This window comes from Bradyrhizobium sp. 149 (assembly GCF_023073915.1).
In the GTDB taxonomy this organism is placed as follows: Bacteria; Pseudomonadota; Alphaproteobacteria; order Rhizobiales; family Xanthobacteraceae; genus Bradyrhizobium.
The window spans coordinates 288358-740016 of the sequence record NZ_JADPKK010000023.1; the positions used below are offsets into that span (position 1 = coordinate 288358).

Here is a 451659-nt window from a genome sequence, read left to right on the forward strand (position 1 = left end):
ACCCTCGCCCTTCGCGCTATGGCCCCGGGCATGCGGCTCTTTTGGGGCGCGGCTCACAGACTTGCCTAAATTTAATCCCGTAACCTGCTCACGATCGCTCGATCCGGGAGTTCCCAATGACCATGTCACTCAGAAGTGATTTGAGACGGAACAATGAAAAGGGTGTTTGCAGTTCTGGCGTTTCTTTGCGTCCTCGGCGTCGGCCAGTATTTCGTCGTCAGCCGGTTCGCGATCCGCCATGAGGTTTTGACCCTGTTCGACGCCGCGCGCCAGCGGCCGATTGCGGTCGAAATCGCGGTACGGCGCGATTACGAGACCAAGGCCAATCTCGGCCTCTGGAAGCTCCCGCTCGCCATCATCAGCAACGGCAACACCGTCAAGGCTACCGAATATTCCTTCCTCGCCAACGTGCTCGCCGCACGCGGTTATCTCGTCGCCAGCATCCAGCAGGACCTGCCGAGCGATCCGCCGCTGATGACCCAGGCTGGCCAGCAATATGTCGGCCGGCGCGAGGTCTATATCCGCTGCGAGGCCAACATCCTCTTCGCCTTGGGCGAGTTGAAGAGGCGGCAAGAGAACGCCGACTATGACCACATCACGCTTGTCGGGCATTCCAACGGTGGCGACGTTTCGATGTATGTCGCCCATCAGCACCCGGAACTGGTGTCGAAAGTGATCACGCTCGACAATCTACGGGTGCCTTTCGTGCTTAGCGACAACATGAAGATCTTGTCGTTCCGCTCGAAGGATCCGCATTTCGTAACCGATCCCGGCGTACTGCCAACACCGGAAGAGGCCAAGGCGCGCGGCATCGACATTATCCACACTGGCGCACAGCATACCGAGATGAGCGATCGCGGTCCCGATGCGGTCAAGCAGAAGATCCAGGAGACACTCGACCGCTTCCTGCGCGACAGCGCCAGCAGCGCGCTCGCGCCGGCCGATACACGTAGCCCGATGATCATGAACCCCGGCGACTATTAGGCTGGCCCCTTTGCGGCAGATCAGGGCTGCCGCCGGCCGGCCACGATAGAAAGGGCTTCGCCATCTCGGAGAGGCACGTGTCGCACTCCATCGAAAGCCTTGATACGAAAAGACCCGCTAGGACAAGCTTTGGCCTGCCCGCGGCAAGGACGCCGAGATTTGCCCGGCATCTCTACCGTTCGGCCCGCAATCTGCTGCGGTCGATCATCGCCCGCGTCGACCTCTCGCAGTTTCCGGGTTCGTGTTGCGGATGAGCACGACGTCGCGAGCCAACACACAGGGTTGCCCTATGCACCGGCATTCGAGACGAATCTGCCTGCTGCTTGCAGTGGCCTCGAGCTTGGGCACGTCGTCCGCTGTCGCCGCCGATGCCGATCACGGCGCCAACCCTGCGAGGCGTTAGTGCGCCACTCGCCATGTCGTGGCGAACGGCCAGACCCAGGCGAGCGCCGACGTCCCCTCCTTTCGCGTCCGTTGCGCGCAGGCCTGACTTCAGTTCGGAGCGGCTCGCCTTTTTCCTGCTGGACCCGCACCCGAAGATGCCGAATTTCCCCTTGAGTCGGACCGAAGCCGGCGACATCGCGACCCACATCGCGTCGCTGCGTTAGCAGAGCGCCGGCCGGTCAAGACACCTGCAACAAATGCAAATCCGTGCCGGAGAACCGACAGGGATCAGCAGAAAGGATGATGGCCGTCGAATGAGGTCCATTCGGCGGCCAATCATGACCTGGACCAGCATCGACGTGCGTATCTTCACGCCGCGCAAGTCTAATCTGTGACGCGCCGTGAACACACCGAGTATCAGGACTTGCCCTTCCCCGGTTGCATGAGACTGCCGGTCATCTGGCGCATGTGATCTCCGGCACTGGTGAACTGGCTGCGCAGGAAATCCGATTGGATTCGCATCGCCTCCTGAAGGTCGGTGGCATGGACGAGCTTGCGAGCATGCTCGAACGCCGACTTCATGTTCTGCTCGGTGAAAGCGAGCGCCTGCCTCGACACGTCTGCCCCCGCGCCCGGAACGGTCGTCATCGATTTGGTGGCGGCTTCGAAAAACATTCCGAATGCCTTTTCCGCCTGGTCAATCGTCTTCTCGGCCAGGTCGCGCAGTTCGGCCGGAACTTCGAGCTTCGGTTCGATCATGGTCGCACTCCTCCCTTTTTCTGAACTGAATACCACACTTGCCGGATCGCCTTCCAGCGTCCAACCTGGGGCAAACGTCGCCCCGGCGGCCGTCTCTGGCAGGAAAACGAAGGGTAAGGCGTGTAAGGCCGGCGCGCGGTCCGGCTCAGGACAGGGGGTGTTCGGGAAGGGCTTCTTCGGTGGCGAGGTCTTCGACAAGCTTGATGACCTCGAAACGCTGCCGGGGCGCGAGCTTCAGAAACGCCCGAAGCAGGCGCAGGCTTTCGACCGTACCGCTTGCCGGCGCGCCGAGCTTGAGGTGCAGTTGAGCCGCGAAATTGAGGTTTTTCATCTCGCACCTATGACAAGCATCGGCCTTCGTGATCCGTCGTCGAAGTCCCAACTGAGAACCGAATGCCATAACGGGATGCCATGGCGACGGCGAGCTTTCGGCCGGGGGAGCCCGGCGTGTTAGCACGCTGAGCTACATGTCCAAACGGACGGGCTCAAGCGAACAGGTTGTAACTATGCCAAGGAACAACCCCTCCGGCAAGCCCAACAGTTGGCGTAGCGATGCTTCGTCTGCATCGCGCTACGGCAATTCCGGATAACAGGAATATGGCCCGCCGTCACCCACCTGCGTCAGGAAGCGTCATCAACCAGGCACGCGGCCTTGATCGCTGTCAATCGGCGCTGCGTTTCGGATGTGAATGGATGGACATTGGCGGGTGCGAATGAATGCTTCTTCAGCGTATACACGTAATTGTTGAGTCCGACTTCGGCGGTTGTATCGTCGGCGAAATGAACGCCGATCTGGTACTATGGGGATCGGCAGCCACAGCGCTGTCTGCTGCACCAAGAGACGTGAAGGCGAACCATGACGCTGGATTTCATCCAAACGCGCCCCCTCGAACTGTAGGACCTGGACGCGCCTCATCGCATCAGGGTTGATCGGCCGCATTTGTTTCTGACCGTGAACCGTTGTTGAGGAGAAAACGACAAAGCGGTGGCGGAACATTCACGCAGATCACGGGCGCCGGACTGATCGATTCGGGCGCTCCTCAGCACCAAAGGACGACGGCATGCTTTCTCGCTGCGATCTCATCAAGGGCGCCGCAGTCGCGCTTCTCACCCTCTCGACACAAGGCGCATGGGCGCAGGAAACCCGGATGAACCTGTTCAAGATCGTCACCATCAAGGACGAAATCGTCGTCGGATTGTCGGCGGAGGAGCTTCAGGCGCTCGGCGGCAACGATGCCAGCGCCGTTGCACACGCCCTGGCGCAGAAGGGCGATCTCACCGTCTGGCAATACAACGTGCATCGCGGTTCGAACGGGGAATTGCAGCAGGCACCGACCGCTAGGATCGGGCTCTTGGCCGACGCTTCGCTGCGCGTCGAGCCCTATACCACGCCCTACCAGATCCTACCGCATCCCTAAGCAGCAGGCTGGCGCGCCCGCGGTCGAGGCCGCAGGCGCGCCGTTGTCATCTGCAATGCCCTGCACGCTTCGTCCCCGTTTCCGTCGCAAAGCCATAGATCAGCGCCAGGCGGTCCAGGCATTCACGAAAACGCCGGGCAAAATAGTCGTTCCAGCGCTGCGTTCGGACGGCGCGACGCTGGCCGATCTCGTCCATGGTCAGGCCCAGCACCAACACGTCGTGCACCAGGGCGGCGCCGTCGGTGCCGAGTTCGCGTTCGACCCGGTTCAGCCGCAGCACCGCCTGGCGCTGGCTCTCGGTGACCGGCTCGCGCGTGCGCGCGCCATCGACATATTCGCGAGTCGGATCCATCGCCTGAGGGCCTCGCTCGGCCCTCTCCCAATCGTTCTGGAAGGCGCGCCCGCCGCGATATTGCGCCTCGTCGATCTGATGGTGCGCGTGCAGTCGGCCGAGCGGATCGCTGCGGATCGAACGCACAGCCATGATCTTCTCTCCGGGGTCGAGCGCCAGCGGGTTGTCGACCTCGACTTCCGCCACTTCCGCATTGAACGGTATCTCGAGCGAGCGTCGGTCGTGGACATTCGCCAATTTGTAGGACCTGCTGCGTCGGACACGTGCCACTCGGATAACTCCTTGCGAAATTGAGGATTGAACGGGCGGTCGCCAAGTCAGGCGGCGAAGACCAGCCTCAGCACGACGGGACTAGCGACGCGGGCGGCGGCCCCAGCTCCGGAGCGGCGCGTCAGGCGCACATGCGGCGCGCAATAGCTCGAGCCCGGCTCGCGCGGATGGCCGCAGAAGGTAATCTCCTCTCCTTCCTTGTCGCCGCCATACGGATAGTGACAGTCGTCGCGAGCGAGCCGGACCAACGGGATCAGGCGCGGCTGGACGCCGACGCAGCGCAATTTGACCGGCGCGGCAGGCTTCATCGCGGATTTCGGCGGCAGGTTCAGTAACGCGGGACGGTGCGGGAGGATAAGACAGGCTCCAGACGGCAACACCGGCACGATCGACGGACTCGTCGTCCGCACCTGCACGATCAAGCCGAGCCGCTTGGCGCGGCCGGCCACGGCGTTGCGCGTGTAAGCCGTTCCAAACCTTGCGTTAATCTGTCTTCCGATCTCCGCATGAGACATTCCCTTGAAAAAATAGTCGCGAAGCGCGTCGGAGTGCTCCGACGGCCAATGGCCCGGTTCCATGCTGCTATCCTGTGATGCGCCTCCTCCGATCGCACGATCGCAAGGCGTCGTGTACATTCCGGTATTCCGAAGTCAGAGTCAAGCGATAATTCTGATATTCATAATTGCATCAATTCCGAATTTCGGATTATAAGAGGCGGAACGATGGACAATCGAGGGAATCACCATGTTGGACGCTGCAATGATCGAGCGGGGCCTGGAAAAGACGGGCAAGAGCAAGGGCGGCCTGGCGGCCGCCATGGGCGTACGGCCCGGCGCGGTCTCGGAGATCCTGGGCGGCGAACGCCTGGTGAAGGCCTCGGAAATCATTCCGATCATGGAATATCTCGAGCTCAATCTCGCGCCGATCATGGGTCGCGTCGGCGCCGGTGCCGTGATCGAGCCGGATTATGAGCAAGTTCCCCCGGAAGGCCTTGGCGACATCGCGCTGCCCTTTCCGATCATGGAGGAGACCATCGCGTTCGAGATCGTGGGCGATTCGATGCTGCCCAAATACGAGAGCGGCGATGTGATCGTGGTCTACAAGGACCAGCGCCATCCACTGTCGAGCTTCTACGGCGAAGAGGCCGTGGTCCGACTCAAGACCGGCGAGCGCTATCTGAAGACCATCGAGCGGGGCAAATCCCCCTCCGTCGTCAATCTCAGCAGCTTCAATGCCAAGCAGATCGTCGGCGTGAAACTGGAGTGGGTCGGCGAGATCTGCCTGTCCATGCCCAAGGGCCAGCTGGAGCGGTTGCGCGCCAAGTCGGCACGCCCTCGCAAGAGGGGCAAGTAGGCGTTGATTTCCGTTTTTTCGAATGAGCCTTGACTTTATTCCGTTTTTCGGAAATACTTTGCCGTGCCCGGCCATAGGGCACGGCAGGGTCGTTTCATGCAGTATTTCGTCGTGATGATCGACTATGGGCGCCGGGGCCGCGAGGCGGTCGTCGACCCTGAAATCACCAGGCGCGAGGTCATTTCCCGCGTCGCGTCAGGTGAATATCAGAACATCTTGTTCATCCAGGAAATCGTGGAGAATTCGGTCGAAGACGTGACCGAGGCGATCCTCGCTGAGGCTGCCCTGCCCCGGGTCCCGCCCGAAGATGTCGACCTCCAGGCTATCCGCCTCGATCACACCCGCGATCTGCGCAAGCACGAGCGGACGTGACGCAGGCCCAAGCGGCCTGCGCCACGGCCCGGTCGGAGATCACACGGTGAGGACGGTCGACCCCGTGGTCTTGCGCGCGGCGAGATCGGCATGCGCCTTGGCGGCGTCCTTCAGTGGATAGGTCTGGTGCACCTCGATCTTGACCGCGCCAGACTTGACGACGTCGAACAGCTCGCCTGCCATCGCGACCAGGCTTTCACGCTTGGCGGCGTAGGTGAACAGCGTCGGCCGGGTGACGTAGAGCGAGCCCTTCTGCGCCAGCAAACCGAGATTGAGCGGCTCGACAGCGCCGGACGACGCACCGAACAGCGCGGCGACGCCGAGCGGCGCGAGGCAGTCGAGCGACTTCAGGAAGGTATCCTTGCCGACGGAGTCATAGACCACCGGCACCTTCTTGCCGCCGGTGATCTCGTCCACGCGTTTCACGAAATCCTCGCGGCTATAGATGATGACATGGTCGCAACCATGCGCCTTGGCGAGCTTGGCCTTCTCGTCGCTGCTGACGGTGCCGATCACGGTGGCGCCGAGATGCTTGGCCCACTGGCTCAGGATCAGGCCAACGCCGCCGGCGGCCGCATGCAGCAGGATGGTGTCGCCAGCCTTCACGCGGTAGGTCTGCCGGATCAGATATTGCGTGGTGAGCCCCTTCAGCATCATCGCCGCCGCGGTCTTGTCGTCGACACCGTCGGGCAGCTTCAGCAGTCGGTCGGCCGGGATCAGCCGCGCCTCGGAATAGGCCCCGAGCGGCGAGGCGCCATAGGCGACGCGATCGCCCGGCTTCAGATCGGTGACACCGGGCCCGACCTCCTCGACGACGCCAGCAGCTTCGCTACCAAGCCCGCTCGGCAGTTGCGCCGGGTAAAGGCCCGAACGGTTGTAGATGTCGACGAAGTTGAGACCGACCGCAGTGTGGCGGATGCGCGCCTCGCCCGGTCCGGGCTTGCCGACACTGACCTCCTCCCAGATCAGCACTTCCGGACCACCAGTCTTGTGAAAGCGAATGGCATGCGTCATGGGCGTTGCTCCCTTATCGTTGAGGTAAGAATCCGAATACCGGATCGGCCTTTTGAAATAGGTATTTGGTCCACCCGTCACAGTCCAGAGACGTAACAAGAATGTCACAGCGAACGACAAACCTTCGCCGTTCCGTCTCTGTTCGAAAGAGTTGATGTCGGCCTTGCGCCGACCGGCAGTAGCCTTCGCGCGGGTTTGGTGGTCGTCTGCGAAGGAGAGCCGAGATGCCAGCTTATGTACAGCATCATCAGGGTATCGAGATCGCGCCTGTGATTTGCCCCGCTTGCATGGGGTTCCTTCCGATGTATGTGCGCGAGGTCGAACCGCATTGGAGTCTTGCCAAGATCGACTTCGTCTTTGAATGCGCCGATTGCGGCGCCGAGGTCAGACAGACTATCCGCAAGCCGGAGTTGCTGCGGCACTGATCGCGCGGCCGGTGCCCACTCAATTATTTGCGTTGAGCGGAAAAAAGCGACCATTCGCGCGGGTCTGGCCTCTCCCAAACGAGGCTTGTTCTTTGCCGCGAACGCAGGCAGAACAAGCCTCAATCAAGACCTTTGGGAGCGCCTTTTCGTGGCCGAACAGAAGCCCTCGACAGCGATCGAGGCAGTAGAGAGCGGCCTTGCTGCGCAAGGCTATATCGCGAGCCGGCAGATCGCGACCGCCGTCTATTTGTCGCAACAGATCGAGAAGCCGATTCTGGTCGAGGGTCCCGCGGGCGTCGGCAAGACCGAACTCGCCAAGGCGATCGCCGCCTGGCGCGGCATGAAGATGATCCGCCTGCAATGCTATGAAGGCCTCGACGAGGCCAAGGCGCTCTATGAGTGGAAATACGCCAAGCAGCTTCTCTATACGCAGATCCTCAAGGACAAGCTCGGCGAAGTCCTCGGCGGCGCGCAGACACTGCACGCGGCACTTAATCAGCTCCACGACTTCGGCGACGTGTTCTTCTCCAAGGAATTTGTCGAGCCGCGGCCGCTGCTGCAGGCGCTGGAGCAGCCAGGCGGCTGCGTGCTCCTGATCGACGAGATCGACAAGTCGGATGCGGAATTCGAATCGCTACTGCTTGAGATCCTCTCCGACTTCCAGGTCACGATTCCCGAGCTCGGCACCGTCTCTGCGATCAAGCCGCCGACGGTGATCCTCACCTCCAACAGCGAGCGCGATCTTGGCGACGCCCTGAAGCGGCGCTGCCTGCATCTGCACATCGGCTTCCCCGAGCAGCGGCTTGAGGAGCGCATCGTCGAGAGCCGCGTCCCCAACATCTCGCAGACGCTACGGCGGCAGATGGTTGGCTTCATCCACGAAATCCGCTCGCTCGACCTCAAGAAACTGCCCTCGGTCAGCGAAACCATCGACTGGGCGCGCGTGCTGGTGCTCTTGCAGGCTTCCGAGCTCGATACCGACATAGTCAAGGACACGCTCAACGTGCTCCTGAAATACGAGGCCGACATCGAGGCGGCTCAGCCTCAGATTACGACCTTCATTGCCAAGGCAGCACGATCCAACGTCTTCGGTTGACGCCGATGCGCGAGAATATTCATCGTTTCTTCCGGGCGGCGCGGGGCGCCGGCGTCCATGTCTCGCCTGCCGAAAGCATCGATGCGATGCGTGCGGTCGCACAGGTCGGCGTTTCCGACCGGACTATCCTGCGCGATGCGCTCCTTCTGACGCTCGCCAAGTCGCAGGACGAGAAGCTCGCGCTCGGTGACTGTTTTGATCTGTTCTTCAGCCAGCCGGAGCCGCGGCAGGATCAGCCCGAGGCCGAGGGCGAGGACGCTTCACAGAACGCGGACCAATCTCCGTCGTCCGGTGCGGCCAGCGATGCGAGCGCCGGTTCGCCTCCCGCAGAATTGGGCGCGCTCGCGCAGATGCTGCTGTCGCAGGATCGCAGCGCGGTCGCCGCCGCGATCGCCAGCGCTTCCGGGGCCGCCTCCCTGTCCGACATCCGCTACTCCACCCAGCGCGGCATCTTCTCCAGCCGCATCCTCGACGCCATGGGGCTCCAGCGGCTGCGCGACGACCTCGACGAGCTGAGCGCGACCAACCCGGCACTGGCCGAGCGGCTTCGCGCCGCGCTCGACGCCTTGCGCGAAGCCGTGCGCGACACCGTTGCGCAGGGACTTGCGCTCTACGCCCGCGAGGAGGCAGAAAACCTCCGCAACGAGATCCTGCGCAACGCGCCACTTGCCCGCATTGAGCGGCGCCACGTTGCGGAGATGCGCGCTCTCATCCGCCAGATTGCGCGGCGCCTGCGCGAGCGCTATTCGAAACCACGCAAGCGCCAGCGCCGCGGTCATCTCGACGTTCGCCGCACGCTGCGCCGCAACGCCGCCTGGGGTGGCATCCCCTTCCTCACGGCATGGAAGCGCAAGCATCGCGACCGGCCGAAGATCGTTGCGATTTGCGACGTCTCGGGCTCGGTCGCGCAGGTCTCGGATTTCTTCCTGCTCCTGATCCACTCGCTGCACGAGGTGGTCGACGACGTCCATTCCTTCGCCTTCTCCTCACATCTGATCGAAGTCAGCGACATCCTGGAATCGAAATCGCCGGAAGAGGCGATGGCCGAGATCATGTCCAAGGTCGGCTTCGGCTCCTCCGACTACGGCTCGTCGCTGGTCGATTTCGAGAAGGAGTTTATGAGCACGTTGACACCGCAGACCACGGTGATCGTGCTCGGCGATGCCCGCAGCAACAATCTCGATCCGCGCGCCGACATCCTGCGCCGCATCTCGGAGCGCTCGAAACGGCTGGTGTGGCTCAATCCCGAAGGACGTCTCGCCTGGGGCTTTGGCGATTCCGAGATGCCGCGCTATGCGACTTTCTGCAGCGTTGTGCGCCAGTGCGCCACCGCGCAGCAGCTCGAGCGCGCGGTGTCCGATATCGTGGCGACTTATCAGTAGGCCTTACGCCGCAGCCGACGTCAGTTTCGCGCCAGCTCTCTGTGAGCCACATTGCACTCCCGGAAATGATAGGCGATCTCGTCGAGCGCGCGCTGTTCCCATTCCTGGGCTTGCGCAAGCCAGAAAACCCGGCGCTCGAAATCGAGCGCGGCGCGTTCTCGGCACAGGGATTCCTGACTGCGAATTTCGACCAGCCTGTTCATGCACTCACACTCCTGCCATGTGAAGCCATTCCCCGCTAATCAGCGTAACAGACTCTCGAACCCCTCGTCTCATGATTTCTGTGCATATCGCGCCGCAGAATGGGACAGCAACGCTTGCCGTGCAGCGCGGTAACTCGCGGACCGACATCAAGTGCACATCATCAATATGTGATCGAGGTCTGGGACGATATTCGTCGTCTTGCGGCCTTAATTCTGCGGCGCAACGACATGCGGCAATTTGTGAAGAGAAGTTCTAAACACTTCACCGAATTCCCGACTCATTGTCGTCGCACGGTCTTCATGCAGCGCCGCTAACAGAGGCGCACGAACGATACTATGGCGCTTGAGGCAACATGAGCAGCGACATCGACTTCGATCTTTCGCCGGACCAATGGGAGGTTCTGAAAGCGCTCCGCAATCCCGCATCGTATGGTCGCCTCACGAAGGCCTACGTCGTCGAAGACCTCGTCAAGCTCGGCCTTGTCGCGATCAGGGACAGCGTTCCCGAGATGACGTTGACAGGACGCAAGGTGCTGGTGCGAGGATCATGCCACCTGCTGGATCTGGCAGCCTAGGTCTTCCGCGACATCCGGACATCTCAAAAGATCTGTGAGATCACGACCGCATAGGCGATGAACACCAAGCCGAGACCCCAGACCATCGCAGGAATCCGCGCTCGCCGGCCTACCGCAACCTCCAGCGCGATATAGCTCAGCGTCCCCAGCGCCATTCCGTTGATGAGATTGTTGGTCAGCACGGTGACCAGCAGCGTAAGCACGATGGGCACGGCGTTGACGAGATCGGTCATGTCAATGCGGGCGAGGCCCTGCATCATCAGCACGCCGACGAGCACCAGCGCGGGTGCGGTTGCTTGCGGTGGAATGATGACGAAGACGGGCCAGAAGAACAAGGCAAGGCAGAAGAACGCAGCTACCGTCAGCGATGTCAGGCCGGTGCGTCCTCCGGCCTGCACGCCAGTGATCGACTCGATATAGGCGGTCACCACCGACGTGCCGAGCAGCGGGCCGAGGATGGACGCGGTCGCATCGGTGGCGAAGGCGGCGGTGGCGTTCGGGATCGAGCCGTCGGGGCGGCGCAGATTGGCGGCACCGGTCACGCCGATCAGGGTTCCCAGAGTCGAGAAGAATTCGGCGCACAGGAAGTAGAACAGCAGCGGCAGCGCCACGACGAAGTGACTGACGAGGTAACCGACGTCGAGTGCCATGAAGGTGCTGGTGGGCCAGCGCGGCCATGAAACGATCGCCGACGGCACCGCGGTCACCATCTTGCCGTTTGCACCGGGAACGAAGAAGCCGATCAGGGTCAGCACGGCAATCGAGAGGATGAGTCCGCCGGGAATACGTCGCGCTACCAGCACCGGCGTGAGCAGCAGACCTGCGAGGGTCAACAGCACCGGCGGACTGCGCAGCGATCCCATGGCGATATAGGTCGATGGGTTCTGCACCACAAAGCCCGCACCGCGCAACGCAATGAACACGATCAGGGTGCCGACCGCAGCCTGGATGCCGATCTTCAACGCTTCGGGAACGTCCCGTGCGACACGCTCGCGCAGCTTCGACAGGCTGAGGATCAGGAACAGCACGCCCGTAAAGGCGACCATGGCGAGCGCGCCTTGCCAGGGCATGCCCATCTGCTTGACGATCACATAGGTGAAGATGACGTTGGAGCCCATCGCGGGCGCAACGGCGAGCGGCAGATTGGCCCAAAGCCCCATCATCACCGAACCGAAGATCGCCGCGAGCGCCGTCGCGCTGACCAGATCGGCGCGATCCATTCCGGCATTGGACATGATCGCCGGGTTCACTGCGATGATATAGGCCATCGCTGCGAACGTGGTCGCACCGGCCATCACCTCGCGTCCAATGGTGGTGCCGCGCTCGGAGAGACCGAAGAGGCGGTCGATCGGCCCTTGCGGGCCCGACGGCCCGACGGATCTTGGTGCCGTGTCTGGGGAAACCGTTTCCGGCAGCGTCATCTCGTTCATCGCCGTCTTCCCCATTCCCGCGCTCACCAGACCACCGGATGCGCGTCGCCGGTCTGAACGTTGATGAAACCGAGCGGCGCCTGCTCGCAGGGCGCAACCAGCACCCAGCTCCAGGGCGCGCAGGTCAGCGTCGCGAACATCAGCCGTTCCGGAAATCCGGGATACCAGCGCGGCCGGAAGGTCGGTTCATACATCCAGTCCACCTTGCGGCCCTCCGCATAGAGCGCCTGCATTTCGGCATCGAGCGCCTGCGCCGAACGACAGCTCATCAATCCGCCAACCTCGAACTGCACGGTGGCGACGAGCTCGCCTTCGCGCACCAGCGCCCATCCGCCCTGACGCTCGACCAGTGCGTTGACGGCCTTGGCCATCGCGGCGTCGGACGAGCCGACCACCCAGATGTTGTGCTTGTCGTGCGCGACCGAGCAGGCGACCGCAGTGTCCGGCGTGCGCGGCCCGCAGCCCCGCCAGAACATTTTTGCAACCCGGCCGTCGCCGGAGAAGCGATCGACGATGGCAAACTTGGTGATGGCCTGGCTCTCATCGCGCTGCACGGCGCCGTCACGGACCGGCAATTCGAGGGTGTAGAACTCCGGATGCCAATGGAACGGGCGGATCACGGCGGCTTTCATCGTGGTGCGGCCGGGTTCGGCCAGCAGCTCGAAGTCCTTCGGCTGGATCTTGCGCTTGATATTCACCGTCCTGATCGCCCAATCGGGCCAGGAGATTTCGGGGACCGTCCCCAGGTAACGTTCGCCTTCGGACACCTGCGCGCCGTCGGCCCAAACCTCGGCGATGGTCAGCTTGGCGACGTCCGAGAGCAGCACGACATCGCCAAAACGTCCCGGAGCGAGGCTGCCGACGAACGGCGTGATGCGCATGTGCCGCGCTGGATTGATGGTCAGACATTGAATCGCGACTTCCGGCGCGAGGCCGGCTTCGATCGCGACCCGCGCGTTGTGATCGCTGGCGCCGAGCTCGAGCGTATGGCTGGCGCTGCGGTCGTCGGTGGTGAAAGCGATCTGCGACCAATCCTGCAAGCCCTTGGCGAGCAGCCAAGCGACGATCTCGGGCATGGCGTAGACACGCAACTCGATGAAGAGGCCACGCGTCAGCTTGTCCCAAGTCTCCTCCGGCGTCTGCACTTCATGGTCGGAGGCGAGCCCGGCCGCGGCAAAGGCGTTGATGGATGGCAAGTCCCGCAGGCCGGAGGCATGGCCTTCGACGACGCCGCGAGCCGCGAACGTGGCCTCGATCATGCCCCAGAGCCGCTTGTAGGACGGATTGTCAGGATTCCAGACCGCCGGCCAGTCCATGACTTCGTCGAGACCGGTGACCATGAGGCTCTCGCTCATGAAGCGCGCCTGCTCGTCGTGACCGTACCAACCGCCGCCCCACTCATAGGCCGTGGGTGGCACCGCCGATCCGGGTTGCGGAAAGATTTTCAGCGGCGATCCGCGACGGCGCGCCTCGAACCAAAATTCAAGATTGCGTGCGCCGTTGACATTGGAGAATTCGTGGCTCGCCTCGCACGTCCAGGTATTGCCATGCGGAAGCACCAACGCGGCCTCCCATTCCGGCGTCAGATGCGAGCTTTCGATATGCTTGTGCACTTCGCCGAAGCCGGGAACGGCTGCAAGGTCCGGGCGATGCACGCGTTCGCGGACCTCGCCCAGATAACTCCCGGTCGGCCCGACCCACGCGATCCGACGGCCCTTGAACACGATCTCCTGATCTTCACTCCAGGTGCGACTGTGCACGTCAAGCACCCGGCCGACCCGCAAGCTCCGGTCGGCCGGGCGGCGGCCGAGCGCCGTCAGCACTAGGTCCTGACGGATGCGAACTTCGTCGGGCGCGTTGATCAGGAGATCGTCGGGTATCGCGTTCATGGCCTTGCCTCACACTGCGCCGGTAGTCTCGCGGGCCGTGGTTCGCTTTCGCGGCGATTTGCCGGCGTTGCTGCGTCCCGCGGCAGCATCGCGCCGCCGGAGATCCTTCAAAAGGGTCGTAAGCGCCCACTCGATCGCGTCGGCAATCTCGGCGCTGGACATGCCAAAATCCTCACGCATCGCATTCCAGGCCAGCACATTGTTGAGATAAGATGCGAGGGCCTCCGCCTGGCGGACCTCCTTCGCGGGGAGATGCCGCACCAGCGGCGCCATCGCCTTGTGATGCTGGTCGATCAGGTGCCGTCGGAAGCCGGCGCGCACCCGGCGGCCCGCTCGCGTCATCGCAATGGCGCGCGCCAGATGCGGATGGCGATCGAACCGCTTGCACAGCTTGCGGAAGATATCGGGTAGCTCGTCGGGTGACGTGAAGGGAATATAGCCGAAGACATTGTCTTCGATCCATTCACCGGCCGCCGCAAACAGCTCCGCGCGAGTCTTGAAGTGCCGATAGATGGTTCGCTCAGCCACCTTCGCGCGCTTCGCCACGGCGGCCATGGAGATGTCGTCAGCCGCATCATCCTCCAACGTCTCGACAAAAGCCGCGACGATGCGCTGCCGCGTCATCTCGGCATATTCGTCGCGAAGGCTGGCGATATGTCTCTTCGCTGTACTCATGTCATAAGTCTGACATCGAGCGGATTGGAGGCGCAAGCCGAGAGTTGAGGCACGGGGCGCCGCAAGAATGGGCGTCATCCGCCTCTCTGGACGCCCACAGTCCGCGCGCGACCGACTTTCGCCCGTCGCCTGAAAATTGGACTTTTGCGCGCCGCCAAAATCGGATTTGCTCTGCTGAGAACTGCGCGCAACGGCGCCGCGCGGACGGCAAGGGAGCTGATCATGAACGGGCTTGGCGGGCTGAATAAATCTCCCAAGGGCGTGGTTATCGGGCTCGTGCAGTTGCAACTGCCTAACGTCGTGACTCGGGCGGGCCTGACCAGGCAGACCGAACGCATCGTCTGGATGGTCGGCAAGGCGCGCCGCAATCTCTCAACCATGGATCTGGTGGTCTTCCCCGAATATTCCCTGCACGGCCTCTCGATGGACACCAATCCCGAGATCATGTGCCGGCCCGACGGGCCTGAGGTCGCGGCTTTCAAGAAGGCCTGCATCGACAACAAGATCTGGGGCTGCTTCTCCATCATGGAGTTCAACCCGCACGGCAACCCCTACAATTCCGGCCTGATCATCGACGACCACGGCGAGATCAAGCTTTATTACCGCAAGCTCCATCCCTGGATTCCGGTCGAGCCGTGGGAGCCGGGCGACCTCGGCATCCCCGTGATCGAAGGCCCGAACGGCGCAAAAATCGCGCTGATTATCTGCCATGACGGCATGTTTCCGGAGATGGCGCGCGAATGTGCCTACAAGGGCGCGGAGATCATGATCCGCACCGCCGGCTACACTGCACCGATTCGCGACGCATGGCGCTTCACCAACCAGGCCAACTCGTTCCACAACCTAATGGTCACGGCGAACGTCTGCATGTGCGGCTCCGACGGCTCGTTCGATTCCATGGGCGAAGGCATGATCGTGAATTTCGACGGCAGCGTGCTTGCGCATGGCACCACAGGCCGTGCCGACGAGATCATCACTGCCGAGGTACGGCCCGACCTCGTGCGCGAGGCCCGCATCAATTGGGGGGTCGAGAACAACATCTACCAGCTCTGGCACCGCGGCTATGTCGCGGTGAAGGGCGGCGCGATGGACTGCCCCTACACCTTCATGCAGGACATGGTCGCGGGCACCTACCGGCTCCCATGGGAAGACCAGGTCAAGGTCACCGACGGCACCTCCTGCGGCTTCCCGGCGCCGACCCGGATGTTCGGCAGGACAGCGAACGCGGCCGAATAGGCGATTTTCAGCGAAAACCGCGACAATCTGGCACGCTAGTTGCTCCTTTCGACGATCGAGACGTCGTCAAAACGGGGGAGTCACCCATGTCAACCATTGCCGCGGCCCCGGCCGCCGAGCCAAAACCGCTCTATACATCGCTGTTCGTCCAGGTCCTGGCCGCGCTGATCCTCGGCATCCTCCTCGGCGTGGCCGTGCCGGATTTTGCCATCTCCCTCAAGATCCTCAGCGACGCCTTCCTGAAGCTGATCTCGATGATCGTGGCCCCCATCGTATTCTGCGTCGTCGTGCACGGCATTGCCAGCGCGGGCGACCTCAAGAAGGTCGGCCGGGTCGGCGTCAAGGCGCTGGTCTATTTCGAGGTGATGACCACAGTCGCGCTCGTGGTAGGTCTCATCCTGGCCTACACGTTCGGGCCCGGCCATGGCATGAACATCGATCCCTCGACACTCGATGCCAAGGCGCTCAACACCTACGCCGACAACGCGCACAAGCTGCAGGGCGGCGGTATCGGCTCCTTCCTGCTCAACGTGATCCCGAGCACCTCGTTCGATGCGCTCTCGCGCAACGACGTGCTCCAGGTCCTCTTCTTCGCCGTGCTGTTCGGCGTCGGCCTGGCGCTGGTCGGCGGCGAGAAGGGCAAGCTCGTGACCTCCATCATCGATGCCGCCTCCACCGTGCTGTTCCGTGTCATGGGGCTTATCGTGCGCGTTGCTCCACTTGGCGTGCTCGGCGCGGTCGCCTACACCGTCGGCAAATACGGCGTCGGCTCGCTCAAGCAGCTCGTCTCACTGGTGGCGCTATTCTACGTCTCGGTCGGTATCTTCGTGCTGGGCGTGCTCGGCGGCGTCATGGCGCTCGCCGGCATCAACATCCTCAAATTTCTCGCCTACCTGCGCGAGGAGCTGACCATCGTGCTCGCGACCGCCTCCTCCGACGCCGTGCTGCCCCAGATCATGAAAAAGCTGGAGCGGATGGGCGTGAAGGATTCCGTGGTCGGCCTCGTCATCCCGACCGGCTATTCCTTCAACCTCGACGCCTTCTCGATCTACCTGACGCTTGCGGTCGTCTTCATCGCGCAGGCGACCAACACGCCGCTGTCCTTCGGCGATCTGCTGCTGGTGCTCGGCGTGTCCCTGATCACCTCGAAGGGCGCGCATGGCGTGCCGGGCTCGGCGATCGTGATCCTGGCGGCGACACTCAACGCGGTGCCGAGCATTCCGGCGATCGGCCTCGTGCTGGTGCTGTCGGTCGACTGGTTCATCGGCATGGCCCGCGCGCTCGGCAACCTCACGGGCAATTGCGTTGCGACCGTGGTGGTCGCCGCATGGGAAGGCGACCTCGACCGCGCCAAGGCGGCCAAGGTGCTCGATGGCGGCGAGCTTGTGGACGTGACGGCGGGGTAGCGCCGATCAGTCATTCCACTGGAGGAGCGGCGTTCCATACGCCCTCCTCCTGACGGACAGGAAACGCGGAAACCAGGAGTGGGCCACGGCGCCCTTGTAGGCCCAGGTGCGGTATTTCAGGTCCTGCTCCGAGATCAATTCCTGATAGCCGCCGTGGACTTCGGTTGCAGTGCGGATGTCCGTCAATATTCCTTGCGCACAGGCGCGATAGGTATCGCTCCCCGAGAAGTCATCATAGTCCAGCGTGCGATCTGCGAACTCGACGTTGAAGGTCGGCCAGGAGGAACGTCCCTGGTAGGCGGGAGCCGCGATCTTGTGGATTATCTTGTTCCGCGGATTATCCGTGGACACCAGGAAGTGGAACGTGCCGGGAATGCGAAAGCGTGGCTCCGCAATGATCAGATCCGCCGTGGCCGCGAACAGAGCGCGCTCGCTTTCCTGGTTCAGATTCCAGAAGCCGCGATGCACGCTGACGAAATCCAGCGCGACCGAGGACACCGGCGACCCCGTGGGGCCATCCAGGGAATGCTGATATAGCCGGCCTTGCCGAACAGGCGGAGCAGGTCCCTCTTGTACTGCGCCAGGTCGCGTCCGAGCAGCCGCTTCAGCTCGTTCTCGTCGACGATACCGAGCTGCACGCCCCAGGCGAACGTCCTGTAGACGCAGGCATTGGTGACGAAACGCCTGCGCTCGGCGCGCGTGTCTGTTGCCGCGGAGCGACGGACGCTGGCGTCGCACAGCAAATACGCCGTCATCATTGAAAGGTTCGAGCTCGCTTGCGAGCTGGAGGATGGCGCGCTTCAGGTCACCGCAATATTCGGCCAGCAGCAGGCGGCCGGCATGCGCGCATGGGATGGAAAAGAGATGTCGCTGTTCATAGGCGCCGTCTGATGGTGTCTCGTGGTCCGGAGCGAGGCCGCCACCGTCTTGACCTGCCTGATTCGTGTCTCTATCCCATGACTTGCGAGACCGACTTACCCTTCGCGCGGCCGAAAATTCTCGATCAGCCGCAACAATACCCGCGCGCCGGCGTCGGCATCGGCGAGTTCGACATGCTCGTCCGGGTGATGGCTGATGCCGCCGCGGCAACGGACGAAGATCATGCCGACATCGGCAATGTCGATCATGGCCATACCGTCATGCCCCGCCCCGCTTGGCAGCTCGAACACGGAAAAGCCCTCCGCTCCGATCGCCTGCGCGATCTGCTCCTTGAGCCAGGGCGCGCAAGGCGCGGTGCGGTTCTCGTGGGTAACGTCGAGCTGAAGCGTCAGTTGGCGGCGCTTTGCGATGGCTTCGATCTGCCTGACGACATCGGCGACCGCGCGCTTGCGGTGCATGTCCGTCGGCGCGCGCATGTCGATGGTGAAGGACACCTCGCCCGGAATGACGTTGGTCGCGCCGGGCCTCGCCTGGATGTAGCCGACGGTGCCGACCAGCCCACCCTCATCGGTGCGGCAAAACTGCTCAATCGCGCCGATGCATTCGGCCGCGCCCACCAACGCATCGCGCCGAAGCTCCATCGGCACGGTGCCCGCGTGCCCCGCCATGCCGGTCAGCCGCGCGGCAAGCCGTGTCGCACCCGCAATCGCGGTGACCACGCCGACGGGCAGGTTTTGCGCTTCCAGCACCGGCCCTTGCTCGATGTGCAGCTCGATATAGGCGAGCAGTTCGCGCCGGGCCCGCGCGGCCGCGCCGATATGATCGGCGTCGAGCCCGAATTGCACGAGCGCATCGCGCATGGACACGCCATCGCGGTCGCGTGTGTTCAGGACCCTCTCGTCAAAGGTACCGGCCACCGCGCGGCTGCCGAGCAAGGTCGAGGCGAAGCGCACGCCCTCCTCATCCGCAAAGCCGACGATTTCGATCGCGAACGGCAGGCGCTTGCCGCGGCGGTTGAGATCGGCGACGCAGGCGATCGCCGTGATCACGCCCAGCGGCCCGTCCCATTTGCCGGCATCGCGCACGGTGTCGTAGTGCGAGCCAAGCATCAGGCAAGGCGCGCCCGGCCGCTCGCCTTCGTAGCGCCCGCAGACATTGCCGATCGCGTCGAGATGCGCACTCATGCCGGCATCACGCATCCAGCTCAGGATGAGGTCCGCGGCCTTACGCAGCTCGCCGGTCAGATAGATGCGGGTGAGCTTGTCGCCTTCTTCCGAGATCGCCCCGAGTTCGTTGATCCATCGCACGATCTCTTCGCCGAGCGGTACATTCTGAACGGCGCTACGAGCAGCCATCTCTGCGAGCTTTCCATCTCTTGGGACCGCGGCAGCGGCGGTCCTAGCGGGCAATCGATACAAGTTCGGTGCCAGCGAAAATCGCGCTGCCGACGCCGTCCCAATCAGCGCGTGGTTAGCATGAATGCGGGCCGCCAACAGACCGCCTAGTCCTCGTCATGCACACGCCCAAGCCGGTTAAGATTGCTCAACTCCATTGCATACAATCACAAAATACTGCCTAGAATTTCATCTGCCGATTTCCTGATCAAGTTCGGGGCGTGATGAATATTTCTTCCCTTTCAATACGTTAGGCGGAATTTCTGTCGCGGCGACCTCTGGCACGAAGCTTGCGACAATCTATCCGGGCTCCGCCAGACCGGCGAAGCGCGAGATGAGGCGGTGCATCCGCCAAGGGGAGCAAGCAATGGAATTTGGCAGGATCTCACGACGTCATTTGTTGCAGGGCGGTGCGGCCCTCACCCTCGGCGCGGCGGCCGGCGCCCGCCCGTCCTTTGCCGCCGAGACAACCATCGGCTTCATCTATGTCGGCTCACGCGACGACTACGGCTACAACCAGGCGCATGCGCAGGGCGCGGCCGCGCTGAAGAAGATTCCCGGCCTCAAAGTCGTGGAAGAAGAGAAAGTGCCGGAGACCGACGCAGTCGAGAAGACCATCGAGTCCATGATTAATCTCGACGGTGCCACCCTGCTCTTCCCGACCTCGTTCGGTTACTACAATCCGCACATGGTCAAGATGGCCAACAAGTTCCCGAAGCTCCATTTCGAGCACTGCGGAGGCCTCTGGAGCGACAAGGATCCGAAAAACGCCGGCAGCTATTTCGGCTATATCGACGAGGCGCAATACATCTCCGGCATCGTCGCCGGCTACACCTCCAAGAGCGGCAAGCTCGGCTTCGTCGCGGCGAAACCGATCCCGCAGGTGCTGCGCAACATCAACGCATTCGCGCTCGGTGCCAGGCTTGCCAATCCCAAGGCCACCACGCAGGTCATCTTCACCGGTGACTGGTCGATGCCGGTCAAGGAAGCCGAGGCCACCAACAGCCTGATCGACCAGGGCGTCGACGTGCTGACCTGCCACGTCGACGGTCCGAAGACCATGGTCGAGAACGCCGCGCGCCGGGGCGCCATGGTGTGCGGTTATCACGTCAACCAGTCGCCGCTCGCGCCGAAGGCGTATCTCACGGGAGCCGAGTGGAACTGGGAAGCGCTCTACCCCAAGTTCGTCAAGATGATCGCCGCCGGCGAGAGCATCCCGAACTTCTATCGCGGCGGCCTCAAGGAAGAGATCGTGAAGACCTCGCCCTATGGCGAAGCGGTTTCCGCCGAGGCGCGCAAGCGCGCCGATGACGTCAAGGCCAAGTTCTTGTCCGCTGACGGCTATGCCATTTTCAAGGGAGGCCTGGTCGACAACAAGGGCAAGACGGTGATCGCGGCCGGCACCGATCGCGGCCAAAAGGATCCCGAGCTCGAGAAGATGGACTACCTCGTGGAGGGCGTGGTCGGGGCGACTTCGTGACGACGGAAGCTGCGGATCCTGTTGAAGCGGTCGGGACAATTGCCCCGGCCGCCGATTCCGGATTCCTCCAACGTCACGGCGGAACGATCGAATATGTCCTGATCCCGGGCGCGGCGCTGGCCGGCGCGCTTGGGGTCTTCGGCATCTTCGTCGCAATGTTCGGCAAGAACCCGCTCGACCTCTATTTCTACATGTACTACGGCGCGTTCGGCACCTGGTTCTCGTGGCAGAACACGCTGACGCGCGCGGCGCCGCTGGTCCTCACAGCACTCTGCACGGCGCTGCCCGCGCAGCTCGGCATGGTCATCATCGGCGGCGAAGGCGCACTCCTGATCGGCGCGCTATCGGCAACCAGCGCAGCACTGGTGCTTCAGGGCTTGCCGCCATTCATCGTGCAGATTGCCATGGTCATCGCCGGCGTGATCGGCGGCGGCCTATGGGTCATGCTTTCGGGCGCGCTGCGGCAATATCGCGGTGTCAACGAGACGATCTCGAGCCTGCTGCTCGTCTACATCGCACTCGCGGTTCTCAACCATCTCGTCGAAGGCGTGATGCGCGACCCCGCCAGCCTCAACAAGCCATCCACGCGCGAGATCGGCGCGGCCAACATGATCGGATCGATTCCCGGCACCGACGTGCATTGGGGCCTCGTGTTCGGCCTGATCGCCGCGATCGCCGCCTACATCCTGATCTATCACACCGTGTTCGGCTTCGCCGCGCGCGTTGCCGGCGGCAACATCCGCGCCGCGAAGATCGTCGGCCTCAATGTCAGCAAGCTGATCCTGACCATCTGCTTTCTCGCCGGCGGCGCCGCGGGGCTCGCCGGCATGGTCGAGGTCGCCGCGGTGCAGGGGCGCACCAATGCCAACCTCGCCGCGGGCTACGGCTTCACCGGCATTCTCGTCGCCTTCCTGGCGCGGCAAAATCCGCTCGCCATTATCCCCGTTGCGATCCTGCTCGGTGGCATCAGTGCCAGCGGCGGGCTGTTGCAGCGCCGCCTCGGATTGCCGGATGCATCGGTACTGGTGCTGCAAGGCATCATCTTCGTCTTCGTGCTGGCGAGCGATGTGCTCTACGGCCGCATCGGGTTTTTGAAGGGAAGGTCCTGAGATGGCAGACGGCTCGATCGGGCTCTGGACCGTTCCGCTCGCCGTGCTCGGCGGCGCCATTCGCGTCTCGACGCCGTTCCTGTTCGTGAGCCTCGGCGAATGCATCACCGAGCGCTCAGGCCGCATTAATCTCGGCCTCGAAGGCACGCTGGTGATGGGGGCAATGAGCGCCTACGGCATCTCCTACCTCACGGGATCGCCGTGGCTCGGTGTATTCGCTGCCGGCATCACCGGCGCGCTTCTGGGCGCACTGCATGCCGGCATCTGCTCGCTGCCGCGCGTTAACGACATTGCGGTCGGCATCGCCTTGATGCTGTTCGGCACCGGGCTCGCCTTCTATCTCGGCAAGCCGCTGATCGAACCGACCGCACCGCGATTGCCCGCGATCGATTTCGGCTGGTGGAGCGATATCCCGCAGCTTCGCGCCGCGCTCCGCATCAATGTGATGTTCCTGATCGGCGTGGCGCTGGCCCCGATCCTGTACTGGGCCTTCCGTACCACGCGCTGGGGTCTCCTCATCCGCACCGCCGGCGAAAGTTCGGATGCGGCGCGTGCGATGGGCTATTCGGTGCTGCTGATCCGCCTGCGCGCAACGATGGTCGGCGGCTTTCTCGCCGGTATCGGTGGCTCCTTCCTGTCGCTATTCTATCCCGGAAGCTGGAACGAGGGGCTGTCGTCGGGCCAAGGCATCACCGCCGTAGCGCTCGTGATCTTCGCGCGGTGGGACCCCTTGCTGTGTCTCTGGGCCTCGCTCGCCTTCGGCGGCGCCGCGGCACTGGGACCCGCGTTGCAATCGGTCGGCGTCACCTCCGGCTATCACCTCTTCAACGCCGCGCCCTACATCCTGACGCTGGCGATCATGATCATCACCTGCTCGCCGAAGCGCACGCTCACCGGAGCCCCGGCCGAATTGTCGATCACCCGCTAGGAAGCGAAATCATGCCCGAGCGCACCATCAAGTCCGAGCCCTATGCCTGGCCGTACAACGGCGATCTCCGCCCCGAAAACACCGCGCTCATCATCATCGACATGCAGACCGATTTCTGCGGCATCGGCGGTTATGTCGACAAGATGGGCTATGATCTCTCGCTGACTCGGGCGCCGATCGAGCCGATCAAGAAACTGCTGACGGCGATGCGCAAGCAGGGCTTTCACATCATCCATACCCGCGAAGGCCACCGCCCCGATCTCTCGGATTTGCCCGCCAACAAGCGCTGGCGTTCCCGGCAGATCGGCGCCGGCATCGGCGATCCCGGCCCGTGCGGCCGCATTCTGGTGCGCGGCGAGCCCGGGTGGGACATTATTCCGGAGCTGGCGCCGCTGCCCGGCGAACCCATCATCGACAAGCCCGGCAAGGGCTCGTTCTGCGCCACCGATCTGGAGCTGATCCTGCGCGTGCGCGGCATCGACAACATCGTTCTCACCGGGATCACCACCGACGTCTGCGTCCACACCACCATGCGCGAGGCCAACGACCGCGGCTTCGAATGCGTGCTGTTGCATGACTGCTGTGGTGCGACTGACAAGAGCAACCACGAGCACGCGCTGAAGATGATCAAGATGCAGGGCGGCGTGTTCGGCGCGGTCTCGACCTCCGAGGCCTTCATCGGAGCGATTTCGTGATCGTCGGCGAAGCGCCACCGCCATCGGGCGCCTTCGGCGTCGATGCCATTGCCATGACCATGCGTTTCGGTGATTTCCTGGCGCTGGACAACGTCGCGCTGAAAGTGCGGCCGGGTTCGTTCCATGCGCTGCTCGGCGAGAACGGCGCCGGCAAGTCGACCCTCGTCAAATGCATCATGGGCTATTATCACGCGACCGAGGGCGACATCCTCGTCGGGGAGCGCGAGCAGGCGATCGGCAATCCGAAGGACGCCCACGCACTCGGCCTCGGCATGGTCTACCAGCATTTCACGCTGGTGCCGGCGATGACGGTCGCCGAAAATCTGGTGCTGGCGCGCGATGACGTGCCGGCCGTGGTGAATTGGCCGAAAGAGATGAAGGAGCTCGAGGTCTTTCTCGCGCGCATGCCGTTCAAGGTACCACTCGCCGCAAAAGTCTCCGACATCTCCGCGGGCGAGCGGCAGAAGTGCGAGATCCTCAAGCAGCTCTACCTGAAGCGCCGCTTCCTGATCCTGGACGAGCCGACGTCGGTGCTGACGCCGGCGGAAGCCGACGAAGTACTCGGCATGCTCCGCGACATGGTCGTCAGGGGCGAGCTGACCATCCTGATGATTACGCACAAGTTCCGCGAGGTCATGGCCTTCGCCGACGACGTCACGATCCTGCGCCGCGGCAAGCTCGCCGGCGCCGGCAAGGTTTCCGAGCTGACGCCGGATGCGATGGCGCGCACCATGATCGGCGCCGAAGAGCTGACGGTACAACCGCCGCGCACCGGTGAGGCCGGCATGGCGAGGCTGGAGCTGGAGAAGGTGCGCGCACTCGACGACGCCGGCGCCATCGCCGTGCATGACGTCTCCCTCACCGTCCGTGCCGGCGAGATCGTCGGCATCGCCGGCGTCTCAGGCAACGGCCAGCGCCAGCTGGTCGAGGTGTTGGCCGGCCAGCGCGAAGCCGAGAGTGGCGAGATCCGCGTCGCTGGCGATCCCTATCGCGCCAGCCGCGAGGAGATGCGGCGGCACAAGATGTCGCTCCTGCCCGAGGAGCCGCTGAAGAACGCCTGCGTTGGCGGCATGAGTGTCGCCGACAACATCGCCTTCCGCGAGTTCGACCGCGCCCCGTTCGCCAGCGGCGGTTGGTGGCTCAACCGCGGCGCCTTTCGCGGCGACGCCAGGAAGAAGATCGCCCAGTACAAGATCAAGACCCGCACGCCGGAGACGCCGATCTCGGCACTGTCGGGCGGCAACGTCCAGCGCGCCGTGCTGGCCCGCGAGCTCGGCGGTGACGTCGAGGTGCTGATCGCAGCCAATCCCTGTTTTGGGCTCGATTTCGCAGCGGTGGCCCAGATCCATGCCGAGATCATGGCCGCGCGCAACCGCGGCGCCGCGGTGCTGCTGGTCAGCGAGGACCTCGACGAACTGCTTGAACTCTCTGATCGGCTGGTGGTGATGTTCCACGGCGAATTCGTGTATGAAGCACGGACCAGCGAGGCCGATCTCACCGTGATCGGCCGGCATATGGCGGGACATTGACCAGGGAAGAGTAATGAGCGGCGGATCCGGGCGCGACGAGCACTTCCTCCGTCTTTCCTTTGCGGTCGCCCGCCGTTCCCTCACCCATGGCAACCATCCCTTCGGCTGCATCGTCGTCGATGTCGAAGGCAAGGTGCTGATCGAGGCCGAGAACGGCTACATGCCGGATCATGACGGCACCGCGCATGCCGAACGTCTTGCGGCGACGCAGGCCTGCCGCACGCTCGGCCGCGAGGTGCTGGCGAAGGCCACGCTCTATTCCTCCGCCGAGCCCTGCGCGATGTGCGCCGGCGCAATCTACTGGGCCGGCATCGGCCGTGTCGTCTATGGCCTCAGCGAGCATCGCCTGCGCGGCATCACCGGCGATCATCCGGAGAACCCGACGCTCGACCTGCCCTGCCGAGAGGTCTTTGCCAGCGGCCAGCGGCCGACAGAGGTTGCGGGGCCGCTGCTCGAAGACGAGGCCGAAGCGCTGCACGACGGCGTGTGGACGAAGTAGGCGGCGCCCGGAGCGGACCTCGCCCGCGCTCGCGAGGGGCTGCCTGACGGCTAGGCCCCATCCCACAAACGGAGATGACGCCGCGGAGGTTTGACGCGGCGTCATCGTCGTTCACCTGAAGAGTGTCAGGTGTTTAGAACTTCACGGTAATACCGGAGTAGAGCGAGGACTCGGTGCAGGAGCCGGTGCTCACCTTGGCTCCACCGACCAGGGTGGTGCAGGCCACGGCGTTGTTGTGATCGAGGCCAAACTTGTTCTGCCAGTACCGATAGGCGACCCAGACGTCGACGAAGTGCGAGTACTTATCACCCCAAATCGCTTTCGAGGCATCGAGGGTCAGGCGGATCGGCTCGGAATTGAACTCGACCTTGGTGGGATAGACGCCGTTCACGACACTGGCGGGAAGCGGCTCGGTGTCGGTGCCCTTCTTGCCGTACCAGCCGGCGCGGCCGCTGATCGAGAAATACTGCATGTTCGGCGGCAGGAAGCCGAGATCCATGTAGTAGTTCGTTTCAACGGCCCAGGTCGGCTTGAACGACGTATTGCCATCGGCAATACACGGAGCGGACCAACCAGCGCCGCACTGAGAGAAGGAGTTGTGGTTGGCGAACTCCCAATACACCAGCGGCGCTACGTTGAAGTAGCCCTTGTAGGGAAGATCGAAGGCAAACTGCAGACCGGCGACAACGTCGCGCTTGGCGGCGCCGAAATACCGGTTCTCCGTGTTGGCATCCATGCCAATTTCGAACGAGATGTTATGCAGCGGGCCCTGAGTGAAGGCCTTGGTGTTGAAGATCTCGTTCCAGCCGAAGGTCGAGCGGAAAAGGCCATAGATTTCCGTCGCGCCGGCACAGCTTGTGGGCGTCGCCGCGAAGCCTGCAGCCGGCGACACGATTACGCCTGTGGCGGTACACGGGCCTGCCGGATCGTTGTGGTCCGACTTGAACATCGAGATGGTGAAGAAGTTGGTGCCGTAAGCCCAGGCATCGAAGTGGGTGAAGGAGTAGACCTGCTTCGTCGTCTTGGCGTTGATGACGCCGTTGGTGTTGGTGAACGCACCGGGCTGCGAGGCATTGAAGATGTAGGAGAAGGTGACGCGATCGTCGATCACCAGGAAGAACGGAAGGTCAGCAGCCTTCTTGGCGGCCTTGACCGGCAGATCTGCCGCCTGAGCCAAGCTACCGGTAGCGAGCGTAGCAAGTGACAGCGCCCCTGCTGCAATTGCCTTGAAACGAAACGACATCCTGAATACCCCCAAGTTTGGACACGTAAAAATGAACGTCCCTTGGGTGCGACACTTGCGCCGATCTCCCGGAGTGAGAAGCCTCAACTTGTTTCAAGGCATGCCGCTTGTTTGCGCATCGAGCGGCGTCTCGGAACATAATTGAAGAGCGTTTGCGTCTCGCGTCTCGCTGCGACCTGCAACGCGAGGCCGGTGATTGCCGAATATTCCCGTTTGATTTTGCTTGCCTTTCGCGTCGTGTGGGAGCGCCAACGTGATCTTCGGAGACGATCATCGTTACTGCACGGCAATGCATACGTGTGGTGGCACACCATTGCTCAACTTCGCGTCAAGCCCGCATCGCGGGTTCCGATTTGCTCGAACCGTCACAATTTTGCAACAGACATCGCACTGAAGCCGATCGCGGCTACCGTCAACGGAGATAGCTGGGGCGACCGTCCCGAAGCGAGGACTATACGCGATGCCGGCCGGACCTGCCGAAGCGTTGAGCAAGGCATGACGCTTTTTCACACCTTACGCTGCGGTTCAAACTAGCCCACTATTGAGGCACTTCTCCCTATGCCAGCGCATCAGCCAATGTTGGATCCAACGACTAACGGCCTGTATTCCGGCGAGTCCCCGCTCCTCAGGACGATCGGGCTCACCAAGCGCTATGGGGATTTCCTCGCCAACGATGCAATCGACATCGATATCTGGCCCACGGAAATCCACGCGCTGCTGGGTGAGAACGGCGCCGGCAAGTCGACGCTGGTCAAGGCGATCTACGGTTTGATCCAGCCCAGCGCCGGCGAGATCTTCTGGAAGAGCCAGCCAATCGTGCTGTCCGGTCCTTCGGAAGCGCGCAGCCGGGGCATCGGCATGGTGTTCCAGCATTTCTCCCTGTTCGACAATCTGACCGTGGCCGAGAACGTGGCACTCGGCCTCGACGGGAGAGAATCCTTCAAGGACATGTCGGCGCGGCTTGAGCAGGTGTCGAAGACTTATGGATTGCCGCTCGATCCCAAACGCGAGGTCTGGCAATTGTCGGTCGGCGAGCGCCAGCGCATCGAGATCGTCCGCGCACTGATGCAGGATCCGCAATTCCTGATCCTTGACGAGCCCACCGCTGTGCTGACGCCGCAGGAAGCCGACCAGCTCTTCATCGTGCTGGAGCGGCTCAAGGCCGAAGGTCGCGCTATCCTCTATATCAGCCACAAGCTCGAGGAGGTGAAGCGCCTGTGCGACACCGCAACGATCCTGCGCGGCGGCAAGAAGGTGGAAACCTGCAATCCCAGGCTTGAGACCGCGGCCTCGCTCGCGCGCATGATGGTCGGCGGCGAGATCAAGCAAGTGAAGGCGGCCGCCGGCCGGCAGACCACCGTACCGCGCCTCGTCGTCAACGACCTCTCGCTTGCCCCCGCCGAGCCGCACGGCGTGCGGCTCGAGCACATCTCGTTCGAGCTGAAAGGCGGCGAGATCCTCGGCATCGCCGGCGTCGCCGGCAACGGCCAGGACGAACTGTTCGCGGCGTTGTCCGGCGAACGCCTGTCGAAGGATCCCGGCACGATCGTGATCGAAGGCCTTGCTGCCGGCCATCTCTCGATCACGCAGCGCCGCAAGCTCGGCGCAGCTTTCGTTCCCGAGGAGCGGCTCGGCCACGGCACCGCGCCGCGCATGAAGCTTTCGGAGAATGCGCTGCTCACCGGGCACGCCGCCAGCGGAATGGTCCACCACGGCTTCATCGATACTGCCGCCACTCTGAAGACGGTCGACCGCGCAACCGAGACGTTCGACGTCCGCAAGGCCAAGCGCGATCCGGAAGCAGCGTCCCTCTCCGGCGGCAATTTGCAGAAATTCATCGTCGGACGCGAGATCCTGCGCAATCCCGCGGTGCTGGTGGTGAGCCAGCCGACCTGGGGCGTCGACGCCGGCGCTGCCGCAGTCATCCGCCAGGCGCTGCTTGATCTCGCGACGGCAGGCGCCGCCGTGCTCGTGACCAGCCAGGACCTCGACGAGCTCGCGGAAATCGCCGACCGTATCGCCGTGATGTTCCATGGCCACCTGTCCGCTCCGCTCGCCACCAGCGAGGCGACGCGCGAGAAACTCGGGCTGTTGATGGGCGGCAGCACGCTGGAGCCGAAGGAGGCCGCGCATGCAGTTGGTGCTTGAGAAGCGCGCCGAGCGCTCCAACACGATCGCGCTGATCTCTCCGCTGATCGCGATCGGCCTCACGATCCTGACCATGGTCATCCTGTTCGCGATCCTCGGCAAGAATCCGCTGCTCGCATTGCACGCCTATTTCATCGCGCCTTTGACCGACAGCTATTCGCTCCAGGAAATCGCGGTGAAGGCGACGCCGCTGGTGATGATCGCGATCGGGCTGTCGCTCTGCTATCTCGCCAATGCCTGGAACATCGGCGCCGAAGGGCAGTTCCTGATCGGTGCCGTGGCCGGAAGCTGGATTGCGGTGAAGACGCAGGGCACCGACGCCGGTGTCTGGGTGCTGCCGGTCATGCTCGTGCTCGCCGCCGCCGCAGGCGCGCTCTACGCGCTGATCCCGGCAATCTGCAAGGTGAAGTTCGGCGCCAGCGAGATCCTGACCAGCCTGATGCTGGTCTATGTCGCCGACCTCTTCCTCGACTATCTCGTGCGCGGACCCTGGCGCGATCCGCACGGCTTCAACTTCCCGACCACGGCCGAGTTCGATCCGGTTGCAACAGTCCCTTTGCTGATCGAAGGCGGCCGGCTGCATCTCGGCTCGATCATCGCGCTGCTGGTCGTCGCGGCGGTGGCCATATTGCTCGGCCGCACCATCAAGGGATTCGAGATTCGCGTGGTCGGTGCGGCGCCCCGTGCCGCGCGGTTCGGCGGCTTCAATTCCAACCAGTTGATCATCCTGACCTTCGCTGTCTCGGGCGCGCTGGCGGGCGTCGCCGGAATCATCGAGGTCGCGGGTCCCATCGGACACCTTCAGCCTGGCATCTCGCCCGGTTACGGATTTACCGCGATCATTGTTGCCTTTCTCGGCCGATTGAACCCGCTTGGAATACTAATTGCAGGCCTTTTTCTCGCATTGACTTTTATCGGCGGCGAGCAGGCCCAGATCGCAATGAAGATCCCGTTGGACGTCACCAAGGTTTTTCAAGGCATCCTGCTGTTCTACGTGCTCGCCTGCGATTCCCTTATTCTCTACCGCTTCAAGCTGGTCTTTCCGAACCGACAGGTGGCTCGTGGAGCTGGTTGAAGCCATCATCCTCGCAGTGCTCGCCGCCTCGACGCCGCTCCTGATCGCGGCGGCCGGCGAGCTCGTGACCGAACGATCCGGCGTGCTCAATCTCGGCGTCGAGGGCATGATGATCGTCGGAGCGGCCTGCGGCTTTGCCGGCGCCTGGCTGACCGGCTCGATCTTCATCGGCGCGCTGTTCGGCATCGTCGCCGGCACGATGATGTCACTGGTCTTCGCGCTGATGGCACTGGGGCTCGCGGTCAATCAGGTTGCAACAGGTCTCGCACTGACCATTCTCGGCGTCGGTCTCTCCGGCCTGATCGGCGCGGGGTTCGTCGGCGAACGCATCACGCCGGCGCTGCATCTTTACATTCCAGGCCTCACCGAGATTCCACTGGTTGGCCGCGTGCTGTTCGGCGAGGACGCCTTCGTCTGTTTCTCGCTGGCGCTGGTCGTCGGCGTCTGGTGGTTCCTGTACCGCACGCGGCAAGGATTGATCCTGCGCGCCTGCGGCGACAACCACGTCTCCGCGCATGCGCTCGGCTACCCCGTGCTGCGCATCCGAACCATCGCCGTGATGTTCGGCGGCGCCTGCGCCGGGCTTGCCGGCGCTTATCTGCCGCTCGCCTATACGCCCTTCTTCATTCCGGGCATGACCGCGGGCCGCGGCTGGATCGCGCTGGCGCTGGTGGTGTTCTCGTCCTGGCGGCCGGGACGGCTCGTGGTTGGCGCGTACTTGTTTGGCGCGGTGACGATCCTGCAGCTGCACGCGCAGGGGTGGGGCGTCGGCGTTCCCTCGCAGTTCATGTCGGCGCTGCCTTACCTTGCGACCGTCTTCGTCCTGGTCCTGCTCTCCCGCGCGCGCACGGGCGGATCGACCGCGCCGGCCGCGCTCGGCACCGTGTTCGTGCCGGATCGCTGAGTTTCATTTCCGCGGCGTGCGCGATGGGGCGCGTGCGTTGCGGATCGTGGCTTTCCCCTGATGTTTGGAGATTGATGATGAGGAAATCACTTCTTGCGCTGGCTGCTGGGCTCTTGCTTGCCGGGAGCGTCAGTGCAGCCTCCGCCGCCGACAAGCTGAAAGTCGGTTTCATCTATTTGGGTCCGATCGGAGACCTCGGTTGGACCTACCAGCACGATCTCGCGCGCCAAGCGCTGGTGAAGGAATTGGGCGACAAGATCGAGACCACCTATCTGGAAAATGTGCCTGAAGGTCCCGACGCCGAGCGCGCCATCGAGCAGCTCGTCCGCGCCGGCAACAAACTGATCTTCACCACGTCGTTCGGCTACATGGATCCGACGCTGAAGGTCGCGAAGAAGTATCCGAACGTGCATTTCGAGCACTCGACCGGCTACAAGCGCGACAAGAACATGTCGACGTACTCGGCCAAATGGTACCAGGGCCGCTATATCCAGGGCCTGATCGCGGCCAAGATGTCGAAGTCCGGTGTGCTCGGCTACATCGGCTCGTTCCCGATCCCGGAGGTCGTCTCCGGCATCAACGCGACGATCCTCGCGGCGCAGACCATCAACCCGAACATCAAGGTCAAGATTATCTGGGCCAACACCTGGTTCGATCCGGGCAAGGAAGCCGACGCCGCCAAGGCGCTGATCGACCAGGGCGCCGACGTCATCATGCAGCACACGGATTCGCCGGCCGCAATGCAGATTGCCAGCGAACGCGGCAAGCTCGCCTTCGGCCAGGATTCCGAGATGATCAAGTTCGGGCCGACGACCCAGCTGACCTCGATCCTCGATACCTGGGGTCCGTACTACATCGCCCGCGTCAAGGCGGAACTCGACGGCACCTGGAAATCCGAGGACACTTGGGGCGGCCTCGACAGCCACATGTTCGCGATGGCGCCCTACACCAACATGCCTGACGACGTGAAGAAGCTCGCCGAGGATGCACAGGCCGCGATCACCGCGGGCAAGCTGCATCCGTTCAAGTGCCCGGTCGTTGGGCAGGACAGCAAGCCGGTCGAGTGCAAGGGCGGCGCCAATCTCGACGACGGCCAGATCCTCGGCATGAATTTCTACGTCAAAGGCATCGACGACAAGCTGCCGGGCAAGTAGCACGCTTCTTGCATTGCCTAGATCACCTGCTCCTCCCGGAACAGGTTCGGAGGGGGTGGCCAGAAGCACCCGGCACTTGTGGTCGCCCCCTCTTTCTATTTTCGCCTGGTTGTTATCCCGCGTGCATGGCTCGCGCCGCCGAACTGTGGCGGCGAATGAGGTCTGCCACATCCAGGCCGGGGATCGCGCCGTCGATCACGGCCCATTTTCCTGCCACCATCACCCTGTCGGCCCGATGCGCCCCGCACAGCACCAGTGCGGCGAGGGGATCGCCATGGCCGGAGAAGCGTAGCTCGTCGAGCCTGAACAGCGCGAGATCGGCCGCATTGCCGACCGCAATCTCGCCGAGTTCCGGCCGGCCGACGCAGGCCGCCGAGCCCTTCGTGGCCCAGCGCAGCGCATCCTTGTGACTGACCTTCGTCACCCCATAACGCGACCGCTGCAGCAGGAACGCGGCCCGCACTTCCTGCATCAGGTTCGATCCGTCGTTCGAGGCCGAGCCATCGACGCCGATGCCGATGCCGACACCGGCCTCCTCCATCTCGCAGACGGGACAGCAGCCGGAGGCCAGAAGCTGGTTGCTGCACGCGCAATGACTGATCGTCGTCTTCGCTTTGGCGAGCCGCTTCATCTCGTCCGCGTTGAAGAAGATGCCATGGGCGAGCCACGTTCGCGCATTGAGCCAGCCGCATCGCTCGAGATAATCGAGCGGACGGCAGCCATACATCTCCTGACAGAACCTGTTCTCGTCCTCAGTCTCGGCGAGATGAGTATGCAGGCGCACGTCGAGCTTGTCGGCGAGATCGGCGGTGGCGCGCATCAAGGACGTCGTCACCGAGAAGGGCGAGCAAGGCGCAAGCGCGATCTGCACCATCGCATCCGCGCCGCGCTGGTGGTGCTTGGCGACCACGCGCGCGCTGTCCGCGAGGATGGAGTCCTCATCTTGCACGACGCTATCGGGCGGCAGACCGCCGTCGCGCTGCGACAGGTTCATCGAGCCGCGCGTGAGCAGCACGCGCACGCCGAGCCGCCTGGCCACCGCCACCTCGATATCGACGGCATCTTCGAGCCCTGCCGGAAATACGTAGTGATGATCCGTCGTGGTGGTGCAGCCCGAGAGCAGAAGCTCCGACATCGCCACCGTTACCGCGAGATCGAGCGCATCCGGCGTCAGCTTTGCCCACACCGGATAGAGCGCCTGCAGCCACGGAAACAGCTCGCGGTCCATCGCCGCCGGCAGCGCCCGTGTCAGCGTCTGGTAAAAATGGTGATGGGTGTTGATGAGGCCCGGCAGCACCACGTGGTCGCCAGCGTCGAACACCGCGACATCCGCGGTTACGGGCGCACCGCCGGCCGGCACCAGCTCGACGATTTGGCCGTCCTTCACCACGACGCCGCGCTCGGCTCCGTCGGCGAGGATGGCCAGCGGATCCCTGATCCAGATCGGCTTTGCATCGCTCATGATCCTGCTTCTCCTCACATCCATTGACGGCGGCTGCTCCACGCGGAAGTCGCCCGAACGCCTCCCAGCCAGCGGACTTGTTGTTGCGACTTGGCTCCGGTCTTGCAAGACTCATCTGCATGATTCACCGGGCGGAAGCGTTGGCGCAGCCATGGATTTGAATACCATCACGACAGTGGCCCATCCGCAAACGCGCGCGCAGCTGCCCGTTTGGGCGCCAGGCGATGCTTGGCTCGCGGGCGGCACCTGGCTGTTCTCGGAGCCGCAAGTCCACCTCACTCGGCTCGTCGATCTGGCCGACCTGAAATGGCCGGCGCTGACGGTCACTGACAGCCATTTCAGCATCGCGGCCACCTGCACCGTTGCGCAGCTCGATGGATTCGTCTGCCCACCCGACTGGTTTGCGGCACCGCTGATCAACCAGTGCTGCCGCGCCTTCCTTGCTTCGTTCAAGATCTGGAAGACAGCCACTGTCGGCGGCAATCTCTGCATGTCGCTTCCAGCGGGGCCGATGATCTCGCTCACATCAGCACTCGACGGCCTCTGCACCATCTGGAAGGCCGGCGGTGGTGAACAGACGGTACCGGTCGCCGACTTCGTCACCGGCAACCAGCGCAACCGTCTGGGGACGGGGGACCTGCTCCGGCAGATCGACATCCCGATTGCCGCGATGAAGCGTCGTACGGCCTTTCGCCAGATCTCGCTGGCGCCGGTCGGCCGCTCGGCGGCGCTTTTGATCGGCAGCCTGGATAGCGATGGCACACTGACGCTCACGGTCACCGCATCGACGGTACGACCGATCCAGCTGTCCTTTCCCAAGTTCCCCGACGCGAATGCGCTTCGCGATGCGATCGAGCAGCACATCACCGACGAGCTCTACCACACCGACATCCACGGCAAGCCGTTCTGGCGCAAGCACATGACATTGCGGCTTGCCGAAGAGGTCCGTGACGAACTCCTGAGTGCGACACCATCATGAGCTTCGAGGTCAACGGCAAGCCGTATTCGCAAGCACCGCGCGCCGGCCAGTGCCTGCGCACGTTTCTGCGCGAGCTTGGCCATTTCGGCGTGAAGAAGGGCTGTGATGCCGGCGATTGCGGCGCCTGCACCGTGCTGCTCGACGGCGAGCCGGTGCATAGCTGCCTCATTCCGGCCTTCCGCGCCGAAGGCCATGCGGTCACCACGATCGAAGGTCTCGGCGGAGACAGCGGCGCGCATCCGATGCAGCAGGCTTTCCTCGACGCGCAGGGCTTCCAATGCGGCTTCTGCACCGCCGGCATGATCCTGACCTGCGCCTCGCTGAACCAGGCGCAGCGCACCGATCTCGGCGTGGCGCTGAAGGGGAATATCTGCCGCTGCACCGGCTATCGTTCGATCGAGGATGTGTTGCTCGGCAAGACCAATGTCGAGGAGAACGTCGAGGCCGGCGCCGCATTCGGCCGCAGCCTGCCGGCGCCAGCAGGCCCCGATGTCGTGCGCGGCAAGGCGCGCTACACGTTCGACACGCAGATTGATGGTTTGCTGCATATCAAGCTGCTCCGTTCACCGCACGCCCACGCGAGGATTATCGCGATCGACAAGTCGGAAGCGCTGAGCGCTCCCGGCGTGCACGCGGTGCTGACGCATGAGGATGCGCCAACGATCCTGATGTCGACCGCGCGGCACGAGAAGGACTGGATGGATCCGGAGGACACCCGGATCCTCGACGACGTCGTCCGCTTCATCGGCCAGAAGGTCGCCGCGGTCGTCGCTGACACCGAGGCCGCCGCGGAGGACGCATGCCGCCGGCTGAAGGTCAGTTACGAGATTTTCCCCGCGCTGATCGATCCGGAGCAGGCGATGGCGCCGGGCGCACCCGTCATTCATCCTGACCGCACCACCGCGAACCGGGTCGCCGACGCCCCGCGCAACCTCGCCGCGGAGACGCATGGCGAATTTGGCGACGTGGCGGCTGCGCTCGCGACATCCGCCGTTACCTTCGAGGGCACCTTCCACAGCCATCGCGTGCAGCATGCCGCACTGGAAACCCATGGCGGCCTGGCCTGGCTCGACGCTTCGGGCGTCCTCAATGTCCGCACCTCGACGCAGGTGCCGTTCCTGACCCGGCGCGCGCTGTCTGATATCTTCGAGCTTCCCGTCGACAAGGTTCGCGTCTTCTGCGAGCGCGTCGGCGGCGGCTTTGGCGGCAAGCAGGAGATGTTCGTCGAGGACATTCTGGCGCTCGCCGCGCTCAAGACGGGACGGCCGGTGAAGCTGGAGCTCACCCGCGAAGAGCAGTTCATCGCGACATCGACGCGACATCCGATGCGGGTCCACATCAAGGCCGGGGCCGACGCGGATGGCAGGCTCACCGCGCTTCAGCTCGACGTGCTCTCCAACACCGGCGCCTACGGCAATCACGCCGGCCCCGTGATGTTCCACTCGCTGGCCGAGTCCATCGCTGTCTACAATTGCCCCAACAAGCGGGTCGACGGCTACGCGGTCTACACCAATACGGTGCCCGCAGGCGCGTTTCGCGGCTATGGCTTGCCGCAAACGCTGATCGCGGTGGAGGCCGCGATCGACGAGCTGGCGAGGCAACTCGGCATCAGCCCCTACGAGATGCGTCGCCGTAACGTCGTCAAGCCGGGCGATCCCATGCTGTCGCCGCCGCCGTCCGAATTCCACGACGTGCTCTACGGCTCCTACGGCCTCGACCAGTGCCTCGACCTTGTCGAGTGCGCGATGCTGGCTGATGGTCCGCAGCCGGACCTGTCGCCGGAATGGCTGATCGGCGACGGCGTCGCGCTGACCATGATCGACACGGTGCCCCCGGCCGGCCACCTCGCGGATGCGATGGTCGCGCTCAACGACGACGCCGGCTTCGACCTCACCGTCGGCACCGCCGAATTCGGCAACGGCACCAGCACCGTGCACCGGCAGATCGCAGCGACGACGCTTGCGACCACCGTCGACCGGATCCACCTGCGCCAGTCCGACACCGCCCATGGCGGCCACGACACCGGCGCCTATGGCAGCGCCGGTATGTTCGTCGCCGGCAAGGCGACACACGCGGCAGCCATGCAGCTTGCAACCGAGCTGAAGGCGGCCGCCGCCAGCGCATGGCTCTGCGACGTCGGGAGCTGCACGCTCGAAGGCGAGGCCGTCGTCAGTGGCGTGAGGCGCATGTCCTTTGTGGAATTGGCAAAGCTTGCGCGCGAACGTGGACAGCCGTTCGCAGGCACCGGCAATTCCAGCGGCACGCCGCGTTCGGTCGGCTTCAACGTGCAGGGCTTTCGCGTCGCCGTGAACAAGGGCACCGGCGAGCTCCGGATTCTCAGGAGCGTGCATGCGGCCGACGCTGGCGTCGTCGCCAATCCCATGCAGTGCCGGGGTCAGGTCGAAGGCGGCGTCGCGCAGGCGCTCGGTGCGGCGCTGTATGAGGAGATGGTGATCGACGCGGACGGCCGCGTCACCAACCCCAAATTCCGCGAGTACCACCTGCCCTCCTTCGCCGACGTGCCCCGCACCGAGGTGTTCTTCGCCGAGACGTCCGACACGATCGGACCGTTGGGGGCGAAGTCGATGAGCGAGAGTCCATATAATCCGGTCGCCGCCGCCCTCGGCAACGCGATTGCTGATGCCACCGGCATCCGCTTCACCGCGCCGCCTTTCAAGCCGGACCGGCTGTTTCCGGCGCTGCACGACAAATTTGGATAGGCATATTTCGGGGGATTGATCCATGACCAGCGACGTGCATCCTGTCGATGAAGTCCTGCCGGTGCCACGCCTGCTCGCGCTGGGCCTCCAGCATGTGCTGGTGATGTATGCCGGCGCGGTCGCGGTGCCCCTGATCATCGGGCGCGCGCTGAAACTGCCGCCGCAGGACGTCGCGTTCCTGATCAGCGCCGACCTGTTCGCCTGCGGACTCGCGACGCTGGTGCAATGCCTCGGTTTTCCCGGCGTCGGCATCCGACTGCCCGTAATGATGGGCGTGACGTTCGCATCCGTCGGTCCAATGCTATCCATGGCGGCTTCACCGGACATCGGACTACTCGGCATCTACGGTTCGGTCATCGCAGCCGGCCTGTTCGGCATCGTCGCGGCGCCATTCGTCAGCTGGCTGCTGCCGCTCTTTCCGCCGGTCGTCACCGGCAGCATCATTCTGGTCATCGGCATCTCCCTGATGCGGGTCGGCATCAACTGGGCCGGCGGCGGATTGCCGACGCTGACGAAGGTGGTGGACGGCGTCGCCGGCAGCTTCCCCAATCCGGCCTACGGACAGTTGCAGGGACTCGGCATCTCGCTGTTCGTGCTGCTGTTCATCCTCGGCCTGATCAAATGGGGCACCGGCTTTCTCGCCAACGTCTCCGTGCTGCTTGGCATCATCGCGGGCGCCGTGCTCGCCAGCATTCTGGGCATCATGCATTTCGACAAGGTCGCTGCAGCTTCCTGGGGCGCCGTCGTGATCCCATTCCGCTTCGGCATGCCGCAATTCCATCTCGTGCCTGTCATCACCATGTGCGTCGTCATGATCGTCGTGATGATCGAATCACTCGGCATGTTCCTCGCGCTCGGCGACATCACGGGCAAGACGGTCGATCGCGAAGCCCTGAGCCGAGGTCTGCGCGCCGACGGCGTCGGCACGCTGCTCGGCGGCATCTTCAACACCTTCCCATACACGTCGTTCTCGCAGAATGTCGGCCTCGTCTCGGTCACCGGCGTGCGTTCGCGCTGGGTGACGGTCACAGGCGGTTGCATCATGCTCCTGCTCGGCCTGTTGCCGAAGCTCGCCGCGCTGGTCGAGGCCGTGCCACTGGTCGTACTCGGCGGCGCCGGCCTCGTGATGTTCGGCATGGTCGCGGCGACCGGCGCACGCATCCTCACCGCGGTCGATTTCCGCAACAATCGCTACAATCTCTTCATCGTCGCGATCTCGATCGGCTTCGGCCTGATCCCGCTCGCCGCACCCGGCTTCTTCAGGAACTTGCCACACGATCTCCAGCCGCTGCTGGAGTCCGGTATCCTGCTCTGCGCGATCGTCTCGGTGCTGCTCAATGCCTTCTTCAACGGATTGAGCGGCGGTGCGGCGGCGGAAGCGGATGCAGCAGCGGTCGCCTCATCCGCACAACATGTTTAACTGCCGCGGTAGGTCGAATAGCTCCACGGCGTGACCAGCAGCGGCACGTGATAGTGGCTTTCCGGCTCGCTGATCGCAAAGCGCAGCGGGATCTCGTCGAGGAACGGCGGATCGGTGAGCTGCACGTTGCGCTCGGCGTAGTATTTGGCAACGTTAAATCGGAGTTCATAGCGGCCGATCGGCAGCGGGCGGCCGCCGATCAGCGGCTGGTCGGTGCGGCCGTCCGCATTGGTGATGGTGCGCGCGATCACACGATTCTCGCCGAGCGCGGAGAGTTCAACGAGCTCTACCGGAATGCCCGGCGCGGGCTTGCCGACGTGGTTGTCCAGCACATGGGTCGAGAGCCGGCCGTGGACCCTGAGCTTGTCATCGGCTGCAACGAGTTGATCGAGCCGTAACGCGGCGATACGGCCAATCTCCTCGATCGCGCATCGCGTCTCGGTCTTGGCGATATTGCGCAACCGCGTCTCGAAATCGCGCAGCACTGAATCCTTGGTGTGACGACGCACGCAGACGATATAGGGGATGTCGAACTTCTCGCGATAGGCGCTGTTGACGCGCTCGAAGGCGGCGTATTCGGCATCCGACAGCCGGTCCAGCCCGGCGCTGCTCTGCTCGTCGATCGACTCTACCGTTAGTCCCGCCGCGCGCTGGGTCTTGTCGGCGAGGTCCGGATGCGCCCGGATCAGCGCCAACTGCACCTCGGGTTCGGCACTCTGGATCGCCGCCATCAGCGCGGCATGCAACTGGTTGATGCCGGCGAATGGCCGCTTTCCGGCGAGTTGCCCTGCGATCCACGGTGAATGTTCAACGACGTTGGCGAGCGCGGCAACGAAATCGGCTTCATCGGCGGCGTTGAGATCGGACAGCGAGATCTGCGACATCGTCCTCACCCGATCTCGAATGCGTCGGCCGCAAGATGCGCGAGCTTGTCGTGCCAGTGCTGTGCGATCTGCAACCGCGTCGGCACCCAGACCCGCTCGTGCTTGCCGATGTAGTCGAGGAAGCGGATCAGCCCCGCCGCGCGGCCGGGGCGGCCGGCGAGACGACAGTGCAGGCCCACCGACATCATCTTCGGCGCGCTCTCGCCTTCGGCGTAGAGCACGTCGAAGGCATCCTTCAGATAGGTGAAGAACTGCTCGCCTTCGGCAAACCCTTGCGGATTGATGAAGCGCATGTCGTTGGCGTCGAGTGTATAGGGAATGACGAGCTGCTTCCCGTTCACGCCCCTGACCCAATAGGGCAGATCGTCGGCATAGGAGTCGCAGAGATAGAGGAAGCCGCCCTCCTCCATCAACAGACGGTTGGTGTTGACCGAGGATCGCCCGGTGTACCAGCCGAGCGGCCGCGATCCGGTCGCCGCGGTGTGGACGCGGATCGCTTCCGCGATGTCCGCGCGCTCCTGCGCCTCGGTCATATCCTTGTGCTCGATCCACTTCAGGCTGTGGCTGGCGATGTCCCAGCCCGCCTCCTTCATGGCAGCCACGATTTCCGGATTGCGCTTCAGCGCCGTGGCGACACCGAACACGGTGGTCGGCCACTTCCGCTCGCTGAACATCCGCCACAGCCGCCAGAAACCGGCGCGCGAGCCATACTCGAACATCGACTCGATATTGGCGTGGCGCTGGCCGGGCCACGGCTGTGCGCCGAGCACGTCGGACAGGAACGCTTCCGAGGCACGGTCGCCGTGCAGAATGTTGTTTTCGCCGCCCTCCTCGAAATTGACGACGAACTGCACCGCGACCCGTGCATTGCCGGGCCATTGCGGGTGCGGCGGGCTGCGGCCGTAACCGCGGAGATCGCGCGGGTAGCGGGTACCAGTCACTCAGACTTCCTCGAAGCGGATCGGCAGCGCGCCCTTCCACAGCACGCTCTTGCCGAGCGTTGCCAGATTCTCCAGGCCAGAGGTCAGCGTGATGAAATGGTTGCCGGCGAGCTGGCCCATCTTGCTCGCGAAGTGCACGCCGCCATAGGCCATCAGGATCTCGGTCTCACTGATGCCTCCGGGATAGAGGATGATGTGACCGGGCGCGGGATAGCTGGTGTGGTTCTCGTAGCCGACACCGAAATCGAGGTCGCCGAGCGGCATCCACACGCCCTCGCCGCTCCAGCGCACATGGATGATGTGGCTTTCGAACGGCAGCGCCTTGCGGAACGCGGCGACGGTCTTGGGCGCCAGCTGCTCCTCGAAACGGGCATCGAAAGTGAAGTCGCCGGCGCGGATAACGAGTTTGCTCATCTCATCTCTCTGGATCGGGGCGGTGGCCCCACGGGGAATTTTCAGGCAAAGAGCATTCCATCGGACTTCGCGCAAGGGCCGCGGCCCGTTACCTGCGGTCGTAGGACCAGCCGAAAACGCCACTCCGCCGCGTCTCCGGCTCGGCGGCAGGCTGCGGCGCCTCCTTCAGTTCCGCCTGCGGTGGCGGGGGCGGCGCCGGCAGGTTCTCACATTTCGTGGAGTAGACCAGCTTGCCGTCCGCGGTACGTCCGATCGGCGCGCAGCGGTCCGGATGCGCCGCCGAGGTTTTTGGGGTCAGCTTGACCTGCGCCACGGCCGGCAAGGCGATCAGCAGAAAGACCAGCAGATATCTCGACATCATTGTCGCCTGAAACCAAATTTGGCCCATTGAACCGGATTGCGCAGGTCAAGTCCATCGGGGCTACGGGCGCGATTGCCGAATATTTAGCCGAGGCTAGAAAATTGGCTCCCCCCAATGTGATGGTTGCATTGGCGATCGTGCAGCCGGCGTCGTTGATATTCGGCAGGCCGCATCGCCATGTCAGCCGCGGCGGCGAACACATGTCTCACAGCCGGAGCCGCCGTCACGGGAGAAACAACCATGCAAAAAACCTTTGCCATTCTCAGCGCCACCCTGATCGCCGCCGCCGCCACCATCCAAACCGCCGCTGCGAGCGACCGTCACCACGCCCGCAAGGCACGACCGGCCCCCATCACCCAGTCGGTGCGGGATTCCAACGCGCTCTGGTCCTCGCAGCCAACCGCGCCCGACTGGCCGCGCTACGCCAACGGCGCGATGTCGGCACCGGCGGGACGGTGATGCTGGAAGCGTAGAGCGCAACTGCTTCAACTTCGTCTTTGCGAGCGCAGACACAGCTTCCCGTCCTCGCGGCGCATTTCGCCCGAGTTTTGCTTCGTCGCTCACCCTCTTGTCCAAGAGGGTGCAGGGAAGGCCGGGTGCCGGCTGGCACCCGCGGTCCGCTGCGCGAAAAGCACACGCAGAAAAAACGCACAGCAGCATACAGGTGTAGCCAATCACTCGGCCTTCCCTGCGCAGTGGCTTTACGGCTTATGCCGTGCTCTCCCGGGAGCCGAGTTCGTTCTGGCCTCCCTCGCCCTCGCGAAAGTCACGGACACCGCGCCGGTTGACGCGGATGCCGCCTCCGCAAGAGCTTGACCGTAGCAACGACGGCCAGGACCACACGGTTTTGCCGTACGCACGGCCCGCCATTTCGCCGCAGTTTTTCCAGCCCCGTCGACGGAGCCGGAAACTTACTGGCGAGACGAGCCTGACAGCGTCGTCCGTCCGCGCGACGCCTTGGGCTCACGGAGAGCAATCCGCCCTGCCCTTAGCCTCGCGCCCGACACTGCCGCGTCCACCGCAAGCCCGGCTCGCATATCGTGACGACGTACGATCGCCCCTCTTGGGTGAGCCGGGATGGGTGACATATACGCCAATTCCGAATTTCGGTAAAGTGGAATCTTTTAGCGAGACGTGATTGACAGAGGGGCGACACAGAGTGGACGCAGGCGAGACCCGTCGCCGGGAAGCAACAAAACGGGCGGTGCAAAGCACCGCCCGTTTTGCGAATCCCGCAAGCTTCCCGCAGATCGGAGCGAAGACGACCCCGGGCCACGCCTCTGTCGAGGCTATGGCGTCAATTGCCGCCTAGTATGGCTGGTAATAGCCGCGCGGACCGTAGTATGGACCGCCGCCGTAGTAGCCCTGGCCGCCGTAGTAAGGACGCGGGCCATAATAATAGTGATCCTCGTAGTACTCGCGGCGCTGGCTCTCGGCGATCGCACCTCCAATCAGCCCCGCGGCCACGCCCATGAAGGCGAGGCCTGCAGCGTTCGGACCTCGCCGATAATAGCGGTGGCGGCGCGCGGCGCTGAAATCGGTGGCACCCGACGCGGCGCGGTCTGCCGCAACCGCCTGGGATTGCGGCGCGGTCGAGGCCGCAGCCGAAGGCGCGGTAGAGGCTGTAACCAGGGCGAGGCTCGCGAACGCGGCCAGTGCAAGTTTGCGGCTGGCTGCGGAAGTCATCGGTCCATTACTCATCTTGACCTTCCTCTGTTCTCGCCTCTGTTCTCACCCAAAGCCACATAAGCAAACGACGCATAATGCGCAAACCACTGAAATGGTTTCGTGATCGCGGCAATCTGCCACGCTTTGAACGATTGTAAACGGAACGACCAGATCCACCTTGAACCATCCAACATGAGCGGATAATGAACAGCCGCACCGTTTTTCGGTCGCCGTAAGCGTTTTACGTGAACCAACGCATCAACCGACGCCGTCGGGATCGATGCCATTTTCAGGTTCACCGTGACTGACGCGTCCTATCCCAAAGAGAAACCAGATGATTGCGGTTCGCAAACTGCCGGCGCGCTGTGCGCCGATCGTGATGCCATTTGTGCTGTCCATCCTCATGACGGCCGTGGTGTCAGTCATTTCCACGCTTCGAAGCCTCGGCGCAACGCCGGCGTTTCTCGCGACCTGGCCGGGCGCCTGGGCACTGTCATGGCTCGTCGCCTTTCCGACGCTGCTGATGGTGCTGCCACTGGTCCGCCGGATCGTGGCGCGCGTGGTCGCTTCCCCTCCTCAAGCAGGCCGATAGAAGGCGCGGACGGCGGCGCATGACGCACGCCGTCCCGCTTCCGACGCTTCTCAGCTCGAGGGGCGTTACGACAGCGCGCCGAGCACACCGCGCGTCGCCTTGTCGATCTCCTCGACATAGCGGCGGCGGACGAAGGTCTCGGTGAGGAAGCCGACCACCTTTCGACTGTCGGTGGAATCGACCACCGCCAGCATCTCGGCTTCCGCTTCGTCGAACACCGCCATCGCCGATTTCACGTTCATTTCCGGAATCAGCACGATCTCGGTCAGGCGGGCGAGCTCGATCACCTGGATTTCGTCGGCGATGGTGTCGAGATCGCCCGAGAACAGGTCGGGCAGCAGGACGAGCCCGACATATTCGTCCGAATTGTTGACGATGACGATCCCGGGCCGCGATCCCAGCGCGAATTCGCGGCGGACCGCGGCGATGGTCGTGGTCGACGGCACCTTGCCGACATCGGAGCGCATCAGCCGCTCGACGGTGAGATTGCGCAGCCAGCCGACGTCGTTGGCGCTGCGGATGGTCTCGCCACGCAGATGCAGGCGCCAGGTCGAGAAGGAGTGTCCGAACATGAAACGGACGCAGATCGAGGTGACGATGCAACCGGCCAGCACCACGGCGGTGACGTCGACGTTGCGGGTCATCTCGAGCACGAGGAACGACATGGTCAAGGGGCCGCCGACGATGGCGACGCCGAGCGTCGCCATGCCGGTCAGCATCGCGACCAGCGGATCAATCACGAAGTTCGGGCTGATCAGCAACAGCACCGCCGCAAAGAACTTCCCGATCAGGCTCCCGACGAACAGCGAGGCGAAGAACAATCCGCCGCGGAAGCCCGAAGCCAGCGAGATCAGGCAGGCCGTCACCTTCAAGGCGATGATCAGCGCGATCAGGCCGATCGTCATGTCGTGAAAGAGATCGAGGACCATGGCGCCGTGTCCGGCCGCCAGCACCTGCGGGGTAAGGATCGCAAAGCCGCCGACGATGAGGCCACCGATCACCGGGCGCAGCCAGATCGGCAGCCAGGCGAACAGGCGTTCGAACGTCGATGACGAGCGCATCACGGCGATGCCGACACCACTGGTGACGAGCGCGAGCCCGATCAGCGCCAGATACTGCTCGACGCCGACCGAGCTGACTTTCGGTATTTCGAGCGAATAGGGTGCGCCGCCGAGCCATTGCGCAGTCAGGGCGCCGGCGAGCGAGGCCGCCAGGATCGGGGCGGCGCTGCCGACCGAATAGACGCCGACAATCAGCTCGCAGGCGTAGAAAGCTCCCGTGATCGGCGCACCGAACGCCGCCGCGATCGCAGCGGCAGCCCCGCAGCCGACGATCAGGCGCAGATCGTTGCGGCGCAGATTGAAGAACTTGCCGAGCAGCGAGGCGATACCGGAGCCGATCTGGGTGTAGCCGGCCTCGAGGCCGACGGACGCACCGCAGCCGTTCGAGATCAGCGTCTGGCTCGACACCACCACGCTGTCGCGCATCGACAGATTGCCGCCACGCAGCGCGTTCGCCTCGATCGGATCGACCGCGCTGGAGATCTTCAGCCGCCGCCGCCACCACTCCATGATGCCGAGCACCAATCCGCCCAGGGCGGGCGCAATCAGTGCGGCCCAGGGACTGACGCTTGTATTGGCCGACAGGCGGACGTCGATGGGAATGCCGTAGATCACCATATGGGCAATCTGCGCGATCTCGGCCATCAGCGTCACGATGGCGCCGGCGAGCGTGCCGATCACCAGCGCCAGCGGGATCAGATAGAATTCGTTGCTGCGCAGAAGCGCGCGCAGCCGAACCATGACGCGGTTCGTCCCCTTGCGGTCGGTGAGATGTCTGATCCGCAGGAACACTTTCTGTCCGCCCTACCCTTCCGACATGCCGTAACCGGACATGCGCTGGCGGACCCGCTCGATCTCGGCGCTCGAAAGCAGCGGCGGCTCTCCAAGCTGGAGACAGCCGTGATATTGCCGCGCCAGCGTCTCGACCTCGACGGCGAGCCACATCGCCTTGTCCAGCGACTTGCCGACGGCGATCATGCCGTGATGGTCCAGCAGGCAGGCGAGCCGGCCCTCCAGCGCCCGCACCGCATGCTCCGACAGTTCCGCCGTTCCGAAGGTGGCATAGGGCGCGCAGCGGATGCTGTCGCCGCCGGCGGCCGCGATCATGTAGTGCACAGGCGGAATCTCCCGGCCCATGATCGCCAGAATGGTGCAATAGGTCGGATGGGCGTGAACGACGGCGTGGACGTCGGGCCGGGCCTTCAGGATGTCGAGGTGGAAGCGCCACTCGCTCGACGGCTTCTGAGTCGGGGCATGCGAGCCGTCCATCGCCATGAACACGATCTGGTCCAGCGTCATGGCGTCATAGGGCACGCTGGTCGGCGTGACCAGAAGCCCGTCCGCATGCCGGACGCTGATATTGCCCGAGGTGCCCTGGTTGATGCCGAGCGCATTCATGCGGCGGCAGGCGCCGATGATGGCCTGCCTCTTGTCGAGCTCGTCCGCTGTCATCGACATCTCGATTTCCTGACGATGGGCGCCTGTCAGAGGGGGAGTACGTCAAAGCAATGTGGCAGCGCAAGAGAAAGCAGACCGGATCGCGCGCGATCCTGACAGCCGCCTCATGGCATCGTGAAATAAACATGAAAATCAACGCATTAACAGATTGTCGGAGCCCTACGGCAAGCTCGCCCGGACCGCCGCGATCCCGTTGATCACGAACTGCACCGAATAGGCCGCGAGCAGCATGCCGAGCACGCGCGAAAGGACGGCGTTGCCGGTGCGTCCAAGCGTCCGCGCGATCATGTTCGCGGAGAGAAAGCAGAGCATGCAGATGAGGCAAACGCAGACCACGACCGCGATGATGGCCGCGAGCCTCGGCCCATAACCGACATCGCCCGACAGAAGCAGCGTGGTCGCGATCGCGCCCGGACCGGCCATCATCGGGATCGCCAGCGGGAACACCGCGACGTCGGAGGCGTGCTCTGATGTCGCCTTGTCGGCCTCGCGGGCATCGCGATGCGGACGGTCGCCGAAGATCATCTGGTAGGACACGCCGAACAGCAGCAGCCCGCCGGCGATCTGGAAGGCGGGGATGCCGATCCCGAGCTGGCGCAGCAGCCAGTTTCCGATCAGCGCGATCACCACCAGGATCGACGCCGCAATCAGCGGCGCGCGCAGCGCGATGGTGCGCTTGCTCGTCTCAGGCATTCCGGCCGTCGCCGCGAGGAAGGCGGGCACGAGACCAACGGGATCGACCACCAGCAGCAACGTCACGAACGCGGACAGGGAGAAATCAATCATGGCGCCTCTTCCGATCCGACGGCCCAAGCACGTCGCAATAACAAAAGTTAGTTCAGCGGCCAGTCAAAAAGATCAACCAGCTCAATCGCGAAGCAACCATTCTGCGGGATTGCCGTTGCACTTGATATCGACACACCAATAGAAGCAGCCCAGCCAATTGCACGAGCCGCGTTCCAGAATTGATCCGCACGATCCCGTTGCCTGCAGCCGCTGGGCGCTTCGATTAGGGACAAACGTCAGAGAACTCAAGGCCGCCATTCACCAGTTCGGCAGCGCCGCTGACGCCGTGGCGTACGGTCTTCAGCAGTGGCGGCTCACCGCATCCCGTGGCCAGTGGCAAGCCCGCAGCGGCGCACCGCAGGTCGGCATCCTCTCTGATTCCATCGTTGCGCGCGGCGAACAGCTTGCCTCGGTCGCCTTGATCTGCGTCAACGCGGTCGGCCTCGTCGCGGGGGCCGTGCCGCGGGTCCTGCCCGCGGCCCCCGAAGCAGATGTCGATGCGTATCTCGACGGCCTGGACGGGCTCTTCATTGGCGGCGGGCAGACCAACGTCCATCCCTCCCGCTATGGACAAACCGTCGACGAAGCGCGCGACGGCCCGTTTGATGAATTCCGCGACGAGGTCGCACTTCGCCTGATTCCGCGCGCGCTGGCGCGCGGCATTCCTGCCCTCTTCGTCTGCCGCGGAATGCAGGAGCTGAACGTCGCCTTTGGCGGCACGCTGGCGAGGGAGCCAGACGGTCTGCCGGAGGATCAACGCCACGGCACACCCGAGGCGGACAATGAGGATGCCCGCTACCGGCTGCGGCAAAAAGTAACGCTGCGAAAAGAGGGCGTGTTGCACCAGATCTGCGGCGCAGACGCCATCACGGTGAATTCGCTGCATAGCGTCCTGATCGCCGATCTGGCACCGGGTCTCGTGGCGGAGGCCGTGGCCGAGGACGGCTCGGTCGAGGCCGTCAGCGTCGAAGGCGCGGGCGCTTTTGCGCTCGGCACCGTCTTTCATCCGGATTATTGGGCGAGCTCCGACCATGCGTCGGCCCGCGTTCTCTCTGCCTTCGGAGACGCGGTTCGCCAGCATGCGAAAACGCAAGGGGCGGCGTAGGTCATGCACCGTTACCGCTTCGGCATCGAGGAGGAATATTTTCTGGTCAACCGCCAATCCGCAGTGCCGAGATCGGAGCTGCCCAAGCCCTATATGGCAGCGGCCCAGAAACGCCTGGGAGAACGGCTGACCACCGAGATCCTGCAATCGCAGATCGAAGTGGCGACGCCGCCACTGGCGACTTCAGCCGATGCGATCGCCGAGCTTGCGCATTACCGCGCGGTTCTGGCGGAGGTCGGCAAGGAGCACGGGGTCGGCATCATTGCGGCGGGGACGCATCCGCTGGCGCAACCTCAGCAGCAGCGGATGACGCGCAAGCGCCGCTACAGCAAGGTCATCAGCGACCTCGGAATGGTCGGCCTCGGCAATCCGATCAGCGGGCTGCACGTTCACGTCGAGGTGCCCGAGCCCGACCACCGCGTCGAGATCATGCACCGCCTGGTGCCGTTCCTGCCGCTGCTGCTGGCGCTGTCGACCTCGTCGCCGTTCTGGTGCGGCTATCCCACCGGATTGCTCGGCTACCGCAATGCCGCCAACGACGCCCTGCCCCGGACCGGCTTTCCCGAGATGTTTCGCAACCTCGCGGAATACGAGACATATGTGAGAACCCTGGTGGACGCAGGCATCGTCCCCAATGCCACCTATGTCTGGTGGGCGCTGCGGCCTTCGCTCCAACATCCCACCCTGGAGCTGCGCATCACCGATTGCTGCACGGCAATCGCCGATTCAGTGGCGATCGCGGCGCTGTTTCGCGCTCTGGTCAGGCACGCCGTGCACCATCCGGATCTGAACGCCACCTATTCGGCCGTGCACCGCGCGCTGATCGAGGAAAACCGCTGGCGCGCCCAGCGCTACGGAACCGACGGGACGTATATCGATCTGGTGTCGTTCGAGCCGGTCTCTTTCAGGACTTGGCTCGATACGGTCATCGCCATGCTGGCGCCCGATATCGCGCATCTCGGCCTCGAGGGCGATATCCAGCACCTCAAGGCCATCCCCAAGCGCGGCACGTCGGCGCATCTCCAGCTCGAATACTTCCGGGGCTTGAGGAAATTCGGCCGCTCGCCGCGAGAAGCGATCGGCGACGTGACCAAATGGCTGCGGACCTCGACCGAGGCCGGCGACTTCACCGCACGGGCGGGCGAGCCGAAGGGGGCTCCGGTGCGGCAGCCTCTGGCCCATCCGGTGTGAGGCGCCGCATGCGACGACGACCGGTCTAGGAACGACCTTCCGCCAACCGACTTAGCTGACCATGACCGCAAGGGACATGGTGGAGATCATCTATGAGCGACAGCGGAGTTAGCATGCTGCTGGGCCACGCCTCGGCCCAGATGCTTTGGCTCTGGTTCATCGGCGCGTTCGTGCTCGGCGGCGCCCTCGTCTACGGCGTGATGAAGGCCGGCCACCTCCGCCGCAGCGAGCGCGCACGCCTCGATCGCGCGACGGAGGCGCGACAGCGCCAGGACGATCCGTACAAACGGCCGGGTTAGCTGGCAGCCCGTTGCAGATTGGGAACCTTTGGCCGCGCAGAGTCTTGATCGCCCGAGGATAGAGGAAGGCGGGGCCTTCCCGTTCACCTCGACAGGAGGATTTATGGCCAAGAAAGCGAAGAAGCGCACAACCAAGAAATCGTCGGCGGGCCGCGCCCGTCAGGCGCCGAAGATGCTGAGCGACCTGTTCCTGGAAACGCTCAAGGATATCTATTTCGCCGAGAACAAGATCATCAAGACCCTGCCCAAGATGGCCAAGGCCGCCAACTCGAAGGAGCTCGCGGCGGCTTTCAACAAGCATCTGCGCGAGACGCAGGGCCAGGTCAAACGGCTGGACCAGATCTTCAAGCTGCTCGGCAAGCCGGCCCGCGGCAAGCCTTGCGAAGCGATCAACGGCATTACCGACGAAGGCGCCGAGATCATGAAGGAGTTCAAGAACGCTCCTGCCCTCGACGCCGGTCTGCTCGCAGCCGCGCAGGCGGTCGAGCACTACGAAATCTCCCGCTACGGCACGTTGCGCACCTGGGCCGAGGAGCTCGGCATGCAAGACGCCGCAAGGCTGCTGCAGGCGACGCTGGACGAGGAAGAGGCGACCGATCACGTCCTGACCGAGCTCGCCACCTCCGTGATCAACCTCGAGGCGGAAGAGGAATACCGTCAAGCGGCCTGAGCCACACATCGCGTGATAAACAACGCCGCGGCCCGAGGCCGCGGCGCTTGTCTTTCGGATCGCACGATCCGCATGGCACCTCCGCGCCGCCGGGCTGGAATTCTCGGGAACCGGCCCCATATCCAGTCGATCCCACCGCCGAGCCCCGCATCATGCCACCCAAAAATCCCCTCGACTGGATGCTGTCCGAAGCCCTGGACTCGCTGACCCGCGGTGAACGGCTGCGCCAGCAGTTCGGCCGCCAGGAAGCCTGCTGGGAGCCGCCGATCGACGTGCTCGAAACCGAGCATGAGCTGCTGATCCTGGTCGCGCTTCCCGGCGTCAATCCCGACAACGTCGAGACCGTGATCCACGACGGCGTGCTCGTGATCTCCGGCCAGCGCACTCTGCCGGCGGAGCTTCGCAATGCCCGCATCCATCGCCTCGAGCTGCCGCAGGGGCGCTTTGAGCGCCGCATTGCATTGCCCGTTGGCCGCTACGCCATCAGCCGCTTCGTGATGGACGGCTGCGTCGCACTGCGCCTCGCCAAATCCTGAGGTCGACCATGGCCATCGAACCGATGAATACCGCACAAACCAATCCCCAGAGCATTTCCCAGAGCAATTCCGACGTGAAGATTCCCGAAGACGCACTCATCATTGTCCCGGTGCGCGATATGGTGCTGTTCCCCGGCGCCATCGCGCCGATCGCGATCGCGCGGCTGAAGTCGATCGCGGCCGCGCAGCAGGCGTTGCGCGAGCAGCGGCCGATCGGCATCGTCCTGCAACGCAGTCCCGAGACCGACGAGCCCGGCCCGGACGATCTCTATCGGGTCGCGACCATCGCCAACATCGTACGCTACATCACCGCGCCCGACGGCACCCATCACATCGTCTGCCAGGGTGTGCAGCGCGCGCGCATCCTCGACTTCCTGCCGGGGACACCGTTCCCGGCAGCGCGGATCCAGCAGATCCCGGAGCCGACCACGAGCTCGCCCGAGATCGAGGCCCGCGCGCTGAACCTGCAGCGCCAGGCCATCGAGGCGATCGAGCTGCTGCCGCAGGCGCCACCCGAGCTGGCCGCGATGTTCCAGGGCACGACCGCCCCGGGCGCGCTGGCAGACCTGGCGACCTCGTTCATGGATATCAAGCCGCAGGACAAGCAGGAGGTGCTGGAGACAATCGACCTCGCCTTGCGTGTCGAGAAGGTGTCGAAGCATCTGGCCGAACGGCTGGAGGTGCTGCGCATCAGCAACGAGATCGGCCAGCAGACCCGCGCCAGCTTCGACGAGCGGCAGCGCGAGGCGATCCTGCGCGAGCAGATGGCGACCATCCAGCGCCAGCTCGGCGAAGGCGACGGCAAGGCCGCCGAGGTCGCCGAGCTGACGGCTGCCATCGCCAAGGCCGACATGCCGCCCGAGGCGGACGCGCATGCGAAGAAGGAGCTGCGCCGCTACGAGCGCATGCCGGAGGCCGCCGGCGAGGCTGGCATGGTCCGCACCTATCTGGACTGGTTGATCGAGCTGCCGTGGGCGCTGCCCGCGGAAAAGCCGATCGACATCAAGGAAGCGCGCCGGATCCTCGACGCCGATCACTTCGGCCTGGAGAAGATCAAGAGCCGGATCATCGAATACCTGGCGGTGCGCAAGCTGGCGCCGCAAGGCAAGGCGCCGATCCTGTGCTTCGTCGGACCGCCCGGTGTCGGCAAGACCTCGCTCGGCCAATCCATCGCACGGGCGATGGACCGCCCCTTTGTGCGCGTCAGCCTCGGCGGCGTGCATGACGAGGCCGAGATCCGCGGCCACCGGCGCACCTATATCGGCGCGCTGCCGGGCAACATCATCCAGGGCATCAAGAAGGCCGGCGCCCGCAACTGCGTCATGATGCTGGACGAGATCGACAAGATGGGCCGCGGCGTGCAGGGCGATCCTTCGGCGGCCATGCTGGAAGTGCTCGACCCCGAGCAGAACGGGACGTTCCGGGACAATTACCTGGGCGTGCCCTTCGACCTCTCGCGCGTCGTGTTCATCGCGACCGCCAACATGCTGGAGCAGATCCCGGGTCCGCTGCTGGACCGCATGGAGCTGATCAGCCTCGCCGGCTACACCGAGGATGAGAAGCTGGAAATCGCGCGGCGCTATCTGGTGCGGCGGCAGCTCGAGGCCAACGGCCTGACGCCGGAGCAAGCCGAGATCGAGCCGGAGGCGCTCAAGCTGGTGGTCAAGGGCTACACCCGCGAGGCCGGCGTGCGCAACCTCGAGCGCGAGATCGGAAAACTGTTCCGGCATGCCGCGGTGCAGGTCGCCGAGGGCACGGCTGCCAAGGTCGTCGTGACGCCAAAGGACATCGGCACCGTGCTGGGCCAGCCGCGCTTCGAGGGCGAGATCGCGCAGCGCACCAGCATTCCAGGCGTGGCCACCGGCCTTGCCTGGACGCCGGTCGGCGGCGATATCCTGTTCATCGAGGCGTCTCGTGTCCCTGGCAAGGGCGGCATGATCCTGACCGGCCAGCTCGGCGAGGTCATGCGCGAGAGCGTGCAGGCTGCGATGACGCTGGTGAAGAGCAAGGCCACGCAGCTCGGCATCGATCCGCAGCTGTTCGAAAAGAGCGACATCCACGTTCACGTCCCGGCGGGCGCGACCCCGAAGGACGGGCCGAGCGCGGGCGTTGCAATGTTCACGGCGCTGACATCCCTGCTCACCAATCGCACGGTGCGCAGCGACACCGCGATGACCGGCGAGATCTCGCTGCGCGGCCTCGTGCTGCCGGTCGGTGGTATCAAGGAGAAGGTGGTGGCGGCGGCGGCCGCGGGCCTGAAGCGGGTGATGCTGCCGGCGCGCAACAAGCGGGATTATGACGAGATTCCGCAGAGCGCGCGGGACAACCTCGAATTCATCTGGCTGGAGCGCGTCGACGAGGCCATCGCCGCAGCGCTCGAGCCGGCAGAGGCCAAAGTCGAAGCGGCGGAGTGAATGCGATGAAGCAACTGCTGGAAAGAGCGAAGCGATCCCGGAAGACGCAGCGGCTGCGCCAATTGCTCGATCGCGCCATCGACGGGGTTCGCGATACGCTGGCGCCAGGACCGCGGCTTCAGCCGGTGCCGGTCCGGGTGAAGCGCCGCAAGGGTTGAGCCCTCCGTCTCAAGCCCCCGCGGCAGCCCGATACAAAAGGCCCCCTCGCTGGAGGGGGCCTTTGCGTTGTTAGCCCACCGCGTCCTTGGCGGCCTTGACGGGGCGAGCACGGACGATCTTCCGGGCCGGCTTGGCTTTGAACATCATCTCTTCGCCCGTGAACGGGTTGGTGCCCTTGCGCGCCTTGGTCGCGGGCTTCTTGATGACCACGAACTTGGCGAAGCCCGGCACCAGGAACAGGCCGTTCTTCTTGAGCTCCTTGTGACCGACGTCGGTCAGCGTCTCCATGACGCTCTTGACGTCGCGCTTGGAAAGCTCGGTGGTGGTCGCGATCTTTTCGATCAGCTGCGATTTCGACATTTGGGTGGCCATCGTGTCTCCTCTGATTCGTTGACGGCTGCATATTAGACCAACCGGCGAAGGCCTATAGCCTTCTGCACAGTTTTGTCGGGGTTTTACGGGCTTTTTTTGCCCTCTGTGGCAAAAAACCCTGCTTTTTAGCTACTTCCGGAGTGGGAGAAGCCTCAGGCAGCGGATTTTACCTTGTTTCAAAGGCCCGTACGCAGCCTTGCTAAAGCTGATTCGATGCTTTCGACAAGCGACGACCGGCCTCTTTGTGAGAGGCTGGTCGCGATTCACCCTGGAAAATAAGGCTAGACGCGCTCGATGATGATTGCCGGGGCCATGCCGCCGGCCGCGCACATGGTGACGAGACCGCGCTTCAAGTCGCGCCGTTCGAGCTCGTCGAGCACGGTGCCGATCAGGATCGAGCCGGTGGCCCCGATGGGATGGCCGAGTGCGATCGAGCCGCCATTGACGTTGACCTTGGCGCGGTCGAGCTTGAGGTCGCGGATGTATTTTTCCGCGACCACGGCAAAGGCCTCGTTGATCTCGAACAGGTCGATGTCGTCAACAGTCAGCCCCGCCTTCGCCAGCACCTTGCGCGTCGCGGGCACCGGCGCGTTCAGCATCAGCGTCGGCGAGTCCCCCATGTTCGCCATCGCAACGACACGGGCGCGCGGCTTCAGGCCGTGCGCCCTGGCGTAAGCGGGCGAAGCCAGCAGGATCGCGGCGGCGCCGTCGACCACGCCGGACGAGTTGCCGGCGTGGTGCATGAAGTCGATCTCGAGGTCGGGGTACTTCTGCAGGATGAGGCCGCGATACGTCGTGCCCTTGTCGTCGAGCGCATGGTCGGCAACCGCGGGGAATGCCGGCTTCAATGCGCTCAGCCCTTCCATCGTGGTCTGCGGCCGCGGATATTCTTCGTGGTCGAGCGCGAGGCTGCCGTCCTCGCGATGCACCGGCACGAGGCTCTTCTTGAAGTGGCCGTTCGCGATCGCATGCGCGGCGCGCCTCTGGCTTTCGAGCCCGAGCGCATCGACGTCCCTCCGCGTGATGCCTTCCATGGTCGCGATCGCGTCGGCACAGACGCCCTGATGCGATTGCGGATGCCGCGCGCGCAGGCGCAGGTTGCCGCCATCCATCATCATCGGTCCGCCGCCGCGACGTCCCTCCATCGACATCATCTCGCAGCCGCCGGCGACGACGAGATCTTCCGCGCCCGCCATGATCGAGCTTGCGGCCATGTTGACGCTGGTGATGCCGGAGCCGCAGAAGCGGTCGAGCGTCACCGCGCTCGCGCGCACGTCATAGCCGGCATCCAGCGCCGACATACGGCCGAGATCGCCGCCTTGCGTTGCGACCTGCGCGCTGCAGCCCCAGATGATGTCGTCGACGTCGGCGGTGTCGATGCCGGTGCGCTCGGCGAGAGCGCGCAGCACGGTCGCTCCCACTTGTTGCGGATGAATGCCCGACAGCGCCCCCTTGCCGGCCTTGCCGACGCCGCGCGGGGTCCGGCAGGCATCGATGATGAGTGCGTCGGTCATTGGCGTTATCCTCTTTTTGAATGGTTAGAGGCGTTTTGAATCAGGGGACGAAGGGAGTCAATGCGCGCTGCGCAACCCCATCCCGCCCCTCTCAGCGCGAGCGTAGCTCGTCGGGCCCCCGCAAGTACGGGGGCGAGGGAGAGCAATCACGCCCCCGCCGCATTCTTCGCGATCACGTTGCGATAGAAACTGGCGCTGAGTTTCGGCGTACGGACCTGCGTGTCGAAATTGACGTGGTAGAGCCCAAAACGCTTGTTGAGCCCGAACACCCATTCGAAATTGTCCATCAGGCTCCAGAGGAAGTAGCCGCGCACCGGCACGCCTTCCGTGGTGGCGCGCTGAAGCTGGGCGAGGTAGTTGCGCAAGTACATAATGCGGTCAGTGTCGTAGATCTTGCCGTCGGGCGTCACGACGTCCTCGCCAGAGGTGCCGTTCTCGCTGATATAGATCGCATCCGTCTTCCAGATCTTCGCCGCCAGCTTCGGCACCCAGTAGATCGTCTCGGGCCCGACGCGCAGCCAGTCCGAATTCATGTGCGGGAACGATTTCGGAATCGGCAGCGGCATGAAGCCCGCGCCCTGGTCGGAGGCCACCACGTAATTCTGCGGCGCGTAGATGTTGAGACCGAGGAAATCGACCGGCGAGGAGATGATCTTCAGCTCCGCGTCGGTGTATTTCGGCGCATCGCGTCCGGCGAATTTCAGGAAGGCGTCGGTGTACTGGCCCGTCATGATGACGTTGAGATAGCCGGCGTTCATCTCGCGCAGCGCGATCTCGGCGGCACGGACGTTCTCCGGCGTATCGATTGCGGGCGCGCAGGCATCGATGTTCTCGGCCGGTCCCACCCTGGTGCCGCGGCGGCCATGGGCGCGCACCGCCTGTACCGCGAGCCCGTGCGCGAGCGCGCTGTTGTGCCTGATCTGGTTGACCTCGGCTTGCGGCAGCGTCACGCCCGGCGCGTCAATGCCGATGCCATAGCCGAAATAGACGAAGCGGCCGCTCTCGTTCAGCGTAAATACGTTCTTGACGCGGTCGGTGAGATGTTCGGCGACATAGGCCGCGTAATCGCCGAAGATCTTGCAGGTCTCCGTCGAACGCCAGCCGCCAAACCGGTCCTCGAGCGATTGCGGCAGGTCCCAATGATAAAGCGTCAGCCACGGCTCGATGCCGTTCTTCAGGAGCTCGTCAATGACTCGATTGTAGAAGTCGAGCCCCTTCGGATTCGGCTTGCCGTCGCCGTCCGGAAAAAGCCGCGGCCAAGCCACCGAGAAGCGATAGGCCTTGCAGCCGAGTTCCCTGATGAGCGCGATGTCCTCCTTGTAGCGGTGATAGTGCTCGTTGGCGCGGTCACCGGTGGTGCCATCCTCGATCTTGCCGGGAATACGGACGAATTTGTCCCAGATCGAGGCCCCTCGCCCGTCCTCGTTGACCGCACCCTCGACCTGATAGGACGAGGTCGCCGTGCCCCAGACGAAGCCGGCCGGAAAGCCGTCCATAACCCGCGGCGACGGTGGCGGCTTGACCTCGGCGGCCTCCAGAGGATTTGCCAGTCCGGCTGCGGACAACCCCGCGATTTTCGCAAACTGGCGACGCGAGACCTGGTCCGACATTGATGCTGCTCCGGGCTGATGCTCTTGCGGCGGCACCATGGCGAATCGCGGGTCGTTTGAGAAGCGGGCGAGCCGAACGCTGAGGATGCAGAATTGCCGGATACGACGAAGCTGTCTGAAAGAGTCCACGGCGATCGTCGGCCGACCTACCCAGCCGAAACACTCACTTGCACATCATTCCGGTCGCCGAGCTGGTGCCCGCATAGCTTCCAGATACCGCCGTCACCTGCGGATCTCCCGGGCCACGGCGAACTGGATCAGATTGTGGCCACCACACTTTGGTTGGTTTTGTCAAACGTAATCCATCCAGCGCCCGGAACATAAATCTCCGCCCAAGCGTACGTCGAATCGGAGCCCGCTAAGCCAACGCTGCTCAGGTCTGGGCCGTACAGGTAACCTGAGGCGATCCTCTGCCGAAACAGGGCCGCCTGCGTACAGAATGCCGAACCCCCTCAGAATTCACGACAAAGTCCGCAATTTGGTGTATGGTACGGCCATTGCCGCTCGGCTCCAGGCAACAGGCGCGTCGTGCACCAGATGCTGGATTCCCGGATAGACCATTCGGATGTTCGTGTGTGAGTGCGGCGAACGTATCTGGGATGACTGAAGCCCCCAGCGCCGGTGCAAACAATTCCGAGGGCTCGTCATGAAGGTTTACTTTGAGAAGATCGCCCCGCCGAGACCTCTGCCCGGTTCGGCTGAGCCGGATCAACTGGGTTTGCCGGTCAAGCAGGAGGACAGCTGGCTGGTGGCGCGGTTCAACCGCCTGAAATTGTGGTAATCCCTCCGGCTTGACTAAGTGCCTGTCCTACAGACCACCACGACTGACCCCTCTCCCGAGCAGCCATCAATTTCGAGGTAGATACATGTCGTATGCCTATAAGCTAAACGAAGACGTTCGCCACCAAGCCCAAGGCCCACAAGGACGTGCGGCAACGGACGAACCGATGATTTACACCATCGTCCGGCAAATGCCCATCGAGGCCGATGGACGTCTTAGGTACCGCATCAGGTGCAAGTCCGAAAAGATCGAGCGGGTCGTTACGGAAGATCAGCTTTCGTATTCGCAGTGATCTGCTTGATGGCCGTGAGAGTCCAACGCGGATGAATTGGCTCTGAGTCGCCATGATGAGCGACGGGCCTACTGTCGTTGCTTGGCGAACTTAGACGTTCCGGAATGTCTGCCGTCGGTCGGACGCAGACATGAGGTACTCCCGCCGGGCTACGGCGCTGCTGTTGCGATCAGCGCGAACGCGGTGAAGCGATCTCCATCGACCTTGCAGGAGCCGTGATAGGTCATCAGGCTGTCGCAGCCCCAGATCTGTCCGTTTGCGACATGGACGATCCCGGTACCCTGGTCGAGCGGCGTCTTGTACCACGCCGCGTAGGTGCCGTCCTTCAGCATGGGAGCAGCCTCCGCTGGGATTCGCTCGCAACAATCCGCATGATTAGCGCTAAGAAACCGTTAATCGCGCGGCGCGTGCCAATCCGGTCGATCCCTTCGCAACTCGGCTTCAAGTTCCTCGATGATGCTGTGAAGCAGGCACGCGGCAAGCGGATCGGTGACTTCGCGCTCCAAACGCCGGTAACGCGCGATCTGGAATTCCTGCTCTATCAACTGGTGCTCTGTCATCGGACGGGTCCTCCGACGGACCGACGCAGACGCAGCCAAATCGTTTCGTTAAAATTTTCGGATCATTCGCTATGGTTTCTAATCGGTAAGCAACGCAGGCCAAGCTTTGCCGCGCGGGATCCTTGGACGTTTCGAAAGGTCGATACGCCGACATGCGCCGCTGTCACGGCACGTCGCCGCTTTTGCGATTCTCGCCGATGCTGTGCGGCTTGTTGAGAAAGAACTCCCGGTTACCGAGAGCCGCCTCCGCGTACTGATCGATCGAGACCTGGATGGCCTCGATGTGCATGCGGCACCAGCCTTCGAGGCAAGACAGGCGCCGCGCATCATGAAGAGCCTTCAAAAATTCCGGCGGCTCCTGCATGTCGGAGAAGTAGGTCGGCCTCTCCCCCTTCATGCCTGTGCCACCTCTCGCGGCGGCAGGAGACGGCGCTTCTCAACATGGACGCGCGGCGGCGTCGGTTTTCGGCGGGGAACGAAGAGGCTGGCGACGACGATCGGGTCGGTGTCACCGAGAGCGGCCCGCTCCCGGACAAGCCCGCTCATCACGGTGCGCATCTTCATGACTTCCCCGGCGACGAAGGTGCAGTCTTCGTCCCTGTTGATCTGCTCGTGCATGATGGCTTCAGCCTCACGCATGCTGACACGCAATGCTCTGACTATTCTGCGGATTTCATTGATGCGGTTGTCCATGGCTCGGTCCCTTGGCTGACGACCAGCATAAGAACAAAACATGAACATTGAGTCAATCGGCCATAGGTAGAACACATCCATAGCGGCACGTCGCGCCGGCCATGACCTACCTCCTCGTCACCCGCACCAGTCGTGGGCGGCTTACCCGCCAGGATCAGAACGTCACCCGCATCCCCGCATAGAACGCACGCGGCCGTGCCGGGCTGAGTGAGCGCGGGTCGGTGAACTCAGCGCCGCCATTGGTGAAGTTGGGCACGGCCTCCCGGTCGAAGAACTGTCCGTAGGTCGCGTAGCGCCTGTCGAAGATGTTGTCGATCTTGCCATAGAGCTGGACGGTCTTGGTCACCTGGTAGGAGGTGTGGAGATTGAACACGGTATAGGACGGCAGCTTCGCATATTGGTTGGACTCGTCGCCAACCAGATATTGGCTGGAGACGAACAGCGCGTTGCCGCCGACCTTCCAGACGTCGGTGACGGCATAGTCGACGCCGATCTTGACGCGGTGGCGTGGGATGGCCGGGAGCTGGTTGCCCGGCGAGACCTGGATGGTCTCGGTCACAGGATCCCTGAACGGGCTTTCCGATCCGAGCTCCAACGCGTCGAGGAAGCGCGCGTCGACGAAGGCATAGCTCGCCTGGAACTGAAGCGTGGGCGACTTGATATTGATTTCGGCCTCTAGCCCTTGCCGCCGCGTCCTGCCGACGTTTGAAAAATAGCCAAAGCCGGTACGCCCGACGGCGGGTACAGCAACAATATCGTCGTAGTTCGTGGCGCGGAATCCGCCGAGCTTCCAGCCCAGCGTGCCGATGTTCAGCTCCCTGCTGCCGCGCAAGCCCGCTTCCAAGGTCTTGGACACGACCTGTTTCAGCGGCGGATCGGAGACGAGAAACGCGGCAATGAGACAGGGACGGGCTGGATCCGAGCAGCCGAGCTCCAGCGGCGTCGGCACGCGGTTGGCCTCGGAATAGCCGGCATAGGCCGTCAACTCCGGCGTGATCTTGTAGGTGCCGCCGATCACCGGATTGAAACGGGTGAAGGTGTGATCGCCGTTGAGATCGGCCCCGAGCTGATCCTCCAGCGTGATACGCGCCACGTTGAACCGGCCGCCGCCCGTGACGGCAAACGCATCCGTGACGTTGAACGTGTCCATCGCGTAAAGGCCGTTATATTGATTGACGGTCCGCAGCGAGACGGGACCGGCGACGGTGTTCGGGACGCCGGTCGGCCCCAGGAACAGGCCGCTGCCGCTGACGACGTAGTTTTCTCCAATCGTGCCGATCTCGGCGGTGGCGTTATAGCGCGTGACGCTGGCGTCATAGGTCGCGCCCACCACGACGCGGTTGTCGTGGCCGAACAGCTGATCGGTATTGGTGGCCTGCCCTGATACGCCAAACGTGGTCGACCGTATCGAGCTCCGGTCGATCTCGCCAAGGATCGTCCCGGACGCAAAAGGATTCGCAAGCGGCAGGCCGTTCACGCCGTTCGCCGGTGTGGCACCGTCGCCGAAGCAAAGAAGGCCAGTGAGCCCCGGATCGGTGCATTCCTGCGCGTCGGTCGGATTGCCGTCGACGAGCTTCTGCTCGTACCTGCGCACATGCGCGGTGCCTTCGAGCGTCCAGGTCGGCGTCGCGTCGACCTTGCCGGTCAGGTTGAGATAGCCGACTCGGTTGGAGGTGGTCTGCGGTGTCGTGTAGGTCGCGCCCCAATATTTGTCGAGCAGCTCGGCCGGAACGGCAGCGCTGGCACCGAAATCGTTCTTGGCGACACCCATGTTGGCGTGGAATTCGCTGTCGCCGGCCTTGTAGCCGAGATCGCCGTAGAAGCGCCGCACGTCCGACTGGGAGAAATTGCGGAAGCCGTTGTCATGCAGGCCTTCGAGCGCGGCATAGACGCCGTAGTTCTTGTCGACCGTCTTGCCCCATTGCGCCGAGCCCTGGATGCGGCCGAACGAGCCGCCCATGAGATCAAGTTCCGCGCCCTGATAGGTAAAACCGTCCTTCATTTGCAAATTGATCGCGCCGCCGAGCGCGTTGAGACCGAAGGCGGGATTGTTGGTCACGAGCGTCACCGACCGGATCGCCGCGGTCGGGATCAGATCCCAGTTGACGGCATCGGAGAAGGCTTCGTTGATGCGGACGCCGTTCTGATACACCGCGAGGCCTTGCGGCGTGCCCGTCACGGGCGAGGCAACGAAGCCGCGGAATTCGACATCCGGCTGAAACGGATTGCCGGTGACCTCGCTGATGTTGACGCCGGCGATGTTGTCACGGAGCGCGTCGGTGATGTTCAGCGAGCCGGTGCGCTTGATCTGGCTGGCGTCGACGGCGTTGACCGCCGACGGAACCTTGTCGACGTCAAGTCCTCTGCCGGTGCCCGGCGCGGTCGGGTAGACGTAGATGCGTGTCTTGGGGCTGGCGGATGACGGCGCCCCGATGTGCGCGACCGGACGCGATGACGCAGTGCGCCGCGCCGTTGACGGCGGCGGAGCCGTCACCTCGACCGGCGGCAGGTTCTGGACGTTGGTCTCCTCGTCCTGCGCGGCCCTCGCGGGGCTGGCGAAGATCAAGCCCGACACCAACCCGGTCGAAACCGAGGCCATCAACAAACGACGCTTGAACCAAAGAGCCTTGAACCAGAGAGCCATGAACCAACTAGCCTTGCCTATCCCTGCCTTCCCATGCGTGACCACCGGCTGTTCTGATTTTCGCCGGTTGGTCGAGACGAGTGTAGTTGGCAGCCGAGCGCGCGCCAGCCACAAAAGGTCGGGCAATATCCGCACCCGTTTTCCCGACGAAATCGGGAATTTTTCCCGATGTGTTCAGGCCGCCGCCGTCGGAACCAGCGCCTCGACGGTCAGGCCGCCATCGCCGGAGACGACATTGAGCGTGCCGCCCAGCGCCATAATCCGCTCGCGCATGCCGACGAGGCCGAAGCCGAGCTTCTGACCAGCCTCCATGCCGCGACCATTGTCGCTGACCCGCACCCGGGCGCAGCCGCGGCCATCGCCTGCGGGCTCCACGGGCTCGATGACGACGTTGACCGAGGTCGCGCCGGCATGGCGGAACACGTTGGTGAGCGCCTCCTGCACGATGCGGTAGATGGTGAGGTCGGCGGTCTCCCCCGTAACACCAAGCGCCGGCGAGATCACGGTCTCGATGGCGACATCGGGATGCGATTCTCGCCACAGCCGCGACAACGATTCCAGCGCCTGGCGCAAGCCGAGCTCGGCAAGGCCGACGGGCCGGAGGCGCTCCAGCACGCGGCGATTGAACTGCTGAAGCGCGTTGATCTGCTCCAGCATGGCGCTGCCGTGCTTTCGCACGGCCTCCGCATTCGGGGGGCGTCCGTCCGCCTGCTTCGCCAGCGCGCTGGCATGCGCGCGCAGTGAGAACAGATATGGCCCGAACTCGTCATGCAGCTCGCGCGCGATCTCCTTGCGCTCGACGTCCTGGAGCGACACCGTTCGCTCGGCGAGGCGCCGCTTGTCCTCGATCGCCTCGCTGAGCGTTGCCGCAAGATGATTGAGCTTGGTGCAGATCGCGGCGAGTTCCGGCGCGCCCCCCGGGGCGACGCGCGCCTGATAGCGCCCGTCTTCGAGCTCGGCCATCACATCCGCCAGGGAATGGAGCGGCGCCAGTGCCCGGCCGACCACATTCATCATCACCAGGAACAGCGCGAGCGCGATCACCGAGCCCACCTCGAGCTGGGTCACGATGGCGTCCCAGATCTCGGCGATCTCGTCGTCGGGATGCGAGGTGATCAGGAGCGAGCCTGGCTTGCCATGGATCGAGACGGGCACGCTCACCGCGGTCTGCTCGGGATGCACCAGGCTGACGAACCAGGTCGGCGGTCCGCGGGTGTCGTCATCGGCGTCGGTCCGGGGCTGCGTCAGCGGACTGCCGCCTTCGTCCCGAAGCGCGATGCTGACATGGCGCAGGCGGCTGAGGTCGCGCGCGATCTGGTTCAGCCTGGCATCCGGATCGGGCGCTTCGTTGAGGTCCGCGACGATCATTTCGATGAATTCGCGCGCGAGCCGGATCACGCTCTGGTCCTCGGCCTGCACGCGCGGCCCGGCTTCCGCGACCTGGCGGCCGATATTGACCGCGAGCCCCAGCGCCAGCAGCAGCGCCAGCAGCAGGTTGATGCGCCCGCGCAAGGATAGATTTTGCCACATTGGTGTCGCCCGTGCCCCCGCGAAGGATTGCCTGCGCCTGTCCGATGACGTTGACAGAGGCGAAGCGCCCGATATCTAATCGAAACGTACAGCAATCCCGGCCGGGCGCGAAATAGGCCAAGACGCTGTCGCGAGGAACGCCTATGCGCATTTTGATCGTCGACGATCATCCCATCGTCGCCTCCGGCTGCCGCGCCGTGCTGGCCGACGAGGACGAGGTCGAGATTTTGGAGGCCGCTGACGCCGAAGACGGCGAGTGCGTCTTCATCGTCGAGCGCCCCGACCTCTCGATCATCGACATCAACCTGCCGACCGTGTCCGGCTTCGAGCTCGCGCGCCGCATCCTTGAGCGCGCGCCCGAGGCCCGAATCATCATGTTCAGCATGAACGACGATCCTGCTTTCGCCGCGCGTGCGATCGAGTGCGGCGCCAAGGGCTACATCTCCAAGTCCGGCGACCCCGATGATCTCGTCGAGGCGATCCGCACCGTCGGCAGCGGCGGCACCTATCTGCCGAGCGCGATCGCGCGCAGCATCGCCTTTGCGGGACCCGCGCTGGCGCAAAGCCCGCTCTCGAAGCTGAACGCGCGCGAGATGGAGATCTTGCGGCTGCTCAGCGCCGGAAAGAGCCTGTCCGAGATCGCCTGGCTGGTGCAGTCGTCCTACAAGACTGTGGCCAACACCTCGTCGATCATGCGCCAGAAGCTCGGGGTGAAAACCTCTGTCGAGCTGGTGCGGCTGGCGATCGACAGCGGCGTGGCCTGACGGCCGCCGCACAAGCGTTGCAATCCTGATGTGGCTTGATGCCACGGAGCATATCGGCATGACGATCCAGACTGTCTCGACCAATACATCCTATGGCGGCGTGCAGGGCGTGTACCGCCACGCCAGCCAGGCGACCGGAACCGACATGGTGTTCTCGGTCTATGTTCCCCCGCATGCACAGGGCGCCAAGCTGCCCGTGGTCTGGTATCTCTCCGGCCTCACCTGCACGCACGCCAACGTCACCGAGAAGGGCGAATTCCGTAAGGCCTGCGCCGAGCTCGGTCTGATCTTCGTCGCGCCCGACACCAGCCCGCGCGGCCCCGACGTGCCTGGCGATGCCAACAATGCCTATGATTTCGGCCTCGGTGCGGGCTTCTATGTCGACGCCACGGAAGCGCCGTTTTCACGCAATTATCGCATGTGGAGCTACGTCACCGACGAACTGCCAAAACTCGTGGCCGAGAACTTTCCGGTCGATGCGAAGCGGCAATCGGTGATGGGACACTCGATGGGTGGCCACGGCGCGCTGACGGTCGCGCTGCGCAACCCACACCGTTTTCGCGCGGCCAGCGCCTTTGCGCCGATCGTGGCGCCATCGCTTGTGCCCTGGGGCATCAAGGCGCTGACCGGCTATCTCGGCCCCAACAAGGACATTTGGCGCAGCCACGACACGGTGGCGCTGATCGAGGACGGGGCGAAGTTTTCAGGCTTCCTGGTCGACGTCGGCGAGGCCGATAACTTTTTGAAGGAGCAGCTTCGTCCCGAACTGCTGCAGGCGGCCTGCGCCAAGGCCAACATCCCGCTGACGCTGCGACGGCAGGCGGGCTACGACCACAGCTATTATTTCATCTCGACCTTCATGAGCGACCATCTGCACTGGCATGCGGAGAGACTGAAGGCGTGATCTCTTCTCTTACCCTCCCTGGACGGTAAGCACCACCAATTGACGGTTTGCCGTAATTCGGCGCCAGCAACCGGTTGCGGATCAGATAGCTCATTGTGCGCGTCCAGGCTTCATCCGTGTTGCCACGCATGTCGGCGCTGGCGGCCGTGATCATGGTGCCGGTCTTCACGTCGCGCAGGTAGATGTTCAGATTTATGATCAGGTTCGAGACCTTCTGCACCATGCCGGTGATCTCCAGGTCGGCGCCCAATTGTCCGGCAAGCTGAAGATCGCAGTTGCCGCAGGCCTGTAAATTGCTGTGACGGGCGGCATCCCGGATCGGCGCGATATCGAGCAGCTGGAACCGGCCTGACTCAGCCAGTGCCTTGCGCAACTGCTCGCTGATGAGGTCGAGCCGCGCCTCCTCCGGCTTCGAGCCATAGAACTCGCCGGGCAGGCTAGTATCGATCAACTCAAAGTCGAACACCGCAAGTTTCGGCGGATCGGCGAGCGCGGCCGAGCCCGTCAACAGCAAAGCTGCGAAACATATCAGCGCTCGCATGATCGTGATTCTCGACGTGGCAGCGTGAGGACGAAATGCGGGGTTGCATGCCCTGACAAATCGGTCATGCTTTGAGAGAAGACAATTCTCCACCGGCGGTCAAGCCAGGGAGAACATCTGGAGGAAACATGATCCGATGGTTGGTCGGCCTGATCGGCTTGGGTCTTGCTGCGACGGGCGCGCTCGCGGCCAACCCTGTCATGATCGGCGTCGGCTATCTCGGTGTCGCCGGCACCAGATCAACGCTGTCGCTGGTCGAGCAGCCCGCGGAGAATGACGGCGTTGCCGGCGCGCGTCTCGCCACCGAGGACAACAACACCACCGGCAAATTCCTCAACCAGCGATTTGCGCTGGAGGAGCGGCGTATCAAGGAGGGCGAGGATGCCGTGCAAGCGGCGACCGACCTCGCCGCACGCAACGGCTTCATCATCGCCGACTTGCCGGCCGATGCGCTGCTGAAAGTCGCCGACGCCCTTCGCGAGCGCGGCACGCTGCTGTTCAACGCCGGGGCTATCGACGAGCGGCTGCGCGAGGCCGATTGCCGTGCCAATGTCATCCACACCGCGCCGACGCGCGCGATGCTGGCGGACGCGCTCGGCCAGTATCTGGTATGGAAGCAATGGAAGCGCTGGCTGCTCGTGGTCGGCTCGCATGACGAGGACAGACTGTTCGCCGATGCGCTGCGGCGTACCGCGACGCGGTTCGGCGCCAAGGTCGTGCAGGAGCGTAGCTTCGAAGACAAAGGCGGCGCGCGCCGCACGGATTCGGGCGTGACGCTGATCCAGCGCCAGATGCCGGTGTTCACGCAACAGGCACCGGCCTATGACGTGCTGGTCGCCGCGGACGAGAGCGAGGTGTTCGGCGCCTACCTGCCCTATCGCACCTGGGATCCGCGGCCTGTCGCAGGCTCTGCCGGCCTGGTGCCGCGGAGCTGGGACGCCGCGCAGGACCAGTGGGGCGCGATCCAGATGCAGAACCGCTTCGTCAAGCTGAACGCGCGGCGGATGACCGCGCTCGACATGCAGGCATGGACCGCCGTGCGCATGATCGGAGAGGCCACCTCGCGCACCAGTTCCGGCGACGTCAAGAAGGTCACCGATTTCATCAAGGGTCCGGATTTTTCGGTTGCTGCCTTCAAGGGCACGAAGCTGACCCTGCGCGACTGGAACCTGCAGCTGCGGCAGCCGATCCTGCTGGTCGACGGCCGCATGGTGGTTTCGGTGTCGCCGCAGGAAGGTTTTTTGCACCAGGTCTCCGAACTCGATACGCTCGGCTATGACCGCCCGGAGAGCAAATGCAAGCTGAAATGAGGACCGTAAAGTGAGGACCTGGATGTTGCGCATGTGGCGTGTTGGGGTGCTGTCCGGACTGGCGCTGGCGGCAGCGCCCGCGCATGCGTTCATCGCCTATGTCTCGAACGAGAAGAGCAACACAGTCTCTGTGATCGACACCGACAGCTGGGCGGTGACCAAGACCATCAAGGTCGGCCAGCGCCCGCGCGGCATCGACTTCACGCGCGACGGCAAGTTCGTGATGGTCGCGGTCGGCGACGACGACACCATCCAGATGATCGATGCCAAGACGCAAACCGTGGTGGACAGCCTGCCCTCCGGGCCCGACCCTGAATTGTTCGCCCAGGATGCCGCCGGCAAGATCCTCTATGTCGCTAACGAGAACGACAACACGGTGACCGTGATCGACCTTGAGAAGCGCGCCCGCCTTGGCGATATCCAGGTCGGCGTCGAGCCCGAGGGCATGACCATCAGCCCGGACGGCAAGACGCTGATCAACACCTCCGAGACCACCAACATGGCGCATTTCATCGACACATCGTCGCGCCAGATCGTCGCCAACGTGCTGGTCGATGCGCGGCCGCGCTTCGCCGAATTCAAGCACGACGCGTCCGAATTGTGGGTGTCCTCGGAGATCGGCGGCACCGTGTCGATCATCGACCCCGGAAAGCACGAGGTAACCGGCAAGATCAATTTCGAGATTCCGGGCTTGAGGAAAGAGGCCATCCAGCCCGTTGGCATCGGCATGACCAAGGACGACAAGACCGCCTTCATCGCGCTCGGTCCCGCCAACCGCATCGCTGTGGTCGATACCGCCACGCGCAAGGTGACGAAATATCTGCTGGTCGGACAGCGGGTCTGGCACATGGCATTCACGCCCGACGAAAAATATCTGCTCACCACGAATGGCGTGTCGAACGACGTCTCCGTCATCGACGTCGCCGCGCAAAAAGTGATCAAGACGATTCAAGTGGGCGAACTGCCCTGGGGCATCACGATCGCGCCATGACCAGCCCTGCTCCCATCGCCGAACAACGCGAGACGCCACGGCCGGGTCCGGCAGCGGCGCCGGCGCTGTCGATCGACAGCGTCAGCCACGCTTATGGCCCGCGCCGGGCATTGATGGACGTGTCCTTCAACGTGCAGCCCGCAAGCTTCACGGCCCTGCTCGGCCTCAACGGCGCGGGCAAGAGCACGCTGTTCTCGCTCATCACGCGGCTATTCGGCATCCAGTCCGGCCGCGTCGGCATTTTCGGCCATGACATCAGCAAAAACCCCGGCGAAGCGCTGCGGTTGCTCGGCGTCGTGTTCCAGCCGCGCACGCTCGATCTCGATCTGTCGCTGACGCAGAACCTGCTCTATCACGCCGCGCTCCACGGGATCAGCCGCCGCGAGGCGGCCGCGCGCAGCGCCGAGCTGCTCGGGCGCATCGGGCTGACCGAGCGCGCCGGCAGCAAGGTGCGCGATCTCTCCGGCGGGCAGATGCGGCGGCTGGAGATCGCCCGGGCACTGCTGCACCGGCCGCGCCTGCTGTTGCTGGACGAGCCGACCGTCGGCCTCGACGTCAAGGCGCGCGCCGACATCATCAGCCATGTCCGCCAGCTCGTGAGCGAGCAAGGCATCGGCGTGCTCTGGGCCACGCATCTGTTCGACGAGATCCTGCCTGGCGACGATCTCGTGGTGCTGCACCAGGGCAAGGTTCTGGCGCAGGGGCCGATGAGCCGCGTCGTCGCGGAAGCCGGCGCGCAGGACGTCAATACCGCCTTCATGCGCCTGACCGGCGCGCAGACCCTGCCGGGCGGCGGCATATGAGCGGCATCACAACACGCGACACGCCGCGCGGTTTCTCGTTCCAGGAGTACATGACCTGTCTCACCGGCATCGTCTGGCGCGAGGGACTGCGCTTCCTGCACCAGCGCGAGCGCTTCGTCTCGGCGCTGGTGCGGCCGCTGGTGTGGCTGTTCATCTTCGCCGCGGGCTTCCGTCAGGTGCTCGGCATCTCCATCATCCCACCTTACGAGACCTACATCCTCTACGAGGTCTTCATCGCGCCGGGGCTGATGGCGATGATCCAGCTCTTCAACGGCATGCAGTCCTCGCTGTCGATGGTCTATGACCGCGAGATGGGCAACATGCGCACCCTGCTGGTAAGCCCACTGCCGCGCGGCTACCTGCTGTTCTGCAAGCTGCTCGCGGGCACCGCGGTGTCGCTGCTCCAGGTCTATGCATTCCTGCTAATCGCCTGGTTCTGGGACATCACCCCTCCCCTATCAGGCTATCTCACCGTGCTGCCGGCGCTGATCCTGTCCGGACTGATGCTGGGCTCGCTCGGCATGCTGATCTCCTCCGGCATCAAGCAGCTGGAGAACTTTGCCGGCGTCATGAATTTTGTCATTTTCCCGATGTTCTTCGCGTCATCGGCGCTCTATCCGCTCTGGCGCGTGCAGGAGGGCAGCCCCTATCTCTATTATCTCTGCGAGGCCAATCCGTTCACCCATGCGGTCGAGCTGATACGCTTCGCGCTGTACGGACAGATCAACTGGGTCTCGCTGGCGGTGGTCGCGACCTGTACAATCGTCTTCATGATCGGCGCGATCTATGCCTATGATCCCTCGCGCGGGCTGGCGCGACGGGGCCTTGCGGGAGGCGAAGGATGAAGTTTTGGCTCGTGACGATGGCCGTTCTGGCGCTCGAGCTGTCGGGCAAGGCCGCGCGCGCCGCCGATCCGCGCTATCCCGACTGGCCCTGCACCCAAGCCAAAGTTCCGGAGATTTCGCTCGCCGCCGTCTGGGCTGGTCCTGCGCTCGACGACGTGCAGAACAAGTGGAAGGACGACGCCAAAGTCAGCGCTTTGGTCTCGAAATTGTCGGCACGCAAGACGCCGCTGGACGAGGCCGAGAAGTCGGTGAAGGAGTTCCTGGCGGGCTCCGCGGCCGACAAGACCGCGAATGCAAAACTGCTGTTCTCAGGCCTGTTCGACACGCTCAACGCTCAGCGGTCGCAGGTCATGAGCGGGCTGGAACGCGTCAGCCGCAAGCAGCGCGAGGCCGCCGACAAGATCCGCGAGGAATCGATTCAGCTCCAGGCGCTCCAGGGTGCAACGCCGCGCGACGAGGCCAAGGTCGAGGCGCTCAGCAACGAGTTGGTCTGGAAAACCCGCATTTTCGAGGACCGCCACAAGGTGGTGCGGTTCGTCTGCGAGGTTCCGACCACCATTGACCAGCGCCTGTTCGCACTCGGACGCGTGATCCAGCAGGAATTGGAATAGCGTCAGTTTTGCTGACTCCATCCGGAGAGTTCCCGGGGTTTCATCGCAATCGTTAACATTTGCAACGCTATCGGCCGGAACCAAATCGATCTAGGATGTCTTGTCGAAGGGAATCCAAGACGTCGGGAGGCCTCGATGGGCACTACGAAATTCATCCTCGCGGGCGCTGCGGCGATCAGCATGCTCGCATTCAACGCATTTGCTGACGACATGACCGGAATGGTCTCGCGGATCGACCGGCTCAACGGCACGATCTCGATCCAGCAGACGCAGAAGGGAACGGTCGGCGGCAGCGCGGGCGGCGCTGGCGCGCTCCAGGAGTACAAGGCCAAGGATGCCGCGATGCTCGACACCGTCCATGCCGGCGACCGAGTGACGTACTCGGCGACCGACAATAACGGCACGGGCACGCTGACCAAGCTGCAGAAGCAGTAGGCTTTTCCTCGCCCCTTCCCATGTGCGACACGGCGTCGTGGCCGGGCTTGTCCCGGCCTTCCACGCATAGCCACGCGGCACGAAGAACGTGGATGCCCGGGACAAGCCCGGCATGACGATCTATGCTTACTGCTCTGGGCGCGGCTCCGGCTGCGCCTCGTCGGTGGGAAGCTTTGCGCGTTCCCAGCCGTCGGTGCCATCGGGATACCAGGCGACGTTGGAGTAGCCGTACGCGAGCGCGCGCTTGGCGGCGTTCCAGGACATCCAGCAATCGGCCAGGCAATAGATCACCAGTAGCGCGGCCTTGTCGCCGTGCGATGCACGCGCGAGGCCACGCTGGAAATAATCGTCCATGGCGGGCGGCAACGTGCCGTAGCCGGTATCCGGCAGCCAGATGCTGCCCGGAACGTTTTTGCGCGGCGCCTCGCGCCAGACGGTCCCCGTGGGAAGGTTCTTCGGCTTCGGCGCACGCGGCAGCACGTCGATAAACGCGCCGCTCTTCGCGCGCCAGATCTCCTCGGCCTCCGCGGTCGTCAGCACGCGCGCGCCGCCGAGCGTCGCGGGCACAGGCGCGCGGAAATTGTCGGCGCGATAACCCTCGGGCTCGAACGGCTCCTGTTGCTGCGCGAGTACCGGCGCCACCAGCGCGACGGCGACGAGCGCAGCGACAAGGTGCCGCCTCATGGCGTCTGCCTCATGGAGTCTTCTTGGCCGTCTCCGCGCCGAGCGGCCGATCGCTCTCGTCCAGCAGTGGCACGCCGAAGTCGAGCAGGATCTTGTTGATCTCGCCCTGGTTCTCCTGGATCAGCTTGTTGAGCTGCCGCTTCCAGTTCTGGTCGGCGGCACGCACCCCCATGCCGATGCGATAGACCAGTTTTGGCCCGGTGGTTTCCTTCACCAGCGGCGTGACATGAAGCGAGCCCGCCTGCTTCGCGTAAAATCCCGCCATGGGTCCCCACAGCACGCCGGCGTCAATGGTGCCTGCCGTGAGATCATTGATCATTGCCTGCGCCGAATTGTCGTAGCGCGTGTCGATCATCAGCGGATAGGGCTTGGCATCACCCATCAATCCCGCGATGGCCATGTTGGTCGCAGGCGGCGTGCCGGCGACGATCCCGACATGCTTGCCCTTCAGCCTGGCATCCTCGAGGGTGTCGACCTCCTCCAGTCCGCTGCCTGCTTTCGCGACGAGCGCATAGCTCGTGCGGTAATACGGATTGGTGCCTTGGACGAGATCATCGCCTTGGGGAAAGCCCATGATGACGTCGCAGCGATGTGAGCCGAGCGTCATGCGCACGAAGCCGGTGGCTTGCGGAAAGAATACATAGTCAAGCTTCTTCTGCAGCTTGTCCGCAAACAGCTCGGCAAGCTTGTTCTCGAACCCCTCGCCTTTCTCGTTCGAGAACGGCAGATTGCGCGGGTCGGAACAGACGCGCAGCACCTTGGGGTCGACCAATTCGAAGGAGAGGTCGCCGGCGTCATTGGTCTGCGCGAGGGCGACGTCGCCGAGCGCGCAAGACGCAACCAGGATACTCAGTGAAAACAACCAGCGACGATGTCGCCCGGCCTCCGTCATCGCGCTTCCTCCTCGGCTTGTTTGAATGCTAGCCATGCAACGCATGATGCGTCACGTTTTGCCAGACTTTGTGCCGGCTTTCCTTTGTTGCATTGCAACGCGCACAATCCCTTGAACTGAGGCGGAAAAGTGTCTCGCATCGCTCTCGTGACCGCAGCCTTGTCCCTGCTGGGGCTCACGACGCTAGCATGCGCCGGAGCGGCCGAATTGCCTGTGAGCGAAGTCGCGCCGGGAATTTTCGTACACTCCGGGACCATCGCCCTGATGAGCCGCGAGAACGAGGGCGACATCGCCAATGTCGGCTTCATTGTGGGCGCGGATGCGGTGGCGGTGATCGATACCGGCGGTAGCGTTCGCGAGGGCGAGGCACTGCTGGCGGCGGTGCGGGCCCGCACCAGCAAGCCGATCCGCTACGTCATCAACACCCACGGCCATCCCGATCATGTCTTCGGCAATGCGGCCTTCACCCTCGGGGACACCATTTTCGTCGGCCACAGCAGGCTGCCCCGAGCACTGGCTGCGCGCGGGCCGTACTATCTCGACAATTTTAGACGCATCATGGGCGACGAATTGATCTCTCCCGTCAAGATCGTGCCGCCCACAATGCTCGTCACGGACACTCTGACGCTCGATCTCGGCTCGCGCCGCCTGACCTTGCGGGCTTGGCCGGCCGGGCACAGCGACAATGATTTGACCGTGTTCGATGAGACCACGAAGACGCTGTTCACAGGCGACCTCGTCTTCCTCCGCCATATTCCGGTGATGGACGGCAGCATTCGCGGCTGGCTCGGCATCCTCGGGGAACTCGAGGGCATTCCGGCGCAGCGCGTCGTTCCCGGTCACGGGCCCGTGAGCGAGTGGCCTGCAGCACTGACCGATGAACGGCGCTATCTGAGGACACTGCTGGCGGACGTCCGGGCCTCGAACAAGAAGGGTGAGCCGATCCGAACCGTCGCTGACAAGGCGGCTGCGTCGGAGCGGCCGTCTTGGGAGCTGTTCGACGACTACAACGCCCGCAACGCAACCGCAGCATTTTCGGAAATTGAATGGGAATAGCGGACGCGCTACGATGCGCGAAACGTTGCTTCGTCCGCGGGACCATGACCATGACGGGATGCACGCGCCGCCTGCCCCTGATCGCCCTGCTCCTCGGCATTGCATTCGCCGTGCCGGCGCAGGCTGAAGAAGCCGACGATCCCTGGCCGGGCCTGGTGCAGGACATCTTCAGCAACCGTCCGATGAATGACGGTCACAATGTCATTGGCATCGAGATGCCGTACCGCGCCGAGGACGCGGCCATCGTGCCGGTGACGCTGCGCAGCAAGCTCTCGCCTGGCGACGCTCGCCGCATCCGTTCGATCACACTGGTGATCGATCGTAACCCGGCGCCGATGGCGGCGAAGTTCGAGCTCGGACCGGATGCCAACGTCACCGAAATCTCGACGCGCGTGCGCGTCAACAACTACACCGACGTCCATGCGGTGGCCGAGCTCAGCGATGGCCAGCTCTATGTCTCGAAAGTCTATGTAAAAGCCTCCGGCGGCTGCTCGGCACCGGCAGGGAAGAATGCCGAGGAAGCCCAGAACCGGCTCGGGCAGATGCGCTACCGGCAATTCGCGCGCGAGGATGCCCCGGCGAGCCGCATGCGGGAGGCGCAGATCATGATCGGCCATCCCAACAATTCCGGCCTGCAGATGGACCAGGTCACGCAGCTCTATATTCCCGCCTTCTTCGTCAACCAGCTCAGGCTGACGCAGGACGACAGCCCCGTGCTCTCGATGGAAGGCGGCATCTCGATCTCGGAAGATCCCAATCTGCGCTTCACCTATGTCTCCAACGGCGCCAGGCGCTTTCGCGCGGAAGCCAAGGACACGGATGGCCACGTGTTCCACAACGAGTGGGATCTGGAGAAGCCGGGGACGTAGAACGCGGTACTCGCGCTGCCCGCTCGCACCCCGGGAATGAAGTGAGATACCGCTCATCCGGCGCTTCGCGCCAGCTTCTCCCGCAACAGGAGAAGGAAAAGGGCACCGTCTACGCGGCAGAAACTAGAAACACCTCACCTCGGCTTCCGCCTGCGCACGCCTCAAATCGGTCACGGCCGAATTCGCCTGCTCCGAGGTTCGGAACTGGACGCCGAGATTGCCGCGGACCTGGGACATGCTGAGCGCGGTCTCGGCGGTGACGTAGCGCTCATAGGATACGATCGAGGCCACCACGTCGATCGAGCAGGAGCATTGCTCGATGGCCTGCCGGCTCTCGCCATTGGCCTTCATGCAGCCATAGACATACTCGGCACGCGCCGCCGTCGGATAATCATTGGCCTCTTCGGCCTGCGCGGCAAGCGCGGTCGCAGCCCACACCGCCAATGCGGCGACAATCGGTCGTAGCTGTCCGGCCAGATTCATGCGCGTCCTCCCGCTGGTTGCGACGAAAGCTATGCTATGCGTATTGTCCTGAAAAGCACTCTATCAGCGGAAACGGCTCACAAGGTGATGAGAGCACTTGGTTTGATAACAGCACTCGGTCGACCATTGGCCCTCGCGGTGACACTGGCGCTGATACTAGCCGGACCCGGCCGCGCCGCGGATACCATCCGCCTCGCGGTGCAGAAGACCGGAACATTCTCCTGGGAGCTGGCCGCGATCCGCGCCGGCGGCCTCGACAAGGAGGCCGACCTGTCGCTCGACGTCACCGAGCTTGCAAGCCCCGAGGCCGGCAAGATCGCGTTGCGCGCCGGCAATGCCGACATCATCCTGTCCGACTGGCTGTGGGTGTCGCGCGAGCGCACGCTCGGCGCCAAGCTCACCTTCTATCCCTATTCCAGCGCGCTCGGCGCGGTGATGGTGCCGGCTTCCTCGCCGATCAAGTCGCTCGCCGATTTGAAGGGCCGCAAGCTCGCCGTCGGCGGTGGTCCCATCGACAAGAGCTGGCTGCTGCTCCAGGCGCGCATGAAGCAGGACGGCATCGACCTGAAGTCGGAGGCGACCATCGTCTATGGTGCCCCGCCCCTGATCGCCGCCAAGGCGCTCGACGGCGAGATGGATGCGAGCCTCAACTTCTGGAATTTCTGCGCGCAGCTGGAGGCCAAGGGTTTTCGCCGCCTTACCGGCATTGAGGACATTTTGCCGAAGCTGGGAGCCAGGGGCGCGGTCTCCGCAGTCGGCTATGTCTTCGACGAAAGCTGGGCGGCAAGCCATCGCGACGCGGTGGCGCGCTTCATCGCGATGACGCGCAAGGCCAAGCAGTTGCTGGTGACCTCGGATGCCGCCTGGGACAAGATCGCGCCTCTCACCGGCGCGAGCGATGCCACCCTGCTCAAGACCTATCGCGAGCGCTATCGCGACGGCATTCCGCACCGAAGCATCGATGACGAGGAAAAGGACGCGCGCGTGCTCTACCGCGTGCTCGCCGAGATGGGCGGACGCGACCTGGTCGGGCCGGCCGCCGAGCTCGAGCCCGGCACCTTCTATCACGCAGTTCCCGGAGACTGAGGTGCTGCGTCTTGTGTCGTTTGCCCTGTTCCTCGCGATCTGGTGGATTGCCGCGCTGTTCGTCGGCGCCGCAAAGCTGCCCTCCCCGCCCGCCGTGCTCGACATCATCATCGCGGAAGCATCGAACGGCGCACTGTTCCTGCATCTCGGTGCCACGCTCGCCCGCGTCGCCCTCGCCTTCGTGCTGGCGATGTCGCTCGGCAGCGCCATCGGCTATTTGATGGGACGGGTGAAGCTTGCCGACCGGCTCGGCGATCCCTGGCTGATCCTGCTGCTGAACCTGCCGGCGCTGGTCGTGATCGTGCTGGCTTACATCTGGGCCGGGCTGACCGAGGCCGCCGCCATCGCCGCGATCGCCATCAACAAGCTGCCGACCGCCATCGTCACCTTGCGCGAGGGCACCCGCGCGCTCGACCGCTCGCTCGACGAGATGGCAAGCGTGTTCGCGATGCCGCGCTGGCGCGCGTTCCGCCACGTCGTGCTGCCGCAGCTGGCGCCTTATATCGCAGCCTCGGCCCGCTCGGGATTGTCGCTGGTGTGGAAGATCGTGCTCGTCGCCGAACTCCTGGGACGACCGAACGGCGTCGGCTTCGAGATCGGCGTTGCCTTCCAGCTGTTCGACACGCCGCGGCTGCTGGCCTATTCCCTGACCTTCGCCGCCGTCGTGCTCGTGATCGAGACCGCGCTGGTGCAACCGTTCGAAGCCCGCGCATCACGGTGGCGGCCCCGTGAGGCTTAAGGTCGATATCACAGGCAAGACGTTCAGGAGTGCCGCGGGCGGAACGCAGGAGGTGCTGGCGCCGGTCAGTTTCGCGCTTCAATCCGGCGAGGTTGGCGTGCTGATCGGTCCCTCCGGCTGCGGCAAGAGCACGATGCTGCGCATCATCCTTGGGCTCGACCGCGACTTCGGGGGACATGTCTCGCGCCCGCCGGAAGCACGCATCGGCATGGTCTTCCAAGAGCCGCGGCTGCTGCCATGGCGTTCGGTCGAGCAGAATGTGCGGCTTGCGGCCCCCGACGTCACTGACGCTAAGCTCGCCGAGCTGTTCAGGATCCTGGAGCTGGAGGCGCATCGCAGCCATTTTCCCGGCGAACTGTCGCTGGGCCTCGCCCGGCGCGTCGCGCTCGCCCGCGCCTTTGCGGTCGAGCCCGATCTGCTCGTGCTCGACGAGCCCCTCGCCTCGCTCGACGACGCGCTCGCTGGCCGTTTGCGCGACGAGATCGCGACACTGGTGGCGAGCCGTCCGGTGATGACGCTGCTCGTCACCCACAGCCTGGATGACGCGATCCGGCTCGGCGACCGCCTGTTCTTGCTGTCGCCGCGACCGGCGCGCATCGTGCGGGAGGTGCCGATCGCCATCCCGCGCGCGGAGCGCAGCGAATCCGAGCTCGGCAGGATCAGGGCCGAGCTCGCGGCCTTGCAGCTTGAATCGAAATGAGAACTCATGGTCAACTGGGCCAACGAACTCTTCGCGGGAGGTTCACGATGCGACGTACGCTGATTGCGATCGGCATCCTGTTGGTTGCGATGCCGGACGCGGCGCTCGCGCAAGCCAAGGGCAAGGGCATCCGACTCTGGAATCTGACTACGGAGACGATCTCCGGCTTTCAGCTTTCGCCCGCGGGCAAGACCGAGTGGGGGCCGAACCAGTGCTTGAACGACAAGGACAAGGAGGTCGACCACGACGAGCGACTGCGCATCACCGGTATCGAGCCCGGCCGCTACGACGCCAGGGTCAGCTACCCCAATGCACGGCAGTGCATCGTGCGCGACATCGAAATCAAGGCGGATGCGGTGTTCTCGGTCGCCGACAAGGATCTGAAGGACTGCACGAAGTAGCGCCGGTCGCGGCCGGCAAACGCAGCGCAGCGGTTTACGCCTTGTCGTTCGGGTGCGGATATTCGCAGCGCCACCGCACCGCCTGCCATTTCGGATGGTCGCTGATCCATTGCGCGATATAGGGCGGCGCGGCCATCGCGCATTGCGTCGGCGACCCTGCGTAGTTGAACACCAGATGCTGCTCCTCGCAGGTCGCAGGCGAGAGCAGCGCACACACAGTCACCACCAAGTCGATCGGGTTCATGCCGGAATCCTCGCAGAGGCGATGGAGATTAGCATAAAAGGTTACGCTCCGAGGAGCCGGAAGTTTCAATTCGGTGGGAGCAACCGGGGCATTTTCCTCTCTCCCTGCACGCGGGAAGAGGCGGAGAGCGCGCCTAGAAATTGACGCCGAATATGACCCTTGCCTGGTGGCGCTCGAAATTGGCGAGGTCAAGATTGGCGCCCGACCCGGCCGGACGGCCCCAAGCCTGCATGCTCCAGCTCATGGTCAGGCGCGAGCGCTCGGAAAGCTGAAAATAAGCGGTGGGACCGACGAAGAGGGCCTGGCCCGCGAACTCGCCGAGGCCGATGCCTTCGTACTGCCGGAAGTAGCGCACCTCGCCGCCGAGCAGCACATCGGGCCGCACGCGCACGAGGCCTGCGAAGGCCGCGCCGATGGTTGAGCTCTTTTCGGACAGTCCCGCCATCTCGAAGCGCGCCCATTCCGGCTGATAGATCAGGTTGAGCGCCCCGATGGCGAAGTTCGGGATCAGCTCGCGATCGAAGGCGAGCGTGAAATCGGTGCCGTACATCCGGCCCTTTGCGCCAGAGGTCTCGTCGATGCGGTCGCCATGGAGTTCGGCGGCGACAGTCAAGCCAAACGGCGCGCGCTCGCGTTCGAGCAGGCGATAGCGCAGGTCGAGCGAAGCGCCCTGAAAATTGAACTGGCGGCGGTCGCCGATATCGGGGACGCCGGTGATGTCGTGCAGTGAGGCGGTGCCGCCGACCTCGATGCGGAAGTTCGGCAGCGGCACGATCTCGATCTCGACCTCCTGCGAGAGGGCGCGATAGGTCCCGCCGCCTTTACCGAATCGCCCTGTCGTTTGGGTCTGGAATTCGCGCTCGCCGGGATTGCCGACATCGGTGCCGATCATGAAGCCGAAGATGTGCTCGGTATCAAAACCCTCTTCGGCGCTGACGCATACCGGCGCGAGCGCGACGCTGCAGGCGGCTATGGTCCAGAAGGTATGGGCTCTCGCGCGCATCCCCGACACTACCACGGCTTCGACGGTGGTTGCCATCGAAGCCGCGGCAGGTCGCAAGTCTTACTTGCAGTCTTACTTGCGCAAAGCGCAGGCGTACATGTTGATCTCCATGCCGACCGGCACTTCCACGATCTTCGGAGCTTTCCAGGCCATTCGGGGACTCCCAAGGGATTGAGCGCGACATCGCGCGGGGCAAAACCTAGGGCTGCGTCCGGCATAGCGCAAGTCTGGAAGCGAACCGCTGACACAGCGAACTGTCGCATCGCGCTCGCAAATTTCTCTCTCGGGCAAATCGCCTTCGCTCCCAGTCAAGCAGCGCTGTTCTCACCGCAACAATCGCAGCAGCGCGCGGCCGGCGCGCGAATTCAGCTCCTTCGCATCCAGCGTCCGATCCTTGTCGGGATTCGCTGCGTTGAAGCGCTGCTCCACCACCGCGAGATACTCATCGAGCGTGAGAGTCCCGTCGCGATCGGGATCGGCGGCGGCAAGTTCTTTCGCCGTTAACCGTCCGCGCAATTCGCGGGCGTCGAGCGTGCCGTCGTGATCGGGATCGAGCTTGGCGAACAATGCGCTGGCGGCCTTCTTGACCTCCGCAATATCCAGCGTGCCGTCATTGTCGGTATCGAACGTCTTGACAGCGTTGCCGGAGGCGGACCATGCCGGACCGGACAGCAGTGCAATCGTGAGCGCAAGCGCAACAGAGCGACGCGATATCATCAAAACCTCCCTGACCAAAGAGCTCCGTTTCGAGCCAGATCGAACGACATAAGTGCACAAGCGAGCCCCGGTTCAAGCCCGGAATTGCAACCTGCGCACCGCACCACTCGCGAAATCCGACGACCGGAGCGGGGCAGCCCGGCACGCGCGCTGCTTCATGCCGCGGAATTTCTTCAGCGCCTGCGCACAAGTGAGAGTTGTTTGTCAGGTTTCCGTCAGGTGACCGACATCCGGCGCCGACCATATCGGCGTCGCAATTACGACTTTCGTATTGACGCGTTTTGCATTCCGGCGGAGTGTTGCTGTCGCAGCGTCAATAGGCGCGCATATTGGGAGGAACGGATGAAACGCTTTGCGATGGCCGCGAGCCTCGTCATGCTTGCATCGACTTGTGCAAATGCACAAACCAGCGAGCAGCTGGTCAAGGGCGCGACCGATACATCGAACGTTCTCAACTACGGGATGGGCTACAATCTCCAGCGTTTCTCGACGCTGAACCAGATCAACAAGGATAGCGTCAAGAACCTTGTCCCGGTCTGGAACTACTCTTTCAACGACGATCGCAGCGAGGAATCGCAGCCGCTGGTGTACCAGGGCGTGATCTACGTGACCTCGCACAACGCGACCATGGCGGTCGACGCCAAGACCGGCAAGCAGATCTGGAAATCCAAGGTCGAGTATCCCGCCGAAACGCCGCGCATCGTCTGCTGCGGCATCATCAATCGCGGCGCCGCGCTCTATGAGGGCAAGGTGTTCCGCACGACGCTCGACGCCAACGTGATCGCGCTCGACGCCAAGGACGGCAAGGAGCTGTGGCGGCAGAAGGCGGCGGACATCAAGGAAGGCTATTCGATGACGGTGGCGCCGCTGGTCGCCGACGGCATCGTGATCACCGGCATCTCCGGCGCCGAGTTCGGCACCCGCGGCTTCATCGACGGCTGGGATCCGGCAACGGGCAAGCACCTGTGGCGCACCCATTCGATCCCCTCCCCTGACGAGCCCGGCGGCGACACTTGGAAGGGCGATACCTGGAAGCTCGGCGGCGGCTCGACCTGGATTACGGGCTCCTACGATCCCGAGCTGAACACCGTCTATTGGGGCATCGGCAATCCCGGACCGTTCAATTCGGCGGTGCGCCCGGGCGATAACCTCTACACCTGCTCCGTGCTGGCGATGGATCCCAAGACCGGCAAGATCAAGTGGCACTACCAGTTCTCGCCCAACAATCCGTTCGACTATGACAGCGTGGCCGAGATGGTCCTCGCCGACATGAACGTCGAGGGCAAGCCGACCAAGGTATTGATGGACGCCAACCGCAACGGCTTCTTCTACGTGCTCGACCGCACCAACGGAAAGCTGCTCGCGGCCAATCCTTACGTGAAAGTCAACTGGGCGACCGGAATCGACATGAAGACCGGACGTCCGATCGAGACCGACGTCTCGAAAGACGCGCGCGACGGCAAGAAGGTGACAGTCTATCCGTCGATCCTCGGCGGCAAGAACTGGGAGCCGATGTCGTTCAATCCGCAGACAGGTCTTGCCTACGCCAACACGCTCGCCTTCGGTGGCAGGTACAAGACCGAACCCGTCACCTTCAAGCAGGGTGAATGGTATCTCGGCATGGATCTCACCGATCTCTGGGAATGGGGCGACGGTCCGCGCGGTCATCTGAAGGCGATCGATCCCATGACCGGCAAGGCGAAGTGGGAAGCGCCAAGCGACATCCCGCGCTTCTCCGGCGTGCTGTCGACCGCGGGCGGCGTCGTGTTCTCGGGCGCGCTGACCGGCGAGTTCGAGGCTTTCGATGCCGACACCGGCAAGAAGCTCTGGCAGTTCCAGACCGGCTCGGGCATCGAAGGACAACCGGTGACATGGCAGCAGGACGGCGTGCAGTATGTCGCCGTGACGAGCGGCTATGGCGGCGTCTACTCGCTGTTCTCCGGCGACGAGCGGCTTGCCAAGGTGCCGCCCGGCGGCTCGCTCTGGGTTTTTGCGGTCAAGCAATAACCACGGCACGATGCTGAAAGAAGTATCTCACAAGACGGTGGCGATCCTCGCCGCCGTCGCGGTGCTGACGGTCGCGCTTGCGGCGACCGTTCGTGCCGCGGATGATGCAACCGGCAAGCCCGTGCAGGCGCAGATCGATCACGGCAAGTCGACCTATGCCGAGAAATGCTCGCACTGCCACGGCCCCAACATGATGAACCCCGGCACCATCACGCCGGACCTGCGCGCCTTCCCCGACGACAAGACGCGCTTCGTCACCACCGTGAAGAACGGCAAGAACAACAAGATGCCGCCCTGGGCCGACATTCTCAGCGACGACGAGATCGGGGATCTCTGGGCCTTCATCTCGAGCCGGAGGAAGCCATGAGGCGCTGGCTCGCCGCGTGGGGAACTGCCGCGATCCTCGCGGCGGCGACGACAGCCGCGCGCGCGGCCGACGATCCGCTGAAGATTTGTCTCGACGAGGACCGGCCACCGCTCTCGGTGCATCACAAGGGCAAGCCCGACTCGGGTTTCGACGTGCTGCTGGCGCGGGCGATCGCCGACCGGCTCGGACGTCCGCTGACGATCCAGTGGTTCGAGAGCAAGCTGGATGAGGATTCGAGCCCGCAGCTCGAGGCCAATGCGCTGCTGTCCGACGGGCGCTGCTCGCTCGTCGGTGGCTACGCGCTGACGATGGACTCCCTCGTCAAGCCCGGCACGAAAACGGCGCGCTTGCCGGATTTTGCCGGCGCCACGCGCGACGACCGACGCCGCCGCGTCGCGCTCGGCGTGCTCGCGCCGAGCCAGCCTTATGTCTACTCGCCGATGACAGTCGTGCTCGGGCCGAAGGCGCAGGGTCGCAAGATCGGCGATATCGGCGACCTCGCCGGCCTGCGCCTCGTCATCGAGAGCGGCTCGCTCGGCGATGCGATCCTCATGACCTTCGACAAGGGGCGCCTGATCGACGACATCACCCATCTCGTCCCCGGCCGCGATGATCTCCTTGGCGCACTTGCTCGTGGCAACTATGACGCGACGCTGATCGACCTCGGCCGCTTCGACGCCCATCGCGCCGCACACCCTGATGCGGCCATCACCGCGTCCGGCTATTATTATCCGATCGGGGCTAATCGCGGTTATGTCGGGCTCGCCAGCGATCCCGCGCTGATCGACGCCGTCAACAAGGCACTAACCGAGCTTGCTGCCGAGGGCAAGATCGCCGAATTCGGCCGGCAGGCGGGGCTGACCTATCTGCCGCCGCGGGAGCCTGCGATCCTCGGCGACGTCTGGATGAAGATCATTCAGCGCTAATGACACCTGGCGCACGAAGCGCAGCCCTGGAATGCGCCAATCTGTCTCGCCTGACGCCCATGGCAGAGGCGACCCGATGCAGTACCTTCGGCGAAAACCGGGAGAGAATCATGTCCGCAAAGCTCGATCGCCGCCACTTCATTGCCGCCGGCACCACCGCACTCGCGATGCCTTTCCTTTCGCGCAGCGCCTCGGCGCAAGCTACGTGGCCATCGCGGCAGATCCGCATGATCTGCAGCTATCCCGCCGGCGGACAGACCGATTTGCTCGCACGCGCCTATGGCGAATTCATTTCCAAGCAGCTCGGAAAGACCGTCGTCGTCGAGAACAAGCCCGGCGCCTCGGGCGCGATCGGTACGGCGGAAGTCGCCCGCGCGGAGCCCGACGGCCACACCGTGCTGTGCTCGATCTCGACCACCTACGTCATGAATCGGGTGGTGATGAAGACCCCGGGCTACGACATGGACAAGGATCTGACGCTCGCCAGCGTCATTCCGGGCGCCGGGCTGCTGCTGGTGGCGAACCCTAAAACCGGCATCAAGACGTTGGAGGATTTCGTCGCCTTCGCGCGCAAGAGCGGTAAGGTCAACTTCGGCACCTATAGCGCGGGCTCAGCCCCGCATATGACGATCCACGAGCTCAACAAGCAATACGGCCTTGCTATCGAGCCGATCCACTATCGCGGCGAAGCCCCGATGTGGACGGGCATGCTGGAAGGTACGCTCGATGCCGCGATGGGAAGCTACACGGCAGCGCAATCGGTTTTGCAGAGCGATCGTGGCACCGTGTTCGCGGTGCATTCCAAGAAGGTCGGCGCGATCCCTGATATCAAGACCCTGCCCGAACAGGGCGCGACGTCAAAATTCTTCACCGTCAGCGGCTTCACGGGCTGGGCCGTGCCGAAGGCAACGCCGCAGCCGATCGTCGACCGGCTGGCGGAGCTCTGCGTGGCCGCCAACAGCGATCCCAAGGTGAAGGAGGTGCTCAACACGTTCGTGCTCGAACCGGCGCTCGGCTTCAAGGAGACCAACGCCTTGTATCAGCGCGAGCTGCCGATCTGGCTCGAGAGCGCGCGGTCTCTCGGCCTCGAGCCGGCCTAACCTCAAGGCCAGACGCCCTCGCGGCGGCGGCATCCGACCAAAGCCTAGTGTCGAAAACGCGCCTTCCCGCTATGATTGTGCGCCGCCCGTGGAAGGCTCACCGGCACCGACGAGAAAGGCGGATCCAATGACACCGGATGGCGTCGCCGTAGCCGTCATGATCATCCTGCTCTTTCCAATGGGCTATTTCACGCTGGCTTCTCCCGCCTTCCTGCTCGTGAAGCTGGATATCCAGCCCGTCGCCCAGCTTTTGCGCGGGATGTTCAATGCCCATTTTCTGGTGATGCGCGTTGCAGGGCTCATTGGAACGGTCGCTTTCCTGCTCGACGGTCGTCTGGTCGCCGCGATGGGCGTCGGCCTGGTTGCAGCCCTGGCGATCTGCGGACGCCGCGGGTTCATGCAACGGATGGACGACCAGCTCAGCGCCAGGGAGGCCGGCGATGCCGAAGCCCCGCGCCGGCTACGCCGACTGCATTGGAGTGGAATGCTGGGCAATGCGGTGCTGCTCGCCGCTCTGCTCGCGGGTATTCCCTACGTTGCGACCTCAGGGTGACGAACAGCGAAACTGCGATGGCGCTTGATGCGCCGCGTCCCTAATGCTCGCCCGCGGCAACCGCGCCCTGTTGCGCCTTGTGGATCGAGGACGGCACCACGCCGAAGTATTTCCGGAACACCCGGCTGAAATGCGATGAGCTGGAGAAGCCCCAGGAGAACGCGACGTCGGTGATGGTCTTGCCGGCATGAGCCTCGAGCTCCTGACGGCAGTTCTGAAGACGGGCCTGCCAGATGTAGTCGCTCACCGTGGTGCCGCGCTCCGAGAACAGCATGTGCAGATAACGCTTGGAGCAGCCGAGCTCGGCCGAGATCTGGTCGATGCACAGATCCGGATCGCGCAAATGCTCGCGGATGAAGAACTGCGCGCGCACATACGTCGCTTCGGGCCCGACGCGGTCGAGCATCGTGTCCGCCTCGCGCAGCGGCAGCAGCAAGAGGTCGATCAGCGAATCGGCGACGCCGACCGCACTGTTCGCCGACAGCTTGGCCGCTTCGTCGAAGGTCGCATGGACGAAATCATGGGCTATCCGCCCCGTCCCCGTGCGTGACGTCAATTTGCAGGCGGGCATTCGCTGCGACGGGAATCCCCGGTCGCGCAGCAGCGCCTTCGGCACGATCACCACGTCGTGGCGCGTGAAAGCGGGGCTGATGATCGAATGCGGGCACGAGACGTCATAGGCGATGATGTCGCCCGGGTTCAGCTCGATGTGGCGGCCTTCCTGCTCGAAATAGGACACACCGTAAGTCTGGAAGTGGATCTTGATATACGGGTGTTCATTGGCCTTGGCACGCGCCAGCGTGTGCGCGATGCGATGCTGGCTCACCTCGATCTGGCAGAGCTTCAAGCGCGAGACGCTGGTGTAGTCGATGCGGCCTTCGAGCGAAGAGGCTTCCAGCGGATCGACATCGAAATGCCCACACAGGCTCGTCAGCCCGTCGATCCAGCTCTGAATCTGTCGCTTCGGCGTCATTCCCGTCGTCGAGAGCGTGTGAATTGTGTCGGACATTAATCCAGCCACTGGTTTGATCCGGAAATTTGACGCGAATCGCGAGCCGCGCTGCCGGAGCCCTGAGCCGTGATTGCGTGACGTTTACCTCGATTTTGAGCGATCTTTTGGAACGAGCGCCATCGTTCCACTGCCACCCTTGAAAGTTAATCCTCCGCCTTAGTTGCAGCGCCGTCAAGGGGAACCTGAGCGTCGAAGACGGTCTCAAAGCGCTACGGAAGCTGCTGAATTCGCTACTGCAAAATCAAAATCTTCGTACCCGTGCGCTGTCAAGCAAAGCAGCTTCTCTCTCGGGCAAGTTTCCCGATGATGAAGGCGTTACGGATTACATCAGGAACAACAAGAACGGGCCGCTCCTGCACGCGGACCCGTAGCTCTCATCAGGAGGAGAAAACACCACAGCATCGTTTCTGGTCCCAAACGTGACCGCCCTGCACGAGCAGACGCCGGACGAGAAGCCCGGCGATTGAGCAATGCTTCGGAAACAATAAAACGAAATCAACGGAGGAATGACTATGCGCAAGGTGCTACTGGCGACCTTTCTTGGCTCCGCGGCAGCTCTCGCTGTCGGCAGCGCCTCAGCCAATGATGAGCTGAACAAGATGTCGCAGAACCCGAAAGATTGGGTAATGCCGGCAGGCGACTACGCCAATACCCGCTATTCCAAGCTGAACCAGATCAACGCACAAAACGTGGGCAAGCTCCAGGTCGCCTGGACCTTCTCGACCGGCGTGCTGCGCGGCCATGAAGGCGGCCCGCTCGTCATCGGCAACATGATGTACGTCCACACGCCGTTCCCAAACAAGGTCTACGCCATTGACCTTTCGCAAGAGAACAAGATCGTCTGGAAGTACGAACCGAAGCAAGATCCGAACGTCATCCCGGTCATGTGCTGCGATACAGTCAACCGCGGCCTGTCTTACGGCGACGGCAAGATCTTCCTGCATCAGGCTGACACCACCCTGGTCGCGCTCGATGCTAAGAGCGGTCAGGTTGCATGGACCGCCAAGAACGGCGATCCCGGCAAGGGCGAGACCGGCACCTCGGCGCCGCTCGTGGTCAAGGACAAGGTTCTCGTCGGCATCTCCGGCGGCGAGTTCGGCGTTCAAGCCCATATGACCGCTTACGACATCAAGACCGGCAAGCAGGTCTGGCGCGGCTATTCGGAAGGGCCGGATGACCAGATCCTGGTCGATGCCGAGAAGACCACCGCGCTGGGCAAGCCGGTCGGCAAGGACTCCAGCCTCAAGACCTGGCAAGGCGATCAGTGGAAGATCGGCGGCGGCGCCACCTGGGGCTGGATCTCCTACGATCCCGAGATGAACCTGATCTATTACGGCTCGGGCAACCCATCGACGTGGAATCCGAAGCAGCGTCCCGGCGACAACAAATGGTCGATGACAATCTGGGCGCGCAATCCGGACACCGGCGTCGCCAAGTGGGTCTATCAGATGACGCCCCATGACGAATGGGACTATGACGGCGTCAACGAGATGATCCTCTCGGACCAGCAGATCAACGGCCAGGCGCGCAAGCTGCTGACGCATTTCGATCGTAACGGCCTCGGCTATACGCTCGATCGCGGCACCGGCGAACTGCTGGTCGCGGAAAAGTACGATCCGAAGGTGAACTGGACCTCCGGCGTCGACATGGACAAGAACTCGCCGACCTATGGCCGTCCGAAGGTGCTCGACGCAGCTTCGACCGACAAGGCGGGCGAGGACCACAACGTGAAGGGCATCTGCCCGGCCGCGCTCGGCACCAAGGACGAGCAGCCGGCAGCCTACTCGCCGGACACGCAGCTGTTCTACGTTCCGACCAACCACGTCTGCATGGACTACGAACCGTTCAAGGTGAGCTACACCGCGGGTCAGCCCTATGTGGGTGCGACGCTCTCGATGTATCCGCCGCAGGGTGAAACCCATATGGGCAACTTCATTGCCTGGGACGGCAAGACCGGCAAGATCGTCTGGTCGAACAAGGAGCAGTTCTCGGTCTGGTCGGGTGCGCTCGCAACCGCCGGCGGCGTGGTGTTTTACGGCACGCTCGAAGGCTACCTGAAGGCGGTCGACGCCAAGACCGGCAAGGAACTCTACAAGTTCAAGACTCCTTCCGGCATCATCGGCAACGTCAATACCTATGAGAATGGCGGCAAGCAGTATGTCGCCGTGCTCTCGGGCGTGGGCGGCTGGGCCGGCATCGGTCTGGCGGCGGGTCTGACCGATCCGACCGCCGGTCTCGGCGCAGTCGGTGGCTACGCGGCACTCAGCAACTACACGGCGCTCGGCGGTACGCTGACCGTGTTCTCGCTGCCCAACTAAGCCTCTGCAGCATCGCTCCGGCGCGTGGATCAGCTCCACGCGCCGGCTCGTCTCACCGAATGCCGTCCGAGGAAAATCTCTTGCGTAAACTCTGCTCTGCCATTGCTGCGATGTTCTTGGTCGCGTCCGGGGGAATTGCCGTCGCGGACGGCTCGGGCGATCCGACCGCCGTCACGCAGAACGAAACCGGCGAATGGCTCGATAAGGAAGGCAACCCGACTTACAAGGTCACTGAGGGGTCCGTCGACTGGTACACCTACTCCGGATATCGCCGTTATCACTCGGACTGCCATGTCTGCCATGGCCCGGATGGAATGGGCTCGACCTACGCGCCGGCGCTGAAGGATTCGCTGAAGACGATGAGCTATGCCGACTTTCTCGGCGTCGTCGCTTCGGGCCGCAAGAATATCTCGACTGCCGCAGACAACGTGATGCCGGCCTTCGGCGATAACCCGAACGTCGCCTGCTACATGGACGATCTCTATGTCTATCTGCGTGCCCGCTCGAATGAGGCCTGGGGCCGCACCCGACCGGGCAAGCACGAAGACAAGTTGGACACCTATACCAAGAACGAAGATTCGTGCATGGGCAAGAAGTGAACGTGCGGAGCTTGACCAGACCTGGTTCTTGGCGCCTTGCGAGAATTTGAGGAGTTACCGATGAAGACACGTGCCGCCGTCGCTTTCGAAGCCAAGAAGCCGCTCGAGATCGTCGAGGTCGACCTGGAAGGACCGAAGGTCGGCGAAGTCCTGGTCGAGATCAAGGCGACCGGCATCTGCCATACCGACGCCTACACGCTCGAGGGCTTCGACAGCGAAGGAATCTTCCCGTCAATCCTGGGCCATGAGGGCGCGGGCATCATCCGCGAGATCGGTCCCGGCGTGACCTCGGTGAAGCCGGGCGACCACGTCATCCCGCTCTACACGCCGGAATGCCGGCAATGCAAAAGCTGCCTCAGCCAGAAGACCAACCTCTGCACCGCGATCCGCGCGACGCAGGGCAAGGGCGTGATGCCCGACGGCACCAGCCGCTTCTCCTACAAGGGCAAGCCGATCTACCACTACATGGGCTGCTCGACCTTCTCGAACTTCACCGTGCTGCCAGAGATCGCGGTCGCCAAGATCCGCGAGGACGCACCGTTCGACAAGAGCTGCTACATCGGCTGCGGCGTCACCACCGGCGTCGGCGCCGTCGTCAACACCGCCAAGGTCGATCCGGGCTCCAACGTGGTCGTGTTCGGCCTCGGCGGCATCGGCCTCAACGTGATCCAGGGCGCCAAGATGGCTGGCGCGGACAAGATCATCGGCGTCGACATCAACGACTCCAAGGAGGAATGGGGACGCCGGTTCGGCATGACCGATTTCGTCAATCCCAAGAAGATCACCGGCGACATCGTCCCGCATCTCGTGACCCTGACGGACGGCGGCGCCGACTACACCTTCGACTGCACCGGCAACACCACAGTGATGCGCCAGGCGCTGGAAGCCTGCCATCGCGGCTGGGGCACCTCGATCATCATCGGCGTTGCCGAATCCGGCAAGGAGATCGCCACCCGTCCGTTCCAGCTCGTCACCGGACGCAACTGGCGCGGCACCGCCTTCGGCGGCGCGCGGGGCCGCACCGACGTGCCGAAGATCGTCGACTGGTACATGAACGGAAAGATCCAGATCGACCCGATGATTACCCACACGCTCAAGCTCGAAGATATCAACAAAGGCTTCGACCTGATGCATGAGGGCAAATCGATCCGTTCAGTCGTCGTGTTCTAGCTCGAAAAGCGTCACCCCAAGGAGGATCGACCCATGACTGTTGCACTCCATCCCTCGATCGACAACGGCATTAAACAGGGCAGCGGCAGCTTCGCCGGCGGCACGCTCGCGTGCAAATGCAAGGACCATCAGGTCAAGGTCGCCGTCAAGGGCGACGTCGCGCATAACCACGCCTGTGGCTGCACCAAGTGCTGGAAGCCCCAGGGCGCGAATTTCTCCGTCGTCGCCGTGGTACCGCGCCAGAACGTTACCGTGCTCGAGAACGGCGACAAGCTCCAGGTCGTCGATCCCTCCGCGGTGATCCAGCGCCACGCCTGCAAGGCTTGCGGCACGCACATGTACGGGCGGATCGAAAACAAGGACCATCCGTTCTACGGCCTCGACTTCATCCACCCCGAACTGTTCCAGGAACAGGGCTCGGCAGCGCCGCAATTCGCCGCCTTCGTCTCTTCGGTGATCGAATCGGGCGTGAAGCCGGAGCAGATGGGCGGAATACGGGCTCGGTTCAAGGAGCTTGGACTTGAGCCCTATGACTGCCTGTCGCCGGCGCTGATGGACGCGATCGCGACCCATGTAGCGAAGGCCAAAGCCGCCTGAGCAAGGCTGCCTGACGTTTGCCGCGCCCCGTCCGCTCGCTGGTTCCACCACCGCCAACGAGCCGGACGGGTCCGGCCCCGGGACCATCGCGGCGACGCCGCCGCTTCTCCACTCTGCTTATCTGAGGGCCGTCAGCTCCCTCAGTCCTGGTCTCTGAATGACTGCGCAGGGCCGCCGGCTTCCTGCTTGAAGTCCGTGGCGCTTGCGTTTCTCCCTCCCTCGACTGAGGCATCCTTGCTTCGTCCGCACAGTTGTTCTGGCGGACGAAGCTTTTTTCATTGTGCCCATTTCGAGAAGCGCACGGCGTGATGCCGCGCCCTGCTTTTGACAAACCTTGGTTGCAATCTTTTCCCGTCGAAAACAGCTGACCAAAGAACACTTGGCTGTGAACGCCGGAGCGAAGCGATCTCTGCTACGATTGCGTCGTGACGATGCCGCGCGATTCAATAATCAAGAACAATACGGGAGGTATCGAGCACATCCGGACATGACATTCGCATTCCTGCTTCCTGCCGGGATCTGCCCGCGCGGGGGACGACGGCCGGAATACGACACGACGCAGCGGGCATTGCACCGACCGACGTCGGGATGCTTTTGAAATCAGCAAGCTTATGAAATTGGCAAGCTTATGAAGAGCGAGGGACGATCATGATCAAGGTGAAGATCAATGGCCAGGAACAGAGCTGGGACGGCGACCCGGATCTCCCGCTACTCTGGTTCCTGCGCGACGAGGCCGGGCTGACCGGCACCAAGTTCGGCTGCGGCCAGGCCCTGTGCGGCGCCTGCACCGTCATCGTCGACAAGGAAGCCGTGCGCTCCTGCATCACGTCGATCAACGACGTCGCCGGCCGCGAAGTCACAACGATCGAGGGACTGCATCCGAACGGCGATCACCCGGTGCAGAAGGCCTGGCGTCAGCTCAACGTTCCCCAATGCGGATTCTGCCAGGCAGGCCAGATCATGCAGGCGGCTGCGCTGCTGATGGACAACCCAAAGCCGTCGCACGACCAGATCCGCGAGGGGATGTCGGGCAACATCTGCCGCTGCGGCTGCTACCAGCGCATCGAGAATGCGGTCCATCTCGCATCAACGGGAGTGTGACATGAATTTCATCGACAACCCCGAGAAGCTTCGTGGCTTCGAAAAGAGCATCCGTGTCGAAAAGATCTCGCGCCGCAGTATCCTGAAGGGACTCGGCATCACCGGCGGCTTCGTGCTCGCCGCCCCCGTGATGTCACGCCAGGCGTTCGCCTATGAGACCGGCGCCGGCAAGATGCCGCATGGCGTCGTAGTCGATCCGCGCGTGTTCGTCGCCGTCGCGCCCGACGGCACCGTCACCATCCTCGCCCACCGCGCCGAGATGGGCACCGGCGTGCGCACCAGCCTGCCGCTGATCGTGGCCGAGGAGATGGAAGCCGACTGGTCGAGGGTCAAGGTGGAACAGGCCCATGGCGACGAGGTCAAGTTCGGCAACCAGGACACCGACGGCTCGCGCAGCACGCGGCATTATTTGATCCCGATGCGCCAGATCGGTGCTTCCGCCCGCACCATGCTGGAGCAAGCCGCCGCGAAACGCTGGGGTGTGCCGGCGACCGAGGTGAAGGCCGTCAACCACGAGGTCGTTCACAGCGCGACGAGCCGCAAGCTTGGCTTCGGCGAGCTCGCAGCCGATGCCGCCAGGGAATCGGTACCGAGCATCGAAGGCCTCAAGCTGAAGGACCCCAAAGACTTCCGCTATCTCGGCAAGGGCCAAATCGGCATCGTCGATCTCCACGACATCACCACCGGCAAGGCGCGTTACGGCGCCGACGTGCGGCTGCCTGGCATGAAGTATGCCGTCATCGCGCGCCCGCCGGTGACCGGCGGCAAGCTGGTCTCGTTCGATCCGGACGCAGCGCTGAAGGTGCCCGGGGTCGAGAAGGTGATGCAGGTGCGCGGCTGGCCGTGGCCGTCGAAATTCCAGCCGCTCGGCGGCGTTGCCGTGATCGCGCGCAACACCGGCGCGGCGATCAAGGGCCGCGACGCACTGAAGCTGACCTGGGACGACGGGGCCAATGGCAAATACGACTCCGTCGCCTACCGCAAGGAGCTCGAGGAGGCCTCGCGCAAGCCGGGTCTCGTCGTGCGCCAGGAAGGCGACGCCGATACTGCTCTGAAAGGCGCCGACAAGGTGGTCGTCGGCGAATATTATCTGCCGCACCTCGCCCATGTCAGCATGGAGCCGCCGGTGGCGGTCGCCGACGTCAAGGGTGACAAGGCGGAGATCTGGGCGCCGGTGCAGAGCCCCGGCGGCACCCGCGAGGACGTCGCAAAAACGCTCGGCGTTCCCGAGGGCAATGTCACGGTCAACGTCACGCTGCTCGGCGGCGGTTTCGGCCGCAAGTCGAAATGCGACTTCGCGCTCGAGGCCGCGCTGCTGTCGAAGGAGCTCGGCGCGCCCGTCAAGGTGCAGTGGACGCGCGAGGACGACGTCCGGCACGACTTCCTGCACACCGTCTCGGTCGAGCGGATCGAGGCGGGGCTCGACAAGAGCGGCAAGGTGATCGCCTGGCGTCATCGCAGCGTCGCTCCGACCATCGCCTCGACGTTCGCGGCGGGTGCCAAGAACGAGGCGCCCTTCGAACTCGGCATGGGCCTCGTCGACATGCCGTTCGAGATCGCCAACATCTCCTGCGAAAACCCGGAAGCCGCGGCGTTCACCCGCATCGGCTGGTTCCGCTCGGTCTCGAACATCCCGCGCGCCTTCGCGGTGCAGTCGATGGTGGGCGAAATCGCGCATGCGACCGGCCGTGACCAGAAGGAGACGCTGCTCGCGCTGATCGGCAGCCCACGCATCGTCAAGCCGGCCGTGAAGGACATGTGGAACTACGGCGAGCCCTTGGACAGCTATCCGATCGATACCGCGCGCCTGCGCAAGGTGGTCGAGCTGGTCGCCGAGAAGGGCGGATGGGGCCGTCAGGTGCCGAAGGGCCACGGCCTTGGCATCGCCGTGCACCGCAGCTTCGTCAGCTATATCGCGACCATCGTTGAGGTGGCCGTCGACGACAAGGGCAAGCTGACGGTGCCGCGGGTGGACACCGCCATCGACTGCGGTACCTATGTCAACCCCGAGCGCATCGCCTCGCAAATCGAGGGCGCGGCGATCATGGGCTTGAGTCTCGCCAAATACGGCGAGATCACCTTCAAGGATGGCAAGGTGCAGCAGAAGAACTTTGACGACTTCCAGGTCCTCAGGATGGACGAATCTCCTGCGGTGACCAACGTCTACATCGTGCCGCCCGGACCCGACACGCCGCCGAGCGGCGTCGGCGAGCCCGGTGTCCCGCCGTTCGCGCCGGCGCTGATGAACGCCATCTTCGCCGCGACCGGAAAACGCATCCGCAACCTTCCGCTCGGCAAGCAATTGGAAGCGTAAAGGCGGGAACACAAGGCGGCCTCGCGCCGTTTGCATCGATCTGACAGGAGCAGATCGATGACCCATATCTCAAAGGCGCTCGCAGTTTCGCTGTCGAGCGCCTTTCTTTTGACGGCCACTGGCGCCTTCGCCCAGAGCACCACGATGCCGCCGACCACCGCGACGCGCCCGAGCACGCCGGACCAGAACTCCGTGCCCAACGCCAATGCCACGCCCCCATCGACCACCCAGACCACCGGGCAGCACAATCCCGATCCCAAGGTTCGTGAGATGAACCAGAAGGAAAAGGACAAGGTCGAGCGCGAGGGGAAGTAGACTTCTGGCGTTGCGTGCGACCGCATCGTCATGGCCGGGCTTGTCCCGGCCATCCGCGAGCTTTGCTCTGACACGAAGACCATGGATGCCCAGGACAAGCCGGGCATGACGATTTCGTGGCACGGACAGCAATCCCATCGCGCACGCAAAATGCGGCGGACGCTGCCGTCCGCCGCATTTGCCCCCTGATACTCCGCTTCTTTCGATCCGCCAGCGGAGCCTACTTCTTCAGCGCGAACACCCAGACGACGCCGCCCTGCGGCACGTTGGCTTCGATGCCGATATTGTTGGTCACGAGTGCATCCTGGATGCGCTGCGCATCCACGCCCCATCCCGACTGGATCGCGATGTATTGCGTGCCGTCGATCTCATAGGACACCGGCATGCCCATGATGCCGGAGTTGGTCTTCTGCTCCCACAACAGCTCACCACTCTTGGCGTTGAAGGCGCGGAAGTTGCGGTCGTTGGTGCCCCCCACGAAGACCAGATCGCCTGCGGTCGCCGTCACCGATCCGAACAGCTGCGACTTCGGGAAGTTGTGTTGCCACATCTTCTTGCCCGTGACGGGATCCCAGGCCTGGAGCTCGCCGAAATGATCCGCGCCCGGCTTCGTCTTCAGCCCGATGTCCTCCGGCTTGGTGCCGAGCCAGAGCTCGCCGGGCTTGAGCGGAACCTTCTCGCCGGTGAAACCACCGCAGAAATTCTCGTTGGCGGGCACGTAGACGAGGCCGGTCTTCTGACTGTAGGCCGCCGACGGCCAGTCCTTGCCGCCCCACAGCGACGGACAGAACTCCACGCGCTTGCCGACCATCGGCTTGTGCGCGGGATCGACGATCGGCCTGCCGCTCTCCGCATCGATGCCCTTCCAGACGTCGGTGGAGACGAACGGCCAGCCGGCGACGTAGTTGATCTTGGTCGGCGTGCGCTCAAGTATCCAGAAGATCGCATCGCGTCCCGGATGGACCAGACTCTTGATGTTGCGGCCGTCGCGTTGCAGGTCGATCAACATCGGCGCTTCGACCTCGTCCCAATCCCAGGAATCGTTCTGGTGATACTGGTGATAGGTCTTGATCTTGCCGGTGTTCGGATCGAGCGCGAGCACCGACGAGGTATAGAGATTGTCGCCAGGATGCATCTCGCCCGGCCAGGGCGCGGCGTTGCCGACTCCCCAATAGATCGTCTTGGTGTCCTTGTCGTAATTGCCGGTCATCCAGGCCGAGCCGCCGCCATTCTTCCAGTCGTCGCCCTGCCAGGTGTCGTGGCCGGGCTCACCCTCGCCGGGAATGGTATAGGTCCGCCACAGCTCCTTGCCGTCCTTGGCATCATAGGCGGCGACATAGCCGCGCACGCCGAACTCGCCACCGGAGCCGCCGACGATGACTTTGCCGTCGACGATCAGCGGCATCAGGGTCATGTACTGGCCCTTCTTGTAGTCCTGCACCTTGGTGTCCCACACCACCTTGCCGGTCTTGGCGTCGAGCGCGACGACATGGTCATCGGTGGTGGCGAGATAGAGCTTGTCCTCCCAGAGGCCGACGCCGCGGCTGGTCGGATGCAGCTGGAACAGATCGTCGGGGAGCTGCCGCTTGTAGCGCCAATATTCGTCGCCGGTCTTGGCGTTTAGCGCGATCACCTGCCCCATCGGGGTCGCCACGAACATCACACCGTTGTTGACGATCGGCGGCGCCTCGTGGCCTTCGACGACGCCGGTCGCGAAGGTCCAGACCGGGGTGAGGTTTTTCACATTTGAGGTGTTGATCTGGTCGAGCGGGCTGTAGCCCTGCCCGTCATAGGTCCGCCGGTAGAGCATCCAATTGGCGGGCTCCGGGTTTTCCAGCCGCTGCGCGGTGACGGGTGCGTAGTTCTCGACGGGGCCTGATACGGCGGCGGTCGAGGCAAGAGTCGAGGCAAGACACGTGAAGGCGACGAAGCCGGACAGGTACCACTGCTTCCTGGTCATGGACGTTCCCCTTTTTCATCCGTTTGAATTCTTGTTTTGAATTGTTGTTTTGAATTCGTTGTCGTTCGTCCCGTCGTCCGCCCATCGGCGGACGCGGCCTCTTGTGACGCGGGCGCGACCCGCACGTCCATCATCCCGGCTGCGCGCCACCTACCTTTCCGATGAAGTTGCCGGCGACGCTGAGCGAACCGTCAGCGAGCGCCAGCGGCAGCGCAGCGAGCCGTCGCGGCGCCGGCCCGAACACGACCTGTGCGCCCGCGCGAGGATCGTATTCGGAATTGTGGCACATGCACTTGAACACCTCCTTGTCGCCGACATCGCTCTTCATCCAGGCAGTGACGGGACAGCCGGCATGCGAGCAGATCGCCGAATAGGCGATGATGCCGTCGACGGCGCGCGCTTTCGTCTGCTCGTCGAGCTCGGCGGGGTCGAGCCGGATGATCAGGATCTCGTTGAGGCGCGAGGCGCTGCGCACGACCGATGTCTTCGGGTCTTTCGGCCAGGCATGCACCGGCGGTCCGCCGGACGGTACATCGGCTGCGGCAATGAGTTTCCCCTCCTGATCGCCTTCCGAGAAGACCAGTACATCGCCCTTCTGCGGCCGCTCATCCGAGCCGGGCGGTTCCTCGCCCGCATGCACTTGCGCGGCACAGCCGAGGCAAGCGGTGGCGAGCGCACCGAGCAGAAGCGCTCGCCGCGTCTGCTCGGCATGCGCGTCGCCTTCAGGTTCCACAACATTTTCGGACGATGATGGACTGATGGTGAACGGTGCGCTCGACATGTGCGCTAGCTGGCGCCGGAACTCTGCCGAAAAAAAGGCAAAGAATTGGCGCCGCAATGCATCAATATGGCTTTGCTCGCTTTGATTGAGCGAGAATGAAAGCAATCAGCCGCGTTTTCGCAATATCAACATCACATTGCGTGCTTCGCATGATGATTTTGCAGACCAGACCGATGATGACGGAATTGCTGCGCCGCCTTATCCCGTAGCACGCAAAACCGAAACAAGCTGGCTGCGTCAAGGCCTGAGCACGTGACGTGGCGCGGCGATCCGACCCGCCAGGGTGGCCGACGCCATCTCAAAGCTGTCGGCGATGCGGCGCGCCTTGTCGATGAACAGCGCGGCCGCCGCCGGCGGACAGACCTCGCGCGCGGTCTGTTCGAACAAATCGAGCCAGCGGTCGAAATGATCGCCCACCAGGCTCAGCGGCATATGCGCCCGCATCGGCGAGCCCTGATAGCGGCCGCTCATCAGCACGACCGACGACCAGAAATCCATGAGCTTGGCGAGATGTTCGTCCCAGTTCTGCACCCTCGCGAACACCGGGCCCAGCAGTGCATCCTCGCGCACGCGGCCGTAGAAGCGGGTGACGAGTTCCCCGATCATGTCTTCGGTGATCCCCGTGCGCTCGATTGCATCCTGGGTTAGCAAGTTCCGCCGCGCGGTCGCAGCCTCGCGCTCGGCCTTCAGTCGATCCGACATGTCCTCTGTTATCCGTTCCGTTATCCCGCAGGCCGCCCGTTCGACATTGTCGGGCCAATTGCGCGCGGCGTCTTTGTCGCAGCGCAAATTGCGGGGTCCGGCGGCGAGCACTAAACGCCCGCCGCCTGCGCCATTGTCAGGCGCTGTAGGTATAGAAGCCCTGTCCCGTTTTGCGGCCGAGATGGCCGGCGTCGACCATTTCCTTGAGCAAGGGGGCCGGACGGTATTTAGGGTCGTTGAAGCCTTTGTAAAAGACCTCCATCACCGACAACATGGTGTCGAGCCCGACGAGGTCGGCGAGCGCCAGCGGCCCGATCGGATGGTTGCAGCCGAGCTTCATGCCTGCATCGATCTCTTCCGCCGACGCAATCCCCTCCTGGAGCGCGAAGATCGCCTCGTTGATCATCGGGCACAGGATGCGGTTGACGGCGAAGCCGGGGCTGTTCTTGGCCGTGATCGCCACCTTGCCGACGCGCTTGGCGAAATCCAACGCCTTGGCGTGGGTGTCGTCGGAGGTCTGCAGACCGCGGATGAGTTCCAGCAGCGCCATCACCGGCACCGGATTGAAGAAGTGCATGCCGATGAAGCGGTCGGGGCGGTCGGTCGCCGCAGCGAGCTTCGTGATCGAGATCGAGGAGGTGTTGGTCGCGAGCAGTGTGCGCGGCGACAGCGTCGCGCAGAGATCCTTCAGGATCTTGACCTTGAGTTCCTCGTTCTCCGTCGCGGCCTCGATGACGAGATCGCAATCCACGAGCTTCGCGCGGTCGGTGGTGCCGGTGATGCGCTTGAGCGTGGCGTCACGGTCGCTGGCCGACATCTTCTCCTTCTTGACCAGGCGCTCGAGGCTGCCGCCGACGGTCGAAATGCCACGGTTCACCGCCGCATCGGAAATGTCGACCATCACGACCGGAAGCCCGGCCGCGGCACAAATCTGCGCGATGCCGTTCCCCATGGTCCCTGCCCCGATGATGCCAACGGTCTGGATCATTGCCTCAAATCCTTCATCCTTACGGACGTGCCATACCGGCTTCGCCCCATTGTTCCTGCATCAGGGTCTAGCACCGCTCCCGGGCGGGTGCGACCTGATCCTGTCCCTTCCTTAAAGCATCCAACGCTGGAATAAAGCCGCCTTTCGGTCGCGAAACGGCATGATTTGGCCCCCCGGCCTGCTTGGCTGAGCTATCTGCAGCATCCTGCTCCCGGGAGCGCCGAGGGTCTGGAGGACTGGGCTCGAGGCTGGAGCGCCTCAACCGAGACGAAGCACCTTGCCCGGGTTCATGATGTTCTTGGGATCGAGCGCCCGCTTGATCGTGCGCATGATGTCGAGCTCGGTCCGCGAGCGATAGTGCTGCAGCTCGTCGAGCTTCTCGATGCCGATGCCATGTTCCGCCGAGATCGAGCCGCCCATGGAGGTGACGAGATCGTTGACGGCCCGCGTGATCGCCGCGGAATATTGCGAGAGCGTATCGAGGTCCATGCCCTTCGGGCCCATGAAGGAGAAGTGCACATTGCCGTCCCCGATGTGGCCGAGCGGATAGGGGCGGATCGCCGGCAGGATTGCGAGCACGGCCTCAAGACCGCTGTCGATAAACTCGGGAATCCTGGAGACCGCGACCGACACGTCGTAGCTCAAGCCCGGACCTTCGGCGCGCGATGCCTCGGCCACGCTCTCGCGAATCCGCCACATGTTGCGCGACTGCGCTTCGGTTTGCGCGATCACCGCATCCAGCACCCGGCCCGCCTCGAGCTGGTCGGCCAGGAACTGCTCCATCCTGTCCGACATGCCCGCGCCGACGTCCTGCCGTGGCCGGGCTGATGACCATTCGAGAAGGAGATACCATTCGGTCTCGGCCTTGAGAGGATCCTGGGTGCCAGGAATGTGGCGCAGCACCATGTCGGTGCACGCGCGGCTGACGAGCTCACAGGAGCCGACATTGTCATCGGAAGCGGCATACGCCGCCGACAGCAGGTCGATGGCTGCCTTGGGATCGCGAATTGCGAGCCATGCCGTGCACACGTCTTTCGGCGCCGGCCAGAGTTTCAGCACCGCCTTGGTGATGATACCGAGCGTCCCTTCGGCGCCCATGAACAGATGCTTGAGGTCATAGCCGGTGTTGTCCTTCTTGAGTGCGCGCAGGCCGTCCCAGACATCGCCATTAGCCAGCACGACCTCGAGACCCAACACCAGATTTCGCGCATTGCCGTAACGCAGCACCTGCACGCCGCCGGCATTGGTGGAGAGATTGCCTCCGACCATGCACGAGCCCTGAGCACCCAGGCTGAGCGGAAAGAGGCGGTCGTGGCGCGCGGCCGTGTCCTGAAGCGTCTCCAGGATGCAGCCCGCCTCCACGGTCATGGCATAGCCGATGGGATCGACATTCAGCACCTGGTTCATGCGACCGAGCGACAGCACGATGCCGCAGTGTATCGGCCACGGCGTGGCACCCCCCATCAGGCCGGTGTTGCCACCTTGCGGAACGATGGCAATGCCGTTGTCGTGGCAGAGCTTGACGACAGCGGAGACTTCCGCGGTGCTGGCCGGACGCACGACCGCGGCGGCCTGCCCCGTCAGCGTGCCGCGCCAGTCGGTCACGAAGGGCTGCTTGTCTTGCTCGTCCAGGATCAGCCCTTTGTCGCCAACGATTGCCCGCAAGCGGTCGAGAACGGCCGACGTCACGCGCCCGGTCGGAATCGAGGGAGCGGTGGGAAAGGCTGCACCCGGCATGTATTCCTCTCTTTCGGCTGTTCTGCGCCATGGGGCGCACCGGCCTTCATTTTTTTTCTATTCTCGGCGGTGGCGCGACGACCCTAGCACATGGGTCGCGCTTGCGGGAATGTCCCCGGCAACAAGGCTTGCGCAGATTTACCTGGACTGCTGAATGCAAGCGCACTTTCGCGGAGGTCCCGCATAGCTTAGTGTGGCCCGATCAAATTCGGATTGGAGATCATGAGCCGTTTCTGGAGTCCGGTCGTCCACACGCTTTCGCCCTACGTCCCCGGCGAGCAGCCGAAGCAGGACGGAATCGTCAAGCTCAATACCAACGAGAATCCCTACCCGCCCTCGCCGCGCGTGCTGGCGGCGATCGCATCGGCTGCGGAGCGACTGCGCCTCTATCCCGATCCGCGCGCCACACGCCTGCGCGAGGCGATCGCGGCCCATTGCGATGTGGCGCCCGAGCAAGTCTTCGTCGGCAACGGCTCCGACGAGGTTCTAGCCCACACCTTCCAGGCTCTTCTGAAGCACAATACGCCGCTTCTGTTTCCCGACGTCACCTACAGCTTCTATCCCGTCTATTGCGGCCTCTATGGAATAGCGCACGACGAGGTGCCGCTCGATGCCGCAATGAGGATCGATATCTCCGGCTACAGGCGACCATCGAGCGCCGTCCTTCTCTGCAATCCGAACGCTCCTACCGGCATCGCACTTCAGCGGGACGCAATCGCATCGCTGCTCACCGAACAGCCGGACCGGCTGGTCGTGGTGGACGAGGCCTATGTCGATTTCGGTGCCGAGAGCGCCGTGCCGCTGGTCGCACACCACGACAATCTGCTGGTCATCCAGACCTTCTCGAAGTCGCGCTCGCTCGCTGGCCTGCGGGTTGGTTTTGCCATCGGCCAACGACCGCTGATCGAAGCGCTGGAACGGGTGAAGGACAGCTTCAACTCCTATCCGGTCGATTGCCTCGCCATCGCCGGTGCCGTCGCCGCGATCGAGGACGACGGCTGGTTCCGAGAGACCCGGGCCCGTATCATCGCAAGCCGCGAAACGCTGGCCCGCGACCTTGGACAACTCGGCTTCGAGGTGCTGCCGTCGCTTGCAAACTTCGTCTTCGCGCGCCATCGAAAGCGGAGCGGAGCAGATCTCGCGGCAGCACTTCGCCAGCGTGGCGTTCTGGTCCGGCATTTCGGAAAGCCGCGGATCGAGGACTTCCTGCGCATCACGGTCGGGACGGAGGCCGAGTGTGCCCGGCTTGTAGAAGTGCTGCGCGGCTTGATCTGAGCCCGGCGGTCTCGGCATCGGCCAATGTCAAAGGATGCGGCCGAAGGTGGGCCTCGTGCCATGCCCGCCCGCGGCTTTGATTTCCGGTCAAATTCGGGGTACCAAACCGCTCCGCCGCTGCTTTGCACGACGATACCCTCAGGGAAATATACGTGAAACACCTCCGCAGCGCCGAGATCGACGCTCCCAAAACATTGTGGCCGGCGCCGAAGCTCAGGCACGGATGAACGACTTCGCGCGATCCATCGGCGCCGCATTCACGCTGATCGGCGAGGCCGATTCAGAGCTTCTGGGCATCGTCGGACTGTCGGTGCGCGTCAGCCTCACCGCCAGCATCGTCGCGCTTCTGATTGGTGCACCGTTCGGAGCCCTGCTTGCGATCACCCGGTTTCGCGGGCGGCAGGTCATCATTGTCCTGACCAATGCCTTGCTTGGCCTTCCGCCGGTCGTGGTCGGGCTCGCGCTTTACCTTCTGCTGTCGCGGTCCGGCCCGCTCGGGGCGGCCGGCCTGTTGTTCACGCCGGCGGCCATGGTGATCGCGCAGGCGCTGCTCGCGACACCGATCGTGGTCGCACTGGTGCACCGGCCGGCGAGCCTGCTGTGGGCGGAATATGGCGACCTGGCACGGATCGACGGGCTGTCAACGTTGCGCAGCATCGCACTTTTGTTCGCGCTGGGCCGAACCTCGCTGCTGACGGCCTTTCTCGCAGCCTTCGGGCGTGCGATCGCCGAGGTTGGCGCCATCCTCATCGTCGGCGGCAACATCCGCGGCTTCACGCGCACGATGACGACCGCGGTCGCGCTGGAGACCAGCAAGGGCGACCTGCCGCTGGCGCTCGGGCTCGGGTTGATCCTGCTTGCCCTCAGCGTCGCAGTGTCGACTGTCGCCTTCCTGCTAGTGGGACGCGTTGGGGAAAAATAGCTGCTCGCCTCCGACCTTGTAGCCGGCGATGGCCTCCTGCCCCTTGGAAGAGATCAGCCAATCGATGAAGGCCTGCCCGTCCTGCGCCTTGACGTTCGCATGCTTGGCCGGATTGACCAGCATGACCCCATACTGGTTGAACAGCCGCTTGTCGCCTTCGGTCAGGACGGCAAGCTCGCCGCGGTTCTTGAACGACAACCAAGTGCCGCGGTCCGACAGCAGATAGGCATTCGACGACGACGCCATGTTCAGGGCCGGGCCCATGCCTTGGCCGATCTCGCGATACCAGCCGTCCTTGGCGGCACCGAGGTCGACGCCCGCGTCCTGCCAAAGCCGCAGTTCGGCCGCGTGCGTGCCGGACTTGTCGCCGCGCGAGATGAACGGCGCCTTCGCGGCTGCGATCTTGCGTAGCGCCTCGGCCACGTCCTTGCCGCCGGCGATCTTCGCGGGATCGCTCTTCGGCCCGACAATGACGAAGTCGTTGTACATGACGTCAAAGCGCTTCACGCCCTGCCCTTCGGACATGAACTTGTCCTCGGCAGGCCTGTCATGGACGAACACGACGTCTGCATCGCCGCGTCGCCCCATGTCGAGCGCCTGCCCCGTGCCGACGGCCACGACCTTGACGTCGATGGCCTCGGCCTTCGAGAACAGCGGCAGCAAATAGCCGAACAGCCCCGACTGTTCCGTCGATGTCGTCGAGGCCACGGTGATGGTGCGATCCTGCGCGAATGCGATCGTGGACCAGAGCAAAACCGCTGCGAAGGTCAGTATCCTTTTCATGCGTCGTCCTTACACCAGATGCCGGATTTTCCAAACCCTGCGGCCGGTGGAGCCGTGCAGGGAACCTCGACATTCGCCGCAACGCGCTTGGTCATCATCCCTGCGGCGCTCCCCTGTGAGGAACGTCCGCTCCGCGCGCAAGTTGTTGCCGAGTCAACCCAGGAGGAAACCAGATGAAGAAGATCATTTTGGCATCCGCGTGCATCATGGCGCTGGCGACCGGCGGCGCCTTCGCGCAGACACAACCCGCCCCAGGCGCATCCGGACAAGGCGACGTCGGTCCTTCCTCGCGAGGCCCCGCGACCAAGGGTATGACGACCGGCACGTCGTCGAACATGCAGAACGAGGCCGCCGACAGCAAGGGCAAGCAGGCTCCGAGCGCCGGTGGCAGCAACACGAACAACATGGGCAGCCAAGCCGGCGGCGGCGCGGGCGCGGGCGCGGGCTCCGGCTCCGGCGCCGGAAAGTAGGCCGGTATCGATCGAAAATCTGGAGAGGGCGGTCAGTCCCTCTCCAGATAGGGCGGGCTGAGCGTCGTCAGCGTCGGGACGGTACCTCGTGACGGCGCGGATTGGCCGCGGCTCGGCTCTTTCACCCAATCATCTTCGTGCAGCCAAAACTTGTCATTGCCGACGACGTACGCGAACGCGACGCGCGCGTCACGCAGGGCTAGATGTTCTGCAATTGGTCCCATCCACATTGACATCAGTGTGACAGCCGGGGATTTTTACATTGCTGGCGAATCAGCGATGGCCTCAAGCCGAGTACCTCTTGGACAACTCCCAGTGCTTTCGAGACTGATATCGTTGCTGCGCCGCATCCCCGCGGTGAATTGGGCGTTCACCCGGCTTCGGCCCTCGCCGCAGGGCGGCAGCATTGATGTCGCACCTGATACGGCAGACGCTTCGCTCGCCCGCATTGCCGAAATTGCAGAAGCCGCTCCGGCGCTCGACACCCGCATCAGCGCGGATGCGTCGCACTGCGATCCCGCGGTCGCCGCTTCAGCCGCCGAAGACGACACCGCCAGTCCCGTCATCGCGGAGAGCCGGTCGGAAGCGCCAGCCGAGGTCAGCGTCAGCGACGATTCATTCTGGGCGACGCTGACGGAAGTCGAGCCAGTCGTCGTGGAGGAAGCTTCAGTCGCGACCATCGACGTCGACCGCAAGCCGGTCGACGTCCCCGAACTCGTCACCAACAGCGATCCATCGTCCGAACTCGCGGCCGACGCCGAGCCCGTTGTCGCGGAGGTCTCGTCTGTCCGTATTGAACTCGCTCCGGTTGATGCGCCCGCTCTCGTCGTCAACGGGGCTCATTCCTCTGTCGTCGATCTCTCCGCCAGTGCCGCGGAAATCTCCGCCGACACGCCCAGCGCCGTCACGATTATCGAGCCTGCTCCGGCTCTCGTGTCTCCGGCTCTGGAGGTCCTCAGTGCACCGAAAGCTCGCCCGAGAGCCGCAGAACCCCTCGACCGCGCCGCGCTGATCCGGCAGCGCTGGGCGGAGACCGGGATCAGGATGTGGAATCCGCGACTTCACGGCGCCGGCGACGCCGCGCTGAACATCCAGGGCAGCGCCAGCCTGCTGCCGCCCGCGCCCGGCGAGACGATGCCGCGCTACGACAAGCTGGAATTCAGGATACTCGGCGGACAGATCGTCTGCGAAGGCGTCATCGTCGAGGCGCCCGTGCAGGCGAACCATCGCAGCTTCACCTCGCTCGCCGGCGCTGGAAAACTCGAGCGGGTCCGCGAACCCGTGCGGGAACGCCAGGCCGCGCTCGCCTGATCCCTCTTTGTCTTGGGGCCATGATGGGCGCGATGTGCTAGGCTGATGTCCTGAACACAGGAGATCACATGCCCGCAAGATCATTGCGACTGGTCGTGATCGCCGCCCTCTGCGTCTCGCACACGTCGTTTGCAGAAGCCGGCAAGCGGCCGCGCCATGCGCTCGCCATAGATCAGGCTGCACCCTACAAGGCCGATCGGCTCTCGTCTTCGCGCGGCGAGACGATCCTCGATGCGCCCGGCCAGACCACCGTGCTGACGCGTCAGGTTCTCGACGACAAGAACGCAACGAGCCTCAAGGACGCAATGCGCTCGACCGCCGGCGTGACGATCGGGCGCTAGGCCACTTGCGCTCAGGGGATCGGATAGCCCTTCCAGACCCACTCCAGTGCTGACGGCAGCGTCTGCGCGATCGTCGGACGGTCGACGTGCTTGGCGTTGCGCACGAACAGAAACTGATAGTGGTAGCCCTTCTCCGCCAGCACCTTGGCCGTTAGCGCATTGGAGAGGGTCCAGTCGTGCATGCCGTCGGGAATGGTGGGGTTCGGATAGAACAGGTCCTGGTCGCCGCCGAAGAACCAGAAACGGATCGGCTTGGTCGGCGCAGCGACGATCAGCGGCACGCCGGGCGGCTCAGCCGGCGTGAGCACGCCGGCCTTCGAGATGAGGTTGGGTGTGGCCGGCCCCGTCCATGCGCTGTGATATTCCCAGGCGCCGCCGCGCAACGACGGGTCATGCGGCCATTGCTGGTTGACCATGGTCGGCGAGAAGGCCAGCACGCGGTGATAGAGCTCGGGATAGAACCACGCCATGGTGAAGGCTGCCACGCCGCTCGAACTTAGCCCCATGGTCGCACGCCCATCGGGATTTTTGGTCAGCCTGACGTCGGCGTTCTTTTCGACCAGCGGCAGCACCTCACGCTCGACGAACTGCGCGTAGGTGCCTGACACCGCGTCATATTCCCGGCCCCGCTGGCTGCCTTGTGCGTCCTGTCCGCCATTGCCGATCTGGATTGCGATCATTGGCGGCACGCGGCGCTGCGCGATCAGATTGTCGAGCGTGACGGCGAGATCCTTGTACGCGTTGGAGCCGCCGTCGCCGACCACGATGAACGGCGCCTCGGTGCCGCGCACATATTGCGCCGGCACGTAGACGTCGATGGTACGCGACCAGATACCCGGGTGGCTGGTGGTGACGATCATGTGCGACTTGTCGTCGGGCGCCATGACGGTCGTCATGATCGAGGAATTGGTACAGCCGGCGGCGTCGTCGCGGATCAGACCAGGATTGTAGATGGTGCTCTCCTTCGAGGACAGCGTGAAGGATTTGGTCGTCCCGTGGGGCACGCCCTCCTTCGCGATCGTCTCCGGCGCAGGATTGTGGGTGGGACCGATGATGAAATTGCCCTCGGCACCCGGTGGCGGCAGCGTTCCATCGGGCAGCTCGGTTGCACGCGGGTAATTGGGATTGGAGGGGTCGCGCGTCGGGGGCGTCGTCTTGAAGTCGAGACCCGCCGTATCGATGAAGAACGGGCCCGCCTTGTCGGCGGTGTTGGCCCCAGGCGGCACAGCCATGTTCTGTGCGACGCAGGCCGGCTGCGAGACCGCGACGGAAGTGAACGAGACGAGGGAAATCAGCGTCCCCGCAAGAACGGAGAATGAGTTGGTCATTTGAGCTCCCGGTCCTGGCGAGTCTTTCTGGCTCGCCTTGGCGCAAAGTATGACGAGCCGCCTGCGCGCGGTCAAACCCCAGCCGGCCGCGTTCCAGCAATGGCCGCCATGCTCAAACGGACAGGGACGGTTATTCCGCGCATGCCACGAAATTTCGGGACACGTGGCCGTTGCTGCCGCACCTCTCACGACGTAGCTTGCCGGCCGGCCGTGCCGCGAAGGCGGCACGCGATCAAAACGACAAGAACAATAAGGGAGACCAACGATGAAAAAGCTCACGGCCGCGCTCTGCGCGCTGGCGTTCCTCGCAACCGGCGCGCAGGCGCAGACCGTCAAGGATTTCGTTGCCGCAGTCACCAAGAAATGGACCACGCCGTTCGAGCCATTCCAGCTGATCGGCAACATCTACTATGTCGGAACCGATGGTATCGCCGTCTACGTTATCAAGACCTCGCAGGGCCTGATCCTGATGGATACAGCGCTGCCGCGGTCGACCGGCATGATCAAGGACAATATTGCGAAGCTCGGTCTCAAGGTCTCTGACATCAAGATCATCCTCAACACGCACGCGCATTTCGACCACACCGGCGGCTTCGCCGAGATCAAGAAGGAGACCGGCGCGCAGCTCGTGGCCGGCGAACGCGACAGGCCGCTGCTCGAAGGCGGCTATTATCCCGGCGACGAGAAGAACGAGGATCTTGCCTTCCCGGCGGTGAAGGTCGATCGTGCCGTGAAGGAAGGCGACAAGGTGACGCTCGGCGACACCACGTTGACGGCTCACGCCACACCCGGCCATTCGCCTGGCTGCACGAGCTGGGAGATGACCGTCAAGGACGGCAATCAGGACCGCGAGGTGCTGTTCTTCTGCAGCGGCACTGTGGCCTTGAACAGGCTGGTCGGCCAGCCGACCCATGCCGGCATCGTCGACGACTACCGCGCGACCTACGCCAAGGTGAAGGCGATGAAGATCGACGTGCTGCTCGGGCCGCATCCCGAAGTCTATAGCATGCAGGCCAAGCGCGCGGCGATGAAGGACGGAGCGCCGAACCCGTTCGTCAAACCGGGCGAACTCGCAACCTATGCCACCGGCCTGTCCGAGGAGTTCGACAAACAGCTCGCCAAGCAGACCGCCGCGATCGAGAAGAAGTAGCGGTCATCGGAGCATCCGCACACCTGTCCTCGACGAGGAGAGGTGTGCGCGCGCGACTCGCACCATTGATGATGCGACTGTACGCTGAGCCGATTCGTGCGCGCACAACAGTCGATCGCGGCATTGAAGACGATGGGCTGCCCATGCACGGCGACGCGATCGACGATTATCTCGCAAAAGAACGCCAGCGCCTCGACGGAACTAGGGTCGTGGTCTGAGTCAGACCTAGCCGAGACTCGGCAGATCGAGCCCCTTGTCGCGGGCGCATTCGATCGCGGTGTCGTAGCCCGCGTCGGCGTGGCGCATGACGCCACTGGCAGGATCGTTCCAGAGCACGCGCGCGATCCGCTTCGCCGCTTCCGGCGTGCCGTCGGCGACGATCACCATGCCGGCATGCTGGGAATAGCCGATGCCGACGCCGCCGCCATGGTGCAGCGACACCCAGGTCGCGCCGCTGGCGCAATTGAGCAGCGCATTGAGCAGGGGCCAGTCGGACACTGCGTCCGACCCGTCCTTCATCGCCTCGGTTTCGCGGTTGGGGCTCGCCACCGAGCCACTGTCGAGATGATCGCGGCCGATCACGATGGGTGCCTTCAATTCGCCGCGCGCCACCATCTCATTGAAGGCAAGGCCCAGGCGATCGCGATCGCCGAGGCCGACCCAGCAGATCCGCGCGGGCAGGCCCTGGAACTTGATGCGCTCCTTGGCCATGTCGAGCCAATTGTGCAGGTGCTTGTCGTCAGGCATCAGCTCCTTGACCTTGGCGTCGGTCTTGAAGATGTCCTCGGGATCGCCCGACAGCGCTGCCCAGCGGAACGGCCCGACCCCGCGGCAGAACAAGGGACGGATATAGGCCGGGACGAAGCCGGGAAAATCGAACGCGTTCTTCAGGCCCATGTCCTGCGCCATCTGGCGGATGTTGTTGCCGTAGTCGAGCGTCGGGATGCCTTGCGCATGAAAAACCAGCATGGCCTGGACGTGCTCGACCATCGAGGTTTTCGAGGCGCGCTCCACGGACTTGGGATCGGCGGCGCGCTTGGTCTCCCACTCAGCGAGCGTCCATCCCTTCGGCAAATAGCCGTTGATCGGATCGTGGGCGCTGGTCTGGTCGGTGACGATGTCGGGCCTGACGCCACGACGCACCAGCTCGGGAAAAATCTCCGCAGCATTGCCGAGCAGGCCGACCGAAACGGCCTTCTTCGTCTTCGCCGCCTCCGCCATGATCGCGAGCGCCTCGTCGAGCGTTGCGGCCTGGCGATCGAGATAACCGGTACGCAGACGCATCTCGATGCGGCTCGGCTGGCATTCGACCGCGAGCATCGAGGCACCCGCCATGGTCGCTGCCAGCGGTTGCGCGCCGCCCATGCCGCCGAGACCGGCGGTCAGAATCCATTTGCCGGCAAGGCTGCCGCCATAATGGCGACGCCCGACCTCGACGAAGGTTTCGTAGGTCCCCTGCACGATGCCCTGGCTGCCGATATAGATCCAGGACCCCGCCGTCATCTGGCCGTACATCATCAGGCCCTTGCGATCGAGCTCGTTGAAATGGTCGAGCGTGGCCCAATGCGGCACGAGGTTGGAATTCGCGATCAGCACGCGCGGGGCGTCCGCATGGGTGCGGAACACGCCGACCGGCTTACCGGACTGGACCAGCAGCGTCTCGTCCCCTTCGAGCTTGCGCAAGGCCGCGACGATCCGGTCAAAGCTCTCCCAGTCGCGCGCGGCGCGGCCGATGCCGCCATAGACGACGAGCTCGCTCGGACGTTCCGCAACGTCCGGATCGAGATTGTTCATGAGCATGCGCAAGGGCGCTTCCGTCAACCAGCTCTTGGCGCTGATTTCGCTGCCGCGGGGCGCGCGGATGGTGCGGTCATTGTCCAATCGGCGGTTCATGCGGAACACCTCGTCAGGCAAGTGTCGGAAACGGGTCAGTTGAGAGCGCGGCGAGTGCCGCAGCCGGCAGCGCATCGGCTTCGACCAGCGCTGCAGCCTTGGCGAGATCGCCGGCCATGTAGCGGTCGGCGCCGAGCGCTGGCACCTGCTCGCGCAGTGCGGCGATGACGGCAGCGAGCGGCACGCTCGTCGCATGCGGCGCGCGCAACGTGATGCCTTGGGCGGCGACCAGCAGCTCGATGCCGAGGATGGCGGTGAGGTTGTCGGCCATGTCGGACAGGCGTCGCGCAGCATGCGCGGCCATCGAGACGTGATCCTCCTGGTTGGCGCTGGTCGGCGTCGAATCGATCGAGCAGGCGGCCGCGCGCTGCTTGTTCTCGGCATAGAGCGCGGCCGCCGTCACCTCGGCGATCATGAAGCCGGAATTGATACCGGGATCGGGGGTCAGGAACGGCGGCAGGCCAAAATTGAGCGCAGGATCGACCAGCGTCGCGATGCGCCGCTCGCTGATCGCACCGATTTCCGACAGCGCGAGCGCGATGGCATCGGCGGCAAAGGCCACCGGTTCGGCGTGGAAATTGCCGCCGGAGACGATCTCGCCGGTCTCGACCAGCACGAGCGGATTGTCGGTGACGGCATTGGCCTCGACGATCAGCGTGCGCGCGGCCTGCACGATGAGGTCGAGCGCTGCGCCGGCGACCTGCGGCTGGCAGCGCAGGCAATAGGGATCCTGCACGCGCTCGTCGCCTTCGAGATGCGACAGGCGAATGTCGCTGCCGTCGAGCAGCGCCATCAAGGTGGCCGCCGCCGCGATCTGTCCGGAATGGCCGCGCAGCGCCTGGATCTCGGGGCGGAACGGCGCGGTCGAGGCCATCGCCGCATCGACCGACAGCGCGCCGGTGACGAGCGCGGCGCGGGTCAGGCGAAATGCACGCAGCACGCCAGAGACGGCATAGGCAGTCGAGAACTGCGTGCCGTTGATCAGCGCGAGCCCTTCCTTGGGGCCCAATGTCAGCGGCACGATTCCGGCGGCGGCGAGCGCCTCGCTGCCCGATACGGTCTTGCCATCGACGATCGCCTGTCCTTCGCCGATCATCACAGCGGTCATGTGCGCGAGCGGCGCGAGATCGCCGGAAGCGCCGACCGAACCTTGCTGCGGCACCAGCGGATAGACGCGCCGCGCCAGCATGGCCTGCAGCTGCTCGATCACCTCGCGGCGCACGCCGGAGGCACCGCGCCCGAGCGAGATGATCTTCAGCGCCATCATCAGGCGGACGATCGGCTCGGGCGTCGCCAGGCCGACGCCGCAGCAATGCGAGACGATGAGATTGCGCTGGAGCAGCGCGGTTTGATCGGGCGGAATGCGCTTCGATGCCAGCTTCCCGAAGCCGGTGTTGATCCCGTAGACGGGAGCGTCGGCTCGGGCGGCCCTTGCAACGATCTCCGCGGCCGCGTCGACGCGCGGCCAGAACGCGGGATCGAGCACCACGGATTGCCCCGCAAGCACGCGCGCGAGATCATCGAGGCTGACCGTTCCCGGCTTGACAACGATCGGGGCGCGCTGCTCCGTCATTGTCCCCTCCACACCCGGCGCTGCAGCGGATTGAAGCCGATGCGGTAGACCAGTTCGGCGGGACGCTCGATGTCCCATATCGCAAGGTCGCACCATTTGCCGGCCTCCAACGTGCCGGTATCATGGAGCACGCCGAGCGCTCGCGCGCCTTCGCGGGTAACACCGGCAAGGCATTCGGCCACATTCATCCGGAATAGCGTCGCACCCATGTTCATGGCGAGCAGGAGCGACGTCAGCGGCGAACTGCCCGGATTGCAGTCGGTCGCGAGCGCCATGGACACGCCGTGCTTGCGGAACGCCTCGACCGGCGGTTTTTGCGTCTCGCGGATGAAGTAGAAGGCGCCGGGCAGCAGCACGGCCACCGTTTTAGCCTTTGCCATCGCGGCGGCACCGGCTTCGTCGGTGTGCTCGAGATGATCGGCCGAGAGCGCCGAGAATTTTGCGGCGAGCGCGGCACCGCCGAGATTCGAGAGCTGGTCGGCATGCAGCTTGACCGGCAGTCCAAGCCGCCTCGCCGTCTCGAACACACGCACCGTATCCTCACCGGAAAATGCGATACCCTCCATGAAGGCATCGACGGCATCGGCGAGGCCGGCCTTCGCGACAGCCGGCAACATTTCGTTGCAGACGAGATCGATGTAGCGATCTTTGTCGCCCTCCGCCTCCGGCGGCAGCGCATGCGCGCCGAGGAAGGAGGTGCGGATCGCAACCGGCCGCTGACGGCCCAGACTTCGCACGGCCGCCAACTGCCGCATCTCGGTCTCGGTGTCCAAGCCGTAGCCGGACTTGATCTCGATCGTGGTCACACCCTCGCCAATCAGCGCATCGAGCCGCGGCAGCGCGCTTCCAACGAGTTCGGTCTCGCTCGCCTTGCGCGTCGCGGCAACCGTGGAGACGATGCCGCCGCCGGCGCGCGCGATCTCCTCGTAGCTCGCGCCTTTCAAGCGCAGCTCGAACTCGTAGGCGCGGTTGCCGCCATAGACCAGATGGGTGTGGCAGTCGACGAGGCCGGGCGTGATCCAGCGCCCTGCGCAATCGATCCGGTCGGCGGCATCGGCATCCGCCGGAAAATCGGTCTGCGCACCTGCATAGACGATACGGCCGCCGCGCGCGGCAATCACGCCGTGCTCGATCTCGCCGAGATCGGGACGGTCGGCCCGCATCGTGGCGAGCCGGGCGTTATGCCAGATCCGGTCGAAGCGCTCTGCCATGCAACTGTCCCTTGGTTTGGGATGCTTGACTTATATGTCTAGACATATAATCGTGGGGCGGTTCTGTCCAGCCGGCATGGAAACATGACACGACTGCATTTCGCCTCCGCGCTCCTGCCCTCGGGCTGGGCCAATGACGTGCAGGTGGTGATCACCGCCGGCGCGATCGCCGAGGTGACGCCGGGCGTAGTCCCAGCCCCCGGCGACGAACGCCACGACATCGCGATTCCGGGACTTGCGACCCTGCACAGCCACGCCTTCCAGCGCGGCATGGCGGGTCTCGCAGAACTGCGCGGCGATAGCACCGACACCTTCTGGACCTGGCGCGAGACGATGTACCGCTTCGCGCTCGCTATGACGCCTGACGACGTCGCAGCCGTCGCGACACTGCTTTATGTCGAGATGCTGGAGCAGGGTTTTACCCGCGTCGGCGAGTTCCATTATCTGCATCATGATCGCGACGGCTCGCCCTACGCCGACATCGGCGAAATGGCCGCTCGCATCGCGCAGGCCGCCGAGGCCTCGGGCATTGCGCTGACGCTGCTACCGAGTTTTTACGCGCACGGCTCCTTCGGTGGCACGGCCCCGCATGCCGGCCAGCGTCGCTTCATCTGCACGATCGATCAGTTCGCCGCGCTGATGAGCGCCTCGCGCAAGGCGATCGCGACATTGCCGGATGCCAACATCGGCATCGCGCCGCACAGTTTGCGCGCTGCGGCGCCGGACGAGCTTGCAGCGATCATTCCGCTTGCTGAGGGCGGACCGGTGCACATTCACGCGGCCGAGCAGGTGAAGGAGGTCGAGGATTGCCTGGGCTGGTCCGGACAGCGTCCGGTGCAATGGCTGCTGGAGCACGCGCCGGTCGATCAGCGCTGGTGCCTCATCCACGCCACCCACACGACGGATGAAGAAGTCACTGCATTCGCCAAGACCGGCGCGGTTGCGGGCCTCTGCCCCATCACCGAGGCGAGCCTCGGTGATGGCATTTTCCCGGCTCGCGAATTCGTCGCTGCCGGCGGTGCCTTTGGCGTCGGCACGGATTCCAATGTGCTGGTCGGCGTCGCCGACGAGCTGCGCCAGCTCGAATACGGCCAGCGGCTCAAGCACCGCGAGCGCAACGTGCTCTCCGCCGGCGCAGGCCGCTCGACCGGACGCGCCCTGTTCGATCATGCGCTTGCCGGTGGGGCGCGGGCACTGGCACAGATGTCCTTCGGTCTCACGCCCGGTGCGCGCGCCGACATCGTCACGCTCGACATCACGCATCCCTCGCTGGCGGGCCGCGCGCGCGACGCCGCCATCGACGGCTGGATCTTTGCGGCGGGCAGCGGTGCGATCGATTGCGTCTGGGCCGGCGGCGACAAGGTCGTCGAAGGCGGCCGGCACAGACTGCGCCGGGGCGCGCGCGAACGCTTCAACGCATCGGTGCGGAGGCTCGTTGCATGAGCCTCGCCACTGATACGACCGACCAGCCGACGCTGTACAAGCGAATCCGTGCGGATATCGAGAAGCGCATTCTGACCGGCGAGTGGCCGCCTGGGCATCGCATCCCGTTCGAGCACGAACTGGTCGCACGTTACGGCTGCTCGCGCATGACCGTGAACAAGGCACTGTCGGAGCTCGCGCAAGCCGACCTGATCGAGCGGCGGCGACGTGCCGGCTCCTTCGTCCGCCGGCCACAACACCAGTCTGCCGTGCTCAAGATCGCGGACATGCGCGCCGAGATCACCGCGCTCGGGCGCGCTTACGGCTACGAGCTGATCGGCCGCAAGGTCCGCGCCGCGACCGCTGCCGACCGTGACCGCCTCGGCGTCAAGAAGGCCGGCAAGGTGGTCGCGATCACCTGCCGCCACAGCGCTGACAACGTGCCGTTCGCTGTCGAGGACAGGCTGATCGATCTGGCGTCGGTGCCGGATGCGGCGACCGCGGATTTTTCGCGCGAGCCGCCCGGATCGTGGCTGCTTCACCATGTTCCATGGACAGAGGCCGAGCACACGATCAGCGCGATCGTTGCAGACGATCGCACGGCGGAAGCGCTCGACATCGCCGTCGGCGCGCCCTGCCTCGTGATCGACCGTTACACTTGGCGCAGCGCGCGCACGATCACCGCGGTGCGCCTGCTCTATCCCGGTGACTCTCACCGCCTTGTCGCGCGATTCAAGGGAGGCTGAGAGGACGATGTCGGCACAAATCGTGCAACGCTTCGGGCAACGGCCTATGAGGACCGACCAAGATCAACAGAACGTCAATCCATCGATCGGCAAGAGGACGACAATCATGCGTAATTCGAAAGTGTTCGCGACAATCATTGCCCTCGCAGCTTCCACGCCGGTGCTCGCCGACGACATCAAGGTCGGCGTCGGCATCTCCGGATGGACCGGCTTCGCGCCGCTGACGCTGGCCAAGGAAGCCGGCATCTTCAAAAAGAACGGCCTCGACGTCACCATCAAGAAGATTCCGCAGAAGGATCGCCATCTCGCGATCGCCTCCGGCGACGTCCAGTGCGCCGCAACGACCGTCGAAACCTGGATCTCCTGGAACGCCAACGGCGTCGCGACCAAGCAGATCTTCCAGCTCGACAAGAGCTACGGCGCCGATGGCATGGCCGTGCGCAACGAGCTCGCCGCGATCAAGGATCTGAAGGGCAAGACGGTTGCTGCTTCCGCGCCCGGCACCTCGCCCTATTTCGCGCTGGCCTGGATGCTCAAGAAGAACGGCTTGTCGGTGAAGGACGTCACCGTCGTGAACCTCGAGCCGGCCGCTGCCGCGCAGGCCTTCGTCTCCGGCCAGAACGATGCCGCGATGACCTACGAGCCATATCTGTCGACGGTTCGTGCCGCGCCCGACAAGGGCAAGATCATCGCGACCACGCTCGACTATCCGATGGTCATGGACACGTTCGGCTGCACGCCGAAATTCCTCACCGAGAACCCGAAGGCCGCCAAGGCGCTCGCCGACAGCTATTTCGAAGCCCTCGACATGATCGCCAAGGACCAGGCCAAGGCCTACGAGATCATGGGCGCCGACGTGAAGCAGAGCGGCGAGGCGTTCGGCAACTCGGCAAAGTATCTGCGCTGGCAGGACAAGGCCGCGAACCAGAAATTCTTCGCCGGCGATTTCCTGACCTTCAACAAGGAGGCCGCCGACCTCCTGCTGGAGATCGGCATCATCAAGGCCGCGCCGAAGGTCGAGGATCTCTTCGACGCCAGCTACATCAAGTAAACCTCCCAGGAGCCGCCGGCCCCGTCTCGCGGCGGGGCCGGTAAATTTGTTCACCGCCCGGATAACAGTTTGATGCGTCCCCTCGATCCTGTGACGTCAAGGCAGCGCGTGGCTTACGGGCTTGCGTTCTTCGTGGTGTTCGTTGCCCTCTGGTCCTGGGCGACCTTCGGCGGCCACGTGTCGAAAGTGTTCCTCGCCAATCCGCTGACCATGGTGCAGGAAGGCGTCGATTTGATCATCAAACAGGGCTTCCTGTTCGACATCGGCATGACGATCTGGCGCGTCGTCGGTGGTTTTGTGCTGGCCGCAATCATCGCGGTACCATTCGGCGTGCTGATGGGCGCGTACAAGCCGGTCGAGGCGTTCCTCGAACCCTTCGTTTCCTTTGCACGCTATCTGCCAGCCTCCGCCTTCATCCCGCTCTTGATCCTGTGGGCCGGCATTGGCGAACTACAGAAGCTGCTCGTCATCTTCATCGGCTCGGTGTTCCAGATCATCCTGATGATCGCCGTCACCGTCGGCACGACGCGGCGCGATCTGGTCGAGGCAGCGTATACGCTCGGGGCCAGCGACCGCGGTATCATCCGCCGCGTGCTGTTGCCCTCCTCCGCGCCGGAGATCGCCGAAATCCTGCGGCTGGTGCTGGGCTGGGCCTGGACCTATGTCATCGTCGCCGAGCTGATCGGCTCGTCCTCCGGCATCGGCCACATGATCACCGACAGCCAGGCGCTGCTCAACACCGGCCAGATCATCTTCGGCATCATCGTGATCGGACTGATCGGCCTCGTCTCGGACTTCCTGTTCAAGGCGTTCAACGCGTGGCTGTTTCCCTGGAGGCTCGCATGACGACCCTCAAGATCGAACAGGTCTCGCGAACCTTTCCCGCGCGCCACGGCAACGCACTGACCACGGCGCTGGAGCCGACCGATCTTGTGATCGGCAACAACGACTTCGTCACTATCCTCGGCCCTTCCGGCTGCGGCAAGTCCACCCTGCTTCGCATCGTCGCCGGCCTCGATCGCCCGACCGGCGGACGCGTGGTGCTCGACGGACGCGAGGTGACTGGCCCGGGCGCCGACCGCGGCATGGTGTTCCAGTCCTACACGCTGTTTCCCTGGCTGACCGTGCGCGAGAACATCGCCTTTGGCCTGCGCGAGCGCGGCGTGCCACAGGACGAGCGGAGCAAGATCGCCGACGCCTTCATCCGTCAGGTCGGTCTCTCCGGTTTCGAGAACCATTGGCCAAAACAGCTCTCTGGCGGCATGCAGCAGCGTACCGCGATCGCCCGCGCGCTCGCCAACGATCCAAAGATCCTGCTGCTCGACGAGCCCTTCGGCGCGCTCGACAACCAGACCCGCGCCTTGATGCAGGAAATGCTGCTCGGGATCTGGGAGCGTGACCAGAAGACCGTGCTGTTCGTGACCCACGACATCGAGGAAGCGATCTTCCTCGGCAGCCGCGTCATCGTCATGAGCGCGCGTCCCGGCCGCATCAAGGCCGAGATCAATGTGGACCTGCCGCATCCGCGCTCCTACAAGATCAAGACCACGCCCGAATTCGTCCAGTTGAAGGAACGGCTGGTCGAGGAAATCCGCACCGAGGCATTGAAGGTTGCCGAACATGCCTGATGCCTTTTCGCACACAAATGGCGAGCGGGTTCTCGCCGATCTCAATGCGCTCCGCGCCATCGGCGCTTACAAGACCGGCGCGCACAAGCCGACCTTTTCCGAGCCGCACAAGCTTTCGCTGGATTGGCTGGTGCAGAAGCTGCCCGAGGCGGGCCTCTCCGCCGCGATCGACGGCATCGGCAATGTCTTCGGCACCAGCGCAAAGCCGGGACCCAAGCTGCTGGCGGGATCGCACCTGGAAAGCCAGAACTACGCCGGCTGGCTCGACGGCCCGCTCGGTGTCGTCTACGCGCTCGAAGCGGCCCGCGTGCTCAATGCCGATCCCTCGCTCAACGGCGCGGTCGAAGTTGTCGCCTGGTGCGACGAGGAAGGACACTTCGGGCACTTCCTCGGTTCGCGCTCCTATGTCGGGCAGGTGACCGAGGCTGACATCGATGCTGCGCGCGACCGCAGCAGCGGCCGCACCATGCGGGACGCGCTCGCCGACATGGGGCTCGCGGGACGACCGCGCATCACCGCCGAGCCCGGCCGGCACGTCGGATATCTGGAAGCGCATATCGAGCAGGGCGACACGCTCGAAAGCGGCCGCCTTGCGATCGGCGTCGTCACCTCCATCGTCGGCATCTGGCAATACCAGATCAATTTCGTCGGGGCGCAGAATCACGCCGGCACCACGCGCATGGCGGCACGGAAGGATGCGGGACTGGCGCTGGCAAAGTTCTGCGTGGCGATCGACGAGCGTTTCCCTGCTAGCTGCGGCCCGCGCACGGTCTGGACCACCGGCCGCATCACGCTCGATCCTGGCGCGCCGAGCATCATCCCCGGAGGCGCCGAAATGCTTTTCCAGATCCGCGACGACGATCCCTCCGTCATCGCGCGGCTGGAGCAGCTGCTGCGGAGCATGGCGGATGAGTTCAGCGCGAACGGCCCCTGCACCGTCACCGTGGAACAACTGCGCACCGGCGCGCCGGCCATGATGAACGCGGGCATCCAGGACGCGATCGAAGCCGCGAGCAAGGCCCTCGCCGACGGACGGTCCGTCCGCATGCCCAGCGGCGCCGGCCACGACGCGCAGATGCTTGCGACTGTCATGCCCGCGGGCATGTTGTTCGTACCGTCGATCGGCGGCATCAGCCATCACTGGACCGAAAACACCGCCGACGCCGACATCATCACGGGTGCGCGCGTGTTCGTCGACGCTTGCCGGCGGATACTCGGCGGCTAGAAAGATGTGCCGCCTCTCGATCGCGCGCGCGATCTTGACCGCGCATGACGGAACGCTTCAGCTGCTCGACAACACACCAAAGCGCCCGCGCGTCCGCTTGCAGCTATCGAAGATTGCCTGCGACAATTCGAGCCCGCCGCGGACATAAAGACGCGGCAATCGTGGGGCTTGTCGATCGCCCCTGCCCTGCTTGCTCCCCCGGAGTTCCCATGCATTCTGCCGACCGGCCGGCAACGCGCCTTGCGACCAGGCTTGCCTTTCTCGTCGCGGGCTTCGGCATTGCGTGCTGGGCACCGCTGGTGCCGTTCGCGAAAATGCGGCTTGGCGTCGATGACGGCATCCTCGGACTACTCCTGCTCAGCCTCGGCATCGGCTCGGTCGTCGCGATGCTTCTGACCGGCGTGCTAAGCGCGCGCCATGGCAGCAAACCGATCATCATTGCGGGCGGGCTCGGCCTTGTTTTCGTCCTGCCTCTGCTGGCAATTACGAGTTCGCCCGCGACGCTGGCGCTGGCACTCTTCGCATTTGGCGCCGCGCTAGGCTCAATCGACGTCGCCATGAACATCCACGCTGTGGAGGTGGAGCGCTCCGCGGGACGCCCGCTGATGTCCGGCTTCCACGCGCTGTTCAGCATCGGCGGCTTCGCCGGGTCCGCGCTGATGACCGCGCTGCTCTCGCTGCAATTCGGTGCGCTCGCGTGCACGCTGATCTGCTCTGCCCTGATGCTGATCGCTATGCTGGCGGCCTGGCCGCGCCTGCTTCGTTCAGCGCAGGTGCAGGAAGGACCGCTGTTCGTGCTGCCGCATGGCTCCGTGCTCCTGCTCGCATTGCTCGGCGCCATCACCTTCCTCGTCGAGGGCGCGATGCTCGATTGGGGCGCGCTGCTCGTCATCGGCGCGGGCCTCGTCTCAGAGGCGCAAGGCGGGATCGGCTACATCGTTTTCTCGGTCGCGATGACGATAGGGCGGCTCGGCGGCGACGCCGTCGTCGCGCGCATCGGAGACCGCACGACGTTGGTCTGGGGCAGCCTCATTGCAATCGCGGGCTTCGTGGTCCTGCTCACGGCTCCCGTCGTGGCGGTCGCCGTGGCCGGTTTCCTGCTCATCGGCCTCGGCGCATCGAATCTCGTGCCGGTGCTGTTCCGCCGGGCGGCGAGGCAGAAAGTAATGCCCACGGGGCTTGCCGTCGCGGCGATCACGACCGCGGGCTACGCCGGCGTTCTCGTCGGCCCCGCCGGTGTGGGCTTCGTGGCACATTTTGGCGGATTGCCGATGGCGTTCTGGCTTCTGGCCGCATTGATGGGCCTCGTCACACTATCGGCACGCATTGTGACGCGGGCCGACGCCTGAGCAAGCTCACAAATTGCTCAGCCCGATCGATTTGATAACGGGTGCCAGGCTTGCGGACGTGGCCTCGACAATGCGCTGGAATTTGTCCGGGCTCGAATCGCTGTCCGGCTCCAGGCCTTGGGCGCGGTAGCTCGCCAGAAGCGCCGGATCGGACATGGCTAGCCGCGTCGCCTGCGCGATCCGGTCGATAATGGCATCGTCGGTGTGCTTGGGTGCAAAGATGCCGAACCATCCCTCATAACGAAGATCCGGCATGCCGGATTCGACGGCGGTCGGAATCTCCGGTGCGCCGCTCAGCCGCCTTTCGGTCGTGACCGCCAGCAACCTGACCTTCCCGGCCTCGCTCAGCTCCTTCAATTGGACGGACATCACGCCAATGATCAGCGAGATCTGGCCACTGACGAGGTCGTTGGCCGCCTGCGACATCCCCCGGTAAGGCACATGGAGGATGTCCAATGCACCCGCCTGCTGCTTGAAGGATTCGCCAACCAGATGGTTTCCGGTGGCGACGCCGGGCGTCCCGTAGGACAGCTTTCCCGGATTGGCCTTTGCGTAGGCGATCAACTCGCGCAGGTTTGCGGCAGGCAGCGACGGATGGACGGCGAAGACCAGCGCACTACTGATCAGGCGGTAGATGGCGCGGAAATCGTCAACGGAATAGCCGGGATTTGCCGAGGTCAGGGGAATGATAACCTGCGTGCTGCCGTTGCCGAGCAGCAGCGAATAGCCGTCGGGCTCCTCGCGCGCGACCGCGGCAGTCCCGATCGCGCCGCCGGCACCGCCGATATAGTCGACGAAGGTCGGCCCGAGCAGCGACGACATCTTGTCGACCCAGGGACGCCCGATCTGGTCCCCCGCTCCGCCGGCCCCGTACGGATGCACGAGACGAATGGGACGGGAGGGATAGTCGGCGGCTTGTCCGCTGCGGGCAAGCGCGGCGAGCGCCGCTGCGCCCGACAACGCATGGACGAATTGTCGCCGCGTGAAGCAAGACATGCTGGAATTCCGGAAGTGGGCAGGCAATGTGGTGGCGGGGACCGGATCCCGGACCATGCCATCGCAGCAATCCGCCGCCATAGTCAATGCTCCATCCGGACGAACCTCGGCGTCATCGCATTGTCACGTCGGCCTAACTCGTTACTTTTCAAGCATTATTTCGCGAGCCAGCCGACCCAAGCCGTCCGCGCAGGGCTGCCAGCCCTGCCCACTGCTTTCGGCCAGTTTACTGTACGCCTCGTTCTGGTAGAGCAGAAAGTATTACCTTTTGACTCCCTTCGCGGGGGCGATGGCGCGTGCCAGATCGTAACGAAGACTCGGCCATCTCCTTTGGGCCATTTCGATTGTTTCCGAAGTCCCGGCTCTTGGAGAAGGAGGGCTCGCCGCTTCATGTCGGCGGCCGCGCGCTCGACATACTCATCTTCCTGGCCGGCCGCCCCGGTGAAGTCGTCGACAAGAGAGAGCTGGTCAAGCGCATCTGGGCCGACGTCAATGTCGACGAGGGCAGCCTGCGCTTTCATGTCGCGGCGCTGCGCAAGGCGCTCGGCGACACCGGCAAGTCGGCCCGTTATGTCGTCAACGTGCCCGGCCGTGGCTATTGCTTTGTCGCCTCGTTCGCTCAACCAGCCCCGCCGGCCGCCCCGCCCCCGGCCGAAATCGCACCTCCCCGCTCTCTGCCCGCTCAGCTTACCAAGATGGTCGGCCGGGAAGATGTCATCGAGAAAATCGCGAACGGACTTTCGCTCTACCGCTTCATGACCGTCGTCGGCCCGGGCGGCATCGGCAAGACCGCGGTCGCCGTCACCGTCGGGCATCGCCGTTCTCAGGATTTCGGCGGAAATGTCTTCTTTGTCGACTTCGGTCCGCTGAGGAATGCCAGTCACATCGCGACCACTATCGCATCGGCGCTCGGACTGACCATCAGCGCCGAGGATCCGACGCCGGCCTTGCTGACATTTCTGAAGGCCGGCCCGGCCCTGCTGATCTTCGACAGTTGCGAACATGTGCTCGACAATCTGGCGCCGCTGGTCGAACGCATCGTTCGCGAGGCGCCGCAGCTTCGTGTGCTAGCAACCAGCCGCGAGTCGTTCCGGAGCGAAGGCGAGCGGATTTTCCGGTTGTTCCCGCTGGATTGTCCGCCCGAGCGCGAAGGGCTTGCTGTCGCCGAGGTCCTTGCCTACCCCGCAGCCCAACTCTTCGTGGAGCGTATTGCGCAGAGCTCGGGCCCGTTCCAGCTCAGCGCAGAAGAGGCGCCCCTCGTCGCGAACATCTGCCGGCGCCTCGACGGCATCGCGCTGGCGATCGAGCTCGCGGCGGGCCGCGTCAATGCTTACGGCATTGCCGGCACGGCATCCCTGCTCGACAGCCGCTTTTCGCTGCAATGGCGGGGCCGGCGTACCGCCGTGCCGCGGCACCAGACACTCGCCGCGGCCCTCGACTGGAGTTACGATCTTCTGCCCGCTGCGGAGAGCGCCACGCTGCGACGCCTGTCGGTCTTTGCCGGGCCTTTCGCGCCGGAAGCGGCGGCGGCTGTTGCATCGGGTGAGGGCCTCAACGCATCCGAGACCCTCGAAGCGATCGACAGCCTGGTGACCAAGTCGCTGATCTCGCCGTTCGGCTCGCGGACCCTGCGCTATCGGCTGCTCGACACCACGCGCACCTATGCGCACGGAAAACTCAACGAGCTCGGCGAAACCAGGCATTTCGCGCGGCGTCATGCCGAGCATTTTCGCGATTTCTTCGCGCGCGCGGAGGCCGACAATTCGACGCCGCTGCCCGAATGGCTGAGCATCTATGGCGCCGAGCTGGACAATGTGCGCGCGGCGTTGGACTGGGCCTTCGGACCCGACGGCGAGGCGACCCTCGGTATCGCGCTGACGGCGGCTGCGGTCACGCTGTGGGTGCGTCTTTCGCTGTTCGCGGAATGCCGTGAGCGCAGCAGAACGGCGCTCGCAGCGCTCGGTGACACCGCCGAGGACGACCGCATCCGTATGCAGCTCCTGTCGGCGCTCGGCTGGTCGCTGATGTATGGCGAGGGCCGCGCGCGCGAGGCGCGGCCGATCCTCGAGACGACTCTCGAGCTGGCTGACAGGCTCGACGACAAGGATTTCCGGCTGCGCGCGCTCTGGGGCTTGTGCATCGACCAGTTCAACAACGGACAGTTCGGCAAGGCCCGTACGCTCGCCGATCGTTTTGCGAACGCAGCGGCGAACTCGCCCGACAAGACCGATGTCATGCTGGGCGACCGGCTGATGGCTGTCGCGCTGCACTATCTCGGGGACCAGAACGAGGCTCGGCTGCGCATCGACCGGGTCAATGCATCGCTGCATGTGTTGGCGGAGAAGCCGAAAATCTTCCCGCTTGATCTCAGGATATCGACGCAATATTTCCGCGCCCGCATCCTGTGGCTTCAGGGCCTGGCCGAGCAGGCTCAGGCCCTCACCGCCAGAAACATCGAGGAAGGCCGCGCCAACGGCCACGCGCTGACCTTCTGCAGCGTCCTCGGACAGGCCGCCTGTCCGATCGCTTTCTGGGCCGGCGATTTCGAGGCCGCCGAGCGTCACGGCACGGAGCTGCTCGAACACACCGAGCGCCACGCGATCCGGCTGTGGGGCCTGTGGGCGCGGGCCTTCAATGCCGCAGTCATGGTGAAACGCGGCGACGTCGCGACCGGCCTGCCGTTGCTTCGCGAAGAACTCAACCGCGCCGGCGATGCGCGCTTCCTGCCGCGCTTTCTGCCCCTGCTCGGCGAGCTCGCCGCGTGTTCCGGGGAGGCCGACCAGGTCGACCGGGGACTCGACGTGATCGAGGATGTCCTGACCCGCTGCAACGACCGGCAGGAGCTCTGGTATTTACCCGAGCTGACCCGCATCAAGGGAGAGTTGATGCTCAGGAGCGCGCGGCATTCAGATGATGCCGCGGCGCGCTTTTGCGAGGCCATGGACCTTGCCGTCCGGCAAGGCGCGCGTTTCTGGGAGCTGCGAAGCGCAGTCAGCCTCGCGCGGTTCATGATCGGGGCCGGCCGAAGTGCGGAAGCTCGGACGACTCTCGACGATGTCTGCGGGGCGTTTTCCGAAGGCGCGGACATCGCCGATCTCCGCATTGCCCGCGACCTGATCGCCCAACTGCGGGCCTGACCGCGCTGACTGGCCTAGCCTGCCGCTGCAGCCCTGCGCCGCGGCAGCTTCCATTCGGGCCGAATGAAGTGGCAGGTGTAGCCATCCGGATAGCGTTCGAGATAATCCTGATGCTCCGGCTCGGCCTCCCAGAACTCGCCGGCCGGCGCAACCTCGGTCACCACCTTGCCGGGCCACAAGCCGGACGCCTCAACGTCTGCCATTGTGTCCTCGGCGATCCGCCTCTGTTCGTCGCTCGTGTAGAAGATCGCGGAGCGGTAGCTCGTGCCCAAATCATTGCCTTGGCGGTTGAGCGTGGTCGGATCATGGATCTGGAAGAAGAACTCCAGCATGGTCCGGAAGCTGGTCTTGGCGGGATCGAAGACGATCTCGATCGCTTCGGCGTGGCCTTCATGATTGCGGTAGGTGGCATTCTTCACCGCACCGCCGGTGTAGCCGACCCGCGTGGAGACCACGCCCAGTTGCCTGCGGATGAGATCCTGCATGCCCCAGAAGCAGCCTCCAGCCAAAATTGCGCGTTCTGTCGTCATGTCTCCGCTCCCAATTGGTCCGTCTGTGCGGTCTGCATCTGTCGTATACTACGCTTTTGGCAGCTCCGCCGAAAGCCGGGCATTTGTCCATCCAATTCCTCGTGTGGAGGCCAAAGATTCGACAGTCTCGGCTTCCCCAACCAGAACCAGATGGACACAGATGGAGTGCTCGCCACTACGTTAGCTTGGCGTCGAGTGTGATCTCGGCGTTGAGCACTTTCGACACCGGACAGTTCTTCTCGGCCTCGCCGGCGATGCGGGCGAAACCTGCGTCGTCCAGGTTTGGCACTTTCGCCCGCAAAGTGAGTGCCGATTTGCTGATTTTGAATCCCTTGCCTTCAGGTTCGAGGCTGACCGCTGCTTCCGTCGACAGCTCGTCCGGCGTGAAGCCGGCGAGCTGCAGGCCGAAGGCAAGCGCCATGGTGAAGCAGCCGGCATGGGCCGCCGCGATCAACTCCTCGGGATTGGTGCCCTTCTCATTCTCAAACCGGGTGTTGAACGAATAGGGCGTCTGGGCGAGCACGCCGGATTCGCTCGATAGCTGACCAGTGCCATCGCGACCGGTGCCCTTCCAGACTGCTGTTGCCTTGCGGATCATCTCAATTCTCCTTGTACATTTTTCGCACTGGCGCTCGGTACCGGATGAAAGCGACATTGGCGCGACCGCCTGTCGCCATTTCAACAGGTCGAGCGCCGCGACAGTTCCGTCAGCCACCGATCTGTCCGACGTGGAAGCCGCGCGACTTCAATGTCTTCGGTCGTGAAATTGCGTTCGGGGCGGCTCATGATTGGATTCCTGGTCTGCGGAGAAAGACAAGGACGCGCGGAGGCGCGCCCCTGCAGGTGTCAGATCGATTGACGCAACGGCCTGAAGGCGGTGCGCATTTCCGCAGAGAACAGTGCGGGCTGCTCCCAGGCCGCGAAGTGGCCGCCCCTGTCGAGACGGTTGTAGTGCATCAGGTTCGAATACGCCTTCTCGGTCCAGCTGCGCGGCGCGGCGTAGATCTCGTCCGGGAAGACGCTGACGGCGACCGGGATCTCGATGTGCTTGGGCTCGAAGAACACCAGCTTGTTCTCCCAGTACAGCCGCGCCGACGAGACCGCCGTGTTGGTGAGCCAGTAAAGCGTGATGTTGTCGATCACGTCGTCCCGCGACAGCCCTTCCGTCTTGCCGTCGAACACCCGAGCAATCATCGCTGCGCTGCGCGCATCATGGTCGAGCATCCAGGACGCGAGGCCCGCCGGCGAGTCGACGAGACCGTAGAGCGTCTGCGGCCGGTTCGACATCTCGATCGCGTAGCCGAGACCGTGCTTGTAGAAGTCGTCGAGCTGATCGTAAGCAAGCCGCTCGTCGGCCGAGAGGTTCGACGGCCGCGATCCGCCGGGCTGGAGCGCTTTGGCGATGTCGTCAGGAACGGTCGCGGGCATGTTGGTATGGATGCCGAGCAACTCCGGCGGCGCGACCACCGCCATCTGCTCCGTCACGGCATTGCCCCAATCGCCGCCTTGCGCGACGTAGCGGTTATAGCCTAGACGTTTCATCAGCACGATCCAGGCGCGCGCGACGCGCCGGGGGTCCCAGCCCAGCTCCGTCGGCTTGCCGGAGAAACCGTGGCCAGGCAGCGAGGGGATCACGAGATCGAAGGCGTCCGTCGCCTTCGCGCCATGTGCGGCGGGGTCGGTGAGCGGGCCGAGGATCTTCATCTGCTCGATGATCGAGCCCGGCCAGCCATGCGTGACGATCATCGGCAGTGCGTTTTCGTGGCGAGAGCGGACGTGAATGAAATGGATGTCGACGCCGTCGATCTCGGTGACGAATTGCGGCAAGGCATTCAGCCGCGCCTCCATCTTGCGCCAGTCGTAGTCGTTCTGCCAATAGCGCACGAGCTGCTGCACCGTTCTCAGCTGCACGCCCTGTGATTGATCGGCAACGATCTCACGATCCGGCCAGCGCGTCGCCCCGAGGCGGCGGCGGAGATCAAGCAGATCCTCCTCGGGCACGCTGACGTGGAACGGGCGAACCGCTCCACTCACGGCAGCCTTCGCGGAATGCAGCGGCAGCAGGCTCGACACGCTTGCGGCGATCGCGGTCATGGCGGCCTGGCTCAACAGTTGACGGCGGTCTGGATTGAGAATGTCGGTACGTGCGTGCGTAGTCATGTTCGATCTCCCTGTCTTTGGTCGGTGACGCTGACCGAATTCGAAATCAACGCGTCGGTTCGTCATGCAGAGAGATTGGCGCAGGCCCTGGCAATTTGCTCGTTATGGGTTGTTAGACCGCGTTAGCTGTTGCGAGCCTGCGCGGCATCGAGGAGAGCGATCGTGAACCCGCGATGCTCGCAGCAAAAGCAACACGGCGCGCGGTGAGATCAGTCATCACGCGCCGCTTCGGCTTGGTTCAGTCGAAGAATCCGTGCTGTCCAACTCAGGATGGCAGCGGCTGGCCCGCCCGCTCGCGGACGATATAGTCGGCGTACCAGTCGGCCCAGTTCTCGTCGTGCCGGCCGGTCCGCTTTTCGTGCTCGCCATACGCTGCTGCCGCGCGACGCAACGCCGCCGCCAGTTCGGTCTGCGAAGCGAATGTCGTGCCGTCACCCGCGATGCGTCCCGGCAGTCGCGTCGTGACCTCCTGGAACAGCCAGCCGTTGCCGTCGGGGTCGCTGAACGCCGCAAAAGAGCCGTAGCTGCCGCGCTTCGGGTCGGCACCGTTGACCCGGACGCTGCCGGACAGATAGGGCTCGTCAGTTCCGGCGTGAACATCGCCGGCACCGTGGAATGGAGCGCCGACCTCGATGCCGCGGTCGAGCAGATCCTCTCGCGCCGCCTCCAGATCGGCGACGATCAGGTACATGCCTCGCGCCGTGCCCGGCGCCGCCGCCGTCACGTTTCTGCCGAAGATTACCGAGCAGGCCGAACCCGGCGGCGTGAACTGGATCACACGCCAGTCATCGCCTGACGCAAAATCGGCGTCCAATCGCCAACCGAGACGCGCGTAGAAGGCCTTGGCGCGATCGACATCGGATACGGGGATCACGATCACCTCGAGCTTCTGATCAACGCTGCGCGATGTCGAAGACTTGTTCGAAGATTTGACCGCGGCGTCGCGGTCGATTTCGGTAGTAGCCATGTCGAACTTCCTCAGTTGGATTTAAGACGAGCTTCAAGCGGCTGCGATCGGCATCACGATGGTCACGCGTGTGCCGTCTCCCCCCGCCTCGCCGTGCAGTCGGGCGCGAATGCTGCGTGCGAGTTCTTCGAGAATCCGGCTGCCTGTGCCCTGAAGCGGCCCGGTCGCGCCGATCCCGTTGTCGGCCACCGTGCAGAACCAGGCGCCGTCACGACTGGTCATGTCGATACGGATCAGTGCATCATTCCTGTTCGGGAAGGCATGCTTGGCCGCATTCGTCACCAGCTCCGTCAGCATCAGCGCGAGCCGATGGCATTGCGATGCCGGCAGGGTGCCGCTTTCGATCGCAGCCTCGCAGCGGATACTCGCCGGCTCCAGCACGGCCTCGGAAATCGCTCCGCACAGGTTTTCGAAAAAGACCGCGATAGGGATCGCCGTATGGTCGTTATTGTCCGACAAGAGTTGATAGAGCCTGCCGAATGCGACGATGCGCCGCTCGAGCCGGTCCGCTGCGAGCGACACGTCCCTGGTACCTGTCCGCGTAAAATCGCGGCGGACTGACGCACCCAGTATCGTCAGCGTGTTCTTCATCCGATGGTGGGATTCCCGCAGCACGAGTTCCCAATCACGCGACTGATCGTCAAGACTGGCCACAAATTGAGATCGAACGACATCGTCATTCGGCCGAGCATTGATACCGGACATCGTAGCCTCCCCGTTGGCGCCAAACTCGCAGCGGATACTGGATGCAGTTCGCGCGCATTGCTCGTTAGACGTTGCAAGATTCTGTTATGATCCCGGTGCAACGGCCGAACTGTCAGCTCGGCGGCCAAGCACGCTGCCGAATTGCCCCGATCACTTCGCTAATGCTTGAGCAAAATTTGCTACGGATTGTCGCGCAACCTGCCAAATGCGGCCGCCACCCGATTTCGCCACTTTCGACAAGTTTACTCAGGGTTCCCTTGTGGTAGATCAAAGTGCGGATATCAGCCTTTTCACTGGAATCATTGGCCCGTGCCGGACGCTAACGACCAGGATTCGGCTATTGCCTTCGGGCCATTCCGGCTCTTCGCGAAGTCGCGGCTGCTCGAGAAGGACGGCGCCCCGGTGCACCTCGGCGGCCGTGCGCTCGACCTCCTCGTTTTTCTCGCGGAACGCGCCGGCGAGGTCGTGGACAAGCGTGAGTTGATCCGGCGGGTCTGGGCCGACGTGAATGTGGACGAAGGCAGCCTGCGCTTCCACATCACGACGTTGCGCAAAGCCTTGGGCGATGCCGGCGAAGGCGCCCGCTACGTCGTCAATGTCCCCGGACGCGGCTATTGTTTCGCGGCCCCGCTGCTCCGGGCTGCTCCCTTGGAGAGCCGGACCAGCTTGCCCGCGGCTTCGCCTCGCTCACTGCCGTCGCCGCTCGCGAAGATGATCGGGCGGGACGATGCGGTCGAGAGAATTTCAGCCGAGCTTGCGCAGCATCGCTTTGTCACGATCGTCGGCCCCGGCGGGATCGGCAAGACCTCGGTCGCACTGGCCGTCGCGCATGGCGAGCTCCAAGCGTTCGATGGCCAGGTGTGTTTTGTCGATTTCGGCGCATTGAGGGAGGCCCGGCTCGTTCCGGGAACGATTGCGGCTGCGCTGGGCCTGACCGTCAATTCCGACGACCCGGTGCCGGGGCTGCTGACGTTCCTGCGTAGCCGGCGGATGTTGCTGGTCTTCGACAGTTGCGAGCACATCCTCGACGATCTCGCCCCCTTGGCCGAGCGCATCGTGCGGGAAGCGGGCGAGCTGCATATTCTCGCCACCAGCCGCGAATCCTTCCGCACCGAAGGTGAGCGTGTCCATCGGCTGTTTCCGCTGGATTGCCCGCCACAGCGCGACGGACTCGGCATCGCCGACGTCCTTGCCTATCCCGCAACTCAGCTCTTCGTGGAGCGCATTGCGGAGAGCCTGAGCGAATTCGAGCTCAGCGAGGAGGATGCGCCGCTCGTTGCCGATATCTGCCGTCGGCTGGACGGCATCGCGCTCGCAATCGAGCTCGCGGCCGGGCGCGTGAACGCCTATGGCATTGCCGGGACCGCCTCGCTGCTCGACAGCCGTTTCTCGCTGCTGTGGCGCGGCCGGCGCACCGCTGTCCCGCGGCACCAGACCCTGAGTGCGGCCCTCGCCTGGAGCTACGATTTGCTTCCGGCAGCCGAAAGCGCAACGCTGCGCGGATTGTCGGTGTTCGTCGGGCCGTTCACCCTGGAAGCCGCGCTTGCGGTCGCCTCCTGTCAAGGCATCGGCGAGCAGGAAGCCGTCGAGGCGATTTCGAACCTGCTTTCCAAATCGCTGATCGCGACTTCCCCTGCGGAGCGACGGCTGCGCTATCGCCTGCTAGATACGACGCGTGCCTTCGTCGCCGACAAGCTCGTCGAGAACGGCGAAGCTGACCGCGGCGCGCGCGCCCACGCCGAATATTTCCGCGACTTCCTCCGCGACGTCGCGCTCAAATCCACGGGCATGCAGAGCGCCGGCGGCTTCCTTCCCTATGCCGACCACCTGCCCAATGTCCGGGCCGCGCTGACCTGGAGCTTTTCGGACGGCGGAGACCGGACGATCGGCGTGGATCTGGCGGCATCGGCAGCCCAGTTCTTCCTCGAACTGACACTGCTGACGGAGTGCTATCGCTGGACTCAACAGGCGTTGGCGTCCCGCGACGCGACCCCGGTGGATGGTCGCCATGAGATGATCTTGCAGGCCGCGCTCGGCGTCTCCGCGATGTTCACGCAGGGCAACACCGAAGCGGTCCGCTCGGCATTTACGCGCAGTCTCCAGCTCGCCCGAGAGCTGCAGGATTTACATTGGCAGCTCTGGCTGCTGCGCGGATTGCACATCTACCTGACCAGGGTCGGAGATTTTCACGGCGCGCTTGGGACCGGCGAACAGGGTGAGAGCGTTGCGCAAAAATTGAACGATCCCGCCAGCACGCTGAACGTCGAATGGATGCTGGGTGTTGCCCATCATTTGATCGGCAACCAGGACAAGGCGGTGCAGTTCTGCGAGAGCGCGATGGTGCATAATCCCGGCTCGCAGCGGCTGAATATCGGGCATCTCGGCTATGACGACCGCATCGTCGCACTGGTTGCGCTGGCGCGCGGGCTTTGGCTCACCGGCCGGCCCGATCGTGCGATTGAGGTCGCCCAATACACCGTTCGCGAGGCCGAGCTACTCGAGCAGCCGCTCACTCTCGGTATTTCCCTGATCTGGACGATCTACGTGTTCCTCTGGGTCGGCGACTGGGCCAATGCCGAAATCCTGATCGAGCGGCTGATCGATCATTCCGCGCGGCACTTTCTCGGGCCCTATCACGCGGTCGGCATCGGCCAGAAGGGTGAGCTGCTGCTTCGCCGCGGCGACGTCGCCGCCGGGATCGATCACCTTCGCCGCAGCCAGGCCACGCTGTACGCGACACGGCACCGGATCATGACGACGGTGTTTGCGACGGCGCTCGCGGAGGGTCTCGTGGCACAGAACCAGGCCGACGAAGCCTTGCAGACGATCAACGAGGCCATCGCAGAGATCCCCGATCATGGCGAATCCTTCGACATGCCCGAGATGCTCAGGGTCAAGGGCGACATCCTTGCACGGTCGGGTAACGCTGCAGAGGCTGAGAACTACTTGCGCAAGTCGCTTGATCTGTCGCGGCGGCAATGCGCGGTCGGCTGGGAACTCCGCGGAGCGATCAGCCTCGGCCGCGCCTGGAAGCAGGCCGGCAACGCCGCCGACGCGCGCACCCTGCTCACCTCGCTCGTCGTGCGATATCAGGAGGGCCTCCAAACCCGTGATCTCGTCACCGCCAAGGAGCTCCTTACAGCGCTGAATTGAGAGTATCTTCAACGGGATACCGCAAGAATTTCCGCTCGCAACTCCTAACAACTTCTAACACGCCAAGCCCCATCCACCCCGCCATGGTGCTGGCACTTCATGGTGGATATGGCGGGACATGGCGCTTCTTGACGATGTAATTGATGCCAGCGGCGGAATGGCCCGCTGGAATAGCTTGAGCCGGTTCACGCTTCACCTCTCCGTCGCGGGAACGCTGTTCGCCAGCGCCGGACATGCCAGCGAATTCAAGGACGTGACCGCGGAGGGCTCGACCCGCACGCAGTCGGTCCGTTTCACCGGCATCACCGGAGGCGAACACTCCGGCTCGTTTCAACCGGACGCGATCACGATCGAAAGCCTCGAGGGTGAGGTCCTGCGGACCTGGCGCAATCCGAGCTTTGCGTTCGCCGAGGCCGGCTCGCCTGCGCTCGCGGACGAACTGCAGCTTGTCTTCTTCTGCGGCGTCGCGATCTGGAATTATCTGACCAATCCGTTCCTGCTCGCCCATCCCGATGTGGTGGTGGAGGAACTGCCGCGGTGGCAGGAGAACACAGAGTCATGGCGGCGGTTGCGGGCGCAGTTCCCGCCGAGCCTGATCACGCTGGCGTCCGAGCAGATCTTCTATTTCGACGAGAGCGCGCTGCAACGGCGGACCGATCATGATCTCTTCGGGATGAAAGTCGCGCATTACTCTTGGGCGCATGACAGATTCGGCGGCATCGTGGTGCCGACGCTTCGACGTGCGCAGACGCTGCGGCCCGACGGAACCGTGGTTGCCAAGCCCGTGCTGATGGACGTCGAGATCTTCGACGCCGTCTTCGAGTAGCGGCACGCGCGGAAAATTCGCTTCGACCTGATCAGGTCGCCGGCTCGTTCAGCATGCACCGTGCCGCCTTGAGATCGGCGGCCTCGAAACCGCATAGATTTTGACAAGCTATTCGAGCGAGTTCTGCGCGCCCTGCCGGGCCCGAAGCCGCGCCAGCGACATCTTGGCTCGCAGCCGCCAGGACAATGCGCCCTGCTGTTTGGCGAGCGAGATCGAGGCGACAAGGTCTGGCTCGGACGCGTCGAGATTTCTGCGATCGGGGATGCGCAAATATTTGATAAATTGTCCAAAAACGACCCTTCCTGAGACGAGCTGCCACACCCGATGCGCTCCCACAAAAACTAACAGATCCTAATCACCACTAACGAGCTTCCAGGCCGGCTCGCGCCTATCCTCTGAGCATGGAAAGCGTGGGCTTTGCGCGTTTGCTGGTTGCAAACTGCGGAAACGCCCGGAGAGGACGAACGATGTTGACCAATTTGCAGGCGGCTGATGCCTGGATTGATTTTCCGGCCACCTCGCGGGATGGCGAGGTCCCGCAAACAACACGGCCGATCATTCGGGAGCGACAATGGCGCCAGATCGATCCGCAGCCCGGGGCGGCCGCCGAGGACGTCGCGATCTCGCGATGGGAGGACCTGCGGAGCACGTCGTCGCACGAAGCGATGACGCCTGAGGATCGCTATTTCGTCGGCATCGCCCTGAAGGCGACGCGCGCGAAACTGACCCGGGACCGCCAAGTCGTTTTCGACGGCACCATGCCCGCGGGCACGCTGTATCTCACCGCACCGTCGAAGCCTCTCGCCGTGCAATTCCGGTCGCCATGCGCCTTCCTGCACTTTCACATCTCCGCGGATCATTTTCCAGCTTCCCAGACCGAAGGACTGAATGATCTCGTCTTGTTGCGCGACCCGCTTGCAGCCGAGCTTGCCAATGCCCTGACCGAACTTGGCGACGCCGCGGACCAGCAGTTTACGCGCTGCATCGGCCAGACCCTTGCGATGCATCTCGCGCGCCTGGAATTGCCGCGCGCCAGGGTCAATGCCCTGCCGAAATGGCGGCTGCGGCGCGTCGAGCAATATGTCACCGATCATTTCCACCGCTGCATCAGCCTGTCCGAACTCGCCAATGTCGCCGGCCTGTCCAGAATGCATTTTGCGGCGCAATTCCGCGTCGCCACCGGCTACCGGCCCCGGGAATATCTGCTCAATCACCGGATCGAGCATGCCAAGACGCTGCTCGCAACCACAGAGCGGCCGCTGGCCGAGATCGCGCTTGCCGTCGGCTTCAGCACGCAGGCGCATTTTTCGACCGTGTTCAAGCGCATCAGCGGTCAATCCCCGGCACGCTGGCGCCTCGCCAGCAAGGGACAGCGGCGCGAGGTGAAAGCGCTCCCGCCGCGTCGTCCTTCTCCGGAGAGCGACTGGATCAGCGCAGCCGCGTAAGCATCCGCTCGCACCCTCCTCCTCCCGGGCTTGCGAGCCACTCGGAGCTGTTCCTGCACCGACACAGGACGGCTCCTTTTTTCTTCAGGACTCCCGCCGCGCTCGCAAAGACGAAGCAAGGGGCGACACGGCAAGATCGCGTGGCCCGGATCCGCGCTCCCTACACCGGATCGAACGCCCGGATCGGCGGCAGATTGCCGGTAAACTTCTCGACCTCGACTGTCGTGAGCTGGCCAGTGCAGCCCTGCGCAAAGGACGAGGTGCCGACGTCGCGGGTGAGCACGTTCGGGTTGCCGTGCACGCAGAGCGGCGCGTCGTCTTCGGGCTCCATCGGATCGTACCAGGCGCCGGTCGGGAGCTGGACCACGCCGGGCGCGATGCCGTCGGTGACGTGGACCGCGGCGAGACAGGCGCCACGTTCGTTGAACAGGCGGATGATGTCGCCGTCCTTGATCGCGCGCGCGCCGGCGTCCCGTGGGTTCATGCGCGCGACTTCGCGGCCGCGATGTTTTGCGGCAAGCGAATGTCCGCCGAAATCGAGCTGGCTGTGCAGACGCGTCACTGGCTGGTTGGCGACGAGGAAGCACGGCGCCCCCGGCTTCGGCATATCGGTCTTGTCGAGCCAGACCGGATGGCCGGGACAATCCGCATCGCCATGCCCCGCGATCTTGGCAGAGAATATTTCGATGCGACCGCTCGGCGTCGGCAGAGCATGATTGACCGGATCGTCGCGGAAGCGACGCAGCCGGCCGCCGTCGTCGGGCTGCTGCGGCACGACCAGGCTGCCGCGCCGCCAGAATTCTTCGAAGCTCGGGGCCTCCACGCCGCGCGCTTCGAGCGAGGCGCGGGTCGGCTCATAAAGATGTTCCAGCCACTGACGTGACGTCCGCCCCTCGGTGAATGGTTCGCGCGCGCCGAGACGGTCGGCGAGATCGGCAAAGATCTCGTAGTCGTCGCGCGCAAGGCCGAACGGCTCGGCGATCCGGTGCATCGCGACCATCAGGGGATCATTGCTGGAATAGCCGATGTCTTCGCGCTCGAGCGTCATCGTCGAGGGCAGCACGATGTCGGCATGCCGGGCCGTGGCGGTCCATGCGAGCTCGTGCACGACCAGCGTGTCGACTTTCGCAAACGCCTTGCGCAGGCGGTTGATGTCCTGGTGGTGATGGAAGGGATTGCCGCCGGCCCAGTAGACAAGGCGGATGTCCGGATAGGTGCGCGTCTCGCCGTTGTAGCGATAGGTGCTTCCAGGGTTGAGCAGCATGTCGGCGATGCGCGCCACCGGAATGAAATCGCGCACGGCGTTGCGGCCCTGCCCCAGCGTCGGCCCCGGCACGTCGTTGACGCGGCGGCCGTAATAGCCGATCGCCCCCAGCGAATAGGCATAGCCGCCGCCGGGAAGGCCGATCTGGCCGAGCGCCGCCGCCAGCACCATGCCCATCCACACCGGCTGCTCGCCATGCTCGGCCCGCTGCAACGAATGAGAGACGGTGATGAGCGCACGCTTGCCTGCGAGCCGGCGCGCAAGTGTGCGGATGGTATTCGCATCGACGCCGCAGATCGCGGCGGCCCATTCGGCATCCCTGGCTTGGCCGTCGCTCTCGCCGGTGAGATAGCGCAAGAAAACCGGCCAGCCCTCGGTGTAGCGATCGAGGAAGGCCTGGTCGTGCAGGCCTTCGCGCACAAGCGTATGAACGATGCCAAGCATCAGCGCGGTGTCGGTGCCGGGCACGCAGGTCATCCACTCCGCGCCAGCCTCGACGGGCAGGTCTTCGCGCAGCGGGCTGACCAGGATGAACTCGCAGCCGCGCCGGCGTGCAGCTTCCATCGCACCGCGCTCGACATGCTTGCTGATCGAGCCGCCGGCGACCATCGAGTTCTTCAGCGCCATGCCGCCGAACGCCACCACGATCTCGGTGTCCGCAGCGATCTGTTCCCAGGTGACGTTGCGCTTGGTGATGTCCTCGTAACCGCAGAGGATTTGCGGCAGCAGCACCGAGGACGCGCCGGAGGAATAGGAATTCACCGACCGAACATAGCCGCCCAAAGCGGTGTTGAGGAAGCGATGCACCTGGCTCTGGGCATGATGGAAGCGGCCCGCGCTCGACCAGCCATAGGAGCCGCCGAACACGGCGCCGGGGCCGCGCGTGTCGCGTATGCGTGCCAGCTCGTCGCCGAGCAGATCGAGCGCCTTCTCCCAGCTGACGGAGACGAATTCGTCGCGGCCGCGGCGATCGTCGGGACCGGGACCGCGTTCGAGCCAGCCGCGGCGGATCGCAGGCTGGGTGATGCGCGCCTGGTGGCGGAGCGCGCCGGGGAAATTGTCGATGATGCCGTTCGGATCGGGATCGCCCGCATACGCCCTGACCTCGAGCCCGGCCTCGCTTTGACGCGCCGAGAACACGCCCCAATGCGAGGTGTGCGGCTTGAAGCCGTCGGACAGGTCGAGGCCGGGGTCGGGAAAGCCAATCGTATCGTCCATCGTCGCATTCCTTGTTCCGGTGGCGGCACAGTCCCGGCCGCACCGGCTTCAATTCGGGTGGCAGTATAACGATCCGCTGTTCGATGTCGCCGGTTCAGGGCCGGCGAAAATGCCGGGTGCTCGTGCAGGGACAGCTTGGCGGAGGTGCGCAGGCACGAACGGCGGCGATTCTTGGAGCCATTTATACCCAGTTTTTCAATGTCTTAATCAGTGGCATTCGGAGCCGCGCAGTCTGTCTTTTCAGTCAGACTTCCTGCGAGATCTCTTGCAACGACAGCGACATTGAAATGTGCAATATGCCGCCCCATCCACAGCAACGTCGGTCCCATCATGATCAAGCGCGTCTTGCCCTACGAAGGTCTGCTCCACGAAGTGGTCGAGCATAATGGCGTGCTTTACATCGGTGGAATCGTCCCCGAGGACACCAGCCTCGATATGTCGGGCCAGGCAAGCGACGTGCTCGGGCAACTGGCGCAGTTGCTGAAGACCCTTGGGTCCGATCTGGCCAACGTCTTGCAAGTCACCATCTACATGTCCAACCTGAAGGAGAAGGCAGAGTTCAATGCGGCCTGGAAGGCGCATTTTGCAGAAGCTCATCTGCCGGCGCGCGCCGCAATCGGCGTGGCCGATCTCGGTCCGGGCGTCAGACTCGAGATGACGGCCATCGCCGCTCGAGAATAGTCGCGCGCCAGGGCCCGAATTCAGATGACCTTCAGCCGCGCGAGCCGCTCGATCTGGTGATCCGACAAACGAAGCTGTTCGCGATGATCAAAACGCAACAGCCCGTCGAATCCGCCGCTCTTAATCCGCCAATTCGATGAAGAGCGGCTGATGATCGGAAGCATCTGTCTTGCCATTAACATCGACGCCAAGGACACGGCCGGCCAAATCCTCCGTCACAAAAATGAAATCTCGGCAATCAGGTCCTGCTATCCATTGCGCGCGGTCGTATAGCCCGCAGGTCGGCGACCGCTGACGGTCTGGACGACTAGCCGTCCAGGCATCGCGATAGTTGAGGCCCGGCCGCTTCGATCGATCGATCAGGGCGTGCTGGGGATCGGCAACGTCGCAATTGAAAGCGCCGCACATGAGGCTGGACGCGGCCACCGTCTGGCTTTCATAGGGCTCGACGGGCGGTCCGGTCGGTGCCTTGGGACTGACCAATGGTTTTGGTCGCTCGGCGCGGCAGAATGTACATAGGCTCGGTCAACTTACTGGCCAGCGAGATGACGATAGGGCCTGCGCTTTCGCCGTGGATCGCCCAGCCTTTTGTGATCAACTCGGCCCGAGGACATGGGGGCGGAAGCGCATTGATCGAAGCCTTGATGGATCGTGCTGTCGGACTCGGCTTTCAGCGCGTCCATCTCTGTACGTCGGGCGCATTGCCCACGTACTACGCTGCGCAAGGATGGAAGCCAATCGAGGAAGTCGAATACCTCGGAAAGATACGTACCGTTATGGCAATCGATCTGCCGTGACGGCGCGAGGTGCGCCGCGGACACGGCTTGTCCGCCTTCGGGTGAGAAAGCTGACATCGGCAACAGCATCCCGCATGTCCGCCTTGGATCTTGGCCGTGTAAAAACACCCTTCTTAGGGAAGTCGCTGAGAAGCCAGGGCCGGTTCGATCTCAGGCCACGATCGCAGCGACCAGCGGCTTGGTCCCGACCATGTTCATGACCCGTGTCAGGTTGTAGGCCAGTACCGAGAGGGCCATCTCGGCGGCTACCTTCGGGAGCGTTTTGGTAAGGAAGTGCGTCGCGCCCATGCGAGCCTTCATAGTGCCGACGGGCGTTCGACAGTCTCGCGGCGTTGGCGCATAGCGAGCGGGTTCGAATCAAGGCGCTGCTGCACAGCGGCGAGCAGATGCTCGTGTTTCCATCGCGTGATCCGTCGCTCTGACCCGGGCGTGCACGTCGATCACTCGAACAGGGTTGCTCTCGTCAATGAAATCATCAAGGCATTCGGGTAATAGCGTCGACTGCCCTCGATCCGCCTGCTCAACGAAGCGCCTCATCAGCTTCCCCCGCAGAATCACAAGAGAATCATAGCAACCAGCAGCGTTTTCACACAGCCAGGATCAACAGCAGAAGCCAGGCTTAACAGGTTGCGGAGTCCGGTCTGCCCTAGAAAGTTGTCATTCGTGCAGCGCGGCGTGCCGTTCCGTTGAAGAGCCGGGCGTCGGTTGGCGAACAAGATCGAGCAGATCGGTATCAGGTCGAACCGCCGCTTCCAGGCAGCCTCTGGAGAGCGTCCAGAGATCGCTGCTGCGGCATTCGCGCGTCGCCGGTGCGCAGCACCTCACACCGAGAATTGGCGGCTTTAGAATACCACCATTGAGACGGCGGCGAATTGAGCAGACGGCCGCTCTAGCTCAATCCGGAGCAGGTGCCCTTCATCTCGGCAGCAATGACGTGACAGGCTCGTGTAGCGAGATCAGGTGATCGGGAGCTTCGCCGGACGCTTGCCCCGCACAGAACTACAGAGACGTCGCATCCAGGTGGATCTGGTGGTGCGTTCGACCAGTCCGTGTGAAAAGATGTCGAGATCTGGCACTTGGGCGGCGAGGTGCTTGGTCCGGTCCGCCCTTTCGCGGCCACTGGTCGCCAGGATGGCCATGTCGCGTTTGAGGTCCTCCATGACGGCAAAGCCATCCGGATAGCTCACCAGGACATTGAGGACCGTCACCTGGAAGTTCACGCGACCGATCAGCGCCACATCGTGAGCGCGCGGGAGAGGGCACCGCGCCAACCTGCCCCAGCCCATCTGGAAAGACCGAACCTTTGAAGCGCCGGAAGCGCTATGCGGCGTCCATCGCACCAGAGCTACTCACCGATTCTCGACTTCGATGCGAACGGCAATCGGGCCAAGACGGTCGAAAACGGAGACATCGCCGATTACGTTGCCGAGTATCACGATCCCGGGCTGTGGGACCCGTCCTTTGCGATAGTAGATCACGAAGTGATCGGGCCCCCACAATCCTAGTGTTCCCAACTCGAAATCCCGCTGACGCGAAACCTCCGGCAGCGGCAACGGCAGACTACCTGTCTTCTTCTGACGCAGGTGGTCGCTCAGTTCGATAGTCAACGGCAGCATGCTCAGAAGTGAGCGCGCCGCGTTGTTGTCGGAGAGCTCCGCGTCGACATTCCCCAGTCTGATGAAATTCAGATACGCTTTTGGGCCAAGACGGGCTACATTGAAGAAAGTGCGAGAGCGGTTGCAGCGATTTGGAGATTGCGCATAGAGGTCCGTCTTTCCTCACGTGCGAGATTGTTCGCAGTCGCCGACTGGCACCTTAAAGTGAGCTTGCTCTGGAACCTGACCGGGATCTGCTCCTGGAGAAGGCCGGCGTCGCCCAAACCGCGTCCCACCTGAATGACTGGGTGAGTTCGCCCGATCTTCAGCCGCCAAATGACCGATAAGCTTCATGGGGAAGGTGCTTGCACATGGATCAACATGCCCGCTCGTGTTGTCGAGCAGATCGAGGCTCTTGCGATAGCAATCTGCCAAGATAAACTCCCAGTCGCTGAGCAGCTTGTTCTCAGAGGGCTTACGGCCCAACCTGCACTCAAACTATGCTTCGAGATCGACCGCACCGGAAACTAAGGAGCAGGAGCTAGTTGATTCTTCCGGATCACGCCTCGACAAACGTGTTGCCGATACAAGGCTTCAGCTTGGCGGCGCGGGAGCTGAGGCCTTTTTGTCGCTTGTGTACATTTTTGCACACAGCACCGGAACGCAATCCGGGTTTCTGAGTCATCCTACGGCGACTTTGATGGGATAAAAAGACGTGCCGCGTTACACCTCCTTTGCCCGAGAGGCGGCAGCAACGCTGCTACGAATGGCCAAAACAACAAAGGACCCGCAGGTTGCGTCGGGATTGATCCAGCGAGCGGCCGACCTGAAGGAACGCACGGGCGAGTTGCCCGCGGCTGATATTGAGCTAGCCGCCGACGAGCCAAAGAAGCCACTAACCAAGAGCTGAGGCTGCGCCATTTGCGGCCCTTTCATTTGGGATTCATGTAAAATGGCCCCGCTCCGGGGGCAATGTGGATGAAGCTGGGGCCGAACGGGGTCGATCTCGGGGACGGGCCTCGGGAACAGTCGTCAATCGGCAAATCGCTCCGCGCCTGCCGTTCTGGCTCCTCAGCATCAGCGATCGCTATCAGGTTTGCCGTTGGGAGTGCCGCCACCGCGTCCATTGCCATAGCCATTGTTGCCGCGCGGGCCCATACACTAACCCGTCGCCGGACGGGCGATGGCGGAGCTTGGGGCGGACTGCGTCTCCAATTGGGCCATCGCGACATAACTGCGCTGCCACGGGCGGAAAATGAGCCAAAGCGTCGGCCACGACCGGATCGTAAAGCGTTGCGGAGCGCTCAATAGATTCAATCGCGGAGGCGCAAGCACCATGCTGGCGTCGCGCACGCGGTGAGCCGGTAAGTCATTGAGGTTTTCGGCGTGACAGTTGTTTCTGTCCCATTTAGTTCATGGTTGCTCCACGTACTTCATTACGATTTCGTTGGGCGTGCGGCGTCAAGAACGACGCACTGAGAGCGGTTGGGATCTTCGCGGCTGTCAGCGAGCTCCGCCCAAGCAGGTGCCGATCTCGCGATGGAACCGAACGGCCAACAGTGCAGCGTCGATGCCATGCCAGCCGCGAGATCGACGCCGTTGACATAACTATCAGTTTGAGCTAATCATAAGTCATGACTGTTGATGATATGCAACTGGATGCGCTTGGCGACCGGACCCGTCGCAAGATCTTCGAACTGGTGGCGGAGCGTCCGCGCTCGGTCGCCGAGATCACGCGGCAGGTGCCGGTCTCGCAGTCGGCCGTTTCCCAGCACCTCAAGACGTTGCGCGAGTCACGCCTCGTTCGTTCCGAGCCGAAGGGCGCGAGCAACGTTTACCACCTCGACCCGGCCGGACTCGGTCAGATGCGTGGTTGGCTCGACCGATTCTGGATTAAAACCCTGGCGACTTACAAGGTCGCTGCCGAGCAACGCCCAGAGGAGTCACAATGACCCCCCACATAAAGATCGCGCCTGTGAAGCAATCCGTCGTGGTCGAGGCATCGATCGAACATGCATTCAGAGTCTTCACTGAGCAATTCGGCAATTTCAAACCTCGCGAGCACAACCTGCTGGCCGTGCCAATTGCCGAGACGGTGTTCGAGCCGCGCGTAGGCGGCCACGTCTACGATCGCGGACTCGACGGTAGCGAGTGCCGCTGGGCACGCGTGCTGGCTTACGAGCCACCCAACCGGGTGCTCCTGAGCTGGGACATCAGCCCGCGGTGGCAGATCGAGACTAATCCAGAAAAGACCAGCGAGTGGGAGGTACGCTTCACTGCCGAGACACCGAACCGGACGCGCGTAGAACTCGAGCATCGCGAGCTGGAACGCCATGGCGACGGCTCGGAAGGCGTGCGCGACGGTGTTGCTGGTGATCAGGGCTGGCCGCTTTATTTGCAGCGCTACGTCGATCTTTTCACTGATGCGGCGTGACGCGCGTTGAACACTCGGACAAGGGTTCCATCCGTTGGCATCGCGAATCCAGAAGACGGAGTCAGGATGGAAGCCTATACCCTGAGTATCCGCGCCATCATTCGGCGATTAATTGGGATATTCGAAATGTCGTGCGGTGGCCCTCTCCGGGCCAGTGCTAACCGCCCGTGATGAGAATCTCCTTTACCGCATCGACCGTACACACATGAACTCCGTAGAGGCGCTGGCGCCCTATTTCACCGTCATTGGGATCAGCCAGAGTCGATCCGGAACCAACGATAGCCATAACCGTCGAGTTCGATCTCGGTACCCATGGCGCGTTTGGCCGGATAGACTCGATTTCCGAACAGATCAGTCAGCTTGTCACTGCTTGAGACATCATGAAGCATCGTTTTGCACTCATTCGGCCCAAGGTTGTGCAGGATGAGGACGGACTTGGATTCCAGCGAATAATGCTGCACCAAAATCGAGGAGGAATCGGCTTGCGGCAAGATGCAATCGCCCCAGCCTATCTCCGGACAAGATTTTCGCACCTCGGTGAGCCGACGGAACCAGTTGAATAGCGAATTTGGATCGCGCTGCTGCGCGGCGGCGTTGACCTGTTTCGATCCGAATTCGCCGTCGGCGATCACCGAATGCAGCAGACGCTCGTTCGGTGCCGTCGAAAATCCAGCGTTGGGATCGTCGGTCCATTGCATGCAGGTTCGAACCGGCCAGCGTTCCGGCAGACTGAGATCGTCCCCCATTCCCAATTCGTCACCGTAATAGATGACCGGCGTGCCGGGAAGACTGAACAGTAGGCTGAATGCGAGTTCGATCCGATGCCGATTATTGCCTAGCATGCCCGCCAGCCGGCGACGAATGCCCCGTCCGTACAGTTGCATCTTCGGTTCTGGTGCAAAGGCCGCATACGCCTGATCGCGCTGCTCGGGCAGCAAGCGGCCCAGGTCCAGTTCGTCATGATTGCGCAGAAAATGGGCCCACTGTGCCGATTGCGGCAGCTTCGGAACTGTCGTCAGGCATTGTCGCAGGGGCTCGGCTCGTTCTTCCGCAAGCGACAGAAACAAATGCTGGTTGATGAGGAAGGCAAACAGCATGTGAATGCGTGAGCCGTCACCGAAATATCTGTGGAGCTCGGAGGCACGCACGTTGGCTTCCGCCAACAGCACCGAGTCGCCCTTGCGCCACGACAGGAAATCGCGCAATTGGCCAAAGAATTCATAGTGGCGTTTTGGCGATCGGTTCGGACGCACCTCTTCGACCACGAACGGCGCCGCGTCGATCCGGAATCCGGATATACCAAGCTCCAGCCAGAAGCCCAGGATCTTGAAGATTTCGTCGCGAACCGCGGGGCAGGTAATGTCAAGGTCAGGCTGATGTTGATAGAAACGATGATAGTACCAGGCCCGCGCGCGTAGGTCGTAAGTCCAGACACTGGATTGAAAGCCTGGGAAAACAACCCCGTCTGCGCTGTTCTCCGGCTCGGTGTTCGACCACACATAGTATTTTCGATGAGGCGATGAAGGATCGACTCGCGCCTGCTGAAACCATGGGTGCTGCTCCGAAGTATGGTTGATCGGCAAATCGATGATCAGCCGCAATCCACGAAGCCTCGCCTGGTGACTGAACTCGACGAAGTCACCGAGCGTGCCGAGGGCCGGCGCCACGTTGTAGTAGTCGGTGACATCGTAGCCGTGATCCAGCCCCGGACTGGGATAGAACGGAAGCAGCCACAAGCAAGTGACACCTAGCTGTGCGATATGATCCAATCGCTCGATCAGCCCCGCGAAATCGCCGATACCATCGCCATTGCCGTCCTTATAGGTGGCGACGTTCAGACTGTAGATGATGGCATTCTTGTACCAGAGATCGAGCAATTTTCTCGTCCATAGCTGCGTCGGCACGCCAAGCAAAAAGGCTTCAGCGCGCGGAGCAAGCTGACGCCATGGGCTCACAACCGTCCAGGTTGCCACTTGTTCCCGGTAAGCGATCGTGCGCGTGGCCCGTCGATCGTAACCCAAGCTGTTGGATCATGGTTCGAAGCGATCCTGTTTTCCGATTGTGCGCTCCGCACAGAGCGAGTTTGGATGGCGGCTACCCGCTTATGGAAGCGTGTCTCTCAGGTCCGTTGCTTGCTGCAGTCCGCTTGCCTCAGCATGACACTGGAGAAGAGCCGTATGCGCATTGCCCAGATTGCGCCTTTAGCACAGATGCCGATTCAGCCGCGAGTTCCTCAAGCTCACACGGGTTCTCACGTCGCCGCGCTTGCTGAATCGCTTTGGCGGCGAGCTAAGAGCATACTTGAGCAGCTCACCGGCACCAGTCCCCGTCGCCGCGTCCGCATGCCCCTTCGCGCTATCGGGACCAGACGAACCGTGACGGATTCGCAGCGGCTTCCGTGGAGGCGCGGTCAACGCGTGAGCCGCCGCTCGACCTTTTTGCGGCTGCTGCCAACCTTCGTCATAGCCTTCTTCACCGCCGCCTTGGATTGTCCGGTCTTGCGCGCTTCGTAGCGTACTTAGTAGTCCTGTCCGCCGGCGACCCGGGCACGCGACCCTCCGCGATCGCATCGCCGAGGCTGAAATTGCCGATGCGAGCGATGCCGACGCTCGCCGTGATGAAGGCCGAGGCGCTTTCCCGAAAGCCTGGCATTGTCGGCGCGGTGGCCTTCAGCCGCAGCGGGGACTCCGGCGACCGGCGACTTCGGGGACGCAACCGTGATCCAGCAGTTCGGCGAGGCCCCCGACGACCTGAGAACACTGTGAAGCCGTTTGTTCAACTTCTCAAGGCGAACTCGGTGCGCAGCCGGTCCGCGATCGTTCTTCATCTCGGAGCACCCGCATCCAGCTGTCCGTCCGTCATGATCGCCACCTTCCGGGTGTCGTGACAGGGCACAACAGAGATGGCGATGTCGGCGACGCGCAGATGTCTTCCATCTCCAGCCTAATCGCTGCTTCGAGTTCTTCGCGCGTTTGCCGGCTTCTTCAAGCCGACTCTTTCACCGCTCGGAACGGGACCACCGCCTTTGGCTATCCGCGCGAGCGCACGTTATTGAACAGCTGGCGTGAGCCTGTGGCTGTCCGCGACAGGCGCCGTCCTCATACCGAGGCGGTGGTCCAATGAGTCAAATACGGCGTCGCGATAATCTCCCGACTTCAAAAGCGAGCCGGAGCTACGTGGCCGTCGGTCCTGCGGCCTTAAGCTACGAGACTGCCGTGACCAGTTGAGTCGGCGCGAACGGCTTTCGCAACAGGATGCTGACGGGATGCCGTGCGACCTGCACTGGTCGGCGCTTGCGCTGGTCAAGATAACCGGACCCCCCCCGGCTATTTCCCTGATCTGTTTCGCGATTTCCCAGCCGCTTAGCGAGCCCTTCAAGTTGACGTCGGTGACGAGCGCCCTGTAATTCGCCACCTTACCCCTGAACAATGTCAGCGCTCGAGACGAGGGGCGGAATCTCACGCCTGTGCCTATGGTCGGTTAAGTGCACTCGAAACCAAAAGAACCAGGATTCCGAAGAAAAACAAAATAGTTACTGCCGGAAGTCCCACTGTCCAGAGTTCCGGCCGGTGTCCCGATATCCATGCTCCAACCGAGATGCCGATACCGAAGCTCAAGAGCATGAGCATGCCAATAAAGCTGAAGATCAGGAGAGCTTGATTGTGCTGAGTCACTTGGCTGGATTCCTCTACCAAATTTTTTCTATCGTCTTTAGCGGAAAGCTACGCCGAACCCTTGCTCGATCAGAACGTATTGCTCAACGAACGCTTTCGACGTCTTGAGGTCGACTCCAGCGGCTCTCCGATACTGTCTAATGGCTTCAATCTTGTTTCCGTCTCTAAGGGCATTCGCAACCGCAATCGGCAGCTGCTCGAAAGGATCATATTTGAGCTCGGAATGGCTCAATAGCAGGCTGAGTTTTGCATCGATTTCAGATATCTTTGCGAGCCGTCGATCGAGATGACCCAGGCGCCTTATCGCTAGAACGACTAGTAGCAGTAAGCACATCGACAACAGCGCTAGAAAGGCGGTTTGCTCAGTCATCTTTCTTCTCCTACTCAAGAGGCTCTGGCCGGGGCAGTTGATAACAGAGCAAACACCTTGTCGTCCCACTAGCAGTCTGTTCAGCACGAGGACGCCCGGGGGCAAGCAGCCTGGCCTGCTGAACAGGAATTTCCGCGCTTAACCCTTCCCAAAAGCTGGGTGCGCCCGATTGCAGGCGTTCACGACCGCATTCTGCAGCTTGCCGTCATTTCGATCTCTGTAGTGCATCGAGGCACGTACATTACTGATGCATTTGGTGTATTCGGGATTCATATGATTCAAAAAATCCAGCCCAGTCGCCGAAGCCGAGTGAGAGGCGAGGACCGAGGCGAAGCCGACGATAAGGGCAAAACCTGCAAGAGCACGAGGGTAGGAAAACATGAGAAGTCTCCACGAAAGGAGCTGCTTGATTGCAGCACGCTTCCATCATGTCTCAATGCTCCCAAATCGAGCGTGCGAAACCTCACACAGGTGCAGTGGCCGGCGAAAGAGACTGTCAATTGCCGTCCTTGTGAAGGAAAGATGGGCGCTGCCGCCCCATGATTCCGTTTAGGGCAAGATGGTCGTGCAAGCCTTTCCGCTCGAAAACTCGATCTTCCGCAGACGATCTTAACAAGCATCTCCGTGCAAATACGGTTGACCTTGCTGGAGGGCGGCCGAAGCTGGGCGGCCCTGCCGCCGTCCATTCGCCGGGCCTCAAAATCCACCTCACCGGCCGCAAGCACTTGGGCGCCGCCCTCCTTCAGGCCGGGCTCGGCCGCATGTCGAGCAGCTTGGAGCTCTCGCCGAAAACAAATCGCATGAAGCTGGAAACTGACGGACTCCGCAAGGGGGCGTCTCAAGCGGCGGTTCGACATCTTGGCTTCAGAGTTCCACGCAAATCCCTTTGCGACACTCGATCGAATGCATGCCGCATGATCTCGCCGAGCCAGAGCGAGATATAGATCACGGCGATGCCGTGCGCTTTCAGATCGGCAATCATCTCCAGCAGCCGTTCAGTCTCCGCAATCGTCAGGCTGGAGGTCGGCTCGTCCATGATGATTACGCGGGCGTCGATTGAGAGCGCCTTGGCAATCTCCACCATCTGACACCTGGACAACTTCTCAGAAGGATCCGGCACCAAATCGCTCTCGCTCGCTGAGCATGGCCGGCATGTTAATCGCGTCCGCTTTCCGACGCAGCACTCGTCACGCTCAAGGTCTATTTCCCGGCTCTCAAAAAATCGGCAACCGTCACTCGCAAGGTCTCGGCACCAAAGCCTAAGATCGAACCGGCCGACCCTGACATCAAGGTCGCCTTCGAGCAGCTTGCCGATCATCCAGAATCGCACTGTCGCGCCGTGACATCCTGCGTTTCATCCTGGTCGAGCCGTCGCGGCGCGCCGAGGAGGTGCAAGCGATCCTCAAGCTCGAGGAGATCGGCGAAGGCGGGCCGTGCTCAATAGCGCACAGAACCGCGTCAATGCGCTGAAGGGAACGGCCGAAGCCCAGTTTCAGGCGGCACGCAGCAGTTTGCAGACCCATATACAGATCCTGAGCGTCAAGATCGATGACTGCTTGCGGCCGCCAACGCTCGCCGCAAGCTTGTCGGCCCGCCTTTGCTCGATCAGTTGACCCCGGACACTAGGCTCGACGCTGGGCTCACCTCGAGCCCGTCTGCGCCAGCGCTCAACAAGCAATCGGCTTTGCGCGACCTTGCTGCAATGGCTGGCGCTCGCAAGCAACTTCCCGAGTTCGCCAAGGACGAGGTCGCCGCCCTGCTCGCGACTATCAGCACTCTCGCGAACGATCCGGCGCGGCTTGCCTCGCTCCGGCGACGGACGCTGGTCGAACAAGACATCGAACTGATCGACGGTTCGGACTGCCCGCTCTGCGATAGCCCATGGGAGAGAGATTGACGACGTGCAGCAGGATTTCAGCACATTCTATCGGCTCGTTATCGAAGATGACGAGGGTGAGTTTACCGCCATGCTCTCGCCCAGCGCCTGCAAGCTCGATTTGGATGTCAATTTCTACGAGCGCGGCCTCTATCCGCGGGCGCCTTTCACAGCGAAGGCCATCAGGACAGCATGGGCGTATGTCTCTACCTCGCTCTGATGAAGCGCCTGTTCGGCAATCAATTCACATTCGCCCTGCTAGCGACGTCGTGATGTCCGTCGATACCGGCCATCGCTATCAGTTTTGCAAGGTGCTGAAGACGCATTTCAAGGACACACAGTTCGTCATCACCACGCACGACCGCATCTGGGCAGAGCAGATGAAGTCCGCGGGTCGGGGTAGCGGCCGCAGCCCTGCGGCGCCACCTCGGACATGTCTGCAGGCAAACGCGGCGTCCTCGGTCGAGCAATGGGCTATCAACAAGGCCGTGCACTACAACGGATGGGAGAATTTGGGCAAGCGCGACTTCGCGCCGGTCGCTAACGCCTTTCGAGAGCGGCTTGAATGCTTCAGATGCGAGCGCTGCGAAAGCTGGTTGTTAGTGACGCCACGCCGCAAACCGATGTCGCTGCGCTGCGGCTGCAATACCGTCAGCCTCAATCTCGAGTCCAAGCAGAACTAATCCGGGCGACCGGCGCGTCCAACGAGCGCTCGGCCGGGCATCAAGCCGGGATTGGGAGAAGAAATATCGCGATGCCGCCACTGCCAAGTCCGGCAAGGTGGCCGACCTTGACGAGGCAATTTCCCTACTATGCCAGTCCGCCCTTGATGCCTACCGGGGTACGGCCAAGACGCGGCCGCCCTTTTTACCGCCGAAACCCAGAAGCCGGTGCCGCCGGACGGGCTGAAACCGTCGATCGAATAAACGGTGTCCTGCTCAGGCGATCACGACCGCTGCAGGAGGAGGCGACACCTTGATTACGATCGCGGGTTCAATTGGCTCCGGCTGCAAGTCGGGCACGTGACATAGACGGTCCCGGCCCGCCGTCTCCGGCTATTCGCCGAATACCGCTCGATCCTAGTCTGATATTTTTACTGCCTAGGGAAAATTCCGCCCCAAGGGTCATCGAAGATACTGATGCCGGGCAAGAGCTTGACGGCTCAATAAGGTGCCGACTGACCAAGCGGGAGAGATCTCTCTGCTCAGCGGAATATGCGGATTGCGAGCTTACCGATAGTTCAATACCCAAGCAACTGCTCAGCAGACCGAATTATCTTCGAGGCAATAGTCCCTTGGCAATCACTCATGTGACTAAGCAAGAGAGCGTCGTCGGGAGCATCGCCCGATTTCTCTTGGTCAGTGGGGCTATTGATCCCCCTCCCAAGACGAAATCGCACCAGGACAATCGGGATGTCGTCGAGCCGCCCCCGCAGCTTTCGTTACCAGCTGATATAGACGTCGCCGCGATCTTCTGTCCAGAGGCCCACGGCATTCCCAGAGGCAATTGCCTCCTTCGCTGCGCCTGTCGGAGGCCGGTAACCCGACGTCGACATGCCCTGCCCGCCACCCGGACCGACGTTATAGGCAATTGTCGTCCTTGTGTTGTAACCTTCCACGTCAGAGCCCTTTTGAATCTTCAAAGTACCGTTGCTGATGGCCCCTTCCAAAGCTGCCCGCTTGTCGGCGGGAAAATCCTGCAACGCACCCTCAAGGCTATCCCTGTACTTCGCAACGAAGTCAGCATCGGAGATCGACGCATCGCCTGCCTTCGATCCTGCAATCCAACTGGTGGTTTCCGCGTTGGCCGTTGTCTGCCCTCTCAATTTGTCGGACAGGGAGCCTTGTCCATGCGTGCGGTCGTGAGAGGTAGCACTGTTCCCATCGGGATCTTTCAGAGATTGGAGAAAGCCGCTCAGCTTGTCAGCGGCCGCCTGCTCGACATTTGCGCGCGCCAAAATCTGCTTGGCGCGATCGGAGAGGTCCACCACGTCCACGGGATCGCCGGAGGTCGTCTGCGCCCGCAAATCGACGGCTGTCGAACTCGTTGACGTGGCTGATGACGCAGGATCAAGCCATGAAGTCAGAATATTAGGAGGCGAGTTGTTCGTGATCGAAGTCATGATGAGATCTTTCCAGCAGAACTGTCGGAAATTTTAGTTGCAGGGACGCCGATCGACAACCTACGAAGATAAATAGAAACCGCGAGATTGATGAAGAAAGCGTTAAAAAAAATACGGACAAGCCGGTTCAACCGGCCGATGTCAGACAGCGACGGCCGCACTGGCGGCCGCCGCCTTGTCGATCATTGGATTCAGCGCATCCTGAAGGTAGCCTGCCAGCCCCCGGAGATGGAGCCGTCGCTGACCACCTCGCAGATTGGACGCCCGCCGCTGCCCTTGCCCCGCTCGCAACAAGTTTGAGTTCCATAAGATTTACAGGACAAGTGCTTCGTGCAGTTCGCATTACAAGCACGAACAATCATTCAAACGCCGGCGAGCGCGATGTTATTGGATCTCGGAGTCGCGCGAGTTGTTTTTGCGTACGAGCGACGGCGGTCGCGGTCTGCGTCCGCACGCGTGTGCCAGTCCTGTGGTACAGAACAGCGCGACGTAGCCGCCTCGGCATTGACGTTTTGCATGCCGAATAGAAGCAGAGCTGCAGCAAACCCAAGTAATGCACGCATCCCGACGCTCCAATCTATCTCCGGAGAAAGAGGCTCGCGCGGGGTTACCATCGTCCGACGGGTCGATGGGGTGTTCATGATACGGACGATATCCGCACATAGGCAGCGGGCTTGTAGTTGGATGGGTCCGAAATACCCGGAACCCAGTCGATGATGGCTGTTTTACGGCTACCGCCACGCTTCATTGCCTTTCTGAAGGCATCGGTGCTTGCTCGATCGTAAGGAGAATTTGCGAGCCGCTGAGCGACAAATGCGACGGCGGCGGCACGCGTCTCGAACTTGATGTATTTTTTTCCTTCGTCCCAGGCCGGCTGACACGCGAGCTCGTAATAGCATCGCCCGCGGGCGCCGGCCTGCCTGTCCACTTAAAGCCGAACAGATCGTCGGCCTCCAACGCGGTGCGCGTGAAGCCGTAGGGCGACTCGAACCTCCGAACGCCACTGTTTTTGTCTTTACCGCAAATGGCCGCGGCATCGACTGAAAGCCGAATAGAGATCTCGTTGGTGGCGTGCACCGTTAGCCCTCAAGCTCGCGCCAGTCCCCTGCCCAAACCCGCATCAGTCCAAGGAGCGCTCCCCCGCGCTTGCTAACGATCGATTTTTCTTGATCTCTCGGTGCACACATCGTGCACACGCGGCCCTGTAACCAATGAACACTTGAATTCTCGCCCCAATCCATCATCGGCCAATTTGGGGTAAGTCCAGCCAAAAAGATCACCGTAGATCAAGAGATGGTTCTCTTTGCGCGGAAATTGTCGATCCGGTGTGTTTGCCGAGCGCTCATCGTGATCTGATACGTGCTGTCCCTGGCTATCCACAGCCGGTCTCGGTTCCGGCATTGAATTGGAAGACAATGCAACCGCAGCCTTACCAGTCAACGCTGCATTGGAAAGATGCCGGTTCAGATGAAACTGACGAGCTCAAACCGCTGCACAACCTTCGTTGGAGCGGAATTCATGCGAACGCTCGCACCTTCATCGGCGCGATCCTGCTCGAGCAAAACGATGAGTGGGGCCGTCCAGCGTGCCCGCTACATGACGCTGGAAACCATCGCACCATTGAGCGATGATCCGACCGTCAGCCTTCCGGCAATCGCCGGCTGACCAGCCCGGCCCTTACCGGCGGACGCGGCGACCCTCCGCCAGCTACACCACGCCACGGGACACGATCCAGTTCCGAACCTCCATCCCCCACGGCATGAGCAATAGTCCGGTTCGTCAGAGCAAGACTCCTCTCCAGCTCCGGTTGGGCGGCATAGACATGCGAGCTCGGTGCCGGATCTCTGCCGGCGCCAAATTCGAATAAGCACAGCAAATTCAACGTTGTGCTTTGCAGCGTCCAGCTCCGGCTTGATCAGAACAGCGCCGCTCCCGTTCTGCTGCTGGGCTCGGTCGTTTCGCTCCGGGCGTCTGCGCCCCATGAGATAGTCCGCCAGCAACGCACTCGGGCAACGCTCGACCGCTCGGGCGCGATCAGCATGTTCAGCGGAACGGAGTTGACGAAAAGCCGGGTACGGCAAGAATCTCAGGGCGCCACCAGTTTCTTGCGGATGGCATAGCGAACCAGTTCAGCGGTCGACGACATCCTCAGCTTGCGCATTGCCGAAGCACGATGGGTCTCGACGGTCTTCACGCTCAACTGCAAAATGATGCTTATGGACCTGTTGGTATGACCTTCCGCTATCAACTGGACCACGCTCTGCTCGCGCGAGCTGAGCAACATCTCCGACTTGTTCAGCTTGTTAAGCTGGTAGTCGTGAAGCATTTTCTCCAGCAACACGCTGGTGAAATAAGGTCTGCGATCCACCAGCGCTTCGACAGCGGACAATAGGTGTTTCCTCGCATCCGATTTGAACAAGAAGCCACGGACACCCGCCAGAATGGCTTCGGTCAGCAGCTCTTCGCTTTCATGCATCGTTAGAATCAGAATTTCACTGCACAAGCGAAGCGACTTCAAGCGGCGGCTGACCTCCAACCCATTCATGAGGGGCATCGAATAGTCGACGATCACGATGTCCGGTCTCGTCTCCAAAGCCAATGCGACGGCCTGCTCGCCATTCGTTGCTTCGCCGACAACGATCCAGTCGGAGCGTGTTTCGATAATCGCGCGCAGCCCTGAACGCACGACTTCATGATCATCCGCAATCAAGATGCGCTTCACGGCATCGTTCCCCTATCCGAGCGCAATCGGCGGAGATGATCGGCAGCAGAACAGTCGAGCGATCATACCGATCGCGGGTCGAAGCATTATCCTGCAAAACCCCGAGATAGCCGGGCGAATGTACCGACCCGGCCGCGGCCATCAAACCTCAGCAAGGCAAATGTCATGCCTCGATCAGCTGCGCGCGGACGGCGTATCGGACCAGGCCCGCAGTCGAACTCACGTCCAGCTTGCGCATCGCGGCGGCTCGATGAGCCTCAGTGGTCTTGACGCTGAGGTTGAGGACCGCGCTGATGCCCTTATTGCTGTAGCCTTCGGCAACCAGTTTGACGACGAGTTGCTCGCGTGGGGTGAGCCCCGGGTGCCTGTCTGCACTGCTGCCAGATCCGCCGTTCAGTTCGTTCCGGCACCTTTCGGTACAGAACCGCTTGTGCGCCAGAAGCGAGTCGACGGCCGCCATCAACAATCTGTTTGCGTCCGATTTCACTAGGAAAGCGCGCGCACCGGCCTCGAATGCCTGCTGGGCGAGTAGACCGGAGCTGTGCACCGTGAAAATCAGGACCTCGGTCTGCAGCGGATATTCCCTGATCCGCCGCGCGACCTCCAGTCCGGTCATTCGCGGCATGGAAAAATCGACGATGGCCACGTGAGGCCGGCTTTCGATCGCCGCTGACAGCGCCTTGCCGCCGTCGTTCGCCTCGGCGACCACTTCCCAATCCGCTCGTTGTTCGAGCACCGCTCGCAAGCCCGACCGAACCGCTTCGTGGTCATCTGCGATGAGAAATCGCTTCATGCGAGCACTCCAGTGCCGTTACTCGGCGGTTGGGGCCGAAACGAACCCGTTTCCACCTACCGCCGGTGATCAGTGTTTTTCTTCCCTCAGTGGGTGCCTGCGGGGACCCTCATGACAGTGGCGTCCTTTCGCCGGTTTCGCCTGTTCGAGACCAACGCATGCGGAAAGACTGCGCACAGAACGGTGCCGGAACGGTGCGCTGCCCGATCGGAGCGGATCTCCAGCGAACCTCCGATCTGCTCAAGTCTTGCTCTCATGGCTGGAATTCCAACGCCGGTCGATATCGCCCGGTTCGCGCGGCCGGCCTGAAGGCCGCGCCCGTTGTCGCTGATGGTCAGCCGAAAATGGCTGCCGGTCCCGTCGATGACGATCCTCACCTCCGTTGCCTTTGCGTGGCGGAATACGTTCGTGAGAGCTTCCTGAACGACCCGGAGCAATGAACGCTGCTTCTCGTAGGGCAATCGATCGACGTCGGCCACGATCCTGGTCGTGACCCGCAACGACGTGCGCGCCGCGAATCCATCGGCATAATGCTCGATCGTGACCTTGAGCCCTTCGGCTGTCAGATTCTGCGGGTGCAGCAGGTAGGCAAAAGCGCGGATTTCCCTGAGAGCCTCATCGATCGACGCGTCGATCTCATCGCAGAGGCGCTCGGCCCCGACCGGATCGGCCATGGTCCGCCGGATCCGCATCAGACCGAGGCTCGCGGCAATCAGATGCTGACACGTCGAGTCATGCAGATCGGACGCAATCCGTTGCTGGATATCCTCCTGAATGGATAGCAAATTGACGCTCGCCTGCGCGGCGTCCGACCGTTCAACGGCGTTTTCAAGAAGTCCATTGGGCGCGACGCGATGGCTGCCGATCAACCGGACCGCACCAGCGGCCGCGGCGTCCATGATCGGAACGATCGTCGTTTCCATAGTCTGACGCTGTCCACCAAACGCAAGGCGATGGCGAATCCTGACCTCTGTTCCTTCTGCGAAACACGCCCGGAGAGCTTCGCTGACGGCTCTGGCGTCGTCCCGGCCGAGGCAATTGGAAACGTCCATCTCCCGGATGTCTTCCGACGAGACGCCGAGACGAAGCTCGAACGCCGGATTGATCCCCTCATACACGAAGTGCCCTTCAAACGAAGGGCGTACTGCAAAAAGAAGATCGGGTGAGAAGACCCAGTAGAGGCGTTCGCTGGTTTCTTCCGAGCCAAGTCGCAACCACGCTTTGATACTGGTTCCACTCGACTGACGGGCGGGCGAGCTATGTAACTTCACGGTACGCACTCACTATTCACCGGTGACGCCCGACGTTGAAGCTCAACATATTGAAGCTCAATACATTGAAGCTGAAGATCGAGAGTCTCCTCCCTTGGGGTCGGCAGAGTATACACCGTCAGGTTGATCACACCACCAGGTAGTGTTGCTGACAGAATAAAATCTCGTAGCTGTGAGACGACATCGGGAGGGATCGGATGAGTGGTTTTTGCCAGATTGTCCCGCCGCAATTCAAATAAGGTGCAACAGATACTCAAGCGGCGCAAACAGCTTTCATCATCGCGTCGAGGCGATCGCACCATGGCTGAGACGCGATGTGCTAGCGGCTCATATCGCGCGTGTTGGACTTATTTTTCTTTCCTTTCTTCGCGTTTGGCGCAGGCTGTTGCGGCGGCGCGATCGCCAGCGGATGAGACGGCACGCGCAGCCGCTGGATGCCGGCATCGTCCCTGAGTGCATCCGTATCCAGACGCTGGCTCCGGTCAGCAGAGTCGCGCGGGTCCGCGGCCGCGGCGGATGCTGCCGTCAAACCGACAATGACCCCGATCACCACCCGAGCACGCCTCAACGTCATCTTGCAGACCTCTCAAAACGCAAAATCAAGTCGGGGACCGATCCTGAGATCCCTGTAGCGCCGCACCATGACGTTCGATTCTCGCGCCTCGTACAGCACGCTCGTCGTAAGCGAAACGTTGCTGGCAAAATTATACTTCAGGCCGATATCCGCGGAGTAGATTTGATCCTGTCGTCCCCTGTTCAGCCCGTCGGTGAACCAGAAGGCTTCGAACAACGGCGTGCTGACGATCGACCATTTTGGATCGAGCTTGACCTCAATGCCGAGCAAGGCATCGAAGCGCCAGCGGCGAGCTTCCGCGAGATCAGAAAACCGGTAGGTCAGGAGCAACAGCGGTGAGAATGTCACATTGCTCACGCGGAAGTCGCGCGCCACCGAGCCCATCACGTCTTCCGACGTGAAAGCGAGATTGCGATAGACCCCGTCGAAATCGTATCGGTGCTCGTAGATGGCGGAGAAGCGCCAGCCGTCCCAATTCTCCGTCACGCGCGCTCCCATCCGCGCCACTGCGGCATTGCCGTCTTTCTCTCTCGCGAAGGCGTCAAATTGTGCGCGTGCATAGAGCCGGTACGACAGGTCCTCTGTGAGGTTCCCGGCCAGCCTGACGCTCACGTCGGGCTCATAGAAGAAATCGGACTTGCGATTGTCCCGGCTGAACAAGGCATTATCGGTGAAGTTCGGCATGACGGAGCCGACGACGCTCCATGACGGAGCGGTGTAATACGGTACGGGGCTGCTCGCCTTCAGTTCGGTGAGATCGACGTCCGCTGCCCACGCAGTGCCGGTTCCCAACAATCCTAGGACCGGCAAAAGAGCACTCGACCCGCGCATGGTGTTCCTCGATGGCTTTCCGTGCACCAGGAATCGCCCTAGCCTGGGCGGCGATTGTGGCGTGTTAGTGGTATGATTCAAAATCAGTGATTGAATCGATGGATCGCCATTTCGTAATTTGCCGAAAGGTTTTCGCTCGCCCGTCGCGGAATAAACGTATGGAGCCAAACCTGCGCCTGATCCGGTCGATCGCTGGTGCAAGGCCGGAGCGGCGCTCCGCCCTGACACGCTGGCCTCACCAGTCGATCCGCATAGTCTAGTAGTCTGCCGCATCCCTGGTGATCGGACAGGTCATGCAATGACCGCCTCCCCGGCCCCGCCCGAGCTCTGCCCCGACGATGGTGATCACCTCGATCCCTTCCTTGCGCAGCAGGGTGTTGGTGTAGGTATTGCGGTCATAGGCGAACACCACGCCCGGGGAGGCGCAAACCAGATTGGCGCCGCTGTCCCACTGTGTGCGCTCGCGCATATAGGCGTTGCCCCCGGTCTCAATCACACGCAGCTTCTTCAGGCCAAGGGCTTCGGCCACGACGTCCACGAACGGCTTTTCGTCCCTGCGCAGCTCGAGGCCGGCCGAATTGTCGGCTGGCCGGTAGGAAAACGCCGCGATGTTGTTGACAATGTCGGGATACAGCAGAACGCAATCCCTGTCAGCGAACGTGAAGACGGTGTCGAGATGCATCGCCGCACGGAGCCTCGGCATCGCGGCAACGATCACGCGCTCCGCCGCCTTGTTCTTGAACAAGGCCGCGGCGACCTGGCTGATCGCCTGCCGCGAGGTGCGCTCGCTCAACCCGATCAGCACGTTGCCCTTCCCGATCGGCATCACATCGCCGCCTTCCAGCGTCGCAAGGCCGTGGTCCCGCGTCGGATCGCCCCACCAGACATTGACCTTGCCGGCGAAATCCGGATGGAACATGTAGATGGCTGTTGTGAGGATCGGTTCTTCGTGCCGGGCGGGCCAGTAGAGCGAGTTCAGCGTGACCCCGCCGTAGATCCAGCAGGTCGTGTCCCGCGTATACAGCGTGTTGGGAAGCGGCGGCAGCAGATACTCGGTCATGCCGGCGGCCTCGCGGACGAGCTTGAGCATCTCGCCGCCATGGGCATCCGGGAAGTCATGGGTCGAAACGCCCCCAATCAGCGTTTCGGCCAGGTCGCGCGGCTTGAGGCTTTCCAGGTAGCCCCGCAGCTCATCGACGAGGCCGAGGCCGACCTGATCGGGAACGACTTGGTTGTCGAGAATCCACTTCCTGGCCTCGGGGATCGCGACCGTCTCCGCCAGCAGATTGTGCATCTCGACGACTTCGATATCGCGGTCGCGCATCTTCTGCACAAAGTCGAAGTGATCGCGCTTGGCGTTTTCGACCCACAGCACGTCGTCGAACAGCAGGGTGTCGCAATTGGACGGCGTGAGGCGTTGATGGGCGCGGCCGGGCGAGCAGACCATCACCTTCCGGAGTTGACCGACCTCCGAATGGACCCCGAAGGAAACCGAGCCGTCCGACGCCTGCTTTGCCATGGGAATTCTCCCGGGAGTTGCGTTGCCTAGATGGTGATGTAGCCGGTGGCCAATCCGTGGATACCGATAGCGGCGCCAAGGGCGGCGGCGATGAAGATGGCCCACTCGACGGCCGTAAACACCCTCGCCTTCTGCTCCAGACGCGCCCAGAAGTAGAGTGCCGTACCGGGGGCATAGAGGATCAAGGACAGCAGCAGGAACTTCATTCCGGCGGCGTAGATCAGGAATAGCGTGTAGATGACGGCGATGCCGGCAAAGACCATGTCGCGCGTTCTAGCGCGGCCGCTCTTCTCATAGGTCTCGCCTCGCCCCGTGAGCAGAAGCCCATAGGCTGCGACGAGGAAGAACGGAATCAGCGACATCACGCTCGTCAGATTGAGCATCAACGCGAACGCATCCTGCGACCAATAGGTGCTGATGACGAAGAGCTGAACGATCACATTGGTGAGCCAAAGCGCCGCAGCCGGCACCTTGTTCGCATTTTCCGTGCCGAACAGGGCCGGCATGTCCCTGGTCCGGCCGGCGGCGGAGAGCACCTCGGCGCAGATCAGCGACCAGGCGAGATAGGCCCCCAACACCGAAACCAGGAGCCCGACGCTGACGAAGATCGCGCCCCAATGTCCGACGAGGGCCTCCAGCACCGTCGCCATCGAGGGCTGCCGCATGCCGGCGATCTCGGCGCGGGGAAGCACGGCATAGGGCAGCATGGTCACGAGCACCATCAGGCTCGTCACGATCGCAAATCCCAGAATGGTCGCAGCGCCGACATGCTCACGTTCCTTGGCGTAGCGTGAATAGACGCTGGCGCCCTCAATGCCGAGAAAGACGAACACGGTGACCAGCATGGTCGCGCGAATCTGCTCGAACAGACCCTTGTCCGGCATGCCCTCTCCGCCCCAGAAATTCGCTCGAAACAGGTCCGCCTTGAACCCAACGATCAGGATCACGATGAAGACGAGGATCGGTACGATCTTCGCGATCGTCACGATCGTGTTGATCGCAGCTGCCTGCTGCACACCGCGCAGGATCATGAAGTGGAACAGCCATATTCCGATCGAGGCGACGACGATCGCGATCACGGTGTTCCCGTCGCCGAAGACCGGGAAGAAAGCGCCGAGCGTCGACTTGATCAGCACCCAATAGGAGACGTTGCCGATGCAGCTGCCGACCCAGTATCCGAATGCCGACAGGAAGCCGGGATAGTCGCCAAACCCCTCCTTCGCATAAGCATAGACGCCGGCATCGAGCTCGGGCTTTCGTTCCGCCAGCGCCTGGAACACCCGCGCGAGGGTGTACATGCCGCCGCCGGCGATGCACCAGGCGAAGATGGCTCCGAACGGCCCGGTGGCGATACCGAAGGTTCTCGGCAGTGAAAAGATACCCGAGCCGACCATCGAGCCGACCACCATCGCGGTCAACGCGAACAACGAGAGCTTCTGGATTGAGGACGTCTCAGTCATGTGAAGACCTCGCGACACGAGCGTGCGTTGCATCCCGGTCGATCGACTTGCCCACCGGTCGCACCATGCACCTTGCGCCGCGGCCAGAATATTAGGTGATTACCTAGTCGAGGATCGGGATTCTCCTCGCCGGTGACGGAGCGCTCACACTGGAGACGAAGTGGAAGCTTCGGCTTCTCCCTTTTCTCCGAACCAGGTCCCGTAGAGTGTCGGCAGCAAAATCAGCGTCAGCAAGGTCGCAACCAGCAGGCCACCCATGATTGCGACCGCCATCGGTCCCCAGAACACGGTCGGAGCGATCGGGATCACGCCGAGCACGGTCGATATTGCAGTCAGCATGATGGGACGAAAGCGGGAGCTGCTGGCATCCAGCGCCGCCTCCCAGGGGCTCTTGCCCTCCGCCCGCTCCGCATCGATCTGGCCAATCAAGATCACGGCATTCTTGCTGATCATGCCAAGCAAGGCGAGAACGCCGAGAATGGTGACGAAACCCATCGACCTCCCCGAAAGTAGCAGCGCGGCGACAACACCGATCATGCCGAGCGGCGCCACGCTCACGACCATCAACAGCCGCGGAAAGCTCTGCTCAACGGGATGGCAAGCGCGATGATGAGGCCCGGGCGGATTCCGAGGCTGATGAAACTTACCACCATGATGATGGCGATCGCCTGCAGCAGCGAGGTCATGAATTCGCCGATCGCGTTGCCGACCACGACGGCTTGGTCGGCGACGAGCGTCGGCTCGATTCCGATCGGCAGGTCGGCCGTGATCTGCGCCATCGCGCCTTTGACGTGGCGACCGAGCGCGAGAATGTCGCCGCCATCGCGCATTGCGATAGCGAGCCCGATTGCCGGCTGACCATTGACCCGAAACATCGGCTGCGGCGGATCCACGTAGCCGCGCCGCACCTGCGCGATCACTCAGGCGGATGGTGCGACCGCTTGCAACAAAATTGACGCCGGCGATGTCCTGCTCGGATTGGAAGCCGCCGGAAACCCGAACGGAAATGGTCTCCTTGCCCGTCTGGATCACGCCCGCCGGACGAACAATGTTCTGCGATCGCAGCGCGGCGAGCAGAGCCGCCCGATCGACGCCGATCGTCGCAAGCGCCTGCTTTGAGAACTCGACGAAAATCACCTCGTCTTGTGCGCCCAGCAGCTCGATCTTCGATACGTCCGGGATCTGGAGCAATCGCGAGCGGATCTCCTCGACGTGATCACGCAACTCCCGCTGGAAGAAACCGTCGCTCGTAAAGCCATAGATGATGCCGAAGGTGTCGCCGAAATCATCGTTGAAGCCGGGGCCGACAACTCCCGCCGGCAGCGTGCGGCGCATGTCACCGATGTTCTTCCTCACCTGGTACCAGGTATCGGTGACCTGCCTTGCCTTCGCGCTCCCCTTCAGGTTGACGAAAATCGTGACCATGCCCGCCCGGGTGAAGCTGCGCAGGAAGTCCAGATGGGGCGTCTCCTGCAATCGTCGCTCGAGCCGCTCCGTCACCTGCTTCATCGTCTCTTCGGCCTTTGCGCCCGGCCAGGCCGCCTGAACGAGCATCGTCTTGATAGTGAACGATGGATCCTCATTCCGGCCGAGGCGGAATAGGCGAGGTAGCCGGCGATCACGGCAACCAACATGGCGTAGACCACCACCGAGCGATGCTTGAGCGCCCATTCGGAAAGGTTGAGCCCGCTCATGGCGCCGCCCCGAGCACGCGCACCTTCTGGCCGGGATGAAGAGCCTGAACGCCAGCGGTGACGATGATCTCCCCTGCGTCCAATCCCTGCGAGATGATGACGTCGGCCTGGTCGAAGCGCAGGATGTCGACGTTTCGCGCCGACACGACGTTCGTCGAGGGATCGACGATCCAGACGGCCGGCTGCCGATCGATCCGCGTCAAAGCTGTTGCGGGTATGTCGATCACCGGCCCGGAGCCGGTCTCGATACGTCCGTTCACGGTGGCGCCGAGCCGCACGGCTGTCGGCGGATCCGTCAAGCCGACCTTGACCTCGAAGGTGCGGGTGACGGGGTCCGCTTGCGCAGCGATCTGACGGATGCGGCCTTGCGCCGTGATCGTCGGATCATCGGCCAGGCTGACGGTGACCTGCACGTCGGCGGGCGCCGATCTGACCATCTGAGCCGGGACGTCGAAGACCGCGTCCCGGCCATCCTGCCGGGCGATCCTCGCGATCATTTGCCCGGCCTGAACCACCTCGCCCGCCGACGGCACCGTCGCGGTGATCTTGCCGGGCGCGTCGGCTCGCAGCTCAGTGAAGCTGACGAGATCGTGCGCGGAACTGATTTGCGCTTCCGCGGCCTCGACCTGCGACTGGGAGGTGTGTCGTGCTTGCGTTGCCGCTTCGAAATTGGCACGCGTGGTCCACCCCTGCGCCAACAGCGTCTCCTGGCGCTCATAGTGGTTACGCGCTTGCGTCAGCTGGGCCTGTGCAGCGGAAAAAGTCGCCTTCGCCTGCCGCAATGCGCTCAGCTCGTTCTGAGACTCCAGTTGGGCCAGCAGCTGGCCGCCCTCAACCCTGTCACCTAGCTTGGTGTGGTTCGCAAGCAAGCGTCCGGAGATCCGGAAGGCAACGCTCACTTGGTCCTCCGCCTCGCGAAAGCTTGTCTTAGTGGCAACCGCAATCACGGGAATGCTGTTGGTCGTGCCATCAACGGTACCTGCGCAAGCTCAGCAGAGCCAATGGTGCTCCAAGTTCAAGGGAATGGTGAACTTCAGATACTCGACCGAGGATCAGTGCCGCGCGTCACGCAGCGGCAGAGGCGGCACCTGCTTCCCACGGCAGGCGTCGCGCTAGTTGCGCGGTAGGGCCGCAAGAGCCCGTCCAAAGCGATGGCGTCGAACGATCCGCTCGTGGACGCCCTTGGAACCGGTATGGATGCTGCTATATCGCTACGCGAGCTGTCGCTTCGACTTACCGAGCAACTCCCGGCTGCGGACACCAAAAGCAGAGCCGCCGCCGAGATGCAGCATTCGATGTGCAAGGCCCCGTTTGCGAAACACCGCAGGATGGTACGGGCCAACCTGTCACCGATCGAGGGATCCGATGTGAGAGGCTCTTCCGGAAAGCAAGATGCGCGTGCGGTCGCCGCGGCCACCTGGACGAGCTTGGCTTTACTGGGGCCGGCCACGTCGCGGCGCTCGCCTCGTGCCATCCTCCAATTGGGGTGTCTGTTCCTGTATCACTCCGTCGTGGCCGGAACGGACGTCGCAAGGCGCGCACTCGATCCCCGCCTGCCGCTGCGCCCCGGATTCATCACCTATCCAACGCGTCTTCCTCGTGGCCAGCGCCGGAATGTATTCGCGACGCTGACCAGCCTGTTGCCTGGCACGGTGCTGGCCGGAGAAGCGAACGCGCAACTCCTCTATCATTGCCTTGACGTCGAACAGGCCGTGGTCGCCGAGCTTGCCCGGGAGGAAGCGGCCTGGTGCGAGCGCTTTACAATGACTGAGTTCCTGACGGCCGCGGTCCGCTTCATACTGGCGATGCTGGCGCTTGGCCTGGTGTCGATCCTGCGTGGCCCTGGCGACGCTGACCGCGTGACGGCGACCCAATTGATCGGGACCGGGGGCATGGCGGCGCTGCTGCTGCTCGGCACGGCAATCTGCTCGGCAGCGGCGTGTTCCTCCTGTTGGGCGGCGAGGTGCGGCGCCCGGGATGGGCAACGATCCCGTGCCGCAGGCCTCGGTGATCACCGGTGTGGTCGTCGCTTTTTCCGCAACGGCTCTGGCAATTGCGCTCCTGCTCCGGTTGTGCCGGGCGACCGCCTCCGCGGCGCCAAGAAGTGGTGGGTCGCCGGAGGACGGCCCGGATCAGGCCGGTGGCTGATGCCCCCCTCCCCAGCGCTTGACGCGGCAACAACCCCGAGCGGCTTCGTGCTGGTGCTGTCGATTGCCATCCCAATCAGCGGCGCGTTGCTGGCCTTCGTTCTGGGCGACCGACACGTCAGGCTGGTCGCATGCGCGACGAGCCCGCTTGGACTGGCGACCGCGGTGGCGACTCTGCTGGCGCTGCCGCGGAGTACGGGACCTCTCGTTTATCTGCTCGGCGCGTGGCCGCCGCCGCTCGGGGTGGCACTGCGCGCGGACGGATTATCCGCGGTGATGCTCGGGGCGACCGCAATCGTGATCTGCGCGGTCGCCGTCTTTTCCTATGCTGATTTCTCCGTAACGGCGCACGAAACCCGCGCGCAATTCGCGTTCTGGACCTTGCTGCTGACCGTCTGGGGAGCGCTGAACACCATCTTTGTCGCCGGAGACCTCTTCACGCTTTACGTTGCGCTAGAATTGCTGACATTCGCCGCGGTACCGCTGGTCTCGCTGGATGGGCGCCCGGAGACGCTGCGGGCCGCGATACTGTATCTGCTGTTCGCATTGTTCGGCTCCGTGCTCTATTTGCTGGGCACGTCACTCCTCTACGGTCTATATGGCACTCTGGACATCGTGCTGCTGTCGCATCAGACCGGAGCGGAGCCTGCCGCGCGGGTCGCGGCGGCATTGATGACAACCGGTCTTCTGGCCAAGACCGCGCTTTTTCCGCTGCACCTCTGGCTCCCGCCCGCTCATGCAGGCGCACCGCCTGCCGCCAGTGCGATTCTGTCCGGCCTCGTCGTCAAGGGATCGTTCTTCATCATCGTGCGGCTCTGGTTCCAGGTGATGCCCGGACTGCCCGGTTTTGCAGCAGCCCAACTGCTCGCCGCTCTGGGAGCGGCCGCAATCGCGTTCGGCAGCATTGTCGCGCTGCGCCAGCAGCGACTGAAGCTTCTGATTGCCTATTCTACGTTGGCCCAGATCGGATATCTCTTCCTGATGATTCCACTCGCGCTCGATGCTTCGGGCAAGCTGGAGAGTGGCGAAGCTTTGGCAGGCGGTCTGCTGCAGGCCGTCTCTCATGCCACCGCGAAAGCGGCAATGTTCATGGCTGCCGGATCCATCTACGTCGGCCTGGGCCATGATCGCATCACCGGGCTCCGGGGTGTCGCACGCGCCTTGCCGTTGAGTGTCCTGGCCTTCGCCGTCGCGGGTATCGCGCTGATCGGCGTACAGCCGAGCGGCGCGTCCTGGCGAAAGAGCTGTTGCACCTCGCTGCGGCGGGAACGGGGCAGTGGTGGTGGGCAATCGCCCTCGAAGCGGGCGGAATGTTCACGGCCGCCTACGTGGTGCTGGTGCTGGCTCACGCGCTAGCGCCCTCGGACGATCCGATTGCGTTGGTCGGCCCGGCACCGCGCCTCCGGAACGCGGCGGCGCTCGTCCTGGCATTGTGCTCGCTATTGCTGGGACTTCTGCCTTGGACTCCCTATCTGCCCGTCCCCAACACTTCGACGTCAGGCCTCATCGAAACCGGGATGCTCTCCAAAACGTTTTTCACCGTCCTGGGAGGCGTCGTGTTGGCGATTCTGCTCACGCCCTCGTCGCAGCAGCTTGGGTGTCGGCGCGTTGGAAGTTCGCCACCCAAACACTCGATCCATTCCGACGCATTTGCCGTGCATCTGACCGTCTTGTCGAGCGGGGCAACGGCATTCTCTGCCAATGGCCGGCGGCAAGCATCTGCCTTCTCGCGCTAGCTTTGCTATTCGGCGCGCTGATTATGGCCGTGTGAGACGGAACGTCAAGCATCGGTGGCGAATGCCGTGCCCTACCCAGCCGGTGATCAGGAACATTCATCCCTACACCCCAGGGTTTTCTCCGATGCCGCCACGGCGGACCGGCAGCTAATCTTTGTCAGCGTGTCTAGCCGGGGCCTACCAGACTTAGCCGGCGGACCTCGATCCAGCAGGAGGCTTGCATGTCCGATCTCGTGGCGATCGTGTATCCATCCGAGGCAAAGGCCGAAGAAGTGCGTCAACGGCTGCTCAGGCTGCAGAAGGAGTATCTGATCACGATCAGCGACGCTGTGATCGCCGTGAAAACGGATTCCGGCGGCATCAAGCTCAATCAACTCGTCAACGCGACGGCGATGGGCGCGATGACCGGAAGCTTTTGGGGACTTCTGATCGGCGTCATATTCCTCAATCCGATCCTCGGTGTCGCGCTCGGCGCGGCATCCGGCGCGCTCGGTGGCGCCCTGTCCGATTTCGGCATCGACGACGCCTTCATGAAGGAATTGTCCGCCTCGCTCCACACCGGCAACGCCGCCTTGTTCGTCCTGATCAAGAACATGACGGCGGACAAAGTGCTGAAGGAAATCAAGGACGCCGGGGGGACCGTGCTGAAGACGTCTCTGGATGACACCAAGGAACAGGCCCTGCGCGACGCGCTCGCAAGTGCGACGGAACGGCCGGCGGCCTGAACGGCCGCCATTGGCCCGCTCAGCGCCGACCGCCCGCGAGGCGCAGCAGCATCATGAATAGGTTGATGAAGTTGAGGTAGAGCGACAGCGCCGAAATCACGGACTTGCGGCCGGCCGTCGTTTCATCATCCCTGCCGTCGTACATCGCCTTGATCCGCTGCGTGTCGTAGGCCGTGAGTCCGGCAAAGACACCGACGCCCACGACCGAGATCAGCCAGTCCAGCCCGGAAGACTGCAGGAAGAGGTTGACCACGCTGGCAATGATGACGCCGATCAGGCCCATGAACAGGAAGGTGCCGAGACCAGACAGGTCGCGTCGTGTGGTGTAGCCGAATACGCTGAGGGCCCCGAAGGTCGCCGCCGCGATGAAGAAGACGCGTGCGATCGACGCACTGGTGTAGATGTGGAACAGCGTCGAGAGCGACACCCCGACCAGGGCGGCATAGATGAAGAACAGAAGCCGTGCCGTTGATACCGACAGCGTATTGATGCGCGAACCGATGAAGAAGACCAGCGCAAGCGGGGCCAGGATAAAGACCCACATCAACGGGCTCTGCAGCAAGGCGGGACCGGTCAGCTGATAGGTCAGCCACGCGACGACGGCGGTCAGGCCAACGCCGGCGGCCATGTAATTGTAGATGCGCAGCATGTAGTCGCGCAGCGCGGTGTCCACCGCGATTGTGCCACCACCGCCCGCACTCGAGGACGTCAGGTTCTGATCATAATTTGACATTGCTCGCCTCCTCTCAGAGCTTGCTGACGGAGCCTAGGCTATCCCTCGGGCTCAGAGGACGGCATCGGACAATCACCCGAATGCCGGCGGGGAAACCACGCTGTTGCCCATGCAATTTTCCGGCGATCCGCAGCAACCATTCGCCGCGCCCCCGCCCATTACCAAGGGGCAACCTGGAGCCGCCGCTCACCCGTCCTCCTTTTGGAGGGGGGCCTTAGGCGTTTGTCACTAGGAGATGATCGCGGCACGGCCTAATCGGCTGACATGCGCTTCTATTTCCACATCGTGGACAAATACGGTCTCACTCCCGATGGGACCGGATGCGCCGATCAGGGTACGGCAGTTCTGCATGCCGAACGCATTGCGGCCGAGCTCGCGAAGGTCGGCGAATTCTGCCGTTCCGGCGTCGTGCTCTTGGCTGCCGTTCCGGGGCCATCATCCAGCCCCGGCGAAGGCGCGACCGGCCCCACGGCAAAGGCCTGAAGGCGGCGTGCAGAACGGTCTGGCGATTTCCTGCCCCTGCTCCCTACAGAGAATCCCTGATGTGCGAGGGGGAAAGCCGCCTTTAAGGTCTGCCGGGATCGGCCGGCATCAGTGCCCGCCGATCGCGGATTGGAAGGCCATCTTTCATGGCTCCGTCACCGAACGAGGTCGATCAAAAACTCTCGCGCAATGCGCTCATCGCGCTGGTCGTGGGGTCGATGGTTGGCTCCGGCATCTTCGCCCTCCCCGCATCGTTCGGGCGGAGCACGGGTGCGCTCGGCGCGATGATCGCCTGGACGATCGCAGGCACCGGCATGCTGATGCTGGCCTTCGTGTTCCAGACGTTGTCACACCGCAAGCCGGACCTCGATGCCGGCATTTATGCCTACGCCAGGGACGGGTTTGGCGAATATATCGGCTTTGCTTCGGCCGTGGGATACTGGATTGGATGCTGCCTTGCGGATGTCGCCTGTCTCGTCTTGATCAAGGCAACACTCGGACAGTTTTTCCCTGTGTTCGGTGACGGCACAACGGCGGTGGCAATCGCTTCGGCGTCCGTCCTGCTGTGGGGAGTGCACATTCTTCTGCTGCACGGCATCAAGAGCGCCGCCGCGCTCAATACGATCGCGACCTACGCCAAGATCATTCCGATCCTGTTGTTCATTGCAGCCGCCGCCATCGCCTTCGACAGCAGGCTTTTCTCCATGAATTTCACGGGAACGGAGCAGCCGGAGCATTCAAATGTGCTCACTCAGGTTCGCGACACGATGCTGCTGACCGTGTTCGTGTTCGTCGGGATTGAAGGCGCCAGCGTCTATTCTCGCTATGCCCGGAGCCGCAGCGATGTTGGATTCGCAACCATTGTCGGTTTCCTGACGGTGCTCAGCCTGCTCGTCCTCGTGACACTGCTGTCCTATGGTGTGCTGCTGCGACCGGAACTGGCGGACCTGCCGACGCCGTCCATGGCCGGCGTCATGGAGGCGATCGTCGGCCGCTGGGGCGGCGTGTTCATCAGCGTGGCACTCCTGATCTCGGTCCTCGGCAACTACCTGTCCTGGTCACTTCTGGCGGCTGAAGTGCTGCATTCCGCCGCGGTCCACCGCACCATGCCCTCCTTTCTCGCAAACGTGAACAAGTACAAGGTCCCTGCTGGAGCGCTCTGGCTCACCAACTGCGTGATCCAGACTTTCCTTCTCGTCACCTGGTTTGCGGAATACGCATTCACGCTCGCCTTGAAGATGACGAGCGCGATGACGCTGATCCCGTATTTCTTTGTTGCGGCCTACGGTCTCAAGCTCGCCTGGACCGGAGAGGCCTACCACGCTGGCGAGCGTGCCCGCGTTGGCGACTGGATCCGCTCGGCTGTCGCGACGCTCTACGCCGGCGCGATGATCTACACAGGGGGGCCGACGTTTCTCTTGCTGTCGTCGATCCTCTATGCACCCGGCACGCTGCTGTTCCTTGTCGCCAAGCGCGAGCGCAAGGAATCGACGTTCAGGCCATTCGAGGCGATCCTCTTTGCAGCGATCACGGTCGCCGCATGTGCCGGCGTCTACGCACTGTCCACCGGAGCCATCTCGATTTGAGTCCTTGTCCTTGGCTGCATGGAGGCGAAGATGAGCATTCGAACCGTCTGGGGCGCCCTGATCCTAAGCGGGCTAGTAGCGGTTTCCGCATCTCCAACCGCGTTGCTGGCCCAGTCGACTGACACGGGGGTGCTGGCGCCGAAGGACACTGGCGTATCGGCGCCGAAGAACGTGGCGCCCAACACCAATACGAATCCGACCAAGCACCGTTACTGGCGTCATCGCGGCGGAAAGCATCCACACTTTGGCAGCCGGCGCGTCCGCACCTAGGTGCGCGAACCATCATCCGTGATTGGACCGATCCATGAGCGATTCCAGGACAGGGCCGGAACGGCTTCGCGAACTCGTTCCACACGACTATTCCAGCGGTCTGCCGGAGCACACCGGGCGCGGCGTTCTCGCGACTGGGCTCAGCCTGCTCGCTGCCTGTGTCTTCCTGTTTCTGGCGTGGCAGACAGTGTCCAGTCTCCTGCTCATCTTTGCAGGCGTATTGTTCGGTGCATTTCTGGATGCCTGCGCAAGGGCGCTGGCCCCGGTCCTTCCGCTCGCGCGCGCCTGGCGGCTGACGCTGGTCCTGCTGTTGTTCTCCGCTCTGTCGACATTTGGATTGGTATGGGGCGCGGGCAAGCTACCGGAGCAGAGCCGCCTCCTGCTGAACGTCATGGACAGCCAGATCGACGTCCTGCAGGAGCACCTGCTGTCATACGGCGTCGACCTGCTAGGCCCGGAATGGGGCCGCGACTTTGCGCAATGGCTGTTCTCGGACCAGGGGCGTTTTCTCAGCCACGCTCAATTCCTGCTCGGCGGAGCGTCGAGTCTTCTGACCGGCGCGCTGGTCATCGTGTTCCTCGGTATCCTCTTCGCCTTCGATCCGACCAGCCATCGCGAGAGCCTGGTCATGTTGGTGAAGCGACCCTACCGCGCGCGAACAAGAGAGGTCATGGATGAGATGGGCAGCGTGATGCGGTTGTGGCTGATCGGGCAGCTCATCCGGATCATTCTCATGACGCTGTGCGTCTGGGTCGCACTCTATCTGGTCGGGCTGCCTGGACCTCTTGTGCTCGGACTGCAGGCGGGCTTGTCGAACTTCATTCCATACCTCGGACCGATCGTGGCGGCGGTTCCGATCGCGCTGGTCGCAATGCCACTCGGCGGCTCGCTGCTGATCTGGGCCGTGGTCATCTACACAATCATCCAGTCGATCGAAGGCTATGTGATCGGCCCGCTGATCCAAGGTCAGGCGGTCGAGATCCCCCCTGCCTGGACGCTGGTCGCGATCGTCATGCTTGGCGCGCTGTTCGGCGTCCTGGGCGTCGCGATGGCCATGCCCCTAGTCGCGATCGGCCGTGTCGCAATCATCCGGTTCTACGTCGAGGACTATCTCGGCGACGACCCCAAGCTGACGCTCAGCAGCAACCGATCGTGAGTGGGTGGCCCATGAGCGAGACCGATCTACGACGGAACGAGGGCCCGGAGCGTGCACCGCCTCAATTCAGGATGGCCCGTTTCTTGTGGCAGCAACTCCCTTATGTGGTGGCGCTGGTGCTCGCCGTCGCGGGCATCGCCTATACCAACGTCTCCCACCGGCCTCTCGTCGGCTGCTGGGAATTCCTGGCGCTCGCCATCGGCGTGGTCTGCTTCGTGACGAAATGGCCGGAGACGCAAGGCAAGGGGGCCCAGCTCCGGTTGATCTGGACCTAGGCGCTGCACTGGATCGCCGTCCTAGTCACGATGAATATCATGCTGATGTCTGGTGTCCAGCAATTGCTTCCGACACCGGCGACCGGCTTGGTCCTGCTGACGTTGCTCGCGCTCGGCACCCTTCCTCGCGGGCGCTACAATCTTCGTTTCTCGGCCTTGCGACGGGCGTGACCGTCCCGGCGATATCCTGGCTGAAGCAATCTGTTTTCTTCTTCCTGCTTGGCGCGGTGCTGCTGACCGGCCTCGGCATCACGTTCTGGCTTCGCCAGGACCGTCGGCCGGCGGCCGCGTCCATGAACAACCAGATGGAGGCTTGAATGCCAATGATACGGTTCCTTTGCATGGCCGCATGTGCGTTGCTTTGCACCGCCGCCTCGCCGGCCCGCGCCGACATGTTCCGGGTCGGCAGACTGTTGTGCTCCAGCTCACCGCGCGTGGGGCTGGTCCTCGGATCGGCACAATCGCTGCGTTGCGTGTTCTTCTCGCGCAGACGGCTCCGGCAATATGTCTACGAGGGACGCATCAGGCGCGTTGGCCTCGACCTGGGCGTGACGTCGGCGGGCAGCTTGTCGTGGACTGTCTTCGCCAAGAATTCGCAAATCGGATCTGCCACCTTGCGAGGAAACTACGTAGGCGCGAGCGGCAATGTCGCATTCGGCCCCGGCCTCGGAGCCAATGTCCTGATTGGCGGCTCGCGCCGGAGCGTGATGTTGCAGCCGATTTCGATCGAGCGGTCGATCGGGATCAATCTCGCGGCGGGCGTGACCAACCTGACTCTGGGTCCGCGCGGCAGGCGATAGCTCGGTCACGGGGATCCCTCCGAGACTCCATGCGAACATTCCCGCACGGTCGCTCAGGGTTTCGTCGGATGTCGACGCTCCACCTCCAAAGCTACCGTCGCGTCGGGGTGCCGATCATTCGTAGATCAGGAGCGTGGCATGACAGTCTATGACAGCCGGTCCGGCATCGCAGCTCTGGGCCCTCCACCCCTGTGGGTCTGCGCTCTGCTTGGCGTCGTCCTGATCGCCGCCGGTATCGCAGCTCTCAGCGACGTGGCGTTCGCGACCATCATCAGCGTGAAGTTGATCGGCCTGACCGCGATCGCCGCCGGCGCGTTCGAGATCGTCCACGCCTTCTGGACCAAAGGATGGGGCGGCTTCCTGTGGCGGATCCTGCTCGGCGCCCTCTACGTCGCCTTCGGGCTCGTGCTGCTGACCCAGCCCGCCTCTGGCGCCCCTGATCCTCACTTATTTCCTCGGCGCGGTTCTGATCGCCTCAGGCGTCATTCGATGCATGCTGAGCTTCGTCCATTGGCGCCAGAACGGATGGATGATGCTGATCTCCGGCCTCTTCGGGTTGGTCGCGGGCGCGCTGATCCTGTTCAGCTTCCCCACCATGAGCCTATGGGTCCTCGGATTCTTGCTCGGCGTCGACCTGATCTCGCACGGCCTCGCCTGGCTGCTTTACGCGCTTCAATCCGTGCGGCGGACTGCGTAACATAAGGAGAAGAAGATATGGATACCCCCAACCGTCGCGCCTTCCTTGGCCTTGCCCAGAATGCGGTAGCTGCCGCGGCGATAGGCGCCATCGGCATTCGCTTCATCGCGGTTGCGGAAGCGATGCCGATCGCACCCGAGCTCGGCCAGACCGGCCGGCCCTCGGATCTCCTGACGCAAGCCCAATGGGGACCACCGCATCGTCCGGGTTGGGGCCGGCCGCGACCCCGGCCACGCCGACGCCGCTGGGTTTGCTGGTGGCATCGCGGACGTCGCCGCTGCGGATGGCAATGGCGCTAGGCCCACGCTTGCGCAATCCGCAGGTGGCCAATGGCTTGTGAAGGCCATGCAACCCCAGCCAGACGATGGAGGAGATCGTGCGCCACACCAATCCATGGCTTCTCGGAGCCATTCTCGCAGCACTTCTCGGTGTGGCGATCTGGTACTCCGTGGCGGCATGGCAGGAAACACCATCAATGCCGCTTTACCGCAACGTCATCCTGGCAGGGGCTGCAATCCTGATGCTGGTGTCCGGCTGCGGCCTGCTCGCACTGATGTTCTATAGCCGCCGCAGGGGTTACGACGAGCCCGCGCGCAGCGATCGAACACCGCAGGAGTAACAAGGCGCCATTGAAGTACCGGCTCCGTCTCGAGTCCGGTTGCAAGGAGCGGACAATGAACCTTGCTGGCGTCTCGATCAGGCTGCTGGCGGCAACTCTCCTGACGACTATCGCCGGCGGGGTGGCCCGGACCCAACCTGCCGCGCCGGGGCCACCAGCGGTCGGCGTCGTGGAAGCGGCAAGGCGACCGATCACCGACAGCAGTGAATTTCTCGGGCGGATCGAGGCGATCAATCGAGTCAATGTCGTTGCGCGCGTCACCGCATTTCTGGAACGGCGCCTGTTCGAGGAGGGCGCCGAGATCAACACAGGCGATGAGCTCTATCGGCTTGAGCGCAGTCCGTTCGAAGCGGATCTCGCATCGAAACAGGCGCAGGTGGCGCAACTCCAGGCGACGCTTGAAAATGCCAAGTTGACGACCGAACGCGCGCGGACCCTGCTCGGAGGCCCTGCCGGGCAACAGTCCATCTACGACGCGGCGATTGCGAACCAGCGCAGCCTCGAAGCCCAGGTGCAAGTCGCGCAAGCCCAGGCCCAAGCCTCTCAGATCAATCTCGACTACACCCTGATCAGCGCGCCGATGGCTGGCAAGATCGGGCGCACAGCGGTGACGGAGGGCAACGTCGTCGCTCCAAGTTCGGGCGTGCTGACCACCATCGTCAGCCAGGACCTGATATATGTCATCTTCCCCGTGTCGGTACGTCAGGGGCTGGAGCTGCGGGAACGATACGGGCCGCAAGGCGGCCTGGAGGCCGTCGTGATCAGGCTGCGACTGCCCGATGGCCGCATGTACGGCCAATCCGGCAAGCTGAAATTTCGTCGACAATACCGTCGCTCAGAACACCGACACGATCACCGTGCGTGGGGAGATCGCCAATCCGATCCTGCGGGCTCCCTCGGCGGCTGGCGTCACCGTTCACGAGCTGACCGACGGCGAGTTCGCAACCGTCGTGCTCGAGGGCGTCCAGCCGGTCGAGGTGCTGGCGATCCCGCGCTCTGCTGTGCTCTCCGACCAGCAAGGCGAGTATGTTCTGTCTATCGGCGCCGACAACAAGGCCGAGCAGCGCCGCATCCAGCTCGGGCAATCGACCCCCACCATCGCCGCCGTGATCGCCGGACTTGCGGCCGGCGACAAGGTGATAGTCGAAGGCCTGCAGCGGGTTCGTCCCGGTCAGACCGTCTCGCCGGGACCGGCCAGCGCGCTGATCCTGTCGAGCATGAAGGCCGCCGCAGACGGCACGGCTCCGCAAGCGGATCACGGCGCCTCCGGCAAGACGCGCGCGGCGGACGACAAGCCATGATGTCCGCCGTCTTCATCGATCGTCCGCGGCTTTCGATGGTGATCGCCTTCATCATCACCATTGCCGGTGCGCTGGCGCTGATGCAAATTCCGGTGGCGCAGTTCCCGGACATCGTGCCGCCACAGGTCACGGTCTCCGGCACCTTCCCAGGCGCGTCCGCCGAGGTTGTCGAGAGCAGCGTCGCCCAGCCGCTGGAGGCGCAGATCATCGGCGTCGACCGCGCGCTCTACATGAAATCGACCAGCGCCAATGACGGCAGCTACACACTGACAATTTCGTTCGCGCTCGGCACCGACCCCGACATCAATACCGTCAATGTCAACAATCGCGTGCAGAGCGCTCTGTTTGGCCGCACCTGGCACGTCAACGTTCAGGGCGAAGCGCTCGATCGCGCCGACATTTCGGACATCTGGCGGATCTATTTGCGCAACGGCACCGGCCAAATGGTGCCGATCAGATCTCTTGCCCGGATCAAGATCGTGACTGGGCCTCAGGTGATTACCCGCTACAATAATTATCGTTCGGTGACGATGAACGGCAGCCCGGCGCCCGGCGTCTCGTCAGGCACCGCGATCACGGCGATGGCCGATGTCTCACATGCCGTATTGCCTGCGGGCTACAGTTTCGAGTGGACCGGCACCGCCTATCAGGAGCAACAGGCCGCCGGCCAGACCGGCATCGTGCTTATGCTCGCAGTGCTGTTTGCCTATCTGTTCCTGGTGGCTCTCTATGAGAGCACTGTGATCCCGATCCCGGTGCTGCTGTCGGTCGTCGCCGGCGTCCTCGGCTCCTATGTCGGCATCAAGCTCGCCGGCCTCAATCTCGACCTCTACGGCCAGATCGGACTCGTGGTGCTGATCGCGCTCGCCGCCAAGAACGGCAGCCTGATCGTGGAATTTGCCAAGGAGCAACGCGAAGCGGGCGTAGCGCTCAACGACGCCGCGATCCAGGGCGCGCATATGCGCTTTCGCGCCGTTATGATGACTTCGGTCGCCTTCATCCTTGGTCTCCTGCCTCTCGTGACTGCAAGCGGCGCCGCCGAGCTCAGCCGCAGGGCCGTCGGCACCGCGGTATTTGCTGGCATGCTTGCGGCGAGCTCGGTTGGGATCTTCCTGGTGCCGATGCTCTACGTGACGTTCCAGCGCCTGCGCGAGCGCGCCAAGGGGGCGTCCAAAGCCACCCATGGGCCGACACCGCCTATCGATGAAGCGGTCTAGAGCATGGCAAACAATCGAAAACGCTGGCTGATCGCCTTTCTCACCTTGATCCCCGTCGCGGGCGGATATTTCGCCTCCAGCCGCTGTCGGTCGAGCGATCAATCTGGCTGAAGCTTTCCGCCCGAGTGACCAACTTTACGTTAGCCCTGCGGGGCAGGAGATGACGGCATGTCCTGGAAGGAGTTGTGCGGATGCAAAGAACCAAATGTGCTGCGACTATTCTTGCGACTTTCACCTTTCTCACCCCGGCGGTGGCGCAGGAGCGCACCGCCGTAACCGTTTTCGAGGACGTGCGCATCTTCGATGGGAGAAGCCATGCGCTCTCCGCACCATCGAATGTCCTCATCCGAGGCAACATCATCGAGCGGATTGCGATCGCTCCCATTCCGGTCGATCGTCGCCCGGATACCCGCGTTATAGCAGGCGGCGGACGCGTGCTGATGCCCGGGCTCAGCGACATGCATTGGCACGCGACGATGGTTCGTCCGACTCCGGCCCAAATGCTTTCGAACGACGTGGGTTATACGACGCTGCTGGCGGGCGCGGAAGCGACTGCTACGCTGATGCGCGGGTTCACCACCGTCAGGGACATGGGCGGGCCCGCCTTCGCGCTCAAGCGCGCGATCGACGAAGGTATCGTTATAGGTCCTCGCATCTATCCGTCGGGTGCCGTCGTCACAGTCACGGGTGGCCACGGAGACTTCCGTGAGCTCTGGGAGCTGCCGCAAAGTCTCCGCGGAACAAGCCGCGTCGAGCAGCTCGGTGGAAGCATAATCGCCGATAGCGCCGACGAGGTTCGGAAGCGCACGCGCGAACAGCTCATGCAGGGCGCATCCCAAATCAAGCTGACGGCAGGCGGCGGCGTCGCCTCGCCTTTCAGCCCACTCGATGTGACCACCTTCAGCGAGGCTGAATTGCGGGCGGCCGTCGAAGCGGCTACTGATTGGGGGACTTATGTGGCGACCCACGCCTATACACCGAATGCCATTCGGCGCTCCATCGCGGCAGGCGTCAAGGTGATCGAACATGGCCATCTCATGGATGAGCCAACCGCACGTCTCATCGCCGAGGAGAAGATCTGGCTGAGCACACAGCCATTCGTGGACCTTGGCGGCGCAGGCATGCTTCCTCCCGCGCAACAAGCGCAGATGCGCCAAGTCGTCGCGGGCACCGACACCACGTACGGGTTTGTCAAAGAGTTTAAGATAAAGACAGCCTTCGGGACTGATATTCTCTTCTCCAAGGCGTTGGCCGAGCATCAGGGTCAGGGAATCGTGGATCTCACACGTTGGTTCACCCCGGCGGAAGCATTGGCAATGGCGACTTCGGCCAACGGAGAGTTGCTCACCCTCTCCGGTGCACGCAATCCCTATCCCGGCAAGCTCGGAGTGGTCGAAGAAGGCGCGTTGGCGGATCTTCTACTCGTCGACGGCAATCCTTTGGACGACATTCGCCTCATCGCCGACCCAGAGAACAAATTGGCCGTCATCATGAAGGACGGCATCATCTACAAGGACGTTCGTCCGAAATGATCCCACTCCCGGCTGCGCCCGATCGAGCCTCTCGCAAGCCAGGGATCAACCACTCATGTCGTGCTTCACACTGCGTGAAAGAGAAAAGGCGGGCGGCGGAATGGCAGAATTCGATCCGAGCCGCCATGAAGATGGAGCTGGTTGAAACTGCCCATCCGCTCAAAGTCTCCGTGATTGCGCTCATCAAGTTTGTCGCGCTACTGTTGCTGGCGCAATCGTTCAAGCTGGCAACCAGTTTCCTCTCCGGCCGAATCCGGCGGTTCATTCCAAGGCGGATCGCGAACTTCGTCGGCCTTTTCGTGGCCGTCCTGCTGATCTGGTCGATCGCCAACAATCTGCTCGTCCGCGCGGCCTTCAACGCCTTGGATTCTTCGTTTCGGGAATTTGACGCCCTGCTTGAACCGGAGCGACCGCAGGCGGGCGAAGCCAGAAGAACGGGGAGCGCAGCGTCGCTGGTGACGTGGAATGAGCTCGGCCGTACCGGACGGGAGTTCGTGGTTTCCGGACCGACCGCCGCGCAGATCGCGCATTCAGGGAGGCTTCGAGCGTTCCGTTCTCATCGTCATTACTCCGACGGGACCGGCTGGATCGACCCGGCTGCAATGGATGCATCGAGTATCTCGCCGATGACGGCGTTGCCAGCGTTGCCGTGCAGTACTCCTATCTCAACAGCCCACTGTCGCTGCCGTTTCAACCGGAATACGGCACGGAAGCCGCACGAGCCCTATTTGCCGCAATTTATGGACATTGGACGACGCTACCGAAGGATCGGCGCCCAAGACTATACCTGCATGGCCTGAGCCTCGACGCGACGAATTCGCAAAACGACCAACCCCTCGAAAGCGGGAAGCAGCGCGTCCTCTTGGACGCGACCAGTTGGTCAGCGACATCCGCTTCGCTTTCGCCTGGCCCCGCTGGCTCTAGTGAGATTTTGTTTGATGTTCCGGCGCACACGTCGCGCACACGCCGAGATCTAGCCGATTGAAAAGCTTTAACTCTCGCTCCAATCCATCATAGGCAAATTGAACTAGCTACAGCAATCAGAGATCAAACCACGTCAGCTCACTTCTCCCAAACTGACGTTCGCTGCTTCAGAAGCTCCACACTTTGACCGCAACGCGCCCCGCGGCTCCTCAAGTGTGACATTCAGCTGCAGCAGCCGACGGCGACCAGCTGATACGTTGGCAGGCAGCAGGTGCCGTTTCTTCTCACCGCACGCGAGGGAGAACTCACCTTCGGCACCATGCGCAGACCTCCACGAGCAGCTCGATGAGGCAACGTACTCAGGGCACTGGTCTGAGGTAGTCTTGGCATGGCCGAACCTCAGTGAGCCGATCGAAACCGGCCTTCAGACTCCGAGTCGAAATTACAATTGTCACCAGAGACGATCATATGTATAGTTAGCGAAAACATTCAAGCTGCTTAGCGCCGCCGAAGGGAGGGAGCGCGCCAGAAATCTCAAGTCAAGCAATTGCAAATGACTGTGCCAACCTGGCGCGGCGAGAAACAAGGCGTTCGATTCGAGAGAGAGAGAGAGAGAGAGAGAGAGAGACCGCTGTGCGCCCAACGCACGGCATGACACGCGACCCAAAGCAGAGGCGTCATGGTCCGAGTTATTCAGATTTCCGATACGCATCTCAGCCCGAGCAAGCAGCACTTCGAGGCGAACTGGGCACCGCTTGCGCATTGGATCGCGCAGCATAAACCAGATCTCGTCATACATACCGGTGACGTAACGATCGACGGCGCCGATCAGGAAGCCGACGGAGCCTATTGCGCAACCCAACTGGCGTCGCTCGGCGTCCCGGTCTTGGCGGTTCCGGGAAATCACGATGTCGGCGAAGTCGGCAACCCGCACCAGCCGGTGAATGACGAGCGGCTCGATCGCTTTCGCGGCCACTTCGGTGACGACCGCTGGCTACGCGATGTGGAGGGTTGGCGCCTGATCGGGCTCAATTCGATGATCTTCGGCGGCGGCCCCGAGGAGGCGCTGCAGACCCAATGGCTGGAGACAGCGATGGCCGATGCTGCGGGGCGTCGCATTGCCTGGTTCATGCACCGGCCGCTCTTCATCGAATCACCGACTGAGGCCGATACTGGTTACTGGTCGGTCAAGCCGGAGCCGCGTCGGGCCCTTCTCGATTTGCTGCATCGCTATCGGGTGAAGATCGTGGCCAGCGGACATCTGCACCGCTGGCACGAGATTCGGCTGAACGGCACCCACTACGTCTGGGGCCCGGCGGCCAGCTTTCTGGTCGGTGAGAAATTGGCGCCGCCGATGGGCGGCACCGCGCGGCTCGGAGCAGTGATCTACGACATCGACGGCGAAAGCATCGAAGTGAATATTCGTCCGGTGGCCGGCCTTACCGATTACTGGATCGACGATGTCGTGCACGAGGTCTATCCGCCGCGCGAAGCTGAGGCGTGATCCGCGATGGCCGGCCTCACATTGCGCGGCATCGGCAAGACTTTCGGCGACACGGCCGTTCTCAATAACATTGATCTCGATATTGCGGACGGCGAGTTTCTGACGCTGGTTGGCCCCTCCGGATGCGGTAAGTCGACGCTCCTGCGCATCATCGCCGGCCTTGAATCGCAGGACCGCGGCTCGGTGTCGATCGGCGGTACTTCGGTCGACCATATGCGACCTCACGAGCGCAGAATCGCCATGGTGTTCCAGAATTACGCGCTCTATCCCCACATGTCGGTGTTCGACAACATCGCGCTGCCGCTCACCATGACGCGCCTCAGCTTGTTCGAGCGCCTGCCCTTGATGCGTCATCTGTCGCTCCGGCGCAGGCGCGTCATGGACGAGATCGCGCGTGAGGTGCGGGTCGTCGCCGAGCAGCTTCGCATCGAAACCTTCTTTCATCGCCGTCCCGGACAGCTTTCGGGCGGGCAACGGCAGCGCGTCGCGCTCGGCCGCGCAATGGTGCGTCATCCGCAAGCTTTCCTGATGGATGAGCCGTTGTCGAACCTCGACGCCAAGCTGCGTGTGCACATGCGCGGCGAGCTGACCGAGCTGCACGCGCGTCTCGGTGCAACGATGGTCTACGTGACACACGATCAGATCGAGGCGATGACGATGTCCGATCGCCTTGCCGTGATGGATCACGGCGAAATACTCCAACTCGGTACACCTGCCGATGTCTATGAACTGCCCGCCACGATTGCGGTCGCGCAGTTCATTGGCAGTCCGGCGATCAATCTATTTCCGGCCCGAGTGGGATCCGGCGGCCAGATCGAGCTGCTCGGCCGCACACTGCCGATCGACGTTCGCAACGCGCCAGCTCCCGAATTGACGATCGGAGTGCGTCCGGAGGCAATGCGGATCGGAGGCGGGCCGTGCACGATCACGTGCAGGTTACGGCGCCGTGAAAATCTCGGCTCGGAAAGCATCCTTCACTTTGACCTCGTGGCCTCTCCGGAGGTGCCGGTGCTCTGCCGGATCGACAACGGCATGCCCATTCCCGAGGGCGAGGTCACGCTCGCCTTCGAGCCACGGGATTGTCACGTGTTCGACAACAATGGCCGCCGCATCGAGGTGGAGAGCCGCAATGCGGCCAGCCGCGACGTACGCCGCGCGAGCGAGGTTCGATGACCACGGTCGCGGCTCAAATCACTCCGCTCGACGCGGCGCCGCCGGCCAGCCGCCAGCGATGGATCGAACGGCTCGCGGGGCTAGGCTTTGCAGCACCCGCCTTCATCCTGCTGGTCCTGACGAATTTGGCGCCGCTGGCTGCTCTCGCCTTTCTCAGTTTTACCAATTACGAGCTGGGCGCGCTCGACTTCTCGTTCGTCGGTCTCAAGAACTTCGGCACGGCGCTTCAGGATCCCGTGATCCGGCGCTCGGTTACCAACACCCTACTCTATGTGGCGATCGTCGTGCCCGGCGGCGTCCTGATCTCGCTGCTGGTGGCAATCCTAATTCACCGGCGCAAGCGCACGCGCGCCCTATATGAAGTGATCTATTTTCTCCCCGTTACCTCGACGCTCATTGCGATGGCGACGATGTGGCAGTTCATGCTGCACCCGACCCTGGGGCTCATCAACCAAGCCCTCAAGAGCCTAGGCTTCGCCGAGGCGGCATTCCTGAGCGAGCCGCGCCTCGTCATTCCGACGCTCGCCGCGATCGGCATCTGGCAGCTTGTCGGCTTCAACATGGTGCTGTTCCTTGCCGGCCTCTCGGCGATTCCCCGAGACCTCTATGAGGCCGTCGATATCGACGGCGCAAGCCATCCCATCGACCGCTTCCTGAAAGTGACGTGGCCGATGCTTGGCCCGACGACGATGTTCGTGACCGTGACGACCTTCATCACGGCGTTCAAGATCTTCGACACTGTTGCGGTGATGACGCGTGGCGGGCCCGGGGGCGCATCCGAGGTGCTCCTGTATGCGATCTATCTGGAGGGGTTTCAGTACTTTCACATGAGCTATGCGGCGACGCTTACGCTGGTTTTCCTGGCGTTCACCCTCGTGTTCTCGGTGCTGCAAACCTTTATCCTTGACCGACGGGTGCACTATTGATGCGCATATCGGCCACGATCGCCCGTCCGCCTGCGCCGGTTGCCGTCCGGATGCGGCGCCTGGTGTCGCTTGCCCTCGTCCACGCGGTGCTGATCAGCGGCGCAGTCTTCATGCTGCTGCCGTTCGTCTTCATGCTGACGAGCGCGATCAAGCCGCCGGGCGAGATATTCGAGGCGACCTTCCGGCTTTGGCCGCGCCAGTTCTACGGATGGCAGAACTTCGACTCTGCCTTGAACACCGCACCGCTCCTGCGTTTTCTGTTCAACGGTCTCGTCGTCTGCGGCGGAATCCTCGTCGTCCAGCTGCTGGTCGCCATTCCCTGCGCCTATGCCCTTGCCAAGCTGAGCTTTCCGGGACGGCCGATCTTGTTTTCGCTGGTCCTGCTCGGTCTCTGCATCCCTGTCCAGGCACCCTCGCTCCCGCTCTACATCGCGTTCGCCGAGCTCGGCATCCTCAACACCTATCTCTCGATGATGTTGCCGTTCTTCCTGTCGGTATTCGCGATTTTCCTGTTCCGCCAGTTCTTCAAGTCCTATCCGGACGAGATCATCCAGGCCGCGCGGCTCGACGGTGTCGGTGAGTTCGAAATCGTGTGGCGCATCGTCGTGCCGAGCGCCTGGCCGGCCATCGCGGCGTTTTCGATCTTCTCTGTCGTGGCGCACTGGAACGATCTGTATTGGCCGCTCATCGTTGTCTCCGACACTAAACTCGCAACGCCGCCACTCGGCATGATGTATTTCGCCGATTCCGAGTTGGGCTCGAATTACGGGGCGCTGGCCGCCGGCGCCACCATCATCACGGCACCGCTGGTCGTCGCGTTCCTGATCGCGCGGCGGCATTTCATCGCCGGCATCACGATGACCGGAATCAAATGACTTCAACCACTGCCAGGGGAGATACCGCCATGCTGCATCGTCGAGACCTCCTGAAGAGCGCCGCGGCTGTCGGGACGACCGCGCTTTCAAGCCCGTTTCTGGCGCGGCCGGCCCACGCGCAGGACGTGACGCTGGACGTACTCTATGCCTTTCCCGCCTTCGCGAAATTCCATGAACCGATCGCACAGGAGTTCATGAAGCAGCAGTCCGGCATCAAGATCCAGTTCCGGGCGCCGGCGGCGAGCTATGACGAAGGTCATCAGACCATGCTGCGGCAGGCCGTCACCACCCAGCTGCCCGACGTCTATTATTCGGGTTATCACCTGCTCGCCGAGCTCGTGCGCACGCTGGTGAAGCGCAACCAGATCACGGAAGTGGCACCAATGCTGCAGAAGGAGGATGCCGCCTGGCGCAAGGCCAATTATTCCGACGGGATTCTGGCGCTCGGCGCGGTCGACGGCAAGATCTACGGCCTTGCCTTCAATGCGTCCCTGCCGATCATCTATTTCAACGCACAGCTCGTGAAGGATGCGGGTGGCGATCCCGACAAGATGCCCGACAACTGGGCCGACATGATCGCCCTCGCCGTCAACATCAAGAGCAAAGGGTCCGATGTCGCCGGCATAGCCTATAACATCCATGACTGGCCCGACGATTGGCTGTTCCGTTCCCTGATTCTGCAAGGTGGTGGTCAGATGCTCGACGTATCGGAAACCGCGGCCGGTTTCGGCAGCGACGCCGGGCTGAAGACCCTGGCCCATTGCCGCCGGTTCGTGGCCGACGCCAAGATGCCGGTGATCGATTGGGACTCCTCGCGTCAGCAGTTCATCGCCGGGAAAATCGGCATTTTTGCCGACACACCGGCCCGGTTGCGCCAGGTCACGGACTTGATCGGTGACAAGTTCACCTTGCGCACCTGCACCTTCCCGATCGACGACAAGCAGAAGGGTGGACTGCCGACCGGCGGCAACGCGGCCATCATCACGGCGAAAGATCCGGCGAAGCAGCGGGCTGCCTGGGAGTTCTTGAAGTTCGTGAGTGGTCCGGAAGCGCAGAAGATAGTCGTTGAGACGACGGGCTATATGCCGACCAACTTGCGCGCCTCGGGGCCCGAATTCCTGGCCTCGTTTTACGACAAGAACCCGAACTTCCGCACCGTATCGCAGCAGATCGAGCGCGCGAAGCCATGGCAGGGCTATCCGGGCGGACAGTCCGTGAAGATCTGGCGCACCCAGCGCGAGATCATCCATTCCGTCATGCGCGGCGAGACGCCCCTCGAGGCCGGGCTCGACCGCATGGTCAAGGAAAGCAACGCTTTGATGAAGAGTTCGTAAGCAGCAGGCGATCGATTGCGGCAAGCGGCCGGACGCAGGCCGCAACTCTTCTCTTCGGGACGGAATTCTGTGTTCATCATTGCCCAGCTCAGCGATCTGCACGTCCGACCGCCCGGCAAGTTCGCTTACGGCGATGTCGACACCAACGCGATGTTTCAGAGCGCGATCGACGCCGTGCTGAGGCTCGACCCAAGGCCCGATTGCGTCCTAGTCAGCGGTGACCTGACGGATGGCGGGCTCGACGAAGAATACGAGATCGTCGCCGCCGGCCTGGCCAGGCTGCCGATGCCGGTGTTCGTCGTTCCCGGCAACCACGACCGGCGCGAGCAGCTCATATCGTCGCTCCGCCCGAGCCACCGCTACGTTCCGCCCGACGGGTTCATCAACTTTGTCGTGGACGATTTTCCGCTGCGGCTGATTTTCCTCGACAGCGTCGAGGCTGGAAAGATCCACGGAACCTTCTGTCCGGCACGGCAACAATGGCTGCTCGACGTGCTCGCGGCCGGACGCGGCAAGCCGACACTTATCGTCATTCATCATCCGCCGTTCCTCGTCGGAGCCGACGGGATGGACGATCTGCGCCTCCTCGAAGCTGACGCGCTCGACGCGATCATCAAAGACCATCCGGAAATCGAACGCGTGCTGTGCGGTCACTATCACCGTTCGATTACGGTGCGCTATGCGGGAACCGTGGGCTACGTGGCGCCCAGCACGGCGCACCAGGTCGCGCTCGACCTGCGGTCTGGCAGCACCAATCGCTTCATCAAGGAGCCGCCGGGCTTTGCCTTGCACTGTTGGCGGCCGGATATGGGCATCAGCAGCCATTTTGTTCCGATCGGAGATTATGGTCGCCCATTAGACCTAGCAGCGCCCGATGGGCACTCTCCGGAGATCGAGCAGCGCAAGAGCCTTCCGACGCTGCTCGCCCGCGCCGGCGCCGTAGTCAACGAGGCTGCGGCCAGGCTGGTGGCGATGCAATCCACGCCGCTGCGCACCGAGCGCAAGGACCATCTCGACATCGTCACCGAGGCGGATCTTGCCTCCGAGGCGATCATCGTCGCGGGCTTGAAGGAGCTGAGTCCGGACGCCGGCATCCTGGCCGAGGAGAGCGGCGCGAGCCCAGGGGACAACGCTGCGCGCTGGATCATCGATCCGCTCGACGGCACGATCAACTACGCGCGGGGACTGCCGTGGTTTTCCGTGACGGTCGCTTACGAGGTTGGCGGCGAGACGAAACTCGGCCTGATCAACGCGCCCAAGATCGGACTGACGGCGCGCTATCTGGCTGGGGAAGGCGCGACGATCGATGGCGTGCCCGCACGCGTGTCGACGACGCGTTCGCTGTCGGATGCGGTCGTCTCGGTGATCCTGACCTCGCACTTCTCGCCCGAGGAGGTCCGACGGACCACGCGCGTGATCGAACTGCTCGGCAGGGTGGCGCGCGGCGTGCGTATCGTCGTCTCCGGCGCCCTCGAGACGACGATGGTCGCCTCGGGTCGGCTGGACGGCTTTGTTTCACTGAAAGCGGACATCGTCTCGCACGCGGCCGGGATCCCGATGGTGTGGGCCGGCGGCGGCCAGGTCACGACGCTGACGGGACGTCCGTGCCGCAACGACGATCTCGTCAAGATCGCTTCCAATGGATTGATCCACGAGGAATTGCTCGCTCTCCTGCGCCAGGCGCTGCAATGACGAGCAGTTCCAAACCGGCATGACGGACGATCCTTCACCCAAGGAAGCGTTTGGCGCATACGGCCCAGCGGCGGCCTCGCCTTGGGAACAGCTGATCGCGGATGTAGCACGAGGTCGGCGTCAGTCTCGCGCCGCGCGCCTTACGCCAGACCGCCTTGTCGATCTCCTTCTTGTCGCCGACCTTCAGGCGCCCCGACACCTTCTTGGCCAGGAAGATCGCATCACTCATTCGCCGGCCGTTTCGGCTCTTCCTCGCTTTTACTTCCTTCCATAGTTTGAACGGCCCGAGGTTCAGCTTGGGAAGCTCCTCTTTGATCTCGCGACGAAGGCAGCTCCTGTCGCTCTCGCCTGCCCGCCTTCGGCCGCCGGGAAACATCCAGAGCCCGTCGCGCCTGCGCCGCACCAGGAGAACGCGCCCTTTTCTTGCGACGACCAACTTCGACGATTTCGCCATCACGACAGGTCCTGCTTCTGTGCCTATCCCACTGCACCAGCTCTTGGATAGCGCTCAATCTACGGGCAGATGATCGCCTTGATGATGCCATCGCGCCGCGCGACCTGCTGCTCGAACGCGGCGGGCGTCTGCTCGAGCGAGAACCGGTGCGTGGCCAGCGGCGCCAGCTTGATCTGCCCGGCATGCGCAAGCGCGATGGCTCGCGGATAGACTTCCGGCATGCGGCGTGAAAACTTGATCGACAGGCCCTTCCGGCGCGACTCGGCGCCGCTGAGGATGTACTGGTTGTTCTCGGGGATGCCGACGAGAACGACCCGGCCACCGATACGGGCGCAACGCGCCGCATGCTCGAAGCCATGCGAGGAGTCGGTCGCCTCGATCACCAGATCGACGCCGCGGCCTTCGGTGGCATCTCCGATCTCGGCATAGCTGCGGCACGCCACATCCGCCCCGAGGTCGCAGGCCAGCGCGGTGCGCTGCTCGACGGGGTCGATCGCGACGATCTTTCCGCTGCCTGCGAATCGCGCCAGTTGCACCAGCAACAATCCCACCGGCCCGCAGCCGAGCACCGCCACGGTTTCCAGCAGCCGCGGACGCGCCAGATCCATGGCGTGGATTGCGACGCCGAGCGTCTCCAGGATCGCCGCGCCGGCCGGGTCGATGCTGTCCGGCATCAAATGCACGGCGGATCTGGGCACGCAGACGAATTCGGCCATGGCGCCGTTGTGAGGGGCGTAGCCGAGGAACTTGACATTGGGGCAGAGATTGGTGTGGCCGCGGTGACACCACTCACAGTGGCCGCAGGAAATGGAGGGATCGACCGCCACCAGCGCGTCGGCCGAGAGCCCCGCTTTGCGCGCCGAATCCGGCGTGAGCACGCCCGAGAATTCATGCCCAAGGACGAATGGCCTAACGTGCGTCCGGCCGGTTGTTCCGCCCTCGAGATAGGAATGCAGGTCGCTGCCGCAGACGCCAACAGCCTTGACGCGGACGATGAGCTCGTCCTCCGCGGGCGGCCTCGGCTCGGGGATATCAAGGACGCGGATATCACGAATGTCCTGGAGCACCGCAGCGCGCATGTCGACGCTATCCTTCTGAGCAATTGACTCCTCCATATTACATATGTAACTTCGAAGTGACAAATGCTTTTGCGGCCAATCGGCGCTTACGAGGGCTATCGCGCCACCCGTGTTGAAGGCGCGTCTCCCCCTATCCGTCGCGAAAATTCGGCTATTTCTGCTTGTCGATCAGTTTCAGCGCGGCAACGGCGGCGTTCTCGTCGGTCACCAGCACCTTGCCGATCCGGCCGCGCAGCACCGCGGCGATGATCGGCGCCTTGTTGAGCCCGCCGGCAATCAGCATCGACGTCGGCACGCGCGCCAGCTTGTCGAGCGGCAGTGCAATGGCACGGCTGTTGATGCCATGATCGATCGGCTGGCCGGTCTTGTCGAGAAACTGCGCCAGGATGTCGCCGACGGCGCCTGCCGCCCGCAGCTGCTCGGCACGCACGTCCGGTGGCAGCCCATGGCGCATCAGGAGCGAGCGCGGTGTCAAATCTCCCATGCTCAAAAGCGCAAGATCGATCCGATCAACGCTGTTCAGCACCTCCTGATAGACCTCTTGAGCCAAAAAGGTGTCGCGCGAGCGCCGGCTGCTGACGAAGATTGGGGCGGCCAGATAGCTGCACTGGGCGTGCAGCCGGTGTGCGAGCTCACCAGCAATTTCGAAGGTGTTAAGCTCTAGTCCGCGCGACAGGCCTCCCATCATGGAGACGATGGACAGTTCGGGATAGTCCGCCGACGTGACGTAACGGATGGTCTCGCGCAAGGTCGAGCCCCAACCGATGCCGATGATGCGCGGGCGCTTCTGCTCGAGGAATTTCGATAGATACGCTCCCGCCGCCATCCCGATCAGACGGCCGACCTGCTCGGGATTCTCCGGGCTCGGGATGACGACGGCATCCTCGAGGCCGCATTCCCGGCACAGGCGATGCTCCAGTTCCGTGCAGCTCGCAAAGGCGGAGTTGAGGCGAATGTTGACGATGCCGGTCTGCCGGGCCTCCGACAGCATGCGGTTGACGCGGGCGCGGGTCAGCCCGAGCCGCTCGCCGATGTCGGCCTGGGTCAGGTTCTCCATGTAGTAGAGCCAGGCGACCCGCAGGATGGTTTGATCGGTCATGGCGCAGCCCCCCGCAGCGGCCTCAAAGCACAGTCAGACGTCGGGACATTTGAGGCGATCTTTCGTTGGCCGTCAAATCTGTGCCGCGCGGATCTCACCATGCGGCCCTCGCGCCCGGCACGCCATCCTCGACCACAAAGCTCGTCAGCCGGCGCACGGCGCTCCCGCGTCCTTGACGTCGTCGATCACCTCGAATCCCACAGTGCAATGCTCGGCGTCGAGGTCGACGGTCGCATAGCCGCGCTTGTCGCCACGCGCATAGACCAGATGCGGGTCCGCCGCCAGCGCCTTGCGCACACTGGCTTCGCTCGGCCCGTCCGAGGTGATCGACGTGCCGACGAACTCGGTCGCAATGGTAGGTCCTTCCGGTCGAGCGAAATCGTGCTTCAGATCGGCCGTAAAGAAGGCGTGACGATCACCGCCGATCACGATCGGATTGCGCCGGCGATGCGCCACGAGCGAATCGAGGAGCCGCTGGCGTGCATTGGGATAGCCGTCCCAGCCGTCCGTCCAGAAATGCGTGCCTTCGTCCCCTCCCGCTTGTGCTGCGCCATCAGTGTCTGCTGCGCGACGACTGTCCAGCGGCCGAGGCAGTGGCGCAGGCTGGCATCGAACCATTGCTTCTGTTCCTGGCCCAGCATTGTCCGCGCTTCGTCCGTCCGGCGTGCACACTCCGTCACCCAGGTCGGCCGCCTGCTTCCGACACACGCCGATGCCGAGCGATATTGCCGGTTGTCGAGCAGCAGCACGTCGAGCATGTCGCCGAAGCGATAGTGCGCATAGATCGTGGCATCTGCGCCGCGCGGCCGAGCCGGAGGTGAGAGCGGCATGTGCTCGTAATAGGCCTGATAGGCCGCCGCGCGGATCTTCAGGAACTGACCGGGGTCGCGCACCGTGTAGGAGCGATCATTGGCATAGTCGTCCATCACCTCGTGGTCGTCCCCGACCGTAAGCCAGAGAAGGGCAGCGTGCGCCGCTTGCAGGTCGGGATCGCTCTTGAGCGCATAGCGGTTGCGGAATTCCTCGAGCGTCGTCGGAATTCCGACGCCGTGCTGGCGGAGTGGTGCGATCCCCAGGATTTCTCATAGATGTAGTCGCCGAGATGCACGACGAGGTCGAGATCGCGTGCCGCCATGCCGCGGTAGGAGGGCGCGCTACGGGTGCGTCCGATCGGACTCAGGGCCTGACCGGCGCGGAAGCGGTACCAATAGACTCGGTCCGGTCGCAGCCCCTTCGCCTCGGCATGCACCGAATGCGCAAGCTCTGCCGTCGCCCGAACGACGCCGCGGCAGACGACGCGCCAGAAGGCCTCTTCGTCCACAACCTGCCATTCGACGTCCACTGATGCGTCCTGCTTGCCGCCCGCCCTCGAGCGGCTGCGCCGCAAGGCGGGTCGACAGAATGACGCGGTCCCCCCCGCGGGCATCCGGAGGCAACACCGAGCGTGAAAAGATCCGCAGTGAACGACACCGGCGCTCCTCGCACGAACCCAACCGGCGCGGCTAAGGCGGCGCTCGCCAGCGATGCCATGAGAAAGTGAGGGCGGGGAATCATGGGCGCGCCGGCATCGTTTCGAGCCTGCGGCGAATGCTCACAGCGAGATCCGGCCGATCGGTCGTGATCTGCCGCACCGGTTGGGTAAGCCAATAAGCAATATCCTCTGGCTCGTTGGTCACCCATGCACCGAGACGCTCCGACCCGAGCATCTTCAGGGCGAGCGGCAAGGCGAGCCCCAGGAGCGATTTTTCAACTGCGACGACGCAGTCGCGAATGGTGGCCAATTGCGTCAGCGCGGGCTCAATTCCGCCCATCATCTCCGCCGAACGACGATCGAGCGAAACCAGCACACGCGCCTCCGGCCAGAGCCGGCGCACGGTCTCGATCACGCCGGGCACGAAGCAGGTGATAACAGTGCGCCGTTCCAGGCCCCGGCGCTTGATCTGGTCGATCAGCCGTGCCTCCAGCCCTGAATAGAGGTTGCCGAGCGCGTCCGTCTTGATCTCGATATGCAGTTCGAGCGTGGTTTCGCTGAACACATCGAGCACATCGTCCAGGGATGGAATGCACTCATCACCGGAATCGCGAAGGCGCGTTGCCGTCAAGCGTCGCAGGCTGCGCTCGCCCACCGGCCCGCTCTCGAATGTGGTGCGATCGAGCAGCGGATCATGGATCACGACAAGCCCGCCGTCCGTGCTCTGATGGACGTCGAACTCGACTGCGTCGACCCCTTCCCTGCAAAGGTTGCGAAAGCCCGTCAGGCTGTTCTCCGGCCAAAGATTGCGTCCGCCGCGATGCCCGGCGATAAAAACCATGATCAGTCCTATTTGCTGCTGTCGACAAGACCCTTGATGAACCAGCGTTGCAACAGCAGAACGACCAACACTGGCGGCAACATCGTGAGGAGCGCACCACTCATGGCGATGTTCCAGGCGGGCTCACTGTCGGAGCGGGGGATCAGACCCTTCAACGCGATGACCGCCGTCGCCATGTCCTTATCGGTGGTGAATAGTAACGGCCAGAGATACTGATTCCAGCCGAACAGGAATAGGATGATGGCGAGCGCCACCATATTCGGAACGGACAGCGGCAGCAGAATGCTCCAGAAGAAGTGCAGCGGCGAGGCGCCATCCAGCCTCGCCGCCTCGCATAACTCATCCGGGATCGTCAGGAAGAATTGGCGAAAAAGGAATGTGGCAGTGGCTGAGGCGATCAGCGGGAGGATCAGCCCGGGATAGGTGTTGACCATGTTCCATTCGAGGGCGATCGCGACCTCGTGACCGCTGATCCAGCCCCAGAGATCCGCGACATACACGCTATCCAAGAGCCATTGCAGGGGTAGCGCCGCATTTGCCACGGCCTCGAAGGTCGGTACGATCCGAACCTCGATCGGCAGCATCAGCGATACGAAGATGAGCCAGAATGCGAGCATTCGATAGCGGAACCGAAAGTAGGTGATGGCGAAGGCCGAGAGCAGCGATACTGCGATCTTGCCGGCCGTGATGCCGAGCGCCACGATAATCGAATTGGCGAAGGTCCGGCTGAAGTTGCCCTTGCTCCAGGCCAGCTGCAGATTGTCGAAGAATTGGCCTCCCGGCAGCCACGGCAACGGCACCTTCTGCACCTCGGCCACCGTGAGCGAGCCCGCCACGAACGCGAAATACAGCGGTACGCAGACCATGAGCGCGCCGACGATCAGGATCGCGTGACAGACCAGGTTGAGAACCGGCGAGCGTTCCACCATCCGGCTAGACTCCGTAATTGACCTTGCGGTCGAAGTAGCGGAATTGCAGCAGCGTGCAGATCAGCGCAAAGCTCATCAAGAGAACCGACTGTGCGGCCGAAGAGCCGAGATCGAGATTGACGAAGCCGTCGACGAAGACCTTGTAGACCAGAATGTTGGTTGCACCGGCCGGCCCGCCTTTCGTCACCGCATCGATGATGGCGAAGGTTTCGAAGAAGCCATAAATGAAGTTCATCACTGTGAGAAAGAAGATGGTGGGCCCGAGCATCGGCAGCGCGATCGAGACGAAGCGACGGATCGGTCCCGCGCCGTCCACAGCGGCAGCCTCCATCAGCGACACCGGTACCGCGAGCAACCCCACCACCAGAAAGATATAGTCGTAGCAGATGTGCTTCCAAGACGCGGCGAGCGTCACCAGGATCAGCGCATCAGTCGGATTGAGGTTAGGGTCCCATGCAACGCCGAAACTGTGCAGCACCTGCGCGAGCGGGCCCACCGCCGGATTGAACAAGAAGGCCCACAGGATGCCGGCAATCGCGGGCGCAATGGCATAGGGCAACAGGATGATGGTGCGATAGGCCGAACGGCCGCGTACGATCCTGTCGGTCGCGAACGCCAGCACGAGCGCGCTGCCCAGCGTGAGCACGTTCTGCGCCAGCGTGAACCAGAACGTCACCGCGATCGACTGGCGGTAGTCGCTACTCGCAAGCAGTGCCTTGAAATTGTCGAACCACACGAACTGGACGTTGGTCCCGAAGGGATCGCTGAGCAGGACGGATTGCATCAGCGCCCGCAGCGACGGAATGAAGAAGAAGAACAGCAGGATCAGCAATTGCGGCAGCAACAGCAGCGTCGGCAGACCGGGACCGTCGCCGAAATTGGCTCGTTTCAGTCCGGCCTCTTCACGCCGCCGCGTCTTTCCCGACGCGCGCGATCGACCGGCGGATGCCACCGGCACGGCCTTGGACCCACCGCCCCCGTGCCTTCGCTGAAGCACGGGGGCGCGTGCCTCGCGCCACGGGATGGACAGGCGCAACGTCATGGACGCTCGGTTTCCGGAGTCTTCCCGGCATTCAGCTTTTCGAACTGCCGCAGGATTTCGTTACCCCGCTTGACTGCGTCATCCATGGCCTGCTGCGGCAGCTTCTGACCGGCGAACACCGCCTCGACTTCCTGGCGCTGGGCCAGCATCGTCTGCACGAAGTTGCCGAAACGAAACCCGCGCGAATTCTCGTTCGGCGTGCCGCGCGAGAGCTGCAGCACCGCGATCTCCCTGGTCGGATGATCCTTGTAGTAGCCCCGCTCCCGCGCGAGCGCATAGGCTCGGTTGGTGGCGGGAACATAGCCGGTCGCGCCGTGCCACCAGACCTGGGTTTCCGGCTGCGCGACGAAATCCAGAAAGGCCGCGACGGCCTCGTAGCGCTCCGGCGTGTGGCCCTTCATGATCCAGATGGCCCCACCGCCGATGGTGCTGTTGAGAGGCGGATTGATGTCGCTCTCGTGCGGCAGAAAGGTGGCGCTCCACTTGATGGTCGCGTTGCGTTCGATGTTGCCGTGCGATGCGGTCGAATTGACGAAAGTCGAACACCGCCCCGACGTGAACAGCTGCTCGGGACTGAAGCCCTGGCCGGCGATCTGCATCAGGCCGTCATCGAGCCATTTCTTGAGCCGCGCGACTTGCGACACCACCTTCGTCTTGTTGTAGATGAACTCGGTGCCGAGCCCTTCGAAGCCGTTCGCAAGCGTACCGTAGGGCTGGTTATTGATGGCGCTGTAGTTCTCGAGCAGGCTCCAGTAGAAATCGCCGGGCAGCACCGTGCCGCACTCGCTGATCCCCTTGGACTTGATCGCGTAGAGCTGGCGCTCCAGCTCCTGCCAGGTGTCGGCCGGCTTATCGAAGCCCGCCTTCTGGAAGTGATCCTTGTTGTACCAAAAGATCGGCGTCGACGAGTTGAAGGGCATCGCCGACATCCGCCCCTTATAGCTCCAGAAGCTTGCCACGGGTTTGATGAAGTCCGCAAAGTCGATCTTGTAGCCCTTCTGCTCCACCAGGTCCTGCACGGGAACGATGGCTCCCGAGAGCAGCATCGTCATGTAACCGCGCTCGGCGATCTGCACCATTTCCGGCGGCCGCTTGGCGCGATAGGCGGCGATCACCCCGTTGGTCACCTCATCATAGTTCCCCTTGGCAACCGCGACGACTGTGTACTTGTCCTGCGACGTGTTGAACTTCTCGACCAGCTCATTGAGCCGATCGGCGAGGACGCCACTCATGGCGTGCCACCACTGTACCTCGACCCGCGCCTGTGCCGGACCAACCAACGCCAACGCGCCGAACAAGGCCGCAATGAATGCGACTTTCCTACCCATGGGCAGCCCTCCCTCGCCAGGCAAGAGGCCCGGTCTATACATTTGTATCTCTATCATGACATATGTGTCACGATGATGAAAGAGGGTCGAACGCCGCTCTCGTCCGGCAGCGGGACCGGCGTCAGATGCAAGCCGTGCTTGGGTGCGCCGGGTCCAGTCGGCATAGGGCTACGAAGCGCTTCTAATTGCCCGACCGACCTTCTGCAGGGCCTCGAAGGCCTTGAAGCGGCGATCGGCCCAGCCTGCCAAAACGGCCTGGGGGAGATGGATGTCTCCCAAGGCCGACATCGCCTCCATCGCCTCGCGGAGGTCGGCATGATCGCCCGAGGCAACCGATCCAAGCATTGCGGAGCCGAGAAGGACCGCCTCTGGGGAGGCCGACGCAGCGACCGTCAACCCCGTAATATCGGCGAGCACCTGCCGCACCAAGCGGCTCTTTGCGGCACCGCCGCTGACCACGATCGTATCGAGCGCAATGCCTTTGTCTTGCTGAGCGCGAACGATCTGCCGGGCCCCGCAACCGAGGCCGCATAGCCCGGCAAGATACAGTGCCAGCAGGCTCTCGAGATCCGAGCGCATATCAAGGCCGGCAATCAACGCCCGCGCGTCAGGATCCGCGAACGGCGCGCGATTGCCGAGGAATTCGGGGACGACATGAAGCTCGCCGACCAACCCCGGGAGCCGTTCGGCACCGCCGCGTGATTCAATTTCCGAGGCAAGCCAATCGGCAAGAGGCTGCTGCTTCTGGCTTGCCACTTGTGTTGCTTGCGCCGAATGCAGATGCATCTGCAGCAGATGCTCGACCGCAGCGCCGGCGGCCGACTGCCCGCCTTCATTGAGCCAAAGCCCAGGCACCATGGCGGAGAAATAGGGTCCCCAAACACCGGGGACGAAAGACGGGTTCGGAGTGGTCGTCATGGTACAGGCGGACGTTCCAAAGACATAGGCCATGCGCGTCAGCACCGTACCCGCCGTACCGCGCGCCCCCACCGTACCAACGCCACCGGCATGCGCATCGATCAGGCCTGCAGCGACCGGCGTGCCCGCCACGAGACCGACGTCGGCCGCTGCCTCCGCAGTCAGCCCCGCTGCCAGCCTCGTTCCGCCGGGCACGATCTCGGTGCCGATCCTGCGGAACTGCTCGTCCGCCAGCACGCCGAGGCCGACCTTGCGAAAGAATTTATCGTCCCAGCGGTCTTCGTGACCCAGATAGGTCCACTTGCAGGTCACGGTACAGATGGAGCGGGACAAGCTCCCTGTCGCACGCCACGTGAGAAAGTCGGTCAAGTCCATGAACTGCCACGCACGGAAGAACGTGCCGGGCATGTTTTCGGCGAGCCACAACAGTTTCGGCGTCTCCATCTCGGGTGAGATCGTTCCGCCCACATAGTCGAGAACTTTCTCGCCCGTCTGGTTGATCCGGCGCGTCTGATCGGCGGCGCGGTGATCCATCCATACGATGACGTTACGAGCCGGATCGCCGGACGGCCCGACGGGCAGCGGCGCGCCCCCCTGGCCCAGCACCACCAGTGAGCAGGTCGCGTCGAAGCCGATGCCGGCGATGCCATCCGGCGCGATGCCGGCCTCCGCCACCGCGCCACGCACGCTGCGGCATACGGCACGCCAGATATCCTCGCTCGACTGCTCGACGATGTCGCCGGCCTCCCGCCAAAGCGCAACAGGGGCGCTGTCACTCCCGATCAGTCTACCGGAGCGGTCGAACACTCCGGCCCGTGCGCTGCCCGTGCCGACGTCGATGCCAAGAAAATTGCGGTTATCGAATTGCTTGGTCGTCATCTGGGTTGCCGATCGGAAGGCGCTACAGATCGTTGCTCTGCGGCAGAATGACGAGGTCGCGGATGGTGACGTTTCTCGGACGCGTCAACATGAAAAGCACCGCCTGTGCGACTTCCACCGGCTGCATCAAGCCGCCAGCCGCCATTTCTTCCTCGATCTTTTCTTTGGGCCAGTCTTTGATGAGCGCGGTCACGACGGGGCCGGGCGCAACAGCGCCGACACGCAGACCATGCTTGGCGACCTGCCGACGCACAGTATGCACGAAAGCCTGCACGGCGTGCTTGGAGGCGGTATAGATCGGCTCCCAGACGACGGGGACGAGACCTGCGATCGAACTGGTGACGATGATGTCGCCGCTTTTGCGCTCGACCATGTGCGGCAGCACCGCATGGACCGAGCGGAACAGCGCATTGATGTTCAAATTGAGCATGCGGTCCCAGGCATCGGGATCGCCGCCAAGCACCTCGCCGCCGACATAGGCGCCAGCATTCGCATGGAAGATGTCCAGCTGGCCCGCCTTTTCCAATACCTGCGGCATCATCGATCCCATGCTCACGGGATCAGTGAGGTCGATACGTAACGGAATCGCCCGATCGCCCAGCTCGACGCGGGCACTGTTCAGTGCCTCCTCCGCCCGATCGATCAGCACCACCCGCGCGCCGGCCCCGATCAACGTCCTGGCACATTCGAGTCCGATGCCCGACGCGGCGCCGGTGATCGCGGCAACTTTTCCTGCAATTTCCTGTGCCAAGGCTTGTCCTTTTCTTGTGAGAGTTATTCAAGCTCGGCCATGGGAGAGGCGTGAGCGCCGTGCCAGCGAATCGACGATGACCGCAATGGCAAGGACCGCGCCGGTGATCATGTACCGTAGCGACGAGGAGAGATCGAGCAACGTGAGACCGCTCGCGATGGACTGGATAACGATGACGCCGAGCAGCGCGGAATAGGCGCTCCCACGGCCGCCGAACAGGCTCGTGCCACCGATGACTGCGGCGGCGATCGCATTGAGGTTCACATCCCCGGTCCCGGCCTGCTGGCTAGACGATGCCAGCCGCGCTGCGGCAAGAATGCCGCCAGCGGCCGCCAGCGTTGAGCACAGCATGAACGCAGTCGAATAGACCCGGCGGACGTTGATGCCGGCGCGGCGCGCCGCCTCGCGATTGCCGCCGACGGCAGACATCGAGCGGCCCCATTTGGTCCGCGTCAACGCGTAGTTCATGACCACGCACAAGCCGACGAACAGACCGAACATCCAGGGAATGCCGCGCCCGAGATTGAGATAATAGACGACGAATTCGAGCACGATGGTAACCAGCAGCGCCTTCAGCACCATGCGGCCAAGCGAACTGGCCGATAGCCCCGCCTGCCGCCGCCGCGCGGCCGTGCGGTAGCCGGTCACGAACATGACCAGACTCGCGACCGCCGCCAGCACATAGGACACGATCGGCGGCATGACGAGCATCTGCCCGAAATTGACCAGCGGTGATCCGTACGGAAGATTGATCGAGCCGGAGGAGCCGAGCAGATATAGCTGCAGGCCGAGCCACGCCAGCAGGCCGGCCAGCGTCGAAACGAAGCTCGGCATTCCCAGGCGATTGAACAAAAACGCATAGAGCGCGCCGATGGCAGCGCCCACCACGAGCGCCGTGACGATCGCCGCGGCCACCGGCCAATCTTGAGCGACCCAAAGCACGCCGACGAGCGCGGATGCAAACCCACTCACCGACCCAACCGAGAGATCGATCTCGCCGACCATCAGGATACAGACGATGCCTAGCGAGATGACGCCCACCGTCGAGCAATCAAACAGCAAATTGACCAGATTGTTGGGCGCGAGAAAAACAGGATTGAGACTCTCGAATGCCGTGCAGATGACAATGAGCCCGACGACGACCGGCAGCGAACCGAGGTCGCCCGACCGTACGCGGTCGACAAAAGCGCTGATCGTGTTTCCAAGCGTGTCCGCGTGCTTGACCCGTTCGTCGCTGCGGTCGAGCGGCCGCTCCGTCGAAACCTGTTGCGTGTCGCCGGTCATCGCCCAAGCTCCGGCGACGGATGGGCGCCGCGCCGGCTGGCGCGGCGAGAAACCGAGTTTTCGTCCGCACCGGTAATCGCCGTGACGAGATCCTGGTTGGAGACGTCGGGCTCGAATTCGCCGTTGTTGCGACCGAGGCGCAGCACGACGATCCGGTCGGCAACCGCGCGAACGTCCTCCATGTTGTGGCTGATCATGATGACGCCGAGGCCGCGGGCGCGAACACGCTCGACGAGGTCGAGCACCTCAGCGGTCTGGGCGACGCCAAGTGCGGCGGTCGGCTCGTCGAGCAGGATGAGCTTTGGCTCGGTCAGCAGCGAGCGAGCGATCGCCACGGTCTGGCGCTGTCCGCCGGAGAGCGAGGCCACGGGCTCTCGCACGCTCGGGATCCGCGCCGACAATTGGTTGAGCAACGTCCAGGCGCGAAGCTCCATGGAGACCTCGTCGAGCCGCAGCGGATTGAGCTCGCGGCCGAGGAAAATATTTGCGACCACGTCGAGATTCTCGCAGAGCGCCAAATCCTGGAAAACGGTGGCGATGCCGAGACCGAGCGCGGTGGCCGGATCGGACAGGACAACAGGCTGGCCGCCGAAGGCAATCGACCCGGAGGTGGGTTGATGCACGCCGGCAAGGATCTTCACCAGCGTGGATTTTCCTGCACCGTTGTCGCCTACGAGTGCCACAACCTCGCCGGCATGCACGTCGAGATCCACGTTGGTCAGGGCGGACACGGCGCCGAAATGCTTGGAAATTCCGCGAAGACTCAAGACCGGCTTGCGCGGTCCGCCCTGCGCGTCATCGACATCCGAGATCGTGGTCATGTCCCAATTCGCCCTCTCGTCGTCCGTCCCGGCCGCCGGTAGCGGCCGGGACCGACGTCGTTACTGCGTGATGCCAAGCTTCTTGCAACCCGCGGCATATCGGCCCGTGCAGAGCTGATCGGCCGTCTGGATCTTCTTGTCGATGATCTCCGCCTTCAGGTTCTCCTGAGTGACGACGGCCGGCACGAATAGCTTCGATGGCGCATTGAAAAGCGTGGTTTCCGCCTTGGGCGTCTCGCCGGAGAGGAATTTCACTGCCGCTTGCGCCGCCGCAGCTGCCACGATCTCACTGGGTTTGGAGATCGTGTTGTACTGATCGCCGGCGATGACGAGCTGAAGCGCGGCAATCGTGGCATCGTTGCCTGTCACCGGCGGCACCGGATCAACACCTGCGGCCTTGAAAGCTGCAATTGCGCCACCGCCCGTGCCATCATTGGCGGCCACGACGCCGAGGATTTTCTTGCCGAAGCGGGTGATCTGGCCGCTCGCCCACTGCTGCGCCTTCGGCGGCGCCCAGTCCGGCGTGTCGTATTCGGCCAGAATTGGATAGCCGCTCTTGTCAAGGCCCTCGTGGATACCCTTCTTGATGAGTCCCGCAGCGGCATCGGTCGGAGACCCATTGATTTCAAGCACGCCTTCGCCCTCCTTGGCCGTCACGTTGGCGGCCTTGAGATGCTTGACGAGCGACTCGGAGATGGCCTTGCCGATGGCTTGATTGTCGAAGGACACGTAGAAATCGACTTTGGCGTCGGGGACCGGCCGGTCGTAGGCTATGACCTTGATGCCCTGCGACTGCGCCATCTTGACGAGGGAGGCCGCCGCGGTCGAGTCGACCGGGTCGAGCACGATCACCTTGGCGCCCTGCGAGATCACCGAATTGAACTGCTGTTGCTGCCGTGCGGCGTCCGCGCTGGCGTTCTGGTAGATCACTTTGCAACTGGCGCAGAGCTTCTTCATCTCCGCGGCGAAGCCCGGATAATCATGTTGTTCGTAGCGGGTGGAAGCCTGGTCCGGCATGAGGAAGGCAACGGTCGCGTCCTTCACCTCTGCTGCCTGCGAGAACATGGCCGTTATGCCGAGCAGCGACAGCGCCAGGGCAAGTGTGCCCGTATGTTTCGGGGAGAATCTTTTCATTCAGACTTTCCTTTCCAGAACTAGAGTGCTGTGGTTGATCCTTGAAGATGGGCCTTCGCGGCTTCCGTCCCCGACGAGTGCAGGTGCTCCGAAGCCGCGGAAATTCCTGGACAAGCGATTCCTGTCGCGGGCTGCTGTCGCATGCCCGCGTCATTCTTTCCGTGGTGATCGTCTCCTTTTGCTCTTCGCCGGCTAGGCAGCGTGCGCCGTATTGATGTTTTGCGCCAGCAATCGCCTGAAGCGCGAAGGCGGCATGCCTTTCTCTGCCAAAAACTGCCGGTTGAAATTGGAGAGATTGTTGAAGCCGACTTCGAAGCAGATGTCGGTGATGGACGCCTGCTCGTCACTCATCAGGATCTGGCAGGCGAGGTTGACGCGAAGGCGCTTGACGTATCGCACCAGTGGCATGCCGGTGTGGCGGCGGAAGGAGCGCGAAAACGCGCTCTGCGACTGGCCGGCGATTGCCGCGAGCTCCGCTTCACCGAAAGGCTGCGTCAGGTTCTGACGGATGAAGGCGAGCGCCTTGTTCATGCCCGCAGACATATAACCCGACGGGTCGGGCAGATAATTCGGGCTGGAGAGCGGGCGCGCATTGCGGGCGCGGCAGAGTGTTCCCAAGATCATCAGGAACAGCTCGATCCGACGCACGCCGTTCGCCGTCACGATCTCCTCCATGAGCGAGGCGATTTTGTCGCTCGTGCTGCGGGTGAAAAGCGCGCCGCGGCGGGAGAATTCCAGCAGCGAGGCAAGGCCGGAGAGCTCAGGCATGATCTTTATCAGGTCGCCTATAAATTCTTCACTGAACTGGAGGACGCGTCCCCGCAGCGGAATGGTACTCCCCGCCGGCAGATCACTCACCCAGTTGTGCGGCAGGTTGGGACCGGTAAGGACGAGATTGCCCGGCTCGAACTCGCCGATAAAGTCGCCGACGAAATAGCGACCGCAGGTGGCTACAACCTGATGGAGCTCGAATTCGGGGTGGAAATGCCAGCGGACCGTGTGGAATGGGTAGCCGTGCGACCACGCCTTGAACGACTCGCCCCGCCGTATCTGGACAACTTCCAGGTCCGGTTCCATGTCCGCTCCCTTCGGGCCGGTGCGGCTTGCGATGATCCGCCCTGTTCCCTTATCGGCTGAATTTGCTCAGCGCTTCCTCTCGTCGGGAGAGTAGCGACCGGTCCCTAGGCACGCCACCACCATTTCAATGTGCAACTGATACTTTTTTGATGTGCAGAACGCCGTCCCGAGCCCCCCGTCGTGCCCTAGGCGTGTGCGGATCGGCTGCAGCCGCTGCTCCGGGAGTGCTTGGACGCCGCGCTCAAGATGAACGGATTGCGGACGCGATGCCGATCGCACGCGAGCGCGGCCCAGACCGACTCGAATCTCCTGACGCAAGCACAGCGGGGACCGCCGCCTCATCCTGGCTGCGGCCGAGGCCGACCGCGCAGGCGCCGTTGGGTTTGCAGGTGGCATCGCGTTCATCGGCGCTGCGGATGGAGGTGGTGCTAAGCCCACCCGCGTAATCCTGCAGGCTGCCGATAGGCTGTGAAGGCCATGCAACGCCAGCCAGACGATGGAGGAGATCGTGCGCCACACCAACCTATGGCTTCTCGGAGCCAAGCTCGCAGCGCTTCACCACAAATTCGGACTGGTCGGCAGACGTCCGCTTTGGTGCGGAACGCAGACCTGGTGAGGCCAATGCGGAAAATCTGCTTCCGAGGATAATGAGGCTGATAGCCCTTCAGCACGTGCTCGCGAACAAGGGCTGAGCGGGCGGCCGCAGCACGATGCGTAGCGACGAAGTGCCGGACATGTGCGCTGACTGCAGGTGTTCGGGCCTTGCTTCAAGCGGCCGCACACGTAGCCCGCCCCCGAAATGCGTCGTCAGCATGCAAACGCCTAGGTTTTGGATGATACTCCAGATGCGGTCGAGACGAACTTTCTTGCTCATGATCAAATCGAGCTGCAGTATTTGGAAGTTGTCGGAGCGACGATGCGCAGTCATTCGCGACTGCAGTCGCCCGCACGTGATAAACTGAAAACACCAGATCCGTCCCTCACCGCTGGTACAGTTAGGAACTACCGCTGGGTCCCTCTTCGCCTCTCCCGGGGTGGTTCTGAACGTTGGCCCCGACGCGGCGGCCGGGGCTAGCACCGCGGTGGTAAGCTGGACCAGAACTAAGTCGCTGATGGTCAAGTCGGTGTTCGAACGTGTGCGGCTTGATCGATGGTGCCACGCTTTACAGCCCCCGCGCCCATGCGACGATAGCTCGAACGACAGCCGCTGGCTGTTCACAGGGAAGAGCGTGGCTGGCGTTTGGCACCACGGCCACGCTGACGCGGTCTCCGAAATCGTTCTTCAGCTCATCAGCCGTGTCCCGCGGCCGAAACGGGTCATCTGCGGCTTGCAGATCGAGCATGCGTGCCGCGCCGCTTGCCCACCAGGATTCTCGTTTCGTGTTGAGGCCAGCGGCCCGCTGACTCTCGGTGACATCCTTGTGCCACCCTTCAAGCCAAGAGGACGCGTCGTTGCCTGGAGCGAAAAAGGCGAACTCCAGCGCCTTCAACCGTAACGCCGTCGGCTGGCTGAGATCGTTGATCGTGGTTATCGCGTCGCTGAGCTGGCGTGGCCAACTCTTCGCACCCGCCGCCATCAACACGACGCCGCGGACAAGCTGGGGATGGTCAGTTGCAACGGTGCGGGCGATCCAATTGCCATAGGCGTGGCCCGCAATGATAGCCGGACCAGCGCCCTCGTGCTTGATGATCGCTGCGATGTCATTAGCGAAATCATGAAAGCTGACGCCTGTCATCAGCCCGACACTGCTGCCGATGCCGCGCGGCTGAGGACGCAGCACGCGGAAGCCGGCCTGCGCGAGTCCCCCGGCGAGCACGTCGAAGTCTTCCGAATCACGACCGGTGGATGGGAGCAGGACGATCATGGGTCCGTGCCCCTCGGCGATCACCTCGATCCTGGTTGCGCCAACATCGACGATATGCCGTGACCGATTTTCGGCCGCGGATGCCATGGTAAGCTGAAGCACCAACCCGATCGTGACGCTGGCGCGGCCCAGAACAACTCCGGTCATGGTTTCTTCCACCTGAGCTCGACGCGCAAATGCCGGATGCCATTTATCCGAGGCTTGGCGAGGAGCCGTCTGTTGCAACGTTTGGCTAGGTTAACCGCAGGGCGGCAATCCAGCGCCCATGCGAGATTCTGTCACGCATCAGCGCGCTGCTTTGCTGCCTGCCGAAGGTTTCCCTCGTGAACCTGCGCTGTAGCGCTCACAGATCCGGTCGAGCTCGTACCTACGAGCATCACCACAGCACCGAATGCCATCACCGCCCCATAGACGTATAGTCCGTATGTTAGCGACCCCGTCACCGTGGTCATCCAGCCGACTAAGGTCGGCGCGAAGAACGCGCCGATACCGCCGCAGGTCGTGATCATCGCAATTCCGCCGGCCGCCGCCGATCCCGAGAGATAGAGGCTGGGCATCGTCCAAAACGGGCCCGTCGCGCCGAGATATCCGACCGTCATCACCGTGAGCAGACTTATAGCCATCCAGGGATGGCCCATTGCCTGAGGAAGCAACAACCAGCCGATCGCGCAAAGCAATGTCGGGACCGCGGCGTGCCAGCGTCGCTCGCCCAAACGGTCGGAGCTTCGCGCAATGAGTTGCTGCGCTGCCACGGCGACGATGTAGGGGATGGCGGAGAACAGGCCCAGTGCAAGCGGTTCGTGAATTCCGGTTCCGCGGAGAATGGTCGGAAGCCATAGCGGAATTCCGGCTCCGCCGGCGATCAGGCCGACCGACATGCCGCAAAGAATATACAGGCGTCGATCGCGCAGAGCCGCTCCGAAATTGTGCTGACGCTGTCGCTGACCTGCATTCGCTTCGCTTTGCAGTTCGGCGGTAATGATTGCAACCTCACGCGCCGAGAGCCATTTCGCCGTCTGGGGACTGTCGGCGAGCACGAAGTAGACAACGATGCCCGTGAGCGCCGAAGGCAGGCCCTCTATGATGAACAGCCATTGCCAGCCCTTCAGGCCGAGCAGCCCGTCGGCGCCACCGAGAATAGCTCCGGACAACGGCCCGCTGACGATGCCGGAGATGGCGATCGCAGACATGAAGAGCGCGGTGAATTGGCTGCGGCGCGACGGCGGGATCCAAGTGGTGAGATAGAACAGCACGCCCGGAAACAGCCCAGCCTCGGCGGCCCCCAGCATGAAGCGAAGAATGTAATAGTGAGAAGGCGCGGTCATGAAAGCGAGCGCCGCCGAACAAAGCCCCCAGCAGACCATGATGCGCAGCAGCGTGGTCCGCGCCCCGATGCGGGCGAGCCACAGATTGCTGGGCACCTCGAACACGCTGTATCCGAGGTAAAAAAGGCCACCGCCGAGGCCGTACGTCGCCTCGCTGAAACGCAGGTCACCCATGAACTGCAGCTTCGCGAACCCGACATTGCCGCGATCAATGAACGCAAGCACATATGCCAGCATCAAGATCGGAACCAGGCGCCACGCCACTTTGCGAAACGTCGCATCCACCTCCTGGTGACCAGGCATATCGATACTTGTGTCCGTCACGCGCGCCTCCCCTGCCGGCCGCGCTCGTGGCGCGTCGTTTAGCCTTATGTCATAAGCATGAACTATAGGGCTAATCTTGTCCAGCGGGGGCGTTGTCAGAGGCGCATGTCCAGACGCACAAGGTCCCCCCGATAGACGCCCTTGGACAAGAGAATGAGGCGTCCTCGATCATCGACTGCCGATCGATCGACGAGACACACGGGCGCGTTCAGCGGAAGCTCGAGCAGTGCCGACATTTCGAGATCGGCGGAGCCGATGACGATGGTTTGATGCGCGTGGCTGATGTTGCGCGGAAAGAAGCTCGCCAGACGCATCGCCGTCGTGCTGCTCAGAGCTTCACGGGGGATCAGCGGAAAGAACTCCACATCGATGAACACGTCGGCCACCAGGAATATCTGTCCCTCGCGCGAATGACGCCGCCTCAGCCGGCGATACCGTGACGTCGGCGCGCCGATATCATGAAATCGCCGCGGTAAATGGCTCACATCGTCCTCTTCCAAGACCTCGATGACGGCGCCTTCTCGCGCATTGAGAAGCCCGCGCCAGTCCGTGGTCATGTCGAGCCAAAGATGTTGGCGCTCCTGCGCGTTGACGAAAGTCCCCTTCGCCCTGAAGCGGCTGATCAGGGCATCGCTCTCGAGGATGCCAAGCGCCTGGCGAATGGTGGCGCGCGCTACGCCATGCTGCGCGGCCAATTCATCGACGGTTGGGATCTGATCACCCACTGGCCAATGACCGGACTCGATGTTGCGGCGAAACAGCGTCGCCAGCTGGACATAGCGGGCAACATTGCTGCGCGAGAGGTCCGGCTTGGCCGGAGACGTGGTGCGGCTAGGCATGACAGGACTGCAGGACACGAATGATCAATAGGCTAGACATATGATCTTTTTCCTTCTATGGCGAGAGGCATCATAACGCTGCATGATAGGAACGCCCGGGTGTCTCATGTCCATTTCCGAGGAGGCCGGGGGTGAAGCTTCATTGGTCGCCTCGTTCGCCCTACGTCCGCAAGGTGATGGTTGCCGCACATGAACTCGGGCTCGCCGAGCGCATCACTTGCGTGCGCAGCGTTGCAGCCCTGCCGACCCCCAATCCTATCATCATGGCGGACAATCCCCTGAGCAAGATCCCGACCCTGGTCCTCGATAACGGAGATGTCCTGCTCGATTCGCGCACGATCGTCGAATATCTGGACAGTCTGGCAGGACCGGGCGTGCTGGTGCCGCTTGAAGGGCCGGCGCGCTGGCGCGCTCTCAGCCGGCAGGCGCTGGCGGACGGCCTGCTCGACCTGCTGATCCTGTGGCGAAACGAGCGCACGAAACCGGTGGAGCGGCAGACAGAGGCGTGGCTCGAAGCGTTCTCGACCAAGGTCAATGCGACATGCGATCGGTTCGAGCAGCAGGCCGCGAATTCGCCGGCGTCGAGTTTCGGGATCGGCGAGATCGCGCTCGGCTGTGCGCTGTCCTACGCCGATTTCCGGTTTGCCGAGCTCGATTGGCGATCCGGACGTCCCCATCTTTCCAGCTGGCACGAAAGCTTCGCCGCCCGTCCATCCGCGCAGGCCACGGAGGCCGTCGATGACTGACGACACGCGAGCGGCCGAGCGCAGCGGTCCGCTCAGTCACATCCGTGTTCTCGACCTCAGCCGCATCATGGCTGCGCCATGGGCGACGCAGATTCTCGCCGATCTGGGTGCGGATGTAATCAAGGTTGAACGGCCGGAAACCGGCGACGATACGCGCAGTTGGGGCCCGCCCTTCCTGCGCGACGCGGAGGGCCGGACCACCAAGGATGCTGGCTACTTCCTCGCCGTCAATCGCGGCAAACGGTCCATCACCGTGGACATCGCGCAGCCCAAGGGACAAGCCATCGTGCGGCAGCTCGCGGCGACATCTGACGTCGTCATCGAGAACTTCAAGGCCGGCGCGCTTGCCCGCTATGGCCTGGATGCGAATTCGCTTCGAGCGCTCAATCCCGCGCTGATCTATTGCTCCGTGACGGGCTTCGGTCAGGACGGGCCGCGCTGCGATCAGGCTGCCTATGACTTCGCTATCCAGGCGTTGGGCGGGCTCATGAGCATTACCGGAGAGCGCGACGGCCGCCCCGGAGCGGGCCCGCAGAAGGTAGGCATTCCGATCATCGATCTCATGACCGGCATGTACGCGGCAGTCGCGATCCTGGCCGCTTTGACGCGCGCCGCAGAGACGCGCCAGGGCGAGACCATAGACCTTGCGATGCTGGACGTTTCGGCAGCGATCCTCGCAAACCAGGCAATGAACCATCTGCTCACCGGCCGGATTCCAACGCGCGGCGGCAACCAACATCCGAACATCCAACCGCAAGACGTATTCGCCTGCGCGGACGGGACGTTCGTCCTCGCCGTCGGCAATGACGGCCAGTTTGCCAAGCTTTGTTCGGTTCTGGGCAAGCCCGAATGGGCCAACGATGCGCGGTTCAGCACCAACGCTGCCCGCGTGATCAACAACGCTGTGCTGACAGAGCTTCTGGCAGGGCAGTTCGCCGGGCGCACACGACATGAGATCGTCACTGCTCTCGACGAGACCGGCGTCCCCGCCGCCCCAATCAACACCATCGATCAGGTGCTGGCCGACGACCAGATCCGGCACAGAGGGATGCTTCAGCAGCTTCCTCACCCGATCGCCGGAAGCTTGCCCCAGATCGTCAGCCCGATCCGGATGCAGGACGCTCCGCTCCGCTTCAACCGCGCGCCTCCTACCCTCGGTCAGCATACGCGGTCGGTCCTGGAAGAGATCGGTCTCAGCGACACCGAAATCGCGGCGCTCGCGGTGGAGGGCATTGTTTGAGCATCGACGAAAAGAAAGTGTCCTGCCATGAGCCGCGCATTCCGCTCCTGAGCGCCGACGAGATGAGTCCCGCGCAGCGGCAAATCTATGATCAGGTTGTGTCGGGACCGCGCGGCCAGATGATTGGTCCGCTCCGCGCCGCTATTCACAGTCCGGAACTCGCCGCGCTCTGGTCCGAATTCGGAGAGTTCATACGCTACCGCACATGTCTGCCGCCGCGGCTGAACGAGCTTGCCATCCTCGTCACCGCGCGACGCTGGACCAGTCAGGTCGAATGGTGGGTGCACGCCCGCGCCTGCGCCGCGGCCGGAATGCCTGAAACGATGATCGACGCAATCGGCGCCAAACGTGCGCCGGTGTTTACCGAAGAGGCGGATCTGGAGGTCTACGAATTTGCGCGGTCGCTGCAGCAGATGGGCCAGGTTGGACAGGAGACGTACAACGCCATTCAGCGCCGCTGGGGCACCCGCGGCGTGGTCGAGCTGACGGCCGTGATCGGCTACTACACGATGGTCTCGATCACGCTGAATGCGCACCGCTTGCCGCTGCCCGAGGGCATCGATGAGCTGCCGTTGGAAAGCGATCTCGTTATCCTTCCGCCGGGCCGGCTTGGAGCGGCCTCGTCAGTGGCGGCAGCTCAGTCGTGACCGTCCCTCCCCCGCTCGCCTCAGCGCCCTTACGCGCCCTTCCCCCGGGAGCCTGCGACGCACACAGTCACGTGTTCGGACCCTTCGATCGCTTTCCGCCGATCGAACGGTCCGTCTACGCGCTTCCGGAGGCCGCGCCCGAGATTCATTCCGCCGTTCGCAACACGCTCGGTGTGGCGCGCGGCGTGCTGACGCAACCTGCGCCCTATGCCAATGATCCCGCCGCGATGCTGGCCGCCATCGCCGGCGCCCCCAAGGCGTTGCGCGGAGTCGCGGTGACGGACGAATCCATCGGCGACCCGACTCTCGAGCGCTGGCGCATGGGCGGCATCGTCGGATTGCGCTTCACCGAAATGCGCACACCGTCCGGTGAACGCTATCCCGGCAGCGTCGGTTTTGCGGCCCTTCGTGCCCTGGCGCCGCGCATGCGCGAGACCGGCATGCACGCGCAGCTCTGGGCCAGTGCATCTCAGCTTGCAGAGCATCTTCCCGCATTGCTCCGGCTCGGCGTGCCGCTCGTGGTCGATCATATGGGGAACCCCGATCCGGGCGAAGGTCCGGACGGGGTGGCCTTTGCTCGGATCGTCGACCTACTCGCCGACGGCACGTTGTGGATGAAGCTGGTGCTGTGCCGGCTGTCCGCCGGCGGTTCGGACTACGCGCGCATCCGACCGCTTCACGATCGTCTCGTCGAGCGCGCACCGAACCGGCTCGTGTGGGGCTCCGACTGGCCCTATGTCCGCATGCAGCCGGCGCCGGATGCCGGACGTCTTGCCGACCTCTTCCAGGAGTGGATCGATGACGCCGCGCTCATTCGGCGCATCCTGGTCGTGAACCCGGCCAGTCTTTACGGTTTCAACAAGGAGGAACAAGCATGAGAGGATTAGAGGACGTCGAACGCTTCCGTGTCACGGTCGGGGCCCATGTCGCAACCGTCACGATCACCGCCCCGCCCGTGAATGCCCAGGACCGTCGTTTCCGCGAGGAATGCATTCGCGTCTTCGACGTGCTCGGCGCAGACGCCGACGTCCGCGCCATCGTCCTGACCGGCGACGGCAAGGCCTTCTCCGCAGGCGCGGATCTTTCCGAGCGCGCAGCAATCCTGGCCGAACCCGGCGGGTATTCGCGGCACAACCGGCTGGTTCGCGCGTCGTTCGACTGCGTGCTCGAATGCCCGAAGCCGGTGATTGCCGCGGTCAACGGCGCCGCGATCGGCGCGGGCTGCGTCCTCGCGCTCGTGTGCGACATCCTCGTCGTTGCCGAGGAAGCGTTCCTGTCCATGACGGAAGTCGACTACGGTCTTGCCGGCGGCGTCCGCCACGTGCTGCGCGCCTTCAGCCCTTCCGATGCACGCCTGATGATCTACACGGCCAAGCGCATTTACGGACCGGAGCTGCTGCGAATGAACGCTGCATCCTTGTGCGTGCCGAGGGCGAAGCTGCTCGAAGAAGCCACTTCGATTGCACGTACCATTGCCGACAAGGTTCCGCTCGCCGTGATTGCCGCCAAACGCTCGTTTGGCCTTACGGAGGAAATGCCGCTTCGCGACGGCTATCGTTACGAGCAGAGCCAGACCGCAGCACTGGCGGAGACCGAGGACACCAAGGAGGCGCTGACGGCGTTCCGCGAAAAGCGAAAGCCGGTGTTCAAGGGCCGGTGAGCTCATGCCGCAAGATGCGAAATGGATCGAGCTGCTCGATTGCCGCGGTCGTCTCCTATAGGGCACCCAAGCGGCCGCGCCGCGCAAGGCGAATTGGAAAAGCGGGAAGATGTCATCCGGCGGATCGGGGCGCAGGTGGGATAGGATCCTCGATTGGCTGCTAACGCCTTTCGAGTGCGGGAAAATAGACTTAGCTCGGAACGTGCGTAGGGATCAGCGCCCGTAGGGAGCAACGTGATGAGTCACAAACGAGTGCAGCTCACGAGCTGCACAAAAACGGAGGAACGCAAACGATGAAAGCACTTGCAACAATGGGCGTTGCGGCACTCGCTCTCTGCGCCTCGCCTTATCCGGGCAGGCTGTACGCCGCAGCGGAGTCACCACCTCAAGGGCCGAGCGTTGGTGACCAGGATTTGTCGCCGTTCTACCGCTGGACCGGCGCTTTGCCCGAGAAGCCAGGACTCATGCTACGCCAGGAGGGGTTGCCCGATCAGCCTGAGATCGTTGCGGTGGCAACGGCCCGAAGAATCTTGTACACTTCCACGGATGCAAGATGGCAATCCGGCATCATTCCGGTAAGCGGCACGCTTTATCTTCCGAAGCGAGCCGCGCCACAGGGCGGATGGCCGCTTGTTGCCTGGGCGCATGGCACGCTCGGCGTTTCCGACAGGTGTGCCCCGTCCTGGAGCAGGCATCGACCGCGGGACGGCGAGTACATCAACAATTGGCTGGAACAAGGCTTCGCTGTCGTTGCCACTGACTACCAGGGTCTTGGCGGCCCCGGCCCGCATCCCTATCTCAATTGGGGAGCAGAAGGACGCTCGGTGCTCGATGCCGCAAGAGCAGCGCTTGGCCATGCGAACGGACAGATCGCCAACGCCATCATCATCACGGGTCAGTCGCAAGGCTCCGGCGCCGCTCTCGGCGCAACGCGTCTGGCGCCCTCTTACGCGCCCGACCTCAACATCAAGGCATCGATCGCAACCGGCATCATTTCCGCGTTTCCCCCGGCAGATAAGAAGCCTTCAAGCGAGCAGAGTTTTGCGCGTTCAGTTCCGCCGCAACTCACCATTCTCATGATGATCGGCGGTGCTCTCGGGGACGACGCGATAAAGCCGGACGACCTCGTGACTGAGGTAGGCAAGCCACTGCTGCAGGCCGCCCGCGAGGGATGCAACGCGGAGCTTGCACAGGTCGTTCGCAGCAACGGCCTGACCCTGGCCAACAGCCTGAAAGATCCTGAAATCGCGGATCGTCTAAGTGCCGTCATAGACATGAGCCCGGTTCAAATGCCGGTACCGGTCTTTCTCGCCACAGGTCTGGCCGACAAGGCGATCCAACCGCAGCGCCAATATGCCGCTGTTGCAGCGCTCTGCGCTGCCGGGAGCCCCGTGGTTTGGAAGACCTATGCTGGCGTGAGCCATAACGGAACGGTGCACGCAGCCTATTCCGACGAGCTTGCATTCGTTCAGGCCGCGCTGGCGGGCAATCCAATGCAGTCCAATTGCGCTTCGATTGCCGAACCTGGGCCGGCGGGCGAGCCCTTACCCGGTTTCAAATTCAACGACTAATGAGACCCCGAAACTACGCTTTAGGGTGATTCGCTCCCTGCCGTACCGTTCAGGGTCCGGCTCAAACGCCTCCGCGCGAGGCAGATCCCTTGGGCAATGATGGAGAGCCAGACTTCCGCATCCGAGCAAGTCCGGCAGCCTGTCCCATGTTCACCGGACGGGACGGGAACGCTGTCACAACGGTAGCTTGTGACCCCAAAGCGAACAGGCTATGGCAGCATCGAAAGGTCAGTTGGTTCTGGTTCTGCACCCGCTGCTGTCAGCATCGCGTGGACCTGACCGCGGTGATGGGTCTGGTGGTTGAAGAGTTCAATAACACAGAGAGCCTTCGGCTTCCCGGTCCGAGTTGAACCATCCCGCGGATACCAAACATGCATCCCGTTGAGGTGTAGCTGCGATCGATTGAAAGAACGCACCTCGATCCTTCCAGCGATCCACATTCGTCAGTCCATCAGCGGCAGTTACCAAAGAGGCGTTCTGCCAACTGTTGTAACGGGCCATAAGTCAGGCAGTATTCGGCTGAGATCATTTTCTCGGGCTCCAATGGTTCTCGATGTTGCCGCTCAGGCCCCCGCCCTATAGTTCAGGATCGCGCGCACACAGATTTTGCATCAGCAGCGAACGACGGCTTTGTCCGCACACCTCGGCGCTTTGCCGGCGAATCAGCAAGCTCCTGTTACTTCCCCGTCCAGAAGCGGGAGCTCAGCGGTTGATGTAAATCCAGATCAGGAGGCGGCCGCTTGGTTTAGGCACTCTCGAAGCCAGGCATGAGCTCGGTCCTCCTGATTGCGCGGATGCCAGAGCGCGACGATGCGCGCAGGCGGAAGATCGAGCGGCGGCGGCGTAAGATCGAGCTCGTGAGCGAAGCGCATGAGAAAACGTCGCGGAAGGGTGCAGATGCAGTCGCTACGGGCAAGAATGACGGGCGCCGCTGCAGGCATTCGACGTGATCGACCAGTTTCTCTCGGAACAGTATGAGCATGACTAGCGCGATCTTCGCGGATCCCGCCGCGAGCACACAGGTGCTTCGCCTGATACGCCCCCATCGAAGGCCTAGGGCGATGAGACCATGTTGTGAATAGGGACGTCGCCACGCCAAGAAGCCACTCCACGGTGGCCGCACCCGATTTACTGCGAGATGCGAGGCGCAATGGTCTGAGGCCCTCGCTCATCAGGAGGGCGAGAAAGCGCTGCGCGGTCCGCCTGTGCTTGACGGTTACACTGATCACATTGTGGAGAGCAGCCTACTTCCCCGCTCTGAAAAAACACCGTTCGAAAAACCGTTTTAATTCGGCCCTCTCAAACGGTTTCTCTGGCTAACGTCTTGTTTATTTGGTGGGCGCACCAGGGCTCGAACCTGGGACCCGCTGATTAAGAGTCAGCTGCTCTACCAACTGAGCTATGCGCCCGAAAGGCGGCCAATGCCTTGCGAGGTCGGTCGTTTAGCAAAGCGATCCAGGTCTGGCAAGCGACGCCACGCAAGTTTTCCAAGGGTTTGCCAAGGGCTGGCCAGGGGGTTGGCCAAGGGTTCGTCCACATCCCCCAAAAAGCGAAAAGCCGCTGGATTCCAGCGGCTTCGCCAGGGTTGATCCGAGACAACCCTTGAAAGCTCAGAGCCGGCCCTCGCGCTCCCGCTCCGGGCCGCCGTCGCGGTCGAAACGGTCACGGTGGAAGTGGTCCATGCCGCGCTCCATCATGCGGTCCATGCCGCGTTCCATGAAGTGGTGGCGCGGCCCGTCTTCGCCGCCGCCGAACGGGCCGCGGTGGCGGGTCAGCACAGCGAGGCGCCGCTTCTGGCCCTCATCCAGGGTCTTGTAGAGCGGATCGGCGGCATCGGCGATCTTCTTCAGGGCCGACGACGTTGCGCCCATGTCCTCGGCGCGCTGGCGCAGGCGGGCGACCGGATCCTCCGGCTTGTTCGCGTCCTTGTTGGCGTCGCCGGGACCGGCATTCATCCGCGCATTGGCACGGTCGATACGCAGCTTGGCGAAGTCGCGCACGGCGGCCTCGACCGGCGGCCACAGCTTCTCCTGATCGGCGTTGAGCTTCAGCCCGGCATGGACGGCGGCGATCCGCGCGTCGACCATGGCGGCGCGGTCTTCCGGGTTCATGCGGATGTGGCGCATGTGCTCCATCCACGGGCGATGATATTGGGCATAGACCGCGCCCGAGCCGGCGATGCTGAGCACGGCGATGGCGGCAATGGTGAACTTCCTCATGCGAACTCTCCTCTGGAAGGATCTCGTGAGGATGGGCGCAGCGCGGCTCACGCGCAACTTACAACTTGGACAGGAACGCGTTCTTTCGAAGATCTAACGCTCCTGAATTTTCATTCAGTCGCAATCGGAAATCATTCGCAACAAAGGGGCTTCCGCGCCCGGCACGGAAGCCCCTCCATTCATTGTGCGTTCAATCAGTTCGTCGTGCTCTTCGCTTCCTTCTGGAATTCGTCGATCAGCGGCTGGCCGACGCGGCCCGCGGCATCCTTGTAGACCGGCTCCATAGCCTTGCGCATCGCCTCGTCCTGCTCCGGCGTGAGCTTGATGATTTCGCTCTTGCCGCTCTTTCTGATCTCGGCGAGGGCGTCCTCGTTCTCCTTCTGCGACTGCGTATTGTTGAAGTCGGTCGCTTCCTTCATCGCCTTCGTAAGCTGGTCGCGGATGTCGGCCGGCAGGTCGTCCCAGAACTTCTTGTTCACGATCACAACGTAGCCGATGTAACCGTGGTTGGACTCGGTGATGTACTTCTGCACCTCGTGCATCTTCTGGGTATAGATGTTCGACCAGGTGTTCTCCTGCCCGTCGACCACACCGGTCTGGAGCGCCTGATAGACTTCGCCGAATGCCATCACCTGCGGCAGCGAGCTGAGCGCCTTGAACTGGGCCTGGAGCACGCGCGAGGACTGGATGCGGAACTTGACGCCCTGATAGTCCGCCGGCGTCACCAGCTTTTTGTTGGCGCTCATCTGCTTGAAGCCATTGTCCCAATAGGCCAGGCCCGTGATGCCCTTGGAATCCAGCAGCTTGAGCAGCCGAAGGCCGAGCGGGCCTTCTGTCACCTTCCGCAGCGTCTTCAGGTCGGGAAGGATGTAGGGGAGATCGAACACCTCGAACTCGCGGATGCCGAGCGGGCCGAACTTGGAGTTGGACGGCGCCAGCATCTGCACGCTGCCGAGCTGGAGCGCCTCGAGCTCTTCCTTGTCCTTGTAGAGCGTCGAGTTCGGATAGACTTCGACCTTGACCTTGCCGCCGGTGTACTTCTCGGCAAGCTCCTTGAATTTCTCCGACGCCTTGCCCTTCGGCGTGTCGGTGGCCACCACGTGGCTGAACTTGATAATGATCGGCGATTGGGCCGATGCCGGTCCGGTCAAGCCAAGTGCCAGGACCGCGATGGACGCGGCGATTGCGAAGGTGCGCATAATCTCTATCTCTCCATGTTATTATTTGGGCCGCCCGGCGGGCGGGCGGCCAATCTTCATGTCGGCAGCATCAATACAGGCCGACATCGCCACCTGCTATTGGCCGTTAGCAGGGCAGCCATTCATGGTGAACGCCCGAAAGCACCGCCGTACCGCCTCTATCGCCCGCGGGAGAGGCGAAGGCAGCAACGTCAGCTCGCCGCCGCGGTCGTCACGGTGTCGCGCTGGCGCTTCATGACGATCTTGTTCAGCGCGCCGAGATAGGCCTTTGCCGAGGCGACCAGCGTATCCGGATCCGCCGCGCGCGCCGTCATCGCACGTCCCTCATGCGACAGTCGCACCGAGACTTCGGCCTGCGCGTCGGTGCCTTGGGTGACGGCGTGGACCTGGTACAGCTCGAGCTTGGCGTCGTGCGGCACCAGGCGCTTGATGCAGTTGAACACCGCGTCGACCGGACCGTTGCCCTCGGCCTCCTCGATCTTGATCTGGCCGTCGACATCGAGCTTCATGGTCGCGCGCTGCGGGCCATGGGTGCCGGCGATCACGGTCAGCGAGGTCAGCTTGATGCGGTCGTGCGAAGCCGCCATCTCCTCGTCGACCAGCGCCTCGATGTCCTCGTCGTAGATGTCTTTCTTGCGGTCGGCCAGCGCCTTCATCCGCGTGAACGCATCTTCCAGCTGGTTGGGGCCGAGCTTGTAGCCCATCTCCTCCAGCTTGTGCACGAAGGCATGGCGGCCGGAATGCTTGCCCAGCACCAGCGAGGACTGCTTCAGGCCGACCATCTCGGGCCGCATGATCTCGTAGGTCGAGGCGTCCTTCAGAACGCCGTCCTGATGGATGCCGCTCTCATGCGCGAACGCGTTGCGGCCGACGATGGCCTTGTTGTACTGCACCGGGAACGAGGTCGCCGCCGATACCACCTTCGAGGCGCGGGTGAGTTGCGTCGTGTCGATCTTGTTCCAGAACGGGAATTTGTCGTTGCGGACGTTGATCGCCATCACGATCTCTTCCAGCGCGGCGTTGCCGGCGCGCTCGCCGATGCCGTTGACGGTGCACTCGACCTGGCGCGCACCGCCGACGATGCCGGCCAGCGAGTTCGCCACCGCCATGCCGAGATCGTTATGGCAATGCACGGAGAACACCGCCTTGTCCGAGTTCGGCACGCGCTCGATCAGCGTCTTCATGAAGTGGGTGTATTCGTCGGGCGTGGTGTAGCCGACGGTGTCCGGAATGTTCACCGTGGTGGCGCCGGCCTTGATGACGGCTTCCACGATGCGGCACAGATAGTCCATTTCGCTGCGGGTGCCGTCCTCGGCCGACCATTCGACGTCGTCGATCTGGTTGCGGGCGCGCGCGACCATGGCAACCGAAGTCTCGAGCACCTGCTCCGGCGTCTTGTTCAGCTTCACCCGCATATGCAGCGGCGAGGTCGCGATGACGGTGTGGACGCGGCCGCGTTTGGCGAATTTCACCGCCTCGGCGCAACGATCGATGTCGGCCGGATGGGCGCGAGACAGGCCGGCGATGATAGCGTTCTTGGAACGGCGGGCGATTTCGCTAACCGCCTGGAAGTCGCCTTCGGAGGTGATGGGGAAGCCGGCTTCGATGACGTCGACACCCATATCGTCCAGCAGCGCGGCGACCTCGAGCTTCTCCTCGTAGGTCATGGTGGCGCCGGGACACTGCTCGCCGTCGCGCAGTGTGGTGTCGAAGATGATGACGCGGTCCTTCTCGGACTTGTTCACGGAGGTCATTTCGAAAATTCCTTTTGAGCTTTTGCGCCGTCAGTCTTCTGGGCGCTTGAGGTGTCCGGTGATCTCGACCAAACCCCTGAGCGCCCAGGCGCATGGCGCCCAGCCGGCCCTCAGGGGCAAGTAAGAAGAAGACCGCCGATAAGGAGGGTGGGCAACAGCGCGGCCGGGATCGTGGCGGCGGCCAGAGCCACCTCCCCCGAAATCCCATCGATTTGGCCGCGAATCAGCATTGCCAGACCCTGTTGAGCCCTCAAATCCTCGGTCAAAACCGTTGACGGTTGGTTGCCGGGAAGCTCGATGGGCCGTTTCTAGACGAGAAATGGCAGCAACTGCAACGCCAAAAGATGGACAGAAGGGTTGACCTGGTTTCCCCCGGCTATTGCCGGGGCGGCGGCACGAGATCGAGCAACCGCTCGCGGACGCTCACTTCCAGAGGCGCGTTGCAGACCGGCCGATTGTAGAAGCCGCTGCTGCGACACAAGGTGGGCGTCGGACCGCGAAGATCACCGGCTTGGCAGGCGAGGCAAATTCGGAACGCCGCCGCCTCAAGCTGGAGCGAATAGTCGAGCGTCGATGCAGCCGGCTCGGACGGCTGGAAGAGCTGGCTGCCCTTGATGTTCTGGAACCAGGTGTCGATGTGGCCCTTCACCTTCGCGGGATTGGCGACGTCGTCCATGTTGAAGCGGCTGTCGAGCAGTCCGATCGAGGCTCGCGGCGTGCGCGCCGCCGAGTGGCACGACAGGCAGGATGAGCGGATATTGTCGGCAGGTCCGTTGGCGCGCCCCATGAAGCCCATGGTGAGACGCTGGTCCCAGCCATAGGTCACGTTCCGCAAATCGGGATTGATCCAGCTCTCACGGATCGCACCGTCGTAGACACCGGGGTCGTTGCCCCATTGCAGCGATACCGGCACGAGATTGTCGAACAGGGCGTCGCCCTTCGCCGGGCCGCGCCACACAAACGTGCCGAACACCCATCCGGTGTCCAGCGACCGGCCGGTCTTCGCTGAATCCTTCACTGAAATATCGACCTGAAGCAGGCGCAACGACCGGATCGTGCGGGTGCTGGGATCCTGACCGCCGGAGCCAGCGCCCAAATTGTCGATAAAGGCGTCGTATTCCGGTGCGCCCTGGAGGTAGGCAACTTCGTCGGGTGAGGCATCGGTGAACAGAAATTTGACGGAGACGGTGTCATTCGGAAATTTCATTGCGACCGGGAAGGCTGGGTTGCAGGGCTCGGCGAAGACCTCCCCGAAGACCGCTGCTCCCGGCTTGTTGTAGAAGCCGACCGCCCAGACCTGGGAGCCTCGTGTGTTGGTCTTGGACAGATCGCCGGGATCGGGGCCGCGTTCCTTGGTCAGCCCCATCAACGGCTCGCGCCCGGAGTTTCCGTAGTCGAGCCATTGCGAGATCCACCACTCCTCCTGACCGGTGCCGACGAGCTTGCGATCCGCGATCTTGAAGGACGTCTTCGCGGTACTGAGCACGGCATTCATGTAGTCAGCCGGCTTGGTGCGAAAATCGACCGATTCCCAAGGCTGCGGATCGTTGGGATTGGGGCGCGCCGGCGGATAGTCGACTCGCCACTTGGCCGCGGCAACCGTACCATTCGCCTTCATTGTACTCGCCGAAAAGCTCTGACACTCATCGGCCTGGCACGACGAGCCCGCGATCATGGCCAGAACGACGACAACCCCTGCCGCTCTCATGACGGGCTCCTTTGCGCCTGCCGGTGAATCCAGTCGAACCATGATTAGGCGCTATGCAGCATCACGTGCGTGAGATAGTTCACACAACCTGGGCGAATTGCACCAGCGAATCGCCGCACGTCGCGCGAGGTGGCACTGCACGCGCGCTTTCGCCGGCTGCCCAGTTTGGCAACATGATGGCTCGCGCCGCCCGCGGTCTGCTGCCGCCGACTCAGTAATCTTGCCCGCAACGAGCCCATGACCGGCACAAGGGCGACCCGACGCGTTCGTCTTTCGCTTTCAGGGAGGTGGACTCGATGCGCAGACACGCCTCTGCGCTCCGACCCACTCGGGCTCCGGGGCTACAGACTGATCAGCCGTCCGGCGATCTGGCCGCTACCCAACGCGGCGGGCGCGGGCCCTGCTTTCCCAGCGATCCAGCATCTGACCGAGCTCGCCGGTGGCGACCGGCGCGGCCCTACCGGCGCTCGCGATCTCGTTGGTGTTGGCGGGTGAGTTGGCACTGAGCCAATCCGGCTCGGTGTATTCACGCCAGCGGCGCGCCTCGGCTCGCCGTTTGCGGGAAACGTAGTCGCGGGTGAAATAGCCGGCCGCAAATGCAATCCCGAGCAGCAAAACCAGTACGACGACACCAACTGCCACAGTGAACTCCGACTTACGCCCCGAGTGACGTTCTGCCAGCATCGCGCAGGACGTCAAGCCTTGACATGCTCCATAGCTTGGCAATGTCCCGCAACCAGTTCCGGTAAACCCCGTCACGCGGGACGAATTTGTCGTTTCCATGTTCGAAGTTGCAGCGCTTTTGCCGCCCCGATATCGCGCGGAGGATGCGTACCTCCCCCTCGAAACCGTCATCGGACCGGACTAACCTTCCCCTGCTCGGCCGGATCAACCGGCCAGCCGAACATGACCGGGAGGACGCGATGACACGCCATGAAGCTCGTGACCACGAGCAGCGTGACCACGATGCTGCGCTTTCACGACGAACACTCGTTCGGGGGTTTGCGCTCGGCGCCGCCGCCACAATGGCCGGCGCCGGCTCCGCGCTGGCCCAGACCGGACCCGCCGCGCCACCGACCACGATCACCACCCCGCCACGCGATTTCGGTCCCAACGGCGCGCCGACCACTTACTTTTGGGACCCCGACGTCATCGCGGTCGATCCGTCCTTCAACGATCTCGCCCAGCCCAACACTGCGATCAAGCGTCTCTATACGGGCGTGCTGTGGGCTGAAGGCCCGGCGTGGAGTGCACAGGGCCGCTATCTGCTATGGAGCGACATTCCCAACAATCGGCAGATGCGCTGGAGCGAAGACGACGGTCGCGTCAGCGTGTTCCGCTCGCCGTCCAACAACTCCAACGGCAACTCGTTCGACTTCCAGGGCCGTCAACTCTCCTGCGAACATTTGACCCGGCGGGTGACGCGTTATGAGCATGACGGCACCGCGACCGTGCTTTGCGACAACTACAACGGCAAAAAATTGAACTCGCCGAACGACGTCGTCGCGCATCCCGACGGCAGCTACTGGTTCACCGATCCGCCCTATGGCGGCCAGCTCTACGAAGGTGAGCCCGACGCCGCGGGCGGTCCGAGCAACTCCGGCGGCAAGCTCAATCCGCGGATCGGGCAGCCGGCCGGCTTCGCACCGAGCAAGCGCGAGCTGCCGACCAATTGCTATCGCATCGATCCCTCGGGCCGCGTCGATCTCGTCGTCACCGAGGAGCAGGTGCCCGATCCCAACGGGCTGTGCTTTTCGCCGGACTTCAAGAAGCTCTACGTCGTGTCGACCGGCAAGGGACCCGGCGACACCGGGCCCGGCGGCAAGGGCGAAATCTTCGTGTTCGACGTCGGCGGCGACAACAAGCTGTCCAACCTCAAGAAGTTCAGCGAGTGCGTGATCGACGGCGTGAAGTGCGGGCCCGACGGCGTGCGCTGCGACGTCAACGGCAATGTCTGGGCCGCCAGCAATGCCGGCCGCGCCGTCGGCTACAGCGGCGTGACCGTGTGGTCGCCGGACGGCAAGCTCCTCGGCCGCATCCGGCTGCCCGAAGTGTGCGGCAACATCTGCTTCGGCGGTCCCAAGCGCAACCGTCTGTTCATGGCCGCGAGCCAGTCGCTCTATGCGGTGTATACGGGCACGCAAGGCGCAGGGCCGGGCTGAAGCGCGAAGACGCAAAACACGCGCAAGGGCGTCGGCATCATGCCGGCGCCCTTATTGTTAAGGCTAGCTCGTTTGCTGTTAGCCTAGTCCACTGGCGCGCGCTGTCTCCGACGAAATCCGCATGCCTGATTTGCTGGAACATCCGAACCACTCTCAATTTGCGCCGCGCTAGACTTTAGTTCGTCTCTCACAATCCTGAACGCGGTTTCACTTGCCGAGAAGGTGTCCCTCGGTATAGTCGCAACATAATGGCTCACAAGAGGCCTGTTCAAAGGAGAGAAACAACATGAAAAAAGGACTCTCTGTTGCATTGCGAATAGCGGTCGGCGCGCTGGTGACGGCGTCAGGCGCGGCACTTGCCGCCGATCCGGTCAGGATCGGCGTGATCGCGGAAGCGCAGGCGATTGCCGGCGCCTCCATCCCTCAGGCGGCGCAGCTCGCCGCCGACGAGATCAACGCCGATGGCGGCGTCGACGGCCGCAAGATCGAGATCATCTCTTACGACAATCACTCGTCCTCCGCGGATTCAGTGCGCGCGTTCCAGCGCGCGGTGAACGAGGACAAGGTCAACGCGGTCATCGCCAGCTACATCAGCGAGGTCGTGCTGGCGCTGGAGCCCTGGGCCTCGCGGCTGAAGACCCCGTTCGTCACGCCCGGTGCGGCCTCCAACGAGATCAGCAAGAGCGTCCATTCCGATTACGAGAAGAACAAGTACACCTTCCACGGCTACCTGACTTCCGCCGCGCTGGCGCTCTCTGTCTGCGACGGCGCCAAGGATCTGCTGGTCGACAAGATGCACATGAAGACTGCGGTCATCATGAGCGAGGACGCCGCTTGGACCAAGCCGCTCGACATCGGCTACGAGGAATGCCTGCCGAAGATCGGGCTGAAGGTGCTCGACCACATCCGCTTCTCGCCTGATACCACCGACTTCACGCCGATCTTCAACAAGATCGAGGGCTCCAAGCCCGACGTGATCATCACCGGCATCTCCCATGTCGGCGTGCAGCCGACGGTGCAGTGGAAGAACCAGCAGGTGCCGATCCCGATGTTCGGCATCTCCTCGCAGGCCACCAACGAGACTTTTGGCAAGGACACCAATCAGGCCGCCGAGGGCGTGCTCTACCAGGGCGTCTCCGGCCCAGGTGTCGCGGTGACGCCGAAATCGGTGCCGTTCGCCGAAGCCTTCAAGAAGAAGTTCGGCAACTATCCCTCCTATGCCGGCTACACCGCCTATGACGAGGTCTATTACATCGCCGACGCGGTGAAGCGCGCCGGCTCGACCGACGCCGACAAGCTCGTCGATGCGCTCGAGAAGACCGACTGGGAAGGCACGATCGGACGCGTCCAGTTCTACGGCAAGGACGATCCGTTCACGCACTCGATCAAATACGGCAAGGGCCTGATCACCGGGCTGATGCTGCAATGGCAGGACGGCAAGCAGAGCGCGGTCTGGCCCAAGGACGTGGCCAAGGTCGATGTCAAGTTCCCGAGCTTCATCAAGCTCTCGAACTAGCCGGAACAGCTCCCGGGACCAGCTCCCGGGAGCTTCCACATGCGGCTCCCGCAGCACGTTCCTCCAGCAAGATCGTCTCTCCCAAATCAGATTGCCACCATAGATGCGAGCTTTCCAGATTCTGATCGATGGCTTTGCCATCAGCGCTCTTTACGCTCTCGGTGCCACCGGCTTCACGCTGATCTTCGGCGTCTCCGGCGTCCTCAACCTCTCCCACGGCGCCATCATGGTGGCGGCAGCGGTGGCGGCCTGGGCTGCCGCCAGCATCCTGAATGTCGGCACCTATGCCGGCGCGCTGATCGGCGTCGGTGTCGCCCTCCTCACATCCTTCGCCACCTATTTCGCGGTGGTGAAGCCGATCCAGGACTCCCGGCGCATTCCGAATGAAGAGAAGGAGATCTTCGTCCTCACCGGCACGCTGCTGTGGGGGATCATGATCCAGGAGGTGATCGCTTATCTCTTCACCAACAACGCCAAGACCGTGCTGCCGATCGTCGAGGGCGTCGTCGAGATCCTCGGCGTACGCACGCCCAAGAACGAGATTTTTACCGCGATCGTGTGCTGCTTCGTCATCGCGCTGTTGTGGCTCCTGGTGAACCGCACCCGCACCGGCAAGGCGGTGCTGGCGGCCTCGATGAATCCGCGCGGCGTCACCCTGCTCGGCCTCGAGCTCACCAACATCTATGTCGTGGTATGGGCGATCTACGGCATCCTTGCCGGCATCGCCGGCGTGCTGCTCGGAATGTTCCTCGGCGTCAGCTCCTACAGCGTCGGCCCGCTGACCGCGAGCGCGTTCTCGATCGTCGTGCTCGGCGGCCTCGGCAGCGTCTCCGGCTCGCTGATCGCGGCCTTCGTGGTCGGCTATCTCGAGACTCTCACGGCCTATCTGGTCTCGCCGGCATACCGCACCATTCCGGCGCTGCTGCTGCTCGTGTTCGTGATGTACATCCGGCCCCAGGGCCTTCTGGGGAGGCGCTGAGATGGCTAGCTTCTTTACGACACGCCTGTTCTTCATCTCGCTCGCGCTCGTCATCGTCGCGGCGACGCTGCCGCTCTACGTCTCCGGCTACGTGCTCGGGCTCCTCACCGTCGCGTTCTATTTCGGCGTGTTCGCCATGGCCTGGGACCTGCTGTTCGGCTTCGCCGGCGAGGTCAATTTCGGACCGACCTTCCTGATTGGCGTCGGCGCCTACACCGCCGGCATCCTGAACGCCCAGTTCGGCTGGTCGGTTTATCTCTGCATCGTGCTCGGCGCGCTCGCCTCCGTCATCGCCGGCCTCGTGCTGGCACTTCCGGCGCTTCGGGTGCGCGGACCGTATTTCGGCCTGACTACGCTTGTTGCGGTGCTGATGCTGCAGAACTTCATCGTGGTGTTTGCAGACCTTACCGGCGGCGAGATCGGCCTGACCATCCCCGACGTCATCACCATCAACGCCGGCGCCAATTACTGGATCGCGCTCGGCTTCATGTCGATCTCGGCGGCGATCCTCTATGGCCTGTCGCAATCGCCTGTTGGCCTGGTGCTGCAAGCCAGCGGCCAGGATCCGGTGCAGGCCGGCGCGCTCGGCTTCAACATCGTCAAGCACAAGCTCGCCGCGTTCATCGTCAGCGCGTTCTTCTCAGGATTATCGGGCGCGCTGCTGGTGTTCTATTTCGGCACCGCGTCGGTCGGCACCGTCGTCGACGTTGCGGTCGGCGTCAACGTGATCGTCTCGGCCGTGCTCGGCGGCCGGCGCACCGTGCTTGGCGCGGCGCTGGGCGCGATCTTCCTGATCGTAGCCGGCGAGTTCCTCAGGCCCACCGGCGAGCTAGCGACCTTCATCGTCTCAGCTGTCGCGCTCCTCGTCGTGCTGTTCTTCCCCGGCGGCTTCCTCGGAGCGGCCCTCTCCCGTGAGGCGCGCTCGTGATGGATATGCGATCTTCAAACCGGGCCGTGCTCGAAGTCCGCGGTCTGACCAAGCGCTTCGGCGGATTGACGGCGGTGAAGAACCTCGGCTTCGAGGTCAATAGCGGCGAGATTTTTGGTCTGATCGGGCCGAACGGCTCGGGGAAGTCGACCGCGATGAAGAGCGTGATGGGCATCGAGCGCCCGACCGCGGGCGAAGTGATCTTCGAAGGCGAGGACGTCGCCGGCCTTCCCGCGCACAAGATCGCGCGCAAAGGCTTTGGCATGGTGTTCCAGCACTCGCGGCCGCTGAACCGGCAGACGGTGCTGGAAAACATCATGGTCGCGCTGCTGCCGGACAGCCTGTTCATGCTGTTTCCGGACAAGGCGCTGGTCGAGCGCGCCAAATGGATCGCCGACCGCGTCGGGCTCGGCAACGTGATGAATCGCCGCCCGCCGACGCTGCCCTTCGCCGATCTGCGCCGGCTCGAGCTCGCCAAGGCGATTGCGCGCGATCCGAAGGTCGTGCTCGTGGACGAGCCCTTTGCCGGCCTGACGCGCGCGGAAGTCGACGTCTTCTCCGACCTGATCCGCAGTTTTCGCGATGAGGGCCGTGCGGTGATGCTGGTCGATCACAACGTCAAGAGCGTTGCCGCGTTAGTGGACCGCGTGCTCGCTATGTATCTCGGCGAGGAGATCGTCACCGGCAAGGCCGAGGACGTCATGAAGAACGAGACGGTGCGGCGGGTCTATCTCGGCGGCGCCATCGAAACCCATGCGCGGCCGGAGACCAGCTTCAAGGACAAGGTGCCGCTGCTCCAGGTCGAGAACGTCAGCGTGTTCTATGGCAAGGCGCAGGCGCTGGAGAATGTCTCGATCCACGTCCACGAGGGCGAGTTCGTCTCGATCGTCGGCCTCAACGGCGCCGGCAAGACCACGTTGTTCAACACCATCTCCGGCTTCCTGCCTTATAGCGGCGAGATCGTGCGCAACGGCGAGAAGCTGCGCGGCACGACGCCCGCGAAGATTGCGCGCAGCGGCCTCGTGCAGTGCCCCGAATCGCGCGAGCTGTTCGGCGAGATGAGCGTGCGGGAAAACCTCGATCTCGGCGGGCAACATCTGGCCGACGACAAGCGTGCGGCACAGCTCGCCTGGCTGTTCGAGCTGTTCCCGATCCTGAAAGAGCGTCAGGGCCAGATGGCACAAACGCTCTCCGGCGGCGAGCAGCAGATGCTTGCGATCGGCCGCGCGCTGATGATGCAGCCGCAGATCCTGATCCTGGATGAGCCAACGCTGGGCCTCGCCCCCGTCATCCTCGAACTCTTGTCCAAGGCGCTAACGAAGCTGCGGCAGACGACCTCGATCACGGTGCTGCTCGGCGAGCAGAACGTGACCTTCGCGCTTCCGCATGCCGACCGTGTCTATGTGCTCGAGCATGCAAGGATCGTCTGGGAGGGCGATCCCGGCCGCTTCGCCGCGGAGGCTGGCGCCGATTTTCTCTAATTCGCCCATACCAACAACAAAACAAGCAAAGGGAAACGACCATGCGACCATCGCCGAATTTGACCAGCAGCTTCCTCCTCGCCTCCGCGCTGGCGCTGTGCCTTGCCGCTCCCGCCTACGCGCAGTCGAACGATCCGATCAAGATCGGCGTCATCGCCGAAGTGCAGTCGATCGCGGGGGCCGCGACGCCCGGCGGCGCGCAGATCGCCGCGGACGAGATCAACGCCAAGGGCGGCATTCTGGGCCGCAAGATCGAGATCGTGATCTACGACAACAAGAGCTCATCGGCGGACTCGGTTCGTGCGTTCCAGCGCGCGGTGAGCGAGGACGAGGTCTCCGCCGTGATCGCGAGCTACATCAGCGAAGTCGTCCTCGCGCTCGAGCCCTGGGCGGCACGGCTCAAGATGCCGCTGATCACCCCCGGCGCCGCCTCGAACGAGATCACCAAGGCGATCCATAATGACTACGAGAAGAACAAGTATACCTTCCACGGCTATCTGACCTCGGCCGCTCAGGCCCAGCTCGTTTGCGACGCCGCCAAGGATCTTTTGGTCGACAAGCTCAAGTTCAAGACGGTCGCGATCATGAGCGAGGACGCCGCCTGGACCAAGCCGCTCGATGTCGGCTACGAGGCGTGTCTTCCGAAAGTGGGCCTCAAGGTCGTCGAGCACGTGCGGTTCTCGCCTGATACCACCGACTTCACGCCGATCTTCAACAACATCGAGGGGAAGAAGCCGGACGTGATCGTCACCGGCATCTCGCACGTCGGCGTGCAGCCGACGGTGCAGTGGAAGAACCAGCAAGTGCCGATCCCCATGTTCGGCATCAGCGCGCAGGCGCTGAGCCCGACCTTCTGGAAGGACACCAATGGTGCCGCGGACGGCGTCCCGTCACTGGCGGTCGCAACGCCCGACGTCGCCGTGACCTCCAAGACGAAGCCGTTCGCGGCCGCCTTCAAGGCCAAGTTCGGCTCGCCGCCGGCCTATACCGGCTACACCGCCTATGACGAGGTCTACTTCATCACGGACGCGATCAAGCGCGCGGGCTCGACCGATCCCGACAAGATGGTCACTGAACTCGAAAAGACCGACTACGAGGGCACGATCGGTCGCATCCAGTTCTACGGCAAGGACGACGAATTCACCCACGGCATCAAGTCCGGTCCCACGACCGTATCCGGTCTGGTCTTCCAGTGGCAGGACTCCAAGCAGGTCGTGGTCTGGCCCGAGAAGATCGCGGAAGGCAAGCTGAAGTTTCCAAGCTTCGTGAAGCTGTCGCAGTAACCAGCCTCGCGCCAGCACCGGCCCATCGCTCCGCGCGGAGCGATGGGCTTTTTCTTTGCCTTTCGCAGATGCGTTGTGCTGCGGCCGGCGCGCGTATCGACCTTGGGCGATGTTGACTTTCTACCGTCCGCTCTGAATACTTCGAAAAAAGAGCCAGTCACAAAGACGGTTTTGAGGGAGGATAGAATGCCGACTTCACGCAGGCAGCTGCTGAAGAGCACGGCGGCTGCCGCCGCCGCACTCAGCCTCGATTGGACACGGGCCCAGGCGCAAGCCGAGAATTTGCGCATCGGCTTGATCTACGACCTCACCGGTCCGTTCGCCGCCGGCGGCTCGGTCGCCTCCTCGGTCGGCGCCCAGATCGCCATCGACCTCGTCAACGAAAAGGGCGGCATCGGCGGCAAGACCAAGATCGTGCCGGTCGCAGCGGATTCGCAAAGCAAGGCGGACGTGGCGATCAACGAGGCCGAGCGGCTGATCAGCCAGGAAAAGATCGACATCATCAACGGCGTCTATTCCAGCGCGCATGCTGTGCCGATGGCGGCGAAGGTCGAGCAGCAGAAGAAGATCCTCTGGATCACGACCGCGGTCTCGACCGCCGTGTTCAAGGACAAGAACCTGCAATACGTGTTTCGCGCGCAGATCCATTCCGATCAGTACGGCCAGGCCTTCGCAGGCTTCGTCGCCGAGCACGCGCAAGGCAAGCTCGGCATGGACCCGAAGGACGTCAAGGTTGCGCTGATCCACGAGGACGGCCCTTACGGCGTCGGCGTCGCCGCGGCCGACGAGGCCTATGCCAAGCAGGCGGGCATCCAGGTGGTGATGCGCGAAGGCTATTCGGCTTCCGCGCCCGACCTCTCGGTGCTTGTGACCAAGCTCAAGCGCGCCAAGGTCGATGTGATCTCGCATGCCGGCTACAACCCCGACATCACCCTGTTCCTGCGTCAGGCCCGCGAGAGCGGCCTGCGCTTCAAGATGCTGTTCGGCGCGGGCGCCGGCTACAGCCAGCTCGACAAGCTGCGCGCGACCTTCGGTCCCGACATCGACAATTTCTGCAACATCGATCCGGTGCCGGCGCAACTGCTCGATGCCGCCAAGCTTGCGCCTGGAATCGGCGATCTGACCAAGACCATGGTCTCGCGCTACCAAGCCAAGACCGGCGCCACCGACGTGCCGCCGCATTGCTCGATGGGCTTCAACCAGACCTGGATCCTGCTCAACAACGTGCTGCCGGTCGCTAAGGAGAAGTACGGCAGCTTCGATCCCGAGGCCATTCGCAAGGCCGCGCTCGACGTCGACATTCCCGCCGGCGCCACCATCCAGGGCTATGGCGTGAAATTCTTCCCGCCGGGCACGTCGCTTTCCGGCCAGAACGAGCGCTCGACCCCGGTCGTGATGCAGAATGCCGGCGAGCACATCTCGGTGGTGTGGCCGACGAACATCAGGACGCAAGACCCGGTGTTTCCGCTGCCGAAGGGCTCGACTTACGGGACGTAAGGCGGCGGCGCGGCGGGATTGCGCTCCCTCGCCCCGCTCTTCGCGGGAAGAGGGTTGGGATGAGGGGCGGCCTCCCCCGGGACGGTGAAAGTTGGACTCGCGAGAGTCCCCCTCACCCGCGTTGCATCTCCGATGCAATCCGACCTCTCCCCGCAGGCGGGCCGAGGTGACGTCGCGGCGGGGCCGGTGCCCCCTACAACACCACCCGTCTCCCCTCCTCCGCCGCCCAATACCCCGCGTAGTTCACCTTGATCGTCTCATACGCCAGCGCCAGATCGGACAGCGGCTGCCGTCCCGTCGCGGCGCATTCCATGAAGTCCTGGATTTCCTGCAAGTAGCCGCGCGTCCACTCCTCCTCGAGGCAGACATATTGCCAGCCGGTCTTGCGGTCGACTTTTTCGGTGATGTAGACGGAGGCGAGCTTCTCCTCGGAGGTCTGGTAGCTCATCAGATGCGTGTTCGGCGTGATATTGGCGAACAGCGAGCCGCCTGACGTGTAGGTCTCGATCAGATTGCGCACGCCGCCCATGATCATGTCCCCGGAGAACACCGTGGCCTTGGTGCCGTCCGAAAACGTCGCGGTCAGCGTGCCCCAGTCCTCGACGTCGACCGGATTGGCCTTGATGTAGGTGCGCTCCTCCGGCTTCAGGACGGCCGTGACGTTGCCGACATCGCCGGTGACGCTGGCAACGCGGATGGTCTCGCCGCGCGCCTTGGCCTCGACCTGCTTGAGATACAGCACGGCGGAGAGCGGATGGCAGCCCATCCGGATCAGCGAGCCGCCGCCGGTCATCGCCCATTGCGCGGCATGCGCCGCATGCGACCCGGAATGGCTCTCCTCGCCCTTCATGAACAGGATTTTGTCTTTCGTCGCCTTGATGATCTCCGCGGTCTTGGTCACCGCCGGCGCGTAGATCCAGTCCTCGGCATACATGAAGAGCTTTCCGGTACGCTCGATCGCGGCACGCGTGACGTCCATCGCCTCCAGCACGCGCTCATACATCAGCGCCTTCGGCACATGCTTGCCGATCGGCTGCCGGTCGCCCGCGCGACCAAAATAGCCGGCGAAGGGTTTTTCACAGATCACGTGCTTGCCGGCTTGCATGGCAGCCACGATCATTTCGGCATGCAGATTGGGCGGCGTGCAGATGTCGATGACATTGAGCTCGCGGTCCGCGATCAGCTCGGCGAAGCCGCGGTAGACCCGTGGAATCTGGTGGCGGCCGGCGAATTCGACCACGTGGTCGCCGCGCGCAGCGACCGCCGCGACCTCGACATCCACGCCGTAGACGCGCCGGAACGCATACATATGCAGCTCCGACACGAAGCCGCAGCCGACGAGTCCAACCCTGATCTTGGCCATAGTGCCCCCTGACCCATGCTTTGGGCCGCACTATAGCGCGCCGGCAGGTCTATTCCACCGAGACCCGCACCACACCGGCGTTCATCATGCCCAGCGCTTTGGCGGCCGGCACCGAGAGATCGACGATCCGGCCGCGGATGAATGGGCCGCGGTCGTTGACGCGGCATTGAATCGAGCGGCTGCCGTAGGACACCTTCAGCACGCTTCCGAAGGGACGCGTCCGGTGCGCGCAGGTCAACTCGCCGCCTTTGCCCGGCTTTCCGTATCCGTAGTAAGAAGCAAGTCCGTTTTCGGCGTGAGCAACTGAAAAGGCGGAAAGAGAAAAAGTAGCAAGGCAAGAGAATAGCGTCGTCTGTCCTCGCACGGCACCGCTCCGGGTTGGCCCCGCCCGGCGCTACAAACGTTCCGTTGTTCCTCAAGGTTCCAAGCCACTGCGGGCCGCGCCCGCCGGTGCCATCACACATTGTTACTGTTTGTGGAACACGAGCGTCCGGACCTCGATGCTTTCGCGCGGCGGCGCATCCGCCGGCGTGGTCGGATCGACGAACGCCGTGTGGGGCCCGAAGCGCGTGCGGCCATCGGTTGCGGAATCGTAGCACTTCAGCAGCAGCGCTTCCTCGGGCGTCATCTCGGGGAAATAGAACCAGCGATGGTTCGGATTGTATTTCACCGAATAGGTCTCGCCGCGACGGTTGGGATAGATCAGATCGGAGGCGACGAGATCGTCGGGCGCGACCGTGGTGCCGTCGGCCATCGCGAGCGGCGAATCGCGCAACGGGCCGCGGATCGGCCGCCACAGATTGATCACCTGGACGCGGCCTTTCAGCAACTCCTCGGCCTCATCGGGCAGATGTTCGCGCACGCGATTGGCGCCGGAGATTGCGGTCTGGTCGACATGGACCCGCGTTGCCGGCTGGCGCGGCCCACCGTCGCGAATGTCCGCGGCGCCCTCGACGCGCCTGCGCACGGTGTGGTCGAAGATGAAGACGCGGTCGGCCTTCAGCGTTGCGCGCAGGAAGGCCTCGACGGCGGGATAGTAGACCGCCCTCACCTCCTCGTCGTTGCTGAAGTCCTTCACCTGGGTCGGATGCCGCACCAGCGCAAAGCCTTCGCGGTCGAGCGAGAAATTTTCCGCGATCAGGCGCGCATCGAAGATCGGAACCTGATGCGGCTCCGGAAATGACGTGCTTTTGAGCTCGCCAGGCGGCGGATCGAAGGCATAGGTGCGCGGCTTGCCCGAAACCGGCGCGAGATAGTTGAGTTCAGCGGTGACGAAGGGAAGCGATTCGATTTTTGTTTCTTGCAGGCCCATGGCCGGTCTCCCGATGTGGTCGTCTGGATGATTTTTGAGGGGACCGCGCGTGGCGCAAGGGTGGTGGTGCAAATAGCAATGGGAGCGTTGTTGAGAGGGCAAGAGGCAGAAGGATCGTTTCAACGAACGCAATCGGATTAGGAGCGACTCTCTTCACTTCACGGACACTTGAGCGGACGTGAGGTCTCGTGCCCCGGACGCCAGCGCATCACGCAGTGGTGCGCCGCAGAGCCGGCGCCCATCTAACCGAGAGCGCATCCTGTGTGGCCTGGGTCCCCGGCTCCGCGGAGCAGCGTTGCACGCTGCGCCGCGTCCGGGACACGAGAGATGTTCCTACAACCCCGCCTTCGCAATCGCATCCGAGAACGAGCGATCCACGATCTCGGCCGCATCGAGCTTCTGCTTGATCAGGCCCCAGCGGAAATACAGATCGATCGTGCTCTGCTCGTCCGCCACCACGCCGTCATCGATCGGTGCGATCCGTATCTTTGCGCGTGACAGCCAGTTCTGCGGCACGGCAGTCGGGATGTTCATCAGCCTGCCCCAGGTGGCGGCATAGCCCTCGACATTGTTCAGCGACCACGCCCGCGCCGCGGTGAGGCGCCGGATGAAGTCGGTCAGTTCCGCGCGCTTGTCGCGGATCGCGTCGGGCCGCGCCACCTGAAAGCTCAATCCCGGCGTCAGGCCTTCCGAGGTGATGATGCGGCGTGACTTGAACAGCACCTCTTCCTGGCTGACATAAGGCTCCCAGGTCGACCACGCATCGACCGAGCCTTGCGTATAGGCGATCTTGGCATCGGACGGCGCCAGGAACGCAATCTGCACGTCGGTCGCACTCCAGCCGTTCTTTTCCAGCGCGGCGAGGATCAGTTGATGGCCGATCGAGCCGCGACCGGTCGCGACCTTCTTGCCGCGCAGATCCGTAAAACTCTTGATCGGCGAATTCTCGGGCGCGAGGATAGCAAGCCCCTCGCGCGTCTGCCGGATCGCAGCAATCGCCCTCACGGGCGCGCCGGAGGCGGCGGCGAAGGTGAAGGGTGCGTCACCCACGAGCCCGGTCTCAATCGCGCCGGCGCTGAGCGCTTCCAGCAGTGGCGCAGCCGCCGGAAACTCCTTCCACTCGATCTTGTAGGGGACGTCCTTGAGCACGCCGGCGGCTTCCATCACCGCCTGCGAATTGCCCTTCTGGTCGCCGACGCGCAGGGTGGTTTGCGCCGCCGTCAGCTCCAACGAGCCGAACAGCAGCGCGCCGGCCAGCATGAGGCGGATCATTCCGCCGCCTCGCCGCGAACGGCCTGGCGCTTGGCGATCAGCTCGCGCGTCAGCGGGATCAGCTCGCGCCCATACTCGATGGCGTCGATCAGCGGATCGAAGCCGCGGATCAGGAAATGGCTGATGCCGAGGTCGTAATAGTCGCCGAACACTTCGGCGACCTGCTCGGGCGTGCCGACGAGCGCTGTGGTGTTGCTGTTGGCGCCGGTGAGCTTTGCGATCTCGGTCCAGAGCCGCTTGTCGATGCGACTGCCCTGGTCGGCGAGCGAAAGCAGGCGCCGCGCGCCGGCCGTGGCATGGCCGTCGGCGGGCTTGCGATAGCCGGTCTTGTCCTGGAGCGCGGTGGCCCGCGCAAGAATCTCTTCCGCCTTTTCCCAGGCCTGCTTCTCGGTCGGGGCGATGATCGGCCGCACCGAGAGGCTGAAGCGCGGGGTCGGACGGCCCTGCCTGACGGCCGCATTGTGAACGCGCGAGGTGACGTCGCGCACCTGCGCATAGGATTCGCCCCACAGCGCAAAAGTGTCGGCGTGCTTGCCGGCGACGTCGATTGCGGCGTCGGAGCCACCGCCGACGAAGGTGTAGATGCCGGCTTTCTGCAGCGGCTTCACCTGCGAAAAGCCGTTCTCGACGTTGTAGTACTTGCCGCTGTAGTTGAACGGCTTCTCGCTGGTCCATTCCAGCCTCACCACATCGAGAAACTCGCTGGTGCGGGCGTAACGCTCCTCCTTGTCGTCGAGCGTGTTGCCGTCCTGCCTGAGCTCGGCGGAATTGCCGCCGGTGATGACGTGCAGCGAGACGCGGCCTCCATAGAGCTGGTCAAGCGTCGCCAGTTGCCGCGCGAGCAGCGTCGGCGCGGTAAAGCCCGGTCGCTGCGCAATCATCACTTTCAACGACTTGGTGATGGTCAGCACATGCTGGGCGACCTGGAGCCCATCCGGAGTGGTCGAATGGAACGCCAGCAGCGCGCGGTCGAAACCCGCGAGCTCATGCGCCTTCGCGACTGTCTCGATATAAGCGGGGTCGAGCACCGGACCCTGGCGCACGATGGTCTCGGAAGCATTACTGTTGGCGATAAAGCCGATGAACTCGACCGACATGATGTTCTCCCTGAATGTTAGCCGGAAAGCTAGAGTCCCAATGCGGCACGGCCGAGGCCCGTGCGCGTGGAATCGTCCTGCGGCGTGTGCACGCGACCGCACAGGACGTCGCGATAGTGCCGCTCCAGCGGATTGGTGCGGGAGAGGCCGTGATTGCCGGTGAGCGACAAGGCATCCTCGACGGCGGCGACGGCGTTGTTGGTTACGGCGAGCTTGATGACGTTGGACTCGCCGGCGGAGAGCTCGACACCGTCATCGAAATCACCGGCGAAGGATGCGATCAGCCGCGCATTGACGGCGAGCCGTGCCTCGATCGCGCCAAGGATCTCCTGCGCGCGCGGCAAGGTCGCAAGCGGCGCGCCCAGGCTGGCCGGCACGCGCTGCTTCAGGAACGCGACCAGCCAGTCGCGTGCAGCCCGCGCAACGCCGTCATAGATTGCGGCGACGAAGATCGTGTGGACGGTCGCCTGCGCGACATCGGGTGCCCGCCAGTCGACAGGCTTGCGCACATCGATCTCGGCATCGAGAGGAATCACGACGTCGTCGAAGATGACGTCGTGGCTGCCGCTGGCGCGCAGGCCGTGATGATCCCAGGTCTCGACGATGCGCGTGCCCGGCAGGCCCGCCGGCACCAGGAACTGTCCGACGCGCGGCTCGGCCTCGTCCGTCCGCGCCCACACCAGATACCATTTCAGGATCGGCGAGCCCGTCGAATAGATCTTGTGCCCCGAGAGCCGCCAGCCGGTTTCGGTCCGACGTGCAATGGTCGCGGGCAGGCCGCCGCGCGCAGGCGAGCCCAATTCGGGTTCGACGCGGAGCGCGTTGACCAGCGCAAGGCCTTCGACACTCTCGCGCGCGAGCTTGCGCGACAGCCGCGCCGGCCAGGTCGGGCTTCGTGCCATCACCAGATGGTTGATGTAGTGCATCGACAGCACCAGCGCGGTCGACGGATCGGCCTTGCCGATGATGCCGAGGACGCGTGCGGCGTATCGTGCGCCCGCTCCGGCCCCGCCATGGGTGGCCGGCACCGTCAGCGACAGCAGGCCCGCCTCGGACAGCTCGCGAAAATTCTCGAAAGGGAAGCTGCCGGCGCGGTCGTGTTCGGCCGCGCGCGCGGCGAAGGCCCCGGCCAGCGCCTCGGCACGTGCGATGTAGTCGGGCTCGCTGTGGGCCGTGCGCCCCTTGGCTATCGAAGTCACCATGTGGCGTCCAATCCCAGCAGGCCAAGAATCTGGCGGCGCAGATCGGCCAGATATGGATCGCCGCGATGGCGTGGATAGGGCCGGTCGACACGGATGTCGGCCTTCACCCGCGCCGGGCGGTCGCTGAACACGATGACGCGATTGGCGAGCACCAGCGCCTCCTCGGCGTCATGGGTCACCAGCAGCGTGGTAAAGCCCTTGCGCTGCCACAGCGAGACCAGCTCGGCCTGCATGGTGATGCGGGTCAGCGAGTCGAGCTTGCCGAGCGGCTCGTCGAGGATGAGGATCTTTGGATCGTTGACCAGCGCGCGGGCCAGCGCCACGCGCTGCGCCATGCCGCCCGAGAGCTGGTGCGGATAGGCAGTGCGGAAGTCCGACAGCCCCACGAGATCAAGCGCGGCATCGACGCGGTGACGCTGGCTCTTCAAGATGCCCTGCGCCTCCAGCCCCAGCGCGACGTTGTCCCAGACCGTGCGCCAGGGAAACAAGGTCGGATCCTGGAATACGACTACGCGCGACGGGTGCGGTCGCGTGATGCGAACCTCGTCCTCGCGCAGCGTTCCGGACCTGGGCTTGTCGAGGCCTGCGACGAGGCGCAGCAAGGTCGACTTGCCGCAGCCGGAGGGGCCGAGCAGCGCAACGAACTCGCCCGGCTCGACGGAGATGCTGACCTCGCTGAGCACCGGCAGCTCGGCGCCGTCGATGTCGAAGGCGTGGCTGACCTGCTCGATGTCGAGCGCGGCGCCGGCGGCCCGGTGGGCGTCGATTTCAGCCAATGCAGCTGAGGCTACCATTTCACGGTCCCCTTCTGCCAGACCAGCAGGCGATCGCGGATCGAAAACAGCAGCGTAATCGCGCCGGAGCAGAGCAGCGACATCACGATCAGCGCCGCATACATGTTGGCGTAGGCAGCCCAGCCCTGCGCCCATTGCAGGTACCAGCCGAGCCCGGCCTTGACGCCGATCATCTCGGCGACGACGAGCACGGCAAAGGACGAGCCGAGCCCCATGAACAGGCCGACGAAGACGTGCGGCAAGGCCGCGGGGATCGCGACCTTCAGCACCAGGAAGGACGGCTTTGCCCCGAGCGTCCGCGCGACGTCGTAATAGGCATTGCTCACGCTCGCCACGCCCGACCAGGTCAGCACCGTGACGGGAAAGCCAGTTGCCAGCGCGATCAGAAAGGTTGAGGCGCTCCAGCTCGACGGGAAGGTGAAGAAGGCGATCGGCAGCCAGGCGGTCGCCGGCAGCGGGCCGATGAAGCGCAGCACCGGATGCACCCAATAGCCGACCGCGCGCGACCAGCCGATCGAGACGCCAGTCAGGAAGCCGACCGTGGCGCCGATCAGATAGCCGCCCAATTGGAGCTTGACCGAGGCGAACACGCTATCCAGCAGTTTTGGCAGATCGTCGGTGTAGACCTCGATGATGGACTGCGGCGGCGGGAAAAACGGCAATGGCAGCCATGCGAACTTTGCCGTCGCGACTTCCCACAGGGTCAGGAAGACGCCGAGCACGACGAGCCATGGCGCGCGCTGGCGCAAGGCCCGGCCCGCCGGGCCGAGGTAGTCGGCGCCGACGGTCCCGAACAGCGCGACGGCCGCGATGACAAACGCGGCAATCCCGAGCGAATGGGTGCGCGACCAGTCGCCGACGTCCTCCCACCACAGGCAACAGAGGCCGAAGGCAATCCACGCCACGCTGGCGAGAATGCCGATACCGGATTCCCGGACCCAGCTCCCGAGCAGCGGCGCGCGAGAGAGACGCGGCGCGCCGGAAGCAAGGCCGTCAGACAGCGAATACGTCGACATAGATGCGCTCCGCGAATTTGGCGGTATCGGTGCTCTGCTTGAAGACCTGCACGCTCTTGAGATCGTCGGCATAGGCCTTGAGCTCGCGTTTCAAGACTTCGCCGACGGGATGATGATGGTGGGTGTGGTAGCGCACCATGCCCTCGATATCGGCCAGCGATGCCGTCTTCGGCGCATAAGGCTGGAACGACTTCGCCGTCACCGACGGATTCTGCGCGGTGAACATCGCGGCATCGAGCAGCGCCTGCGTGAGGGCGCGCGCGACCTGCGGCTCCTCACGCACGAGGCTGCCGCGCAGGCCGAGGATGCAGCAGCTCTTGTCGCGATATTCGCCATCGAGATTGGAGGCGACCTCCCTGTACTGGCTGTCCTTGAGCCAGAGATAACCCAGCGGGTCCGACGACAGGAACGCCTGCACCTCGCCCTTCTCGACGGCGACGTTGAGAAGGTTGCCGGGATAGGCGCGCCAGTCCACATCCTTGTTGGGATCGATGCCGAGCTTCGCCAATTGGATCGAGAAGAAATTCTTGTCGGGGCCGCCGAGATCGCCGACCGCGACGATCTTGCCCTTGAGATCGGCGAGCTTGCTCACGCTGGACTCGGCGCGCGTCAGCACGCGCATGCAGCCGCCATGGGTTCCGGCGGCGATCTTGACGTCAAAGCCCTGCTCCAGCGGCTTCAGCCAGCGCAACGCCATCCCGAGCCCGGCATCACTCTTGCCGGTCGCGATGGCCTCGAGCAGCTGGTCGGTCGAACCGGAATAATTGATGAGCTCGATGTCGAGATTGTGCTTCTGGAAGAAGCCGTGCTCGATGGCGACCGGCACCGGAGCGAGACAGACCGCGCCGGCATTCCAGGACAGTTTGAGCTTGCGCGGCGCGCCGGTGAGCGCGGGCGCATCCGAGGCTGTCCGGCACAGCGGGAACTCCGAGAGATCGACACCAGGCGCGATTGCCCGCGGCGCAAAGGCCTGTGCCGCACCGAAGGCACCGAGCGGCGCGGCGAAAGCCGCAGCGAACCCTGCCTGAAGCAGGTGGCGCCGGTCGAGCCTCGATCCGCCGTGCTTGTCGTCGTCGTTCATCCGTCCCCACTCCTGCGCTGGCACGGCTCCGCCGTCGGCACAACGGTTTTCGTTGCGCATGTTCCGTGCGGAGCTGCGTTGAGAGAAATTGTTTTCGCCGGCGCCTCACGCGCCGCGTTGATGCGATGCGCAAATCATGCGGCGCGCTTGCCGCATCGTCAATGAAATGGAATTTCGAATGTGGCGCCAAGCGAAGTCATTCTCTCCATCGGCGCGCGCGGGGACGATGAAAGGATTTCAGCCGATGCATCGGCTGGCAGGGTGCGGTGCGGCTCCCTCGCCTGCTGCATTCTTGCGCAGCTGCGACCGCGCATACCGCACGTTCTCGAAAGCAGCGCTTCGCTGAAACGTCCTTGCCCGTCGCGCGCGCAATACGGTTGGCCATTTCATTGACTGCGCATCGCGCGAACTTAGACTTGATCGTCTCGCTGCATCGTTCGCTCACACATCGTGAGCAAAGCACAAGACAGGCCACATGAGCATCAACTCCCTCCATCATTCCATCACCCGCCGGCTCGCCGCATCGCTGCTTGCCGCCGCCATCACGCTATCGACGGCCGCGGGAGCATTTGCGGCTGACGCCGTCGTGCTTCGCGTCGGTGACCAGAAGGGCGGCAACCGCTCGCTGCTCGATATCTCGGGCTACGCGAAGGATTTGCCTTACAAAATCGAGTGGTCGGAATTTCCCGCGGCCGCGCCGATCCTGGAGGCGCTCAACGCCGGCGCGCTCGACGTCGGCTATACCGGCGACCTCTCGTTCCTTTCGGTCTACGCGGCCGGCGCGCCGATCAAGGCGATCGGCGGCACCAGGTCGGATGCGAAGACGCAAGCCATCCTCGTGCGCCAGGATTCGCCGATCAAATCGGCCGCGGATCTCAAGGGAAAACGCCTCGCCGGCACGCGCGGCGGCTGGGGCCAGTTCCTGATCGACGCCACGCTGGAGAAGGCGCAAATCAAATTGGAAGACGCGACCTTCGCGCCGCTCGGCCCGGTCGACGCCAAGATCGCGCTAGTCGCGGGCTCGATCGACGCCTGGGCAGTGTGGGAGCCCTACGTCACGTTCGCGACGCTGAAGGACAAGGCCCGCGTGATCGCAAACGGCGATGGCCTGACGCCGACCATCACCTTCATCGTCGCCTCCGATAACGCCATAACCACCAAGCGCGCGGCGGTGCAGGACCTCGTGCAGCGGCTGAACAAGGCGCGGCTGTGGTCGCTGGATCACCTGGGCGAATATGCCAAGAGCACGGCTGAGCTGACCAGGCTGCCGGAGGACGTGCTGCTCTCGGCCTACACCGCGCAGCGCACCAGCCCGATCGTGATCGACGAGAACGTCGTGAAGGAGGTGCAGGAAGCCTCCGATCGCTCGACGCGCTACGGCATCCTGCCGAAGAAGCTCGACGTCAGGCAGGCCGTGGACCGCAGCTTCACCGCTGCGGCCGCTGGATCGAACTAGACGGAAGCGGCGAGATGCGCCGGCTCCGTCTCAAGGCTGGCCCGCTGCATCTCGCCGCGATCGTGCTCGCGCATTTTGCCTGCATGAGCCTGATCGTGTGGCTCTCGCTCTAATGCGCAAGATCACCAATAGCCGCGATAGTAAGGCCGGTAATACGCTCGGGGCCGGTAGTAGCCATAGCGGTAGCCATAATAGGGACGGGGACGGTAGTAGGACCGATACCCATAACCATAGCCCGGTCCGTAGGCGTAACCCGGTCCATAGCCGCCGCCATAATAGGCCGGCGCATACCCATAGCCGTAACCCGGATATCCGTAGCCGCCGTAGTACGGGCCTCCGCCGTAATAGCCATAAGCTGAGCTGCTGGCGATGGCACCGCCGATGATCGCGCCGGCCGCAAGGCCCCCGAGACCCCATCCAAAACCTCGGCCGCGCCAGTGCACCTGCGTGACATCGTCGCCGGTGGCCGCCTTCATGGTCGCGACATTGGTCGGCATCGGGCCCGCTGCGGCCTGCCCGATTTGGCCGGCCAGGACCGCGCTGGCCAGCGAACAGGCAATTGCCGTTTTCCAGATCCTCATCGTCTTACTCCCTGTCTGACGTTTCGCTTGGAAAATGGATCGCAGCTCCATGATCAGGCATCCTTGCGCCAAGTCAAAGCATCGAATTTGGCCTCGAAAATGGCGTGCACCGCACAAGAGGCGTGCCTCCATTCTGATCAACCGGTACCCGAATGGGCTCGACAACCTCGCCGCGTGTGACACCGGCACGACGGTGCCTTGGGGCCCAATCACCGCGGCAAAGCATTAAGCTTCCCGCGCGTTCGCAACCAACAACCACCTTCCCGATTTACTATTCGTGCCGTTACTATCGGTTCCAATGTGCGCGGCCGGGAGGCTTCTCGCGAAGCGCCAGAGTTGTGGGAGGATGACATGAGTGCCGCGAGACCCGAGCCGCTTGCCCGACAGGCGCTGGCGTTCGTCCTGGCCGGCGGACGCGGCAGCCGGCTCCTGGAGCTGACCGACCGGCGCGCCAAGCCCGCAGTCTATTTCGGAGGAAAATCCCGCATCATCGATTTCGCGCTGTCGAATGCGGTGAACTCGGGCATCCGTCGCATCGCGGTCGCCACCCAGTACAAGGCGCACAGCCTGATCCGGCATCTTCAGATGGGCTGGAACTTCTTCCGTCCCGAGCGCAACGAGAGCTTCGACATCCTCCCGGCGAGCCAGCGCGTCTCCGAACACATGTGGTACGTCGGCACGGCCGATGCGGTCTACCAGAACATCGACATCATCGAATCCCACGCCTGCCGCTTCATCGTGGTTCTCGCCGGCGACCATATCTATAAGATGGATTACGAGGTGATGCTGCGCCAGCATGTCGACAGCGGCGCCGACGTCACCGTCGGCTGCCTCGAAATGCCGCGGGCGGAATCCTCGGGCTTCGGCATCATGCATATCGACGAGAACGGCTGGATCAAAGAGTTCCTGGAGAAGCCGGCCGATCCGCCGCCGATGCCGGGCAAGCCGGACGTCTCGCTCGCCAGCATGGGCATCTACGTGTTTGACGCGAAATTCCTGTTCGAGGAGCTCAAGCGCGACGCCGAGGACCCGAACTCCAACCACGATTTCGGCAAGGACATCATCCCCTACCTCGTCAAGAACGGCCGCGCCATGGCGCACCAGTACTCGACCTCCTGCGTCCGCTCCGGCAGCGACCCCCGCGCCTATTGGCGCGATGTCGGCACGGTCGACGCCTATTGGGCCGCCAATATCGATCTCACCGACGTGGTCCCCGAGCTCGATTTGTTCGACAGCGCCTGGCCCATCTGGTCGTATTCAGAGATCACACCGCCGGCAAAATTCGTCCACGACGAGGAGAGCCGGCGCGGCCAGGCCGTGAGCTCGCTGGTTTCGGGCGGTTGCATCATTTCCGGCGCCTCGCTGCGGCGCTCACTGCTGTTCACCGGCGTGCGCGTCAACTCCTACGCCAATGTCGAGAACGCCGTAATCATGCCCTACGTCAATGTCGGCCGCGGCGCGCGCTTGAAGAACGTGGTGATCGATCGCGGCGTCGAGATCCCGGAAGGGCTCGTCGTCGGCGAGGATCCCGAGCTGGACGCAAAGCGATTCCGCACCACCGAACAGGGCATTTCGCTCATCACGCAGCCGATGCTCGACAGGCTCAATACATGACGCCTGTTCGCGTCCTCGCGGTCGCCTCTGAAGTCTATCCCATCGTCAAGACCGGCGGCCTCGCGGATGTCGCGGGCGCGCTGCCGATCGCGCTGAAGGCGCATGGCGTCGAGATGCGCACGTTGATGCCGGGCTATCCCGACGTGATGCGGACGTTGGGGGGAGCCGACGAAATCCGGCGCTGGCCGGATTATTTCGGCGGACCCGGACGTCTGCTCGCCGGCTCGCATGACGGACTCGATCTGTTCGTGCTCGACGTGCCGCATCTCTACGCGCGGCCTGGCAATCCCTACGTGACGGCCGAAGGCGTCGACTGGCCGGACAATGGCGTGCGGTTCGCCGCCCTGTCGCGCATCGCGGCCGACATCGGCCACGGCCTCATTCCCGCCTTCGTGCCCGATGTCGTACACGCTCACGATTGGCAAGCCGGGCTCGCACCGGCCTATCTGCACTATGACAATCGGCCGCGGCCGGCCACCGTGATGACCATCCACAACATGGCTTATCAGGGCAAGTTCGATCGCGCACTGATCGGTTCGATTGGCCTGCCCTGGCACGCCTACGGCGTCAACGACCTCGAATATTTCGGCGGCATCAGTTTCTTGAAGGCGGGACTGCAGTTCGCCGATCGCATCACCACGGTCTCGCCGACCTATGCGCAGGAGATCCAGAGCGACGAGGGCGGCATGGGATTCGGCGGCTTGCTCCGCGCCCGCGCCAACGTGCTGAGCGGAATCCTCAACGGCATCGATGTATCCGTTTGGAATCCGCAAGAAGATCCGCACATCGCCTACCGCTTCGGCGCGGAGGACCTCACGTTCCGGGCCGCGAACAAGGCGGTGCTTCAGCAACAGTTCAATCTGGATTCATCGGACGAAACGCCGTTGCTCGGCGTCATCAGCCGCCTGTCCTGGCAGAAGGGGCTCGATCTCCTGCTCGAGGCGATTCCGACCATCTTGCGCGAAGGCATGCAGCTCGCGCTGCTCGGCAGCGGCGACCGCGATCTCCAGGATGGCTACCAGGCCGCAGCGCGCGCGAACCCTGGCCGGATCGGGGTTGTGATCGGCTATGACGAGATCATGGCGCATCTGATCCAGGCCGGCTCGGACGCGCTCATCGTGCCGTCACGGTTCGAGCCGTGCGGCCTGACCCAGCTCTGCGCACTGCGCTACGGCGCCGTGCCGATCGTCTCGCGCGTCGGCGGCCTCGAGGATACCATCGTCGATATCGGCGAGGCCGATAAATCGGGCCACGATGCCACTGGGTTCAAGTTCGCACCCGTCACCGCGGATGCTCTCGCCGGCACACTGCGCAAGGCCAACATCGCCTTCCATGACAAGCTGACCTGGCGCCGGCTGCAACTGAGCGGCCTTGCGACCGACGTGTCCTGGCGTAACCGCGCCGGCGACTATGCCGCGCTTTATCGCGGCCTTATGACGGCGCGCGCCTGAGGCGCGACCATCGTCGAATCAATGCTATAGAGCGCTCATGGACCCGTTCTTGATCAAGCTGATCGGCTTTGCCGCCGCCACCTGCACCACCGTGGCCTACGCGCCGCAAGCCATCAAAGTGTGGAAGACCCGCTCCACCGGCGATATTTCGCTCGGCATGTTCCTCGTCATGGTGCTGGGGCTGGCGCTCTGGCTCGTCTATGGCCTGCTATCGGGGGATGCGCCCCTCGTCGCCGCCAACGCCGTCACCATGGTGCTCGCCGGCGGCATTCTGTTCATGAAGCTGAAATACGGGTGAGCCACTCTTCTTCACCTCTCCTCGCTTGCAGGAAGAGGGAGAAGATCACCCCCCGAACACATACGACGCCATCGCGACATTCGCGACCTCGTCGACGAAGACGCGCTTGCCCGCGTCGCTGCCGGCGGCGCCGGCGGCCACCATCAGCGGCAGCAGATGATCTTCGCGCGGATGGGCCAGGCGCGCACTCGGTGCGCTCTCCCAGTCAACCAGCATCGCGTTGCGGCGCGCCGCGTCCTCATGGCTGATCGCCTCGTTCAGATAGGCCTCGAAATCATACGAGACCGGCTTCGATTCCGCCCGTCCGAACCCGCGCATGTTATGATAGGTCAGCCCGCTGCCAACGATCAGAATGCCTTCATCGCGCAGCGAGGTGATCGCCTGCCCGACCTTGATGTGTTCGGCCGCGTCATAGCTCGATCTCAGCGACAGCAGCACGATCGGCATGTCGGCGTTCGGATACATCAGGCCGAGCGGCACAAAGGTGCCGTGATCGAAACCCTGGTTGGGATCCTCCCGGCAATCGACGCCCGCACGCGTAAGCAGCGCCTTCACCCGCGCGGCGAGCTCGGGCTGGCCCGGCGCCGGATATTTGAGGTGATATGTGTGCTCGGGGAAACCGTGATAATCGTACACCATCGGCGGATGCGCCGAGGTCGACACGGTGAAGGCCTCGGCCTCCCAATGGCCGGTGATGACGAGCACCGCCTTCGGGCTTGCCGGCAACAGCTGCGGCAGCCGGCCGAACGCCTCGGCGGTCTTCGCATATTGCACCCGCCTGTCTTCCATGAACGGCCAGGGACCGCCGCCATGCGACAGGAAGAAGGTCGGAAATCGCACCATGGGCCAAGGCTCGTTTCATCGCCAACATGCGCGTGCGAGCTGCCCGCGCGATCGGGCGTGAGCATAGGCAAACCCGTATGGTTAGCAAGGCGTTAACGATTTGCCGCCCAAAATCCCGGACGTGGCCGAAGGAGTCGGCCAGCAGTCAGGGACGTGAGATGAAGAAGTTTGCGCTGGGGGACGTCGTCAACAGTGACAAGGGCCGCCGCGGCGTCGTTCGCGCCGCCTACAGGTCGAAGGAAGGCCAGCAATTCTACGCCGTCGAGAAGGATGGCGCGATGGATTATCTGGAGGAACACCGGCTGAGCCCGGCACCGCGCGTCGAGCTCGCGGCTTAAGCCCAACTCACCCTGCCCTAACGCCCGAGCCGGTCCAGGCGCTCCGACCAGGGGTCATCTTCGCTCGCGATGGGATCGTTCGTGATCAGCAGCAGGCGATCGCTGCCTGCGGCCGCATCCCAATGCGGCAGGTCAGCGCCGTTGGGATCGCCGCTCCTCGCGAAATTGATCCAGTAGGCGCGCATGCGGCTTGCGACGTCGCGATCCCCTCGTGACAAGATACCCGCCCCGGGCACGCCTTCCACGCCGAAGATGAACTGCAATTCCCGCCCGTGACCACCCTCGGGATTTGCGCGCCGTGCCTCCGGCACATAGGCGAAGCGATAGCGAAAGGTCGGCGCTCCGCTGGCGGCATGCAGACGCGCCAGCAGTCTCACCGGCTCGGAGAAGACCTTGTCGGTGTAGAACCTCGCCGCGCGGTCCGAAGGTCTGGCGACATCGGGGTAAAGCTTGCGCAGTTCATCGCTCGTGATGCCTGACGACGCCAGCTCTTCCCTGATATCGAGCTCGCTGTCGAAACCCGTCTCGTCGTCGTTCGACCCGATAATCAGGGGAATGCGGCTCTCATGTCCGGCCGCGAAGCCTGCGGCGATCTCCTCGCTCACCAGACTTCCATCGATCGTCGGCGCGAAGCTGCGCGGCGATTCTTCCAGCAGATGTTTTTCGGCGGCGAGCAGATCTCGCGGCTCGGCTGCGCGCAAATCAGCCTGCCGCCCAAGCGCCGCCACGAATTGCCGGCCCACAATTTCGGCCTCTTGCGCCGAGCGCAGGCGCGCACGGCCAGGGACCGATTGCAGAATGGCTTTCTGAAAGAGCGCGCGAGATCGCGTAGACAGCATCAGCAGCGCGATCGAGGTCGCGCCTGCGCCGCTGCCAAACAAGGTGACATTGTCGGGATCGCCGCCGAAAGCCGCGATGTTGTCGTGCACCCAATGCAAGGCGGCGATCTGGTCCATCAGGCCGTAATTGCCGGAGCCGCCTTCGAACAGCGCGGGATCGGTGAACCAGCCGAACACGCCGAGGCGAAAATTGACGGTCACCACGATGAGACCGGCCTGCGCGAGCCTGCCACCGTCGAACAGCGGATCGTTCGCGGTGCCACTGGCGAAAGCGCCATCGTGGATGAACAGCATCACCGGCAGCGGGCCATCGATCCCGAACGGACGGAACACGTTCAGCGTGAGGCAATCCTCGCTCGCGCCCGGCAGCGACGGCTGAAGACACGGTGCGCCATAGGCATAGGCGGTGCGCATCTCCGAACTCTCGGGCGTCGCCTGCGGCGGACGCCAGCGCAGCGGCCCGACCGGCGCGGCCGCGTAAGCCAGTCCCTTGAACGAGGCTACCTCGCCTTCGACGGCGCCAAGCATCTGCCCTTCGCGCGTCAGCGCGAACGGAAACTGGCCGACCGGCTGGCCCACGGCCGAGCCGTTGCAACAGAGGACGAGAGACGTCGCAAAAAGCGCGAGCACGAACCGCATCTTCGGAGCATCTCGATGCACGGAAGGATTTGGGCAGGTTATGTCCGCGGCCCACCGCAGGGCAAGCGTCGCAACTGCGCCTAGCTCCCTTTCGCGATAAGCTCCGCCAGTGCGTGACGTGCGATGATGCCGAGTTCACCGAGCGTCGAGTGACCGGACTGCGCCGCCTCGATCAGGCGTTCTGCGATGAACCTGCGGCTGTCGTGATCGCCACCGTACGGCAGCTGGCGGCACGTCTCCTCCAGGACGACGTCCATGTTCGCTTTGGTTCGCTCACTCAACTCTGTCATGACGCCCTGGAAACGCGTGGCTTGTAGCCGCAAGCATACACAGACGGATCGTCCATGATTAGCCCGGGTAATCACGGCCATTGTGCATCGCGATGCGTGCATTGAAGCAACGTTCGCGCGGCCATGATGAAGCCGCAAACGGCTACCGAAGATTGCACTTGCTCTGATGACAAGCCAAGCCTGCGGCGATAGCCTGCCGGGCAAAACAAAACACACGGGAGGAAATGCCATGCCGGATGCAATGGTCGCTGCACGTGCCTCTGACGCGGGACGCGGAACCAGCCAGCAGGTCGATGTTGCCGTGGTCGGCGCCGGATTTGCCGGCCTCTATCTTCTCCATCGGCTGCGCAAGGCCGGCCTCACGGCGCTCGGCCTCGAAGAAGCCGGCGATGTCGGCGGCACCTGGTACTGGAACCGATATCCCGGGGCGCGCTGCGACATCCAGACCATCGATTACAGCTACACTTTCGATCCGGACCTCGAGACGGCCTGGACCTGGTCGGAGAAATACGCAACCCAGCCCGAGATCCTGCGCTATCTCGGCTTTGTCGCCGACCGCTACGATCTCAGGCGCGACATCCGCTTCGAGACCAAGGTCACGGAAGCGACATGGGACGAGGCGACCGAACGCTGGCAGCTCACCACCGACAATGGCGCACCGGTCTCCTGCCGCCATTACATCATGGCCACCGGCTGCCTCTCGGCGCCGAAGCCGCCGGAAATCGAAGGCGTCAAGGATTTTGGCGGCGAGGTCTATTTCACCGGGCGCTGGCCGCATCATGGCGTCGACCTCGCCGGCAAGCGCGTCGCTGTGATCGGCACGGGATCGTCGGCCATCCAGTCGATCCCGCTGATCGCCGAGCAGGCCGCGCACCTGACCGTGTTCCAGCGCACGCCGAATTTCGCGCTGCCGGCACACAACGGTCCCGCACCGTCGGATCGCGCGAGCCTCCTGCAAAGCGACCGTGCGGCCTATCGCGAGCAGGCGCGCCTGTCGATGGCGGGCGTGCCCTATCCGCAGCAGACCGCGGTGAGCTGGCAGCTCAGCGATGCCGAGCGGCGCGCGCGCTTCGAGGAAGCCTGGGGCAAGGGCGACCTCGTCTATATCCTCACGCAGCTCTGGGCCGACCAGGCCGTCGATGTCGACGGCAACAAGCTGATCTGCGACCTCATCCGCGAGAAGATCTCCGCGGCCGTGAAAGATCCGGAGACGGCGGCAGCGCTGATGCCGCACGATCATCCCTTCGGTGCAAAACGCCCCTGCCTCGATACCAACTATTATGCGACCTACAACCGGCCGAACGTCACGCTGGTCAATCTGCGTCAGGAGCCGATCAAGGCGATCATCGCAAGCGGCATCACGACGTCCAGGCGCAGTGTCGACGTCGATGTCATCGTGTTCGCGACCGGCTTCGACGCCATGACCGGCGCGATCCGCGCCGTGCATCCGATCACCGGACGTGGCGGCAAGTCGCTCACCGATGTCTGGGCACAGGGGCCGCAGACCTATCTCGGGCTCACTGTGGCAGGCTTCCCGAACTTCTTCATGATCACCGGACCCGGCAGCCCGTCGGTGCTGTCGAATATGGCGGTGTCGATCGAGCAGCATGTCGACTGGGTCGTCGACCGGCTCAAGGCCCTGCACGACGCCGGTTTCACCACGATCGAGCCGACCGAGACGGCGCAGGCCGGCTGGGGCCGGCACATGGTCGATTGCTCGATGGTGACGCTGCACCGGCTCGCCAACACCTGGTACACGGGCGCCAACGTGCCCGGCAAGGTGCAGGGCCTGATGCCCTATACCGGCGGCGTCGGCCCCTATCGCAGCATCTGCGACGAGGTGGTCAGCCGCGGCATGCTCGGCTTCAAGCTGACCGGCCCCAATATCGCCGCGCAATGCAATGACGGCGAGGTGGTGCGCTTGCAGCCGGATGTGCGGCTGGTGCTGAACCTGCTGGCATCGCTCAACCTGCCGCCGATCGAGTCGATGGGCGCGCTTGGTGCCCGCGCCTTCGTCGACGAGTTCAACAAGGGCCGCCCGGCGGGACGGCCGATCGGCGACATCGTCGACGGCACCCTGCCCGGCGCCGACGGCCCGCTGGCTTACCGCGTCTACAAGCCTGCGACGCCCGGGCCGCATCCGGTGGTGGTCTATTTCCACGGCGGCGGCTGGGTGCTCGGCGACGAGCAGTCGGACGATCCGTTCTGCCGGGACATGGTGCGGCGGACCGGCATGATGCTCGTCAGCGTCGGCTATCGTCATGCGCCCGAGCATCGTTTCCCGACCGCAGCCGAAGACGGCTATGCGGCAACGCGCTGGATCGCCGAGCACGCCGCCGATCTCGGCGGCAAACCGGGTCCGGTGCTGGTCGCGGGCTGGAGCGCCGGCGGCAACATCGCCGCCGTCACCTGTCAGCTTGCCCGCGATCGCGGCGGCCCGGAGATCGCCGGCCAGCTCCTGATCTGCCCGGTCACCGACTGCACCTTTGACCGCCCCTCCTACAACGACAATGCGACCGGCTATTTCCTGACCCGCTCGCTGATGTACTGGTTCTGGGATCTCTATTGCTCGCCGGCCGACCGCACCGATCCGCGGGTGTCGCCGCTCCGCGGCAAGGTCTCAGGCTTGCCGCCGGCCTTCGTCGTCACCTGCGAATTCGATCCCCTGCGCGACGAAGGCATCGCCTATGCCGAAGCGATGGCAGCCGCCGGCGTTCCGGTCGAGCAGCTCAAGGCGCGCGGTCATTTCCATTCGTCCTTCACCATGGTGGACGTGGTGATCACCGGGGTCTCCGGCCGGGTGCAGATGGCTGGGGCCTTGCGGCGCTTCGCCGGGCTTCCGCCCGAGCTTGGTCGCGGCGATGAAACCAGCCACGGCCGCACCAGTCCCGGCCACAGAATCGCGGCGGCCGCGAGCTGACGGCGAACGCCGGGAACTATTTCCCCGTCATCGCGTTTGCTGCTGTGGCATCGAGATGAAGCGATGGGTGTAGGCCCCGGCACGCAGCTGAGCGTGCTGGGGCTGTTTTTGCGTGAGGCGGGACGATGGGGGACGTGGTTGGGGACTCAAAGGTCGATTTTGGTGTCCTTGCGGTGTTGTATAAATGGCCGTCGCTTGCGAACCAGCGGCGGTCGGACAGAGCGTCCTACCAGGTGAGCGAGGGCACGCTCGACGAATGCATCTCGGCGTTCATGGCGAAGCCGGCCGCAACCAGGCATCTGTATGAGATCCGCACGATCGCCCAGCCGCCGCTGGTCACGGACATCCTCTCGCCCGAGCACGTCACCGAGCTGGCGCGGCTGAGAGAATTTCTCTGATCCTTGCGGAAGCACCGATCGAGCGCAGGAACCTTCTTCCGGTTTTTCCCGTTGATGGTGATCGGAAGCGAAGGCGTGAGTGCCTCACATGCTTGAAGCCGGCGTGCCAGCCCCGGTCGTGCCCTATGGCGCAGACCAGACCCTGTTCGTGGTGATCGACCGCCTCGACAAGGCGACCGAGATCCGCATCGAGCGAAGCGATCTCGACGCCACGATCGGCGAGCTCGTCGCCGGCTGCTTCAACGATCCCATCAAGGTCATCTCGTTCAACACGCTCGAGCACTGGATGAAGGACATCTCGACCGACGTCGCCGGCGAGATTCGGGCGCGCTGCGACATCGATGGCGTGACGCTGCCCGATTATCTCAGCGACTTCGTCGAGAGCTATAGCTGAGCGCGCGGGGAATCAGGCGCGCCGATATTTGCCGGCGATGACCTCGATCTCGCGGCGGCGTTCGCCGGCGAAGATCAGCAGCTTTTCAATAGTAGATGTATCCGTGATCCGTTTCGCGAGCCGCTCGGCGCGTGCGGCTTGGTCCTCGAGATACTGGATCGTACTCAAACGCCGCCCCCCCCAAAAGAATTCCGACTTGGAGTCCCGAATTGTCTCGGTATCCATCGTGCAGTGGGGGCGGCTAACAGCCGGTTAAGCAGATCGTCTCGGATCGATGAGAACCGCGCTTATCGCACCACGTCGAGCCGAACATTGGTGACGCCCTTGTCGACCATGCCGAGCGCCTCGGCCGCGGAGGGAGAGATGTCGACCACGCGTCCGCGAACATAAGGCCCGCGATCGTTGATCCTGACGGTCACGAAGCGACCGGATGAGACCTCGGTGACGCGCAGCTTCGTGCCGAACGGCAGGGAGGGATGGGCCGCGGTCAATTCGTTCCTGTCGAACCTCTCGCCGCTCGCCGTCTCCGTGTCCGAATAGAAGCTGGCGACGCCATGCGAGACGCTTTGCTTGGCCTCGCCGTCTGGGATGCGCGCCCGGCTGATCGGACGCGGATGCAGTGCCGCCACCCTATGCGGGCGCTCGACGGTTGCCTGCCTGCTGGTGCCGGCCAGGTCGGCCTTCTGACGACCGACCGGCGATTGGGCACACGCCGCAAGCGACGCCGCACCGATGATGGCGAGCAATACCCGGCACAGGGTTGCCAGCGAAATCCGGGCATTTTCGGTACGTGCAAAGTGAGACATGATGCGCCTCCGAATGCCCGGAGTTTCGGTGGGCAATGAGGGCAGAACCTTGTCGGAACAAAAGCACGCCTGAGGCCGCAGCCGTTTCGCATTCAGCTGTGACGATTCCACCACAGTGGCTTGTCCTGAATCGAGACAGGCTCGCGGGATAAGCCCGCGCTCTCGCCTATGTGCACAGCCGACGAAGCCCATCGCGCCGACACGCGGACCGTCAGGCTTTGCGAGGCCTCACCGCGCAACGGCGTTTCCACCTGAAATGGCATCGCTACGCTGACCTGGTTGCGGTTGGCCGGAGCCCCAGGCTCAGTACTTCGGCTCGTACATCTGGGACTGGACCAGTCCCTTCACGTCGTTGGGCGCGGGTCCGTCCGCGAGCCCGCGCTGATAGGCGACGTCGGCGACGGCGGCGGCGATGCGGACCGAGACCTCGCGGATGCGCGGCAGCGCCGGATAGAGGCTGCCCTGCGCAAGATCGTCCTTGCCGACGCAATCGGCGAGCGTGTGGGCGGCCGCCATGAACATCTCGTCCGTGACGAGGCGCGAGCGGCTGGCAATGACGCCGAGGCCGACGCCAGGGAAGATGTAGGAGTTGTTGCCCTGGCGCGGCACGAAGGTGCGGCCATTGAGCTTGACCGGGTCATACGGGCTGCCGCAGGCAAACAGCGCACGGCCCTCGGTGTAGCGATAGGCATCCTCCGCCGAGCATTCGGCCTTCGAGGTCGGGTTGGAGAGCGCGAACACGATCGGCTGTTCGTTGAGCGCGGCCATCGCCTTGAGCACGTCGGGCGTGAAGGCGCCGCCGACCGCGGCAACGCCGATGATCGCCGTCGGCTTCAGCGTCCTGATCGCGGTGAGGAAGTCGGCGATCGGCGCCTGGTCCGCATGGGCATAACGGAGCTTGTGGCCGGACAGGCCTTCACGGCCGCCGACGACGAGGCCGCGGGAATCCACCAGCCAGTTGCGCCGGAGCGCCTCGGCCTCGGAGGCGCCCTCCGCCATCATGGCGGACGTCACGAGATCGGCGATGCCGGTCGCGGCCTCGCCCGCGCCGAGGAACAGGATGCGCTGATCCCTCAGCTTGCCGCCGTTGACGCGCAGCGCCGAAAACAGGCCGGCGAGCGCCACCGCCGCCGTGCCCTGGATGTCGTCGTTGAAGACGCAGGCTTCATCGCGGTATTTGTGCAGCAGCTTGAACGCCGAATGATTGGCAAAATCCTCGAACTGGATCAGCACACCCGGGAAGGTCTTTCGCGCGGCGACCATGAACTCGTCGACGAAGCTGTCATAGGCCTCGCCCGTGAGCCGACGCTCGCGCAGGCCAAGATAATACGGGTCTTTCAGGAGCTCTTCATTGTTGGTGCCGACGTCGAGCACGATCGGCAGGCACAGTTCGGGATGCACGCCCGCGCAGGCCGAATACAGCGAGAGCTTGCCGACGGGGATACCCATTCCGTTGGCGCCGAGATCGCCAAGTCCCAAAATGCGCTCGCCGTCGGTGACGACGATCAGCTTGGCCGGATAAGGCCAGTTCTTCAGGATTTCGGTGATCTGGCCCCGATCGCGCGAGGAGATGAACATGCCGCGCGGGCGCTGGAAGATCAGGCCGTATTTCTGGCAGGCGAGCCCGACCGTCGGCGTGTAGATGATCGGCTGGATCTCGTCGATATTGTCGACGACGACGCGGAAGAACAGCGCCTCGTTGCGGTCATGCAACGCATTCAGCGCGACGTATTTTTCGAGGTCGGTCGGCAGCGTGCGCAGATTGACGAGCACGCGCTCGACCTGGGTCTCCATCGTCAGCACGCAAGGCGGAAGCAGGCCGCGCAGGCCAAGCGTATCGCGCTCCTGCGCGGTGAAGGCGGTGCCCTTGTTGAGCAGGGGATCGCGCAGCAGTGTCATGCCGTGCATGGAATCGGACGATGTCGAATGGGCGCTGACCCGAGCAGGTCTATTCACGAATTCCCCCAGGGAGTTTCTTATTGAACGGCCAGCATTGTCGGCCAGCGCTCACCTGAGATCAAGGACGCAGAAAACCGCGGCAGGGATTGTGATCTCGCACCGCAGCGAGACTTTCGTGACAGACGGCCGTCGTGCGCGCGAAAAGGTTAACGCCGTAAGCTATTCCGCCTTGATGTCGGCGGCCTTCACGATTGGCCACCATTTCTCGGTCTCCGCCTTCTGGAAGGCTCCGAGCGCCGCGGGGGTTTGCTGATCGGGCGGAGGAATTTCCTGCCCCAATTCGCCAAAACGCTGCTTGACGGAAGCGTCGGCAAGCACGGTGACGATGGCCGCGTTGAGCTTCGTGACGATCTCCTTCGACGTGTTCTTCGGTGCCCAGAAGCCGTGCCAGTACGAGATGTAGAGACCGGGCAGCCCCGCCTCGTCGACCGTCGGGATATCGGGCGCGGACGCGAGCCGCGTCGGCGACGTCACTGCGAACGCCTTGATCGCACCGTTCTTGTAGTGCGGCAGCGAGTTCGAGGCCTGGTCGAACATGATGTCGATCTGCCCGGCCACGAGATCGATCATGGCGGGCCCCGCGCCGCGATACGGCACGAACTGGAAGTCGGTACCTGTCCTCTCCTTGAAGAAAACACCGGCAACGTGGGCACCCGTGCCGGCTCCGGCTGTGCCGGCAGTCGCCTTGCCGGGGTTGGCCTTCAGCCACGCGATCATCTCTTTCAGATTGTTGGCCTCGAGCGACTTCCGGCCGACGATGAGCTGCGTGCCCATTGCGATCGTCGCGACCGGTTCGAAATCGGCGATCACGTCATAGGGCAGCTTGAAGATCGCGCCGTTGAGCACATGCGTGCCCCAATGGCCGATCGTGATCGTGGTGCCATCAGGCGTTGCGCGTGCGACGCGGGCGCCGGCGATGCTGCCGGAGGCGCCGGCCACGTTCTCAACCACGATCGTCGTGCGTAGTTCGGCGGCGAAGCGTTCGGACAGGATGCGCGCCAGCGTGTCGGTCGGACCGCCCGCCGCGAACGGCACCACCAGGGTGATCGGGCGCGATGGCAACGGCTGGGCGCTCGCCGGAGCAGTCGACGCGGCACTTCCGATCAAGGCGCACATGATGACCATCACATGGCCGCGCAATCCGGCCCACAGCCCCCGCATCAGTCTCTCCCACCGTTTTTGCCGCCCGCATGTTGTCAGCGGGCTGGGGCCGAAGTGAACGCTGCCGGACGGGCAGAGGCAAGCCGGAAATTGGCGGAACGACTATCCTGCCGCTCGCCTTGGCGTCAAATGGGTGGCGCTATCAGCCGGCGGCGCGATGTGCATCAAGATGGTCTGGGTGGCGGATGCGACCTCGATGCCGTTCTGCTGGAAACGCTGCTTCATGCGGCGATTGAACTCGCGCTGCACCGGCCAGCGGCCGGCCTCGGTACAGCGGATCTGGCCGACGATCGACACCATCGCGCCGTCGACCTTGTCGATGCCCCATAGCTCGAGATCGCCGCGGATCAGGCTGCGGAATTCCACCTCGTGGCGCATCTCGTCGACGATATCCTTGAGGATCTGACCGGCGCGGTCAGTGTCTTCCTTGTAGGCGACGTTGACGCTGACGGACGCATTGCCGGCGCCGCGGCTGGCATTGGTGATGGTCGTGACCGCACTGAACGGCACGATGTGCACGGCACCATCGCCGGCGCGGAGCCTGATCGTGCGGATCGAGACGTTCTCGACCACGCCCGACAGCCCCGACACGCTGACGTTGTCGCCGACCTGGACGGTGTTCTCCAGCAGCAGGAACAGGCCGGTGATGAGGTCTTGCACCAGCTTTTGCGAACCGAAACCGATGGCGATGCCGACGATGCCGGCGCCCGCCAGCAGCGGCGCGACATTGACGCCGATCTCGCTGAGCGTCGTGAGGCCGACGACGGTGGCGATCACGCAAAGCAAGGCCGTCCGCAGCATCGGTTGAAAGGTCCGCAGCCGCGCGGCGCGGGCATAGTGCCCGTCGCGCGACAGCGAATTGATCTGGCGGTCCAGCAGCGCGTTGCTGGCTTCCCAGATCGCCGCGGCAATGAAAACGGCAAGGCCGATCGTCACCACCGCCGAGATCAGCCGGCTGCCGATCTGGCCGCCATAGAACCAGACGATGGCATCGACGCCCCAGACTTCGAGCACGGCCACCAGGCCGATGAAGGCGATCACGCCAGACACGATCTTGCGCAGCAGCGGCAGATAGCGGTTGGCGCGGATCTCGAGGCCCGGAAAGCGCTGGAGTATTTCCGGCTTGATGCGGAAGCCGCGGTCGATCAGGCCCAGGGTAAGCATGATGGCAACGCGCGTGATCAGCGCCACCAGGACGGTGCCGACGAAATATTGCAGCAGCAGCGAATAGCCATTGCGGATGTTCAGCGCCCACACCGCCCACAGCGCAAGGTCGAGCGCGATCGCAAGGTAGTGCCAGCCGCCCGCGACGCGGTTGCGCAGGCGCGCCGCGATCCCCTGCCGGTCGGCCGGCGCGCGGATGGCTTCGGCGACCTGGCGGCGGCATTGCAGGATGATGACGACGATGAAGAGATGCACGATCAGCATCACCATGCGCAAGAGCGCAGCATAGCCGGCGCGATGCAGGCCGAGCAGCAGCGCCACATTGGCAAAGGCGATGCCGGAGACGCCGACACCGACGATACGGCGCGCCCAGATCTCGACATAGGCAGCGGTTTCGGCCCTGGCCGGAAACAAGCCGAACGGTCCCGCCAGCGCGCGGACCACACAGATGAGCCCGCGCGAGAACGCATAGGCGTTGACGACGGCGAGGATCACGAGGCGGACGGTGGTGGGCTCGCCGATCTCGGTGCCGAGCAGCGCCGTGGCGACGCCGACAAAGACCAACACGGGTAGCAGTTCGAGCAGAAAGCGTCCGAGCACGAGGGGCAGCCGCAGCATGATTTGCCAGGCCCGCGCCAGGCTATGGCGGCGCCTGTACAATTCGGGCGCGGAGGTGACATCGGCGACCGATGACGGCGGATCGGCAATGGGCAACACCTGCACCGGCAGACGCACCGTCTGCGGCATGCGCCCTTCCAGGAACGCGACGGGGCGCCGGATCAGACGGAACATCACCCATTCGGCGCAGAAAGCGGAGCCGAAAACCAAGGCGAGCTTCCAGGCGATCTCGATCAGGAGGTTGTAGGCCGCCGGATCGTTCGCGGTCCGCACGATCCAGTAGTAGAACGCCGGGAAGTGCGTGAGCGTCCTGGCCATGTCGGCGACGTCTCGCGAAATTTCGCCGATCTCCTCAGACACGGTGAGCATGAGCTGCGCACCGAGGCCGTCGGCCGCGAGCGGGATCGGCGATTTTGGCTCGGGCGCGGGCTGCTGTGGACCAGACGCATTGGCGATCGCGCGCAGCGTGTCGATCATCTGCGCACGCTTCTTGTCGTCCTGGAGCGTCTCCAGCGCGCGCTTGGCCTCTTCGGGCGACAACGCGGCAGCGCCATGTGCCGCTGGCGCAGGCGGCTCGGCGCAGGCGCTGGAGAGAGATGAGATCGCGATGAAGAGCGCGGCGAGAAGCGCGGAGGCAAGCTTATGCGACACGAGGGATTCCCTGGGAAAAATGAATGCGACGGCGACGTCGGGACCGTCACCGCCGAAGCACATGCATCATGTCGGATCGACGCTATTCGCCCGGGCGCTGTGTCGGAAGTTGGCCAAGGAGGCGACATTCTCTTGGCATTTACCGCGGTGCAGGAAGCGGGAACCGCTGTCTCGAGACGTGACGTGCAGCGAATGGAATGCGCGCACGCGCAAAACCTCTCCCGTCATTCCGGGAGTCGGCCCGGAATGACGGCGATGAGGAGGAGAGAAGCAGGATGTCAAGAGCGCCTGTTGCGGCGGCCTCGTCACGGCCATCCGACATGATCGATGTGATGCAAAATACAGCGCCGGGCAGGTAGGGGCTTTGCCTTACTGATGCAGCCCACTAGACCTGGACCCGGCGTGCCGTTCGCGGTTTCTGCCGCTATGCGATAGTCCGAACGAGCTCCATCGCACTTAACGCGGCTGGATCTGCGGAGGTGGTGTCATAGACCTCCCCTTGCTCTTGATGTGGACGTTGCGCGTCGCGTATTCGCGACCGTTGGGATGGTCCTCCCGTGGTACAAAACTGTCAAGCGGGATCGACCGCCTGAGGTATCACATTTGAGGCCGCCGCCAATGTAGAGCCCTTCTGGTCCCTGATGGAACGCGGCTACTGAGAGTTTGGGATGACGACATCCTGCCCCTGTTTTGCCCGACGGGTCAAACGGTTTCGTTAAATCCGCAAGCGCCGGGGCCGTGCCGTCAAGTCATTGATTTCGCTATCCTCGGCTACTGTGCATGGGGTTGTTTTCGCGCTTTTTGTTTTCGTGCTCGCTTCTTGCCCGCCTTCTCCTCTTTCTCCAGCGCCTTGCGCACCTCGTCGAACTCGCCCTGCGAGGCCTTGTCCGCGTGAGGGAAGCGCAGATCGAGCTTTTCGAGCGCCGCGACGATGGCCGACCCGATCACGACGCGCGCGAACCATTTGTGGTCTGCCGGCACGACATACCACGGCGCATGAGACCCTGCCGTGTGCCGGACGATGTCCTGATAAACCGCCTGGTAGCGCGGCCACAGCGCGCGCTCCTTGATGTCCTCCATGGAGAACTTCCACTGCTTGGACGGATCCTCCAGCCGGTCCAGGAAGCGCTCGCGCTGCTCGTCCTTGGAGAGATTGAGGAAGAATTTCAGCACCACGGTGCCGTTGCGCGACAGATAGCGCTCGAAGGCGGAGATGTCCTCGAACCGCTCTTTCCAGATGTTCTTGGTGACGAGCTTTGCCGGCAGCTTCTCCTTGGCGAGGATCTCCGGATGCACGCGCGTCACCAGGCATTCCTCGTAATGGGAACGGTTGAAGATACCGATATGGCCGCGCTCGGGCAGCGCGACCGCATGGCGCCAGAGGAAATCGTGGTCGAGCTCCTTGCTGCTCGGCGCCTTGAAGGCACTGACCTGGCAGCCCTGCGGATTGATGCCCTCGAAGATCGCCTTGATGGCAGAATCCTTGCCGCCGGCGTCCATCGCCTGGAACACGATCAGCACCGACCAGCGATCCTGGGCGTAGAGCTTCTCCTGAAAATCGATCAGCCGCTTCTTGTTGGCGTCGAGAATGTCCTGCGCCTTCTCCTTGTCGAGGTCGCCCTTCTCGTTGGTCTTGTGGTCCTTGAGATGAAACTTGCCCGAACCGTCGTAGCGGAATGGCGTGATGTAGCGATCAAGCTCCTGGGCGAGCGATTTGGACGGCTTCTTGCTCATGAGCGCGGGGCACCTTGCGTTGCGGCTTCAATCGGTCGAGCAAGCTACCAAGGATCCCCTTGGGAAGGAATATGATGAAAAGCACGAGCAACACGCCATAGACGAGATTGTCCCAGCCGACCGCCTTGGTGCCAAATCCGATGCGCAAGGTCTCGGCCAGCAGAATCGTAATGACGGCGCCGAAGGTCGGGCCGAGCGAGACGAACAGGCCGCCGACGATGGCTGCGAACACCATCTGGAGCGACACCGCGATGCCGCTGACGGTGTCGGGCGTGATGAACATCTGGTACTGGCAGTAGATCGCGCCGGCCAGTGCCGTCATCAGCGCGCTGAGCAGCGTGATCTTCAGCTTCTCCGCGGTCACGTCGACGCCGGCTGCGGCCGCAGCGTCCTCGTCCTCCGAGATCGCCTCCAGCGCGTAGCGAGCCATGCTACGATCGACCCAGTGCCAGACCATGATGCCGAAAAGCCAGACCCCGAGCGCGATCAGATACCAGGTGATCTTGTCGTCGAATTGCAGCGCCCAGAGCTTGTCGCCCGGGGCCCGGTTCGGCGTATAGCCGAGCGAGCCGCCAGTGTAGTCGCGCGTCGCCGTGATGACCTGGAGCACGATGCCGGAGAGCGCGAGCGTCACCAGCACGAAATAGTGCCCGGTGATGCGGAAGCGGAAACAGGGATAGCCCACGATCAGCGCCAGCGCGCCGGCCGCGACCATGCCGATGGGGATGCCGATCCAGGGCGACCATCCCAGGTGATTCCAGAGCAGTGCGGTGACATAGGCGCCTATTCCCATGAAACCGCCATGGCCGAGCGAGACGAGGCCGAACCGCCCCATCATCGACCACGACGTATAGGCGAACGACCAGATCAGGATCAGCACCAGGATGTGCAGATGATAGGGATCGCGATAGACGAAGGGCAGCGCGACCAGCGCCGCCAGTCCGATCCCCCAAGCTGCAAGTCGCCCCTGCCCCATCATCGGCGCCTCGCAAGCAGGCCCGCGGGCCGGATGAACATCATGACGATGAAGAAGGCGAAGGCGAGCACGTAACCCCATTCGAGGTCTGAAAACAGCCCGCCGAGCGAAATGATCTCGGCGAAGACGAAGGCCGCGATGAAGCCGCCAATGAAATTGCCGAGGCCGCCGAGCACGCAGATCAGGAAGGTGATCGGCCCGAACGACAGGCCGACGAAGGGATGCACGTCATATTGCAGCACCAGCAGGCAGGCGGCGAGCCCGGCCAGTCCGCCGCCGATCGCGGATGTAATGAGATAGATCCGCTTGGTATCAACGCCCATCAGCGCCATGATCTGCCGGTCCTGCGAGATCGCCCGGATCGCGGTGCCGGTGAAGGTCCGCGTCATGAACAGATAGACCGCGACCATGCCGACCAGTGCGGCCAGGAAGGACAGAAGTCGCGCGTAGCTGAAATTCATGTCGCCGAAGGCGAGCACCGGCAAGCGGATGCCGAGATTGCGGAAGTCGATGCCGAAGGCGACGGTGGCAAAGCTCTGGAGCACGAACAGCACCCCGCCGGTCGCGAGCAACTGGTTGATCGGCGGCGCAGTGAGCAGCGGCGCGATCACGAGGTAATGCAGCGCCGCGCCGAGCAACGCGACCAGCAGGATGGTGAGCGGCGCGGCGACGAAATAGCTGAGGCCGTAAGACTGCACCAGGAAGTACATGGCGTACATGCCGATCATCACCAGCTCGGCATAGCAGATCCAGGTCACGTCGATGACGCCGAAGATCAAATTGAGCCCGAGCGCGAGCAGCGCCAGCACGCCGCCGAGCAGGATGCCGTTGATCACGGCCTCCATCAGGTAGATGTCGAAGATATCGAAAAATGCCTGCATGCCCGCCTGAACCTCACACCCCGAGATACGCTTCCTTGACCGTGTCGCTCGCCAGCATCTCGGCGGAGGTGCCTGAGGACCTGATCGAGCCCGCCTCAATCAGGTAGGCGCGATCAACCACTTTCAGCACCTGCTGCACATTCTGCTCGACGATCAGCACGGTCAGCCCGCTGGCACGGATCCGCTTCACCAGCTCGAACACCTGCTGCACCACCACCGGCGCCAGCCCCGCCGACGGCTCGTCGAGCAGCAGCAGCTTTGGATTCGACATCAGGGCGCGGCCGATCGCGCACATCTGCTGCTCGCCACCGGACATGGTGCCGGCCATCTGGTGACGGCGCTCCTTCAGGCGCGGAAACAGGTCGAACACGACGTCCAACCGCTCGGCATAGTGGTCGCGCGCCTCCTTCATGAAGGCACCCATCTTGAGATTGTCGTCGACCGAGAGCTGCGGAAACAGCCGCCGGTTCTCCGGGACATGCGCGATCCCGAGACTCACGATCTTGTGCGGCGGCGTGGCAACGACGTCGACGGCTTCCATTCTGATCGACCCGCGGGAGGGGCGGATCAGGCCGGAGATGACGCGCATCAAGGTGGTCTTGCCGGCGCCGTTGGGCCCGATGACGCCCACAGCCTCACCCGCCTTCACGTCGAGATTGACGTCGAACAGTGCCTGGAACGTGCCATAGCCGGCGTTGACGGCGCGAAGCTCCAGCATCATTGCACTCCCGCGCGGCGGCGCGCTGCAGCGGCCGCGGCCTGCGTGATCTCGGCATCGGTGCCGAGATAGACCTCGATGACGCGAGGATCGCCGGCAACGGCACTCGGCAAGCCTTCCGAGATCTTCTCGCCGTGATCGAGCACCATGACGCGATCGACGACGCGCATCAGCACGCCCATGATGTGCTCGACCCAGATGATGGTGATGCCGAGTTCGTCGCGGATGTTGCGCAGCATGTCGGCGGCCTGACCCATCTCGGCCTCGTCGAGACCGCCGAGGCTCTCGTCGGCCAGCAGAAGTTTTGGCGCGGTGGCGAGCGCTTTCGCCAGTTCGAGCTTTTTCAGGCCGGCGGCGCCGAGGCCATCGACGCTGGCATGGCGATCGGTCGGCAGGCCGACCATCGCCAGCGATCGCTCCGCCGCCTCCTCGGCTCTGGCACGGCTGTGGCGGCCCTGGCCGTAGAATCCGGCGAGCGCGACGTTCTCGAAGATCGTCAAGCGACGGAATGGCCGCGGGATCTGGAAGGTGCGACCGATGCCGCTGTTGATGATCCGGTGCGGCGGAAGGCCTGCGATCTCGGAGCCGCCGAACAGGATCGAACCGGACGTCGGCGCCAGCGTGCCCGAGAGCATATTGAAGATCGTACTCTTGCCCGAGCCGTTGGGACCGATCAGGCCGAGGATCTCGCCCTGATCGACTTTGAACGACACGTTGTTGACGGCAGTGAAGCCACCAAACCGCTTCAACAGCCCGCTGACTTCCAGCACCGTCCCGCTCTCCTTGCTTCGCGTATTTGCGCTACTGGTTGCTGTAGGTGGTGCCCTTCGGCAGCGGCAGCACGGCCTCGCGCTGCGCCTGGCTCTTGGGCCACACCACGGAGGACTTGTCGTCGATGTACTGGATCACGACCGGGAACGAGCGCTCGTTCTGGCCCGCCATCGGCGTGCCCTCGCCGTAAAACTTGACGCCGAAGCCCAGCATGGTGCCGCCCTCGGGGATGTCGGTGTCCAGCGCGGCCTTGCGCAGCGCATCCGGATCGACCCCGCCATACTTCTTGATCGCGCGCGGCAGTACGTCGCTCATGAACACGTAAGTGTTGGACGCACCGATGCCGACATGCGCCGAGCGGATGGCGACGCCGGGCCGGATCTTGTCGAACTCCTCGCCGACCATCTTGATCACGGGCGGGAGCTTGGGATCCATGGTCTTCTGGTTGGCAAGCCAGATCGAGATCGGGTCGGTGTTGAAGATGTAGGTGGCATCCGCCCCCATGCCCTCCTTCAGCTTCTCATAGACGCCGTAACCCGCGCCGTGCCCCATCAACGCGCCGAACTTCAGTCCTTGCTCGCGCGCCTGACGCAGCAACAGCGTGATGTCAGGATTGTAGCCGGTGTGGAAGATGACGTCGGGCTTGGCGCGCTTCAGCTTGGTCACCAGCGCCGACAGATCAGGCGCGGTGGCCGAATAGCCCTCCTTCATCACGACGTTGAAGCCCGCCTTCTTCGCGCCGGCCTCGTTGCCCCTGGACACGTCGACGCCGTAGGCGCCGTCTTCGTGAATGATGGCGACGCGAACGTCCTTCGGCTCCTTGTCGAACTTCGCCTTGGCGTTCTGGGCGATGAAATCCATCGTCATCATGCCAAACTGGTCGCCGCTCGCCTGCGGGCGGAAGACGTATTTGTAGCCCTTCTCGTTGAAGACGGCCGACGAGATACACGTCGTCATCCACATGAACTTCTTGATTTGCTCGACGCGGGCCGCAACCGGCACGCATTGCGCCGAGGAGAAGAAGCCGAGCACCATATCCACCTTCTCCTGCTCGAGCAGGCGGACGGATTCGTTGATCGCGATGTCGGGCTTGCTCTGCGCATCGGCGTAGACCGCCTCGATCTTGTAACCCTCGACGCCGGTCTTGGCGAAATGGTCGAGGACGATTTTTGCGCCGATATAGCCGAGCTCAGAGCCGCCGCCGGCGAGAGGCCCGGTCAAATCGAAAACCACGCCGATCTTGATCTTCTTTTCCTGGGCGTGGGCGGACACCGCCAAGCCCGTCGCTGACATCGCGACCAACAGCCCAGATACCAAACGGGCAGCCATGCGCACGCGCATCAAAACCTCCCTGGACGATTGTGCATTGCATTCTTGTTGCTTTGCATTTTCGCCCATCACATGGGCTGAGCGCAGCGATGTCAAGCCTCGCGCATCAGCGCGAGGCGAACTGCTGCTCGACGAAGGCCGTGACAAATCGCGGCATGGACGGCGTGAAATCGCTCATCCCGCGCACGAGATGGATAGCCGACAGTTCAGGCTCGGCCTCGCGCGCCAGATTGGCTTCGATCTGCGCACGAGCCACGTGACCGGGCATGTCCAGGTTGATAATTTGCAGCATTGCAATCGTGGGGCCGGCGACGACGCAGTGCCAGTCCGGCTCGGCTCGATAGTCGGCCGCGGTCAAGCCGGTCTCTTCCTCGAGTTCGCGGATAACGCTGCCGGAAATGTCGAGCGTGTCGCCCCTGACGTCGCCGAGGTCGGGCGTACCCGACGGGAAATAGATCCGGCCCGAATTGGCAGTGTGCTCCGCCATCTCGCCCATCACGAATGCGCCGTCGGAGGTGCGCAGCGCGCCCATGCCAAAACCGTTGAACACCGCCTTGTCAGGAAAGCCCCAGTCGCGCCAGGCGAGGAAGCTCGCGAAATCGGTCTCGAAATAGGTTGCAGTGAGATGGCCGTCGGTAAACACGGCGTCCCGCCCGAGCAGGACGCGGCCGTTCCAGAGTTTTGGCCGCTCACGCTGCTTCTCGGCGAAATGCACCGCGATCTCGGCGCGCCGCTCCTCGGCGAACGGCCAGACGATCGGCCGCACCGCGAGATCAAGCGTCGTGACGCGATGAATGATTGGTGACGTCATGACGCTTGATGACCACGCCTTCGCGTCAGCTATTTGGCGCTCCCCGTGGTCTTCTTGGCCTGCTCGACATATTTGTTGGTGAAGGTCTTGCTGACGTCGATCTTGGCATTGGCCACCTCCGGCGAGCCGACGCTGAACACCGCCAGCACGGCGTCAGCGCCCTTCGGGTCCATCTTGCCGGTCTCGGAGAACATCGGGATCGTGTTCTTTAGCGCAGCGAGATAGAGCTCCTTGTTCTTGCCGACCGTCTCCTCCGGCATCTTCGCCATGATCTCCTCGGGCGAGTGCGAGTGGATCCAGGCGAGCGTGCCCATGATCGCGTTGGTCAGCGCCTGCGTCTCCTTCTCGTGGCCGGCAACCCAGGCCGCGGTCGAGTACAGCGCGCCGCCCGGATATTCGCCTCCGAACGTCTCGAGCGTATCCTTCTGCGTACGGGTGTCCGAGAGGATGCGCAGATCCTTGTGACTGCCCTGGAGCACGGTGACGGAGGGATCGAGCATCACGGCCGCGTCGATCTGGCCCTGCTCCATTGCTGCGACGGCAGTGGCTCCGAGGCCAACGCCGATCACGGCGGTGCTGGCGGGATCGACGCCATTCTTCTTCAGCATGTATTTGAGGAAGAAGTCCGTGGAGGAGCCGGGCGCGCTGACGCCGACCTTCTTGCCGGCGAGGTCCTTGATCGACTTGATCTCGTTCGTGTGCGAGGGCGAAACCACCAGTACCAGACCGGGATAGCGGTCATAGACCACGAAGGCCTGAAGCTCCTGCTTCTTGGCGGCGAGGTTGACGCAATGGTCGAAATAGCCGGAGACCACGTCGGCGCTGCCGCCGAGCACGGCCTTGAGCGCGTCCGAGCCGCCCTTGAGGTCCACCAGCTCGACATTGAGGCCGGCCTTGTCGTATTCGCCGAGCTGTTTTGCCAGCACCGTCGGCAGGTAGCACAGGCAGGAGCCGCCGCCGATCGCGATCGTGACTTTGCTTTGCGCCGCGGCAAGACCGGTGGTGAGCGTCAGCGCGAGCAACGCGCCGGCGAGCCTGGCTATCGTATTCTTCATTGGTTTCCTCCGTTCGGCTGGCCGCACCATAGAGCAGCGGGACCGGCTTGAGAAGCATGGCTTATGGCACTGGCCATCGGCCTTTCGACCCAATAGCATGGGCGCACAACAACAAACTTATGATGGGGAGGATCATCCATGAATCGCCTTGCAATCGGGCTGTCGATCGCTACCGCTTTTGCCGCCGGATGCGGCGCCACCCACCTGCTGCGGCCGGCGCTGGCCGCGGAGAGCATCACGCCGCAGATCATCCACACCGGCGAGATGGAAGGCGACGCGCTCGGGAATGCCAACGCTGTCGGCTACCGTTCCAAGATGTTCGCGAGCGCCGACGGCGCCACCATCTCGATCCAGGTCGGCAATGTGCCCAAGCACATGCATCCCAACACCAACGAGATCCAGTACATCCTGGACGGGACTGGAACGATCTGGCTCGGCGACAAGGAAGTTACGGTAAAGCCGGGCGACCTCGTCATCATCCCGAAGGGGACGCCGCATGGCGGCACGAAGCCGATCAGCGGACAGGTCAAGGCCATCGCGATCAAGACACCGCCGCAGGCGCCGGACGACACCAAGCTGCTGGATTGATCGACCCGGGGCTCGCGCGGCGCGGCCCCTTGCGGCCTAGCCGCGCCCGTCCACGGTGGGGCGCCAGACCAACAGTCTCCGCTCCACCAATGTGACGCCAAAATCGATCAGAATGACAAAGGCCGACAGCACGAACATGCCGGCGAACACGCCGGCGACGTCGAATATGCCTTCAGCCTGCTGGATTAGATAGCCGAGCCCCGCCGCCGACCCCAGATATTCGCCGACGACCGCACCGACCACGGCAAAGCCCACCGAAGTGTGCAGCGAGGAGAACATCCACGACAGCGCCGAAGGCCAATAGACGTGTTGCATCAGCTGCCGCTCGCTCATGCCGAGCATGCGGCCGTTGTCGAGCACGGTGCGGCTGACCTCCTTGACGCCCTGATAGACGTTGAAGAACACGATGAAGAACACCAGCGTCACGCCGAGCGCGACCTTGGACCAGATGCCCAGCCCAAGCCACAGCGCGAAGATCGGCGCCAGGACCACACGCGGCAGTGCGTTGACCATCTTGACGTAGGGATCGAACACCGCGGCGACCAGCGGCTGGCGCGCGAACCAGAAGCCGATCAGCACGCCACCGAGCGATCCGATCACGAAGGCCAGGATGGATTCCGTCAGCGTGATGCCGAGATGCTTCCAGATCACACCCGACGAGAACCATTTGACGATCTGGGCGAAGACATCGATCGGGTTGGAGAAGAAGAACGGCGGCAGCAGGATCTTGCCGAAGACGGGCACGGTCGACAGCAATTGCCACAGCGCGAGGCAGACCACCGCGACCAGCACCTGCAGGGAGAGGAGCGTCACTCGCGACATCAAACCGCCTCCGCCGCTTGCGCGGATTGCGCGTAGCCCTTCATGACCTCGTCCTTGAGCACGCTCCATATCTCGCGATGCAACGCATGGAACTCCTTGTCCAGCCGCACTTCAAAAATGTCGCGCGGGCGCGGCAAGCTCACGCGCCAGTCGCCGATGATGCGGGAGGACGGCCCCGCCGACATGATCACGACGCGGTCGGCGAGCGCGATCGCCTCTTCCAGATCATGGGTGACGAACAGCACGGCCTTGCGGTCGGCGTTCCAGAGGTCGAGCAAGAGGTTGCCCATCACCTGCCGGGTCTGTGCATCCAGCGGCCCGAACGGCTCGTCCATCAGCAGGATCTTCGGGTCGCGGATCAGCACCTGCGCCAACGCCACGCGCTTGCGCTGGCCACCCGAGAGCATGTGCGGATAGCGGTTGGCGAAGGCGCCCAAGCCGACCGAGGTCAGCCATTTTTGCGCCCGCGGCAGCGCCTCACTGCGCGGCGTGCCCCTGATTTCGAGCCCGATCGCGACGTTGTCCAGTGCGGTCTTCCAGGGGAACAGCGCATCGGCCTGGAACAGATAGCCGGCATCGCGGTTCAGCCCGGCGAGCGGCTGGTCGAATATCTCGACGCGTCCGGCCGCCGGCTTCAGCAGCCCGGCCGCGACGTTGAGCAGCGTCGATTTCCCGCAGCCGGTCGGGCCGACGATGGCGACGAACTCGCCCTGCGCGACCGTCAGATGCGCCTTCTCCACCGCCGTATAGACCCGCCCGTCCCCCAGCTGGAACGCGACCTCGGCATCTTCCAGCGCCACTGCCGTGGGCGTTGTCATGTGTTTCCTCCGAACTTGGCCGATGCCTTAGCCGCTCGCGCGGCCAAGTTCAATCAAGCCGCCAAGCGTGGTACGCATGGGCCTCGTCATCCCCTCCCTCCACGGGCGGGTCAGCGCAGTGAGCCCCGCCCGATGCCATCCAGGCCGATGATCAGCTATGCCCGCGTCACCAAGAGCTTCGGCCCGCTCAAGGCCGTGGACGATGTGTCACTCGACATCGCCGAGGGCGAGTTTGTGGCCGTCGTTGGCGGCTCGGGTTCGGGCAAGACGACGCTGCTGCGGCTCGCCAACCGCCTGATCGAGGCGGACGGGGGCACCATCACCGTCGAGGGCGACGACGTGCAATCCGTCGATCCGGTCGCGCTGCGGCGCCGCATCGGCTACGTTTTCCAGAGCGGCGGATTGTTTCCGCATCTGAGCGTCGCCGACAATATCGGGATCACGCCGAAGCTGCTCGGTGTCCCGGCGGCGGCTGTCGCGACGCGCGTTGATGAGTTGCTCGAGCTCGTGCAGCTCGACCGGGGCGCGCATCGCGACCGGCTGCCGGATGCGCTCTCGGGCGGCCAGCGCCAGCGTGTCGGCGTGGCGCGGGCGCTTGCAGCACGGCCCCGCATCGTGCTGATGGATGAGCCATTCGGCGCGCTCGATCCCCTCACCCGCGACGCACTCGGCGACGATTTTCGCGAGCTGCACCGCAGGCTCGGCCTGACCACCGTGATGATCACCCACGACATGACGGAAGCGATTTTGCTCGCCGACCGCATCGCGGTGATGCGCAGCGGAAAGCTGCTTGCGCAGGGCACGCCGGCGGAGCTCTCGAAAAGCGGGGACGACTACGTGCTGGAGCTGCTGCGGACGCCGCGGCGCCAGGTCGAGCGATTGAACGCGCTGCTGCCACAGAGCGGGGCGGCATGAGCCTTTTTACCGATCCGCGCTGGGGCGACGCGCTGGCGCATTTGCCCGACTATCTCGGCAACCACGTCCGGGTCAGTCTCGCCGCACTTGCACTCGGCCTCGCCGTCAGCCTGCCGCTGGCGATCCTCACGCGCAACCGCCCCACCCCGCGCGCCGTCCTGCTCGCGCTCGCCAGCATCGTGCAGACCGTGCCGGGGCTGGCCCTGCTGGCGCTGTTCTATCCGCTCCTGCTGCTCGCGGCCTCCGTGACGCTGGCCTGGTTCGGCATCGCCTTCTCCGCTTTCGGCTTCCTGCCGGCGATGCTGGCACTGGCGCTTTATTCGATGCTGCCGGTGCTGCGCAATGGCATCACCGGACTGAACGGCATCGATCCCGCGCTGATCGAGGCTGCGAAAGGTGTCGGAATGACCGCACGGCAGTCGCTGGTGACGGTTGAACTGCCGCTGGCCCTGCCGGTGATGATGGCGGGTATCCGTACCGCGGCAGTGTGGGTGATCGGCACCGCGACGCTGTCGACCCCGATCGGGCAAACCAGCCTCGGCAATTACATCTTTGCCGGGCTCCAGACCCAGAACTGGGTGTTCGTGCTGTTCGGCTGCTTTGCTTCGGCCCTGCTGGCGCTCGCCGTCGATCAGCTGCTCGGCCTGATCGAGAGCGGCCTGCGCCGGCGCAGCCGCGTGCGTACAGCGCTTGGCGCGGCCGGGATCGCGGCACTGGTCGTCGCAACATTGATACCGACGATGGGGCGCTCGTCTCAGAGCTATGTCGTCGGTGCCAAGACGTTCGCCGAGCAGTATGTGCTGTCGGCGCTGATCACGGACCGGCTCCAGGCGGTCGGGCTTTCCGCCGTCTCACGATCGGGCCTCGGCTCGAGCGTGATCTTCGAGGCGTTGAAAGCCGGCGATATCGATCTCTATGTCGATTATTCCGGCACGCTCTGGGCCAATCAGCTTCACCGCACGGACATCAAGCCGCGTGCGGAACTGTTGGCGGAGCTGAAAACAACGCTCGCGAAGGAGAACATCACGCTGCTCGGCGAGCTCGGTTTCGAGAATGCCTACGCGCTGGTGATCCCGAAGAAGCGCGCCGAGGCGCTTGGCATCCGCACCATCGCCGATCTCGCCGTGCATGCTTCGTCCTTGTCGATCGCGGGCGACTACGAGTTCTTCTCGCGGCCCGAATGGGCGGCGCTACAAAAGGCCTATGGCCTCTCGTTCCGCGCCCAGCGCCAGATGCAGCCGGACTTCATGTATGCGGCCGCCGCCAGCGGCGAGGTCGATGTCATCGCGGGCTACACCAGCGACGGGCTGATCGCAAAATACGATCTCGTTGCGCTCGACGATCCCAGGCACGCGATCCCGCCCTACGATGCGATCCTGCTGCTGGCCCCAAAGCGAGCCGGCGACGAGCGGCTGCAGGCTGCGCTGAAGCCGCTGCTCGGCAAGATCGATATCGCGACCATGCGAGAGGCCAATTTGCACGCCGCCGGCAACGATGCGAACTCGTCTCCGGATGCGGTGGGGAAGTGGTTGTGGGAAAAGGTGGGCAAGTGATCGGTGCGCCGCGCGTCACTGGCGCTACAGTCCCCTGATCATTCCCGCATTGATCAACAGCCGGTTCAGCCGCCGCGCCTCAGCGCCGTCCTTGCAATTGTAGAACATCCCCTTGCAGCGGAGCATGATCTCCTTCTGCTCGGCGAAGGACGGATCGAGCGGGATGCCGGCGGCTTCCTGGATGACCAGCGGCAGATACGGGCCGTCGACCGTGTCCATCACGGCCTCGCTCTTCACCGGCTCGAAATTGACGGCGTCGATCGCGTAGTAGGTCGCGTAGAGACGTGGGTCGTAGGCGTCGAGCTTCTTGCCGAGAGCGCCCTCGTCGAGTCCGGGCTCGAGAATACCAGGCGCAAATTCCGGCTGGTGATCGCCGTAGCGCACGATCAGGAAGGGCTCGCCGGGAAATTTCTTCTTCAGGCCCGCGAGGAAACCCTTGTACTGCTCGGCGCTCATCGCCTGCCGGCGCAGATATTCGTCGATCGACGGCACATTGCCCGGTGCGCGCCAGTTCGGCAGCAGATCCGGGCGAAAGCGCGTCTCCCAGGGGAAATGATTGGCGCCGAGATAGATGAACGTGAACAGCGGTTTGTTCGGCGTCCGCTCACCCATCAGCCGAAGCGCCTTGTCGTAGAAGAAACTGTCGGGCTCGACATCCTTGGCGCCGAGATCCTTGGAATCGAGAAAGCGCTCGATGCCAGTCGTCATCTGAAAGCTGCGCGCGGCCATGAAGCCGCCATGGGCGGGGTAGAGCGACATCGTATCGTAGCCGCAGCGGCGCAGCGCCAGCGGCAGACCGCGCTCGACACGGCCTGTTGCGATGCGCGTCACGAAATAAGCGAAGCGGCCGAACGAGCGCGAGGAAAGGCCGGCGAGCACGTTGTATTCGGTGAACCAGCTCGGCCCGCCATTGCTCTCGGCCAGAAACGTGCGCTCCTTGCCGTCCCAGGATTTGAAATGGCTACCGTAGCCCGGCGGCACCTTGATGCCATCAGCGGCGCGGATGTCGAAGCTCGATTCATCATGGACCATGATGATGTTCGGACGGCGGCCCGCGGGATGGCAGGCATCGACCAGCGGCATGTTGAGCCGTTCGTTGGTGGAAGCAGCCGACTCCATGAAACCGTATTGCGCGAAGTCCGAGACCGCGCTGACGCCGGAGCGGAAGAACTTCGAGAGATAGCCGTCGTCGTAATAGCCGCGCCAGGCCTCGTCCGGATGATAAAGCGAGTAGCCGACCAGCGCGGCGAGGCAGGCGAGCATCGAGGCAAGCGCCGGTAGCCTACGGACGCGGAACGGGTCGAGCCACCACAGCGCATACATCAGCGGCAGCGTGACGAGGCCGGCCCCGATCACCGACCAGCGCAAATTCGGGAAGATCGTGAACAGGAACGCCACCGTGTCGCGGTCGATCATCATCAGGTCGATGAAGTTGACCGTCATCTGCACGACGTCGTGCTTCAGCCGTGACAGCAGCACAAGCACCACGACCATGGTCAGCGACAACGCACCCGAGAGCGCCGGCCGCCGCAGCAGCGTGATCCAGAAGAAGTTGAGAATGCCCCAGGCCAGCACGAAGGAGAGCCGTGCGCCGAAATCCGTCTCGGTCTCGTACATCAGGACAAGCGCTGCGAGATGGGGCGCGGCAACCGCGAGCCGCCGCCAGGTGCCGAGCGCGGCGACGCTCGCCAGCACGGCGGTGGTGGCAGAAGGACCTGGATTGGGCGCGGACGCCATCGACGACACGCAACTGCTGGTCCGGCACGGTGATGCCGAGCCGGCTGACCGGGCCTGCGGCGTTCGGCGCAGCCGGAAAGCCTGCGCCGTGTCATAAAACTGTAATGGAACGGTCACGGACAAGCAACGCGTGTCGCGGTCGGACCTTCGCTTAATGTTAGTGATGGGCGAATGGGCCGCATGGGCCAGCCACGTTAGACTTTGGCGATGCCCGCGATGAAGAGGTCGATGACCCCCTCTGCCATCCGCTCGATCTCGCCCTCCTCCACGCCCCAGCGCGAAAGGTGGCCGTCGAGATTCATCCTGGCAAACCCATAGACCAGGGCGCGGCCGGCGATTTGGATGCGCTTGAGGTCGGCCGGCCGCAGCAGGCCCTGCTTTGCCGCCTCAATCAGTATTCCCTCGGTCAGCGCGATCAATTCGGCATTATCGCGCGTCAGCTCCGCCGAGCTGCCATGGGCGAAATACCGCCCGGTGGAGATGATCTCGAAATGCGCGGGATTGCGCCTCGCCCAGCGCAGGTAGGCGAGGCCGAAGGCGCGGAAGCGGCCAAACGGGTCGGCAGCCGGTGCCTGTTCCAGCGCCACCTCGATCTCGGCACGAAATCGCCGTTGCGCTTCCTCGGCCACCGCTGACATGAGCGCGTCGCGGTTTGGGAAGTGCCGGAACGGTGCCCCCGGCGAAACCGCGGCCCGGCGTGCCGCCTCGCGCACCGAGATTTCAGCCCCCTCCGCCGCCAGTTGCAGAGCAGCATCGATCAACACGCGGCGGAGATCGCCATGGTGATAGGGCCGGGCTTCAGAGGTGTTGCGGCGAGCGCGCGGCTTGGCCGGTTGTCGGGCGGGCATGGAGCTTCCTTAGCATCACCCGAACGTGAATGTAAGCAGCGATTACACCCATTGACCGCACAGCCAAGGGAAATGTAATCGATGATTACATAACGAAGGAAATTGCCATGTCACAACGCCAAAGCTGGTTTGAAGGCTGGCGTCTGCTTGCCGCCCTCTCCTTGAACCTGATCGTGCTCAGCCTGTGGATCGGGTCGACGCGGCAGTTCGAGGCCGAGGGCGTGCGGATGGTGATCCGCTTCACGGCGCGAAGCTCGCTGCTACTGTTCTGTCTCGCCTTCAGTGCTGCGGCGCTGGCGCAGCTGTGGCCCAACACCTGGACGCGCTGGCAGCGCCGCAACCGGCGCTATCTCGGCTTAAGCTTCGCCGCCTCCCACGCCATTCACGCGGTTGCGATCGTCGCGTTCGCCAAGATGGATCCGACCGGCTTTGCCGAGGCCACTTCGGCGGCCTCCTACATTTTCGGCGGTATCGGCTATGCCTTCATCATCGCCATGAGCGCGACCTCGTTCGATCGCACCGCCGCGCTGCTCGGGCCGCACACCTTGCGCGCGCTGCATCTTACAGCCGGATACTATCTCTGGTTCCAGTTCATGGTGTCGTTCGGCAAGCGGGTGCCGGCAATGCCGCTCTATGCGACGTTTCTCATTCCGCTGATCGCCGTGATGGCGCTGCGCCTGATCGCGATGGCCGCCCATCCACGCAGGTGGACGGCGGAGGCCGGCTGAGCATCGGTCAGCCCTGCGGCAGCAGGCCGAGGCGCTTGGCGATGATGCGATCGACCACACGCTTGGGCAGCGTGGCCGTCATCAAATGGCGCATCCGGTCCGGCGTGATCTGGTAGCGAACCCTCGGCCGCTCAGCGGTGAGCGCCTCGAAAACGACCTCGGCGATCCGCTCGGCCGGCAGCCCAGTCTCGCCCAGCTTCATCATGTACTCCATCACCTTGTTCAGCGCCGGCAGATAAGGCGAGTTCTGGTAGACCGACAGATCGATCTGCTCGGCCTTGCTCCAGATCGGCGTCTTCACCGCGCCGGGGGCGACGATGATGACGTCGATGCCGAACAGCATCAGTTCGCGGCGCAAGCTCTCCGACAGGCCTTCGATGGCATGCTTGGAAGTGCAGTAAGGCGCCGACAACGGATTGCCGTTCTTACCCGCGACCGAGCTGATCATCACGATCCGTCCCTTCGGCCCCTTCAGTGACGGGTCGGCGCCGAGCAGCGGACCAAAAGCCTGCGTCGCGATCACCGGGCCGATGACGTTGATATCCATCTGCCGGCGGAAATCATCGGCCGACAGTTCGAGCACGGGACCGGCGACCGCAACGCCGGCATTGTTGACGAGACCGGCCAGCGTCTCGCCGCCCAGCGCCTCGCGGACTTTTCGCGCAGCAGCGAGGGCCGCCGCCTCGTCGGTCACGTCGAACAGCAGCGGCGTGAAGTTGGCGCCGAACTCGCCCGTGAGCCGATCCGCATCGGTCTGCTTGCGGACACTACCGAAAACGCGATAGCCGCGCCCGATCATGAATTTTGCAATGGCCCAGCCGATGCCGGTGGACGCGCCGGTGACGACGACGGATCGCATGGTCTTTCCCCCCTTGAGTTCCCGTGATCATGTAGGAGAAAGGTGCCGGTGCGCAATGCCGCTAGTGGACAGAACCCTGGCTGGCTCGCTCGCGAAGCCTGTAGAACCGGAGTGCAGCCTTCGCGGTATTTGGACTCAACCGGAGAAAGCTCGCGAAGCACTGCTCCAATCGCTCTCCGCTCTCGCGAGCCGCACCGGGATAAAACCCCAGGATCTCCTTCTTCGTGTCCCACGACAGACCGATCGCCTTCGCGAGGATGAGGATCTGCTCGGGCTGCGAACGGACCAGCGCACGTGCCGAACACGAAGAGGTCAGCGACCTGACGCAGGAGTTCGGCGCGCTTCGACAGCTCCGGCTCACGGAGATCATGAGATCATGAGATCATGAGATCATGCCACGTTTCGCGCTGGTAACGGCGGATCGAAACTGATCTCGGAATTCGGCACGGGCCGGCCGATCAAATAGCCCTGCGCGTAGTCCACTCCTGCCGCGAGCAGAGCATCGAACTGCGCAGGGGTCTCGACCCCCTTGGCCACCGTTGCGACATCCAGGCCCCGGGCCAATGCCACGGCGGAGGCGACAACCGCGGCGCAATCCCTTCGCGTCGTGCAGCCCTGCACGATCGCGCGGTCGATCTTGAACTTGTCGAATGGGAAACTCTGGAGATAGCTGGCTGCGGAATAGCCCACGCCGCAATTGTCGAGCACAACCCCGACACCGAGGTTCTTCAGTTGCCGCACCGCGAGCAAGTGAGCCGCCAGATTCCCGTCCAGGAGCGCAGCGTCGGGAATTTCGACTTCGAGGCGCTCGGGCGACAACCCCGATTCCACCAGCGCGCGCAGCACGACATCGAGCACGTTACTCCGGTGGAATTGGGCGGCGCTCATGTTGACGGCGACTTTGATGTGCACCGGCCAGGCGGCCGCGTCCAGGCAGGCCTGCTGCAAGATCCATTCACCGAGCGGCAGCATCAATCCGGCCTGCTCGGCAACATCGAGGAACTGTATGGGCGCCAGCATGCCCTTCGCGGGGTGATGCCAGCGCACGAAGCATTCCAGCCCGGTCATCGCGCGCGTTTCGGCGTCGATCACCGGCTGGTAATGCAGCTCGAACTCGTTGCGGGCCATCGCCCCCCGCAGTTCGCTCTCCATCGACTTCTGTGTGTCGGCAGCCTCCGTCATCTGCGGCTGGAAGATCCGGAAATCATTCCGGCCTGAGGATTTCGTCACGTAGAGCGCGACGTCCGCCTTCCGTAGTAACGTTTCCGCGTCGGCACCGTGTTCGGGCGCGAACGCGATGCCTATGCTGGTACCGACGTTGGCACGATTGCTGCCAACATCGAACGGTTGCTCGATCAGGCCGATGATCCTCAGCGCCAATGCGATGGCGCCTTCGCTCTGATCGCTCTCATTCTCCTGAATGATCGCAAATTCGTCGCCGCCGAGGCGGGCCAGCACGTCCGTATCTCGCAATGATGAGCTCAGCCGCTGCGCGACCTCGACCAGCAGATGATCGCCTGCGGCGTGACCGAGCGTATCGTTGACGAGCTTGAACCTGTCGAGGTCGAGCATCAGCACGGTAAATGTCGTGCCATGACGCTGCGACCGTTTTGCCGCTTCGGCCAGCTTTTCCGCAAAGACGGCGCGGTTCGCCAAGCCTGTGAGCAGATCGTGCTGCGCCAGATATGCGATGCGTTTCTCGTTTCTCGCCCGATCGGTGATATCCTCGTGGGTCGTCAGCCAACCGCCATCCAGCATCATGTGACGCGCAATGGCGACCACCCGCCCGTCCGCAAGCTCCTGTATTTCGCTGAGTTGCTTCACGTTTTTCTTGAGATAAACGTCCGGCGCGACGCCGGCGAAATGCGTGCCTTGCTCGCGGCGATATTCGAGAATCTGGGCCAGCGTGGTTCCCCGGCTTATCCGATCGGGGGCAATATGGTAGATTTCGCTATAGCGCGCGTTCGATACCACGATCCTCTGGTCCGCATCGAACATGCAAAGGCCCTGGGACATGTTGTTGAGGGCGACGTCAAAACGCATGTTGATTGCCTCAAGCTCCGCGGCCTTCTGCGCCAGCATTTGCTCGCCGCGCTTTTGCTCGGTAACGTCTTCGTGCGTCGCGACCCAGCCGCCGTCCGGCAGCGGCTTGCGCTGAATCAGTATCTGGCGGTGGTCTTTCAACGCGTAGTTCTGCTGTCGCTCGGTCGGCATGATCTCGACATGCTGGTCGACCGTAAGCGAGCTGGTTTCGCCGCGATCCGCATAATGCTGCAATATCCGTTGCAGCGGCGTGCCGGGCCTGACGAGTTCGTCCGGCAGATCGTACATCTGCTGATAGCGGCCGTTCGATATCACGAGATTTTTGTCTGAATCAAACAGACAGAGCCCCTGGGACATGTTGCTGATGGCGATATCGAACCGCGTGTTGATGAGCTTCAGCTCGGCGGCATTTTCCGCCAGCAGGGTCTCGTCGCGCCGCTTCTCGGTGATGTCCTCATGGGTGGCTACCCAACCGCCGTCCTGCATTGGCGTACGCACGATCGAGATGATCCGGCCATCGGCAAGTACGACGATCTTCGGGGTCCGGTGCCTTGCGCCGTCGAGGAATTCCTTGACGTCGAGATCACCCCCAGCGCTCTTGTAGTTGCCGATGATGCTACCGAGCGGCGTTCCAGGTTCGACCTGCGACTCCGTGAGATCATACATCTCGCGATAGCGGCTGTTGGCGACCAGCAGCTTCTCATCGGCGTCGAACATGCTGAGCCCATGCGGCATGTTGCTCAACGCAGCATCGAACCGGGCACTTGCGGCCGCGAGTGCGTTCGTTTGTCGTCGCAGCAGGAAGGTTCCGATCAGAATGATGGCGACTATCGCGGCACCCAGGGGACCGAAGGTGTAGAGATGCCGATACCACGGCTGCAGCACGTAATTGCGCGAGTAGGTTACGACCAGAACCAGCGGCAGGCCGAACACAGTCTTGTAGCCTGCGATGCGCGCGACGCCGTCAACGGGACTCATCAGCTCATATGAGCCCGCCTCGGATGCTCGCAGATGCTCATTGAACAGCGGGCCGCCCGCGACCGACATGCCAAGAACGTTGTTCTGTTCCGGGACGCGCGCCAGGATCCGTCCGTTGCGATGGATCAAGACCACCGAGCCGTCGGGGCCCAGATTGATTTTGCGATAGATCTTCAACAGAAAGGATTGATCCAGCGGCGCAGTCACCACGCCCGCAAAGCTTCCATCCGGATTGTTCAACCGACGAGACGCCGCACTGAACCATTTGTCGCCGCCTGCCGAGCGGTAGGGCGGGGCAACGAACAATTCGGTGCCGGCGCCATCGCGTTGCGCGATGAAGTGCGCCATGTCGGAGATGTTGCCGCGCGGCGGCGCACGATCATAGGAATGCGCAACGACGGCTCCGGATGCGTCGGTCCAGCCGACCGCGACCAGGATCGACGAACTCTTGACCAGTTGGCGGAGCGCGGTGTTGGCCGCACCGGCGTCGGCGAATTTTCCGGAGAAGGAGTCGTTGCGGATTGCCTGCGCCTCAAGCAGGACACGATCAATATCTTCGAACGTCACCGCGGCATGCTCGGCCAGGATGGCCGAAAGGTTGAGAGCATCGGTTTTCGCAGACGCGACCGCTTCTCGATAGCGAACGGCCAGATCAACGAGGAACAGGGCGACGACAACGAGCGAAAACAGCAAGCCGAGAATCGTGACGGACGATCCCGGCGATCCGGTCAGCCTTCGCCAAGGGTTCAGCATTGTCCATCTGCGGTACGAGCAATGGTCCACCCTCGCTCGGTCGCGCTAAGATTTGGTTGATCTTCCCATGGCAATTCGTCTCCGTAATCGTACGGAATCACGTCAGTAACGGTGTCCTAATACTCGGAGAGTGGAAGAACGCCCGAGGCTCTCGCACAACGAAGCTTGCCTCGGCGGGGAGCTTCGCGCGGCGAACGGGGCTGCGCGCACGATCAGCGGGATCGCGCCGGCGCGAGGTGGACTCGCCTGGCCGCATTAGTTCAGGACTGCTCCATGCAAACCCCGGAAGCTCGTGAATAGGATCGAGGTTGGGGGCGCGACCTCGTCACGCCCCCCAAACGACGGTGCTTTAGTTCTTCGACTTGTCCACCAGCGCGCCCTTCTTGATCCAGGGCATCATGTCGCGCAGCTTCGCGCCGACTTCCTCGATCGGGTGCTCGGCAAGCTTGGCGCGGGTCGCCTTGAACGAGGTCTGGTTGACCTTGTTCTCGAGCATCCAGTCGCGGGCGAACTTGCCGGACTGGATGTCATTGAGCACGCGCTTCATCTCGGCCTTGGTCTCGGCGGTGACGATGCGCGGACCGGTGACGTACTCGCCATACTCCGCGGTGTTGGAGATCGAGTAGTTCATGTTGGCGATGCCGCCTTCATAGATCAGGTCGACGATCAACTTCACTTCGTGCAGGCACTCGAAATAGGCCATCTCCGGGGCGTAGCCGGCTTCGACCAGCGTCTCGTAGCCGCCCTTGATCAGCTCGACCAGGCCGCCGCAGAGCACGACCTGCTCGCCGAACAGGTCGGTCTCGCACTCTTCCTTGAACGTGGTCTCGATGATGCCGGCACGGCCGCCGCCGACGGCGGAGGCGTAGGACAGGCCGAGGTCGTGGGCGTTGCCCGAGACGTCCTTGGCGATCGCGATCAGGCAGGGCACGCCGCCGCCGCGCTGGTACTCCGAGCGTACGGTGTGGCCGGGACCCTTCGGCGCGATCATCAGCACGTCGAGGTCGGCGCGCGGGTCGAGCAGGTTGAAGTGGACGTTGAGGCCGTGCGCAAACACCAGGGCGGCGCCATTCTTCATGTTGTCGTGCAGGTGCTCGCGATAGATGTCGCCCTGGAGCTCGTCCGGGGTCAGCATCATGACGAGATCGGCCCATTTGGCGGCCTCGGCGACTTCCATCACCTTGAAGCCGGCAGCTTCCGCCTTCTTGGCCGAGGCCGAACCCTTGCGGAGCGCAATCGCCACGTCCTTGACGCCGGAATCCTTCAGGTTCAGCGCATGGGCGTGGCCCTGGCTGCCGTAGCCGACGATGACGACCTTCTTGCCCTTGATCAGGTTCAGGTCGGCGTCGCGATCGTAATAAACACGCATGGTCGTTTCCTCGTTCAGGGGCCGGAATCGGCCGTTGGTCAGGTCTTCTCAGTCAGGTCTTGGACGCTGAAATTTGCGGATTTCGGTGGCTGTCTAGAGCATTTTCGACCCCCTGGGAAACCCGTTTCTGCATGGAAATCCGCGACATCATGCATCCATGAGGACGGGGAAGAGGGACGCCAGCAGCAGGATCGCCATCAGGATATTGAAGGCGCGGACCAGCCGCACAGAGGTCAGGACCGGCCGCAGTGCGGTGCCGAAGAAGGCCCAGACCACCGTCGACATCGTGCCCACGAGCAGGCTGATCATGGTCTGGATCGCGATGTTGAGCGGGAATTGGGCGATGGCCGCATAGGCAGTGATGGTGCCGATCACGATCACCCAGCCCTTTGCGTTGATCCATTGGAACATGGCGGCGCCAAAGAAGGTCATCGGGCCGCGGCCATCCCCCTCGCCCGGCTTGGCCGGGCCCGAGAAAGCGATCACGGCGGCCAGGTAGACCAAGTAGGCGGCGCCGGCATATTTCAAAATGGTCTGCAGTATCGGATAGGCCAGGAACACGGTGCCGAGCCCGAGGCCGACCGCTGCAACCATGAAGGCGAAGCCGATGACGACGCCGGCGATGTGGGGAATGGTGCGCCGGAAGCCATAGGTCAGCCCCGAGGACAGCAGCATGATATTGTTCGGACCGGGCGTGAAATACATCACGGCCATGAAGACGAGGAAGGCATACAGCAGCGACTGAGACATGCTCACCTCACGCGGCTTTCGGCTGCGGTTCTTTGGGTAACGCCTCGGGGCGCTTCGCCAACACCATCACAGCGATGCCGCCGACCACGGTAAGCATGCCGGCCAGCCGCAGCGGGCCAAACTTCTCGCCGAACACAATGCTGGAAGCGGCCGAGCCGACGAACGGCACCAGCAGCGCGAACGGCACCACCTGCGCGGCGGGATAGTCGCGCAAGAGCCGGCCCCACAGCCAATAGGCGATGCTGGTGGAGATGCCGCCGATCACCAGCAGGCAAATGAGGCCGGTGAGCGACATGTGGATCAGCGAATGCCAGGTCGGCGTCGGTCCGTTGACGACCAGCGTGAGCGCGAACAGCGGCACCGCGGTGGCGAGGCACAACCAGGCGAACAGATCGAACATCGGCACGCCGCGGGCGCCGCGCAGCAAGATATTGCCGACCGCAAAGCTGACCGGCGCGATCATCAGCACGGCGAAGGCACCGACGCTGAAATCATAGCCGACCGTGCCGCAGATCATCAAAAGGCCGATTGCTGCGATGACGATGCCCAGCGTCTGCGCCGGCGTCGGACGCTCGCCGAATGCAATCGCGGCAAAGCCGATCGTGAACAGCGCCTGGCTCTGCACAATGACGCTGGTCAGCCCCACCGGCACGCCGTGGGCGATGCCATAGGCTTGGCTCAGAAACTGGCCGAGAAAGAGCGTGAAGCTGATCGCGATCAGGAGCGACCAGGCAACTTTCGGCTTGCGAATGAACAGGCACGGGACCGCGGCAATGGTGAAGCGCATCGCCGTCATCAGCTCCGGCGAAAATTCGTCGAGCGCGATCCGGCTCGCCACGAAGGCAAGCCCCCAGATGATCGCCACCACGATGGCGATGAGGATGTCGGCCGGCTTCATTATTGTTCCCGGTTCTGCCCTGTGCAGCCCTGTTTGTTGTTCTGGTCGAGCCTTGGTCGCCGGCCCTTAGGTGGAAGAATTGGATTTCCGCAGCAGATAGGTGCCGTGCATCGGGGCATGGTAGTCGGCCGAGACCAGCGTAAAGCCGACGTCGGTCAGCATCCGCTCCATGACCCAGCCAAAAGTGGAATACTCGTCGCGCATGTGGGTGACGACGCTTTGACGCGAGACATCGTGGTTCGTGATCTCGAAGTCGGCCCATTGCTCGACGTCGCGCTCGAGGGCATCGGGCATCGAGGCGTAGACGATGTCGCGCAAATAGAAGGTCGCACCGGGCTTGAGCGCGCGATAGATCCGCGACATCGCAACCGCCTTCCAGAAATCCGGTAGATGGTGCAGCGTGAACTCGCTGACGATCAGGTCATAGGACTCCGGCCGGTAGGCGAAGCTGAGCAGGCCGGCGGACTGCGTGCGGACGGGCGCCTTGCGGTCGCGCGCGTAGATCTCGGCGAGCGCCAGCATCGCGGGCGAGATGTCGATGGCGTCGACCTCGGCGCCCATCAGCGCCGCCTCGGTCGCCAGCACGCCGTTGCCGCATCCGATATCGGCGATGCGCCAGCCGCGCTGGACGCCGAGCATTTTCAGCGCGGCGCGCGCCCGCAGATCGGCGTCGTCGTGGCTGTCGTAGATTGACGCCACAGCGGGCCCGATGCCCATCCGGTTCCGCTCGTTGTAATACCAGTCGCGCGCCAGCATGGTTCACATTCCTTCAGGCCCGCGGCCGATCGCGGCAACGCCGGTGCGCGACACTTCGACGAGGCCAAGCGGACGCATCAGGTCGATAAACTGGTTGATCTTGTCGGTATTGCCTGTGATCTCGAACACAAAGCTCTCGGTGGTGGCGTCGATCACGCGGGCGCGGAACGCGTCCGCCAGCCGCAGCGCCTCGACGCGATGCTCGCCCTGCCCGCGCACCTTGACCATCGCAAGCTCGCGCTCGATCGAGCGCTTGGTCAGCGTCATGTCGACGACGCGATAGACCGGGATCATGCGATCGAGCTGATGCTTGATCTGCTCGATCACCATCGGCGTGCCGGTCGTGACGATGGTGATGCGCGAGAGATGCTTCTGGCTCTCGGTCTCCGTGACCGTGAGGCTCTCGATGTTGTAGCCGCGCCCGGAGAACAGGCCGATGACGCGTGCGAGCACGCCGGGTTCGTTCTGCACGAGCACCGAAAGCGTGTGCGTCTCGTTCGGATCGTGACGCTCCTCGATGAAGTAGGCGGATGCGGGCTGGTTCATTGTCGTCCCCTTCATTCTCGGCGTTACGCCGTCGCCCGATGAGCGACCTGCGCATCCGTCCCGACCCAACCGCGGAACAGATCGAAATCGATATTGCCGCCGGACAGCACGAGACCGACGCGCTTGCCCGACAGACTTGTCTTTTCCTGAAGCGCCGCGGCGAGGGCGGCGGCGCCGGCGCCTTCGGCGAGATTGTGCGTGTCGGTCCAGAGCGCTCGGATCGCGAGCGCGATCTCATCGTCCGTCACCTGGACGATACGCGAGGCGCCCTTGAGGATGATGGCGAGAGCTTCCGGATCTGGCATCCGCGTCGCCATGCCGTCGGCGAGCGTGTTGCTGCTTTTGGTATTGACCACTGCGCGCGCTGCGAAAGACAACGCGTAGGACGGCGCCTCGGTCGACTGCACCCCGACGATCTCGGTCTTCAGGCCAAGCAGATCGCGCGCCATGATGCAGCCGCAGATGCCGGAGCCCTGCCCGATCGGCACATAGAGGATGTCGAGATCGGGCGCTGCCCTGAACAGCTCGAGCGCGTAGGTCGCCACGCCGAGCACCAGGTCCGTATGGAACGACGGCACCATATGAAGCCCGGCGGATTGCGCGTGGCGTCCGGCTTCCTCGCGTGCGGCCTGAAAGTCCTCGCCATGCTCGATGAGCTCGGCGCCAAACGCCTGCATCGCGCGGTTCTTCTCGACCGAATTGCCGCGCGGCACGTAGATCACGGCAGGCACGCCATGGCGGCTCGCCGCAAAGGCGAGGCTCTGGCCATGATTGCCGCGCGTCGCCGAGATGATGCCCGGAATGTTCGGCCGTTCGCGCTTCAGCCGCTCGAGATAGACCAGCCCGCCGCGCACCTTGAAGGCGCCCGACGGCGTGTGGTTCTCATGCTTGACCACGATCTGCGTGCCGAGCCGCTGGCTGAGCAGCGGCCAGGCGTGCGCCGGCGTCGCCGGCACCGCCTGCCCCACGATCGCATGTGCGTGCTCCAGCTGCTTCAGGTCGAACATCACCTCACACCAGCGCCTTGCCGCCGGCGAACGCCTTCGCCGTAGCTTCGTCGTTCGCCTGCTCCGGCAACAGCATCTCGTTGTGCGCCTTGCCCGAGGGGATCATCGGGAAGCAATTTTCCAGCGACGCGACGCGGCAGTCGAACAGCACCGGGCGCTTGACCGAGATCATCTCCTGGATGGCACCGTCGAGATCGCCGGGCTTGTGCACCTGGATGCCGACCCCGCCATAGGCTTCCGCCAGCTTGACGAAATCCGGCATCGCCTCCGAGTAGGAATGCGACAGGCGGTTGCCATGGAGCAGCTGCTGCCACTGCCGCACCATGCCCATGTACTGGTTGTTCAGGATGAAGATCTTGATCGGAAGCTCATACTGCACCGCCGTCGACATCTCCTGCATCGTCATCTGCACCGAGGCATCGCCCGCGATGTCGATGACGAGGCTGTCGGGATGGGCCACCTGCACGCCGACGGCGGCCGGCAGGCCGTAGCCCATGGTGCCGAGACCACCGGATGTCATCCAGCGATGTGGCTCCTCGAAGCCGTAGAACTGCGCGGCCCACATCTGATGCTGGCCGACCTCGGTGGTGATGTAGGTGTCCTTGCCGCGGGTCGCCTCGAACAGGCTCTGGATCGCGTGCTGCGGCAGGATGACGTCGTTGCTCTTCCTGTAATAAAGCGAGTTGCGGGCGCGCCACTGCGCGATCTGCTGCCACCACGCCTTGACGTCGGGCTTCTTCGCCTCCGCCTTGAACACCTGGAGAATGTCCCCGAGGATGTTGCCGCAGTCGCCGATGATCGGCACGTCGACGCGGATGTTCTTGTTGATCGAGGACGGGTCGATGTCGATGTGGATCTTCTTCGAGCCCGGCGAGAACGCGTCGACGCGGCCGGTGATGCGGTCGTCGAAGCGCGCACCGACGCACAGCATGACGTCGCAATCATGCATGGTCATGTTGGCCTCGTAGGTGCCGTGCATGCCGAGCATGCCGAGCCAGCTCTTGCCTGACGCAGGATATGCGCCGAGACCCATCAGCGTTGAAGTGATCGGAAAGCCGGTGACCTCGACCAACTCGCGCAGCAGCCTGGTCGCCTCGGGGCCGGAATTGATCACGCCGCCGCCGCTGTAGATCACGGGGCGCTTGGCGCCTGCGAGCAGCGCCACGGCCTTGCGGATCTGCGTCGCATCGCCCTTCACCCGCGGCGCATAGGAGCGATGTACGTCGGACTTGCGCGGCGGATGATAGGTGCCGGTCGCGAACTGCACGTCCTTGGGCACGTCGACGAGCACCGGGCCCGGTCGCCCCGTGGTCGCAACGTAGAACGCCTCGTGCAGCACCTTTGCGAGATCGTTGACGTCGCGCACCAGCCAATTGTGTTTGGTGCAGGGGCGCGTGATACCGACGGTGTCGCATTCCTGGAACGCGTCGTTGCCGATCAGATGCGTCGGCACCTGGCCGGAGATGCAGACCAGCGGGATCGAGTCCATCAGCGCGTCGGTGAGCGGCGTCACCATGTTGGTGGCGCCGGGGCCGGAGGTCACCAGCGCAACGCCCGGCTTGCCGGTCGAACGGGCATAGCCCTCGGCGGCGTGGCCCGCGCCCTGCTCGTGGCGGACCAGGATGTGCTGGACCTCGCTCTGCTGGAATATCTCGTCGTAGATCGGAAGCACGGCGCCGCCAGGATAGCCGAAAATATCGGTCACGCCATGATCGATGAGCGCGCGGACGATCATCGCGGCGCCGGTCATCTGGTTCGGATCGTGGCTCTTGTCGCTCATTGGCTTGCTCCGGATGCGCTGTGGTCAGCGGCTTCGTTCGTGTCGGATTCGGGAAATAAAAAAGGCCCCGAAGAGGGACCCATGCACACCGCCTGTCATGTGGATGGCAGCTAGCCACCCCCGGCGGTGTGCCTGGGTACGACGGCGATAAGGAGTTTGGTAATAATGTTACGCATGGCAGGTGCCTAGCTTCCCAAAGGTTGCGCGAAACATAGCGACCAGCGCCCCGATGTCAAGGCAAAGCGGCCGTTCCCGCGCGATTTTGGCAGTGTAGCGGTGTTCCCTGGGTTGGGCGAGAGGTAAATTCGGGAACCCAGGCACAAAAGCGGGTCAGCCAGGGTCCCGGGCCGCATTCACGATCGTCGCCAGCCAACCTCGCGCCTCCTGTGGCTTCACCCACTCGAATTCGGGCAATTGGTGCCGGAACCAGGTGAACTGCCGCTTGGCGTAATGGCGGGTGTCGGCGCGGCCGACCGTGGCCGCTTGCTCCAGGCTGAGATCACCGCGCAGATGCCGGATCAGGGCCGGCACGCCATGAGCCTTCATCGCCGGCAGCAGCGGATCAAGGTTGCGGGCGGCGAGACGCTCGACCTCGTTCAGCGCGCCGGCATCTAACATGGCGTCGAAGCGGGCGTCGATGCGAGCATAGAGCTCGTCGCGCTCGGGCGCGAGGAACACCGCGCGAAAACTGTCCCTGGATAGCAAGGGGGGCTGGCCCTCATGGTGCCAGTCCAGCAGCGAACGGCCGGTGGCCTCGACCACTTCGAGCGCGCGCGCAATGCGCGTGCGATCGCGCGGGTTCAATCGCGCGGCTGCCTGCGGATCACGACGCGCGAGTTCGGCACGCAGCGCCTCCACGCCGTTCCGCTCCAGCCGCGCCCGAACGTCTTCGCGGACCTCAGGAGGGATCGGCGGCACCGCGGAAAGGCCCGCCGTCAGCGCCTTGAAATACAGCCCGGTGCCACCGATGAAGATCGGCAGGCGGCCTTCGGCTTTCGCCTCTTCGAGCGCCTTCGCCGCGTCGCTCACCCAGGCACCGGCCGAAAAATTCACGGCCGCATCGACATGGCCGTACAGGCGATGAGGCACCCGCGCCTCCTCGCCATGTGTCGGGCGCGCGGTGATGATGCGGAGGTCGCCATAAACCTGCATGGAATCGGCATTGATGACGACGCCGCCCGTAGCGAGCGCAAGCTCGAGCGCCAGCGCCGACTTGCCGCTGGCGGTCGGGCCTGCGATAAGCACGGCCTTGCCAACATGCCTTCTGCCGACTTGCCCCTCGCTCACGAAAACCTCAAATGTCCCTCGTCGCCACGCTGATCTGCAACCCGAATAATCCCGCGCTCGACTCTACCATCGTCGACGGCGCCCGCGCCGTGCTGCCTCAGGCAGCTCCCGCGCACTGGCTGTTCGACGGGGTTGCAGCCGACATCCCCTTCGGCGCCGACAGTAACCTCGAAGGCGACCGTCACGCCATCGAACAGCGGCTCCGCGAGCTTCGCGGCGACCTGCCCATCGACATCGTCGTGCAGCCAGTCGGCTTCCGGCGCAAGAAGCTTTTTCTCGCCGACATGGATTCCACCATGATCGGCCAGGAATGCATCGACGAGCTCGCCGATTTCGCCGGGATGAAGGCCCATGTGGCTGCCATCACCGAACGCGCGATGCGCGGCGAGATCGAGTTCGAGCCGGCGCTGCGCGAGCGCGTCGCGCTGCTGAAGGACCTCCCCGCCAGCATCGTCGACGAGGTCTTGGCCAAGCACATCACGCCGACCCCGGGCGGCCGCGAACTGGTCGCGACCATGCGTGCCCACGGCGCCTATGCCTGTCTCGTCTCCGGCGGCTTCACCCTGTTCACCAGCGCGGTCGCCACCAGGATCGGCTTCCAGGAGAACCGCGCCAACGAACTCGTCGTCCGCGACGGCAAGTTCACCGGTGAGGTCAAGGAGCCGATCTTGGGCCGCGCGGCAAAGCTTGCGACGCTGGTGGATCTGATGGAGTCGTTCGATCTCGACGACATCGACTCGCTAGCGGTCGGCGACGGCGCCAATGATCTCGCGATGATCCAGGCGGCGGGACTGGGCGTGGCGTATCATGCGAAGCCGGCGGTCGCCGCGGCTGCGGCGGCCCGGATCGACCACGGCGATCTCACCGCGCTGCTGTATGCGCAGGGGTATCGGCGCGAGGAATTCGTAGAGGCGTAGATGCCGACCGTTCTGCGCTGGGGACCTTATCGAGCATTTTTCTACTCAAACGAAAGCAATGAGCCACCACACATCCACGTGCGCGCAGGCAACCATGAAGCCAAGTTCTGGCTGCACGACCTGGATCTGGCCGTCAACGCTGGATTTCCAGCACACGAAATCGGCGCTATAGTCAGGCATCTAAGGTCGCACCGCGATTTTCTCGAGGGCAAGTGGCATGAGCACTTTGGAAATTGATGTCGGCGACATCCGGCCGGTCGGGGTCGCCTTCACTGCTGACGAGCTGGTGGTCACACTCGCCGATGGCCGGAAGATCGCGACGCCGCTCGCCTGGTACCCGCGTCTCAGGGACGCGAGCGTGGCTGCCCGCAGTCAGTTTGAATTGATGCCGATGGGCATTCACTGGCCAGGGCTTGACGAAGATCTCAGCATCGCCGGCATGCTGAAGGGTCGGCCCGCCGTTCAGCCTTTTGCGACCACCAGCAGGCGATCCGACATTTAAAAACCGCGACCTCCTGGGTGCCCGCCCTTAGCGGCGCACCCAGTGTTTGTGGGCTGCGACCACCCCTTACTGCACGCTCAGCGCAACGAAGCGCAGCTCGCCCTCGGCATTGGAGACGAGCAGAAGTACAGACTTCTTGCCGTCCTTCTTGAGCTGGTCGACGCGCTTCTGGATGTCGGCGCCGCTGGAGACGGCCTCCTGCGCCACCTCGACGATGACGTCGCCGGCAGAAAGCCGCTTCTCGGCGGCATCCGAATTGGCGTCGACATTGGTGACGACCACGCCCTTGACCGTATCCTTGATCTTGTAGCGCGTACGCAGATCCTTGCTCAGCGCCGCGAGATCGAGGCCGAGCGCCTTCTGCGTCACAGTCTTTTCAGGCGGGGGCTCGTCAGTCTTCACTGCGGCCTGCACCTTGTCGGGATCCTGCAACCGGCCGAGCATGACCTTCTTGGTCTCCTCCTGACCCTTGCGGATGATGACGACGTCGACCTCCTTGCCGACCGCCGTGTCGGCGACCACACGGGAGAGATCCTTCGGGTCCTTGACGTCCTTGCCGTCGAACTTGACGACGACGTCGCCGGGCTCGATGCCGGCCGGTTTGGCCGGCCCCTTGTCGTCGACGCCGGCAACCAGCGCGCCGCGCGGCGGCTTGATGTTGAGGCTCTCGGCGATTTCGTCGGTGACACTCTGGATGCGCACGCCCAGCCAGCCGCGGCGCAATTCGCCGAACTGGCGGAGCTGGTCGACGACACCAGCGACCGTCTTCGACGGTACGGCGAAGCCGATGCCGATCGAGCCGCCGGAGGGCGAGATGATCAGCGTGTTGACGCCGATGACGTCGCCATCGAGGTTGAACAGCGGACCGCCGGAATTGCCGCGGTTGATGGAGGCGTCGGTCTGAATGTAACTGTCGTAGGGACCTGAGGAGATGTCACGGTTCTTCGCCGAGACGATACCGGCCGTCACGGTGCCGCCGAGGCTGAAAGGATTGCCAATCGCGACGACCCAGTCGCCGAGCCGCAGCTTGTCGGAATCGCCGAACTTCACCGATACCAGCGGCTTCGTCGGCTTGAACTTCAGCACGGCAAGATCAGTCTTCTTGTCGACGCCGACCAGTTCGGCTTTGATTTTGGTACCGTCGTTGAGGATGACGTTGATCTCGTCGGCATCCGCGATGACGTGGTTGTTTGTGACGACGACGCCTGATGTGTCGATGATGAATCCGGAACCGAGCGAGTTGGTCTTGCGCGGCGCCGGGCTGTTCTCGCCGCCCTTGCTGCCGCCGCCGGGACCCTTGCGATTCTTGAAGAAGTCGTCGAAGAACTCCTCGAAGGGCGAGCCGGGCGGCAGTTGCGGCATGGCATTGCCGCCGCCGCTGCCCTTGGCTTCGACGTTCTGCGAAGTCGAGATGTTGACGACCGCGTCGATCACCTTCTCGGCGACGTCGGCGATGCCATCCGGTCCGCGCGCAGAGGCCGGTGTGCCGAATGCGCTGAAAGCGCCAACGGCGAGCGCGGCCAGCCCTAAGCGCAAACGGGTCGGGGCAATGGTGGCAGCGGTCATTGTGATCTCCAGGAAGCAAGGATTCGGCGTCAAGACTGCGCTCGAACGGGGGGACGGCGCAAGCGCGGACCTTAATGGGCTTCAAGACCCGGATAATAAGGCGAAAACCGGTTCCTCGGCTTCACTTTGGCGTTGGTGCGACGGCTAAATTGGACGTCGCATAACCCAGATCAGGATCAGGCCGGCCACGGCCGAACCAATGCCGACCACCCGCAGGACATTGTCCGGTGTGGCCATGGCGCTTTTCATGGCCTTGCGCATCCAGGCCGGACTTGCCGCGAACATCAAGCCTTCCAGCACGAACAGGATGCCCAAACCGATGAGGAAGTCGGTGAACGCAATGGACCTCATCGGATTGGAACCTCCCGTTGTGCTGTTCTTGTCTGGACGAAGGGCGGCCAGACCGGCCGCCCTCGTCTAGCTTACGGCTTCGCCGGCGTCGTGGTCGCCGTCTTGCCGGACGGGTTACCAAAGAACCGGAAGAAATCCGAGTCCGGCCGCAGCAGGAAGCGGGTGTCGTTCGCGCGCAGCCCGTTCTCATAGGCCGTCATCGAGCGGTAGAAGGAGAAGAAATCCGCATCCTGGCCGTAGGCTTCGGCGAACAGACGGTTGCGCTCGGCATCGCCGACGCCGCGCGTCTGCTCGGCCAGCGACCTTGCTTCTGCCTCGATCACGGTCGCCTCGCGGTCGGCCTTGGAGCGGATCTCCTGTGCCTTCTGGCCGCCCTGCGCTCGGAACTCGGCAGCTTCGCGCTCGCGTTCCGTCTTCATGCGCAGATAGACCGCCTGGCTGTTCTGCTCCGGCAAATCGGCGCGGCGGATCCGGACGTCGACGACCTGGATGCCGTAGCCGTCGGCCTCGTGGTCCAGCTGATCGCGGATGCGCTGCATCAGCTTCTCGCGATCGTCGCGGACCACGTTGATGAAGGTGACCTCGCCGAGCACGCGGCGTAGCGCCGCGTTCAAGAGCGTCGTGAGCTGGATGTTGGCAGCCTGGATCGAGCCGATGCTTTGATAGAAGCGCAGCGCGTCCTTGATGCGGTAGCGTGCGAAGGCGTCAACGACCAGGCGCTTCTGGTCGGACGCGATCGCTTCCTGCGACGGGTTCTCCAGATCGAGGATCCGCTTGTCGATGTTGATCACCGAATTCCACGGCGCCTTGAAGTGCAGGCCGGGATCGGTGACGACGTCGACGGGCTTGCCGAACTGCAGCACGATGGTCTGCTCGGTCTGCGCCACCGTGAACAGGGACATGTAGCCCACGATCACGACGAGCAGGAGTCCGAGCAGCGTGACGATACCTGAAACCGGGGACCTCATCGGTTGCCTCCGGTCGTCTGCTGGCCGGTTGCAGGCGGCCGCCTGGTCGTCAATTCGCTGAGCGGCAGATAAGGCACGACGCCCTGGCCCGACTGGCCGCCGTCATAGATGAGCTTTTCCGAGCCGCCGAGCACGCGCTCCATCGTCTCCAGATAAATCCGTTCACGCGTCACGTCGGGCGCCTTCTTGTACTCCTCGTAAACCTTCAGGAAGCGCGAGCTCTGGCCCTTGGCCTCGGCGACCGTCTGCTCCCTATAGCCTTCGGCGGCCTGCATGATCTGCGCCGCACGTCCGCGTGCCTGCGGCACGACCTGGTTGGCATAGGTCTGCGCCTCGTTCTGCAGCTGCTCGAGATTGGCGCGTGCCGCCTGGACGTCGCGGAAGGCATCGATCACCTGCGCCGGCGGGTCGACCTTCTGCATCTGCACCTGGCTGATCTGAATGCCGGCGCCGTAGGTGTCCAGCGTCTTCTGGATCAGTTCCTGCACGCCCTGTTCGGTGACGTTGCGCGCGCCGGTCAGGATCGGCTGGATCTGCGAGCGGCCGATCACCTCGCGCATCGAGCTCTCGGCGACCGCCTTCACGGTGCCTTCGGGATTCTGGATGTTGAAGAGGAAATCGCCGACGCCGTTGGGCTTGATACGCCAGAGCACGGTGAAGTCGACGTCGACGATGTTCTCGTCGCCGGTGAGCATCAGGCTCTCTTCCGGCACGTCACGAATGGAACGGCCCCGCCGCGCCGGATCGTCGATCAGCGTCATGCCGATGGAGATGGTGGAAACGCGCAGTGCCTTTGGCAGCAGCACGGTCTCAATCGGATAGGGCAGATGATAGTTCAGGCCTGGATCCACGGTACGGACATGCTTGCCGAAGCGCAGCACGACGCCGAGCTCTTCGGACTGGACGCGGAAGAAGCCCGACAGCAGCCAGAACGCGACGATGAGCAGCACGATCAGCGTGATGCCGATGCCGGAGAAATAGCCGCCGGGCATGATCTGCTGGAGGCGGTCCTGGCCGCGCCGCAGAAGGTCTTCCAGATCCGGCGGCCTCGGCCCGACCGGTTGCGGGCCGTTGCCCCATGGCCCCTTCGGACCCGAGCCCCATGGGCCACCGCCCTGATTCTTCCACGGCATTCGACGCTCTCCTCGGCAGGGTGAGATTGCCCCCGCCCGCTTTGTCCGGTCCGGCTTTATAGGGGACAGGCAGGTCCCTTACAACGCAGCCATCGCCGTCCATCGAGCTAAGCTTGGGGGCAGAAAAGTCAATGTTAACATTGGCAAATGCGGTTAATGGCCCGCCCGCCGACGATATGTCACATAGGAGTAGTCGGCGCTGTCATGGGGGCCGGCAGGATGGCGGGTGCGCTCAACCTCATCCCATTCTGCCCTGTCGATGTCGAAATGCGTGTCGCCTTCGGGGCGCGCATGCACTTCGGTGATCTCGAGGCGATCGGCGCGATCGAGCCATTGCCGATAGATTTCGGCGCCGCCAATCACGGCGATCTCGGCGACCGAACGCCGCAGGGCATCGCCAAGTGCGACCGCGCCTGCATCCGCGGTCGATGTCGTGACAATGGCACCAGCGGCGCGATAATCCGCATCGCGCGTGATCACGATGTTGGTGCGGCCCGGAAGCGGCCGGGGCAGGGATTCGAAGGTCTTGCGGCCCATAATCACGGGCTTGCCGATCGTGAGCGCCTTGAAGCGCGTCATGTCGGATTTCATTCGCCACGGCATTGCGTTGCCGGCGCCGATGACGCCGTTCTCCGCGATCGCCACCACGAAGACGATCTCCATCAGGACGCGCTCCCGGCAAGCCGCGTCAGCGCGGGCCCGGTGACGCGGCACAGCGTCCAGTTGTCCAGCATGACAGCACCGAGCGTTTTGTAGAACGCGATCGACGGCGCGTTCCAGTCGAGCACCGCCCATTGCAGCCGCGACCAGCCGTTCTCGACGCATTCCCTGGCAAGGTACACGAGCAGAGCCTTGCCGAGGCCCCTGCCCCGATGCGATGGCCGCACATACAGATCTTCGAGATAGATGCCGTGGCGGCCGCTGAACGTAGAGAAATTGGCAAACCACACCGCGAAGCCGACCGGCTCGCCGTTCCACTCGGCGAGGGCGCAATGGACTTGCGGTCGCTCGCCGAAGAGTGCGGCGGCGATCATCGCCTCGCTCGCCTCGACCTCGTGCGAAAGCTTTTCGTACTCGGCGAGCTCGCGGACGAAAGCGAGAACTAGCCCGGCTTCGCCAGAACGCACACGGCGGATGTTGAGCGACATCGACTTCAGACCGCGACTGCCGCCTTGATGTGCGGATGCGGATCGTAGCCGACGAGCTCAAAGTCCTCGTAACGGAAGGAGAAGATATCCTTCACATCAGGATTGATCCGCATCACCGGCAGCGCGCGCGGCGCGCGCGTGAGCTGGAGCTTCGCCTGCTCCAGATGGTTGGAATAAAGATGGGTGTCACCGAACGAATGCACGAAGTCGCCAGGCTTCAGGCCCGTGACCTGCGCCACCATCATGGTGAGCAGCGCGTAGGAGGCGATGTTGAAGGGCACGCCGAGGAACACGTCAGCCGAGCGCTGATAGAGCTGGCACGACAGCTTGCCGTTGGCGACATAGAACTGGAACAGGCAGTGGCACGGCGGCAGGGCCATCTTGTCGACCTCGGCCGGATTCCAGGCCGAGACGATCAGGCGGCGCGAGTCCGGATTGCGCTTGATCATATCGATCACGTTCGCGATCTGATCGATGCTGCGTCCGTCCGGCGCGGGCCAGGAGCGCCACTGATGGCCGTAGACGGGGCCGAGATCGCCATTGGCGTCGGCCCACTCGTCCCAGATGGTGACGCCGTTGTCGCGCAGATATTTGATGTTGGTATCGCCCTTCAGGAACCACAACAGCTCATGCACGATCGCCTTCAGCGGCAGGCGCTTGGTGGTCAGCATCGGGAAGCCGGCGGACAGGTTGAAGCGCATCTGATGGCCGAACACCGACAGCGTGCCGGTGCCGGTGCGGTCGGTCTTTTCGGCGCCGTCTGAAAGAATCCGCTCGAGCAGGTCCTGATACTGGTGCATGTGCGTGAGCCTTTGGGGAGGCGGCGAACTTAGCGGCCGCCCCCGCGCTGCGACAGCGGCGATTCGCCATCCATACGCATTATACCCCGAAAAGTGAGCGTTCCCGGTGCAAACGGCAAGGGGCGGAACTCAGCGTTCCGCCCCTTGCCTATCGACTTGATCCTGCTCGCTAACTTGCCGGCTTGAGCACCGGCGTCCAGTTCGCGATCTCGTTCTTGACGAGAGCAGCCAGCGCCTCCGGCGGCGCGCGCCTTCAGTTCTCGGATTCGGTGAACACCTCGTCGCGCTTGGCGCGCAGCGCGGGCAGCACCGTGAGCACCAGGAGGAAGGCCGCAATCGCCAGCAGCACGGCCGACAGCGGACGCGTCAGGAACACGCTCCAGTCGCCGCGCGAGATCAGCAGCGCGCGGCGGAGGTTCTCTTCCATCAGCGGTCCGAGCACCATGCCGAGCAACAGCGGCGCCGGCTCGAAATCGTGCTTGATCAGCCAGTAGCCGACCAGACCGAACACGCCTGCGAGAATGACGTCGACCGGCGCGTTGTTCACCGAATAGATGCCGATCGCGCAGAAAATCACGATCGAGGGGAACATCAACCGGTAGGGGACGCGCAACAGCCGCACCCAGATTCCAACCAGCGGCAGGTTGATGATGATCAGCATCAGATTGCCGATCCACATCGAGGCAATCATGCCCCAGACCAGCTCCGGTTGCTTTTGCATCACCTGCGGACCCGGCACGATGCCATGGATGGTCATCGCGCCCACCATCAGTGCCATCACAGCGTTCGGCGGGATGCCGAGCGTCAGCAGCGGGATGAAGGAGGTCTGTGCCGCGGCGTTATTGGCGCTTTCCGGTGCCGCCACGCCTTCGATCGCGCCGCGGCCGAATCGCGACGGGTTCTTGGAGATCTTCTTCTCGAGGGTGTAGGACGCAAACGACGCGATCACGGCGCCGCCGCCCGGCAGGATGCCGAGGATCGAGCCGAGCACGGTGCCGCGCAGGATCGCAGGCGTCGAGTCGATCAGGTCCTTCCTGGTCGGCATCAGGCCGGTGATCTTCTGCTGCACGAGGTCGCGGTTCATCTCGGCGCCGGCGTCGAGATTGCGGATGATCTCGGCGAAACCAAACACGCCCATCGCCACCGTCGCAAAGCCGAGACCGTCGGCGAGCTCCGGAATGTTGAACGCCATGCGCGAGGCGCCGGTCTCGATGTCGGAGCCGACCATCGACAGCAACAGGCCGAACACGATCATCGCGATCGCTTTCAGCACCGAGCCCTTGGCCAGCACCACCGCGAAGATCAGGCCGAGCACCATCAGCGAGAAATATTCGGCCGGACCGAACGCCAGCGCGAGCTTGGTCAGCGGAGCGCCGAGGACGGCAATCAGCACGGTCGCGACGCAGCCGGCGAAGAACGAGCCGATCGCCGCGATCGCCAGCGCTGGGCCGGCACGGCCCTGCTTCGCCATCTGGTGGCCGTCGATGGCGGTGACGACCGATGTCGCCTCACCGGGAATATTGACCAGGATCGAGGTGGTCGAGCCGCCGTACTGGGCACCGTAATAGATGCCGGCGAGCATGATCAGCGCGCCGACCGGCGGCAATCCGAATGTGATCGGTAGCAGCATCGCCACGGTTGCGACGGTGCCGATACCGGGCAGCACGCCGACCAGCGTGCCGACCAATGCGCCGATCAGGCACATGAGAATATTGATCGAGATCGGGAGCGACGCGCCGTAGAGCCACCAGGGTGACCACCAGGAGATCTGGAACACCACACCGAAACCGAGGCCCAGATTGTGGAAGATATCGAACATCACACCCTCACTGAACCAGGAAGCGCGGGAACATCGGCATCGGCAGGCCGAGCACGTAGGGGAAGAGCAGCGCGCAACCGAGCGTCAGGCAGGCGCCGACGATGATCGCTTCGACCCAGCGCGTCTCATGCGTGCCCATCGCCGCGATCATGAAGCTCGCGAACGCCGTAACCACCACCCCAAGCGGACGAATCGCCAGAGCGAAGAAAACAATGGAGGCCATCACGAACAGGGGCCCGCGCCAGGCATAGTGCGCCATCCCCGGCCCATCCGTCAGCAGTCCCGTCAACGCGATGCCGGCGCCAAGTGCGACGAGCAGCCCGCCAAACATCCGCGGCGCCGTGCCGGCGCCAAAGGAGAAGCCGCGCATTCCTTGCAAATCGCTGGAAGCCCACAGCGCGAACAAGGCCAGCGCCATCAGAGCGATGCCGCCGACATAGTCCTGCGCCGACCTGATCGTCATGAAGATCGTGAGAATCGCCACCGCAAAGATCGGATAGGAATAGATCAGCGCCAGCAGCACATCGGATGACGCCTTCTTGGTGTCACCGCCAACCGCTCCGAGCGCGGCGCCGGGCGCGCCCGCGAGCAGCGCCGTACCGTGGCTGATCACGACGGCGGCCGGGCCGCGTCCGGCGCCCCAGCCAAAGATCGTCCCAAACGACCAGATGAATTCGAAAATCTGCGGCGCTATGGCCAGCAGACAAAAGCTGATCACCACCGAGGTGTTTCGGTTGGCTGTCGCCGAGTGGCCCATCGTATCGGCCATGCATGTCTCCTCCGCGACTCTTTAAGTCACGCGCAATGTTGTTCTATCGGCTGGAATTGGATCCCCCGCCCGGCCACTGCCTAGCGATTTTCATTACACAATGCCAGCAAAACCCAAAAGGCCCCCGGCAAGCAAAAACCACAGTGGATTGATGCGCGAGACGGATGCGACCACTGCAACCGCCGCGGTCAGAAGCAGCGCAGCAAACGTGCGATCGGTCGACTGGGCAAGGATCAGGGCGCTCGCCGCCATCAAGCCGATCGAGAGCGGAACCAGTGCAGCCTGGATCAGCCGCGGCCAGCGCGATTGGCTGGGCCGGTTGAGGAGCCGGCTGACATAATAGGCAAGCAGCGCGGTGGGCAGGCACATGGCCAAGGTCGCCGCCAGCGCGCCGGGAATTCCGGCGACGGCATAGCCGATCAACGTGACGATAAGCACGTTCGGACCTGGTGAGAGCTGCGCGATCGCATAGGCGTCGGTGAACTGCTTGTCGGTCATCCAGTGATGCACATCGACCGCGATGCGGTGCATTTCGGGCACCGCTGCCGCGGCACCGCCGACTGCGAAAAGCGACATCAGAGCAAAGGTCGAGATCAGCGCCCGGATCGGGTTCTCCGCGTTCATGCTGCTACCTTACGCCGCATCAGGAAGGTGGCGCCGACACTGACGGGGATCGCGACCAGAAGCACGGCCTGGAGCGGCAGGCGAACGACGCCAATCGCGAGGAACACGCCCAGCATCAGGATGAGCGCGACGGCGTCCAGCCGCTTGAGCAGCGGCGTCATCATCCGGAAGACCACCGCGATCAAGAGGCCGACCGCCGCACAGGAGATGCCCGCGAGGATGCGGCGCAGCACCTCCCCATCGCCGAACCGGGCGTAGATGATCGCGAGCACCGTCATGATCAGCGTGGGCGGCAGCAGCAGCCCTGCACAGGCGGCAATACCGCCGGCGATCCCGCGCAGCCGCGCGCCGAACACCATCGACAGATTGACGATGTTGGGCCCGGGCAGGAAATGGCAGAGCGCAAAAGTCTCGTTGAACTCGTCCGCCGTCATCCAGCGATGCTGCTCGACGATGGCCTGCCGGGCGAATACCAAAACCCCGCCGAAACCCGCCAGCGACATCCGGGCGAAGGCCAGGAACAGCGCGAGCAAGCCCGGCGGGGCGGCGCTGGTGGCTGGACGGTCCGGCGCTCGATCTCGTGCTTGATCTGGTTCTTGGGCAGCCGGTGCGGAAACCTCGGACATGTCAGGAGCTTAGAATGCCGGCTGCCGCGCGGCCAAGCCCGCCCGGAACCTGTCCAAGAGAACCTTGGAATGGCGGCTCGAAACACCTGTTATTTGAAACGTTTGCCCCCTATATTGGGGGTGCCGGTTCGCCGGCTATGGAAATAAACGGTCGTCGCAATAAACCATTCGGACCCGGGGGCGGTACCCGGCGCCTCCACCAAAGCCCACCAGCGGGCTAGCCCAAAAAGCGGGCTTTGGCGGGGGCGAAATAGGATCGACGAGGGCGTAAAGGGCGAACTTTTTCCCGGTATTGTTCCGCCGTTATCGGGCTATGCAATAGTTGCCAACGACAACTTTGCTCCGGTTGCTCAGGCTGCGTAACGCAGTTTGAAAGACCATTCTGAAGTCCTAACGGGTTAAGCTCCGTTAGGCGGGGTTCGGAGGCACCTGGCAACAGAAGCCTCCACTTACCTCTTATTTCCTACCCGGCGGGGACTCCTGCTGACCCGTCAGGCGCGGTACTATTGCGACTTGGCGAGTCGGGCCGGCAGGGCCCAACTCCTGGAATGCAACAGGACCACCATGGCGACCGATCATATCCGATACGATGTGCTGGCCCGCGACGCCCTGCGCGGCGTGCTGCGCAAAGTGCTGACCGATGCCGCGTCCCAGGGACTGCCGGGCGAGCACCATTTCTTCATCACCTTTGCCTCGAAGGCCGAGGGCGTGAAGATCTCGCCGCGGCTGCTGGCGCAATATCCGGAAGAGATGACGATCATCCTGCAGCACCAGTTCTGGGATCTGACCGTGCTCGAGGACCGCTTCGAGGTCGGCCTGTCCTTCGGCGGCATTCCGGAGCGGCTGGTCGTGCCGTTCAGCGCCATCAAGAGCTTCCTCGATCCGTCCGTGAAATTCGGCCTCCAATTCGAGACCTCCGATGTCGCCGAGGCCTCGCCCGAGACATTGCCGGCCGCTCCTGCCCCATCCGCGGTCGCAGTGCCGACACCTGCCACTGATCCGGCGGAAAGCACTGATGAGCCGGCGGCCCCGAACCAGGGCGGCGCCGAAGTCGTGCGATTGGATCGTTTCCGCAAGAAATGATCTAGATCGAGCCGGAGCCCGTCGCAGGCGGCCAAACTCCCTATATAGGGGCACATAAAGAGGCCGCGCGGCATTTCGTGCGGCGGAATGGATGTGCTCATGGCCAAAACTTCTCGCTCGAAGATTGCCCGCTCGAAGACCGACCGCTCCCACCCCGCGATCCGCATCGAGACCGACAGCTTCGGCCCCATCGAGGTCCTCGCCGATCGCTATTGGGGGGCGCAGACCGAACGCTCGCGCCAGAATTTTCGCATCGGCATCGATCGCATGCCGATCTCGCTCGTGCATGCGCTCGGCATCGTCAAGCTTGCCGCGGCGCAGTCAAACCAGGAGCTCGGCCTGCTCGACCAGCGCCGCGCCAGCGCCATCATCCGCGCCGCGCGCGAGGTGATCGAGGGCAAGCTGGACGACCATTTTCCGCTGGTGGTGTGGCAGACCGGCTCGGGCACGCAGAGCAACATGAATCTCAACGAAGTCATCGCCAACCGCGCCAATGAGCTCCTGGGCGGCGAGCTCGGCAGCAAGAAGCCGGTGCATCCCAACGATCACGTCAACATGAGCCAGTCGTCGAACGACTCGTTCCCGACCGCGATGCACATCGCGGCGGCGAGCCGCATCACCGCCGATCTCGTCCCTGCCCTCGGCGAATTGCTGCGCGCGCTGCGCAAGAAGGAGAAGGAGTTCGCAACGATCGTCAAGATCGGCCGCACCCACACCCAGGATGCGACGCCGCTGACGCTCGGCCAGGAATTTTCCGGCTATGCCGCGCAGGTCGAAAGCGGCATCGCCCGGCTCAAGGTCGCGGTGAAGGAGCTCTATCCGCTGGCGCAGGGCGGCACCGCCGTCGGCACCGGCCTCAACTCGAAGCCGCGCTTTGCAAAATCGTTCGCAAAGCACGTCGCCGGGATTACGAAGCTGCCCTTCACCAGCGCCGCCAACAAATTCGAGGCGCTGGCCTCAAACGACGCCTATGTGCTGGCGCACGGCGCCATCAATTCGGTCGCGACAGGCCTGTTCAAGATCGCCAACGACATCCGCCTGCTCGGATCGGGTCCGCGTTCGGGCCTCGGCGAACTGATGCTGCCGGAGAACGAGCCGGGCTCCTCGATCATGCCGGGCAAGGTCAATCCGACGCAATGCGAGGCGATGACCATGGTGTGCTGCCAGGTGTTCGGCAATCACACCGCGATCACGATCGCCGGCAGCCAGGGCCATTTCGAGCTCAACGTCTACAAGCCCGTGCTGGCCTACAATATGCTGCACTCGATCCGGCTGATGGCTGATGCCGCGCGATCTTTCACCGACCATTGCGTCAGCGGCATCCGCGCCGACGAGAAGCGCATCAGGGAGCTGATGCAGCGCTCGCTGATGCTGGTGACGGCGCTCGCCCCCAAGATCGGCTATGACAACGCTGCCAAGGTGGCCAAGACGGCGCACGCCAACGGCACCACGCTGAAGGAAGAGGCGCTGCGGCTCGGCTTCGTCTCGGCGGCCGAGTTCGACCGCCTAGTGCAGCCGGAGAAAATGACGCGGCCTGGATGACTTCCGAATTCCGATAGCCATCCGTAGTGATACGGACCCGCGTGTCGCAGAAACATGAGGCTTTGAAGGCGGGATTTGATTACCGTCAATGTCGCGGCGGGAAGGCGTGTTACGCGGCCCCTCTGCCCTCCACTGGGCGGAATTCATCGTTTGATGGCCGAAGTGGCCGATTGACGAGGACAAGCGAATGGCGATCAAGTCTCATTGGGCGCAGTGCGGCGCACGGTTTCTGAATGTTTCATCCTGCGTACGGAGGATCGGATGATGGAGACGCGACATGGCGAACGTCATCAACCTGAATCGTTTCCGGAAGCGCGCCGAGCGGGAAGCCACGGCGAAGCAGGCGGACGCCAACCGAACGAAGTTCGGCCGCACGAAGGCGGAGCGGTCGGCGGAGGAGACGCGCGCGGAACAGGCGAAGGCACATCTGGACCAGCACCAGATCGATCGCGAGGAGCAGCCATGAAGTCGCCCGTCGTGAAAAGGTCGATCGTCGTCGCCGGCCACAAGACCAGCGTCAGCCTGGAAGAGGCGTTCTGGAATGGCATGAAGGAGATCTCGGGCCTGCGCAACATGACGCTGTCCGAGCTGGTCGGCGAGATCGACGGCAACCGGCAGCAGGGCAATCTGTCCTCGGCGATCCGCCTGTTCGTCCTCGACTACTTCAAGAGCCGCGCCATGGCCGCCATCCAGGCGGAGAAGGTCCCGGCCCAGTAGGCCGCATTGGCGTCGATCCTGCCGCCGATCGCCTCCGTCACGAAGCTGCTACTTTAAAATCACTCTAAGGTGCAGTTTCGGCGACCAAGCGCGCTTGACCTCGATGCCCTGCGTTGAAAATACAGGGCATGACCGACATCCATGATACGCGTTCGCAGATGCCGCTGGGCCTGGCCCAGCGCGGCTATACCGGTGTCATCCAGCACCTTTCCGCCAAGGACGCGGGCTCGGCGCTTTCGGACGTCGAGCTCGAGAGCCGGCTGATCGAGCTCGGCTTCGTCGAGGGCGCCCGGGTCGAGGTCCTGCACGAGGGGCTGGTCGGGCGCGATCCGATCGCCGTGCGGGTCGACAGCATCACCATCGCGGTCCGCCGTCGCGAAGCCATGGCCATTATCGTCGCCTGACGCGACCGGACCCCAATTCCATGGAATTGCCTCTCCTTCACCTCGCCCTGGTCGGCACGCCAAACAGCGGCAAGACCTCGCTGTTCAATGCGCTGACCGGCAGCCGGCAGAAGGTCGCGAACTATCCCGGCGTCACCGTCGAGCGCAAGGAAGGCTTCTTCGTCACGCCCTTGGGACGCCAGGTCTCCGTGGTCGACCTGCCCGGCACCTATTCACTGCGCGGACGCAGCCCGGACGAGGAGATCACCCGCGATTTCGTGCTCGGCAAGGCCACCGGCGAGACCGTGCCCGACCTCGTGCTGTGCGTGGCCGATTCCACCAATCTGCGCCTGACCATCCGCCTGCTGCTCGAGCTCAAGCGCACCGGCCGGCCGATGATCCTCGTGCTCAACATGTTCGACATCGCCGCGCGCCGCGGTATCACTGTCGACGTCGAGCGGCTCGCCAAGGAGCTCGGCGTGCCCGTGGTCACCTCGATCGCGGTGCGCAAGGGCGGCACCGCCGACCTGCTGTCGCTGACCGACGAGATCTCGGCCAAGCTCGCCGCCGAGCCGGGGGAGAACAACTGGCGGGCACTTAGCGTGGCCGAGTTGCGGGCCACCCAGCGCGAGGCCGACCGCATCATCGCCGACTGCGTCAGCCTGCCTGCTAGACCCGACACCTGGACGGCGCGAATCGACGCGATCGTGCTGCATCCCGTCGGCGGGCTGATCGTGCTCGCCGCTATCCTGTTCGTGATGTTCCAGGCGGTGTTCGCCTGGGCGCAGCCGCTGATGGAGCTGCTCAATTCGGGCTTCGACGCGCTCGGCGAGTTCGTGCACGCCACCCTGCCCGCCGGCCTGCTGCAGAGTTTCCTGCAGAACGGCGTGATCTCGGGCGTCGGCAGCGTCATCGTGTTCCTGCCGCAGATCATCATCATTTTCTTGTTCATCCTGCTGCTAGAAGATTTCGGCTACATGGCGCGCGCCGCGTTCCTGATGGACCGCATCATGGGCGGCGCCGGCCTGCACGGGCGCGCCTTCATTCCGCTGCTGTCGAGCTTTGCCTGCGCCATCCCCGGCATCATGGCGACGCGCGTGATCGACAACAAGCGCGACCGGCTGACCACGATCCTGATCGCGCCGCTGATGACCTGCTCGGCGCGCATTCCCGTCTACACGCTGATCATCTCCGCCTTCATTCCGGCAAGAGAGGTCTGGGGCTTCATCAACCTCCAGGGCCTGGTGATGTTCGGCCTCTATGCCGTCGGCATCGCCAGCGCGCTAGCCGTCTCGTTCCTCATAAAATTCTTCATGCTGCGCGACTATGCGCCGGCGCCGTTCATGCTGGAGCTGCCGGACTACAAGATGCCGCGGCTGAAATCGATCGCGATCGGCGTCTATACCCGGGCCAAGATGTTCCTGCACCGCGCCGGCACCACGATCTTCTCGATGATGGTGCTGATCTGGTTTCTGGCCTCGTTCCCGCAGCCCCCGGCAGGCGCGACCGAACCGGCGATCGACTTCAGCCTGGCCGCGATCATCGGCAAGGCGCTCGAACCCCTGCTGGCTCCGGTCGGCTTCAACTGGCAGATCGCGGTCGCACTGATCCCGGGCATGGCGGCGCGCGAGGTCGCGGTCGCGGCGCTCGGCACCGTCTACGCGATCGAAGGCGGCAAGGAAGCGGCCGAGCAGATCGGCCAGGTGCTGGCAACCAAATGGTCGCTCGCAACCGCGCTGTCGATGCTGGCCTGGTACATCTTCGCCCCGCAATGCGCATCGACGCTGGCGGTAATCCGGCGCGAGACCGGAAGCTGGACCTGGATGGCCGTCACCTTCGGCTACATGCTGGTGCTGGCCTATGCGGCGAGCCTTCTGACCTACAACGTCGCGGTCGCGTTCGGCGCGGGGTAGCGCCCTCTCGAAACAAAAGCGCGAAAACAACCCCATGCACAGTAGAGGGGGGTTGTGAAATCAATGGCTTACGCGTGTGCTAAATCAGCTGACCGTAGCTGGCACAGAACCAGCGCCCGGCACACAGGCCGGTTGCTCCGTCGGGCAAAACAGGAGCATGATGGCATTATCGAGAGATTGCCGGGACAATCAAAGGGAGACGGCTCGAAGCAGCCTCCGGTCTCGTTTCCCTATTGGAACGTACGTGATGCCGTCACCGCTTTGGCATGCGCCCCCGGCGATTCCGCTGCCTCGACAGTCCACCGCGTTTTGATCGGCTTTGACGGCTCCGCGACGGTACAGCGGTGGCTAAAGCCTCGCTATGACCGAACACACCTAGGATCAAGCTGGCTTATGTGCCAGCACCGTTCCGATCCGCTCCATTTAAGCGCAAACTGTGCCGCCAATGCGAGGCCAAATGCCAGACAGAACGGTCCCAATGGAACATTTCAGCACGGCGAGGCTCACGGCCGAGAGGTTGCACGAAGATCACCTCGCCGACCTCGTCGCATTGCATCTCGATGCCGAGGTGTCCCGCTATATCGGGGGTGTGCGCCCGGCGGAGAGGACCAAGACCTATCTCGACGCCAATATGGCGCATTGGGACCAGCATGGCTTCGGGCTGTGGACACTGCGCACGAAAGACGGGGCATTCGCCGGGCGGGCGGGAATCCGGCACATCCTGGTGGATGACATCGACGAGATCGAGATTGCCTACGCGTTCAAGCGCGAACTCTGGGGCCAGGGACTTGCAAGCGAGATCGCGACCGCGCTGACGGATATCGGACTGTTACACCACCAGCTGCCGTCTCTGATCGGCATCGTCTTCGCCGGAAACGGCGCATCGCGACGCGTGCTGGAGAAGTCGAACTATCTGCTCGAGCGAAGCACGGTCCGTCACGGCGAAGACGTCGTAATCTACCGCATCCGGCGGTGAGAGACGGCCCGACGATCACCCGGTGCGCAGCCAGACAACGGATTGCGGCAGAGAGGCCAGAAACAACACCGCGCAAACGCACAGCAGGACGATGTTCTTGAACAGAAATTCGTCTTACCTGAAATACCCCACCACGAGATCGACATCCGCGCTTCCGGCCGCCGTGCCGTTCAGCTCGGCGTCGATGACGCGGCGGCAGGCTGCGATGGCAGCGTGGTCGCCGAGGTCGTTGGCGGCTTCGAGGACGAGCCAGGCGGCATCGACCGAGGCCTTGTCCGGTGCTCCGCCGACGTCGGCGGTGAGGCTTTTAGTCTTGCGAACTGCGGTGCCGAATTGAGGCAACATTGCAAATACTCCCCTTTGAATTCCGGGATGATGCTCAGTGCACCTGTTGGAGCTCGGGCTGACGGCCCGCGTCGGCACCCGCCGTCTTGCGCGACTGGTAGAATTTCAAAACGCTGCGCGAGGTCTCGACCTTGAGCTTGCCGAAATCGCGCTCGTTGTCGTGGAGCTCGCGCGCCGTGATCAGATGATCCTTGGCGCCGAGGAACAGCAGCGACATGGTCGTGTCCCAGGAGAAGTCGAGCGCCTTGCACAGCACCAGGATCATCTCGCGATTGCGGTCCATCATCGCCCGCTCGATCACGTCGACCGGCAGCGACGACAACAATGACAGGCCGATCTGCACCTCGTCGAAGCGGTGCTGGCGCGCATAGTTCGAGATCGACGCCTGGTTCAGGTTGCCCTGCCGGTACTGCGTCGTCACCACCCGCTTGGCGACGAAATAGCTGCGCGAGGACGGGCCGAACTTGGACTGCAGGTCGCCGGTGACCTCGGTCACCGAACTCTGGAGCTGCGCCATCATCTCGGGGCGCTCCTGCTCGAGCCTACGGCGGACGTCTTCCGAAGCCTTCGAGATCAGCTGCTGGAAGATGTGGCGCGGCACGTCCTTGCGCAGGCCGAGCTGCTCGGCAAGAATCGAGTCGCCTTCGGCGCGGCGGACCATGTGGAGCAGGCCCGAACCGGAGAAGCGCGCGCCCTCGTTCCTGGCAACCGACGTCACCACCTCCTGGTCGCCGCGCTTGACCAGCACGTCGGTGACGGCCTCGCCGATCGACTTGCGCTGGGCGATCGCGAGCAGATGCGACTGGCCCTTGGTCATTGCGCTCTCGAGCAGCATCTTCTCGTCGAGACGATTGGAGTCGCGCAGCACGGGACCGGCGACATCGATCTCGTCATCGAGCGCGAGCTTTTCGATAACGTTGAGCGGAGCGTGATCGCACGCCGACATCAACTCCGAGAGCTGCGCGCGCGCGGCGACCTCGATCTCGTCGGCGAGCCGGCCGATGACCTCGCCGAACATGCTGATCTCGTCGTCGCTGTAGCGGCCGGTGATCAGAATGTCCGTCGCATGCCACAACGCCTTGGTCCGGCTTTCGTCGGTGCCGCGCGCGATCGCATCGTCCAGATCCTGCAGAAGTGTTGTCGCGCCGTTCATCTCGATAACCCCAGTTCTTGGCAGTTTCTTGGGCGAGCGGCCCAGCCGCTCGTGGCGGGACACCGGATTTCTCTGGGAACAGAGACTAGGGAACAAACGCGAGAATCCGGTAAAGTCGGCAGATCAGTTTTGCCGAGCAAAATTCGTTAAAATGCGGAGGAATAGGTTTATCGCTGGGCAGGGTTCAGTTGTGGCGTCAGAGCTTGGAGGATGAAGCTTCCTCATCGTCATGGCCGGGCTTGTCCCGGCCTCCACGCGTCGCCGCATGACGAACGTGGATGCCCGGGACAAGCCCGGGCATGACGAGTTCTGCCCTTAAGGATTCGACGGCGTCAGGACCAGCGGCGGCTTGGGCCTGGGCTTGGCGGGCGGCGGGCCTGGGGCCGGCCTCACGTCGATCGGCGGGGGCAACGGTGCGATCTGCTGGCTTGCAAGCGGCGGGCTCGGAGCGGCGGGAGCTGCCTGCGGCGCCTTCGGTGTCGGCGCGATCTTAGGCTTCGCCGGCGCACGGCGCGGATCGCGGCCGGGCATCGGCACATCCAGCAGCGACGGCTCCGGCACCGGATCTGGCGAGACCAGTGTCGGCAGCGCAGCGGTTGCCGGCGGCGGCTCGCCGCGCTCGATGGCATCCAGCCGCCGCGTCTCGCGGTCGATCATGCGCACCGCGAGCCATGAGGACAGCGGCCCGAGATCGACAGTGCGGTTGAGCCTGTCGGGGGGACCGGCCGCGAACAGCTGAATCTCCGGCGGCGCGCCCGAGAGCCCGGTCATGATCGGCGTCAGGCTGGCCCGGATGTCGGCCTGGTCTGCGGGGATGTCGTAGCCGCCGGAGACGATGGCACGCGCGTTCTTCGCCTCTAACGGCGTTGCGCCGACGCGCAGGCGGCCGTCGCGGATCGTGAACGGGATCTGCGCCGAAGCCACTGCAATCGGGCCCGCCGACAGCGCGGGCTCCACCAGCTGCCGCAGCCGGTTGTCGTCGGCAATTTGGCCGCCGTCGCTGGCGCGGATGGCGATCTCGAAGGCGCGCGGATTGAGGCCGGAGATTTCAGCGGCGTCCAGCGTCACCGTGCCGTTGCCGGCAAGCGCGCCGGTAAGCGCGGCAACGCTGCGACCCTGGCTGGTCAGCGCCATCTGCGCCGAGGCCCGTCCCTTCGGCAGGGCGAGGTCCCGGTAGCGCAGCGCCGCCGCATCGACATTGCCGAGCTCGATACGCGCGTTCAACGTCAGACCATTGGCGCCATTGCGTGCATCAAGACTCGCCGATATCTGGCCGCCGCCGACGCCGCCCTTGAGCGCATCGAGCGCGAGCGACTGACCGTCGCTCCGGATCGTACCGCCGAAGGGGCGCAGCTCGATCCCGCCGGGCAACGTGCCGTGCAACGCCTGGAAGGCGATGCGGCCGCGCCAGCCACCGAGAAGCCCCGTACCCAACGGCTCGCCGGCATCGTGTCCGGCCGCGCCGATGGCCATCGCGAGTGCCGGCACGAGGTCGAGCGTATCCAGACCGACTTCGCCGTCGACGGTCTTCTCCTGATCGAGCGTCACCGCCAGATGGCCGCGCAAATGCGAGCCGGCTACGCTGCTGTCGAGATCGTCGAAAGTCAGGCGATTGCCGGAGAGGCCGACGCGCGAGGACAGATTGACGGCCTGCACCGATTTATCGGCCGCGCTGGTCCCGAACAGCGGCGCCAGATTGGCATTGCGCACGCGCAGGTTCACGCTGGTCTTGAGTTCGGACGATTTGGGCTCCGACAATTCGACGCTGCCTTGTGCGTCCGCGTCCAGTCCGCCGCCGCTGAGCTTTGCATTCAATTGCAACGGATGGCGCCACGCGCCGCTCAGCTTGCCCTCGAACTGCGAAGCACCCTCGCCTGCTGCCATGACGCGATCGAGCCCGAGCAACACCAGCAGTGCGCCGGCCCGCGGTGTCGAGATTTTCGAGTCGAGCGTGAAGTCGCTGTTGCGCAAGCGGTCGATGTCGATGCCGTTGACGGCCGCCACCGGCGTCTGCGCGACCAGCGTCGCGGTGGCCTTGAGCTGCGGTGCGTCGAGGTCGAGCACGGCGCGCGCGTCATTGCGATCGGCGTGCTCGGCGTTCTTGTCGAGGCTGAGGTCGAGCTTCAGGCGGGTCGCACCTGACAGCGACGGGATGGCGTCGAAGCGCGCGCGCACCGAAGGCGCAATCGGCTCGAGCAGCGCCGTGAGCTCGCGCAGCGAATTGGCGGAGGATTTCAGTGCGAGCCTGCCCGTGGCCTTGGCACGGTCGAAGCTGCCGCTCGCTTCCGTGGTCACGCCGCTGGCCTGGCCGAACCGCAACCGCTCCAGCGACAGCGCCGCCGGACCGTAGCCGAGCTTCGCCGCGAATGGCCGCAACTCCTGTCCCGCCGAGATCGCGCGGCCGATATCGAGTGAAAGCTTCGCTTCCTCCGGCCATTCTCCCTGCGGCCCCGCGAGCGCGCGCACGAAACTTGCGGCGGCATCGAGGTCGAGGCGGTCGGCCTTGAGCTCCGCGTCGATCCGCGAGCCCTTGCTCGCGCCGGTCTGGACGAAAGCGATGCGGCCTTCGACCGCGCCGCCCTCGATCTCGGCCTTCAGCCTGTCGATGGCGAAATGGTTGGCGGCGATGGTCACGTCGCCGGCAAGGCGCAGCGGCCGCGTGCTGCGGCGATTGACCTCGCTGCGGCCCTGGAGCCAGGCCACCAGCGTATCGGGATCGGAGGAATCGACGCTGAGACGGCCGCTGAAGCTGTCGGCGCCGGGCGTCGCGCCATTGAGCGAGAGCTGCGTCTGGCCTGGCGCGCGCAGCTCGAGCCGCTGGAAGGTCCAGGACCTTCCGTCGGTCGCAAGCTCGGCCGTGATGTTCTGGAGCGGACGTGCCCCGAGCATGATCTGGTCGGAGTTGAACTCGATCTGCGCCGGAATCGGCGCCTGCGGGATTGCGGCCAGCCCTGCACGGAGCGCCGGAAGGATGCGCTGCGGCTCGGCATCGTCCTTGGCCGTGAGCTTGTCGGCATCGACCTGACGCGCCGACAGCACCGCACGCAACAGCGGCGAAGCGCCGAACCTGATATCGCCGACGCCGCCGAGCTTCAGCGCGGAGTCTTCGGGGCCGAAACTGGCATCGACCTGCTCGAACTTGGCGCCGGCCGGATCGGCCTTGAGTTTGGTTGTGAGCTTCCAGGGCATCGGCCCCGCATCGCCCAGCTTCTTCGGCGCTGGCACAGCCAGCGTCAGCGCGCCCTCGAATTTCGGCAGGCGGTTGTCGAAGGCAAGCACGCCTTCGAGATCGGCCGAGATCGCGCGCTCGCCGGGATCGATGTTGAGGTGGAGGCGGGTGGCGTTGCCGTCGGCGCTCGGGCCGGAGGAGACACGGAACGGATAGCGCACCCTAGTGGCGGTGAAACTGCCGTCGCCCCGGACCGAGCCGGCCAGGGAGCGCACGTCGCCGGAGAAGGCGATGTCGCTCAGCTCCAGTGTCGAACGGCTGGCGGCATCATGCAGGGCGATGCGGCCGGTGAGGTTCAGCCGCTCGATCGCCAGCGAAGCCAGATTGAAGCTGCCGCTCGCGGTGGACGGCAAATCGACGCGCCCGCGCGCGTCGAGGCCGAGATCGACCGCCATGCCATTGACCGAAAGCTCGGTGGCGCGCCATTCGCCGCGCATCAGGGAGCTCAGGCTGAACTCGACGTCGAGCTTGTCGGCGCGCAGACGGCCGAGATCGTTGTTGCCGCCGAAGGTGACCGCGCGCAGCCGCAACGTCGGCGCCGGCAACAACCGCGCGTCGAGCTCGCCCGCCACCCGCACCGGGACGCCGATGATCCTGCCGGCCTCGGCTTCGAACTGGGGCCTGAACTGGTTCCAGTCGACGAAGTAAGGCCCGATCAGCGCGGCCAGCAGCGCTAAGATAAAGGCAATCGCCAATCCGAGCAGCGTCGTCTGCACGGGTCTCCCCTCGGCCAAACCGGATGCGGGCCTTGCCTGAGCCGCAGGGCCTCAGACGTACCGGAACAGCCCCTTATATAGGGGGAAGTGTGGCGAAGTCACAGCGGCTGTTGCGCGCGGAGGTTAACGCCGGCAGCGATCACCAGCTCGCAGGCAGCCGCTTCAGGCCGCGCAGCACGAAGGTCGGCCGCCATTCCGGGTTTTCGACGTCGTCGATGCGCAGGTCGGGCAGCCGGCGCAACAGCGTGGCGATGGCGATCTCGGCCTCGAGGCGGGCCAATTGAGCTCCCAGACAGAAATGGATGCCACCGCCGAACGACAGCGGCTTCACATTCTGACGGGTGACATCGAGCCGGTCGGGGCGGTCTGGATAGACCGCCGGGTCACGGTTGGCCGAGCCCAGCAGGCAGAGCACGGTCTCGCCTTTGGGGATCTTCGCGCCGCCGACATCGTCGATATCCTCCAGCGCGACCCGCCCGGTCATCTGCACAGACGAATCGTAGCGCAAGAATTCCTCGATGGCGCCCACCATCAGCTCCGGCCGCTTCTTCAGGAGTGTGAGCTGGTCGGGATTGCGATGCAGCGCAAGCAGGCCGTTGCCGATCAGATTGACCGTGGTCTCGTGGCCGGCGCCGAACAACAGGATGATGTTGGCGGTCAGTTCCTCGTTGGTGAGCTTGTTGCCATCTTCCTCGGCCTGCACCAGCTGGGTGATGAGATCGTCGCCGGGATTGCGGCGGCGCAGCTCGAACAGCTGCTGGAAATACATCTGCGCCATCATGTTGCCGGCGTTGCCCTTGGCGATCTCCTCCGGCGAGAGCGGCACCGGGTCGAGCAGCCGTCCGCCGTCGCGCGAGCTGTTATAGAAAGTCTCGCGATGGTCCTCGGGGATGCCGAGCATGTCACAGATGATGGTGACAGGCAGGCGGAAGGCAAAGTCCTCGATCAGGTCCATGTGGCCGCGGTCGATCACGGCGTCGATGGTCTGGTCGACGATCTCCTGGATGCGCGGCCGCATGTCTTCGACGCGGCGGGCGGTGAACGCCTTCACGACGAGGCCGCGCAGGCGGGTGTGGTCGGGCGGATCGGCCTGCAGCATCCAGTGGCTCATGCTGCGAAAGACCGGCTCCTCGATGATCTTCTCGCTATAGCGGCGCTTGGAACGCTCGACGAAATCCTTGCCGAAGCGCTTGTCGCGCATCACGAGGCTGACATCGGCGTGGCGGCTGGCGACGAACTGGCCGAACGGCGTCACGTGGATCGGAAAGATCGCGCGGAGCCGGTCATAATGCGGATAGGGATCGCGGATGAAGTCCGGTGACAGCGGATTGAACAGCGGACCGCCGGCGCCTTGCACGTGCTCGTTCATGGTGACCTCAAATCGGTTGCCGCATGAATCGCATACGCCGGGCAGCCCCTCTTGCGCAGCGTAACCATCCCTGAATTATCAACTCGATACATTATTGTATCGAGTTGCATTCTGCCCTAAACTGCTCCGATGTCAAGGGTGAGAACCAGGCCGACCAGGGACGACACGCGCGACCGACTGTTCGAGGCGGCCGCGCGAATGTTCGAGGAAGACGGCATCGGCGGCGCCAGCATCGAGGCGATCGCGGCGGCCGCCGGCTTCACCCGCGGCGCGTTCTATTCCAACTTCAAGAGCAAGGACGAATTGATCATCGCCATGCTCGAGGATCACGTCGAGCAGTCGATCCGGCGCAACATGGACATCCTCGCGCAGCATGACAATCTCGACGATTTCATCGCGGCGCTGAAGACGATGGACCGCAGCAGGCAGGATCCGCTCGGCCGCTCGCCCCTGCTGCACATGGAGATGATCCTGTTTGTCGCGCGCGCAGAGAAGCGCCGGCCCGAGCTTGCAAAACGCCTGCGCGCGCGGCGCAAGCTGGTCGCCGATATCGTCGAGGCCACGTTGAAGAGCAGCGCGAAGGGCGACACGCTGAACCCGCCATGGATGGCCTCCATCGTGCTGGCCCTGGAGGACGGCTTTCGCCTGCACCGCCTGATCGATCCGGAAACAACGCCGGCCGACAGCTTCTTGCGCGCGATCACGGATTTGCGGCGCAGGACGGGATTGTCGTCGGACTAAATTTGTTTTCTTCAGATCGTCCGCGCTTCGCTGTTCCTGTTCGACATTGGCTTGTCGTGCTCGCCACTGGAACCTGGCCGCAATCATGCGCGCGCATTTTCTACATCCTCGTAACTGCCCAAGGAACGTTTCGACAGCCTGCCACTTTATCCCGAGCCTGTTTTGGCAATTTGGATGATTGGAGGAGACAACGATGAGGATTCTGAAATTGTCTGCGGCCGCAGCTGCGCTGCTGGCCGGTACGGCGCTCGCCGTGGCGCAGTCGAGTTCGACGGTCGGCACCGGCGGCTCGTCAGCCGGCGGTGGCACCAGCAACTCGACCGTCGGCACGGGCGGTTCGTCTGCGGGTTCGGGCAGCGGCTCGGGCTCGGCGTCGACGCTTGGCACCGGCGGCTCGTCGGCGGGCGGCGGCACCAGCAGTTCGACCGTCGGAACTGGCGGCTCGGCCGCAGGCTCAGGCAGCGGCTCGGGCTCGGCCTCGACGCTCGGCACCGGCGGTTCGTCGGCCGGCGGCGGCAAGAGTTCGTCCAGCGTCGGCACGGGCGGGTCTGCGGCAGGCTCGGGCTCCGGCTCTAACTCCGCATCGACGGTCGGCACCGGCGGCTCGTCGGCGGGCGACGGCAAGAGCGGCTCGACCGTGGGAGCGGCCGGCTCCTCCGCGGGCCATGCCAGCGAGATGGGCATGGAGAAGGGCAAAGGCCACCACAAGGACGAGATGAAGAAGGACAAGGATAAGGACTGACATCCCGGCCGGCGGAGCGGCAGCAATGCCGCTCCTTCGTCCTTCCTGAGGAGGACTGGCATGAACAGATCAATCATCACGGTCGCAGCATTGACTTTGATAAGCAGCGCCGCTGCGGGGGAAACCATGCAGAAAACCGGCAAGACCGCATCCGGTGAGACCTGCCGCGTCACGGTCGAAAAACATCCCGACGGCAGCATCACTGCGCTGGGCTCATCGGGCTCAGGTACAACCGGCTCTACCGCATCGAGCGGCTCGCTCTCGAGCTCGAGCTCGGCCGGCGGATCATCGGTGCACGTCCAGGCCGGCGGTGGCAACGTGTCGAGTTCGTCCTCGACGGCCGGCGGCCCCGGTTCGACCAGCGCGAGCACCGTCACCGTCAACGGCTGCACCATCTCGACATCGTCGCCATAGCAAAAGGATTTGACAGATGAGAACATTGATCGCGACCTCGGCAGTCGCACTCCTGCTCACCGCCGCCTCTCCGCTGTTGGCGCAAACCAGCATGACCGGCGGCACCGGCGGCTCGGCTGCCGCCGGCGGCACCTCGGCCAGCACGCTTGGCACCGGCGGCACGTCGACGTCGACGTCCGGACAGACCGGCTCGTCGATCGCAGCGGGCGGCAGCGCCGCGTCGGTCAACGGCAAGGCGCAGTCCGGCACCAGCATGAACAGGGGAAATGGTCCCGTGCTCAATTCCAATGCGCGCGCGCAGGCGCATGAGGGTGGTACGTTCAGCCGCTCCCACACCCGCACGAAAGTGAAGGCGGGCGAGGAGGTCGGATCCACCACCAAGACCATGTCGCACGTGCCAGGCTCCAAGCCGACCATGTCGACGACATCGACCAAGGTGCGCTGAACCATCCTCACGAGACTACTGCCCGCGACCTGCGGGCAGTTTTTTCTTTGTGTTTTTTCCTTGTGAACGGATCAACCGCCGCTCAGCGTGCGGCTGACGCGCGTCACGACGGCATCCCACTGCCGCTTCTCGGCGGCCGGATAGTTGATCAGCACGCAATGGACGTAGCGACGCCCAAAGTTGCAGCGGTCGTACCAGATCTTGCCGCGTCGGGTGCTGGAGACCACGAAGAAGCGCGGCGCAATGCGCTTGTAGATGATTCCGGATGGCGGATTCTTCCGCGACAGGAAAGCGGCCGGTGAGCTGCCGTCATTCGGAACGGCCTGCACCGTCAAGTCTGCTCGGCCGTCGCTGGTCCGGTACTGCATGCCATAGCCGTCGGGCCGGCCGGCTTGCTCGGTGAAGATGGACGAGGGAATGTCGACGCTGGTCCCGGTCTCGGGAATACGATAGCCGTTCCAGTTCTCTGCACCGGCAGCCGCCGGCAAGGCACAGACCGTGACTAGGATGGCGGCGATCTTCTTCATCGCATAGTTCTTCATCGCACGGGTTTGCGTTGGTCGGCCGACAACGTGGGGAAGAGCCGGAGGTTCCGATCCGCGAATTGAACGCGCGTTACGCCCGGCCTCGGCCCACCAATCGTTGCAAGCAGGATGTCGCGCCGATCCTAGATCAAGCCGCCGCACGATACAGCCAGCCAGCAGTAGGCGCGTCGGCTAAGCCGATCGCTTCACCGCAACCACGCCGGCCGGCGTGACATCCAGCCGGGCCAGCATCGTCCGCGCCTGCTCGGCGCAGTGCTCGATCAACCAGCGCTCGAAGGCGGCGGGCGCGAGCGCGGGTGCGTAGAGGAAGCCTTGCACGACGTCGCAGCCGAGCTCGGCCAGCACCTTGCGCTGCGCCTCGGTCTCGACGCCTTCGCCGACCACGGTCATGCCGAGGCCCTGCCCGACACGCACCACGGCGGTAGCGATCGCGAGCGCGCCGGCGTCACGCTCGATGTCGCGCATGAAACTGCGGTCGATCTTGAGCTCGTGGATCGGCAGATGGGCGAGCCGGCTGAGGCTGGAATAGCCGGTGCCGAAATCATCCACGGAAAGCCCGACGCCGAGCTCCCGGATCGCGTTCATCGTCTCGAGCGCGGCGACGCTGTCCTGCATGAACGCGCCCTCGGTGATCTCGAGCATCAGCGCATCCGCCGGCAGATCGTATTCGGTGAGGATGTCCTTGAGCCGCGCGGCCAGCGTGACGTTGCGGAAATTGATCGGCGACAGGTTCACCGACACGCAGGGAATGTTGAGCCCGGCGCGGCGCCAGCTCGCCATCTGCCGGCAGGCCTCGCGCACCGACCACAGGCCGATCTGCTCGATCAGGCCGCACTCTTCGGCGAGCGGGATGAATTTTGCCGGCGAGACGTCGCCGAGCTCGGCATCGTGCCATCGCGCCAGCGCCTCGACGCCATGGATCGCGCCGTCGCAGCTGCGGATCTGCGGCTGATAACTGAGGGTCAGCTCGCCGTCGGCGATGGCGCGGCGCAGCGCCGCGATCAATGCCAGCCGCTGCTCGGTAAGCCCGTTCATCTCGGCGCTGAACAGGCGATGGGTCGAGCGTCCGGCCTGCTTGGCCATGTACATGGCCGCGTCCGCCTGCTGCATCAAGGTGTCGATGTCGGTGGCATGATCGGGATAGAGGCTGACGCCGATGCTCGCCGACATCTGCAGCTGCCTGGAGCCAAGCCGCAGCGGCGCGGCCAGCGCTTCGGTGAGTCCGGCCGCGACGCGCTCGGCACTCTCGGCGTTGCGCTGCGGCAGCAGGATCACAAATTCGTCGCCGCCGAGCCGTCCCAGCATGTCCTCGGGACCGATCTGCTCGCGCAGGCGTTGCGCGAGCTGGATCAGGAGCTCGTCGCCGGCGGCATGACCGAATGTATCGTTGACGTCCTTGAAATGATCCACGTCGAGGAAGGCCAGCGCGACGTGGCTGCCGGTCGGGCAAGCATCGATGGCGGTGGTGATCAGCCGCCGCAATTGTGCGCGGTTCGGTAGGCCGGTGAGGATATCGTGATAGGCGAGCCGCGCGATCTCGGCGCGCGCTTCCTTGCGCTCGATCGCGAAGGCGCCGAGAGCGACGCAGGCCTCGACGATGCGGCGGTGCCAATTGCTCGGCGCGCGCGGTTCCCGGTAGTAGAAGGCGAAGGTGGCGATGACCCTTCCGTCCTTGGCCTTGACCGGGGTCGACCAGCATGCGCGCAGCCCAATCGCGAGTGGCATCGCCTTGTAGGGCTGCCAGCGCGGATCAGTCTCCAGATCGGTCGCCAGCACCGGCTCGCCGTAGAAGGCCGCGGTTCCGCAACTGCCGACATTAGGGCCGATGGCAACGCCGTCCAGCGCGCGGGAATAGTCCTCGGGCAGGCTTGGGCCGCCGAGCGGATGGATGACGCCGGCAGCGTCGACGTGTAGCAGCGAACAGACCACGTCCGGCGCGATCTGCTCGACGCGGCGGCACAGCCGGTCGGCGATCTCGCCAATCGGAACCTCGTCGGCGAGCGCACTCGTGATGAGTTGCTGGAGCGAGCGCAGCTGCTTGGTCTCGGTAACGTCTTCGAGCAGCGCGAAGATATGTTTGACTCGGCCCTTCCTGTCGCGGAAGGCATCGATGCGGGCGCAGACCCAGATCTCCTCACCGTCCTTGTCATAGGTGAGTATCTCGACCTCGCCGCGGTGGCCGCCACGTATCAGGCGCTTGACGAGCTTCGCGACGGCCTTGCGATCGGTGTGGCGGCCGGCGATCAGCCTCCTCGCACGGCGGCCCTCGGCCTCCTCGCTGGTGTAGCCGAACAGCGTCGTGAAGGCGGAATTGACGTAGACGATGTTCTGGTCCGTGTCCGTGATGAGAACCGCGCGGTTGGTCTGGTCGGAGACGGCGTGGAGAAGCCCGATCCTGACGCGGCGCTCGGCCTCGGCGGTGACGTCGCGCGCAAACACGATGTGATGGGCAGCGCCGCCACTTGCAACGCTTGAAAGCGAGATGGCCGCCCGGATCCGGCTGCCGTCGCGTCGCACGAGGCTGATCTCGTCACGGAATTCCGCAACCGGATCGGCCCGAAGGCATTTGAGACTGAGAATTTCGGAATCGCGGCCGAGCACTTCAGCGCGGGCGAGTTTCCAGATGCGCTCTGCACCGGCATTGAAATGCGTGATGCGATGCGCGCTGTCGACGACAACGATCGCCTCGTCGGCGCGTTCGAGCGCGGCCAACAGCACTTCCGGAGTTTCTGTCATGGCATCGGAGGCAGACATCGCTAGACCCGGAGGCATCGGAGATACGGCAATGAACGCTAGCGCCGCGATGGTGTCCAAGACGTTTTCGCAATCTCCCCGATACACCGGCAAGACGCGGCATGCTTAACGTTCTGCCAAAAGCGCGACGGTAAGTCAGTGCATACGGAACCTATTCGGCACCGGTTCCGCCCTGGAGCTTGCCGGCTACCGCGCGGACCTTGCGCGGCGCAGCTTGCCAGATCGAGAGCGCCGACAATCCGCTCACGGCGATGGCAATGCCAAAGGCGAGCGTGTAGTTGCCGGCTCGATCATACAGCAAGCCGGTGACCCAGGGACCGGCGGCGCCGCCGGCCAATGCCGCCAGCATGATCGTGCCGAAAATGCTGCCCTGGTGCCTGCCCTGAAAAATCTCGAACACCACCGCGCCCATGATCGAGGTGAGGCCGTAGCCGAGCGCGCCTTGCGTGAACACCATGAGGTAGACCAGCCACAATGACGGCTGGAATTTCAGTGCCATCAGCGCCGCGAAAGAGATCGCAAAACCCGCGCAGCTGATCGCCCACACCCATTCCCGCCCGATCCGGTCGGAGACATGGCCAAGCAGGATCTGGCCGGGAATGCCGAGCAGGCTGACGATGCCAAGGGCCCACACCGCGACGTTCGCACTGAAGCCGATGTCGAGCAGGAATTTGGTCTGGTGCACCTGCACCGCATACCAGACGTACAGGCCGCAGAAATAGCCGAGCGCGATCCACCAGAACCGCGCCGTAGCGACGGCGCGCCGAAGCGTCCAGTCGGTGCCAACCCAGTCGGGATCGACGATATTGGAGACAGGCTTTGCGGCACCCGCGGCCGGCGCGGCATCGCCGTCCGGCCGGAGGCCGATATCCTCGGGGCGCCGATGCAGGAACAGATTGATCGGCGCCAGCACGATCAGGATCATTAGCCCCATCGCGGTGCAGGCGGTGCGCCAGCCGGTTTGTTCGATCATGTGCTGCACCCATGGCAGCAGCGTCACCGAGCCGATGCCGACGCCGGCGAAGGCGACGCCGATCGCGAAGCCGCGCTTGCGGATGAACCAGTTCGGCAGGAACAGCGACTGGCCGGAATAGCCGAGACACACCGAGCCGGCGCCGACCATGACGCCGATGGTCACGTAGAGATGCCAGGGCTGGCTCGTGAGCGGCGCAAGCAGCAGCCCGCCGCCCATCAGAACCACGCCGAGCTCCATCACCGCACGCGGGCCGGCGCGATCCATCAGCCGGCCGATCAGCGGGCTAACCATGCCCGATACCACGAAACCGAAGGAAAAGGCGCCCGCGGTGATGCCGCGCTCCCAGCCGAATTCGGAGATGATGGGAGGAAAGAACAGCGAGAAGGCGGTGCGCGCGTTGACGCCGATGGCCATGGTGACGAAGGTCACCGCGACCACGACCCAGCCGTAGAAGAACGGAAGCCGCATTGTGTGTTTCATCCCCGGACGGTCCTTCCGACCATCCGGGACTGCCCGGGTCAAGCGCTTTTCGCGCATGCCCCTTCAGCGATGCTTGCGCGCGCTCAGGCGGCGTCGCGCTGGGACGGTTTGATCGGCGCGTCGACCAAAATCCGGTCGATGGGCTGCGGGCGGCCGAACAGATAGCCTTGCGCGAAATTGACGCCGAGCGCCTTCAGCCGCTCGTATTCCTCGCGGGTCTCGACGCCCTCGGCGGTGACCGACATGTCGAGCCCGCGCGCCAGCGTCACGATCGAGGAGATGATGGCGGAGCTGCGCGGCTGATGCGTGAGGTTGCGGATGAACGATTTGTCGATCTTGATCTTGTCGAACGGGAACGCGGTCAGATAGCTGAGCGACGAATAGCCGGTACCGAAATCGTCGAGTGCGAGCGCGATGCCGATACTCTTCAGCCGCCCCATGAAGGCGTGGTTCTCCACGCCGCGTTCCAGCAGCACGGATTCCGTGATCTCGATCTCCAGCCGCTGCGGCGGCAGCCCGGAATCGGCGAGCGCCGCGCTGATCATCTCGAACAGCTCGGCCTCCTTGAACTGGATCGGCGACAGGTTGACCGCGACCGCGAGGTCGGAGGGCCAGCCGGCCGCGTCCGCGCAAGCGCGCCGCAGCACGAATTCGCCGAGCGGCACGATCAGTCCGGTTTCCTCGGCAAGCGGAATGAACTGGTCCGGCGGAATCAATCCGCGGCTCGGGTGGCGCCAGCGCACCAACGCCTCGAAGCCGCGCCGCGCGCCACTGATGGCGTCGACGAATGGCTGGTAGTGCACCTCGAGCTGACATCGCGCGATGGCGTCGCGCAAATCGCCTTCCAGCATGCTGCGCGCCTCGAGTTCGGCCGACATCGCCTGGTCATAGATGGTGAAGCAGTTGCGACCCGCCGATTTCGAGCGGTAGAGCGCAAGGTCGGCCTTCTTCAGGAGCTGCTCCTGATCGCCGCCGTGATCGGGCGCGATCGCGATGCCGATGCTGGTACCGATCTCGACGCGGTGTCCGGGAAGAAGGAACGGCTCGGCTACGAGCTTGGCGATCCGCCCCGCCAGTTCGGTCGAGCAGACGCGCTGATCCTCACAGGCTTCCTGGATGATGGCGAATTCGTCACCGCCGAGCCGGGCCAGCACGTCGTTGGCGCGCAGGGCGGCTTTCAGCCGCTGCGCGACCTGACGCAGCAGCGCATCGCCGGCACCGTGACCGAGGGAGTCGTTGACGTTCTTGAAGCGGTCGAGGTCGAGCATCAGAATCGAGAAGGCCGGGCCGCCGTCGTTCAACTGACCATTGAGTTCGTCGAGCCGGGCGAGGAAGAAGGCCCGGTTCGGCAGTCCGGTCAGGATGTCGGTCTGGGCGAGTTCGAGCACCCGCCGGTTCGCCAGCGACAGCCGCTGCGAATTGCGGCTCGCGAGCATGAGATAGATCGAAAGCGACAGCGTCAGCAGCATGCCGACGGTCAGCACCGCGCCCGCGCGATCGTACGTCGTCTCCAGCGGACCGCCGGCAGTTGGAACCGCGCGCACCTGCCAATCGGTGTCGCCGATCCTGAGATTGCCCGACCAGTGAAGGGCCCGCGCGACGTCCCGCATCGACTGCGGCGCCGTGGCGGCCGACGAATAATCCGGTAGCATTTCGTCCAGGCCGACGATCTGCCCGGTGAACGGCGGATAGACGTTCACGCTCACCGCGGGGCTTGCCTTGGTGGTCACGCGAATGGACTGGATCAGCAGCGGGAGGTCGAACACCCCAACGACGAAACCGGCGAGATTGCGACGCCGGTCCACGGCCGTGTCGCGCGACGTTCCCTTGGCGTAGACGGGAATCGCGACGAGGACGTCAGGCAGCCGGCCGCCCTCCTTCGGCTCGTAGAGGCGGGTGCGAATGGCCGCGATCTGGTCGCTGTCGCGCGCGCGCTCAAGGACCGCGCGGCGCTCCGGAACGCTCGCGTAGTCCATGCCGTAGACCGAAGACGTCTTCGGCTGGGTCGAGTAGAACACCGGAAAATATTCGCCGCTCTGCGGCGCGGTCGCGAACGCATCACCCTGGAGCGACTTAATGCGATAGCCGGACACGCCGTCCGTGATCGCCGCGGCCTCGTATTCGGCGCGCTCCTTGCGATTCACGCGCGGCACCCAGGCGATACGCAGCATGCCGGGATGGCGCTCGAACAGGCGGGCGCTGAAGGTCTCGAATTCGCTGCGGGTGATCTCATGATTGGTCGATTCGAACAGCGTGCGCAGCGCGACGAGCCTGGAGATGTACTCGCCCATGCCGTTCTGCATCACGATGGCTTCGGTCTCGGCCGCGTTCTCGAACTCGATCTTGTTGACGCGGTCTTCCCATCGCGCCACGGCGGCCGCACCCACGACCGAGAACAGAAGACCGACGCCGACCGCGACGAGCGCAGGGCGATAGAGCCCGAGCAGCGGCGCGGCACGCCACCATCGGCTCATACGCCCCCGATCCTGATCGTTCTGATCCCGACCGCCCATCCTGATCCCCAAGTCCCCCATCACGCGGCGGCCCGAACTTCTGGTTGAGCCACCGGAACCACTATCGGTCGGGGATCGCGGTTAAGAACTGCACAATTTTGGAACTGGGGCGTTCCGCATCACGCGATTTAGTTAACGATTGACCCGGCAAGCTGCGACGGTCTGGCAGTAACTTGCCGATTTTCCCCGGTGTCTTACGGAGCGTCGACGCTGCGCCGGTTAGCGACCTGTTCAGGGCGCAAGACCTATCGTTTCCACAACGCGTCCAGCATCCGGCAAGCTTCCTCATGACACGATCTCGATCCGCGACATTCCTCGCCTTGACCATCGCATGGCTGACTGCCGCGATGCTCCCGGCGAAAGGCGACGAGATCGGCATCAGCGAGGATGCGATCCTGTTCGGCCAGGCCGCCGCGCTCGAGGGCCCCTCCTCCGCACTCGGACAGCGGATGCGGCAGGGCATCGTTGCAGCCTTCACCGAGATCAATTCCAGGGGCGGCGTTCACGGCCGCAAGCTCCAGCTCGTCAGCCGCGACGACGGCTACGACCCCGACCGCTCGGTGGCGCAGACGTTGCGGCTGATCGAGGACGACAAGGTGTTCGCATTGATCGGTGCGGTGGGCACGCCGACCGCATTGGCGACGATACCGATCACCAGCGCCAGGAACGTGCCTTTTATTGGTCCGTTGAGCGGCGCCGAATTTTTGCGCGACCTCGAGCTTGCGAACGTGGTCAACATCCGTGCGAGCTATGGCGCGGAGGCCGAGACGTGGATCAAGCACCTCACGGAGGACCGCCAGTTCACCCGCATCGCCATTTTCTACCAGGACGATTCCTTCGGGCGCGACGGTCTTTCTGGCGTGAAACGCGCACTTGCCAGGCGCGGCCTCGAGCTCGCCGCCGAAGGCACCTTCGAGCGCAACACCCGCGCGGTCGCTTCGGCCTGGCGGACGATCAAACGCGCCGAACCCGAGGCAATCGTCATGGTCGGGACCTACGGTCCCTGCGCGGAGTTCATCAAGCTGGCGCGCCGCAGCGGCGCTCGTCCGACCTTCGTCAACGTCTCCTTCGTCGGCGCCGTTGCGCTCGCCAGGGAGCTCGGCCCCGAGGGCGAAGGCGTCATCGTCTCGCAGGTCGTGCCGTTTCCCTGGGACCGCTCGCTCAAACTGGTCGCCGACTACCAGGCGGCGCAGACGGCGTTCGACCCGACCCTGACACCGGACTTCGTGTCATTCGAAGGCTACCTCTCCGGCCGCCTTGCGGCCGCGGCCCTGGAACAGGCGGGACCGCAACCGACGCGCGCGAGCTTGCTGCGCACCATCAACGATGTCGGCCGCTTCGACATCAGCGGCAGCACCATCACCGTCGGCATGCGCATGATTGACGCGCCGCCGAAGGTATTTTTGACGGTGATCCAGAAGGACGGGACGTTCAAAGCGGTCGACCGGCTTTAGAGCCGGATCAGGGACGACGCGTCCAGCGGTCGGCGTTGACGGCACCTTGCGGGATCTCGCCCTTCACGATCGCTTCGACCTGGCGCACAGTTTCCAGCGACTGATACTCGATTGCCTGCGGCGTCAGGCCGCCGACATGCGGCGTCGCGATGACGTTGGGGAGTTTTGCCAGTTCCGGGGTCGGCATCTGGTCAGCTGCACGGCCGACATCCATCGCCGCACCGGCGATGCGGCCCTCCAGCAGCGCCTTCGCAAGCGCCGCCTCGTCGACCAGGTTGCCGCGCGAGAGATTGACGAAGACGGCGTGCCTTTGCATGCGCGCCAGCGCCGCCTCCCCGATCAGGCTCTCGGTCGCTTCATTCGCAACCGCAAGGCAAACGACATAGTCCGACGCGGCAAGGAGATCGCCGAGACCGACGTGGCGGATCGCAGCATCGCTGACGGTCGCGAAGGGATCGGACACTAGCACCTCCATGCGCAGCACTTTTGCGACCTCGGCGAGGTAACGCCCGATGCTGCCATAGCCAATGATGCCGATTTTGCTTCCGGCGAGCTGGCGGCCCATCCGCGCTTCCGGCTTGCGGCCGGCCTGGTAGTCGGCCGTCGCCCGGGATACGCCGCGGGAGAGATCGACCATGAATCCGAGCGCGAGCTCGGCCACCGCCTGCACGAAGCCGGGCCCGGCGCGGGTCACGAGCACGCCGGCGATCGAGGCGGCCTCGACATCGACGTTACGGATGTCGACGGCGCAACGGACGAAAGCGCGCAGCCGCGGCAGTTGCGCAAAGATCTCGCCGCGCCCCTCGGTCATGCGATCTGCGACGATGATGTCGGCATCTTTCGCAGCACTCACGAGGCCGGCGGCGTCCAGCGTATCATCGCTCTCGTGCAGGACCACCTCGGCGGTGGCGCGCAGGCCGTTCAGGCTGCGATCGCCGTAATAATTGCGGCGCATCTCCGGCGTGTGGGCCAGCAGGACTTTCACGGCAACACTCCCTCAATAGCCAAACGCGCGCGGCAATGCCGTGCTCAGCCATGGCACGAACGCGATCACGAGCAGGCAAAGGAACAACAGGCCGAGATAGCCCATGATCGGCTTCACTGTCTGCTCGATCGGGACGTTGCCGATCAGGCAGGCGCCGTAGAGCCCGAGCCCGAGCGGCGGCGCGAACAGGCCGATGCCCATCGCGATCACGAGAACGACGCCGAAATGCAGGGGATCGACGCCGAGCTGCACCGCCACCGGCATCAGCAGTGGCCCGAAAATGATCAGCGCGGCCGCCCCTTCCAGCACCGAGCCCATCACGATCAGCACGGCGATCGCGAGCAGCATGAACAGCCAGACGCCTGAGGTCTTGGACAATCCCAGCATGAAATCGCCGACAGCATGCGGCACCTGCTGCAAGGTCAGCGTGAACGCCAACGACTGCGCGGCGGCGACGATGAACAGCACGAGCCCGGATCGCGTGGCCGCCTGCACGAAACTGTGCGCGGCCGATTTGAAGCCGAGCTCGCGGAACACGACACTGCCGACGACGAGCGCGTAAGCCACGGCGAAGGCCGAAATCTCGGTCGCTGTGGCAAAGCCGCTCTTGAAACCGAAGAAGATCATGAAGATCAGGCCGAACGAGGCGATCGCGCCGCTCCACAGACCCGACACCGGCATCTGCGGCGCGACGTCCTCCTTATCCGCTGGCCTCTTGCCGAAGATGATGGAGACAGCGATCAGGACGAGCGCCATCAGTGCGGCCGGCAACAGCCCTGCGACGAACAGGCCGCCGATCGACAGGTTCGCCACGAAGCCAAGGATGATCAGGTTGATGCAGGGCGGAATGGTTTCCGCCATCACGGCGGATGCGGCGAGCAGTGCCACCGCGCCGCCCGGATTTTGCTTCGAGCGGCGCGCAGCCGGGATCAGCACGGAGCCGACGGCCGCGACGTCGGCCATCTTCGAACCGGAGATGCCGGAGAACAGCACCATCGATGCCACCATCACGACGTTGAGGCCGCCGCGCATACGCCCGACCCCACGCTGCAACAGCTCGATCAGCCGCACCGACATGCCGTTGGCTTCCATGAGGTAGCCGACGAGGATGAAAAAGGGAATCGCGAGCAGCACGAAATTGTCGATGCCGCGCGCCATCTGCTGGGCGAAGATCACGCCGGGCAACGCGCCCTCGACCCAGATGAAGATCAGCGCGGCCAGGGCCAGCGCAAAGCCGATCGGCAAGCCGCCGACCAACGTCGCGAAGAAACCGATCAGCATCAGCGTGCCCGCCGACGGCACCGTGGCGGGCGACAGATAATCCCAGGCGAGATAGAGGCCGGTCACGACGGCAATCGCGACGAGGCCCCTGACGATCTCGGGGAGCGGCCGCGCGCAGAGCTGGTCGATCGCGAACACCGCCATGAACAGCGCGCCGACGCCCATCGGGTAGAAGGTCAGCTCCAGCGGCAGGCCCGATCCGGTGGTCTGGCCCGCAGTCAGCGAACCCAGCTTGATCGCGTTGTAGGCGACGTAGCCGGAGATCAGCACGACGAGCACGGCACTCGCGGCGTCGACCAGCGCGCGCAGCCGTACCGGAGCCAGATCGCGGAAGAAGGAGACGCCGACATTCTCGCCGCGCGCGAGCGCGCTCGCCGCGCCGAAGAAGGCCGAGCCGACCATCAGGCCGCGCGCGACGTCGTCCGACCATTCGACCGGCGCGTTGAAGCAGAAGCGCAGCAGCACGGAACCGCAGACGACCACGAGATCGGCGGCCAGAAGAATGGCCGCGACCCCGTCGCTGAGGCGAAGCAGCAGGGCGATGCTCCCGTGGCGGCCGCCCGAGAGAGATACGGCAGCTGTCATGGCCACGTCAGGCCTGCGTGGCGCGGATGATGTCGATGACTGCCTTGGAGTCCGGCCGCGCCTTGATGAAGTTCTCGTGCTGCGGCGCGACACGCTTCTTGAACGCCTCGCGGTCGCATTCGGCGACCGTCACGCCCTTCTCGGTCAAGGCCGTCAGCGCCTCCTTCTCGACCGCGAGCCCATGGGTACGCGTGTCGGATGCGGCCTTCTTCGCGGCATCGAGAAATCCGTCGCGCAGCTTCGGATCCATGCGGTTGTAGGTCATGTCGCTGAAATAGATCGCAAGCGGGGAGAAATTGTGCTGCGTCAGCGCATAGAATTTTGCCGTTTCGAAGAACTTGCTGGCCAGGATCGTCGGCGGATCATGCTCCAGCCCGTCCAGCACGCCGGCCTGCAATGCCGTATAGATTTCGCCGAACGCCAGCGGCGTCGCGGCGGCCCCCATCAGGCGCAGGCATTCCGTGATGACGGGATTGGGCAGGGTGCGGATCTTCAGACCGGCGAGATCTTCCGGCGTCTTCACCGGCTTCTTCGCGAACACGCTACGTGAGCCGAAATTATAGGCCCAGGCAATGATGCGGATGTTGCTGCCCTTGAGCAGCGCGTTCTCGATCGGCTTGGCGGCGCCGGCGTCGAACGCCTTGGTCTGCTGCGGGAAACTCGAGAACAGAAAACCGAGGTCGTAGGTGCCGACCAGCGGCACCAGATTGGCCGAGATCGACGAGCCCGACACCATGAGATCGATGACGCCGAGCTTCACCGAGTTGATGACATCGATTTCCTGCCCCAACTGGTTGTCGGGAAAGAAGGCGACCTCGACCTGCTCGCCGAGACCGTTCGCCTTCAGGTTCTTCACGAGGTTGTCGTAGTAGACGCGGCCGTTGGCGAATTTGGGATCGTTCGGCAGCGAGGAGGAGCATTTCAGCTTCAGCGTCGCGGCCTCTGCGCGGCCAATGAGTGCGGGGGAGAACACGAGGCCGGCGGCAAGTCCCGTCGACGACTTGATGAACGCGCGACGGTTCACGGGCACGATGGACATGATGCGGTCTCTCCCCAATTATTATTTTTCGCGCCGCGGTCGTTGCCGCAGCCCGTTGCGCGGACTGTATGGCCAAAGCGACGGCGCAGGCAAGGCTTGCGGCCGCCTGCTGCAAAGCGGCGCCCTGCGACAATCGACGGCATCAGCGCGCGGGAAATTTGCGGGATTTCCCGATCAGATCTGCATGGTCCTCGATCTGCGAGAGGATGCTTCGCCCGGCATCAGCGATCAATCCAATTGGCGCATGGATCAATGCACTATTCACATGGATGGCGCCAGAACGATGCTGCACCAGCTCGGGCAGACCTCCTGCCCCTTTTTGCCGCAGCTCAACGTGATCCAGTGCACAGACGGAGGCATGGCGGCCACCTAGAAAAGGTGACATCATCGCGCGCATTGCCGATGGAGGTGACACCATGCGCCGTCCAGTCCTTCGCAATTTGTTTCTTGCATCCAGTCTTCTCGCGCTCACGCAATTGACGACGCCGACGGAGGCCGCGGCCGAAGCGCGGCTCGCGCTGGTGATCGGTCAATCGGCCTATCGCACCGTGCCGGAACTGCCCAACGCCGCCAACGACGCCAAGGGCATGACGGAGCTGCTCGGCAATGCCGGCTTCACCGTCACCACGGCATCCAATCTGGCGCAGAACGATATGCGTCAGGCGATCTCGGATTTCGCCGGCAAGGTCAGCGCCAGCGGCGCCGACACCGTCGCGCTGGTGTTCTACGCCGGACACGGCCTCCAGATCGACGGCGAGAACTATCTCGTTCCCGTCGATCTCGACCCCAAGCGCGAAGCCGACATTCCGCTGCAGGGTGTGCGGCTCAACGATCTGCTCAACACGCTCGGCGCGCTACCGACGCGTGCGCGCATCTTCATGCTCGATGCCTGCCGCAACAACCCGTTCCCGGCCCTCAGCGGCGCCGGACACGGGCTTGCGATCGTCGACACCAAGGCCGGCGCGCCGGGCTCCTTCATTTCCTATTCGACCTCGCCGGGCTCCGAAGCCGAGGATGGCTCCGGCATCGACAGCCCCTACACCACCGCGGCGCTGACCGTCGTCAAGCAGCCCAATCTGCCGATCGAGGAAGTGTTCAAGCGCATTCGCGTCGCCGTGGCGCAATCGACGGACGGACGGCAGATTCCCTGGGAAAGCTCGTCACTGACGACCGACTTCAAGTTCTTCGGCGGCGACAGCAGCGGCGGTCAGCCTGCGCTTCCTGGCGCATCCTCCATGGCGCTTGCGAGCGGCACGCGCAGCCTTGAGGACTGGCGCAAGGATTTGCAGGGCAAGCCGGCGATGGTTGCCTATGAGATCGTGATCACCGACGACACCGTGCCGGCGTATCAGGCCTATATCGAGTTGTACGCTCAGGATACCCGTACGCCGCGCCTGCGCACGATTTTGGAGCGCCGGCGCCAGATGCTGGCGTGGGAGCGCGCCACCGCGATCAACACCCGCGCCTCGTTCGAGGCTTATCTGGCGAACTGGGACAACAGCGATCTGGCCGCGACCGCACGCAGGCTGCTGCTCCGCGTGCAGAACCGCAACTACGTCTTGCCTGCTGTGGTCGCGGCCGCTCCTGCCCCGGTCGCCGTCGCGATGGCGCCGACCTGCCCGTGCTCGACGCCCTCGACACCGGCAACGCCGATCAACCCGACGATCGCGCCTGTGATCAAGAAGCGCGTCGACGACACCCCGCCGAAGCGCAAGGTGGTCGAGACGCCGCCAAAGCCGCGCCGGCCGCCGCCTGATGAAGTGATCTACGAGCGCGCGCCGCCGCCGGATCGCGGCCCGCCGCCCGGCGCCATCATGCAAGGCATCGGAATTGGTGTCGGGATCGGCATGGGTATGGGCGGCGGCCGCGGCGGCGATTATCACAACGACCGCGGCCGGTACTGAGACGACCTCCTGCAATACGGAGGACAGGTCTGTCCTCCGTCATTACGAGCGAAGCGAAGCAATCATCCAGAGTCTTTCTGCGGAGAGATCCTGGATTGCTTCACTGCGCTCGCAATGACGACGGATGGAGATAAACTGCGTCTGCTGCTTCCCGATACGGAAATGCTGTAGTCTAACCGACTGACGCCAGGCTTTCCGGGGACTCCACATCAATGCCGCACGACTCTCACGCCCGCGCTTGGCCGCTATTCCGGTCGCTGGCGTCCTATTCACTCCCGAGCGATTTGATGGCCGGGCTGACGCTGGCGGCAATTGCGATTCCCGAACAGATGGCGACGGCGCGGCTCGGCGGCTTCGCGCCGCAGATCGGCTTCTTCGCCTTCATGGCGGGATCGCTCGGCTTTGCGATGCTCGGCGGCAACCGCTTCCTGTCCTGCGGCGCCGATTCGACGATCACCCCGATCTTCGCCGGCGGACTGGCGGCGCTGGCCGCTGCCGGCTCACCGGACTATCAGGGCCTCGCGATTGCGCTGGCACTGATGGTCGGCGCAATGATGCTGGCCGGCGGCGCCTTCCGCCTCGGCGGCATCGCCAATCTCCTGTCCGTGCCCGTCATGATCGGCTTCCTCGCCGGCATCTCCGTCCACATCATCGTGTCGCAACTGCCGGGCGTGCTGGGTCTGGAATCGCCGAGCGGGCCGACGCTCGATCGCATCGGCGTGCTCGCAAGCGAGCTCGGCCGCAGCAATCCCTTCACGTTATGTATCGGCTTCGGTGTGCTGGCCGTGGTCTTCGTCGCCGAGAAAGTCAGCGCAAAACTTCCAGGCGCGCTGATCGGGCTCGTCGCAGCGACCCTGGCCACGATTGCGCTCGGCCTCGAGAGTAAGGGCGTCAACGTCGTCGGCGCCGTGCCGGGGACGCTGCCGCGCCCGACCTTCCCCGAGCTTGCACCGGAGCAATGGGTCCGCCTCGTGCCGCTCGCCTTCGTGATCACGGTCGTGGTGATGGTGCAGACCGCGGCGACGACGCGCTCGTTCCCGTCCGATCCCGACAAGCCGGCCGATGTCGATCGCGATTTCCTCGGCGCGGGCGCCGGCAGCGTGCTGTCGGGCCTGTTCGGTGCGTTTCCGGTCAATGCCAGCCCGCCGCGGACGGGCATCGTCGCCGAGACCGGCGGGCAGTCGCAACTCGCGGGCCTCGCCGCGGCCGCAATCGTGCTGGCGCTGCTCGCGTTTGGAACGGGGTTGCTGCAGCACGTTCCGGACGCCGCGCTTGGCGGCATCCTGCTGTTCGTCGCGCTGCGCATCATCCGCGTGAAGCAGATCGTCACGATCTATCGCCAATCCCCAAGCGAATTCCTGCTGATCGTCGCCACCGCCGCGCTGATCATCGTGCTGCCGATCCAGCAGGGTGCGTTCCTCGGCATCGTGCTGTCGCTGCTGCACGGCATCTGGAGCACGACGCGCGCTCGGCTGGTCGAGTTCGAGCGCGTGCCGGGCACCACGATCTGGTGGCCGGCACATCCGCACATCGCCGGCGAGCGCATTGCCGGCGTCGCCGTGATCGGGCTGCAGGCGCCGCTGTCCTTCCTCAACGCGCCCGGCTTTCGCAGCGACGTGACCAAGGTGCTCGGCGCGACGCCTCCGCAGCTGCTGGTGCTGGAGGCGAGCGGCATGGTCGAGATCGACTTTACCGCCGCGCAGATCCTGCTCGACGTGTTCAGGGCGTGCAGCGAACAGGGCGTCACGGTCGCGCTGGCCCGGCTGGAATCGGTGCGCGCACAGGACGCGTTCGAGCGGTTCAGACTGTTCGAGGCGCTGCCCCGGGAGCACGTCTTCCACAGCGTCGACGAAGCCGTGCGCAAGCTGGCCAGATAAATCTACTCACGACGCCAGCGCCGGGTGATCGCGCTGTATCGTTTCGCGGACCCAGCTGGCATGGATCGCGCGAAACAGGATCTGCGCGGTCTTGAGGTCGTTCGCCTTCATGCAGAGATCGACGATGCGACGGACCGCGTCGTCGCGCATCAATCCATCCGAGATCCTCATCGCGATTTCCATCGCGACTTTCGCCGCCCGCTCATAGCGCTCGCTGTCGCGCTTGTCGTCGCGCGCAGAGCCAGCCGCGCTCGCCGCAGCGGCGTCACAGATCGCGCGGATGCGCTCGGCCGCCTCGATGTCGCCGAGCGGCCGCTCGACCGCTTCGTCCCAGATGTCCTGTCGCGTCCTGCGCGCGAACCACTTCATCGCCCCGCCACCCGTGGTCTTCCAGCCGCCGCGTCGTCGCGCTTCAACCGCGTCCAGCATAGAGAACCGTGGTGAGATCGGCGAGACGGTTTTTTCCGCCAGACTTCGCGGCGCGCGACGTTCAGGACGTCCGACGTGGCCCGATCGCCTCGAACTGCGCCTTCTGCTCGTCGTTCAGCGTGGCGTAGAAATCTTCGAGCGCAGCGCGCACCGATTTGACGCCATCGAGCATCACGTCGAGCCGCTTGCGGACCGCGGCCATTCGTGCCGGCGGCGTCATCACGTCGTTGGGCTGGCAAGCCGCCTTGAGCGATGCGCTGACCCTGGCGCTGGTATCCTGGAGCACCTGCAGCGCGGCGCGCTGGGTCCCGTCGGGATGAAGCCTCGCCTCGATGTCGGCGCCGGGCCAATCGAGTGCAGCAGACGCTCCGCAGTTCTGGACCAGCGATCCACCGGCATTGTTGGAAGCTGTCCCGCGACGCTGATCCTCGGCCAGCGCATTGAAGCGCGCCTTCTGCTCGTCGGTGAGCGAGCCATAGAATCTATCCAGTGCGGGCTGAACGAGATCGACGGCTCTCTCCATCGCCTCGATGCGCTGCTGCATGGCCGCCAGCCGACCAGGCGCCGTAGCCGCGACCTGCGCCGGACAGGACGCGCGGATCATCTCCGCCGCCTGGATCGAGGCATTGCCGAGATCGTCAAGGCTTGCACCTTGCGCGTCGGTCGGCTGCACGACGGCCGCGATCTGGTCGATCGGCAGACCGACGATTTCGCGGCGGTCGCTGCCGCAAAGCTGATCGAGCGCAACGCCTCGCGCTTGCCGTCGTCCCTGCGGACGTTGCGGCAGATAGGCCGAGAGACGGTCATAGCCATAGGGCCCGAAGATACCGGCATAGATGTCCGGATAGCCGTAGCCCCAGAAGCCGACGCCGTCGCCCCAGATTGCATAGTCGTAGAGGTCGTTATAGGCGAACGGCCAGAACAGCGGTCCGACCCAGCCATAGCCGCCCCCCGCATGCTGCCACCATCCGCTGCTTGCGCCATGCCAGCCGGCGAGTGCGGCAGCGGCTGCGATCTGGGCCCGCGCCGCCGGATTGCTGATCAGACGGCCGTTGCGCAAGGCACCGGAGTGCGCGTTGAGCGCATTGCGGAAGTTCGCGGGACGGACGGCCGCATTCCGGATCTGACCGAAGTTTGGGCCGCCATGTCGGGCTACGGTTGAGAACCGCATCCGGCCATGATGCCCGCCGACACCATGCGCGTGCCCGAATCCGTGACCACCGAAATGGCCGCCGCCATGATGACCACCGCCATGGTGACCACCTCCATGATGACCACCGCCATGACCGCCTCCGTGCCCGCCGCCATGGCCGCCACCGCCCTTGCCCAGAGCCGCGCTGGCCAGCATGCAGGCCAGCGCCATCACGGCAATTCCAATGACCGGTCGCAACATGGCATCCTCCCGCAGAGCCGCGCCATTGAGGCGTCGGAAGTCTACGGGAATTGGAACCGGCGCGGCTGCGGAAAGTTCCGCCACCGCGACGCGGCAAGCCGCGCTACGCCTCCGGTACGATCTTGCCGGGATTGAAGATGTTTTGGGGATCGAGCGCTTTCTTCAGCGCCCGCATCGCATCAAGCGCTTCGGGGCCGAGTTCCGCCGCAAGATATTTCTGCTTGCCCTGGCCGATGCCGTGCTCGCCGGTGCAGGTGCCGTCCATCGTCTGCGCGCGCTCGACCAGACGATGCATGAACTCTTCGCCGCGCGCCATCTCATCGGAATCGTTGGTGTCGCAGACCAGCGAGCAGTGGAAATTGCCGTCGCCGACATGGCCGACGATCGGCGACAACAGATTGAGCCGCTTGAGATCTTCCTCGGTCTCGTTGACGCAATCGGCAAGCCGCGAGATCGGCACGCAGACGTCGGTCGCGACCACGCCGATGCTGTCGCCGGGCCGCAGCGCTTTCACCGACCAATAGGCGTCGTGCCGCGCCTGCCACAGCTTTGTGCGATCCTCCGGCTTGGTGGTCCAGGAGAAATCGCCGCCGCCGAATTCCCCGGCGATCTCGGCGAAGGCCTTGGACTGCTCGGCGACCTCGATCTCGCTGCCATGGAATTCCATCAGCAGCAGCGGTGTCTCCGGCAGCGTCAACTTCGAATAGGCGTTGCAGGCCCGCACCTGGGCCGCGTTGAGCAACTCGATGCGCGCCACGGGAATGCCGGTCTGGATCGCCAGGATCACGGCCTGACAGGCCCCATGCACAGTTTCGAACGACACCGCTCCGGCCGCGATCGTATCGGGGATGCCGCGCAGGCGGATGGTCAGTTCCGAGATGATGCCGAGCGTGCCTTCGGCGCCGACGAACAGATGCGTCAGGTCGTAGCCGGCGGATGATTTCTTCGCGCGCGTGCCGGTCGTGATGATCTCGCCGTCGCCGCGCACCACTTTCAGCGCCAGCACAGAGTCGCGCATGGTGCCGTAGCGCACCGCGTTGGTGCCGGAGGCGCGCGTCGAGGCCATACCGCCAAGGGAAGCATCCGCGCCGGGGTCGATCGGAAAGAACAGGCCCTGGTCGCGCAGATGCTCGTTGAGCGCCTTGCGGGTGACTCCCGGCTGGATGACACAGTCGAGGTCCTCGGCATGCACCGCGAGCACCTTGTTCATGTCGCGCAGGTCGATGGAGATGCCGCCGGCGGGTGCGTTGACCTGGCCCTCGAGCGAGGTGCCGGTGCCGAAGGCGATGACGGGCACGCCGTTTTTCGCGCAGATGCGCACCACATCCTGGATGTCGGCGGTCTCCTGCGCCATCACCACGCCATCCGGCGGCTGGTTCACGATCCATGTGGTGGTATGGCCGTGCTGCTCGCGGACGGCCTGCGAGGTGATGAGGCGGTTGCCGAACCGCGCGGCAAGCTGCTCCAGCGCGCTTGCGAGGGCTTTCGGCTCCGGCCGCGGCGGATTATTTGTGATGATCGTACCCACGGACGTTCCTCCCGACGAGACGAACCGTGGCAAAGGACATCTGACCGGTCAAGTCAAGCGACCGGGCGCATAGCTGGGGAAGGAAACATGCCGAAGACTACCGCCACAGCGACCGAGGCCGCGCCGTTCCGCTCGTCGATCATGCAGATCGAGCCGCAATGGATCGACTACAACGGCCACCTCAACATGGCCTATTACAACGTCATGTTCGACCGCGCGATCGACCAGATGTGGCTGACGCTCGGGATCGGGCCTGGCTACATGAAGGAGCGAGGCGGCTCGACCTTCACTGCCGAATGCCACGTGAGGTATTTGCGCGAAATACACCTCGGCGATCCCGTGCAGGTCTCGGTCTGGCTGCTGGAAGCCGACGACAAGCGGCTGCACACGTTCCAGGAGTTGCGACACGCCGCCGAGGGCTGGCTGTCCGCCACGTCGGAAAACATGTCGCTTCACATCGACATGAACTCACGAAAGGTGGCGGCCTTTCCACCGGACATAAGCGAGCGCATTGCGGCGGTGGTCAAGGCCCACAGCGCCATGCCGCGGCCCGTGGGCATCGGCCGGAGCGTGGCGATGCCCACGAAGCGGTCAGCGCGCTAAATCCTGGTGCGGCCGCGGGCCAGTCCAACCACGGCCGAGACCAGGAACAGCACGACCGCGATGAAGAAGATGATCTTGGCGATTTCGATCGACGCGCCGGCGAGGCCGCCAAAGCCCAGGATACCGGCGATCAGGGCGATAACCAGAAACGTCACAACCCAGCTAAGCATGATCCGAACCTCCGTTTCGATGTCTGTCTGCGATCGGCGCGGCTGACGCGCCTCACTTGCAGAACCAATCTCCAGCTCGGAACGTTGGTTCCGGGCCGCTGAAGCCGGAAATTCGCTTGGCCGACAGGAACAAATTGGCTGTCCGCGCACGTGGAAAACCCCTCGCGGCCGCCCCATATAGGGACCGATCCCTGTTAAGAAGGCTCCCCTTCCACCACCCCGCGGTGCCATCGTGGGGCCAATGATTCGCATGACCGAGCCGAGCAAGATCACGTCCCAGAGCGTCCCCGACCACCAGCCCGCAGCCGGCGGCATCGCCGCGCGCGCCCGCGCCTCGGTGGGCCCGCAATACCTGTCCGGGCTCAATCCGGAGCAGCGCGAGGCTGTGGAGACGCTGGACGGCCCGGTTCTGGTGCTGGCCGGCGCCGGCACCGGCAAGACCCGCGTGCTGACCACGCGCATCGCCCATATCCTGAGCCAGGGCCGGGCCCGCCCCGCCGAAATCCTGTCGGTGACCTTCACCAACAAGGCTGCCCGCGAAATGAAGCACCGGCTCGGCCAGATGCTCGGCCATGCCGTCGAAGGCATGCCGTGGCTCGGCACCTTCCACTCCATCGGCGGGCGCATCCTGCGCACCCATGCCGAACTGGCGCAGCTCAAGTCGAACTTCACCGTGCTCGATGTCGACGATCAGGTCCGGCTGCTGAAGCAGCTCCTGCAAGCCGACAATATCGATGACAAGCGCTGGCCCGCGCGCATGCTGGCCGGCCTGATCGACGGCTGGAAGAACCGCGGCCTGACGCCGTCGCAGGTGCCGTCAGGCGAAGCCGCAGTGTTCGCCAACGGCAAGGGCGGCAAGCTCTATGCGAGCTACCAGGAGCGGCTGAAGATCCTGAACGCCGCCGATTTCGGCGATCTGCTGCTCGAGGACATCCGCATCTTCCGCGAGCACCCGGATATCCTGCGGCAGTACCAGCAGCGCTTCAAGTTCATCCTGGTCGACGAGTATCAAGACACCAACGTCGCGCAGTATCTGTGGCTGCGGCTGCTGTCGCAGGCGCCGGCGGCGGCCTCCTTCGCCTCTCCCCGCTTGCGGGGAGAGGCCGACGCGCAACGCGCGGCGGGTGAGGGGGATTCTCCGAGCACCGAGCTCGTGGAGGCAGCCCCTCACCCCGACCCACTCCCCGTAACGGACGGGGAGAGGGAGAAGGCGCACGTCAAAAACATCTGCTGCGTCGGCGACGACGACCAGTCGATCTATGGCTGGCGCGGCGCGGAGGTCGACAACATCCTGCGCTTCGACCATGATTTCCCCGGCGCGAAGGTCATCCGCCTCGAGCGCAACTACCGTTCGACCGGCCACATCCTCGCGGCCGCCTCGCACCTGATCGCGCACAACGAAGGCCGGCTCGGCAAGACGCTGCGCACCGAGGACCATGACGGCGAGAAGGTCACGGTAACAGGCTCGTGGGATTCGGAAGAGGAAGCCCGCGGCATCGGCGAGGAGATCGAGCAGATCCAGCGCCAGGGCGAGAAGCTCAACGAGATCGCGATCCTGGTGCGCGCCTCCTATCAGATGCGCGAGTTCGAGGACCGCTTCGTCACACTCGGCCTGCCCTATCGCGTCATCGGCGGCCCGCGCTTCTATGAGCGCGCCGAAATCCGCGATGCGCTGGCCTATCTGCGCGTGATCAATTCGCCGGCCGACGACCTCGCCTTCGAGCGCATCGTCAACACGCCCAAGCGCGGCCTGGGCGATGCCACGGTGCAGATGCTGCACGACCACGCCCGCAAGCGCCGCATTCCGCTGTTCGAGGCGGCGCGCGCGGTGGTCGAGACCGACGAGCTGAAGCCGAAGGCGCGCGGAAGCTTGCGCGACGTCGTCGCCCAGTTCGACCGCTGGCGCGCCCAGCGCGAGGTCACCGCGCATACTGATCTGGCCCAGATCGTGCTCGACGAGAGCGGCTACACCGAGATGTGGCAGAAGGACCGTTCGGCGGACGCCGCGGGCCGGCTCGAAAACCTCAAGGAGCTGGTGCGCTCGATGGAGGAGTTCGAGAACCTGCAAGGGTTTTTGGAGCACATCTCGCTGGTGATGGACCGCGACAGCGGCGCGGACGACGATGCGGTGTCGCTGATGACGCTGCATTCGGCCAAGGGCCTGGAATTCGACAACGTGTTCCTGCCCGGCTGGGAGGAAGGCCTGTTTCCGAGCCAGCGCACGCTGGACGAACAGGGCCGCGCCGGCCTCGAGGAAGAGCGCCGGCTCGGCCATGTCGGCATTACCCGCGCCCGCCGGCGCGCCAAGATCTATTTTGCGACCAACCGCCGGATCCATGGCACCTGGTCGACCACGATCCCGTCGCGCTTCCTCGACGAACTGCCGGCGGCCAATGTCGAGATCACGGAATCCAAGGGCGGCTCGGCCTGGGGCGGCACCGGCGGCTACGGCGCCTCCCGCTTCGACGACATGGAAGCGTTCGGCTCCACCTATTCGACCCCGGGCTGGCAGCGCGCCCAGGCCAATCGCAATCGGGGCCAAGCGAATGGCCAAGGCCGCAATGGCGGCGGCCAAGGCAGCTTCGAGGAACAGGCCTCGTCGTTCTCGTCCCAGTCGTCCTCGCCCGATTTCGGCAGCTTCTCCTCGCGCCGCCGCGGCCCGATGACGATCGAGGGCGAGCTCGTGGCCAAATCCACCGGCACGACCTCGGAATTCTCCCTCTCCGAGCGCGTCTTCCACCAGAAATTCGGCTACGGCCACGTCACCAAGATCGACGGCAACAAGCTCACCATCCATTTCGACAAGGCCGGCGAGAAGAAGGTCGTGGACAGTTTTGTGCAGCGGGCGTGAGCGATTGCGGCGCGCTCACTAATGCTAGTTGGCCCGTTCTAGTTTAACGGTCAGATGATTATTTGGGGAATGTCATGGCTGACCGCGAGCCGCGACATCATTTGGCGCCTGGAACGAGAGCGATGGAAGCTTGTCCGCGTGACCGGTTCACACCACGTGTTCAAAAGTCCCATCTCAAGCGATACACTTGTCATTCCGCACCCCAAGAAGGACTCGGGAAAGGGAGTCCATGCCATTTATAAAGGCACGGGCTGGAAGCCTGATTGAGGTCGACATGGCTCACTACATTGCCATCATCGAGGATGCCGGCCCGGACCATGCCGTTGGCGTGTGGTTTCCGGACCTGCCCGGCTGCATTTCCGGCGGCGACGACGTCGACGAGGCCTTGCAGAATGCACCCGAGGCTCTGGAGCTCTACGCGCAAGATCTGAGTGGGGATGGCCGCCAGCTTCCCCGGCCCAGGACCTTGACCGAACTCAAGGCCGATCCGGACGTGGCCGACGACCTCAGGAACTACATGGTCGCCCTGATCGAACTGCCGGCCCGCGCCGATGCGGCGGAGTGAGGACTGTTCGCCGCACTGATGGCGCTGTCGACAGTTCTCGCCCGAACGCCCCTTGACCACCGCGAACTTCCCCGTATCAGATGCGGCCATGGTCCGGGGCTCCATCACACTGATCTTGCTGGCATTGGGGATGCCGCCGCTTGCGGCGGCGGAAACCATGAGCTTTGGCGATTCGATCGGGCTGCTGGCGAAAAGTTGCGGTGCGGAAATCGTCGCCAATTGCCGCGGGGTCAATCCGGATTCGACCCGCCTGAAAGAGTGCCTGTCGCGCAACCGCGACGTGCTCTCCCAGCAGTGCCAGAGCGACTACCTCGGCGCCTTCGACGCGATCCAGAAGCGCGTCGCCGCCCGCGTCACGGTGGCGAACGCCTGCCAACGCGAGATCGTCAAGGTCTGCGGCGGCTCGACCAAGGAGACCAGTAAGGCGGTCCCCTGCCTGATCTCGACGCCCAAGGGCATCAGCAACAACTGCCTGAAGGCCGTCGACGACGCGGGGTATCGATGATGCCAGCGAACAGGCTTTTCGCCGCCGGAACATGCATCACGCTCGGCCTCGCTTTGCTCGCGGGCGCAGCAGACGCGCAGACGGCGCCGCCGACCCGCGACGACATCATCGCCAAGCTCAATCATTTCGAACAGCCCGCCGAGATCGATATCCCCGCGCTGAAGCTGCAGGTGATGGAGCGGGCCAAGGCCAGGATCAAGAACGATCCGGGTCCGGTGAACCGGCCGCTGATCGCGCCTGATCTTGCCAATTTGCCGACCTTCACCGCGCAGATCCAGTTCGACGCCGACACGCCGATCATCCAGCCGGCGTCCTACCAGACCGTCGGCCGCCTCGCCGACGCGCTGGTCCATGCCTCGCTGCTGCCCTACACGTTCCTGATCGTCGGCCATGTCGAATCCAACGTGAAGACGCGCGAGGCCAATGCGATCCTGAGCCAGCGCCGGGCGGACGCGATCCGCGACGTGCTGGTGAACACGTTCAAGATCTCGACCAAGCGGCTGCATCCGATCGGCCTCGGCGAGGAGCAGTTTCTCGACCGGGCCAAGCCGACCTCGGCCGTCAATGGCCAGTTGCAAATCCTGACCTATGCCAAGGTGCCGGAGGACGTCCCCGCGCATCCGGCTGCGGCGCCTGCGCCTGCGACGAAAAAGCCCGCCAAAAAGCGCTGAGCGCACGCACCACGGTGCCCGGCGGAACCCTTTGAAGTCCCGATTGTTTTGTGACCTGTCTCACAGCGCGACAGAACGGCTTTGCGCGACAATAGCGCCGGTTTGTGCACCGCCCTATCAGGTGCTATAGGCTTTTTTCGCCCTTCCCGACCCCAATGCTGCACGAGACCGAGATGGCCAGTTCTTTTCAACGCCAACTGGCCGATTACGTCGAATATCATCGCGATCCCTGGAATTGCGCGATGCACGTGGTCGGTATCCTCCTGCTCTTCACCGGCGCCGTGCTGCCGCTGACGCTGGTGCATTTCTCGCTGTTCGGGATCGAGGTGAGCCTGGCCGTAATTCTTGCCCTGCCGGTGCTGGTCTACTGGCTGATGCTGGACGCCGGGATCGGGCTCGGCATCCTCGCCGCGATGATCGTGCTGCTTTCGGTCGCAACCGCGATCGGCAATCAGGTCTCGATCGTCATGATGTGGTCGATTTTTGCGGTGCTGATCGGGGTTGGCGTGGCATCGCAGATCGTCGGCCACAAGGTTTTCGAGGAGCGGCAGCCGTCGATGGTCGACCACCCTACGCATTTTCTGCTTGGACCGATGTTTGTCATGGCGAAATTATTCATTGCATTGGGCTTCCGTCGCGACCTTGCCGCGATTCTGGCGCCTCTTCCGACCAATTCCCTTTCAACCCGATAGTTCTAGACGCAAAACAGCAAACCTTCTGCATGGCTCTCGTACTGGTTACCGGTGGCAGCGGCTTCATCGGACATCATCTCGTAGAAGCGCTCCGCGCCCGTGGGCAGCGGGTGCGTGTTCTCGACGTCCGTGCGCCGGCCACTGCGCATGCCGACGTTGAATATGCCAATGGCTCGGTTTTGGACGGTGCCGCGGTCGATGCGGCGATTGCGGGTGTCGATCACGTCTATCATCTCGCCGGCCTGCCCGGCATGTGGGTCGCCAACAAGCAGGCCTTTCACGACGTCAATTGCCGCGGCACTGAAATGGTGCTCGCAGCCGCGATGAAGCGCGGGGTCTCGCGCTTCCTGCACTGCTCGACCGAATCGATCCTGTTCCCCTATTCCGACCTCAACGGTGTTCCCGCCGAAGAGGCGCTGCAGCCCGCCGATGCGATGCCGGGCGCCTACACCCGGTCGAAATCGCTCGCCGAGCATTGCGTCGCGAAGGCCGCGGCTGCGGGCTTCCCGCTGGTGATCGGTACCCCGACCATGCCGATCGGTGCTGCCGACCATAATCTGACGCCGCCGACCGCGATGCTCTGGTACTTCCTCCAGAAGAAAGTGCAGCCGCATCTCGACTTCCTGGTCAATCTCGTCGACGTGCGCGATGTCGCCATGGGCTTGGTGCTGACTATGGAACGCGGCCGCACCGGCCAACGCTACATCCTCGGCGGCGACTGCGTCAGGCTCGGCCAGATTCTGCGGATGATGTCTACGATGAGCGGCCGCCGGCAATTCCCGGTCGTCGTTCCCGGCAAGATCGCCGAGCTCTCCGGCATCATGCTCGAATATTTATCTGACCACGTCACGCGCCGGCCGCCCAACGGCACCGCCGAGGGCGTGCGCATCGCGCTCGCCGCGAGCGACCTCTCGATCGGCAAGGCGCGCACCGAGCTCGGCTACGCGCCGCGCCCGATCGAGCCGGTCCTGCGCGAAACCATCACCCATCTTCTCGCCCGCGGCGGCGCGCTTGCCTCCGGAGCCATCGAGCATCACGCGCTCTCCTCGCGCGCCAGCTGAGCTGCCGCCCAACCCAAAGAACCTTTCCGCATGTCCTTCGATTTCAGCAAGCTTCTCTCTGTCGCCTGGGGTGGTTGGACCACGACCTGGCCGACGCAACTGCTCGCCCTGATCTGGCTCGCCTGGCTCGCAAGCTGGGTCGGCGCCTCGTTCTGGCAAGGCCGCACCCAGAAGCAGGTGATGACGCTGGAGTCCGGCCGCTATCGCATCCCCATCCTGGTCGGCGGCATCCTGTTCACGCCCTGGACCGCCGAGGTGCTCGGTGAGAAGCCGCTCTGGGTGTTCAGCAATACCGCTGTCTACATCGTGGCGCTGATCGTGCTGGCCGGCATCTCCTTCACCTGGTGGGGACGGCTCCATCTTGGACAATTCTGGTCCAACACCATCACTCACAAGCAAGACCACCGCGTCATCGACACTGGCCCGTACGGCATTGTGCGCCATCCGATTTACACCGGCCTGATCCTCGGAATGCTGGTTACCGGCATCGCGGTCGGCACCGTGACCGCAATGCTCGGCGCGATCCTGATCTCGCTCGGCATGTGGCAGAAGGGCCGGATGGAAGAAGTGTTCCTGTCCAAGGAGCTCGGCGAAGACGCCTACGGCGCCTATTGCCGCCGCGTGCCGATGATCATCCCGTTCCTGTCGCTACGCTGAGGTTCATGATCGGTTCCCTGATGGGCGACTGCGGGATCATTTTGCAAGGAACCGCCGCTGCACCCGCCCGTTAGCCCTCGATACCTGCCATCGACCGCAGAGCATCGAGCCATGTCCGACGCCTACGATTATTTTCGCGAGCATGCGATCGCCGCCGTCCGCAAGGCGCGGGCGCTGCCGCCCGGGCGGCCGAAGCAGAAGCAGCGCACGGTCGCGCGAGTTTATCATCTCCTGTCCAGAGAGGCCGCGCTCGCGCCGAACATCCATCATCTGGATGATTTTCGCGCGGCGCGTCAGCTCGAGCGGCAGATCGGCCGCTGATCTCCGGGCCCCGCCTGTCCGCATTCGTCCCATGCAAATTCGAACGGCTGCCATTCCACGGGAATAGAGCCCCGCGGCGCGCCCCACAGGTTGACGTCTGCCCCGTCAGCCCGTTGGATGCGCGCGCAAACAGGGGCGGCCTCTCATGACTTTTTCCAGCATCTTTGCGCAGTTCGTTGCGCTCCTCGGCGGCATCGCGCTGCAATGGCGGAAGCTGTCGGGCACCGTGCCTGCGCCGGCCTGGGGCCAGTCGCCGGCCATTCCCGAAGCAAAGCCGCAAGGCGCCATCCCGACACTGAAGATGCCGAGCGCGAGGGGCTGGAGCGAAGGACAGAAGCCGACGGTCGCCCCCGGGCTCAAGGTCAACGCGTTCGCAACCGGTCTCGACCATCCGCGCTGGATCGAGGTGCTGCCCAATGGCGACGTGCTGATCGCGGAGGCGACGCAGATCGCGGGGGCGCCGAGGTCGGTGTTTCATTACGCAATGCAGGCGACGATGCGGCGCGCCGCCGCGCTCGGCGTCAGCGCCAACCGCATCACGCTGCTGCGCGACAAGGACGGCGACGGCGTCGCGGAGTATCGCGGCGCGTTCATGGAAAATCTCAGCCAGCCGTTCGGCATGGCGCTGGTCGGCGACACCTTCTATGTCGGCAACACCGATGGCGTGATGGCCTTCCCGTACGTGGCGAACGCCGACCGCATCACCCCGCCGGGCAAGCGCCTCACCAATTTCAAGCCGGGTGGCCACTGGACCCGCAGCCTGCTGGCAAGTCCCGACGGCAAGAAACTCTATGCCGGCGTCGGCTCGCTCAGCAACATCGCCGAGATGGGCATGGAGGTCGAGGAAGGCCGCGCCGCGGTCTATGAGCTCGATCTCGTCGCCGGCACGCACCGCATCTTCGGCGCCGGCCTGCGCAATCCGGTTGGTCTCGCCTGGGAGCCGACCACCAACGTGCTCTGGACCGTCGTCAACGAGCGCGACGGCCTCGGCGACGAAACGCCGCCGGACTATCTGACCTCGGTGCGCGACGGCGGCTTCTACGGCTGGCCCTATTGCTACTGGGGCAAGACGGTGGACGATCGCGTGCCGCAGGATGCGGCGATGGTCGCCAAGGCGCTCACGCCGGACTACGCGCTCGGCGGCCACACCGCTTCGCTCGGCCTGTGCTGGATGCCGGCAGGCACGCTGCCGGGCTTCCCTGACGGCATGGTGATCGGCCAGCACGGCTCCTGGAATCGCAGCAAGCTGTCCGGCTACAAGGTCGTGTTCATCCCGTTCGAGAACGGCCGCCCCTCCGGCCCGGCGCGCGACATCCTGTCGGGCTTCCTGGCGCCCGACGAGAAGGAATCCTACGGCCGCCCGGTCGGCGTCGCGATCGGTCCCGACAAATCGCTGCTGATGGCCGACGACGTCGGCAACGTGATCTGGCGTGTCACCGGCGCTTGACGGTCACGTTCCAACACTGAGCGTGGCGCGCTGCTTGCGCAGCAGCGCGATCACGGACAGCGCCGTGATCAACCCGGTCTTGGGATTCTCCGACGGGATGTTCTCGATGGACATCGAGAACCGCGCCGAATCCGCCTCGACCTCGATCCGATGAACGTTGCGCGTCACGGTCGGATCGGCCCAGATCTGCACGGAGGTGCGATCCGGCCCGACACCCGCGAGCGACAGCGCGACCGCAACGTTGAGATTGGCCGGAAAGCCTTTTGCAGCCTCTCGCGCGGTGCCCTCGAACAGCTTGAGCGGCTCGCGCAGATTGACGATATCGATGTTGTTCTGAACGATGAACGGCGCGCCCTTCAAGCCGTCGATCGGCTTGCGCGTCACCATCTTCACCGAATGGATGGTGCCGATCGCGGCCGCGTTGACGGCGTCGAGCCCGATCAGCGCGCCCGTGGGCACCAGGATGCGGCCGCCATTGGCGCGGGCAAGATCGACAAGATCGAAATTGTCGAGCAGCCCGCCGACGCTGACGACGACCGCGGCCTTGCCGCGCTTCACCGCAGGCTCGACGATCGCGCGCAGTTGGCTGCTCGGCGCGCATTCGACGACGATGTCGGCGGCGTCGCCGAGCTGGTCGATCGGCAGGATTTGCGGCGGATGACGCAGGCCGGAGAGGAACGTCTGATGCTTTGCGCGATCGCGCACCGCCACGGCGGAGAGCGTCAGCCCCGCGATGCCCTCATCGAGCGCGGTCGCAATCTTGGTGCCGATCGAGCCCAGCCCTGCGATGGCCACCCGCAATTCGTCCGAAGCTCTCCGTTCAGTCATCGCATCACCCCTCTCGCCACGCCGAAGTCATAGCCGCTCAAGCGTCCCGCGCATAGCTGCGCAGGCGCGTCTCGAGCACGGACAGCATCGCGTCGCGGGCCGGATCGCGGGAGCCGCGCAGCCATGCGGCAGCGAGCGGCAGCCGGCCGACGGGTCCGATCTGCTTGGGCCGCAGCGGCACGAAGCGCACGCCTGATACCGCCATGCGCGTGGTCCAGCGCGGCACGATCGCGACGCCGAGCTTGGTTGCGACGAGATTGATGATGGTCTGCTTCTCGTCGGCGACCTGCACGATGCGCGGCGTGAGGCCTGCCTGCTCGAACAGTCTTATCGTAAGGTCGTGGCTGTGCGGCCGCGAGCGGCGGTCCGGCACCAGCATCGCCTCCTCGGCGATCTCCGCCAGCGTGATCGACTTGCGGCCGGCCAGCGCGTGGCGCTGCGGGAACGCCACGATGGCTGTCTCCTGCAGCAGATCGCGGAATTCGAGCCGCTTGTCCGGCTGAACCGGGGGACGCACGAAGGCGAGATCGAGCGCGCCGGTCAATATCTTTGGCAGCAGCCGGATGGTCTTCTCCTCCAGAAGCTGCACCGCGACCTCCGGATGCTTTGCGCGAAAATCGCGAAGCAACGCCGGCAACAGTCCCGCCGCGGCACTGTCGATGGCGCCGACGCGGAGTTTGCGAGCAGCCCCCGCGCGCGAGCGATTGCGCAGATTGCTCTCGACTGCCTCGACGCGCGCGAGGATGGCACGGGCATCGCGCAGCAGAGTCGCACCGTCTTCAGTCAGCGACACCGCGCGCGTCGTCCGCGCGAACAGCCGCGTGCCCAGATCCTCCTCCAGCAGCCTGATCTGGCGGCCGAGTGCGGAGGGCAACATCTGGAGATGCTGCGCCGCCCGGCCGAAATGCAACTGCTCGGCCGCCGCCAGGAAGCATCGGAGCTGATGCAATTCCATCTCACAGATCCTCTCGTTTCGCCCGAACCCGCTCGAAGATTTACGCGAGGTCGTCGTCATGCCCGGGCATATCGCGGGTATCCACGTTCTTTGCGCCGCCGGGAAGTTCGTGGATGGCCGGGACAAGCCCGGCCATGACGCTGCGGCAGCCTTCCCGGCGAAGATTATATCATTTTTTTGTATAAACCAGTGCCGATTGAGTATGCCTCCTCCCGTCGCCTACGCTGATAGCCGGCGTAGACCTTCGGTTTGCCTCACAACAACAATCGGAATTTCAGCGAGGCCAAGGTGGCGAGCGAGATTCAGACGCGCGTGCTGCGCAAGATCACGTGGCGGATCGTTCCCTTCATCATGCTGCTCTACTTCGTGGCCTTCATCGATCGCGTCAATATCGGCTTTGCCTCGCTGACGATGAACAAGGACATCGGCCTGTCGCCGACGGTCTACGGTTTTGGCGCCGGCATCTTCTTCTGGGGCTATTTCCTGTTCGAGGTGCCCTCCAACGTCATCCTGCACAAGGTCGGCGCACGGATCTGGATCGCGCGCGAAGACCGCGCCGGTCGAACCCGTCCCGCAATCCCACTGACATCTCAAACGGAGCATCTCATGCGCACCCATTCGATTGCAGCGATCCCCGCCGACGGCATCGGCCCCGAGGTCATCTCCGCCGGCATTCGCGTGCTGGAGGCGCTGGCCAAACGCAGCGGCGACCTCGCCTTCAACATCAAGACGTTCGATTGGGGTTCGGACTATTACAAGAAGCACGGCGTGATGATGCCGGCTGACGGCCTCGACGAATTGAAGAAGTTCGACGCGATCTATTTCGGCGCGGTCGGTGCGCCCGACGTGCCCGATCACATCACCCTGTGGGGCCTGCGCCTGCCGATCTGCCAGGGTTTTGACCAATACGCCAATGTGCGGCCGACCAAGATCCTGCCGGGCGTCGCTTCGCCGCTGCGCAATGTCGGCGTCGGCGATCTCGACTGGGTGATCGTGCGCGAGAATTCGGAGGGCGAGTATGCCGGCATGGGTGGCCGCGCCCACAGGGGTCTCCCCGAAGAGGTCGGCACCGAAGTCGCGGTGTTCACCCGCGTCGGCGTGACGCGGATCATGCACTATGCGTTCAAGCTCGCGCAGTCGCGCCCGCGCAAGTTCCTGACCGTCGTGACCAAGTCGAACGCGCAGCGCCATGGCATGGTGATGTGGGACGAGATCGCCGCCGAGGTCGCGGCCGAATTCCCCGACGTGACCTGGGACAAGATGCTGGTCGACGCCATGACCGTGCGGATGACGCTGCATCCGAAGAGCCTCGACACCATCGTTGCGACCAACCTCCACGCCGACATCCTCTCCGACCTCGCGGGCGCGCTGGCCGGAAGCCTCGGCGTCGCGCCGACCGCCAATATCGATCCGCAGCGCCGCTTCCCCTCGATGTTCGAGCCGATCCACGGCTCGGCCTTCGACATCACCGGCAAGGGCATCGCCAATCCGGTCGCGACATTCTGGACCGGCGCGCAGATGCTGGAGCATCTCGGCGAGAAGGATGCCGCGGTGCGGCTGATGGCGGCGGTGGAGCGCGTCTGCGCGGCCGGCGTGCTGACCCCTGACATCGGCGGCAAGGCGACGACGAAGGAAGTGACGGATGCCGTGATCGACGCGATCCAGGGATCGAACGCGTAGGCTGAATCCGGCGCGACAACGTCGGTGCGCCCCCTCGCTCCGCTTTGCGCGGGGAGAGGCGGAGCGCCCTACCTCCGCGCCGGCGGTGGCACCGCCATCGCCGCGGCCGGCTCCGGCGGCGCCAGATGGCGCGGGACGATGATGGTTTGGCCGGGGGTGAGCGGCGCGTTCTCCGGTAGCGAGTTGCTCTGCGCGAGCGACCACAGCGGCACGCGATTGGCTGCCGCGATGCTCTCCATGGTGTCGCCCCGGCGCACCGGCAGCCGCACGCCGCTATCCCACAATTCGACCAGCGTATTTGCCGGTACGAGATAGCGCAGCGGCACGGCATCGACCTGCGTCTGGGGCGGGATGCGCGGCAACTGCGTCACCATCTCGACGATCTGACGATGGATGTCGTCGGACTTCTCGATGTTGATGTGGCTGACCCGCGCGTTTTCCTTCAGGTCGTAGCTCGCGTAATGACCGCGATAGCCCGGCACCGCCACCACGTTGCCGCCGCCGAGCACGCTGTCGGAAAGGAAGATGTTGATGAAGCGCTCGACATTGAGCGGCACGTCGCCGGTCGCGTGCGCGGGATCGATGGTGATGACGAGGCTGATCGGGATGTTCTCCTTGGCCGCCATCTCGGAGATGACGACCGAGCACAGCCCGCCCATCGAGTGCCCGATCAGCACGATCGGCGCCGGCGCTTCCTTGTAGCTGGAGATGGCGCGGTCGCCGATCCATCGGCAGATGGTGAATTCATAGACGTTGGCCGAAAAGCCGGCCTGCGTCAGCTTCTCTTCGAGCCGGTCCATGCCGGTGGAGAAGAACGGCCCCATGGCGCCACGGAACAGATAGATTTTCGGCAGCGCCAATGGCTCGAAGGGCGGGGGCGGCGGCGCGGCGGGTGCCGCCGCGGTCGGCTTCGTCTTGGCAGGTGAGGCAACGGCCGTCCCGGTGCTCAAGGCGAGCAGCGCAACGGCTGCCAGCACCACAATTCGCCTTGGGTCAATCATCAGTCCAGCAGTCCCACTACGGAAGGCAAAGGCCTCCCCCGCCCGGCTTAGTGACCACCGATTGGGTGGTTTTTGGGGCACGGAACCGGCCCTGCGGCGCTGGACGAGCGCGGCTCGCTCTTGCCGACGGGGGCGTCCGCGAGCTCAAAACGGCAGAATCCGGTTCAGCAATTCGAGCAAGGTGCGCTGCTCGGCCTCGCTGAGCGGGACGAGCATCTTTTTGTTGTACGGCTTCGTCAGCCTTGCCGCCTCGTGAATGAGCTTCGCGCCCTTGGGCGTGAGCACGAGCTCGACGGCGCGGCGATCCGCCTTCGAGCGATTGCGCTTGATGAAGCCCGACGATTCGAGCTCGTTCAGGATCTTGATCAGATTGGGCAGGCGCAGCCGCAGCAGGCTTGCAAGGCTGCTCGGGGGAACGCCAGGATTGTCGCGAATGACGACGAAGATCGCATAGGTCGCGGGGGTCACGCCCAATGCGGCGAACGCTTCGTAGAAGCCCTCGAAGAATTTCAGCTGTGCGAGCCGCAGCATGAAGCCCGGGGTGCGCTGGAGCGCCTGCAAGTTCAACGATTTCTCCGGCTGCTGGCCGGACTTCCCTACGGGTCTCACGGGCTCATGATCCTCGAAGCGCGACGGCCAAAAGTCCGCCGAATTGACTCTCCCGAAAATAGATATAAAATATAACTATTATTCAGCGGCGCCAAGACCGCCCACGGGAGGGAGACAATGAACAGCAAATTCCTGCACAAATTGTGCATTTCGGCCCTGATGCTGGCTGCGGCCGCGCCGGCATTCGCGCAGGACGCGGTGAAGATCGGCATCCTGAACGACCAGTCGGGTCCGTTCGCGAGCTATCAAGGCGTCGGCTCGGTCGTCGCCGCCAAAATGGCGGTGGAGGATTTTGGCGGAAAGGCCGGCGGCAAGCCCGTCGAGGTCGTCGCGGCGGATCACCAGAACAAGACGGATATCGGGATCGGCATCGCGCGGCGCTGGTACGAGAACGACGGCGTCGATGCGATCTTCGACATTCCGAACTCGTCGATCGCGCTCGCCGTGGCCGGCATGAGCGCCGAGAAGAACAAGGTCTTCGTCGGATCGGGCGCCGGAACGGTGCTTCTGACCGGCGAAAAATGCACGCCGAACACCGTGCACTGGACCTACGACACCTACGCCTACGGGCGCGGCCTCGGCAAGGCGATCGTCCAGCAGGGCGGCAAGAAGTGGTTCTTCATCACCGCCGACTACGCCTTCGGTCACGATCTGGAGAAGCAGGCGGCGGAGGCCGTCAAGGCGTCTGGCGGCGAGGTGCTTGGCAGCGTCCGGCATCCGCTGGGAACGGCCGACTACGCTTCCTTCCTGCTCCAGGCCCAGGCGTCGGGCGCGAACGTCGTCGGCTTCGCCAACGCCGGTGACGATACCATCACGTCGATGAAGCAGGCCGCCGAGTTCGGTTTGACCAAGGACCACAAGCTGGTCGGGTTGATCCTGGGCATGAACGGCCTCCCCGCGCTCGGGCTGAAGTTTGCGCAGGGCGCGCAGATCATGAACCCGTTCTACTGGGATCTGAACGACGGCACGCGGGCTTTCGCCAAGCGGTTCGCCGAACGCATTCCGTCGAAGGCCTACCCAAACGACATGCAGGCCGGCGTCTATGCCTCGGTGATTCACTATCTCAAGGCGGTCGACAAGGTCGGCAGTCCCAAGGACGGCAAGGCGGTGGTGGCGGCGATGAAGGAAATGCCCACCGACGATCCGCTGTACGGCAAGGGCTACATCCGCAAGGACGGACGCAAGATCCACCCGCTCTATCTGCTCCAGGTCAAGGCGCCGGAAGAGTCGACATCGACCTGGGATCTGCTGAAGGTCGTTGCCACGATCAGGGGCGAGGACGCGTTCCGCCCCGAGAGCGAAGGCCAGTGTCCGCTGACCAAGCAATAGCGGGAGGGAGCTGACCATGAGCGGCATTGCATCGAGTCTGGCCGACCCGTTTGCGCCAGATTTCCTGATGGACCCCTATCCCGCCTATGCGGCGTTGCGCGCGCTCGGTCCCGCGTTCGCATTAGAGCGCTACGGCGTGTGGGCCATGGCAGGCTATGCCGAAGTCGAGCCGGCCCTGAAGGACTGGAAGACGTTCATCAGCGGCGAGGGTGTCGGGCTGCACGGAATGAACCCGGCCCTGCCAAAGCCGCTGACGCTCCAGATCGATCCCCCCGATCACGACAAGGGCCGGCGCGTCCTCGGCCGCACCCTGTCCCCAGGTGTCGCGCGGCGACTGCGCGAAACATTTCAACAGGAGGCCGAGAAGAAGGTCTCGGAGCTGATCGACAAGGGCACGTTCGATGCAGTCGCCGATCTCGCCGAGGCCTACCCGATGAAGGTCTTTCCGGATGCGATCGGCATCCGCCCGGACGGCCGCGACAAGCTGCTGGCCTGGAGCACGTTTGTGTTCGACAGCTTTGGCCCGGAGAACGAGACGCTGGCAGCGTCACGGCAAGACGGGCTCGCCGCGCAGAGCTGGATCATGGAATGTTGCGCGCGAGATGCGCTGCGGCCGGACGGGCTCGGCATGATGATCTATCAGGCCGCCGACGAAGGCGAGATCAGCGAGCACGAAGCGACCCATCTGGTGCGACCGTTCCTCACCGCCGGGATCGACACCACCGTCAATGGCATCGGCAATACCCTGCTCGCACTCGCCACTCACCCGGATGAATACCGCAAGCTGCACCATAGGCCTGAGCTGGCGCGCAATGCTTTCGAGGAAGGGCTGCGTTATGATTCACCTGTGCAGACGTTCTTTCGGACCACCTCGCGCGATGTCGAGATCGGCGGCGGCGTGATCCCCGCAAACCGCAAAGTTCTGCTGTTCATGGCCTCCGCCAACCGCGATCCCGTGCGCTGGGACAAGCCCGACCGCTTCGACGTCGAACGTCTCGCGACCGGACATGTCGGTTTCGGCGCCGGCATCCACGCCTGCGTCGGCCAGATGATCGCACGTCTGGAAGGCGAATTGATCTTCAGCGAGCTCGCAAAACGCGTGAAGACCATCGAGCTCACGGCAGAGCCGACACGCAGGCTCAACAATTCCCTGCGCGGGCTGGAGAGCATGCCGGTCCGCGTGACGGCCGCCTAGTTCCTCGCCGGAGCCGTTGCCGCCGCCGACCGCGCCGGCCTGGGCGCGCCGGGTTCGGCAACCGGAGCAGGTGCGCGCGAGCGCATGATTGCAGCGTCGATCTCGGCGATCACCCGGCGCTGGATCGCCTCGTTCTTGTCGATTGAGATGTGGCCGACGCCGGACCCGCGAACGTCGACATTGTCGAGCTTGCCGCGAAAGCCGTCGGCGCGCTTCACCGGCTCGCCGGGGCCGTCGCCGATATAGATGTTGATGTAGCGCTCCGCGCCGGTGGAGAGCTTGGTCTTGAACACGGAGTCGAGCCCGATCGCGAGTTTCACGGGAACGCCGAGGCGGTTGAGCTTGGCGATCATGTCCGGCAGCGCGGTCGCGCCGGAGGAGTGCCCGACCAGCACGATGGTCTTGAGCCGGCCGGCCTTGTAGGCGGTGGCGGCCTCATCCGCGAGCGAGGACCAGGACACGAAATTCGCGACGGTCACCGGGATGCCCTGCGCCTGGAGCCGGGCGCCGATCGTGTCGAGACCGAGCGAGAAGATGTTGAGCACGCCGCGGAGCAAATAGACATGCGTGGTCGCGGCCGCGGACTGGCTCGGCGCCGCCTTGGCGGTGGTCGGGCTCATGGCAACAGCTGACAGCAGGAGCAGGCCCATCGCCCACACACGGAGGGCGGACAACTGGCTGGCGCCGGCGGTGTGACGGCCGTTCGGTCTCATCGATGTTTTCCCCGGGGAATACGCTTCGCGATTGGCCGGAATCGTAGCCATGGCCTGCTCGCAGACGCAACAAAGAGCCGCGTGAACGACGATCTTAACAGCAGGCCGTGACCATCGCGCAACACTTGCCCGTAACCTGCCACGGAAGAGCCTGTTTTGAGACCATTTTTCTCCCGCCGATTGCAGCCGGGCAAGGGCATTCCTATCTCAGGGCTCCGCTGACCCGCCCCTCCCGGCAGGTTCCAGCCTCCCCTCCCCAGCATTTGCCCCTCGGACTTGCGGCCATCATGTCCTCCATCATTTCCGTCGCCAATTTGTCGAAGACCTATGGGTCCGGCTTCAAGGCGCTCAAGAACGTCAATCTCGACATCAAGCGGGGCGAGATCTTCGCGTTGCTCGGCCCCAACGGCGCCGGCAAGACCACGCTGATCTCGATCATCTGCGGCATTGCCAATCCGAGCGAAGGCAAGGTTTTGGTCGGCGGCGAGAACATCCAGACCTCGTACCGCAAAGCGCGCTCGCTGATCGGGCTGGTGCCGCAGGAACTGCACACCGACGCCTTCGAGAGCGTATGGGCGACCGTGAGCTTCTCCCGCGGCCTGTTCGGCAAGCCGAAGAACCCTGCGCACATCGAGAAGGTGCTGCAGGATCTCTCGCTGTGGGACAAGAAGGACAGCAAGATCATCACGCTCTCCGGCGGCATGAAGCGCCGCGTGATGATCGCCAAAGCGCTGTCGCACGAGCCGCAGATCCTATTCCTGGACGAGCCGACCGCCGGCGTCGACGTCGAGCTGCGCAAGGGCATGTGGGAGGTGGTGCGCACGCTCCAGCAATCCGGCGTCACCATCATCCTGACCACGCATTACATCGAGGAAGCCGAGGAGATGGCCGACCGCATCGGCGTCATCAACAAGGGCGAGATCGTGCTGGTCGAGGACAAGGCCACCTTGATGCAGAAGCTCGGCAAGAAGCGGCTGACGCTGCATCTGCAGGGCAAGCTCGATGCGCTGCCGGAGAGCCTCGGCCATTACGAGCTCGACCTCTGCGACGGCGGCGCGACGCTGGTCTATGACTACGACACCAAGGGCGAGCGCACCGGCATCACCAGCCTGCTCGGCGACCTCCGCACCGCCGGCATCCGCTTCAACGATCTCGACACGACCCAATCGTCGCTCGAGGACATTTTCGTCGACCTCGTGAGGGCGTCATGAACTACCGGGCTGTCCGCGCCATCTATCTGTTCGAAATGGCGCGCACCTGGCGGACGCTGCTGCAAAGCATCGTCTCGCCGGTGGTCTCGACCTCGCTGTATTTCGTGGTGTTCGGCGCCGCGATCGGCTCGCGCATCAGCCAGGTCGAGGGCGTCAGCTACGGCACCTTCATCGTGCCCGGCCTGATCATGCTCTCGGTGCTGACGCAGAGCATCGCCAACGCGTCGTTCGGCATCTATTTCCCGAAATTCACCGGCACGATTTACGAGATCCTGTCGGCGCCAATCTCCTATTTCGAGATCGTGCTCGGCTATGTCGGCGCGGCCGCGACCAAATCGATCATCCTCGGCCTGATCATCCTCGCCACGGCCGGGCTGTTCGTGCCGCTGCACATCCATCATCCGGTCTGGATGCTGGCCTTCCTGGTGCTGACGGCGGTGACGTTCAGCCTGTTCGGCTTCATCATCGGCATCTGGGCCGACGGGTTCGAAAAGCTGCAGATGATCCCGATGCTGGTGGTGACGCCGCTGACCTTTCTCGGCGGCAGCTTCTATTCCATCGACATGCTGCCGCCCACCTGGCGCACGGTGGCGCTGCTCAATCCGGTCGTCTATCTGATCTCCGGCTTCCGCTGGAGTTTTTACGAGATCGCGGACGTCAGCGTGTCCGTCAGCATCGGCATGACCACGGCGTTCCTGGTGATCTGCCTGGTGGTGATCTGGTGGATTTTCCGCACGGGATATCGGTTGAAGAATTGACCCCGGCCTTTATTCCGGGGCGCGCGCCGGAATCGCCAGCGGCTACCGATAGCAATGGAAGCGGTTGTACCCGTCGTAATAGCCGCGGCAGCGACGGTGGCCGCGATGGGGAATGCCGAACACACCCTCGACTGCGCCGACGGCACCGCCGACACCGGCGCCGACGACGCCTCCGACCGCACCGTCTTCCGGGCCGGCAATACGATTGCCTTCATAGGAGCCTTCCTGAGCGCCGCGCACGATGCCTTGGGCATGCCCAGGCTGTGGCACACAGGACAGGGCGGCCAGAACAGCGGCGCCAGCGAAGAGCAGACTGAAAGGCAGACCGGCCGGCCGTGAAGCGGCGGTGGCGCGAACTCTGTTCATCTTCATTCCCAAAGGTAAAACCGGCAGCGGAAGCCGCCAGTCGAGGCAGGTCGCCGTCAACGCACCGAGCGGCCAAATGGTTGCACCATTGTGACGAATTGTCGGCGTTGTGAATGCATCCCGCTCGCGAAAATGTCAGCGCCGCCGCTGGCTTTGCGGCACAAAGCGGCCTTGCTTACGCCGGGCGTCCCGTTAACGATGGACGGGCAGGCCGCTGGAACGAAAGCCGGATTGCAGGCATAGTGCACGCCGGGGACGGAGAGCCGCGGCGCCTAGCGTGAACAGGCCGGAGGCCAGAAGTCAGATGCGTTCGTTTTTTATTGCTTTCAGCTCCCTGATGCTTTTGAGCGCGGGCACCGCGCAAGCCAAGGTCGAGATCACCGTCGACAAGGACAATCAGCAGATGACCGTCGCCGTCGACGGCGTCGCGCGCTACCACTGGCCGGTGTCGACTGGCATTCCCTCGCGCGAAACGCCGAACGGCGCGTTCCGTGCCTTCCGCATGGAAGAGGATCACTACTCCAAGGAATTCGACGACGCCCCGATGCCGCACGCGATCTTCTTCACCAAGGTCGGGCACGCCATCCATGGCACCGACTCGGTCGGCCGGCTCGGCTCGCCCGCCTCGCATGGCTGCGTGCGGTTGTCGCGCCAGAATGCCACGACGCTGTATGCGCTGGTGCAGCAGCAGGGCGTGCTCAACACCACGGTGACGCTGACCGGCTCGGCGCAGGTGGCGCTTGCCCGCAATCCGCGTGGCCGCAACCCCACCGCAGTCGCCCGCGCGCCTCAGCCGGCCGAAGAGCAGTACGCCACGTCAGGCGATCCCGTGAACCTGACGCCTCCCGCCGCACCCGGGCGCCGCTACATGCCGCAGGACGACAACTACATCTATCCCGCCGACGGCAGCGACACCGGCGCGCGCTATCCCGCGCCGCGCGGCAGCCGCCCGCTCTATGACGCACAGGTCTACCAGCAGCAGCAGCAGCGGCCCTCTTACGACCAGGGCACTGGCCAGCAGGGCTACTACTATCAGCAGCAACAGCCGCGGCAGGTTTACCAACCGCGCGGCTATTACTACCAGAACTGACCACCCTATCTGAACGCGGCGTTGCCGCGCTCGACGATTTTTCGCGCAGCTTGGACGAAGACACGGGCGACTGCCTGGAGGATCTCGGGTCCCGTCGCGGCTTCCTCCTTGTGACGTTGCCGGCAAGCCGGGCAAAGTGCTCGACTACCAGCATTGCCTCTTGCCCGCGTGCCGCCATGCTTTCACGCATCGTAACGATCTTGACTGTGATCCTGGTTTCGTTTGCGGGAAACGCCATGGGATTCGACCTCGAGGCGCATCGCGGCGGGCGGGCGCTGCTGCCGGAAAACACCTTGCCGGCCTTCGCCAATGCGCTGTCGATGGGCGTGGACACGCTGGAGCTCGACGTCGGCATTACCGCCGACGGGGAGGTCGTCGTCTCGCATGAGCGCGGGCTCAATCCCGATCTGGCGCGGGATGCGAATGGAGCCTATGTCGCCCCGCCTGGCACGCCGTTCGTGAAGCTGCAGTTCGCCGAGGTCAGGGCCTACGACGTCGGCCAGATCCGACCCGACGGCCCTTACGCGAGGCAATTCCCCGACCAGCGCGCCGTGCCCGGGACACGCATTCCGAGCCTGAGCGAGCTGTTCGCGCTGGTGCGCAAATCCAGCAATACGCGGGTGCGCTTCAACATCGAGACCAAGATCGATCCGAACCAGCCGGACGAGACGCTCGATCCGCAAACTTTCGTCACCAAGCTGCTCGGGCTGATCGAAGTCGAAAATTTCTCCGACCGCGTCATGATCCAGTCGTTCGACTGGCGAACCCTGCAGCTGGTCCAGCAGCGGACCCCGAAGATGCCGACGGTGTACCTGACGCTCCAACGCGGCTCGGGCCAGACGGTGGCGCTGGATAAGGCGACCAACTGGATGGCGGGGTTCAGCGCGGCCGATCACGCCGGGTCGCTGCCCCGAACCATCAAGGCTGCGGGCGGTACGGTCTGGTCGCCCTATTTCGGCGATGTGACCGCGGCACTGATCGCAGAGGCGCACGCGCTTGGGCTGCGCGTCGTGGTCTGGACCGTCAACAAGCGTGAGGACATGGCGCGTATGATCGAGCTCGGCGTCGACGGCGTCATCTCGGACAGGCCGGACCTGCTACGACAGGTGGCGGGCGAGAAGCAAATTGCATTGCCGCCGGGGACACCGGTGGAGCCGTAGAAGCGGCCCCTACTCCCCGTCCCGTAGGCGCCGATAGAGCGCGCCCAAAATATTGGAGTAATCGTCGGTCCAGACCCGCACCCTGTCGTCGGCCTCGGTCTGCTCCCATACTTTCGACGATGCGAGCCTGCCGACGTCGGCATCCTCGCGGGCGGAGATGACGACGTCGGTCGAGAAGATGTAGTCACCATCGCGCCCCGAATCCTCGTTGTAGACCCAGCTCTTGAGATCGTTGGCATCGGCGATGCCGACCACGACGGTCTCGAGATCGAGGTGCCGGTTGGAGACGTGCATCACCACGGCGCCGTGCGGAGCGAGCTTGTCCTTGTAGATCTTCATCGCCTCTTCGGTCGCAAGATGGATCGGGATCGCATCGGACGAATAGGCGTCGACGATGATGAGATCATAGGCGCCGTCCGTCTCCTTCGCGAAGGTGAGGCGGGCATCGCCGATCACCGGCTTCAGGCCCGGCATGCAGCTCGATATGTAACGAAAGTTCTTCGGATCGCTTGCCGCATCGACCATGGACTGATCGATCTCGAAGAAGGTCCAGCTCTCGCCCGGCTCGGCGGCGCAGGCGAGCGTGCCCGATCCGACGCCGATTGCGGCGACCTTCAGCGGCGCGCCCTTGCGCTCGCGGATGGCGGTGACGGCCTGACCGATGCCGCCGTCCTTGTGATAGTAGGTGATCGGTTCGGGCCGGCCGGTGACCGGCGTGCCGTCATTGTTGAGGAAGCGCTCGGCGCCGTGGATCGTGGTGCCGTGCATCAGCACATGGAAATAGCCGCCGGGCGTCACCACGATCTTGTGCACGCCGAAGAAGCTGCGCACCGTGGTGACGCGGCCCTCGTCCGCCGGATAAACTCGGATCAACGCCAGCGCGAGCGCGACGGTGGCGAATATCTTCCAGCGGCCGGCGTTGACCGCCAGCGCCAGCAGCGCGGCGAGCACGCCGACGCCGCCGGCCGCCCAGACGCGGTGATCTTCGAACCAGGTCGACGGACCGCCCGTCGTGGTGGACGGCGCAACCAGCACTATTGCGAGCGCGGCTAGCGCCAGCCAGTACCATTTGACGATGCCCGCCAGCCGCTCGTTCGCGGCCGGCCGGCACAGCGCGGCAAGCGCGACCAGGATCGGATATTCGGCGATCCATGAGAATGTGAAGGGCGCAACGAGCCCGGCGAACAGGCCGCCGACCATGCCGCCGAACGACAGCGCGACGTAAAATCCGGTGAGATATTTGGCGGCCGGCCGGGTCCGCGCCAATTCGCCGTGGCAGGCCATGGCGATGACGAAGAAGCACAATTGATGACCGCCGAGCGTCAGTAGCAGGTTCTGTTCGCCGCCGTAGGCCAGCAGGAAGACGATGCCCGCGATCGCGACTGGCTGGAGCATCAGCATCCATTTGTGCGGCAGCAGCGGCCGCGACTGGAACACCACCACCCAGGTCAAGAGGTACAGCGACAGCGGCAGCACCCACAGCAGCGGCGCTGCCGCAACGTCGGTGGAGATGTGCGCGGTGACGGCAATGAGCAGGCCGGACGGCACGCCGGCGAGGAAGATCCAGCGCAGCCGCGTCATGAAGCCGGGCGCCGGCGCATTCAAATCCTCGGTTCGCGCATCGACGATTGCCAGCTTCGGCGAGCGCAATAGCAGCACGCCGCATGCAGCGATCAGGAGGATCAAAAGGCCGTAGCCGCCGGTCCAGAGCCGGTTCTGCGTGTGCAGCGTGAAGATCGGCTCCAGCAGGAAGGGATAGGACAGCAGGGCGAGGAAGCTGCCGATGTTGGAGGACGCATAGAGAAAATATGGATCATGTCCGGCAGGATGCCCGGTGCGGACGAACCAGGCCTGCAGCAACGGATTGTTGGCGGCGAGCGCGAAGAACGGCAGACCGATCGAGATCACGAACAGGCCGAGCAGCCAGATCGCGTAGCCCGAGCCAGGCGGATCGCCATAGGCCGTGGCGATGCCGAGCGGCAGCGTGGCGAAGGCCGCGATCAGCAGCAGGAGGTGCACCACCACCGGAACGATGCGGTTCCTCACCTGCATCAACACATGCGCATAGGCGTAGCCCGCCAGCAGCAGCGACTGGAAGAACACCATTGCCACCGACCACACCGCCGGCGAGCCGCCGAGCCGCGGCAGCACCATCTTCGTGAACAGCGGTTGCACCGAGAACAGCAAGAGTGCGCTGACGAAGATCGCGGCGGTGTAGACCACCAGCAGCAGCCGGTTGCGTGACGAGGACGGCTGCTCCGTGGCGGCGGGTTGCACGATCGAATCCATAGAAGCTCCGGCATCATCCCGGCGGGCGCCGGGCGGGCGCAATGGAGCACAAGGCGCCTGAACGGGCAATAAAGGGTCTCGTGATGTTGCAGCGAGAAATGCCTGATATAAGACGGCCGTTCCGGGGCGATGCGAAGCATCGAACCCGGAACCTCGAGATTCCGGGTTCGCGTTTCGCGCGCGCCCCGGAATGAGACCAGCAGGAATCATGATCGAAACCGACGTCATCATCATCGGCGCTGGCCATAACGGCCTCACCTGCGCGGCCTATCTCGCGATGGCCGGGTTGCGCGTGCGCGTGGTCGAGCGCCGCAAGGTGGTCGGCGGGGCCGCGGTCACGGAGGAGTTTCATCCGGGCTTCCGCAATTCGGTCGCGGCCTACACCGTGAGCCTGCTCAATCCGCAGGTGAGCCGCGACCTCAAGCTGGCGGAGCAGGGCCTGCGGGTCGTCGAACGCCGCGCGCAGAATTTTCTGCCCGCGGCGGACGGCCGCTATCTCCTCACCGGCGAGGGGCGGACGCAATCGTCCGTCGCACGGCTGAGCACGCATGACGCAAACGCGCTCGACGGGTTTTCGCGCGAGCTGGAAGATATCGCCGACGTGCTCAGGCAATTCGTGCTGCGTGCACCGCCGAACCTGCTCGACGGCTTCGGAACGGCCTCGATCCGCGAGGCGGTGAACGCATTCCAGAGCGCCAATATCCTGCGCGGACTATCGCTGGAGCAGAGCCGCAGCCTGCTCGATCTCTTCACCCGTTCGGCCGGCGAGATGCTGGACGAACGTTTCGAGCATGATCTGGTCAAGGCGCTGTTCGGCTTCGATGCCATCGTCGGAAATTATGCCAGCCCTTACGCCGCGGGCTCGGCCTATGTGATGCTGCATCACGCCTTCGGCGAGGTGAACGGCAAAAAAGGCGTCTGGGGTCACGCCATCGGCGGCATGGGCGCGATCACGCAAGCCATGGCGCGCGCCGCACGCGACCGCGGCGTTGTGATCGACACCGATGCGGGCGTGCGCGAAGTTATTGTCGAGCGCGACCGCGCGGTCGGCGTGCTGCTGGAAAACGGCACGGCCATCCGCGCTAAATATGTCGCGGCCAACGTCAATCCAAAGCTGCTCTATACGCGGCTGATTGCCGCCGATGCCCTTCCCCAAAATTTCCTCGACCGCATCCGGTACTGGAAGAACGGCTCCGGCACCTTCCGCATGAACGTGGCGCTGGACCGCCTACCCTCCTTCACGGCGTTGCCAGGCGACGGCGATCATCTCACCTCCGGCATCATCCTGGCGCCGAGCCTGGGCTACATGGACCGCGCCTTTCTCGATGCCCGGGCGCACGGCTGGAGCCGAGAGCCTGTGGTGGAAATGCTGATCCCATCGACGCTCGACGACACGCTGGCGCCCGCAGGACAACATGTCGCGAGCCTGTTCTGCCAGCATGTCGCGCCGGAGCTTCCCGATGGAAAGTCGTGGGACGACCGTCGCGACGAGGTGGCCGACCTCATGATTGCGACGGTGGACAAATACGCGCCGGGTTTTGCGACGAGCGTGCTCGGCCGCCAGATCCTGTCACCGCTCGATCTTGAACGGCAGTTCGGCCTGTTGGGGGGCGACATCTTCCATGGCGCGCTGACGCTGAACCAGTTGTTCTCGGCGCGGCCGATGCTGGGCCACGCGGATTATCGCGGGCCCCTGAAGGGCCTCTATCACTGCGGCTCCGGCGCCCACCCCGGCGGCGGCGTCACCGGCGCCCCCGGCCACAACGCCGCGCAGGCGATCCTGAGGGATCATCGGTCGCTGTTCGGTAGCCGTGGATAGGCCTGTGGATGGGCTGTGGACAGGCTGTTGGCAAAGCTGTGAAAGGGCGGTTGGTTGCCCGTCGCGGCCCGCCATACCAGCGGGGTATAAGTCGGTGGAAAATCTGGGGATGAGCGACGGGATAAGTCCGTGGACAATGTCCGGAAAACGAGCGGGTAACCTGCGGGCATTCCTGTGAAAGCCAGTCCGCCAAACGACTTCGCCCGCCAGGGCAATTCCCCCGGCGGGCGCTGTTCGAAGCAGTTGTATGGAGAAATGGCCCCGCCGGGAAATGGGAGGCGGAAATTACTTCAAGGAGGTGCTAATCGAAGTGAACTTCTCGTTCATCGTGCTGCCGAGGCCGTTCACCACGGTGATGATCGCCAGCGCGATACCGGCTGCGATCAGGCCGTACTCGATCGCAGTTGCACCTGAATCGTCAGTCCAGAACTTCAAAATCATGCGCTTCAAGTCTCGCCTCCTTTTCCATTTCAAGCTGTGTTGGGTGACCCCCGACACCCGCAAATCTACGGCGCACAACCTGCGGTCGGGTTAACCGCGTGATTGCAAGTTATGCAAAGAATCGGAACAAAAGCTCCAAAAATTGAACCGGACGGAATCGTACGGATGCAGCCTTCCCCCACCCATCGCGCCAGTTTTTCGATCGGCAGCGAGATCGCTGCGAAGCGCGTAGTCGACGTGCTTAACGAGGTGTTTTTCGAGGGCGATGCGGCGGTTGCCGCCTTCGAGCAGCCGAACGGACAATGGGACGTCGCGCTACATTTCGCGGTCGCGCCGGACCGGGCGTGGCTGCGCGAACTCGTTGCAATCTCAGCAGGAAACGAGATCGCGGACACGCTCGCCTTCGACACCGTCGAAGCCAGGGACTGGGTCAAGGCGAGCCTGGAAGATCTCGTCCCGGTGCCGGCCGGGCGCTTCGTCGTCCATGGCAGCCATGACCGCGATCGCGTGGCGCCAAACAAGGTCGCCATCGAGATCGAGGCGGCCCTCGCCTTCGGCACCGGCCATCACGGCACCACACGCGGCTGTTTACTCCTGCTTGACCATGTCCTGAAAAGCGCCCGGCCCGGCCGCGTGCTCGACCTCGGCACCGGGACCGGCGTGCTGGGGATAGCGGCGGCGAAGGCGCTCCATCGCGCGGTGCTGGCCTCCGACATCGACCCGGCCTCGGTACGGGTAGCAGCCGAGAACGCCTCCTTGAATGAGGTTGGTCACCAGGTGCGAACGATTTGCGCCATCGGCTTTGCTGCGGCTGATTTTGATAGATGCGGCCCGTTCGATCTGGTGCTGGCCAACATCCTTGCCAATCCGTTACGGCAATTGGCGGGCTCGATGACGGGGCACCTCGCGCCTGGCGGGCGCGTCATCCTATCCGGCCTGTTGACGCACCAGGCCCCCGCCGTGATCGCGGCCTACCGCGCCCGCGGCCTCGTGCCGCTGAAGCACTTGCGGATCGAGGGCTGGAGCAGCCTGTTGCTGCGAAAGATGGGGTGATATCCCGTAAGGTGGGCAAAGCGTAGCGTGCCCGCCAAATTCATCGTGATCGAGAGACATCGTGGGCAAAGCGCTTTGCGCCTTCGCCCACCCTAAGACTCGCCGCCGTCCTACTCCGTCGCCTTCTTGTCGCGGCGCATTGCGCGCTTGACCCGCGAGGCGCGCCTCGCGCGGCGTTCGGCGAAACGGTCGATCATCTGGCTGATGAGGCCGCGCGGTTTCTTCGGTGTCGCCGTAGTCGGGGCGCGGCGCACCGGCGGAGGAATCTTCTCAAACGTGAACGCTGGCATCGTGTGTCCCCTCGCCATTGAGATGAACCACTTGCTCGAATTTTCCTGTTATCCGGACGAAGCGCAACTGCCGCATCCTGTACTCCACTCAATTCGAACGGAACTTGTTCAAGCACAGTCCGTGCCAGATACGACCTCAAATGCGTCTACATTGCGGACTGATCCGCATGATCATAAAGTGATCCACCATGTTCGAAGCGCACTTCCAGACTTTCGAGGAGCCCGAGGCCGGCGTCGCATTGACGGCGCGGCTGGCCGCACTCCGTGAAGAACTCGCCCGCCGCAAGCTGACCGGCTTCGTAATCCCACGCGCCGATCAGCAGCAGAATGAGTATGTGCCGCCGTCGGAAGAGCGTCTGGCCTGGCTGACCGGCTTTACCGGCTCGGCGGGATTGGCGGTGGTGCTGACCCATGGGGCCGCATTGTTCGTCGATGGCCGCTACACGATCCAGGCGGCCAAGCAGGTCGATTCAAAAGCTTGGGCAGTGGAATCCCTGATCGACCCGCCGCCGGAAAGCTGGATGTCGGCACACCTGAAGGCCGGTGACCGCCTCGGATTTGATCCGTGGCTGCACACTTCTGCGGCAGCCGAGCGTTTGTCCACCGCCTGCGCCAAGGTCGGTGCCGAGCTGGTCGCCGTCGACAGCAATCCGGTCGATGCGATCTGGCAGGACCGGCCACAGCCGCCGATTGCGCCGGTCGCGGTGCACGGGATGCAACATGCCGGCGTGACCGAAGCCGAGAAGCTGACGCAGATCAGGAGCGAGATCGGCAAGCTCGGCGTCGATGCGCTGGTGCTGTCCGACAGCCATGCCGTGGCCTGGACCTTCAACATCCGCGGCGCGGACGTCGCGCATACGCCGCTGCCGCTGTCCTATGCGTTGGTGCCGAAGGACGGCCGTCCCACCATCTTCATCGATCACCGCAAGCTTTCCAATTTGACCCGCGACCATCTCGAGCAGTCCGCCGACGTGCGCGAGCCCGATGCGATGGCGCCCACGCTGATGGCGCTCGCCAAGAGCGGTGGATCGATCGCGCTCGACAACGCGACCGCGGCCGACGCCCTCAGCCGGCTGATCACGGGCGCCGGCGGCAAGCCGGTGCGCGGCAGCGATCCGGTCGCGCTACTCAAGGCGGTCAAGAACACGACCGAGATCAAGGGCACGCAAACGGCGCACCGGCGCGACGCGGTGGCGCTGGCGCGCTTCCTCGCCTTCGTCGACCGCGAGGCGGCAAGCGGCAAGCTCACCGAGATCGACGCGGTCGAGGCGCTGGAGACGTTCCGCCGCGACACCGGCGCGCTCAAGGACGTGTCGTTCCCGACCATATCAGGCACCGGCCCGAATGGCGCCATCGTGCACTACCGCGTCACCCGCAAGAGCAACCGGCGGATCGTGCCGGGCGATCTGCTGCTGATCGATTCAGGTGCACAATATGAAGACGGCACCACCGACGTGACCCGCACCCTGGCCGTGGGCGAGCCCACCGGCGAGATGCGCGACCGCTTCACGCGTGTGCTGCGCGGCCACATCGCGATCGCCCGCGCGATCTTTCCCGATGGCGCCACCGGCGCGCAGCTCGACACACTCGCGCGGCAATATCTCTGGGCCGCCGGCATCGATTTCGAGCATGGCACTGGCCACGGCGTCGGCAGCTATCTCTCGGTGCACGAAGGACCGGCGCGGATATCGAAGCTCGGCACGACGCCGCTGAAGCGCGGCATGATCCTGTCCAACGAGCCCGGCTACTACAAGTCCGACGGTTTCGGCATCCGCATCGAGAACCTCGAACTGGTGGTCGAAGCCGACATCAAGGGCGCGGAAAAGTCGATGAACGCGTTCGAGACACTGACCTTGGCGCCGATCGACCGCCGGCTGATCGATGTCGGCATGCTGGGCAAGGACGAGCTCGACTGGCTCAACGCCTACCACGCGCGCGTCAGGGCCGAGGTGCGGCCGGCGCTGGACGAGACGACGAAGGCCTGGCTCGATCAGGCGACGGCGGAGATGAAGGCGTAAGCGCGCCGTTCCAAAGCCGCATGGCCCTACCCGATTTGCGCAAGGCTGCCCTTCGCGACCACGCCGGCATCGTGCATAGCCGCATGCCGAAACATCCGTACTCGCGGCAATCGCGAACCGGGTAGTGTCTTTTCCATGCACGGCATGATCAGCAAGCCGCCGGAAGCGGCGAAGAACCTCGCGACCTCGCGCATGGTGTTGCTGCTGCTCGTCGTCATGACCGGCATCGCGCCGATCTCGCTTTACATGCTGGTCCCGGCGCTGCCGGTGCTGGCGACGACATTTGGCAGCGACATCTCGGTCGCACAGATGACGGTGTCGCTCTACATGGTCGGCATCGCGCTGTCGCAACTCATCATGGGCCCGCTGTCGGACCGTTTCGGACGGCGCCCAGTGCTGCTCGGAGGACTGGCGCTGATGGTGGTCGCCAGCGTCGCCTGCATCTTCGCGGAAACCCTGCCGCAGCTGATCGCCGCGCGCTTCTTCCAGGCGCTGGGCGGTGCCGCCGGCATGGTGGTGAGCCGCGCCATCATCCGCGACATCTACGCGCGTGATCGCGTCGCCTCGATGATCAGCCTCGTGATCGCGGCCCTGATGATCGGGCAGATGGTCTCCCCGCTCACCGGCGGCCTGATCGAGACCGCATTCGGCTGGCGCGCGATCTTCTACGCCATCACCATCGCCGCGATCATTGTCGCCGTCGGCATCGCGGTCGCGCTGCCAGAGACGCGCCGCAGCCGCGCCGCCGGCAGCGGCTTTCGCGGCGATGTCGGCATCCTGATCCGCAACCGCGCCTTCCTCGGCTATGTGATGTGCCAGGTGCTGGCCTCGCAGATCATCTTCACCTTCGCCGGCGGCGGCCCCTATATCGTGGTGACGCAGATGGGCAGGACCAGCGCCGAATACGGCGCGTGGTTCGCGACGACGGGATTTGCGTATCTGGTCGGCAATCTGCTCTGCGTGCGCTTTGCGCCGCGGCACTCGCTGGAGAAGTTGATCTGGTTCGGCCTCGCGCTCCAGCTTTGCGGCAGCCTGTTGAACCTGCTCTGGAGCTTAACAGGCTGGAACGAGGCGCCCGCATGGCTGTTCGGCACGCAGATGATCGTGATGGCCGGCAATGCGTTCGTGATGGCGAACTCGGCGGGCGGCGCGATCAGCATCCGTCCAGAGGCCGCCGGCACCGCGTCAGGTGCGATGGGCTTCCTCCAGCAGGGCATTGGCGCACTGATGTCGCAATTCGGCGCCTATCTCGGCGGCCACTCCGCGACCACGCTGCCGCTCACTTCCGCCGTACTGGCGATCTCGCTCCTCTGCGCCTGCACGATGATCTTCGTCGTCCCCCGCCGCGAGGTGGTGGTAAGCGAGACGCTGATCGAGCGGGCGGAAGAGGAAGAGAGCGGGATAATGTGAGGGGGGTTACCCTCTCCCCGTCATTGCGAGCGAAGCGAAGCAATCCAGGCTGCGACCCGCGGAAAGATTCTGGATTGCTTCGCTTCGCTCGCAATGACGAAGGAGAGAATCTCACTCCCCGATCAGCTGCAACCACTCGTCCTCGGTCAGCACCTTGACGCCATGCTTGTTGGCTTCCGCGAGCTTCGAACCCGCGCCGGGTCCGGCAACGACGAGATCGGTTTTCTTGGACACCGATCCGGACACCTTGGCGCCCAGACGCTCCGCTGTCGCTTTGGCCTCGTCGCGCGTCATCTTCTCCAGCGAGCCGGTGAACACCACGGTCTTGCCGGCGACGGCGGAGTTGCTCTTCGGCTCCTCGGCATCGATGATCTCGACTTCGTTGGTCAGCCGCTCGACGATGCCGCGATTGTGGCTCTCGCCGAAATAGTCGGCGATGCTCTTGATCACGGTCTCGCCGATCTGGTCGAGCGCATCCATCTCGGCCATCGCCTCCTCGTCACCCTTGGCGACCTTGAGGCTGGCATCGTGGAAGGCGTCCCAGGAGCCGTAGCCGCGTGCCAGCGCCAGCGCCGTGGTCTCGCCGACATGGCGCATGCCGAGCGCGTAGATGAAGCGCTCCAGCGCAATTTTGCGACGGCTCTCGATCGCGCCAAACAGATTGCGCACCGAGGTTTCGCCGTAACCCTCGATGTCCTCGAGCTTCAGCTTCGAATTGCGCTTTTCCAGCGTGAAGATGTCGGCTGGCTCCTTCACAAAACCCTCGTCGAAGAAGTACTGGAGCTGCTTCTCGCCAAGACCGTCGATGTCGAAGGCGCGCCGCGATACGAACAGCTTCAGATGCTCGATCTTCTGATAGGGGCAAGCGAACTCGCCGGTGCAGCGGGCGCGCGAAGCCTCCTCGCCTGCCGCGGTCTCCCCGCGCACCACGTCGGTGTGCAGCGGGCACGGGCACTTCTTCGGAAACGCGAATTCCTTGGCAGCCTTCGGCCGCTTGTCGAGGACGACATCGACCACCTGCGGGATGACGTCGCCGGCGCGCTGGATCACGACCGTGTCGCCGATCCTGATGTCGCGGCCCTCGCGCAGCACCTCGCCCTTGCTGCCGATGCCCCTGATATAGTCCTCGTTGTGCAGCGTGACGTTCTGCACGATCACGCCACCCACGCCGACGGGTTCGAGCTTGCCGACCGGCGTAAACGAGCCGGTGCGGCCGACCTGGATTTCGATGTCGCGTAGCACCGTCATGGCGCGCTCGGCCGCGAATTTGTGCGCGATGCCCCAGCGCGGCGTGCGCGAGACGAAGCCGAGCCGTTCCTGCCAGTCGATGCGGTCGACCTTGTAGACGACGCCGTCGATATCGTAGTCGAGTTTTGCGCGCTGCTCCTCGATCGAATGATGGAAGGCGAGCAGTTCCTCGACGGAGTGACAGAGCCTGGTCAGAGGGTTGGTCTTGAAGCCGCACCGCTCGAACCAGTGGATCATGCCGCTCTGGGTGCCCTCCGGCATCGCGCTCATCTCGCCCCAGGCATAGGCGAAGAAGCCGAGCGGGCGCGAGGCCGTGATGGTCGGATCCTTCTGCCGGAGCGAACCCGCGGCCGAGTTGCGCGGATTGGCGAAGATGGTGCTGCCTTCGGCCTTCTGCCGCTCGTTGAGCGCGAGGAAGGCTTTCTTGGTCATATAGACCTCGCCGCGCACCTCGCAGACATCGGGGACGTTGCGGCCCCTAAGTTTCTGCGGCACGTCTTCGAGCGTGCGGATGTTAGCGGTGACGTCCTCGCCCTCCGCGCCGTCGCCGCGCGTCGCCGCGGTGACGAGCTCGCCGCCCTCATAGCGCAGCGACATCGAGAGGCCATCGATCTTCGGCTCGGCGGAGAAGTCGATCTTGTCGTCGTCGAGCTTCAGGAAGCGCACGATGCGGCCAACGAAGTCGCGCAGATCCTCTTCCGCAAAGGCGTTGTCGAGCGACAGCATGGGAACGGAATGCCGCACCTTCTTGAAGCGGCCTGACGGTGCAGCACCGACCTTCTGCGACGGCGAGTCCGCGCTGACGAATTCCGGAAAGCGCTTCTCGATCGCGTTGAAGCGCTGGCGTAGCGCGTCGTACTCGGCATCGGTGACGGTGGGCGCGTCGTCCTGATAGTAGCGCTCATTATGCCCCTCAATCTCCAGCGCGAGCCGCATGTGCTCGACCTTGGCCTGCGCCTTGGTGAGGTCGGCGACCTCGGGAAGCGGCTTTGCTTTGGATTTTACTGCTCTGGCCATGGTGCTTGGATACGATGGAGCGGGCGGGAGGGTAAAGGTGGGTCCGGGTCATTGTTCCCTGGACGATGCGCTGCCGAACCGGGGCCCATGCGCGGCGTTCTGGGTCCCGGCTCGCGCGACGCGCGTCCGGGACACGACATCAAGCCGTTGCCGCCTTGAGCAGCCGGTCCGCGGCAGCCCTCGCCTCGGCCGTGATCTCCGCGCCGGCGAGCATCCGCGCGATCTCCTCGCGGCGGTGGTCGGCGGCGAGCGCATTGACGCGGGTGGCGACGCGCTTGCCCTTGTCCAGCGCATCCTTGGAGATCAGCAAATGCTGGTCGGCGCGGGCGGCGACCTGCGGGGCATGGGTCACGGCCATCACCTGGACCTTGCCGGCGAGTCGTGCAAGGCGCCCGCCGATGGCGTCCGCGACCGCGCCGCCGACGCCGGTGTCGATCTCGTCGAAGACCAGAGTCGGCGCCGAGCCGCGGTCGGACAGCACGACCTTGAGCGCCAGCAGGAAGCGCGACAGCTCGCCGCCGGACGCGACCTTCATCAGCGGCCCCGGCTTGGTGCCGGGATTGGTCTGCACCCAGAACTCGACGCGGTCGAAGCCCTGCGGTCCGGGTGCGGTCTCGTCGGTCTCGACCTGGGTCATGAATTTTGCGCGTTCGAGCTTGAGCGGCGCGAGCTCGGCATTGACCGCCTTGTTGAGCTTCTCGGCCGATTTCTGCCGCGCCATCGACAGCTTCTTGGCGGCAGCCGCATAACGCGCATCGGCCTCGATCGCGGCCTGCTCCAGCTTTTTCAGCCGCGAGGCGCCGGCATCGATCAGCACGACGTCGGCGGCATATCTGGCGGCAAGCGCGGCGAGCCCGTCGACCGGCGTCGAATATTTGCGCGAGGCGGCGCGCAACGCGAACAGGCGCTCCTCGATGCGTTCGAGCTCTGAAGGATCGAAATCGGTCGCGGCCAGCGCGGCCTGGAGATGCTGGTCGGCTTCCTCCAGCGCGTTGATCGCGACGTCGATCGCTCTCACCGCGGGCTCGACCAGCGCCGGCGAGTTGACGCCGCGACGTTCCAGCCGGCGCACGGCGGCCGACAGCGAGGCGACCGGCGAATGGTGCCCGCCGACCGCCTCCTGCGCTTCGCGCAGGTCGGAGGCGATCTTCTCGCCCTGCATCATCGTGGTGCGACGGGACGCCAGCGAGGTCTCCTCGCCATCCTTGGGCGCGAGCTGCTTCAATTCGTCCGAGGCGTGACGGAGGTAATCGGCTTCGCGCGCGGCGCGCTCCATGCCGGCACGATGCTCCTCCAGCGCGGTGTTGGCGGTGCGGCGTGCGTCCCAGAGCACTTCGACGGCCGAGACGTCTTTTTCGAGACCGGCGAAAGCGTCGAGCAGGCGGCGGTGGGTGGCGGCATCGACCAGCGCGCGCTCGTCGTGCTGGCCGTGAATCTCGACCAGGGCAGCACCGACCGCCTTCAGCGTCTGCACGCTGATCGACTGGTCGTTGATGAAGGCGCGGGTGCGGCCGTCGGCGAGCTGGACCCGGCGGAGAATCATCTCGCCGGTATCCTCCAGCCCGTTCTCCGCGAGGATCTTCGCTGCGGGGTGATTCTTGGGGATATCGAACACGGCGGTGACCTGCCCCTGCTCCGCGCCGTGGCGCACGAGGCCGGCGTCGCCGCGGCCGCCGAGCGCCAACGCAAAGGCATCGAGCAGGATGGATTTGCCCGCACCGGTCTCGCCGGTCAAAACCGCGAGGCCCGTTGCGAATTCGATATCGAGCCGTTCGATCAGGACGATGTCACGGATCGACAGACGCGCCAGCATGGAACTCTATTTCCTAGCCGAGGCCCATTTTCTTGAAGGTCTTGCTAATCCAGGACCCCTGATTCTCGCTCGGTTCGAGACCGCCTGATTTTACAAGATTATAGGCGTCCTTGTACCAGCGACTATCAGGAAAATTGTGCCCGAGCACGGCGGCGGCCGTCTGGGCCTCGCCGACGATGCCGATCGCCATATAGGCCTCGGTCAGGCGGTACAGCGCCTCCTCGACATGGCGGGTGGTCTGGTACTGCGTCACCACGGCTTTGTAGCGGTTGATCGCCGCCGTGTAGTCGCGCTTCTGCGCGTAATAACGGCCGACATTCATTTCCTTGCCGGCGAGCTGGTCGCGCGCACCTTCGATCTTGGCCTTGGCCGAGGTGGCATATTCGGACGTCGGATATTTGCGCACTACCTCTTCCAGCGAGGCGATCGCCTTCTCTGTGCGGGTCTGGTCGCGGCTGATGTCCGGGATCTGGTCGTAATGCGAGGCGGCGATCAGATATTGCGCATAGGCCGCGTCCGGGCTGCCGGGATGCAGCGTGACGTAGCGGGTGGCCGCGCCGATGCAACCGTCATAATCGCCGCCCTGGTAGGACGCGTAGGCCGACATCAGCAGCGATTTGCGGGCCCAGTCGGAATAAGGATGCTGGCGATCGACCTCTTCGAACTTCTTGTTCGCCGCCTTCATGTCCTTCTTCTCATTCATGAGGTACAGGCCCTCATTGTAGATCTTGTCGGCGGGCTCCTCGACGAAGGTGTCGTCCTTGGCGGTGAACTTGTCCCAGAGCGCGCCGGTGCCGCAGCCGGCCAGCGGCAGCGCGAGCACGAAGAGGGCGACAGCCTGAAGCAGCCCACGGGCTCGAGACGAGGCCTCTCGAGACGAGACCTGAAGATATCCGCGCGTCATCCGCTGTGCCGACATGAATATTGCCCTGACGCCCTGTGTGCGGTGTCCGCCAGCCCATGAACCCCGTCATGGGCGCGAAATCTAGCCGTGGTGCCCGCCATGCGACCACGCCGGTGTAACCGAAAACCGATCTTCAACCAACCGGATAGGCAGGCATTTCGCCCGGATTAAGGCGAACGCGCCGCAATCCTAGTCGATCATCGTTACCAGGAGTTTCCCGGGGAAAGCCGCGGCCAAACGCCGGTGGCGACGGGTCTCTTCAGGACCGTCTCTCTTTAGGAAACGTCCGGCCCGTAGGCCGCGGCGATCCGGCCGCCGACGATGCCGCGACCGGTTTCGACCACCGGACGTGTGGTGCGGCGGGCTGTCTCGCCCTCGACCACCCGCCAGGCGGTACGGTCGGCGAGCAGCGCGGTCAGGACGGCGTGGTTGAGCTTGTGGCCGCCACGTACCGAGCGGTAGGCGCCAAGCAGGGGCAGACCGGCCAGCGCGAGGTCGCCGATCACGTCCAGCACCTTGTGGCGGGCGCATTCGTCAGCGTAGCGGAGGCCTTCGGTGTTGAGCAACCGCTCCTCGTCAAACACGACGGTATTGTCGAACGAGGCGCCGAGCGCATAGCCGGCGCTCCAGAGCCGCGCGACGTCGCACATCAGACCGAAAGTCCGGGCCCGGCCGACTTCGCGGCGGAAACGTTCCGGGCTGAGGTCGAAGGCGTAGCTCTGCTGGCCGATGACAGGATTGGTGAAATCGATCTCGACCTCGGCGCGGAACCCGTCGGCATAGGGCCTGATCTCGCCAAAGGAGTCGCCGATCTTGACCGAAATCGGCTTTAAAACCTGAATGAAGCGGCGCTGTGCCGGCTGGGTAACGATGCCGGCCTGGTCGATCGCCGCAACGAAGGCTGCGGCGCTGCCGTCCATGATCGGCACTTCCGGCCCGTCGATCTCGATGACGGCGTTGTCGACGCCCATGCCCCGCAGCGCGGCAAGTACATGCTCAGCGGTGGAGACCAGCGGGCCATTGCGATCGCCGAGGACGGTAGCGAAATCGGTGGCGATCACCTGCTCGGCCGTCGCCTGAACTTCGCGGTCACTTCCCTCGAGTCCCGTACGGACAAAAATAAAACCCGCGTCAACAGGCGCGGGCCCAAGCGTGAGGGTGACGGGAAGACCGGAATGAACGCCGACGCCTGCCACGGTGGCTTGCGCACGAAGCGTTGTTTGCCGGCTAAATTTCATCAGGAACCGCCCCACTACGACCATCGCGACTTATACTGAACCCGACTGACCGGCCAAGACCGCTCGTTCCGAATCCGTATCCCCAAGTCACGGCAAACCATAGTCACTGCCTCAAACAGCGCCAACTCACGCTTTTTTACCGATTGTTACCCCAAACCTGCCGTATTCGCGCCAAGGCTTAACCAAATTGGACCGGAGTTTGGGACCGTCATTGGCAGTTTTACTGAACCATCGAATACGTAATTAATGATTTAAAATCAGTTGCTTGGCTGCGCAATCCGGATATGCACGGGACAAAAGGAAAGGTCCCGGCAAGCTTCCCGCCGGGACCTTTTTTCGTCTGCCTTATTGTAACAATCCTCAGGTCGCCTGCCGCCGCAGGAAGGCCGGGATATCAAGATGGTCATCTCCCTGTGGCGCCGGGGCAACAGGCGCGGGACGGCCATGCATGTCCAGGCCCTGCGGCGCGGGACGGCGGGCATACTCGGACACCGGCTCGGTAGAAGCGATTTGCTGCGCCACGGTCTTCTGGGGCCGGCGATCGGGCAGCGGCGGCATCGCGGGACCGGCGGTGCGGGCAGCGATCGGTGCCTCGCTCTCCTCGTCACGACGCCCGAGGCCGACATTGGCGAGGCGCTGCAGCAGCGACAGGCGGGTCTTCTGCGGGGTCTCCTCCTCGATCTCGCCCCGGGCCTGGCGAAGCTCGGCCTGGGCGGGCATCGGAAGTTCCTCGATTCGCGGCATCCGAGGTGTGCGGACCGGCGCACGCTCGGCCTGCGGCGGGATGAAGGTTTCCGGCGTCATCGGCTCATGCATGGCCATCGGCGCCTGCTCGGGCTCCGGGAACAGCGTGGGCTTCTGCGCGATCGGGCGCACGGTGACGTCGCCATAGGTCTGCATCGGCGCGGGGGCCTGCGGGACGTCCGCAACGGCAGCGGCGATGGCGGCGAGCGCAGCGCGCTCGACGTTCTGACGCGGTGCCATGGGAGCGGCGGCGAACTGGCCCGGTCCGGCGGCCGGGGTCGACGTGTCCAGCTTCTGGGCGCGCTCGGCCATGCGCTGATTGTCGGCGCGGAGCCGCGCGGTCAAATCGGCAAGACGGCTCTCGGCGGCCGCGGCGGGAGCAGCAGGAGCCTGCTGCGCCTGCGGTGCCGGGTTCGCGACGGGAGCGCTGGTGGCCTGGCTGTTGCGGGCGATCGCGGCCTGTTCGATGCCGGTGGCGACGACCGAGACGCGGATCAGGCCATCGAGCGCTTCATCGAAGGTGGCGCCGACGATGATGTTGGCGTCCTGGTCGACTTCCTCGCGGATACGGGTCGCCGCTTCGTCGACCTCGAACAGGGTGAGATCCTTGCCGCCGGTGATGGAGATGAGGAGACCCTTGGCGCCCTTCATCGAGCTATCGTCGATCAGCGGGTTGGCGATCGCGGCTTCAGCGGCGGTCAGCGCGCGCTTGTCGCCGGAGGCTTCGCCCGTACCCATCATCGCCTTGCCCATCTCACGCATAACGGCGCGGACGTCGGCGAAGTCGAGATTGATCAGGCCTTCCTTGACCATCAGGTCGGTGATGCAGGCAACGCCCGAATAGAGCACCTGGTCGGCCATCGCGAAGGCGTCGGCGAAGGTGGTCTTCTCGTTGGCGACCCGGAACAGGTTCTGGTTCGGGATGATCAGCAGCGTATCGACGACCTTGTGGAGTTCGTTGATGCCCGCTTCCGCGGTGCGCATGCGGCGGCCGCCCTCGAAGTGGAAGGGCTTGGTCACGACACCGACGGTGAGGATGCCCATCTCGCGCGCGATCTTGGCGATCACGGGAGCCGCGCCGGTGCCGGTGCCGCCGCCCATGCCGGCGGTGACGAACACCATGTTGGCGCCCGAGAGATGGTCGCGCAGCTCGTCCATCACCTCTTCGGCCGCGGCCGCGCCGACGACCGGCTGCGAACCTGCGCCCAACCCTTGCGTCGCCGCCGTGCCCATCTGCACGATGCGCTGCGCCTTCGACATCGTCAGCGCCTGCGCGTCGGTGTTGGCGACCACGAAGTCGACGCCCTGGAGGCCCGCCGTGATCATGTTGTTGACGGCGTTACCACCGGCGCCGCCGACGCCGAACACGGTGATGCGGGGCTTCAGTTCGTGAATATCAGGAACATTGATGCTGATGGTCATGTTTGCCTCTCGATCACGCGCGCGTGGGTTCGCCCCGGCCGGCGGCCGCGGGAGTTGGTGAAAATCGAATATTGCGGGAAGGAGTCATCAAAAGCCCTCGCGTAGCCATCGTCCGACCTTTCCGAAATACCCGCCGGTCCCCGTCCTGACCTGCTGCCGCGTATGCCGCGGTTCGACATGTTCGTGGTGAACATATTGCGGGTAGACGAGCAGTCCGGCCGGCACCGCGAAGGCGGCGTTCTTCGCCTCGTTGGGCAGTCGGCCGAAACCGAGCGGACGTCCGACCCGCACGGGCCGGCCGAGAATCTGTGTTCCGAGCTCGACCAGACCGGTGAGCTGCGAGGCCCCGCCCGAGAGCACGACGCGGCCGTTGGGCTCTGAGGCGAAGGGCGAATCCTTCAGCTTGTCCCGAACCATTTCGAAGACTTCCTCGGCACGGTGCCTGACGATGTTGGCGATGGTCGCGCGGGAGACGATCTGCGGCAGATCCTGCTCGTCACCGGCTGTCGGTACTGACATCAGCTCACGCGAGTCCGATCCGCCGGTGATGACGGTCCCGTATAACGTCTTGATTCGCTCGGCATCGGCAATGGTCGCGGAGAGCCCGCGCGCCAGATCCATCGTGATGTGTTGCCCCCCGACCGCAAAACCCGCGGCGTGCACGAACCGGCCGCCGGAATAGACCGCGATCGTGGTGGTGCCCGCGCCCATCTCGATGACCGCAGCGCCGAGATCGGCCTCGTCGTCGGTCAGCACCGACAGGCCTGCCACATAGGGGCTCGCCGCCATGGCTTCGACATTGATGTGGCAGCGTTCCACGGCCAGCATCAGGTTCCGCGCCACGGTGGCGTCGCAGGTGACGACGTTCATGTCCACGCCGAACTGGTGCGCGACCATGCCGCGGGGATCGCGGATGCCCTTGACGCCGTCGAGCGTGTAGCCAACCGGCAGCGCGTGCAGCACGGTGCGGCCTTCGCCGGTGGCGTGGCGCATGCCGGTGGAGGTGACGCGGCTGACATCGGCCGGCGTCACGGCGCCGCCGCGGATGTCGGCCGCAGCTTCGACCAGCTGGCCGGAGAGTCGGCCGCCGGAGACCGACAGCAGCACGGACTCGACCCGCACCTTGGCCATTTTCTCCGCAAGCCCGACCGCCTGTCGCACCGCCTGCTCGCATTCGCCGAGATCGATCACGGCGCCGGCCTTCATGCCGCGCGACTGAATCTGGCTGTAACCGATCAGCTCCACCGCATGGGTGCGATCGCGCAGGGCTTCGCTCGGCGCCGACGGCTTCAGCCGCGCGATCATGCAGGCGATCTTGCTGGTGCCGATGTCGAGGCAGGCGACGAGGCCGCCGCGCTTGTGCGGCATCGGGCGCGTCTTCGGTGTCTGGGTGCGATCAAGACCGGTCATGCAGCGTCCCCGGCCTTTTTCTTCTTCTTGTCCTTGAACAAATCTTCGCGCGCCTTGGCGGCGTCCTCGGACAGCTGCACCACCAGCCGATCGGGCAGGCGCAGGTCGACGGCGACGATGTCGCGGGAGAACAGCCTGTCGTCCTTGTCGAGCCTGGACAGCATCGCAAGCGCGTTGCCGACGTCCTGCTCGGGCAGGCGGATGTCGAGGCCGTCCTTGAGCCTCAGGTTCCAGCGCCGCTCGCCGACGAAGATCGCGGCCTTGGTGATCGAATTGACCTGCGGATAGCGCGCCAGCAAAGCGAGGAAATCGCGGGCCTGCGTCTCGGCGCCCTTGCCGACCACGAGCGGCAGCGACAGGAACCGACGCGAGACATAGGGTTCAAGCACCGCGCCGTCATCGGCGATGACGGAAAGCCGGCCGGCCTCCTGCCACAGCGCGAACGCCTTGCGCTCGGTGAGCTCGATCATGAGCTGGCCCGGATACAGCTTCAGCACGGTCGCATCCGCGATCCAGGGATTGGCCTTGAGCTTGTCGCGCACGGCGTCGGCGTCGAGGAACAGCAGCGAGGATCGGCCGCTGACGCCGCCGATCGCGAGGATCTCATCCTGGCTAAGCTGCTTGCGGCCGTTGATCACGACGGAGGTGATGCGGAAGCCGGCGGAATTGGCCAGCGCGTTGCGGGTGTCGTTGACCGCCGTGATGAAATCCTGAAGATGGCCGCCCTTGACGATACCGAAGCCGCAGCTTCCGATCAGGAGCAGCACCGTCATGCTGATCCCGACGCGGCGCGGCAGATAGCGCTCGATCAGCGCGATCAACCGCGGCGGCGGCTCCCGCTCGACGACGGCTTTGGCCCTGATCTTTTCCTTGGCGGCAGCGCGCGCTCCGTGAAGTCTTTCCTGGCGCTTGTCCTGCACCCACTCGCGCAGAAGCACGACCGCTCCGATAGCGGCCGCCTTCAAGTCAGCTTGGGGCCTCAGCGATCTCAAAAGCGACCGAGTGAGGCTTCCTGCTCCATCCATTGCACGAGCTCGTCAACAGTTTGCCCGCGACATCGCGCGGGTCCTGGCGAACATGACGTCTCGGACTTGCCGGGCCGGGTGCTGGTCTTCAGCAGAAGAAAACCTCTCCCCTTCAGAGCGTTCGCTGGGAGTGACAACACCCGCAACGGTCCACGCGCCGGCAGCCAAAGCGTCATATGCGCCGCCAGCGTTAACCTTCGGACGTCCTGGTAAACAAAAGGTAAAGTTCGTTAACGGCGGATGCGTTTTGCCCAGCCCAGTGAGGCATTTATGCCGCGATGTCCGGCATTTTACCGGTTTTGGGTTCCAAAACCGGCCGTTTCGCCCCTTCGGCCGTTAACCAATCCTAATTATTTCCGTACACCCCGCCCGGCGAGCTCGACCAGGCCGCGCAGGAAGTCGACGAATGCGATGCCCTCTGCCTTTAGCGCCTTGGGGTAGAGCGACGACTTGGTCAGCCCGGGCAGCGTGTTGGTCTCGAGATAGACCAGCCCCTTGTCCGAGACGATGAAGTCCGAACGGGAATAGCCGGTGCAGGACATCGCCCGGTGCGCCAGCATCGCCTGCTGCTTCAGTGCGGCGGTGATCTCCGCCGTGAAGCGGCCTGGACAGATCTCCTGGGTCGACTTCAAAAGATACTTCGCCGCGTAGTCGAAACTGCCCTCGCCCGGAATGATCTCGATCGGCGGCAGCGAGATGATCGAGCCGTCCGGTCGCTCCAGCACGCCGCAGGTCGCCTCGACGCCGGCGACGTAAGGCTCGATCACGTACTCTTCGTGTTTGGCGGCATTGCGGACGGCGACGAGATCCTGCTTGGCGTTGACGAAGATCAGGCCATAGCTCGAGCCATCCCGCGCGGGCTTTGCGATCAGCCGGCCGTATTCGGCGAAGGCCTCATCGATCTCGTCCAGTGCAACGTTGGCCGGCGGCGTTACCCCGCCGAGCGCTGCGAAATGCTTGGCCGCGATCTTGTCGAACGCGAGATGCGAGGAGGCCGAGCCCGATCCGGTAAACGGCACGCCGCGCGCTTCGCACATCAGCTGCAATTCGCCATTCTCGGCACGCCCGCCGTGCAGGCCGAGCACCAGCACGCGGTCCTCGGCCCTGGCCTGGTCGAGCGCCTGCTCCAATGGAATGCCACGCGTGCCCGGCTTGAACTCGTCCTCGAACGGACGGGCATGTTCGAGCAGCTGCTTCGACTGCACGACATGCATCTTGTCCTCGACGTCCCACCACCAGAGATCAGCCTCGGGCAGCGCCTGATGCAGCGCCTGGGCTGACGCGACCGAAACCAGACGTTCGCGGTTGGAGCCGCCGAAGAGGATGGTGATGCGCATGTTCTCTCGTCGCTTGTCCAAATTAGCCGGAAATTCCGATCCGCTTGATTTCCCAGTGTAGCTCAATTCCGGAATTCGTCTTCACCCGGTCGCGCACGGTCTCACCAAGCGTCTCGATGTCATGCGCGGTGGCATTGCCCGTGTTGATCAGGAAATTGCAGTGCATCTCGGAGACCTCGGCGCCGCCGACGCGCAGGCCGCGGCAGCCGGCGGCATCGACCAGCTTCCAGGCGGAATGACCGGGCGGATTCTTGAAGGTCGAGCCGCCGGTCTTTTCGCGGATCGGCTGCGCGGTCTCGCGATGAGTTTGCACCTCCGCCATGCGCGCGCGGATCGCCTCGGCATCCCTGATCTCGCCGCGGAAACGTGCGGAGGTGAAGATGATCGAGGGATCGACGCCGCTGTTGCGGTAGACGAACTTCATGTCGGCATTGGAGAAGATGTGCTTTGTGCCGTCGCGCCCGACGCCGCGCGCCTCGATCAACACGTCCTTGGTCTCGCCGCCATTGGCGCCCGCATTCATGCGCAGCGCGCCGCCGATCGTGCCGGGAATACCGAAGTAGAATTCGAGCCCACCGATATTGGCTGACGCGGCGACTTCCGCCACGCGCTTGTCGAGCGCGGCCGCGCCCGCGGTGACGACATCGCCGCTCGCGCTCGCTTCGCCAAAGGCGCGCGGCGCAAGCCGGATCACGACGCCCGCGATGCCGCCGTCGCGCACGATCAGATTGGAGCCGACGCCGACGACATAGACGGGAATGTCGCTTGCGAGATGCGCGAGGAAGTAGGCGAGATCGTCCTCGTCCGCCGGCGTGAACAGCACCTGCGCCGGACCGCCGACGCGAAACCAGGTGAGCTCGGCGAGCGACTGGTTCGCCAGCAGCCGGCCGCGAAGATCGGGCATCACGGCTTTGAGGTCGGGTGTGATGTCGGGGAAGCTCACTGCCCTACCCCAGCGCCTTCAATTCGCCTGGCAAGGCGTACGCCCATTGCGTGATGTTGCCGGCCCCTAAGCACACGACGAGATCGCCCGACTTCGCCACGCTCTTGACGATGCCGGCGAGATCGGACGCCGCCGGGAGCGGGATCACCTCGCGGTGGCCGTGGGCGCGCAGGCCCGCGGCGAAATGGTCGCGGTCGATGCCCTCGATCGGCGTCTCGCCCGCGGCATAGACGTCGGCGACGATCACCGCATCCGCATCGTTGAAGCAGGTGCAGAATTCCTCGAACAGCGATTGCAAGCGGCTATAGCGATGCGGCTGCACCACAGCGACGATCTTGCCGCTGGTGGATTCCCGCGCCGCCTTCAGCACCGCCGCGATCTCGACCGGGTGATGGCCGTAATCGTCGATGACGGTGACGCCGTTCCATTCGCCGGTCTTGGTGAAGCGGCGCTTGACGCCGCCGAAGCCGGCGATCGCCTTGCGGATCGCCTCGTCCGACACGCCGAGCTCGCGCGCGACCGCAATCGCGGCCGTCGCGTTGGAGGCGTTGTGGCGTCCCGGCATCGGCAGCATGAGGTCGGCGATCTCGTGCACCCGGCCGGTCTTGCGATCGCGGAACGCAACCTTGAACTTCGATCCGCCGCCCATCGGGGTCAGATCGACGAAGCGCACGTCGGCCTGCGGATTCTCGCCATAGGTGATGATGCGCCGATCCTCGATCTTGCCGACGAGAGTCTGCACCACGGGATGGTCGATGCACATCACGGCAAAGCCGTAGAAAGGCAAATTCTCGACGAAATGGCGGAAGGCCTCCTGCACGGCCTCGAAAGTCTTGAAATGATCGAGATGCTCGGGGTCGACATTGGTGACGATCGCGACCTCGGTCGGCAGCTTCAGGAACGTGCCGTCACTCTCGTCCGCCTCCACCACCATCCAGTCACCGGTGCCAAGCCGCGCATTCGAGCCATAGGCGTTGATGATGCCGCCGTTGATCACGGTCGGATCGAGGCCGCCGGCATCCAGCAGCGCCGCGACCATCGTAGTCGTGGTGGTCTTGCCATGCGTGCCCGCGATGGCGACGCAGCTCTTCAGCCGCATCAGCTCGGCCAGCATCTCGGCGCGGCGCACCACCGGAATACGCCCTTCGCGCGCCGCCGTCAGTTCCGGATTGTCGCGCTTGATCGCGGTAGAGACCACGACGACCTCCGCGCCATCGACGTTCTCCGCCTTGTGGCCGACCGAGACCCTCGCGCCGTTCTTGCGCAGACGGTCGAGATTGTAATTGTCGGAGGCGTCCGAACCCTGCACAGAATAGCCGAGATTGAGCAGCACCTCGGCGATACCGCTCATGCCGATCCCGCCGATCCCGACGAAGTGGATGGGTCCGATCTCGCGCGGCAGTCTCATGCTCTGTTCCCTGACCTCGCCGCCGGAGAGGGCGGCATCTGGCGAAGGTCACGGCAAATCAGCCGCGCGCCTTTCCTACTGGATGCCCCGCTTTAGAAGGCGAAGACAAGGGCTTTTTCGCGTCAGATTCCCGCGATTTTGGCCACCAGATCGGCCAGCCGCTCCGCCGCGTCTAGCCGGCCGGCGCCGCGGGCGGCCTGCGCCATGGCGGCAAGACGCGCGGGTTCGGCGGCGAAGGCGGATATCTCGGCGGCGAGACGATCGGAGTTGAACTCGGTCTGCGGAATGCGGATCGCGCCATCGACCTTGGCCAGCACGCCGGCATTGGCGAACTGGTCCTGGTCGATCGCGCCCGGCAGCGGCACCAGGATCGAGGGACGTCCGATCGCGGCAAGTTCGGCCACGGTGCCGGCGCCTGAGCGCGACACCACCAGATGGTTGGAAGCGAGCCGTGCCGGCAAATCGGTGAAGAACGGCGCGAGCTCGGCATTGATCTTCAGTCTGTCGTAGACCGCGCGCACGCGGCTCATATCTTCGTCGCGCACCTGCTGGGTGAGGACGAGCCGGCTCCACAGCGCAGGCTCAAGGCGCTCGATCGCGCCCGGCACGATATCGGCCATGATGCGCGCGCCCTGGCTACCGCCGACGACGAGCAGGCGCAGCGGGCCGTTCACCTCAGGCGCAGCATATTGCACGCCGGCTGCGGCGAGGACCGCCGGGCGCATCGGCGTGCCGACTGTCGTGGTCTTGCCCGATAGCGCCGGATCGCGGTCGAGCACGCCGGGCAACGACGTCGCAATGGCGCGGACGCGGCTCGACAGGAACCGGTTGGCGCGGCCGAGCACCGCATTGGCATCGTGGATGATGCCGGGCACGCCGGCGAATTTCGCCGCGACCAGCGGCGGCAGCGTCGGATAGCCGCCGAAGCCGACGACAGCGACCGGCTTCAATCGCTTGATGAGGCCGTAGGCGGACAGCGTGCCGGCGGCGAGCGTGAGGCCGGCATAAGCGAGCTGCAGCGGATTGCGGCCACGCGCGGTCTCGCTCGAGACGACGTCGATCATGTCCTTGGTAAACAGCCCGCTGTAGCGCAGCGCGCGCTCGTCCGTGACGAGGCGGACGCGGAATCCGCGCCGGATCAGTTCGACCCCAAGCGCCTCGGCCGGAAACAAATGGCCGCCGGTACCACCCGCGGCGAGAAGAATCAGGGGGGAATTGTCCATGACGGGGAGTTTTACAGTGTCTCCCCCGTCATTGCGAGCGAAGCGAAGCAATCCAGACCGCCACCGCCGAGGGATTCTGGATTGCGTCGCTTCGCTCGCAATGACGAAAAACTACGCGTAGCTGCGCATCGCCTCGGCGTGGCCGCTTGCCTCGACCTCGGTGCGCGGGCGCAGCCGCGTCAGCGCCAGCATCATGCCGACACCATAGGCCAGCGATACGATCGAAGAGCCGCCGTAGGAGATGAAGGGCAGCGTCATGCCCTTTGCAGGGATGAGCTGGAGGTTGACCGACATGTTGATCGCGGCCTGCACGCCGAACAGGATCGCAAGACCCGAGGCCGCAAAGCGCGAGAACATGTCCTCATTGGCATAGGCGCGCGACAGCGTGCGGATGACGACGAAGGCGAACAGCGTCAGCATTGCCAGGCACAGGATGATGCCGAACTCTTCGGCGGCCACCGCGAACACGAAGTCGGTGTGGCTGTCCGGCAGGCTGCGCTTGGCAATGCCCTCGCCGGGCCCGAGCCCGAACCATCCGCCGTTGTAGAAGGCTTCCATGGCGGTATCTACCTGGAAGGTGTCACCGGAAGCGGGATTCATGAAGCGCTTGATGCGTCCGGCGACGTGCGGAACGAACAGATAGGCGCTGAACAGACCTGCCGCTCCGATCCCGGCAAGGCCAAATACCCAAATCATGCGCATGCCCGCGATAAAGAACAGCGACCCCCACACCATCAGGATCAGCATGGTCTGGCCGAAGTCCGGTTCCATCACCAGCAGCGACACCAGCATCAGAAGCAGCACCAGCGCCATGGAGGTCGCCGGCATTTCCGGCCGCTTGGTCGATTCCGCGAACAGCCAGGCGGCGATGACGACGAACGATGGCTTTGCGATCTCGGAGGCCTGGATGTTGAGGCCGAGCAGCGTGATCCACCGCCGCGACCCCTTCACTTCTGGGCCGATCGCGAGCGTCAGCACGATCAGGATGATGCTGACCGTGAAGATGATCAGGGCGCTGCGGCGGATCGCGCGCGGCGACAGGAACGAGACCCCGAGCAGCACCAGGCAGGACGGTGCCAGGAACAGCACGTGGCGGCTGAAGAAGTGGAAGGGATCGAGCCCGATACGGGTGGCAACCGGCGGGCTCGCGGCCAGCGACAGGATCACGCCGGTGAGCATCAGCGCCAGGATGGCGCCCATCAGCGGCTTGTCGACGGTCCACCACCACTCGGAAAAGGGGGTGCGTTCTTCACGGGAGAGCATGGCGGCCGCTTTCGGACAGAGGTCGGTCCATTGGTCGCCGAGGTTGGTTTACGGGAGGTTAAGGGAACGCCGATGATTGGGGAGATGATCCCCGCTGCCGCCACAAAACACCGTCATGCCCCGGCTTGACCGGGGCATCCAGTACGCTGCGGCCTCTCGGCTCAAGCTGGATATCTGGAATAGTGGGTCGCCCGGTCAAGCCGGGCGACGACATCGGAACGCGAATGCGCGCTCACACCACCGGCTTCACACCCGCCAGCGCCTGCACCAGCTCGCGGAACCTGGTGCCGCGGATTTCGAAATTGCGGTACTGGTCAAAGGAGGCGCAGGCGGGCGACAGCAGCACCACCGCGTCGGTGATCCCCGACGCTTCCGCATCGCGTGCGGCGTGCTCGACGGCGACGTCGAGGGTCTGGGTGATCTCGTGCGCCACTTGAGTGCCCAGCGTTCCCGAAAATTCCTGCGCGGCCTCGCCGATCAGATAGGCCTTGCGGATGCGCGGGAAATAGCCGGTCAGGCCCGTAATGCCGCCGGCCTTCGGCTTGCCGCCGGCGATCCAGAAGATGTCCGAAAAGGACGACAGCGCATGCGCGGTGGCGTCCGCATTGGTGCCCTTGGAGTCGTTGACGAACAGCACGTTGCCGCGGCGGCCGACCTGCTCCATGCGATGCGCAAGGCCCGGAAAGCTGCGCAGGCCGTTCTGAAGCACATCGAGGCTGATGCCCATCGCGAGCGCGGCGGCGGCCGCGCACGCCGCGTTCTGCGCGTTGTGCAGGCCACGCAGCGAGCCGATGCCGCCGAGTTTTGCGACCTCGCTGCGCGCGCCTCCCGCGGTGCGCACGATGGCGCCGTGCTCGACATGGATGCCGGACGCCAGCGGATTCTTGACCGAGATGCGCACGACGTTTTTGCCGGCGCGATCGAGTCTATCGGCGATGTCGCGGCAAAAGCCGTCATCGACGCCGATGATGGCGGTGCCGCCAGCCTGCACACCGGCAACGAGCCGTTCCTTCACCGCGGCGTAATGCGCGATGGTGCCGTGACGATCGATGTGATCCTCGCTGACATTGAGCAGGATGCCGACGGAGGGATCGAGGGAGGGCGTGAGGTCGATCTGGTAGGACGACATCTCGATCACGTGGACGCGGCCCATGCGCGGCGGCTCCAGCGACAGGATCGCGGTGCCGATATTGCCGCCCATCTGGGTGTCGTAGCCGGCGACTTTGGTCAGATGCGCGATCAAAGCCGTCGTGGTCGACTTGCCGTTGGTGCCGGTGATGGCGACGAACGGCGCGTCCGGTGCGTGCCGGCGCCGCTCGCGGCAAAACAGCTCGATGTCGCCGATCACCTCGATGCCGGCTTCGCGCGCCTTTAGCACGCTCCAATGGGGCACCGGATGTGTCAGCGGCACGCCGGGCGCGAGCACCAGCGCTGCGAAATTCGCCCAGGAGACGTTTCGCAAATCAGCCGTGATGAAGCCCGCTTGCGCGGCCTTGGCAACGTTCTCGGCACTGTCGTCGGCGGCTATCACCTCGACGCCGCCCGCTTTCAACGCGTGACAGGACGCGAGTCCCGAGCCGCCGAGGCCGAACACCGCGACCGTCTTGCCGGCAAAGCACGTGACTGGGATCATCGACAGGTCACCGCAGCTTCAGCGTCGACAGGCCGGCAAGCGCCAGCATCACCGAGATGATCCAGAACCGGATCACGATCTGCGGCTCGGTCCAGCCGAGCTGCTCGAAATGGTGATGGATCGGCGCCATCCGGAAGATGCGTTTTCCCGTCATCTTGAACGACACCACCTGCACGATGACGGAAACCGCCTCCAGCACGAACAGGCCGCCGATCACCGCGAGCACGATCTCGTGCTTCACCGCGACCGCGATCGCACCCAGCATGCCGCCGAGCGCGAGCGAGCCGGTGTCGCCCATGAAGATCGAGGCCGGCGGCGCGTTGAACCAGAGGAAGCCGAGGCCGGCGCCCAGCAGCGCGCCGCAGAGCACGGCGAGTTCGCCGGTGCCCGCGACATATTTGATCTGGAGATAATCGGCGAACACCGCGTTGCCGGCGAGATAGGCGATCATCGCAAAGCTCGCGGTCGCGATCATCACCGGCACGATGGCAAGGCCGTCGAGACCGTCGGTGAGGTTCACCGCATTGCCGGCGCCGACGATGACGAAGGCGCCGAACACGACGAAGAACCAGCCAAAATGCAGCACGGTGTCCTTCAGGAAGGGAATCGTCAGCGCGGTCGACGCGGGATCGCGGTTCAGCCGCACCAGCGCGTAGCAGGCCACCAGCGCGATGGCGGCCTCGATCAGCAGGCGAAGCTTGCTGCCGAACCCGCTCGTCGTCTGCTTGGTCACCTTCAGATAATCGTCATAGAAGCCGACGAAGCCGAAGCCGAGCGTCACCGCCAGCACGATCCAGACGTAGGGGTTGAGCGGATTGGCCCACAGCACCGTGCCGACCGTCAGGCCGGACAGGATCATCAGCCCGCCCATGGTGGGCGTGCCTTTCTTCGCGAGATGCGATTGCGGGCCATCGGCCCGGATCGGTTGGCCCTTGCCCTGGCGGAGGCGCAGATGGTCGATGATCCAGGGCCCGAACAGGAACACAAACAGCGCGCCGGTGACGACGGCGCCGCCGGTGCGGAAGGTGATGTAGCGGAAGACGTTCAGGAACGTGCGAACGGCACCGAAACCCGGAAAGGTGTTGGAGAGCTCGATCAGCCAGTAAAACATTCAGACGGTCCTATGGCGCCCTGGGCACGCGTTCTTGGTATTGGCCTCAACGTGCCTCCCGCGCACTCGCTGGTCTTCATCATCGGGCCGGGCGACCTCTAAAGAAAACCGGACGGCTTCGCGCCGGAAAGGGTGGGATTCGGGATCAGCGTCTTCCAAGCAGTTTACGCCTTTGCCTGCAAGGCGGCCACTAGGCCCGGCACAAACTTGTTGACCCAGAACATCTTCTTGCTGCCCTTGACAACCACGACATCGCCTGCCCTGAGCAGATTTGCGACCATGCTGGGCTGGAGAGTCGCCGGATCGTCGTGCCAGCCGAGGCCCTTGCCGGCTGGAAGCACCTCGAACAGGTGACGCATCAGAGGCCCGACGCAATAGACGCCGTCGATGCCGTTCAGATGCTTGGCGAGGTCGGTGTGATAGCCGGCCGCGCCATCGCCCAGCTCCAGCATGTCGCCGAGCACGGCAATGCGGCGGCCACCTGTCGTGTTGCGCGCCTGCAGGCTTTGCAGCGCGGCAGCGACGCTGGCCGGATTGCCGTTGAAGCTGTCGTCGATCACGGTGACGCCGCCGGCCGCCTGCTCGACGCCGCGGCCGGTCATGATGCCGACCCGGTCGAGCTTGATCGCAAGCGTCGCCGTATCGAGGTTCGCGGCACGGACCGATGCGAGCGCGGCGAGTGCATTCTGGACGCGGTGCGGCGCGCCCGGCGTCAGGCTGAACGCGATCTCCTTCTTGCCGAGCGCGGCCACGACCTGCCAGCTGTCGCCGTGCGGCGCGTGCGCGACCTCGTGCACCTCGGCTTTGTCGCCGAAGCGTATGACCTTGCCTTTCCAGTCCGGCGCCTTGATCCCGGCGGGCAGCACCAGCACGCCGTCCGGGGGCAGGCCGAGCGCAATCGACACCTTCTCGCGGCGGATGGCTTCGAGCGAGCCGAGCTTCTCCAGATGCACCGGCTGGACGTTGACGACGAGCGCAACCGTGGGCCGGGTCAGCTCGCTGAGCCGCGCGATCTCGCCGGCCTGGTTCATGCCCATCTCGACGACCCAGAGACTGGCGTCCGGCCGCGCATTGCACAGCGTCAGCGGCACGCCCCAGAAATTGTTGAAGCTCGAGGGGCTGGCATAGGCGCCGGGATAGGCGGCGAGGAATTCCTTGGTGCTGGTTTTGCCCGCGCTGCCGGTGAGCCCGATCACCGGCCCGTTGAAGCGCGCACGTGCCGCGCGCGCGAGGGCCCAGAGACCGTCGATCAGCGTGTCCTTGACGACGATCTGGGGAATGCGGATGCCCGCGATCTCGTGCGGCACGATCATTGCGACTGCGCCCGAGGCTTCGGCCTTGTCCGCGAACTCCCAACCGTCACGCGCGCTGGCGAAAGCCGAGATGAAGCCTCCACTCGGCGTGCCGCTCAGCGCGACGAACAGGCTGCCCGGTTTCACCAGCCGGCTGTCCTGGGTGACGAGATCGATTGGCGTGTCCGGAAACGATCCGGCAGCGCCCAGCGCGCGCGCCACTTCGGCCACCGTCCATATTGGCGCGCTCATGCATTCCTCGACGCTAATGCGGCGGCGACCGCCTCGTGATCACTGAAGGGCAACACCTCGCCGCCGACGATCTGCCCGGTCTCGTGTCCCTTGCCGGCGATGAGCAGCGCATCGCCATCTTCCAATTCCTCGATCGCAGTGCGGATCGCAACGGCGCGGTCGCCGATTTCGCGGGCGCCCTTGGCGGCCGCGAGGATTTCGGCGCGAATGGCTTCCGGCTTCTCGCTGCGCGGATTGTCGTCAGTGACGATGACGCCGTCAGCGTTACCAGCCGCGATCTCGCCCATGATCGGACGCTTGCCGGCATCGCGATCGCCGCCGGCACCGAACACGACGACCAGCCTGCGCTTGGCGTAAGGGCGTAGCGCCTGCAACGCTTTCTCCAACGCGTCGGGCTTGTGCGCGTAGTCGACGAAGATCGGCGCGCCGTTGCGTTCGCCGACGCGCTCCAGCCGGCCCTTGGCGCCTTCGAGATGTTCCAGGCTCGCGAATACGTTGGCCGCGTCGCTGCCGGTGCCGATCGCAAGGCCGGCCGACACCAGCGCATTCTCGATCTGGAATTCGCCGACCAGCGGCAGCCGGATCGCATATCGCTTGCCGCGATGATCGAGCGCGAGCACTTGCGAAAACCCTTCGACCTCCACACCGGCGAGGCGAATCCCCTCGCCTGCCCCGTCACCGTTGCGACCGACCGCCATCAGGCGCAAGCCGCGCGACTTCGCAGCACTGACCGCCTCCGGCGAGCAATCATGATCGGCTGAGATCACCGCCGCGCCTCCGGGCTGAACCAGTTCGCGGAACAGCCGGAGTTTTGCCGCGAGGTAATGCGCGATCGTCGGGTGATAATCCATGTGGTCGCGCGAGAGATTGGTGAAGCCGCCGGCCGAGACGCGCACGCCGTCCAGACGATACTGATCGAGCCCATGCGAGGAGGCCTCGAAAGCGAGATGCGTGACGCCCTCGCGCGCGATCTCGTCGAGCTGCCGGTGCAGCGCGATCGGATCGGGCGTCGTCAGCGAGCCGTAGACGGTGCGCTTCGGTGAAACGAGGCCGATGGTGCCGATGCTGGCGGAGGCGTGCCCCAGCCGTTCCCAGATCTGGCGCGTGAACGCGGCGACCGAGGTCTTGCCACTGGTGCCGGTCACCGCGGCAATGGTCGCGGGCTGCGCGGGGAAGAATTTTGCCGCGGCCAGCGCCAGCGCACGGCGCGGATTGGCAACCCCAATGAACGGCACCTTGCAGCCATCAGGCGCGTGGTCGCCGACGACCGCGACCGCGCCTGCGGCAATCGCGGCATCGATGAAGCGCGCACCGTCGGTCTTGCTGCCCGCAAGTGCGAAGAAGAGATTGCCCGGCTTGACCATTCGGCTGTCGAGGGCAATGCCTGTTACCTCGAGCGCCGCGACGGCGGGCTCGATTGCAGCATCATCGCCCTGAACGTTCCGGCCTAGGAGGTCGCGCAGCTTCATGGTCTTCCAGTCGACATGGCCGCGCCGGAAGCCGAATCTCCAGGGAAATCCCGACTCAGCGGCGGCAACGGCCCACCCGGTTGATTACTGGGTTGTCCTGGATGCTGCAAGAATAAGGCGCTCGGACGGCGGCAGGTCAAACCGCGGCTCGACGCCTAAAAGCGGCGCGATCCGCTCGATCACCTTGCCGCCGGTCGGCACCGCGTTCCAGCCCGAGGTGATGAAACCCTTCGTTTCGGGAATCGCCTGAGGCTCGTCCAGCATGATCAGGATCTGATATTTGGGATCGTCGCAGGGCATGATCGCGGTGAAGGAGTTGAGCACCCGCTTTTTGGCGTAGCGGCCGTTGATGACCTTCTCGGACGTACCCGTCTTGCCGCCGACGTAGTAACCCTTGACGTCGGCCGTCTTGGCGGTGCCGATTTCGGCATTGAGCCGCATCAGGAACCGCATCTTGTCGCTGGTGTCCTGCTTGATCACGCGCTTGGCCATCGCCGCCGCTTCGGACTCGCTGCGCTTCATGAAGGTTGGTGGGATCAAATAGCCGCCGTTCACCAGCGCGTTGATACCCATCACCGCCTGCAGCGGCGCCACCGACATGCCCTGGCCGAACGCGATGGTCACCGTGTTCAGCTCGCCCCAGCGGCGCGGTATCAGCGGTGCCGCGCTTTCCGGCAGCTCGGTGCGCAGCCGGGTCAACTGGCCCATCTTGGCGAGGAATGCCTTGTGGGCCTCGACGCCCTGGCCGAGCGCGATCCGCGCGGCACCGATATTGGATGAGAAGGTGAACACTTCCTTGGTGTTGATGAAGCGTCCGAGCGGATGGCTGTCGTGGATGGTGAACTTGCCGTAGTGCAGGTTTCCGCGTGCATCCCACGACGTGTTCAAATTGATCTTGCCGGAATCGAGCGCCATCGCCAGCGTGAACGCCTTGAAGGTCGAGCCCATCTCGTAGACGCCGGTGGTCAGGCGGTTGATGCGGTCCGGATCGTGCGCTTCCTTCGGATTGTTGGGATCGAAGTCCGGAAGGGAGACCATCGCCACGATCTCGCCGGTCTTGACGTTGGAGACGATGCCGGAGGCGGCCTTGGTGTGGTACTTCTCCTTGGCCTTCAGGAGCTCGTCGCGCAGGGCGTGCTCGACGCGCAGATCGACCGAGAGCTCGATCGGCTTTTGCAGCCGGTCGGTGGCAAAGCCCGCGCGGTGGAGATCGGCGAGGCCCTGATTGTCGAGCCACTTCTCCATGCCGGCGATGCCCTGATTGTCGATGTTGACGAGGCCGATGAGGTGGGCGACCTCGTTGCCGGTCGGATAGACGCGCTTGTTCTCGCGCAGGAAGCCGATGCCCGGAATGCCGAGCTTGTGGATGTCCTGCTGCTGCTTTGCCGTAATCTCGCGCTTGAGCCAGACGAAGCCCTTGCGCGTCCTCAGGCGCTCGCGCACCTCGGCCTCGTCGAGATCGGGCACCGTGGCGGTCAGAAGCTCGATCGCCTCGTCCTTGTCGATGATGCGGCGCGGCTCGCCGAACAGGCTCGAGGCCTTGACGTCGGTCGCGAGGATCGCACCGTTGCGATCGACGATATCGGGCCGCGCGGTCGCGACCACCTCCTGCGCCGCGGCGCGGCGCGCGCCATGAGCGTCGGCGCCGATCGCGAACATCACGAGCCGGCCGCCGATCAGGGCGTAGACCGCGGCAAAGGCGAGCATCGCCAGGCCGACGCGCGCCCGCGCCTTCGCCGCGCGATCGACGTTGCGCCCGTACAGCAGACTGCGGATCAGCCGCTGCCGCCAAGGCTCAGTCGGCTTTTCTGCAGGTTTGGCCGGGGTCACAGCATTCATTGCTTGTCCTCGGGGTGAGGCACGGAGCCCGTCACATTATCGGGATCGCTCGCGGCTTCGATAGTGTTGAGCATGGCCCCGATCGGATCCGGCTCGCCCGGCCTGAACATCCGCGGCGGACGCTCGGGCAAATTCTTCAGTGAATCATATTGCGTGCCGTTGACCGGCTTGAGCTGCAGATGCCGGTCGGACAGGCCTTGCAGGCGCAGGGGCGCGTCGAGCTTGGCCCATTCGGAGCGCAGCGCCGCGATCGCATCGCGCTGCTCGCGAATCTCCGCATGCAGCCGCAGCACCTTTTCAGTGCGCGCCGTCGAGTCCATCTTGATCCGGTAGACATAGGCCGCCGCGAAGACCAGCGCGCCGATGACGAGGAGGTGGATGAAGCGCATGCGCTAGCCACCCCTCATGACGTCGGAGAGCTTTGGCCATGACGATTGCTCGCGATCGTCATGCGCAGGTGCCGAGGTGCGCTCGGCGGCGCGCAGTTTTGCAGACCGCGCGCGCGGGTTACGGCCGACTTCGTCTTCGCCTGCGATCACCGGCCGCCGCGTCAGAAGCTGGAAGCTCGGCACAGCTTGCGACATCTCCGGCAGATGGCGTGATCCGCCGCCCGTCTTGCTGCGATCGGCGAGAAAATTCTTGACGATGCGGTCTTCCAGCGAATGGAACGAGACGACCACGAGGCGACCACCCGGCTTGAGCACTCGCTCGGCAGCATTGAGCGCGCTCTGGAGTTCCTCGAGCTCTTCGTTGACAAAGATGCGCAGGGCCTGGAACGTCCGCGTTGCCGGGTGGATATCGCCGGGCTTGGAGCGAACCACCCTGCCGATGAGATCGGCGAGCGCGCGCGTGGTCGTGAACGGCGTCTCCTGCCGATCCGCGACGATGGCGCGGGCGATGCGGCGCGAATGCCGCTCTTCGCCGAAAAGATAAATGATGTCGGCGAGATCGCCTTCCGACGCGCGCGCGACGATGTCGGCCGCGGTCGGGCCCGACTGTCCCATCCGCATGTCGAGCGGACCGTCGAGGCGGAAAGAGAAGCCGCGACCGGCCTGGTCGAGCTGCATCGAGGACACGCCGACATCCATCACGACGCCGTCCACGCCGTCGATGCCTTGCGCCGCGCAGACCTCGGCGAGGTTGGAGAAGCGATCTTCAACGAGCGTCAGCCGGCCCGCGGAGCGTTCGACCAGCTCGGCGCCGCCCGCGATCGCGGTCCGATCGCGGTCAATGGCAATGAGCCGGGTTCCCGGCACGTCGAGAATGGCACGGCTATAGCCGCCGGCACCAAAGGTGGCATCGACATAGACGCCGCCCTCGCGTGGGGCGAGGTGGTCGATGGCCTCACGGCCGAGAACGGGGACGTGCGGAGCCGAGCTCATGTGCCAAGCCTGCCGATGGGAAGCTTGCGGATGCCAAGCCTGCCGATGCCAAGCCTGCCGAGCGCCCCGCCTTGCTCCCAAGTGAGATCGGGGACGAACAAGCTCATAACGCCTCGAATGATTCCGCGTTGCGGCGGTTCCACGACCCAGCCCCCGTCCAGCATGGTTAGCCAGCCCGGTGACCCTGAGCCGCCAACCCAGTGTTCCCAGTGGAATTTGTCGGGCAGCCATGGGATTTTCGAGCCAAAATACGCTTTGGCCGCCTCCGGACGCGGGTCGGCTCTTCATCTCTCAGTAACGGCCCTTAGCGTTAAGAAAGCGTTGATCGGCTCGCGACAAGTCGAAAAGCCGACGCGGCGGTGATGCTTCATCCACACACATGCGCCAAAATACATCCGTTAACCCAGTCGCGCGATTGCGCACGGTTGAGGGTAAAGGAATAGTAAAGAGAAGGGCTTGGCCCGCTCTCCGTCTGTCTCGAGCTGTTTATGTCGTCCGGTTCGTCCACGCCATCTGGATCTGATTCGAAGCGTCAGCGCGTTCTCCCGGTTCCCAAGGCCGCGGCGAACATGCGGACGTTCGAGCCGGATTCCTCGATCGTCTCCGACATCATCCCCTCACCGAACCATGGCGACCGCAACAAGGGCCGGCAGCCCGATATGATCGTGCTGCATTACACCGGCATGCCCGACGTCGAGGGTGCGCTGGCGCGGCTCTGCTCCGCGGGAACCGAAGTATCGGCGCACTACGTCGTGCTGGAAGACGGCCGCATCGTGCAATGCGTGCCGGAGGCCAGGCGCGCTTGGCATGCCGGCGTCTCGTCCTGGGCCGGCGAGGACGACATCAATTCCTGCTCGATCGGGATCGAGATCGTCAATCGCGGCCACGACTGGGGCTATCCCGAGTTTCCGCTGCGCCAGATCGCCGCCGTAATCGCGCTATGCCGCGGCATCATGCTCCGGCGCAAGGTGCCGGCGCACCGGGTGCTCGGCCATTCCGACGTGGCGCCCGCGCGCAAGAAAGATCCCGGCGAGAAATTTCCGTGGCATTCGCTGGCGAATTCCGGCGTCGGCCACTGGGTCACGCCCGCGCCGGTCGTACGCGGCGAGAGCCTGATGCTCGGCACCATCAGCGACGAGGTGCTGAGCCTGCAGCAGGCGCTCGCCAGATACGGTTACGGCGTTCCCCTCACCGGCAAATACGACGCCGCGACCATGGAAGTCGTCACCGCGTTCCAGCGCCATTTCCGCCCGGCGCGACTGGATGGGGTCGCGGATCACTCGACGCTCTCGACCTTGCAGGCGCTGCTGGGGAGTCTCCCTCAGGAGGCAACGACCATCGCCACGAAGTGAGGGCGACTGCCACACACCCCGTCATTGCGAGCGAAGCGAAGCAATCCAGACTGCCTTCGCGGAAACAGTCTGGATTGCTTCGTCGCAAGTGCTCCTCGCAATGACGGAGTATGAGGCGGCAGCTACTCCATCTCCCTCACTCGCCGCGCATAGAGCCGCCGCAGCGGCTCCAGCTGCGTCGCCTCCGTCGCTACGCGATAGGCCTCGCGCGCCTCCTCCTTCCGGCGGAGCCGCCGCAACAGATCCGCCCGCACCGCGGGCAACAGCTCGTACCCATCGAGCCCGCCGCGCGCGGCGATCGCATCCACAAGATCGAGCGCACGTGCCGGCCCATCGACCATCGACACCGCCGCCGCGTGGTTGAGCTCGACCACAGGTGAAGGGTTGATGCGCAGCAGAACCTCGTAGAGCCCGGCAATCTGCGGCCAGTCCGTCTGCTCATAGCTAGGCGCACGCGCATGCAGCGCGGCGATCGCGGCCTGCACGGCATAAGGCTGCGGCCGGCCGGGCACGCGCAGCGCGTCGTCCACCAGACGCAGACCCTGCTCGATCTGCGCACGGTCCCATCGCGAACGATCCTGCTCTTCCAACAGCACGATGTCGCCGGCGGCCGTCTCGCGCCCGGCGCGACGCGCATCGTGCAGCAGCATCAGTGCCAGCAATCCCTTGATGCCGGCGCGATCCGGCAGCAGCCGGTCGAGCAAACGGCCAAGCCGGATCGCCTCGGCCGCAAGATCGGGCCGCATCAAATCCGCACCCGAAGTCGCCACATAGCCTTCGGTGAAGACGAGATAGATCACGGCGAGCACACCGTCGAGCCGCGGCACCAGCGTGTCGCGCTCGGGCACCTCGTAGGGAATGCCGGCGAGCCTGATCTTCCGCTTGGCGCGAACGAGACGCTGCGCCATCGCCTCCTCGCTGACAAGGAAGGCGCGCGCGACTTGCGCCGTTGAGAGCCCGCAGACGGTGCGCAGCGTCAGCGCCACCTGGACCTCGGGCGCGAACGCGGGATGACAGCAGGTGAAGATCAGCCGCAGCATGTCGTCGTCGAGCACCGCCGGCGGCTCGTCGGGCGCTTGCGCGTTCAGCTCGAGCTCGTGCACAAGCGTCAGCTGCTTGCCGCGGAAGACGGCTTGGCGCCTGATACGGTCGATCACCTTGTGCTTGGCGACATTGACCAGCCAGGCGCGCGGGTTCTCGGGAAACTCGCCCGCCGGCCAGCGTTCCAATGCAACGGCAAAGGCGTCCTGGAGCGCGTCCTCGGCGAGATCGAAATCGCCGACGAGGCGGATCAGCGTGGCCAGCGCCCGCCCCGCCTCGTCGCGGAAGATCTTGTCGATCTCGGACAGCGTCATGCACCGATGCGCGGCTGCGCCATCACTTCTCGTAGACCCAGATCGGCCGCACCTCGATCGAGCCGATGCGCGCCGACGGAATCCGCGCCGCGATCTCGATAGCAGTATCGAGATCCTTGGCCTCGACGAGGTAATAGCCGCCGAGTTGCTCGCGGGTTTCGGCAAACGGGCCGTCGGTCGTCAGCGTCTTGCCATCGCGCACGCGCACGGTCGTCGCGGTCGTGGTCGGCTGAAGCCGGTCGCCGGCCTTGAAAGCGCCACTCTGAATGATGCCTTGCGTGAAGGTCTGATACTCCGCCGTCATCTGCTGGCCGGCCGCCGGACGCATATTCGCGTACTCGGCTTCGTTCTGGTAGATCATCAGCAAATACTGCATCGCTTAACTCCTGTTGCACGGCTGGATCGCCGACATCCAGTCGAATGGGGCACGCTCCCAACGACATCTTCAGGATAAATTATTTCGGGCGAAGCGTGCATGGCGATATCGGCTTGACGGAACCGTCACAAATGCTCCATGCGTAAGCCGTCAGTCGGCCGGACGGCCGCCCCTGTAACAGCCGAAAGGCCGCCGGGGAGGAAAGTCCGGGCTCCCTTGACATACGGTGCCGGATAACGTCCGGCGAGGGTGACCTTAGGGAAAGTGCCACAGAGAACGAACCGCCCTGCTTCGCCTTCGGGCTTCGCAGGGTAAGGGTGAAAAGGTGCGGTAAGAGCGCACCGCGGCTGCGGCAACGGAGCCGGCATGGTAAACCCCACCGGGAGCAAAACCGAATAGGGACGGCATAGCGGGCTGTTCGCGAAAGCGATAACGCCGCGGGGCGATGTCAGGCCCGCCGTCCGGGTAGGTTGCTCGAGGCCATGTGCAAACATGGTCCCAGAGGAATGGCCGTCACGTATCGTTCGCGCAAGCGGACGGTGCCCTACAGAACCCGGCTTACAGGCCGGCTGATATTCTAAAGCGTTTTCGAGCGAAGTGGTTTTCCGGTTCGCATGAAGAAAACGCGTCTTGCTAAGACGTGACGAGGGGTTCGATGCTGACCGCATCGGGCCCCTCACCATTTTGGGGCCCGCTATCCGACGATCTCTTGCAACACGCCCATCAGCGCTTCCGGTGCCGTGACGTTCGGCGCGTGGCTGGCGTCGAGCGCGACGTAACGCCAGCCATTCTCGCTCTTCGTGCGCTTGGCAAACTGCGCGAACACGTCGCCCGGCGGAATGCGCGTGCAATAAATGTAGCTGCGCGGCATCGCCGGCTCGCCATGTTCGAGCTTCAGCTTGGTCTCGAAGCATTTGATCGGCATCGCGACGCGGCGGGCGATGAGCCAGTCGAGATCGGCCTGCGGCGTATCCGGCGGGGGCGGGTTGGGCAGGATGCGGTAGCCGTCGCCCGCGGCCACGGCCTTGCGCATCGGCTCGCGTCCGCTCTCGTTGAGATCGAACAGCGACTGGCCGTCACGGGGCACGAAGGCGTCGAGATAGATCAATTGCGACACACGCTCGCGGGCGCGATCGGCGACGCCGGTGGCGACCATGCCGCCATAGCTGTGACCGAGCAGCACGATGTCGCTGAGATCCTCGAAGGCGATCACATTGAGGATGTCCTGGATATGCGTCTCCAGGTCGATCGCGGGACTTGCCAGATGGGCGCGCTCGCCGAGCCCAGTATAGGTCGGCGCAATCAGGCGGTGGCCGGCCTGCGCCATCAGCGGATGCATCTTCTTCCAGGCCCATCCGCCGGACCAGGCGCCGTGACAAAGCAGGAAGGTTTTTGAGCGTGCGGCCATCGGCGTTTCCATCGTTCTTGTTTGTACGATGGAGTGTAGCGGCCGAGCGCGCGATGTAAACGCGGCGCTCAGGCGGCGCGCGGCGCGTTCGCTTTCACGAGAACGGGTGCAGGCCGACCAGCTTCGCGCCGCAGCTTGCCTGCCTCAAAACCGTGCATGCCGATCTGCCATTGCAGCCCGACGATGGCACCCTTGGTCGGCTGCAGCAGCGCGAGCGAAGCGAACAACGTCACCGGCAGCCACACCGCCAGTTGCAGCCAGACTGCCGGCGCATAGGCAGTCTCGACCGCGAGGATCGCGGGAACCACGAGATGGCCGACCACAACCATGACGAGATAGGCCGGAAAATCGTCGGCGCGCTGGTGAAACAGCTCCTCGCCGCAATGGTCGCAGGTGTCGGCCACTTTCAGGAAACGGCCGAACGCATGCCCTTGGCCGCAACTCGGGCATTTGCTCATGAAACCGCGCCACATTGCTTTCGCTAGGGAAACTGAACCCGCTGCCATGACAGCACCTCTTCCTTTTCTTCGGTCCATACAATACTATGTTGTATCCATACATTCAAAGGATATGGGCTTAAATTGCATGGATTGGACCCCTGCAATCTCGGAGCTGAGCGGGCCACGCTACCAGCGCATTGTCGAGGCCATGGAGGCCGATATCGCAGCCGGCCGTCTGGTACGCGGGCGGCAACTGCCGACGCAGCGGGCACTGGCAAAGGCGCTCGGCATCGACCTCACCACGGTGACGCGCGCCTATACCGAGGCGCGGCGCCGCGGCATCATGGAAGCCCGGGTCGGCCAGGGTTCGTTCGTGTCGGAGACCAGCGCACGCCGCGCGATCGATCTGCCGCATCCCGTCGCGATCGACCTCTCGATGAATGTGCCGCCGCAACCACTCGAAGCCCAGCTCGACGAGCGCATCATCGCCGGGATGGAAGCCATCCGCGCGCAATCGGGCCTGACGGCGCATCTCAACTACCAACCGCCCGGCGGCAGCGCACATGAGCGCGAGGTCGCGGCGCGCTGGATGCGCGCCCGCGCGCCGCATGCGCATGCCGACAGACTCGTGATCTTTCCCGGCGCGCAGACGATCCTGTTCAACCTGCTCGCCCACCTAACGCGGCCCGGCGACATCGTGCTGACGGAGGCTCTCACCTTCCCCGGCATCAAGGCCGCCGCGGCGCGGCTCGGCGTCAAGCTCGTCGGCGTGGCCATGGATGACGGCGGCATCCTGCCCGACGCGCTGGCGAAGGCTTGCCGCACGCACAAGCCGAAAGCAGTCTATCTCATTCCGACACTGCACAATCCGACCACCGCGACGCTTCTCCCCGAGCGCCGCAGTGCCACCGCCGAGATCATCAACGATGCCGATACGACGCTAATCGAGGACGACGCCTACGGGCTGCTCGATCGCTCGGCGTCGCCAATCGCCAATCTCATTCCGGAGCGGACATATCTCGCGACCACACTGTCAAAGTGCATCGCGCCCGCGCTACGGGTTGCCTATCTGGTGACGCCCGACAGCAGCTCGCAGCGGGAGATGCGCAACTATTTGCAGGCGACGGTGCAGATGCCGGCGCCGCTGATGGTCGCGCTGGTGACGCATTGGATCGAGACCGGAATCGCCGACCGCATCATCACCGCCATCAGGAGCGAGGCGCTCGGCCGCCAGCAGCTCGCGCAACGGGCACTCAAAGGCTTGGAGTTCCAGGCGAAGCCCGCCGCCCACCATCTGTGGCTGCGGCTGCCGGAAGACCGCCCCGACGTCGCAGCGCATCTGTTGCGGAACGGGCTCGCCGTCGTCGCCGCCGATGCCTTCACCGTCGACGGGACGCCGCCACATGCGGCGCGCGTCTCGCTTGGCGCAGCGCGCAACAGAGCGGAATTGACGGAAGCGCTACGCATCCTCGTGAGCGCGCTGCATAGGCCCGCCGACACCAGGCAGATCGTCTAGCAATTAGTGATGCGGGCGGCGATGGCGAGAGCGAACGAGCGGCGTCACGCCTGACGGATAGGCCGCATAGGCCTCGCTCGGCGCCACCGTCTCGCCACGGGCCGCACGCGCAGCGGGCGTGAGCTGGCCGCCGTTCAGCACGTCGCGGTCGGGATGGGCGGCCTGATAGGCCGCAGGCTCGGAAAACTGCGCCTGCGCCATTGTGGGCATCAACGCCGCCGCCGACACTAGCGCGGCTGCCACGGCAATCTTCGTGCGGGTCATCGTTCTTTTCCGTATTCTCATTCGGGAGACTGGCCGATCGAACCGTATCATGGCGTCGGGCGCCCCTCAGATTGAAGTACGAGCATCATGTAGGCCAGTCTTTCGCGAACGCCCGCCGTTGGGCATCACGCTTGCGTGCAGTTTTGAAATTGACCTGCGCGGCCGCAGCTGTGCTATGCGAGCGATGGCGATCAACAATTCGGGATCGCCCAGGCCACAGGGACAATCTGTTGGAAACGCTCACCTACGCGCTGCTGCTGCTCGGCGCACTGGCCGGGGGCTTCGTCTCGGGCCTTGCCGGATTCGGCACGGCACTGATGGCGCTCGGCATCTGGCTCTACGTGCTGCCGCCCTCGCTCGCGGTGCCCTTGGTGCTGATCTGCTCGGTGATCGCGCAAAGCTCGACGCTGCCGTCGATGTGGAAGAGTTTTGACCTCTCACTGGTGTGGCCGTTCCTGATTGGGGGACTGATCGGGGTGCCGCTGGGCACCATGCTGGTCGCCTCCGCCGATCCAAAAGTGTTCAAGCTGAGCGTCGGCGTGCTGATCCTTGTTTTTTCGACGGCTCTCTATCTGAACAAGCAGCCGCTCGCCCTCACATTCGGCGGCCGCATTGCCGACGGCGCGATCGGTTTTGCCGGCGGCATATTGGGTGGCCTTGCCGGACTATCGGGGCCGCTGCCGATCCTGTGGGCCAACATCCGCGGCTGGAATAAGCACGAGCGGCGCGGCATCTTCCAGCTCTTCAATTTCACCGTGCTCGCCACCGCCTTGGTGTTGCAGACCGCCTCGGGCCTCGTCGCATTCAAGGTGGTCTGGCTCGCGCTGGTCGCTTTTCCCGGCACGCTGATCGGCGCATGGGCCGGTGCCCGCGTCTATCACGCGCTGAGCGACAAGCATTTCGGCGATGTCGTGCTCGGTCTCCTGTTCCTGTCGGGCCTCGGCCTCGTCTGGAACAGTATTGGCGCGCACTAACTCCGTGTTTTCCTCGCCGCGAGCGCCATGCCGCCCGCAACGCCAACGCCGAGCACGTAGATCCAGCCCTCGGCGAAATCGAACAGATGCGAGTTGAGCAGCGAGGACAGCATGTTCTGCACCACGACCAGGAGGCCGACCCAGCAGGCCAGCCCCTCGCCGCGAAAAAGCGAGAGGTGCGCGAACCAGAGCGCGTAGAGGATCATGACGCCCAGCCCCCCCCACTGCACGGCGACATTGAGCGTCTGGTTGTGGGGATCACCGACGATTTCCGCGCGCACCCCGCTCTCGCCGGCAGCCGCGCGCTCGAACAGACCGCGGATCGCGCCGGTGCCGTGACCGAGCAACGGCGCGTCCGCGGTAAACACGAGCGATTTGCGCCAGTACTCCAGTCGCGACCCCATGCCGCTGACGTCGTTGCCGGCGATGCTGACTTCATAGTCTCCGCTGAATTTGGCGACCGTCGCGCGCAGATGCGGAGAGACGGTCCACAGCAGCACGGCCAGCAGCGCAACCGCGCCGGCGGCGAGCAGCGCGGTGCGGCGGCGCAGTGCAATAGCGCGAATACCACGATCAGGATCGGCAGCGTTACCAGCGCCGTGCGCGAGACCACGACGAACATCATGTTGGCGAGGAATCCGATCGCGAGCGCCACGAACAGCGCCGCGATGCGGAAACGCCCTTGTCGCAGCAGCAACACGATCGGGTAGGCCAGCGCGATGGCACAGAGCGCGAACTCCTGGCTCTGGTCGATGTAGTTGCGCACCGCGATCCCGCTTTCGACCTTGTAAGGCCCGCGCGACAGATAGAGTTTCAGCGACAGTGCGGGGTCGATGGCAACGGCGAAAGAATAGAGCATCAGCGCCGTGCAGGACGCCAGGAACGCGGAAAACACCCGATTGCCACAGGGCCAGCGCTCGAACTGGTAGATCAGAAGCGGGATCACCAGCAGCTTCGCGGCCGGCCCGATCGCATGGATTCGGTCCGGCCATGGCGCATCGGACCAGAGCGTGCCGATGGCGGCGAGTGCGACCAGCGCGATCGGCAGCAGGCAGATCGGCCGAAGCAGCGAACGCGGAAACGCGCGGAGGTCGAGGAACGCGAACGCGATCAGCCAGGGAATGAGCGCAAAGATGAGCCCGGTCGTGGTCCACGGCAGGAGCAGCGCGATCAGCGCGACGAAGCGGGCCGGTGTGCGATAGCGTGCCGCCCAGATCGCGGAGAGCCAGGAATTCGGCCGCTGCTCGTCCAACATTTCGGTCATTTGGCCCCTTGCAGCCGCCATCCCCACGGCGCGGCAAATTAGCCGGAGCCGTGGGGCGGCGACAAGCGATCGCTACGCGGGCGCGCGTGCAGGAGACGCCACCGGCTCGGGCGCAGCCTGCTCCGGAGCCTGTTCGTGCCGGAGCACCACCAGGCGCTTCCTGAATTCACGCCGTAGCAGCCACAAGCTCAGCACCGCCTGCAGCGTGGTTGCCGCGATGGACAGGTACCAGACGTGCTCCATCCGGAAGCCCGGCCGCGTCGACAGCCAGATCGCCGGCAGCGAATAGGTGAACACGCGCGTTGCCGAGCTCCACAGCACCGGCTTGGTATTGCCGAGGCCCTGGAACATGCTCGAGCAGGTGAAGATCAGGCCCTGCGCCATCATGTTGAGCGAGATGATCCGCAGGAACAGGAAGGCGATCTCCATGGTCTCGGGATCGTTCGAGAACCCCGCGAGCAGGAGCTGCGGCTTCAACTGAGCAAGGCACATGAAGCCGATCATCACGACACTGGTGATCAGCGCCGCCTTGACGAAGGTTTCGCGCACGCGCTGGCCTTTTCCGGCGCCCATGTTCTGGCCGGCGATCGGCCCGGCGGCGAGTGCAACCGCGAGCGCCGGCATCTGGATCAGGGCCAAAACGCGCTGTCCGATCCCGAATCCCGCCTGCGCCGCCGCGCCGAAATCGCGCAGCACGAAATAGACCACCGCCATGAAGATGAACATCATCGCGAACTCGCCGCCGGCAGGCAGGCCGACATTGAGAATGCGCTTGAGATGGTGCGCCTGCGGACGCCACTGCGCCGGATTGAAGGCGACATAGCGCTCGACCTTGCGAAAATACGCAAGCAGCATCACGACGCCGATCAACACCGCGATCGAGCTGGCCAGCCCCGCACCGGCAACGCCGAGCGCATGGCCCGTGCCCCAGCCCGCGATCAGGACCGGCGCCAGCGCGATATTGATGACGACCGCAAGCGCCTGCACCAGCATCGTGGGACGCACGATCCCGGTGGCGCGCAGCGCGGATCCCATCACCTGGGTTGCGAATTGCAGCGCGAGCGCCGGCATGAACCACAGCAGATACGTGGTTCCCGCCTCGATCGTGGCTTGATCCGCAGCAATCGAATCCATGTAGGTTCGCGACAGCGCTGCGCCTGCGACCAGAGTCAGCAGTCCGAACAGCACCGACAGCACGATTGCCTGATTGAAGATCAAATTGGCGTCCGACCGATCCTTGCGTCCCACGGCATGCGCGATCAGCGACACCGCACCGACGCCGAGCACCTGCATCAGCGCGTTGACGAGAAAGCCGGCATTGCCGGCCGCCGCCACGCCAGCGACCGCCGCATCGCCCAGGCCCGAGACGAAGTACAGATCGACCAGCTGGCAAAGCATGATGGTGACCATGCCGACCATGATCGGCGGTGCCATGCCCAGGATGTGCTTCGCGACGGAGCCGTTGGTCAGGTCTTTCATGTCATTCCATCCTTGACGGATTCCTCGGAGACGCGGCGACTTTGGCCCGCGGCCGCCCGCTCTCATTCCGCTGCTGCAATACGTCCGAGCTCCACCACCTGGCGCTCGAACAGGCCGCGATAGATGCCGCCGGGCTTGTCCGCCAGCTTGGCATGCGTGCCTTGCTCGACGATCTCGCCGCGGTCGAACACCAGGATGCGATCGAGGCTGCGCACCGTCGACAGCCGGTGCGCGATCACGATCGAGGTCCGGCCTCTCATCAGCCGCTCCATCGCCTGCTGGATCAGCGCCTCTGATTCCGAATCGAGGCTCGAGGTCGCTTCGTCCAGGATCAGCACCGGCGCGTCCGCCAGGAAGGCGCGCGCCAGCGCCACGCGCTGCCGCTCGCCGCCCGAGAGCTTGACGCCGCGCTCACCGACAAGCGTGCCGTAGCCCTGGGGCAGACGCAGGATGAAGTCGTGCGCGTTGGCCAGCCGTGCCGCCTGCTCGATTGCCTCCAGGCTGGCGCCGGGCCGGCCATAGGCGATGTTCTCGGCGAGCGAGCGGTGAAACAGGATCGGGTCCTGCTGCACGATCGCGATCTGGCTGCGCAGCGATTGCTGCGTCGCCCTGGCGATGTCTTGCCCATCGATCAGAACGCGGCCGCCGCTGACGTCGTAGAGCCGCTGCACCAGCTTGACGAAGGTGGTCTTGCCGGAACCGGAGCGGCCGACGAGACCGACGCGTTCGCCGGCGCGGATCGTGACCGACAGTCCGTCATAGAGCGGCGCGTGATGGCCGCCGTAATGGAACGTGACGTCGTCGAACACGATCTCGCCGCCCTCGATCGCGATCGGCCGCGCGTCGATCGCATCCGCGATCCCGATCGGCTCGTCATGGATCGCCACCAGCTCCTCCATGTCGTTGACCGAGCGCTGAAGGTTGTTGATGTGCATTCCGACGTCGCGCAAATAGGCATGGATGACGTAATAGCTCGTCAGCACATAGGTGACGTCGCCGGGCGAGGCTCGCCCCGACATCCACAGCAGCACCGCGCCGCCGATCACAGAGGCGCGCAAGGCCAGCAGCACCGAGAGCTGCGCCAGATTGGTGTAGTTGTAGCGCAGCCAGGTCCGCCTCACGCGCGCGCGCCAGCGGTTGATGACACGGCCAAGCCGCGCATCCTCGCGCGCTTCCGCGCCGAAGGACTTCACCACCGCGTTGCAGGTCAGCGCATCCGCCAGCGTGCCGCCGACCTTGGTGTCCCAGGCATTGGAGATGCGCGCGGCCGGCGCGATGTAGCGCGTCGAGAACAGCACCGTCATCGTGACATAGACCAGCGCGCCGAGCGCGATCACCGCGCCAAGCGAGGCCCAGTGCACGCCAAGCAGGATCATCGACCCGATCAGCACCAGCAGCGACGGCGCCAGTGCCATCAAGATGGTGTCGTTCAACAGGTCGAGCGCCCACATCCCGCGGGTGACCTTGCGCACGGTGGATCCCGCGAAGGAGTTGGCGTGCCAGTCGGTCGAGAACCGTTGCACGCGCATGAAGGCCTCCTGCGCCACCTCGGACATGATCTTCAGCGTGAACGGCACGATGGCCTGGAGACCGGTCAGCCGCAGCACCATGGAGGCCGCGCCCAGCGTCACGATACCGGCCAATGCCATGAGCGCCGCGTGACGCGCAGCGGGATCGGATGGGCCGCGCGTCAGGGCGTCGACCAGATGCCCGGAGAAGACCGGCATGAACAGGTCGGCGATGGTCGCACCCAGCAAGCCGCCGGCCACGATGAGGGTACGCCCCGGCTGCTTCAGCCAATGCCGGAACACGAAAGGCAGCACCACACGTATCGCCGCGGGCTTTTTTGACAGAGCGGTCATGGCATCATCCGGCCGCTTATGGCGCAGGCCGGCTCCATTGATGGACGCAGGCCGGCCGCGAGGGCCGAGACGGCGTCACTTGAACTTGGCTTTGACTTGGAGAGCGGAGCGATCGGGACTGGAAGCCCAATCGAAGCTGGCGGAAGAGGCCTCTAGGAGGCCGAGCACATACCGAGCCAGAACATCATCGAGCGCGGGCGTGCGATCTGCGAATGCGACGAAATCATGCAAATCCTCCCGGCTCGATTGAATGAGGTGCGCTTTATAGATGTGTCATTGGTGATTTGCAACGGGGCTCGCGCGAGATCACGCACGAGTGTTGCAAATTAGTGCGCGTCGCCGCTGGCGCCGAAGGGCGAGGCCGGCTTCTTCAGCAGCGTGACCGTGAGGGTGAGGCCAAGATAAAACAGCGTCAGGATGAAGAAAGCATCGCCGAAGCTCATCACGACCGCCTGGCGGTGCACGATCTGGCTCAGTTGCTTCATCGCCATTAGCGTGGAGTCGCCGAGCCCCTGAAACTTCTGCATGAACATGGTCAGGGTTTCGGTCGCGGTCGCATTGCCCCAGGTGACGCGCTCCTGCAGGCGCGTGATGTGCAGGTCGGTGCGGTCGTTGAGCACGGTGTTGATGACGGCGAGCCCGACCGCGCCGCCGAGATTGCGCATCAGGTTGAAGAGGCCCGAGGCGTTCTTCACCCGTTCCGGCGCCAGCGTGCCGAGCGCGATGTTGTTGGTCGGCACCATCGCGAACATCATGCCGATGCCGCGCAGGATCTGCGGAATCAACAGCTCGTAGAAATCGTAGTCGCGCGTGATCCAGGTCATCTGGTAGGAGCCGAGCGCGAACACGATCAATCCGAACGCGATCATGTAGCGCATGTCGTACTTCGCCATGAGACGGCCGACCAGCGGCGCGACCAGGAACATGGTGATGCCCGAGACGACAATGGTCTCGCCGATCATCAGCGCGCTATAGCCGCGCACTTCGGCGAGATAGCGCGGATAGATGTAGGTCAGGCCGTAGAGGCCGATGCCGATGCAGAACTGAAGTACGCAGCCGATCGCGAAGTTGCGATTGGAAAAGGTGCGCAGATTGACGATCGGCTCGGCCGCCGTGAAGACGCGCCAGAAGAAGGCGATCGCCGAGATGCCGCAGATCCAGGCGCAGATCGCGACCGAGGGGTCCTGCATCCATCCATATTGCGGGCCTTCCTCCAGGACGTATTCCAGCGTACCGAGGAAGCCGGCCATGAACAGCAGGCCCCACCAGTCGAAGCGGTCGAGCAATTCGAAATGCGGCTCGTCGAAATCGACCAGCGCCAGCACGCCGATGGTGATGCCGATGCCGGGCACGATGTTGATGAAGAACAACCAGTTCCACGACATCAGGTCGGTGATGTAGCCGCCGACGGTCGGCCCGATGGTCGGCGCCAGCGTCGCGACGAGGCCGATGATCGGACCGACGATATGGAATTTGGAGCGCGGGAAGACGGTGTAGGCCGAGGCGAACACCGTCGGGATCATGCCGGCGCCGAGAAAACCTTGCAGCGCGCGCCAGAGGATCATCTCCTCGATGGTGGTGGCGAAGCCGCAGAGCAGGCTCGAGGCGGTGAAGCCGGCCGCCGAGATCGCGAACAACAGCCGCGTGCCGAAGGCGCGGGACAAAAATCCCGACAGCGGGATCGCGATCACTTCGGCGATCAGATAGGCGGTCTGGACCCAGGAGACCTCGCTGGAGCTTGCCGACAGGCCGGCCTGGATTTCACTCAGGGACGCCGAGACGATCTGGATGTCCAGGATCGACATGAACATCCCGAACACCATGATGATGAAAGCGAACAGCCGCTTCGGCGCGATGCGCTCGGAAGCGGGGTCCGCCATCATGGCAGGTGAAGCGGTCGTGGCGTTCGCCATGGTCTGTGACCTCGCGGCGCAGGCGCGCTACTGCGGATGGACCGCGGTGGGATCGTCGAGATCGATCTCGCTGTCGGCGTCGGCGGCGCCCTTGTTGGTGTCGACGGTCGCATAGACCGACATGCCGGCGCGGAGCAGGTTTTGCTTCGCGACCGACTTCGGCACGCGGATGCGGACCGGCACGCGCTGCACGATCTTGGTGAAGTTGCCGGTGGCGTTGTCAGGCGGCAGCAGCGTGAACACCGAGCCCGAGCCCGCCGCGATGCTGTCGACGACGCCGGAAAATTTGCGCATGCCGTAGGCATCGACCTTGATCGTCACCGGCTGGCCGGGGCGGATGCGCTTGAGCTGGGTTTCCTTGAAATTGGCGTCGATATAGACGTTGTCGAGCGGCACGACGTTGCCGAGCCGCTGGCCAACCGCGACGAAGTCGCCGGCACTGACGAGGCGGTTCGAAAATGTGCCGTCGACGGGCGCGCGCACCGCAGTAAAGGCGAGATCGCGCTCGGCCTTGGCGAGCGTGGTTTTGAGCTCGGCGAGCTGCGCCTGCGCTTCGGCCTGCTGCGCCTTGGCGACGTCGACATTGCTGACCGCAACATCGTAAGCGGCGTGCGCGGCCTTGACCGCGGCGGCGCCCTGGTCGCGGCCGGCTTCGGAGCTCTCGAAGGTGGCGCGCGAGGCAAAGCCTTTGTTGCTCAGCGCCTGCTGACGCTCATAGTCGAGGTCGGCGCGCTTGAGGCCGGCTTCGGCGGAGACGAGCTGCGCCTTGGCCTGTGCGACCTGGCTGTCGAGCGCCGCGACCTGGCGGCCGATGCGATCGATGGTGGCCTGCTGGGTCGCGATCCTGGTCGCGGCGGCGTCGACCGCGATTTTGTAGTCGCCGTCGTCGATGCGGAAGACGATGTCGCCGGCGCGCACCGTCGTGTTGTCGCCGGCGAGGATCGAGGAGATGTGGCCGGCAACGCGCGCGCCCAGCATGGTGTTGTTGGCGCGGACATAGGCATCGTCGGTGGCGACGTAGAAGCGGCCGACCAGCGTGTAATAACCGGCATAGCTCGCGGCCGCGAGCGCCAGCAAGAGACCTACTCCCATCATCACGAATTTACGCTTGCCGGATTTCGGCGCGCCGGCGGCGGCGGGCGCGCCTGGGGCTGCGGCCGGCTTGTCGGTCACGGGCGTCTCCGGCGCCTCGCTGGGGCGGCGCTTGGTTTCCTCGGCCCCATGAGAGCGCAGTTGCTCGGCGAGACCTGCGGACGTCTCGATGGTAGCGTCACCGCCCGCGGGCGCCGGCGTCTCCACGGTGTTCTCGCGAAGGACGCGCGCAGCCTGGTCTCGCAATACGGCCATAAAGGCCTCCCCACAAAAGCGCGATGAGGGACGGCCGCCGTGCGGCCGGTTCCCTCTCGCCCATCCCAAATACCATTGACCGAACGGTTCGGTCAATATAGATAATATCCCGGTCAGACCCTACTGGTCCGAACCCTTTATTTCGGTTTCATGGCCCTGGGCCGATCCAAAAACTTTCCGAGACCCTGAACCAATGGTTGTAGCCGGCCGCGAACATCTGCACGTCATCCAAGAGGAGGACAGCTCCAAACGCCGCCAGATCCTGGACGGGGCCCGCAAGGTGTTCATGGATCTCGGGTTTGACGGCGCCAGCATGGGCGAGATCGCCCGCGCAGCGCAGGTCTCCAAGGGCACGCTTTACGTCTACTTCGCCGACAAAACCGCGCTGTTCGAAGCCATCCTCGAGCAGGAGGCGCTCCAGCACGGTCAAATCGTGTTCAATTTCGATCCCGCGCGCGATGCCGAGACCACGCTGAAGGATTTCGGCCAGGCCTACATCCACCTGCTGTGCCGGCCCGGCGGCGGGTCCGCGATCCGCACCGTAATGGCGATCGCCGAGCGCATGCCCGACGTGGGCCGCCGCTACTATGCGCGGGTGCTGGACAAGAGCATCAACCGCCTCTCCGGCTATCTCAAAGCCCGTGTCGCCGCCCGCGATCTCGAGATCGACGATTGCGACCTTGCGGCGTCGCAGTTCATGGAGCTGTGCAAGGCCTCGCTCTTCCTACCCTTCGTCTTCCAGGCCGCCCCCCCGCCATCGGAACAGCGCATGAGCGAAGTCGTCGACAGCGCGACGCGGATGTTTCTGGCGGCGTACCGGGCGAAGTGAAAGCGCAAGCTCTCTACTCGGCCACCTGCTTGCGGAGCGCAGCGAGATCGTTGACGACCATCTTGGTCGGGCCAGTCGAGATGATGCCGTCGTCCTGGAGGCGGCTGAGGATCAGGCTGATCGACTGGCGCGTCGCGCCGATCATGCGCGCGAGATTGGCCTGCGTGATGCGGCCGAGCGAGATCGGGCCCGTCTCATCCTGGGCCGCATTCTCGCACAGCTTGACCAGGAGCAGCACCAGCCGTTCCGCCGCCTTCTGTCCCGCCAGCGTCTGCGCCAGCATCGAATAGGTCTCGCCCTTGAAGCCGAGGCACTCGATCAGCGCGACTGCGAACGACGGCGACTGCGCGATCAACCGGCGGACCGCATCCTGGTCGAGATGCAGCGCTTCGACCCGCCCAAGCGCGCGGGCCGACCAGCTGTGACGGTGATCGCCGAGGATATAGGGCGCGCCGACGAAGTCACCTGCCTCCCAGGTCGACAGCATCAGCTCGCGCCCCTGCGTGCCGGCATGGGTGCTTTCGACGATCCCGTTCAGGATGATGTGGACACCGTTCGCGGGCTCGCCCTCCCGCAGCAGATATTCGCGGTTCTGGTAGGTCGCGAGCCTGCCGGTTCGCATCACCAGGTCCAGATCGGGCTTGTCCAACGCCTTCAGCACATAACGTCCGGTCCCCGGCCGTGGCAGTCCGGCGCGCGGCTCAGCTGGATCGGCCACCTCATGCGCATTGCTGCGCTCCACGTTCGGTCTCCCTTCGAGTGACGGCTCGAAGGCTAGGAGGTCTCCGCTCAGATTGCAACGCGGCGCGTCCCGACCTTAGCGGCCGGTCGCCTTCTCCAGATAGGCGGGCTGGATGAAGGCTTCGAAGTCGGCGCGCGGCAGCAGCTTCGGCAGGCGCTCCTGCTTCACCAGGAAGTCGGCGGTCGCGACCAGCGTGTCGACGAACTTGCCCTTTTTCGCGGATGTGCCGAGATACTCCTCCGTGAGCTGCTGGCTGCAGGGGATCATCCCGGTCCCCTTCATCATGCGCTCTGCGTCCTCGATGGGCAGCGAGAGCTCCTCCGCGATGATCTCCGCGGTCTTCTCCGGGTTCTTCAGCCAGAATTCGATGCCTTCGCATTCGGCCTTGATGAACCTGTCGACGTAGGACGGATACTTCTCCGCGAACGCGTTCATGACAACGCCGATGTCCCAGGTCGGGTAGCCGCGCTTGGCCATCTCCCCCGAGGTGACGAGGATCTTGCCGCCGTTCTTCACGGCCTTGCCGAGATTTGGCTCCCACAACCAGGCCGCGTCGATGTCGCCGCGAAGCCAGGCCGCCGCGATGTCCGACGGCGCGAGGTCCAAAATCTTCATCGAGGCGGGATCGACACCCTCGTCCTTGAGCGCCTGGAGCAGGAGATAGTGTGTCGTGGAGCCGAACGGTGCCGCCACTGTCTTGCCCTTGAGATCCCTCAGCGAGGTGATGTTCTTGTCGGCGCGCACCACCATCGACTCGACGTAGTCGAGCATGTTGATCACCAGGATGCCCTTGATCGGCAGGGCGCGCGTCGCGCCGATCGCGGTCGGCGGGTTGCCGAGGCCGCCGAAGTCGACGTCGTTGCCTGCAATCGCGCGCAGCATGTCGCCGCCGCCGCCGATCTTGACGTATTTGATGTCGACGCCCGGCATCTCCTTGGCGAGCAGGCCAAGATGCTTGGTGACCAGCTGTGCGTTCACGAGATTCAGATAGCCGACGGTCACCTTCGCGGGCTTGTCCTCGGCGCGTACTGCGGCCGTGAGCGCCAACGTGGCAAACGCGAGCGTTGCAATCAGTCTCTTTGTCATGTCGATCTCCCCTCGATCAAAATTGGATTCAGGCCCACGGCATCAACAGTTTCGCGATCGCGCGCATCATGAGGTCGAGCACGACGCCAGTGAGACCCAGCACGATCAGCCCCATGATCACGACATCGGACAGCAGGAATTTTGCGGCGTCCCAGATCATCCAGCCGATGCCGGCGGATGCCGCGACGATTTCGGCGGCGACGAGAACGGTATAGGTAAATCCGAGCGAGATGCGCATGCCGGCGAGAATCAGCGGTCCCGCCGCCGGCAAATAGACGTGGAAGAGCAGGTGGCGCCGGGTCGCACCGAGCGACTGTGCGGCGCGCACATAGACGGGGTCCACGCTGGTGACAGCCTGGATCGTCGAGATGACGATGCCCGGCAAACCGGCAAGAAACAGCAGCGACAACTTCGAGCTCTCGCCGATGCCGAGCCACATCACCAGCAGCGTATAAAGGCCGAGCGGCGGCAGCGGCCGGTAGAACTCGATCAACGGATTGAGCAGCGCGCGTGCGTTGCGCGACACGCCCATCAGGACGCCGAGCGGGATGCCGATCAGGCAGGCCAGGGTGAAGGCCGTGAGGATACGATAGAGGCTTGCGCCGAGATGCTGAAGCAGGGTCGCGCCCTGGTACCCCTTCGTCATGGTCTTGACGAAGGCGGCCCAGACCGCCTGCGGCTTCGGCAGGAACAGCTCGTTAGCCCAGCCCCTCTCCGTGACGATGGCCCAGCCCGCGAGCAGCACGGCGACGGTCAGCGTCGAGAGCAGCACCGATCGTGAGACTTTCGGAAGCCGCAGCCGCAAGCTGCCGCGTCGCGTGCGATCCGCCGAGACCGGAATGGCCATGGGGCTCGCCTCCACGCTCATGCCCGCACTCCCAGGATCTGCATGATGGTCAGCGCGTAGATCCGCGTCGCCATCACCGACTTCGTGATCGAGATGTTCTCGTTATCGACGGCCCAGCCATCTTCTCCGGGACCGAACGTCACCGCATTGATGCCGGCTTCGCGGAAACGGATCGTGTCGTTGAAGGCGTTCTTGCGGTTGACCCCTGGCTCGCGGCCCATCAGACGCCGGTAAACCCCGCGCAAGGAGCGGCAGGGCTCCTCCTCGACCGGCACCGGTTCGGTCGCGTTGACGAACAGCGAGCCGGGCACCTGGCGCACCTCCATTTTGACGTCGTTCACGCCCGCGAAAGTGTCCCGTCCGAGACGCTCGATATCCGAAATCACGCTCGACAGCGTCATGCCGGGCACGATGCCGACCACGGCGAGCGTGATGGTGCAGGCATCCGGCGAGAACTGCATCTCGCCAGGCAGGCCGGCCCGGATGCGCACGACGGCGCAGCAGGGCGGCGTATGTCCCATGAACTTGCTGGGCACATGCGTGAACGTCATGTCCTTCAACTTCGGCAACAGCTTTGCCGCTTCCATGATGGCGTTGACGCTGATGTCGGGACGCCAGATGTGCGACTTGATCCCGTGAACGGTGAGCTCGATCAGGCAGTGGCCGGAATTGGCCACCGACAGGTTCATGCCCCAGTCCTTGTTGACATCACCCCAGGCGGTCGGCTCGGCGGTGATCTCGTAGTCGGCGGTAAGGCCGACCTTGTTCAGCATGTAGATGGAGCCCTCGGTGCCGTTCCGCTCCTCATCGACGGTGTAGCAGCACATCAAGGTGCCATCGAACTTCACACCCGCTTCGATCAGGGCCTGCACTGCGAGCAGCGATGCAGCGAGGTTTCCGCGCGTGTCGGACGTGCCGCGCGCATAGAGCAGATCGCCGTGGCGCGTCGCCTTGAACGGATCGAAATCCGTCATGTGCCATTTCTCGGGTTCGACGACCGGATAGGTGTCGAGGTGATCGTTGAGAATGAGCGAGGGCGCGCCATCCCGTCCCTTGAGCACGCCGAGCACGTTCGGCCGGTGCGGCTGCGCGCTGTGCTTGGTGACCTCCATGCCGAGCGCTTCGAGCTTGCCCGCGACCAGCATCGAGATCGCCTCTTCCTCGGCAGGCGGCAAATCGGGATCCAGCGGATTGCCGGAACGGGGCTGCCCGGTGCGGATCAGTTCGGATGCGAGTTCAAGCCAGCGCTCCTCGGTGATATGCGACAGCACGCGCTGTTCGAGTTCGGAATAAGGAGGGGTGACAGGCATCTGCATGACGGATTCCGCTGGCTCACGGCGCCGGCAGCGCCGCTTCGTGGCAGCCTCCTCAGTGCAGCGACCGTGCCAACTGCCGGAAAAGCCCGCAGCCTCACAGTTATCGTTTTGATTTCAATGACTTAGAAAAGAATCGCGAATGCGCAAATTTTTGCGCCCGAGATGCGCTCTGCCGAAGACGCGGCGCGCCGGCTGAACACGCAGGGCTCAGCGCGAGGCCGGAACTTCTAGTCGTCCGCGTACTCGTCTTCTTCGCGCTTGTGCGCGGTGCTCTTGCGCGTACCGAGCGAGCCGGTCACGGAGGGATCGCGCGCATTCGCATAAGGATTGCGCCGGCCCGCCCGCCCTGCGACCTCCTCGCCGGAGACAGCGGCGGGCTGGCAGATCAGGCGACGGCTGGCGCGGCGCATCAGATCGACGTGGATGTGATCGTAATGATAGACGTTCGAGCCCGGCGCCAGCACCGTGGTGAAATGCACGCACGCGCCCGACTGCACGTCACGCAAAAATCCCTGCTCTTCCGGCATGCCGCGCCAGCCATCCTTCACGGTGACGCGGCGGCCGTCGGCGAGCACGAAGGCGGCGATGTCGAGCGCATTGCCGAAGGCGTGCTCGGAGATGTGGGCATGCGAATTGCCGTTCATGCCGCGGCACGAATAGGCGGAGATCTGCTTGATCTCCGCGACGCGGGTGCCGAACCAGCGCATCGCCGAGGGCTGCACGGTGTCGGCGAGCCAGCGGTCGAGTTCGGAGACGATCGGACAGGCCAGTGTCGCAACCGGCTTGATCGCAACAGGGCCGACGGCGGTGACGGGATTGCCCTGCGCCGGACCAAGCCGCGGCGGCGGTTGCTGCGCGGGCGCCTGCGAGTAAGGCGCCGGCCGCGCCGGATAGCTCGGCGCATTCATATAGCGCGACGCGCCCGCGGCATCGATACCCTCGGGCGGCAGATCGATCTCGTCTTCCTGCGGCGCCACGCCGGGCGCGTTCAGCGACACCGGGCCGGACGGCGCGCCGTACCCGGAGGGCTGGCGCACCGCGCTCTCGGGATAGTTCGACCGTTGCGGATAGGAGGATGCCGGAGTGTTCTGGCTCTGCGGGTAATTCGATCGCGGCTGCGTCACCGGCCAGCGCGGCTGGTTGCCGATGCTCCCGGGCGGGCGCAGTTCCTCATCGGCAAAGCCGTAGCTGCTCGAGGCTTCGCCGATGGCGGCGACCTTGAGCGGAAACTCGGCGCCGCACATGCCCGGCCCGGAGATCGGGTCGATGCGGACGAGATCCGGCCCCTCTTTCACCGCGCCCGATTTCAGGCACGCGGCTTCGGCCTCGGCCCGCCACGGTTCACGTTCGGCCTGGAAGAAGCCGCGTCCGCAACCCGCTAGCGAAACAAGGACGATGGAGCCGACGAGATACAAACGAACTCCGCGCGTCATGCACGCACGTTCGGTGAATTTACTTAAAGACTCTTCAACGTGTTGATTTCAGCCTTCTTTAACCATGCCGGCCAGCGCACGGCCGAACCCTGGCGCGATGAGCGACAGCAAGGCTTACTTTTTCGAAAAGAGACTTTCTGTTAACCATGCTCTCGCGCAAAGTGGCGCGAACAGCTGGAGCGATCTCATGACGTTCGCCGGCAGACTGAGCGTTATCACCGCCTACCTCGCCATGGCCTTCGTCGGCGCCATCGTGCTCGGCATGATCTAGCGACTCCTCAACGCGCGCGCCTGCGCTACGCTACGACCGTGCATTCCCCTGCCGCGAGGTCGTGATCAGTTTCTCCGGCCGCTCTTCGGCTCGCGTCCAGTCGTTACCGGAACACCAGAAGTGGCCCAATGCGCAGGCTTCGACGTGAAGCATGCCAGAACTCCGCAGCGTCATTGTCGCATAGTAGGTGCTGCCGCTGGAGCGGCTGTAGATATTGCCGGTCCAGACGTCATGCGTTTTTGGCTTCATGTTGACGAGCACGCTCTCACCCCTACTCGACGCCTCGGTCAGCGCGTAACCGCACAGTGCAGGGCCGCAGCGTTCGATGCGAACCGTGCCCTTGGCGCCCGCGCTCTCCCACTCGCCGAGCGGCAAATAGGCCGGCTCGTCGTCGCCGCGCTGCGCGATCGTCCTGGTCTGATTGATCTCGGGCCTCGGCGCGACAACCGGCGCCTCCATGCGCGGCGGATCGAGCGCGACGGTCTTCGGCGGATCCGTCCGCGGTAGCTCAACCCTCGGCGGACTGGAGCTTGGCGCCTGCGGCAGGACAACGGGCTGCGACGTCGTTGATGCAACGACAGGACGCGTCGGCGCCGATGCAGGCGCGACCACAATGGCTTGCGCCGGCCTGACCGGAGCCACGGGATAGACCGGCTGCGACGGCGCAGCCACCGGCGGCGGCGCAGGCGGGACCGGTGTCGTATCGACGTCCGGCCGAAAGCTGCGATTGGAGGAAACCGAAACACAGGAAGGCGATCGGCAATTCCTGGGCGACTCGACCTGGAACCGATGACCACCGATCGAGAAGACGTAGGAGCCGGCCTCGGCTGCGGGCGAAATCGCCATCAGCGCGATCAATGTGCCAAGCGCAGTTACAAGCCGCATCATCAGCGCCTCCCGCTGTGTCGCGACGACGTTACGCAGATGGAATCGGGATTGAATGTGCGCTGCCTCACCCAGCACAGGGGAGCCGTTGTGACGTCTATCACAGAACGCCCGGCCAGCCCGGCGTAGGGTCGCACCACACTTCATCCACCAGCGACTTCAGTCCATATCGGACCACACATCTTTCAGAGGTTGTCATGAACAAGCTCACCATCGCCGCCACCGCGCTTTTCCTCGCTTCGACCGCCGCCGCGCATGCCGGCAATGCGGTCTCGTTCCAGATCGAAGGCCAGCACATCCGCATCGAGACGCCGCGCAACTGCGCCTCGCTCAACTGCGTGACCATCGTCGCGCCGGGCCTGTCGGACAAGCCGATCAAGCTCAACAACATCAACCTCAAGGGCCTCGGCTCCAAGGATGATGACGTCGACACCACCCCCGCTCCGGCCACGAACACGCAGCCCGCGCAGGCTCCGGTGCAGCAGCAGCCGGTGCAGCAGGCCCCGGTGCAGGCGACCGCGCCTTCAGTTGCTGCCCCGGCCGCGCCGACCACGACGATTGCCGCTGCTCCCGCCGCCAGCTACGACAACGCGGCGCAGACTGCGCCCGTTGCAGCTCCTGCTCCCGTTGCCGCGCCCGCACCGGCCACGGTTGCTCCGGTCGCCGCCGCGCCTGCGCCGGCCGCCAACACGCCGATCGGCGTCTGGGCCACCGAAGAGAACAAGGGCAATGTTCGCGTCGAACAGTGCGGCGCCAATCTGTGCGGCTATGCCGCGAAGACCAACGAGCGCATCCTGATCAACATGAAGCCCGAGGGCGCGAAGTGGAGCGGCCGCATCCACGATCCCGACTCCGGCCGCAATTACGACTCGACGATCGCGATGAAGGGCCCGAATGCGATGCGCGTGCAGGGCTGCGCCTTCGGCGGCATGTTCTGCGGCGGCCAGACCTGGAAGCGCGTGAGCTGACGCACCACCGTCGTCCCATACTCTCGTCATCCCGGGCGATGCAAAGCATCGGCCCGGGATCTCGCGCGACAACTCCACTTTGCCCCCTCACCCTGAGGAGCCTGCGAAGCAGGCGTCTCGAAGGGCGAGGCCCCGGATCGAGAGCCGGGCCTGCATGGTTCGAGACGCGCGCAAGAGCGCGCTCCTCACCATGAGGGGAAAGAGTTGCATTTGAACGTTCACCGCTCCCGTGCGATAGACATTCATCCGCCGTTCAGCTGCATCAGGCTGATATCGGTCGATCTCGCCTCGCGTTTCTCACCGGGACCTCCTCTTGAATTTTATCGTGGCCTGGCGCCGCTTCACGTTCGCGCTTGTGCTGCTGGCGTTGCCGCCGGCCGACGTGAGCGTGGCTTTTGCATCCGACGCGATCGAGCTCGCGCAGGCGCAGCCACAAGCGCAGCCGGCGCCCGCCCCCTCTCCGACGCCATCGGCGACACCCGCTCCTGCGACGGAGGCACAGCCCGCTGCCGTCGAGCCGATCGGCAACGTCGCGACGGTGACAGGCATCGCGACCGTGATCCGCGACAGGAATTCCTATCCGCTGCGGGTGCGCGACGATATCTATCTCAACGACGTCGTGCAGACCTCCTCGAACTCCTCGCTCGGCATCACCTTCAATGACGCGACCACGTTCAATCTCTCCGCCAGCGCAAAAGTCACCATCGACACTTACGTCTATGAGGACGGCGGCAAGCAGAACGCAGGTGTGTTCGACATCGGCAAGGGCACGGTCGCCTTCGTCGCGGCGGCGGTGGCAAAGACCGGCAACATGAAGATCACGACGCCGACCGCGACGCTCGGCATCCGCGGCACCACGGGCGTCGTCGACGTGCCGGAAGGCGCCGCTGCGAACAGCACCAACAACGTCAACATCAAGCTCTATCCCGACGCCGACGGCCGGGTCGGACACATCGACGTCGATGACCGCACGAGCGGGACGCGGCTCGGCGCGCTGACGCAAGGATCGAGCGGTTTTGCGATCCGGCCGGGCGCAGCCGCTGCTGGCGTCATGCGCTTTGCCGCGGTGCCGATCACGATCGCGCCACAGCAGATCGCGCGCGACCGTGGCTTCGTCAGCCAGGTCCATCTGGCGCAGACCACGGGCCGGCAGATCGTCACCGAGCAGCGCGACTTCCGCCGCGCCAATCCGACCGCCAGCCCGCGCATCCCGCGGCCGCTGCAGCCGCCGCAACAGCAGCAATTGCGGCCGAACACGGCGCCCGGACAACAGCCGCAGCGGCCGAATGGCCAGCCCGGTCAGAACAACCGTCCAGGCCAGCAGCAGCCCGGCGCGCCAGGCCGGCAAGGTGCTCAACCGCCGCAGCGGCAGGGCCACGGACAGGGTCAAGGACAGGGTCAAGGGGGCGCCGTGCAGCCGGGCACACCGCGCGCGGGTCAAGGTCAGCAACAACAAGGCCAGAAGCAACGTGCGGGACGTCCGGCAGCTACGCCGCGTACAGGGCACGGCGCGCAGCCTGACGGCACGCCGCAAATCCAGCCGCAGCGCGGTGGACAGCTTCCGACGCAGCCCGGCGGAGTCGTGCTGCCGCAGCCGGGCGGGACGCAGCAGCAGCCGCAACTGCCGCACACCGGCATGCAGCCGGGGCAGCCGCCCGCCGCTCAACAGCCAGGCATCCAGCGCCCGGGCGGATTCCAGCAGCGCCTCCCCGCCGCGCAGCGTCCCGCAGCCCTGCGAAGGCAAGTGCCAGTTCCAAAGGAGAAGAAAGAGCGGCGGTGATTGTGCCGCCCCTCACCCTGAGGATTGACGTCGATCGCGATCAGCCTCCTCCTCTTCGTCATTGCGAGCGCAGCGAAGCAATCCAGAGTCCCTCCGCGGAAAGATTCTGGATTGCTTCGCTACGCTCGCAATGACGACTTGGAGAGAGCTTGGTGCTATCTCGCCATCGTAACTCGCGGACATTCTCTTACCCGCAGGACGGGCAAACTCACGCCTCGCCGCGCAGCCAAGTCCGCACCTTCTGCAACAGACCGTGTCGCGGCTCATCAACAGAAGCGACTTCGGCCGGTGTCACCGTCTGCAGTGCTGCATCGACGTCGTCTGCGGCCAACGCCGGCGTCGGCTCCGGATCTGGCGACGATGCCCATCCCGCCGCCGCCAGCGCGATCGGGCCGACTTGCACAAGGAACACGCGCTCGTACTCTCGCGACAGGCGCGCGAGCGCGTCTTCCAGCGTCAGCCAGTCGACCGCCTTGATGTCGCTCATCAGCTTGCGGACGGGACCGCCCTCGGCCTCCATGCGCCAGAAATGCACGACCTTGGAGCGGCCACCGGACTGATAGACGAGCGTGCCCAAAAACTCATGGATGGCGACGTCGTGGCCGGTCTCTTCCAGCACCTCGCGATGCGCGGCCTGCTTCGGCGTCTCGCCGTCGTCGAGCTTGCCCTTGGGCAAAACCCATTCGTTGCGCTTGCGCTGGCGCACGACGGCAATCAGCGGCGGCGCACCACGCCGCAGCACAATACCGCCCGCCGCCATGACCGGCGCCCGCGCCATCAGAAAATCCGTAGTCGTAGAAGCGTCCCCACGGACGATATAGGCGGCCGACGCGGCGGATTGAAGGCTAGTTTTTTCTGAGCAGCGCTTGACCTGCGCGAATGCGCGTGCCTTCGGCGATGCCGTCGCAAAAGGTGAAATCGCCGGGCGCGAGGATGATGATGGTCGAGCCATGCTCGAACCAGCCGAGCTCCTCGCCCTTGCTCACGTTGACGTCGCAGGGAAAATTGACCGGCCCCCTGGTCTGCGCATTCAGCACCATGTCGAGGAAGTGCAGACGGATGCTTGCGACCAGGATCGCGGCGACCGGCACCAGCGTCACGGCCTCACCGGTCGACAAATGCGTGCGGATCACCGCGCGCTCGTTCTTGCAAAAGAGCCGCTCGACCCGCTTCAGCGCGATCGGATTCACGTTCCAGACATCGCCATGGATCAGCGTGACGCGCTCGATATGCGCGTCATAAGGCGCGTGGAAGCGGTGATACATGCTCGAGGTCAACCGCAGCGTGACGAAGGAGCCGTTGCGGTGCTGGTCGACGAGCGCGGAATCACCGAGCAAATCGAGCAGCGAGTAAGGCGCGCCCTTGACCTGGAACAGCTCGGTGTCGGCGATCCGGCCATGAGCGCCGACGATGCCGTCAGACGGACTGGCGATAATGGAGGGGTCCGGATCAAAGAGCCGCAGGCCGGGCTTGAGCTCCCGGGTGAAGCAATCGTGCAGGCTCCTGAAATGGGTCTTGTGCGCCTCCGACAGATCGAGGTCCGAGAACAGCTTCCACAGCGCTATCGAGCCGTCCCGCACCAGCGGATTCTCGATCTTGGAGAACCAGCCCATGAAGCGGGTCAGGGCCGCGCGGGGGATGCGGTTGGTCAACAGGAAGTTGAGGTCTTCCTGCTGCGTGAAAGAGGCGATGAGGGCTTTGACTGTCATGAATCTGTCAGCTCGCAGTATTAGCGCTTGTTGTCATGGAAACGACACTCCCGATTCTCTCTTTGTCCGTGGCCGCCGCAGCGTCCGCTGCCGCCGCCTTCCCGAAGCTGAAAGCGCGCCTGGAGCTCTCCCGCGCCAAGCACCGCTCGCTCGCCGGGCACTCCAAGATGTCGCGCCGCGTGGCAAAGCTGCTCCCCTTCTACGAATTCGAAGGCGACGCGTACTTCGCCTGCGACGGCGCGCCGGCGAACGTCGCAGCGCAGCGCAAGGACGGCTTCTTCCGTCTCGCCGCCCTCTACGCCGAGCGCTACCCCAAGGGCCGCGCGATGACGAAGGAAGCGGCGGAAAAGATCTCCGACCTGCACTTCACCGAGACCTACCGCGTGCCGTTCCAGTTCTCGCGTCTGGTTCGCGAGCATTTGGGCACCTCGACCTTCGTGGAGTCGTCGCGCGGTGTCACGGCCACCGATGTCGACGGCAACACCGCCTACGACCTCACGGGATCCTACGGCGTCAACATCTTCGGCAACGACTTCTACAAGGAGTGCATCGAGGGCTCCGAGAAGCGGGCGCACGCGCTCGGACCGGTGCTCGGCCCCTACCATCCCGTCATCCTCGAGAACGTGGCGCGGCTGTGCCAGATCTCGGGCCTCGACGAGGTCTCCTTCCACATGTCCGGTACCGAAGCCGTGATGCAGGCGGTGCGGCTCGCGCGCTACCACACCAGGCGCACGCATCTGGTTCGCTTCGCGGGCGCCTATCACGGCTGGTGGGGCGACGTGCAGCCCGGCGTCGGCAATCCGATTCCCGCGCACGAGACCTACACCCTCGCCGAGATGTCGCAGAAGACGCTGCACGTTCTGCGGACGCGCAAGGACATCGCCTGCGTGCTGGTCAACCCGCTGCAGGGGCTGCATCCGAATGCCAATGCGCCCGGCGATTCCGCGCTGGTCGACTCGTCCCGCGGCGGCAATTTCGACCGCGCCGCCTACACCGAGTGGCTGAAGAAGCTGGGCGAGGTCTGCACCGAGCGCGGCATCGTGCTGATCTTCGACGAGGTCTTCGTCGGCTTCCGTCTCGCCGCAGGCGGCGCCCAGGAATATTTCGGCGTGCGCGCCGACATGGTGACCTACGGCAAGAGCCTCGCCGGCGGCCTGCCGGTCGGCGTCGTCTGCGGCAAACGCGAGCTGATGCGCCGCTTCCGCGACGACCGCCCGGCCGACGTCTGCTTCGCCCGCGGCACCTTCAACTCGCACCCCTACGTCATGACGGCGATGGACGAGTTTCTGAGCCGGCTCGCCAGCCCGAACTTCCGCGCCGTCTATGACGGACTGGACGCGACCTGGAACGGCCGCGCGCAAAAGCTCAACCGGATGATGACCGATGCCGACCTGCCGGTGCGCTTCGCGAACTTCTCGTCGATCTGGACCGTGAAATACACCACGCCGTCCCGCTACAACTGGATGCTGCAATATTACCTGCGCGCCGAAGGCCTGTCCTTGAGCTGGGTCGGCACCGGCCGGCTGATCTTCAGCCTGAACTACACCGACGCCGATTTCATGGAAGTGGCCGAGCGCTTCGTCCGCGCCGCCGAGAAGATGAAGGCCGACGGCTTCTGGTGGCACGATGGCGTCCTCACCAACAAGACCATCAAGCGGCAGATCCTGAAAGAGATGCTGGCCAAGCGCCTCGGGCGCGGAGGCCAATTCCTCCAACACCGTCATGGCCGGGCTTGTCCCGGCCATCCACGCGTCTCCGCGCGCTAGCTCCAAGACGTGGATGCCCGGGACGAGCCCGGGCATGACGCAACCATCAGACATCGGAGGCCTTGGTGAGAACGGCGCTCAGGCGTGCTGCTCTTCGAGCCTGGGCTCGCCGATGAGGCCCAGCGTGTGCTCGGGGTTGAGATGCAGGCCGGGATCCATCAGCTCGCCCCGCAGCAGCGCCAGCGGCGCAGCGCGATAGAGCACCAAATCGTGGAAGGGATCGGTCAGGATCTTCGTCATCCAGACGAGGCCGGTCTCGACGTCGCGGATGAAGAACAGGTGCACCGTGCGGAACAGGAGACCGCCGCCGCCGACGACGAGCCAGATCTTGGCGACCTGCCGCATGAAGTCGGCCGCGCCCGCCCAGGGCGTGAAAAGGCCGAACAGCGTGGGATCGACCAGCAGCACCAGCGGCGACAGCGCCCAGATCGACATCAGCACGACCTTGCGCTGAAGATTGTAGCCGACCTTGATCTCTTCCTTGTGCTCGTGCGTCGCCTGGTTGATTTGGTCGTAGCCGTGCGGCTCGAAGAAGAAGTGACCGGCCTGGCGCGAGGTCATCGAGACCAGCCAGCCCACCAGCGCGGAGACCATGGGATCGACAAACAGCCAGACATAGGCGACAGGAAGCTCAGCGCGCTGACGAAGTGCAGGCTCTGATTGATGCGGCTGTGGTGATAGTAGCGATGGTCGTCCCAGCGCTGGATTCGCAGCTGCTCGAGATAGTTCTTGATCATGCTCTCCCCCAAATGCTTTCGGGTTCAGGATTTACAGGGATTCGACGTACGTCGTGTGACATCATCATTCTGTCATGTGGCGATGTGCAGCGCCGCGACGACGCTCGCGACGCGTGAGCTTGGATTACGCCGCCTTGGCGAGTTCGATCTTGCGGAAGCGCACCAGCGAGAAATGACCGAGCGGCGGAATCAGGCGGCGCTCGGCGAGCTCGACGCCGTCAGCACCGGCCAGCCATCTGGCGTAACGCGACCAGGCGAACTCGGCGGTGCGGAAGCCAAGCGGACGCACCACCGGCTGCAGCTTCTGCTCGATGAAACGGCGCATGCCGGTATCGGCGCTGACGCGGGTGAGGATGATCAGCTCGCCGCCTGGGCGCAGCACGCGGGCGAATTCGTCGAGCGCGACCTCCGGATTCGGCACGGCTGTGACGACGTATTGCGCCATCACGACGTCGAAGGAATTGTCGGGGAATTCGAGCTTCTCGGCATCCATCACCGCGAGACCCTCGACATTCTTCAGCTTGCCCTCGGTGACGCGCTGGCGCGCCTTGTCGAGCATCGCTTCCGATATGTCGGTGCCGAAAATGCGCAGATGCGGCGCATAGAGCGGCAGCGAGATGCCGGTGCCGACGCCGACCTCGAGCACGCGGCCGCCGATCTTGTTGGTAGCCGCGATCGCAGCCTGCCGGCCCTTGGCGAACACGCCTCCGAACACGAGGTCGTAGACCGGCGCCCAGCGGTCATACGCCTGCTCGACGGTGCCACGGGTGAGGTCGAGCTGCTGGGTGCCGTCGAGGTTCATGGTCTTAGCCATCGATGAGGTTCTCGCTGTGGTTCAGAACGTTGAGGTCAACTGCGCACCGGCCGCCGCGCCATGCGAGGCGAGGCGCGCAAGGCACGGCTGGGCTGAAGTGAAGTGAGGTTGCCGACGAACTGGCGCGCGCTGTTTTCCCAGGAACGCTCCAGCGCAAAGTTACGGCAGGTCTGGCGCGACATGGTGAGCGCGCGCAGGCACGCGGCGCGTAAATCGTGGTCGATCGCGCCGATCGGATGATCGGCGATGACGTCCTTCGGGCCCGTCACCGGAAACGCCGCAACCGGCGTGCCGCAGGCGAGCGCTTCGAGCTGCACCACGCCGAACGTGTCGGTGAGGCTCGGAAACACGAACACGTCGGCGGCGGCGAGATGAGCGGTGAGATCGGCGCCCTTCTTCTCGCCGAGGAAGACGGCGTCGGGATATTTCTTTTCGAGGGCACACTTCTGCGGGCCCTCGCCGACGACGACCTTGGTGCCGGGCAGGTCGAGCGAGAGAAATGCTTCGAGATTCTTCTCCACCGCCACGCGACCCATCGTCATGAAGATCGGCCCGGGCAGATCCAGCTTTGCCGGAGAGTCAGGATGGAAAAGTTCGGTGTTGACGCCGCGCGTCCAGAAGCCGAGCCGCTTGAAGCCGCGCTCGGACAGCTCCTGCCGCAGCGAGGGCGTCGCCACCATCGTCATCGCGGCGGCATCGTGGAAATGGCGCAGCACGGCATAGCCGACGCCGGCGGGAATGCCGGTCCGCACCGAGACGTATTCGGGAAAGCGTGTAGTGTAGGAGGTGGTGAAGGCAAGCCGGTTGCGGCGGCAATAAGCCCGGGCCGCCCAGCCGATCGGTCCCTCGGTCGCAATGTGCAGGGCTTCCGGCGCCGCCTTCTCGATCCGCCGCGCAATCTCCTTGCCGCTCGGCAGCGCAATGCGCAGCCCCGGATAGGTCGGCAACGGCCACGACCGAAAGCCGTCCGGCGTGAGGAAGTCGATCTCGACATCCAATGCCTTGGCCGCGCCAGCCAGCGAGGTCAGCGTCCGGACCACACCGTTAACTTGCGGATGCCAGGCGTCAGTCGCGATTAATACCCGCATGGGAAAATCCCGAGAGTTTGATGATTCTCGGCTTTCGACCATCAACCACGGATATTTCAGGCGTGTGACGTCATGGAAGTGTCGGCCCGCTGTTTTGTTCGTTAACGGGTCCGCGCAGCCACGAAACCGTCATGAAACAATCCTTTCCGCCATGAAACCGTTTTCGGGTTTCCGCGCAAACGTCCCGAAACTTCTTGCCGTTAGTGATTTACGTAACAGAGCACCGAAACGGTGCCGGGGTGACGAAGAACACCGCGCAAACAGGGGCGACCAATGATCAATCTGGACACGTTGAAGAAAAATTCGCGCGCCGTTGCTTTTGGCGCAGCGGCTGTGATCGCGTGCGCAGGCCCAGTCAAGGCCGCGCCCGTGCAGCTCTTCCCGTTCTTCCAGCCGCTGCCGCCGATCGCAGCGCCGCAGCCGTACCAGCCTTATCAAGCCACGCCCTATCAGGCCGTGCCGTCCGAAGATCAGGACGCCATCGAAACGCCCGCGCGCTTCCGCCGCCAGACCGTCTCCTACGCGACGCGTGAAGCGCCGGGCACCATCATCATCGATACGCCCAACACCTACCTCTATCTCGTGCTCGGCAACGGCCAGGCGATGCGCTACGGCATCGGCGTCGGCCGCGACGGCTTCACCTGGTCCGGCACCCAGTCCGTGACCAAGAAGGCCGAGTGGCCGGATTGGACCCCACCGCCGGAGATGATCGCCCGCCAGCCCTATCTGCCGCGCCACATGGCCGGCGGCCCCGGCAATCCGCTCGGTGCCCGCGCCATGTATCTCGGCGGCACCATCTACCGCATCCACGGCACCAACGCGCCCGACACCATCGGCAAGCACGTCTCCTCCGGCTGCATCCGCCTGACCAATGACGACGTCGCGGATCTCTACTCCCGCGTCAACGTCGGCACCAAGGTGATCGTGCTGCCGATGACCGAGCGCCGCGCGGAATTGGGAGCCGCGACGCGGTAAGCGACAGGACATTGTGACGCAAACGGCCCCGGAACCCACCGGGGCCGTTTTCGTTTGCCTCCCGATGCGCGCGCGTGCTGCGGCGCGACCCCGATGGAGGCGCAAATGCAATCACGCCCGCAAACGCCAGGCACATGGTTGCGCGCGATCGCGATCGCCGGCGCATTTACGCTGCTGCTATCCGCGCCCTGCTCGCTCGCGCAGCAGCCGGCGAGCGAGGACGCAGCACGGCAGGCCTTCAACAATTCCTGCCGCACCTGCCACTCGGTGAAGGAAGGCGACAATCGTCTGGGTCCCAATCTCAGCAAGATCGTCGGACGCAAGGCCGGCTCGCTGCCGAACTACAACTATTCTCCATCGATGAAGGAAGCCGGCTTCGTCTGGGACCAGGACAAACTCACCCGCTTCATGGTCAAGCCCGACGAGGTCGTATCCGGCAACAAGATGCAGCCCTATGGCGGCATCTCGGCGGAGGAAGCGGCGAAGGTGGTTGCTTATTTGCAGGCGACTTCGCAGTAACCAGCCCCGCGATGGAGGGGCCACTTTCGTTTGGCGTCGGTGATCGTGGCCATCCTTCGAGACGCCCACCTGCGGCGGGCTCCTCAGGATGAGGGCGGATTGTGTTGCCGCTAGGCGTCTGTCTGGCGAATTGACGCGGCAACGAATGCCCATAATGCTTGCGCCAGTCCGCAACCAGCAGTTAGCCTCATCCTGAGGAGCGCGCTCTTGCGCGCGTCTCGAAGGATGAGGCGGGCACGATGACCGAGGGCGCGTACCTCTACATTCTCAGATGTGCCGATGGCAGCTACTATATCGGAACGACGCGAACCGAACTTGAAATCAGGATCGCCCAGCACAACGCAGGGACATTCGCCGGCTATACGAAGTCGCGCAGGCCGGTGACGCTGGTCTTCTCGCAATGGTTCGATCGCATCACCGACGCGATCCAATGCGAGAGGAAACTCAAGAAATGGAGCCGCGCCAAGAAGGAAGCCTTCATGCGCAGCGATTTTTCCGAGCTGCATGAGCTAGCGAAGCGCGGATCTCATCATCCTTCGAGACGCCCGCCTCCGGCGGGCTCCTCAGGATGAGGGCGGAGTGCGCGGCATCATCCTTGCGGCGGCATCGATGCCAATTAGCCTCATTCTGAGGAGACCGCGAAGCGGTCGTCTCGAAGGACGAGGCGTTCGCACCGGCGGGAGACCGCTCATCCGCTCCTCCACTTCGAGACCAGCCTCAGCCATGCCGCCGAATGAAACGCGCTCATCAGCAGATACATCGGCACCATCCCGCCCAGCAAAGATCCGTGTCCGGCACACAGCATGTCCGCCGGGCCGCCGCCGAGCACGGCCGTCAGCAGGGCCATGATCGCGAAGGTCGGGGTGGCCGCGAGCCCCAGCCATCTGGCGAGGTGACGCGCGGCCACGACGCCATCACGGCTGGCGTCCGCGGCCGCGCTCATGGGATCGGTCATGTCCTTTCGCCCGCTGCCTCCTCGCGAAAGGCCTTCTCGCCGGCGGTCGAGATCTCGACCCATTTTTTGTCGGGCGCGGCACCTTCGGTGTAGCTGTCGTGCCAGTTCCACCATTTGTAGGTCGGCGTTTGCGGATAGCCCTTCGGCGAATCCTCCCAGACCTCCTGCCGTCCCAATGGCGTGATGTCGAGGTAGTTCCAGGTGCCGCCCATCTGCTCGTCGCCGCGGCTCTTGACGAAGTAGGTGCGGAAGACGCGCGTTCCGTCGCGGTAGAACACGTTGGTTCCGTGCCATTCATCGACGCCGAAATCGGCGTCAAAGCTGTCGGTCACGGTGACCCATGGCATGGTCCAGCCCATCCGCTGCTTCAGCCGTGCGATATCGGCTTGTGGCGCGCGCGAGGCGAACACCAGCGTGGTGTCGCGGGCATTGAGGTGCGCGACATGGGCGACCTGGTCGGCCACCATGGAGCAACCGCGGCAGGCATGATCGGGCCAGCCGAACACACCCGGCTCGAAGAAGGCGCGGTAGACGATCAGCTGCCGCCGGCCCTGGAACAGGTCGACCAAACTGACCTTGCCGCCGGGGCCCTCGAACGCATAGGTTTTGGCGACTTCCATCCACGGCATGCGCCGGCGCTCGGCGGCGAGCGCGTCGCGGGCACGGGTATGCGCCTTTTCCTTCAGGAGCAGTTGCTGCCGGGCGGCCTCCCAGTCCTGCGGCGACACCACCGGCGGTGTTTGCATGGCGTCCTGTCTGTTAGTTTCTGCATTGTCTGCTGATGTCATCATGGCTCTCCAAAGCTATTTCCGCACATTGTCGGCCGTGAACGATTTCTCGCACCGGACAGTTGCGTCGTGGGAGTAACAAGTGTGGCGGGATTTGAATGGACTCGCTGATCACGGCCGCGGCCCGGGCGTTAGAGGCCGGCGATCCGCTCGGCGCGCTGAACCGCGTTGCGCTGCGCAACGATGCACCTTCGCTGGCGCTGCGCGGCATCGCGATGGCGCAGCTCGGCGATCTCGCGAAGGCGAAGACGCTGCTGCGGAGCGCCGCACGCGCGTTCGGGCCGAGAGAGGCCGTGGCGCGCGCAAGATGCGTGGTGGCGGAAGCCGAGATCGCGCTCGTCTCGCGCGACCTGAATTGGCCGGCGAAGACGCTCGCGGCCGCGCGGGCGACGCTCGAACGACACGGCGATCTCGCCAACGCCGCCCATGCGGGTCACATCGAGGCGCGCCGTCTTCTCCTCGTCGGGCGCCTCGACGCGGCCGAACGCACGCTGGCCGAGATCAAGACCACGCCGCTGCCCCCGGCTTCGCAGGTCGCGCGCGAGCTCGTGATCGCCGGCATCGCCATCAGGCGGCTCAGAACGAAAGACGCGCGCGCGGCGCTTCGCCGCGCGGCTCGCGCAGCACAGCAGGCCGGCATTGCAGCGCTTGCGGCCGAGGTCGAAAGCACGACCTTGGTGCTCGATAGGCCCGCGGCGCGCCTGATCACGCGCGGGCACGAACGGCCGTTGCTGCTTTGGGAGGTCGAGGACCTCGTGACGTCGGAGGCGCTCGTGGTGGACACGTTCCATCACGCGGTTCGCAGGCGAGGCATCCTCGTGCCGCTCGAAAGGCGTCCGGTGCTGTTCGCGCTCGCCCGCATCCTGGCGCAGGCCTGGCCCGCGGATGTCTCGCGCGAAGCGTTGATCACAGGAGCATTTCAGGCAAGGCACGTCGACGAATCGCATCGCGCCCGGCTCCGTGTCGAAATCGGGCGGCTCCGCACCAAGCTCAAGCCTCTCGCCGATGTCAACGCGACCAGGCAAGGTTTTGCGCTGACACCGCGCAAGACATCGCACAAGACGCGGCAGGTCCTTGTACTGGCGCGGCCCGTCGAGGAGAAGCACGCCAATGTGCTCGCCTTCCTCTCCGACGGCGAGCCCTGGTCGAGCTCGGCGCTCGCGCTGGCGCTGGGAACGAGCGCACGCACCGTGCAACGGGCTCTCGAACAGCTGGCGCGATCGAACAAGGTGCAGTCGTTCGGACACGGACGGGCGCGGCACTGGATGACGCCGCCCGTCCCGGGTTTCCCGACAGGCTTGTTACTCCCAGGACCGCTCCTGAAGACGTAAGGTGGGATTCACACCACAAGGATCAAGCAGATGAAGCGTTCAGCCGCCGAGATTGTCAGGGAATACGGGCCCTTTGCGGGCGTCGAAGCCGTGCACGGCGTCACCTATGACGGAGCCCATGTGTGGTTCGCGTCCGGCGACAAATTGAACGCGGTCGATCCGGCCGACGGAAAGATCACGCGCTCCATCGATGTCGCCGCACATGCGGGAACGGCGTTCGACGGTCGACACCTGTTCCAGATCGCCGAGGACCGCATCCAGAAGATCGACGCTGCGACCGGCAAGGTGCTCGCCACCATCCCTGCACCTGGCGGCGGTGGCGACTCCGGATTGGCCTGGGCCGAGGGCTCGCTCTGGGTCGGGCAGTATCGGGAACGCAAAATCCATCAGGTCGATCCCCAGACGGGAAAGGTTCTCCGCACCATCGAAAGCAAGCGCTTCGTCACCGGCGTGACCTGGGTCGACGGCGAGCTCTGGCACGGCACCTGGGAAGGCGAGGAAAGCGACATCAGGCGGATCGACCCTGAGACCGGCAAGGTGCTGGAGCAGCTCGACCTGCCCGCCGGGACGATGGTTTCAGGGTTGGAATCCGATGGCGGTGATTGTTTCTTCGCCGGCGGCGGAAGTCGCGGCAACGTGAGAGCGGTCCGCCGTCCGAAGCGCAGCTAGGTGCGCAGTGACGAATGCGCGGCAACGGCGCGTCCGCAGCCGTTAACCTGTTCGCCCCAATTCCACCCCATCCATGCGCTCTAGCGCCCTCCTCGCCTGCCCTGTAGACTTCTGCCCCGGGGCGGCCTGGGGGATTGATGCGACTGACGCTGAACTTGAAAACTGTCCTGATCGCCGTCGTGGTGCTCGTGGCGTCGTTTTTCGTCAGCCTGAAGGCGATGGACTGGCTGTCGCCGCGGGCGACGAATTCCGCGCCGCCGGTCGCGCAATTGCCGCCGCTGCCGCCGGTCGCGAAGAGCTCGATCGTGGTGGCGCCGGTCGCCATCGCGCTGTCGGCGATCCGCGAGCAGGCCGAGAAGGCCGCGCCGCGCAATTTCGCCGGCAAGGCCGAGAACCCGATTTCGCAAATCCTGCAGGACGCCGACATCGGCTGGTCCGCCGTGCGCGGGCCGATGTCGGCTGCCGGCGACAAGGACGTTCTGACAATCTCGACGCCACTTAACGGCAAGCTGAACGTGACGGGATCGCTGTCCTCGAAAGCCACCGGCGCACTCGGCGAGGCGCTCGGCAGCGTACTCGGCGGCAATGCCGCAAAACAGATTGGCGCGGTCAATATCAAGAATTTGAACGCCAGCGCCGAGATCAAGGGCAACGTGGTCGTGACCGCGCGGCCGAAGCTCGCGGCCAACTGGCATCTGGAGCCCAATCTCGGCGCCCAGGTCAATCTCGGTGACACCAACCTCAACGTCGCCGGCGCCAAGGTCAACGTGCCGGCCCAGGTCAAGCCGCTGATCGACAAGACCGTCGGCGAACAGATCAACGCCGTTTCCGAACGCATGCGCAACGATCCGAGCTTGCGAGAGAACGCGAAGCTGCAATGGGCCAAGGCCTGCCGCTCGATTCCGCTGCAAGGCTCGGGTTCGTCGGCCGCGCTGCCGCCGCTCTGGCTGGAGATGAAGCCGATCCGCGCCATCGCAGCACAGCCGCGCGTCGACGCGCAGGCCGTGACCCTGCTGATGGGCCTGGAAGCGGAGACGCGCGTTACCTCGACGCCGACCAAGCCCGACTGCCCGTTCCCCGACAAGATCTCGATCGTGCCGCCGACCGGCACCGGCGTGAACATCGGTATTCCGATCGACGTGCCCTTCACCGAGATCAACAAGCTGATCGCGGCGCAGATGGTCGGCCACACCTATCCCGAGGACGGCTCCGGTCCGGTGGACGTCACCGTCAAGAGCGTCAACGTGATCCCGTCGGGCGAGCGCCTGCTGATCTCGCTGCTGGTGCGCGCCAAGGAGAAGAAGAGCTGGCTCGGTCTCGGCGCCGAAGCGACCGTGCACATCTGGGGCCGGCCGATGCTCGACCAGGCGCAGCAGACGCTGCGGCTCGCCGACATCCAGCTCGCGGTGGAGTCCGAGGCGGCCTTTGGCCTGCTGGGTGCCGCGGCGCGTGCGGTGGTGCCGCAGATGCAGCAGGCGCTGGTGCAGAAAGCGACGATCGACCTGAAGCCGATTGCCGCCAACGCGCGCGAGAAGATCGCCGCCGCGATCGCCGACTACCAGAAGAACGAGGACGGCGTTAAAGTCGAGGCCAGGATCGACAGCCTGACGCTCGCCGACATCGCCTTCGACTCCAAGACACTGCGCGTGATCGCGGAAGCCGGCGGCTCGCTGAATGTGTCCGTGACGAAACTGTCGGGGATGTAGCGCGCGCCTTTCCTCAACGGGTCCGTGCGCGTCGTCGTGCGCCGCTGGCATTCTGGTCGGAGGATGCTAAGCTGTTCCTCGCAGCCTCGGACGAGGTGCTGGCAGCACTGGTGCTGATAACGCGAGGACAACATGGAAGCCGGCATGGTCACCCCTGCGCCGGCACTGGTGCGCTTTTCCGGCATTCAAAAGACCTACGATGGCGAGCACCTCGTGGTGAAGAACCTCGATCTCGAAATCACGAAGGGCGAGTTCATCACCCTGCTTGGCCCGTCGGGCTCGGGCAAGACGACCACCCTGATGATGCTGGCCGGTTTCGAGGTTCCGACCCATGGCGATATCTACCTCGCTGACCGGCCGATCAAGAACGTGCCGCCGCACAAGCGCGACATCGGCATGGTTTTCCAGAACTATGCCTTGTTTCCGCATTTGACGATTGCGGAGAATATCGCCTTCCCGCTCTCCGTCCGCAACACGAACAAGGCCGAAGCGCAGGAGCGCGTGAGAGCGGCGCTGCGCATGATCAAGATGGAAACCCTGGCGCACCGGCGTCCCGGGCAGCTGTCCGGCGGTCAGCAGCAGCGCGTGGCGCTGGCCCGCGCCCTGGTTTTCAATCCGCAACTGGTGCTGATGGACGAGCCCCTCGGCGCCCTCGACAAGCGCCTGCGGGAGCAGATGCAACTGGAGATCAAGCAACTGCACGAGACGATGGGCATCACCGTCGTCTACGTCACCCACGATCAGAGCGAAGCGCTCACCATGTCGGACCGCATCGCGGTGTTCAACGACGGCATCGTGCAGCAGATCGACAGGCCCGACGCGCTGTATGAGCATCCGGTGAACAGCTTCGTCGCCCATTTCATCGGCGAGAACAACGTGCTGGCCGGCACAGTCGAGACGGTCGAGAAAGAATATTGCCGCGTTGCGCTGGCTGGCGGCGGCGCCGTGACCGCGCGAGCGATCAACGTATCGGGCGTGGGCGCATCGACCTCCCTGTCGGTGCGGCCGGAGCGGATTGCCATTATGCCGGATGGCACCTCCAGCGACGAACCGAACCGACTGCCGGCCAAGGTGAAGAACACCATCTATCTCGGCGACCACGCGCTGGCCGTGCTCGACGTCGCCGACAACAGGGAGTTCATGGTCAAGCTTCAGCCGGGGACGCATGACGGCCTAAGACCTGACAGCCTAAGACCTGGCGATAGCGTGTTCATCACCTTCCGCCCGGAGGACTGCCTGGCCCTCGATCCCGTCTGATCCAACCATGCAGCATCCTTCCAACGCCGGCGGACCTGCATCGACCAAGCTCAACGCAATTCAATGAAGAAGGAACAAAGACCATGCTGAAGCGCAAGATTGTTCTGGGTGTCGCCGCAGCAGTCGCCGCCAGCGCGGCGCTGGCCACGGTCGCGCAGGCGCGTGACCTCACCGTCGTGTCGTGGGGCGGCGCCTATCAGGATGCCCAGAAGAAAGTCTATTTCGAGCCTTTCAAGAAAGCGGCCGGTATTCCCTTGAACGACGAGTCATGGGACGGCGGCGTCGGCGTGTTGCGCGCCAAGGTGCAGGGTGGTGCCGCCACCTGGGACGTCGTCCAGGTCGAGAGCGACGAACTGGCGGTTGGCTGCGAGGAAGGCCTGTTCGAGAAGATCGACTATTCGAAGATCGGCGGCGAAGCCGCCTATATCCCGCCGGCAGTCAATCCCTGCGGCGTCGGCGCCATCCTCTACGATTTCGTTCTCGGCTACGACAAGGACAAGCTGAAGGACGCCCCTCGCGGCTGGGCCGACTTCTTCGACACCAAGAAGATTCCCGGCAAGCGGGCCTTGCGTCAGGGCCCGAAGACCACGCTGGAGATCGCTCTCATGGCCGACGGCGTCGCGCCAAAGGACGTCTACAAGGTGCTGGCGACCGACGAGGGCATCGAGCGCGCCTTCAGGAAGCTGGACACCATCAAGGGCGACATCGTCTGGTGGAAGGCCGGCGCTCAGCCGCCGCAATTGCTCGCCTCCGGCGAGGTGGCGATGACCTCGGTCTACAATGGCCGTATCGACACCGCAAACAAGAACGAGAAGAAGAATTTCGGCATGGTGTGGGACGGAGCGCTCTTCACCCTCGACAGTTGGGTCATCCTGAAGGGCAGCCCGAACAAGGACGCGGCCTACAAGTTCCTGGACTTCGTCGGCAAAGCGGAGAACCAGTCGAAATTATCGGAGAACATTGCTTATGGCACATCGAACAAGGACGCAGCCGGACGGCTCGCGCCCGCCGTTCTGAAGGACCTGCCGACCGCGCCTGACAACATCAAGAATGCGGTCGAGATCAACGTTGCCTTCTGGCTTGAGAACATCGACCGCCTGACCGAGCGCTTCAACAAATGGGCCGCGAAATAGCGACCAATGACGAACGCGCTCTTGACCGGCGCCGATGCGTCGACCGAAGTCCCGCTCAAGCGCCGATTGAGGCGCGCGGAGCGAAGACGCCAGGTCAAGGCATTGGCGCTGGTGCTGCCGCTTCTCGTCTTTCTGCTCTTCACCTTCGCAGGCCCGATAGCGGGCATGCTGTGGCGCTCGGTCGAAGACCGGGAGGTGCGTCAGGTTCTGCCCCAAACCGTGGCTGCTCTCGCCGACTGGGGCGGCAAGGACCTGCCGGATGAAAAGGCCTACGCGGCGCTGGCAAGCGACGTCCTGGCGGCGCGAGCCTCCGGCACCATGGCCATCGCGGCGAAGCGGCTCAACTACGCGCTGAACGGCTTCCGCACCATCCTGACCAGCACCGCACGCAATCTGAGGGCGATCCCGGAGCCCGGCACGGCCAAGGAGGCGCTGGGCAAGATCAACCCGGCCTGGCGCGACCGCACCACCTGGACGACAATCAAGGACGCCGGTGGTCCAATCACCGGCTTCTACCTGCTGGCGGCACTCGACCTGACGCGGAACGTGGAGGGCACGATCGTCGAAGCCCCGCCGGATCAGGCCATCTACCGCGGCGTTTTCGCCCGCACCTTCGTCATCAGCCTCAGTGTCACGGTGCTTTGCCTGATCCTCGGCTTCCCGGTCGCTTACTTGCTGGCGACGCTGCCGCCAGGCCGGTCGAATCTGCTGATGATCTTCGTCCTGCTGCCGTTCTGGACGTCGCTTCTGGTCCGCACCTGCGCCTGGATCGTTCTGCTGCAGAGCAAGGGCGTCGTGAACGACAGCCTGCTCTGGCTTGGCATCATCGACGAGCCGTTGCGCCTGATCTACAACCGCTTCGGTGTCTGCGTGGCAATGACCCACGTTCTGCTGCCGTTCATGATCCTGCCGCTGTACAGCAGCATGAAGGCGATCTCGCCTGCTTACATGCGTGCCGCCGCCTCGCTCGGTGCGCCACCGATCGCCGCCTTCCTGCGGATCTACCTGCCTCAAACCCTGCCCGGCATCGGCGCGGGAAGCCTGCTCGTTTTCATCCTGGCGCTCGGCTACTACATCACGCCGGCACTCGTCGGGGGCGCCGCCGACCAAATGATCAGCTACTTCATCGCGCTCTACACGACCGAGACGGCCAATTGGGGCCTTGCTTCGGCACTGGGTGCGGTGCTGCTGCTCGCCACTGTTCTGCTCGCTCTCGTCTACGGAAAGCTGGTGCAGGGCCAGCACGTCACGGGAGGAATGAAGAATTGAGCAACAATCCCTCCCTCCGCACACCGAGCCAGCGTCTGGCGTGGACCGCGACCATCATTGTCTCCACGCTGGTGTTCATCTTCCTGATCGCGCCGATCGTTGCGATCATGCCGCTGTCCTTCAGCTCGGGCTCGTACCTCACTTATCCGCTGCCGGGCCTCTCGCTGCGCTGGTACGACGACTTCATCAATTCGCCGCGCTGGATGAATTCGCTGAAGAACAGCATGATCATCGGTGTCGCCTCGACGCTGCTGTCGATGACGCTGGGCACGCTGGCCGCGCTGGGGCTGGCGCAGTGGAAGAGCCGGTTCAAGCCGCTCGTGCTGGCGTTCGTGCTGTCCCCCGTCGTCGTGCCCGGGGTCATCACCGCGGTCGGCCTGTATTTCTTTTTCGCGCCGATCGGATTGACCGGCAGCTATCTCGGCTTGATCCTGGCCCACACCGCGCTGGCGACGCCCTTTGTGGTGATCACGGTCGGCGCGACGCTGCAAAGCTTCGACACCAATCTGGCACGCGCCGCCGCCTCGCTCGGTGCCTCGCCGTTTGAGGCGTTCCGCCGTGTGATCCTGCCGCTGATCCTCCCCGGCGTGGCGTCGGGCGCGCTGTTCGCCTTCGCGACCAGCTTCGATGAGGTGGTGATCGTGCTGTTCATGGCAGGTCCGGAACAGCGCACCCTGCCGCGCGAGATGTTCAGCGGCATCCGCGAGAACATCAGCCCGACCATCACGGCAGCGGCGGTGATTCTGACAACAATATCGGTCATCCTGCTCGCCACTCTGGAAGCCTTGCGCCGACGCAACGAACGGCTCAAGGGCGGCGGCGCCTGAAAGGCGGTGCTCTTCTTCCTTCTCCCGTTGTTGTGGGAGAAGGTGGCGTAGGCGGCCGTCGCCGCCGTTCTTGAAAACGCCGATGCTTCGCATCGGCTATGGCGCCGAATGAGGGGTATCTGTCCGCACACTCAATTGAGAATTGGACTCGCGGAGAGAGACCCCCTCACCCGTCTCGCCGCTATGGTCGCGCTGGCGAATGCCGGCGGCGACACCACCAACGCGCTGAAACAGGCGGCCGAGTTCGGCCTGACGCAAGGCGGCCAGAAGATGATCGCCTTGCTCATGGAGATCACAGACGTTCATTCGCTCGGCATCAAGGGGGACGAGGCACCGAAGGTGATGGAGCAGATGCGCAAAACGCCGGTGAACGACTTCTTCGCCAAGAACGGCAAGATCCGGATCGACGGCCGCATGGTCCACGACATGTATCTGTTCGAGGTCAAGAAGCCCGAGGAATCCAAGGGCGAGTGGGATCTCTACAAGCTGATCGCCACCGTGCCCGGCGACGAAGCCTTCCGTCCGCTCGACAAGGGCGGCTGCCCGCTGGTGAAGGGGAACTAGGCGCATTCTCCGTCATTGCGAGCGAAGCGAAGCAATCCAGAAATGCATCCGCGCTAACAGTCTGGATTACTTCGTCGCAAGAGCTCCTCGCAGTGACGAGCAAACCAAAAAAGTCACGACAGCGCGCCCGGCAAAACCGGGCGCGCTTCGTTTAGCCGTTCAGAGCCGCATTACTCCGAGTACTTGAACTCGGGCATGTTCTTCAGCTCGTCCTTGCTGGCATTGAACACGGCGTGGTCCGGATACCATTTCGACGAGGACGTGGTCGCGGTCGTGGCGGGCCGGTTGTCCGTGCCGGTCGCGGCGCCGGTCGTCGTCGTGGTCGAGGCGGGCCGGTTGGCTGCGGCGTTCGGGTTGTTCCCGGCGGTGCCGGTGTAGGCAACCGCCTCATTGACGAACTTCAGCTTCTCATAGGGCACGGCAACCAGATGCTCGCCCAGTCCCAGGAAGCCACCGACACCGATCACGGCGATCTTGATGCTGCCGCTCTTGTCCATCAAGAGGTCGTTGACCGAGCCGATGTTCTCGTTGGCGTCGTTGTAGACCTTCAGGCCGCTCATCTTCGACGTGCGCCACTGGCCAGACGCCGATGTGCTGGTCGTCGTGGCAGCCGAGGTCGAAGGCTTGTCCGTAGTGGCGGTCGGCGATTGCGCGAACGCAACGGTCGCAAGCAGTGCGGTACCGGCGAGGCCGGCCGCGATCGATTTCATCAACATATCGTCCTCTCCTTCAGCAGAAAACTTGTGCGGAGAAAACAGCGCCGGTCACTAGCAGTTCCCTGGGTGCTGCAATTTCGTCGCGAGTCGCGCGATCGCACGCGGCGATTGTTCCTAAGTCACCCAGGAACATATTGCGGCGCACGATTCCCCGCCGACGATCACGCGCCCTGGGTGAAGCACGATCGCGGCGAGGAATGCGCCGACCTGCGTCGATCAGGTCAGCTCTTGAAATCGATCAGAAGTGCGGAGATGTCCGAACTGGTGGATGAGCTGCCGCTGGCGCCGTAGGACGACGCCGACGATTGCGACTGCTGCAGTGCCTGGAGGAACTGCTGGAGGATCTCGGCCGTGGTGGACTCGGTCGACGTGCTGCTCGTCGAGTCCGTCGACGACGAATCCGAAGGGCTGTCCTCCGGCGGCGGACCGGGCGGGGGCCCGCCCGCACCACCGGGACCGCCGGCGCCGCCGGGGCCATTGCCGAAGGCGGACTCGAACACGTTCTTCAACTCGTCGGCCTGGTCCGAGGTCAGCGTCCCGTTCGACACCTCGTTCGAAATGAGGTCGTCGATCTTCGACTTCATGTCGTCCTTGGAGGGACGCGTGCCGCTCGACTGATCGCTGGACCGGCTCTGCTGAAGCGCCGTATTGATGTCGCTCAGCGCCGTCGAAAGCGCCGGCTGGTCCGACGACGCGACCGTGCCGGCCGACACTTCCGATTGCAATTCCTGCTGCAGCCGCTGCAACGGCGACTGGTAGTTACCGGCGGAGACCGCCGAAATCGAGGTCATGATGGCTCCGTGGGTTTTGCGGTTTCGTAGCCGACCAAGTCACGGTATGGTTGACGGTCTTAACGAGTTCTCCCGCTTACCCGGCCGGTGATGTCCTGCTGTTGCCACATGGTCCATAGAAACAATCTGCAACAAAAATCTTCGCCATTTGGCCCGAATCTTGGACAAACAAAGCGCATGGCCAATCCCAATCCCAACATCCTTGTCGTCGAAGACGACCGCGAAACCCGGACGTTGATAGCGAAATACCTGCGCAACAACGCCTGCAACGTCACCGCCGTGAGCGACGGCCGCGAGATGTCGCGCGCCATGGCCGATCATCGCGTCGACCTCATCATCCTCGACGTGATGCTGCCCGGCGAGGACGGCCTCAGCCTATGTCGCAAGGTGCGCGCGGAGGGACAGACGCCGATCATCATGCTGACGGCACGCGGCGAGGACATCGACCGCATCGTCGGCCTCGAGATGGGCGCGGACGACTATCTGCCGAAACCGTTCAACCCGCGTGAGCTCCTCGCCCGCATCAACGCGGTGCTGCGCCGGCAGGGGTCCGCGCAGGCAGCGAGCTCGATCGAAGGCGCGAGCACGCTCGCCTTCGAAGGCTGGCGCATCGATCTGCGCCTGCGCGAACTGCGCAATCCCGAAGGCGCGCGCGTCGCGGTGACCAGCGCCGAGTTCGATCTGCTGCGGACGTTCTGCGAGCGGCCCGGCCGCGTGCTGTCGCGCGATAGCCTGCTCGACCTCACGCAGGGGCGCAACACCGGCTCGTTCGAACGCTCGATCGACGTGCTGGTCAGCCGCATCCGCCGCAAGATCGAGCCCAATCCGGCCGATCCGACCATCATCAAGACGGTGCGCTCCGGCGGTTATCTGTTCACGCCAAGAACTGAATCGGCAAGCAGCGAAGCGATCGCGGCCCCCCTGAACAGCTAATGGGGATCCGACGATGAAGCCGTTCGGATTGTTCCACCTCAATGGAATTGGCGGACAGATCGCCGCGCTGGTTGTGGCTTCGACCGTCGCGCTGCATCTCGTCGTCACCACGGCCTTCCTGATCAGCCGGCCGGACCGCCCGGAGACGTCGCCGGACGGCGCCCCTCAGCTGGCCGATGCCGCCCTGCTGCTCGGCTCGGCCGAGCAAGGCGAGCGGCCGCGCCTCACCGCGGATCTCGCGCGCGCCTTCCCGAAGCTCAAGATCGAGACGCTCGCGCCCGGCACCGCTAATGTCGTCGAGGGCAGCGAGAGCCAGCACTTGCACGGGATCCGCCGGCATCTCGGCCGCGCCTACAAGGTGGTGCAGCTTGCGCCGGACGACGGTGGCGCACGCCGCATCGGCGTGCAATTGCCCGACGGCACCATGATCGCGGGCCATGTCGACGGCGGCCCCCGGCCGTGGTTCTGGGGCGGGCCGTGGCTGACGACGCTGATGTCGGCCTTCATCTGCGTCACCGTGCTCGGCCTGTGGGCCGCGCGGGCGCTGGCCGCGCCGCTGTCGTCCTTCGCCAGGGCGGCCGAGAATTTCAGCCTGGACGGCGCGGCCGATCCGCTGCCCGAGCGCGGGCCGGAGGAGATCCGTTCGGTCGCGCGTGCGCTCAACCGGATGCACGAGCGGATCTCGCGGCTGATGTCGGACCGCACGCGAATGCTCGCCGCGATCAGCCACGACCTGCGTACACCGATCACGCGGCTGCGCCTGCGCGCCGAGTTCATCGAGGACGAAGGCAACCGCAAGCGCATGCTGATCGATCTCGACCAGATGCGCTCGATGCTCGAATCCGTTTTATCGCTGTTGCGCAACGACCGCCAGATCGAGGCGGTGACGCTGGTCGACATCGCGAGCACGCTGCAGCTCATCGCCGACCAGTTCGGCGACATGGGCCATGCCGTGCATTATGACGGCCCCGCTTCGGCGACCGCGGCGGCGCGGCCCGACGATCTGCATCGCGGCGTCACCAACCTGGTCGAGAACGCGGTGCGCTTCGGTGCCGAGGTGACGATCCGCCTCGACATCTCGGGCAGCAAGCTCGTCATCGACGTCGAGGACGACGGTCCCGGCATTTCGGATGCGCGCAAGCAGGAGATGCTGGAGCCATTCGTGCGCGGCGACGATGCGCGCACCATGGACGAGTCCACCGGCTTCGGCCTCGGCCTGACGATCGCGCGCGCGATCGCGGTCGCCCATGGCGGCGAGCTGTCGCTGCATGATCGGGAGCCGCACGGCTTGATCGTGCGGATGCAATTGCCGGTGTGGCAGCAGCCGCGGCTGGCCGCTTAAGGCAGCAACTCAGGCCGCGAGCGGCGGGTGCTCGAGGACCGCCTCGTCGAAGATCGCCACCGCCTCAAAGCGATAACTGCAGGCGTGGCAAGCCCAGAGATAGGAGATGCGTCCGTCGCCCGGCTCGATCCAGTCGGGCCTCGGGATCGGCGTGCCGCATTGGCCACAGGGGTTATTTCTAGGAATGTCGCCGGTGTGGGCTTTGACCATGGTTGGTTTTGGCATGGCACCTCTCCCCTATTCGCAGCGCTTACATACTCGCTTTCGCAAGCCCGCGCGAATAGACAGGCCTGCTGTCGCGAATTGTCCGCCTGGGGAAGCCTTGCGCCAGCATTGAGTCGTAACAGCGGCTCGGCGGCGCAAAAAAATTAACGGCGGCGTTTGGTCACATCATCGCCGCGTTCGGGGGCCTAAACGGCAGCCGGGTGCAGGCCGTTCAAGCAGCCGCTCAGGGATATCTGATGAAAATTTTACGTGTTGCCGCGCTGCTCGCGGCCGGACTGACCTTGCCGCAGGCCGCATTCGCGGGCGAAGCGGAGTACGCCGAAATGGTCGCGGCCCATGCGCGCGCCAACGGCGTGCCTGAGGCGCTGGTACACCGTGTCATCATGCGCGAGAGCCGCTACCAGCCCGGCCTGGTCGGCCATGGCGGCACCATCGGGCTGATGCAGATCAAGCTCGCGACCGCGCGCGGAGTCGGCTACACCGGCGACGCCGCAGGCCTGCGCGATCCCAACACCAACCTCACCTATGCCGTCAAATATCTCGCCGGCGCCTATCACGCCGCCAATGGCGATCACGCCCGGGCCGTTCGTTATTTCGCCGGCGGCTATTACTACGCCGCGAAGCGGCAGCGGCAGGAGGTCGTCCAGGTCGCCAATATGGGCGAGGCTAATATGGGCGCCCCTTGGCTCGAGCCGAACGGCAATCCGCAGCCGATGTTCGGCACCGTCCCGCACCGGAAGCTCGCCCAGCGGGTCCGCAACGCCCGGGCGCAGGTTCCCACCCGATAATCGCCGTCATGGCCGGGCCTGACCCGGCCATCCACGTCCTTCGTCCGCGTCCAAGAACGTGGATGCCCGGGACAAGCCCGGGCATGACGAGCTGTGCACGTTGACACAGCCCGTCACTGGCATACATTAGAGCCGTTCCGAGGGGTGCTCCGAGGAGGAGCTGAGATACCGCTAAATGGGCAAATCCGCCCAGGACCGCGGTGACCCTTTGAACCTGATCCGGGTCATGCCGGCGAAGGGACAGGGATGTTACAGACGACCAAGCGACCGGATTCCGCGGTATCCATCATCGGAGCAGGCATTGCGGGTGCTTGGCAGGCCCTGCTGTTCGCGCAGGCCGGCCACGCCGTCACCCTGCACGAGCGCGGTGACGCGGAAATGACCGATGCCACCAGCCATTGGGCCGGCGGCATGCTCGCGCCCTATTGCGAGGCGGAAGTTTCGGAACCGATCATCAGTCGGCTCGGCCTGCGCTCGCTCGACATCTGGCGGCGCGAGCTGCCCGACACGCCCTTCAACGGCTCGCTGGTCGTCGCCCATCCGCGCGAGCGCAACGATTTCGAGCGTTTTGCGGGGATGACCGAGGGCCATCGCCGGCTCGATGCCGCGAGCCTTGCCGAGCTCGAACCGTCGCTCGAAGGCCGCTTCCGCGACGCGCTGTTCTTCCCGACCGAAGGCCATGTCGAGCCGCGCCGCGTGCTGCCGAAACTGCACGAGCGCATCCGCGCCGCCGGCGGCACCATCAAATTCTCCAGCGATGTCGCCGCGGCCGAACTCGCAAAACTTGATCCTAAAGGCATTGTGATCGACTGCCGCGGCCTTTCCGCGCGCGACGAGCAGCCTGGCTTGCGCGGCGTCAAAGGCGAGATGATCCTGATCGAGACCGCCGAAGTGCAGCTCGCGCGCCCGGTGCGGCTGATCCATCCGCGCTGGCCGCTCTATGTGATCCCGCGCGAGAACAATCTGTTCATGCTGGGCGCGACCTCGATCGAGGCAGAGGACACCGGCGTCAGCGTCCGCTCGGCGCTGGAGCTGCTGGGGGCGGCCTATGCCGTGCATCCCGCCTTCGGCGAGGCCCGCATCGTCGAATTCGGCTCCGGCCTGCGCCCCGCCTTCCCCGACAATCTGCCGCGCATCGGCATTCGCGGCGAAACCATCGCCGTGAACGGCCTCTACCGCCACGGCTTCCTGATCGCCCCGGCGCTGGCCGAGCTGACGCTCGGTTACGTCGAGCGCGGCCAGATCGACAATGAGGTGATGCAATGCGGGTGATCGTTAACGGCGAGCAACGCGAGATCAATTCTGCCAGCGTGGACGCGCTGCTCAGCGAACTCGGCTACGAGGGCACCCATTTCGCGATCGCGCTCAACTACGATGTCGTGCCGAAGAGCCGCTGGGCCGAGACCCACCTCAAAGCCGGCGACGAGATCGAGATCATCGCGCCGCGGCAGGGAGGGTGAGGAGGATGGCACATTCTCTCCCCTCGTCGTCCCGGCGAAGGCCGGGACCCATAACCACGGGCTTTCGTTGGGACGGAAAGTCTCTCCGCGCATGCCCCAAGCGAGATCACGCGGTATGGGTCCCGGCCTTCGCCGGGACGACGGCATTGATTGAGGAGACACCTTCGACATGGTGACCTTCTACGGCAAATCCTTCACCTCCCGCCTGCTGATCGGCAGCGCGCTCTACCCCTCGCCTGCGATCATGCAGGCGGCGATCCGCGCCTCGGGCTCGAACATCGTCACGGTGTCGCTGCGGCGCGAATCCGCCGGCGGCAAGACCGGCGATGCGTTCTGGAATCTGATCCGCGAGCTCGACGTCACCGTGCTGCCGAACACCGCCGGCTGCCGCAGCGTGCGCGAGGCGGTGACTACCGCCAAGCTCGCCCGCGAATTGTTCGGCACCAGCTGGATCAAGCTCGAAGTCATCGCCGACAACGACACGCTGCAGCCCGATGTGGTCGGCCTGGTCGAGGCCGCCGCCATCCTGATCAAGGACGGCTTTGAAGTGTTCCCGTATTGCACCGAGGATCTCTCGGTCGCCAACCGCCTGGTCGATGCCGGCTGCAAGGTGGTGATGCCTTGGGCCGCGCCGATCGGCAGCGCAAAAGGCATCACCAACCGCGACGCGCTGAAACTGATGCGCGAGCGGCTGCCCGATATCACGCTGGTGGTCGACGCCGGCATCGGCGCGCCGTCGCATGCGGCGCAGGCGCTCGAGCTCGGCTACGACGCCGTGCTGCTCAACACCGCCATTGCCAAGGCCGCCGATCCCGTCGCGATGGCCAACGCCTTCCGCCTCGGCATCGAGGCCGGCCGCACCGCCTACGAAGCCGGGCTGATGAACGCCCGCGATTTCGCCTCCCCTTCCACCCCTGTCGTTGGGACACCTTTTTGGCATGCCGTATCCTGATCGCTTTTATCCTGTCGTCGACAGCCTCGCCTGGGTCGAGCGCCTGACCAAGCTCGGCGTCGGCACCATCCAGCTGCGCGCGAAGGACCTCGACGATTCGCAGTCGCTCCAGATCGTCACCGACGCGCTGGCGATCACGAACGGCACGCAAGCCAGGCTGGTCGTGAACGACTATTGGCGCGCGGCGGTCGTCGCCGGCGCGAAATACCTGCATCTCGGCCAGGAAGACCTTGCCGACGCCGATCTCCATGCCATCCGCGAGGCCGGCCTGTCGCTCGGGGTGTCCACCCATGACGAGGCGGAGCTGGAAACCGCGCTCGCCGCCGAGCCCGATTATGTCGCGCTCGGCCCGATCTTCTTCACCACGCTCAAATCGATGCGCTTCGAACCGCAGGGCATTCCAAAGATCACCGAGTGGAAGAAGCGTATCGGCACGATCCCGCTGGTCGCGATCGGCGGCATCAAGTTCGAGCACGCCGCGGAGATCTTTGCCGCCGGCGCGGATTCCATCGCCGTCGTCAGCGACGTGACGCAAAATGCCGATCCCGATGCGCGGGTACGGCAATGGCTCGGCCTGTCTGCGGAGGCGGCGTGATGCGCGCCCTCTCCCCACATCGTCATTGCGAGGAGCACTTGCGACGAAGCAATCCAGACTGTCTCTGCAGAGAGATTCTGGATTGCTTCGCTGCGCTCGCAATGACGGAGCAAGAATTCACCACCGTCGCCCAGACGCAAACACATACGAATTAAACCGGAGGATCCCATGAACATCCGCTCCAATCCCGAGAAGACCGTCCCCGCCGTCACCACCGGCCCGCTGCCCTCGTCGCGCAAAATCTTCGCCTCGCCCGACGCGGCGCCCGATCTCCGCGTGCCCCTGCGCGAGATCATCCTCTCCGAAGGCGCGGGCGAGCCGAACCTGCCGGTGTACGACACCTCCGGCCCCTACACCGACCCAAGCGTGACCATCGACGTCAACGCCGGTCTCGCGCGCGGCCGCAAGGCCTGGGTGCTGGAGCGCGGCGGCGTCGAGGAATATCAGGGCCGCCAGATCAAGCCGGAGGACAATGGCAGCATCTCCGCCGACAAGGCCGCGCGCGCCTTCTCGGCCTATCACCAGCCGCTACGCGGCCTCGACGGCCACAAGATCACGCAGCTCGAATTCGCCCGCGCCGGCATCATCACCAAGGAAATGATCTACGTCGCCGCGCGCGAAAATCTCGGCCGCAAGGAGCAGCTCGAGCGCGCGGAGGCAGCGCTTGCCGACGGCGAAAGTTTTGGCGCCGAAGTCCCCGCCTTCATCACGCCGGAGTTCGTGCGCTCTGAGATCGCGCGCGGCCGCGCCATCATCCCCTGCAACATCAACCACGCCGAGCTCGAGCCGATGATCATCGGCCGCAACTTCCTGACCAAGATCAACGCCAATATCGGCAACTCGGCGGTGACCTCATCGGTCGAGGAGGAGGTCGAGAAGATGGTGTGGGCGATCCGCTGGGGCGCCGACACCGTGATGGACCTCTCGACGGGCCGCAACATCCACACCACCCGCGAATGGATTTTGCGCAACGCGCCGGTGCCGATCGGCACCGTTCCGATTTACCAGGCGTTGGAGAAGTGCGACGGCGATCCGGTCAAGCTGACCTGGGAGCTCTACAAGGACACGCTGATCGAGCAGTGCGAGCAGGGCGTCGACTATTTCACCATCCACGCCGGCGTGCGCCTGCAATACATCCACCTCACCGCCAGCCGCGTCACCGGCATTGTTTCTCGTGGTGGTTCCATTATGGCGAAGTGGTGCCTGGCGCATCACAAGGAAAGCTTCCTCTACACCCATTTCGACGAGATCTGCGACCTCATGCGCAAGTATGATGTCTCGTTCTCGCTCGGCGACGGCCTGCGCCCCGGCTCGATCGCGGATGCGAACGATCGCGCGCAGTTTGCCGAACTCGAGACGCTCGGAGAACTGACGAAGATCGCGTGGGACAAGGGCTGCCAGGTCATGATCGAAGGCCCCGGCCACGTGCCGATGCACAAGATCAAGATCAACATGGACAAGCAGCTCAAGGAATGCGGCGAGGCACCGTTCTACACCCTCGGGCCCCTGACCACCGACATCGCGCCGGGCTACGACCACATCACCTCAGGGATAGGTGCCGCCATGATCGGCTGGTTCGGCTGCGCCATGCTCTGCTACGTCACGCCAAAGGAGCATCTCGGCCTGCCTGATCGTAACGACGTCAAGGTCGGCGTCATCACCTACAAGATCGCCGCCCACGCGTCCGATCTCGCCAAGGGCCACCCCGCAGCCCAGCTGCGCGACGATGCCCTCTCCCGCGCCCGTTTCGACTTCCGCTGGAGCGACCAGTTCAACCTCGGCCTCGACCCCGACACCGCAAAGAACTTCCACGACGAGACCCTGCCGAAGGAAGCCCACAAGGTCGCGCATTTCTGCTCGATGTGCGGCCCAAAATTCTGCTCGATGAAGATCACGCAGGACGTGCGGGATTATGCGGCGACGCTGAATGATCCGAACGGCGTCGGCATGTCGATGAGCGGGACCGCCGAGGACGGCATGAAGCAGATGAGCGCGAAGTTCAAGGAGATGGGCGAGAACTTGTATCTGGATGCGGAGAAGGTGAAGGAGAGCAATCGGGTGCTGTGAGGGATCGCCGCCGCAATTCAGACCCGGGCTTCCGGGAGGAGATCGGAAGTGAGAAAGCCGGGTGAATGCCCGGCTTTCTTATTCTATGCCAGTGGCCGACGTGCTACCTTTGATTGAGTTGGTGAATAGTTTTGTTTAAGCTGGCGTCCGCGGGGTGTGCGCCTCGGTTCGAACGATCGGGCAATTCGAAGCACATCGGGGGACGCCATGGAGGAGTATGCAAAGCTCCTGACAGCCACAGCCGCTTTCATAGGAGCAATCGCTTGGCCGACGACAGCTTTGATAGTTGTGTCGTTCTTTCGTCGCGAACTGCAATCTGCGTTAGGCAAATTGCCGCTAATGATGGATCGAGTGAGAAAAGCGACCATTCCAGGCGTTGCTCTCGAATTAGACCGTATTGCAGACGCTGAGAGTGAGACCGACAAAGACAAAGGCGGAAAAATAACGCCGAGGCAAATCGAAGCCGCGGCGCGGATAGAGGTCCAGGCAAGAGGCGTTGGTTCAGAGGAGTTGCTTCGCGAATTGGATAGGCTGTGCTTGGAGTACGATTCTTTTAGACGGGCCCTGCCACCAGGGCCAGAGCGTACCCGGGCTATGACCCGCGCCGTTGTGAAGATGCGATCCCTCGCACCGAGCGTCTTGGATTCGCTTGGCATATACAAAGGATCGGGATCGCCGGGAAGCCGACTCGCCGCTATTGCCATGATGCAGATGGTGCCGCGCGTGGCGGATTTGGCTTGGTTGGGTGAACGCTTCTCGGTTGAGCAGCAGCCATTTCTTCTTTACCACGCCGCACTAGCCCTACAGAACGTCGCAAATATTAGCGACACAGGCGAAAAGAGAGACCTCCTGCGACGCGTTGCAGAGGAAGCGCTGACGAAAGTTAAAAGTTTCCCGGGAGTGCCCGATCAAGGAACGATTGAAGTGTTGCAGATGCTATCGACTAGTCTTTCCCATCGATAACTGCTCGCAGCAAGCGTAGGCGGCATCCAGGACAGTTGAGTCTCATCTCGTTCACGCGGGGCAACAACGCTACGGATAATTGATTTGCCCGAGACCACCCTCCACCGCCTCCCCGACCAACTCCTTCCCAACCTCCGCCTCGTCTTCGTCGGCACCGCGGCCAGCACGCGCTCGGCCGAGCTCGGGCACTACTACGCCCATCCCGGCAACCGCTTCTGGCGCGCGATCCATGAGGCCGGGATCACGCCGCGGCGCTATCAGCCGGGCGAGTTTGCCGCGCTGCTCGAACTCGGGATCGGCTTCACCGATCTTTCCAAGTCGGGCGCCGGGATGGATCACCGAATAGAGGCCGCATCGATCGACGTGCCAGGGTTCAAAGCCAAGATCGAAAAGTATCGGCCGAGGACGGTTGCGTTCACGAGCAAGAAGGCTGCGAGCTTGTTTTATGGCAGAGCGTCGAGCGTGATTGCGCTGGGGCGGCAGCCGCGGGATGAATGTCCGGCGGAGGTGTTCGTGCTGCCGTCACCGTCAGGCGCCGCGTCGGGGCATTGGACGCTGGAGCCGTGGCGGGAGCTTGCGGCGTGGATTGCTGCGCTGGACCTTCAACACCCACCGCCCTCATCCTGAGGAGCCTGCGAAGCAGGCGTCTCGAAGGATGGCCGCGGGCGAGATGCGGGCCTGCATGGTTCGAGACGGCGCTGCGCGCCTCCTCACCATGAGGGTCTGGCTTCGCATACGCCCCAGGAAATCCAGATAGTCTGTCGGAAACCGTCGCCGCCATTCGTCCTCTGGACACAACACGCCACCACCCGGAGCCCCCCATGCCCCCCACCATCACCGCCTTCGAAAGGTCGCCCGATCGCGGCAAGGGGCAGGCGCGCGACATGCGGGTGCGCTGGGCGCTCGAAGAGGTGGGGCAGCCTTATGACGTGCGCCTGGTTTCGTTCAAGGACATGAAGGCGCCCGCACATCTTGCACTGCATCCGTTCGCGCAAATTCCGACGTTCGAGGACGGCGATCTGACGCTGTTCGAATCCGGCGCGATCGTGCTCCATATCGCGGAGCGCCATGCCGGGCTGCTGCCTGACGATGCCAACGCCCGGGCGCGCGCGATCGCCTGGATGTTTGCCGCGCTGAGCACGCTGGAGCCGCCGATCGTCGAACTCGGGATGGCCATGCTGTTCGAGCGCGACAAGAGCTGGTACGCGGAGCGCCTGCCCATGCTGCAGGATCGCGTTCGTGTCAGGCTCGGCGAATTGTCCCGTCATCTAGGCGATGCCGACTGGCTCGACGGCGCGTTCAGTGCCGGCGATCTCATGATGGTGACGGTGCTGCGCCGGTCGAACGCGTCGGGCCTGCTGGACGAATATCCAGGTATCGCCGCCTATGTCGCCCGCGGCGAAGCGCGGCCTGCCTTCAGGCGCGCTTTCGACGCGCAATTGGCGGTTTTCATCGCCGCATCGAAGGGCTCGTAGGGGCGGCTAGCGCCCTAAAGATCGAAATTGGTCGGCAGCATCACCACGTCACGAATGGTCATGCCGCGCGGCCGCGTCAACATGAACATCACGACCTCGGCCACTTCGCTGGCCTCCAGCAGGCTTCCCGACTCCCTGGCTTCCTTCAGCTTCTCCGGCGGCCAGTCCGCGAGCAGGGCGCTGACGACCGGACCGGGCGAGATCGAGCCGACGCGGATGCCGTGCTTGAAGACCTGGCGCCGCACCGTCTGGACGAAGCAGTTGACCGCCCATTTGGACGACGCATAGACCGGCTCCCACGGTGTCGGAAAATGCGCCGCCAGCGAACTCGTGACGATGATGTCGCCGGTCCCGCGCCCGATCATGTGCGGCAGCACGTCGTGCACGTTCTTCATCACGACGTTGACATTCAGGTTCAGCATCCGGTCGATCGCCATGGTGTCGGCATCGACCAGATCGCCGCCGACATAGGTCCCCGCATTCGCATGCAGGATGTCGAGCTGGCCGGCCTTTTTCAGAACGCGCGGCAGCAGCGTCGCGCAGTCCTTCGGGTCCAGCAGGTCGATAAGCAGCGGGATCACTGCGTCGCCGTGCTTGTCGCCGAGCGCCTTCAGCGCGGCCTCGTCGCGGTCGACCATCACCACGCGCGCGCCCGCGGCCAGCATCGCCTCGGTGCTGGCCAATCCGATGCCCGACGCGGCGCCGGTCACGGCCGCAATCTTGCCTTCCAAGTCTCTCGCCATAGGGATCACCATCTTGCCGAGGTCACCAGGATCCGGAGTATAGCGATCCCGGGCGGTGTTGTCGGCTGTTCGGGGTCGCCGACAACAACGGCCACGGCCTCAAGGTCTATGCTTTCCTGAAACTCGTCGCGCATTGCGAGCGGATTCATGCGGCAGTAACTGGAGTTGGCCCGGATGAGCGATAGCGGCATCTGGAGCTGAGGGCTGCCCCGCATATCGCCGTCGCTCATGCGGGCTACGTATTGAGGTGATCGCCGCCCTACCGCATCGTGATCGCGAGCCCGCTGAGATCCGCATTCGCCATCAGACCGACCTGCGTGCCGGACAACTCCAGCACGGCGCCTTTCTGGTTGGTCAGCACGATGGCACGGGCGCCGCGGCCCACTGCGATGCCCGCACCGGCGGCGCCGTAGACGCCGGCGATGTCGGAGGGCCGGTTGATGTTGGAGACGCGACCGCGCAGCACGGTCTTGGAGCCGCCGAAGACGAGGCCGTAATCGAGCCCCCCGGTCGAGAGCGAATAGGCGCGGCCGCGGAAGTTCATCACGCCCGAGCCGCCGGAGCCGCCGATGATCCAGCCCGCCTTGTAGATCGTCAGCACCACGGTGCCGCCATCGGCCAGCGCCGAGGTCGAAAGGCCGGCAAGCGCGGCAATGCCGACCAGCGCGGCGCGGAAGGTGGATGCGATCTTCATGGGGGCTCCGGGGGCAATTTTTCAAGGGGGATCGAATCAGACGCAGCGAATGTATCCGATGGATCGGGGCGGCAACATGATCGGGGCGGCGTGGTCGGGCTGCTTCTCTCGTCCCACGGCCTATTTTCCGTCATTGCGAGCGCAGCGAAGCAATCCAGAATCTTTCCGAGAAGGCAGTCTGGATTGCTTCACTGCGCTCGCAATGACGGGTGGATGGATTGCTGCCTCTCCACGCCAGCAGACCGAGGCGGGCCGTCTGCGCTCGCGAACGCCACCTGGCCACCATGCCATTCTGCCCCTGTTTTGCCCGACAGAGCAAACGAATATTTTGCTTTTCCCGAAGCCTGAAAAAGCCCAATGATTTCTGCTTGATGTCTACTGTGCATGGGGTTGTTTTCGCGTTTTGTGTTTGAGCGGGCCCGATCTGCCGTTACGCTTGGGCCTCCAGCCCGTCATCCGAGGTGACCCATGCCGATCCAGCATTTTGCGCCCCCGCCGCACGTCAAGGCGCCGCCACTGTCCTTTGCGACGCGCGCCGGCGATCTCCTGTTCGTCTCCGGCATTCCCGGCTTCGACGCCGGCGGCGCGCTGCCCGACGGCTTCGACGCGCAGTTCGCCAACGTCGTCGTCAACATCAAGCGCGTGCTGGCGGAGGCCGGCGCCGGCATCCGCGATCTCGTCAAGGTCAATGTGCTCCTGACCCGCGCCTCCGATGTCGCCGCCATGAACGCGCTCTATGCCGGCGCCTTCGGCCCACCGCCCTACCCCGCCCGCACCACCTGCGTGGTCCACGCACTGCCCGATCCGAAGATGCTGATCGAGATCGAGGCGGTGGCGTCGCTGGCCAAAGGATAGGCAAGGGACAGACAAGCGCCAGTCAAGGGATAAGGGTCGTCCGAACAGCCGACCAACGGCTGACATATCCGTGAACGGTCGCCGCCCCGCTTGCCAGCCGCGCAGATTTGCCGCACCAGTTCCCTTCTCACGTTCTCATCAGGAGATATTTCATGCGTCGCGTTCTCGCCCTCTGTGCCGTTGCCGGCATCGCCACCTCCGTGTTCGCCGCGCCGGCCTCTGCGGCGGTCGGTTATTACGTGATCCGCTGGGACAACACCGGCATCTGCCAGGTCTGGAACGAGGACCTGAAGTACAAGCCGTTCCAGTGGGGCGTCTCGACCTACAAGGTCGTCAGCAAGCCGCTCCCGACCTTCACGGCCGCCTCGGAGCTCCAGATCAAGCTGCGCGCCGAGCGCCGCTGCACGCTCTAGGCCTTACGCGACGAATCGGATTTCAGGGGCGGATCGCGCAAGCGGTCCGCCTTCTTCTTTTGCGGTCATGCGCATGCTCGACCTACTCACGCGTCCTTGTGCGCGCCGGGATGGATGAGCATGTCGCGCGCGGCGGCAAGGTCGATGAACGCTTGCGCGCTGCCGCCCCGGTCGGGGTGCGTGCCCTTGGCGGCGCGGCGATAGGCCTGGTTGATGTCCTCGCAGGTGAGCTGCACCGCGAGCGGCAGGCCGAGCAGCTTGCGGGCGCGATCCTCGCTGGACAATTTCTTCGGTGCAGCATGGCGGCGGCCGAAGCGCGGCGCGGTCAGGTCGTGAACGACATCGAGCACCACGCCGAGACGACGCCGGGCCGCCAGCGTGACGCTGTGATCGTCGTTGTCCACGGCCTGGCGCAGCACCGGAAGCGCCTGCTCGGCAGCCTGCCGCAACATGGTATCGGTGCTGATCCGCACGATCTCGGCGACGAGCCGGCCCGCCTCGGCCCAATCGGCGCCGTCCGCCGACCGCAGGCGTTCGAGTGCGAGTTTCCAGGATTCAAGCCGTTCCATCATGCGCGCAACGTTTAGCAATCAGGATCAGTATGCCAAGGCCGCCGTTTCCGACCCCTTAATTTCGGGTTAGCCTTTCATGAAACTTAGAAACGAAATCGGGAGGAAATTGTCATGGCATTGCTCGCTGACCATATCGCCGTCATCACGGGCGCCGGTTCCGGCATCGGCCGGGCAATCGCGGCCGGCTACGCCCGCGAAGGCGCGCAAGTGGTGCTGCTCGACGTCAACGCCGACACGGTTGCGGAAGCCGCCCAGGATATTCGCAAGTCCGGCGGCAAGGCCGAGAGCTTTGCGCTCGACGTGACCAACCGCGACGACTGCTTTGCGCTCGCCAAGCAGATCGCCGACAAGGTCGGGCAGGTCTCGATCCTCGTCAACAATGCCGGCATCACCCGCCGCAATGCCTTCACCGCGGAGCCCGAGACAGTGGCGAAGGACTGGAACGACATCATCTCCCTCAACCTCAACGGCGTCTTCAACATGACGCAGGCGTTCCTGGCGCCGCTGCGCGCGAGCAAAGGCCGCATCGTCAATATCGGCTCGATCCAGTCCTTCGTGCATCTGCGCACGCCGAGTTCGGCGGCCTACACCACCTCGAAACACGGCGTGCTCGGCTTCACCAAGGCGCTCGCGGTCGAGCTCGGCAAGGAAGGCGTGCGCGTCAATGCGATCGGGCCCGGCTTCATCGAGACCAACATCAACGCCAATGTGCGCGCGAGCAATCCGGCCCTGGTGCAGGCCTTCGTCGATCACACCCCGCTGGCGCGCACCGGCAAGCCCGAGGACATCGTCGGCCCCGCGATCTTCCTTGCGTCGGATATGTCGGCCTACGTCACGGGAACGATCGTGATGGTGGACGGCGGATACCGGACCGTGTGAGCGGGGCGCAACGACGCAGCTACAGTGCGAGCTAAGCCCGCATCACGATGCATCCCAGGCCAATCGCGGCGCCTTCGCGGCAATCCTGAGGTCAATTGGTGCGATCGCCCGCGGTTAGCCTTTCGTTAACCAAACCCGCGCACCGTAGATCTACGGCTTGGGGGTCGTTGGTTCTCGATCCGCTTCCAGAGACGGAAGCGGGCGTTGATCGGGAGGTGTGTTGATGACCACTGTTCATGTCGCTGCGTCCGAACCGGGCGCACAATTTCTTGCCCCGAACCAGATCGTTCCGCTGCTGATCGGCGCGACCGTCGACGAGGTCGAGCGTGAGCTCGTGCTCCAGACGCTCGCGCGCTGCGACGGCAATCGCACGCGCGCATCGCGCGTGCTGGGCCTGTCGGTGCGCACGTTGCGCAACAAGATCAGGCTCTACGCCGCCTCGGGCATCGAGGTGCCGGCCTATCACGACTAGCGCGTGACGTGCAGCCGATCGATGTTGATCAAGCCCGCCGCGAGCCCGGGCGGATATTGCTGAGGGACGGATCTATTTCGTCCCGTTCTCGCGTCGCGGCAGCATGCCCATGCGCTCGAGCTGCCAGCGCATGGCGCGGTACCAGAGATAGCCGACCGCCGCGCCGCACACGGCGAGGATCACGACGTTCGCGCTCGAGAACGAGCCGCTCCACCACATCATCCACGCGGTCCACAGCAGCGTGAAGACGATGGCACCTGCTTTCAGCGGAAGAAGAGGGCGGCTCATGGTGGTGCTCCGGGTTGTCAAAACCCCGGCGGACATCATCGCGCGTTGAGACCGTTGCCACCGTGAGCCACATCACGGAACGGAGATGCGAGACGCCTAGCCGAAGCGCAGCCGCGAACGTTCCTTGGCCTTTTCCGCCTCGACTTCACGGTCGCGGGCCGGCGCATGGGTGTGCAGCGACGTCAGGAGCCGTCGCGCAGCCTCCGAGACCTCCGCCACCGCACGATCGAAGGCCGCTTCGTTGGCCTGCGAGGGCTTGTTGAAGCCGGACAGTTTTCGAACGAACTGGAGCGCGCTGGCCTGGATCTCATCCTCCGTCGCCTCCGGCTCGAAGTTGAACAGCGTCTTGATATTACGGCACATGCAGCCTCTCCCGATATTTTCCTCAAAGACGATCGGCGAAAACGAAATCCTACATCCTTCCGGAGAGTTCTGCTAACTTCCGCCGCAACGCGGCCGCCGACCAGAGCCGCACGGGGGAAATCGACATGAAAGCCATGGCAAATCGTCAAAACCATCCAACGGGATGAAGACGAGCTTCCCGAAATACAATTACGACGACATGGTCGAGGCCCAGCATCGCCTGTTGACGGAAGGGCTCGGGGTCAAGCACCTGCGGCTCGTCATGGGCAATTCGATGGGCGGCATGCACACCTGGTTGTGGGGGCGAGAAATATCCGAAGGCGATGGACGCGTTGATCCCGATGGCCTCGCAGCCGACCGAGATGGCGTCGCGCAACTGGATGCTGCGGCGGATGATGCTCGACACCATCCGCATCGATCCTGACTACAATGGAGGCAACTACACCGGCCAGCCGCGCATGATGAAATACGCCATCACCGCCTACGGCATCGCGAGCATCGGCGGAACGCTGGCCTATCAATCGCAGGCGCCGACGGCGGCCAAGGCCGACCAGATCGTCGACGAGCGGCTAGCCACGCCGATCACGGCAGATGCCAACGACTTCGTCTATCAGTGGGAGTCTTCGCATGACTACAATGCGGGCGAGAAGCTGGAGGCAATCGAAGCGTCGTTGCTGCTTATCAATTCGGCGGACGACGAGCGTAACCCCCCAGAGACCGGCATCACGGATGCTGCGATGACGCGGGTCAAGAACGGCAAACTGTATCTCATCCCGGCGAGCATCGAGACGCGCGGCCACGGCACCACCGGTAACGCAAAATTCTACAGCGAGCAAATTCGGCAGTTTCTACAAACCGTGCCGCAGCGGACGATGTAGAATTGTCAAGCTCGCCGCCATACCGTGATGCATCATATGCGGCGCCTCCACGCCGCATATTATTTGAGCATGCATTAGGCTGACGGCTCGGGCTTAATTGCATCAACGATACGAATCGACGCGCGGGACAATCGCGCGCCAATGGCACGACGCGATGAGGAGGATCGCATGCACAGGCTCGTACTGTGCGTTTGGCTGGCGGCGCTGACGAGCGCCGCGTTCGCGTTCGACAACGGGCAATATGATCACGTCCCGCCCGACGTCCGCGCCTGGTTCAAGAGCGTGATCGCACCGAACGGCGTGCCCTGCTGCGACGTCTCAGATGGCTATCGCACGGAGTACGATGTGCGCAGCGGCGCCTATTGGGTGCCGATCGAGGGACAATGGATAGAGGTGCCCGAGCGCGCCATCATCCGCGACCGCGGCAATCCGGTCGGCGAGGCCGTGGTGTGGTACGTCCGTCACCGCGGCGCCATCATCATCAGTTGCTTCGTGCCGGCGGATGCGGTGTAGCGCGCGACAGCGCCTCGGCGCCGCGCGTCCTGATCTGGTAGGCTCTCTACTGCGCTGATCTGTGGCGGAGTGACAAGGGGATAGCGATCGGGCCGAGAGATGATATTCTCGGGCATTCAAATCAGGGAGAACTTCGTGACTGATCTTCGCGCCGAAGACCTCGCCACCATCTATGCCCAGCCGAGCCCCCGCGTGATCGCGAAAGCGCGCCCGGCGATCGATACGCATGCGAAGAAATTCATCGAGATGTCGCCGTTCTGCGTGCTGGCGACATCGGGAGCGGACGGCAGCGTCGATGCCTCACCACGCGGCGGCGGCGTTGGCTTCGTCCACGTTGCCGGCCCCAACCAGCTGCTGATGCCTGATCGCTCCGGCAACAACCGGATCGATAGCTTTCGGAACGTCGTCGAAAGCTTGGGCTTCGTGCATCTGTTGTTCTTCGTCCCCGGCATCGACGAGACGCTGCGCGTCGGCGGCCGCGGCACGCTGTCGGCCGATCCGGACCTGCTCGCCTCGATGGTGGAGTTTGGCAAGCCGCCGCGCGCGGTGCTGAACGTCGCCGTCAACGAAGTCTATTTCCACTGCGGCAAGGCACTGATGCGCTCGAAGCTGTGGTCATCCGAGAAGGTGCCGCGCTCGGTGATGCCGAGCATCGTCGAGGTGGTCCACGAGCAGACCGGCCTTGGTGAACCGCAGAGTCAGGAAATCGTGGAAGAGCTCTACAAGACGCAGTTGTAATTGGCGTCCCGGCCTGGTGCGCAATTGCGAACCAGGCCGACACGAAGCTTGTGGCAGCGCTAACGCGCCAGACTAATGCCCCTCGCCCTCGAGCCCGCCGACGTGCTTCTGGGTGTAGAGCTCAAGGCCGATGCGGCCGATCAGATCGAGCTGGGTCTCGAGGAAGTCGATGTGGTGCTCCTCGTCGCTCATCAGCTTCTCGAACAGGTCGCGCGTAACGTAATCCTTGACGCTGTGGCAGTAGGTTGCTGCCTCCTGATAGAGCGCCCGCGCGCTCATCTCGGCGGCGAGATCGCACTCGATGATCTCCTTGACGTTCTGGCCGATACGCAAGGGATCGAGCACCTGCATGTTCGGGAAGCCGTCGAAGAACAGGATCCGCTCGGTGAGCTTGTCGGCGTGCTCCATCTCCTCGATGGACTCCTTGCGCCATACCTTGGACATGTCCCGCAGGCCCCAATTGTCGAGGAAGCGGTAGTGCAGCCAATACTGGTTGATCGCAGTCAGCTCGTGACGCAGTGCCTTGTTGAGATAGTCGATGACTTTTGCG

The 451659-nt window shown here is 64.0% G+C and carries 427 protein-coding genes, 1 tRNA gene, 2 other RNA genes, 17 pseudogenes and 1 riboswitch (1 of these 448 only partly in view); of the genes and pseudogenes, 217 read left to right on the plus strand and 230 right to left on the minus strand.

What is annotated here, in order from left to right:
* The first annotated feature begins 153 nt into the window (after positions 1-153).
* Together IVA88_RS29115 and IVA88_RS29120 are read left to right on the plus strand one after the other, a co-directional pair.
* Complete coding sequence (locus tag IVA88_RS29115) at positions 154-984, plus strand: alpha/beta hydrolase (RefSeq protein ID WP_247500641.1); 831 nt, start codon at positions 154-156, stop codon at positions 982-984.
* Between the two features lie 289 nt (positions 985-1273).
* Positions 1274-1592 (plus strand): annotated as a pseudogene (locus IVA88_RS29120) (cytochrome c).
* Positions 1593-1785: 193 nt separating this feature from the next.
* Here IVA88_RS29120 and IVA88_RS29125 read toward each other — a convergent pair.
* Both IVA88_RS29125 and IVA88_RS29130 read right to left on the minus strand, forming a co-directional pair.
* Positions 1786-2127: a phasin gene (locus tag IVA88_RS29125; RefSeq protein WP_247500642.1), complete on the minus strand. Its 342-nt coding sequence runs from the start codon at positions 2125-2127 to the stop codon at positions 1786-1788.
* 145 nt (positions 2128-2272) lie between these two features.
* Positions 2273-2458: a hypothetical protein gene (locus tag IVA88_RS29130; RefSeq protein ID WP_247500643.1), complete on the minus strand. Its 186-nt coding sequence runs from the start codon at positions 2456-2458 to the stop codon at positions 2273-2275.
* Positions 2459-3188: 730 nt separating this feature from the next.
* Here IVA88_RS29130 and IVA88_RS29135 point away from each other — a divergent pair.
* Complete coding sequence (locus tag IVA88_RS29135; protein ID WP_247500644.1) at positions 3189-3545, plus strand: hypothetical protein; 357 nt, start codon at positions 3189-3191, stop codon at positions 3543-3545.
* A 46-nt stretch (positions 3546-3591) separates the two neighbouring features.
* Here IVA88_RS29135 and IVA88_RS29140 read toward each other — a convergent pair whose 3' ends face one another.
* Together IVA88_RS29140 and IVA88_RS29145 are read right to left on the minus strand one after the other, a co-directional pair.
* Positions 3592-4167 carry a hypothetical protein gene (locus IVA88_RS29140; RefSeq protein ID WP_247500645.1) on the minus strand — a complete coding sequence of 192 codons (576 nt, stop codon included), beginning with the start codon at positions 4165-4167 and terminating at the stop codon, positions 3592-3594.
* A gap of 47 nt (positions 4168-4214) precedes the next feature.
* Positions 4215-4745 (minus strand): GcrA family cell cycle regulator, encoded by a 531-nt coding sequence (locus IVA88_RS29145; protein ID WP_247500646.1) that lies wholly within the window; start codon positions 4743-4745, stop codon positions 4215-4217.
* Positions 4746-4911: 166 nt separating this feature from the next.
* Here IVA88_RS29145 and IVA88_RS29150 point away from each other — a divergent pair, with 166 nt between their 5' ends.
* Positions 4912-5520 carry a S24 family peptidase gene (locus tag IVA88_RS29150; RefSeq protein WP_247297883.1) on the plus strand — a complete coding sequence of 203 codons (609 nt, stop codon included), beginning with the start codon at positions 4912-4914 and terminating at the stop codon, positions 5518-5520.
* 96 nt (positions 5521-5616) lie between these two features.
* A complete protein-coding gene (locus IVA88_RS29155; protein WP_247500647.1) occupies positions 5617-5892 on the plus strand; it encodes a hypothetical protein in 276 nt (91 codons plus the stop codon).
* 39 nt (positions 5893-5931) lie between these two features.
* Here IVA88_RS29155 and IVA88_RS29160 read toward each other — a convergent pair whose 3' ends face one another.
* Positions 5932-6906 carry a quinone oxidoreductase gene (locus IVA88_RS29160; protein ID WP_247500648.1) on the minus strand — a complete coding sequence of 325 codons (975 nt, stop codon included), beginning with the start codon at positions 6904-6906 and terminating at the stop codon, positions 5932-5934.
* A 224-nt stretch (positions 6907-7130) separates the two neighbouring features.
* On the opposite strand from IVA88_RS29160, the gene IVA88_RS29165 reads away from it, so the two are divergent.
* From IVA88_RS29165 to IVA88_RS29175, 3 genes are all read left to right on the plus strand, one after another.
* Positions 7131-7331 (plus strand): hypothetical protein, encoded by a 201-nt coding sequence (locus tag IVA88_RS29165; RefSeq protein ID WP_247500649.1) that lies wholly within the window; start codon positions 7131-7133, stop codon positions 7329-7331.
* Between the two features lie 148 nt (positions 7332-7479).
* On the plus strand, positions 7480-8427 hold the full coding sequence (locus tag IVA88_RS29170) for a MoxR family ATPase (protein ID WP_247500650.1): 948 nt from the start codon (positions 7480-7482) through the stop codon (positions 8425-8427).
* 5 nt (positions 8428-8432) lie between these two features.
* The gene (locus tag IVA88_RS29175) at positions 8433-9809 is read left to right on the plus strand and encodes a VWA domain-containing protein (RefSeq protein ID WP_247500651.1); all 1377 of its coding nucleotides are present in this window, start codon (positions 8433-8435) and stop codon (positions 9807-9809) included.
* A 20-nt stretch (positions 9810-9829) separates the two neighbouring features.
* Here the strand turns inward: IVA88_RS29175 and IVA88_RS29180 are convergent, their stop codons facing one another.
* Entirely contained in the window at positions 9830-10012 is a 183-nt protein-coding gene (locus IVA88_RS29180) for a hypothetical protein (RefSeq protein ID WP_247500652.1), read from the minus strand.
* Between the two features lie 353 nt (positions 10013-10365).
* On the opposite strand from IVA88_RS29180, the gene IVA88_RS29185 reads away from it, so the two are divergent.
* Positions 10366-10587: a hypothetical protein gene (locus IVA88_RS29185; protein WP_247500653.1), complete on the plus strand. Its 222-nt coding sequence runs from the start codon at positions 10366-10368 to the stop codon at positions 10585-10587.
* A gap of 23 nt (positions 10588-10610) precedes the next feature.
* On the opposite strand, the gene IVA88_RS29190 is transcribed toward IVA88_RS29185, so the two are convergent.
* The 3 genes from IVA88_RS29190 to IVA88_RS29200 are packed head-to-tail and all read right to left on the minus strand — an operon-like array spanning position 10611 to position 14581.
* A complete protein-coding gene (locus tag IVA88_RS29190) occupies positions 10611-12017 on the minus strand; it encodes an NCS2 family permease (RefSeq protein ID WP_247500654.1) in 1407 nt (468 codons plus the stop codon).
* 23 nt (positions 12018-12040) lie between these two features.
* Positions 12041-13906 carry an adenine deaminase C-terminal domain-containing protein gene (locus IVA88_RS29195; RefSeq protein ID WP_247500655.1) on the minus strand — a complete coding sequence of 622 codons (1866 nt, stop codon included), beginning with the start codon at positions 13904-13906 and terminating at the stop codon, positions 12041-12043.
* A gap of 9 nt (positions 13907-13915) precedes the next feature.
* Complete coding sequence (locus tag IVA88_RS29200) at positions 13916-14581, minus strand: TetR family transcriptional regulator (RefSeq protein WP_247500656.1); 666 nt, start codon at positions 14579-14581, stop codon at positions 13916-13918.
* 222 nt (positions 14582-14803) lie between these two features.
* Between IVA88_RS29200 and IVA88_RS29205 the strand changes: the two genes are divergently transcribed.
* Together IVA88_RS29205 and IVA88_RS29210 are read left to right on the plus strand one after the other, a co-directional pair.
* Positions 14804-15817, plus strand: coding sequence for a formamidase (locus tag IVA88_RS29205; RefSeq protein WP_247500657.1), 1014 nt, complete (start codon positions 14804-14806; stop codon positions 15815-15817).
* Positions 15818-15903: 86 nt separating this feature from the next.
* On the plus strand, positions 15904-17223 hold the full coding sequence (locus IVA88_RS29210) for a dicarboxylate/amino acid:cation symporter (RefSeq protein ID WP_247500658.1): 1320 nt from the start codon (positions 15904-15906) through the stop codon (positions 17221-17223).
* Between the two features lie 6 nt (positions 17224-17229).
* Here IVA88_RS29210 and IVA88_RS29215 read toward each other — a convergent pair.
* A pseudogene (locus IVA88_RS29215) lies at positions 17230-18072 on the minus strand (hypothetical protein); the annotation flags it as partial.
* A 125-nt stretch (positions 18073-18197) separates the two neighbouring features.
* Entirely contained in the window at positions 18198-19457 is a 1260-nt protein-coding gene (locus IVA88_RS29220) for an allantoate amidohydrolase (RefSeq protein WP_247500659.1), read from the minus strand.
* A 406-nt stretch (positions 19458-19863) separates the two neighbouring features.
* Between IVA88_RS29220 and IVA88_RS29225 the strand changes: the two genes are divergently transcribed.
* The 6 genes from IVA88_RS29225 to IVA88_RS29250 are packed head-to-tail and all read left to right on the plus strand — an operon-like array spanning position 19864 to position 25736.
* Positions 19864-20976: a BMP family ABC transporter substrate-binding protein gene (locus IVA88_RS29225; protein ID WP_247500660.1), complete on the plus strand. Its 1113-nt coding sequence runs from the start codon at positions 19864-19866 to the stop codon at positions 20974-20976.
* On the plus strand, positions 20973-22085 hold the full coding sequence (locus IVA88_RS29230; RefSeq protein ID WP_247500661.1) for an ABC transporter permease: 1113 nt from the start codon (positions 20973-20975) through the stop codon (positions 22083-22085). The genes IVA88_RS29225 and IVA88_RS29230 overlap by 4 nt, the downstream gene beginning before the upstream one ends.
* A gap of 1 nt (position 22086) precedes the next feature.
* Complete coding sequence (locus tag IVA88_RS29235) at positions 22087-23013, plus strand: ABC transporter permease (RefSeq protein ID WP_247500662.1); 927 nt, start codon at positions 22087-22089, stop codon at positions 23011-23013.
* An 11-nt stretch (positions 23014-23024) separates the two neighbouring features.
* Positions 23025-23708 carry an isochorismatase family cysteine hydrolase gene (locus tag IVA88_RS29240; protein ID WP_247500663.1) on the plus strand — a complete coding sequence of 228 codons (684 nt, stop codon included), beginning with the start codon at positions 23025-23027 and terminating at the stop codon, positions 23706-23708.
* Positions 23705-25237, plus strand: coding sequence for an ABC transporter ATP-binding protein (locus IVA88_RS29245; RefSeq protein ID WP_247500664.1), 1533 nt, complete (start codon positions 23705-23707; stop codon positions 25235-25237). The genes IVA88_RS29240 and IVA88_RS29245 overlap by 4 nt, the downstream gene beginning before the upstream one ends.
* A gap of 13 nt (positions 25238-25250) precedes the next feature.
* Complete coding sequence (locus IVA88_RS29250; RefSeq protein WP_247500665.1) at positions 25251-25736, plus strand: nucleoside deaminase; 486 nt, start codon at positions 25251-25253, stop codon at positions 25734-25736.
* Positions 25737-25869: 133 nt separating this feature from the next.
* On the opposite strand, the gene IVA88_RS29255 is transcribed toward IVA88_RS29250, so the two are convergent.
* Complete coding sequence (locus IVA88_RS29255) at positions 25870-26979, minus strand: hypothetical protein (RefSeq protein WP_247500666.1); 1110 nt, start codon at positions 26977-26979, stop codon at positions 25870-25872.
* Between the two features lie 576 nt (positions 26980-27555).
* On the opposite strand from IVA88_RS29255, the gene IVA88_RS29260 reads away from it, so the two are divergent.
* From IVA88_RS29260 to IVA88_RS29275, 4 genes are all read left to right on the plus strand, one after another.
* Positions 27556-29127 carry an ABC transporter ATP-binding protein gene (locus IVA88_RS29260; RefSeq protein WP_247500667.1) on the plus strand — a complete coding sequence of 524 codons (1572 nt, stop codon included), beginning with the start codon at positions 27556-27558 and terminating at the stop codon, positions 29125-29127.
* Positions 29111-30202, plus strand: a complete 1092-nt coding sequence (locus tag IVA88_RS29265; protein WP_247500668.1) for an ABC transporter permease — start codon at positions 29111-29113, stop codon at positions 30200-30202. The genes IVA88_RS29260 and IVA88_RS29265 overlap by 17 nt, the downstream gene beginning before the upstream one ends.
* Positions 30189-31106 carry an ABC transporter permease gene (locus tag IVA88_RS29270; protein WP_247500669.1) on the plus strand — a complete coding sequence of 306 codons (918 nt, stop codon included), beginning with the start codon at positions 30189-30191 and terminating at the stop codon, positions 31104-31106. The genes IVA88_RS29265 and IVA88_RS29270 overlap by 14 nt, the downstream gene beginning before the upstream one ends.
* A 77-nt stretch (positions 31107-31183) precedes the next feature.
* Entirely contained in the window at positions 31184-32260 is a 1077-nt protein-coding gene (locus IVA88_RS29275) for a BMP family ABC transporter substrate-binding protein (RefSeq protein ID WP_247501221.1), read from the plus strand.
* Positions 32261-32372: 112 nt separating this feature from the next.
* Here IVA88_RS29275 and IVA88_RS29280 read toward each other — a convergent pair whose 3' ends face one another.
* Positions 32373-33722: an 8-oxoguanine deaminase gene (locus IVA88_RS29280; RefSeq protein ID WP_247500670.1), complete on the minus strand. Its 1350-nt coding sequence runs from the start codon at positions 33720-33722 to the stop codon at positions 32373-32375.
* Between the two features lie 151 nt (positions 33723-33873).
* On the opposite strand from IVA88_RS29280, the gene IVA88_RS29285 reads away from it, so the two are divergent.
* Genes IVA88_RS29285 through IVA88_RS29295 form a run of 3 tightly spaced genes read left to right on the plus strand, consistent with a single transcriptional unit; the run spans position 33874 to position 38841 of the window.
* Positions 33874-34701: an FAD binding domain-containing protein gene (locus IVA88_RS29285; protein WP_247500671.1), complete on the plus strand. Its 828-nt coding sequence runs from the start codon at positions 33874-33876 to the stop codon at positions 34699-34701.
* Positions 34698-37421: a molybdopterin-dependent oxidoreductase gene (locus IVA88_RS29290; protein WP_247500672.1), complete on the plus strand. Its 2724-nt coding sequence runs from the start codon at positions 34698-34700 to the stop codon at positions 37419-37421. Before IVA88_RS29285 ends, IVA88_RS29290 begins: the two co-directional genes overlap by 4 nt.
* A 22-nt stretch (positions 37422-37443) precedes the next feature.
* Positions 37444-38841: a nucleobase:cation symporter-2 family protein gene (locus tag IVA88_RS29295; RefSeq protein ID WP_247500673.1), complete on the plus strand. Its 1398-nt coding sequence runs from the start codon at positions 37444-37446 to the stop codon at positions 38839-38841.
* Here IVA88_RS29295 and uraD read toward each other — a convergent pair.
* From uraD to IVA88_RS29315, 4 genes are all read right to left on the minus strand, one after another.
* Positions 38838-39725 carry a 2-oxo-4-hydroxy-4-carboxy-5-ureidoimidazoline decarboxylase gene (gene uraD / locus IVA88_RS29300; RefSeq protein WP_247500674.1) on the minus strand — a complete coding sequence of 296 codons (888 nt, stop codon included), beginning with the start codon at positions 39723-39725 and terminating at the stop codon, positions 38838-38840. The two genes, IVA88_RS29295 and uraD, sit on opposite strands and share 4 nt — an antisense overlap.
* Before the next feature lie 5 nt (positions 39726-39730).
* Complete coding sequence (gene puuE / locus IVA88_RS29305; protein WP_247500675.1) at positions 39731-40666, minus strand: allantoinase PuuE; 936 nt, start codon at positions 40664-40666, stop codon at positions 39731-39733.
* Positions 40667-41080: a DUF3830 family protein gene (locus IVA88_RS29310; RefSeq protein WP_247500676.1), complete on the minus strand. Its 414-nt coding sequence runs from the start codon at positions 41078-41080 to the stop codon at positions 40667-40669.
* 88 nt (positions 41081-41168) lie between these two features.
* The gene (locus IVA88_RS29315) at positions 41169-41441 is read right to left on the minus strand and encodes a hypothetical protein (RefSeq protein WP_247500677.1); all 273 of its coding nucleotides are present in this window, start codon (positions 41439-41441) and stop codon (positions 41169-41171) included.
* 240 nt (positions 41442-41681) lie between these two features.
* Here IVA88_RS29315 and IVA88_RS29320 point away from each other — a divergent pair, with 240 nt between their 5' ends.
* Entirely contained in the window at positions 41682-41900 is a 219-nt protein-coding gene (locus tag IVA88_RS29320) for a hypothetical protein (RefSeq protein ID WP_247500678.1), read from the plus strand.
* 849 nt (positions 41901-42749) lie between these two features.
* Here IVA88_RS29320 and IVA88_RS29325 read toward each other — a convergent pair.
* Positions 42750-43142, minus strand: coding sequence for a hypothetical protein (locus tag IVA88_RS29325; protein WP_247500679.1), 393 nt, complete (start codon positions 43140-43142; stop codon positions 42750-42752).
* Positions 43143-43443: 301 nt separating this feature from the next.
* Between IVA88_RS29325 and IVA88_RS29330 the strand changes: the two genes are divergently transcribed.
* Entirely contained in the window at positions 43444-43701 is a 258-nt protein-coding gene (locus IVA88_RS29330) for a DUF2798 domain-containing protein (RefSeq protein ID WP_247500680.1), read from the plus strand.
* Between the two features lie 65 nt (positions 43702-43766).
* On the opposite strand, the gene IVA88_RS29335 is transcribed toward IVA88_RS29330, so the two are convergent.
* From IVA88_RS29335 to IVA88_RS29345, 3 genes are all read right to left on the minus strand, one after another.
* Positions 43767-45554, minus strand: coding sequence for a chloride channel protein (locus tag IVA88_RS29335; protein WP_247500681.1), 1788 nt, complete (start codon positions 45552-45554; stop codon positions 43767-43769).
* Positions 45555-45566: 12 nt separating this feature from the next.
* Positions 45567-46220: an L-fuculose-phosphate aldolase gene (locus tag IVA88_RS29340; protein ID WP_247500682.1), complete on the minus strand. Its 654-nt coding sequence runs from the start codon at positions 46218-46220 to the stop codon at positions 45567-45569.
* A 159-nt stretch (positions 46221-46379) separates the two neighbouring features.
* A complete protein-coding gene (locus IVA88_RS29345) occupies positions 46380-47006 on the minus strand; it encodes a MarC family protein (RefSeq protein ID WP_247500683.1) in 627 nt (208 codons plus the stop codon).
* Between the two features lie 157 nt (positions 47007-47163).
* On the opposite strand from IVA88_RS29345, the gene IVA88_RS29350 reads away from it, so the two are divergent.
* The 7 genes from IVA88_RS29350 (at position 47164) to IVA88_RS29380 (ending at position 53379) form a co-directional block, all read left to right on the plus strand.
* Positions 47164-48111, plus strand: a complete 948-nt coding sequence (locus tag IVA88_RS29350; protein WP_247500684.1) for a gamma-glutamyl-gamma-aminobutyrate hydrolase family protein — start codon at positions 47164-47166, stop codon at positions 48109-48111.
* 3 nt (positions 48112-48114) lie between these two features.
* Complete coding sequence (locus IVA88_RS29355) at positions 48115-49302, plus strand: carboxylate-amine ligase (protein WP_247500685.1); 1188 nt, start codon at positions 48115-48117, stop codon at positions 49300-49302.
* 92 nt (positions 49303-49394) lie between these two features.
* The gene (locus IVA88_RS29360) at positions 49395-49601 is read left to right on the plus strand and encodes a hypothetical protein (protein ID WP_247500686.1); all 207 of its coding nucleotides are present in this window, start codon (positions 49395-49397) and stop codon (positions 49599-49601) included.
* Positions 49602-49704: 103 nt separating this feature from the next.
* Positions 49705-50271 carry a ferritin-like domain-containing protein gene (locus IVA88_RS29365; protein WP_247500687.1) on the plus strand — a complete coding sequence of 189 codons (567 nt, stop codon included), beginning with the start codon at positions 49705-49707 and terminating at the stop codon, positions 50269-50271.
* 152 nt (positions 50272-50423) lie between these two features.
* Positions 50424-50807, plus strand: coding sequence for an Hsp20/alpha crystallin family protein (locus IVA88_RS29370; RefSeq protein ID WP_247500688.1), 384 nt, complete (start codon positions 50424-50426; stop codon positions 50805-50807).
* Positions 50808-50815: 8 nt separating this feature from the next.
* On the plus strand, positions 50816-53221 hold the full coding sequence (lon, locus tag IVA88_RS29375; RefSeq protein ID WP_247500689.1) for an endopeptidase La: 2406 nt from the start codon (positions 50816-50818) through the stop codon (positions 53219-53221).
* A 5-nt stretch (positions 53222-53226) separates the two neighbouring features.
* Positions 53227-53379 (plus strand): hypothetical protein, encoded by a 153-nt coding sequence (locus IVA88_RS29380; protein ID WP_247500690.1) that lies wholly within the window; start codon positions 53227-53229, stop codon positions 53377-53379.
* A 70-nt stretch (positions 53380-53449) separates the two neighbouring features.
* Here the strand turns inward: IVA88_RS29380 and IVA88_RS29385 are convergent, their stop codons facing one another.
* From IVA88_RS29385 to IVA88_RS29400, 4 genes are all read right to left on the minus strand, one after another.
* Positions 53450-53752, minus strand: a complete 303-nt coding sequence (locus tag IVA88_RS29385) for an HU family DNA-binding protein (protein WP_007601427.1) — start codon at positions 53750-53752, stop codon at positions 53450-53452.
* 281 nt (positions 53753-54033) lie between these two features.
* Entirely contained in the window at positions 54034-55266 is a 1233-nt protein-coding gene (locus IVA88_RS29390; RefSeq protein ID WP_247500691.1) for an acetyl-CoA C-acetyltransferase, read from the minus strand.
* 146 nt (positions 55267-55412) lie between these two features.
* Complete coding sequence (locus IVA88_RS29395) at positions 55413-56876, minus strand: GH1 family beta-glucosidase (RefSeq protein ID WP_247500692.1); 1464 nt, start codon at positions 56874-56876, stop codon at positions 55413-55415.
* 257 nt (positions 56877-57133) lie between these two features.
* A complete protein-coding gene (locus IVA88_RS29400) occupies positions 57134-57298 on the minus strand; it encodes a transglutaminase family protein (protein WP_346657663.1) in 165 nt (54 codons plus the stop codon).
* Between the two features lie 224 nt (positions 57299-57522).
* Here IVA88_RS29400 and IVA88_RS32500 point away from each other — a divergent pair, with 224 nt between their 5' ends.
* On the plus strand, positions 57523-57657 hold the full coding sequence (locus IVA88_RS32500; protein ID WP_256466861.1) for a hypothetical protein: 135 nt from the start codon (positions 57523-57525) through the stop codon (positions 57655-57657).
* Positions 57658-58098: 441 nt separating this feature from the next.
* Here IVA88_RS32500 and IVA88_RS29405 read toward each other — a convergent pair whose 3' ends face one another.
* The 6 genes from IVA88_RS29405 to IVA88_RS29430 all read right to left on the minus strand — a co-directional run bounded on the left by IVA88_RS29405 (position 58099) and on the right by IVA88_RS29430 (position 63376).
* Positions 58099-58281, minus strand: a complete 183-nt coding sequence (locus IVA88_RS29405; RefSeq protein ID WP_247501245.1) for a hypothetical protein — start codon at positions 58279-58281, stop codon at positions 58099-58101.
* 60 nt (positions 58282-58341) lie between these two features.
* A complete protein-coding gene (locus IVA88_RS29410; RefSeq protein ID WP_247500693.1) occupies positions 58342-58509 on the minus strand; it encodes a hypothetical protein in 168 nt (55 codons plus the stop codon).
* A 163-nt stretch (positions 58510-58672) separates the two neighbouring features.
* Positions 58673-58906, minus strand: coding sequence for a hypothetical protein (locus IVA88_RS29415; protein WP_247500694.1), 234 nt, complete (start codon positions 58904-58906; stop codon positions 58673-58675).
* The gene (locus IVA88_RS29420) at positions 58903-59202 is read right to left on the minus strand and encodes a hypothetical protein (protein WP_247500695.1); all 300 of its coding nucleotides are present in this window, start codon (positions 59200-59202) and stop codon (positions 58903-58905) included. Before IVA88_RS29420 ends, IVA88_RS29415 begins: the two co-directional genes overlap by 4 nt.
* 154 nt (positions 59203-59356) lie before the next feature.
* Entirely contained in the window at positions 59357-61846 is a 2490-nt protein-coding gene (locus IVA88_RS29425) for a TonB-dependent receptor (RefSeq protein ID WP_247500696.1), read from the minus strand.
* Between the two features lie 174 nt (positions 61847-62020).
* The gene (locus IVA88_RS29430) at positions 62021-63376 is read right to left on the minus strand and encodes a histidine kinase (protein ID WP_247500697.1); all 1356 of its coding nucleotides are present in this window, start codon (positions 63374-63376) and stop codon (positions 62021-62023) included.
* Between the two features lie 143 nt (positions 63377-63519).
* Between IVA88_RS29430 and IVA88_RS29435 the strand changes: the two genes are divergently transcribed.
* Both IVA88_RS29435 and fghA read left to right on the plus strand, forming a co-directional pair.
* Complete coding sequence (locus IVA88_RS29435; protein WP_247500698.1) at positions 63520-64140, plus strand: response regulator transcription factor; 621 nt, start codon at positions 63520-63522, stop codon at positions 64138-64140.
* Positions 64141-64198: 58 nt separating this feature from the next.
* The gene (fghA, locus tag IVA88_RS29440) at positions 64199-65044 is read left to right on the plus strand and encodes an S-formylglutathione hydrolase (RefSeq protein WP_247500699.1); all 846 of its coding nucleotides are present in this window, start codon (positions 64199-64201) and stop codon (positions 65042-65044) included.
* Here the strand turns inward: fghA and IVA88_RS29445 are convergent.
* Positions 64998-65585 (minus strand): DUF3280 domain-containing protein, encoded by a 588-nt coding sequence (locus IVA88_RS29445; RefSeq protein ID WP_247500700.1) that lies wholly within the window; start codon positions 65583-65585, stop codon positions 64998-65000. The two genes, fghA and IVA88_RS29445, sit on opposite strands and share 47 nt — an antisense overlap.
* 128 nt (positions 65586-65713) lie before the next feature.
* Here IVA88_RS29445 and IVA88_RS29450 point away from each other — a divergent pair, with 128 nt between their 5' ends.
* The 6 genes from IVA88_RS29450 (at position 65714) to IVA88_RS29475 (ending at position 70580) form a co-directional block, all read left to right on the plus strand.
* The gene (locus IVA88_RS29450; protein WP_247500701.1) at positions 65714-66895 is read left to right on the plus strand and encodes an ABC transporter substrate-binding protein; all 1182 of its coding nucleotides are present in this window, start codon (positions 65714-65716) and stop codon (positions 66893-66895) included.
* A 22-nt stretch (positions 66896-66917) separates the two neighbouring features.
* A complete protein-coding gene (locus IVA88_RS29455) occupies positions 66918-67886 on the plus strand; it encodes a YVTN family beta-propeller repeat protein (protein ID WP_247500702.1) in 969 nt (322 codons plus the stop codon).
* Positions 67883-68689, plus strand: coding sequence for an ABC transporter ATP-binding protein (locus IVA88_RS29460; protein ID WP_247500703.1), 807 nt, complete (start codon positions 67883-67885; stop codon positions 68687-68689). Before IVA88_RS29455 ends, IVA88_RS29460 begins: the two co-directional genes overlap by 4 nt.
* Positions 68686-69534 carry an ABC transporter permease gene (locus IVA88_RS29465; protein WP_247500704.1) on the plus strand — a complete coding sequence of 283 codons (849 nt, stop codon included), beginning with the start codon at positions 68686-68688 and terminating at the stop codon, positions 69532-69534. Before IVA88_RS29460 ends, IVA88_RS29465 begins: the two co-directional genes overlap by 4 nt.
* Positions 69531-70145 carry a hypothetical protein gene (locus IVA88_RS29470; RefSeq protein WP_247500705.1) on the plus strand — a complete coding sequence of 205 codons (615 nt, stop codon included), beginning with the start codon at positions 69531-69533 and terminating at the stop codon, positions 70143-70145. Before IVA88_RS29465 ends, IVA88_RS29470 begins: the two co-directional genes overlap by 4 nt.
* 135 nt (positions 70146-70280) lie before the next feature.
* Positions 70281-70580: a copper-binding protein gene (locus IVA88_RS29475; protein WP_247500706.1), complete on the plus strand. Its 300-nt coding sequence runs from the start codon at positions 70281-70283 to the stop codon at positions 70578-70580.
* Positions 70581-70706: 126 nt separating this feature from the next.
* Here IVA88_RS29475 and IVA88_RS29480 read toward each other — a convergent pair whose 3' ends face one another.
* Together IVA88_RS29480 and IVA88_RS29485 are read right to left on the minus strand one after the other, a co-directional pair.
* A complete protein-coding gene (locus tag IVA88_RS29480; RefSeq protein ID WP_247500707.1) occupies positions 70707-71264 on the minus strand; it encodes a PQQ-dependent catabolism-associated CXXCW motif protein in 558 nt (185 codons plus the stop codon).
* Between the two features lie 10 nt (positions 71265-71274).
* Positions 71275-72156 (minus strand): substrate-binding domain-containing protein, encoded by an 882-nt coding sequence (locus tag IVA88_RS29485; RefSeq protein ID WP_247500708.1) that lies wholly within the window; start codon positions 72154-72156, stop codon positions 71275-71277.
* A gap of 129 nt (positions 72157-72285) precedes the next feature.
* Here IVA88_RS29485 and IVA88_RS29490 point away from each other — a divergent pair, with 129 nt between their 5' ends.
* Both IVA88_RS29490 and IVA88_RS29495 read left to right on the plus strand, forming a co-directional pair.
* On the plus strand, positions 72286-73212 hold the full coding sequence (locus IVA88_RS29490; RefSeq protein WP_247500709.1) for a quinoprotein relay system zinc metallohydrolase 2: 927 nt from the start codon (positions 72286-72288) through the stop codon (positions 73210-73212).
* 50 nt (positions 73213-73262) lie between these two features.
* The gene (locus IVA88_RS29495) at positions 73263-74081 is read left to right on the plus strand and encodes a quinoprotein dehydrogenase-associated SoxYZ-like carrier (RefSeq protein WP_247500710.1); all 819 of its coding nucleotides are present in this window, start codon (positions 73263-73265) and stop codon (positions 74079-74081) included.
* A 123-nt stretch (positions 74082-74204) separates the two neighbouring features.
* Here IVA88_RS29495 and IVA88_RS29500 read toward each other — a convergent pair whose 3' ends face one another.
* Positions 74205-74564, minus strand: coding sequence for a hypothetical protein (locus IVA88_RS29500; RefSeq protein ID WP_247500711.1), 360 nt, complete (start codon positions 74562-74564; stop codon positions 74205-74207).
* A gap of 87 nt (positions 74565-74651) precedes the next feature.
* Between IVA88_RS29500 and IVA88_RS29505 the strand changes: the two genes are divergently transcribed.
* The 4 genes from IVA88_RS29505 to IVA88_RS29520 are packed head-to-tail and all read left to right on the plus strand — an operon-like array spanning position 74652 to position 77490.
* Entirely contained in the window at positions 74652-75650 is a 999-nt protein-coding gene (locus IVA88_RS29505; RefSeq protein ID WP_247500712.1) for an ABC transporter substrate-binding protein, read from the plus strand.
* A 1-nt stretch (position 75651) separates the two neighbouring features.
* Positions 75652-76389, plus strand: coding sequence for an ABC transporter permease subunit (locus IVA88_RS29510; protein WP_247500713.1), 738 nt, complete (start codon positions 75652-75654; stop codon positions 76387-76389).
* Positions 76379-77089, plus strand: coding sequence for an ABC transporter ATP-binding protein (locus IVA88_RS29515; RefSeq protein WP_247500714.1), 711 nt, complete (start codon positions 76379-76381; stop codon positions 77087-77089). Before IVA88_RS29510 ends, IVA88_RS29515 begins: the two co-directional genes overlap by 11 nt.
* 47 nt (positions 77090-77136) lie before the next feature.
* On the plus strand, positions 77137-77490 hold the full coding sequence (locus tag IVA88_RS29520) for a hypothetical protein (RefSeq protein WP_247500715.1): 354 nt from the start codon (positions 77137-77139) through the stop codon (positions 77488-77490).
* Positions 77491-77524: 34 nt separating this feature from the next.
* Here IVA88_RS29520 and IVA88_RS29525 read toward each other — a convergent pair whose 3' ends face one another.
* The 4 genes from IVA88_RS29525 to IVA88_RS29540 form a co-directional block, all read right to left on the minus strand.
* The gene (locus IVA88_RS29525; protein ID WP_247500716.1) at positions 77525-77734 is read right to left on the minus strand and encodes a hypothetical protein; all 210 of its coding nucleotides are present in this window, start codon (positions 77732-77734) and stop codon (positions 77525-77527) included.
* Between the two features lie 133 nt (positions 77735-77867).
* Positions 77868-78773, minus strand: a complete 906-nt coding sequence (locus IVA88_RS29530; protein ID WP_247500717.1) for a hypothetical protein — start codon at positions 78771-78773, stop codon at positions 77868-77870.
* A gap of 36 nt (positions 78774-78809) precedes the next feature.
* Entirely contained in the window at positions 78810-78890 is an 81-nt protein-coding gene (gene pqqA / locus IVA88_RS29535; RefSeq protein WP_018460299.1) for a pyrroloquinoline quinone precursor peptide PqqA, read from the minus strand.
* 171 nt (positions 78891-79061) lie between these two features.
* Positions 79062-79454, minus strand: coding sequence for an EF-hand domain-containing protein (locus IVA88_RS29540; protein WP_247500718.1), 393 nt, complete (start codon positions 79452-79454; stop codon positions 79062-79064).
* Positions 79455-79796: 342 nt separating this feature from the next.
* Here IVA88_RS29540 and IVA88_RS29545 point away from each other — a divergent pair, with 342 nt between their 5' ends.
* The 5 genes from IVA88_RS29545 (at position 79797) to IVA88_RS29565 (ending at position 84407) form a co-directional block, all read left to right on the plus strand.
* The gene (locus IVA88_RS29545; protein WP_247500719.1) at positions 79797-81461 is read left to right on the plus strand and encodes a methanol/ethanol family PQQ-dependent dehydrogenase; all 1665 of its coding nucleotides are present in this window, start codon (positions 79797-79799) and stop codon (positions 81459-81461) included.
* 10 nt (positions 81462-81471) lie between these two features.
* On the plus strand, positions 81472-81828 hold the full coding sequence (locus IVA88_RS29550; protein WP_247500720.1) for a c-type cytochrome: 357 nt from the start codon (positions 81472-81474) through the stop codon (positions 81826-81828).
* Positions 81825-82754, plus strand: a complete 930-nt coding sequence (locus IVA88_RS29555) for a transporter substrate-binding domain-containing protein (RefSeq protein WP_247500721.1) — start codon at positions 81825-81827, stop codon at positions 82752-82754. Before IVA88_RS29550 ends, IVA88_RS29555 begins: the two co-directional genes overlap by 4 nt.
* Positions 82755-82864: 110 nt before the next feature.
* Entirely contained in the window at positions 82865-83854 is a 990-nt protein-coding gene (locus IVA88_RS29560) for a tripartite tricarboxylate transporter substrate binding protein (protein WP_247500722.1), read from the plus strand.
* Positions 83855-83981: 127 nt separating this feature from the next.
* Entirely contained in the window at positions 83982-84407 is a 426-nt protein-coding gene (locus tag IVA88_RS29565) for a hypothetical protein (RefSeq protein ID WP_247500723.1), read from the plus strand.
* A 40-nt stretch (positions 84408-84447) separates the two neighbouring features.
* On the opposite strand, the gene IVA88_RS29570 is transcribed toward IVA88_RS29565, so the two are convergent.
* A complete protein-coding gene (locus IVA88_RS29570; RefSeq protein WP_247500724.1) occupies positions 84448-85416 on the minus strand; it encodes a helix-turn-helix domain-containing protein in 969 nt (322 codons plus the stop codon).
* 515 nt (positions 85417-85931) lie between these two features.
* Between IVA88_RS29570 and xoxF5 the strand changes: the two genes are divergently transcribed.
* The 7 genes from xoxF5 (at position 85932) to IVA88_RS29605 (ending at position 93833) form a co-directional block, all read left to right on the plus strand.
* The gene (gene xoxF5, locus IVA88_RS29575; RefSeq protein WP_247501223.1) at positions 85932-87737 is read left to right on the plus strand and encodes a lanthanide-dependent methanol dehydrogenase XoxF5; all 1806 of its coding nucleotides are present in this window, start codon (positions 85932-85934) and stop codon (positions 87735-87737) included.
* Positions 87738-87847: 110 nt separating this feature from the next.
* A complete protein-coding gene (locus IVA88_RS29580) occupies positions 87848-88336 on the plus strand; it encodes a c-type cytochrome, methanol metabolism-related (protein ID WP_247501224.1) in 489 nt (162 codons plus the stop codon).
* Between the two features lie 60 nt (positions 88337-88396).
* The gene (locus IVA88_RS29585; protein ID WP_247500725.1) at positions 88397-89506 is read left to right on the plus strand and encodes an S-(hydroxymethyl)glutathione dehydrogenase/class III alcohol dehydrogenase; all 1110 of its coding nucleotides are present in this window, start codon (positions 88397-88399) and stop codon (positions 89504-89506) included.
* Between the two features lie 33 nt (positions 89507-89539).
* Positions 89540-90103, plus strand: coding sequence for an S-(hydroxymethyl)glutathione synthase (gfa, locus tag IVA88_RS29590; protein WP_247500726.1), 564 nt, complete (start codon positions 89540-89542; stop codon positions 90101-90103).
* Positions 90104-90751: 648 nt separating this feature from the next.
* Positions 90752-91204, plus strand: a complete 453-nt coding sequence (locus IVA88_RS29595; RefSeq protein ID WP_247500727.1) for a (2Fe-2S)-binding protein — start codon at positions 90752-90754, stop codon at positions 91202-91204.
* Between the two features lies 1 nt (position 91205).
* Positions 91206-93518: a molybdopterin cofactor-binding domain-containing protein gene (locus tag IVA88_RS29600; RefSeq protein ID WP_247500728.1), complete on the plus strand. Its 2313-nt coding sequence runs from the start codon at positions 91206-91208 to the stop codon at positions 93516-93518.
* Between the two features lie 57 nt (positions 93519-93575).
* Positions 93576-93833, plus strand: coding sequence for a hypothetical protein (locus IVA88_RS29605; RefSeq protein ID WP_247500729.1), 258 nt, complete (start codon positions 93576-93578; stop codon positions 93831-93833).
* A 220-nt stretch (positions 93834-94053) separates the two neighbouring features.
* Here the strand turns inward: IVA88_RS29605 and IVA88_RS29610 are convergent, their stop codons facing one another.
* The 5 genes from IVA88_RS29610 to IVA88_RS29630 all read right to left on the minus strand — a co-directional run bounded on the left by IVA88_RS29610 (position 94054) and on the right by IVA88_RS29630 (position 100001).
* A complete protein-coding gene (locus IVA88_RS29610) occupies positions 94054-95793 on the minus strand; it encodes a methanol/ethanol family PQQ-dependent dehydrogenase (RefSeq protein WP_247500730.1) in 1740 nt (579 codons plus the stop codon).
* Positions 95794-95923: 130 nt separating this feature from the next.
* Positions 95924-96574, minus strand: coding sequence for a Rieske 2Fe-2S domain-containing protein (locus IVA88_RS29615; RefSeq protein WP_247500731.1), 651 nt, complete (start codon positions 96572-96574; stop codon positions 95924-95926).
* Between the two features lie 237 nt (positions 96575-96811).
* Positions 96812-97276 carry a group III truncated hemoglobin gene (locus IVA88_RS29620; RefSeq protein ID WP_247500732.1) on the minus strand — a complete coding sequence of 155 codons (465 nt, stop codon included), beginning with the start codon at positions 97274-97276 and terminating at the stop codon, positions 96812-96814.
* 136 nt (positions 97277-97412) lie between these two features.
* Complete coding sequence (locus tag IVA88_RS29625; protein WP_247500733.1) at positions 97413-98264, minus strand: 3-hydroxybutyryl-CoA dehydrogenase; 852 nt, start codon at positions 98262-98264, stop codon at positions 97413-97415.
* A 258-nt stretch (positions 98265-98522) separates the two neighbouring features.
* The gene (locus tag IVA88_RS29630; protein WP_247500734.1) at positions 98523-100001 is read right to left on the minus strand and encodes an FAD-binding oxidoreductase; all 1479 of its coding nucleotides are present in this window, start codon (positions 99999-100001) and stop codon (positions 98523-98525) included.
* Positions 100002-100223: 222 nt separating this feature from the next.
* On the opposite strand from IVA88_RS29630, the gene hisC reads away from it, so the two are divergent.
* Positions 100224-101276, plus strand: a complete 1053-nt coding sequence (gene hisC / locus IVA88_RS29635) for a histidinol-phosphate transaminase (RefSeq protein WP_247500735.1) — start codon at positions 100224-100226, stop codon at positions 101274-101276.
* A gap of 223 nt (positions 101277-101499) precedes the next feature.
* Positions 101500-102198 carry an ABC transporter permease gene (locus IVA88_RS29640; RefSeq protein ID WP_247500736.1) on the plus strand — a complete coding sequence of 233 codons (699 nt, stop codon included), beginning with the start codon at positions 101500-101502 and terminating at the stop codon, positions 102196-102198.
* On the opposite strand, the gene IVA88_RS29645 is transcribed toward IVA88_RS29640, so the two are convergent.
* The gene (locus IVA88_RS29645) at positions 102172-102981 is read right to left on the minus strand and encodes a substrate-binding domain-containing protein (RefSeq protein WP_247500737.1); all 810 of its coding nucleotides are present in this window, start codon (positions 102979-102981) and stop codon (positions 102172-102174) included. The genes IVA88_RS29640 and IVA88_RS29645 overlap by 27 nt on opposite strands.
* A 173-nt stretch (positions 102982-103154) precedes the next feature.
* On the opposite strand from IVA88_RS29645, the gene IVA88_RS29650 reads away from it, so the two are divergent.
* From IVA88_RS29650 to IVA88_RS29660, 3 genes are all read left to right on the plus strand, one after another.
* Positions 103155-103451, plus strand: coding sequence for a hypothetical protein (locus IVA88_RS29650; RefSeq protein ID WP_247500738.1), 297 nt, complete (start codon positions 103155-103157; stop codon positions 103449-103451).
* 315 nt (positions 103452-103766) lie between these two features.
* Positions 103767-104762 carry a hypothetical protein gene (locus IVA88_RS29655; protein ID WP_247500739.1) on the plus strand — a complete coding sequence of 332 codons (996 nt, stop codon included), beginning with the start codon at positions 103767-103769 and terminating at the stop codon, positions 104760-104762.
* A 68-nt stretch (positions 104763-104830) separates the two neighbouring features.
* Positions 104831-105103 (plus strand): TonB-dependent receptor plug domain-containing protein, encoded by a 273-nt coding sequence (locus tag IVA88_RS29660; protein ID WP_247500740.1) that lies wholly within the window; start codon positions 104831-104833, stop codon positions 105101-105103.
* Between the two features lie 11 nt (positions 105104-105114).
* Here IVA88_RS29660 and IVA88_RS29665 read toward each other — a convergent pair whose 3' ends face one another.
* Positions 105115-106431: an alpha/beta hydrolase-fold protein gene (locus tag IVA88_RS29665; protein WP_247500741.1), complete on the minus strand. Its 1317-nt coding sequence runs from the start codon at positions 106429-106431 to the stop codon at positions 105115-105117.
* A 265-nt stretch (positions 106432-106696) separates the two neighbouring features.
* Here IVA88_RS29665 and blaBJP point away from each other — a divergent pair, with 265 nt between their 5' ends.
* Positions 106697-107581, plus strand: coding sequence for a BJP family subclass B3 metallo-beta-lactamase (gene blaBJP, locus IVA88_RS29670; protein ID WP_247500742.1), 885 nt, complete (start codon positions 106697-106699; stop codon positions 107579-107581).
* A gap of 44 nt (positions 107582-107625) precedes the next feature.
* Positions 107626-107799, plus strand: a complete 174-nt coding sequence (locus IVA88_RS29675) for a hypothetical protein (RefSeq protein ID WP_247500743.1) — start codon at positions 107626-107628, stop codon at positions 107797-107799.
* A 7-nt stretch (positions 107800-107806) separates the two neighbouring features.
* On the opposite strand, the gene hutU is transcribed toward IVA88_RS29675, so the two are convergent.
* From hutU to hutI, 3 genes are read right to left on the minus strand one after another with little or no spacing between them, the layout of a single operon-like run.
* Complete coding sequence (hutU, locus tag IVA88_RS29680) at positions 107807-109474, minus strand: urocanate hydratase (RefSeq protein ID WP_247500744.1); 1668 nt, start codon at positions 109472-109474, stop codon at positions 107807-107809.
* A gap of 13 nt (positions 109475-109487) precedes the next feature.
* Positions 109488-111047, minus strand: a complete 1560-nt coding sequence (hutH, locus tag IVA88_RS29685) for a histidine ammonia-lyase (protein ID WP_247500745.1) — start codon at positions 111045-111047, stop codon at positions 109488-109490.
* On the minus strand, positions 111044-112258 hold the full coding sequence (gene hutI / locus IVA88_RS29690; RefSeq protein ID WP_247500746.1) for an imidazolonepropionase: 1215 nt from the start codon (positions 112256-112258) through the stop codon (positions 111044-111046). Before hutI ends, hutH begins: the two co-directional genes overlap by 4 nt.
* Before the next feature lie 84 nt (positions 112259-112342).
* On the opposite strand from hutI, the gene IVA88_RS29695 reads away from it, so the two are divergent.
* From IVA88_RS29695 to IVA88_RS29725, 7 genes are all read left to right on the plus strand, one after another.
* Entirely contained in the window at positions 112343-113701 is a 1359-nt protein-coding gene (locus IVA88_RS29695; protein ID WP_247500747.1) for a formimidoylglutamate deiminase, read from the plus strand.
* On the plus strand, positions 113698-114426 hold the full coding sequence (gene hutC, locus IVA88_RS29700; protein ID WP_247500748.1) for a histidine utilization repressor: 729 nt from the start codon (positions 113698-113700) through the stop codon (positions 114424-114426). The genes IVA88_RS29695 and hutC overlap by 4 nt, the downstream gene beginning before the upstream one ends.
* A gap of 106 nt (positions 114427-114532) precedes the next feature.
* A complete protein-coding gene (locus IVA88_RS29705; protein ID WP_247500749.1) occupies positions 114533-115477 on the plus strand; it encodes an ABC transporter substrate-binding protein in 945 nt (314 codons plus the stop codon).
* Between the two features lie 72 nt (positions 115478-115549).
* The gene (locus IVA88_RS29710; protein ID WP_007601313.1) at positions 115550-116323 is read left to right on the plus strand and encodes an ABC transporter permease; all 774 of its coding nucleotides are present in this window, start codon (positions 115550-115552) and stop codon (positions 116321-116323) included.
* Positions 116320-117105 carry an ABC transporter ATP-binding protein gene (locus IVA88_RS29715; protein WP_247500750.1) on the plus strand — a complete coding sequence of 262 codons (786 nt, stop codon included), beginning with the start codon at positions 116320-116322 and terminating at the stop codon, positions 117103-117105. Before IVA88_RS29710 ends, IVA88_RS29715 begins: the two co-directional genes overlap by 4 nt.
* The gene (locus IVA88_RS29720; protein ID WP_247500751.1) at positions 117098-118330 is read left to right on the plus strand and encodes a Zn-dependent hydrolase; all 1233 of its coding nucleotides are present in this window, start codon (positions 117098-117100) and stop codon (positions 118328-118330) included. Before IVA88_RS29715 ends, IVA88_RS29720 begins: the two co-directional genes overlap by 8 nt.
* Before the next feature lie 209 nt (positions 118331-118539).
* On the plus strand, positions 118540-119679 hold the full coding sequence (locus tag IVA88_RS29725; protein ID WP_247500752.1) for an MFS transporter: 1140 nt from the start codon (positions 118540-118542) through the stop codon (positions 119677-119679).
* A gap of 6 nt (positions 119680-119685) precedes the next feature.
* Here the strand turns inward: IVA88_RS29725 and IVA88_RS29730 are convergent, their stop codons facing one another.
* The gene (locus IVA88_RS29730) at positions 119686-120675 is read right to left on the minus strand and encodes a tripartite tricarboxylate transporter substrate binding protein (RefSeq protein ID WP_247500753.1); all 990 of its coding nucleotides are present in this window, start codon (positions 120673-120675) and stop codon (positions 119686-119688) included.
* Between the two features lie 296 nt (positions 120676-120971).
* Between IVA88_RS29730 and IVA88_RS29735 the strand changes: the two genes are divergently transcribed.
* Positions 120972-123812, plus strand: a complete 2841-nt coding sequence (locus IVA88_RS29735; protein WP_247500754.1) for a winged helix-turn-helix domain-containing protein — start codon at positions 120972-120974, stop codon at positions 123810-123812.
* Between the two features lie 14 nt (positions 123813-123826).
* On the opposite strand, the gene msrA is transcribed toward IVA88_RS29735, so the two are convergent.
* From msrA to IVA88_RS29760, 5 genes are all read right to left on the minus strand, one after another.
* Positions 123827-124342, minus strand: coding sequence for a peptide-methionine (S)-S-oxide reductase MsrA (gene msrA, locus IVA88_RS29740; protein ID WP_247500755.1), 516 nt, complete (start codon positions 124340-124342; stop codon positions 123827-123829).
* Between the two features lie 175 nt (positions 124343-124517).
* Positions 124518-124940 (minus strand): OsmC family protein, encoded by a 423-nt coding sequence (locus IVA88_RS29745; RefSeq protein WP_247500756.1) that lies wholly within the window; start codon positions 124938-124940, stop codon positions 124518-124520.
* 248 nt (positions 124941-125188) lie between these two features.
* Positions 125189-126502: an epoxide hydrolase family protein gene (locus IVA88_RS29750; protein WP_247500757.1), complete on the minus strand. Its 1314-nt coding sequence runs from the start codon at positions 126500-126502 to the stop codon at positions 125189-125191.
* A gap of 265 nt (positions 126503-126767) precedes the next feature.
* The gene (locus IVA88_RS29755; protein ID WP_247500758.1) at positions 126768-127469 is read right to left on the minus strand and encodes a VOC family protein; all 702 of its coding nucleotides are present in this window, start codon (positions 127467-127469) and stop codon (positions 126768-126770) included.
* 33 nt (positions 127470-127502) lie between these two features.
* Positions 127503-128174: a sensor histidine kinase gene (locus tag IVA88_RS29760; protein ID WP_247500759.1), complete on the minus strand. Its 672-nt coding sequence runs from the start codon at positions 128172-128174 to the stop codon at positions 127503-127505.
* A 309-nt stretch (positions 128175-128483) separates the two neighbouring features.
* On the opposite strand from IVA88_RS29760, the gene IVA88_RS29765 reads away from it, so the two are divergent.
* On the plus strand, positions 128484-131327 hold the full coding sequence (locus IVA88_RS29765; protein WP_247500760.1) for a winged helix-turn-helix domain-containing protein: 2844 nt from the start codon (positions 128484-128486) through the stop codon (positions 131325-131327).
* A gap of 118 nt (positions 131328-131445) precedes the next feature.
* Positions 131446-132153 (plus strand): hypothetical protein, encoded by a 708-nt coding sequence (locus IVA88_RS29770; protein WP_247500761.1) that lies wholly within the window; start codon positions 131446-131448, stop codon positions 132151-132153.
* A 108-nt stretch (positions 132154-132261) separates the two neighbouring features.
* Here IVA88_RS29770 and IVA88_RS29775 read toward each other — a convergent pair whose 3' ends face one another.
* Positions 132262-132474, minus strand: coding sequence for a hypothetical protein (locus tag IVA88_RS29775; protein ID WP_247500762.1), 213 nt, complete (start codon positions 132472-132474; stop codon positions 132262-132264).
* Positions 132475-132620: 146 nt separating this feature from the next.
* On the opposite strand from IVA88_RS29775, the gene IVA88_RS29780 reads away from it, so the two are divergent.
* Positions 132621-133598, plus strand: a complete 978-nt coding sequence (locus IVA88_RS29780) for an AraC family transcriptional regulator (RefSeq protein ID WP_247500763.1) — start codon at positions 132621-132623, stop codon at positions 133596-133598.
* A gap of 160 nt (positions 133599-133758) precedes the next feature.
* Here IVA88_RS29780 and IVA88_RS29785 read toward each other — a convergent pair whose 3' ends face one another.
* Complete coding sequence (locus IVA88_RS29785; RefSeq protein ID WP_247500764.1) at positions 133759-136080, minus strand: molybdopterin guanine dinucleotide-containing S/N-oxide reductase; 2322 nt, start codon at positions 136078-136080, stop codon at positions 133759-133761.
* Positions 136081-136410: 330 nt separating this feature from the next.
* Here IVA88_RS29785 and IVA88_RS29790 point away from each other — a divergent pair, with 330 nt between their 5' ends.
* The gene (locus IVA88_RS29790; RefSeq protein WP_247500765.1) at positions 136411-136761 is read left to right on the plus strand and encodes a RidA family protein; all 351 of its coding nucleotides are present in this window, start codon (positions 136411-136413) and stop codon (positions 136759-136761) included.
* A gap of 20 nt (positions 136762-136781) precedes the next feature.
* On the opposite strand, the gene IVA88_RS29795 is transcribed toward IVA88_RS29790, so the two are convergent.
* Positions 136782-136925 carry a hypothetical protein gene (locus tag IVA88_RS29795; protein ID WP_247500766.1) on the minus strand — a complete coding sequence of 48 codons (144 nt, stop codon included), beginning with the start codon at positions 136923-136925 and terminating at the stop codon, positions 136782-136784.
* A gap of 318 nt (positions 136926-137243) precedes the next feature.
* Here IVA88_RS29795 and IVA88_RS29800 point away from each other — a divergent pair, with 318 nt between their 5' ends.
* Positions 137244-137558, plus strand: coding sequence for a GNAT family N-acetyltransferase (locus IVA88_RS29800; protein ID WP_247500767.1), 315 nt, complete (start codon positions 137244-137246; stop codon positions 137556-137558).
* A gap of 150 nt (positions 137559-137708) precedes the next feature.
* Here IVA88_RS29800 and IVA88_RS29805 read toward each other — a convergent pair.
* The 3 genes and pseudogenes from IVA88_RS29805 to IVA88_RS29815 all read right to left on the minus strand — a co-directional run.
* Positions 137709-137992, minus strand: a pseudogene (locus IVA88_RS29805) (transposase); the annotation flags it as partial.
* A 600-nt stretch (positions 137993-138592) separates the two neighbouring features.
* A pseudogene (locus tag IVA88_RS29810) lies at positions 138593-138778 on the minus strand (hypothetical protein); the annotation flags it as partial.
* A 129-nt stretch (positions 138779-138907) separates the two neighbouring features.
* Positions 138908-139165, minus strand: a complete 258-nt coding sequence (locus IVA88_RS29815) for a cyclophilin-like fold protein (RefSeq protein WP_247500768.1) — start codon at positions 139163-139165, stop codon at positions 138908-138910.
* A 703-nt stretch (positions 139166-139868) separates the two neighbouring features.
* Here IVA88_RS29815 and IVA88_RS29820 point away from each other — a divergent pair.
* The 3 genes from IVA88_RS29820 to IVA88_RS29830 all read left to right on the plus strand — a co-directional run bounded on the left by IVA88_RS29820 (position 139869) and on the right by IVA88_RS29830 (position 141587).
* On the plus strand, positions 139869-140063 hold the full coding sequence (locus IVA88_RS29820; protein ID WP_247500769.1) for a hypothetical protein: 195 nt from the start codon (positions 139869-139871) through the stop codon (positions 140061-140063).
* Between the two features lie 724 nt (positions 140064-140787).
* Entirely contained in the window at positions 140788-141105 is a 318-nt protein-coding gene (locus IVA88_RS29825) for a metalloregulator ArsR/SmtB family transcription factor (protein ID WP_247500770.1), read from the plus strand.
* On the plus strand, positions 141102-141587 hold the full coding sequence (locus IVA88_RS29830) for an SRPBCC family protein (RefSeq protein WP_247500771.1): 486 nt from the start codon (positions 141102-141104) through the stop codon (positions 141585-141587). The genes IVA88_RS29825 and IVA88_RS29830 overlap by 4 nt, the downstream gene beginning before the upstream one ends.
* Before the next feature lie 251 nt (positions 141588-141838).
* On the opposite strand, the gene IVA88_RS29835 is transcribed toward IVA88_RS29830, so the two are convergent.
* From IVA88_RS29835 to IVA88_RS29855, 5 genes and pseudogenes are all read right to left on the minus strand, one after another.
* Positions 141839-143608 (minus strand): alpha-amylase family protein, encoded by a 1770-nt coding sequence (locus tag IVA88_RS29835; RefSeq protein WP_247500772.1) that lies wholly within the window; start codon positions 143606-143608, stop codon positions 141839-141841.
* A gap of 389 nt (positions 143609-143997) precedes the next feature.
* Positions 143998-144138 (minus strand): annotated as a pseudogene (locus tag IVA88_RS29840) (DUF3606 domain-containing protein); the annotation flags it as partial.
* A gap of 1160 nt (positions 144139-145298) precedes the next feature.
* Positions 145299-145631: a hypothetical protein gene (locus IVA88_RS29845; RefSeq protein WP_247500773.1), complete on the minus strand. Its 333-nt coding sequence runs from the start codon at positions 145629-145631 to the stop codon at positions 145299-145301.
* A 138-nt stretch (positions 145632-145769) separates the two neighbouring features.
* On the minus strand, positions 145770-146012 hold the full coding sequence (locus IVA88_RS29850) for a hypothetical protein (protein ID WP_247500774.1): 243 nt from the start codon (positions 146010-146012) through the stop codon (positions 145770-145772).
* A 532-nt stretch (positions 146013-146544) separates the two neighbouring features.
* Positions 146545-146718, minus strand: a pseudogene (locus tag IVA88_RS29855) (D-xylose ABC transporter ATP-binding protein); the annotation flags it as partial.
* Positions 146719-147315: 597 nt separating this feature from the next.
* On the opposite strand from IVA88_RS29855, the gene IVA88_RS29860 reads away from it, so the two are divergent.
* Genes IVA88_RS29860 through IVA88_RS29870 form a run of 3 tightly spaced genes read left to right on the plus strand, consistent with a single transcriptional unit; the run spans position 147316 to position 148190 of the window.
* Positions 147316-147528, plus strand: a complete 213-nt coding sequence (locus IVA88_RS29860) for a hypothetical protein (protein ID WP_247500775.1) — start codon at positions 147316-147318, stop codon at positions 147526-147528.
* A gap of 4 nt (positions 147529-147532) precedes the next feature.
* Positions 147533-147727 (plus strand): hypothetical protein, encoded by a 195-nt coding sequence (locus tag IVA88_RS29865; protein WP_247500776.1) that lies wholly within the window; start codon positions 147533-147535, stop codon positions 147725-147727.
* Between the two features lie 52 nt (positions 147728-147779).
* Positions 147780-148190 carry a hypothetical protein gene (locus IVA88_RS29870; RefSeq protein ID WP_247500777.1) on the plus strand — a complete coding sequence of 137 codons (411 nt, stop codon included), beginning with the start codon at positions 147780-147782 and terminating at the stop codon, positions 148188-148190.
* Between the two features lie 758 nt (positions 148191-148948).
* Here IVA88_RS29870 and IVA88_RS29875 read toward each other — a convergent pair.
* On the minus strand, positions 148949-149629 hold the full coding sequence (locus IVA88_RS29875; protein WP_247500778.1) for a hypothetical protein: 681 nt from the start codon (positions 149627-149629) through the stop codon (positions 148949-148951).
* A 90-nt stretch (positions 149630-149719) separates the two neighbouring features.
* Here IVA88_RS29875 and IVA88_RS29880 point away from each other — a divergent pair, with 90 nt between their 5' ends.
* Both IVA88_RS29880 and IVA88_RS29885 read left to right on the plus strand, forming a co-directional pair.
* Entirely contained in the window at positions 149720-149929 is a 210-nt protein-coding gene (locus tag IVA88_RS29880) for a hypothetical protein (protein ID WP_247500779.1), read from the plus strand.
* A gap of 1238 nt (positions 149930-151167) precedes the next feature.
* Positions 151168-151294, plus strand: a pseudogene (locus tag IVA88_RS29885) (IS256 family transposase); the annotation flags it as partial.
* Between the two features lie 421 nt (positions 151295-151715).
* Here the strand turns inward: IVA88_RS29885 and IVA88_RS29890 are convergent.
* The 9 genes and pseudogenes from IVA88_RS29890 to IVA88_RS29930 form a co-directional block, all read right to left on the minus strand.
* Positions 151716-152351, minus strand: a complete 636-nt coding sequence (locus tag IVA88_RS29890; protein ID WP_247500780.1) for a response regulator transcription factor — start codon at positions 152349-152351, stop codon at positions 151716-151718.
* 163 nt (positions 152352-152514) lie between these two features.
* Positions 152515-153144, minus strand: a complete 630-nt coding sequence (locus IVA88_RS29895; protein WP_247500781.1) for a response regulator transcription factor — start codon at positions 153142-153144, stop codon at positions 152515-152517.
* Between the two features lie 86 nt (positions 153145-153230).
* Complete coding sequence (locus IVA88_RS29900; protein ID WP_247500782.1) at positions 153231-154424, minus strand: ATP-binding protein; 1194 nt, start codon at positions 154422-154424, stop codon at positions 153231-153233.
* Between the two features lie 310 nt (positions 154425-154734).
* On the minus strand, positions 154735-154989 hold the full coding sequence (locus tag IVA88_RS29905) for a hypothetical protein (RefSeq protein ID WP_247500783.1): 255 nt from the start codon (positions 154987-154989) through the stop codon (positions 154735-154737).
* A 12-nt stretch (positions 154990-155001) separates the two neighbouring features.
* On the minus strand, positions 155002-156021 hold the full coding sequence (locus IVA88_RS29910; protein ID WP_247500784.1) for a hypothetical protein: 1020 nt from the start codon (positions 156019-156021) through the stop codon (positions 155002-155004).
* Positions 156022-156076: 55 nt separating this feature from the next.
* Entirely contained in the window at positions 156077-157339 is a 1263-nt protein-coding gene (gene arcA / locus IVA88_RS29915; RefSeq protein WP_247500785.1) for an arginine deiminase, read from the minus strand.
* A gap of 26 nt (positions 157340-157365) precedes the next feature.
* Positions 157366-158799 (minus strand): basic amino acid/polyamine antiporter, encoded by a 1434-nt coding sequence (locus tag IVA88_RS29920; RefSeq protein WP_247500786.1) that lies wholly within the window; start codon positions 158797-158799, stop codon positions 157366-157368.
* Between the two features lie 144 nt (positions 158800-158943).
* Positions 158944-160493 (minus strand): annotated as a pseudogene (locus IVA88_RS29925) (efflux RND transporter permease subunit).
* Entirely contained in the window at positions 160490-161440 is a 951-nt protein-coding gene (locus tag IVA88_RS29930; RefSeq protein ID WP_346657657.1) for an efflux RND transporter periplasmic adaptor subunit, read from the minus strand. Before IVA88_RS29930 ends, IVA88_RS29925 begins: the two are co-directional and overlap by 4 nt.
* Here IVA88_RS29930 and IVA88_RS32505 point away from each other — a divergent pair.
* From IVA88_RS32505 to IVA88_RS29950, 4 genes are all read left to right on the plus strand, one after another.
* Complete coding sequence (locus tag IVA88_RS32505; protein WP_346657664.1) at positions 161346-161609, plus strand: DUF3551 domain-containing protein; 264 nt, start codon at positions 161346-161348, stop codon at positions 161607-161609. The two genes, IVA88_RS29930 and IVA88_RS32505, sit on opposite strands and share 95 nt — an antisense overlap.
* Before the next feature lie 35 nt (positions 161610-161644).
* Positions 161645-163996, plus strand: a complete 2352-nt coding sequence (locus tag IVA88_RS29940; RefSeq protein WP_247500789.1) for a proton-conducting transporter membrane subunit — start codon at positions 161645-161647, stop codon at positions 163994-163996.
* A complete protein-coding gene (locus IVA88_RS29945; RefSeq protein ID WP_247500790.1) occupies positions 163951-164376 on the plus strand; it encodes a hypothetical protein in 426 nt (141 codons plus the stop codon). The genes IVA88_RS29940 and IVA88_RS29945 overlap by 46 nt, the downstream gene beginning before the upstream one ends.
* A gap of 221 nt (positions 164377-164597) precedes the next feature.
* Positions 164598-165101 (plus strand): DUF1269 domain-containing protein, encoded by a 504-nt coding sequence (locus IVA88_RS29950; RefSeq protein ID WP_247500791.1) that lies wholly within the window; start codon positions 164598-164600, stop codon positions 165099-165101.
* A 19-nt stretch (positions 165102-165120) separates the two neighbouring features.
* Here the strand turns inward: IVA88_RS29950 and IVA88_RS29955 are convergent, their stop codons facing one another.
* Positions 165121-165834, minus strand: coding sequence for a Bax inhibitor-1/YccA family protein (locus IVA88_RS29955; protein WP_247500792.1), 714 nt, complete (start codon positions 165832-165834; stop codon positions 165121-165123).
* A 264-nt stretch (positions 165835-166098) separates the two neighbouring features.
* Between IVA88_RS29955 and IVA88_RS29960 the strand changes: the two genes are divergently transcribed.
* The 8 genes and pseudogenes from IVA88_RS29960 (at position 166099) to IVA88_RS29995 (ending at position 171101) form a co-directional block, all read left to right on the plus strand.
* Positions 166099-166317 (plus strand): hypothetical protein, encoded by a 219-nt coding sequence (locus tag IVA88_RS29960; protein WP_247500793.1) that lies wholly within the window; start codon positions 166099-166101, stop codon positions 166315-166317.
* A gap of 146 nt (positions 166318-166463) precedes the next feature.
* Positions 166464-167903, plus strand: a complete 1440-nt coding sequence (locus tag IVA88_RS29965) for a basic amino acid/polyamine antiporter (RefSeq protein ID WP_247500794.1) — start codon at positions 166464-166466, stop codon at positions 167901-167903.
* Between the two features lie 30 nt (positions 167904-167933).
* Positions 167934-168173, plus strand: coding sequence for a hypothetical protein (locus IVA88_RS29970; protein ID WP_247500795.1), 240 nt, complete (start codon positions 167934-167936; stop codon positions 168171-168173).
* A gap of 34 nt (positions 168174-168207) precedes the next feature.
* A complete protein-coding gene (locus tag IVA88_RS29975; RefSeq protein WP_247500796.1) occupies positions 168208-169329 on the plus strand; it encodes an AI-2E family transporter in 1122 nt (373 codons plus the stop codon).
* 83 nt (positions 169330-169412) lie between these two features.
* Positions 169413-169604 (plus strand): hypothetical protein, encoded by a 192-nt coding sequence (locus tag IVA88_RS29980; protein WP_247500797.1) that lies wholly within the window; start codon positions 169413-169415, stop codon positions 169602-169604.
* A 167-nt stretch (positions 169605-169771) separates the two neighbouring features.
* Positions 169772-169921: a hypothetical protein gene (locus IVA88_RS29985; protein ID WP_247500798.1), complete on the plus strand. Its 150-nt coding sequence runs from the start codon at positions 169772-169774 to the stop codon at positions 169919-169921.
* The gene (locus IVA88_RS29990; protein ID WP_247500799.1) at positions 169922-170404 is read left to right on the plus strand and encodes a DUF992 domain-containing protein; all 483 of its coding nucleotides are present in this window, start codon (positions 169922-169924) and stop codon (positions 170402-170404) included.
* A 138-nt stretch (positions 170405-170542) separates the two neighbouring features.
* Positions 170543-171101 (plus strand): annotated as a pseudogene (locus IVA88_RS29995) (HdeD family acid-resistance protein).
* Here the strand turns inward: IVA88_RS29995 and IVA88_RS30000 are convergent.
* On the minus strand, positions 171077-171286 hold the full coding sequence (locus IVA88_RS30000) for a hypothetical protein (protein ID WP_247500800.1): 210 nt from the start codon (positions 171284-171286) through the stop codon (positions 171077-171079). The pseudogene IVA88_RS29995 and the gene IVA88_RS30000 sit on opposite strands and share 25 nt — an antisense overlap.
* Positions 171287-171477: 191 nt before the next feature.
* Here IVA88_RS30000 and IVA88_RS30005 point away from each other — a divergent pair, with 191 nt between their 5' ends.
* The 12 genes and pseudogenes from IVA88_RS30005 (at position 171478) to IVA88_RS30055 (ending at position 184198) form a co-directional block, all read left to right on the plus strand.
* Complete coding sequence (locus tag IVA88_RS30005; RefSeq protein ID WP_247500801.1) at positions 171478-171720, plus strand: hypothetical protein; 243 nt, start codon at positions 171478-171480, stop codon at positions 171718-171720.
* Positions 171721-171775: 55 nt separating this feature from the next.
* Positions 171776-173021: pseudogene (locus tag IVA88_RS30010) on the plus strand (efflux RND transporter periplasmic adaptor subunit).
* Complete coding sequence (locus tag IVA88_RS30015) at positions 173021-174238, plus strand: efflux RND transporter permease subunit (protein WP_256466864.1); 1218 nt, start codon at positions 173021-173023, stop codon at positions 174236-174238. Before IVA88_RS30010 ends, IVA88_RS30015 begins: the two are co-directional and overlap by 1 nt.
* Positions 174239-174429: 191 nt before the next feature.
* Positions 174430-175770, plus strand: a complete 1341-nt coding sequence (locus tag IVA88_RS30020) for an amidohydrolase family protein (RefSeq protein WP_247500802.1) — start codon at positions 174430-174432, stop codon at positions 175768-175770.
* Positions 175771-175901: 131 nt separating this feature from the next.
* Positions 175902-176219: pseudogene (locus tag IVA88_RS32605) on the plus strand (alpha/beta-hydrolase N-terminal domain-containing protein); the annotation flags it as partial.
* Between the two features lie 200 nt (positions 176220-176419).
* Positions 176420-176755, plus strand: coding sequence for an alpha/beta-hydrolase family protein (locus IVA88_RS32610; RefSeq protein WP_346657658.1), 336 nt, complete (start codon positions 176420-176422; stop codon positions 176753-176755).
* Between the two features lie 618 nt (positions 176756-177373).
* On the plus strand, positions 177374-178198 hold the full coding sequence (locus IVA88_RS30030; RefSeq protein ID WP_247500803.1) for a metallophosphoesterase: 825 nt from the start codon (positions 177374-177376) through the stop codon (positions 178196-178198).
* Between the two features lie 6 nt (positions 178199-178204).
* Positions 178205-179371, plus strand: coding sequence for an ABC transporter ATP-binding protein (locus IVA88_RS30035; RefSeq protein WP_247500804.1), 1167 nt, complete (start codon positions 178205-178207; stop codon positions 179369-179371).
* Positions 179368-180297, plus strand: coding sequence for a sugar ABC transporter permease (locus IVA88_RS30040; protein WP_247500805.1), 930 nt, complete (start codon positions 179368-179370; stop codon positions 180295-180297). The genes IVA88_RS30035 and IVA88_RS30040 overlap by 4 nt, the downstream gene beginning before the upstream one ends.
* Before the next feature lie 50 nt (positions 180298-180347).
* A complete protein-coding gene (locus IVA88_RS30045; protein WP_247501226.1) occupies positions 180348-181172 on the plus strand; it encodes a carbohydrate ABC transporter permease in 825 nt (274 codons plus the stop codon).
* A gap of 29 nt (positions 181173-181201) precedes the next feature.
* A complete protein-coding gene (locus tag IVA88_RS30050; RefSeq protein ID WP_247500806.1) occupies positions 181202-182506 on the plus strand; it encodes an ABC transporter substrate-binding protein in 1305 nt (434 codons plus the stop codon).
* A gap of 69 nt (positions 182507-182575) precedes the next feature.
* Positions 182576-184198 (plus strand): inositol monophosphatase family protein, encoded by a 1623-nt coding sequence (locus tag IVA88_RS30055; protein ID WP_247500807.1) that lies wholly within the window; start codon positions 182576-182578, stop codon positions 184196-184198.
* 34 nt (positions 184199-184232) lie between these two features.
* On the opposite strand, the gene IVA88_RS30060 is transcribed toward IVA88_RS30055, so the two are convergent.
* The 18 genes and pseudogenes from IVA88_RS30060 to IVA88_RS30140 form a co-directional block, all read right to left on the minus strand.
* Positions 184233-184652, minus strand: a complete 420-nt coding sequence (locus tag IVA88_RS30060; RefSeq protein ID WP_247500808.1) for an NUDIX hydrolase — start codon at positions 184650-184652, stop codon at positions 184233-184235.
* Between the two features lie 59 nt (positions 184653-184711).
* Positions 184712-185731 (minus strand): alcohol dehydrogenase catalytic domain-containing protein, encoded by a 1020-nt coding sequence (locus IVA88_RS30065; protein ID WP_247500809.1) that lies wholly within the window; start codon positions 185729-185731, stop codon positions 184712-184714.
* Positions 185732-185882: 151 nt separating this feature from the next.
* Positions 185883-186830 (minus strand): sugar-binding transcriptional regulator, encoded by a 948-nt coding sequence (locus IVA88_RS30070; protein WP_247500810.1) that lies wholly within the window; start codon positions 186828-186830, stop codon positions 185883-185885.
* Positions 186831-186974: 144 nt separating this feature from the next.
* Positions 186975-187448: an alkaline phosphatase D family protein gene (locus IVA88_RS32615; RefSeq protein WP_346657659.1), complete on the minus strand. Its 474-nt coding sequence runs from the start codon at positions 187446-187448 to the stop codon at positions 186975-186977.
* Positions 187409-188256: pseudogene (locus IVA88_RS30075) on the minus strand (alkaline phosphatase D family protein); the annotation flags it as partial. The pseudogene IVA88_RS30075 and the gene IVA88_RS32615, both read right to left, overlap by 40 nt.
* Before the next feature lie 124 nt (positions 188257-188380).
* Complete coding sequence (locus IVA88_RS30080) at positions 188381-189142, minus strand: glycerophosphodiester phosphodiesterase family protein (protein WP_247500811.1); 762 nt, start codon at positions 189140-189142, stop codon at positions 188381-188383.
* Between the two features lie 8 nt (positions 189143-189150).
* Positions 189151-190071 (minus strand): ABC transporter permease subunit, encoded by a 921-nt coding sequence (locus IVA88_RS30085; protein ID WP_247500812.1) that lies wholly within the window; start codon positions 190069-190071, stop codon positions 189151-189153.
* A gap of 4 nt (positions 190072-190075) precedes the next feature.
* Complete coding sequence (locus tag IVA88_RS30090; protein ID WP_247500813.1) at positions 190076-191113, minus strand: ABC transporter permease subunit; 1038 nt, start codon at positions 191111-191113, stop codon at positions 190076-190078.
* Positions 191110-192441, minus strand: coding sequence for an extracellular solute-binding protein (locus tag IVA88_RS30095; RefSeq protein ID WP_247500814.1), 1332 nt, complete (start codon positions 192439-192441; stop codon positions 191110-191112). The genes IVA88_RS30090 and IVA88_RS30095 overlap by 4 nt, the downstream gene beginning before the upstream one ends.
* Before the next feature lie 168 nt (positions 192442-192609).
* On the minus strand, positions 192610-194238 hold the full coding sequence (locus IVA88_RS30100; RefSeq protein ID WP_247500815.1) for an FGGY-family carbohydrate kinase: 1629 nt from the start codon (positions 194236-194238) through the stop codon (positions 192610-192612).
* Between the two features lie 22 nt (positions 194239-194260).
* Positions 194261-194989: an SDR family oxidoreductase gene (locus IVA88_RS30105; protein WP_247500816.1), complete on the minus strand. Its 729-nt coding sequence runs from the start codon at positions 194987-194989 to the stop codon at positions 194261-194263.
* A 27-nt stretch (positions 194990-195016) separates the two neighbouring features.
* Positions 195017-196273, minus strand: a complete 1257-nt coding sequence (locus IVA88_RS30110) for a sugar ABC transporter permease (RefSeq protein ID WP_247500817.1) — start codon at positions 196271-196273, stop codon at positions 195017-195019.
* On the minus strand, positions 196270-197094 hold the full coding sequence (locus tag IVA88_RS30115; protein WP_247500818.1) for an ATP-binding cassette domain-containing protein: 825 nt from the start codon (positions 197092-197094) through the stop codon (positions 196270-196272). Before IVA88_RS30115 ends, IVA88_RS30110 begins: the two co-directional genes overlap by 4 nt.
* A gap of 60 nt (positions 197095-197154) precedes the next feature.
* Positions 197155-198228, minus strand: coding sequence for a sugar ABC transporter substrate-binding protein (locus tag IVA88_RS30120; RefSeq protein WP_247500819.1), 1074 nt, complete (start codon positions 198226-198228; stop codon positions 197155-197157).
* A 192-nt stretch (positions 198229-198420) separates the two neighbouring features.
* Positions 198421-199305, minus strand: coding sequence for an AraC family transcriptional regulator (locus tag IVA88_RS30125; RefSeq protein ID WP_247500820.1), 885 nt, complete (start codon positions 199303-199305; stop codon positions 198421-198423).
* A gap of 1163 nt (positions 199306-200468) precedes the next feature.
* On the minus strand, positions 200469-201317 hold the full coding sequence (locus IVA88_RS30130; RefSeq protein WP_247500821.1) for an alpha/beta hydrolase: 849 nt from the start codon (positions 201315-201317) through the stop codon (positions 200469-200471).
* 131 nt (positions 201318-201448) lie between these two features.
* Complete coding sequence (locus tag IVA88_RS30135) at positions 201449-202819, minus strand: MFS transporter (protein WP_247500822.1); 1371 nt, start codon at positions 202817-202819, stop codon at positions 201449-201451.
* A 95-nt stretch (positions 202820-202914) separates the two neighbouring features.
* Positions 202915-203658: a GntR family transcriptional regulator gene (locus IVA88_RS30140; RefSeq protein ID WP_247500823.1), complete on the minus strand. Its 744-nt coding sequence runs from the start codon at positions 203656-203658 to the stop codon at positions 202915-202917.
* Positions 203659-203789: 131 nt separating this feature from the next.
* Here IVA88_RS30140 and IVA88_RS30145 point away from each other — a divergent pair, with 131 nt between their 5' ends.
* The 6 genes from IVA88_RS30145 to IVA88_RS30170 all read left to right on the plus strand — a co-directional run bounded on the left by IVA88_RS30145 (position 203790) and on the right by IVA88_RS30170 (position 209522).
* Positions 203790-204404, plus strand: a complete 615-nt coding sequence (locus IVA88_RS30145; protein WP_247500824.1) for a glutathione S-transferase family protein — start codon at positions 203790-203792, stop codon at positions 204402-204404.
* Positions 204397-205644, plus strand: a complete 1248-nt coding sequence (locus tag IVA88_RS30150) for a CoA transferase (RefSeq protein WP_247500825.1) — start codon at positions 204397-204399, stop codon at positions 205642-205644. Before IVA88_RS30145 ends, IVA88_RS30150 begins: the two co-directional genes overlap by 8 nt.
* Positions 205641-206291, plus strand: coding sequence for a carboxymuconolactone decarboxylase family protein (locus IVA88_RS30155; protein ID WP_247500826.1), 651 nt, complete (start codon positions 205641-205643; stop codon positions 206289-206291). The genes IVA88_RS30150 and IVA88_RS30155 overlap by 4 nt, the downstream gene beginning before the upstream one ends.
* A complete protein-coding gene (locus IVA88_RS30160; protein WP_346657660.1) occupies positions 206288-207169 on the plus strand; it encodes an amidohydrolase family protein in 882 nt (293 codons plus the stop codon). Before IVA88_RS30155 ends, IVA88_RS30160 begins: the two co-directional genes overlap by 4 nt.
* Positions 207166-207951 (plus strand): enoyl-CoA hydratase/isomerase family protein, encoded by a 786-nt coding sequence (locus IVA88_RS30165; protein ID WP_247500828.1) that lies wholly within the window; start codon positions 207166-207168, stop codon positions 207949-207951. Before IVA88_RS30160 ends, IVA88_RS30165 begins: the two co-directional genes overlap by 4 nt.
* 293 nt (positions 207952-208244) lie before the next feature.
* A complete protein-coding gene (locus tag IVA88_RS30170) occupies positions 208245-209522 on the plus strand; it encodes a lipase family protein (RefSeq protein ID WP_247500829.1) in 1278 nt (425 codons plus the stop codon).
* Between the two features lie 1333 nt (positions 209523-210855).
* On the opposite strand, the gene IVA88_RS30180 is transcribed toward IVA88_RS30170, so the two are convergent.
* From IVA88_RS30180 to IVA88_RS30205, 6 genes are all read right to left on the minus strand, one after another.
* Positions 210856-210931, minus strand: a tRNA-Lys gene (locus IVA88_RS30180).
* Between the two features lie 201 nt (positions 210932-211132).
* Complete coding sequence (locus tag IVA88_RS30185; RefSeq protein WP_247500830.1) at positions 211133-211741, minus strand: Spy/CpxP family protein refolding chaperone; 609 nt, start codon at positions 211739-211741, stop codon at positions 211133-211135.
* 194 nt (positions 211742-211935) lie between these two features.
* A complete protein-coding gene (locus tag IVA88_RS30190; protein WP_247500831.1) occupies positions 211936-212940 on the minus strand; it encodes a TRAP transporter substrate-binding protein in 1005 nt (334 codons plus the stop codon).
* A 191-nt stretch (positions 212941-213131) separates the two neighbouring features.
* On the minus strand, positions 213132-214694 hold the full coding sequence (locus tag IVA88_RS30195) for a 2-isopropylmalate synthase (protein ID WP_247500832.1): 1563 nt from the start codon (positions 214692-214694) through the stop codon (positions 213132-213134).
* A 376-nt stretch (positions 214695-215070) separates the two neighbouring features.
* Entirely contained in the window at positions 215071-216312 is a 1242-nt protein-coding gene (locus IVA88_RS30200; RefSeq protein WP_247500833.1) for a hypothetical protein, read from the minus strand.
* 465 nt (positions 216313-216777) lie between these two features.
* Positions 216778-217086 carry a hypothetical protein gene (locus IVA88_RS30205; protein ID WP_247500834.1) on the minus strand — a complete coding sequence of 103 codons (309 nt, stop codon included), beginning with the start codon at positions 217084-217086 and terminating at the stop codon, positions 216778-216780.
* A 239-nt stretch (positions 217087-217325) separates the two neighbouring features.
* Between IVA88_RS30205 and IVA88_RS30210 the strand changes: the two genes are divergently transcribed.
* From IVA88_RS30210 to IVA88_RS30240, 7 genes are all read left to right on the plus strand, one after another.
* Positions 217326-218564, plus strand: a complete 1239-nt coding sequence (locus IVA88_RS30210) for an SMP-30/gluconolactonase/LRE family protein (RefSeq protein WP_247500835.1) — start codon at positions 217326-217328, stop codon at positions 218562-218564.
* A gap of 286 nt (positions 218565-218850) precedes the next feature.
* Complete coding sequence (locus IVA88_RS30215; protein ID WP_247500836.1) at positions 218851-220080, plus strand: ABC transporter substrate-binding protein; 1230 nt, start codon at positions 218851-218853, stop codon at positions 220078-220080.
* Positions 220081-220183: 103 nt separating this feature from the next.
* Positions 220184-221059 carry a branched-chain amino acid ABC transporter permease gene (locus IVA88_RS30220; RefSeq protein WP_247500837.1) on the plus strand — a complete coding sequence of 292 codons (876 nt, stop codon included), beginning with the start codon at positions 220184-220186 and terminating at the stop codon, positions 221057-221059.
* 1 nt (position 221060) lies between these two features.
* The gene (locus IVA88_RS30225; protein WP_247500838.1) at positions 221061-221987 is read left to right on the plus strand and encodes a branched-chain amino acid ABC transporter permease; all 927 of its coding nucleotides are present in this window, start codon (positions 221061-221063) and stop codon (positions 221985-221987) included.
* Entirely contained in the window at positions 221987-223468 is a 1482-nt protein-coding gene (locus tag IVA88_RS30230) for an ATP-binding cassette domain-containing protein (RefSeq protein ID WP_247500839.1), read from the plus strand. The genes IVA88_RS30225 and IVA88_RS30230 overlap by 1 nt, the downstream gene beginning before the upstream one ends.
* Positions 223469-223509: 41 nt before the next feature.
* Positions 223510-224751 carry an ABC transporter substrate-binding protein gene (locus IVA88_RS30235; RefSeq protein ID WP_247500840.1) on the plus strand — a complete coding sequence of 414 codons (1242 nt, stop codon included), beginning with the start codon at positions 223510-223512 and terminating at the stop codon, positions 224749-224751.
* A 186-nt stretch (positions 224752-224937) separates the two neighbouring features.
* Complete coding sequence (locus IVA88_RS30240; RefSeq protein ID WP_247500841.1) at positions 224938-226248, plus strand: ABC transporter substrate-binding protein; 1311 nt, start codon at positions 224938-224940, stop codon at positions 226246-226248.
* Between the two features lie 193 nt (positions 226249-226441).
* On the opposite strand, the gene IVA88_RS30245 is transcribed toward IVA88_RS30240, so the two are convergent.
* From IVA88_RS30245 to IVA88_RS30285, 9 genes are all read right to left on the minus strand, one after another.
* Positions 226442-227611 (minus strand): Gfo/Idh/MocA family oxidoreductase, encoded by a 1170-nt coding sequence (locus tag IVA88_RS30245; RefSeq protein ID WP_247500842.1) that lies wholly within the window; start codon positions 227609-227611, stop codon positions 226442-226444.
* Between the two features lie 49 nt (positions 227612-227660).
* Positions 227661-227975, minus strand: a complete 315-nt coding sequence (locus IVA88_RS30250; protein WP_247500843.1) for a septal ring lytic transglycosylase RlpA family protein — start codon at positions 227973-227975, stop codon at positions 227661-227663.
* Between the two features lie 102 nt (positions 227976-228077).
* A complete protein-coding gene (locus IVA88_RS30255) occupies positions 228078-228923 on the minus strand; it encodes a CmcJ/NvfI family oxidoreductase (protein ID WP_247500844.1) in 846 nt (281 codons plus the stop codon).
* A 333-nt stretch (positions 228924-229256) separates the two neighbouring features.
* Positions 229257-230195 carry an ABC transporter substrate-binding protein gene (locus tag IVA88_RS30260; RefSeq protein ID WP_247500845.1) on the minus strand — a complete coding sequence of 313 codons (939 nt, stop codon included), beginning with the start codon at positions 230193-230195 and terminating at the stop codon, positions 229257-229259.
* Positions 230192-231292, minus strand: coding sequence for an LLM class flavin-dependent oxidoreductase (locus IVA88_RS30265; RefSeq protein WP_247500846.1), 1101 nt, complete (start codon positions 231290-231292; stop codon positions 230192-230194). The genes IVA88_RS30260 and IVA88_RS30265 overlap by 4 nt, the downstream gene beginning before the upstream one ends.
* 29 nt (positions 231293-231321) lie before the next feature.
* Positions 231322-232494 carry an acyl-CoA dehydrogenase family protein gene (locus IVA88_RS30270; RefSeq protein WP_247500847.1) on the minus strand — a complete coding sequence of 391 codons (1173 nt, stop codon included), beginning with the start codon at positions 232492-232494 and terminating at the stop codon, positions 231322-231324.
* Positions 232488-233288 carry an ABC transporter ATP-binding protein gene (locus IVA88_RS30275; protein ID WP_247500848.1) on the minus strand — a complete coding sequence of 267 codons (801 nt, stop codon included), beginning with the start codon at positions 233286-233288 and terminating at the stop codon, positions 232488-232490. Before IVA88_RS30275 ends, IVA88_RS30270 begins: the two co-directional genes overlap by 7 nt.
* Positions 233282-234304, minus strand: coding sequence for an ABC transporter permease subunit (locus IVA88_RS30280; protein WP_247500849.1), 1023 nt, complete (start codon positions 234302-234304; stop codon positions 233282-233284). The genes IVA88_RS30275 and IVA88_RS30280 overlap by 7 nt, the downstream gene beginning before the upstream one ends.
* Positions 234282-235385: an ABC transporter substrate-binding protein gene (locus IVA88_RS30285; RefSeq protein WP_247500850.1), complete on the minus strand. Its 1104-nt coding sequence runs from the start codon at positions 235383-235385 to the stop codon at positions 234282-234284. The genes IVA88_RS30280 and IVA88_RS30285 overlap by 23 nt, the downstream gene beginning before the upstream one ends.
* A 475-nt stretch (positions 235386-235860) precedes the next feature.
* On the opposite strand from IVA88_RS30285, the gene IVA88_RS30290 reads away from it, so the two are divergent.
* Complete coding sequence (locus IVA88_RS30290; RefSeq protein ID WP_247500851.1) at positions 235861-236841, plus strand: ABC transporter substrate-binding protein; 981 nt, start codon at positions 235861-235863, stop codon at positions 236839-236841.
* A gap of 122 nt (positions 236842-236963) precedes the next feature.
* On the opposite strand, the gene IVA88_RS30295 is transcribed toward IVA88_RS30290, so the two are convergent.
* Positions 236964-237422 carry a hypothetical protein gene (locus tag IVA88_RS30295; protein ID WP_247500852.1) on the minus strand — a complete coding sequence of 153 codons (459 nt, stop codon included), beginning with the start codon at positions 237420-237422 and terminating at the stop codon, positions 236964-236966.
* A 351-nt stretch (positions 237423-237773) separates the two neighbouring features.
* Between IVA88_RS30295 and glgC the strand changes: the two genes are divergently transcribed.
* Genes glgC through IVA88_RS30310 form a run of 3 tightly spaced genes read left to right on the plus strand, consistent with a single transcriptional unit; the run spans position 237774 to position 240785 of the window.
* Positions 237774-239036, plus strand: a complete 1263-nt coding sequence (gene glgC / locus IVA88_RS30300; RefSeq protein WP_247500853.1) for a glucose-1-phosphate adenylyltransferase — start codon at positions 237774-237776, stop codon at positions 239034-239036.
* Positions 239033-240487: a glycogen synthase GlgA gene (glgA, locus tag IVA88_RS30305; RefSeq protein ID WP_247500854.1), complete on the plus strand. Its 1455-nt coding sequence runs from the start codon at positions 239033-239035 to the stop codon at positions 240485-240487. Before glgC ends, glgA begins: the two co-directional genes overlap by 4 nt.
* A 37-nt stretch (positions 240488-240524) precedes the next feature.
* Positions 240525-240785, plus strand: a complete 261-nt coding sequence (locus IVA88_RS30310; RefSeq protein ID WP_247500855.1) for a SemiSWEET transporter — start codon at positions 240525-240527, stop codon at positions 240783-240785.
* A gap of 45 nt (positions 240786-240830) precedes the next feature.
* Here the strand turns inward: IVA88_RS30310 and IVA88_RS30315 are convergent, their stop codons facing one another.
* Positions 240831-241628, minus strand: coding sequence for a class III extradiol ring-cleavage dioxygenase (locus tag IVA88_RS30315; protein ID WP_247500856.1), 798 nt, complete (start codon positions 241626-241628; stop codon positions 240831-240833).
* 158 nt (positions 241629-241786) lie between these two features.
* On the opposite strand from IVA88_RS30315, the gene IVA88_RS30320 reads away from it, so the two are divergent.
* Positions 241787-241966: a hypothetical protein gene (locus IVA88_RS30320; RefSeq protein ID WP_247500857.1), complete on the plus strand. Its 180-nt coding sequence runs from the start codon at positions 241787-241789 to the stop codon at positions 241964-241966.
* 17 nt (positions 241967-241983) lie between these two features.
* On the opposite strand, the gene IVA88_RS30325 is transcribed toward IVA88_RS30320, so the two are convergent.
* Both IVA88_RS30325 and IVA88_RS30330 read right to left on the minus strand, forming a co-directional pair.
* A complete protein-coding gene (locus tag IVA88_RS30325) occupies positions 241984-243444 on the minus strand; it encodes a carboxylesterase family protein (protein ID WP_247500858.1) in 1461 nt (486 codons plus the stop codon).
* 80 nt (positions 243445-243524) lie between these two features.
* Positions 243525-243701: a hypothetical protein gene (locus tag IVA88_RS30330; protein WP_247500859.1), complete on the minus strand. Its 177-nt coding sequence runs from the start codon at positions 243699-243701 to the stop codon at positions 243525-243527.
* Between the two features lie 262 nt (positions 243702-243963).
* On the opposite strand from IVA88_RS30330, the gene IVA88_RS30335 reads away from it, so the two are divergent.
* The 3 genes from IVA88_RS30335 to IVA88_RS30345 all read left to right on the plus strand — a co-directional run bounded on the left by IVA88_RS30335 (position 243964) and on the right by IVA88_RS30345 (position 247446).
* A complete protein-coding gene (locus tag IVA88_RS30335) occupies positions 243964-246654 on the plus strand; it encodes an alpha/beta hydrolase fold domain-containing protein (protein WP_247500860.1) in 2691 nt (896 codons plus the stop codon).
* A gap of 125 nt (positions 246655-246779) precedes the next feature.
* Positions 246780-247052, plus strand: a complete 273-nt coding sequence (locus IVA88_RS30340) for a hypothetical protein (RefSeq protein WP_247500861.1) — start codon at positions 246780-246782, stop codon at positions 247050-247052.
* Between the two features lie 88 nt (positions 247053-247140).
* Positions 247141-247446 (plus strand): hypothetical protein, encoded by a 306-nt coding sequence (locus tag IVA88_RS30345; RefSeq protein ID WP_247500862.1) that lies wholly within the window; start codon positions 247141-247143, stop codon positions 247444-247446.
* A 12-nt stretch (positions 247447-247458) separates the two neighbouring features.
* On the opposite strand, the gene IVA88_RS30350 is transcribed toward IVA88_RS30345, so the two are convergent.
* The 13 genes from IVA88_RS30350 to IVA88_RS30410 form a co-directional block, all read right to left on the minus strand.
* Positions 247459-247614, minus strand: a complete 156-nt coding sequence (locus IVA88_RS30350) for a hypothetical protein (protein WP_247500863.1) — start codon at positions 247612-247614, stop codon at positions 247459-247461.
* A 119-nt stretch (positions 247615-247733) separates the two neighbouring features.
* The gene (locus IVA88_RS30355; protein WP_247500864.1) at positions 247734-248252 is read right to left on the minus strand and encodes a septal ring lytic transglycosylase RlpA family protein; all 519 of its coding nucleotides are present in this window, start codon (positions 248250-248252) and stop codon (positions 247734-247736) included.
* Positions 248253-248555: 303 nt separating this feature from the next.
* Positions 248556-250208: an NAD-dependent malic enzyme gene (locus IVA88_RS30360; RefSeq protein ID WP_346657661.1), complete on the minus strand. Its 1653-nt coding sequence runs from the start codon at positions 250206-250208 to the stop codon at positions 248556-248558.
* A gap of 162 nt (positions 250209-250370) precedes the next feature.
* Complete coding sequence (locus IVA88_RS30365; RefSeq protein ID WP_247500865.1) at positions 250371-251372, minus strand: tripartite tricarboxylate transporter substrate-binding protein; 1002 nt, start codon at positions 251370-251372, stop codon at positions 250371-250373.
* Between the two features lie 102 nt (positions 251373-251474).
* Complete coding sequence (locus IVA88_RS30370; protein WP_247500866.1) at positions 251475-253805, minus strand: mechanosensitive ion channel domain-containing protein; 2331 nt, start codon at positions 253803-253805, stop codon at positions 251475-251477.
* A 771-nt stretch (positions 253806-254576) separates the two neighbouring features.
* Positions 254577-255539: a polyphosphate kinase 2 family protein gene (locus IVA88_RS30375; protein ID WP_247500867.1), complete on the minus strand. Its 963-nt coding sequence runs from the start codon at positions 255537-255539 to the stop codon at positions 254577-254579.
* Positions 255499-256518 carry a branched-chain amino acid ABC transporter permease gene (locus tag IVA88_RS30380; RefSeq protein WP_247500868.1) on the minus strand — a complete coding sequence of 340 codons (1020 nt, stop codon included), beginning with the start codon at positions 256516-256518 and terminating at the stop codon, positions 255499-255501. The genes IVA88_RS30375 and IVA88_RS30380 overlap by 41 nt, the downstream gene beginning before the upstream one ends.
* Positions 256515-257396 carry a branched-chain amino acid ABC transporter permease gene (locus IVA88_RS30385; RefSeq protein WP_247500869.1) on the minus strand — a complete coding sequence of 294 codons (882 nt, stop codon included), beginning with the start codon at positions 257394-257396 and terminating at the stop codon, positions 256515-256517. The genes IVA88_RS30380 and IVA88_RS30385 overlap by 4 nt, the downstream gene beginning before the upstream one ends.
* 13 nt (positions 257397-257409) lie before the next feature.
* A complete protein-coding gene (locus IVA88_RS30390; protein ID WP_247501229.1) occupies positions 257410-258114 on the minus strand; it encodes an ABC transporter ATP-binding protein in 705 nt (234 codons plus the stop codon).
* Positions 258114-258884: an ABC transporter ATP-binding protein gene (locus IVA88_RS30395; protein WP_247500870.1), complete on the minus strand. Its 771-nt coding sequence runs from the start codon at positions 258882-258884 to the stop codon at positions 258114-258116. The genes IVA88_RS30390 and IVA88_RS30395 overlap by 1 nt, the downstream gene beginning before the upstream one ends.
* Positions 258885-258915: 31 nt before the next feature.
* Entirely contained in the window at positions 258916-260226 is a 1311-nt protein-coding gene (locus tag IVA88_RS30400; protein ID WP_247500871.1) for an ABC transporter substrate-binding protein, read from the minus strand.
* Positions 260227-260320: 94 nt separating this feature from the next.
* On the minus strand, positions 260321-261025 hold the full coding sequence (locus IVA88_RS30405) for an NUDIX hydrolase (protein WP_247500872.1): 705 nt from the start codon (positions 261023-261025) through the stop codon (positions 260321-260323).
* Between the two features lie 29 nt (positions 261026-261054).
* On the minus strand, positions 261055-262080 hold the full coding sequence (locus tag IVA88_RS30410) for an ABC transporter substrate-binding protein (protein WP_247500873.1): 1026 nt from the start codon (positions 262078-262080) through the stop codon (positions 261055-261057).
* 138 nt (positions 262081-262218) lie between these two features.
* Here IVA88_RS30410 and IVA88_RS30415 point away from each other — a divergent pair, with 138 nt between their 5' ends.
* On the plus strand, positions 262219-262668 hold the full coding sequence (locus IVA88_RS30415; RefSeq protein WP_247500874.1) for a cupin domain-containing protein: 450 nt from the start codon (positions 262219-262221) through the stop codon (positions 262666-262668).
* Positions 262669-262704: 36 nt separating this feature from the next.
* Here the strand turns inward: IVA88_RS30415 and IVA88_RS30420 are convergent, their stop codons facing one another.
* On the minus strand, positions 262705-263490 hold the full coding sequence (locus IVA88_RS30420) for an ABC transporter permease (protein WP_247500875.1): 786 nt from the start codon (positions 263488-263490) through the stop codon (positions 262705-262707).
* Positions 263490-264308, minus strand: a complete 819-nt coding sequence (locus IVA88_RS30425) for an ABC transporter ATP-binding protein (protein ID WP_247500876.1) — start codon at positions 264306-264308, stop codon at positions 263490-263492. The genes IVA88_RS30420 and IVA88_RS30425 overlap by 1 nt, the downstream gene beginning before the upstream one ends.
* Positions 264309-264440: 132 nt before the next feature.
* Here IVA88_RS30425 and IVA88_RS30430 point away from each other — a divergent pair, with 132 nt between their 5' ends.
* Positions 264441-265223: an ABC transporter ATP-binding protein gene (locus IVA88_RS30430; RefSeq protein ID WP_247500877.1), complete on the plus strand. Its 783-nt coding sequence runs from the start codon at positions 264441-264443 to the stop codon at positions 265221-265223.
* Positions 265220-266776 (plus strand): glycine betaine ABC transporter substrate-binding protein, encoded by a 1557-nt coding sequence (locus tag IVA88_RS30435; protein ID WP_247500878.1) that lies wholly within the window; start codon positions 265220-265222, stop codon positions 266774-266776. The genes IVA88_RS30430 and IVA88_RS30435 overlap by 4 nt, the downstream gene beginning before the upstream one ends.
* Positions 266777-266800: 24 nt before the next feature.
* Here the strand turns inward: IVA88_RS30435 and IVA88_RS30440 are convergent, their stop codons facing one another.
* Both IVA88_RS30440 and IVA88_RS30445 read right to left on the minus strand, forming a co-directional pair.
* Entirely contained in the window at positions 266801-268513 is a 1713-nt protein-coding gene (locus IVA88_RS30440) for a sulfatase-like hydrolase/transferase (RefSeq protein ID WP_247500879.1), read from the minus strand.
* 194 nt (positions 268514-268707) lie between these two features.
* Entirely contained in the window at positions 268708-269361 is a 654-nt protein-coding gene (locus IVA88_RS30445; RefSeq protein WP_247500880.1) for a TetR/AcrR family transcriptional regulator, read from the minus strand.
* 107 nt (positions 269362-269468) lie between these two features.
* Between IVA88_RS30445 and IVA88_RS30450 the strand changes: the two genes are divergently transcribed.
* Entirely contained in the window at positions 269469-270089 is a 621-nt protein-coding gene (locus IVA88_RS30450) for a hypothetical protein (RefSeq protein ID WP_247500881.1), read from the plus strand.
* Positions 270090-270096: 7 nt separating this feature from the next.
* On the opposite strand, the gene IVA88_RS30455 is transcribed toward IVA88_RS30450, so the two are convergent.
* From IVA88_RS30455 to miaA, 10 genes are all read right to left on the minus strand, one after another.
* Positions 270097-270948: an SDR family oxidoreductase gene (locus IVA88_RS30455; RefSeq protein ID WP_247500882.1), complete on the minus strand. Its 852-nt coding sequence runs from the start codon at positions 270946-270948 to the stop codon at positions 270097-270099.
* 390 nt (positions 270949-271338) lie between these two features.
* Positions 271339-274722, minus strand: a complete 3384-nt coding sequence (locus tag IVA88_RS30460; protein ID WP_247500883.1) for a PAS-domain containing protein — start codon at positions 274720-274722, stop codon at positions 271339-271341.
* Positions 274723-275071: 349 nt separating this feature from the next.
* Positions 275072-276091, minus strand: a complete 1020-nt coding sequence (gene ilvC / locus IVA88_RS30465) for a ketol-acid reductoisomerase (protein WP_247500884.1) — start codon at positions 276089-276091, stop codon at positions 275072-275074.
* A 147-nt stretch (positions 276092-276238) separates the two neighbouring features.
* Positions 276239-276841 (minus strand): LysE family translocator, encoded by a 603-nt coding sequence (locus IVA88_RS30470; protein ID WP_247500885.1) that lies wholly within the window; start codon positions 276839-276841, stop codon positions 276239-276241.
* Positions 276842-276848: 7 nt separating this feature from the next.
* Entirely contained in the window at positions 276849-277739 is an 891-nt protein-coding gene (locus IVA88_RS30475) for an EamA family transporter (protein WP_247500886.1), read from the minus strand.
* A 66-nt stretch (positions 277740-277805) separates the two neighbouring features.
* On the minus strand, positions 277806-278495 hold the full coding sequence (locus IVA88_RS30480) for a class I SAM-dependent methyltransferase (RefSeq protein ID WP_247500887.1): 690 nt from the start codon (positions 278493-278495) through the stop codon (positions 277806-277808).
* A gap of 3 nt (positions 278496-278498) precedes the next feature.
* Complete coding sequence (gene ilvN, locus IVA88_RS30485) at positions 278499-279041, minus strand: acetolactate synthase small subunit (RefSeq protein WP_247500888.1); 543 nt, start codon at positions 279039-279041, stop codon at positions 278499-278501.
* Positions 279042-279064: 23 nt separating this feature from the next.
* On the minus strand, positions 279065-280048 hold the full coding sequence (locus IVA88_RS30490; RefSeq protein ID WP_247500889.1) for a threonine dehydratase: 984 nt from the start codon (positions 280046-280048) through the stop codon (positions 279065-279067).
* Between the two features lie 4 nt (positions 280049-280052).
* On the minus strand, positions 280053-281828 hold the full coding sequence (locus IVA88_RS30495; RefSeq protein WP_247500890.1) for an acetolactate synthase 3 large subunit: 1776 nt from the start codon (positions 281826-281828) through the stop codon (positions 280053-280055).
* 330 nt (positions 281829-282158) lie between these two features.
* On the minus strand, positions 282159-283115 hold the full coding sequence (gene miaA / locus IVA88_RS30500) for a tRNA (adenosine(37)-N6)-dimethylallyltransferase MiaA (protein ID WP_247500891.1): 957 nt from the start codon (positions 283113-283115) through the stop codon (positions 282159-282161).
* A gap of 11 nt (positions 283116-283126) precedes the next feature.
* Here miaA and serB point away from each other — a divergent pair, with 11 nt between their 5' ends.
* Genes serB through IVA88_RS30515 form a run of 3 tightly spaced genes read left to right on the plus strand, consistent with a single transcriptional unit; the run spans position 283127 to position 284534 of the window.
* On the plus strand, positions 283127-284032 hold the full coding sequence (gene serB, locus IVA88_RS30505) for a phosphoserine phosphatase SerB (RefSeq protein WP_247500892.1): 906 nt from the start codon (positions 283127-283129) through the stop codon (positions 284030-284032).
* The gene (locus tag IVA88_RS30510; RefSeq protein ID WP_247500893.1) at positions 284033-284269 is read left to right on the plus strand and encodes a DUF4160 domain-containing protein; all 237 of its coding nucleotides are present in this window, start codon (positions 284033-284035) and stop codon (positions 284267-284269) included. It begins immediately after the preceding gene.
* Positions 284250-284534 carry a DUF2442 domain-containing protein gene (locus tag IVA88_RS30515; protein ID WP_247500894.1) on the plus strand — a complete coding sequence of 95 codons (285 nt, stop codon included), beginning with the start codon at positions 284250-284252 and terminating at the stop codon, positions 284532-284534. The genes IVA88_RS30510 and IVA88_RS30515 overlap by 20 nt, the downstream gene beginning before the upstream one ends.
* 66 nt (positions 284535-284600) lie before the next feature.
* Here IVA88_RS30515 and IVA88_RS30520 read toward each other — a convergent pair whose 3' ends face one another.
* The 11 genes from IVA88_RS30520 to IVA88_RS30570 all read right to left on the minus strand — a co-directional run bounded on the left by IVA88_RS30520 (position 284601) and on the right by IVA88_RS30570 (position 294338).
* Complete coding sequence (locus tag IVA88_RS30520) at positions 284601-286100, minus strand: Do family serine endopeptidase (protein ID WP_247500895.1); 1500 nt, start codon at positions 286098-286100, stop codon at positions 284601-284603.
* Between the two features lie 144 nt (positions 286101-286244).
* Entirely contained in the window at positions 286245-286451 is a 207-nt protein-coding gene (locus tag IVA88_RS30525) for a DUF2065 domain-containing protein (RefSeq protein WP_247500896.1), read from the minus strand.
* Positions 286452-286522: 71 nt separating this feature from the next.
* Positions 286523-287419, minus strand: a complete 897-nt coding sequence (locus IVA88_RS30530) for a protease modulator HflC (protein WP_247500897.1) — start codon at positions 287417-287419, stop codon at positions 286523-286525.
* Positions 287416-288552: an FtsH protease activity modulator HflK gene (gene hflK / locus IVA88_RS30535; RefSeq protein ID WP_247500898.1), complete on the minus strand. Its 1137-nt coding sequence runs from the start codon at positions 288550-288552 to the stop codon at positions 287416-287418. Before hflK ends, IVA88_RS30530 begins: the two co-directional genes overlap by 4 nt.
* Before the next feature lie 153 nt (positions 288553-288705).
* On the minus strand, positions 288706-289215 hold the full coding sequence (locus IVA88_RS30540) for a dihydrofolate reductase (protein ID WP_247500899.1): 510 nt from the start codon (positions 289213-289215) through the stop codon (positions 288706-288708).
* Entirely contained in the window at positions 289215-289700 is a 486-nt protein-coding gene (locus tag IVA88_RS30545; protein ID WP_247500900.1) for a GNAT family N-acetyltransferase, read from the minus strand. The genes IVA88_RS30540 and IVA88_RS30545 overlap by 1 nt, the downstream gene beginning before the upstream one ends.
* Before the next feature lie 5 nt (positions 289701-289705).
* Positions 289706-290500, minus strand: coding sequence for a thymidylate synthase (locus tag IVA88_RS30550; RefSeq protein ID WP_007613362.1), 795 nt, complete (start codon positions 290498-290500; stop codon positions 289706-289708).
* A 253-nt stretch (positions 290501-290753) separates the two neighbouring features.
* The gene (locus IVA88_RS30555; RefSeq protein WP_247500901.1) at positions 290754-292319 is read right to left on the minus strand and encodes a tripartite tricarboxylate transporter permease; all 1566 of its coding nucleotides are present in this window, start codon (positions 292317-292319) and stop codon (positions 290754-290756) included.
* 7 nt (positions 292320-292326) lie between these two features.
* Entirely contained in the window at positions 292327-293088 is a 762-nt protein-coding gene (locus tag IVA88_RS30560) for a tripartite tricarboxylate transporter TctB family protein (RefSeq protein ID WP_247500902.1), read from the minus strand.
* A 93-nt stretch (positions 293089-293181) separates the two neighbouring features.
* Entirely contained in the window at positions 293182-293712 is a 531-nt protein-coding gene (locus tag IVA88_RS30565; RefSeq protein WP_247500903.1) for a chromate transporter, read from the minus strand.
* A complete protein-coding gene (locus tag IVA88_RS30570) occupies positions 293709-294338 on the minus strand; it encodes a chromate transporter (RefSeq protein ID WP_247500904.1) in 630 nt (209 codons plus the stop codon). Before IVA88_RS30570 ends, IVA88_RS30565 begins: the two co-directional genes overlap by 4 nt.
* Positions 294339-294421: 83 nt before the next feature.
* Here IVA88_RS30570 and ssrA point away from each other — a divergent pair.
* The 8 genes from ssrA (at position 294422) to IVA88_RS30610 (ending at position 300952) form a co-directional block, all read left to right on the plus strand.
* Positions 294422-294788, plus strand: a transfer-messenger RNA (tmRNA) gene (gene ssrA / locus IVA88_RS30575).
* A 114-nt stretch (positions 294789-294902) separates the two neighbouring features.
* Complete coding sequence (locus IVA88_RS30580; RefSeq protein ID WP_247500905.1) at positions 294903-295421, plus strand: ClpXP protease specificity-enhancing factor SspB; 519 nt, start codon at positions 294903-294905, stop codon at positions 295419-295421.
* Between the two features lie 87 nt (positions 295422-295508).
* Positions 295509-296963 (plus strand): class II fumarate hydratase, encoded by a 1455-nt coding sequence (gene fumC / locus IVA88_RS30585; protein ID WP_247500906.1) that lies wholly within the window; start codon positions 295509-295511, stop codon positions 296961-296963.
* Between the two features lie 277 nt (positions 296964-297240).
* Entirely contained in the window at positions 297241-297429 is a 189-nt protein-coding gene (locus IVA88_RS30590) for a DUF4169 family protein (RefSeq protein WP_247500907.1), read from the plus strand.
* Positions 297426-297680: a ribbon-helix-helix domain-containing protein gene (locus tag IVA88_RS30595; protein ID WP_007600962.1), complete on the plus strand. Its 255-nt coding sequence runs from the start codon at positions 297426-297428 to the stop codon at positions 297678-297680. The genes IVA88_RS30590 and IVA88_RS30595 overlap by 4 nt, the downstream gene beginning before the upstream one ends.
* A gap of 128 nt (positions 297681-297808) precedes the next feature.
* Positions 297809-298084, plus strand: a complete 276-nt coding sequence (locus IVA88_RS30600) for a FeoA family protein (protein ID WP_247500908.1) — start codon at positions 297809-297811, stop codon at positions 298082-298084.
* 20 nt (positions 298085-298104) lie between these two features.
* Positions 298105-299976 (plus strand): ferrous iron transporter B, encoded by a 1872-nt coding sequence (locus IVA88_RS30605; protein WP_247500909.1) that lies wholly within the window; start codon positions 298105-298107, stop codon positions 299974-299976.
* Positions 299977-300454: 478 nt separating this feature from the next.
* The gene (locus IVA88_RS30610) at positions 300455-300952 is read left to right on the plus strand and encodes a GNAT family N-acetyltransferase (RefSeq protein WP_247500910.1); all 498 of its coding nucleotides are present in this window, start codon (positions 300455-300457) and stop codon (positions 300950-300952) included.
* A 114-nt stretch (positions 300953-301066) separates the two neighbouring features.
* On the opposite strand, the gene IVA88_RS30615 is transcribed toward IVA88_RS30610, so the two are convergent.
* The 4 genes from IVA88_RS30615 to IVA88_RS30630 all read right to left on the minus strand — a co-directional run bounded on the left by IVA88_RS30615 (position 301067) and on the right by IVA88_RS30630 (position 307764).
* Positions 301067-301297, minus strand: a complete 231-nt coding sequence (locus IVA88_RS30615) for a hypothetical protein (protein WP_247500911.1) — start codon at positions 301295-301297, stop codon at positions 301067-301069.
* A 34-nt stretch (positions 301298-301331) separates the two neighbouring features.
* Positions 301332-302450 (minus strand): DUF2336 domain-containing protein, encoded by a 1119-nt coding sequence (locus tag IVA88_RS30620; RefSeq protein ID WP_247500912.1) that lies wholly within the window; start codon positions 302448-302450, stop codon positions 301332-301334.
* Positions 302451-302765: 315 nt separating this feature from the next.
* Positions 302766-306395: an AsmA-like C-terminal region-containing protein gene (locus IVA88_RS30625; protein WP_247500913.1), complete on the minus strand. Its 3630-nt coding sequence runs from the start codon at positions 306393-306395 to the stop codon at positions 302766-302768.
* 139 nt (positions 306396-306534) lie between these two features.
* Positions 306535-307764, minus strand: a complete 1230-nt coding sequence (locus IVA88_RS30630) for a cytochrome P450 (protein WP_247500914.1) — start codon at positions 307762-307764, stop codon at positions 306535-306537.
* A 129-nt stretch (positions 307765-307893) separates the two neighbouring features.
* Here IVA88_RS30630 and IVA88_RS30635 point away from each other — a divergent pair, with 129 nt between their 5' ends.
* The 4 genes from IVA88_RS30635 to IVA88_RS30650 all read left to right on the plus strand — a co-directional run bounded on the left by IVA88_RS30635 (position 307894) and on the right by IVA88_RS30650 (position 310106).
* Complete coding sequence (locus IVA88_RS30635; protein WP_247500915.1) at positions 307894-308505, plus strand: TetR/AcrR family transcriptional regulator; 612 nt, start codon at positions 307894-307896, stop codon at positions 308503-308505.
* A gap of 193 nt (positions 308506-308698) precedes the next feature.
* Positions 308699-309247 (plus strand): hypothetical protein, encoded by a 549-nt coding sequence (locus IVA88_RS30640; protein ID WP_247500916.1) that lies wholly within the window; start codon positions 308699-308701, stop codon positions 309245-309247.
* 60 nt (positions 309248-309307) lie between these two features.
* Positions 309308-309661 (plus strand): hypothetical protein, encoded by a 354-nt coding sequence (locus tag IVA88_RS30645; protein WP_247500917.1) that lies wholly within the window; start codon positions 309308-309310, stop codon positions 309659-309661.
* A gap of 16 nt (positions 309662-309677) precedes the next feature.
* Positions 309678-310106, plus strand: a complete 429-nt coding sequence (locus IVA88_RS30650) for a hypothetical protein (RefSeq protein ID WP_247500918.1) — start codon at positions 309678-309680, stop codon at positions 310104-310106.
* A 71-nt stretch (positions 310107-310177) separates the two neighbouring features.
* Here the strand turns inward: IVA88_RS30650 and IVA88_RS30655 are convergent, their stop codons facing one another.
* From IVA88_RS30655 to IVA88_RS30670, 4 genes are all read right to left on the minus strand, one after another.
* Positions 310178-310633 (minus strand): hypothetical protein, encoded by a 456-nt coding sequence (locus tag IVA88_RS30655; RefSeq protein ID WP_247500919.1) that lies wholly within the window; start codon positions 310631-310633, stop codon positions 310178-310180.
* Between the two features lie 189 nt (positions 310634-310822).
* A complete protein-coding gene (locus tag IVA88_RS30660; protein WP_247500920.1) occupies positions 310823-313405 on the minus strand; it encodes an EAL domain-containing protein in 2583 nt (860 codons plus the stop codon).
* 151 nt (positions 313406-313556) lie between these two features.
* Positions 313557-314849: an MFS transporter gene (locus IVA88_RS30665; protein WP_247501230.1), complete on the minus strand. Its 1293-nt coding sequence runs from the start codon at positions 314847-314849 to the stop codon at positions 313557-313559.
* A 95-nt stretch (positions 314850-314944) separates the two neighbouring features.
* The gene (locus tag IVA88_RS30670) at positions 314945-317335 is read right to left on the minus strand and encodes an EAL domain-containing protein (protein ID WP_247500921.1); all 2391 of its coding nucleotides are present in this window, start codon (positions 317333-317335) and stop codon (positions 314945-314947) included.
* A gap of 326 nt (positions 317336-317661) precedes the next feature.
* Between IVA88_RS30670 and IVA88_RS30675 the strand changes: the two genes are divergently transcribed.
* Positions 317662-318828 carry an ABC transporter substrate-binding protein gene (locus tag IVA88_RS30675; RefSeq protein WP_247500922.1) on the plus strand — a complete coding sequence of 389 codons (1167 nt, stop codon included), beginning with the start codon at positions 317662-317664 and terminating at the stop codon, positions 318826-318828.
* A gap of 7 nt (positions 318829-318835) precedes the next feature.
* Here IVA88_RS30675 and IVA88_RS30680 read toward each other — a convergent pair whose 3' ends face one another.
* The 3 genes from IVA88_RS30680 to IVA88_RS30690 are packed head-to-tail and all read right to left on the minus strand — an operon-like array spanning position 318836 to position 322718.
* Positions 318836-319813, minus strand: coding sequence for an NAD(P)-dependent oxidoreductase (locus IVA88_RS30680; RefSeq protein WP_247500923.1), 978 nt, complete (start codon positions 319811-319813; stop codon positions 318836-318838).
* 12 nt (positions 319814-319825) lie between these two features.
* Positions 319826-321679: a TRAP transporter large permease subunit gene (locus IVA88_RS30685; protein WP_247500924.1), complete on the minus strand. Its 1854-nt coding sequence runs from the start codon at positions 321677-321679 to the stop codon at positions 319826-319828.
* Positions 321680-321686: 7 nt separating this feature from the next.
* Positions 321687-322718 carry a TRAP transporter substrate-binding protein gene (locus tag IVA88_RS30690; RefSeq protein WP_247500926.1) on the minus strand — a complete coding sequence of 344 codons (1032 nt, stop codon included), beginning with the start codon at positions 322716-322718 and terminating at the stop codon, positions 321687-321689.
* Between IVA88_RS30690 and IVA88_RS30695 the strand changes: the two genes are divergently transcribed.
* The 3 genes from IVA88_RS30695 (at position 322717) to IVA88_RS30705 (ending at position 326499) form a co-directional block, all read left to right on the plus strand.
* The gene (locus IVA88_RS30695) at positions 322717-323091 is read left to right on the plus strand and encodes a hypothetical protein (RefSeq protein WP_247500927.1); all 375 of its coding nucleotides are present in this window, start codon (positions 322717-322719) and stop codon (positions 323089-323091) included. The two genes, IVA88_RS30690 and IVA88_RS30695, sit on opposite strands and share 2 nt — an antisense overlap.
* A gap of 43 nt (positions 323092-323134) precedes the next feature.
* Positions 323135-324622, plus strand: coding sequence for a caspase family protein (locus tag IVA88_RS30700; RefSeq protein ID WP_247500928.1), 1488 nt, complete (start codon positions 323135-323137; stop codon positions 324620-324622).
* 212 nt (positions 324623-324834) lie between these two features.
* Positions 324835-326499: a SulP family inorganic anion transporter gene (locus tag IVA88_RS30705; RefSeq protein WP_247500929.1), complete on the plus strand. Its 1665-nt coding sequence runs from the start codon at positions 324835-324837 to the stop codon at positions 326497-326499.
* A gap of 6 nt (positions 326500-326505) precedes the next feature.
* On the opposite strand, the gene IVA88_RS30710 is transcribed toward IVA88_RS30705, so the two are convergent.
* The 3 genes from IVA88_RS30710 to IVA88_RS30720 all read right to left on the minus strand — a co-directional run bounded on the left by IVA88_RS30710 (position 326506) and on the right by IVA88_RS30720 (position 329849).
* Entirely contained in the window at positions 326506-326868 is a 363-nt protein-coding gene (locus IVA88_RS30710) for a hypothetical protein (RefSeq protein WP_247501231.1), read from the minus strand.
* A 121-nt stretch (positions 326869-326989) separates the two neighbouring features.
* Complete coding sequence (locus tag IVA88_RS30715; protein WP_247500930.1) at positions 326990-328321, minus strand: Spy/CpxP family protein refolding chaperone; 1332 nt, start codon at positions 328319-328321, stop codon at positions 326990-326992.
* Between the two features lie 103 nt (positions 328322-328424).
* The gene (locus IVA88_RS30720) at positions 328425-329849 is read right to left on the minus strand and encodes an FAD-linked oxidase C-terminal domain-containing protein (RefSeq protein WP_247500931.1); all 1425 of its coding nucleotides are present in this window, start codon (positions 329847-329849) and stop codon (positions 328425-328427) included.
* An 87-nt stretch (positions 329850-329936) separates the two neighbouring features.
* Between IVA88_RS30720 and IVA88_RS30725 the strand changes: the two genes are divergently transcribed.
* Entirely contained in the window at positions 329937-330452 is a 516-nt protein-coding gene (locus IVA88_RS30725; protein ID WP_247500932.1) for a thioesterase family protein, read from the plus strand.
* Here the strand turns inward: IVA88_RS30725 and IVA88_RS30730 are convergent.
* Complete coding sequence (locus tag IVA88_RS30730) at positions 330449-330622, minus strand: DUF1328 domain-containing protein (protein WP_247500933.1); 174 nt, start codon at positions 330620-330622, stop codon at positions 330449-330451. The genes IVA88_RS30725 and IVA88_RS30730 overlap by 4 nt on opposite strands.
* A 241-nt stretch (positions 330623-330863) precedes the next feature.
* Here IVA88_RS30730 and IVA88_RS30735 point away from each other — a divergent pair, with 241 nt between their 5' ends.
* From IVA88_RS30735 to IVA88_RS30780, 10 genes are all read left to right on the plus strand, one after another.
* Positions 330864-333473: a UvrD-helicase domain-containing protein gene (locus tag IVA88_RS30735; protein WP_247500934.1), complete on the plus strand. Its 2610-nt coding sequence runs from the start codon at positions 330864-330866 to the stop codon at positions 333471-333473.
* A 69-nt stretch (positions 333474-333542) separates the two neighbouring features.
* Positions 333543-333740: a type II toxin-antitoxin system HicA family toxin gene (locus tag IVA88_RS30740; RefSeq protein ID WP_247500935.1), complete on the plus strand. Its 198-nt coding sequence runs from the start codon at positions 333543-333545 to the stop codon at positions 333738-333740.
* 7 nt (positions 333741-333747) lie between these two features.
* The gene (locus IVA88_RS30745) at positions 333748-334038 is read left to right on the plus strand and encodes a type II toxin-antitoxin system HicB family antitoxin (protein WP_247500936.1); all 291 of its coding nucleotides are present in this window, start codon (positions 333748-333750) and stop codon (positions 334036-334038) included.
* Positions 334039-334126: 88 nt separating this feature from the next.
* Positions 334127-334543, plus strand: coding sequence for a hypothetical protein (locus IVA88_RS30750; RefSeq protein ID WP_247500937.1), 417 nt, complete (start codon positions 334127-334129; stop codon positions 334541-334543).
* The gene (locus IVA88_RS30755; RefSeq protein ID WP_247501232.1) at positions 334543-335214 is read left to right on the plus strand and encodes an OmpA family protein; all 672 of its coding nucleotides are present in this window, start codon (positions 334543-334545) and stop codon (positions 335212-335214) included. The genes IVA88_RS30750 and IVA88_RS30755 overlap by 1 nt, the downstream gene beginning before the upstream one ends.
* Positions 335215-335369: 155 nt before the next feature.
* A complete protein-coding gene (locus IVA88_RS30760; protein WP_346657662.1) occupies positions 335370-335906 on the plus strand; it encodes an Mpo1-like protein in 537 nt (178 codons plus the stop codon).
* Positions 335907-335935: 29 nt separating this feature from the next.
* A complete protein-coding gene (locus IVA88_RS30765) occupies positions 335936-336967 on the plus strand; it encodes an NAD-dependent epimerase/dehydratase family protein (RefSeq protein WP_247500939.1) in 1032 nt (343 codons plus the stop codon).
* Between the two features lie 30 nt (positions 336968-336997).
* Positions 336998-337624, plus strand: coding sequence for an isoprenylcysteine carboxylmethyltransferase family protein (locus tag IVA88_RS30770; protein WP_247500940.1), 627 nt, complete (start codon positions 336998-337000; stop codon positions 337622-337624).
* 111 nt (positions 337625-337735) lie between these two features.
* On the plus strand, positions 337736-337945 hold the full coding sequence (locus IVA88_RS30775; RefSeq protein WP_247500941.1) for a hypothetical protein: 210 nt from the start codon (positions 337736-337738) through the stop codon (positions 337943-337945).
* A 145-nt stretch (positions 337946-338090) separates the two neighbouring features.
* Positions 338091-339392: a sorbosone dehydrogenase family protein gene (locus IVA88_RS30780; RefSeq protein ID WP_247500942.1), complete on the plus strand. Its 1302-nt coding sequence runs from the start codon at positions 338091-338093 to the stop codon at positions 339390-339392.
* Between the two features lie 3 nt (positions 339393-339395).
* Here the strand turns inward: IVA88_RS30780 and IVA88_RS30785 are convergent, their stop codons facing one another.
* Complete coding sequence (locus IVA88_RS30785) at positions 339396-340220, minus strand: aspartate dehydrogenase (protein WP_247500943.1); 825 nt, start codon at positions 340218-340220, stop codon at positions 339396-339398.
* A 37-nt stretch (positions 340221-340257) separates the two neighbouring features.
* Positions 340258-341175 (minus strand): LysR substrate-binding domain-containing protein, encoded by a 918-nt coding sequence (locus IVA88_RS30790; RefSeq protein WP_247500944.1) that lies wholly within the window; start codon positions 341173-341175, stop codon positions 340258-340260.
* A 606-nt stretch (positions 341176-341781) separates the two neighbouring features.
* On the opposite strand from IVA88_RS30790, the gene IVA88_RS30795 reads away from it, so the two are divergent.
* The gene (locus tag IVA88_RS30795) at positions 341782-342855 is read left to right on the plus strand and encodes a tartrate dehydrogenase (RefSeq protein ID WP_247501233.1); all 1074 of its coding nucleotides are present in this window, start codon (positions 341782-341784) and stop codon (positions 342853-342855) included.
* Between the two features lie 68 nt (positions 342856-342923).
* On the opposite strand, the gene IVA88_RS30800 is transcribed toward IVA88_RS30795, so the two are convergent.
* Positions 342924-343856 (minus strand): LysM peptidoglycan-binding domain-containing protein, encoded by a 933-nt coding sequence (locus tag IVA88_RS30800; RefSeq protein ID WP_247500945.1) that lies wholly within the window; start codon positions 343854-343856, stop codon positions 342924-342926.
* A 144-nt stretch (positions 343857-344000) separates the two neighbouring features.
* Positions 344001-344465, minus strand: a complete 465-nt coding sequence (locus IVA88_RS30805; protein ID WP_247500947.1) for a MarR family winged helix-turn-helix transcriptional regulator — start codon at positions 344463-344465, stop codon at positions 344001-344003.
* Between the two features lie 117 nt (positions 344466-344582).
* Here IVA88_RS30805 and IVA88_RS30810 point away from each other — a divergent pair, with 117 nt between their 5' ends.
* Positions 344583-345794, plus strand: a complete 1212-nt coding sequence (locus IVA88_RS30810) for an ABC transporter substrate-binding protein (RefSeq protein WP_247500948.1) — start codon at positions 344583-344585, stop codon at positions 345792-345794.
* Positions 345795-345810: 16 nt separating this feature from the next.
* Complete coding sequence (locus tag IVA88_RS30815) at positions 345811-346989, plus strand: cytochrome P450 (RefSeq protein ID WP_247500949.1); 1179 nt, start codon at positions 345811-345813, stop codon at positions 346987-346989.
* Here the strand turns inward: IVA88_RS30815 and IVA88_RS30820 are convergent.
* On the minus strand, positions 346986-347702 hold the full coding sequence (locus IVA88_RS30820) for a hypothetical protein (RefSeq protein ID WP_247500950.1): 717 nt from the start codon (positions 347700-347702) through the stop codon (positions 346986-346988). The two genes, IVA88_RS30815 and IVA88_RS30820, sit on opposite strands and share 4 nt — an antisense overlap.
* A 287-nt stretch (positions 347703-347989) precedes the next feature.
* On the opposite strand from IVA88_RS30820, the gene IVA88_RS30825 reads away from it, so the two are divergent.
* Positions 347990-348913 (plus strand): ABC transporter ATP-binding protein, encoded by a 924-nt coding sequence (locus IVA88_RS30825; RefSeq protein ID WP_247500951.1) that lies wholly within the window; start codon positions 347990-347992, stop codon positions 348911-348913.
* On the plus strand, positions 348910-349671 hold the full coding sequence (locus IVA88_RS30830; RefSeq protein ID WP_247500952.1) for an ABC transporter permease: 762 nt from the start codon (positions 348910-348912) through the stop codon (positions 349669-349671). Before IVA88_RS30825 ends, IVA88_RS30830 begins: the two co-directional genes overlap by 4 nt.
* 42 nt (positions 349672-349713) lie before the next feature.
* On the opposite strand, the gene IVA88_RS30835 is transcribed toward IVA88_RS30830, so the two are convergent.
* Positions 349714-350037, minus strand: coding sequence for a hypothetical protein (locus IVA88_RS30835; protein ID WP_247500953.1), 324 nt, complete (start codon positions 350035-350037; stop codon positions 349714-349716).
* Positions 350038-350341: 304 nt separating this feature from the next.
* Between IVA88_RS30835 and IVA88_RS30840 the strand changes: the two genes are divergently transcribed.
* Together IVA88_RS30840 and IVA88_RS30845 are read left to right on the plus strand one after the other, a co-directional pair.
* Positions 350342-351127, plus strand: coding sequence for a L,D-transpeptidase (locus IVA88_RS30840; RefSeq protein ID WP_247500954.1), 786 nt, complete (start codon positions 350342-350344; stop codon positions 351125-351127).
* Positions 351128-351363: 236 nt separating this feature from the next.
* Positions 351364-352287, plus strand: a complete 924-nt coding sequence (locus tag IVA88_RS30845) for a glycerophosphodiester phosphodiesterase (RefSeq protein ID WP_247500955.1) — start codon at positions 351364-351366, stop codon at positions 352285-352287.
* Between the two features lie 9 nt (positions 352288-352296).
* Here IVA88_RS30845 and IVA88_RS30850 read toward each other — a convergent pair whose 3' ends face one another.
* A complete protein-coding gene (locus IVA88_RS30850; RefSeq protein ID WP_247500956.1) occupies positions 352297-354576 on the minus strand; it encodes a fused MFS/spermidine synthase in 2280 nt (759 codons plus the stop codon).
* A 208-nt stretch (positions 354577-354784) separates the two neighbouring features.
* Between IVA88_RS30850 and IVA88_RS30855 the strand changes: the two genes are divergently transcribed.
* Positions 354785-356395 carry an NAD(P)/FAD-dependent oxidoreductase gene (locus IVA88_RS30855; protein WP_247500957.1) on the plus strand — a complete coding sequence of 537 codons (1611 nt, stop codon included), beginning with the start codon at positions 354785-354787 and terminating at the stop codon, positions 356393-356395.
* Positions 356396-356680: 285 nt separating this feature from the next.
* Here the strand turns inward: IVA88_RS30855 and IVA88_RS30860 are convergent, their stop codons facing one another.
* Positions 356681-356845, minus strand: coding sequence for a Flp family type IVb pilin (locus IVA88_RS30860; RefSeq protein ID WP_211397330.1), 165 nt, complete (start codon positions 356843-356845; stop codon positions 356681-356683).
* A gap of 156 nt (positions 356846-357001) precedes the next feature.
* Between IVA88_RS30860 and IVA88_RS30865 the strand changes: the two genes are divergently transcribed.
* Complete coding sequence (locus IVA88_RS30865) at positions 357002-357889, plus strand: 50S ribosomal protein L11 methyltransferase (protein WP_247500958.1); 888 nt, start codon at positions 357002-357004, stop codon at positions 357887-357889.
* 110 nt (positions 357890-357999) lie between these two features.
* Here the strand turns inward: IVA88_RS30865 and IVA88_RS30870 are convergent, their stop codons facing one another.
* On the minus strand, positions 358000-358179 hold the full coding sequence (locus IVA88_RS30870; protein WP_247500959.1) for a hypothetical protein: 180 nt from the start codon (positions 358177-358179) through the stop codon (positions 358000-358002).
* A 188-nt stretch (positions 358180-358367) separates the two neighbouring features.
* Here IVA88_RS30870 and IVA88_RS30875 point away from each other — a divergent pair, with 188 nt between their 5' ends.
* Positions 358368-360197, plus strand: a complete 1830-nt coding sequence (locus IVA88_RS30875; protein WP_247500960.1) for an aminopeptidase P family protein — start codon at positions 358368-358370, stop codon at positions 360195-360197.
* Between the two features lie 135 nt (positions 360198-360332).
* Positions 360333-361607 carry a multidrug effflux MFS transporter gene (locus IVA88_RS30880; RefSeq protein ID WP_247500961.1) on the plus strand — a complete coding sequence of 425 codons (1275 nt, stop codon included), beginning with the start codon at positions 360333-360335 and terminating at the stop codon, positions 361605-361607.
* A gap of 111 nt (positions 361608-361718) precedes the next feature.
* On the opposite strand, the gene ligA is transcribed toward IVA88_RS30880, so the two are convergent.
* The 19 genes from ligA to rsmH all read right to left on the minus strand — a co-directional run bounded on the left by ligA (position 361719) and on the right by rsmH (position 387580).
* Positions 361719-363872: an NAD-dependent DNA ligase LigA gene (gene ligA, locus IVA88_RS30885; protein WP_247500962.1), complete on the minus strand. Its 2154-nt coding sequence runs from the start codon at positions 363870-363872 to the stop codon at positions 361719-361721.
* A gap of 139 nt (positions 363873-364011) precedes the next feature.
* Entirely contained in the window at positions 364012-365685 is a 1674-nt protein-coding gene (recN, locus tag IVA88_RS30890) for a DNA repair protein RecN (protein ID WP_247500963.1), read from the minus strand.
* Positions 365686-365698: 13 nt separating this feature from the next.
* A complete protein-coding gene (locus tag IVA88_RS30895) occupies positions 365699-366604 on the minus strand; it encodes an outer membrane protein assembly factor BamD (protein WP_247500964.1) in 906 nt (301 codons plus the stop codon).
* A gap of 260 nt (positions 366605-366864) precedes the next feature.
* Positions 366865-367827, minus strand: a complete 963-nt coding sequence (gene lpxC, locus IVA88_RS30900) for a UDP-3-O-acyl-N-acetylglucosamine deacetylase (RefSeq protein WP_247501234.1) — start codon at positions 367825-367827, stop codon at positions 366865-366867.
* A gap of 360 nt (positions 367828-368187) precedes the next feature.
* The gene (gene ftsZ, locus IVA88_RS30905) at positions 368188-369993 is read right to left on the minus strand and encodes a cell division protein FtsZ (RefSeq protein ID WP_247500965.1); all 1806 of its coding nucleotides are present in this window, start codon (positions 369991-369993) and stop codon (positions 368188-368190) included.
* A gap of 87 nt (positions 369994-370080) precedes the next feature.
* Positions 370081-371403 (minus strand): cell division protein FtsA, encoded by a 1323-nt coding sequence (gene ftsA / locus IVA88_RS30910; RefSeq protein WP_247500966.1) that lies wholly within the window; start codon positions 371401-371403, stop codon positions 370081-370083.
* On the minus strand, positions 371400-372428 hold the full coding sequence (locus IVA88_RS30915) for a cell division protein FtsQ/DivIB (RefSeq protein ID WP_247500967.1): 1029 nt from the start codon (positions 372426-372428) through the stop codon (positions 371400-371402). Before IVA88_RS30915 ends, ftsA begins: the two co-directional genes overlap by 4 nt.
* Before the next feature lie 350 nt (positions 372429-372778).
* Positions 372779-373765: a D-alanine--D-alanine ligase gene (locus tag IVA88_RS30920; RefSeq protein WP_247500968.1), complete on the minus strand. Its 987-nt coding sequence runs from the start codon at positions 373763-373765 to the stop codon at positions 372779-372781.
* A 22-nt stretch (positions 373766-373787) separates the two neighbouring features.
* Positions 373788-374708 (minus strand): UDP-N-acetylmuramate dehydrogenase, encoded by a 921-nt coding sequence (gene murB / locus IVA88_RS30925; RefSeq protein ID WP_247500969.1) that lies wholly within the window; start codon positions 374706-374708, stop codon positions 373788-373790.
* Between the two features lie 4 nt (positions 374709-374712).
* Entirely contained in the window at positions 374713-376116 is a 1404-nt protein-coding gene (gene murC / locus IVA88_RS30930) for a UDP-N-acetylmuramate--L-alanine ligase (RefSeq protein WP_247500970.1), read from the minus strand.
* Between the two features lie 122 nt (positions 376117-376238).
* Positions 376239-377339, minus strand: a complete 1101-nt coding sequence (gene murG / locus IVA88_RS30935) for an undecaprenyldiphospho-muramoylpentapeptide beta-N-acetylglucosaminyltransferase (protein WP_247500971.1) — start codon at positions 377337-377339, stop codon at positions 376239-376241.
* A gap of 111 nt (positions 377340-377450) precedes the next feature.
* On the minus strand, positions 377451-378602 hold the full coding sequence (gene ftsW, locus IVA88_RS30940) for a putative lipid II flippase FtsW (RefSeq protein ID WP_247500972.1): 1152 nt from the start codon (positions 378600-378602) through the stop codon (positions 377451-377453).
* Between the two features lie 232 nt (positions 378603-378834).
* Entirely contained in the window at positions 378835-380235 is a 1401-nt protein-coding gene (gene murD / locus IVA88_RS30945) for a UDP-N-acetylmuramoyl-L-alanine--D-glutamate ligase (RefSeq protein ID WP_247500973.1), read from the minus strand.
* Positions 380236-380242: 7 nt separating this feature from the next.
* On the minus strand, positions 380243-381346 hold the full coding sequence (gene mraY, locus IVA88_RS30950; RefSeq protein ID WP_247500974.1) for a phospho-N-acetylmuramoyl-pentapeptide-transferase: 1104 nt from the start codon (positions 381344-381346) through the stop codon (positions 380243-380245).
* 164 nt (positions 381347-381510) lie between these two features.
* Positions 381511-382890 carry a UDP-N-acetylmuramoyl-tripeptide--D-alanyl-D-alanine ligase gene (gene murF, locus IVA88_RS30955; protein ID WP_247500975.1) on the minus strand — a complete coding sequence of 460 codons (1380 nt, stop codon included), beginning with the start codon at positions 382888-382890 and terminating at the stop codon, positions 381511-381513.
* Positions 382887-384359 carry a UDP-N-acetylmuramoyl-L-alanyl-D-glutamate--2,6-diaminopimelate ligase gene (locus IVA88_RS30960; RefSeq protein WP_247500976.1) on the minus strand — a complete coding sequence of 491 codons (1473 nt, stop codon included), beginning with the start codon at positions 384357-384359 and terminating at the stop codon, positions 382887-382889. Before IVA88_RS30960 ends, murF begins: the two co-directional genes overlap by 4 nt.
* An 84-nt stretch (positions 384360-384443) precedes the next feature.
* Entirely contained in the window at positions 384444-386198 is a 1755-nt protein-coding gene (locus IVA88_RS30965; protein ID WP_247500977.1) for a penicillin-binding protein 2, read from the minus strand.
* Positions 386195-386587 (minus strand): hypothetical protein, encoded by a 393-nt coding sequence (locus IVA88_RS30970; protein WP_247500978.1) that lies wholly within the window; start codon positions 386585-386587, stop codon positions 386195-386197. The genes IVA88_RS30965 and IVA88_RS30970 overlap by 4 nt, the downstream gene beginning before the upstream one ends.
* A 3-nt stretch (positions 386588-386590) precedes the next feature.
* Positions 386591-387580: a 16S rRNA (cytosine(1402)-N(4))-methyltransferase RsmH gene (gene rsmH, locus IVA88_RS30975; RefSeq protein ID WP_247500979.1), complete on the minus strand. Its 990-nt coding sequence runs from the start codon at positions 387578-387580 to the stop codon at positions 386591-386593.
* 569 nt (positions 387581-388149) lie between these two features.
* Here rsmH and IVA88_RS30980 point away from each other — a divergent pair.
* Positions 388150-388932, plus strand: coding sequence for an N-acetylmuramoyl-L-alanine amidase (locus IVA88_RS30980; RefSeq protein WP_247500980.1), 783 nt, complete (start codon positions 388150-388152; stop codon positions 388930-388932).
* Between the two features lie 122 nt (positions 388933-389054).
* On the opposite strand, the gene IVA88_RS30985 is transcribed toward IVA88_RS30980, so the two are convergent.
* Both IVA88_RS30985 and IVA88_RS30990 read right to left on the minus strand, forming a co-directional pair.
* Positions 389055-390287 (minus strand): sigma-70 family RNA polymerase sigma factor, encoded by a 1233-nt coding sequence (locus tag IVA88_RS30985; RefSeq protein ID WP_247500981.1) that lies wholly within the window; start codon positions 390285-390287, stop codon positions 389055-389057.
* A 22-nt stretch (positions 390288-390309) separates the two neighbouring features.
* Positions 390310-390663 (minus strand): YciI family protein, encoded by a 354-nt coding sequence (locus tag IVA88_RS30990; RefSeq protein WP_247500982.1) that lies wholly within the window; start codon positions 390661-390663, stop codon positions 390310-390312.
* A gap of 150 nt (positions 390664-390813) precedes the next feature.
* On the opposite strand from IVA88_RS30990, the gene rnpB reads away from it, so the two are divergent.
* An RNA gene (gene rnpB, locus IVA88_RS30995) (RNase P RNA component class A) lies at positions 390814-391240 on the plus strand.
* 117 nt (positions 391241-391357) lie between these two features.
* Here the strand turns inward: rnpB and IVA88_RS31000 are convergent.
* Together IVA88_RS31000 and IVA88_RS31005 are read right to left on the minus strand one after the other, a co-directional pair.
* A complete protein-coding gene (locus IVA88_RS31000; protein ID WP_247500983.1) occupies positions 391358-392071 on the minus strand; it encodes an alpha/beta hydrolase in 714 nt (237 codons plus the stop codon).
* Positions 392072-392139: 68 nt separating this feature from the next.
* Positions 392140-392607 carry a DUF983 domain-containing protein gene (locus IVA88_RS31005; RefSeq protein WP_247500984.1) on the minus strand — a complete coding sequence of 156 codons (468 nt, stop codon included), beginning with the start codon at positions 392605-392607 and terminating at the stop codon, positions 392140-392142.
* Positions 392608-392656: 49 nt separating this feature from the next.
* On the opposite strand from IVA88_RS31005, the gene IVA88_RS31010 reads away from it, so the two are divergent.
* Positions 392657-394027, plus strand: coding sequence for a PLP-dependent aminotransferase family protein (locus IVA88_RS31010; protein WP_247500985.1), 1371 nt, complete (start codon positions 392657-392659; stop codon positions 394025-394027).
* 3 nt (positions 394028-394030) lie between these two features.
* Here the strand turns inward: IVA88_RS31010 and IVA88_RS31015 are convergent, their stop codons facing one another.
* Positions 394031-394291 (minus strand): hypothetical protein, encoded by a 261-nt coding sequence (locus IVA88_RS31015; protein ID WP_247500986.1) that lies wholly within the window; start codon positions 394289-394291, stop codon positions 394031-394033.
* Between the two features lie 230 nt (positions 394292-394521).
* Here IVA88_RS31015 and IVA88_RS31020 point away from each other — a divergent pair, with 230 nt between their 5' ends.
* Positions 394522-395265 carry a sulfite exporter TauE/SafE family protein gene (locus tag IVA88_RS31020; RefSeq protein ID WP_247500987.1) on the plus strand — a complete coding sequence of 248 codons (744 nt, stop codon included), beginning with the start codon at positions 394522-394524 and terminating at the stop codon, positions 395263-395265.
* Here IVA88_RS31020 and IVA88_RS31025 read toward each other — a convergent pair.
* From IVA88_RS31025 to IVA88_RS31045, 5 genes and pseudogenes are all read right to left on the minus strand, one after another.
* Positions 395262-396529, minus strand: a pseudogene (locus IVA88_RS31025) (O-antigen ligase family protein). The gene IVA88_RS31020 and the pseudogene IVA88_RS31025 sit on opposite strands and share 4 nt — an antisense overlap.
* A gap of 72 nt (positions 396530-396601) precedes the next feature.
* On the minus strand, positions 396602-398008 hold the full coding sequence (locus tag IVA88_RS31030; protein ID WP_247500988.1) for an MATE family efflux transporter: 1407 nt from the start codon (positions 398006-398008) through the stop codon (positions 396602-396604).
* Positions 398009-398070: 62 nt separating this feature from the next.
* On the minus strand, positions 398071-399870 hold the full coding sequence (locus IVA88_RS31035; protein ID WP_247500989.1) for an ABC transporter ATP-binding protein: 1800 nt from the start codon (positions 399868-399870) through the stop codon (positions 398071-398073).
* Positions 399871-400196: 326 nt separating this feature from the next.
* Positions 400197-401783, minus strand: a complete 1587-nt coding sequence (locus IVA88_RS31040; protein WP_247500990.1) for a DHA2 family efflux MFS transporter permease subunit — start codon at positions 401781-401783, stop codon at positions 400197-400199.
* A gap of 27 nt (positions 401784-401810) precedes the next feature.
* Positions 401811-403130 carry an HlyD family secretion protein gene (locus IVA88_RS31045; protein ID WP_247500991.1) on the minus strand — a complete coding sequence of 440 codons (1320 nt, stop codon included), beginning with the start codon at positions 403128-403130 and terminating at the stop codon, positions 401811-401813.
* Between the two features lie 193 nt (positions 403131-403323).
* On the opposite strand from IVA88_RS31045, the gene IVA88_RS31050 reads away from it, so the two are divergent.
* Positions 403324-403959, plus strand: coding sequence for a TetR/AcrR family transcriptional regulator (locus IVA88_RS31050; RefSeq protein WP_247500992.1), 636 nt, complete (start codon positions 403324-403326; stop codon positions 403957-403959).
* A gap of 13 nt (positions 403960-403972) precedes the next feature.
* On the opposite strand, the gene IVA88_RS31055 is transcribed toward IVA88_RS31050, so the two are convergent.
* From IVA88_RS31055 to IVA88_RS31075, 5 genes are all read right to left on the minus strand, one after another.
* Positions 403973-404701, minus strand: a complete 729-nt coding sequence (locus IVA88_RS31055) for a Crp/Fnr family transcriptional regulator (protein ID WP_247500993.1) — start codon at positions 404699-404701, stop codon at positions 403973-403975.
* 75 nt (positions 404702-404776) lie between these two features.
* Positions 404777-405787 carry an ABC transporter substrate-binding protein gene (locus IVA88_RS31060; protein WP_247500994.1) on the minus strand — a complete coding sequence of 337 codons (1011 nt, stop codon included), beginning with the start codon at positions 405785-405787 and terminating at the stop codon, positions 404777-404779.
* Between the two features lie 28 nt (positions 405788-405815).
* Entirely contained in the window at positions 405816-406655 is an 840-nt protein-coding gene (locus IVA88_RS31065; RefSeq protein ID WP_247500995.1) for an ABC transporter permease subunit, read from the minus strand.
* Positions 406652-407950: a M20 family metallopeptidase gene (locus IVA88_RS31070; protein WP_247500996.1), complete on the minus strand. Its 1299-nt coding sequence runs from the start codon at positions 407948-407950 to the stop codon at positions 406652-406654. The genes IVA88_RS31065 and IVA88_RS31070 overlap by 4 nt, the downstream gene beginning before the upstream one ends.
* A gap of 227 nt (positions 407951-408177) precedes the next feature.
* Positions 408178-409383, minus strand: coding sequence for an extensin family protein (locus IVA88_RS31075; protein WP_247500997.1), 1206 nt, complete (start codon positions 409381-409383; stop codon positions 408178-408180).
* Between the two features lie 97 nt (positions 409384-409480).
* On the opposite strand from IVA88_RS31075, the gene IVA88_RS31080 reads away from it, so the two are divergent.
* Entirely contained in the window at positions 409481-409654 is a 174-nt protein-coding gene (locus IVA88_RS31080; RefSeq protein WP_247500998.1) for a hypothetical protein, read from the plus strand.
* 30 nt (positions 409655-409684) lie between these two features.
* Here the strand turns inward: IVA88_RS31080 and IVA88_RS31085 are convergent, their stop codons facing one another.
* Positions 409685-410542 (minus strand): DUF2147 domain-containing protein, encoded by an 858-nt coding sequence (locus IVA88_RS31085; RefSeq protein ID WP_247500999.1) that lies wholly within the window; start codon positions 410540-410542, stop codon positions 409685-409687.
* Positions 410543-410736: 194 nt separating this feature from the next.
* Here IVA88_RS31085 and IVA88_RS31090 point away from each other — a divergent pair, with 194 nt between their 5' ends.
* Together IVA88_RS31090 and IVA88_RS31095 are read left to right on the plus strand one after the other, a co-directional pair.
* Positions 410737-411507 carry a DUF2147 domain-containing protein gene (locus IVA88_RS31090; RefSeq protein WP_247501000.1) on the plus strand — a complete coding sequence of 257 codons (771 nt, stop codon included), beginning with the start codon at positions 410737-410739 and terminating at the stop codon, positions 411505-411507.
* A gap of 322 nt (positions 411508-411829) precedes the next feature.
* Positions 411830-413287, plus strand: a complete 1458-nt coding sequence (locus IVA88_RS31095) for a FecR domain-containing protein (protein ID WP_247501235.1) — start codon at positions 411830-411832, stop codon at positions 413285-413287.
* Positions 413288-413495: 208 nt separating this feature from the next.
* Here IVA88_RS31095 and IVA88_RS31100 read toward each other — a convergent pair whose 3' ends face one another.
* Positions 413496-414065: an NUDIX hydrolase gene (locus IVA88_RS31100; protein WP_247501001.1), complete on the minus strand. Its 570-nt coding sequence runs from the start codon at positions 414063-414065 to the stop codon at positions 413496-413498.
* A gap of 67 nt (positions 414066-414132) precedes the next feature.
* A complete protein-coding gene (asd, locus tag IVA88_RS31105; RefSeq protein ID WP_247501002.1) occupies positions 414133-414996 on the minus strand; it encodes an archaetidylserine decarboxylase in 864 nt (287 codons plus the stop codon).
* Positions 414997-415031: 35 nt separating this feature from the next.
* On the opposite strand from asd, the pseudogene IVA88_RS31110 reads away from it, so the two are divergent.
* Positions 415032-416693 (plus strand): annotated as a pseudogene (locus tag IVA88_RS31110) (aminotransferase class III-fold pyridoxal phosphate-dependent enzyme); the annotation flags it as partial.
* Positions 416694-416840: 147 nt separating this feature from the next.
* Here IVA88_RS31110 and IVA88_RS31115 read toward each other — a convergent pair.
* The 3 genes and pseudogenes from IVA88_RS31115 to IVA88_RS31125 all read right to left on the minus strand — a co-directional run bounded on the left by IVA88_RS31115 (position 416841) and on the right by IVA88_RS31125 (position 419401).
* Positions 416841-417499: pseudogene (locus IVA88_RS31115) on the minus strand (hypothetical protein).
* Positions 417500-417623: 124 nt separating this feature from the next.
* On the minus strand, positions 417624-418313 hold the full coding sequence (locus IVA88_RS31120) for a methyltransferase domain-containing protein (RefSeq protein ID WP_247501003.1): 690 nt from the start codon (positions 418311-418313) through the stop codon (positions 417624-417626).
* A 35-nt stretch (positions 418314-418348) separates the two neighbouring features.
* Entirely contained in the window at positions 418349-419401 is a 1053-nt protein-coding gene (locus tag IVA88_RS31125; RefSeq protein ID WP_247501004.1) for a glycosyltransferase family 1 protein, read from the minus strand.
* Between the two features lie 273 nt (positions 419402-419674).
* Here IVA88_RS31125 and IVA88_RS31130 point away from each other — a divergent pair, with 273 nt between their 5' ends.
* From IVA88_RS31130 to IVA88_RS31140, 3 genes are all read left to right on the plus strand, one after another.
* Positions 419675-420376: a L,D-transpeptidase gene (locus IVA88_RS31130; RefSeq protein ID WP_247501005.1), complete on the plus strand. Its 702-nt coding sequence runs from the start codon at positions 419675-419677 to the stop codon at positions 420374-420376.
* Between the two features lie 105 nt (positions 420377-420481).
* Entirely contained in the window at positions 420482-420895 is a 414-nt protein-coding gene (locus IVA88_RS31135) for a c-type cytochrome (protein WP_247501006.1), read from the plus strand.
* Positions 420896-421134: 239 nt separating this feature from the next.
* Positions 421135-421467, plus strand: coding sequence for a GIY-YIG nuclease family protein (locus IVA88_RS31140; protein WP_247501007.1), 333 nt, complete (start codon positions 421135-421137; stop codon positions 421465-421467).
* A 116-nt stretch (positions 421468-421583) separates the two neighbouring features.
* On the opposite strand, the gene IVA88_RS31145 is transcribed toward IVA88_RS31140, so the two are convergent.
* Both IVA88_RS31145 and IVA88_RS31150 read right to left on the minus strand, forming a co-directional pair.
* The gene (locus tag IVA88_RS31145; protein WP_247501008.1) at positions 421584-421850 is read right to left on the minus strand and encodes a hypothetical protein; all 267 of its coding nucleotides are present in this window, start codon (positions 421848-421850) and stop codon (positions 421584-421586) included.
* A complete protein-coding gene (locus IVA88_RS31150; protein ID WP_247501009.1) occupies positions 421847-422641 on the minus strand; it encodes a DUF899 domain-containing protein in 795 nt (264 codons plus the stop codon). Before IVA88_RS31150 ends, IVA88_RS31145 begins: the two co-directional genes overlap by 4 nt.
* Before the next feature lie 95 nt (positions 422642-422736).
* On the opposite strand from IVA88_RS31150, the gene IVA88_RS31155 reads away from it, so the two are divergent.
* The 8 genes and pseudogenes from IVA88_RS31155 to IVA88_RS31190 form a co-directional block, all read left to right on the plus strand.
* Positions 422737-423969, plus strand: a complete 1233-nt coding sequence (locus IVA88_RS31155) for a helix-turn-helix domain-containing protein (protein ID WP_247501010.1) — start codon at positions 422737-422739, stop codon at positions 423967-423969.
* Between the two features lie 30 nt (positions 423970-423999).
* A complete protein-coding gene (locus IVA88_RS31160; protein ID WP_247501011.1) occupies positions 424000-424638 on the plus strand; it encodes a PQQ-binding-like beta-propeller repeat protein in 639 nt (212 codons plus the stop codon).
* A gap of 137 nt (positions 424639-424775) precedes the next feature.
* Entirely contained in the window at positions 424776-426344 is a 1569-nt protein-coding gene (locus IVA88_RS31165; protein WP_247501012.1) for a DUF4403 family protein, read from the plus strand.
* A 132-nt stretch (positions 426345-426476) separates the two neighbouring features.
* Complete coding sequence (locus tag IVA88_RS31170; protein ID WP_247501013.1) at positions 426477-427601, plus strand: ABC transporter ATP-binding protein; 1125 nt, start codon at positions 426477-426479, stop codon at positions 427599-427601.
* A gap of 83 nt (positions 427602-427684) precedes the next feature.
* Positions 427685-428734, plus strand: a complete 1050-nt coding sequence (locus IVA88_RS31175) for an ABC transporter substrate-binding protein (protein WP_247501014.1) — start codon at positions 427685-427687, stop codon at positions 428732-428734.
* A gap of 6 nt (positions 428735-428740) precedes the next feature.
* Positions 428741-430003, plus strand: coding sequence for an ABC transporter permease (locus tag IVA88_RS31180; protein ID WP_247501015.1), 1263 nt, complete (start codon positions 428741-428743; stop codon positions 430001-430003).
* A complete protein-coding gene (locus tag IVA88_RS31185) occupies positions 430000-430830 on the plus strand; it encodes an ABC transporter permease (protein WP_247501016.1) in 831 nt (276 codons plus the stop codon). Before IVA88_RS31180 ends, IVA88_RS31185 begins: the two co-directional genes overlap by 4 nt.
* Before the next feature lie 177 nt (positions 430831-431007).
* Positions 431008-431394, plus strand: a pseudogene (locus IVA88_RS31190) (ABC transporter substrate-binding protein); the annotation flags it as partial.
* Positions 431395-431564: 170 nt separating this feature from the next.
* Here IVA88_RS31190 and IVA88_RS31195 read toward each other — a convergent pair.
* Positions 431565-432110 (minus strand): PRC-barrel domain-containing protein, encoded by a 546-nt coding sequence (locus IVA88_RS31195; protein WP_247501017.1) that lies wholly within the window; start codon positions 432108-432110, stop codon positions 431565-431567.
* Positions 432111-432331: 221 nt separating this feature from the next.
* Positions 432332-432901, minus strand: coding sequence for a hypothetical protein (locus IVA88_RS31200; protein WP_247501018.1), 570 nt, complete (start codon positions 432899-432901; stop codon positions 432332-432334).
* 177 nt (positions 432902-433078) lie between these two features.
* Between IVA88_RS31200 and IVA88_RS31205 the strand changes: the two genes are divergently transcribed.
* Entirely contained in the window at positions 433079-433834 is a 756-nt protein-coding gene (locus IVA88_RS31205) for a response regulator (RefSeq protein WP_247501019.1), read from the plus strand.
* Positions 433835-433847: 13 nt separating this feature from the next.
* The gene (locus IVA88_RS31210; protein ID WP_247501020.1) at positions 433848-435176 is read left to right on the plus strand and encodes an ATP-binding protein; all 1329 of its coding nucleotides are present in this window, start codon (positions 433848-433850) and stop codon (positions 435174-435176) included.
* Positions 435177-435185: 9 nt separating this feature from the next.
* On the opposite strand, the gene IVA88_RS31215 is transcribed toward IVA88_RS31210, so the two are convergent.
* Positions 435186-435401, minus strand: coding sequence for a hypothetical protein (locus IVA88_RS31215; RefSeq protein WP_247501021.1), 216 nt, complete (start codon positions 435399-435401; stop codon positions 435186-435188).
* A 236-nt stretch (positions 435402-435637) separates the two neighbouring features.
* Between IVA88_RS31215 and IVA88_RS31220 the strand changes: the two genes are divergently transcribed.
* The 9 genes from IVA88_RS31220 (at position 435638) to IVA88_RS31260 (ending at position 443701) form a co-directional block, all read left to right on the plus strand.
* Complete coding sequence (locus IVA88_RS31220) at positions 435638-436189, plus strand: lytic transglycosylase domain-containing protein (RefSeq protein ID WP_247501022.1); 552 nt, start codon at positions 435638-435640, stop codon at positions 436187-436189.
* Between the two features lie 130 nt (positions 436190-436319).
* Positions 436320-436448: riboswitch (TPP riboswitch) on the plus strand.
* Complete coding sequence (locus tag IVA88_RS31225; RefSeq protein WP_247501023.1) at positions 436436-437461, plus strand: FAD-dependent oxidoreductase; 1026 nt, start codon at positions 436436-436438, stop codon at positions 437459-437461. (Overlaps the previous riboswitch by 13 nt.)
* A complete protein-coding gene (gene thiS, locus IVA88_RS31230) occupies positions 437452-437649 on the plus strand; it encodes a sulfur carrier protein ThiS (protein WP_247501024.1) in 198 nt (65 codons plus the stop codon). Before IVA88_RS31225 ends, thiS begins: the two co-directional genes overlap by 10 nt.
* Positions 437650-437818: 169 nt before the next feature.
* Positions 437819-438601 (plus strand): thiazole synthase, encoded by a 783-nt coding sequence (locus IVA88_RS31235; protein WP_247501025.1) that lies wholly within the window; start codon positions 437819-437821, stop codon positions 438599-438601.
* A complete protein-coding gene (locus IVA88_RS31240) occupies positions 438588-439196 on the plus strand; it encodes a thiamine phosphate synthase (RefSeq protein WP_247501026.1) in 609 nt (202 codons plus the stop codon). The genes IVA88_RS31235 and IVA88_RS31240 overlap by 14 nt, the downstream gene beginning before the upstream one ends.
* Before the next feature lie 168 nt (positions 439197-439364).
* Positions 439365-441263 carry a phosphomethylpyrimidine synthase ThiC gene (gene thiC / locus IVA88_RS31245; RefSeq protein WP_247501027.1) on the plus strand — a complete coding sequence of 633 codons (1899 nt, stop codon included), beginning with the start codon at positions 439365-439367 and terminating at the stop codon, positions 441261-441263.
* A gap of 207 nt (positions 441264-441470) precedes the next feature.
* The gene (locus IVA88_RS31250; protein WP_247501028.1) at positions 441471-442226 is read left to right on the plus strand and encodes a hypothetical protein; all 756 of its coding nucleotides are present in this window, start codon (positions 441471-441473) and stop codon (positions 442224-442226) included.
* An 84-nt stretch (positions 442227-442310) separates the two neighbouring features.
* Complete coding sequence (locus tag IVA88_RS31255; RefSeq protein ID WP_247501029.1) at positions 442311-442853, plus strand: mismatch-specific DNA-glycosylase; 543 nt, start codon at positions 442311-442313, stop codon at positions 442851-442853.
* Positions 442854-443047: 194 nt separating this feature from the next.
* Entirely contained in the window at positions 443048-443701 is a 654-nt protein-coding gene (locus tag IVA88_RS31260; protein ID WP_247501030.1) for a glutathione S-transferase family protein, read from the plus strand.
* A 14-nt stretch (positions 443702-443715) separates the two neighbouring features.
* On the opposite strand, the gene IVA88_RS31265 is transcribed toward IVA88_RS31260, so the two are convergent.
* Genes IVA88_RS31265 through IVA88_RS31275 form a run of 3 tightly spaced genes read right to left on the minus strand, consistent with a single transcriptional unit; the run spans position 443716 to position 445138 of the window.
* A complete protein-coding gene (locus IVA88_RS31265; RefSeq protein ID WP_247501031.1) occupies positions 443716-444444 on the minus strand; it encodes an SDR family oxidoreductase in 729 nt (242 codons plus the stop codon).
* A 5-nt stretch (positions 444445-444449) separates the two neighbouring features.
* Positions 444450-444674 (minus strand): hypothetical protein, encoded by a 225-nt coding sequence (locus tag IVA88_RS31270; protein ID WP_247501032.1) that lies wholly within the window; start codon positions 444672-444674, stop codon positions 444450-444452.
* A gap of 29 nt (positions 444675-444703) precedes the next feature.
* A complete protein-coding gene (locus IVA88_RS31275) occupies positions 444704-445138 on the minus strand; it encodes a hypothetical protein (RefSeq protein WP_247501033.1) in 435 nt (144 codons plus the stop codon).
* On the opposite strand from IVA88_RS31275, the gene IVA88_RS31280 reads away from it, so the two are divergent.
* The 3 genes from IVA88_RS31280 to IVA88_RS31290 all read left to right on the plus strand — a co-directional run bounded on the left by IVA88_RS31280 (position 445122) and on the right by IVA88_RS31290 (position 446406).
* The gene (locus IVA88_RS31280; protein WP_247501034.1) at positions 445122-445499 is read left to right on the plus strand and encodes a hypothetical protein; all 378 of its coding nucleotides are present in this window, start codon (positions 445122-445124) and stop codon (positions 445497-445499) included. The two genes, IVA88_RS31275 and IVA88_RS31280, sit on opposite strands and share 17 nt — an antisense overlap.
* Before the next feature lie 107 nt (positions 445500-445606).
* Complete coding sequence (locus IVA88_RS31285; protein ID WP_247501035.1) at positions 445607-445993, plus strand: RidA family protein; 387 nt, start codon at positions 445607-445609, stop codon at positions 445991-445993.
* Between the two features lie 152 nt (positions 445994-446145).
* A complete protein-coding gene (locus IVA88_RS31290) occupies positions 446146-446406 on the plus strand; it encodes a hypothetical protein (RefSeq protein ID WP_247501036.1) in 261 nt (86 codons plus the stop codon).
* Between the two features lie 86 nt (positions 446407-446492).
* Here IVA88_RS31290 and IVA88_RS31295 read toward each other — a convergent pair whose 3' ends face one another.
* A complete protein-coding gene (locus IVA88_RS31295; RefSeq protein WP_247501037.1) occupies positions 446493-446978 on the minus strand; it encodes a J domain-containing protein in 486 nt (161 codons plus the stop codon).
* A gap of 111 nt (positions 446979-447089) precedes the next feature.
* Between IVA88_RS31295 and fabG the strand changes: the two genes are divergently transcribed.
* Positions 447090-447857: a 3-oxoacyl-ACP reductase FabG gene (gene fabG / locus IVA88_RS31300; RefSeq protein WP_247501038.1), complete on the plus strand. Its 768-nt coding sequence runs from the start codon at positions 447090-447092 to the stop codon at positions 447855-447857.
* A 223-nt stretch (positions 447858-448080) separates the two neighbouring features.
* Positions 448081-448329, plus strand: coding sequence for a helix-turn-helix domain-containing protein (locus tag IVA88_RS31305; RefSeq protein WP_247501039.1), 249 nt, complete (start codon positions 448081-448083; stop codon positions 448327-448329).
* Positions 448330-448401: 72 nt separating this feature from the next.
* Here the strand turns inward: IVA88_RS31305 and IVA88_RS31310 are convergent, their stop codons facing one another.
* Together IVA88_RS31310 and IVA88_RS31315 are read right to left on the minus strand one after the other, a co-directional pair.
* Positions 448402-448617 carry a hypothetical protein gene (locus IVA88_RS31310; protein ID WP_247501040.1) on the minus strand — a complete coding sequence of 72 codons (216 nt, stop codon included), beginning with the start codon at positions 448615-448617 and terminating at the stop codon, positions 448402-448404.
* Between the two features lie 96 nt (positions 448618-448713).
* Positions 448714-448980, minus strand: coding sequence for a DUF2277 domain-containing protein (locus tag IVA88_RS31315; protein ID WP_247501041.1), 267 nt, complete (start codon positions 448978-448980; stop codon positions 448714-448716).
* Positions 448981-449113: 133 nt separating this feature from the next.
* Here IVA88_RS31315 and IVA88_RS31320 point away from each other — a divergent pair.
* The 3 genes and pseudogenes from IVA88_RS31320 to IVA88_RS31330 form a co-directional block, all read left to right on the plus strand.
* Positions 449114-449858 (plus strand): annotated as a pseudogene (locus IVA88_RS31320) (alpha/beta fold hydrolase); the annotation flags it as partial.
* A gap of 168 nt (positions 449859-450026) precedes the next feature.
* Positions 450027-450371, plus strand: coding sequence for a hypothetical protein (locus tag IVA88_RS31325; protein WP_247501042.1), 345 nt, complete (start codon positions 450027-450029; stop codon positions 450369-450371).
* Positions 450372-450506: 135 nt separating this feature from the next.
* Complete coding sequence (locus tag IVA88_RS31330) at positions 450507-451109, plus strand: MSMEG_1061 family FMN-dependent PPOX-type flavoprotein (RefSeq protein ID WP_247501043.1); 603 nt, start codon at positions 450507-450509, stop codon at positions 451107-451109.
* A 72-nt stretch (positions 451110-451181) separates the two neighbouring features.
* Here the strand turns inward: IVA88_RS31330 and bfr are convergent, their stop codons facing one another.
* Positions 451182-451659, minus strand: partial view of a bacterioferritin gene (bfr, locus tag IVA88_RS31335; protein WP_007600720.1) — the 3' portion only. Its footprint extends 11 nt past the window's final position; the window shows 478 of its 489 coding nt (coding positions 12-489); the start codon falls outside the window, past its right edge; it ends in the stop codon at positions 451182-451184.

What these genes read in the sequence shown, in the direction of transcription:
- IVA88_RS29115 (WP_247500641.1), top strand. Translation starts at nt 154, where the DNA reads ATGAAAAGGGTGTTTGCAGTTCTGGCGTTTCTTTGCGTCCTCGGCGTC.
- IVA88_RS29125 (WP_247500642.1), bottom strand. Translation starts at nt 2,127, where the DNA reads ATGATCGAACCGAAGCTCGAAGTTCCGGCCGAACTGCGCGACCTGGCC.
- IVA88_RS29130 (WP_247500643.1), bottom strand. Translation starts at nt 2,458, where the DNA reads ATGAAAAACCTCAATTTCGCGGCTCAACTGCACCTCAAGCTCGGCGCG.
- IVA88_RS29135 (WP_247500644.1), top strand. Translation starts at nt 3,189, where the DNA reads ATGCTTTCTCGCTGCGATCTCATCAAGGGCGCCGCAGTCGCGCTTCTC.
- IVA88_RS29145 (WP_247500646.1), bottom strand. Translation starts at nt 4,745, where the DNA reads ATGGAACCGGGCCATTGGCCGTCGGAGCACTCCGACGCGCTTCGCGAC.
- IVA88_RS29150 (WP_247297883.1), top strand. Translation starts at nt 4,912, where the DNA reads ATGTTGGACGCTGCAATGATCGAGCGGGGCCTGGAAAAGACGGGCAAG.
- IVA88_RS29155 (WP_247500647.1), top strand. Translation starts at nt 5,617, where the DNA reads ATGCAGTATTTCGTCGTGATGATCGACTATGGGCGCCGGGGCCGCGAG.
- IVA88_RS29160 (WP_247500648.1), bottom strand. Translation starts at nt 6,906, where the DNA reads ATGACGCATGCCATTCGCTTTCACAAGACTGGTGGTCCGGAAGTGCTG.
- IVA88_RS29165 (WP_247500649.1), top strand. Translation starts at nt 7,131, where the DNA reads ATGCCAGCTTATGTACAGCATCATCAGGGTATCGAGATCGCGCCTGTG.
- IVA88_RS29175 (WP_247500651.1), top strand. Translation starts at nt 8,433, where the DNA reads ATGCGCGAGAATATTCATCGTTTCTTCCGGGCGGCGCGGGGCGCCGGC.
- IVA88_RS29180 (WP_247500652.1), bottom strand. Translation starts at nt 10,012, where the DNA reads ATGAACAGGCTGGTCGAAATTCGCAGTCAGGAATCCCTGTGCCGAGAA.
- IVA88_RS29185 (WP_247500653.1), top strand. Translation starts at nt 10,366, where the DNA reads ATGAGCAGCGACATCGACTTCGATCTTTCGCCGGACCAATGGGAGGTT.
- IVA88_RS29190 (WP_247500654.1), bottom strand. Translation starts at nt 12,017, where the DNA reads ATGAACGAGATGACGCTGCCGGAAACGGTTTCCCCAGACACGGCACCA.
- IVA88_RS29195 (WP_247500655.1), bottom strand. Translation starts at nt 13,906, where the DNA reads ATGAACGCGATACCCGACGATCTCCTGATCAACGCGCCCGACGAAGTT.
- IVA88_RS29200 (WP_247500656.1), bottom strand. Translation starts at nt 14,581, where the DNA reads ATGAGTACAGCGAAGAGACATATCGCCAGCCTTCGCGACGAATATGCC.
- IVA88_RS29205 (WP_247500657.1), top strand. Translation starts at nt 14,804, where the DNA reads ATGAACGGGCTTGGCGGGCTGAATAAATCTCCCAAGGGCGTGGTTATC.
- IVA88_RS29210 (WP_247500658.1), top strand. Translation starts at nt 15,904, where the DNA reads ATGTCAACCATTGCCGCGGCCCCGGCCGCCGAGCCAAAACCGCTCTAT.
- IVA88_RS29220 (WP_247500659.1), bottom strand. Translation starts at nt 19,457, where the DNA reads ATGGCTGCTCGTAGCGCCGTTCAGAATGTACCGCTCGGCGAAGAGATC.
- IVA88_RS29225 (WP_247500660.1), top strand. Translation starts at nt 19,864, where the DNA reads ATGGAATTTGGCAGGATCTCACGACGTCATTTGTTGCAGGGCGGTGCG.
- IVA88_RS29235 (WP_247500662.1), top strand. Translation starts at nt 22,087, where the DNA reads ATGGCAGACGGCTCGATCGGGCTCTGGACCGTTCCGCTCGCCGTGCTC.
- IVA88_RS29240 (WP_247500663.1), top strand. Translation starts at nt 23,025, where the DNA reads ATGCCCGAGCGCACCATCAAGTCCGAGCCCTATGCCTGGCCGTACAAC.
- IVA88_RS29250 (WP_247500665.1), top strand. Translation starts at nt 25,251, where the DNA reads ATGAGCGGCGGATCCGGGCGCGACGAGCACTTCCTCCGTCTTTCCTTT.
- IVA88_RS29255 (WP_247500666.1), bottom strand. Translation starts at nt 26,979, where the DNA reads ATGTCGTTTCGTTTCAAGGCAATTGCAGCAGGGGCGCTGTCACTTGCT.
- IVA88_RS29260 (WP_247500667.1), top strand. Translation starts at nt 27,556, where the DNA reads ATGTTGGATCCAACGACTAACGGCCTGTATTCCGGCGAGTCCCCGCTC.
- IVA88_RS29265 (WP_247500668.1), top strand. Translation starts at nt 29,111, where the DNA reads ATGCAGTTGGTGCTTGAGAAGCGCGCCGAGCGCTCCAACACGATCGCG.
- IVA88_RS29275 (WP_247501221.1), top strand. Translation starts at nt 31,184, where the DNA reads ATGAGGAAATCACTTCTTGCGCTGGCTGCTGGGCTCTTGCTTGCCGGG.
- IVA88_RS29280 (WP_247500670.1), bottom strand. Translation starts at nt 33,722, where the DNA reads ATGAGCGATGCAAAGCCGATCTGGATCAGGGATCCGCTGGCCATCCTC.
- IVA88_RS29285 (WP_247500671.1), top strand. Translation starts at nt 33,874, where the DNA reads ATGGATTTGAATACCATCACGACAGTGGCCCATCCGCAAACGCGCGCG.
- IVA88_RS29290 (WP_247500672.1), top strand. Translation starts at nt 34,698, where the DNA reads ATGAGCTTCGAGGTCAACGGCAAGCCGTATTCGCAAGCACCGCGCGCC.
- IVA88_RS29295 (WP_247500673.1), top strand. Translation starts at nt 37,444, where the DNA reads ATGACCAGCGACGTGCATCCTGTCGATGAAGTCCTGCCGGTGCCACGC.
- uraD (WP_247500674.1), bottom strand. Translation starts at nt 39,725, where the DNA reads ATGTCGCAGATCTCGCTGTCCGATCTCAACGCCGCCGATGAAGCCGAT.
- IVA88_RS29310 (WP_247500676.1), bottom strand. Translation starts at nt 41,080, where the DNA reads ATGAGCAAACTCGTTATCCGCGCCGGCGACTTCACTTTCGATGCCCGT.
- IVA88_RS29315 (WP_247500677.1), bottom strand. Translation starts at nt 41,441, where the DNA reads ATGATGTCGAGATATCTGCTGGTCTTTCTGCTGATCGCCTTGCCGGCC.
- IVA88_RS29320 (WP_247500678.1), top strand. Translation starts at nt 41,682, where the DNA reads ATGCAAAAAACCTTTGCCATTCTCAGCGCCACCCTGATCGCCGCCGCC.
- IVA88_RS29325 (WP_247500679.1), bottom strand. Translation starts at nt 43,142, where the DNA reads ATGAGTAATGGACCGATGACTTCCGCAGCCAGCCGCAAACTTGCACTG.
- IVA88_RS29330 (WP_247500680.1), top strand. Translation starts at nt 43,444, where the DNA reads ATGATTGCGGTTCGCAAACTGCCGGCGCGCTGTGCGCCGATCGTGATG.
- IVA88_RS29340 (WP_247500682.1), bottom strand. Translation starts at nt 46,220, where the DNA reads ATGTCGATGACAGCGGACGAGCTCGACAAGAGGCAGGCCATCATCGGC.
- IVA88_RS29345 (WP_247500683.1), bottom strand. Translation starts at nt 47,006, where the DNA reads ATGATTGATTTCTCCCTGTCCGCGTTCGTGACGTTGCTGCTGGTGGTC.
- IVA88_RS29355 (WP_247500685.1), top strand. Translation starts at nt 48,115, where the DNA reads ATGCACCGTTACCGCTTCGGCATCGAGGAGGAATATTTTCTGGTCAAC.
- IVA88_RS29360 (WP_247500686.1), top strand. Translation starts at nt 49,395, where the DNA reads ATGAGCGACAGCGGAGTTAGCATGCTGCTGGGCCACGCCTCGGCCCAG.
- IVA88_RS29365 (WP_247500687.1), top strand. Translation starts at nt 49,705, where the DNA reads ATGGCCAAGAAAGCGAAGAAGCGCACAACCAAGAAATCGTCGGCGGGC.
- IVA88_RS29370 (WP_247500688.1), top strand. Translation starts at nt 50,424, where the DNA reads ATGCCACCCAAAAATCCCCTCGACTGGATGCTGTCCGAAGCCCTGGAC.
- lon (WP_247500689.1), top strand. Translation starts at nt 50,816, where the DNA reads ATGGCCATCGAACCGATGAATACCGCACAAACCAATCCCCAGAGCATT.
- IVA88_RS29380 (WP_247500690.1), top strand. Translation starts at nt 53,227, where the DNA reads ATGAAGCAACTGCTGGAAAGAGCGAAGCGATCCCGGAAGACGCAGCGG.
- IVA88_RS29385 (WP_007601427.1), bottom strand. Translation starts at nt 53,752, where the DNA reads ATGGCCACCCAAATGTCGAAATCGCAGCTGATCGAAAAGATCGCGACC.
- IVA88_RS29390 (WP_247500691.1), bottom strand. Translation starts at nt 55,266, where the DNA reads ATGACCGACGCACTCATCATCGATGCCTGCCGGACCCCGCGCGGCGTC.
- IVA88_RS29395 (WP_247500692.1), bottom strand. Translation starts at nt 56,876, where the DNA reads ATGTCGGACCAGGTCTCGCGTCGCCAGTTTGCGAAAATCGCGGGGTTG.
- IVA88_RS32500 (WP_256466861.1), top strand. Translation starts at nt 57,523, where the DNA reads ATGAAGGTTTACTTTGAGAAGATCGCCCCGCCGAGACCTCTGCCCGGT.
- IVA88_RS29405 (WP_247501245.1), bottom strand. Translation starts at nt 58,281, where the DNA reads ATGCTGAAGGACGGCACCTACGCGGCGTGGTACAAGACGCCGCTCGAC.
- IVA88_RS29410 (WP_247500693.1), bottom strand. Translation starts at nt 58,509, where the DNA reads ATGACAGAGCACCAGTTGATAGAGCAGGAATTCCAGATCGCGCGTTAC.
- IVA88_RS29415 (WP_247500694.1), bottom strand. Translation starts at nt 58,906, where the DNA reads ATGAAGGGGGAGAGGCCGACCTACTTCTCCGACATGCAGGAGCCGCCG.
- IVA88_RS29420 (WP_247500695.1), bottom strand. Translation starts at nt 59,202, where the DNA reads ATGGACAACCGCATCAATGAAATCCGCAGAATAGTCAGAGCATTGCGT.
- IVA88_RS29425 (WP_247500696.1), bottom strand. Translation starts at nt 61,846, where the DNA reads ATGGCTCTCTGGTTCAAGGCTCTTTGGTTCAAGCGTCGTTTGTTGATG.
- IVA88_RS29430 (WP_247500697.1), bottom strand. Translation starts at nt 63,376, where the DNA reads ATGTGGCAAAATCTATCCTTGCGCGGGCGCATCAACCTGCTGCTGGCG.
- IVA88_RS29435 (WP_247500698.1), top strand. Translation starts at nt 63,520, where the DNA reads ATGCGCATTTTGATCGTCGACGATCATCCCATCGTCGCCTCCGGCTGC.
- fghA (WP_247500699.1), top strand. Translation starts at nt 64,199, where the DNA reads ATGACGATCCAGACTGTCTCGACCAATACATCCTATGGCGGCGTGCAG.
- IVA88_RS29445 (WP_247500700.1), bottom strand. Translation starts at nt 65,585, where the DNA reads ATGCGAGCGCTGATATGTTTCGCAGCTTTGCTGTTGACGGGCTCGGCC.
- IVA88_RS29450 (WP_247500701.1), top strand. Translation starts at nt 65,714, where the DNA reads ATGATCCGATGGTTGGTCGGCCTGATCGGCTTGGGTCTTGCTGCGACG.
- IVA88_RS29455 (WP_247500702.1), top strand. Translation starts at nt 66,918, where the DNA reads ATGTTGCGCATGTGGCGTGTTGGGGTGCTGTCCGGACTGGCGCTGGCG.
- IVA88_RS29460 (WP_247500703.1), top strand. Translation starts at nt 67,883, where the DNA reads ATGACCAGCCCTGCTCCCATCGCCGAACAACGCGAGACGCCACGGCCG.
- IVA88_RS29465 (WP_247500704.1), top strand. Translation starts at nt 68,686, where the DNA reads ATGAGCGGCATCACAACACGCGACACGCCGCGCGGTTTCTCGTTCCAG.
- IVA88_RS29470 (WP_247500705.1), top strand. Translation starts at nt 69,531, where the DNA reads ATGAAGTTTTGGCTCGTGACGATGGCCGTTCTGGCGCTCGAGCTGTCG.
- IVA88_RS29475 (WP_247500706.1), top strand. Translation starts at nt 70,281, where the DNA reads ATGGGCACTACGAAATTCATCCTCGCGGGCGCTGCGGCGATCAGCATG.
- IVA88_RS29480 (WP_247500707.1), bottom strand. Translation starts at nt 71,264, where the DNA reads ATGAGGCGGCACCTTGTCGCTGCGCTCGTCGCCGTCGCGCTGGTGGCG.
- IVA88_RS29485 (WP_247500708.1), bottom strand. Translation starts at nt 72,156, where the DNA reads ATGACGGAGGCCGGGCGACATCGTCGCTGGTTGTTTTCACTGAGTATC.
- IVA88_RS29495 (WP_247500710.1), top strand. Translation starts at nt 73,263, where the DNA reads ATGACGGGATGCACGCGCCGCCTGCCCCTGATCGCCCTGCTCCTCGGC.
- IVA88_RS29500 (WP_247500711.1), bottom strand. Translation starts at nt 74,564, where the DNA reads ATGAATCTGGCCGGACAGCTACGACCGATTGTCGCCGCATTGGCGGTG.
- IVA88_RS29505 (WP_247500712.1), top strand. Translation starts at nt 74,652, where the DNA reads ATGAGAGCACTTGGTTTGATAACAGCACTCGGTCGACCATTGGCCCTC.
- IVA88_RS29520 (WP_247500715.1), top strand. Translation starts at nt 77,137, where the DNA reads ATGCGACGTACGCTGATTGCGATCGGCATCCTGTTGGTTGCGATGCCG.
- IVA88_RS29525 (WP_247500716.1), bottom strand. Translation starts at nt 77,734, where the DNA reads ATGAACCCGATCGACTTGGTGGTGACTGTGTGTGCGCTGCTCTCGCCT.
- IVA88_RS29530 (WP_247500717.1), bottom strand. Translation starts at nt 78,773, where the DNA reads ATGGCAACCACCGTCGAAGCCGTGGTAGTGTCGGGGATGCGCGCGAGA.
- pqqA (WP_018460299.1), bottom strand. Translation starts at nt 78,890, where the DNA reads ATGGCCTGGAAAGCTCCGAAGATCGTGGAAGTGCCGGTCGGCATGGAG.
- IVA88_RS29540 (WP_247500718.1), bottom strand. Translation starts at nt 79,454, where the DNA reads ATGATATCGCGTCGCTCTGTTGCGCTTGCGCTCACGATTGCACTGCTG.
- IVA88_RS29545 (WP_247500719.1), top strand. Translation starts at nt 79,797, where the DNA reads ATGAAACGCTTTGCGATGGCCGCGAGCCTCGTCATGCTTGCATCGACT.
- IVA88_RS29550 (WP_247500720.1), top strand. Translation starts at nt 81,472, where the DNA reads ATGCTGAAAGAAGTATCTCACAAGACGGTGGCGATCCTCGCCGCCGTC.
- IVA88_RS29555 (WP_247500721.1), top strand. Translation starts at nt 81,825, where the DNA reads ATGAGGCGCTGGCTCGCCGCGTGGGGAACTGCCGCGATCCTCGCGGCG.
- IVA88_RS29560 (WP_247500722.1), top strand. Translation starts at nt 82,865, where the DNA reads ATGTCCGCAAAGCTCGATCGCCGCCACTTCATTGCCGCCGGCACCACC.
- IVA88_RS29565 (WP_247500723.1), top strand. Translation starts at nt 83,982, where the DNA reads ATGACACCGGATGGCGTCGCCGTAGCCGTCATGATCATCCTGCTCTTT.
- IVA88_RS29570 (WP_247500724.1), bottom strand. Translation starts at nt 85,416, where the DNA reads ATGTCCGACACAATTCACACGCTCTCGACGACGGGAATGACGCCGAAG.
- xoxF5 (WP_247501223.1), top strand. Translation starts at nt 85,932, where the DNA reads ATGCGCAAGGTGCTACTGGCGACCTTTCTTGGCTCCGCGGCAGCTCTC.
- IVA88_RS29580 (WP_247501224.1), top strand. Translation starts at nt 87,848, where the DNA reads ATGTTCTTGGTCGCGTCCGGGGGAATTGCCGTCGCGGACGGCTCGGGC.
- IVA88_RS29585 (WP_247500725.1), top strand. Translation starts at nt 88,397, where the DNA reads ATGAAGACACGTGCCGCCGTCGCTTTCGAAGCCAAGAAGCCGCTCGAG.
- gfa (WP_247500726.1), top strand. Translation starts at nt 89,540, where the DNA reads ATGACTGTTGCACTCCATCCCTCGATCGACAACGGCATTAAACAGGGC.
- IVA88_RS29595 (WP_247500727.1), top strand. Translation starts at nt 90,752, where the DNA reads ATGATCAAGGTGAAGATCAATGGCCAGGAACAGAGCTGGGACGGCGAC.
- IVA88_RS29600 (WP_247500728.1), top strand. Translation starts at nt 91,206, where the DNA reads ATGAATTTCATCGACAACCCCGAGAAGCTTCGTGGCTTCGAAAAGAGC.
- IVA88_RS29605 (WP_247500729.1), top strand. Translation starts at nt 93,576, where the DNA reads ATGACCCATATCTCAAAGGCGCTCGCAGTTTCGCTGTCGAGCGCCTTT.
- IVA88_RS29610 (WP_247500730.1), bottom strand. Translation starts at nt 95,793, where the DNA reads ATGACCAGGAAGCAGTGGTACCTGTCCGGCTTCGTCGCCTTCACGTGT.
- IVA88_RS29615 (WP_247500731.1), bottom strand. Translation starts at nt 96,574, where the DNA reads ATGTCGAGCGCACCGTTCACCATCAGTCCATCATCGTCCGAAAATGTT.
- IVA88_RS29620 (WP_247500732.1), bottom strand. Translation starts at nt 97,276, where the DNA reads ATGTCGGATCGACTGAAGGCCGAGCGCGAGGCTGCGACCGCGCGGCGG.
- IVA88_RS29625 (WP_247500733.1), bottom strand. Translation starts at nt 98,264, where the DNA reads ATGATCCAGACCGTTGGCATCATCGGGGCAGGGACCATGGGGAACGGC.
- IVA88_RS29630 (WP_247500734.1), bottom strand. Translation starts at nt 100,001, where the DNA reads ATGCCGGGTGCAGCCTTTCCCACCGCTCCCTCGATTCCGACCGGGCGC.
- hisC (WP_247500735.1), top strand. Translation starts at nt 100,224, where the DNA reads ATGAGCCGTTTCTGGAGTCCGGTCGTCCACACGCTTTCGCCCTACGTC.
- IVA88_RS29640 (WP_247500736.1), top strand. Translation starts at nt 101,500, where the DNA reads ATGAACGACTTCGCGCGATCCATCGGCGCCGCATTCACGCTGATCGGC.
- IVA88_RS29645 (WP_247500737.1), bottom strand. Translation starts at nt 102,981, where the DNA reads ATGAAAAGGATACTGACCTTCGCAGCGGTTTTGCTCTGGTCCACGATC.
- IVA88_RS29650 (WP_247500738.1), top strand. Translation starts at nt 103,155, where the DNA reads ATGAAGAAGATCATTTTGGCATCCGCGTGCATCATGGCGCTGGCGACC.
- IVA88_RS29660 (WP_247500740.1), top strand. Translation starts at nt 104,831, where the DNA reads ATGCCCGCAAGATCATTGCGACTGGTCGTGATCGCCGCCCTCTGCGTC.
- IVA88_RS29665 (WP_247500741.1), bottom strand. Translation starts at nt 106,431, where the DNA reads ATGACCAACTCATTCTCCGTTCTTGCGGGGACGCTGATTTCCCTCGTC.
- blaBJP (WP_247500742.1), top strand. Translation starts at nt 106,697, where the DNA reads ATGAAAAAGCTCACGGCCGCGCTCTGCGCGCTGGCGTTCCTCGCAACC.
- hutU (WP_247500744.1), bottom strand. Translation starts at nt 109,474, where the DNA reads ATGAACCGCCGATTGGACAATGACCGCACCATCCGCGCGCCCCGCGGC.
- hutH (WP_247500745.1), bottom strand. Translation starts at nt 111,047, where the DNA reads ATGACGGAGCAGCGCGCCCCGATCGTTGTCAAGCCGGGAACGGTCAGC.
- hutI (WP_247500746.1), bottom strand. Translation starts at nt 112,258, where the DNA reads ATGGCAGAGCGCTTCGACCGGATCTGGCATAACGCCCGGCTCGCCACG.
- IVA88_RS29695 (WP_247500747.1), top strand. Translation starts at nt 112,343, where the DNA reads ATGACACGACTGCATTTCGCCTCCGCGCTCCTGCCCTCGGGCTGGGCC.
- hutC (WP_247500748.1), top strand. Translation starts at nt 113,698, where the DNA reads ATGAGCCTCGCCACTGATACGACCGACCAGCCGACGCTGTACAAGCGA.
- IVA88_RS29705 (WP_247500749.1), top strand. Translation starts at nt 114,533, where the DNA reads ATGCGTAATTCGAAAGTGTTCGCGACAATCATTGCCCTCGCAGCTTCC.
- IVA88_RS29710 (WP_007601313.1), top strand. Translation starts at nt 115,550, where the DNA reads ATGCGTCCCCTCGATCCTGTGACGTCAAGGCAGCGCGTGGCTTACGGG.
- IVA88_RS29715 (WP_247500750.1), top strand. Translation starts at nt 116,320, where the DNA reads ATGACGACCCTCAAGATCGAACAGGTCTCGCGAACCTTTCCCGCGCGC.
- IVA88_RS29720 (WP_247500751.1), top strand. Translation starts at nt 117,098, where the DNA reads ATGCCTGATGCCTTTTCGCACACAAATGGCGAGCGGGTTCTCGCCGAT.
- IVA88_RS29725 (WP_247500752.1), top strand. Translation starts at nt 118,540, where the DNA reads ATGCATTCTGCCGACCGGCCGGCAACGCGCCTTGCGACCAGGCTTGCC.
- IVA88_RS29730 (WP_247500753.1), bottom strand. Translation starts at nt 120,675, where the DNA reads ATGTCTTGCTTCACGCGGCGACAATTCGTCCATGCGTTGTCGGGCGCA.
- msrA (WP_247500755.1), bottom strand. Translation starts at nt 124,342, where the DNA reads ATGACGACAGAACGCGCAATTTTGGCTGGAGGCTGCTTCTGGGGCATG.
- IVA88_RS29745 (WP_247500756.1), bottom strand. Translation starts at nt 124,940, where the DNA reads ATGATCCGCAAGGCAACAGCAGTCTGGAAGGGCACCGGTCGCGATGGC.
- IVA88_RS29750 (WP_247500757.1), bottom strand. Translation starts at nt 126,502, where the DNA reads ATGACTACGCACGCACGTACCGACATTCTCAATCCAGACCGCCGTCAA.
- IVA88_RS29755 (WP_247500758.1), bottom strand. Translation starts at nt 127,469, where the DNA reads ATGGCTACTACCGAAATCGACCGCGACGCCGCGGTCAAATCTTCGAAC.
- IVA88_RS29760 (WP_247500759.1), bottom strand. Translation starts at nt 128,174, where the DNA reads ATGTCCGGTATCAATGCTCGGCCGAATGACGATGTCGTTCGATCTCAA.
- IVA88_RS29770 (WP_247500761.1), top strand. Translation starts at nt 131,446, where the DNA reads ATGGCGCTTCTTGACGATGTAATTGATGCCAGCGGCGGAATGGCCCGC.
- IVA88_RS29780 (WP_247500763.1), top strand. Translation starts at nt 132,621, where the DNA reads ATGTTGACCAATTTGCAGGCGGCTGATGCCTGGATTGATTTTCCGGCC.
- IVA88_RS29785 (WP_247500764.1), bottom strand. Translation starts at nt 136,080, where the DNA reads ATGGACGATACGATTGGCTTTCCCGACCCCGGCCTCGACCTGTCCGAC.
- IVA88_RS29790 (WP_247500765.1), top strand. Translation starts at nt 136,411, where the DNA reads ATGATCAAGCGCGTCTTGCCCTACGAAGGTCTGCTCCACGAAGTGGTC.
- IVA88_RS29795 (WP_247500766.1), bottom strand. Translation starts at nt 136,925, where the DNA reads ATGCTTCCGATCATCAGCCGCTCTTCATCGAATTGGCGGATTAAGAGC.
- IVA88_RS29800 (WP_247500767.1), top strand. Translation starts at nt 137,244, where the DNA reads ATGGTTTTGGTCGCTCGGCGCGGCAGAATGTACATAGGCTCGGTCAAC.
- IVA88_RS29825 (WP_247500770.1), top strand. Translation starts at nt 140,788, where the DNA reads ATGACTGTTGATGATATGCAACTGGATGCGCTTGGCGACCGGACCCGT.
- IVA88_RS29830 (WP_247500771.1), top strand. Translation starts at nt 141,102, where the DNA reads ATGACCCCCCACATAAAGATCGCGCCTGTGAAGCAATCCGTCGTGGTC.
- IVA88_RS29845 (WP_247500773.1), bottom strand. Translation starts at nt 145,631, where the DNA reads ATGACTGAGCAAACCGCCTTTCTAGCGCTGTTGTCGATGTGCTTACTG.
- IVA88_RS29850 (WP_247500774.1), bottom strand. Translation starts at nt 146,012, where the DNA reads ATGTTTTCCTACCCTCGTGCTCTTGCAGGTTTTGCCCTTATCGTCGGC.
- IVA88_RS29870 (WP_247500777.1), top strand. Translation starts at nt 147,780, where the DNA reads ATGTCCGTCGATACCGGCCATCGCTATCAGTTTTGCAAGGTGCTGAAG.
- IVA88_RS29875 (WP_247500778.1), bottom strand. Translation starts at nt 149,629, where the DNA reads ATGACTTCGATCACGAACAACTCGCCTCCTAATATTCTGACTTCATGG.
- IVA88_RS29880 (WP_247500779.1), top strand. Translation starts at nt 149,720, where the DNA reads ATGAAGAAAGCGTTAAAAAAAATACGGACAAGCCGGTTCAACCGGCCG.
- IVA88_RS29895 (WP_247500781.1), bottom strand. Translation starts at nt 153,144, where the DNA reads ATGAAGCGATTTCTCATCGCAGATGACCACGAAGCGGTTCGGTCGGGC.
- IVA88_RS29905 (WP_247500783.1), bottom strand. Translation starts at nt 154,989, where the DNA reads ATGACGTTGAGGCGTGCTCGGGTGGTGATCGGGGTCATTGTCGGTTTG.
- arcA (WP_247500785.1), bottom strand. Translation starts at nt 157,339, where the DNA reads ATGGCAAAGCAGGCGTCGGACGGCTCGGTTTCCTTCGGGGTCCATTCG.
- IVA88_RS29920 (WP_247500786.1), bottom strand. Translation starts at nt 158,799, where the DNA reads ATGACTGAGACGTCCTCAATCCAGAAGCTCTCGTTGTTCGCGTTGACC.
- IVA88_RS29940 (WP_247500789.1), top strand. Translation starts at nt 161,645, where the DNA reads ATGGCGTCGAACGATCCGCTCGTGGACGCCCTTGGAACCGGTATGGAT.
- IVA88_RS29945 (WP_247500790.1), top strand. Translation starts at nt 163,951, where the DNA reads ATGTTCACGGCCGCCTACGTGGTGCTGGTGCTGGCTCACGCGCTAGCG.
- IVA88_RS29950 (WP_247500791.1), top strand. Translation starts at nt 164,598, where the DNA reads ATGTCCGATCTCGTGGCGATCGTGTATCCATCCGAGGCAAAGGCCGAA.
- IVA88_RS29955 (WP_247500792.1), bottom strand. Translation starts at nt 165,834, where the DNA reads ATGTCAAATTATGATCAGAACCTGACGTCCTCGAGTGCGGGCGGTGGT.
- IVA88_RS29960 (WP_247500793.1), top strand. Translation starts at nt 166,099, where the DNA reads ATGCGCTTCTATTTCCACATCGTGGACAAATACGGTCTCACTCCCGAT.
- IVA88_RS29965 (WP_247500794.1), top strand. Translation starts at nt 166,464, where the DNA reads ATGGCTCCGTCACCGAACGAGGTCGATCAAAAACTCTCGCGCAATGCG.
- IVA88_RS29970 (WP_247500795.1), top strand. Translation starts at nt 167,934, where the DNA reads ATGAGCATTCGAACCGTCTGGGGCGCCCTGATCCTAAGCGGGCTAGTA.
- IVA88_RS29975 (WP_247500796.1), top strand. Translation starts at nt 168,208, where the DNA reads ATGAGCGATTCCAGGACAGGGCCGGAACGGCTTCGCGAACTCGTTCCA.
- IVA88_RS29990 (WP_247500799.1), top strand. Translation starts at nt 169,922, where the DNA reads ATGCCAATGATACGGTTCCTTTGCATGGCCGCATGTGCGTTGCTTTGC.
- IVA88_RS30015 (WP_256466864.1), top strand. Translation starts at nt 173,021, where the DNA reads ATGTCCGCCGTCTTCATCGATCGTCCGCGGCTTTCGATGGTGATCGCC.
- IVA88_RS30020 (WP_247500802.1), top strand. Translation starts at nt 174,430, where the DNA reads ATGCAAAGAACCAAATGTGCTGCGACTATTCTTGCGACTTTCACCTTT.
- IVA88_RS30030 (WP_247500803.1), top strand. Translation starts at nt 177,374, where the DNA reads ATGGTCCGAGTTATTCAGATTTCCGATACGCATCTCAGCCCGAGCAAG.
- IVA88_RS30035 (WP_247500804.1), top strand. Translation starts at nt 178,205, where the DNA reads ATGGCCGGCCTCACATTGCGCGGCATCGGCAAGACTTTCGGCGACACG.
- IVA88_RS30040 (WP_247500805.1), top strand. Translation starts at nt 179,368, where the DNA reads ATGACCACGGTCGCGGCTCAAATCACTCCGCTCGACGCGGCGCCGCCG.
- IVA88_RS30045 (WP_247501226.1), top strand. Translation starts at nt 180,348, where the DNA reads ATGCGGCGCCTGGTGTCGCTTGCCCTCGTCCACGCGGTGCTGATCAGC.
- IVA88_RS30050 (WP_247500806.1), top strand. Translation starts at nt 181,202, where the DNA reads ATGCTGCATCGTCGAGACCTCCTGAAGAGCGCCGCGGCTGTCGGGACG.
- IVA88_RS30060 (WP_247500808.1), bottom strand. Translation starts at nt 184,652, where the DNA reads ATGGCGAAATCGTCGAAGTTGGTCGTCGCAAGAAAAGGGCGCGTTCTC.
- IVA88_RS30065 (WP_247500809.1), bottom strand. Translation starts at nt 185,731, where the DNA reads ATGCGCGCTGCGGTGCTCCAGGACATTCGTGATATCCGCGTCCTTGAT.
- IVA88_RS30070 (WP_247500810.1), bottom strand. Translation starts at nt 186,830, where the DNA reads ATGACCGATCAAACCATCCTGCGGGTCGCCTGGCTCTACTACATGGAG.
- IVA88_RS32615 (WP_346657659.1), bottom strand. Translation starts at nt 187,448, where the DNA reads ATGGTTCGATGCCAGCCTGCGCCACTGCCTCGGCCGCTGGACAGTCGT.
- IVA88_RS30080 (WP_247500811.1), bottom strand. Translation starts at nt 189,142, where the DNA reads ATGGTTTTTATCGCCGGGCATCGCGGCGGACGCAATCTTTGGCCGGAG.
- IVA88_RS30085 (WP_247500812.1), bottom strand. Translation starts at nt 190,071, where the DNA reads ATGGTGGAACGCTCGCCGGTTCTCAACCTGGTCTGTCACGCGATCCTG.
- IVA88_RS30090 (WP_247500813.1), bottom strand. Translation starts at nt 191,113, where the DNA reads ATGACGTTGCGCCTGTCCATCCCGTGGCGCGAGGCACGCGCCCCCGTG.
- IVA88_RS30095 (WP_247500814.1), bottom strand. Translation starts at nt 192,441, where the DNA reads ATGGGTAGGAAAGTCGCATTCATTGCGGCCTTGTTCGGCGCGTTGGCG.
- IVA88_RS30100 (WP_247500815.1), bottom strand. Translation starts at nt 194,238, where the DNA reads ATGACGACCAAGCAATTCGATAACCGCAATTTTCTTGGCATCGACGTC.
- IVA88_RS30110 (WP_247500817.1), bottom strand. Translation starts at nt 196,273, where the DNA reads ATGACCGGCGACACGCAACAGGTTTCGACGGAGCGGCCGCTCGACCGC.
- IVA88_RS30115 (WP_247500818.1), bottom strand. Translation starts at nt 197,094, where the DNA reads ATGACCACGATCTCGGATGTCGATGACGCGCAGGGCGGACCGCGCAAG.
- IVA88_RS30120 (WP_247500819.1), bottom strand. Translation starts at nt 198,228, where the DNA reads ATGAAAAGATTCTCCCCGAAACATACGGGCACACTTGCCCTGGCGCTG.
- IVA88_RS30125 (WP_247500820.1), bottom strand. Translation starts at nt 199,305, where the DNA reads ATGGAACCGGACCTGGAAGTTGTCCAGATACGGCGGGGCGAGTCGTTC.
- IVA88_RS30130 (WP_247500821.1), bottom strand. Translation starts at nt 201,317, where the DNA reads ATGACCGGAGTTGTTCTGGGCCGCGCCAGCGTCACGATCGGGTTGGTG.
- IVA88_RS30140 (WP_247500823.1), bottom strand. Translation starts at nt 203,658, where the DNA reads ATGCCTAGCCGCACCACGTCTCCGGCCAAGCCGGACCTCTCGCGCAGC.
- IVA88_RS30150 (WP_247500825.1), top strand. Translation starts at nt 204,397, where the DNA reads ATGACTGACGACACGCGAGCGGCCGAGCGCAGCGGTCCGCTCAGTCAC.
- IVA88_RS30165 (WP_247500828.1), top strand. Translation starts at nt 207,166, where the DNA reads ATGAGAGGATTAGAGGACGTCGAACGCTTCCGTGTCACGGTCGGGGCC.
- IVA88_RS30170 (WP_247500829.1), top strand. Translation starts at nt 208,245, where the DNA reads ATGAAAGCACTTGCAACAATGGGCGTTGCGGCACTCGCTCTCTGCGCC.
- IVA88_RS30185 (WP_247500830.1), bottom strand. Translation starts at nt 211,741, where the DNA reads ATGAGGAAGTTCACCATTGCCGCCATCGCCGTGCTCAGCATCGCCGGC.
- IVA88_RS30190 (WP_247500831.1), bottom strand. Translation starts at nt 212,940, where the DNA reads ATGCGCACCTTCGCAATCGCCGCGTCCATCGCGGTCCTGGCACTTGGC.
- IVA88_RS30195 (WP_247500832.1), bottom strand. Translation starts at nt 214,694, where the DNA reads ATGACCTCCGTGAACAAGTCCGAGAAGGACCGCGTCATCATCTTCGAC.
- IVA88_RS30200 (WP_247500833.1), bottom strand. Translation starts at nt 216,312, where the DNA reads ATGAAGGCGAATGGTACGGTTGCCGCGGCCAAGTGGCGAGTCGACTAT.
- IVA88_RS30205 (WP_247500834.1), bottom strand. Translation starts at nt 217,086, where the DNA reads ATGCTGGCAGAACGTCACTCGGGGCGTAAGTCGGAGTTCACTGTGGCA.
- IVA88_RS30210 (WP_247500835.1), top strand. Translation starts at nt 217,326, where the DNA reads ATGACACGCCATGAAGCTCGTGACCACGAGCAGCGTGACCACGATGCT.
- IVA88_RS30215 (WP_247500836.1), top strand. Translation starts at nt 218,851, where the DNA reads ATGAAAAAAGGACTCTCTGTTGCATTGCGAATAGCGGTCGGCGCGCTG.
- IVA88_RS30220 (WP_247500837.1), top strand. Translation starts at nt 220,184, where the DNA reads ATGCGAGCTTTCCAGATTCTGATCGATGGCTTTGCCATCAGCGCTCTT.
- IVA88_RS30225 (WP_247500838.1), top strand. Translation starts at nt 221,061, where the DNA reads ATGGCTAGCTTCTTTACGACACGCCTGTTCTTCATCTCGCTCGCGCTC.
- IVA88_RS30230 (WP_247500839.1), top strand. Translation starts at nt 221,987, where the DNA reads ATGGATATGCGATCTTCAAACCGGGCCGTGCTCGAAGTCCGCGGTCTG.
- IVA88_RS30235 (WP_247500840.1), top strand. Translation starts at nt 223,510, where the DNA reads ATGCGACCATCGCCGAATTTGACCAGCAGCTTCCTCCTCGCCTCCGCG.
- IVA88_RS30240 (WP_247500841.1), top strand. Translation starts at nt 224,938, where the DNA reads ATGCCGACTTCACGCAGGCAGCTGCTGAAGAGCACGGCGGCTGCCGCC.
- IVA88_RS30245 (WP_247500842.1), bottom strand. Translation starts at nt 227,611, where the DNA reads ATGGCCAAGATCAGGGTTGGACTCGTCGGCTGCGGCTTCGTGTCGGAG.
- IVA88_RS30255 (WP_247500844.1), bottom strand. Translation starts at nt 228,923, where the DNA reads ATGGGCCTGCAAGAAACAAAAATCGAATCGCTTCCCTTCGTCACCGCT.
- IVA88_RS30260 (WP_247500845.1), bottom strand. Translation starts at nt 230,195, where the DNA reads ATGATCCGCCTCATGCTGGCCGGCGCGCTGCTGTTCGGCTCGTTGGAG.
- IVA88_RS30265 (WP_247500846.1), bottom strand. Translation starts at nt 231,292, where the DNA reads ATGTCGGTCGAGTTCATCGGCTTTATCGCCAACAGTAATGCTTCCGAG.
- IVA88_RS30270 (WP_247500847.1), bottom strand. Translation starts at nt 232,494, where the DNA reads ATGGTGACTTCGATAGCCAAGGGGCGCACGGCCCACAGCGAGCCCGAC.
- IVA88_RS30275 (WP_247500848.1), bottom strand. Translation starts at nt 233,288, where the DNA reads ATGGTAGCCTCAGCTGCATTGGCTGAAATCGACGCCCACCGGGCCGCC.
- IVA88_RS30280 (WP_247500849.1), bottom strand. Translation starts at nt 234,304, where the DNA reads ATGTCGACGTATTCGCTGTCTGACGGCCTTGCTTCCGGCGCGCCGCGT.
- IVA88_RS30285 (WP_247500850.1), bottom strand. Translation starts at nt 235,385, where the DNA reads ATGAACGACGACGACAAGCACGGCGGATCGAGGCTCGACCGGCGCCAC.
- IVA88_RS30290 (WP_247500851.1), top strand. Translation starts at nt 235,861, where the DNA reads ATGAGCATCAACTCCCTCCATCATTCCATCACCCGCCGGCTCGCCGCA.
- IVA88_RS30295 (WP_247500852.1), bottom strand. Translation starts at nt 237,422, where the DNA reads ATGAGGATCTGGAAAACGGCAATTGCCTGTTCGCTGGCCAGCGCGGTC.
- glgC (WP_247500853.1), top strand. Translation starts at nt 237,774, where the DNA reads ATGAGTGCCGCGAGACCCGAGCCGCTTGCCCGACAGGCGCTGGCGTTC.
- glgA (WP_247500854.1), top strand. Translation starts at nt 239,033, where the DNA reads ATGACGCCTGTTCGCGTCCTCGCGGTCGCCTCTGAAGTCTATCCCATC.
- IVA88_RS30310 (WP_247500855.1), top strand. Translation starts at nt 240,525, where the DNA reads ATGGACCCGTTCTTGATCAAGCTGATCGGCTTTGCCGCCGCCACCTGC.
- IVA88_RS30315 (WP_247500856.1), bottom strand. Translation starts at nt 241,628, where the DNA reads ATGGTGCGATTTCCGACCTTCTTCCTGTCGCATGGCGGCGGTCCCTGG.
- IVA88_RS30320 (WP_247500857.1), top strand. Translation starts at nt 241,787, where the DNA reads ATGAAGAAGTTTGCGCTGGGGGACGTCGTCAACAGTGACAAGGGCCGC.
- IVA88_RS30325 (WP_247500858.1), bottom strand. Translation starts at nt 243,444, where the DNA reads ATGCGGTTCGTGCTCGCGCTTTTTGCGACGTCTCTCGTCCTCTGTTGC.
- IVA88_RS30330 (WP_247500859.1), bottom strand. Translation starts at nt 243,701, where the DNA reads ATGGACGTCGTCCTGGAGGAGACGTGCCGCCAGCTGCCGTACGGTGGC.
- IVA88_RS30335 (WP_247500860.1), top strand. Translation starts at nt 243,964, where the DNA reads ATGCCGGATGCAATGGTCGCTGCACGTGCCTCTGACGCGGGACGCGGA.
- IVA88_RS30340 (WP_247500861.1), top strand. Translation starts at nt 246,780, where the DNA reads ATGGGGGACGTGGTTGGGGACTCAAAGGTCGATTTTGGTGTCCTTGCG.
- IVA88_RS30345 (WP_247500862.1), top strand. Translation starts at nt 247,141, where the DNA reads ATGCTTGAAGCCGGCGTGCCAGCCCCGGTCGTGCCCTATGGCGCAGAC.
- IVA88_RS30355 (WP_247500864.1), bottom strand. Translation starts at nt 248,252, where the DNA reads ATGTCTCACTTTGCACGTACCGAAAATGCCCGGATTTCGCTGGCAACC.
- IVA88_RS30365 (WP_247500865.1), bottom strand. Translation starts at nt 251,372, where the DNA reads ATGCGGGGGCTGTGGGCCGGATTGCGCGGCCATGTGATGGTCATCATG.
- IVA88_RS30375 (WP_247500867.1), bottom strand. Translation starts at nt 255,539, where the DNA reads ATGAGCAAGAAGCCGTCCAAATCGCTCGCCCAGGAGCTTGATCGCTAC.
- IVA88_RS30380 (WP_247500868.1), bottom strand. Translation starts at nt 256,518, where the DNA reads ATGATGGGGCAGGGGCGACTTGCAGCTTGGGGGATCGGACTGGCGGCG.
- IVA88_RS30385 (WP_247500869.1), bottom strand. Translation starts at nt 257,396, where the DNA reads ATGCAGGCATTTTTCGATATCTTCGACATCTACCTGATGGAGGCCGTG.
- IVA88_RS30390 (WP_247501229.1), bottom strand. Translation starts at nt 258,114, where the DNA reads ATGCTGGAGCTTCGCGCCGTCAACGCCGGCTATGGCACGTTCCAGGCA.
- IVA88_RS30400 (WP_247500871.1), bottom strand. Translation starts at nt 260,226, where the DNA reads ATGCGCGTGCGCATGGCTGCCCGTTTGGTATCTGGGCTGTTGGTCGCG.
- IVA88_RS30405 (WP_247500872.1), bottom strand. Translation starts at nt 261,025, where the DNA reads ATGACGTCACCAATCATTCATCGCGTCACGACGCTTGATCTCGCGGTG.
- IVA88_RS30410 (WP_247500873.1), bottom strand. Translation starts at nt 262,080, where the DNA reads ATGAAGAATACGATAGCCAGGCTCGCCGGCGCGTTGCTCGCGCTGACG.
- IVA88_RS30415 (WP_247500874.1), top strand. Translation starts at nt 262,219, where the DNA reads ATGAATCGCCTTGCAATCGGGCTGTCGATCGCTACCGCTTTTGCCGCC.
- IVA88_RS30420 (WP_247500875.1), bottom strand. Translation starts at nt 263,490, where the DNA reads ATGTCGCGAGTGACGCTCCTCTCCCTGCAGGTGCTGGTCGCGGTGGTC.
- IVA88_RS30425 (WP_247500876.1), bottom strand. Translation starts at nt 264,308, where the DNA reads ATGACAACGCCCACGGCAGTGGCGCTGGAAGATGCCGAGGTCGCGTTC.
- IVA88_RS30430 (WP_247500877.1), top strand. Translation starts at nt 264,441, where the DNA reads ATGCCATCCAGGCCGATGATCAGCTATGCCCGCGTCACCAAGAGCTTC.
- IVA88_RS30435 (WP_247500878.1), top strand. Translation starts at nt 265,220, where the DNA reads ATGAGCCTTTTTACCGATCCGCGCTGGGGCGACGCGCTGGCGCATTTG.
- IVA88_RS30440 (WP_247500879.1), bottom strand. Translation starts at nt 268,513, where the DNA reads ATGGCGTCCGCGCCCAATCCAGGTCCTTCTGCCACCACCGCCGTGCTG.
- IVA88_RS30445 (WP_247500880.1), bottom strand. Translation starts at nt 269,361, where the DNA reads ATGCCCGCCCGACAACCGGCCAAGCCGCGCGCTCGCCGCAACACCTCT.
- IVA88_RS30450 (WP_247500881.1), top strand. Translation starts at nt 269,469, where the DNA reads ATGTCACAACGCCAAAGCTGGTTTGAAGGCTGGCGTCTGCTTGCCGCC.
- IVA88_RS30455 (WP_247500882.1), bottom strand. Translation starts at nt 270,948, where the DNA reads ATGCGATCCGTCGTCGTCACCGGCGCGTCCACCGGCATCGGCTGGGCC.
- IVA88_RS30460 (WP_247500883.1), bottom strand. Translation starts at nt 274,722, where the DNA reads ATGCTGAACCCTTGGCGAAGGCTGACCGGATCGCCGGGATCGTCCGTC.
- ilvC (WP_247500884.1), bottom strand. Translation starts at nt 276,091, where the DNA reads ATGCGTGTTTATTACGATCGCGACGCCGACCTGAACCTGATCAAGGGC.
- IVA88_RS30470 (WP_247500885.1), bottom strand. Translation starts at nt 276,841, where the DNA reads ATGTCTCAGTCGCTGCTGTATGCCTTCCTCGTCTTCATGGCCGTGATG.
- IVA88_RS30475 (WP_247500886.1), bottom strand. Translation starts at nt 277,739, where the DNA reads ATGAAGCCGGCCGACATCCTCATCGCCATCGTGGTGGCGATCATCTGG.
- IVA88_RS30480 (WP_247500887.1), bottom strand. Translation starts at nt 278,495, where the DNA reads ATGCTGGCGCGCGACTGGTATTACAACGAGCGGAACCGGATGGGCATC.
- ilvN (WP_247500888.1), bottom strand. Translation starts at nt 279,041, where the DNA reads ATGAACCAGCCCGCATCCGCCTACTTCATCGAGGAGCGTCACGATCCG.
- IVA88_RS30490 (WP_247500889.1), bottom strand. Translation starts at nt 280,048, where the DNA reads ATGTTCGACCTGAAGCAGCTGGAGCACGCACATGCGATCGTGGGGCAG.
- IVA88_RS30495 (WP_247500890.1), bottom strand. Translation starts at nt 281,828, where the DNA reads ATGAGCGACAAGAGCCACGATCCGAACCAGATGACCGGCGCCGCGATG.
- serB (WP_247500892.1), top strand. Translation starts at nt 283,127, where the DNA reads ATGTCCCTCGTCGCCACGCTGATCTGCAACCCGAATAATCCCGCGCTC.
- IVA88_RS30510 (WP_247500893.1), top strand. Translation starts at nt 284,033, where the DNA reads ATGCCGACCGTTCTGCGCTGGGGACCTTATCGAGCATTTTTCTACTCA.
- IVA88_RS30515 (WP_247500894.1), top strand. Translation starts at nt 284,250, where the DNA reads ATGAGCACTTTGGAAATTGATGTCGGCGACATCCGGCCGGTCGGGGTC.
- IVA88_RS30520 (WP_247500895.1), bottom strand. Translation starts at nt 286,100, where the DNA reads ATGACCGCTGCCACCATTGCCCCGACCCGTTTGCGCTTAGGGCTGGCC.
- IVA88_RS30525 (WP_247500896.1), bottom strand. Translation starts at nt 286,451, where the DNA reads ATGAGGTCCATTGCGTTCACCGACTTCCTCATCGGTTTGGGCATCCTG.
- IVA88_RS30530 (WP_247500897.1), bottom strand. Translation starts at nt 287,419, where the DNA reads ATGAGGTCCCCGGTTTCAGGTATCGTCACGCTGCTCGGACTCCTGCTC.
- hflK (WP_247500898.1), bottom strand. Translation starts at nt 288,552, where the DNA reads ATGCCGTGGAAGAATCAGGGCGGTGGCCCATGGGGCTCGGGTCCGAAG.
- IVA88_RS30540 (WP_247500899.1), bottom strand. Translation starts at nt 289,215, where the DNA reads ATGGAGATCGTCTTCGTGGTGGCGATCGCGGAGAACGGCGTCATCGGC.
- IVA88_RS30545 (WP_247500900.1), bottom strand. Translation starts at nt 289,700, where the DNA reads ATGTCGCTCAACATCCGCCGTGTGCGTTCTGGCGAAGCCGGGCTAGTT.
- IVA88_RS30550 (WP_007613362.1), bottom strand. Translation starts at nt 290,500, where the DNA reads ATGCACCAGTATCAGGACCTGCTCGAGCGGATTCTTTCAGACGGCGCC.
- IVA88_RS30555 (WP_247500901.1), bottom strand. Translation starts at nt 292,319, where the DNA reads ATGTTCGATATCTTCCACAATCTGGGCCTCGGTTTCGGTGTGGTGTTC.
- IVA88_RS30560 (WP_247500902.1), bottom strand. Translation starts at nt 293,088, where the DNA reads ATGGCCGATACGATGGGCCACTCGGCGACAGCCAACCGAAACACCTCG.
- IVA88_RS30565 (WP_247500903.1), bottom strand. Translation starts at nt 293,712, where the DNA reads ATGAACGCGGAGAACCCGATCCGGGCGCTGATCTCGACCTTTGCTCTG.
- IVA88_RS30570 (WP_247500904.1), bottom strand. Translation starts at nt 294,338, where the DNA reads ATGTCCGAGGTTTCCGCACCGGCTGCCCAAGAACCAGATCAAGCACGA.
- IVA88_RS30580 (WP_247500905.1), top strand. Translation starts at nt 294,903, where the DNA reads ATGGCGACCGATCATATCCGATACGATGTGCTGGCCCGCGACGCCCTG.
- fumC (WP_247500906.1), top strand. Translation starts at nt 295,509, where the DNA reads ATGGATGTGCTCATGGCCAAAACTTCTCGCTCGAAGATTGCCCGCTCG.
- IVA88_RS30590 (WP_247500907.1), top strand. Translation starts at nt 297,241, where the DNA reads ATGGCGAACGTCATCAACCTGAATCGTTTCCGGAAGCGCGCCGAGCGG.
- IVA88_RS30595 (WP_007600962.1), top strand. Translation starts at nt 297,426, where the DNA reads ATGAAGTCGCCCGTCGTGAAAAGGTCGATCGTCGTCGCCGGCCACAAG.
- IVA88_RS30600 (WP_247500908.1), top strand. Translation starts at nt 297,809, where the DNA reads ATGACCGACATCCATGATACGCGTTCGCAGATGCCGCTGGGCCTGGCC.
- IVA88_RS30605 (WP_247500909.1), top strand. Translation starts at nt 298,105, where the DNA reads ATGGAATTGCCTCTCCTTCACCTCGCCCTGGTCGGCACGCCAAACAGC.
- IVA88_RS30610 (WP_247500910.1), top strand. Translation starts at nt 300,455, where the DNA reads ATGGAACATTTCAGCACGGCGAGGCTCACGGCCGAGAGGTTGCACGAA.
- IVA88_RS30615 (WP_247500911.1), bottom strand. Translation starts at nt 301,297, where the DNA reads ATGTTGCCTCAATTCGGCACCGCAGTTCGCAAGACTAAAAGCCTCACC.
- IVA88_RS30620 (WP_247500912.1), bottom strand. Translation starts at nt 302,450, where the DNA reads ATGAACGGCGCGACAACACTTCTGCAGGATCTGGACGATGCGATCGCG.
- IVA88_RS30630 (WP_247500914.1), bottom strand. Translation starts at nt 307,764, where the DNA reads ATGAACGAGCACGTGCAAGGCGCCGGCGGTCCGCTGTTCAATCCGCTG.
- IVA88_RS30635 (WP_247500915.1), top strand. Translation starts at nt 307,894, where the DNA reads ATGTCAAGGGTGAGAACCAGGCCGACCAGGGACGACACGCGCGACCGA.
- IVA88_RS30640 (WP_247500916.1), top strand. Translation starts at nt 308,699, where the DNA reads ATGAGGATTCTGAAATTGTCTGCGGCCGCAGCTGCGCTGCTGGCCGGT.
- IVA88_RS30645 (WP_247500917.1), top strand. Translation starts at nt 309,308, where the DNA reads ATGAACAGATCAATCATCACGGTCGCAGCATTGACTTTGATAAGCAGC.
- IVA88_RS30650 (WP_247500918.1), top strand. Translation starts at nt 309,678, where the DNA reads ATGAGAACATTGATCGCGACCTCGGCAGTCGCACTCCTGCTCACCGCC.
- IVA88_RS30655 (WP_247500919.1), bottom strand. Translation starts at nt 310,633, where the DNA reads ATGAAGAAGATCGCCGCCATCCTAGTCACGGTCTGTGCCTTGCCGGCG.
- IVA88_RS30660 (WP_247500920.1), bottom strand. Translation starts at nt 313,405, where the DNA reads ATGTCTGCCTCCGATGCCATGACAGAAACTCCGGAAGTGCTGTTGGCC.
- IVA88_RS30665 (WP_247501230.1), bottom strand. Translation starts at nt 314,849, where the DNA reads ATGCGGCTTCCGTTCTTCTACGGCTGGGTCGTGGTCGCGGTGACCTTC.
- IVA88_RS30670 (WP_247500921.1), bottom strand. Translation starts at nt 317,335, where the DNA reads ATGAGCCGATGGTGGCGTGCCGCGCCGCTGCTCGGGCTCTATCGCCCT.
- IVA88_RS30675 (WP_247500922.1), top strand. Translation starts at nt 317,662, where the DNA reads ATGACACGATCTCGATCCGCGACATTCCTCGCCTTGACCATCGCATGG.
- IVA88_RS30685 (WP_247500924.1), bottom strand. Translation starts at nt 321,679, where the DNA reads ATGACAGCTGCCGTATCTCTCTCGGGCGGCCGCCACGGGAGCATCGCC.
- IVA88_RS30695 (WP_247500927.1), top strand. Translation starts at nt 322,717, where the DNA reads ATGATGCGGTCTCTCCCCAATTATTATTTTTCGCGCCGCGGTCGTTGC.
- IVA88_RS30690 (WP_247500926.1), bottom strand. Translation starts at nt 322,718, where the DNA reads ATGTCCATCGTGCCCGTGAACCGTCGCGCGTTCATCAAGTCGTCGACG.
- IVA88_RS30700 (WP_247500928.1), top strand. Translation starts at nt 323,135, where the DNA reads ATGCGCCGTCCAGTCCTTCGCAATTTGTTTCTTGCATCCAGTCTTCTC.
- IVA88_RS30705 (WP_247500929.1), top strand. Translation starts at nt 324,835, where the DNA reads ATGCCGCACGACTCTCACGCCCGCGCTTGGCCGCTATTCCGGTCGCTG.
- IVA88_RS30710 (WP_247501231.1), bottom strand. Translation starts at nt 326,868, where the DNA reads ATGAAGTGGTTCGCGCGCAGGACGCGACAGGACATCTGGGACGAAGCG.
- IVA88_RS30715 (WP_247500930.1), bottom strand. Translation starts at nt 328,321, where the DNA reads ATGTTGCGACCGGTCATTGGAATTGCCGTGATGGCGCTGGCCTGCATG.
- IVA88_RS30725 (WP_247500932.1), top strand. Translation starts at nt 329,937, where the DNA reads ATGCCGAAGACTACCGCCACAGCGACCGAGGCCGCGCCGTTCCGCTCG.
- IVA88_RS30730 (WP_247500933.1), bottom strand. Translation starts at nt 330,622, where the DNA reads ATGCTTAGCTGGGTTGTGACGTTTCTGGTTATCGCCCTGATCGCCGGT.
- IVA88_RS30735 (WP_247500934.1), top strand. Translation starts at nt 330,864, where the DNA reads ATGATTCGCATGACCGAGCCGAGCAAGATCACGTCCCAGAGCGTCCCC.
- IVA88_RS30740 (WP_247500935.1), top strand. Translation starts at nt 333,543, where the DNA reads ATGTCATGGCTGACCGCGAGCCGCGACATCATTTGGCGCCTGGAACGA.
- IVA88_RS30745 (WP_247500936.1), top strand. Translation starts at nt 333,748, where the DNA reads ATGGCTCACTACATTGCCATCATCGAGGATGCCGGCCCGGACCATGCC.
- IVA88_RS30750 (WP_247500937.1), top strand. Translation starts at nt 334,127, where the DNA reads ATGGTCCGGGGCTCCATCACACTGATCTTGCTGGCATTGGGGATGCCG.
- IVA88_RS30755 (WP_247501232.1), top strand. Translation starts at nt 334,543, where the DNA reads ATGCCAGCGAACAGGCTTTTCGCCGCCGGAACATGCATCACGCTCGGC.
- IVA88_RS30760 (WP_346657662.1), top strand. Translation starts at nt 335,370, where the DNA reads ATGCTGCACGAGACCGAGATGGCCAGTTCTTTTCAACGCCAACTGGCC.
- IVA88_RS30765 (WP_247500939.1), top strand. Translation starts at nt 335,936, where the DNA reads ATGGCTCTCGTACTGGTTACCGGTGGCAGCGGCTTCATCGGACATCAT.
- IVA88_RS30770 (WP_247500940.1), top strand. Translation starts at nt 336,998, where the DNA reads ATGTCCTTCGATTTCAGCAAGCTTCTCTCTGTCGCCTGGGGTGGTTGG.
- IVA88_RS30775 (WP_247500941.1), top strand. Translation starts at nt 337,736, where the DNA reads ATGTCCGACGCCTACGATTATTTTCGCGAGCATGCGATCGCCGCCGTC.
- IVA88_RS30780 (WP_247500942.1), top strand. Translation starts at nt 338,091, where the DNA reads ATGACTTTTTCCAGCATCTTTGCGCAGTTCGTTGCGCTCCTCGGCGGC.
- IVA88_RS30785 (WP_247500943.1), bottom strand. Translation starts at nt 340,220, where the DNA reads ATGACTGAACGGAGAGCTTCGGACGAATTGCGGGTGGCCATCGCAGGG.
- IVA88_RS30790 (WP_247500944.1), bottom strand. Translation starts at nt 341,175, where the DNA reads ATGGAATTGCATCAGCTCCGATGCTTCCTGGCGGCGGCCGAGCAGTTG.
- IVA88_RS30795 (WP_247501233.1), top strand. Translation starts at nt 341,782, where the DNA reads ATGCGCACCCATTCGATTGCAGCGATCCCCGCCGACGGCATCGGCCCC.
- IVA88_RS30800 (WP_247500945.1), bottom strand. Translation starts at nt 343,856, where the DNA reads ATGATTGACCCAAGGCGAATTGTGGTGCTGGCAGCCGTTGCGCTGCTC.
- IVA88_RS30810 (WP_247500948.1), top strand. Translation starts at nt 344,583, where the DNA reads ATGAACAGCAAATTCCTGCACAAATTGTGCATTTCGGCCCTGATGCTG.
- IVA88_RS30815 (WP_247500949.1), top strand. Translation starts at nt 345,811, where the DNA reads ATGAGCGGCATTGCATCGAGTCTGGCCGACCCGTTTGCGCCAGATTTC.
- IVA88_RS30820 (WP_247500950.1), bottom strand. Translation starts at nt 347,702, where the DNA reads ATGAGACCGAACGGCCGTCACACCGCCGGCGCCAGCCAGTTGTCCGCC.
- IVA88_RS30825 (WP_247500951.1), top strand. Translation starts at nt 347,990, where the DNA reads ATGTCCTCCATCATTTCCGTCGCCAATTTGTCGAAGACCTATGGGTCC.
- IVA88_RS30830 (WP_247500952.1), top strand. Translation starts at nt 348,910, where the DNA reads ATGAACTACCGGGCTGTCCGCGCCATCTATCTGTTCGAAATGGCGCGC.
- IVA88_RS30835 (WP_247500953.1), bottom strand. Translation starts at nt 350,037, where the DNA reads ATGAACAGAGTTCGCGCCACCGCCGCTTCACGGCCGGCCGGTCTGCCT.
- IVA88_RS30840 (WP_247500954.1), top strand. Translation starts at nt 350,342, where the DNA reads ATGCGTTCGTTTTTTATTGCTTTCAGCTCCCTGATGCTTTTGAGCGCG.
- IVA88_RS30845 (WP_247500955.1), top strand. Translation starts at nt 351,364, where the DNA reads ATGGGATTCGACCTCGAGGCGCATCGCGGCGGGCGGGCGCTGCTGCCG.
- IVA88_RS30850 (WP_247500956.1), bottom strand. Translation starts at nt 354,576, where the DNA reads ATGGATTCGATCGTGCAACCCGCCGCCACGGAGCAGCCGTCCTCGTCA.
- IVA88_RS30855 (WP_247500957.1), top strand. Translation starts at nt 354,785, where the DNA reads ATGATCGAAACCGACGTCATCATCATCGGCGCTGGCCATAACGGCCTC.
- IVA88_RS30865 (WP_247500958.1), top strand. Translation starts at nt 357,002, where the DNA reads ATGCAGCCTTCCCCCACCCATCGCGCCAGTTTTTCGATCGGCAGCGAG.
- IVA88_RS30870 (WP_247500959.1), bottom strand. Translation starts at nt 358,179, where the DNA reads ATGCCAGCGTTCACGTTTGAGAAGATTCCTCCGCCGGTGCGCCGCGCC.
- IVA88_RS30875 (WP_247500960.1), top strand. Translation starts at nt 358,368, where the DNA reads ATGTTCGAAGCGCACTTCCAGACTTTCGAGGAGCCCGAGGCCGGCGTC.
- IVA88_RS30880 (WP_247500961.1), top strand. Translation starts at nt 360,333, where the DNA reads ATGCACGGCATGATCAGCAAGCCGCCGGAAGCGGCGAAGAACCTCGCG.
- ligA (WP_247500962.1), bottom strand. Translation starts at nt 363,872, where the DNA reads ATGGCCAGAGCAGTAAAATCCAAAGCAAAGCCGCTTCCCGAGGTCGCC.
- recN (WP_247500963.1), bottom strand. Translation starts at nt 365,685, where the DNA reads ATGCTGGCGCGTCTGTCGATCCGTGACATCGTCCTGATCGAACGGCTC.
- IVA88_RS30895 (WP_247500964.1), bottom strand. Translation starts at nt 366,604, where the DNA reads ATGTCGGCACAGCGGATGACGCGCGGATATCTTCAGGTCTCGTCTCGA.
- lpxC (WP_247501234.1), bottom strand. Translation starts at nt 367,827, where the DNA reads ATGAAATTTAGCCGGCAAACAACGCTTCGTGCGCAAGCCACCGTGGCA.
- ftsZ (WP_247500965.1), bottom strand. Translation starts at nt 369,993, where the DNA reads ATGACCATCAGCATCAATGTTCCTGATATTCACGAACTGAAGCCCCGC.
- ftsA (WP_247500966.1), bottom strand. Translation starts at nt 371,403, where the DNA reads ATGACCGGTCTTGATCGCACCCAGACACCGAAGACGCGCCCGATGCCG.
- IVA88_RS30915 (WP_247500967.1), bottom strand. Translation starts at nt 372,428, where the DNA reads ATGGATGGAGCAGGAAGCCTCACTCGGTCGCTTTTGAGATCGCTGAGG.
- IVA88_RS30920 (WP_247500968.1), bottom strand. Translation starts at nt 373,765, where the DNA reads ATGCGCATCACCATCCTCTTCGGCGGCTCCAACCGCGAACGTCTGGTT.
- murC (WP_247500970.1), bottom strand. Translation starts at nt 376,116, where the DNA reads ATGAGACTGCCGCGCGAGATCGGACCCATCCACTTCGTCGGGATCGGC.
- murG (WP_247500971.1), bottom strand. Translation starts at nt 377,339, where the DNA reads ATGGACAATTCCCCCCTGATTCTTCTCGCCGCGGGTGGTACCGGCGGC.
- ftsW (WP_247500972.1), bottom strand. Translation starts at nt 378,602, where the DNA reads ATGCTCTCCCGTGAAGAACGCACCCCCTTTTCCGAGTGGTGGTGGACC.
- murD (WP_247500973.1), bottom strand. Translation starts at nt 380,235, where the DNA reads ATGATCCCAGTCACGTGCTTTGCCGGCAAGACGGTCGCGGTGTTCGGC.
- mraY (WP_247500974.1), bottom strand. Translation starts at nt 381,346, where the DNA reads ATGTTTTACTGGCTGATCGAGCTCTCCAACACCTTTCCGGGTTTCGGT.
- murF (WP_247500975.1), bottom strand. Translation starts at nt 382,890, where the DNA reads ATGAGCGCGCCAATATGGACGGTGGCCGAAGTGGCGCGCGCGCTGGGC.
- IVA88_RS30960 (WP_247500976.1), bottom strand. Translation starts at nt 384,359, where the DNA reads ATGAAGCTGCGCGACCTCCTAGGCCGGAACGTTCAGGGCGATGATGCT.
- IVA88_RS30965 (WP_247500977.1), bottom strand. Translation starts at nt 386,198, where the DNA reads ATGAATGCTGTGACCCCGGCCAAACCTGCAGAAAAGCCGACTGAGCCT.
- IVA88_RS30970 (WP_247500978.1), bottom strand. Translation starts at nt 386,587, where the DNA reads ATGCGCTTCATCCACCTCCTCGTCATCGGCGCGCTGGTCTTCGCGGCG.
- rsmH (WP_247500979.1), bottom strand. Translation starts at nt 387,580, where the DNA reads ATGAGCTCGGCTCCGCACGTCCCCGTTCTCGGCCGTGAGGCCATCGAC.
- IVA88_RS30980 (WP_247500980.1), top strand. Translation starts at nt 388,150, where the DNA reads ATGCGGACGTTCGAGCCGGATTCCTCGATCGTCTCCGACATCATCCCC.
- IVA88_RS30985 (WP_247500981.1), bottom strand. Translation starts at nt 390,287, where the DNA reads ATGACGCTGTCCGAGATCGACAAGATCTTCCGCGACGAGGCGGGGCGG.
- IVA88_RS30990 (WP_247500982.1), bottom strand. Translation starts at nt 390,663, where the DNA reads ATGCAGTATTTGCTGATGATCTACCAGAACGAAGCCGAGTACGCGAAT.
- IVA88_RS31000 (WP_247500983.1), bottom strand. Translation starts at nt 392,071, where the DNA reads ATGGCCGCACGCTCAAAAACCTTCCTGCTTTGTCACGGCGCCTGGTCC.
- IVA88_RS31005 (WP_247500984.1), bottom strand. Translation starts at nt 392,607, where the DNA reads ATGGACCGAAGAAAAGGAAGAGGTGCTGTCATGGCAGCGGGTTCAGTT.
- IVA88_RS31010 (WP_247500985.1), top strand. Translation starts at nt 392,657, where the DNA reads ATGGATTGGACCCCTGCAATCTCGGAGCTGAGCGGGCCACGCTACCAG.
- IVA88_RS31015 (WP_247500986.1), bottom strand. Translation starts at nt 394,291, where the DNA reads ATGACCCGCACGAAGATTGCCGTGGCAGCCGCGCTAGTGTCGGCGGCG.
- IVA88_RS31030 (WP_247500988.1), bottom strand. Translation starts at nt 398,008, where the DNA reads ATGAAAGACCTGACCAACGGCTCCGTCGCGAAGCACATCCTGGGCATG.
- IVA88_RS31035 (WP_247500989.1), bottom strand. Translation starts at nt 399,870, where the DNA reads ATGACCGCTCTGTCAAAAAAGCCCGCGGCGATACGTGTGGTGCTGCCT.
- IVA88_RS31040 (WP_247500990.1), bottom strand. Translation starts at nt 401,783, where the DNA reads ATGGCGAACGCCACGACCGCTTCACCTGCCATGATGGCGGACCCCGCT.
- IVA88_RS31045 (WP_247500991.1), bottom strand. Translation starts at nt 403,130, where the DNA reads ATGGCCGTATTGCGAGACCAGGCTGCGCGCGTCCTTCGCGAGAACACC.
- IVA88_RS31050 (WP_247500992.1), top strand. Translation starts at nt 403,324, where the DNA reads ATGGTTGTAGCCGGCCGCGAACATCTGCACGTCATCCAAGAGGAGGAC.
- IVA88_RS31060 (WP_247500994.1), bottom strand. Translation starts at nt 405,787, where the DNA reads ATGACAAAGAGACTGATTGCAACGCTCGCGTTTGCCACGTTGGCGCTC.
- IVA88_RS31065 (WP_247500995.1), bottom strand. Translation starts at nt 406,655, where the DNA reads ATGAGCGTGGAGGCGAGCCCCATGGCCATTCCGGTCTCGGCGGATCGC.
- IVA88_RS31070 (WP_247500996.1), bottom strand. Translation starts at nt 407,950, where the DNA reads ATGCAGATGCCTGTCACCCCTCCTTATTCCGAACTCGAACAGCGCGTG.
- IVA88_RS31075 (WP_247500997.1), bottom strand. Translation starts at nt 409,383, where the DNA reads ATGACGCGCGGAGTTCGTTTGTATCTCGTCGGCTCCATCGTCCTTGTT.
- IVA88_RS31080 (WP_247500998.1), top strand. Translation starts at nt 409,481, where the DNA reads ATGAGCGACAGCAAGGCTTACTTTTTCGAAAAGAGACTTTCTGTTAAC.
- IVA88_RS31085 (WP_247500999.1), bottom strand. Translation starts at nt 410,542, where the DNA reads ATGATGCGGCTTGTAACTGCGCTTGGCACATTGATCGCGCTGATGGCG.
- IVA88_RS31090 (WP_247501000.1), top strand. Translation starts at nt 410,737, where the DNA reads ATGAACAAGCTCACCATCGCCGCCACCGCGCTTTTCCTCGCTTCGACC.
- IVA88_RS31100 (WP_247501001.1), bottom strand. Translation starts at nt 414,065, where the DNA reads ATGGCGCGGGCGCCGGTCATGGCGGCGGGCGGTATTGTGCTGCGGCGT.
- asd (WP_247501002.1), bottom strand. Translation starts at nt 414,996, where the DNA reads ATGACAGTCAAAGCCCTCATCGCCTCTTTCACGCAGCAGGAAGACCTC.
- IVA88_RS31120 (WP_247501003.1), bottom strand. Translation starts at nt 418,313, where the DNA reads ATGGCTAAGACCATGAACCTCGACGGCACCCAGCAGCTCGACCTCACC.
- IVA88_RS31125 (WP_247501004.1), bottom strand. Translation starts at nt 419,401, where the DNA reads ATGCGGGTATTAATCGCGACTGACGCCTGGCATCCGCAAGTTAACGGT.
- IVA88_RS31130 (WP_247501005.1), top strand. Translation starts at nt 419,675, where the DNA reads ATGATCAATCTGGACACGTTGAAGAAAAATTCGCGCGCCGTTGCTTTT.
- IVA88_RS31135 (WP_247501006.1), top strand. Translation starts at nt 420,482, where the DNA reads ATGCAATCACGCCCGCAAACGCCAGGCACATGGTTGCGCGCGATCGCG.
- IVA88_RS31140 (WP_247501007.1), top strand. Translation starts at nt 421,135, where the DNA reads ATGACCGAGGGCGCGTACCTCTACATTCTCAGATGTGCCGATGGCAGC.
- IVA88_RS31145 (WP_247501008.1), bottom strand. Translation starts at nt 421,850, where the DNA reads ATGACCGATCCCATGAGCGCGGCCGCGGACGCCAGCCGTGATGGCGTC.
- IVA88_RS31150 (WP_247501009.1), bottom strand. Translation starts at nt 422,641, where the DNA reads ATGATGACATCAGCAGACAATGCAGAAACTAACAGACAGGACGCCATG.
- IVA88_RS31155 (WP_247501010.1), top strand. Translation starts at nt 422,737, where the DNA reads ATGGACTCGCTGATCACGGCCGCGGCCCGGGCGTTAGAGGCCGGCGAT.
- IVA88_RS31160 (WP_247501011.1), top strand. Translation starts at nt 424,000, where the DNA reads ATGAAGCGTTCAGCCGCCGAGATTGTCAGGGAATACGGGCCCTTTGCG.
- IVA88_RS31165 (WP_247501012.1), top strand. Translation starts at nt 424,776, where the DNA reads ATGCGACTGACGCTGAACTTGAAAACTGTCCTGATCGCCGTCGTGGTG.
- IVA88_RS31170 (WP_247501013.1), top strand. Translation starts at nt 426,477, where the DNA reads ATGGAAGCCGGCATGGTCACCCCTGCGCCGGCACTGGTGCGCTTTTCC.
- IVA88_RS31175 (WP_247501014.1), top strand. Translation starts at nt 427,685, where the DNA reads ATGCTGAAGCGCAAGATTGTTCTGGGTGTCGCCGCAGCAGTCGCCGCC.
- IVA88_RS31180 (WP_247501015.1), top strand. Translation starts at nt 428,741, where the DNA reads ATGACGAACGCGCTCTTGACCGGCGCCGATGCGTCGACCGAAGTCCCG.
- IVA88_RS31195 (WP_247501017.1), bottom strand. Translation starts at nt 432,110, where the DNA reads ATGTTGATGAAATCGATCGCGGCCGGCCTCGCCGGTACCGCACTGCTT.
- IVA88_RS31200 (WP_247501018.1), bottom strand. Translation starts at nt 432,901, where the DNA reads ATGACCTCGATTTCGGCGGTCTCCGCCGGTAACTACCAGTCGCCGTTG.
- IVA88_RS31205 (WP_247501019.1), top strand. Translation starts at nt 433,079, where the DNA reads ATGGCCAATCCCAATCCCAACATCCTTGTCGTCGAAGACGACCGCGAA.
- IVA88_RS31210 (WP_247501020.1), top strand. Translation starts at nt 433,848, where the DNA reads ATGAAGCCGTTCGGATTGTTCCACCTCAATGGAATTGGCGGACAGATC.
- IVA88_RS31215 (WP_247501021.1), bottom strand. Translation starts at nt 435,401, where the DNA reads ATGCCAAAACCAACCATGGTCAAAGCCCACACCGGCGACATTCCTAGA.
- IVA88_RS31220 (WP_247501022.1), top strand. Translation starts at nt 435,638, where the DNA reads ATGAAAATTTTACGTGTTGCCGCGCTGCTCGCGGCCGGACTGACCTTG.
- IVA88_RS31225 (WP_247501023.1), top strand. Translation starts at nt 436,436, where the DNA reads ATGTTACAGACGACCAAGCGACCGGATTCCGCGGTATCCATCATCGGA.
- thiS (WP_247501024.1), top strand. Translation starts at nt 437,452, where the DNA reads ATGCGGGTGATCGTTAACGGCGAGCAACGCGAGATCAATTCTGCCAGC.
- IVA88_RS31235 (WP_247501025.1), top strand. Translation starts at nt 437,819, where the DNA reads ATGGTGACCTTCTACGGCAAATCCTTCACCTCCCGCCTGCTGATCGGC.
- IVA88_RS31240 (WP_247501026.1), top strand. Translation starts at nt 438,588, where the DNA reads ATGCCGTATCCTGATCGCTTTTATCCTGTCGTCGACAGCCTCGCCTGG.
- thiC (WP_247501027.1), top strand. Translation starts at nt 439,365, where the DNA reads ATGAACATCCGCTCCAATCCCGAGAAGACCGTCCCCGCCGTCACCACC.
- IVA88_RS31250 (WP_247501028.1), top strand. Translation starts at nt 441,471, where the DNA reads ATGGAGGAGTATGCAAAGCTCCTGACAGCCACAGCCGCTTTCATAGGA.
- IVA88_RS31260 (WP_247501030.1), top strand. Translation starts at nt 443,048, where the DNA reads ATGCCCCCCACCATCACCGCCTTCGAAAGGTCGCCCGATCGCGGCAAG.
- IVA88_RS31265 (WP_247501031.1), bottom strand. Translation starts at nt 444,444, where the DNA reads ATGGCGAGAGACTTGGAAGGCAAGATTGCGGCCGTGACCGGCGCCGCG.
- IVA88_RS31270 (WP_247501032.1), bottom strand. Translation starts at nt 444,674, where the DNA reads ATGAGCGACGGCGATATGCGGGGCAGCCCTCAGCTCCAGATGCCGCTA.
- IVA88_RS31275 (WP_247501033.1), bottom strand. Translation starts at nt 445,138, where the DNA reads ATGAAGATCGCATCCACCTTCCGCGCCGCGCTGGTCGGCATTGCCGCG.
- IVA88_RS31285 (WP_247501035.1), top strand. Translation starts at nt 445,607, where the DNA reads ATGCCGATCCAGCATTTTGCGCCCCCGCCGCACGTCAAGGCGCCGCCA.
- IVA88_RS31290 (WP_247501036.1), top strand. Translation starts at nt 446,146, where the DNA reads ATGCGTCGCGTTCTCGCCCTCTGTGCCGTTGCCGGCATCGCCACCTCC.
- IVA88_RS31295 (WP_247501037.1), bottom strand. Translation starts at nt 446,978, where the DNA reads ATGATGGAACGGCTTGAATCCTGGAAACTCGCACTCGAACGCCTGCGG.
- fabG (WP_247501038.1), top strand. Translation starts at nt 447,090, where the DNA reads ATGGCATTGCTCGCTGACCATATCGCCGTCATCACGGGCGCCGGTTCC.
- IVA88_RS31305 (WP_247501039.1), top strand. Translation starts at nt 448,081, where the DNA reads ATGACCACTGTTCATGTCGCTGCGTCCGAACCGGGCGCACAATTTCTT.
- IVA88_RS31310 (WP_247501040.1), bottom strand. Translation starts at nt 448,617, where the DNA reads ATGAGCCGCCCTCTTCTTCCGCTGAAAGCAGGTGCCATCGTCTTCACG.
- IVA88_RS31315 (WP_247501041.1), bottom strand. Translation starts at nt 448,980, where the DNA reads ATGTGCCGTAATATCAAGACGCTGTTCAACTTCGAGCCGGAGGCGACG.
- IVA88_RS31325 (WP_247501042.1), top strand. Translation starts at nt 450,027, where the DNA reads ATGCACAGGCTCGTACTGTGCGTTTGGCTGGCGGCGCTGACGAGCGCC.